Source organism: Arthrobacter sp. SLBN-100 (assembly GCF_006715305.1).
Classification (GTDB): Bacteria; Actinomycetota; Actinomycetes; order Actinomycetales; family Micrococcaceae; genus Arthrobacter.
Genome location: NZ_VFMY01000001.1, coordinates 1,610,206 through 2,063,391, shown reverse-complemented (window position 1 = coordinate 2,063,391; position 453,186 = coordinate 1,610,206). Strand labels below are relative to the sequence as shown.

Sequence of the window (453,186 nt, the reverse complement as noted above, 5' to 3'; positions counted from 1 at the left end):
ACTTCTCCAACGCGAAGTTCCTGACCGTGGCTGAAGTAGCCCAGGTCATGCGTGTCTCCAAAATGACGGTCTACCGGCTGGTCCACGCCGGCGAGATGCCCGCGGTGCGGTTCGGCCGCTCCTACCGGGTTCCGGAAAACGCGGTGGAACAGTACCTCAAGGGCGCTGTGGTGGACGGCCATACCGAAACTGCCTGACGCGGTTACGTCGCAAACTGCGTATTTCCGCCGGTCCGGGCCCCTCCGGTCAGAAGCCGCCCCGGATAGGCGTTACCCTGTTAAGGAACGTTTTACGTCATTGTAAGAATCTGTCAGTTGTTCAGTTCGTAGCTCTGTCCACGAACCTTTTCCATCAGACAGGTACTGCATCTAGTTTGTAAGGAACTTTCGTGGGTTCAGTTATTAAGAAGCGTCGCAAGCGTATGGCCAAGAAGAAGCACCGCAAGCTGCTTCGCAAGACCCGTCACCAGCGCCGCAACAAGAAGTAGAGATACTTCAAACAGCGTGGAAATGCCCGCCGCCTTCCGAGGTGGCGGGCATTTCTGTTTCCAGCTGCCTAGATGCGCGGGCCGCGGATTCGGGCGAAGCCTTTCCACAGGCCGTAGACGGCACCGCAGGCGGTGGCTGCCTTGAGGCCGAGGGTTGCTGCGCGGCGGCCTGCGCGGAAGTCGTAGACGGGCCAGTTATGGTCGCGGGCGTGGCGCCGGAGGCGGGCGTCCGGATTGATGGCCACCGGGTGGCCAACGAGGGTAAGCAAAGGGATGTCGTTGTAGGAGTCGCTGTAGGCCCAGCAACGCCTGAGGTCCAGGTCCTCAGCGTCCGCGATTTCCTGGACCGCCACTGCCTTGGCCGAGCCGTGCAGGATATCTCCCACCAGCCGTCCGGTGTATGTGCCCTCCGAAACTTCCCCCACCGTACCCAGCGCTCCGGTGAGTCCCAACCGGGTGGAGATTACGGTGGCCACCTCGATGGGGGTGGCGGTCACCAGCCACACGCGCCTGCCCACCCGGAGGTGCTGCTCGGCCAGGGCCTTGGCTCCGGGCCAGATCCTGGACGCTATCATTTCGTCGTAGACCTCCTCGCCCAGGGCCTTGATGTCATCCACGGTGATGCCCGCGGCCAGGGTGAGGGCTGAGTCGCGGACCGCGTGGACGTCGTCCATGTTTTCGCCGCGGGCCACGAACTTGAACTGCTTCCAGGCGAAGCCGGCTGCCTGGGCAAGGGTGAAGGCCCCGCGCTGGTGCATCTTCCGGGCCACGTGGAAGAGGCTGGCGCCGCGCATGAGGGTGTTGTCCACATCGAAGAATGCCGCCTCGCCGGGCTGCGGCGCAGCAACCGGTTTGGTGACTACGGCGACGTACTTCTCCTCGGGCATGGAGTCGAGTCTAGTCAATCCACCGGCTGGACGGCGTCGGCGCCGCCGGGCACCGTGAACGGGACTACGGTTAACCCATGGCCACACCCCGCGTCGTCCTGATCACCAAAGCTGACTGCCACCTTTGCGACGAAGCGCGCGACGCCGTCGGGCGGGTCACTGCCTCATTGGGCCTTGAGTGGACCGAAGAGCCCGTGGACAACCAGCCGGAACTGCGGGAGCGTTACGCCGAGGAGATTCCCGTGGTGCTGGTGGACGGAGTGCAGCGCGACTTCTGGAAAATCGACGAGATCCGGCTGGAACGCGTGCTGCAGCGGGCCATGGCGCAGTAGGAGAGCAGTGCCGGTGATGGTGCGTCCATTGTTGCTCCCTGCTTTGTTTCCCCCTGCTTTGTTGGCTTCGGCGGGAGGGCTCTAGAGTGGAGTCACAACGCGATGCGAGGGAGGGGCTGGTGGCTTCGCTGGATTCAACCCCCCAGGCTGTCCCGGACCTTCCGGACAGCACGGGCACGCCGGCCAAACAGATTCCGCCCGCTGCGGTGGCCCGGCTGACGCTCTATTTACGCGCCCTGAACACCCTGCTGGCCGAGGGAGTGGAGCGCGTCTCCTCTGAATCCCTTGCCGAAGCCTCCGGCGTCAGCTCTGCCACGCTGCGCAAGGACCTGTCCCACGTGGGCTCCTACGGTACCCGCGGGGTGGGCTACGAAGTCCAGTACCTGAGCCGGCACATCGCAGCGGCCCTGGGCCTGACCCATGACTGGAAGGTAGCAATCGTCGGTGCCGGCAACCTGGGCAAGGCCCTGGCGCGGTACGGCGGGTTCGAATCCCGCGGTTTCGACGTCGTGGCTATTTTCGATGCCGACCAGATGGTGGTGGGCAACGAAGTGGGCTGGCTGCGGGTCAGCGACGTGGCAGACATGGAAACCGTCCTGCGCAGGACAGGGGCGAATATGGTGGTGCTGGCGCTTCCGGCCGCCGTGGCCCAGGGCGTCTGCGACCGGGTTGTAGCCGCCGGTGTGCACAGCATCCTGAGCTTCGCCCCCGTGATGCTCCAGGTACCGGAGGGGGTTAATCTCCGCAAAGTGGACATGGCCACAGAACTGCAGATCCTGGCCTACCACGCACAACGGGCGCAGGCCCCAGGACAGACTGCCTGATAGCTCCGGCAGTTCCGGGACCCACGCCCGCAGGTGTGGGAGGTGCTTGGTTACCGGCCGTAGGGGTTGCCCAGGCCGCCGCCGTACGGGTTGGCAAAGGGCTGCTGCTTACGGAAGTACGGAGCAGCCGCCGGCAGGTACAGCAGGACGATGGCGGCAATCCCCAGGAGGGTGCCGACGGTGCCCAGCGTAGGAACGCCGAACAGGCCGATGACGGACAGCGCGGCGAACACGGTGCCCAGGATGCGGGCCCAGTTCTTGCCTTTCCGGATGAAGAATGCCACCAGCAGGTAGAGCCCGGCGCCGATGATGGCGAACACCACCAGCGTGCCGGCGATGAACCCCTTGATGTCCTCGTACGAGACTCCGGCTCCGGTGCCCTCCACCTGCTGCTCAAAGGTCTGGCGGAACACCGGATCGTCCAACTGGGTGAGGCCGGTGAGCATCGAGATGACGAAAATCGCGGCCGAGGCGATCAGCAGCCAGAACGAAATGTTGACCAGCTGCGGCACGCCGTTGCTGCCCGTGGATTGCGGCTGCTCGGACGGGTACTGCGCATACGGAGACTGGGCGTACGGGGACTGGCCGTAGGGCTGCTGACCGTACGGCTGCTGTCCATAGGCCGGCGCCTGCGGCGGGTTCTGGCCATATTGGGGAGCGTTCTGGCCGTACTGGGGCGCACCGGACTGGCCGTACTGGGGCGGGTTCTGGCCGTACTGCGGTGCGTTCGGTCCGGACTGCTGGCCGTATTGGGGAGCGTTTTCACCGTAGCGCGGCTGCTGGTTGCCCTGCTCGGGGTCGTTGGGCACGGGCGGGACGGGAGGATTACTCATGAGCTGTCCTTCTGCATGTCGGGATCCAAGTGGGCTGCCGGGTTTCGGTCCTGGCCCTACCCCCAGCATGGCTTAAGTCCACCGTACCCCCGGACCGGCCGCTTATGGGCCATTCCCAAGGAGGTATTCGGCCCGCCGTTCCGCGGGTGCGCCCCGCTGGGAGCTCTTGCCCGTCCCACGCTCAGCTGGTGCCTGTACCGGTGCCGCTCCCGGTGCGTGCGGCCGCGAACCATGCCTGTGAACGGGGCAGCCACAGCAGGACTGTTGCCGCAAGGCTGATGAGGAAGCCTGCCCAGTTGCCGCCCTGGCCAACGCGCATGGCCAGGTTGGCCAGGGCAAGGACCAGGGTGACGGCGGTCAGGAGGGTGAGGGCCAACCGTGCCCACTGCCTGCCTTCCTTCATCCGCAACGCAAAGATGATCTGCGCGGTGCCCACGCTGGCGGCCAACAGCATCAGTAACAGGACCCCGAGGGCCGCGCCGGGCGCTGCGGCAAAGAGGGTCAGCGAGGCGAGCATGCCGAGCAGTCCGCCGAGCAGGCCGAGGATGCCGCCGAGGAACCAGATCCAGAACGAGACCTTGAGCTCTGCGGGAAGGCCGGCTACCGAGAACATGGTGGAGAAACCGGTGCGGGGCCTGGCATTCTCAGAGTTGCTCATGGCCCTCACTGTAGTCGCGCCGCGGTTTCCACAGCCCGCGGCAGGTCCGTGATCCGCAGTGACGCCGCGGTTCGTTGTGCAGGGACTGCCCCCGCGCAACAAACCCGGGCTTCCCTGCGCAGGGCGGCACAAAGGGCAGCACAAAGGGCGACACGACTTAAAAACGGAACCCCGGCACCGGGCTGGAGAAGCCGGTGCCGGGGTTCCGGGTGAGCCTTGACTAGGCTGCGGGAGCGATGAAGGCCAGCTCCAGGTTGATGGCAACCTTGTCGCTGACCAGGACGCCGCCGGCCTCGAGGACTGCGTTCCAGGTCAGGCCGAAGTCCTTGCGGCTGATGGTGGTTTCGGCGGAGACGCCGGCGCGGGTGTTGCCGAACGGGTCCACGGCCACACCGTTGAACTCGGTTTCGAGGGTGATGGGACGGGTGACGCCCTTGATGGTCAGGTCGCCGGTCAGCTCGTAGCTGTTGCCCTTGGCCACCAGGCCGTTGGAGACGAAGGACATCTCCGGGAACTTCTCCACGTCAAAGAAGTCCTCGCCGCGGACGTGGCCGTCGCGGTTGGCGTCGCCGGAATCGAAGCTGGCGGTCTTGATGGTGGCGCTGATCGTGGAATCGGTCACATCCTCGCCGAGGTTGAGGGTTGCCTGTGCTTCCTTGAACTGGCCGCGGACCTTGCTGATGCCTGCGTGGCGGACGGTGAAGCCGATCTCGCTGTGCGAGTTGTCCAGGGTCCAGGTGCCGGTGGTGACGTCTGCGGGAAGTGCCATGATGTTGCTCCTTAGAAGAGGGTGGTGCCTGCTGACCAATCTAGGTGTTGAAGCTTCATCTGTTGAAGTCTCAACTAACTGCTGCATCCAGTATAAACATGCATTTGCATGTTTTGTTCCCGCCTTCGGAACATTTCTTCAAAAACTTCAGTTCTACTGGATGTAGAAGATTTCGGATCGCACGCCATCTTTGAGAAACTGGTAAACATGCCCCAAGCCACTGTCCATCTGCTCCGCCACGGCGAGGTCCACAACCCTGACGGCGTTTTGTACGGAAGGCTGCCCGAATTCCACCTCTCCGGGCTGGGCCAAGAGATGGCCCGGATGCTCGCGGAGCACTTCCGGCAGCGCGCCGCCAGCGGTGCCCGCATCACTTACCTGGCCGCCTCGCCGCTGGACCGTGCGCAGGAAACTGCCCGGCCGACGTCGGACGCACTGCACCTGCAGATCCACACGGACGAGCGGATCATCGAAGCAGAGAACTACTTCGAGGGGATGAAGGTCACCAAGGCCGAACTCCGCCGGCCCAGGCACTGGCCCCGACTGGTTAATCCCCTGCGGCCGTCGTGGGGCGAGCCGTACAAGCAGCAGGCCGCGCGGGTCATGGCGGCGGCGCAGGAGGCGCGCCTGCGTGCCATCGAGCTGGCCGCCGGCGACTTTGGAACGGGCGGGCCCGAGGCGATCATGGTCAGCCACCAGCTCCCCATCTGGGCTACCAGGCTCAGCGCCGAAGGCAAGCCGCTGTGGCACGATCCGCGCAAGCGCGAGTGCACCCTGACCTCCATCACGTCGCTGGTGTTCGACGACGACGGCACACTTGTGCGCGTCATGTACAGCGAACCCGCGGCGTCCCTTCTTCCCGGTGCAGCCAGCACCCCTGGAGCCTAGTAGTGACCGACAGCATAAATCAGGCCGCGCCTTCGGCCTCCCGCCGCAGTGTCCTTGCTGCAGGCGGCCTCGCCCTGGCCGCCCTCACCCTGGGCCTCTCGGCCTGTGCCCAGCAGGATGCCCTCGCCGAGCAGGCCAGGGCGGGGGATAACAAGAACTACGTTGCCGGCGACGGCTCCGTCACAGAATTCGCGGCGGCGGACCGCAAGTCCGCCGTCCAGATCAACGGGACACTGTTCAACGGCACTGCCATCGCGCCGGCGGACTTCCAGGGGAAGGTGACGGTCCTGAACTTCTGGTTCGCCGCCTGCGCCCCATGCCGCGTGGAGGCGCCCATCCTCGAAGAGCTCCACCAGGAGTTCAAGCCCCAGGGCGTGCAGTTCTTCGGCGTCAACCTTCGGGACGAGAAGGCCACCGCGGAGGCATTCGAGAAGTCCTTCAACCTGACCTACCCCAGCTTTGATGACAAGGACGGCGGCGTCCTCCTGGCGGTCTCCGGGCTGGTTCCCCCGGGAGCGGTCCCCACTACGCTGGTGCTGGACAAGCAGGGGCGGGTGGCCTCCCGTGTGCTGGGCGAAATCGAGCGGGGCACGCTGAAGGCCCTCATCGCCGCCGCCGTGGCCGAGTAGCCATGGACAGCCCCTTCGCCGAAGCCATCCTCAACGGCTCGCTCCTCCTTGCCATTCCGGTGGCACTGCTGGCCGGACTGGTCTCCTTCCTTTCCCCCTGCGTTTTGCCCCTGGTGCCCGGCTACCTGGGCTACGTCACGGGGTTGTCCGGGGTGGACCTGCAGAAGCAGAAGCGGGGCCGGATGCTTGCGGGCATTGGCCTGTTCGTGCTGGGCTTCTCCGTGATCTTCGTCCTCCTGGGGGGTGCTTTCGGCCAGCTGGGCAGCCTGATCACCGGATCGCAGAACGCCTGGATCACCCAGCTCCTGGGCGTCCTGGTGATGGTGATGGGCATCGTGTTTATGGGCGGCTTCAGCTGGCTGCAGCGGGATGCCAAGATCCACGCGAAGCCACCGGCGGGGCTGTGGGGCGCACCGCTGCTGGGCCTGACGTTCGGGCTGGGCTGGGCGCCGTGCATCGGGCCCACCTACTCGGCGGTCCAGCTCCTGAGCCTGTCCGGCGGCTCGTCCGCGGCGAAGGGCGCCTTCCTGGCCTTCGTCTACAGCCTGGGGCTGGGGATCCCGTTCCTGCTGATCGCCTTGGCGCTGCGCCGGGGGATGGGGGTGATGGCGTTCTTCCGCAAGCACCGCCTGGCCATCCAGCGCATCGGCGGCGGCATCCTGGTGCTCCTTGGGCTGCTGATGGCCAGCGGCGTCTGGGGCACCTGGGTCACCGGGCTGCAGTACTGGTTCCAAACTGATGTGAAGTTGCCGATCTGATGAGCGAGCGTGTGAACGTAGAGAAGAAATCTCCTGCCGCGGTGACTGGCGCCAACGCGGCAGAGGCCAAGGCTGACGCCGCGCTGCCGGCGTTGGGGCCGGCAGGCATGCTCCGCTGGTCCTGGACCCAGCTGACCAGCATGCGCACCGCGCTGTTCCTGCTGCTGCTCCTCGCCGTGGCGGCAGTCCCGGGCTCGCTGTTCCCGCAGCGCCCGGCCAACCCGTCCGTCGTGACGGAGTACATCAAGAACAACCCGGGTTACGGCGAAGCGCTGGACACCCTGCAGCTGTACGACGTTTACTCCTCGGCCTGGTTCTCCGCTATCTACCTGCTGCTGTTCATCTCCCTGATCGGCTGCGTGGTGCCCCGGGCCATCGCCCACTACAAGGCGATGCGCTCCCAGCCGCCGCGCACCCCCAAGCGTCTTTCCCGCCTTCCCGAGTACGGCACCCTGGTGATTCCGGCCGACGCCGGGATCCCGGCGTCGGCCGCCATCAACAGCGCCGCCGGGCTGCTGAAGAAGCGTGGCTACCGCGTGGACGTCCGCGACGCCGACGGCGGGCGTCCCTCCCTGGGTGCCGAACGCGGCTTCACCAAGGAAGTGGGAAACCTGGTCTTCCACACGTCCTTGATCGGGGTGCTGGTGTCGGTAGCGATCGGCGGCCTCTTCGGCTACAGCGGCCAGCGCATCCTGGTGGAGGGCGATACCTTCGTGAACACCCTGGTGGGCTACGACCAGTTCACCCCGGGCACCAACTTCCAGGCGGGGCAGCTCCAGCCGTACTCCCTCCAGCTGGACAAGTTCGACATCACGTTCGACCGCGAATCCCAGGGCAAGTTCGGCCAGCCCATCGACTTCTCCGCCGCAGTGACCACCAGGGAAAACCCGGACGCCCCGGCGCGGCAGGAAATCCTGAAGGTCAACGATCCCATCACCCTGGGCGGCACCAGCATCTACCTCACCGGCAACGGCTACGCCCCTGTGGTCACCATCCGGGACGGCGAGGGAAACGTGGCCATGCAGGGTCCCGTGGTAGCCAAGCTGCAGGGCGACAACTACTACTCCTCCGTGGTGATCAAGGTCCCCGACGCCAAGCCGGACCAGCTGGGATTCCAGGGCTTCTTCCTGCCCACCGCTTTCGTCTCCAATGAAGGGGTTTCCTTCAGCGGAGACCCCGGGCTGTTCAACCCGCAGCTGTCACTGAACTCCTACTACGGTGACCTGGGCCTGGATGACGGCGCGCCCCAGAACGTCTTCGAAATCAACGTCAAGAACCTGACGCCGCTGAACGCCCGGAACCTCGACGCCGGCGGCATTACCCTTGCCCCCGGCAGCAGCTACACGCTGCCCGACGGTAAAGGCACCATCAGCTTCGACGGCGTGAAGCGTTACATCGGCGTTGACATCCACCACAACCCCGGCCAGCTCTATGCCCTGATTTTCGCGCTCCTGGCAGTGGCCGGCCTGATCCTTTCCCTGTACGTCAACCGCCGCCGCGTCTGGGTCCGCACCGGCACCCATGAGGACGGCCGCACCATGGTGGAGTACGGGTTGTTGGCCCGTGGCGAAGACCACAGGCTCGCGGCGGAAGCCCAGGCGGTGCGGAACCTGCTGTCCGCGGAATGGCAGCTTGCCGCCGATCCCGCCGGGGCGGACCATGAAGAGTCCCAGCAAGCTCCCAGCAGCCAGGGCGATAATGGCCCAGGCGCTGCCACAACCTCAGCCCTTTCCACCCCTGCCGGCCCCTCCGGGCCCGAAAAGGACCAGTAATGCCGTTTGGAATCAACGAAACCATGGGCCAGTACAGCGAGCTTTTTATGCTCCTGGCGGCCGGCACGTACACGGTGGCGTTCATCGCCTTCGCGTGGGATCTGGCCAAGAGCAGCAAGGCGCTGCGCGCCATCGACCTTAAAGCTGCGCAGGCTGAAGAAGCCGTCCGCGTGCCGGTCGCCGCAGGCGCGGGGGCCCGGAACGAGTCCCACCTGGCCGGGCCGGCGGGCAGGGCGGAACGGCCGTCGTCGTCCGCTTCCCGGCCAGCCGGCGCAGGAGGCGGGGGAGTGATCACCGCCGACGGTGACATGCGGTACGCCGCCGAACGGCGTGCTCCCGCCCGGGTGGCCGTGGCACTGACCGTCCTGGGCGCAGTGATCCACGGCGCCGGCGTGCTGACCCGCGCCCTCGGGGCCGGCCGCGTGCCCTGGGGCAACATGTACGAATTCCTCACCACCGGCGCCTTCGTGGCCATCGCCGTGTTCCTGCTGGTGCTGATCCGGCGCGACCTGCGGTTCCTGGGAACGTTCGTGGTGGGCCTGGGCATCATCATGCTGGTGGCTGCCTCCGTGGCGTACTGGACCCCGGTGGGGCACCTGGTCCCCGCCCTGCAGAGCTACTGGCTGATCATCCACGTCTCCATTGCGGTGCTCTCCTCCGCGCTGTTCACCCTGACGTTCGCCATGTCAGCGCTGCAGCTGGTCCAGTCACACCGGCAAAAAACCGTTGCAGCGGGCGGCGCGGACAAGCTCGGCTTTATGCGCCTGGTGCCGTCCGCGCTGAGCCTGGAAAACCTGTCCTACCGGATCAACGCCATCGCCTTCATCGGCTGGACCTTTACTCTGATGTTCGGTGCGATCTGGGCTGAAAAGGCGTGGGGCAGATTCTGGGGCTGGGACACCAAGGAAGTATGGACCTTCGTGATCTGGGTGGTTTACGCTGGCTATCTCCACGCCCGCGCAACCCGCGGCTGGACCGGAACACGTGCCGCGTGGCTCTCGATCGTCGGCTACTTGTGCGTGATCTTCAACTTCACCATCGTGAACCAATTCTTCAACGGGCTGCACTCGTACTCCGGGCTCTGAACCGCGTTTTCCTGCTTTTCCTGCGGGAACTGCGGGGTAATAACCAATCGGTGTAGCAATAGGGGTGTTCGCCGTCCGGCCGTGATGCTACCTTGGTGAAGTCCGCCTGTGATGAAGTTTGCAGGCGAAACACCAGTTTTTCCCGAGGTGCCCATGGACTATGTTCTCGCCATAGATGTCGGGACCAGTTTCACCGCTGCCGCCGTTGCCCGATTCGGCCAGGGTTCCCCGGCCCCGGAATGCCTGCCGCTGGGACTTCGCGGAACAGCCGTACCCTCAGTGGTGTACTACCCCGAGGAGGGTCCCCTACTGGTGGGGGAGGCGGCAGAACGCCGCAGCCTCGACTTCCCCGCTCGGGCGGTGCGGGAATTCAAGCGCCGGGTGGGCGATGCGGTCCCCATTTCAGTGGGTGCGCTGTCCCTGCCTCCGGAGGATGTCTTTGCCACCATGACACGCTGGGTGGTGGACCGCGCCACGGAGCGCGAGGGGGCTCCGCCGTCCGAGGTCATCCTCACCTACCCCGCTGCCTGGGGCAGCCACCGCACCTCCGTGATCCTGGCAGCAATGGCCGCCAAAAGCCTGGACAACGTCACGCTCGTCCCCGAACCCGAAGCGGCGGCGCTGTACTACGCCTCCCAGGTCCGGGTGGAGGTGGGCAGCACCATCGCCGTCTACGACCTCGGCGGCGGTACCTTTGATACCGCTGTCCTCCGGAAGGCCGCCAGCAACCGGTTCCAGCTGCTGGGGCGCCCGGAGGGCATCGAGAACCTGGGCGGTGCCGACTTTGATGCGGTGGTATTCCGCTACGTCGCTGAGCACACCGGCGGCGTCCTGTCCAAGCTCGACCCGGCCGACGCCGGGGTGCGAGCCGCCCTGGGGAGGCTGCGGCGCGAATGCGTGGAAGCCAAGGAAGCGCTCTCCTCGGACAGCGAGGCCAGCATTTCGGTGCTCCTTCCCGGCTTCCAGCAGCAGATCCGCCTTGTCCGTTCGGAATTTGAAGCGCTGATCGAGGATTCCCTCCGCGATACTGTCGAGGCGCTGGAACAATCGCTGTCCCAGTTGGAACTGGAACCTGCGGACCTTTCCGCCGTGCTGCTGATTGGCGGATCATCGCGGATCCCGCTCGTGGCACAGCTGATCTCGGAACAACTGGACCGGCCCATCGCCGTCGACGCCGACCCCAAATCATCCATCTGCCTGGGCGCCGCAGTGTCGGCGGTGCTGGCACGCGCGGAGGCCGAGGCCCGGGCAGCGGCGGCGGAGGTCTCTGCAAAAGCCGCCGGCACCGCCGTCGGACTAACTGCAGACAGCAACGCGCACCTTGCCGGCCGCTATGCCAGCTGGTCACGCAAGAGTACGACGGCGGGCGGCCCGCTTTCAGCAGCGGCAGCCCATGCCCATGGCCACGGCGGCGCCCACGCCCCGAAGCCTACGGTCCGGCTGACCGCCATCGCAGCCGCTGCAGCCTTGGTGAGTGTCCTTACTGCCACGACCGCCCAGAGCCCGGCGGGCTTCAGTAACCTGGCATCCGTGTTTGTGCCGGAGGCGGGCGCTGCCCCTGAAGAGGCTGCGGCTCTTGGGCCTCCCGGCGATTCCGGGGGTTCCGGAGGTTCCGAAGGCGGAAGCGGGCCAGGAGCTGCGGCAACCGGCACGCCGATGGCCAGCATCGAGGCCCGAGTGAACAATGTTGCCCCAACTTCAAGCGCGCCGGGCCTTGACGTGGAGGCCTCACCTACCAGCCGGCCGTCCTGGAGCGCGGCAACCGAAAACGGGTTGCCTGCTGCGGGAGCCCTGGCAACTGCCGATCCAGGAGCTGCAGCCGGTGGAGGCGGGGTCTCCGTTGACGGCGGCACCGGTGCCGGGACCACGGATCCCACAGGCACGCCGGTTGGTGCCATTGATCCCGTGACAGGCGAACCGGTCGTCACGCCAACGTCCACTGCCGTTCCCTCCGAATCGGAATCACAAGAGCCTGAGCCGACCACGATCTCACCGTCGCCGACCGCGGGTCGTGCGACCGCGATCTCGCCGTCGCCGACGTCATCCACGGTCTCGCCCTCGCCGTCGCCGACGTCATCCACGGTCTCGCCCTCGCCGTCGCTGACGTCATCCACGGTCTCGCCGTCGCCGTCGCCGTCGCCGTCGCCGTCGCCGTCGCCGTCGCCGTCGCCGTCGCCGTCGCCGTCGCCGACCTCGCCCTCGCCGTCGCCGACCGCAGGTCCTGCAACCACGATCTCGCCCTCGCTAATGGCGGAGACTGGGACCCCGGGGACTCCGCCTTCGCCGGCAGCGGAGCCCCAGCCAACCGGGACTGAATCGTTGGCGGGGGTGGACCCTGAGCCCACCAGCACCCAGCCCGGCGAACCCCCAGCTTCGGCGCCGCCAACGGCCGCTCCCGCGACCCCCACCACCACCGAACCGGCGGCTTAGGATGTTTGGCCAGGACACACCCGTCGAAGAGCATGATTTCCTGCCGCCGGAGCTGAACCACGGCCGTTCGGCCCATGCTGCCGAGCAGATGGCCCGGCAGCTCCAGGGCGAGAACGTGGCGGTCCGTGAACTCCTGCTGGCGCTGTCCGTCGGTTTTGTGCTGCCCGGTCCGTTGCCCACCGACTTGCAGCGGAAGATTGACCGCGGCGATGTGGAAAGCCTGGACGCCTTGGTTGGGCGTGCAGAATCCGCGGGCCTGCTGACCCCTGATGGAACTGTGGTGGGACCCGCCCGGCACGCCCTGCTGGCGGTCGCCTCGACCTCAAGGGTGCACGCGCTGCAGCGCGAGCTCGTATCCGCGCATGCGTCGGTCGGGCAGCCGCTCGGGGATCTTGCCCGCGAAATGGCCCGCGGCGGCCTTGCGGATTCCCGTGTTGCTTTCGAGCTGGAACACGCAGGTGACAAGGCGCTGGAACATGATCCGGGGCTGGCCTCGCAGCTTTACGATGAAGCCCTGCTGGCAGGAGCCGATGAAATAGCAACCGCGGCACGGCGTGCCCAGGCAGCGGCCGCAGATGGGGCGCTGGACAGAGCCACCCAAATCCTCGATACCCTCCTGGTGCATGTTGATCCGCCGGACGTTCGGCGGGGAGTGGACGTGGCCGCAGCTGTGTGGGGCCAGCGGGGCATGCTGGCGCAGGGCGGGGACGCTTATAGCTGGCTGGGCCCCTCAAGGGTGGGGCCGTCGGCGCCTCTCGCCGCGGTCGCCATGATCGGAGCCGGCAACCTTCCCGGTGCCAAGGAACTGTTCCGGCCGGATGCGCCGCCGGCAGCTCCCACGTTACTGTCCGCCTCCCTTACGGAGACCGGCAGGGGCATCCTGGAGTCGCTGGCCCTGGATCCGCAGCAGGCGCTCCCGGTGTTGATCCACGCCTCGGATATGCTCAACGCCACGGGAACTGCACTCCCCCTCCCGGATACCCCTGCTGCCCTGGCCGCGCTCCTCGCCCTGCACACCGGAGAGGCTCATCTGGCGGAAACCGTCTGCCGGTCCGCTGCGGCAGCGGGCCAAGGGGGAAACGCGGCCAAGCCACGGCTCTTCCTGCTTCAGGCGTGGGCAGCCATGCAGCAGGACAAGCTTGACGACGCCCGGCTCGCCATCAATGAGGCCTCGAAAGTGAACCACTGGCCCTTGGTCCCGCGGGATGAATTCCTTTGTGCGGCGCTGGAAGTGGGGCTCGCCCGGCGCAACGGCGAGATCCCGGAACTCGTGATGGCCTGGGAACGAGCCCATGAAGCCATGCTCCACACCTCGGTGGACCTTTACAGCATGCTGCCGTGGGGCGAGCTGATGATCGCGGCCGCCCGGCTGCGGGAGACCCGCCGGGTGGCGCATTATCTGGATGCGGCGAACCAATTGCTGGGCCGCCTGGGTGATCCGCTCCTGTGGGCAGTGCCGTTCCACTGGGCAGCCGTCCAGGCAGCCCTGCTCGGTGACAGCCCGGCTGACCTGGCTCCCCATGCTGCCGCTCTGGCGCGGGCCGCGAACCACAGCAACCTTGCTGCGGTGTTTGCCGCCGCCGGCAAGGCATGGGTTTCGGTTCGGGCAGGAAAGTTCCGCCCTGCGGACGTTGAACTGGCCGCGCGTGGCCTGGGCAGGGTGGGAAGGCCCTGGGAAGGCGCCAGACTTGCCGGACACGCCGCTGCGCGTGCAGACGAACGCAAGGACATGGTGCGCCTGCTGTCGTGTGCCAGGGACCTTCATCCGCAGTCAGGCCCGGGAGGGAACGGGATGTCCAGGGTTCCTGAATCCCGCGATACGCCAGCCGAAGGTGCCAACGGTATGCATCCGGAGGGCTCGGGCCTGAGCGAACGGGAAAAGGAAGTTGCCAGGCTGGTGCTTGAGGGCAAGACGTACCGGGAGATCGGGGAGGCAATCTACATCTCTCCGAGGACCGCCGAACATCACATTGCCCGCATGCGCCGCCGCCTCGGTGCGGAAAACCGCTCCGACCTGCTGGCCAGGCTGCGGCTGGTCCTGACTTCCGAAAACCATGAACAGGAATGAAATGAAAACCCCTAAGACCCGTAACGGGAAAGGTTTCCCTCCCCGGAGGTGGGGACCGACGGTAGGGGGAAATGGCCCGATGCCGGGTCCCGGAGGGGAACGTACGTTTGACGCAAGCCAGGCAGGGCGACGGGTGACAAGCAACCCAGAGAGATTGAGGACAACCAAATGACAGTCGCAAGCGATCTCGTCCGGTTTTTGATGCAACTCTTCGGCGACCGCCAGGCCACGCAGGATTTCCTGGAGTATCCGGAGCGCGTCCTCCAGGACCATGGCCTGGGTGCTGTCAGCTCGGCTGACGTTGACGCAGCCATGCCGGTTGTCCTGGACTACGCCCCCGTTACGGTCGATGCCTCCCGGTTCGACGGAGCCCTGGGCCACAACGGCGGCGGAACCGCTTACACCCCAGTGCCGGCCGCCGGCGAAAATGATGGCGGACACCACGGGCACGAGGACAGTGCCGATGCCATCCGGCAGCTCCAACATATAGTGAACAACTACTCCTACGCCTCAATGCCGGACGACGGGGGCGTCTTCACAGACCAATCCGTCAGCCAGAACATCTGGGCGGATGGTGACATTGAGCAATGGTTCGACACCGATTCTGCAATTGCTTCCGGTGACCGCGCCGTCGGCGCCGGAGACGATGCTGACCTTGATGATTCCACCAACATCGAGGACTCCTATAACAAGGACGTTGACATTGATGCCGGTCTGGACAACGTGGGCAACACCGATAACCGCGAGGACAACTCCACGAACACCGATGTCCGGGACTCCGGTAACAGCAACTCCATAGACGACTCGTTCAACGAGACGGAGACGGATATCGATGCTGGGCTGAACAATGCCGGCAACACCGACAATTCCAAGGTCACGCTGGAGAACGTGGGGAACGAAACTCTCAGTCTTGACAACGTTGGCAACGAGTACATTGAACTGGAGAACTTCGGCAACGACAGCTCTGATGAGCCCCTCACTGCCGGTGATACTGAGGACAACAACTTCGCCGCAGCCGGCGACGACCCCATGATTGAGGACTCATGAATTTCCAGGCAATAGTCCCGGTCAAGACCTGATGTAAAGGACCCGCTGTGGCAGATGCAGGACCGGGAAGACCCTCAATAACCTTGACCGAGGGCCAACTCGCAGAGCTGGTGGAGCAGGGCCTCGAACTGGTGGGCACGGGAGACCGCCTGGATCTCCGGAAACGCCTGGACCAGACGTTGCGAAGGTTGAAGGACCCCAGCATCCGCGTCATCGTTGTGGGCGAATTCAAGCAAGGCAAAAGCAAGCTCATCAACGCCCTCGTGAACGCCCCGGTCTGCCCCGTCGATGACGACATCGCCACCTCCGTCCCCACCGTGGTCCGCTACGGCGACACCGCCTCCGCCGCCATCCTGGTTCCCACGGCAGACTCCGATGCCGGCGACGAAACCAACGTTGAACAGAGGTCCGTCCCGATCGCTGACCTGCCGTCCTGTGTTTCCGAGCGGGGCAACCCCGGCAACAGCAAAAAACTTGTGGCGGGCGAGGTGTACCTGCCGCGAAAGCTCCTCGCGGACGGCCTCACGATCATCGACACTCCGGGCGTGGGCGGGCTGAACTCCTCCCACACCCTTACTACCCTCACCGCGCTTCCCACCGCTGATGCCATGGTGCTGGTATCTGATGCTTCCCAGGAGTACACCGAACCGGAACTTCGTTTCCTCCGCCAGGCCATGCGGCTCACTCCCAGCGTGGTGGGTGTCCTGTCCAAGACGGACCTCTATCCAGACTGGCGGCGCGTTGAGGAGATCGACCGCGGGCACCTTGCCCAGGTGGCACAAGACATTCCGCTGTTCAGCGTCTCCTCAGACCTCCGCCTGGAAGCCGCACGGCTGCAGGACACCGAACTGAACGCGGAGTCCGGCTTCCCTGGGCTGATCACCTACATCCGGAACGAGATCGTGGGCAAGGCACAGCGACTCCAGCGGCGTTCCGTCAGCCAGGACCTGCTGTCCGTCGCCGAGAATCTCCGGCTGTCCCTGCAGTCCGAGCTGGAAGCGTTCGAAAACCCGGAAAAAATGCCGCAAATGATTGCCGGCCTGGAAGTAGCCAGGGCGGAAGCCGACGAGCAGCGCAGGCGGTCCGCCCGCTGGCAGACCACCCTCAACGACGGCATCAGCGACCTCATGGCGGACATGGAATATGACCTCCGGGACCGGCTGCGCCGGATCCAGCGCGAAGCCGAAGCAGCTATAGACCTCGGTGATCCCGGACCTATCTGGCCCCAATTCTCCACATGGCTCGAAGAGTGCGCCGCGGCGGCCATCTCGGACACTTTCGTTTGGACCAGCGAGCGGGCGCAGTGGCTCGCAGCCCAGGTGGCGGAGCATTTCGCCGAGGACCAGGTCAATCTCCCCGTCCTCCACGTCTCAGACACCGGAGACGTCCTTGACCCGGTGGATGACATGCCCGCGCTCGACAGCGGCCGCATCAACCCCGTTCAAAAGGTGCTGATCGGCATGCGCGGGTCCTACGGCGGCGTGCTGATGTTCGGCCTGCTGACCGGGATCTTCGGGATGTCCCTCATCAACCCCCTCTCCGTGGGGGCCGGGCTCCTGCTGGGGCGCAAGGCCTACCGGGAAGACAGGGAAGCAAGGCTGAGGCGGCGCCAGGCCGAGGCCAAGGCCCTGGTGCGGCGCCAACTGGAGGACGTCACCTTCCAGGTAGGCAAGCAGCTCAAGGACCGGCTGCGGCTGGTCCAGCGCTCCACCCGGGACCATTTCACCGGGATCGCAGACCAGCACCACCGCTCCCTGGCGGATTCGGTGGCCGCAGCTCAGAAGGCAGTAGCCACTTACGCCTTGGAAAAGGAGGCACGCATACGCGAAATCAAAGCTGAGCTCAAGAAGGTTGACGCGCTGACACGTGCTGCCGAGGCGCTGGCGGCCGAAGTGGCGGCAGGCGCAGCGCAGGCCGGCAATCCGGGCGCGGGACCGGATCCGGAACCGCCGGCCGGCCCAACCCGCAAAGGAGTGTCACCGGCTGCGGCGGCGGTCGCATGACGGCGTCAACTATTGCGGGAGCCTCGGACCTCGTCCGGGAGGCGTTGGACGCCTACCGGGATGACCCGGCAGCTGTGGCAGTACTCCAGGGCTATGCCAGGAGATTGGAAGAACCACTCCGGATTGCCCTCGCCGGCATGGTCAAGGCTGGGAAGTCCACGCTCCTGAACGCCATCCTCGGCGAAGAGATAGCGCCCACGGACACCGCAGAATGCACCCGCATCATCACGTGGTACCGCTACGGACACACACCCCGGATCACCCTGTACCCCGTTACGGGTGAACCTCGCAGCCTTCCCGTCAAGCGCCTGGGCGGCCGCCTGGTGTTTGTCCTCGGGGACGCCACGGCAGACGACGTCGACCGCTTGGAAGTCGAGTGGCCGTCACCGGGCCTGCGGGACATGACCCTGATCGACACCCCCGGTATCGCTTCCCTCTCCGCAGACGTGGCCGCACGGTCCACCAGCTTCCTCATGCCGGAGGACGCGCCGTCGGAAGCTGATGCGGTCATTTACCTGATGCGCCACATGCATGCATCAGACCTGCGGTTCCTGGAGTCTTTCAAAGACACCGAGGCCGGGACATCCGGCACGGTCAACGCGCTGGCTGTTCTCTCCAGGGCAGATGAGGTGGGTGCAGGACGAATCGATTCCCTCCTCGCCGCCGCCGAAATCGCGGAAAGATACCGCCGGGACCACAACCTGCGGAAGCTGGCGTTGGGGGTGGTCCCGGTGGCGGGACTCCTGGCGCAAAGCGCCCGCACCCTGCGCCAGTCCGACTTCGAGGCTCTGCAGCTCCTGGCCCGGATGGAACGGGCAGACCGGGAAAAGCTCCTGTTGTCCGCGGACCGCTTCCTGCGCGCTGCAGGCCCGGATGGATTGACGACGGCGGCCCGCGCCGCGCTGCTGGAAAGGTACGGCGTTTTCGGCATCCGCCTTGCGGCCGTGCTCATCCGCAGCGGTTTTGCCGAACCAACGCCCCTGGCGAACGAACTCGCCCGGCGCAGCGGCCTGCATGCGCTGCTTGACCTGCTGGGGCGCCAGTTCCAGGCCCGTGCCGAGGCGCTTAAGGCCAGGACCGCCCTGGTGGGCGTGGAAACCCTGCTGCGTACTTCACCCCGCGAGGGGACCGGCAAGCTCGCAGTCGCACTGGAACGGCTGCAGGTCAACGCCCACGAGTTCCGGGAACTGCAGCTTCTGGCAACTCTCCGGACCACTGGCGCCGCGCTGCCCCCTGAACTCGCCAATGAAGCCGAGGGGCTCATTGGCGGCTGGGGTGCAGCCCCGCACGTGCGGCTGGGACTGGAGGCCGGCGCTGGCCCCGACCAGCTGGCCGGCGAGGCGCGCCATCGGCTGGAACGGTGGCGGGCGGTGGCGGAAAACCCATTGACGGAGCGCTCCGCCATCGAGGTGTGCAGGGTGGTCATCCGCAGCTGTGAAGGCGTGCTGGCCGAATGCACCCAAGTGGCGGACCAGCCGGCCTAGCCCCTGGATTTCAACGAGTGGATTCCAACGAGTGGATTTCAATGACCGGATTTCAGCCAGGCGCTGGCGGAAGGCATAAAGAAGAACGCCAGCCCAACAAACGCCAGCAGGAGATCCAGGCCCCAGAGCAGCACCACGTAACTGCCTGCATCGCCGTCGGGCACCAGGAAGGCAGCGGTCACCAGCAGGACGAATACGTGTCCGGCCAGCAGGAGCAGCAGCACCCACCGTGCCCGCCCGTGACGGCCCATCACCACGACCAGTATCGCGGCCTCAAGCAGGATCACCAGGAGGACAGCCACAAGGCTGCCCCAGAAGACGATGCCCGTTGCCGTAGTGACGGCTTCGGCACCACTACCGGGCGCCATTGCCTCCACTACGGTTTTTAGCCGTTGAAGGTAGGACTCGCGGGTCAGGAAGGATCCGACCAGGACGGCAAGTCCCGCCACGAAACTTAACAGCCACAGGCCCCTCGCGTTCCGGACGCTGGGCGGAGGTGCCGGAATGGCCCTGATGGGTGCCGGGGCGAACCAGGACATTCCCGGCCTGGGCGGAGGTGCGGGCGGACCTGAGGACGAAGGCCGGGGTGCGGCCCCCTGGGGTGTGGTCCCCAGCCGGTCTTCTCCACCGGGTCCCTGAGCCATAAGGCTACTTCAGCCCGTCGGTATCATGTTCATCGGTTTCGTGTTTGTCCTTGCCGCCGGCTTTGCCATCACCGCGGTTCTTCGCCCGGGCATCCAGTTCATCCTTGAGCCTCTTCAAGCGCTCGGCTTCTGCCTGGTTGCGCCGGCGGGCTTCAAGGTTGCGGAGGAAGTCCGGATCATCATCCGGAGCTGTGGGATGGCGCTGGCTCTGCTGGGGGGAGGTTCCTCGCGGCCGTCCGATCAGGAGCCAGAGGATGGCGCCGATGACGGGCAAAACAATCATGACCACAATCCAGGCCGGCTTCGAGATCCCCCGGGTGAGTCGCCCATCAGTGCGGATCACGTCCACGAGGCCATACACAAAGATGACGAGGACTGCCACGGCCAAAGCCACACGGAGGAGCATGCCATTAAGTCTATCGTCCGGAGGCGCGGGGGCCTTCGGCCGAGGCGGCTAAACTTGAATAGTGGCCTTTTTGAAATATTCCCTGATCCGCCTGGCTCTCTTTGCGCCCCTGTTCGTGGTTTTTATGTTCCTGCAGCTGGGCGTGCTCATGTCCGTGATCTGCGCAGCACTGATCGCCTTCGCCGTAAGTTACCTGTTCTTCCAAAAGCAGCGGGATGCGGCCGCGGCGGCCCTCCACCAGCGTTTTTCCGGCAAGGCCAAGCCGCTCCGCTCAGCGAACGAAGTGCAGGACGCTAACGCCGAGGACGCCCTCCTGGACGCCAACCCGGATATCGCCATCAGCAACGACGCCAAGGATCCCAAGCGGCCCTAGCGGCGTTTCAGGCCGGGCAGCAGCAAAAGCCGGCCCTAGAAGCCGTGGCTGAGCACCAGGCCCAGTGAGAACAGCAGGCTGTAGCCGAGGTTGATCAACCCGGTCTGCTTCAGGACCGGGATCAGGCTCTTGCGCTTGCGGCCGTTGATCATCAGCCATGCAGGCATCAGGCAGGCCGGAATCAGCAGCAGGACGATCAGCATCCACGGCCGGCCGGGGGCCAGGATCACCACCAGCATGATGGCCACGGCGAGCATCAGGACGTAACTCTCGCGGGCATGCTTGTCACCCAGCCGCACCGCGAGGGTTTTCTTGCCGGCCTGCATGTCGGTGGGGATGTCCCGGACGTTGTTTGCCATCAGCAGCGCGGTGGCGATCAGCCCGGTGCCGATCGCGCCGATGATGGCGGGCAGGTTGATCTGCCCTGCCTGGGTGTAGGTGGTGCCCAACGTGGCCACCAGCCCGAAGAAGACAAACACAAACACGTCCCCCAGGCCCATGTAGCCGTACGGGTTCTTGCCGCCGGTGTAGCCCCAGGCCGCCATGACGCAGCCAAGTCCCACCAGGATCAGCCACCAGCTCTGGGTGATCACCACCAGGACCAGCCCGAAGACCATGGCGGCACCAAACGTACCGAAAGCGGCATATTTGACGTGCTCGGGTTTGGCGGCGCCGGATCCCACCAGGCGGAGCGGACCTACCCGGTCATCGTCAGTGCCGCGGATACCGTCGGAGTAGTCATTGGCGAAGTTCACGCCCACTTGGAGCAGGAGTGCCACGAGTGCCGCGAGGATGGCGTTGAACAGGAGGAACGAATCCATCTCATAGGCGGCGGCGGAGCCGATCAGCACCGGCGCAATCGCGGCGGGCAGCGTCCGGAGTCGGGCGCCTTGGATCCATTGTGCGGCTGTGGCCACGGTCAGTACCTCGCGTTGGTTCGGGGAAGGCGGCAGGATGGGGTCCTGCCCGGTGGTGCAGGTCTACTTTACTTTCCCTGGTGCAGGGCGTTGAGTTCGGCGGCCATGGCCAGCCGGTCGGGCTTTCCGTTCGGCAGCATCAGCAGCGCGGAGGCAGCGAGTACGGTTTTGGGCGCCAGGATGCCCAGCGTCCGGTGCCATTCCCGTTCAAGGACGACGGCGTGGTCCCGGCCTGGCGCAGAGCCGGCGGCTTCGGTGCCGGCAGCTCTCCTGGCCCCATCTCCGGCCAGAGCCACGTAAGCGGCAACCGCCTGGCCCCACTCCGCGGACGGGACGCCGGCCACAAAAGCCGCGGCAACGGCGTCGGACTTTTCCAGCTCTTCCTGCACATGAGCGGCCGAAACTTTGATGCCGCCGGTGATGATGACGTCGTCGGCCCGGCCCAGGACGGTGAGCCGGCCGTCGTGGTCGATGCTGCCCAAATCGCTGGTGCGGTACCAGCGCACGCCGTCCTCCTCGAAGAAGGTGGCATCGGCTTCATCCGGCGCTTCCAGGTAGCCCGCCGCGATGGTGTCCCCGCCCAGCAGGATGCGGCCGTCGGACTCAACGCGGACAGATACTCCCTCCAGCGGGAAGCCGTTATAGACGCAGCCGCCGGAGGACTCGGCGGAGCCATAGGTGGTGATGACCCGGACGCCGGCATCCACAGCGGCGGCCAGCAGCGCGGCGGGGGCGGGGGCGCCGCCCAGCAGGATGGCGTTGAAGCGGCGGAGCACTGCCAGGGTGTCAGGGGAGGGCGCGTCGAGGAGCCGCTGCAACTGGGTGGGGACCAGCGAGGTGAACCGGATTTTGTCGGTCAGCTCCAGGGCCGCAGCCGTGAAGGCTTCGGGCGTAAACCCGCCGGACATGTCCATCACCCAGGGGCGGGTGCCGGCGAAGAGCGAACGCACCAGGACCTGGATGCCGGCCACGTACTGGACGGGCAGCGCCAGGAGCCACTGGCCTTCGCCCTTGAGTGCCAAGGCCGTGGACATCGAGGATGCCGCCAGGGATTCGACCGTCAGGATGGTGGCTTTCGGGATCCCGGTGGAACCGGAGGTGCGGACCACGGCAACGGCGTCGTCGCAGCCGGGGGTGTCCACGTGGCCCACCACCAGGTGACCGTCCCCATCGACCGAAAGTTCGACGGCCGGGCCCTCGCCGTGGAGGGCGGCGGCCAGGGCCTTCAGGGCGGGCTCGATGTTGGGGGCGCCGGTGGTTTGTGTGTTGCTGTTGGGGGAGCCTGTTGGTTCGGTGCTCATTGCCGGTCCTGCCTTAGAAGTAGTGCGGGAAGTTGGACCAGTCCGGATCGCGTTTTTGCAGGAATGCCTCTTTGCCCTCCACCGCCTCGTCCGTCATGTAGGCCAGCCGAGTGGCTTCGCCGGCGAACACCTGCTGGCCTGCCAGGCCGTCGTCGGCAAGGTTGAAGGCGAACTTGAGCATACGGATGGCCTGCGGCGACTGCCGGGCAATATCCGCCGCGTATTCCAGCGCAACCTCTTCGAGGCGCTCGTGGTCCACGGCCTCGTTTACCGCGCCCATCCGGACCATGTCCTCTGCGGAATATTCGCGGGCCAGGAAGAAAATTTCCCGGGCAGCCTTCTGCCCGATCTGGCGCGCCAGCAGGGCCGAGCCGTAGCCGGCGTCGAAGCTTCCCACGGTGGCGTCCGTCTGCTTGAACTTGCCGTGCTGCCGGGAGGCGATGGTGAGGTCAGCCACCACATGCAGGGAGTGTCCGCCGCCGGCAGCCCAGCCGTTGACGACGGCGATAACCACCTTGGGCATGGTCCGCATCAGCCGCTGGACTTCCAGGATGTGCAGCCTGCCGGCCCGGGCCGGGTCGATGCTCTCCTGGGTCTCGCCATCTGCTGTGTTTTGTACTACGTACCGATAGCCGTCCCGGCCCCTGATCCGCTGGTCCCCGCCGGAGCAGAAGGAGTGGCCGCCGTCCCGGGGGGAGGGACCGTTACCGGTGAGCAGCACGGTGGCGACGTCCGGCGACATCCGTGCGTGATCCATCGCCCGGTACAGCTCATCCACGGTGCCGGGCCGGAACGCGTTGCGGACCTCGGGCCGGTTGAAGGCGATCCGGACCGTGGGCAGGTCACGCACCCACCCGCCGTCGGAATCCCGTTCCACCTGCCGGTGGTAGGTCATGTCCTGGAAGTCCTCAAAGCCGGACACAACACGCCAGCGGGTGGGATCGAAGACGTCGGACACCGAGGCGGGGATTTGGTTGCTCACCGTCCAAGTCTAGTAATCGGTGTCAGCTGATGCAGAACTCGTTGCCCTCAGGGTCCGCCATGGTGTGCCAGGAATGCGGTCCTTCATTGGCTGTCCAGAGGAACGTTGCGCCCCTGGCCTCGAGTTCCCGGCGCGCCTCGTCCTTGTCCCGGCCTGCCAGGTTCAAGTCCCAGTGCACGCGGTTCTTGACTGTTTTGTCCTCCGGCGCCGTCTGGAACAGGAGGCGCCGCGTGGGTGCCTTCACGTCGAGCTCCTCGGGCGGCCGGATTGCGCACGCATCGCGCCACACGAGCACTCCGTTGTGGATTGTCGTCTGGTCCTCGCGGGCGTACCCCTGCTCGATCATGGACCGGATGAAACCCTCATCCTGGGGTTCCACGGCCCACTGCAGGGACTCCGCCCACCACTCGGCCAGGTGGTGCGGATTGCGGGAGTCGATGACAATTTGGATGTTCAGTCCCATCCCACCACGGTACGGTGGCAGGTGCGCTGGCGATAGGGAACGGACAGCAACGCGAGGTCAGATCCGGCCCTGTGAAGGGCCCTCATCGGGCCGGAAGTGACCCCGGGTTGGGTTGTATATCGCTGGAAAGTAGCCGCCCTGCTCGTCAGCGGCCCCGGATGGCCCTAGGCAGGGACCTGTTGGAGCTGTTCGTAGACTTCGGGCGGTATGGCGTAGATGAACACCACCGCCAGGAGGTTCTTGGCTGCGTGGACAAAGTAGGAGAACATCAGGTTCCTGCCGGTCCAGACGTACACGAACACAAGCGTTGCCCCCATGGCCAGGTACGGCAGCAGGACGGTGAGCGTCAGCGCCTCCTGGCCCACGACGTGCAGGGCGGCGAACAGGAGGACTGACAACCCGCAGCACACCCAGATGTTGATCCGCCGGCTCAGCTTCCCGATCAGCAGGTGGCGGAAGACGTATTCCTCCACGAACGGGCCCACCACCACCAGCAGCGGGACCATCAGCCACGCCGGGACCTGCTGCATCAGTGCCTGGAGTCCGGCCTGGTTCTCGGACGTCGCCACATTGCCGCTGGCCGCCACCACAACGGCCGTAAGGATCATCATCACAATGACGGCGGCCGGAACCATCATCAGGGTGAACCACGGGCGGGTTGCGAGCACCCGCAGGTCACGGCCTACCACCCGGCGGGCGGCCAGGAGCGCCAGGATTCCCACCGAGGCATAAAAGAGCAGGTTCATGGCGTAGGAGGCCGCGGCCGGAGTGGGGGCGAGCTGCCGGAGGAAGGGCTCCACCAGCTCCCCGGCCACCGCGAAAAATCCGGCAATAGCCACGTACAGGCCCACGGTGGTGAAGTCGAGGGGTGAAAACCGGTAGAGCTGTGGCTGCGGTGCGGGTGGTCGGCGGTGTGCGGTGGCCATGTTGTCAGCCTATCCCCACCCACCAACTGGCAGGTAAGGCACCCAAAACCGCGAATCGGGACGTTAAATGCGAGTCATGTGGGTAGGGCGGGAGGGCTGGGCGGACGTAACAACGTTGCCCGTGGAATCGGGCGTCGCCTAGAATATTCGGTATGCCTAAACTTTCGTTTCGGTGCGCCAAAGCAGTCGCCCGGACCCGCTCTCTCCTCGAGGTGCGCTTCCTCGTGGCCGCGGCAGCCGCCGTCGTGCTTTCCCTCTTCCTGACAGCCTGCGCAGGAGGTGCTTCCGGCAACGGCGGGGACAAAAAGGTGGTCCTGACCACCTTCACGGTATTGGCCGACGTCGCGAAGAACGTCGCCGGGGACAAGCTCACGGTTGAATCCATCACCAAGGCGGGCGCCGAAATCCACGGTTACGAACCCACCCCCGGCGACATCCGGAAGGCCTCCAAAGCGGACCTCATCCTGGACAACGGACTGAACCTTGAGGCCTGGTTCGCCCAGTTCGTGGAAGGCCTGGACGTGCCGCACGCCGTGGTGAGTGACGGTGTGCAGGTGGTATCCATCAGCGAGGACTCCTACCGGGGAAAGCCGAACCCGCACGCCTGGATGTCCCCGGTGAATGTCCAGATCTACGTGGACAACATGGTGAAGGCCTTCAGCGACCTGGACCCGGACAACGCCGAGGCTTTCAAGGCCAACGGGGACGCGTACAAGGCCGAACTGCAGGCTGTGCAGGACCAGATGGTCTCCAGCCTGGCCGGCCTCCCGGAGAACCAGCGCGCGCTGGTCACCTGCGAAGGAGCGTTCTCCTACCTGGCCCGCGACGCCGGGCTCAAAGAGGTGTACATCTGGGCGGTTAACGCCGAACAGCAGGCAACGCCGCAGCAGATCACCCGCGCCATCGAATACGTCAGGGCCAACAAAGTCCCCGCAGTCTTCTGTGAATCCACCGTCTCGGATGCGCCAATGCAGCAGGTGGTGGGGGCCACCGGGGCGAAGTTCGGCGGCACCCTCTACGTGGACTCCCTCTCGGAAGCGGACGGTCCGGTGCCCACCTATCTGGACCTCATCCGGCACGACGCCGGCCTCATCACCAAGGCACTGGCCGGAGCCACGGCAGGAGCGGCATCATGACTCCACAGGCGATCCTTGTTGAGAACGTCACCGTCCATTACGGCGAGGTCATGGCGCTGGACTCGGCGTCCGTGGCCCTCGAGCCCGCCCGGATCTGCGGCCTGGTGGGGATGAACGGCTCAGGCAAGTCCACTTTGTTCAAAGTGATCATGGGAATGATCAAACCCGACGCCGGCACGGTCCGGATCAACGGAAAGTCACCTTCCAAGGCGCGCAAGCAGGGCGGCATCGGCTATGTGCCGCAGAGCGAGGACGTTGACTGGCAGTTTCCGTTGTCCGTGCGGGACGTGGTGATGATGGGCCGCTACGGCCACCAGGGCTTCACCCGCCGTGCTTCCAAAGCGGACCGCGTGGCCGTGGACGAGGCACTGGACCGGGTGGAGTTGGGCCCTTTCGCCGGGCGCCAGATCGGCCAGCTCTCGGGAGGCCAGAAGAAGCGCGCCTTTGTGGCCCGCGGGATCGCCCAGGGTGCCACCATCATGCTCCTGGACGAACCCTTCGCCGGTGTGGATAAGCGCTCCGAGGCCACTATCACCCGGCTGCTGCGCGAACTCGCTTCCGACGGCTGCACCATCCTGGTCTCCACCCACGATCTGCATGCGCTGCCCCAATTGTGCGACGAGGCCATTCTCCTGATGCACAAAGTCCTGATGCATGGACCGCCTGAAGTGGTGCTGCAGCCGGAGAACCTGGCGATGGCCTTTGGCCTGGATGTGCTGGACCGGGATCTGCCGGCCGGCAAGAGGGGGAACCACTGATGGAACTGCTCCTCGAACCACTGGGCTACGACTTTATGGTCCGCGCCTTGATCACTACCGCCCTGGCCGCCGTGGTCTGCGCAGTGCTCAGCTGCTGGCTGGTGCTGATCGGCTGGTCCCTGATGGGCGATGCAGTCTCCCACGCCGTGCTCCCGGGTGTTGTGCTCGCATACATCGTCGGTGCCCCGTTTGCGCTGGGAGCACTGGTCTTCGCTCTCGTTGCCGTCACCCTGATCGGGGTGGTCCGCAATACCAGCCGGGTTAAGGAGGACGCCGCGATCGGCATCGTGTTCTCCTCCCTGTTCGCCCTGGGCTTGGTACTGATTTCGGTCACGCCCAGCCAGACCGACCTCAACCACATCATCTTCGGCAACCTCCTCGGCGTCAGCGTTCCGGACCTGATCCAGGTCCTCGTGCTGGGCGTGCTGGCCTTCGCCATCCTGATCCTCAAACGCCGCGACCTCACCCTCTACGCCTTCGACCCCACCCACGCGCACGCCATCGGGCTCTCACCCAAGCGCCTGGGCGCGCTGCTGCTGGGCCTGCTCGCCTTGACCTCGGTGGTGGCACTGCAGACTGTGGGGGTGGTGCTGGTGGTGGCCATGCTCATCATCCCGGGAGCCACCGCGTACCTGCTGACCGACCGCTTCGCCCGGATGCTGGTCATCGCCCCCGTGGTCTCGGCCGTGTGCTCGCTGGCCGGCATCTACATCAGCTACTACCTGGACACCGCTTCCGGGGCCATGGTGGTGCTCACGCAGGGAGTGGTGTTCGCCGTCGTCTACCTGTTCAGCCCCCGGCAGGGCCTGATCGGTACGCGGCTGGCAAAGGCACGGCGCAGGAAAGCAGCAGCGGTCGCCGCCTAGCTGTATTGTCCAGGCTGAGGCCGAAAGCAGTGAGTTTTGCGTTAAGGGATCGTTACCGGGGAACCGGCAGGACGAAACATCGGCGTCGCAGGATGGGCTGTAACAGTTGCTGCCGGCCGAAAGGTAACGCCCGTGCTGACCAAAAACCTTTTCCTGCAAGGCATCTTCCCGTTCCAAGGCGCGGGCATGGACAGGCCCGTGCCGATCCACAGCGAGCTCGCCCACTACGTGGCGGACGGGGTCATCAACCAGACGCTCTACTTCCGCGGAGGGAATTCGAGCCCCGAACTGGTCACCGTTGTCCTGCTGCGCAACGGTGTGCCAATGCGGTATTTCCCCATCGGCGCCAAGAGTGACGTCCATGTTCCGCTGCGCGTGGTGGAGGACATTGAGGGCGGGTCGGCCATCGAGCTGTACCTGGCCGCTCCGGAGGGCGTCAGCGGGTCCGTAGTGATCGACCTGGGCATGGTGGAACACTGATGACCAGCGTCCTGGACACTCCACGGACCAGGCTCTCCGGGCCGGAACCATCCGGGCAGGGCCCGCGCCGCCGGCTGGTGGTGATCGGCAACGGGATGGCCGGAGCCCGGGCGGTGGAGGAAATCCTCGCCCGGGGCGGTGCCGGACAGTTCACCATCACCATGTTTGGCGACGAACCCTATGGAAACTACAACCGGATCATGCTCAGCCACGTCCTCTCCGGCGAGGAAAGCGACGCCGATATTTTCCTCAACTCCCTGTCCTGGTACCAGGACAAGGGCATCACGCTGCACGCCGGCGTCAGGGTGGACAGGATCGACCGGTTCACAAAGCACGTCTTCTCCAACGACGGCAGGGTGACGCCCTACGACATCCTGATCATCGCCACCGGCAGCCGCTCCCACATGCCGCCTATGGACGGCCTTTACACCCCCGCGGGGTCCGTGAAGCCCGGCGTTTTCGCGTTTCGTACCATCGATGACACCCGCAAAATGGTGGCCTATGCCCAGCATGAGCACCACCGCCGTGCCGTGGTGATCGGCGGGGGACTGCTGGGGCTTGAGGCAGCCTACGGCCTGCGCAGCCATGGGATTAACGTGGACGTGGTCCATTCCGCGGGCCACCTGATGAGCGCGCAGATGGGTCCCGACGGCGGTGCGGTGCTCCGCCGCAGCGTGGAGGCCCTTGGCATCGGGGTGCTCACCGGCAGCCGCACCACAGCCGTGCTGGGAAGCGACAGGGTCACCGGGATCAGCCTCCGCGGGGGCACCGATATCCCGTGCGACATGGTGGTGGTGGCGGCAGGAATCCGCCCCAATGTGGACCTCGCCGTCCTCAGCGGCCTTCCGGTGGAGCGGGCCATCGTGGTGGATGACAGGCTCCGGGTCCAGGACGAGGATGACATCTACGCCGTGGGGGAGTGTGTCCAGCACCGCGGCGAGGTGTACGGCCTCGTGGCACCGCTCTGGGAGCAGGCTGTGGTGCTGGCCAACCATGTGACAGGGACGGACACCTCCGCCATGTACCTGGGTTCCCGCACCGCCACCAAACTGAAGGTGGCCGGCGTCGAAGTAGCCTCCATGGGATTGCACGGGCCCGAACTCGACACAGATGAGCACATCGTCTTCTCCGAACCCAGCCGCGGTGTCTTCAAATCCATTGTGGTGCGGGACAACAAGATGGTGGGCGCCACGCTGCTTGGCGACAGCCGCAAGGTGGCCTATCTGACCGAGGCGTACGACCGTGGACTGCCCCTGCCCGAGGAACGGATCGGGTTGATGTTCGATTTTGGGACACCCGACGGGGACGCTGGAGTCGGCGAGCTCAGCGACGACGCGCAGGTGTGCAACTGCAACGGCGTGAGCAAAAAGACCCTGGTGGATGCGGTGCAGGGCGGCTGCGCCACTGTTGCCGGCGCCATGGAGGCCACCCGAGCCGGAAAGGGCTGCGGTTCGTGCAAGCTTCTGGTGCGGCAGGTGGTGGAATGGGCCGCAGACGGAGCGGTGGAAGAGGACCCGGTGGCGAACTACTACGTCCCCGCCATCCCGCTGGACAAGCAGGCGCTGATGGCGGAAATCCGGAAGCGCGGGCTGCGCTCGGTCTCGGCCGTGTTCCAGGCGCTGGCCCCCGGCGGCGAAGACGCCAGGTCCAAGATGGGGCTTGCCTCGCTGCTGAAGACGATGCTGGCCGAGCGGTACATGGACGAACGCGACGCCCGGTTCATCAACGACCGCGTACACGGGAACATCCAGCGCGACGGCACCTTCTCCGTCGTGCCCCAGATGAAGGGCGGCGTGACGAGCGTCCAGCAGCTGCGGCGCATCGCCGATGTTGCCGAAAAGCACAACGTCCCGCTGATCAAGCTGACCGGCGGGCAGCGGATCGACCTGCTGGGGATCCGCAAGGAGGACCTGCCCCAGGTCTGGGCGGACCTGGACATGCCCTCGGGCTATGCGTACGGGAAGAGCTTCCGCACTGTGAAGACCTGCGTGGGCAAGGACTTCTGCCGCTACGGAACGGGGGACTCCACCAAACTGGGCATCGAGATCGAATCCCGGTTCCAGGGCATCGAAGCGCCGGGGAAGCTGAAACTCGCCGTCTCCGGCTGCCCCCGCAACTGCGCGGAGTCCCTGGTGAAGGACGTGGGCGTGGTGGCTGTGGAGGGCGGCCGGTGGGAGATTTATGTGGGCGGTGCTGCCGGGGCCCATATCCGCAAGGGAGACCTGCTGGCCACCGTGGACGATCCGGAGCAGGTGAAGGTCCTCGCCGGACGGTTCATGCAGTACTACCGCGAACAGGCCAACTGGCTGGAACGGACCTACGCCTTCGTGCCCCGGGTGGGCATTGAGCACCTACGCGGGGTGATCGTTGACGACGCCCAGGGGATCGCGGCGCAGCTTGATGCAGCCATGCAGGCGTCCGTGGACAGCTACGTGGACCCGTGGCTGGACCGCGACGATCCGCAGACGCCCGGCCAGTTCAGGACCTCCCTGCCGCTGACGGTGCTCCCTCAGGTGCCCGTCCGATGAGTGCCAACCACATTCCGGCAGGCGGAAAGACGTTCGTGCTGGGTCCCGTGGAGCAGATCCCGCTGGGGGAGGGCAGGGCGTTTGCGGTGGACGGCGGGCAGGTGGCCGTCTTCCGGCTTCGGGACGGCTCGCTCCGGGCGCTTCCGGCCGTCTGCCCGCACAGGGGAGGCCCGCTGGCCGACGGCACCATTGACCTCGCCGTGGTGGTGTGTCCGTTGCACCAGCACGCGTTTGACCTGGCTACGGGCTGTTCCACCACCGGCGCGGACAATCTCCGCCCTTACGCCGTATCAATGGACCGGCAGCAAAATCTGGTCCTGCAGCTGCCGGTGTAGCGCCCGTCACGTGGCACCCCTTCGCGTCTTGTAAGATAGACGAGCCGCGCGAAGCTTCGGCGCCACGAGAGATTCCGGTCACATTCGGCCGCCTAACAGGCATTTCCCCGAATTATGTGACTGGAATCATCCGTGATCCGGATGCGGCCAACCCCCAACCCACAAGGAACCGTTGTGCCTCAAAGTACCCCCACAGATCTCCAGAACCCCACGGCACCATCCACCGCCATCGACCCCACCCTCAGCGCCGAGGGTTACAGCAAGACGCTGGGCAGGCGCCACGTCACCATGATCGCTATGGGCGGCGCCATCGGCGTCGGCCTGTTCATGGGTGCCGGCGGGCGCCTGGCCTCCACCGGCCCGGCCCTGATTTTCTCCTACGCCATCGCCGGCGTCATTGCCTACCTGCTCATGCGGGCGCTGGGCGAACTCATCATGTACCGCCAGACCTCCGGCTCCTTCGTCAGCTACGCCGGCGAGATGTTCGGGAAGAAGGGCGCATACCTCTCCGGCTGGATGTACTTCATCAACTGGGGCATGACCGGCATCGCGGAACTGATCGCCATCGGCCTGTACTTCCAGTTCTTCTTCCCCAACGTCCCGGTGGAAGCCTCCGCCATCGCCGCTTTGGCGCTGTTGGTGGCGGTTAACCTGCTGAGCGTTAAGGCGTTCGGCGAGTTCGAATTCTGGGCCTCCTGCCTCAAGGTGGGCGCCATCCTGATCTTCCTGGCGGTGGGCAGCTTCATGGTGGTCACCAACGCCCAGGTGGGCGACGGCCACGCGTCGGTCGCCAACCTCTTCGCCGCTGAAGGCGGCATGTTCCCCAAGGGCGCCCTGGTGATGGTCCTGGTCCTCAATGCCGTGATCTTTGCCTACAACGGCATCGAACTGGTGGGCATCACCGCCGGCGAGATGCAGGACCCGGAACGCGAAGTGCCCAAGGCCGTCCGCGCCGTCGTCCTCCGCATCGTGGTCTTCTACGTCGGCTCCGTGACCCTGCTCGCCATGCTGCTGCCCTCGGACCAGTACGTGGCCGGGACCTCACCGTTCGTCACCGTCTTCGGCCAGATGGGCCTGGGCTGGGTGGGTGACGTGATGAACATGATCGTGATCACCGCCGCCTTGTCCTCCTGCAACTCCGGCCTGTACTCCATCGGCCGGGTGTTCCGCACCATGGCCAACAACGGGCACGCCCCGCAGTGGCTCACCAAGATGTCCAAGCGCCACGTCCCGTACGCGGCAATCCTTGCCATCGCGGTGTTCTACCTGGTGGGCATCCTGCTCAACATCTGGCTGGGCGGCTCCTACGCGTTCGACCTGGCACTGAACTCGGCCTCCATCGGCGTGATCTTCTGCTGGGGCTCCATCTTCGCCAGCCAGATCGCACTGCGCCACCGCAAGGGCGTCACCTCCAGCCTGCCGATGCCCGGCTCGCCGTGGACCAGCTGGGCCGGCCTGGTCGGCCTGCTCGCCATCACCGTGCTCATCGGTTTCGACACGATGACCAGCAAGACCGGCGAGGTGTTCTACCTGGGCCTGTGGACCCTGGCCACCATCCCGTTCTTTGCCTTGATCCTGTGGCTGGGCTGGCAGAAGGTAAAGAACAACCAGCCGAAGAGCGAGCTGTACAGCTAGCTCCTCTTGCGGCAGGCCGGTGGTTGAGCCTGGCGAAACCGCGACGACGGCGGGATCCCCCTGGGAGGGGAGTCCCGCCGTCGGCGTTTCCCGGCTTAGGAACGGTGCCGGATGACCTGAATCGCCGGAACGGTGCCGGGTCGCGGGTACGCTTCAGCGTCCCGGCACGGTTCCGGCGATTTCGACACCGATACGGTGAGAGAGGGCAGCGAGGATGCGGTTCTTGAACTCGTGTTCCCGGAACAGATCCTTCCACTCGACGCGGACGAAGAGCCACCCGTCTTCAGTAAGTGCTTTCTCCCGGCGCCGCTCCTGGAACAGGACTTCAGCGGTTGGTGCGTAGTCGAAATATTTGATCCTCCCGTCGAATTCAAGAGCCACTTTCTTCTCCTTCCACGCGAAGTCGAAACGGTGCCAGCCGAGGCGGCTCCGGACCTCCACCTGTGCTTCGGGCATGGGCAGCTTCAGCCGTGCGAGGAGCTCCCGGGTCAGCGTTTCCCCGGCCGATTCAGCGCGGGTATCCGCATTGGCCAGTGCGCGGCGAAGGGTTCTTATTCCACCGCGGCCTGACAGGTTGCCGGCCATGGCATTCATAAGATCGAGGCTGGCACCAAGCCGGAGCGCATGGTCCACGAGTATCAGCGCCTGGCGGTATTCAAGCATCGTCCCGCAGTCCACCACTGTCCGTTCAAGGGTCGTCACCCTGAGTTTTCCGATCATTGTCACTTCCGAATCCGTATAGGGCCGGGTATGGCCCCGGACATCCTTCCCCAGCCGCTCGCGGGACGGCCGTACCCGGAGCAGGATATGGATCAGGTCATCCACATTCCACAGGAAGAGGCGGTGAAGGCGGGCGGCTGACGTGTGGCTGTAGACGAAGTTTCCCGTTGAGGTGGTCAGCGTCCCGTGGGCGTGGGCATGGATCAGTTGCAGGCCGCGGACTGTGGGAGACTGCTTCTCCCACAGGGAGGCCCGGATGTAGCAGCCGTACCTGAGGCGGACCAGGCCGCCGCGGTTGACCAGATGGCGGATGGCCCGGGAATTGAGGCCGCTCGCATGGAGCTGGTCGGTGCGCCAGAGATTTCCCGTGGCCGGCAGGTGTGGCAGAGGTGCGGAAGGCTGTGTCATAGACCCAGCTTCAGGAGTGAGTCGCGCCCCAGGCCAGGTGCCGTCGTCGCTATGTGGAAAATGTCCGTGGACGCTGGAACAGTGCAGGTTCGCCGGAACGGATCAGCGTCAAGGCAGCGTTCCGGCGATTTCGACGGCGGGAGGCGGGGAAGGTGGTGCCGGGCGCGCCGCCGGGGCAAACTGGGGCTTGTGAGTGAACCGGGGCTTGTGAGAGAACCATGGGTGCTGCACGTGGACCTTGACCAGTTCATCGCAGCCGTCGAAGTGCTCCGCCGGCCCGAGCTCGCGGGCAAGGCGGTGATCGTTGGCGGCCGCGGCGATCCCACCGAGAGGGCCGTAGTCTCGACCGCGTCCTACGAAGCCAGGGCGTACGGCGTGGGTTCGGGAATGCCGCTGCGCATCGCCGCACGGAAAGTGCCCGACGCCGTCATCCTGCCCGTCGACCAGGAGGCCTACCTCGAAGCATCCGAAAACGTCATGGGGGTGCTGCGTTCACAACCCGGCGCCACTGTCCAGGTGCTCGGCTGGGATGAAGCGTTTGTTGGGGTGCAGACGGACGATCCGAAGGCGTACGCCCAACAGATGCAGCGTGCCGTCCTTGAGGCGACCCGGCTGCACTGCAGTGTGGGCATCGGCGACACCCTGGTCCGGGCCAAGGTGGCGACGTCGTTCGGCAAACCCGCCGGAGTCTTCCGGCTTACCGAGGAAAACTGGCTCGAGGTCATGGGGAGCCGGCCGACCATCGAGCTGTGGGGCGTGGGAACGAAGGTTTCGCGCCGCCTTGCCAAGCTGGGTATCGAGACGGTTGCCCACCTCGCAGCATCCAACCCTGATGACCTGGTCCCCGAGTTCGGCCCGAAGATGGGTCACTGGTATGTGCAGCTCGGACGGGGCGACGGGTCGCGGACAGTCGATGACACGCCCTGGGTAGCGCGCGGGCACAGCCGGGAAATCACCTTCCAGCGCGACCTGACCGACCCCGGGCAGGTTAACGACGCCGTCAGGGAGTTGGTTTCGCACGTCATGGAGGATGTCACGGCCGAGGGGCGGCCCGTGGTCGGGCTGACGCTTAAGGTCCGTTACGCCCCGTTCATCACCAAGACGTACGCCCGGAAGATCCCCGAGACATCGGACCGTGCGGAAGTAGTCGCCCGCACCCTTGACCTCGTGGCGAAAATCGAACCGGACCGCCCCATCCGGCTCCTCGGGCTGCGGGCCGAAATGGTGATGCCAGACGACTCCCGGCAGGGCCATACCCCCACCCGCAGCGGATGGTGAGGGTCCTGGGATTAATTCATAGGGGGATTAATCCGGGGACAAACAGAACGGCGGCAGATCCCTGGGATCCGCCGCCGTTTCGCGCTGTTTACAGCCGGCCAGATGAAGCCGTGCTGCCGCAGGAAGAGGCTACTCGCGCTTGAACTCGTCCTTCACGCTTTCGCCCACCTTCTTGGCGTCAGCCTTGACCTGGTCAGTCTGGCCTTCAGCCTTCAAACGGTCATTGTGGGTGGCGTTGCCCGTTGCTTCCTTGGCCTTGCCGCCGAGCTCTTCTGCTGCATTACTGATCTTGTCTCCGAGGCCCATGGTGGTGGCCTCCTTTCGTTTCCATTGATCAAACAGTGCATTTTCACACTAACACGAAGCTTGCTTACTATTTCAAGTCTCATCTCTGCGGCGGAAGGGGCGCCTGTTGATTGTCGGCGCCCGCGGCTACGCTCGGAACATGGACCACAGCACCAGCCTCACCCAGCACATCCAGGCGCCACCGGAAAAAGTCTGGTCCGTTATTACGGATATCCCCGGCTCGGCCGCCACCCTTTCCGGAGTCGAGTCGGTCCAGCTCCTCACCGATGGCCCCTATGACGAGGGCACGCGCTGGAAGGAGACCCGGAAGATGTTCGGCAAGGCTGAAACGGTGGAGATGTGGGTGGCCGGGGCTGAACCGAACCGGAGCACCACCGTCAAGGCCGTACAGGGAGGTGCTGACTACACCACGCGGTTCGACCTGTCCCCGCGCGACGGCGGTACGGACCTCACCCTCGCATTCGGCGCCGAGGTCATCAAGCCCACTGTGGCCAGCAAAATCCTGATGCTGCTGTTCGGCAGGATGGGTATGGCTGCCACCCGCAGGGCCCTCACCAAGGACCTCGCGGAGATCGCGGCCAAAGCGGAATCGCTCCCGTAGTGTCGGCCTCAACTGGTCGAAGCGGCGCCTCCAGGACGGCCGCGCCGAAAGTTGCTGCCCCGAGGCTTTCGCCTGTTGTGCTGGCGGACCTGGCCGAGGATCAAGCGCCGGTTTTCCGGGGCGGTGAGAGGCACGACGGCGGCCGGTACAGCCGTGTGGCGGCCGACGCCCTGGAGCTGGGCGGCTCCGACTTTGCCGAGTGTGAGTTCCAGGGCGTCTCTTTCAATGACACCCAGCTGCGTGGTTCCTCCTTTCGCGACTGCATCCTGGGCGAGTTGTACGCCCCGGTCTTCCGGGCTGCCCGGAGCACTTGGCGGGACGTTGAGCTGCGGAACCCGCGGCTGGGATCGGGGGAACTGTATGAAAGCGGCTGGCAGTCGGTGCGGATCGACGGCGGCAAGCTGGACTTCCTCAACCTGCGCGGCGCCAAGCTCACGGATGTCCTGATCACTGACTGCATCATCAACGAACTTGACCTCGGTTCGGCGGCAGGCACCAGGGTGGCGTTGAAGAACTGCACCATCGGGTCGCTGGACGTCAGCGGGGCAAGACTCAAGGACTTCGACCTCCGCGGCACCGAATTCCGCAGCATCAGCGGGCTCGGCAGCCTGGCCGGCGTGGTGATCGATGAATACCAGCTGGGCCTGTTGGCGCCCCTGCTTGCAGCACATCTGGGCATCATGGTCCTCTAAACCCCTGGTATCCATGGCAGACTGCTCCCGTGTACTATTTACAGAACGAACGGTCGGTCAGTGAGGCCCGCCCAGGTAGCACGAAGTGTTGTTTTGGAGCCGCAAAAGGACACTTGCTGCTACCTGGTTGGGGGCGGGGGAGCTGCCGGCCGCAGATGACAATGCCGTTTATCGCGTGAAGGGTGTTTCCATGGCTGCAACCGCAGGTCCGCAGGCTTTCCTTGTTGGTGGGGTCCGAACGCCGGTAGGCAAATACGGCGGCGCGCTCTCGTCGATCCGCCCTGACGACCTGGCGGCCCTGGTGCTCCGGGAAGCGGTGAACCGGGAGGGCCTGGATCCGGACAGCATCGACGAAGTGATCCTGGGCAACGCCAACGGGGCCGGGGAGGAAAACCGGAACGTGGCGCGGATGGCCACCCTGCTCGCAGGGCTGCCCCTCCATATCCCAGGCATAACCGTCAACAGGCTCTGCGCCTCAGGCTTGAGCGCCATCATCCAGGCAAGCCACTTGATCAAGGCCGGCGCCGCGGACATCGTGATTGCCGGCGGTGTTGAATCCATGAGCCGCGCACCCTGGGTCCAGGAGAAGCCCACTGCCGCCTTCGCCAAACCGGGCCACATTTTCGATACGTCCATCGGCTGGCGCTTCACCAATCCCCGGTTCCACAAGGGTGAACTGTCCCGCGACGGCAAAATGACCTATGCCATGCCGGAAACCGCCGAGGAAGTGGCCCGCGTGGACAACATTTCCCGCGAGGATGCCGATGCCTTCGCCGTCCGCTCCCACCAGCGCGCTTTGGACGCCATCGCTGCCGGCCGCTTCAAGGACGAAATCGTCCCCGTCACCGTCAAGACCCGCAAGTCCGAGCATGTTGTGGATACCGATGAAGGCCCCCGCGAGGGCACCACCCTGGACGTCCTTGCCGGGCTGAAGCCGGTAACGCACGGCGGCACCGTGGTCACGGCCGGCAACTCCTCGTCGCTCAACGACGGCGCTTCGGCGATCATTGTCGCCTCGGAGGCAGCCATCGAGCGGCTGGGCCTGACACCCCGGGCGCGGATCATCGACGGTGCCTCGGCCGGCTGCGAGCCGGAAATCATGGGCATCGGTCCCGTGCCGGCCACACAGAAAATCCTGAAGCGGAGCGGCCTCAGCGCAGGTGACCTTGACGCCGTCGAACTTAACGAAGCCTTTGCCACGCAGTCCCTGGCGTGCATCCGCCGGCTGGGCCTGGAACCGGACATTGTGAATAACGACGGCGGCGCCATCGCTTTGGGGCACCCGCTGGGTTCCAGCGGGGCCAGGATCGCCATCACGCTGCTGGGGCGGATGGAGCGTGAGGACGCCAAGATGGGGCTGGCGACGATGTGCATTGGTGTGGGCCAGGGTACGGCGATGCTGCTGGAGAAGGTCTGATGGCGGGGGCTGTGGACCTGGCGGCGGAGAAGTTCCATGCGCTGTTGGTGGAGGAGCGCACCGACCGTGTGGTGGTGCTCCTCAACCGCCCCGAGGTGCGGAACGCCATCGACCAGCAGATGGTGGATGAACTCCACGTGGTCTGCACGGCCCTGGAGCAGAACCCGAAGGTACTGATCATCGCCGGAGTGGACGGTGTGTTTGCCTCCGGAGCGGACATCGCCCAGCTGCGTGAGCGGCGTCGGGACGATGCCCTGCAGGGGATCAACTCCACGATTTTCGTCCGGATTGCCAAGCTGCCCATGCCTGTTATTGCGGCCCTCGACGGATACTGCCTGGGTGGCGGCGCGGAACTGGCGTACGCGGCGGACTTCCGGATCGGAACTCCCAACGTCCGGATCGGCAACCCCGAAACCGGGCTGGGCATCCTCGCCGCGGCCGGTGCGAGCTGGCGGCTCAAGGAACTGGTGGGGGAGCCCGTGGCCAAGCAGATCCTCCTTGCCGGGCGGGTCCTTGCCGCTGATGAGGCCTTGGCGGTCAACCTCATTACCGAAATCCACGACGCGTCCGGCCTCCTGGACGCAGCGCACAGCCTGGCAGACCGGGTTGGCCGGCAGGACCCGCTGGCTGTACGGATCACCAAGTCCGTGTTCCACGCCCCGGCCGAGGCCCACCCCCTGATCGATCAGCTGGCCCAGGGGATCCTCTTTGAGTCCGAGGCCAAGTTCGACCGGATGCAGAAGTTCCTGGACAAGAAAACTGACAAGACCACTGGAAAGAAGAACTGATGAGCAACTCCCTCCTTCCTTCCGGCCTGCCTTCGCGGATGGGTGTCCTGGGCGGCGGCCGCATGGGCGCCGGCATCGCCCACGCCTTCCTGGTCAAGGGGGCCGACGTCCTGGTCATCGAACGCGACGAGCAATCCGCGGAGGCGGCCCGGGAGCGGGTTGAATCCGCCGCGGCGAAGAGCATTGAACGCGGTGCCGTTGACGCCAACCTGGACGAACTGGTGTCACGCCTCACCGTGGGCGTGGATTACGACGCCTTCAAGGACCGGCAGCTGGTGGTCGAGGCAGTGCCGGAGGACTGGGACCTGAAAGTGACGGCGCTCCGGGGCATCGAGGAGCGGCTGGCAAACGACTCGTACTTGGCGTCCAACACCTCCTCGCTGTCGGTGGACGGGCTGGCCGGTGAACTGAAGCGCCCCGAAAACTTCCTGGGCCTGCATTTCTTCAACCCGGTTCCGGCGTCAACACTCATCGAGGTGGTGCTCGGCAAGCAGACCTCTCCCGGACTCGCTGCCGCCGCGAAAGGGTGGGTGGAGGCACTCGGCAAGACCGCCGTCGTCGTTAATGACGCACCCGGGTTCGCGTCCTCAAGGCTGGGCGTGGCGATCGCCTTGGAGGCTATGCGGATGGTGGAAGAGGGCGTCGCATCCGCCGAGGACATCGACGCTGCCATGGTCCTCGGCTACAAGCACCCCACGGGGCCGCTGAAAACAACAGACATTGTGGGGCTGGACGTCCGGCTGGGCATTGCCGAATACCTCCACTCCACGTTGGGTGAACGCTTTGCGCCGCCGCAGATCCTCAAGGACAAGGTGGCCCGTGGCGAGTTGGGGCGCAAAACAGGGAAGGGCTTTTTTGACTGGCCCAGCTAGGAAAGCTGGTTAGTCGAAAAAGCCCACGATGTAGCCGACGAAGTAGAGCAGTGCCAACAGGACCACCACCGCGATCGCAGCGATGACGATGACCTGGGTGCTCTTCTTGGTGCCGTGCTCGTCGTGTCCCTGGGTGGTGCTGGTGGAGGCTTCTCCGGGCGGCGTTTCGCCCGGCGGTACTCCGCCTCCCGGCTCCAGGCCGGTCAGCTTGTCGTCTTCCGGGTCCGGATTGTGTCCTGACACGTCATCTCCCTCGTTTGCTGTCCCGGGTCCGTTTCCCAGCCTAACGGGCTGCGGAGGGTGGACCTAGGATGGTGCAGTGACTTTCCTTGAACCCCTTACCCTGACCGGACGGTTTGTAACCCTCGAGCCGCTGTCCGCCCAGCATCACGACGGCCTGGTCGATGCGGCCGGGGACGGTGAGCTGTGGCGGCTCTGGTACACCTCGGTGCCCGTTCCCGGGGAAATGGCGCCGGAAATCGAACGGCGGCTCGCGCTGCAGGAGCAAGGCTCCATGCTGCCTTTCACCACCCGGCTGATCGATCCGGCCACCGGCGGCCCGGGCAGGATCATCGGGATGACCACGTACATGAATATCGACGCCGGCACTCCGCGGGTGGAGATTGGTTCCACCTGGAATGCCGCATCCGTGCAGGGGACCGGGACGAACCCGGACTCGAAGCTGCTGCTCCTGCGCCACGCGTTTGAGGTGCTTGGCTGCCCGGCCGTGGAGTTCCGGACGCACTGGCTTAATCACCAGTCGCGCGAGGCCATTGCCCGGCTTGGTGCCAAGCAGGACGGCGTGCTCCGGAACCACTCCAGGACCCGGGACGGGATCCTGCGCGACACCGTGGTGTTCTCCATCCTCGAACACGAATGGCCCATGGTCCGCGCCGGGCTCGAATACCGGCTGGCCCGGCGCGGGTGAGGGGCTAGTTATAGAAGCCCTCGCTGTAGATTGCGTCGAAGTACGCCTCGTAGCCCTCAGCGTTGGGGTGGAGATTTTCGAAGCTGTCCAAGGCAGTTGGGTCGAAGTTGATCCAGGAGTCGTTCGATGACAAGTTGATGCCGTGGCCCGCAAACTCGTCCGTGACGTCGACGTACTCCGCTCCGGTGGCCAGGGCGGCGGCCTTGATGGTGGCGTTCAGCTCGAACACCAGGAGATTGGCTTGACTGATGAAGACAGACGTCGGATTGGTCGGATCGAAGGGGACCGGATCGAACAGGTAGGGGTACCCGGTCACCACAATCTCGGCCTTGGGCGCGGCGTCCTGCACGGCGCCGATCATCTCGACCAGGTCCTGGTACAGAGCTCCGCTGGCAATCTGGGCTTGGGCGTCAGTGATGGCGCCGAAACACGCCGCACCGGCGGCAGGATCGATCAGGGCGGGGCCGCAAGCAGCAGCGAGAGTCCCGAAGCCTAGGTTATTGCCGCCAGCCGTGATGGTGACAAGATCGGTCTTCTTGTCGAGCAGGGCGAGCTGGGTTTGCACTACTTGCTGAGTCGTAGCTCCGCCGCACGCCACGTTGGTGACCTCCATAACGGATTTGAGATCGTCCGCGAGTTCGGAATAGGCGTTCGCACTGCGGACGCAATCTTCGACCACGTACGCTCCACCTCCGATTCCGGCGGCGTAGGAGTCTCCCAAGGCGACGTAGTCCTGGACTGTGCGCGCCTGGGCAGGAGCCGCGAGACTCAAGGTCATTGCAAGAGTAGCGAGGCCTGCCGCAAGAGCCGAGTGACGCCGTCGTACGGTTACGTTTCCCATGTGGTTCTCCTTTGAACGGTGGAAAGAAGAGATGTACGAGCCCACCGTACTCCAATGGGTCACGTGCGCCCCCTGTGGCTGTTGTGATTAGCTGTCTGGATGAAGAGAGCGGGCGGGCCCATGGACTGGGATGGCGCTGTCAACGCGTGGCACGTTTCCGGGGGTATCTACCGGATGGGGCGGCGTGAATGGCTGACGGAGGCAGGCTGGCGGCAGGCGTACGACGACGGCGTCCGCACCGTGATCGATCTCCGCAACGCTGCTGAGGCGCGGCGCCGGGACACCGATCCCTTGGTTGCCGCGTCCGCCTTGTCCGGCCTGTCCGTGGTCTCCGCGCCCACCGAAGAACCGGGCGATCCACGCTTCACGGGACTTGCCGGCCCCTACCTCAACGACCCCGCCTACTATGGGGATAATTCGCGGCTCTTTCCCGAAAAGCTGGTGGCCGTCTTCAAGGCCCTTGCTGCGGCGTCTTCGCGTGGCGGCGTGGTGCTGCACTGCGCCGCCGGCCGGGACCGCAGCGGCATGGTCGCAGCCATGCTGCAGGACCTGGCGGGGGACTCCGACCAGGACATCGCCGACGGCTATCGGCGGGCGGCCCGCGGCATCAATGAGCGCTACCGGACCCACGGTCCGCCGCACGCCCGCGAACGCTATGTTGAGGAGCACGAGCTGGCGCCACTGCTGGAGCAGCGTGGCGACGCCGTGGTGGAGTTTGTGCGGGCCCTTGAAACGGCCAACTTCCTCCTGGTTAACGGACTCACCAAGGCCGAGCTTGATGCCGTACTGGCCCTTTGCGGAGCGGGGGTGTCCCGGTGAACGGGGAGAAACTGCGGCGCGCCCTCTCGCTGGCCGCTGTTACCGGCGTGCTGGCTACTTCCGCGTACGTGGCAGTTCCCGCCTGGGCCGCGGGGGACGACAGCGCAACTCCGGCGGGCGGTCCCGATGCAAGCGCGGCCGCGAGTCCCGTTGCAGCCCAGGCCGGGAGCCCGTCAACGCCCGAAGATTCCGCCGGGACCTCCGCGGCAGGCCTTGCAGGCGCCGTTCACCGCGACCTCGGACTCACCCCGGAGCAGTTCAGTGATGCGGGGGAGTTGGGCGTCCGGGCAGAAGCCGCGGCAACCAGGCTCCGTGACGTCTCCGGCTACACCGGGATCCGGCTGGCGGACAACCGAATTATCGTGACGGGTTCGGGAGCCGAACTGCAGGCAGCTGTGGATGCCCTCGCCGCCAGCACGCCAGGCCTCCCAGTGGAGTTGGAAGCCGCAGCGGCGCTTGAATCAGCAGCGCCCGGATCCCCGGCGCCCGGATCCCAGCTTGCCGCCAGCACTGAGCAGCTCTTCCAGGCATACGTGCGCGACGTCGGCATCACGGGCCTGCAGGGGGTGGTCAGCACCGGTGCAAAGTTTGTCATCAAGACCGGGGGCGTCAACGCGCCGGAATCGGCAGGCGCTGCCGCGCCGTCCGCAACTCTTCCGGGTGCGACCACGGGAGCAGGCGCCGGGAAGATGTCGCCGGCGGAATTCGTGTCCAGATACGCGAACGTCCAACTGGCACAGGGAGCCCCGTTGAAACCGCAAGCCGACGTCCGCGGCGGAGTGGGCTATGCAGCGGACAGCGGCTGGGTTTGTTCGACAGGTTTCTCCGCGTTCACCCCGGATGGCCTGCCGGCCGTCCTGACCGCCGGACACTGTGGCGAGGACGGCGCGTCCAAGACCGCTGACCTGCTGTTGCAAGGCGTGCGGACGGACCTGCTGGGAAGCTTCCAGTTCAGCCAGTTCGGCGGACCCGGCAACGCCCCAGTACTGCGGCCCAATAATGGCACAGACCCCGGAAACGTGGGAACGGACCTCTCGGTCATCGGTGCCCTCCGCGCGGATCTGGACCCGCTGCCCGCCGCTACCACCTGGGGCCACAAGTCGGCGTTGGGGGAGGACGTCAAAATCATCGGTGCGACTGCCCCGGTGATCGGCATGGACGTGTGCCGTTCGGGCTGGCGGACGGGGTGGTCCTGCGGCACCATCAACGAGGTGGGGATTTACCTCATCGAGGGGACTAACTACGCAGCAGACAGAACGGATCTCAGGGCCATCAGGGGCTTCGTGTCCCTGGATGTCCAGTCCTCCGGTGGTGACTCGGGGGGCCCGTGGATCAGCGGGAACTTCGCGGTGGGCATCCATTCCGCCGGGGAAAGTGGAGGGGCGCAGAACTTCGCCCTGGCAGCCACCCTGCAGGATGCCCTTGAGGTGCTGCCCGGGTATCAGCTGGAGGTCTTCCTCAACAAGCCGGTGTTGACCTCGCCCGTGGCTGGTGAAACGGTGAAGGCCGGTCACTCCATCTTCGGGCGGGTGCCGGCGGAGCCGGCCTCCGCAGCAGGATCCGCGGTCCGCATCACCCTGCCCGGCCATGAACCCTTCGACGTGCCGGTGGACAGTGCCGGAAACTGGAGCTTCGACGCCCCGTGGCCTGCCGGCCCGTTGACCTTCCAGGCTGAAACGATGAACGGACTCAGCCGTTCAGGCACCGCGTCGCTGACAGTAGATGTTGCGCCGGCGCCCTTGGACGCCCCCACCATCACGACGCCTGCAGACCAGCCGCTAACGCAGCTGACTACCCTCTCCGGCACCGGCGCTCCGGGCGCTGCCGTAACCTTGTCAGGCGATGTGGCAGGCAGCGGAACCGTAGGCCTGGACGGGCAATGGACGGTCAACCTGACTGGTCCGGCCGCTTTCGGGAAAGTGACGGCCAATGCTGTGCTGTCCTCGCCGGGAACGGCCAACAGCCCTGCTGCAACAGCAACGGTCCAGGTAACGCCTCCAGATCCTGTCATCGCAAGCATTAATGACGGGCAGCACCTCCGCCAGGACAACCTGCCGCAAACCATTTCCGGAAGCGGTATTGAAGGGGCAGAAGTGGCGGTGTCAATCGATGGCAAGCCCCTTTCCAGCCCCGTGGCGGGCAGCCCAGCCGGATCACGGTCGGCGGCACCTGCCCTGGTTCCGCTGGAACTGGTGGCCGGCGGAACCTGGAGTGTTCCCTTCCCGGACGGCCTGGTCCTCGGAGTCCACACGGTTTCCGTAACCCAAACCTTGGACGGACTCGTATCGGCGCCCGCCGTCGCATCGTTCGTCCTGGACCCCCCTCCGCCGCCTGCCCCGGCTGACCCTGCCACGCACGTACCGCCGGCATCCGCGGGCAGCCCGCCCGCCGTCGTCGTGCTCCCGCCCGCCAGTGCTCCGGCTGACCTGGCCAACACGTCAGGCAACGCCGGCAGCAGAGGTGGCCTGGCCAACACCGGAGCCTCCGCGCTCGTCCCGGCGGCATCGGCCGCTGCGGCGGCGATCGTGGCTGGCGGCGTGCTGATGGTGCTGGTCCGCCGTCGGAGGCGTCAAACCCCGAAATGACCTATCAGTTATCGTCCCTAAGAGTCGGGAATGACGACGTTATCCGATAGGGCAACGGGCTGTTTGTGGCGCCTCATCAGCAAATTGGTGATGCGCAGGGTGCAGAGCCGCTGGCCGGCCTCGTTGGTGATGACCACCTCGTGCGTGGTGAGCGTGCCGCCGAGGTGAATGGGGGTGGCCGTGATGGTTACCTGCCCCTCGCGCGCCGACCGGTGGTGGGTGGCCGAAACGTCCACACCCACCGCCGTCTTGCCCATGGTGCTGGCGTGGATCACCGCTGCCCAGGACCCCACGGCCTCGCCCACCGCCAGCGACGCACCGCCGTGCAGCAACCCGAAGGACTGCCTGTTCCCCTCCACGGGCATGGTGGCCACCACCCGCTCCACGGATTCCTCCAGGATCTTCACGCCCATCTTCTCGTCCAGCTCGCCGAGGGTGATCTTCCAGAGTTCGTGCTGGTTCTCCGCAGGATCCTTCGGTGATGGGGCGCCCATATGTTCTCCTTCTGGTAGGCCATTTCAGTCCCGGCCTTCTAGTCTGCAGCACGGCACTTCATGTATGGTGAATATATTACCGAACGGACGGTCAGTAATCATGGCCGCCGTTGTCTGCCCCCTTGTTGGAAGGACCCGTCAACGATGACAACCACCGCCACAGCTCCCCAGGCCACGGTCGACACCGTGGAGACAGTGCCCAGCTTCATCATGGACGGGTGGTGGACGCCCGACGACAGCTCCACAGGTTCCGCTGTCCCCGTCCGTGACGCGAGCACCGGGGAGATCCTGGCCAAGGTGAGCACCGAGGGGCTGGACCTGGGCGCCGTGGTTGAGTACGGCCGCGCCACCGGGCAGGCCGAACTCGGCCGGCTGACCTTCCACCAGCGCGCCCTCAAGCTCAAGGAGCTGGCGCAGTACCTGAATGCCCGGCGCGAACATTTCTACACCTTCTCGGCACAGACCGGCGCCACCAAAGTCGATTCCATGATCGACATCGACGGCGGCATCGGCGTCCTCTTCACGTTCGGCTCCAAGGGCCGGCGCGAGCTGCCCAACTCGCAGGTGGTGGTGGACGGGCCCATGGAGGTGCTGTCCAAGGATGGCTCCTTCGCCGGCGAGCACATCTACACCCGCATCCCGGGCGTGGCCGTCCAGATCAACGCCTTCAACTTCCCGGTCTGGGGCATGCTGGAGAAGTTCGCCCCCGCCTTCATCGCCGGTGTCCCCACCATCGTGAAGCCGGCAACCCCCACGGGATACGTGGCAGCGGCCGTGGTCAAGGCGATTGTCGAATCCAACATCCTGCCCAAGGGTTCGCTGCAGCTGATTTCCGGCTCGGTCCGCGGGCTGCTGGATGTGCTCGATTACCGCGACGTGGTGGCCTTCACCGGTTCCGCCTCCACCGCATTGTCCCTGAAATCCCACCCCAACGTGGTCCAGGGCGGCGTCCGCTTCACGTCCGAAACCGACTCGCTGAACGCCGCCATCCTCGGCCCGGACGCCGTGGAGGGCACGCCCGAATTCGACGCCTTCGTGAAGTCCGTGGTCACCGAAATGACGGCAAAGGCCGGTCAGAAGTGCACCGCCATCCGCCGCGCCATCGTGCCGCAGGAGTTGGTGCCCGCTGTCTCTGCCGCCATCGGCAAGCGCATTAACGAACGCATCGTCCTCGGCGACCCGCGGGCTGACGGCGTCACCATGGGTGCGCTCGCCTCCGTGGAGCAGCTGAATGACGTACGCGCGGCCGTGCAGTCCATGCTCGACGCCGGCGGTGAGCTTGCGTACGGAACTCTCGCTTCGCCATCGGTCACCTCTGCTGACGGGTCCACCGGCGTGGTTGACGGCGGCGCGTTCATGGCGCCCGTACTGCTGAACTGGCAGGACCCCGAGGCGGAGGAAGTCCACTCGCTGGAGGCGTTCGGTCCGGTTTCGTCGGTGATCGGCTACAAGGACATCCCCGACGCCGTCCGCCTCGCCGCCCGCGGCAACGGCTCCCTGGTGGCCTCGGTGTGCACCAATGATCCCGCCGTGGCCCGCGAACTCGTGACCGGAATTGCCGCCCATCACGGCCGCGTCCTGATGCTCAACCGCGAGGACGCCCGCAGCTCCACCGGCCACGGCTCGCCCGTGCCGCACCTGGTCCACGGCGGCCCCGGCCGCGCCGGCGGCGGTGAGGAACTGGGCGGCATCCGTTCGGTGATGCACCACATGCAGCGCACGGCCATCCAGGGCTCGCCCAACATGCTGACCGCTGTGACCGGCATCTGGCATACGGGAGCGGACCGCAACTTCACTGTCGAGACTGAGGGGACGCACCCGTTCCAGAAGTCTCTGAAGACACTGCGGGTTGGTGACGCCGTCCGGTCCGATCTGCGCCAGGTCACCCTGGAGGACATCACGGCCTTCGCCAATTCCACCGGGGACACGTTCTACGCCCACACCAACCAGGAAGCTGCCGAAGCCAACCCGTTCTTCCCGGGCATCGTGGCGCACGGTTACCTGCTGCTCAGCTGGGCTGCCGGCCTGTTCGTGGAGCCTGCGCCGGGTCCGGTCCTGGCCAACTCCGGGCTGCAAAACCTGCGCTTTGTCACTCCGGTGGCCGGGGGCGACTCCATCCGGGTGACCCTCACCGCCAAGAAGATCACCCCGCGCGAAACGGACGAGTACGGCGAGGTGGCCTGGGACGCGGTCCTGACCAACCAGAACGACGAGATCGTGGCCACGTACGACGTCCTCACCCTCGTAGCGAAGTAGCCCTGCCCCGACGCCCTCTCACTTAGCGCGCATTTTTCCCTAACGCTCTCTCACTCTCCTGACGAGAGTGAGAGAGCGTTTCCGGTTGGGGCGCGTTAAGTGAGAGAGCGTCTGAAACAGGGGAAATGGGCAGGGGCTTTTTGGGCTGCCCGGGCGTAAGATTCACCCCGTAGGAGGTGGCTAGATGAGCCTTAGATTGAACACAGTCACAACCGTCCTGCCAGTCGATGATCCACAGCGCGCCCGCCGGTTCTATACGGAAAAACTCGGACTCCCGCACCGTGGCATGACGGACGACGGAAGTGAACTCCTCGGCACCAACGGCGGCCCCATGCTGCAGCTGATGCCAGTATCGGATGGCAAACATTCCGATCACACTGCACTGAGCTTTGAGGTGACGGACATCGAACGCACGGTCCGGGACATGGAGGCCAGGGGAGTGCAGTTCCAGGACTACGACCTGCCGAACCTCAGGACCAAGGACCATATCTGCACTACGAATTCCGAGAAGTGCGCCTGGTTTATGGACACCGAGCACAACATCCTCTGCGTCCATGAATCACTTGGCGTCGAGGCTGAGTACGAGCTCTAATAAACCACAGAAAACAGTAGGCGCGCCCCGGAAGCGGGACGCGCCTACCGCTCGTTACGACGTGGAACGGGTCAGGATTCGGCGCCGCCGTGCAGGCCGTCGTCACTGCTGTCATCCTCAGGGCCTGTGCCGCGGCCGCTTTCACTGCGGTCCGACAGGTCCATGTTGCCGCGGGCCTCGTCCATGGTGGGGCCTCCGGAGGGGACGCTGTACGTGTCCGGGCGGATCCCGTGGGCCTGTTCCTCGATCAGCGCCTGTTCTTCGCTGAAGCGGATTGCGTTGGCTTCATCTGCGGAATCCTGCGGGATGTCCTCGCGGACTTTTGACGGGTCCGGAATGATGAAGCCGGCGTTCGGTTCTTCCTTGTGGCTCATTGTCTGGCCTTCCTCTCTGGTTGTACTACTGTGTTGGCCGGTCGATCAGGTCCGCTTTGAGGTCAAGGCTCTGGTCGCCGCGCTTGACTTTGAAACTGACGGTATCGCCGGGGTTGCGGTTGCGCAGTTCGGCCAGGAGTTTCTCGGGAGCATTCAGCTCCACGCCTTCCATGGACTCCAGGACGTCACCGGGGCGGATTCCTGCCCGTCCCGCCGGGCCGTCCTCATCCACGGACAGAACCACGACGCCGGTACTCTCCCCGATGCCCAGCTGGTCCGCGATCTGCGGCGTCAGTTCGCCCGGGGTCAGGCCGAGGTAGGCGTGTTCGGCTGTGCCGTCGGCCAGCAGTTCCTCCGCCACCTGCACGGCCGTGGCCGCCGGGATGGCAAAACCGAGGGAAACAGCACCGGCCGATGGTGGGATGTAAGCCTCGCTGATACCAATGATTTCGCCGCGCATGTTGATCACGGCGCCGCCGGAGTTACCCGGGCTGATCGGTGCGTCCGTCTGGATCAGGTCCACCAGGGACAGGCTGTTGGAGGCCGAGCCCGGGATGGACCGGTGCAGCCCGGAGATGATCCCGGCCGTGGCCGTGTTCTCGAAGCCCAGCGGGGAACCCAGCACCACGGCGCCCTCGCCCACCCGGGGCAGCGTGCTCTGGTAGGTGGGCTTGGGCAGGCCCTTCCGGTCAGCCTGTACCAGGGCCAGGTCGGTGACTGGGTCGCTGGCCTTGACCGTCCCCTGGACCCGCTGGCCGTCAGCGAAACCAACCTCCACCCTGGTGTTGCCGCTGATCACGTGCTCATTGGTAATGATGAGCCCGTCCTCGGAATACACAACGCCGCTGCCCAGCCCGCTTTCGGTGAAGATGGTCACCACCGAGGGGGCCAGGTTCTCCACCAGTTCGGGAATGCCGCCGGCCGCATCGGGGGCCGGAGCGGGGTTGCCGGCGGCCGCTGAAGCGCTGGTGCCCGACGACGTGGCGGCCGACGGCGAGGTGCTGCTTCCCGCCGTACTGGCACCGGAGGTTTCGGTCGGCCCAGGAGGATCCTGGGAAGTGCAGGCGGCCAGGGTCAGGGAAGCTGCCAGCACTGCGGCTCCGGCCAGTGTGCCGAAGCGGGCAGGACGGCGTAATCCCTGGCTGGTGCTGATGCTCAATGGACTGACCTCCTGCGGATGCTGGCTGCTTCTACCACCGTAGCCGGGCAACAACAGAAATACCAAGCACACTTAGTATTCTTGGGGGGTTGGGGTCCCCGGGCCGGCTCCCGGGTGGCGGCTTAAGGCTGCGAATGGAGCCCGTCGAACGCCATGGTGATGACGTCGTCGGCAAGCCGCTTCGGTGAGAGGGAGCCGCCCGGTTTGTACCATTCCACGATCGAGTTGATCATGCCGAAGAGTAGCCGGGTGACCGTCCGGGGGTCGATGTCCTGGCGCAGCGACCCTTCGTCCCGGGCAGCTGAGATCAGTCCGGCCACCTTGTGGTCGAAGGTGCGGCGCCTCTCGAGTGCATCGCGTTCAATCTCGGTGTTCCCGCGGAGCCGCAGGAGCAGCGTGACGAACGGCAGCCGCTCCACGAGTACTGCCACCGTTTGCCGGAGGACAAATTCCAGCCGGGCATCTGCTGCGCCGGACGTGGCCTGCGGCTCTTCCAGGATTGACTCAAGCCCGCCGAGCGCATGGTCCAGGGCGAGCTTGAGCAGGTCACCCTTGGACGGCACGTGGTGGTAGATCGCCGACTTCGAGATGCCCAGGTTGTCCGCCAGGATGCCCATGGAGGTCGCGTCGTAACCGTGCCGGTTAAAGACGTCCACGGCGATGCGCAGCACCGACTGCTGGTCGTATCCGGGGCGGCCGCGTTTTATGGGTGCATCAGTTGTGGACATACCCGCCATTTTCTCATGAACGTTCAGTAACTCAACTAACTGCACACTGCCTGCCGCCCAATGAGGGACGTTCGGCCCTGTCCAGCTTCCTGGAAGGGGAGAACGCTGGTGATCCAGGAGGGACCCCTGGCGGACGCACGTGAGGCGCCCTCAATCCGGTCCCGCAGAATGCGGAAGGATTTTTAGCCATGGACGAGAGATGGATACGGCGTCTTACCGGCTGGGCTGCCTGCGGAATGGCCGTCTTCTGGACTGCGCAGTTTCCGCTCTACCTGGTCCACGACCCTTCCGTTGGCATCTACGACGGTGTCGGCGGTGCGGCTGAGGCGTGGCGGATCAGGAACATCATCTTCACCCGGATCCTGCTCAACCTCGGACTGTACGCGGCTGCCATGGTCTTTGCGGCCGGTCTTGGGCACCTTATCCGGCGGGCCGACCCCCGCTACGGATGGGCGGGATCGTTGGTGGTCTCCTCCATGGCCGTCTGGCTCGGTGTGACTCTGGTAGCAAATGGACTCGAAGGCGGCCTTGCCCTGGACGCCATGGCGCCTGAGCCGGACCCCTCGGTCAACCGGGCCCTGACCATGGGCTACATCCTGATTTACAACAGCTCCATAGCCTTCGCCATCACTGCGCTTTTCCTGGCTGCAGCAGGCTGGGCAGCCGCCGCCACCGGTGTCCTTCCGCGCTGGACCCGTTGGATTGCCTATGCCGGTGTCCTTCTGTGCGTGGCGGCCGTGCCTTCCATGTATGGCGGACCCCTGGACCCTGCCGGGTTCTACAACGCTGCGGGTTGGGGGCCAGTGGTGGCGGCAAACCTTCTGCCGGCGGTTTGGGTGGTGCTGGCTTCCGTTTTCCTGCTCCGCCGCCCCGCAACTACGGGGCCACCCGGTAGCGCGGCGACCCGGGGCGCCAGAGCTTCCAGAGCGTCCAAGGCGGGTGACGGATGATCAGGCGCAAAGAGGTGCAGCCCACTGGCGCCCACCCTATCGCCGTCGCCGAGGGGGTGCACCAGGTGCGCACGGGCATGGGACGGATGTCCTCCCACGTCTATCTGGTTGAGTCCGGGCCGGGGTGGGTGCTGGTGGATGCCGGCTGGCCCGGGGCGGAGCGGGTGATCACTGCGGCTGCAGAATCACTCTTCGGCACGGGCGCGCGGCCGGCGGCGATCGTGCTGACCCACATCCATCCAGACCACACCGGCGCGGCGCCCGGGCTGGCCCGGAAATGGGACGTGCCCGTGTACGTCCACCCCGACGAACTGCCGCTGGCCCGCGGTGTCCTGCTGGACGAGTACGCCAATCCCCTGGACCGGTGGGTGCTGCGGCCACTGATGATGCTGCTGCCGAAGGGGACCTTGCCCGCGACGGACATGACCGGCGTCGTGCGCATCCTCGAACCAGGGGCGGGCGTGCCCGGGCTGCCGGACTGGAGATGCGTGCCCACGCCGGGGCACACTCCCGGGCACATCGCCCTTTTCCGGGAATCCGACCGCGTGCTGCTCACGGGAGATGCTGTACTGGCCACCGATGTGAACTCCGTGCGCGGACTGCTGACCGGAGGATCGCGGGTAAGCGGCCCGCCTTGGATTGCCACGTGGGACCGGCCGACGGCGGAGGCTTCCATCGCTGCCTTGGCCCGGCTTCGGCCCCGGCTGCTGGCCAGTGGACATGGGCCCGCAGTCTCCGCGCCCCAGGCGGCCCGACAGCTGGAGGAGCTTGCGGCACGGGTCACAGCTGCGCGGCGGCCCGGTTTGCCCATCGACTACCAGGGTGTAGCCGCGGTCCGGGTGGGCGGCCCGGAGGTGCTGGAAGTAATACGACGGCGGCTGAGGGCGCCGCGGCGGGGCGAGGCCAGGGTGCGGGTGGAGGCCTGCAGCGTGAGCGCAGTGGATGTGCAGGCCCGCAAAGGGCTTTCGACGTACCCGCCAAGGTTCCCCTTTGTGCCCGGCTACGCCGTGGTTGGGGTGGTGGACGCCGTAGGAGCCGGCGTCACCGCCGTTGCCGCCGGGGACCGTGTTGTCGTAATGACGGAAAAGGGCGGGTATGCCGAGTACATCTTCGTGAGCTCGCACCCGATGATGGGGGTTTCCGCCGGACTGGACGCCGGCGAGGTGGTGGCTGTTGGACTGAACTACCTCGTGGCCCACCAGACACTGTCCCGGGTGGCCCGGATCCGGCGGGGCCAGGCCATTCTTGTCACCGGCGCCGCAGGCGGGATTGGAACCGCGCTCATCCAACTCGGGCAATTGCTGCAGCTGAGGATCTACGGAGCGGACCTTCCCTCCAAGCACCCGTGGCTGGTTGATCATGGCGTGGTGCCCTTGGGCGCGCGGGCTGAGGACGCGGTGAAGGCCCTGCAGCGCATGGAGCCTGATGGGGTGGACGCCGTGCTCGACGGAAGGGGCGGGGACTGGGTGCGGGCCGGCCTGGCGGTACTCCGGCCCGGCGGCGTCCTCGTGGAGTACGCCAACCCCGGCAGCCCCGCCTCCACCTTCAAGCTCATGGTCCGGGCCATAAAACAGAACCTGGTCCCGAAGGGGAAGAGGATCCGCCTGTATGGGACGACGTCCTGGCGGCTGGACCGGAAGCCGCTGATGGACGCCTGGGCAACGCTGTACGAACTGCTGGAAGCCCGGAAGATCGCACCGGTGATAGCAGGCCGGTTCCCCCTGCTCGACGCCAGGCAGGCCCATCTCCGGCTGGAAGACGGGGACGTGGTGGGCAATCTCGCCCTGGTGGCAGGCAGCCCCTGAGCGCGCCTCACAGCACGCGCGAAATCAGCGCCGGCGGCCGAAGCTGCCGGCGCTGATTTCAGGACCTGCCTTGGGTTGCCTACCCCTTCGGCCGCAGGTCGTAAATCCGGCGCAGCTTGCCGTTCGAGCGCTCCAGCGATCCCGGCTCCACCACGTCCACGGCGCAGGAAGAACCCACGTGGATCTTGATCTGTTCCTTCAAGGTGCGTGCCGCCGTCGTGCTCTGCTCCACGGTCACCGCGTCCCGGCGTTCGATGCGCACGGTCAGCTGATCCATGCGCTGACCCTCAGGCCGGGTGAGTTCGAGCTGGAAGTGCGGGCTGAGCTCGGGGATCCGGAGCGCGATTTCCTCGATCTGGGACGGGAACAGGTTCACGCCGCGCAGGATGATCATGTCGTCGCTGCGGCCGGTGATGCGTCCCATCCGGCGGTGTGCGGGGCGGGCCGTGCCGGGCAGGAGCCGCGTGAGGTCCTTGGTCCGGTAGCGGATGATCGGCAGGGCTTCTTTGGTGAGCGAAGTGAAGACGAGTTCGCCGTGTTCGCCGTCGCGCAGCACGTTTTCCTTGCCCACGAGGGGGTTGAAGGGGTCGATGATTTCCGGGCGGAAGTGGTCTTCCCAGATGTGGCTGCCGTCCTGGGTCTCCACGGCCTCGCCGGCAACGCCCGGGCCCATCACCTCGGAGAGTCCATAGATGTCGCAGGCCTTGATGTCCATGGTGACTTCGAGCTCGTGCCGCATCTCCTGCGTCCACGGCTCGGCGCCCAGGACGGCGAACTTAAGCGACGTGGAGGCTGGGTCGATGCCCATGTGGGCCATGGCGTCGGCGATGGTCAGCAGGTAGGTGGGGGTGGCCAGGATCGCGTCCGGCTTGAAGTCCTGGATCAGCTGGATCTGGCGTTCGGTCTGGCCGCCGGACATCGGGATGACCGTGCAGCCGAGCGCTTCGGCGCCGGCGTGCGCGCCGAGGCCCCCGGTGAACAGGCCGTAGCCGTAGGCATTGTGGACCTTCATCCCCGGGCGGATGCCGGAGGCGCGGAAGCTGCGGGCCACGAGTTTGGCCCAGTCGGCCAGGTCCTGCCTGGTGTAGCCGACGACGGTGGGCCGGCCTGTGGTGCCCGAGCTGGCGTGGATGCGGGCTACTTCGCTCTGCGGAACGGCGAACATGCCGAACGGGTATTCGGCGCGCAGGTCGTCCTTGGTGGTGAAGGGGAAGTTGCCCAGGTCGCTGAGTTCGCGCAGGTCGCTGGGGTGGACGCCGGCGTCGTCGAACTTGCGCTTGTACAAGGGCACGCGGTCGTAGGCGTAGGCCACTGTGTGCTGCAGGCGGCTGAGCTGGAGGGCCTCGAGCTCGTCGCGGGACATGGTTTCCTCACGGTCCAGCACGGCATCTGTTGTGGCGGCAGGGGATGCGGAGGTGGGGGTTTCGGGGGCGTGGAGGGTCATGGTTTTCCTACTTCTTGGGGATGGTCCGGCTGCGGCCGCGGAACTCGGCGATGAGCTCACCTGGCTTTTCGGGATCGAGCTGGGCGCCGGCGTCGGCAGCGAAGATCTGGATGTCGTACAGCCCGCTGCGGCCTGCGCTGGAGCGGCGGTCGGCGACGGCGGTGATCACCTGCCCGCGGTAGGCCGGCTTGAGGAAGTTGATGTCCACGCCGGCGGCTACGGTGATGTTGTTCTCCTCGCCCGGTGCCGGGTTGGCGGGGTTGCAGGCCAGGGCGAAAGCGGAGTCAGCGAAGGCGAAGATCATTCCGCCGTGGGCCATGCCGAAGCCGTTGAGCATCTCCTGGCGGAGTGTCATCCGGATAGTGGCGTGCCCGTCGCTGATGGCGAGGACCTCGATTCCCATCCACTCAGAGGCGTAGTCGTTCTCCAGGATGGGGTGGATAGCCCCGGAAACTGTTGTTTCAGCCATGCGTCATTGCCTCCAGCTTTATTTACCGAATGTTCATTAGGTAATCCCATGAGGGGGTCCGGTGTCAAGGGTGGGGCCGTGGCCTTCACAGTCCAGCCCGGTTTTAGCCGGTACACGCCGCAGCTCTGTGGCCGCGTTCCGGCAATGCCTTCGAAAACTGGGCTGGACAGTAAGACCCTTGGCGGGAGGCGGCCGTGCGGGAGGCGTGCCCGCCGCAGGAAGTGCAAGGATGGAGTACCGGCACCAGCAGAACAGCAAAGGGCGGACCATGGCCACAAGCATCTACGTCAGCGCAACCACCCCCGGATCGGGCAAGTCCCTGGTGGCCCTGGGCCTGGCGGACACCCTGTACCGCCACGCGGACAGGATCGGCTTCTTCAAACCCGTCGTCCATGGCCCGGATGCGGCGAATGATCCCATGGTTGCCCTGATGAAGTCGCGGTTCGAGCTGGAGGATGAGCGGTGCCGCGGCGGCCTCACCCACGAGGAGGTCCGGTCCCTGCTCGCCGAAGGAAAACGGGCGGAGATCGACTCCCGCTGCATGGAGATCTTCGCCGAGATGTCCCGCCACTGTGACGTGGTGATCATCGAGGGGACGGACCTTACGGGCCAGGACGCCGCCGTCGAATTCGATCTCAACGCCCGGCTGGCCAACAACCTCGCAGCACCTGTGGTGGCGGTAGTGGGCGCGAAGGGACGTACCGTGGCGGAGGCGGCGGCCGCCGTAGAGGTTGCCCGCAAGGAGCTCGCCGCGGAGAAGTGCGCCCTGCTGGCCATCATGGTGAACCGCGCCCACCCGGACGACGTCGAAGCGATCGCCGCCGCCGTGAAGCCCGGCGCCTCCAAGCGGCCCGTCTATGTCCTCCCGGAGCTGGAGGAGATTGCGCGGCCCACCACCGGGGAGGTGGCTGCCGCCCTGGGCGTGCGGCAAATTGCCGGCCGGGCCGACATGGAGCGGGACGTCCGCGACATCAAGGTGGCGGCCATGAACGTGGGCAACTTCCTGAATGTCCTGGACGAGGGCGCCCTGGTGATCGTGCCCGGGGACCGCGCCGACGTGATGGTAGCCTGCCTGGCGTCGTCCTTTTCGCCCGAGTTCCCGGTGGCGTCGGCGCTGATCCTCACAGGGGGCCTGGCGCCGGACGCGAACATCTACCCGCTCCTGGCGCAGGCGCCGTTCCCGGTGTTCGCGGCCAGCGACGACACGTACATCACCGCCCGGCGCGTCTCTGAAGTCCGGAGCGAGATCTGGTCCGGGCACCGGCGCAAGGTGGCCTCGGCCCTGGGGCTCTGGTCCCGCACGGTGGATGAGGCGGAGCTGGTGGAGCGGCTGCACCTGCCGCGGGCTGAACGGATGACCCCGCTCCGCTTCCTGCACGACCTCATTGAACGCGCCCGGGCCCAGCGCCGGCACGTTGTCCTCCCCGAAGGGACCGACGTTCGGATCCTGCGGGCGGTGGAAATCCTGCACCGGCGTGACGTCTGCGACCTCACCGTGCTGGGTCCGGAGTCGGACGTCCGGGAGCTGGCGGCTGCCCGGGGAATCGACCTGTCCGGGATCAACATCGTGGATCCTGCCACCTCGGAGCTCCGGCAGAAGTTTGCGGAGAAGTATTCGGAACTGCGGGCGCACAAGGGCGTTGACCTGCCCAAAGCCCTGGAGATCATGCAGGATGTCAGCTACTTCGGCACCATGATGGTCCAGCTCGGGGTGGTTGACGGGATGGTGTCAGGGGCGGCGCACACCACCGCACACACCATCCGGCCGGCGCTGGAGTTCGTGAAGACCCGCCCGGGCGTGAAGATCGTGTCCTCGGTGTTCCTGATGCTGATGCCGGACCGGGTGCTGGTGTACGGCGACTGCGCGGTGAACCCGGATCCCAACGTGGAGCAGTTGGCAGATATTGCGCTGGCCTCAGCCGAGACGGCCGCCCAGTTTGGCGTGGAGCCGCGGGTGGCCATGCTGTCCTACTCCACGGGCGGTTCGGGTTCCGGCGAGGCGGTGGACGAGGTGCGGCAGGCCACCGAACTGGTGCGCCAGCGCCGCCCGGACCTCGCCGTCGAAGGCCCCATCCAGTACGACGCCGCCGTTGACGCCTCGATCGCCGAGTCCAAGATGCCGGGCTCCTCGGTGGCGGGGCAGGCCACGGTGTTCATCTTTCCGGACCTGAACACCGGCAACAACACCTACAAGGCGGTGCAGCAGAGTTCGGGGGCGGTGGCCGTCGGGCCTGTCCTGCAGGGGTTGCGGAAGCCGGTGAATGACCTCTCCCGCGGCTGCACCGTGGAGGACATCGTGAACACCGTGGCCATCACGGCCATCCAGGCGCAGGCGCCGGCTTCGTAGGTGGTCCTGTTGCGCTGAGTACGACGACGGCTCCTCCTCATATTCGAAGGCCGGGTGAGGTATTTGAAGGCCGGGCAAGGTGGCAGCCAGGAACACCGCGCAATTCCTCCAGGCACCGGTTTACTCCAGGCACAGGACAATTCGGCCGGGTGGGCGCACACTAAGGGGACAAACAGGGGCCGGCCCTGGTTCCCGGCGTCGAGGACGGTGCAGGATGAAAGAGGTTCGAGTCAGGGCGGCACTGCTGCTGATCGCAGCGCTTTTGCTGGGCGGCTGCGCCCCCGGCGGCGGAAGTCCCGGAACTGGCACGGCGCCGCCCGGGGAAGCAACCTCATCGGCCGGAGCATCGAACGCAGCGGCAACCATCACCATTAAGGATTTCAAGTACGGCGAGCCGATAACGGTGGCGCCGGGAGCCGTTGTGGTAGTCACGAATATGGACGCCGCGCCCCATACCGTCACGGCGGAGCAGGACAAGGCATTTGACGTTGAACTCGGCGGAGGCGGGGCGAGCGCTACGTTCACCGCCCCGTCAGAGCCGGGCTCGTATCCGTACTACTGCACGTATCACTCCAATATGAAAGGAATGCTGACGGTCAAATGAAGATCGCCCTGAGGGTTCTGACGGCAGTGGCGCTATTCATCGACGCGGGAGTGCATATCCTCCTGGCCCCCGGGTATCAGGCCGCCAACCCCGGCGGGATCGGGCAGGGCAACCTGTTCCTGCTCGAATCGGCCGCGGCGGTGCTGGTGGGGTTCTATGTCCTGATCCGCGGCAGCAGGCTCTCCTACGCCCTGGCCCTGGCCGTCGCATTGAGCGCCTTCGCAGCCGTGATGCTGTACCGGTACGTCGATATTCCGGCCATCGGTCCTATACCGGCGATGTACGAACCCGTGTGGTTCTTCGAGAAGTCACTCAGTGCCGTTGCCGAAGGAGCAGGAGCCCTCCTGGCCGCTATTGGCCTTGTCCGCGCCGGTTCCAGGCGCCGGATCGCCGAACCGCCGGGATCCCTGCGCGGACGTGCCGCCTAAGCGCCGGCCCTGCAATAACGTTCCTGACATACCTGCCCGGCCTCCGCCCCGCGCGGTCGCGGTTCGCCGCCCACGAAACAGGTCAGCTGTTGTCAGGTTTTGCCAGGCTTTGGTCGTCCTCCTGCTTGGCCGGCTCGTTTGAAAGGCCCTGCGGCGTCAGGTCGAGGTCCCCGGTATTTTCCGGCGCCTCCGGAGCGTCGCCGGTCTCGGCTGCCTTGAGGTTGCCCGTATCGTCCAGGGCCGGGTTGGATCCTTCGACGCCGGTGGGGTCCTTGGTGCCGGAGCCTGAGCCGGCGTCGGTGTCCGCTTGCGGGTTGAGGGGCGCCGTGCTGCTGGATCCCGTGTTGGTGGGATCGTTTTCGTCGATGGAAGCGGGCTCGTTCGTCATGGATTGTCCTCTCGGGCGTGGTCCAGCCTGTCCGCCGACTCTAGGCACAGCCCGCTCCCATCCGCAAGGAAGCGCACCGATCCCCAAGGAAACCGCACACACGGGGGAGCGAGCGCGCCACCTATAGTGGGATTTGAACTGCAGAAGCCAGGCTCAGGAGGCCCGCATGCTCGTGCTCGTCATCAATTCCGGCTCGTCCTCCCTCAAGTACCAGGTGCGCGATGTCGCCGCCGGGAGCGTCCTCACCGAGGGGCTGATCGAGAAGATCGGCATGGGCAACGGCGGCGAAGGCGACGGCGAAATCGAGGGCCCGCGGGACCATGCCGAGGCGCTCGAGCAGGCGGATGCCGCCATCCATCAGGAGCTGGGCGACCTCGAGCTGGCAGCCGTGGGGCACCGCGTGGTGCACGGCGGTGAGCGGTTCGCCGAGCCGGTCCTGATCGATAACGAGATCACCCGCGCCATCGAGCGGCTCAACCCGCTGGCGCCCCTGCACAACCCCGCCAACGTGCTGGGAATCCGGGCCATCACCAGGAAGTGGCCGAAGATGCCGCAGGTGGCGGTGTTCGATACCGCGTTCCACCGCACCCTCCCCGAACACGCCTGGCGCTACGCCGTCCCGGACGAGCTCTACACCAACCACGGCATCCGCCGCTACGGCTTCCACGGGACCTCCCACGAGTACGTCACCCGCCGCGCCGCCGCGCTGCTGGACCTTCCGGTGAACGAGTTCGACGGCGTCATCGCCCACCTCGGCAACGGCGCCTCGGTCACGGCTGTCCAAGGCGGCCGGTCGGTGGACACCTCCATGGGTTTCACACCGCTGGAGGGCCTGGTGATGGGGACCCGCTCGGGCGACCTGGACCCGTCCATCCTGGTGTTCCTCGGCAGGGCCGGCTGGAGCCCTGAGGACATTGACTCCATGCTGAACCGGGAGTCCGGGCTGAAGGGCCTGGCCGGCAATAACGACATGCGCTCCGTGGTGGAGGCGGCCGAGGCCGGGAACGAGAAGGCGGCCACCGCGCTCGCGGTCGCCTCTTACCGGCTCGCCAAATACATCGGCGGTTACCACGTGGCCGTGGGCGGGGCCAAAGCCCTCGTGTTCACCGCGGGCATCGGTGAGAATTCGCACCAGTTCCGCGCGCTTGTGGCGGAGAAGCTGGGGGCACTGGGTGTGGAGCTGCACCGCGGACTGAACGCTGAACGGTCCAAGGAAGCGCGGGTCATTTCCACCCTTGGCTCGGCCATTCCGGTGCTGGTGATTCCCACGGACGAGGAGCGCGCCATCGCGGAGGCGACTGCCGCCGTCGTCTCCTCATCGATTGCTCCGTAACGGCCCTTTTGAGCGCCCAAAAGGGCTGTTTTGGAGCAATCGACGGGGCAAGCTCGAATTCCGACTGCGCCTACGCCCGGCCCTTGAGGATCAGGTTCCAATACACGTGCGGGAAAATGTCCCGGTCCACCACCCAGGACAGCTTGCTCTCGTTCCAGGTGGGGACCCGGGGAACGGTGGGCATAGGCCGGAAGCGGTCGTCGAACTCGGCGAACACCACAGTGTTTCGTGAGACCGTGAACGGGCACACCGAGTAGCCGTTGTACTTGGCGGGCAGCGGCTTCCCTTTCCGGGCGGCCACCAGGTTTTTGGCCAGCACGGACGTCTGCTTCCGCAGCGCCCCACCGGATTTGGAGTTGGTGGTCCCGGCGGCGTCGCCCAGGGACCAGACGTTCGGGAACCGGATGTGCCGGAGGGTTTGCCGGTCCACCTCCACAAAGCCGCCGGCGTCACCGGCCGCGGGGAGGCTGGTGGCCTTGAGCCAGTCCGGGGCGGATTGTGGCGGAACACCGTTGAGGACGTCGTAATGAAGGTTCTCCTCAGCGCCGGTGGTGGTGTTCCGGATGGTGGCCAGCTGGCCGGCCGCGTCAACGGACACCAGCTCGCTGTTGGTCCACAGCTCGATGCCGTACTCGGAGATCTTGCGGTCCAGCTCCCGGTCCACCTCCGGCACGCCGAATACCGTGGGATAGGGCTGCACCATCACCACCCGGATCCGGTCCAGCACGCCCTGTCCTTTCCAGTAGTCACAGGCCAGGTACATCGGCTTCTGGGCCGCGCCGCCGCATTTGATCGGACCCGCCGGCATGGTGAAAAGGGCGGTGCCGGATTTCAGGCCGCTCAGCAGGGTCCAGGCCTTCGGCGCCAGCTCGAACTCGTAATGGGAGGCACCGTGCGGTGAGTGGACAGCTTCGGCGAGGCCGGGCACAAGATCCCAGTCATACTGCAGGCCCGGGCAGACCACCAGCTGCCCGTACGCCACCGTGGCGCCGGACTCAAGGGTCACGGTGTTCGAGTCCGTGTCGATGCCGGCAGCAGCGTCCCTGATCCAGGTGGCACCTTTTGGAATCAGCGGTTCCTGGGGCCGGACAGCTTCCTTGGCTGACGCCCTGCCTCCGGCGATGTGCGAGAACAGCGGCTGGAAGAAGTGATGGTCCCGGGGTTCCACGACGGCCACGTCCTTGACGCCGTACCGTTCCAGCCGGGCGGCGAGGGAGAGGCCCGCGTTGCCGCCGCCGATGATGACAACTTCGTGCTGCGCGGCCACCGGATTACTTCTTTTCCGTCAGGGCTGAGCCTTTGCGGGCAGCACGCGCTCCGGTTTTCGCGGATTCCACAACGTACTGGGGGTGGTCCTCGCTGGCGCGATGGGTCTTGCCGTCCAGCTGGAAGTCGGTGGTCTTCTTTTCCACGATCCTGCCGTGCGTGTTGCCCTGCGGCGTGTTCCATTCCACGGACGTTCCCTTGCTCAACGACATCTGCTCTCCTACCTGCTTGGCTGTGGCGGGGCCCGCGGGGGCCGTGCCCCCCCAGTATCCGCCGTTGGGGCCGGCGTCTCAACGGGAGCGCACGACGGCGCCATGTCACCGGAAGCGGGCTGCGTCGCCGGTGCGGTGGTGTTGCTGCTGGTCACGGCGGAAGGGACGCTTGCCCGCCCATTGCGCTTTGCCCTCGTGAAGGCCATTGACACTGGCAGGTTGCGGGTCCACTCTGGCGCTGTGCCTGCCTTTGTGCCGGCAAGGCCGCCGGCATCAGGTGCCTTTCAAAGGAGACTGCAGTGCCTGTTGTAGAAGAAAGTGTCGTTATTGCCCGGCCGCCGCAGGAGGTCTTTGACTTTCTGTCGAAATTCGAAAACATCGCCGTCTATGATTCCTCCGTCACCTCGTCCGGGCAGGTGGGGGACGGCCCTGTGGGGGTCGGTTCCCGGGGGCGTGGGACCAGCAAAATCATGGGAAAGCAGTTCGACTGGACGGTGGAGGTCGCCGAGTTCGATCCGCCCCGGCGCATGGTGTCCCGTTCGGTCGAGGGCAAGCTGGACTTCACCGTGACGTTCATGCTCGAGCCAGCCGACGGCGGTACGCGCGTCACCCAGAGGATTGACGCCGCGTCCGGCCTGGGCGGGGTCTTTGGCAAGCTGGCGGATGCGCTGGTGGAACGGGCCCAGGGGAGGACTATGCGCGCCAATCTCGAGACCCTGGCGGAGTGGCTGGCGGAGCACCCACAGGGCTGAGGCCGGGGGCTGCGTGGGGCAAAAGGCGAGCGTACGACGGCGGGACGCGCCCGCCGTCGTACGCGTGGGTCCTACCGCAGGCCGGCGCCCGGCAGCAGCTCCGTGGCCCCGAGCGAATCGGCGATGAAGGCGTAGTCCCAGGCCCGTTCGCGCCACTGCACATAGCGGCCGGAGGCGCCGCCGTGGCCGCCGTCCATCTCGATCTTCATCACGATCGGCTCGGATCCGGTGGTCCTGTTCCGCAGCTCCTGCACCCACTTGGCGGGCTCTACATAGAGGACCCGAGTGTCATTGAAGGACGTCACGGCCGCGATCTTGGGGTACGCCACCTCCCGCACGTTTTCGTAAGGGGTGTACGACTTCATGTACTGATACACGCCGGGGTCCGTGATCGGGTTGCCCCACTCTTCCCACTCCAGCGCAGACAGGGGCAGGTCCGGATCCAGGATGCTGGTCAGCGGGTCGACGAACGGCACCTGCGCCACAATCGCGGCGTACTTTTCCGGTGCCATGTTCGCTACGGCACCCATCAGCAGCCCGCCGGCCGAGCCGCCCAGCGCAGCGATCTTGGTGGGGTCAACCCAGCCGGAGCCAGCCAGCCAGTCCGTGGCGTCAATGAAGTCGGTAAAGGTGTTCTTCTTCGTGAGCTTTTTGCCGTCCTCGTACCAGTGCCGGCCCAACTCGCCGCCGCCGCGGATGTGTGCGATCGCGAACACCACGCCGCGGTCCAGCAGGGACAGCCGCGCAATGCCGAAGCCCGGGTCCATGCTCATTTCATAGGAGCCGTACCCGTACACCAGGCCGGCCGCCGTCGAATCCTGCTTCACGGCCTTGTGCCGCAGCACCGAGAGCGGGATCCGGGTCCCGTCTTGGGCCTGCGCCCACTCGCGCGTGGCCACGTAGTCGCTGCCGTCGTAGCCGCCCAGCACGGGGCTTTCCTTCCGCAGCAGCAGCTCACCGGCGGGCTGCTGCGGGGTTGGCAGCACAAAGTCGTAAACGCGCGACGGCGTGAAATAGGACGTGTAGCCGAGCCGGATCACCGGAGCCTCATAGTCCGAACCGCCCACTCCCGCCGTGTACAGCTCCTCATCGAACGCCGGCTCCACGGGCGGCTCTTGCGCGGCGGTCCCCAGCCCGGCGAGCCCGACCACCTGGACACGCTCGATGGTGTCCTTGCGGATGGACACAACGAGGTGCGTGGAGGTGACCCCCGCGCCGTTGACGCGGACGTCGTCGGAATGCTCCACGACGGTGTCCCACTGCTGCTCCGCCAGCGGCTTCCGAAGCTCGGCCGGGTCTGCCAGGGAGACCATGGAGTTGATGGCGCTGCGGTTGTGCGTCAGCAGGATCTTTTCTGTCTTTTCGCCGTCCGGGCCGGCCAGCAGGAACGGCTCCGCTTCATACAGCACGCGCTCGTTCCGGGAGATCACGGTGGTGAGTTCCTGGGCAGGGTCATCAAAGCGGAGCAGCCGGGTCTCGCTGTACTCGGAGCAGCCGATGCCGAGCACCAGGTAGCGACGGTCCGCGGAGAGCTCGAAGCCCAGCCACATGGCGGCGTCGTCCTCCTGGTAGATCACCACGTCTTCCTCAACGGGGGTGCCCAGGGTGTGCGCCTTGACCTGGTAGGGGCGCCAGGACTCGTCCACCACGGTGTAGAAGATGCGGGTGCCGTCGGGGGAGAAGGCGACGCCGTAGAAGATGTTCTCGATAACGTCCGGCAGGAGTTCACCCGTGCGGAGGTCCTTGATGCGCAGGGTGAAGCGTTCGTCGCCGCTGTTGTCCACGGCGTAGGCGTAGAGGTTGCCGTCCACAGTCACGGCAGTCCCGCCCACGGAGAAGAAGGGCTTCCCCTCGGCTTCGACGTTGCCGTCCAGCAGGACTTCCTCGCCCGGAATCCCGACGCCGGGCTCGACGCGGGGCGGGGTCCAGTCCTGTACCGGATTGCCGGTGTCCTCTGCTGCGACCCGGCACTGGATGCCGTACTCCTTGCCTTCCGCGGAACGGCTGAAGTACCACCAGCTGTCCTTGCGGTGGGGGACGGAAAGGTCTGTTTCCTGCGTGCGGCCCTTGATTTCCCGGAAGATCGCCTCGCGCAGCGGCTCCTGGTGTGCGGTGACGGCTTCCTGGTAGGCGTTCTCAGCCTTCAGGTGCTCCACGACTTCCTCGGATTCCTTGTCCCGCAGCCACTCGTAGTTGTCCACAAAGGTGTCCCCGTGGTGGGTGCGTTCGGTGGGGATCTTCTTGGCAGCCGGGGGAGCGGGCGGGGCAGTCGCGGTGCTGGCGGAGTCCTGCAGCGGAGTCTGGGTCATGGTTTCAATATATAGACCCGGCCCGACAATGGACGGCCGTTTCGCTACCGGACGAGAACTCGGCCCCGCCCACCCCCGGACGCTCTCTCACCTTCCGCAGGAATCCGGACGATGCCCTATCAGGTTTGGTCCCAACCGGCCGGCTTGGGGACCAAACGTGATAGGGCATCCGGAGAGGCGGGGTGGCCTAGTGGGGTTTCCGGCCGCAGGCGTATCCTGTTCACGCTAAGGCACATCCGCCCAGCGTGAGAGGGGAAGCATATGACCATCCCGCCAGTGCACGAGCCCGAACCGTTCCCGCCGGAACCAGGCCCGGACCAGCCTGATCCCACCCAGCCCGGCCACCCGGGTCCGCAGCCTCCCAATCCGTTCCCGACGCCGGAACCTCCCGGGCCGCTGCCCGTGCCGGATCCGGGGCCGGCACCGCTGCGTCCCGATCCCACCCGGAGCTGACCAACAGCCAAAACACACAGAAGAAGGGGCCTTCCGCACCCTGCGGGAGGCCCCTTCGGCGCCTCCGGCCGGCACCCAAAATTCCGCGAAAATTGTTCCGCCAGCCGCTTGAAGATCTACTGGTCCAGTGGTAAAAAATCTTTATCAGCCAATATAGATCGGCTGAGACCAGAACCAATGTTGGACCGTCTCTTACGAGGAGAGAAGCCATGTTGATGCGAACCGATCCGTTCCGCGAGCTGGACAGGCTGGCCCAGCAGGTCCTCGGCACCGCAGCGCGTCCGGCAGCGATGCCCATGGACGCTTGGCGTGAGGACCAGGAATTCGTTGTCGCCTTTGATCTGCCCGGCGTCGCACTGGATTCAGTGGATCTGGATGTGGAACGGAATGTCCTGACGGTGCGGGCAGAGCGTCCCGAACCTGCAGGCAAGGACACCGAGTTGATCGCCTCCGAACGGCCGCGGGGCGTGTTCAGCCGCCAGCTGATCCTCGGGGACACCCTCGATGCCGATAACATCAAGGCAACCTACGACGGCGGCGTCCTGACGCTGCGGATTCCTGTCGCCGAAAAGGCCAAGCCGCGCAAGATCGAGATTGAAACGAAGGGAGCAAAGCAGGAGATTTCCGCCTAGCCTCAACAGGATCGGGACGTCGGGTATTGATTAATCGGGTGACTGCCTCTTGGGTGATCGCGAGTATGCACGCCACAGCGCTTGAGCGCATCGGCAGCCTGCGCCTGAACCTCCCGATATGGTGGCCCCCGGCTTCGGCCGGGGGCCATCCCTTTTTCAGGTGTTCAGGTGTTCAGCTCAAGCATCAGGGCGGGCAGTTCGTCGGCCAGTTCGCGGGCGAGGAATCCAAGGGGACCCATCCTGCTGGCAAGCCGGTCTGCCGCGGCAGCGTGGAGGTGCGTTCCCCAGCAGGCGGCCTGCGCGCTGGTGGTTCCCCGTGCTCTCAGGCCCGCAATCGCGCCAGCCAGCACATCACCGCTTCCCGATGTTCCCAGCCCGCCATAGCCCGTGGTCATCTGCCACAGCTCGGATTCCCCTGGCCCGCCCCCGCCCGTCGGCCGGGCGATGAGCCCCTGGCAGCTCACCACCGCCTGGAACTTATCCGCAATCCCTGCCACGTCCGCCGCCAAGTCATTCACCTCCCGCTCCAGCAGGACAGCCGCTTCCTTGGGGTTGGGGGTGAGGATCAGCCGCCCCTTCCACGGTTCCAGCTGGTCGGCCACCTTGACCAGGCCACCCAGGGCGTAGGCATCAAGCACGACGGCGGGGCCGCCGCCCGCCCGTCCGTCACCCGAGCCTGAATCACCAGGGTGTGAGTCAGCCTCCCGCTCCAGCAGGGCCCGCAACAGTTCCTCGGCCAGGTCCGGATCGTCCAGGCCTGGGCCCACCAGAACCGCATCGGCACGGTCCAGATAGGAGGAGATCCGGTCCAACCCTTCACCCGTCACCGACCCTTCAGCGGTTTCAGGCAGCCCCATCGCCCCGCATTCGGGGAGCGCCACAGCCACCTGCGCGGCCACGGACTCCGCCACAGCCAGCGTGAGCTTTCCCGCGCCGGCGCGGAGCGCGGCAGTACCGGCAAGCAGCGCGGCGCCCGGGGTGGCCCGCGCACCGCCGATCACCAGGACCGAGCCGCGCGAGTACTTGTCCTCGCCCGGCGCCGGCAGCGGCCACTCGCGCAAGAGCGACGGCGTCACGAGAGTCGGGGAGTTGGAGTCACTTCGGGTGGACACTGGCATCTCCTGCGTGCTCGGTGACTGTGACGCCCTGCTCCGCGAGGTGGTCCGCCACATTGAAGCTTTCCAGCGTCCAGGCCCCCTCCCCGGAGGGCCGGACATACCGCGTCAACGAGGCATTCAGGACCGACGTGCCCGCCGCCAGATCCAGGAGTTCCTTCTCGTCCATCCCCTCCAGCACGTACCGGAACAACATGATTACGGCGTCGTGGCAGACCAGCATCACCCGGTGCCCTGTACTGAGGTTGTTGAGCTCATCCAGGATAGAGCGCAGCCGCAGGGCCACGTCCGCCCAGGACTCCCCGCCCGGCGGCCGGTAGTACATCTTGCCCAGCCACTCCCGGCGTTCCGCCTCCTCCGGGAAGCGCTGCTCCACTCCCAGCCGCGTCAACCGGTCCAGGATGCCGAGCTCCCGGTCGCGCAGGCGCTCATCGGTACGGACCTTCACGGGCCAGCCCGCGGCCTCGACGGCGATTTCGGCAGTCTGGCGCGCGCGGGCGTAGGGGGAGGAGACCACGGCATCCGGCCGAAGGTCCTCCGCAATCCCTGCCAGCGCCGCGCCCAGGGCTTTGGCCTGCTCCTGGCCGGTGCCGGACAGGTTCACGTCCGCATCGCGGGCCGGCACCTCGATGACCTCAGCCCCGGCCAGCCGCGCATCCGTGGCAGCCACGTTGCCTTCGCTCTCGCCGTGGCGGACCAGGAGCAGCTCCACCGCCCCGGCCTCCTGGACAGCTTCTGTCAACCCGTCCTCTTTCACAAGAAACCACCCCGTCTCGCCTGGCTTGCCGAATGCAGGAACACTACCAGCCGTGTACCCACCGGTCCGGAAATGTAAACCAGGGGATGTGGGTGAACAAGGCGGGGGAAAGAGGTAAGCAGGTTGTGTGGCAATCTAGGTTGTGACACTATCTAGAAGTGAGCACAGACAACCGATGGCCCAGTGACTGGGTAAGAGCTGTGCTTCCCACGTGCATCCTGCAGGCCGTGGCGGAAAGCGGCGAAGCCTACGGATACCAGATCATCCAGGCCCTGAAGGCGGCCGGCTTTGACGGGCTTAGCGGCGGAACCGTTTATCCGGCCCTGAACCGGCTTGAGACGGACGGATTGGTCAGTTCGGAATGGCGTCAGGGGGATGCCGGTCCCGGCAAAAAGTTCTACTCCCTGACCCCCGGCGGGCAGAAGCGGCTGCAGCAGACAGCCCGGGACTGGGCACAATTCGCAGGCCTGATCAAAAACGTTTTACACGGAGCGAAGGGCTAGGAAGATGTCTACCGAGGAATACCTGAAAGCCTTGGCCTATGAACTTCGCCAGCGGAAACACAGCGAAGACATGGTCCGGAACAGACTGCAGGAAGTGGTCAGCTATCTTGCCGAGAGCGGCGAAAGCGGGGAGGCGGCCTTCGGGCCGCCGCGTGAGTACGCCGCCTCGTTCCCCGCCGGCACGTCGACGTCCAGGGGCGCCCGCGTGGGAACGCTGGCCGCAGGGCTCGTCATCCTGATGCTGGGTGTGTACTTGGTGCTGCGCGGGATGGTCGGGGTCAGCTTCGGCGTGTCCGGCACCCTCAGCTATTTCGCCGCGGTCCTGGTGCTGACGGCGGTGCTGGTCTTTACGGGAAAATTCCTGGACAGACGCCTCCCGGACGTTCGGTAACACTGGGGCTGTTGCGGGCCAACATCCGCAGCCTTACCGTTCGGGCTCCAGCACCTGGAGAACACCGTTGGTCGTCCCGATGTCCGGTGCCGTCCGGAAGGTGCCGCGGACGCTCCCACCCGCCGCGCCGCCGTCGTCCACCGCCCGCAGCATCGCCGTCATCCGCCGGGCGCACGGACTGTTATCTTCGACGCTGAAGATGACCTCCGCTGCGCAAAATACCCGACGCACCGGAAATACCAGCCGCGCCAGAAAATGTGTGCGTCGCCAGGTCTTTTGCGCGTCGCCCGCGTCGCCAGGTCTTTTGCGCGTCGCCCGCGTCGCCAGGTCTTTTGCGCGTCGCCAGCGTCCCGGCGCCGCCGCACCGCCAGCACGCCTGGAAGCGGTGTCCTTACGGCACCGCGAAGTCGGCGATCCGGCCCTCCCGCAGCGCCGCCCCCACAGCGCTGATGCCGCCGTAGTCGGGGAGAATCACGGACTGGCCGGCGATGGTTGCAAACCCGGCGGTGGGCAGGGTCATGGTGCCGATCGCGTTGGTGTCCAGGTTGCGCAGGCTGTAGGCGAGGATGGCAGCCTGCACCGGGTCGAAGCCCTTGTCCACGACGAGGCAGCAGGACGCGAAGTCCACCAGGCCGCGGACCGCGGTCACGTCCATCAGCGCCCCGCCGCCTGTGAGCCGTGCCAGGATGGCGCGGAGCATGATCCGCTGGTTCTGGACGCGTTGGAAGTCGCCGTCGCCGAACGCGTAGCGCTCGCGGCTGAACTCCAGGGCCGCCTGCCCGTCAAGATGGTTGATTCCCTCTGTGAAGACGTGGTTGGTTTCAATGGTGGACTGGAAGGCAAAGGGCACATTGACGTCGATGCCGCCCAACCCGTCTGTGAGCGCCCGGAAGCCGTTGAAGTCGAGCATCAGCGTGTGGTCGATGGTGATGCCCAGCAGTTGCTGGACGGTCTGGGCGGTCATGTCGATGCCGCCGTATTGCAGGGCCGCATTGATCTTCCCGCCGCCAAATCCGGGGATGTCCACCCACAGGTCTCGCATGATCGAGATGACGTAGAGGGTGTGCCGGTCGGCCGGGACGTGCACCACCATCAGCGTGTCCGAACGGTGGTCCGTGGGCTCGCCCGTGGCCGCGGTATGGGCAGCCTCGTCGCGGGCATTGCCGCGGCTGTCGCTGCCGATCACCAGGATGTTCATTGGCGCCGCCCCAAGCTCCGGAATGGGTGGAGGAGGCGGCGGGGCCGCTGGGGCAGGGGGCGGCGTTTCGGAGGGAGTCTCAGTGGGAGTGGGGGTGGGGGTCTGGGAAGCACTTTGTGTCCCGGCGGGCTGAGCTTGCGTGTCGGCCCGGTTGAGGTTAACGATCGCGACGACGGCCAACGCCACCAGTGCCAGCGCCAGCAGGGCGGCGATCCAGCGCCGCCGTCCGTGCGCCACCCAGGCCAGGCCGTGCGGATGGGAACCGGGAGGAGTGCTGCCGGAAGGACCGGCACCGGGTGCACCAGCACCGGACGGGCCCGTGCCGGAGGGTTCAGAACCGCCTGGCGTGCTCATTGTGCCTCACCTCATTGTGAATATGGTGGGATCAGTGTCCGCCCGCCAGGCCTTCCGTGGCTATATACGTATCCAAACTGTCATCTGCGGCTACAGCGAACCAGCCCGCGTTCCGGGGACCGGGGCATTGAGCCGTGCGTGGCGCAGGACGGACACGATGGCCGGCGCGAGTTCGTCCTCCATCTGGCGGTACACCTCGGGCGCCCGCCGGTAGGGGTCGATGATGTCGTTCTCCGCGGCGTCCGCGGGCAGCGACAGGTGGCGCACCGCGGCAGCCCGCGCGGGAAGGCCCCGCCAAAAGGTCAGGTTGGCAGCCAGGGGATCGCCGTCGTCGTATGTTCCCTCGCCTGCCGTGCCTCCGGCCTCGGCGCGCTGGTCCAGGACGTCGAGCATGCGGGCGAACTCCCGGATCGTGAAGGTGCGTTTGAGGAGTGACGCGTCCGACTGCAGGACTTCGCCGCGGTGCCCGGACGTCATGGTGAGCACCAGGTCCACGCCGCGAAGGACCTTGGGGGTCAGCTGGCGGGCGGCGAATTGCTCCGGGTCGCCGCCGAACGTGCGCACGATGTCCGCGGAAATCGGCTGCATGGGATCTCCCACCATGGCCCGCGTCCCTGCGCTCCGCACCTCGAAACCGCCCGGCAGCACCTGGTTGAGGCCCGCCTGGAGCAGCCGCTCGGCCACCGGGGAGCGGCAGATGTTGCCCGTGCAGACAGTCAGGATTCTTACTGGTGCGGGTGAGTCCAAGGGAGATTTCTCTTTCCAGCCGGTGCGTCCGTGCTTTTCAACTTAACACGCATCAGCCCGACGGCGGCCGCCCCACCCCGCACGCTCTCTCACCTTTCGCACGTTTCCCGGCAACGCCCCATCACCTTTCGCACGTTTCCTCAGGACGCTCTATCACCTGAGGGTAAGGAAGCCCGATGATATGACTGTGGAGAGCGTAATCGAACGGGACTGCGTGATTGCCGGCGGCGGACCCGGAGGCATGGTGCTGGGGTACCTGCTCGCGCGACAAGGCCTGCGGGTGACCGTCCTGGAGAAGCACGGCGACTTCCTGCGCGACTTCCGCGGGGACACCGTGCATCCCTCCACGGTCACCCTGCTGGGTGAACTCGGGCTGCGCGGGAAGTTCCTGGAACTGCCGCTGACGAGGCTGTCCACGCTTGACGCCGTCGTCGATGGCCAGCGCCTCACCATCGTCGACTTCGGCACCCTCCCCGCGCCGGACAACTTCCTGGTCCTGGCGCCCCAGTGGGACTTCCTGAACTTCCTTGCCCGCGAGACAGCGGCGTTTCCCACCTTCGAGCTGCGCATGCACACCGAGGCCACCGGCCTCATTATCGAAGAGGGCCAGGTGCGCGGGGTCCGGGCCAGCACGTCCGACGGCGGTATGGAGATCCGCGCGACGCTCACCGTCGCTGCCGACGGACGCGCGTCCGGCTTACGGGCCGCTGCCGGGCTGACTCCCGATGACTTCGGCGTGCCCATCGACGTGCTGTGGTTCAACCTGCCCAAGCCGCCGGACCCTCCGCCGTCAACGCTTGGATACATCTCGGAGCAGGGGCTGGTCCTCACGATTGACCGTGGCGACAGGTATCAGTCGGGCATGGTGATCCGCAAAGGCGGCTTTGACGAGCTTCGAGCGTCCGGGATCGACGTCCTCCAAGCGCGGGTCGCCGGTGCCGCGCCATGCCTGCGCCCCGTCGTCGGGACCCTCACGGACTGGGACCAGGTGAAGCTCCTCTCCGTCCAGATCAACCGGCTTCGGCGCTGGTACCGTCCGGGGTTCATTGCCATCGGCGATGCCGCTCACGCCATGTCCCCGATGTTCGGCGTCGGCGTGAACTTCGCCATCCAGGACGCCGTCGCGTTGGCCAACACCATCGCCGAGGACCTCACAACGGGAAATGCTCCTATTGAGAAGCTCGCGGAGGTGCAGCGACGCCGGGAGTTGCCGGTGAGGATCATGCAGCAGTTGCAGCGCAATGGACACCGGGTGCTCCTCAGGGCTACCAACGGAAACCGCGTCGCGCCCCGCTGGTTCGTGATGCTCCTGCGTGCCGCCTCACCGGTGCTGCGCCCGGTTACAGCCCGGTTCGTTGGAGTAGGAATACGCCCCGAGCACGTCAACCGCCGTGCCTGACCTTCTCCTTGCATGGCCCACCCAATGGGACGCTCTCTCACATAAGGCGGTTTTCCGGCCGACGCTCTCTCACTTTCCTAAGGAGAGTGAGAGAGCGTCGACCTATTAGTTGCCATAAGTGAGTTTCTCAGGGGCGCTTCGCTCCGCCGTGGGGACTGAAAATGTGTTGCAGCGGTGATCGTTGCGGGGTCTGGGCTGCCGGAGCAGACTGGAGAGTGTGTTCCGGTCGACCTCGGTCTCTCTTTAGTGCCGGTGAGCCTGTAAGTGAGTTTGGTGGTGGAGGGCACAGCTTTTTGTCCGCGGGACCGTGGAATGTTGCCGTTGAGCACGAATGTCAGATTTGTTGTTTATCCGCCTTCCCCGGGACACAGACGCGATCTGTTGGAAGCGTTCGAGGAAGGGTGATCTGTTATGGAGGTCATTCACCCGCGCTGTGCGGGTGTCGATATTTCAAAGAAGGACGCGAAGGTCTGTGTCCGCATCCAGGGCCGTGGCGGGCGGTCCACCACATCCACGGTCACGACCTGGGGTTCGATGACCGGGCAGATCCTGGGGCTGAAGGAACACCTGCTGGACGAGCACGTGGATCTGGTGGTCATTGAAGCCACCGGTGATTACTGGCGCCCCTTCTACTACCTGCTTGAAGACGACGGGCTGAACATCATCATGGTCAACGCCCATGACGCCAGGAACGTCCCGGGCCGCAAAACGGACGTTTCCGACGCTGCGTGGCTGGCCGATCTGGGCGCCCACGGGCTGGTCCGGGCCTCCTTCGTGCCCCCGCCGCCAATCCGTGAACTGCGGGATCTGACCCGGGCCCGGACCATCATCACCCAGGAACGGACCCGGGAGATCCAGCGCCTGGAGAAACTCCTCGAGGACGCCTGCATCAAACTATCCTCGGTAGCTTCGAACATCACCGGGGTCTCCGGACGCCTGATGCTCCAAGCACTCGTCGACGGGCAGACCGACCCGGCGGCCCTGGCGGAGATGGCCCAGGGCAGGCTGCGATCCAAGATCCCTGAACTCACCCAAGCACTCAGCGGGCGGTTCAGCGAACACCACCGCTACATGACCGAACTGTATCTGCACCGGATTGACGCTCATACCGCCGACATCAACGACCTCAGTGCCAGGATCGAGGCGGCGATGGAGCCCTTTCGTTGCGCCCGGGAGCTCCTCGTGAGCATCCCGGGGTTCAGCACCACCGTCGCGGAGGTCTTCATCGCCGAAACCGGCGCCGACATGAGCGTGTTCGCCACCGCAGGGCACCTGGCATCCTGGGCCGGTACCTCCCCGGGATCCAACGAATCCGCCGGACGGATCAAGTCCACCAAAACACGGCCCGGCAACCGGTACCTCAAAGGCGCCCTGGGCATCGCTGCTCTGTCCTGCGCGAGATCGAAGAATACCTACTTCGGCGCCAGATACCGGCGCATCGCCTCCCGCCGCGGACCCGCCAAAGCCCTCGTCGCCGTCGAACACTCCATCCTCACCGCAGCTTGGCACATGCTCACAACCGGCGAACTCTACAACGACCTCGGCGCCGACTACTTCACCCGTCAGGCACCAGCCAAAGCCAAAGCCCGCGCCATCGGGCAACTCGAGTCACTGGGCTACCAAGTCATCCTCGAACCCCTACACCAGCCCGGATAATACCGATCACCCCACGCACCCCACCGTCGTCACCCAATTTTCATGTCAGAGAGCGTCCTTTAGAGGGAAGTCAGAGGGCGGCCAGGAGCTTCTTCATTTCGGCGATCTCGGCTTCCTGGGCCGTGACGATGTCGCGGGCCAGTTGGATGGCTTCGGGGTACTTGCCCCCGCCGATCTCCTGCCTGGCCATCTCAATGGCGCCTTCATGGTGCCCCGTCATCTGCTCCATAAAGAGCCTGGCAGCCTCGGTTCCCTGGGCGGCCTTGAGCTTGTCGATGCCCGCCGCGTCCACCATTCCGGACATGCCGTGCCCGGAATGGTCCGACATCATGGCGGGCACATTCCAGCTCTTGAGCCACCCGGTCATGGTCTCAATTTCCGGTGCCTGGGCGTCCTTGATCCTGGTGGCCAGCGAGGTGACGTCGGCGGGCAGGTCAGGCCTGGCCAGGACGATGTCGCTCATCTCCACAGCCTGGGCATGGTGCGGGATCATCATCTGGGCGAACATGATGTCTGCCTGGTTATGTTCGGCGTTGGCGTCCGGCATCATGCTGGACATCGGGCCGGAGTTGGAGTGCATGCCGCTGCCGCCGGAGGTCCCGGGCCCGGCGGCGCACCCGGCAAGGCCCAGCGAGGCTGCCAGGGCGGCCGCGACGGAAAGCGTTTTGATCTTGGTGTTCATGGAAAGTGTCCTTCAGGAAAGTAGTTGAACTGCGCCTGTGGTGGTGTGCGGAAGTAGGCAGCAAGTCCTGGTCTATGTTCGGCTGATGGACAGTTCGCACGGCGTGGGACTTGCTGGAATGTACGAGTGGAGAGCTACCGGACTGACGCCCGCGGCGTGGTCAGGTTCCACGGCAGCGGTTCCGCCGGGCGGGAAGACAGTCAGTGATGCGGTCTTAGCCAGGAGGACACACCGCGGCCCCGCATCCTGCATCCCCGGGCAGGTCTGCATTTCGCCGGCTCCGTGCGAATGCCTGGATTCCTGGGCCACCTGGTGGGACGGGTGCGCCGGGTGGGCGGCCGTCATGACATGCATCCCGAGGATCCCGGCCGCGATGGCCAGCACAACCGTCATTAGACCGGCCCTGCCGAGGAGGTCCGCGACACGACGGATGGTTGCAGTCATTGGGCGGTTCCTCCTTCCGGCGAACTGGCGGCAAACGGCTATGAGTGAGAGAGCGTTGTGAAAAAAGCTGCGAAAAGTGAGAGAGCGCCTTTTTAACGCACCTGCGAGGGATTCAGTTTCAGGCGGCGGAGCAGCTGGGCGTTCAAAGCCACCACGATAGTGGAGGCAGACATCAGGACCGCGCCGGCAGCGGGGGACAGCACCACCCCGGCGAAGGCCAGGACGCCCGCGGCCAGCGGCACAGACAGGATGTTGTAGCCGGTGGCCCACACCAGGTTCTGCCACATCTTCCGGTAGCTCGCCCGGGACAGGTCCACCATGGACAGCACGGCGCGGGGATCGTTCCCGGCCAGCACCACGCCGGCCGATTCCATGGCCACGTCCGTCCCCGCCCCGATCGCGATCCCCACTTCGGCGCGGGCCAGCGCGGGCGAGTCGTTGACGCCGTCGCCCACCATGGCCACTTTCAGGCCGCGGCCCTGCAGCTCGGCCACTTTCTTGTCCTTGTCCGCGGGCAGGACCTCGGCAAACACCTCGTCGATGTTCAGGTCCGCCGCGACCGCCTGCGCCACCTGCCGTGCATCGCCGGTGATCATGGCCACCTTGACGCCCCGCTGCTGCAGGGCAGCCACAGCCTGCCGGGACTCCGCCCGCACCGCATCCTCAAGGCTGACCGCCCCGAGTACCCGGCCTCCGTCGTCAATCACATGGAGGACGGCGGCGCCGCGGTCCAGCCATCCGCGCGTCGTGGCCGCCAGTGCGGAAGGCACGACGGCGCCCAGCTCGCGCAGGAGCGCCGGCCCGCCTACGTGCACCGTGCGGCCGTCCACCGAGGCGCGGACGCCGCGGCCGGTGAGCGACGCGAATCCTGCGACGGCGGGCAGGGCCAGGTTCCGCCCGCGGGCTGCCCGGACGACCGCCCGCGCCACGGGGTGCTCGCTGTCCGACTCGACCGCGGCGGCCAGGGCCAGCAGCTCATCGGCTGCCGCGCCCGGGGCGGCGGCCACGTCCTTCAGCTCCGGCTCGCCTTTGGTCAGGGTGCCGGTCTTGTCAAAAAGGACCACGTCGACGGTGCGCATCCGCTCCAGCGCCATCCGGTTCTTGATCAGGACGCCGGCCCTGGCAGCCTGCTCGGTGGAGATGGCGATGACCAGCGGAATGGCCAGGCCCAGGGCGTGCGGGCAGGCGATCACCAGCACGGTCACGGTCCGGGTGACCGCCTCGGGAATGCTGCCCAGCAGGGTCCACACGACGAAGGTGACGACGCCCGCGCCCGCCGCGAAGTAGAACAGGAAGGCCGCGGCCCGGTCGGCCAAGGCCTGGGCCCGAGACGACGAAGCTTGTGCTTCAGCCACGAGCCGCTGGATGCCGGCCAGTGCGGTGTCCTCACCCACGGCGTCCACCCGGACGCGAACACTTGAATCCGTGGCCACGGTTCCGGCCACCACCGCATCCCCTGGGCCGCGGGGCACGGTCTTGGATTCGCCGGTGATCATGGATTCGTCGAACTCGGCCCGCCCTTGGACCACCGTTCCGTCGGCGGGCATCCGGGCGCCGGAACGCACCAGGACAAGATCGGCCGGACGGAGTTCGGAGACGGGTACGGTTTCGGTGCCGCTGTCCGTGATGCGTTCGGCTTCATCGGGCAGCAGGGCAGCAAGCGCATCCAGGGCGCCCTGGGCCGAACCCAGGGCCCGCATCTCGATCCAGTGGCCCAGCAGCATGATGGCCACCAGGAGGGCAAGCTCCCACCAGAAATCCAGGTCGAAACCGCCCAGGCCCAGGCTGGTGATCCACGAGGCGACGAACGCCACGGTAATGGCCATGCCGATCAGGAGCATCATGCCCGGCCGGCGGTCCTTCAGCTCCTGCAGGCCGCCCTTAAGGAACGGCTGGCCGCCGTAGAGGAAGATCACGGTGCCGAGTACCGGCGGAATCCAGGTGGAGCCGGGGAACATCGGTGCCATGTAGCCAAGGATGTGGCCCACCATGGGGCTGAAGTAGACCACGGGAACGGAGAGCGCCAGGGTCAGCCAGAACCTGTTTTTGAACATGGCCGTACTGTGTCCGGCGTGCTGCCCGTGGGTGTGGACGGCGTGGTCGTCGTCGTGATGGGCGGTGCCGCGGTGCCCGTGGTTGTGGTCCGGGTGCCCGTGTTTGGCTGCAGCCCCGGCCGGGGCTGCAGCACTCCCAGCACCGGTGAGGGCGCCGCGGGGCCCGCTGTCCCTGTTTGCGATGTCATGCATGTCAGTTTCCATTCCTTGATGAAGGATCAATGGGCGCTGGGGTTGAACGGCTGTGAAAAGCGGGTGCGGTGCACCGGCCGGGACATACCACTTCACTGACAACATTTGGAAATATACCCCTAGGGGGTATATCCGTCAAGGGCTTCGGCTTTCCGCAAACCACGTACTTGCCGTACGGGGAAGTCCCCACCTAGCGGGCGGGCGTCATCATGGCCATACTTGAGTCACAAGGCAATGGTGCCTGCCCTGGCTGGGTGAGGCTGGAAAAATTAGACCGGAGGTGTCTCTGTGGCTGAACTCAGCGGCCCCTACACATACTCCAGCGCGCTGGGTGAAGACCCATGCATTGCTGGCACCTTTCATGTGGAACTGTGCGGCTGGAAGGTTGAATGGTCGGACGGCTTGTTCCAGCTGCATGGTTACGAGCGCGGCGAGGTGGTTCCCAGCCTGGAACTGCTGTACTCGCACAAGCACCCGGAGGACAGGCCGCACTGCCAGGCAATCATTGCGCAGGTTTGCAGGACCGGGGGCTACTTCTGCATGTACCACCGCATCATAGATTCCCGGGGGCGGACCCGCCGGGTGGTCACCGCTGGAGATGGAATCGTGGATGCCGCCGGAAAAGTCACTGCCATCGACGGGGTGATGGTGGATCTCACCTCCACCCTTCGGCGGGAAACCGAGGAGACGGCCCGGGAAGCGGTGGCAGGGGCAACATCCACCCGCAGCGTCATCGACCAGGCGCGGGGCATTCTGATGGGCCAGTTGCACATGAACTCCGATGACGCCTTCCAGATGCTGGTCAGCACCAGCAGCCACCGCAACGTCAAACTGGTGGTGGTGGCCGCCGAACTGGTGAAGTTGGCAAACTCTGCGGTGACGCGCCGCTACTTGAGCGACGCTGTCGCCGCGATTGCCCAGGACAGCAGGATGGTGGGAAGTGGGCGGCGCCGGGCGGGGTAGCATCCGCCTGTAGGATGGATCGAAGGTGCGCCGGGAAGTCTGGTCGGCATGATTTTGTCGAGCCAAGTTTGAGGACGCTTCATGAGCCAAACGCCCCGTTCCGGTCCCACCCGCTCCACCATCTTCGGCCGCGGCAGCTATGCCGAAGCCCTGCGGATCGGGGAGATCCTTCGCAAGGAAACGGTGGGCGGAGCCCTGCTCGTTATCGCGGCTGTGGCCGCCCTGGTATGGGCCAACTCGCCGGCGTCGGACAGTTACTTCGCCCTTCGGGACTTCAAGATTGGCTACGAGCCCTGGCATCTTGAGCTGAGCCTTGGTGCGTGGGCGGCAGACGGGCTGCTCGCCATCTTCTTTTTCCTGGTAGGGCTGGAGCTCAAGCGGGAGTTCGTGGCGGGGGACCTGCGCCAGCTCAACAAGTCCGTGGTTCCTGTGGCTGCCGCGTTCGGCGGCGTGCTGGCCCCGGCAGTCATCTACGCCCTGATCAACCTCGCCAGCCCGGATACTTTGCGCGGCTGGGCCATCCCCACTGCCACGGACATCGCCTTCGCGGTGGCAGTCCTGGCCATCATCGGTTCGCACCTGCCCAGCGCGCTGCGGATCTTCCTCCTGACGCTGGCCGTGGTGGATGACCTGATCGCCATCACCATCATCGCGTTCTTCTACTCCAGCGACCTGCACATCATGCCGCTGCTCCTGGCCCTCATTCCGCTGGCCATCTATGCATTCCTGGCGCAAAAGTACCGCCATTTCTTCGGCCGGCACACCGCGGCGGCGTGGCTGATCCTGCTGCCGCTCGGGGTGGTCACATGGGCGCTGGTTCATTCGTCGGGCATCCACGCCACGGTGGCCGGCGTCCTGTTGGGCTTCGCCATCCCCGTGATCCGTTCACAGAAGGCGGGCGGACCGGAAGCCGGACCAGGCCTGGCGGAGATTTTCGAACACCGGTTCCGGCCGATATCGGCAGGCATTGCGGTTCCCGTGTTCGCGTTCTTCTCCGCCGGCGTGGCGGTGGGCGGCTGGGAAGGGCTCGGCTCCGCCCTCACCGATCCGGTGGCCCTGGGCATCATACTTGCGCTGGTGCTCGGCAAGCCGATCGGCATCATGGGCACCACCTGGCTCCTGACGAAAACCAGCAGGGCAGAGCTGGACAAATCGTTCACGTGGATTGATGTCTTCGGGGTGGCGCTCCTGGCCGGCATCGGGTTCACAGTGTCCCTGCTGGTGGCCGAGCTGAGCTTCGGCCAAGGGAGCCCGCACGATGACCACGCCAAGGTGGGAATCCTCACCGCATCCCTGCTGGCGGCGTTGCTTGCCACGGCCGTGCTGCGGAGCAGGAACCGCCAGTACCGGGCAGCTGAAGAAGCCGAGAAACTGGATGCGGACCAGGACGGCGTCCCGGACGTGTACCAGGAGCGTCCCTGAGCAGGAGGGGAGGGCGTTAGCGCCGGACTGACCGGCGTCCGGCGACTGCTTCAGCGGTGCCCAGCAGCGAAGCCACCACCGGATGGGCCGGAACCTGGACAGGACCCTCAGCCCTGGCGCGCCGGCTGGGACGCGAAAGCGTCAGATCACTCCTGGCACTCCATGGCGTTCCCCGCCAAGCGGGACGCGTTTTCAAGCCCCGCATGACGATCAGAGATCGTTTATGCCTACCCGACGCAGCATTTCGACTTCCCGTTCAGGTGACGGTGAGTTCGGTGTACATCCCTGCCCGGTAGTGGCCCGGGAGATTACAGACCAGTTCATAACGCCCGGGTTGCAGGTCCAGGGTGACCCATCCGGCCGCGGACGGCAGGACCCCCTCGCCGCCGCCTTCGCCGCAGGTAGCGGAGGCCTCGCCCAGGCTGCCGGTCTCATCGGTCCGTCCGTCCCGGCCTACCGGGCGGGTTCCTGCGCTCTGGGTGCCGGCCAGCGGGAGGAGGAGCATTTCGTGCGGGATGGTGCCGGCGTTGGTGACCAGGAAGGTTACTTTGCCGTGGGCCACGGTGGTCCGGTCGGCGCTTAGGCGCATACTGCCGCGCATCATCTTGGGCCCGCCCATCATGGACCCTCCCCGGTCGGTGGCGGTGACGTTGACCACTGTGCCGGCGAAGCTCGGCGCCACGCAGCGGGTGGTCCCGGGATTCCCTGCACCGCCGGGAGTTGTGCCGCCGCCCAGTAGCGCGATGGCCGCCATGGACAACGCGGTCAGCAGCAGGACCGCGATGGCACCGATCAGGACCTGTCCGTTGCGGGAGAGTTTTTTCACGGCTTGCGTCGGAGAGCAGCCCGGCGTTCATTCAGCTCGGTCGCGTCAATTTCCCCGCGGGCGAAACGTTCGTTCAGGATCCGCTCCGCCTCATCGTGTGGCGACCCGGAGGGTCGTCCGTGCCACGACCCTCCGCCGCGGACCAGCAGGATCACGACGGTCACCACACCTGCCCAGAACAGCAGCATCATCAGGGCCATGGCAATCCACCCGCCGAGACCCCAGTCGCCATACCATCCGTACATCATGTCCGGACCTGCCTTTCCATCCTTGTCCCGTTGCTTACACCATGGCCAGGGTGATTTACTCTCTTGCTCCACTGAGCGAGGCGAGGGCCTTCCGAAGGCGTGTCCCGGCGTCGTCCGCCACTTCCTTGACGGCGGCGGCTTCGCTGAGCTGCACCATGGTCTGCGGATCAATGGCCTCCACGGTGGTTGAGTCCGCCGAGCTGCTGCGCCGCACCACCACGTTGCAGGGCAGCAGCGCACCCATTTCCGGTTCAGCGGCGAGGGCGCGGCTCGCCAGCGCGGGGTTGCAGGCACCCAAGATGACGTAATCCCCGACGGCGTCCGCGGCTTCGGCGCCAAGCTTGGCTTCAAACGTGGAACGGACGTTGATTTCGGTCAGGACCCCGAACCCCTGCGCGGCCAGGGCCTCGCGGGTTCGCTCCAGCGCTTCGGCCCAGGGGAGGGGGACGGTGGTGGCGAGGGTGTACGTCATGATGCTCCTCTGAAGTTGCTGACGGTGCGGTGACCAGGCGGACTATTTAGGCGAGGGAGAGGAAAAGCTTCTCCAGGTCTTTCCGGTCCATGCTTTGGTCCTTCTGCGTGATGCACTGCTCCAGCCCGGTGGCAATGATGACGAAGCCGGCACGGTCAAGGGCTTTGGACACGGCCGCCAGCTGGGTGACGACGTCCTTGCAGTCGCGGCCTTCCTCGAGCATCCGGGTGACGGCGGCAAGCTGGCCCTGTGCGCGCTTAAGGCGGTTGATCACGGGCGTGAGTTCGGTCGGGTTCAGTTCCATAAGAGGGGTCTCCATCGGTGGGGTGCTGTCCTCAACTATATACCCCCAGGGGTGTTTTGACTACCCCCAGGGGTATCTGCGATACTCGGTGGGGTATCCACCAACCCCTTCCGAGAGGCCATCAATGACTTCCCCTTCCAAGTCTTCAGCCGTTACAGCACTCGCCCCAGAAACCCTGCAGTCCTGGTTCAAAGAACACCAGGACCTCGTGGTGATTGACGTGCGTTCCGCCGCTGAATTCGAATCCCTGCACATCCGCGGCTCTTACAACGTGCCGCTTCCGCTCCTCTCCGAGCACACCGACGAGCTCGCCGCCCGCCTGGGCTCGCGCGTGGTCCTGGTCTGCCAGTCCGGCGTACGGGCCGAGCAGGCCCGCCAGCGCATGGCGACGGTTGGCCTCGACACCGCCTACGTGCTCACCGGCGGGGTTCCCGGCTTCGCTGCTGCCGGCGGCGACGTGGTCAAGGGGAAGGACCGCTGGGACCTGGAACGCCAGGTCCGCCTGGCCGCCGGCTCCCTGGTGATGCTGGGCCTGGCCGGAGGCAAGTTCGTCTCCCCGAAGGTCCGCATGCTGGCCGGCGCCATCGGCACCGGGCTGACCTTCTCGGCTGCGACCAACACCTGCGCCATGGGCAAGGCCCTCTCGGCCATGCCGTGGAACAAGGCCGCCAAAGAGCCCACCCGCGAAAGCGCCATCCTGCAGCTTCCCCTGCAGCAGGCTGACGAGGATGCCGCGGCATGATTCCCGCCCTGGGTCTGGGGCTCGTCGTCGGCATCGTCCTGGGCATAGTGGGCGGCGGCGGGTCCATCATCGCCGTTCCCGCCCTGGTGTACGGCGTGGGCATGAGCCCTGCCCAGGCGATTCCCACCTCGCTGCTGGTGGTGGGCATATCCTCGCTGGCAGCCATGCTCCCCCGGATCCGAGAGGGCCTGAACTGGCCGGTAATCGCACTGGTGGGGGCTGCCGGGATTCCGGCGGCCTGGGCCGGCGCGGCCGTTGGCCGGCTGCTGGATCCGAATCTCCTGATGCTGGCATTCGCCGTGATCATGGTGATTGCAGGCATCCGGATGCTCCAGAAGCCCCACGAAGCCGAGGGGTCCTGCAGCACTGGACCGCACCGCGCTCTCCGGTCCTGCGTCCCGAAGGCTGTGGGCATAGGCCTGCTCGTCGGGTTCCTCACCGGACTGCTCGGCGTGGGCGGCGGCTTCCTCATCACCCCCGCGCTGACCATCTTCCTGGGCCTGCGCATGAAAGAGGCCGTCGGAACATCCCTGGCGATCATCGTCATCAACTCCGCCGCCGGTTTCAGCGCCCACGCCGCCGGCTACACCATCGACTGGACCACAACCCTGGCGTTCGCGGTCCCCGCCATCCTGGGCTCCGTCGTCGCCGCCCGACTGGCCCGCCGACTGAAGGACAAGCACATCCGCATCTCGTTCGCGGTACTCATCTTCGCCGTCGCGGCATGGGTCACCGCAGGCACGGTCACCGCCTGAACCATCCATAGAGGAGAACACCATGGGACTGATCGATTCCCTCAAGAGGGCCTTCAGCAAGCCCTACAAGACAATCTCCGTAGCGCAGGCCAAGGAACTCCTGGGCTCCGGCGCCACACTGATCGACGTCAGATCGGCGCAGGAATGGCGGACCGGCCGTGCCCCGCAGGCCAAACATATTCCCCTGGACCGGCTGCAGGCCGGCACGGCAGGGATCCAGAAGGCCCGCCCGGTCATCGCGGTGTGTGCCTCCGGAGTGCGCTCCGCCTCTGCCGCCCGGCTCCTCGCCGCCAAGGGATACGACGCCTACTCGGTGCGCGGCGGCATGGCCGCCTGGCGCCAGGCCGGCGAGCCCGTCCGCTAGGCAAGCACCACCGTTACAACCAGCCGAAACCACTTCGAAGGAGAAATCCCATGGCTGAAATCACCATCACCGAAACCGAGCAGCGCCGTTCAAGCGCCAGGATCCTCGACGTCCGCGAGGACTTCGAAGTCGCCGAAGGCATGATCCCCGGCGCCCTGCACATCCCCATGGGCCAACTGCAGGCCCGCCTGGGCGAGCTGGATCCGGCCGTGCCCGTGATCGCCGTTTGCCGCAGCGGCAACCGCAGCGCCGCAGTGGCCGATGCCCTCAACGGCGCCGGCTACACCGCTGACACCATGGCCGGGGGCATGACCGCCTGGACCCGCGCCGGACTCCCCACCACCTGACCCCTGCCGCCACACCCACAACCGGAGCGACGCCCGAAAGGACACGAAGACCATGGCAACCACCGACATTTCCCAGCAAACCTTCGCCGAGACCCTGGAAAGCAATGAGATTGTCTTCGTTGACTTCTGGGCGGCATGGTGCGGCCCCTGCCGCATGTTCGCCCCCACCTACGGCGCCGCCGCGGAACGCCACCCGGACATCACCTTCGCCAAGGTGGACACCGAAGCCGAACAGGCCCTGGCCGCCGCCGCGAACATTACCTCCATCCCCACGCTGATGGCCTTCAAGGACAAGACCCTCGTCTTCTCCCAGCCCGGAGCGCTCAACGCCGCCGGCCTCGAGGAGGTCATCCAGGCCGTGAAGAACCTGGACATGAACAAACTCCGCGCCGAGGCCGGCCACCAGCACGCCTGACCCAGCGCCTTCCAAACAGTCGCATACCTGTCATTGCCCGATACCCCCCGGGGTATATATAGTTGATGTCAGAAGCAAGAAAACTGCCCCACACCCCTTTCAACTGAAGGAGAACACCAGATGCTTATCGAGCGCATTTACGACGAAGACCTCGCCCAGGCCAGCTACGTCATCGGCTGCCAGGCCAAGGGCGAAGCGATCGTGGTGGACGGCCGCCGCGACATCGCCGTCTACCAGGATCTTGCCGCAAAGAATGGCATGAAGATCGTTGCGGTGGCCGAGACCCACATCCACGCCGACTACCTCTCCGGGACCCGCGAACTTGCCGCCGCCACCGGCGCCAAAATCTACGTCTCCGGTGAGGGCGGGCCGGACTGGCAGTACGGGTTCGACGGCGAGCGGCTGTACGACGGCGACACCATCACCCTGGGCAACATCAGCATCAAGGCGGTCCACACCCCCGGGCACACTCCCGAGCACCTGTCCTTCCTGGTCACCGACGGCGCGTTCAGCGACAAGCCCGGCTACCTGCTCTCCGGAGACTTTGTGTTCTCCGGCGACTTGGGCCGCCCCGATCTCCTGGACGAGGCCGCCGGCGGCGTGGACACCCGCTTCGTGGGCGCCAAGCAGCTCTTCGCCAGCCTGCGGGACAAGTTCCTTACCCTCCCGGACTATGTCCAGGTCCACCCAGCGCACGGCGCAGGCAGCGCGTGCGGCAAGGCCCTCGGCGCCATCCCGTCCTCCACCGTGGGCTACGAGCGCCTCTACGCCTGGTGGGGCCCCTACCTGGCAGCCAACGACGAGCAGGGCTTCATCGACGAACTCCTTGATGGCCAGCCCGACGCCCACGCCTACTTCGGCCGCATGAAGCGGGAAAACCGTGAAGGCCCGGCCGTCATGGGTGAACGCGCCCCGCTGCCCGAGCTGTCAACCGGGATCGTTGCCGCCGGACTGGAGCAGGACACGCTGACGTTCATCGACACCCGTTCCAACAGTGAAGTCCACGAGGGCACGGTGGTCCGGTCCCTGAACGTTCCGGCCGGGAAGTCTGTGGCCAGCTACGGCGCCTGGGTGGTCAACCCGGAGACAGACAAGAACCCCCTGGTGCTCCTGGCCGAGGACCAGGAACAGGCCCAGGACATGTGGGACCACCTGGTCCGCGTGGGCATCGACAACGTAGCCGGCTACCTGACCGGCATCGACGGGCTGCCAACCTTCACACCCAAGCTGATCCAGCCGGAGGAACTCGAGGGTTTCGATGCAGCCATGGTTCTGGATGTCCGCAACAAGAGCGAACACAAGGCCGGGCATGTCCCGGGCTCGTACCAGCTCAGCGGCGGCCGCTTGATGTGGCACCTGGATGAACTCCCGGCGGACGGCACCATCGTGACCTACTGCCAGTCCGGGGTGCGGAACTCCGTAGCCGCCAGCGCGCTGCGCCGTGCCGGGTACAACGTCGTCGAACTCGATGGCAGCTACGCCGCTTGGAATGCCTGGCAGCAGGCCCGCGAATCCGTGTCAACCAACTAAACAAAAAACAGCAGCATGTAGCTCGAAATGATGGCAAAGGCGGCGGCACGCGAATCCCTGCCGCCGCCTGAGCTTTGCCCCGGCCTTCCCGTAACGACACCTGGAGCACCTCCGTGAAATCCGGCAGCACCTCTTTCCCGCAGCATCCAGGGGCAAAGGATTCCATCTCGCTGGGCCTGCGGCAGAACCTGGCGCAGTTCATGCTTCTCGTGGCCGTTAACGCCCTCGTGGGCGGGACCTTGGGCCAGGAACGTACCGTCCTGCCGTTGCTGGCCGCGCAGGTCTTCCACCTCGACTTGTATACGTCGGCCCTGACCTACATCCTCGCCTTCGGCCTGGCTAAAGCTGCCACCAATTACTTCGCCGGAACCCTTTCGGACCGTTACGGCCGCAAACCGGTTCTCGTCGTCGGCTGGCTCATCGCCCTCCCCGTGCCCCTCCTGCTGATCTTCGGGCCTTCCTGGGGCTGGATCGTGGCAGCCAATGTGGTGCTCGGCATCAGCCAGGGCCTGACCTGGTCCACCACTGTCATGATGAAGATGGACCTCGTCGGCCCCGAACGCCGCGGCCTGGCGATGGGGCTGAATGAAGCAGCCGGCTACCTCGGGGTCGCAGGCGCCGCACTGGCCACCGGCTACATCGCCGCCACCTACGGGCTCCGTCCCGGGCCGTTCCTGCTCGGCGCTGCCTTCGTCGCCGTCGGCCTCGGCATGTCCGTGCTGACCATCCGCGAAACACACCAACACGCCAAGGCCGAAGCCGACGCCCACGTCCCCGTCCATGCCGGCAGCCACGCCGGACTGAGCAACCGTGCCGTCTTCACCCTGACCAGCTTCCGGGACAAGTCCCTGTCCTCCGTCAGCCAGGCCGGGATGGTGAACAACCTTAACGACGGCCTCGCTTGGGGCCTTTTCCCTGTTCTGTTCGCCGCAGCCGGGCTCAGCATCGAGCGCATCGGCATCCTTGCCGCCGTCTACCCGGCCGTCTGGGGCGCCGGGCAGCTGGTCACCGGCGCGCTCTCGGACCGGATTGGGCGTAAACCCCTGATTGCCGGCGGTATGCTCGTCCAGGCCCTGGCGCTGGGCCTGGTCGGGCTTGGAAATGACTTCGGCACCTGGCTTGCCGCCGTCATCCTGCTCGGTGCCGGCACCGCCATGGTTTACCCAACGCTGCTGGCAGCGATCGGCGACGTCGCCCACCCCGGGTGGCGGGCACGCTCGGTCGGAATCTACCGGCTATGGCGCGACGGCGGGTTCGCCGTCGGCGCCCTCGTCTCCGGACTCATCGCCGACGGTTACGGCATCCCGGCAACCGTCGGAATCGTTGCCGCCCTGACTGCGCTCTCCGGCATCATCGTGGTCTTCCGCATGCGCCCCAGTGACCACATAACCCGTAGCCCGGCAGGCTGATCAGGGCGGCGGGTGCAATTGGCCGCCCGGCGACACGGCCGGAATCATCGGCGGACGGATCTACCACGTCATCACCGACCCGGAACTCTATTTCCTCCCGGGCCGGAACCCCTGGAACGCTTTTGCCATCTGGGACGGCGGGCTGAGTATTTGGGGCGCCCTTGACCTGTGCCGGGGCCTGGATCGGCTGCCGCAGCGCCGGTGCGTCCTTTGTCGCGTTCCTGGACGCCGTCGCCCCAGGCGTCCTCTTCGCCCAAGCGCTGGGACGCTGGGGCAACTGGTTCAATAACGAACTCTACGGCGATCCCAGCACCCTGCCATGGAAGCTCCAGATCCACCAGCTGAGAGCGCCCGGCCGTTGAATTCGCCGTGCGGGGAGCTTGTGGCAGGTGCCGTAAGTCCCGGCCGAGCCGGTCCGATTTGCATACAACGAGGCGTCTCCGCTGCGCAGGGCTTCCATAGCGGCTATCTCCGTCGCCGTCCTCATCGGAGCACTCGGTGCGCTCGTAGCCAGACGGATGCTCAGCACAGCCACACACCCGCTTCCCGCCTGCAGCGGACAGGGACTTCGAACCGGGAGTAGGCTGAAGCCACTCTCCGGCCAGGGACGCTGCCAGGTACCCCTTGCCAGGCAGGACCACCGGGGCGCCGATCACCGGAGACCAGACATGACAAGCGGAGAAACTGACCATGTCCGCGCCCAATCCCCGGACAGTGCGCTGGAAAAAATTGACCGCGAACGGCTCGAACGGCTCCGGCAGCTGGCCGCCGCTGTCCCGCAGGAGATCGGTGCGCACCTGCGCGCCCTGGATAAGGAATGGGACATCGAACGCGTGCTCGAAGCCAACGCCTCCGCCCTGACCATCCTCGCCGTGTCCCTTGCCGCCGTGAAATCCCGGAAATGGCTGATCCTTGCCGGAATCGTCCCGGGCTTCCTGCTCCAGCACGCCCTTCAGGGATGGTGCCCGCCGATCGAGATATTCCGCCGCATGGGCGTGCGGACCCGCAAGGAAATCGACATTGAACGCACCGCGCTCAAAGCCTTGCGCGGGGACTTCGTCCCCGTCCCCGACACCACCAACAGCGCCGGGGCCGCCGAATGGGCCCTGACAACCGCCCGCTCCCGCTAAAACCCGCTGCTGCCGGGTCCCATGGGTGCCGTGCGGGATGAAGCCGGGCAGATGCGGCAGGAGCCCGTAGGTTATGTTGCGGTGGAACCGCTCAATCTTCCCGCGGCCCTGAGGCACGCCGGGGAGGGAATGGATGAGGCGGATGAGGGTGTCGAGGCAGACCCGTTCAAGGTGGGTGCTTGTGGAATCGGCGCCGTGATCGCTGTAGAGGACATCGGGCAGGCCCATGGCAGGCCACGCCCGATGGTTCTTGCACTGCGCGGCCTGATGAACGGCTAAGCATGTCTGGAGCACGGTCGGCGCACCGGTGAAGCAAGACCAGTGCGGCCCGGCACGACGCCGATCCATCTGGCCCTACGAGACGCAATGCCAGTGTGTGCCCGGAATGAGTGCCGCAGTGGTCCCAGACACGCCGGACGTCACGGAGCTGTCGGCCATATTTTCCCTGGCAAGATTCTATGCACCGCCGTGCCGGCGGCACCCGGCCCTTTACTCCTCGAGGAGGGCCTGGATGCTTTCGCGGGCCGCCTCCGAACCCTTGCCACTGACCGCGCCCACCACCGTTGCCGCCATCTCGCGGAGCCTGGCCTTCCTCGCACCGGAAGAGCGGGTGAGCTCATAAACGGCCTCGTCGTGGGTACAGCGGTTCTGTGCCATGATCACGCCCACCGCCATATCCACCGTCGCCCGGGACTTCATGGCAGCGGCCAAATCATTACTGGTATCCCGCAGGTTTCCCAGTTTCAGCGCCAGCCGCAGTGATCTTGCCGCATTGGCCACAAAGTTCCGGGCGGTGTCAATGTCCAGAGGAGAGAGGCTGCCTGGCTTTTCGGCGTAGAGGTTGACCACGGCTTCGGCCTCGCCGGCAAGTTCCAGCGGGATGGCAAGGATTAGTCCGATGCCCTGCTCAGTGGCCACGCCAACATACTCTGGCCACCGCACTTCCCGGCTGACGTCCTGGACGAGGACGATTTCGTGCCGCCGGAGGGCGGTGAGGCAAGGACCGTCGTCGAACGCGTTCTGGATTTCATCCAAGGAGCGGGCGCGATTATCGCTGCTGGCCACCACGCTGGGTTTCCGGTGCCTTAGCGCCGTCACGCCGCAGTGTAGCTGCTTCGACGTCGTGGACAGGGTGGACGCAGCGAGGACGGCGAGTTCCTCGAGGAACGCGGTGACGTCCACGCTGTTGAGCAACAGCTCCTGCAGTTCGCGCTCTCCGGCGGAGACCCACGGCTCTCCGCCGTCCTCCCAATCACCGTTGGACTTTCCCTCGCTCAACCGGCCTCCTTCACCAAAACCTTCTTCCGGTTCAGAGGTTACTGTTTCCGGCCGCCGCGGGAAAGCAGCTCAGGCCGTGGCCAGCGGCTTCACCGGCGCCTCCACGTGCCGGATCTCCAGCGCCTCGGGATCCAGCAACTTGCGCGCGCCGGTCCTGGCGTCCAGGATCCAGAACAGTTCCAGAGCCGGAACGACGTCGGTGACCCGCCCCCGGTGGAAAAGCTTGCCGTTGTGCCACGCCTCGATCTGGTCGCCGATGCGAAGCTCGGCGGTACGTGCTCCTTGTGCCTCCATAATGCTGTGCCTCCTGCATGTTGTATCCCCGTATGCAAAGCTTGCCCCGCCGAGGTTGCTGAAATGTTTCAACCGAGTGTTTTTTCTGTGACCAGTAACGGGATCACGACGGCGGGCGGCGGCATAGCTGCGGCCGGCGACGCGCAGAAGCACCACCGACCCGCTAATTACCTGGCGCGCGGGGTATACGGGCGCGCCAGGGAATTTGAGCGTCGAATTTGCGGCAGGGTGTCGAAAGTATGCGGAATTCAGGAAGCCGCCTCGCGCCGGGCTGCTGCTACCGCCTCCTCGATGCCGCCGCTCCACGGCTCGCCGTGGCCGGGCAGGACCAGGGAAGCCCGCGTCTGCGCCAGTTGGGTGAGGGTGTCCAGGTTCTGGCGGCTGTCCATGGTGGCGGCTCCGGCTACGATGCGCGGACCGGTCCGGCCTGAATACGGGTCCAGCGTCACGAGTGCATCCCCGCTGAACAGCACATCCCGGTCCCGCAGGTAAAGCCCGCAGTGCCCCGCCGTGTGGCCGGGCGAGAACACCACCTCGGGCGACCCCGGCACCGGCAGCGTGCCGGACCCAGCAGGGAACAGCGTCAATTCGTCAACACCCTTCACCCGCAGCGCACCCGCCCTGGTCATGCGGGCCAGGACGGGCAGGCCCTTCGGGTGGGAGAGCGAGAAGACAAAACGTGACTTCTCGTGCTGGTACCGGTACGGGTGGCGGGCGATGAAGGAGTCGCCGCCATGGACCCAGACCGGCACCTTGAACTCCGAATGCAGCCGGTGCGCCAGGCCCAGGTGGTCGAAGTGCGCGTGGGTGAGGACCACGGCCTTGATGTCGCCGATCGCGTGCCCCAGCCCCCGAACGGAGTCCTCCAAAGGTTTCCACATGGCCGGCAGCCCGGAGTCCACCAGGGTCAGCCCGTCGGCGCTTTCCACCAGGTAGAAGTTGACGAAAGCCTCGGAGACGCGGTGAACGCCCTCGGCCACAGCGGTGAACGAAGCCCGGCCGGCGGCAGCCTGTGTCATTGCCGCGCTCCTGAAACCCGCCGCGCTCCTGAAACCCGCCGCACCGCCCTGACGGCAACAGCGGCACCCAGCCCGGCCAGCACCCACGGCCCGCCCACCAGGAAGGGATCGATCCACTGGTGGTTGACATCGGCCCGCTTTTGCCCGAACCGGGAGCGGACACCGTGGCGGGAGAACTCGCTGAGCACACCGGTCTCGGTGACGGGGTTGTCCGGCTGCAACGTGGCCAGCGAACGCAGGTGGTGTTCCCACGCGTCCACCCGGTCAGCGGCAATCAGCAGCAGCCAGTGCGCGGCCCGGCCCTCGCTGAACCTGGCGTAGGCGTACTTCCGGATGGCCCCCGATACCCCGGCGGGCGGCGTTGATGTGCCGAAAACGGGGGTCAGGAAAGCGTGCTCGATGGACCGCTCCCGGGGCCATTCCTCGGGCTGGCGCTCGGGGAAGTCCCAGTGCGCGCCGGTCTGGATGCCGGGCTGTTCCCGCGGGAACGAGGGGCGGTCAGCCGGGTCCAGGTCCACGCCCCAGCCTGGAATCCGGGCACGCAACTGCTCCGCGGACTCCCTGGGCTCAGGCTTGCCGGCAATGTACGGCGCGGGTGTTACAGCCATGGTGATCTCTTCCCTTCAGTGCGAAGTGCCTGGGCCGGTTTAGGCCGGGGTGGATACGATGAGTGGCTTGATGCAGTCATCAAGCTTCGCGGAGAACATGTGGTATCCCTCCGCGATGTGCTCCAGCGGGATGCGGTGGGTGACGATGTCGCTGGGCTTCAGGTACCCGTTCCGGATGTGTTCGAACAACCGCGGCCACTGCCGTTTGACCGGGCACTGGTTCATCCGCAGCGTCAGGCCCTTGTTCAGCGCGTCGCCGAACTTCACTGCACTGAAGAGCGGCCCGTACGCGCCCACCACCGACACGGTCCCGCCCTTGCGCACCGCGTCGATGGCCCAGTTCAGGGCAACGGGCGAGCCGCCCTGCAGCTTCAGCTTCGTGGCGGTCACGTGCTGGAGGAAGTTGCCGTCCGCCTCCGCGCCCACCGCGTCAATCACCACGTCGGCGCCGAGGTAGTCGGTGGCCTTCTTCAGGTGCACCACAATGTCGTCGTACTCCACGAAGTTGTACGTCTCGGCGTGCGCGAAGCTCCGGGCCTTCTCGAGCCGGTACTCCAGGTGGTCGATCACAACCACCCGGCCGGCGCCCATCAGCCAGGCGGACTTGGCCGCGAAAAGCCCCACGGGTCCGGCGCCGAACACCACCACCGTGTCGCCCTGGCTGATGTCTCCCAGCTGGGCGCCGAAGTAGCCGGTAGGGAGCGCATCGGTGAGCAGGACCGCGTCCTCTTCGTCCATCCAGTCCGGAATTTTGGCGGGCCCCACATCAGCGAAAGGGACGCGCACAAACTCGGCCTGGCCGCCGTCGTATCCTCCGCAGGTGTGGGAGTAGCCGTAGATGCCGCCCACCGCCGTCGCGTTCGGGTTGACGTTGTGGCAGTTGGAGTAGAGGCCGCGGGAGCAGAAGTAGCAGGAGCCGCAGTATACGTTGAAGGGGACCATCACGCGGTCTCCGACGGCCAGGTTCTGCACCGAGGGGCCAACCTCGTGCACCACCCCCACGAACTCGTGCCCGAACGTCATCCCCACCCGGGTGTCCGGCATCATGCCGTGGTAGAGGTGCAGGTCGGAGCCGCAGATAGCCCCCGTGGTCACCCGCACAATCGCGTCGTTGGGGTGTTCGATCCTGGGAATGTCTTTTTCCTCGACCCGGACTTTGTAGGGGCCGCGGTAAACCATTGCTCTCATGAGTGCCGCCTCAGAGGTTGTGGCCGGCAGTGCGGTTCCGTCCCATCCAGGAACATACCCCCGCTGCTTGAGGCGCACCGTCTGCCCTACGTTTCCACCTGGTGCCGGAGTTGGTCAAGGCTTCTGTCAAGGGTCCCCACAGAGGGGGTTCAGTGTGCTTAGGGCGGCCGACGGCGGGTAGGGGACAAGGTGAAAGGCGCGCCGGAAGAGGGGGTACGGACGAGTGTCACGGGAAGGCCACATCACGCCGACGGCGCCCGCCAAGGCCCCGAGTAGGGCGCAGGCCTTTCTGTTCGGCATGGGGATCGGCGGGTTTGTGGATGGCATCCTCCTGCACCAGCTGCTGCAGTGGCACCACATGCTCAGCCACACCGGGGGCGGCAACACCAAAACAGTGGCCGGCCTGGAACTGAACACCCTGGCGGACGGCCTGTTCCACAGCGCAATGTGGGTCCTGGTAGTTGCCGCGGCCATCCTCACAGTCCGCGCCCGCCGGCAGGGGCGGCTGTCCTCGCGCTGGCGGTTCCACACCGGGCTGGTGCTGTGCGGCTGGGGCGTTTTCAACATCATGGAGGGCCTGGTCAACCGCCAGCTGCTGCAGATCCACCACGTGCGGGACGACCTGGGCGGGCCGCTGGCCTGGGACCTGGGCTTCCTGGCCGTCAGTGTTGTCCTGGCCGTGGCCGGATGGCTTGTGTTTCGAGGTAGTCCAACGTCTGGCCATATCGCCTCCGCTCGGTCAAAATACTAAGCATGCTGATTAAATCGGCAGCCGGAAGCAGACCGGCGACATCCCACATGTGAACTCGAGAGGACATACTCATGGTTTTCTTTCACAAGCAGGAACTTCAATACAAAGCCACCCCGGATAAGCCCGATGCCGTCTACGCCCGCAAGCTCCAGGAAGTGCTGGGCGGGCAGTACGGCGAAATTACTGTCGCCATGCAGTACTCCTTCCAGGCCTGGAACGCGCACATTCCGGGGAAGTACCGGGACATGCTGTTCGGAATCGGCGCCGAGGAATTCGGCCACGTGGAGATGCTGGCCACGATGATCGCCCAGCTGCTGGAAAAGGCACCGCTGGGCATCACCAACGACGCCGTCCAGTCCGATCCCACCGTGGCTGCCGTAGTCGGCGGCATGGATGTGCAGTCCGCCATCGTGGCCGGCGCCGGGGTCCGCCCTGTGGACAGCAACGGCAACCCGTGGCAGGGCAGCTACGTCACCGCCAGCGGCAACCTGCTCGCCGACTTCTGGGCCAATGCCAACGCGGAAATGCAGGGCCGGCTTCAGGTGGCCCGGCTGTACCACATGACTGACGATCACGGCATCCGCGATATGTTGTCCTTCCTGCTTGCCAGGGACACCATGCACCAGAACCAGTGGGTTGCTGCCGCCCGCGAGCTGCAGGAAGAAGGCAACGAGAACTTCCCGGTCCCGAGCAACTTCCCCATCAACAAGGAGATGCGGGACGTCGCGTACCAGTACCGGAACTTCTCCGACGGCCAGGCCGCCGCTGAAGGCACCTGGGCCAAGGGCCCTACCCCGGACGGCCTCGGCGAATTCAGCTACGTGGCAGAGCCCCCGGCTGGTGTTCCCATGCCGCCGCCCACGCACCCCGATTCCCGCTTCTACGGCACCACCGAGCTGCCCAACACAGTGGAAAAGGCCGCGGGAACAGTCCAGGACAAGCTCAACAAGGAGTAGCTGAAGACGCGCAAATCCTCCTGCTGCACACAAATGGACTGGCGACACCGAAATACGGGTGTCGCCAGTCCATTTGCTTGTCCGGGAACCGGTTGCGCGTCCTCAGCTACAGGCAGGTGCCCAACCTAGGTGTCGGGGTTCAGGTCCCTGACGTTGCGCTCCCCGATGTCGGCGGCGCCCAGAATATCGGCAGCCGGATTGTCGGCGGCCACGTTGTCCCGCACGCTCAGCTCGGGGTGGTGCAGGTCAAGGGCAGGACGCTCGGAACGGATCCGCGGCAGCGACGTGAAGTTGTGCCGCGGGGGAGGGCAGGACGTGGCCCACTCCAGCGAGGCGCCGAAGCCCCACGGATCGTCCACGGTGACCTTGTTGCCCCTGCGCCAGGTGATGTAGACGTTCCAGAAGAACGGGATCAGGGACGCCCCCAGCAGGTAGGAACTGATGGTGGAGAACTGGTTCATGAAGGTGAACTCGTCCTCGGGCATGTAGTCCGCGTACCGGCGGGGCATTCCTTCAACACCCAGCCAGTGCTGGATGAGGAAGGTGCCGTGGAAGCCAAGGAACAGCATCCAGAAGTGGATCTTGCCCAGGCGCTCGTTCAGCATGGTCCCGGTGAACTTGGGCCACCAGAAGTAGAAGCCGGCGAACATGGCGAACACCACCGTTCCGAACACCACGTAGTGGAAGTGTGCCACCACGAAGTACGTGTCCGAGACGTGGAAGTCCAGCGGCGGCGAGGCCAGGATGATGCCGGTGAGGCCGCCGAAGAGGAAGGTGATCAGGAAGCCGAGGCTCCACAGCATGGGTGTCTCAAAGGTGAGTGAGCCGCCCCACAAGGTGCCGATCCAGTTGAAGAACTTCACGCCGGTGGGCACCGCGATGAGCATGGTCATGAACGCGAAGAACGGCAGCAGCACGGCCCCCGTGACGTACATGTGGTGGGCCCATACCGTCACGGAGAGGGCAGCAATGGCAATCGTGGCGTACACCAGGCCCTTGTAGCCGAAGATCGGCTTGCGGCTGAAGACCGGGAAAATCTCCGAAACGATGCCGAAGAACGGCAGCGCAATGATGTACACCTCCGGGTGGCCGAAGAACCAGAACAGGTGCTGCCACAGGATGGCACCGCCATTGGCCGGGTCATAGATGTGCGCGCCGAACTTCCTGTCCGCACCCAGGGCGAACAGGGCGGCGGCCAGCGGCGGGAAGGCCATGAGCACCAGGATCGAGGTGACCAGGGCGTTCCAGGTGAAGATCGGCATCCGCCACATGGTGAGGCCCGGGGCGCGCATGCAGATGATGGTGGTGATGAAGTTGACGGCGCCGAGGATGGTTCCGAAGCCGGACAGCGCGAGGCCGAACACCCACAGGTCCCCGCCGAGCCCCGGCGTGAAGGTGGTGTTGGACAGCGGCGCGTAGGCGAACCAGCCGAAGGAGGCGGCACCCTGCGGGGTGATGAAGCCGGAGGTTGCAATGATGGAGCCGAAGAGGAAGAACCAGAACGCCAGGGCGTTCAGGCGCGGGAACGCGACGTCTGGCGCACCGATCTGAAGCGGCATGATGACGTTGGTGAAGCCTGCGAAGAGCGGGGTGGCGAACATCAGCAGCATCGCGGTGCCGTGCATCGTGAAGAGCTGGTTGTACTGCTCCTTGGTCTGCAGGATCTGCAGGCCGGGTTCGAACAGCTCGGCGCGGATCAGCAGTGCCATGACGCCTGCCAGGCAGAAGAACACAAATGAGGCGAGCAGGTACATGTACCCGATGGTTTTGTGGTCAGTGGAGGTGATCCAGCTGACAACCATGCTGCCTTTCGGACGTTTAACCACCGAAGGTGCGGCGGTGGCCGACGTTGAGCCCATGTTCCGGCCGGTGGTGGTCATTACGGTTCCGTCCTTTGCTGTGCCTGCTCCAGGGCTGGTCGTGCCGGATTCCGGTCGAATTCATCGCCGCGGATGCCGGTGTTGCCCTTGGCCCGGAGATCCGCGATGTGGCTGTTGTATTCCTGCTCGGGGACTACTCGGACCTTGAAAAGCATCTCGGAATGGTATTCGCCGCAGAGTTCGGCGCATTTGCCGGTGAACTCACCGGTGCGGTTGGGAATGATGTTGATATACCTGTTGTACTGGTTCTCGCCGGGGTACAAGTCCCGTTTCTGGAGGAACTCCACCACCCAGAAGGAGTGCTGGACATCGCGGGAGTTCAGCTGCAGCTCCACCTTCTTGCCCACCGGCAGGTACAGGGTGGGCAGCCGGTCCGGCGTGCCCCAGTTGCCGTCCAGGTGGGCCTGCACGCCCGGGTCCTCATGGGCGTCTTCCTTGACGTAGTTGAAGTCCCAGGCCCATTGCTTGCCGCGGACATCGATCACAACATCCGGGTCCTCGAAACGGTCGTCCATTGCCCGCTGGTCCCGGTCGGTGAAGACGAACAGGACCCCCACAATCATGAGCGGTACGGCCAGGTAGAAGACTTCCAGCGGGAGGTTGTAGCTCATCTGCCGGGGGAAGCCGACCGTATCTTTCCTGCGGCGGTAGGCGATGACGCACCAGAGAATGAGGCCCCAGGTGATGACACCAATAATCACTGCGGCAATCCACGAGTTCACCCACAGGTCTGTGACCAAGGGGGTGTGATCGGTGGTGTCACGTTCGCCGGGAAGCCAGCCGCGCTGGACTTCGGCTGAACATGAGGTCAGAGCCATCACTGCCGGGATAGAGGATAGGGCGGCCCGGCGCCGCCATCTGGAAGTGTTTCGTCTAGTGGTGTTCACTGCGCGGTTCTCCTCCGGAATGCCCCAGAGGCCCAGCTGCATGAGCCCAATATCCCATGGCGCATGGCCAGTGGATGTGCCCACAGTAGCGCGGAAAGGAGCCGCAAGGAAAGGGTTTCGGACCAGTGCCGCAGTTTCCCTGGAGAACGCCCGAACCGGTGCTTGTGCTGCAGCTTTGCGGAGCCGCTCGGACCGGGACATGGCCGGGGCTAGGCCGTGCCAGCCGCCGCATAGACGCGAACCCAATCCACCCGCATCTCGCCAGCGCCGTTAGCAGTGCTGTCTGGGAACCAGTCCAGTTGTAGCGTCTGGTGCATCGAGCCGGGAGGCTGGTGCGCAGAGTTGTTGTCCTCAAACCACTTCACGCCATCGACGTAGCCGACGATCCCATTCGGAGACCAGTCAACCGCGTAGTTGTGGAACTGGGTAACGTCCAGAGTCTTGGATGCCGACGTCTGCGAGTTCGAACATCCATAGTGGTGGAAGAACTGGATGAGGTTCCAGTCGCCGGTCGTCTCCGCGTAGTCGACTTCGCCGTCACACGGCCAATTCTCACTATCCGGCCACAGGATGGATACCATATGGTATTCGTTGTCGCCGGACCCGGCCGCGCGGACCTCCCACCTCCCGTACTTCTGCCGTGCAAACTTCGCGCCCATGCCAGCGGTGGTGCCATCCGGAGTTCCGGTCATGACCATTTTGGAACCGTCCACGGCAACCTGCTGTGGACTCCGGATACCGTTGCCCGCGTGGCCGGCGCTGTTGTAGACATCCCACTTCGCGGCATCCGGCGCACCTGTGTAATTGAACTCGTCGCCAGTCACAGGCGTGCCCCAACCAAGGGCTACCGCCGCCTCGGCAGGTGCTACCGCATCAGGCGCGGTGGTTACGACCAGCCTGGGGCGCAGGGCGGGATCCGGAGATTCCTTGGACTTGAACCCGATCCACTTCTGCGCGTTACTTTCCAGCTTGAAGTTCTGCTCGCCACCGTTTGAGCTAACCCCCTTAGTAACATCCCATTCGACCCAAGAGCCGTTAGCGAACCCGCCTTTCTTCCCCAGCCACGTCTGGCGTGCTGGTGCGTTATTCCAGGTAACTCCGCTCTCGGTCCAGGCGCCAGACGTAGTAAAAACATCCACGAACTCAGTGGAAGTAGTGGATGCCTCCGAATATGCCCGCAGTTTAGCCGAAACAACATGTTCGCCAGCGGGAACTTGAACTTTGAACCGGAGGAGTGTGTTCCGCCAGATGTTCGTGCGGCCCTCTGTGGACAAACGCACGCTGGCCCCAAAGTTGGTAGTCGGCTTGTTCGCCTGTACGTATGTGTCCATGGTCAGCGAGACCGACGCTGCGGCACTTGCCGTTGTCGGAGTAATGATTGCTGACCCAACCAGAATGGATGATGCAACCGCTGCGCATTTACGCCAGAACATCAGTCCGCCCTCTATCAAGCGTAAAGATATTATTGGACCCGTTGTCCCATGCGATTGCTACATCGCCGCCATGAGGAACAATCGGAAAGTTTCTGCCGGTCCAGCCAGGTCTCCGGGGTGGCAACGGCTGAATGGCTGATCCTCTGACAGCCGTAATTGCTGGCGGCCCCAGCACCTCAGGAGTTACCGGGCAGACTTGGGGCGACGTTTGTGGCGAGGAGGAGGGCCTTGCTAAGCCAGCGGACGTAGCTTTCATATTCATCGCTGTTTCTACTGGGGATTTGAAGTATCCGGCTGGTTTAAGCAAGCGTCGACCCAGAAACAACGACAGCTAAATGCCAGCTATGCCAAAGCGTAGACCTGAAGCGAAAGAATGTGCAATCAATCCCCTATACCTATCTCTGGGGAATGCACAAAATTCCTATACCTAATTAAGGAATTGAACGATAACCCCCATGCCTCAGTAGCGGATTCATCGACAACCCCTATACCTAACCTGGCTGTCGCTAAGAACCTGTCCCCGCCGCAAAGCCCTGCCTCAGGTGCTCAATGGCCGCAGTGATCCGGCGGGGACGCCGTGGCGGGACGGGGAACGTAAATGCCGGCGCTGGGTTAACTCCGACGCCTCAGCTCAAGCCGACTCGCTCATGAGCTCCTCCACAGCCATGGCCAGCAGGTTGCGCTGGAGGGCAGGCAAAGAGATCAGTCCCTCCACGTAGGCCCGGACCTCATACTCGCCAGCCATGCCGCTCATGCTGAAGTACCGCAACCAGAGCTCAGAAACAGTGATGTCACCGGCCAGCAGCGCGCGGTTGAGCTGACTGCGTTCCTCCGGTTCGTGCAGGTCGAATCCCATGGCGGTCCCCTTCCAGCCGCGGGCGCCGCCGTCAGGCTACGGCGGGGTAGCTGGAGAGGATGTAATCGGCAGCTGCGGGTCCGGTCATATGCAGCCGGCAATCATCCGGATCCACGCTGCACCGGAGCATGCCGGCACGGAAGGCCTGGTCCGGTTTCGGCCGGAAACCATGCAGGGATGCCCAGCTGACGTACAGGCCATAGAGGCAATCAGGCCCCAGCGGGTGGTCGGCCGAAGGGTCAGGGGTGGTGGCTTCGTTAAGAAACTGCTGGAAGTGGGAGGGGGACATCTCACGCTCTATCCGGTTCTGCAACATGCGCTGCCGGCCTGCTCCAGCAGCTGCTCCCGCCACCTCTGCAGGAAGGCCGCGGGGACGGGCGTGGGCCCCGTCACACTTCCGAATCTACTCGCGGCGGGCGGATAAGTGAAGGTGCGGGTACCCAAGTCTTCCCATACTTTCATAAGCATGCTTATGATGTTCTTCCTTCGACGGCAAGCAGCGCCCGTCAGTACACCGCCTCGCCTGGGTCATGTCCACGTGGGGAACTGCTGAGAGGCTCCCATGCACGTGATCCGGTCCGAGTACTCGACTCCCAACCACGTGCTGGTCCACGTCAGTGACCCTCACTTCGTGGAAGAGGGGCTGCTGTACGGTGAGCTGGATCCCCAGGCGGGGCTGGTGGAGGTCCTCAGTTCCATCGAGGCAAGCGGCCTGGATCCGGAAGCCATTATCTTCTCGGGCGACCTTACAGATAAGGGAACCGCAGAGGCCTACCGCCGGCTGCGCACCACCTGCGAGGCCTACGCAGAGCGGATGGGCGCTCAACTGATCTGGGCCATGGGCAACCATGACCAACGCGCCAACTTCCGGAAGTTGCTCCTGGACGAGGAGCCGGGGACGCTTCCCGTGGACCGCTGCTACCACCTGGGCGGCCTGCGCGTCCTGGTCCTGGATTCTTCCACCCCGGGCCACCACCACGGCGAGATTACCGACGGCCAGCTGCAGTGGTTGGCCGGCGAGCTGGAAACAAGGGCCGACGACGGCACCCTCCTGGTGATGCACCACCCGCCCGTCCCGCCGGTACAGGAACTTGCGGTGCTTTCCGAGCTGCGGAACCAGGAACACCTGGCCCAGGTGCTGGAGGGCAGCGACGTCATCGGCATCCTTTCCGGCCACACCCATCACACAGTCTTTTCAACATTCGCCAACATTCCGGTGGCGGTGGCCTCCTCCACCAGCTACAACCAGGATCTGGCCCTGCCGTCCGGTGCGATGCAGGGCCTGGCCGGCGCACGCTCCTACAACCTGGTCCGCATCCACAACAGGACATTCGTCTCGGCGGTGGTCCCGGTGGGCGAGTATCCCCGCATGAATTCCTACATCACGGCGGAGGAGACAAAGCAGCGGCTCAAGTCCGCTTCCATCAGCATCCCGTCCGCTACGGAGAACACGGGAGGCACCCCCACCGCCCGTCGATAGGCAACCACCACTCCAAGAAAGGACCAGCCATGGACCAGAAACCGCCCTCTTCCTCCTCCGGCACCCGGCGCCGCAACGTGGCGGTCATCCTTGCAGGCGGAATCGGCGCCCGGATGGGCCTGGACATCCCCAAACAGTTTGTCCCCATCGCCGGCCGCACCAGCCTGGAGCACACGGTGGAGCTGTTCCAGCACTCCGGGCTGGTGGACGAGATCATCGTGATGATGGCGCCCGGCTACATTCCCAAAGCCCGGGAACTGCTGCTCCGCAGCAGAGAGCAGTCCACGCCGGACGGCAAGGCAACAGCCACCGGGTTCAGCAAAGTCACCGCCATCCTTCCCGGCGGTGCGGACCGCAGCGAAACTTCCTGCCGCGCCCTGGACTCCATTGCGGACAAGGACGCCAACGTTCTTTTCCACGACGCCGTCCGGCCCCTGCTCGACGGCGACATCATCACAGCCTGCATCCGCGCGCTGGACGTTTATGCCGCCGTCGACACCGCCATTCCTTCGGCCGACACCATCATCGAAGTGGATGATGACAACTTCATTCGCGCCGTGCCGCCCCGGGCCAAGCTGCGGCGCGGCCAGACGCCGCAGGCGTTCCGGATGCCCGTGATCGCCAGGGCCTACGAACGGGCCGGCCAGGACCCGGAATTCTCCGCCACGGACGACTGCTCCGTGGTCCTTAAGTACTGCCCCGACGTCCCCATCTTCGTGGTGGACGGCGACGAGGCGAACATCAAAATCACCCAGCCAATCGACATCCACCTCGCAGACAAGCTCTTCCAGCTCAAGCACAAAACCGTCCTGCCCGGCGGGAATACCGGCGGGCTCCGCGGGGCCAAGGTCATGGTGTTCGGTGCCAGTTCGGGCATTGGGCTGGAACTGGTCCAGCAGCTCGAGGCGGAAGGCGCCTCGGTGATCGCGCAGAGCCGTACGGGCAACGGGACGTATGTGGAGGACCGCCGTTGCGTGGCGCAGGCCCTCGCCGATGCGGCCGCCATCTACGGCCGCATTGACCACGTGATCCTCACGGCCGGCGTCCTCAGTGTGGGTCCGCTCGCGCAGTTGACCGATGAGCAGCTGCATCACGACGTGGACGTCAACCTCACGGCGGCCTTCATCGTGGCGCAGGAATCGCAGAAGTACCTGGCCGCGAGCAGGGGATCGCTGACCCTCTTCGCATCCAGCTCGTACACCCGCGGCCGCGCCAACTACACCGTCTACTCCGCCACCAAGGCGGCCATCGTGAACCTCACCCAGGCGCTCGCGGATGAATGGAGCACGGACGGCATCCGGGTGAACTGCATCAGTCCCAGCCGGACCGCCACGCCCATGCGGACCAGGGCGTTTGGGGTGGAAGCTGAAGGATCACTGCTGCCCGCGGCGGCCGTTGCGGAGGCGAGCATCGAGGTCCTGGCCTCGGCCATGACCGGGCAGGTGGTGGATGTCCGCCTGCCATACACGGACCCGTCCAGGGATCCCGAACTGGTGGCGCAACCATGAGGGAGGTTATCGATTCCCGGGACGTCGAGACCCACAGCCCTGGGACCCGGGACGGCCGTGCCCCGGAGGCGCAGGCGGCCGGCGCCCACAGCCACCGGCTCCAGGCGGACAGGTGGTCGCTCCGGCTGGAGGGGCCGCCCATCCCGTCGGACGCCACGTTGTCCATCCTGCTGGAGGGCAGGCCCATCTGGAACGTCCGCGCCGGCGAAACCGTCAGGCCCGGCCCGGACATGTCCGTCATCGACTGGCCTGCGGCCCTCGCCGGGAGGCTCACAGGCTGGGCGCGGCTCAGGGTAATGCAGGACGGAAAAGCGTTAAGCACGACGGCGACTGTCGCCTTTGACGATGCACCGCACCAGTTCCGGCTCGAGGAAGCCGGCACGGGTATCCCGCAGATCGTCAACAAGTGGGGGCGGATCGGGCGCAACTTCGCCGGGGAGCGCGCCTACCTCATCGATGAAGCACTGGACGAGGCGTGCCGGCTGGTGGACTGGCTGCGCGGCCGCGGCCAGGAGCTGTTCGTCACCGGCGGCACGCTCCTGGGACCTGTCCGGGACGGCCGCGTTATGCCAGGCGACGACGACGTGGACCTGGCCTACCTGAGCCGGCATCAAAACCCGTCGGACATCGCACTGGAGGGCTTCGAGCTGGAACGTGCCCTTCACGCCCAAGGCTACGAAACCGTGCGGCACTCAGCGGGGCATCTTCAGCTGCTGTTCCCCGCGGCGGACGGCACGGACCGGTTCTACCTGGACATCTTCACCTACTTCCTGGTGAACGGCTGGTTCCATGGCACGTTCCACGCCCGCGAGCCCGCCGGGAAGGTGCAGATTTTCCCCCTCCGCAGCCTCACCATCAACGGCAGGGAGCTGCCGGCCCCGGCGGAGCCGGAGCAGATGCTCTCGGCCATCTATGGCCCCGGCTGGCGGACCCCTGATCCGGCGTTCCGGTTCATTACGCCGCCGGCGGCCCGCCGTCGTTATGACAACTGGCTGGGCAGCTTAGACGGTGACCGGGAGAACTGGGAGGACCACCACCGGGCGCTGCTCCGCGGTGACGCCGGGCCCGACGCCGGCCAAACGCCGTCGTCCTGGTCCGTGCCGTCGTCTTTGGCGAAGGAATTCGCCGGCGGACTTCCCCCTGGCTCCCGGATCCTGGAGCTGGGCTGCGGCCTTGGCGCCGATGCGCGGCACTTCGCGCAGCGGGGGCACCACGTGCTGGCCGTGGACTACAGCCGGCCGGCGATCCAGAACCTGCATACCCCTCACGGCGGCACGGGCTCGCTACGGGGTAGAAGAGTCAACCTCAATTCCCTGCGCGAGGCTGCCCCGCTGGCAAAGCTTGCCAACCAGGGCGGCCCGCTGCACGTGTACGCGCGGCTGCTGCTGAATTCCCTCAACGGGCAGGGCCGGGAGAACACGCTGACGCTGATCGGGCACCTGCTGAGGAACCAGGAGTCACCGGCTGAGGCCGTACTGGAAGTCAGGTCGGAAGAGTCCGGACCACCGTTTCCGGGGTGCTTGTTCCACGCCCCCGTGGATTTGGCGGCGCTGAAGACCAGCCTCGCGGGGCTGGGGCTTGAAGCAGAAGATGTTCCACCGCAAACCGGGCGTCGGGAAGAAGGCGCCCTCTCCTCCAACCGATTGAAAGTGAGGGCACTGCCATGAATGATCCCCTTATAGACGCCATCCACGGGCACACGCCCCTGGAGGACCCGTTGGAAGAGGTCAACCTGCGGCTGGCCATCGCCGCAACCGACATCGCCGAGCTCCGCGCCGAGGTTGCCCGGCTGGACCGCGACCTGGATGAGTCCCGGCGCCTGAACCTGCGGGCGGCGGAACTGCTGGACCTGGTGTTTGAGCACCTGGCCCGCAGCCCGGGCCGCCTTGGCAGCACGGACGGTGCCCGCTATGCGGACGACGGCGCCCGCCCTGCAGGAAGCGCCGGAACAACGGAAAGTGCCAAGAATCCCGTTTTGCAGGGTGAAGGCGCCGGCAGATGAGCGGAATCGAAATCATCGGCGCCTTCGAAAGCACGTATCTTCCGCGGCATGACACGGACATCTTCGAATCCACTGCCCACGATGTCCAGTGGAAACAGGACCTGGGCCTGCTGGCCGGCTGCGGAGTCACAAGGCTGCGCTATCCCGTCCGGTGGCACCGGGTGGAGGCCGAAGAAGGGGTCCTCGACTGGCACGACACGGACAAGGTGCTGCACTATCTTCGCGACCACGGCTTCCGGCCCATCGTGGACCTGGTCCACCACACCAGCTATCCCCGCTGGCTGGAGGGCGGCTTCGCGGACCCGCGCTTCGGCCCGGCCTACCTCCGGTACACGGAAGAGTTCGCCCGGCGCTACCCGTGGGTGGAGGAGTACACGCTCTTCAATGAGCCGTTCTCCACCCTGTTCCTCACGGGGCATGAGGCCATCTGGCCGCCTTACCACGAGGGCCTGGACAACTTCGTGGCCCACATCCTCAACGTGCTTCCGGCCGTGGCGGAGGCCAGCCGGGCTTACGCAGACCTGCTGCCGCGCGCCAAGCACGTGTGGGTGGACACGTGCGAGCACCACACCGGTGAGGGTGCCCACGGAAGTGCCTACGCCACCATGGCCAATGAGCGCCGGTTCCTGGTGCTGGACAGCTTCCTCGGCAAGCACGGCGGCAGGGGGTATGACCCTGATGGACCCATGGCACTGCCGCTGCGGGATGCCGGCGGGGAGAAACTGCAGGAGCTGGAACCCGGGCGGATCGATGTGCTGGGCCTTGATTATTACGCGCACTGCCAGTGGCATTTTGATGACAAGGCAGGCGAACCCAACACCCCGTACCCCCTGCCCTTGGCGCAGCAGATCTACCTGTACTGGGACCGGTACCGGCTTCCGTGCCTGCTCACCGAAACCAACATCCGCGGCCGCGTATGGGACCGCGCCACCTGGTTTAAGTATGTCCTGGAGCAGTGTGAACGGGCCCGGCGGATGGGGGTCCCGCTGGACGGCCTGTGCTGGTTCCCGCTGATCGACTCCACGGACTGGGCTTCGCTCCTGTTCCGCAACGACGGCCACATCGACCCCGTAGGGGTGTTCTGGCTGGACCAGGAGCTTGCGAGGCAGCCCTCCGTGATGTCCGAAATCTATGCGAAGGCCGCGGCGGGCACGCCCTCCACCGAGCTGCCGGCGTACAGCCTGGGCGAGCCGGTTGCCGCGTGGCTGCGCGGATATGAGTCACAGATGTCCCACTGGAAGTGGATACCGGCCCCTGAAGCGGACCAGGGAAACAGCCTTCCCCGCACGGAGACACGAATGGAATTGAGGATAGCCAGTGCAGAGTGAACTGATTGTCTTGTCGCACCTCCGCTGGGACTGGGTCTGGCAGCGTCCCCAGCACCTCGTCTCCCGGCTGGGCTCCCGCTGTTCCACCTGGTATGTGGAGGAGCCGCTCACCCCGTCGCCAGGGTTCAGTGGACCCAACCGGATGAACCAGATTCAGGTGGGCGGCCTCCGCCGCGCCTGGCTGGAGATTCCGGAGCAGGGCCACCACGTGGGATTTTTCGACGACGTCCTGCCGGACTACATCGCACAGTTGCCCCAGCTGGTGGGGCCGCCTGCCGGGGACCGTGTGGTGTGGCTGTACACGCCGCTGGCCCTGGAACTGGCCCTCGCACTGAACCCCACCACGCTCGTTTATGACGTAATGGACGATCTCGCCGCTTTCAAGGACGCCCCGCCCGAGCTGGTGGTGAGGCAGCGGCAGGCACTGCGCAGGGCCGACGTCGTTTTTGCCGGCGGCCGCTCGCTCCACCGCTCCATGGTGCGGCAGGGCCGCACGGACGCCCTCCTCTTTCCCAGCGGGGTGGAGCCGGAGCATTACAGGCTCCCGACGGCGGAGGCCCGGGTTCCGGGGCAGCGTCCCGTTGCCGGATACGTGGGCGTCCTGGACGAACGGCTGGACCTCGCGCTGATCGCCGATCTGGCGCACGCCCTTCCGGACTGGGATATCAGGATGTACGGACCGGTGGCCAAGATCGATCCGGCCAGCCTGCCGCAGGCGCCCAACATCAGCTACGAAGGCTACACCTGCTATTCGGACCTGCCCGCGGCGATGGCCGGGCTGGACGTGGCCCTGATGCCGTTCGCGCTCAATGAGGCCACCCGCTCCATCAGCCCCACCAAAACCCTCGAGTACCTGGCCGCCGGACTGCCGGTGGTCTCCACACGGGTGCCGGACGTCGTCGCCGATTTTCCGGCTGTGGTGCACCTGCGCGATGACGGCGCGGGGTTCGCGGCACTCTGCCGGACGCTCGGCCAGCGGGATCCGTCGCGCGGGCTGAAAGCGAAAACCCGAGAGTTGCTGAAGCAGTACCACTGGGATGCCATCGCCGCCCAGATGGCCGAATCCGTCTTTGCGCACGGCTTCCAGGAGCCTAAACCGGTGGGGGCCGAGGCCAGCGCCTGACACGAGTGTTTGCCGTGCCGCCGCTGGCCGGTCGGGAGGAGAACCCTCACCCCTGTACCAGCGGCGTCCATCCCGGTACCGTAAAACAAGTAAGCGTACTTACCAATAGGGTTGGGCGATCCACAAGAACCAGGGAACAGGAGAACCAGGCATGACCCATATACGGTCCATGATTGACACACATCCCAAGGACCTCGGCGGCATCGATGTAACCAAGCTTTCCGAGTGCATCAGCGCCTGTTATGAATGCGCCCAGACCTGCACTGGCTGCGCCGACGCCTGTCTTGGCGAGGACATGGTGGCGGACCTGGTCAAGTGCATCCGCACCGACCTTGACTGCGCGGATATCTGTGCCACGGCGGGAAAGGTGCTTTCCCGTCTCACCGGGTACGACGCCAACATCACCCGGGCACTGGTGGAAGCCTGCCGGACCGCCTGCAAGGCCTGCGCGGAGGAATGTGAAAAACACGCGGAAATGCATGACCACTGCCAGATCTGTGCAGAAGCGTGCCGGCGCTGTGAACAGGCGTGCGCAGCGCTATTGACCTCACTGACATAAGGAGCTGAGCAACCATGAACGAAGTACCCCAGAACAATGTTCCCCAGCACAGCGAGCTGCCGCTGCCGGACTACGACCACCTCCCCGTGGGAACCCTGCCGTCCCGGATCTCCGGCCTGGAGGAAGGGGACGTGGCGCAGCTGATCAACTACGAGAAGGCACACGGCAACCGCCTGCCCATCCTGCAGATCCTCGAAAAGAGGCTCCACGACCTGCAGGGCGGTGCCGTGCCTCGGGGACCGCGGACGCCCAGCACGCCTGAGGTCAACACCGGCCTGCCGGACACCCCGCAGACGGCCAGCGTTCCGGGTCCTCCCATCAACCCGCCGTCCCAGGGCGACCCCACCAACCCTGCCCAGCCGCGGTGATCCATGGAGCAGTACCACGGCCTCGAGGGCCATGACGGCCCCGATCACGGCGGGTCGGACCGTCCCGCCCCGGAGCACCCGGCGCCGGGTCACCCCGCCCGGGGTCACCCCGCCCGGGATAACGACGGCGGCACGGACTTTCACGCCTTCGTCCGCTCCCAGCGGGGCGAGTTGGAGCGGCAGTTGGCCGAGTGGGTGCGCGTGCCCGGCGTGCTGGGGGTGCCGGAGCACGCGCAGGACCTGCTCCGCTCGGCCAACTGGCTGGCGGCGGCCTTCCGCGACGTGGGCTTTCCGGTGGTGGAGGTGCTGCCCACCGGGGAGTCCCACGCCGTGTACGCCGAATGGTGTGAGGCGTCCGGCGCCCCCACCGTCTTGGTGTACAGCCACCACGATGTACGGGTGGCCAAACCCGGGCAGTGGGACCAGACCGCCCCCTTCGAGCCGGCGGTGCGGGACGGCAGGCTGTACGGGCGGGGCAGCTCTGATGCCAAGGGGCAGGTTTTGGCCCACCTCTGGTCCCTCCGCGCCCACCTGCACCAGCGGGTGGTTGAGCCTGTCGAAACCCGGCCTGTCGAAACCCGGCCTGTGGTTGAGCCTGTCGAAGCCCGGCCGGTGGTTGAGCCTGCCCAAACCCAGCCTGCCCAATCCCGTGCGCCCGCAATAAACCTGAAGTACCTCGTGGAGGGGGAGGAGGAAGCCGGGTCGCCGCATCTGGCCAGGCTGCTGGAGGAGCAGGGGGACAGGCTTAACGCGGACTTTGTGCTCTTCTCCGATACCCTGCTCTTCCGCGCGGACCATCCGGCGTTGTGCGTGAGCCTTCGCGGGATGCTCAGCGCCCACCTGGAGCTCACTGGTCCTGAAGTGGACGTTCACAGCGGCGCCGTTTCCGGGGCGGCGCCCAATCCGGCTTTTGAACTGAGCAGGCTGCTCGCCGGCCTTCATGACGAAAATGGCCGGATCGCCATCCCCGGATTCTACGACGACGTTGCGCCAGTCCCGGAACACATTCGGGAGGCGCTCGCACACCTGCCGTTCACTGAACAGGACTGGCTGGAGCGCTCGGAGTCGGGAAGCATCACCGGCGAGAAGGGGTTTACCGTTCCGGAACGCCTGTGGCTCCGCCCCGCGGTAGAGGTCACGGCATTGATCGCCGGCGATCCTGCCGGACTTTCCAGCGCCGCCGTTCCGTCGGTGGCCTCCGTGGACCTGAGCTTCCGGACCGTAATGGGCCAGCGGGCGGAGAAAGTGGCGGAGCAGTTCCGGCAATGGGTTCAGGACACGGTAGGAGAAAGCTACGGGCACACGCTCAGCGTGGACCTCGAGACGGCCCAGGAACCGTACCGGACTCCGGACCATCCGGCCGTTTCGGCGCTGGAACGGGCCATGGCCAACGGCTTCCGCTCCGCCACTGTGGGCAGGATGGGCAATGCGGGCGGCGGGCCGGCCGAGCTGCTCAGCCGGTCACTGGACGCCCCGGTCCTGTTTTTCGGAACGGGCCTGGTGGAGGACCACTGGCATGACAGTGACGAGAGCGCCAGCCTCGAGGTCCTGGTGAACGGCGCGGCCACGCTTGCATGTTTCTGGGACGAACTGGCCCGGATGGAATGACAGGAGGACGACGGCGATGGACGGCTCTGGAGCGGAAAGCACCCTGGCGGCAACTGGTGGCACCAGCGGAGGCGCCGGACGCCGTCGTACGTTTGGTATGGAGGAGGAGCTGCTGCTGGTGAGCCCGGAAACGGGGGAGGCCGAGCCACTGGCCGGTGAACTGCTGGAGCGGTACACCCGCCCCGCCGGCCCCGGCGGAGGACCCGTCCTCACAGCTGAATTCCAGCAGGAAATGATTGAAGTGGTCACCCCTCCGCATGCCAGCATGGCCACCCTGGAGGCGGACCTCATCCTGGGCCGGGCCATGGCGGACACCGAGGCGCGGAGGGTTGGGGTCCGGGCTGCGGCCCTGGGAACATCCCCCTTGCCGTCCGACCCGCATCCGGTGCAGCTTCGCCGCTTTATGGCCATGACTGAGGAGTACGGGCTGACCGCCAGGGAACAGCTCACCTGCGGCTGCCACATCCACGTTTCTGTGGACTCCGACGAAGAGGGCGTGGCCGTGCTGGACCGCATTCGCACCTGGCTTCCGGTGCTGAGCGCGCTCAGTGCGAATTCGCCGTTCTGGCACGGAAAGGACACTGGCTATGCCAGCTATCGCGCGCAGGTCTGGAGCCGGTGGCCTTCCGCCGGGCCGCTGAACATCCTCGGCTCGCCGGAGACGTACCACCAGCTGGTGCATGACATGGTGAGTACCGGCGTCCTGCTCGATGAAGGGATGGTGTATTTCGACGCCAGGCTGTCCCGGCACTACCCGACCGTTGAGATCCGGATTGCCGATGTGTGCCTCCGGCCGCAGAACGCCCTGCTGCTGGCAGGGATCGCGCGCGGGCTGGTGGAGACGGCCGCACGGGAATCGCGCGAAGGCGTCCCGCCCGTGGCCGTGCCCACCGAGCTTGTGCGGTTGGCCAGCTGGAAAGCGAGCCGCTGGGGGCTGCGCGGGGAACTGCTGGACCCGCTGACATTCCAACCCGCACCCGCCATCGCCGTGGTGAATGTGCTGCTGGACCACGTCCGGGAGGCGCTGGAGGACATCGGGGACCTGCGCCGGGTGGAGGAACTGATCGACGACCTGCTTTACGTGGGCACCGGCGCTTCACGCCAGCTGGAAGTGCTGCACCGCGCCGGGGAGCTTCAGGCCGTGGTGGCGGACGCCGCCGACTGCACCGTGTGGGTGCCGGCGGAGTAGTCCGTGCAGGCAAAAGCCCCGGTGGTTGAGCCTGTCGAGGTTTCGACAAGCTCAACCACCGGGGGTTTCGACAAGCTCAACCGGCGGAGGTTTCGACCGGTTCAACCCACCGGGGGTCCGGAAGGTTAACGGTGGGCGTAGGTGAGGCAGTCGGCGTTGTCCGCGCCGGGACCAACATGGACTTCGGGTGCCTGGCACATCAGGTGGTCGTTGTGGATGCATTCGGAGCGCTGGCAGGCTCCGACGTCCGCCAGCACCTTGGGGAGGCCGCCGTGCATGCCGGTGTCGATGAATGTTGCGCACTGGGCGTGGTTTTCGGCGCCACTGACAGTGATGGCGGCGGCGTTGCAGTTTGTATGGTCGTTGAAGGAACAGTTGGTTACGCTGCAGTCTGCGACGTGCGATGTCATCTCTAAGATCCTCCGTACTTCGGCAGCCCGGGTTGGCAGGCCGATGTTTTCCTACCGTAGGCCCGCCCCGCTGGATCAAAAAGACCCAATTGTTTGACCTAATTCGCCAGCCCGCGGGCCGGCGAATGTATTGACAGAGCAGGCTCCTGGGCGCACGCTGATACCGCTGGGTGCCAGTGTTGGCATGGCCTTGACCCTAACCTTGGCCGCCCAACCAACCCCGCGAGCGGTCTGGGCGTTCCGGATGAATAGTTCCAATCACTCCCTGTCAGGAGAAGGAAATGGCCGGAGAAGCAGTCAAAGCCCTTGAAACGAAGTCATTCGACGAACCGGATGAACGGCGCCGCCCGCCCAAGACCGCCGTCGACGTTGTCAACGTCGGAGACACCACTTTGGGCAGGTTCACTTTTGAGCCGGGCTGGCGGTGGTCCGAGACCGTCAAGACCGTGGTGCACACGGACACCTGCCAGGTCAACCACGTCGGGATCTGCGCGGCGGGAACGCTGACAGTCCAAATGGATGACGGCACGCGGAGCACGGTCAGCGCGGGCCACGCCTACACCATTCCGGCCGGCCATGACGCCTGGGTGGAAGGCGACCAGCCATTCGTGGGGTACGAAATCATGAGCGCGGCTGTTTTTGCCAAGCCTGCCTAGGCCCAAAAAGCCCCGGCGCGGGATGCGCCGCGCCGGGATCGCGGCCCTCATCGTCCTGGGGCTGATCCTGCTCTCGACGGCGGTCAACCTGATCCTCGAGCGGACAGAAAAGTCGGGCACGCCTGCGTACGGCGAGCGCGTCGCCGTCGGAAGCGGTGCTCTGAACGTGTACCGGAACGGGCAGGAGGGCCAGCCGATCGTCCTCCTGAGCGGCTTGGGAACTTCGGCTCCTGCCCTCGATTTCCAGCCGTTGATCCGTGAACTCAACGGCTTCGACGCCATCGTGGTGGAAGGGTTTGGGTACGGCTACAGCGACCCGGAAGCCGGCCCCCGGACCAACGAGAGTATCAGCAACGAACTCCACGAGGTCCTGGCCAAACTCCAGGTGAAGCAGCCGTACGTGCTGGCGGGCCACTCGATCGCCGGTTTCTACATGCTTGACTATGCGAACCGGTACCGGACGGAAGTGTCGGCGGTGGTCGGCATCGATGCCACCATCCCGAAGCCGGGGAACGAGCCGGTGCCGGAGCCGCAGCCGGAGTTCAACTGGCAACGGGCCCTGTCCGTCACCGGGGTGCTCCGCGCGGTGATCGCGGTGGCGCCCGGCCTCGTCGATCCGGACAGCAACGCCTACACCGATGACGAGCTGCGGCGCATGCGGATGATGGCGAACTGGAACTTCGGCAGCCCCGCCGTGGTGGATGAAACGGCCCGGATCGGGAACAACTCGGTTGCCCTCCGGGGAGTGACGTATCCTGACGACCTGCCCGTGCTCGCCTTCATCGCCGACGAGAAGACTGGGCACACAGCCGACAAGACAGCGGCGGCAGAGAACCTGCTGAAGAACGTCAGGCGCCACGAGGTGGTCCCGCTCGAAGGCAACCACTACCTGCACTGGACGCAGTCACAGCGGATGGCGGAGACTATCCGGATGTTCCTAGGGGGTGGCGATGGATGATTCAGAAGTCCGCAGGCTGTACGAGCGGTTGATCGCTGCCTGGAACCGGCGGGATGCACGGGCAATGGCGGAGCGCTTCCGGGAGCGCGGGCTACAGATCGGGTTCGATGGCAGCACCGCCACCGGGCCGGACGAGATCTTCCAGCACCTGGCTTCCATCTTCAGGGACCACGCCACGGCCACCTACGTCGCCAAGGTGCGGGACGTGCGGACGCTGGGGCCCGGCACCGCGCTGCTGATCGCCGTCACCGGACTCGTGCCGCCGGGCCGGGCGGACGTTTCCCCGGCCACCATCGCGCATCAGACCATGGTGGCGGTACGCGAAGATGGCGTCTGGGGCATCGAACTCTTCCAGAACACCCCCGCCCAGTTCCACGGCAGGCCCGAGCTGGTGAACGCTATGACCGCCGAGCTGCAGCAGCTGCTCGCCGGGTGAGCGGGGCCTAGAACGGTTCCGGCCGCACCTTTACCGCGCCCAGGGAACGGATCAGTCCGACGGCGGTGATGGCGCCTGCCGCCATGATCGAGGCCAGCACCACCACCTGGAACCGTCCGGCCTCCAAGGGGGACGCGCCGCCGAAGATCGCGCCCACGAACGCGCCGGGCAGGGTCACCAGGCCGGTGGTTTTCGTTTGGTCGGTGGACGGGATCAGGGCGGCATGCACCGAGTAGCGCGCCTGGGTTAACGTGGCCCGCCCGGCTGGGGCGCCCAGCGCGAGCCAGCCTTCCACCTGGTCCCACTGTTCCCGGACGGCTTCGAAAAACCGGCGCCCTGCCAGCACAGCGATGGTCATGCAGTTGCCGATCACAATGCCGCCGACGGCCAGGACGTACCGCGGCGTAAACTCGATCGCCCCTGTGCCGAAGACGACGGCGAGCGTCACCGTGATGCCCCCGGCCATGGTCCCTGCCACCACCGGAAACCGCGGCCAGGACCAGGTCAGCCTGCGGGTTGCGGTGACGGCAGCCACGGTGAACATCACCAGCAGCGCGATTGCCACCCACAGCGGATCGGTGATGATGCCGCCCAGCACCAGGCTGATGAGGGCGAGTTGGGCGGCGCCGCGGAGGATGGCCAGGGCAGGGGCAAGGTAAGACGGCGTGCGGGAGCCCCGGAGCAGCACAACGGTGAGCGCCATCAGGATGGCCACGGCCACCACAGTGGGCACCAAGGGAGCGAGATCGACCATCAGCCCAGCCTATGGCGCGTCGCCTTCGTGGCGCAGGCAGGGGACGGGCTGCCGTCCGGCTTGGCGGAATCACTCGTTCTGAAAAAGTTGCCCTGCTGACCCCGTACGCTCCCGCCCAGTTGCTTCTGCCGCGCTGCGGTTCGGGGGGAGGACACGCCGCCGTTCCCGGCGCGGTGCCGTTGCGGACGGGAAAGCAACTGGGAGGGAAGGAACGACGGCGGCCCCGCCTTGCGCTAGCGGGTGCTGCCGCCGGACGGGGTGAGGACCATGTGGTCCACCTTGGGCAGGGCATGCTTCAAGCGGTGCCCGGCTTCGTTAGTGACCTGTTCGGCGGAAGCCAGCGTGACGCCGTCGTCCACCACCAAAGTTGCTGCGCCCTGCAGGCGGTGGCCGGACCAGCGCAGCTGCAGCCGCGGCACGGCCAGGACTCCAGGCGTGGCTTCGAGGGCTTTCTGGGCGGCATCCACCAGGTCCGGTTCGATGCCGTCCATCAGCCGCCGCCCGATGCTGCGGACCGTCCCCCACAAGAGGACCAGGATGGCAGCCGAGATCAGGAGGCCAACGATGGGGTCGGCCAAGGGGAAGCCGAGCATGACGCCGACGGCGCCGAGCACCACGGCCAGGGAGGTGAAGCCGTCGGTGCGGGCGTGCACGCCGTCGGCCACGAGGGCGGCGGACCCGATCCGGCGGCCCACCCTGATGCGGTAGATGGCCACTGCCTCATTGCCGGCGAATCCGATCAGGCCTGCGGCGAAGACCCACCACAGGTTGCTCAGCGGCTGGGGGTTCAGCAGCCGGTCCACGGACTGCCAGGCTGCCACGACGGCGGACAGGGCGACGACGGCGACGATGAACAGCCCCGCGAGGTCCTCCGCCCGGCCGAAGCCGTAGGTGTAGCGGCGGGTGGCGGCGCGGCGGCCCAGGATGAAGGCGACCCACAGCGGAACCGCGGTGAGGGCGTCCGAGAAGTTGTGGATGGTGTCCGCGAGCAGCGCCACGGAGCCGCTGACCAGCACCACGAGGAACTGCAGGATGGTGGTGCCCAGGAGCAGGAAGAGGCTGATCTTCAGGGCACGGACGCCTTCGACGCTGGCCTCCATGGCGTCATCGATGGAGTCGGCGGCGTCGTGCGTGTGAGGGACGAACAGCTCGAAGAGCCAGCCCTTGAAGCCCCCGTGATGATGGTGGTCGTGGTCGTGGTCGTGGTCGTGGTCGTGCGGCTCGTGGCTGTGCGGCTCGTGGCCGTGTGCGTGAACGTTGTCGTGGGAATGCCCGTGCTCCGTCTGCGCGGGTTCGTGAAGGTGTTCCTGCCGGCTCATGATGCCGCCTTCGGGTCGCGGCGGTGGTGCGCCGGCTCTCCGCCGAGAGCGTGCTCGGCCTGGAAGATCGCGTCTGCCACCAGCTGGCGCGCATGCTCGTTTTCCAGCCGGTACAAAACCCTGGTGCCGTCCTGGCGCGGGGAGACCATCCGGGCCAGGCGCATCTTGGCGAGGTGCTGGGACACTGCGGCCGGTGTTTTGCCCACCACTTCGGCCAGCTCACCCACTGCCATCTCGCCGTCGCGCAAGGCCAGGATGATGCGCACCCGGGTGGCGTCGGCCAGCATAGCGAAGACCTCCACCGCCAGCTCCACGTACTGGCTGTCGGCACTGAGCGAACAAGCACTGTTATCTGCATTCATGCGCATATTCTTACATACTAATCGGCGCTGCAGCCTTGGCAGCGGTCGACTGGTATGCCTACCATCTAATTAGTAACCATACTTACTAATTAATCCTGCTGGTTCCAGAGTCCAGCTGCGCATCAAGGAAAGTGAGTGACGATGACGGAAAACCAGTGGCCTGAGGCTTCTGCCGGAAGCTCCCTCGACCAGTACGGAAACCCCGCACCCACCGATGCTTCGGCGGAGCCGGAAACGTACATCACCAAGAAGGAGGCCGTAAAGGAGGAGGCGCCGAAGATCGCCGGGCAGGCGGCTGATGCGGCCCGCAGTGTGGCTCAAACCGCCAAGCTCGAAGCCGGACACGTCGCAACCGAAGCAAAGTCCAGTGCCCAGGATCTGCTGCAGCAGGCGAAGTGGGGCCTGAGCAGCCAGTCCGGCGAGCAGCAGCGGAAAGCTGCCGAAGGCATCCGGACCATCTCCAGCCAGTTGCACACCATGGCTGATGCCACGGAGGAACAGGGAGTGGCCAGTGACCTGGTCCGCCGGGTTGCCGGGCAGGCGTCCTCAGCTGCCTCCTGGATCGAAGGCGCTGAACCTCGCGAGCTCCTGGATCAGGTGCAGTCCTTCGCCCGCCGCAAGCCGGGGACGTTCCTGCTCCTGGCTGCCGGCGCGGGGCTCCTCGCGGGGCGCCTCGCGCGCGGGCTCCAAGCAGGGGCCCCGGCGGCAGAGCCCGCAGTCCCGCCGATGCCTGCGCAGGCACCGGCCAGGGGAACAACTGCTCCGTGGGGCGAGGAGCCGGTTTACCAGGAACGGGCAACCACTCCCGCTACCTACGGTGAAACCATTTACGGGGAGCCTGCCCGTCCCGCCTATTCAGGCACGGAAGCGGCCGGTGTGCCTTTGAGGAATCCGGATGATCCCTACAGCGAGGTCCGGGCGGCGGAGAGCCAGCCGTGATCGGCCAGCGCTGAGGTCGAACCTGAAAAACTGCCACCAAACCAAAGGATCGGAACATGAAGAAACTGCTGTTTGCTTTGCTCCCCACCATCATCAGCCGGATAATGCAGGCGCGGAAAACGAAGCAGATGCGCGCCGGCCAGACCCGCCCGCCCCGCAACCGCTTCTAGCGCAGCGCGGCGCGGCGACGAAGTTCCGTTCGCTCCTCCCCAGTTGCTTCCGGGGGCCCAAAGGTTCTGAGCCGGGACACGCCGTCGTACACGGCGCGGCGTCCTGAGGCGCGGGAAGCAACCGGGCAGGAGCGCACGACGGCGGCCGGCGGGAAGGGGGAAGGCGTGCGGCGCTGCGCGAAACAGGCTGGCCCTAAACGCCGGAGCTGCACTGAACCTTTGCTTCAGTGGGAGCGGGCGGCGCGGGACTGCAAGCGCCGCGCCTTCACCCACTTTTCAACGAAGCCCATCGCCCGCGTGGCCAGCATCCAGTAGAGGACCCCGCAGGCCAGAGACGCCAGCACAGCGAGCCCCTTGTCCACCGGATCCACGAGTGGGTACACCAGCCAGTGCGTCACGTAGATGTGCAGTGACGCGCTTGCCAGCAGCGCGGTGATCCGGTGAAGTCCGCGCGGCACATGCAGGGTGGGCACCCAGAGCAGGATCAGGCAACCCGCCAGAATCGTCGCACTCCGGTAAGGGTTGTCGAAGGATTCGGGGACGATCAGGAGCGCAACCGCCGTCACGGCCGCTTTCTGCCACAGCGTGCGCGACGCGGCGGCAGCCCAGCCCAGCCCGAACAGCCACAGCACCGGGCCCTGGCCGGGATAACGGCTCTCCACGAGGCCAAAAAGCAGCGGCAGGTCAACCGCCACCAGGGCCAGCCCGAAGGCCCACGGCCACCGGCGTACGGCCCGGTCAACAGCAGGGACCGCCAGCAATGCAGCGAGCCCGATCAGGATGTGGACCAGGATCTCCACAAACCAGAAACGGGAATAGTCGGTCCACCCCTCCGGCCCCAGCAGCGGGTTCAGCAGGAATATGTTGTACCAGGCATATTTGTCCGTCACGGCGAACGCGAGGCCGATGACCGCAACGCTGGGCACCACAATCCGGGCGATGCTGCGCAGCTGCCGCCGCAGCCGTGCAGTGCGCGCGCCGGAGAGCTGGAAACGGGCAAAGTTGTAGCCGGCCACGGCCATGAGCACGTGGGCGGTGCCTGTCCAATGGAAGAAGCCAATGTGGGTGGAGACGATGCAGATGATGGCGACGGCACGGAGCACGATCCCCGTCTCCATCGGCGCCAGCAACTTCCGCCGCCAGCTGGGCGCCCCGACCGGCTTTACCGAAACAGGATTCCCCGACGGCGGGACCCGGCCGGGCGCTGCGTGCGTCGCAGGCGAAAGTTCGCAGACCGGCATCAGATGCCAGCCCTCGGGAAGGTATCCGAGCGCCTGCTCCAGCCGGATGGACGCCGCGACGTAGGACAGGGAATCTCCGCCGAGGGAAACGAACGTGTCCGTATCGCCCACGTCGTCCTGTTCAAGGACCTCCAAGAAGATGCGCCGGACGTCAGCAGTACCTTCCGCGGAATGCGGCGCAGCATCGGGACGGCCGCCGTCGTCCTCTTGTCCACCAGCGAGGGCGACGACGGCCGGATAGTCCGGCTTCCCGTTGGCAAGGCGCGGGATGGCTTCCACGGGAACGAGGCGGACGGCGGCGCGCGGCAGGCCCAGGTCCTGCGCCAGGGTTTTGGCGATCAGGGCGAGATCGTGGTCGCCTTCGACGGCGGCCACCACCTCGTGGTCGGAACCGGCAGCGGCCGCAGTCACGCCCAGGTCAGCAAGCAGACGTTCAACCTGCCCCAGGTCCACCCGGAGCCCCACGATCTTCACGAAACGGCTGCGCCTGCCGACAATCTCGTAGAGTCCGTCGGGGCCGCGGCGGGCCAGGTCCCCGGTGTGAAGCTCGGTGACGGTGCGTCCCAGTGCCAGGTCTTCCGGCCGCTCGGCGTACCCCAGCATCACGTTGGGTCCGCTGTAGACGAGCTCAGAGGCATCGAGTCCGGGAAGGGGCTCAAGCCGGAAGGACCCGCCGGGCACCGGCACCCCGATGGCATGCGGACTTTCTGCCGCTTGGTCCGGCGGCAGGTACGCCATCCGGGCCGTGGCTTCGGTCTGGCCGTACATCACAAACAGGTCCCACCCCTGCCGCCGGCCCAGCTCCGCGTAGGAGCGCACGCGGTCAGGAGCAAGCCGCCCTCCCGCCTGCGTGATGTACCGGAGGCTGGGCACATCCATGTCCGCGAAGCCCACGCGGTCCAGGAGGTCGAAGGTGTACGGCACCGCGGCGAAGGACGTCACGTTCCCGCTGCGGACGAGTTCCCAGAAGCACGGGTCCACCACGGAGAGATCCGTCAGCGCCAGGGATGCCCCCGTCAGGAGGTGGCTGTTCACCACACTCATCCCGTAGCAATAGGAGAGGGGGAGCGTGGTGGCGGCGGTGTCGCTGGGACGCAGCTGCAGGTATTGGGCGATGGCTGCGGCATTGGCCTGGATGCTGTCCGCGGAAAGCCGAACCAGCTTGGGCGAACCGGTGGACCCGGACGTACTCAGCAGCAGCGCCAGCTCCGGATGCAGATCATGGTGGCTTTGCTCGCGGCGCACGTCGAGGGCCGCTTCGCCGTTCGACGCGCGGACCACAACGTCCGGATCATAGGCCGCCACCAGCGCCTCCGCAGCGGAGTCCCCGCTGGGAAGGATCAGCAGCGGATTGCCGGACGACAGGGCCGCGAGATAGGCCACCAGGGCCGGCAGGGTGTTCCCGGCTTCCAGCGCGATGAGGCGGCCGGGCCCGAACGACCGGGCCACGTCCTCCACGCGGCGGGCCAGTTCGCGGTAGCTCAGCGACTCTTTGTTGGTGCTGACGGCGGTGCGGTCTCCGAAGCGGGCCAAGGTGGCGGCGAAGGAGACGCCGGCTAGCTCTGTCTGTAAGGTCACCGGAGCACAGTAGAAGGTAAACCTTACCTAACTCAACTGGACTATGTGGGCCGTAACAATGGACGACGGCGGCCGGCAGTCGATTCCCCCGTTGTCAGTTGGCCACTGTGAAGGGAATTACGGTCACCCCGGAGTTTGTCGAACCCAGCTTGTTGTCACGGCACGACGTTCGCAGGTGTAGTTTGTGTACGCCATTGGCCAGGGTCCTGGTATCGATCGAGATGGGGGCGGACCCGAAGGGCTCGGCGCCGTATGGACCTGCAGAGTCCCAAAGTACGGCTCCGGCGTTGGACGGAACGGCGTGGAAGTCCGGGTCGATCGAGATGAATGAGCGCGTCGCCGGGAGCGAGCCATCGGTGCGACTGGTCAGGCCCAGTACCGGAGTCCAGACACCTGACACCGGACTGTCTGGAAGGGCAACGCTACGGACGGAGGCCTCGCAATACTTGGCGTGGGTGTACCATCCCTTGCCCCGCAGGAACGCATCCCTCGACACGTCGGAGGGGGACTTGCCGTTTTGGATGCCGACTTGCCAGTTGAAGTTGGTTTGCATGACCTTGCCGTCCGGTTCCGGGATAAACCCACGAAAACGCACGTCCTGCAAGCCTGAATGGTTGAACGCAGAGATTGGCCGCGAGAACGTCAGCCAGCGCTCACAGGTTCCGGTACAGGTGAAGTCGCCCTTGCCTGTGCGGGACGGGCCGGGACACGTGAAGTTCGTTGCTGCAGCCCGTAGGTAGCACTTCTGAACAGTCTTTTCGGTGTCGGAGGTTTTGAACACCATAGCGACGTAATCCGCCGTGCCCGGATTGTCATGGAGGATCACCCGCACATTCACCGTGAGGTTACCCGAACTAATCGTTTCACGTTCAGGGATGCACGCCCCCAGGTGGGCATGGCCGGTATTGGTGATGGAGTTGTTGGCCTGGTCAGTGTCCGGCATCCACCACGCCTGGGTGTCCACGAACTGCCGGGTTTCGTTGTACGTGGTGCCTTCGGCGGCAGGTGCACCCATGCACGGGCCGGCCACAGCCGGAGCAGCACCGGAACTCAGTGCAGGCATGAGCGCCCAGGTCAACGCAATACCAGATACCACTGCCAAGAATCGTCTCATGACCATCCATCCTCCGGCTCGCCATCGCCTGCCGAGCACGATGATGGCCGGATTCATTGACGCCTCGGCGCCTGCGGGATTCCGCGACCGGCGGAGCCGGTGTATGTCGATCCGGGAAGCTGCGCGCCTGCGTTCTGCCGGTCGCCGGCGTCCCGTACCGAACCGTGAGATGTTTCCGATGCTATTAAGGCCACATGAAGCTCGGCCAGTATATGCCGGGGATAAGAGGCAAAACCAGCGTGGCAGGGGGCTTCCGGTACTCGTTATTTTTGGCTGGCACTACCCGTTGCCATGTGACGACGACGAAAAATGCGGACCCAAGATCCTGGTCCACGGGACTGGAAGCCGTGGACGGCTTGCCGATGAACTTTTCCCGGCCGGGCCTATCTAGGATTTGTTGCCGGAAACCGCGGAGCTTACGGCCGTTGGGCTGTCGTATTCCCGGTCCGGGATGGCCTCGAGGGCCTTAATCACGTTGCTGTCAGCGCCCGAGTCCTTTGCTTTGGATACCAACGCCTCGCGGCTGGCGGGATAGTCCACGCCGCCGAGGAACTTTTGAATCTGGATCGGGTTGGGTGTTTCGGCCATGGTGTCGGTTCCTTTCTGGTGCCAGTTCTGATGTCCGCGGCTACTCTCCCGGCATGCGGAGCCGCGCAGGAGTTCATCGTAGGCCGGACGTTCCGGCGGGGAAAGGGTGCGGCTGCCACCGCCGGCCGTTGAGGCCGACATGGAGAGCAGTGGCAGAGATGACCAGGGCTGCCCCGGCCTGCGCTGCCCCGGTCTCCGCTGCACCGGTCTGCGCTGCACCGGTCTGCGCTGCGCATATTCCGTGCCGACCCTCAAATACCCGTCGCGCCAGGGAATGTGCGCGTCACTATCGGGTTTGCGCGTCGATAAGTGCAGAACGCGTACGACGGCGGGGCACACCGGCCGCTGCCAACTTATGTTCCAGCGTCCCTGCCGTGAGATCGGCCCAGTCCCAGCGGACCACGCCCAGTCCCGTGGCCCGGATCCGGTTTTCGCGATTCTTTTCGGCCACAACAGCTTGAGACGCGGTTTGGCCCTTGAGGTATTCGGGTTTGACGTACTTCTCTTCGCCATCAAACTCGCCAACTACCTTGGCCTGCTTCCACTGGAAGTCCGTGTAGCCCACCAGGCCTGCAGCATCGTAAATCTCCTGTTGAAGAACCGGGGCTTCGAAGCCGGCCAGATGGATCAATGCGCGGCTCCACGATTCCCCGGCTGACCCCGAAGCAGGATCGGCAAATCCGATCACCGCCCGGATCCTCCGCCCGGCGGCAGCGGAATAGTTCGATCCGATGCCTGCCTCCAGTTCAGCCTTGGTTACGGCAGGCAGCCGCCGGGCTCTGTCCGGCCGAAGCACGTGGTCTATGGGTACTACAGCTTCTGCGAATGGAGTGAAGGCTGCAAGGTCCAGGACGGTGCGTATGCGGTCGGTCACCAGCAGGCCGTCGCGCCTGGCGACCTTCAGGCCTGCCGCCGCCGCAAAGTGGCGGCGGACTCCGGCACGTGAGCGTCCGCCGTCGTTCTTCAAAGTGAGGGCCTGGACCGGGTGGTGCAGGCCAACGAAGGGTATTCCCCACACGCTCGCGGCAGACTGCCGGGCGAAGACGGTGGGTTTCTCGAACGTTTCGCCGGCTGCCTGGACGCGGAGGCGGTACTGCTCCCACGGCAACAGACTTTTCCAAGCCGCCCCGTCAACGTAGACGCCGTGCCGAACGCGGACCAGCGCGCCCGCCTTCACGCGCTTGGCGAGCTCATTCGGGGTCAGCCCGTGCAGGAGGCGGTCACGGGACAACAGGAGTGGTGGCAGATCCGGCATAAAGCCAAGTTGCCAGCTAGGCATCATCCGGCGGGAGGGGTATCTACGGCTATGTGGAGAAGTTCTGTCGACGCGCGTATTCAGTCCCGAACCACATCTGCGCTGGCGCACCCGAAATATGGGGTGCGCCAAGGAACGTCCGCGTCGAAACCGGATCTGCGCGTCGCAGGGTGGAGTGGTCAACGGTGCTGGGGTTCTCAGGGGAGTCGTCTATCCCTAAGGCCTGGATCATGACTCAGCGGGGCAACCTGCCGGCCGCTCATCGAACTGAAGTGGGCTTCGTCAGTGAAGACGATCCGTAAGGTGCGGTTTTCAGCAACAGCGGCTACGGAGGGCGGCGCCAGTCCATGGTCCGGGGATTTTTGTCCCGGCATGTGCTGGGGAGTGGGGGATGCCGGCCGGGCAGTGGCCGCACTCGGGCCGGACCAGGTCCGGACAAAGAGATCGACGGCGGCGGTGACCGGGGCAGGGGCGGACGGATCACGTGCGAAGGCCCACCAGGTTCCGGTTCCCTGGCGAATGCCTGCAATGAATTGATGCGGGGGCAAAGTCACCCGCCCAGTGGGTGTTGCGGCGGGCATTCCGGTGAGGACATCCACCGGCGTTCCCTTTCGGCCGTATGCCAGCAGTGCAACGTCTGAGGCCGCACCGCTGGAACTACCCAGAAGAGCAATCCAGAATGCCTCGTTTGGCGGGGAGGGCACCTCAAGCTGCGCAGGCCCGGAGACGTGAATCGGCAGGGCGCCATGGCTGGAGGGCAAGGCGGACAGGGAACCGGCTCCGGGGTAGGGGTAACGCTGAAACGAGACTGACACGCCCTTGGTGATCTCAAACTCGTACACGCGCTCTATTGTCCCGGTTCGCCTGAGACCGTCCCGCGCCAGATACTCTCCGCTGCGACCGCTGGTATGCCAAGCCGGCGCGCGTCCTCCCGCAATGCCTCTGGCATGCGGGGTGCGGCCGTGCCGGCAGGGTTCGGCATGGCGGCCGGTGGCCGGCGCCCACTGGATCGCGTGCTTCGCGGTCCGTGCGCTGCATTCCACAGGCCAAGTTGTTGGGCGTGCGCTGAGCGGCTGGCCTCGTCGGTGGCCCAGGCGAAATACGGGCCAATGCTCCGGTTCGCGTGAACCCGCGACCAAAGGCTGGCGGGAACGAGATCAGGGTTGTCGTAACTGGCCTCGACGATGATCTGCCAGCTGCGGCTGAACATGGGAGCCGCGGTGAAGGGCTTGTCCGGACGTGCAGCGGGATCAGCGGACCGCAAGGCCAGAGCCTCGACGTCGGGATGCCAGGACCGGACCAGCCCCCGCAGCCTTGCTACGGCGGCAGCGAAGACCTCCTCAAGTGCCGGGTCTGGTTCGGTGGCAGTGTCCATGGCCATGAGCAGCAGGTGTCCGCCGATGATTCCGGCAATAGGGTCATCAAACTCTTCCAGCAGCAGTTTTTGCAGTTTGGTGCCCCGTGCACCGCCGAGCAGGTTGCGCCCTTGCGTGAAGGCAATCCTCGCGGCCTCGATCACAGCGTCCTGCCCGGCCTGCGGGAGCTCCCGGTCATCTGTAGAGGCCAGCGCGTACAACTCCCGGACGGCTTCCTGCCCGGACGTCCCCGGCGGTTTCCAGATGTCACGCATGAAGATGGCTGCATCGCCTGTTGGCATCAGCCTGCTGCTTTTCGACTGCCCGGCAATCGGCGTCGGACGCTTGATGGCCAGCTGTGTCAGCCAGCTGGGAGCGGCAACGATGCTTGCTTCCAGTTGCGCGCCGGATGGGGGCGTGATCCGCAGGAAGTAAACGCCAGGCTCGACGTTCTGTTCCCACACGGCCACGCGGTCCACCGGGGATTTGTCGTCAAAGGTGCATTCCGCAGCCATGTGCGCCAGAAGCTGTCCATCAAACCGGAAGATATCGAGCCCCTGCATCGGATGCAACGAAGGGGCCGGGACACTGGTCAGCGGTTCCTCTGTCCAATACCGCGAGAGCACCGAGATTTGAGCGTTGCCGGCTTTCCTGTCCGCGAACATCCCCCTGCCTGCAGCGGCCTCGGCGAACTGCCGGACGTGGGACTCATGCGTGAAGGCGCTTCCCGGGATCGGGGCGGGGGATGGCAGCGCCCGTGCCGCCATGCTGTCCCGCGCCGTATCCCAGTCGAGGAGGAGGATTTCCTCCTTTATGGTCCCCATCTCCCGTCCGATCTGGGTTCGCACTTTGTAGACACCGGGGACGTCGCGCTCGTGCAGCTCCCCGGTGGACGTGTAAATCTTTGTGAAGTTGTGGTCCATGACCGTGATGGTGGCGGCGGCATTCTGTGCCACGACGTCCAGTGTGAACTGCCCCTCGGCGGGTGGTTCGATGACGGCGTTGCCTCGATCACTGACAGCACAAGTCACGCTGCCGGTCCCTGTGACCTGGAAGCCGTGACGCAGTCCTGCCGCAGCGACCTCCGCTACGTAGAGGCCTCGAACCAATTCACCGGTCCATTCCGCGCCCGTCAGGATTGCCTCGACAACAGGTTTATGGGGGCTTCCCGCCCAGATCTTCAGGAGCTCCCCGGCGGCGGCTGCAGGAAAGGTGAGGCGCACGGGATACTTTGGCCGAGCCGGGAAACGCGCGAAGAGGATGTCCCCACCCGTACGCACGGATGCCTGCAAATCAACGGAGTTGGCTGCCTTGACAGGTTCAGGGAGAAACTCCGGCATCACGGTGTGCAGGAAATTCTTCAGGCCTTCAGCCGTGACCCGCCCCCGATAATCTGCGGCGCCTCCGCGTAAGCCCTGAAGCAGGGTCCAGGTGAACACGCCGTGCACCAGGCCGTCGGTCATCTTGCCTTCGATGGCGCTCTTGGTTTCGGCCGCCGTAGCCACGAATTCCGGGCCGGGGGTTCCAGTCCCGATTTGTGGACGCATGTTAACCGGGCGGACAGGGATGGACTGCTGGTAGTTCATGCAGCAGTCCATCCACAGGACAAATTCTTCGAAACGTTGAGCGGTGCGGAACCATTTCAGCCAGCCGTGGGCGTAGACGTAGGACATGCTCACCTGGGTGGCCTCGGCGGTGAAGAGCGCTCCCTCTTGTGCGACGGGGGAAAATCCATGCCCGGAAAAGTAAAGGTAAAGCCTGTGTCCGGATGCATTGCGGGTTTGCGCCTCGACCCACCTCAGCGCACGTTCCACTTCGGCTTCGGCCGGTTGCGGATCGTACGGGTCCGGCGGGACGTAGTCACAGGACCTGATGACCTTCACATTGCCGGGTGGCAGCCCGCCGCCACCCGGGTCCAGCAGCCACTCCACTACCGCTGTGGCGTCATTGTTGGGTCCATCCAGGTCGGAGGCAATGCCCGCGGCAGAAAGTTCCGGGTACTGTGCCACGCCAACGACGACAGCGTAGTCGGCCATGATTGAGCTCCCGCCTTCACATCACCACGGGTACGCGGTTCGGACGAAATCCTTGTCCGTAGTGGATAGGTCCTTGTTGAGCCCGGCCGAGAACCCGTCCGTGGTCCACGAGGCGGGAATCGGGTACATCATGATCGACGCAGGGTCGGTGGCGGTAGTGTCGACGTCGGACTTGTCGTACGTCTTGAAAATGTTGTTCTCGATCACCTCCGGGGTCCAGGAGTTCGGAGGTTTTGAGAGGTCGGCAATGACGGCTGCTTTGTTCCAGGCGATCGGTTTGTCCGGATTTTGATGCTCGTGGATCAAGCCGAGTGCATGGCCGAACTCGTGCAAAACAACACGTCGGAGTTCGTCGTCTGTTGAGTCCGGCCTCAGCCAGCCGTAATTCATGGTGGGGTCTGCGGCGGAAATTTGCTGCGCTTCGGTGCCGAGATAGGACCATGAGCCGTTGCCCTGTTCGAAGGCGATCCGTATATCCGCTGTGGAGCCATCCACGAAGTTCAGCTGCAGCCGTGCCATCTGGGGTCCGGTCCACTCTTGGGCAACGTCCTGCACGCGCCGTTGAAGGTCAACATCTCCGCCCAGGAAACCTACCTTGATGGTGGCGCCTTCCGGCCACTTTGCTTCATTCAGCACCGCCGCTTTTTCTTTGCTGGAGTGTGCCGGTGCTGACGGAATTGAGCAGTAGTGACTTTGGTTCTTCTCGGCCATCTCTTTCTCCTTTGTGCCTGCCGTTGCCAGCCCCGGGGTGACGAGTCACCCCATTCGTACGCCGTTTGGCGTTATTGGGCCGTTACTCCGGCGTTACGGCCGCCGTGGAGGCGGCTTTCAGTAAGGATGCCCGGAAGTCAGGCGCTGGCTAGTGCAGCCTGCCATGCCAGGGCCGCAACGGCAGGGTGGGAAATGTCGCTGTGTGCGCCGCCTGGACCACTGACCCTGTTGATCACCGTGGACGCATCGATGTTGTAGACCCCGCCGGCATGTAATTGGTAGTCGGTGTTCTCATCGCCTATTTCATGGTTTTTCGCGTCCTGTACACCCTGAATACCGAAGGCGCCCAGGCCGCCATAGCGGGGAAGATCCGCGAGGAGGACCTGCCCGGCAATTCCGGCGCCGAGCGGATAGAAGCGCCCCACCGCGTAGTCGAAGGTGGACCGGGTGGTCACAATGGGGCCGCGTACCAGCTCTTCCCGCAAAATACGGTGGAAGTGGCCCGGCTCAACCTCGTCCGGCACGGCCCGGGCGTAGGCCCAAAGGGACAGGGCACCCTGCACCAGGAACAGTGAATCCACCGGGCGGACTTCAGGCGCCCCCTCCGCGCCTGCCACCGCTGCGCTGACCACGATGCAACCGAAACTGTGTCCCATCAGGTGGAAGCGCACGTCCTGGTCCGCTGCGTCCTGAAGTTGACGAAGCAGGTGCGCGGCGCCGGTCTCACCGAACGCCAGGGCACGGGCCTTCATCATCCAGAATGACAGCTGACGGAACGGCGCGAGAACTGCGTCCTTTAGCCGGCTTGATGAGGCGCCGCCGCCGAGGAGGCCCGAGGCGGCGCTGGTGTCTTCAAGCGCCTGCTGGAACACACTCTCAGCGTCCCAGGCCTCGGCGGGCGCGTGGTCATCATCAGGGAGTTCACCGAGTTGCAGTTCACGGGACAGTGTCTGGTAGGCGGTCTGCAGCTGAGCGGTCAGGTGTTCATCCGCGCCGGAATCGGCGGCGGCTTCAAAGATGGTGCGGAGGGCGGCCCGGGCGTCCGGCGTGTCGGACAGGAGGTCGGCGTACCTGTCCACTGCATCGTCCACGGTGATAGCGTCCGACGGCGGCGCTTCGGCTCCCAGCAGTCCGTCACGTCCGGTCGCTACTATCGTGTCATTGCCCCACGCCTTGCTCGGCCAGTGCAATCCAACGATGAGGGGACGGAAGGGGCGTCCAATGTCGGCCGGCCTGGTGTCCCTGGTCATGGACACCCAGGCGTCGTACTGGGCCATGGCGCCCTCGGCATCGGAGTTCCAACCGTGGCTGAGGAGGAAAACGTCAGTGATGCCAGTTTCAGGGGACTCCAGGTCAGCGCGTACGGCTTCGCTGCCCCACGTGTTTGCGTCTTCCGGGATTTCAGTGCCGTGTTTGTCGTAGCGGATGAGGTGATACGTCAGGTCCGGGTGGTCCGGGATGTGCCTGATTACCATGGGGTGTCCTTCCTGGGCGTTGGTAGAGGATGCGGATTCAGTGACCTGCGCGGCTCATGGCCGGGTGGACCCGCGTGTCGCCGTCGCAGTGGATGCCGTAGATCAGGCCCAGCGGGTTGCCGTGCTGCTCGAAGAATTCGCGCCTCATCCGGAGGAAAACCTCGCCCAGGGAGCCGCCTTCCAGGAACTGGTCAAAGAATGATTTGGCCCACTCGGCCGCGAACAGGGCCGGCGTTTTGCACTCGGTTCCGATGACTCCGCGGGCGCCTTTTGCCATGAAGTAGGGCACGAACCCGTCGTAGAAAAGAGGTGAGAGTTCTGCGGATTCACAGGCGTTGATGAATACCAACGGGCTGCCTGCAAGTTGCACCGTGGTGGGTGCTTCCAGGTTCAGGTCCCCCAGCGTAATGCGTTCATCGCCGGAGAGCACCAGGCATGAGGCGTCCGGGCCATCACCAGTCAGGCCCGCCGCCACCGCATGGCAGAACAGGTAAAGAATCTGATCGGGGCTAGCTGCGTCCTTGAGCGCACCGACCAATTCGGCGCGTTTCGTGCGGCTTACCAGGTTGATGGGCGGCCTGAAGTCGGCAGCAGCGCCCCAGTACTGCACCTGTCGGGCCACGAAATCGGCGTGCATCTGCTCATCGATGCTCTCGTTGAAGTTCACGCTCACGGACAAACCCGTTGGCCCGCTGTCGATCACACCGCTGAGCGTCGTCATCGCCGTTTGAAGCGGGATCTGCTCAATGATGTGGCTCATGCCCAGGAACCGCCGCCAATCCGTCCCGCCGGCCTTCCACTCGTCGTCGATGTAGAGAAGTCCCCAGGGCACTGGAAAGTTGCGGGTTAAAAGCTGGATCTTAAGTACCTCGTCCCTGCCGGTGGTCTGTTGGCGCAGCCAATCGCCGAGGCGCCGGGCGTCCGCGCCGCCGGCGGGATGGTAGAAGATCTTCTGATAGAGACGGAACCCTTCCTTGGCGAGGATGCGCAGGGCGCCATCCCGGTCCTCGGGTGGAATGTCCAGCTGGGTACGGAATTTTTGCTTTCCGACGACGTCCAGAAGTGCGCGCCGCACCTGGTCTATCGCGGAGGCAAGTTCCTGCTCCTCGATAGGCAGGTAGACGCGGGCCGCCGTCGCCCCCCACGCGGTGCAGTTGTAACCTCCGCCAGGTGCCGGTTCGATGGCGAAACCGATGTCGCGTGGTTGCAGCGACGCGGCATCCGCCATGGGCCGCCCCTGCGACGACGACGTCAGAGGCCGGTCAGCAACGGCCCCTACGTCAATGGTTATTGTCAGTTGCTGAAGGAAGTTCCCGGCGTGATGCACGGTGGCCACCAGGTTGTGCCGGCCGGCCGTGCGCGGAACGATGTGGAATGCGGCCTTGCCGCCTGCCACACTCCGGCGGAAGTGCAGGGGGAGGCTCCGTTCGCGGACCTCAAAGTGGTCACTGTCGAGCTGCACCGTGATGGTCAGCTCCTCAGTTCCTGGGGGAAACAGGAGGTTGACCGGGGCGCCGCTGGCAATGACCGTGTTTTTTGCCGCTTGGTCGAGGCTGATCGCCAGGGTGTACGTTTCGCCCACCAGCAGGGGTTGGGCTGCGTCCGCGTCTTCAAGTTCGGCGTTGAGCCAGGCTTGCGCCGCGTTCGACGGCGGCAGCGGGGCCGCGGCGTCTGGGGTTGCCTCCGCCGGAGCTGCTTCAGCCTCGATGTCGCCGCTGTAGCGGGGCGGCATACTCTGCCGGGCCCAGTTTTCGAGGCGTTCCGCTAGGCCTGCATCCTTCCTTAAAACCTCTGCAAGCGCCGTTGCGAACGATTTCAGGAGTCCCGCATCGGCGGGCTTTTGTTGGAGTTCTGCAAACGCTGCGGCCAGCAGGGCGTCTTCCTTCGCTGCGTCCTCGATGGTGGCACGGAGGTACGTGCTGGCGGCGATATTGAGAAGGTCCTGGCGGAGGTCCTCGGCGGCCAGCCACGCCAGTTGCTCGATAGTTAGTTGGGGGTTCATGCGCGCAGCCTCCGCTGTCCGGTTTCGGGACGCCCGTGCCAGGGGCCCTAGCGTCCCACGAACCGGATCTGCCGGAGATCCGTCAGTTCGGTGAACAGGCCTTCGGTGTCCTCGAAGGGGTCCAGTGCGGTGAGGGCCCCGAACGAGACGCCCGTGCGCTGCTCAATGGAAGCAACAGACTGTTGCGCAGTCTTATGCTTGCCGAAGACAAATTCCTCTTCCCGCAGGAAATCCTGCTGGGACATGGTGTAGCCGGTGGCGCAGAGTTGGCCCGTCCCGTCATGGATGAACGCTATGACCTTCCAGAACTCGGTGGGGATCCGTACGCCGAACCTGACGGGGTCCTCCTCTGCCAGGAACGGACCGGTGAAAACGGAAATCCTCATGTCATCTTTGCGTGCGTTCTGCAGGGCGTAATTTTCGAGCTCGAGCCAGACGCCGCCGTTGAACGGCTGCATCTGGGGCACGGCATTGGTGACGTGCATCGAGTCCGCGTTTGCTTTCGCTGCGGACGCCTGGGGACCCCATACCGGGTCTTCCCGCCGTGTCATATGGCCGCGCGAAAACTTAGGCTCGGCCCCGTAGCACTCCTTGTGGATCTGTGCTTCGAGTGGAATGCGCGGGTCCGTGCGCCAGCCCGTGCGGGGCAGCGATATGGACTGCAGCCCGTCAATGTTGACGGCACTGAACAAGCACAGCCGCCGGCTCCTGCTCATCATCACGGCGAAGTGTTCGTACCGCAGCACGTCCTCGGTTTTTCCGTTCACGGTGAAGCCCAGGGCATCCTCCCGGCGCGTGGTCAACGACGGCAGGGGCACGGGAGTGCCCAGGAAGGCCTCCTCGTAGCCCAGCCGGTCGTTGTAGTCCGCGGCAACTGCCTCGGTGAATACGTCCTCGTCCCCGTCGCTGGTTTGTGAAGACGCGCCGGCCGCCCGGCCGCGTTGGCCTTCGCCATCGGGATAAGGGTTCCCGGCCTCTACTGTCACCCGCAGTGGAACCACGAACGAGAATTTGGTCTCCGTACGGGGGTCCGGCGACGCCAGGTGAGCTGTGGACGCCGGACTGTCCGGAACCTGCTGATCAACCCGGACCGGCAGGCGCCGCCCACTGAGGACCTTGTCCAGGCGCTCCGCCACAACGGTGCCCGGTACCGCGAAATTGCCCTGGAGGAACCGGCCGGCGAAGTGCAGGCCCACCGCCTTGCCAGTTGAGAGCGACAGCACTACTGACCCGGAGTTGCCGCCAAGGGTCGAACAGTCGTGGCGGACCGACGTCGGATCGGACCCGATCAACTGTCCGGGCGCCAGCCGCTTCTTGTTGTAGACGTTCCCGAAGATTTCGTCCATCAGTTGCTGGTCCGGGATTCGACTGTCGCGGGCCGGGTACCCGATCACAGCGACCATTTCGTTCTCATCTTCATGGCTGGACAGCCCGATCGGCCTTGCCAGCGAGCTCCCCCTGGTCGGGGTGAGGCGGATGAACGCCAGATCGGGGCCAGCCGAATCCTCGATATGCAGGATGCGGTTCAGCCGGAAAGTGCGCTCCCTGGTGCTGCCGATTTCTTCCAGGAAGTCGATCGAGGCCTCCATCCGGGTGCCGGCAATGCCTTGCTTGAACACAAAAGAGGTGCCGTCGTGGCGCCCGAACTCCGCCGCCACGTGGCGGTTCGTCACCACCACATCGGGCTGCACCAGCCAGCCAGTGCCGAGCCAGGCCAGGCTGTGCCCTTCAACCTCGATCCGGCCCACGGCACGGGCAGCAGCCTGCAGGTGCCCTGATGCGTCCCGCAGCCGTGATTCCCAAACGCTGCTTTCGGGGTCGGAGAACACGAGTTGCGCCTCATCATCCACTACGGCCAGCACCGGCCGCCCGGTCCTCAACACGATGGTCTCCTGCGCGAACTCAAACCGGTCCACCGTCTGTCCGCCAATTTCCAGTTGTGGGCCACGGCCTGGCTGCGCCAATTCAAAGTCACCCACGGCCCCTCCTGGAACGGACGGTGTGGCCGCACGGCGTTCGAGCATTTCCTCGCCCAGCTGGCCATCCCGGCTTTCGATCCGGGCGTTGGCGGCCCGAAGGCGGCCGATGAGATCCTCCACTTGCTTGCCTTTCGATCGATGTCAGGACGGAGCCTTCAAACTGACGCGCCAAGCTCGGCCGCCACGGCAGCGGTGTTCATCCGGAGGATGCTCGCTGCCACTGACAATTCCAGTCCTTCGAGGGTGTCCCTGGGGGTGTGCTCATCGGTATTCAACTGGTCCTCGCCTTCGATGGTCAGCACGGCAGGCAGGCCGGCGTTAATGAAGGACACATGGTCAGAGGCGAAGGGCTCAAGCGAGACGAACACCTCCAGGTCGGACGTGTCATGGGCGGCCTGTGCCAGTGCGTCGATCACGTGTTGGGAAACTGCCGCGCCCTCAAGCAGCACAGATGGTGCCGCGGTGTTGAGCCGGCTGATCATGTCCATGTTGACGGCCATGCTGATCCTCGACCTTTCGGCTGCAGGCAGGCCCGCAACGTGGACGCGGCTCCCGTGCAGCCCTTGTTCCTCGCCACCGAACAGGACCAGGCGCAGGTCGTGCCGCGCGGTGGTGGCGGCCAAAAGGCGGGCGATTTCCAGGACTCCGGCCGCACCCGAGGCGTTGTCATCCGCCCCGGGTGCTGGTGCATTGGTTCCGCCGGCCTCGTTGATCGAGTCCAGATGCGCGACGACGTACACGAGCCGCCGCTCATCTGCGGCGGCCGTGCCGGGCTTCTCAGCGATGACGTTGAGGGTCTGGCGGCCACCGAAGGAGACCGGCTCTTCGCGGGTGGCATAGCCGAGCGCAGTAAGCCGTTCACCAGCCCTTTGTGCCGCGTCGCGGTAGGACGGCGAGAACGAATGACGCGTGGGGTGCGCGGTGAGCTCTTTGAGGACCTCAAGGTATGTGTCTGCCGAGACGCCGTCGGCCAGGGCCGTCGTCGTCGCCATTTCGGCGCCGCGGAGCGGGGCGGCCTCTGTCCGCGGCAGCAGGACTGGCCGCGGCCGTCCTGCTGCCCGGCCGCGGCAACCTGAAGCGGGCACCTGTCCATTCATGGCTCTCCCCGTTGGGCGTTATTGCAGGTCATGTGAACCTGCTAGTTCTCCGGTGCGGCAAAGCTCTCAGTGACCCCGGTCAGATCGGTGGAGTTCTGCGCGGGCGCAACTGCCCCTGCTCCCATTCCACGTTTGGCGAAGCCTGCCCATATCTCGGGCAGGTCATCCGGATTGAGGGCGGCGGCCGCGGAGATGATCGCGTCGCGGGCGTGCAAGAAGGTGGGGCGGGACGGCGTCAATTTGAGGCCGCCTACAACATCCAGCAGAACCAGCCGCTCGGCTTCTTCGTGACCGTGCTTCGCCACCAGGTTCACGAAGACCTCCCAGAGTGCTGCGCACCAGATCTCTCCGGCGTTGTGCACGGCACTGTTCGGCCCGCCGGCGTTCGGACTGATGGGCGCGCCAACCGGGAGCATCTGTCCGGCGCTGATATGGCGGAAGGTCAGCGGGTTCTTCGACATGTCTGCGCTGTAGGGGTACCGCCGGATGGAGTAGTAGTAGTTGTCATTGAAGGTGGGTGTGAGGTCAGTCCAGCCGCCTACCGGGAAGGCTCCGCCGGTGAAGTCGTCCGCGGGCTGCGAGGTCATGCTGATGGCGAAGAAGTCGCCCCACCCCTCGCCCATGGCGCGGCCTTGCTGGTTGGTCAGGCCAGTGGCGTTCCCTACCAGCCGGTTGGTGATGTAGTGGCCCATCTCATGGAAAGTGATCAGTGCCTCATGGTTGCTGGTCCGGGTGGGCTTGTCCGGCTGCGGGCCGAGGAACTCGAACATCTGCATCCTGGGGCTGGCCCCGTCTGCAGGGGTGGACATGTTCGCGTTGTCGGTGCCGCTGAAGTCGCTGCCTTCCGCGAGCAGGGGATCTCCGCCGGCACCGCCGCGGCCGAAGTTATCGGCCTGGGCATTTCCGGCCGCCTCGTCAAAGCCGGCCTCATACCAGCGGTCGTGGAGCCAGTTCACATGGAAGAACATGCCCACGAGGCTGTTCTGGAGATTTGTTGCCTCGCTGGCATCGCGGGAGTGGTCGTAGGTGTAATCGAAGGTCCCGGGTGCGGAAATCTTTCCCAATACATCACTCGCGCCCAGCCCCGTTGGTCCCTGCAAGTCCGCGTAGGCCACGCAGTTGTTCCCCCGCGTTGTGGTAGCACCCGGCGGGAGCCAGGGATCCCGGCCCGGCAGGCTCTCCAGCTGGACCAAGCGCTCCTCAACAGGTTCTGCCTGGAAACCGTCAGGTGCCCCCGTGGGGTGGGGGGAGCCGGGGGCCGGGCCGTCATGGGGCCGGAATAGAGCATCGCCGGTGTTGTGCACCCGGTAGGTGAACGGTGCGCTCTCGCTGGCGAGGTTCTTGCGGAAAAGGACATAGGGGGTGTCCACCGAGTCGATGACGTAGCTGAATGCCGGAAAACCGGCGATCCACAGCTCAACGTAATGGCCTGTTGCGAACTGCTGGTTTCCCAGCGGGAACATCACGTCCTTGAGCCTGGCGGGCCGCTCGAACCTGGGCCGTGGATCGTTCTCGCCGGCCCTGAACTCGTAGGACTGGTACGGGCCATCCTCGGGTTGCCTTTCTGCGGCCACGAAGTCAGCTGCCTGGTAAATCACCCGCGTGAGGTCGAACGCTGCCCGGGCGATCGCATCCTCCGGTGTCCGCGCCTGCGCCCTGCGGGACTCCCGCATCGCGGCGCCGACGCCCGGGAAGAACTGGCCCGCCAAGGAGATCACGCCGTTCCCCTCGTCCAGCGCGACTGTCATCTCGGAATCGAAGACTTCGACGCCGTCCATGCTCTGGTACAACTGCGCTGTCTTGAGGCCGGTGCGGCTGACCGAGCGCACCTGCACACTGGAAGCGTCTTCTTCTGCCATGTTCCAGACGGCACGTCTGCGGTGGATGAACTGCCGCGCCGCTTCGGCCGGGTCCTCGGGCCCCGGTTCTGACAACCTGCCGGCGGGCTGCCGGCTGATCACCCGGTTGGGGAGTCCTGTGGTTTCATCCTCCTCAATGATCAAGTCTGGGACGTCAGCAGCCAACTCCTCCCGCCCGGCGGTAGGCATCTCCACGGCCGGCAGTTCGGCGCTGCGTGCAGCCTGAACGCCGCGGTCATAGAGGGCGTGGTAATCGTCCGGGATCATGGTCCACCTCCGTCCGGTGGCCGGAACGCTCCGGCCACACCAGTGTCCTGCAGTTGAGTGGCCCGCACCATAAGGGACGGAACAATCGAGACGAGTCTGACGCGCCCCCGTCACATTGGCGTCACCGCAGCACCGCATTGTGAACCAGCACGGTCAGCGTGACGCTCCGGTGACGAGCGGTTGGAACCATGCAGGAACGGGTCAATCCGGATCCGCCCAAAAATCGCTAACCACAAATCGCTAAGGGGAGAACCATGGCAAACGAAACGAACGACGAGTACTCCGGGTTCGACGAGCAGGCGGTCACGGCCACACTTGAAGCCTCAAGGCAACCGTTCGAGGGCCGGAACCTGCAGGCGACGGCTGATCTCTCCGCCATGGACGGCGGGGAACTCGAACTCCGCGCGCAATGCATTTCAGTGACTTCCGGCAACAACAGGGTTTGCCTGAGGCTTCCACTGGGAATCGGCAATGTCTGTCTTCCGGTGCCGTTTGACCTCCCGAATGGCACCGCAGTCAAGGCCTGCTTGAGTACCCGCACCAAGTGGGGAATCCCCACGGGTGTCTGCGTCAAGCTGTACGTCGCCGGCGAACAAATCGCCAGCAAGTGCTTCCCGTAATCGGCTGAACGCTGTGCCCGCTGCGGGTGGCGGCAGCTCAACCAGGGCCCGGACGGGGAAAAAACCTTGGCCGGGCCACCCATAGGGCCACACCAACGAACCAGAGGAGTAGAAGTGGATGGTGAACTGACCTTCGAGCGCTCTTCCCATTGCGCCAACAGTTGCTGCGTTGAGGTGGCGCTGGCACCGCCAACGGGGAAAGTGTATGTACGGAATTCCGCGGATCCTGCAGCCCGGATTGTATTCTCCGCCGAGGAGTGGCGAGCCTTTCTTGCCGGTGTAAAGGGTAATGAATTTGATCTCTGAACTGCCGCTGGCCGGTGGGTGAGAGCAGAACAGATTCCCTACTGGGAGGTGTCCTGGCTGTCCCAGTTCCTCGCGAAGATGTCCTCGTCCAGGAACGCTGCAGCAGTCACGCCGCTGGCGATTGCCGTGGCTACAAAGGTCATGTTTCCCGTGGCCGGCCCCACCTTGGCCATGTCGCCAACCGCGAAAACGAGCGGCACCGACGTGCGCTGGAAATGGTCCACGCGAACGCGGCCATCGTCAGTCAGGCTGCACCCGAGTGCTTGGCCGAAAGGCGACCGCTGCCGGTGCGTGGAGGAGAGAAAGCCAGCGCGATAAGTCATCGATGAGGCTGTTCCAAGCGTCAGCGTCAAACCGCCGGCATGGGCCCGGATGCCCGCCACTTCGTCCTCGATGATCCGGATGCCGTTCCGGTGGAGCCGGGTTCTGGTCCCGCGTGAGAAGCGCGGCTCACCGTTGCTGCACAGCTGTACATCACGGCTGATGCGGTCCTGCACGTAAGCGGCCATGAAGGCCGCGTGTTCGCTGTTGCCCAACACCACCAGCCGTTGATCCGTGGCCTCCAATCCGTGACAGAGCGGACAATGAAACAGGCATTTGCCGAAGGCGGCGTCGATGCCCGGGATCGGTGGGAGCTGGTCAACAACGCCGGTAGCCAGGATGAGGAAGTCCGCCGTAATCTCACGCGCTGTTGCCCACACGAGGATTTTCCCGTCCGCCACGAGAACCTTGATGGCCTCAACCGGCAGGATGGAAACGGTAGGTAACCCCGCGAGTTCCTGGCGGCCCGCGAGAACCAGCCCTGACGGCGTCGTTCCTTCCCGGCCCAACACCATGTGCACCTTCGAGGCTGCGGCGTTGCGCCCTTGGCGGCTGTCTACCAGGATTACGCGCCGGCGCTGCCTGCCGAGCACCTGGGCGGCGGCCAGGCCGGCTGGTCCGCCCCCGATGATCGCAACCTCAAAATGCGACTTCACACTTGGGGCCTCTCACCAGCGGGGCCACTGCAGACGTGTGCATGACGCGGGCCGGCCGCATGAGTTCGTGCATGCGCGCCGAGAGCTGCGCGGGGATGCCGGCCTCGGCCAGGAGGCTCCTGTAGATATCCACCTGCCGGCGGGCCTCGCTGATATTGCCTTCGGCCAGATGGGCCTGGATGAGGCAACGGTGCGCGCTCTCCCGCAGCGGATCTCCGGCAATCGCCTGCAAGGCTGCCTCGATCGCCCTGTCAAACCTCTCTGCGCCCACGTACCAGGCGGACATTCGCTCCAGGGCATGGAGCCGGACCTGGCGCTGGCGCTCGCGGTCGATCACCAGCCAGTCGTCGTACCAGCCCGGCAACAGATCTCCGCTGAGCGGGCCGATTTGCACCGGCGGGGAGTCACCCGGCAACCACTGATCCAGCCCTTCGCGTAACCGGGTCACATCCACCTGCACGAAGGTGGTCAGGTAGAGCCTGTCACCGGACGCGACCACCAGCGTTAGCCCGTCCGGCCTCGGCAGCCTCCACAACGTTGAGCGGAGGCACCCCCGTGCCTGGGCTTCGTCAAGATCCGGCCACAACTGGGCGGCGACTGCTGTCCGGGTCATATTGTTGCGCAACGCCAGGAAGGCCAGCAGATGCTCGGCACGAGGGGCCAGTTCCACTGTCGATTCGCCATGCCCCAGCCGGAAGTCGCCCAGGAGCCGAAGGTCAAGGGCGGCCCCGCCGCCAGGCTCACCGTTTCTTCCCACATTCATGGAATGGTCCTCTCCCCTTACTCACCCCTGAGATCGGAGGCTGTAAGTGGGAGTTCACATCCCACCGCGTTATTGCCGCGTTACCGTTGACCAAGGCAACCAGCCGGAAAGGTCCGGTCACGCCGCTGTAACGCCGCATCCCTAAACTGATGCCCACCTGCGGACAAACACAGGGAAGAGTTATCAGTCCCAAAGGAAACCCACACAGTGGACGCCATCGTTTCCCGACTCATCGCCCTCGGGCCGCGCGGCAGCCTGGGCGGCGACTACGAGTTGACGCACGGTTTTAAGACTGTGGGCCGGAGCCATACCAATGACCTCGTGCTTTCGGAACCAACCGTGAGCAGGGTGCACGCGTCACTAACCGTGGACAGCAGTGGGCGCGTGTCCGTCCAGGATCTTGGATCCAGTGCCGGAACAACGGTGAACGGACGGCCCGCATCCGGACAGGTGGTCCTGCACTCGGGTGACGTCGTTGCCTTTGGCGGTGCCCGGTTCGAGTATCAGGGTGTGCCCGAAAAAGCGCAGCCCACAGCCGTCCTTCCGCTTCAGCGCGCAGACCGGCCGCTCCCGCGCGCCGAGCACATCCAGGGGCGATACGACATAGAGAACCAGCATGCGGGAAACATCAGCAACGTGGCAGGCAATCAATACACCGCCTACGTCAGCCATGTCCGGCAGGAACGCGAAAGCTTCCTCCGGGACATTGCCGCCACAAAAACCTGGGCCCGCTGGCTGATCTGGGTTGGTTTAGGCCTGACCATCGCCGGACTCGTGATTGTCGGAGCCAATTTCCTCCAGTTTATGGAGGGTATGCCCACTTACACCGGCGGGGCTATTCCTGCCGCATTTCGCGGCTACATCATCGGTATTTACATCGTAGGCGGGGGCCAACTCTTCATGATCATCGGCATTGTCCTTCATGTGGTGGCCACGTCCCGGCGCAAGAGAGTGGACCGGGAATTCCCGTTGCCGCGTCCGGGAGGCCCGTAAGCGGGTAACGAGTCAGGAGAACGATCAGGGTGGGATTCAACATCAACAATCAAACCGGCGGCGTGGTCAACAATGTCGAAGGAAACCAATACATCCGCGGGGGTCAGCACAGCGGGATGGTCCAGGCTGGCGCCCTGCGTGCAGCGGTGCAGGAACTGGAACGAGGCGTTGCCGCATCGAACGTTTCCGGCAGCCAGCTCGCGGCAATGTCAGGGCACCTGAAGGAGATTGACCAGGAAATCAGCCGCGCCCATCCCGAGCCGGACAAGGTGGCAGGCCCCCTGAGGAAACTAACGGAAATCGCAAGTGCGGCGGGTGCCCTTGCCGGGCTCGCCGGACCCATCCAAAGCCTGATCACATGGCTGGGCCCGTTGGGACAACCCATAGTGAAACTCCTTTCGGGCATCTGAGCAGGCCTGTCCGGGAAGTCAGGAAGGCAGGAACGCAGGAAGGCAGGAACGCAGGAAGGCACGACGGCGGCCCGCGCCCCGGGCGGGTGCGCGCGGCTGTGTGCCGCACGGCCGCCGTCGGGCTTTCCACGGCGGGTTTCCCCGTAACGGCGCGGTAACGCGCTCCTGTGCACTCTGGTGCCGTAGCAGTTGGCATAGCCGAACGGACGGGAGAAAACGCTGTGAGCACACCCCTCAACGAAGACCAAAGGGAGCTTCCCCGCTCCGAACCGGAACTGATTGTCGTGCTGGAACCGGAGAACGCGCGCCGGCTCGCCCAGGCTGCTCCCGAGTCACGGGATGTGTCGGGCCCCGCACTCTCTTCCGTGGCGGGGGCGTTGTCGGATGTGCTCCGGGCGCATGGTGCGGCTCTGGCCCCGCTCTTCCCCCAGGCTTTCGCTGACAGTGGCCGGGCTCCCTCCGGGCCAGCCGAGGACAGCCCGGAGGGCAACGCCGGCGGCAGCCCCGGAACATCCGGGACCGGGAACGAGGAGGAACTGCACACCTTCTTCCGCGTCGAAGCCCCATCCGGAGAGCTGGAATCCATCGCGGAGGAACTCCGGGGCAGCGACGGCGTGGCAGGAGCATACGTGCGGCCAGCCATCCTGCTGCCCACCATCCAGGCCACGTCCGCTCCGCTGAATACGATGGTTTCCAGGACGGAAGAACCGGCAGCAACCACCCCGGACTTCACTCCCCGCCAGGGCTACCTGGATCCGGCGCCGGCCGGAGTGGACGCACGCTTTGCATGGACCATAGCAGGGGGACGTGGCGCCCGGCTGCGGATCGTGGATTGCGAGCATGGCTGGCTGCTCGACCATGAGGATCTGCTCCTCAACAACGGGGGCGTTGTCAGCGGAACAAACAACGCCTCCAACGATCACGGCACCGCCGTCTTTGGCATCATCGGCGGAGACCGGGACGCCAAGGGAATCACGGGTATTTCGGCAGATGCCTGGCTGGCGGCGTCGTCCTGGACCAGCCAGGCTGCAGCCACGGCGATTACCGAAGCTGCAGAGGAGCTGCGGCCCGGGGACTTCCTGCTCCTCGAAGGCCAGCTGGGCGGACCCAACCACACCAATCCGGGTTCGGATGTGGGACTGATCGCCCTGGAATGGTGGCCGGACCTGTTTGCCGCCATCCGTGCAGCCAGCAACCGGGGCATCATCGTCATTGAGGCAGCCGGCAACGGGTTTCAAAACCTGGATGACGCCGTCTACAACACACCGCAGAGCGGGTTCCCGTCCACCTGGCGCAACCCGTTCAACACCGCGAACCCGCAGTGCGGCGCCGTGATGGTCGGGGCCGGCGCACCTCCCACTGGCTTCAACGGGAGCGCCTGGGGGCCGGACCGGTCGCGGCTGGACTACTCCAACTACGGTAGCCGGGTTGATGCCCAGGGCTGGGGCCGTGAAGTGGTTTCGGCCGGCTACGGAGATCTTCAGGGAGGCGATCCGAAGCGCCGGTACACCGCGGGATTCTCCGGAACCTCCAGCGCATCTCCCATCGTGCTTGGTGCCCTGGCCGCTGTGCAGGGCATCGCCACCGGCCGGGGTCCGCTGCGCCTGACTCCGGCACGGGCACGGTCCTTGCTGAGGATGGTTGGAACTCCGCAACAGGCCGCCCCTTCCCGTCCGGTCACGCAACGCATCGGCCGCCGCCCTGACGCCAAACACCTGCTCACCGCCATGAAACGCGTGAGTGCCCGGGCGGGAGACTTCGACGGCGACGGGCGGGCTGAGGTCCTGGTGACCAGTCCGTGGGGGATCGGCATCCTGAAGCAACACGGCAGCACCTTCAGCAATCCGGTGATTGCGTCCAACGGCACCCGCTTTGGCGGGTGGTTGCTGAACACTGAAGACAACCTCATTGGACCGGTGGCTGACTTCGACGGCGACGGGCGGGCCGAGGTCCTGGTGACCAGTCCGTGGGGAATCGGCATCCTGAAGCAACAGGGCAACACGTTCAGCAATCCGGTGATTGCATCCAACGGCACGCGCTTTGGCGGGTGGTTGCTGAACACTGCCGATAACCACATCGCTGCGGTGGGTGATTTCGACGGCGACGGGCGGGCTGAGGTCCTGGTGACCAGTCCGTGGGGGATCGGCATCCTGAAGCAGCAGGGCAACACGTTCGAGAACCCGGTGCTTGCGCCGAACGGCACGCGCTTTGGCGGGTGGTTGCTGAACACTGCCGATAACCATATTGCGGCGGTGGGTGATTTCGACGGCGACGGGCGGGCTGAGGTCCTGGTGACCAGTCCGTGGGGGGTAGGGATCCTCAAGCAGCAGGGCAACACGTTCAGCAACCCGGTGCTTGCGGCCAACGGCACCCGGTTCGGGCAGTGGCTGCTGAACACCGCCGATAACCAGCTGGGCCCCGTCGCCGACTTCGACGGGGACGGGCGGGCTGAGGTCCTGGTGACCAGCCCGTGGGGGATCGGGATCCTGAAGCAACAGGGCAACACGTTCAGCAATCCGGTGATCGCGGCCAACGGCACCCGGTTCGGGCAGTGGCTGCTGAACACCGCCGATAACCAGTTCGGTCCCGTTGCGGACCTCGATGGGGACGGGCGTGCTGAGATCCTGGTGACCAGTCCCTGGGGGATCGGCATCCTGGAACAGGCGGGAACCACGCTGGGGAACCCGGTGATCAAGCCCAACGGGACCCGCTTCGGGCAGTGGCTGCTCAACACAGCGGACAACCGCCCAGGGGCGCTTGCCGACCTTGATGGGGATGGGCGGGCTGAGATCCTGGTGACCAGTCCCTGGGGGATCGGCATCCTGGAGCAGGCAGGAAACACGTTGGGAAACCCGGTGATCAAGCCTAACGGCACCCGGTTCGGGCAGTGGCTGCTGAATACCGCGGACAACGAATTCGGCGTCTGATAGGCGCCTCCCCCTACTGAAATAGGGGGATTGGGTGCATTGACTTTCCACTTCAGGATGAGGATCCTCGAACTTGCACGTTTAGTGTAAAAACAGAGATCGGGTAGCCATGGGCAACGATGACTGTGGAATGTTCAAACTGGACCTCATGCATTCCTGGCAACTGCGCCAAGATGGAACAGCAGTCTATGTGGCGGCCCGTCAGCAGCGGCTTATCGCAGCACTTGCGGTCCGCGGGGCCTGTCTCAGAAACTACCTGGCCGGGATGCTGTGGCCGGATTGTCCTGAGGCCAACGCGCTGGAAAGCCTCCGGGTAGCGGTTCACCTGGTAACACGGCAGTTGCCGGGGCTGCTCGTCAAGACCGGTGCGATGCTCTCCCTGGACAAACGGGTCGATGTGGATCTGCACCGGGTGCGTGCCGCCTTGGCGGAAGCGACCAGCACGGGCAAAGGCGATCCGGCGTCCGTCCTGCCGGAGATCCGCGATGTGGACTTCCTGCCGGGCTGGTACGAAGACTGGGTGGTGTTTGAGCAGAGCAGGCTGCAGCACGACCGGGTCAGGGCGTTTACCTGGCTTTCACGCCAGCTTGCTGCTCGTGGCGATTATGAGGCCGCTGCCGATGCGGCCAATGCTGCCTTGGAAATCGAACCCCTTTATGAGAGCGCCGTCCGGGTGCTCATCACCTCGGAGTTGGCCCAGGGAAACATTGCGTCGGCATTGTCCGCGTACGACAGGTACCAGCGTCAGCTGCAGGCGGACATGGGCGTTGGCCCGTCGGAAGGCCTGCGGCATCTGGTCCAGGAGACACTGCACAGCCAAGGCCGGATAACAGTGGAGCAGTTATCGTCCACCGTGGCCAGCAGTTTGAGTCTGCAGCCATTGACGCACAACGCTTAATGCTCCGTCGGGGTTGGCAGCGTAAACGGTGGTTTGGTCACCGCCAACTGCGGGTCCGTAGGTAATCCTGGCGCGAAAACCTGGCGGGACTTCGCCGGATTCGAGCCAGGTGTGGATCACCAGCGTGCCACCGGCGCCCGGGGCTGCCGGCACGCCCCCAGGACCTGAACCCGCGTTCTCCATGTGCATGCGTTCCCACTCTCCGGCAGTAAAAGTCCCTCTAAACCTCAACAGCTTTCATCCTGCCCCACAGCAATCAGTAGTTCGCTCCCCTTTGCGAAACTTTCATGAAAACTTGAGCATGCGCGGGAGCGGCATCTAGTGAGCGAGCGTTTCCGAAGAACGCGCATCAAGTGAGAGAGCGTCGCAAGGGGGAAGGACGCTTGACGCCCTCCGAGGCTTCCGCATATCCTGAACGAACGGTCGGTAAATAATTCGGCACGTCCCAGAAGGTCTTTGCAGAGGAGCAACCATGGCAGCGCAGAACTTGCAGTCAGTGCCAGCTGAGCTATCCCCGGACGAAGAGGCGGCAGGCCAGGCCAACTTTGACCGCGTCATGGCCGAGGACTCACGCATCGAGCCCAAGGACTGGATGCCGCCGGCCTACCGCAAGACGCTGCTGCGCCAGATCTCCCAGCACGCCCACTCCGAGATCATCGGCATGCAGCCGGAGGCCAACTGGATTTCCCGTGCCCCCAGCCTGAAGCGCAAGGCCATCCTCATGGCCAAGGTCCAGGACGAGGCCGGCCACGGGCTCTACCTCTACAGCGCCGCCGAGACCCTTGGACAAACAAGGGACAAGATGACGGAAGACCTCATCGCCGGCAAGGCCCGCTACTCGTCCATCTTCAACTACCCCGCCCTGACCTGGGCGGACATGGGCGCCATCGGCTGGCTGGTGGACGGCGCCGCCATCTGCAACCAGGTCCCCCTGTGCCGCGCCTCCTACGGCCCGTACGGCCGCGCCATGGTGCGCATCTGCAAGGAAGAATCGTTCCACCAGCGCCAGGGCTTCGAGATCCTGCTGGAACTCTCCAACGGCACCCCCGAGCAGAAGCAGATGGCCCAGGACGCGGTGAACCGCTGGTACGCCCCGGCCCTGATGATGTTCGGCCCGCCGGACGACGATTCGCCCAACTCCAAGCAGTCCATGGCCTGGAACATCAAGCGGTTCAGCAACGACGAACTCCGCAGCCGCTTCGTGGGCATGATGGTGGAGCAGGTCCGCGTCCTGGGCCTCACCCTCCCGGATAGCCATGTCCGCTACAACGAGGACAGCAAAAAGTGGGAGCACGGCCCGCTGGACTGGCACGAGTTCCAGGAAGTCCTGGCCGGCCGCGGCCCCTGCAACGCCCAGCGCCTTGAGCGCCGGAGGGCAGCGCACGACGACGGCGCCTGGGTCCGCGAGGCAGCTTCCGCTTATGCAGCAAAACAGCAGGCAAAACAGTCAATGACGACGAAGGAATACGCAGCATGAGCCCCCACGGCAACCCGGAAGTCCCCGCCAGCATGACACAGCCGATCGAGAACCCGTCCCCGGTGGGGAGCGAAACCCATACCGGCGGCAACGCCTGGGGGCTCTGGGAGGTCTTTGTCCGGTCGAGCCGCGGTTTGAGCCACGTGCACGCAGGGTCCCTGCATGCACCGGATGCCGCCATGGCACTGCGGAATGCCCGCGACCTCTACACCCGCCGCAACGAGGGCGTCTCCATCTGGGTCGTGCCCGCGGAGGCCATCGCCGCCAGCGATCCGGATGCCAAGGGCTCGTTCTTCGAGTCGCCCCAGGGCAAGGATTACCGGCACGCCACGTACTACACCAAGAGCGAAGGGGTAAAGCACCTGTGATCCCCACCGGCTCCCACAGCTCGCAAGCTCGCAGCGGGTCCCTCGCCGGCGTGGCCCCTGCATCCGAGGCCACAACAGGCCACGGCGACATCTCCACCGGCGTCGCAGCCCCGTCCGGAAGCGGCGACTCCAACGCGAGCGCCACCCGCATCACGCCCGGCAACGCCCTCCGCCCGGAGGACATCGCCCTCGAGGTCCGCACCGGCCTGGCCAAGCCCACAGAGGACGTCGCGGAATACGCCCTAAGACTGGGCGACGACGCCCTGATCCTCGCCCAGCGCCTGGGTCACTGGATCTCCCGCGCCCCCGAACTGGAGGAGGACGTGGCCCTGGGCAACATCGCCCTGGACCAGCTGGGCCACGCCCGGAGTTTCCTCAGCTACGCCGGCGGCGCAATGTCCAACGACGACGGCTCGGCCAGGAGCGAGGATGACCTCGCCTACTTCCGCCGCGAGCACGAGTTCCGGTCAGTCCAGTTGTTCGAGCAGCCCAACGGCGACTTCGCGGTGACCATCGCCCGGCAGTTCATCGTGAGCTACTACCAGTTCGAGCTGTACCGCCGGCTCACCGGATCAACGGACGCCACGCTGGCCGCCATCGCCGCGAAGGCCGTGAAGGAAGTGGACTACCACCGGGACCACAGCGCCCAGTGGATCCTCCGTCTGGCCGGCGGCACGGACGAATCCCGAACCCGGATGATCCACGGCCTGCGCCTGATGTGGCCGTACGTCAACGAACTGTTCCAGGAGGACGACCTGACGCGCCGCCTCGCCGAGGCGGGTGCCGCCGTCGCGCCTTCCAGCCTGCGCGAGGACTTTGACCGGCTCACCGGAGACGTCCTCAAAGAAGCCGAACTCGAGGTGCCGGACGTCCCGGCAGCCCCCGGCGGCGGCCGGCACGGCAAGCACTCCGAACACCTGGGCTACATCCTGGCCGAGATGCAGGTCCTGGCCCGCGAGTATCCCGGAGCGAAGTGGTGACGGCCATGGCCATGTACATCTCCGACTTCGAAACCAGCGCCCCTGCAAGGGAGAAAACGGGGCGGCAGAAGGCGTGGGACATCGCCGCCACCGTGTGCGATCCCGAAATCCCCGTGCTCACCATCGAGGACCTCGGCATCCTCCGGGACGTCCAAGTGACGCAGGAACACGGAACAGCCGGAAAAGTCATCGTCACCATCACGCCCACCTACTCGGGCTGCCCGGCCATGGACGCCATCCGCGACGACCTCAAAACAGCCTTCGCCAAAGAGGGCTACCAGGACGTCGAGGTGGACCTGGTGCTCGCCCCGGCCTGGACCACGGACTGGATGACCGAGGCAGGCAAGGCAAAGCTGCAGGAGTACGGCATCGCGCCGCCGTCGGGCCTGTCGAACGCCGCACGGCACGCCGGCCCTATCCGCCTGAAGATGGCGGTCAAGTGCCCCCAGTGCTCGTCCCTGAACACCAAGGAACTCACCCGTTTCGGCTCCACCTCCTGCAAGGCGCTGTATGTGTGCCAGGACTGCAAGGAACCGTTCGACTACTTCAAAGTGCTGTAAGGAAGCCCCATGCCTGTTGTCCGCCAGACCGCCGCCGAAACGGCGCAGGCCACCGGCCGCCGTCGTCCGTCCTTCCACACGCTCGCCGTGAAGGAGGTGCGCCGGCTCACCGAGGACGCCATCGAGGTGGCGTTCCACGTGCCCCAAGAGCTCGCCGGCCAGTTCGATTACCTGCCCGGCCAGTACGTGGCGCTGCGCACCAAGCTCCCGGATGAGACCGGCGAACTGCACGAGGTGCGCCGCAGCTACTCCATCTGCGCCGAGCCGCGCAGCTTCGCGGACGGCAGCAGCGAGATCCGGGTGGCCGTGAAGAAGGACCTGGGCGGGGTGTTCTCCACCTGGGCCAACGCCGAGCTGAAGGCCGGGGACACGCTGGACGTCATGAGCCCCATGGGCGCGTTTGTGTCCAGGCACGGCCGGGACGGCCAGGCCGTGGAGCAGAACCGGATGAACTCGATGAACAACCCGGAGGAGCTGGCCGGGGACGTGGCCTCCAGCGGGGAAGCCAGTTTTGTGGCCATCGCCGCGGGCAGCGGCATCACGCCGGTGATCGCCATCGCGCGGACGTTGCTGGCCAAAAACCCGGACTGCCGGTTTGACCTGATCTACGCCAACAAGGCCGCCATGGACGTGATGTTCCTGGAGGAGCTGGCGGACCTGAAGGACAAGTACCCGCAGCGGCTGGCCATCCACCACGTGCTGTCCCGCGAGCAGCGGATCGCGCCGCTGCTCAGTGGCAGGATCGACGCCGAGAAGCTCCAGCAGCTGCTGGGCACCGCCATCCACGCGGACGATGTGGACGAGTGGTTCCTGTGCGGGCCGTTCGAGCTGGTGCAGCTGTGCCGGGACACCCTGGCCGAGCGCGGGGTGGAGCCGGAGAAGATCCGGTTCGAGCTATTCACGAGCGGCAAGCCGGACCGGCCGGAGGGGCACGCGGGCCGGCCGGTGGTGGTGGACGAGTCCAAGGAGACGTACAAGATTACCTTCAAGCTGGACGGGCTGCAGGGCGACGTGGCCAGCCCCACGCACGCCCGCGAGTCCATCCTCAACGCCGCGCTGCGGGTCCGCCCGGATGTGCCGTTCGCGTGCGCCGGGGGAGTGTGCGGTACCTGCCGGGCCAAGGTGGTCACCGGCAGCGTGACCATGGACGAAAACTACGCGCTGGAGCAGGATGAGCTGGACAAGGGGTACGTGCTGACCTGCCAGAGCCACCCCACCAGCAAGGAAGTCACCGTCGACTTCGACGTGTAAGTACCGGTGGTTGAGCCTGGGCCCACGCCCGCAGGGTTCCCTGGCCGAGCTTGCGAGGCTAGGGTGCGGGTGGGGAGCGAAACCCGGTGGTTGAGCCCGTCGAAATCGAGCCTGTCGAACCCAGAACGAAGGAGCCCCATGATTTCCCTCTCCATCAGCAACAACGTCGCCGAGGTCGTCCTCAACGCCCCGCACAAGCTGAACTCGCTGGATGAGCAGGCGCTGGCGGAGCTGTCCCAGGCGTACGACGACGCTGCTGCCGCCGCCTCCCGCGGTGAGGTGCGGGCGCTGCTGCTGAGGGGAGAGGGCCGCGCCTTCTGCGCGGGCCGGGACATCGCGGGGGTGAACCCGGAGAATGACGACGCCGCTATGTACCTGGGCGGGCTGGTGGAGCCGCTGCTGAAGAAGATGAGTGCGTTCCCGGCTCCCACGTTCGCGGCAGCTCACGGAGCGTGCCTGGGCGTGGGTCTGGGCCTGTTGCTGGCCACGGACGTGGTGTACGTGGCGGAGAACGCGAAGTTCGGCTCGCCGTTCGCGAAGCTGGGGGCAACGCTGGATTCCGGTGGGCACTGGTACTTCACCGAACGGCTCGGGATGCACCGGACGCTGGACCTGATCTACACGACGGAGCTGATCAGCGGCACGGAGGCCGTGGCGCAGGGGTTGTTCAGCCGTGCCATGCCGGCGGGTGAGCTGCTGGAGACCACCCAGGCAATTGTCGCCAAGGTGGCCCGCGGGGCTACCGGGGCCTTCAACGCAAGCAAGGAGCTGGTGGCCCACATCCGCGACCAGCGCCTGGGCCTATGGGAAGCCATGGCGGAGGAGAACACCGAGCAAGCGCGGCTCTGCAAGACGGACGATTATGCCGAGGGTTTCCGGGCATTCCAAGAGAAGCGTGAGCCGCAATTCCGCGGCTGAGCCCGTCGAAACCCCTCCCGGTGGTTGAGTCGGTGGGGAGCGAAAACCTGTAGGGGCATAGGTAGATTCCGCTTACCTGGGCTAGGTGGGTACGGTCGGCCTGAAGAATCGGGTATTGCCTACTCGTGTTTCCGGCTTCGGTTCGTTGTTCACTGAAAGTGCCGGCGAGGAGAGAGCTTTCGCGATCACGGTTCCCGCTCCAGCATTCGCCGGCACCAGCATCGCGGCGGTTGAAACAATGAGTCCGCCGGCGAGCCGGGACGATTCAGGAACGGCGGGATCAATGCGACACAGATTAGCCACGGGGGATGGCGTTAACCTCGCCACCTGCCCCCATCAATTTGTTGGCCGGTGCGATGACTGTTCCGCGTCAGCAGGCCTGGGGGAATCGGACCAGGCGGTAACGGATGAAGGCGGAACTACCTTCTCGGCCGAACCCGGTTGAGCCTGTCGAAACCCCTCACAAGCAGATCTTGACCCAACCTTGCAGGTGGGTTGCAGGAATCTTAAGTCGCGTTCGCAAGAGTAGTCGAAGCCGGGAATCGCCCGGCCGATCCCCGCTGCCGGTCTTTTAGGGACCGGCCGCGGCTGAAGACTACAACGGGGGCGTCATTGTCTGCGGTTTTGAACGAAAAGGTCACCAGCGGCGAAGAGAACGGGTTCAGCCGCCGCAGGGTAGTCGCAGGTGTGGCCTGGTCGCTGCCTGTGATCGCAACCGCCATCGCAGCTCCGGCGGCAGCGGCTTCGCCTACCTTGTCCATCACCGCCGGGCCTTTTGGCACAATCAACCATTCGAAACAACAGGGGGCAGGTGGCACACGAACTGGTCAAGGTCCTTCGACCCTCACTGTTCAGAACACTTCCCCAGCGGCTCAGACAGTAACCGTTGGAATTGTTCCTGGCGTAGACCGCGGAACGATCGCTTCAGGTATCGCTGTGAAATCATTGACTGGAAACACGGTAGCTGCAGCGACCTTCGATGCCGCCTATGCCTCGACTGCGACTATTACCATTGCTGGTAATCAATCGGCGGCTCAAGCCATTTCTTTCTATTACCTGGACGGCAAAGGCCAAACCACACCTACAAGTGGTCAGACCTACACCTTTACGATGACCCTCAGCGTGGGTTCCGCCACCTTCGTCATTCCTGGCATCACAATGGTCATCCCGTGATCTGGCGCCAAGGCAGGCTGGTTGCTCAGGTGCTGTCAGACTCAGCTGCCCGGGTTGCCCTGCTCCATCTGGACGCGACCCAGCCCGTGGTCCTGGAAGGGACAGCTGCAAGCATTTGGAACCTCATCGACGGCCAACGGTCAGAGCACTCCATCCTCGCTGAGCTGGAGGCCACTTTTGAGGACCGGTCCGGACAGATGCAGGCCCAGCTGGAAGACTTCCTCGCCAGCCTCGAAGCACGGCGCCTGATTGAGGCTGCCCCCGGCGCTGCGCGTTGAGAGCATGAGGTCCGCGGGAATCAGGGGGAACACACGTTTGGCTTGGAGGAAACGGCTGTTCGCGGAATTGGCACGAGGCAGTGACGTGCTGCCCTTGGACGTCCTGGGAATCCAGTTCGTAGTCCGCTGGGGCCGTGCCGTTACCCGGCAGCAGCGGGAGAGTATGAGCTTGGCATGGGCACGGTGTGCCAGCAGCCGCAAGCCGCTGCTTCCGCCGCTGGCTGCGGAACCCACAGACTGCAGTCCGTTCACGGCGTCCGTGGCCTCGCAGGCCCTAAAGCACGACGGCGGCGCGTTCCAACTGCAGGCCGCTTCCTTCGAGGAGCTGGCTGAGAACCTCACGTCCCGGCTCACGGTAGCGGCCATCCTGGCCAACGCCGGCCACCTCGTGATGCTCCACTCATGCGGCGTGGCAGACCGTGAAACGGGTGCAGTGGTGGCACTCGTGGCCAAGTCGGGAACGGGCAAAACCACTGCGGTTTCCGTGCTGGCCAGGACCTATGGATATGTCACGGACGAGACCGTAGCCATCGCACCCGATGGCTGGGTGGTTCCGTATCCCAAACCGCTGTCTGTAAAGCAGGAGCCTGGCGCACCCAAAGGCCAGGTGGGACCTGACGAGCTCGCACTCCTGCCAGTCCCCGCTAACCCCTTCATCCAGTCCATCGTGCTGCTGGACCGGGTCCAAGATAAAACCGCGGCCCCAGTGCTGGAGAGGGTTCCGCTGGCTGATGCGGTGCTCGCCCTGATCCCGGACTCTTCCTCGCAGGGGGACATGGAGGAGCCGCTGCAGTCGCTCTGCCGGCTGATAGACAGCGTCGGGGGAGTCTGGAAGGTCACCTACTCGGAAGCGGCTGACCTGCCGGCAGCCCTGGAACCGCTGTTCCGGACGCAGCTGGAAAAGCAGCCCGGAACGGAGCCTGAATGGGAAGCCCGGGCAGCCGAAGGTGCCCGGCCGGCACTCATCCCGTACGGCTGCATCCGCCGCGCCGCACCGAAAGATGCAGTGGCCATTGGTAACGAGCTGCTGGTCATGCTCGACAACGAGATCGTAAGGCTGAGCGGAATCGGCCCGGCCATCTGGGAAGCATCAGCCAACCCGGTCCCGGTGCACCAGCTCGCTGAAGAAGTCGGCAAGGCGCACGGCACCCCGGAAGGCTACCGGGACGCCGTCGCCGCAGCTACAGCGCAGCTCATCGCGAAATCAGTTCTGGAACAGGGCCGCGACTAGCCGCCTATCGCGTGGGGGACCACTCGAAGCAGTACGCCGGCAACGAAGACCGGGACAGGAAAGAACAAAACTTGCGTGGAAGGAATCACGATGAGCACAACAGCCGCTCCCCCAGAAGCGCCCGAAGGCATGGACCTGACAGAGTACCTCCGGCTGCTTCGGGTTTACTGGAAGGCCATTGTCGCCTTCACCCTGCTGGCCACTTTGGCGGCGTGCGGCTGGACCATCCTCCAGCCCAAGATCTACTCCTCCGATTCCAGCGGCATCGTAGTCACGCCAGGCTCGGACAACGTGAGCCTGTCACTGGCCGGGGACAGCCTGGCCAAGGCCAAGGTCAAGAACTACGAGTCCGTGGCAAAGTCGCGGCTCGTGGCAGACCGGGTCATCCAGGCCCTCGAGCTGAACACCACCGCCGACACCCTGCTGGGCGCCATCAGCGTGAAGGTCCCCTTGGACACGGCCGAGATCCGGGTGACTGCCGAGTCCACCGACCCGGCTACAGCGCAACGGGTCGCCGATGCCTGGGTCAACGGCCTGGCCGCCCAGGTGGAAGCGATAGAAACTGTACCTGCGGGTGAGGCTGTTGTTGAGTCGGGCGCAGCAACGCCGGGCGCCGGGTCGTCGGCGAACACCACCGCGACGGCTGTCCGGGTACTTCCGCTGGGTAAGGCAGTCCTTCCCACCAGTCCCACGTCACCCAACGTCAAGCTCAACCTCGCGCTGGGCGCACTCGTCGGCTCAGCGCTCGGTGTCGCCTATGCGGTGATCCGCCGGCATCTAGACCGGCGCATCCGCAAAGCCGCCGAAATCGAACGGCTCTTCGGTGTCCCTGTGATCGGCACTCTTCCCATGGACCACCGCCTGGACGGGAAAAGCACCGTGTTGGATGCTGGCACCGGAGCCCAGGCCCACGACGCCGGCGGAGCGATGGGTGAGGCCCTCCGTGAACTGCGCACCAACCTCAGCTTCCTTGACGTGGACCAACCGCCGCGGATCATTGTGGTGACCAGTTCCGTTCAGTCCGAAGGAAAGTCCACGGTCACGGCCAACCTTGCGGTCACCATGGCAGCGGCTGGTCAAAACGTCGTGGTGGTCGACGGCGACCTCCGCCGCCCCACGCTGGTGGACGTTTTCAATCTGGTTCCGGGAGCCGGGGTCACCACTGTCCTCACCGGCACCGCCGAATTGGCGGATGTCCTGCAGCCGTGGGGTGCCCTGCCGAACCTCTCAGTCCTTGGCTCGGGCCGAGTTCCGCCGAACCCGAGCGAGCTGCTTGGGTCCCGGGCCATGAGGAACATGCTCAATGCGCTGGCCGAGGATGCGATCGTCCTGATTGACGCGCCGCCGCTGCTTCCGGTGACTGATGCCGCAGTCCTTTCGCGTGCAGCGGACGGTGCCATTGTGGTCATCCAGACGGGCAGGACCACCCAGGAGCAGCTGGCCCAATCCCTGGGGAACCTCGAGAAGGTCAAGGGCCGCGTCCTTGGCGCCGTCCTCAATTACGTTCCAACCAGGGGAACAGATGCCTATTCGTACTACGGAACGTATACCTCGGCGCCCGCCCCGGCGGCTGAAGCCGATCCGCAGCGAATCGCCATCCCGAACGTGCACGAAGCGGATGGTTTCTTCGAAGCCGTGCGCGGTGGGCGCAGGGCCAAAGGCTAAGGGTCCCCGTGCCGGACAGTGCCAATGAAACGCAGCTCAGCATCCCCGAAGGCGTGCTCCTAGGCCACGCGCTCGCGTCTCGGGTAGCGGACAGCCTGGGAATCAGAGCCTTCTTCATCAAGGGACCGGCGAGTGTAATCCAGGGGCTGAGGCAGCCCAGAATGTCTGGTGACGTGGATATTTTCGTGGCCCCCTCCAACCTGGAGCAAATGCTGGAAGGCCTGCGAGAGCGGGGTTGGCGGGAGCGCCCCGTGGATCCGGACAGCAGGACCTTTCCAAAGCACTCGGTGACCGTCGACCACCCTGAATGGCCTTGTTGCATCGACGTCCATTTTCGCTTTCCGGGAATGGAAAATCCGGCCAGCGACTGCTTCGAGGTGATGTTGGTGAATACCGAGGACTTGGAGCTTGCAGGACAAGAGGTGCGAGTCCCGTCAACGGCGCTGGGAATCCTGATCCTGGCACTGCATGCCCTCCGGTCGCCCGAGTTGCCTGCGTGCCGGCAGGAGCTTGAGTTCTTGGCCCACTTAACAGAACGGCAAGCGCAGGCGTCTTCCGTCCTGGAAATGGCCATCGCCACGGGCTCATTGGCGGCCATGCGCCCCTTTCTCGAGGACCTCCTTCCCAAGACTGCTGTATTAGCGTGGCCGCAGCCATCCATGGAATGGCGCAACCGGCTCCTGGCCCAGGAGCCAGGGAGCGCCCGGCTCATCGCTGTTCTGCAGGCGCCATGGCAGATCAAACCAAAGATGCTGTGGTTCGCAGCCTTCCCGCAGCAGGAGGCTCTCCTGAGCGTGAACATCTACGCCGACACGTCCCTACGGGGACGACTCCTGCAGCACCGTGCCAGATGGGCCAGGTTTCTGCGTTCGGCTCCCCAACTCATGCGGAACCTCAAAGGCCTCGATGGTTGAGCTTGTCGAAACCAAAGGGCCCGGTGGTTGAGGTCCGCCCCGGTGGTTGAGCTTGTCGAAACCCGGGAACAGCCATCAAAAATTGCCTTTATCTACCGCTGATTTGTAAGGTTCACCTATGACTACGGGGAAAGCAATATCCAAAGCCGTCATTCCTGCTGCCGGATTGGGAACTCGCTTCCTGCCCGCCACCAAGGCAATGCCGAAAGAAATGCTGCCGGTGGTAGACCGCCCGGCCATCCAGTACGTCGTGGAGGAAGCCGTAAAGTCCGGCCTCACCGACCTGCTGATGATTACGGGGCGGAACAAGCGCTCCCTTGAGGACCACTTTGACCGCGAGCCTGGCCTGGAGCGTGCGCTGGAACTGAAGGGCGATACCGATCGCCTGGAATCCGTGCAGTACGCCTCCGAGCTGGGCCCCATCCACTACGTCCGCCAGGGCGAGGCCAAGGGCTTGGGCCACGCGGTGCTGTGCGCTGCACAGCATGTGGGGGACGAGCCTTTCGCGGTGCTGCTGGGCGACGACCTGATTGACGAGGCCGATGACCTGCTGAGCACCATGATGGAGGTCCAGCAGAAGACCGGCGGTTCGGTCATCGCCCTGATCGAGGTGGACCCGTCCCAGATCAGCGCCTACGGCTGCGCGGACATCACCGCTGTGGACGGCGAAGAGTACGTCCGCGTCAACAGCCTGGTGGAAAAGCCTGCCGTCGGCGACGCGCCGTCCAACCTGGCCGTGATCGGCCGGTACGTGCTGCACCCGTCTGTGTTCGGCGTCCTGGAGCACACCGCGCCGGGCCGCGGCGGAGAGATCCAGCTGACGGATGCCCTGCAGACTCTGGCTGCCGGCGAGGGTGAAGGCTCCGGTGTGTATGGCGTGGTCTTCAAGGGCCGCCGCTTCGACACGGGCGACAAGCTGAGCTACCTCAAGGCCGTCATCACACTGGCGTCCGAGCGGGTCGAGTTCGGCGAGGACCTGAAGACCTGGATGAAGGGCTTCGTGAACTAGCTGAGGTTCTAGCTGCTAGTTAGAGGTCCGCTGCCGAGAGGTTGCGGGCCTCTGTTTTTTGAGCGCCCAGAGGGCCAGCAGAGCTCCCATGACAGCTCCTGACGTGTTTGTCAGGATGTCGATGGAGCTTGCAAAGCGGTTGTGAAGAAACAGGAGTTGGCCCAGTTCCATGCAGCCGGAAATGAGCAGGCCAAACGCTCCGACCTGCCACCAGCGTTTCTCCGGAAAAGAAAGTGCGATAACGAAGCCGAGCGGAACGAAAAGGGCAATGTTGGCGGAGGCTTCGATGAATTTGTAATTGAACCATCGCGGGATGCCGTGAAGCTGAAGAAAATAAAGGACGCTTGCGAGTTGCCCCTGCACGGGCTGATCCACGGGGTTCGGCCAGAAAGCGATGAAGGCTAGCGGGATAAACATGACCACGAGGACGAGACGCCAAACACTACGGTTATGGAGGAGTCTCAAGGGTTCCTCAGGAAGCCCGTAAGAGGGCAACTACGGCAGTACCCAGGGCAGCGGCCGCCAGGAGCCCGAGAAGGATGTAGCGGAGCACCTGGGGGCGGAGTGGTATTGAGAAGTCCAGCTCTCGTGGTGTTCTGCGCCAATGTCTCCCCATAGCCCTAATAAATATCACACTGAGTTAAATGCAGAAGGTGGGTGTTCTCCGCTTCCGGAGAACACCCACCTTCTTTGGTGCTAGGAGGTGTATCGGTTATGCAGCAGCCTCTGCCTTGGCACGGCGACGAACAACCACTACGGAAGTTGCGCCGGCGGCCAGTGCGCCTGCGCCAACCAGGGTCCAGAGAACCAGGCCAGAGTCGGCGCCGGTGTTAGCGAGGCCGGAACCGGTGTTGGCCAGCGGAGCGCCGCCCGTGATGGAGCCGGTGTTGGCCAAGGAAGCTGCCACCGTTACCGCGAGGGGACCAACGGTCACCCCAGAGGTGTTACCCGTAGCCGTCAGGCTGTAGTTTCCGGGTTCGGTGATGGAGATCGGCAGGGAGAATTTACCCTGCGCATCGGCGGTGGTGCTAAGGGTCGAGGGCGCCAGGTACAGGCTGATCTTGCCTGCCACTGCGGCGCCACCGGCGATGCTTGCACCATCAGACGCAGGGGCATCGCCTGGAGTCACTGTGATGGTGAGGGTTTCACCGGCCAGGAAGCCCTGGCCACTGAAAATGAAGTCTTCGCCCGGACCAACTACACCGTCAGAAACAGCAGCCTGAGGCGGGAGTGCCGGGTAAGTGGCGGCCATGGCAGGAGCCGAGCCGATAAGAGCGATGGAACCCGCAAGTGCGAGTGCTGCAAGTGTTTTCTTCATGAGTGTCCCCCCGGAGACGTTTAAGTTTAGTTGTACCCGATTTTGGGGAGTGTTCCCCTCCGCACGAGACCTTTGTGCAGAACTACGGATAGATATCCCAAAAAGACGTTACCACCTGCTCTTCCCTGTGAGCAATCTCAATCCAGTCGGTTTACATAGTGTTAACGTGCTGCCTATGCACTTAGCTACAGACAGCATTTTCCGTGGGCAGTGTCACATCCTTTACGGGCTGGACAGTCGGTGTGACAACAACGTTAGGTTCCGACTGCTGTGGAATCTTGCCGAACGTTATGTCTACGGTTTTGCTCTCGCCTGGCGCTAGAAGGACGGCCAAGACGCCCACAGGTCGGTCACCGTGAAAATAAGGAGCGAAGCCCGTTCGCTGCCCGTCGAGCTCGGCAGTCTCAACATGTGCCTGGGCGGGTCCGTAGGCAACGATGTTGGTTTGTACAGAGCCTGGGGGAACGCCGAAGGCGCCATTCCCCGTGACATAAGCGGGCAGGGAAGTTCCCGCGTCAAGTGGCGCTGAGTTGGTGCTGGTTATCCTCACCGACGTTTGTTCGTAGCCGTCTACCGGGCACTCTTTCACGAGTTGCACGGTTCTCTTGACGTAATAGTCCATCTTGGCGCCCGTGCCGTCATTAAAATAAACGCCAAATTCTGCCGGACCGACACTTTCGCCAGCGATCGAACCGCCGAGCGGATACTTGGCAATTACTTTCTGTTCATCGGACGTCGCGGACCACACTCGCACTCGCCCCTCCGAGGTTGCCTGCGTAATGCCTACGATCAGGCGCTTGGCGTCTGCGTTGCCAAGTGCGAGCTCTGCAAATATTTTCTGAGCGACACCGGCAAAATACACGTCTTGAAGTTCGGGGCGTTCTATCTTCGCGTAGACGTCGGAAAGCAATGTTGAAACAACATTCTTGGCGTTCAGCTCCGAGGGCAACCCGCTGTTGGCAAGGGACCAGTCCGAGTCTGCGATTTCTACGGGACCAGTAGCTGCGAGTATGTAACTGAGCGCGACCGGGTCGATGGAGAGAACGCCGTCAAGACTGTTGCCAGTTTTCTTCTCCCACATCGCTACGGCGCTGCTGGCCGCAGTGGGAAAGTCAGGGGTTAGGTTGACGTCCTGCATGTACTTGCCGAGGCGCGCTGTATAGATCTGTTGTTGTTGGGTGTCAACGGGCAACGACGGCGAGAAGGTGCCTATTTCACCAGCGGTGGTCTGAGCGCCTAGGGTCAATTTTCCGTCTTCGAGCTTTACGACTGCCAGTGCGCCGGGGATGCCGCCGGAGGCGCGGGACTCCGCATTGTTTTGGATCATGAGTAGATAGTTGCGGCCCCCTTCCGCTCCCAACATGTCGGGGATAATCAGCGCAGCATCAGCCGATGCATCGAGGGTGTCGGTCACCGACCGCAATTCTTCTTTGGCTCTGATCAGAGGATCAGCCACTTCGGGCAGTAGGCGGCTGGTTTCGATGCGTTCCAGTCGCTCGACGGAGATGCGCACAGCATGGGCGGCGGAAGCGGCGCTAGGGGCAGCCTTTTTGAGCGGTTCTAAATCCGTACCGCTGACAGTGGGCAGCAAAATATCCCAGTTGAGCGAATCAAAGACCTTAACTAGCGGAGCAGCACCCAACGTCGCAACATCGTCGGCCGTACGCGCTATTTCAGATACGGCATCAAAATTGGGACCGAGAAAAGGAACGGCGGAGGCCAAGGTCCACAGTGGGTCTTCTGCGGCGTTGCGTGCTGCAGCCGTATGAATTCTCAACCGGTTTACAGATGCTCCAGCCTGCTGTGCATTATTGCCAGCGACTTGGTTCTTCAGTTGCGGAACGAGTTGTGCTGCAGCATCAAGCTCAGTGTTGATTGTTTCAGCTCGTCCTCCGATCCATAGCGCCGCGACGGATAGTATTGCGGCGGCCGTTGCCGTCCAAATACCGGTAATGAGAATGCGCCGGCGGTTCCGCGGTCGCGTGGCCCGTCCGCCAGTTTGGCGCGAGCTGTTCTTTGAGGATTGTGATTCGTTCAAACTTTTCGTCATGCTGAGCGGCGTCCTTCCGGAACAGAGTGCAAGCGGTGGTCGTAATGCTTAGTAGGCGCCGGTGCTTTGAAATACTGCACGCACTGTGCGAAGAATGATGACCATGTCGCCGGCCAGGGACCAGTTCTCTACGTAGTAGAGGTCAAGCCGGACAGAGTCTTGCCACGAAAGGTTCGAACGACCGCTAACCTGCCAGAGCCCGGTTAAGCCTGGCTTTACTAGCAACCTGCGTCTCACATCGTGCTCGTACTCGGCGACTTCACGAGGTAGCGGCGGACGTGGGCCCACTAAGCTCATACTTCCCGCGAAAATGTTGAATAGCTGTGGGAGCTCATCAAGGCTGTATTTTCGAAGAAAGCCGCCCGCGCGCGTGACTCTGGGATCGTTCTTCATCTTGAAGAGGACGCCATTTCCTTCATTGCGCTCCCCCAATTCAGCGAGTCTCTGCTCGGCATCGGCAACCATGGAGCGAAACTTAAGCATTTCAAAAGGGGCCCCCTCTATGCCAACTCGCTCCTGCCGGAAGAAGACAGGTCCCCTGCTGTCCAAGCGGACCCAAAGCGCAAGTATCAGCATCATTGGTGAACAAGCCAGGATCAAGACACCGGACACAACAACATCAAACAGCCTTTTGGCAACACGCTGACCCCCTTCAAGTGTCGGCGTGGTGACGTGAATCAGTGGCAAACCGGCGACCTGCTGTGTATGAATCCGGGGGCCAGCGATGTCGGTCAGGGCTGGGGCCATGATGAGTCCAACATTTCGCGCTGCGAGTTCCCATCCAAGCTGCCTTAGCGTTTGTGGATGCAGTTGTACGCCCGCCGATACAGCAACAGCATCGGCGCCACAGTCCGATATTGCTTCGAGGATGGATGAGGTGTTAGGACTAGCTCCGAGCACTGGCAGGCCGGCAATGTCTTGGTCCGATTGGTTGACTTTACTTCCTGGGGTATACGCGGCGACGGGAAGATAACCAGCTTCCTTTGCCCGGGTGAGGCTCGATGCTAAATGAGCTACGGCGTTGGGTCCACCCAGAATGAGCAATCGCGACATACTCGCGCCTTTTTGACGACTGACACTTAAATGCTGCCTGTGCAACCACCGCGCGAGAATGAGTCCTAAGAGCCCGACAGGCAGCGCAATACCAACATATCCGCGGGCAGTGTCAATTCGGAAAACATAAGAGAAAATCGCAAGCAGTCCAAATAGCCAAAGAGATGCCGCTGCCACCCGTTTGTATTCGTCAGGCCCTGAACCCAGAATGCGACTCTGGCGGCTATTCCAAGCGCCTAGCATGAACCACCAAGCGAAACATAAGACGATGGACAGCCAAGCGTAGTTGGTTTCCTGACCTGAGATCACGAAGTTGGGTTCAAATCCGAACCGGACTACGTATGCGCCAGTTACTGCCCAAGCAATGACAAACGCGTCTACTACCCTCAGGGTGCGTGCGGTACGCACCCGCCAACCAGACATTGTCCCCACTCAGCATCCCCGTAATCTATTCATCCCCTACTGAGGGTGACTCCGTGCATATGCTACAGGTGCCTGTGGAAGGCCAAAAAATGTTGCACTTACATCTACCGGAACTAGCGGCGAGCAAGACCTGCGTTGGGAAGATCCAGCCGCAGTGGATCAGGCGGGGTACAGCTACTGCACGAGGTGGTCGTGTTGCCAGTCTGACGAAGGGATACCATTGAACTGTTCTTGGCCCATACTCCTCCTGCCACCTTCCGCGCTGCGCACGATTAAGACTGATGCCTCACTTAAGGGTGCTAAGTAGCAGTAGCTATGGTATTTATCTGACGGCGGTATGCAAGGGCACCCTGGAATTGGTCCGACGACGGACAAGCGCTTAGACGCCATGCAACTCGGTCGGATTGAGCCGGCCTAAAAGAAAAAAGGGGGACCCATGTCTGTATCAGTAGCCATTATTGGCACTCGAGGTTATCCAAGCTATTACGGAGGCTTTGAAACCGCTGTGCGGAAACTGGCGCCATACTTGGCGGATGCTGGCTGGGACGTGACTGTCTATGGTCGACACGGCGCGACACGGGACCACGACGATGGGCGCGATCATCGTGTGCGCACCGTGGTCACATCAGGCATCGAAAGCAAATCGCTCAGCACCTTGTCATATGGGTTGACTGCTGTTCTCCACGCAATGCGAAGCAAACCAGATGTCGCTCTGGTGATGAACGTGGCAAACGGCTTCTGGTTGCCTCTGCTTAGGCTCCGAGGAATACCCGTGGTAGTCAACGTGGACGGGATCGAATGGGAACGGGCTAAGTGGGGCCGATTGGCAAAGGGCATTTTCAAACTTGCCGCTCGCTTCACTTCTTGGTTTGGTGGCACACTCGTGGCAGATGCGGCCGAGATTCAGCGTCGATGGATCCAAGGGTTTTCCCGTGAAAGCGTGTTCATTCCTTACGGGGGCGACGTACCTGGGGTGTTGCCCGTGGAACCGGGTCTGGAATCTCGTTCTTATGCACTATTGGTGGCCCGTTTCGTGCCGGAAAACACCGTTGCTGAATTCTTCGATGCAGCGGAAGTTTTAGCTGCTACAACGAAGATTGTGATAGTCGGATCGTCTGGATACGGCGGACTTCTCGATGAGCGAGCAGCCGAACTCGCCCGGAAATACGAGAATGTTTCCTGGCTCGGCCACGTGAGCGATGACCGCAGGTTGCTGGCGCTGTGGCAGCATGCCGGGGCATATTTTCACGGCCATAGCGTGGGGGGTACTAATCCGGCTCTCGTGCAGGCCATGGCTTGCGGCGCTCCAACGGTTGCACGAGACACGGTTTATAACCGAGAAGTCTTGGGAGATGGGGCTAAATTCGTTGCACCACAGCCGGAAGCGATAGCCGCCGCAATTTCTTCGCTTTTGAACGATACGGAACTTCAGTCGAGCCTGAGTTCGACTAGCCTAAGCCGCGCGCGGGAACACTACAGTTGGGAGCTCGTGTGCCGCCTATACCAAGAGACACTCGTTGACTCAATCAGTGCACCGATTTCTCGGGAGTCAAAGCGGTCGCCCGTTGCGGGCAAGGCAAATTCATAGCCCGGATTGGAGATCCTATGACCCTCTACATCAGTAATCCGCTCCCTCAAGCGTTGAGACACTACGAGCTTGAACTTATTCAGACCTTATCCCGGGTTGGTGCGGGGCATTCTTCAGCAGCTTCGCGCGCTGTTGAGGATAAGCCCGGATTTTGGGGAAAAGCAGTAAAACTTTCCAATGCGGTTCGGAACTCTCGTCGGAAAATCCCAGTATCCTCCCGGGTTATACAATGCTGGCCGAGTTTGGGTCTACTAGAACCTGCATTGTGGCATAGTTCACGTCGCCTAAACTTCATCGTATTTCACGACCCGGTACCCATTCGCAAGCAGATCGGCTTTGACCGCTTCAGCCGCAAATTTGCATCTTTATACAGGCCAAACTTCGCCCCAGTCATCTTGGTCCACTCGGATGACGCCGGCGCTGAGGCTCGAAGGCTCTTTCCTGGCTTGTCTGTCCAAAAAGCCCTTCATCCGCTACTGAGCGAACAAACAGCTCCGACCAGTGCCGGGAGTGACATCATTGTTGCTGGTCAATACAAACCTGAGCGAAATCTTTCCCTCCTCGCTGAAATCGGCCCAATGCTCCGTGCTAAAAATCTTCGCCCCCGCATCTACGGGCGAGGGTGGCCAGAAAACATACCGGGCTGGGAAGTAGAAAGCCGGTTTTTGAGCGAGGCCGAGTTGGATGCGGGAATCGACGCTGCCGCCGTCGTGCTTATTCCCTATCGAAACTATTTTCAAAGTGGGATAGCAATTAGAGCTCTTGAGCGTGGGACGCTGAGCGTATCTCCGGAAAACTCATTCGCGCGGGATGTGTTTGGTGCGGTCCCGCAAGCAGTGTATCGCCCCGAAGCAACCGCAGGAGAAGTTCTCGAGCATGTGATGGGCGTTGCAGAAGCGCCAATAAAAGCGGTCGATGTGGCTCAAGATTATCGGAGTCGAACTGATGCCTCTTGGGCCGAACTTTTGAGCACCAGGCACAGTGATTAATTGAAATTAGCGCCATCAATTCTGTACAAGAAATCCAATCGATGACCGGTCATAGGTCGTAGTATGCGCGGCAAGTGGGGCGGTACGAAAAATGGGAGAAAATTTGATTCGGAAAATCGTTAGGACACTGCGTGCCTCCTATATTAATTTTGAAATTGTTTGGCGGCTTGACGCGCTGCTGGCGCTACTGGCCAGCATGCGGCCATCCCCCGAGCGCGACCACCATGTCTTATTGGCTGCAACAGGAGGTGGAAATATCGGTGACCAAGCAATGTTGGAATCATTCATCCAGAACGCTGACGGTCCACTCACTATCATTACTTCTGATTCCAATAGTCTTGCTATTCCCGAGGAACACGCAAATCGGGTTGCAGTCCACGAAATAAAACGACTGGTCAGCGGGCTTCCCGTTCTTCGGCTTTCGGACACGCGCCGGTTCATAAAAGTACTTCGGCGCGCAAAGAGCTACTCAGTTGTTGGTGCTGACATTATGGATGGTGTATATAGCCCGGAGCAGTCGATTGCCCGAATCAGTTCCATCAACTGCGCTCTCACAATGGGTGTCAATTCCCGAATACTCGGATTCAGTTGGTCCCCAAATGCTGTGAGAAGTGCAAAAGCTGGGATGCGGAGGCTCAATAATCGTGCACAAATATTTGCACGTGACCCTGAGAGCCTGAGTCGGCTGAAGGCCGATGGAGTGACAGGCAGTCAGCCTGTAAGTGACACGGTTTTCTCCTTCGGTACACTCGAAAGTTCTCCGCATATAGATCAATGGGTCGGAACGCAGAAAAGCAAAGGCCGCAAGGTGGCCATTTTCAATGCGAGCGGTTTGATTTCACGTCGGATCGATCTATCTCAGGACTACCATGAAATTATCGCGTTTCTCGTAGCATCGAACTACCGCGTGATATTGCTCCCCCATGTAATCAGACCCGGGGATGACGATTCTGAAGCCATTCGGTCTCTATCCGCATCCTGCAGAGGCTTCGGGGATGCGATATATGAAGTCCGGGAGCTCCTTACGCCTGGACAGGTGAAGGGTCTCGTGTCTCAGGTGGACCTAGTGGTCACGGGGCGGATGCATCTCGCTGTTCTGGCTTTGACAGCAGCAGTGCCCACCATAACCTTTGGAACTCAGGGCAAGGTGGAGGGCCTCTATAAACTGGTTAACCTTGAGAAGTTTTGTATCAGTCCTGAACGGCATGTAGGAAAAAAGGCGATCGAGATAATCCGATCACTTGAGAAGGAACCAGGAATTGCACGCGATTCTATCGCAAAAGCCTTGCCTGGAATCATTTCTTCTTCGAAGCATAACTTTGTTGGCCTGAGTTGAGCGGATGTCGCTATTTAGGAAGGAACAGTGAATTTTAGATCTGATGGACTTTCCCGAATTTTCTGGGGTATGTCATCCCAAATATTTGCGAGTGCCATCAGTCTGGCGCTCACGATATTCACTGCCAGAGCTGTTAGTGCAACTGAGTACGGCCTATTTTCCCTAGCTCTTACTACTGCCTTTTTTGTCACCGGAATGATTCGCGCGATGACGTCCGAAGTTCTAGTTTTTAGGCACTCATCAGCAACCGGGGCGAACCGCGAGCGAATGTCGGGGGAATGCTTGAGTGCCGGCATATTCCTCGCCATTGTCGTGGCGCTGCTTACACTGGGAGTTGGCCTCCTTACGTCTTCGACCTTGTGGATATTGGTTGCAGCCTCTCTGGTGGGACTCGTGGTTCAGGACAATGTACGTTTCGTCTTGATGGCTCACGGTAGAACCAAGGGTGCAACTTTGCTTGACGGCCTTACGTTAGTGGGCACGGTTGGCTTCCTAGTCGTCGCCACGCTCCTCGATAACATAAATTGGTTTGTGGTTGCATGGGGTGCGGCCGCCTGGGTTTCGGCTGTTTTCGGCCTGCTGATGCTGAAGCCGAAATTGAGATTCAGAAATGCCCGCGCATGGGGAGGCTTGGCTTGGGCAGAGTCGCGATTTTTCGCCGGTGAGTATGCTTTAACCAATGCTGTATCTACCGGGTCTGTCTACTTCATAGCGTTGCTCCTGGGCGCTGTAGCCGCTGGGCAGATCCGTGCGGCATCTATGCTGGTACTTCCCATTCTCCTCTTAACTAGGGGGTTGCTTCTCGCAGTTGCTGCGGAATCGAATCGGTTGATCGCTGAAAGACGATTTGCCGCAGTAGGCAAGATCGGCTTTGTCATGTCGATCAGCGCTGTGTTGATAACAATCGTGTGGATTCCCCTGGTTATTGTCGTTCCCGCCGAAGTTTTGGTCTTCCTCCTAGGCGATTCGGCGGAAGGCGCAAAGGCGGTATTTCCGTATGTTGCGCTGGCGACCGCAGCCGCAGGTGTGGCTGCTGGGCCGAATCTGATTTTGAAGTCTGCAGGGCAGGTGAAAACCACCCTGTTGGGTAAGATTATTGCTCTGCCAGTAGCCGCCGGCGGAGTAGTTCTCTTCTCGCTTACTGCGGGCGTTGCCGGAAGCCAGATTGGCCTTGCCATCGGTGAACTTTTACGCGGTGCATGGGGGGCCTGCTGGGCGAGGGCATGGCTAAAGCGTCAGTCGCGCGTGTCGCAGAAGCCGGAGTCTCTTCCCGCAAGAAAAATGTGATTCCTCCTTGGCTGACGCTGGGAAGAGCATTCGCGCTCAGGGCCCGTTCCTTGTGGTTCGTTGTTGCGACTGCAGGCATGAGCTGATAGCGGGCTTACTTGGACTTAGGCAGCGGCGTTGCGACGAGACTCGCTTCCGTCGGGTCAAAGTCACCCCAAGAACTGCACCCTCGCCGGCGCCCCAATCAAAGTTCCAACAGAATGCGCTGGTGCGCCGCGTCTCGGCTGCGACGAAAGGGCAAGGACGTGCGTTCTAATGTTCTAACTGGGCCTTCAAATGACGTCGACGTTGTCTTCTCACGGTAGGATGGAAATGAACGCACGGATATTGCCGTTTGTGGAGACTCACGGTGCTCCCTTCCGCAATCGACACAGGGGGACCCCGGTTTGGACTTACGTGATTATCTACGAATCCTGCGCCGTAATTGGATACTGATTGCAGCAGCGTCACTACTTGGATTGCTTGCTGGAGGCACAGCCTCGATCGTCACGCCAGCGATATACACGGCGCAAACAAGGCTTTTTGTTGCCATATCAAATTCTGGATCTGTTCAGGAACTCCAGCAGGGGAACAGCTTTAGTCAGTCGCGCGTCCTGTCCTATGTGAAGACAGTGGATTCGCCGGCTGTGTTACAGCCAGTTATTGACTCGTTGGGGCTGGAGGTATCGCCATCGCAGCTTGGAAAAAATGTGCGGGCAACCTCGGAACCTAGTACGGTTCTCATCACTATCGCTGTGTCTGACCGTTCGCCAGTTCAGGCGGCAGCGATCGCCGAGTCAACGGCGAACAGTTTGATTCGGACAGTCGACGCTCTTGAAAAGCCGGCAAACGGTGGGGCATCGCCGATTAGGCTTTCGTTGATCGCACCTGCCACAGCTCCTATAAGCCCGTCAGCGCCAGTCGCCAGCACCAATCTCCTCGTCGGCCTGATCGGCGGGGTTTTTCTCGGAGTGCTGATTACTGTTTTGCGTGCCACGTTAGACAACCGAATTCGTGGAGAACTTGATCTTCGCAAGATTACAGACGCTCCCCTTCTTGGGGCCATAAGATTTGACGCGCAGGCCTCAAAAACTCCTCTTATCACTCAGACGGGGCCCCAGAGCCCAAGAGCGGAATCTTTCCGTCAGCTCCGAACTAACCTTCAGTTTGCAAACGTCTCAGGCCGCGCTAAGACGGTTCTGGTGACTTCGTCGCTTCCAGGCGAGGGAAAAAGTACGACAGCAGCTAATCTTGCCATTGCTCTTGCCGATGCTGGACAGGCCGTGTGCATTATTGATGCGGATCTCCGACGTCCAATGGTCAACGAATACTTAGGACTTGACCGCAGCGCGGGTCTGACTACTGCGCTAGTTGGAGGAGCCGATGTTGATGACCTACTGCAAGCTTGGGGAGCAAATAACTTGTATGTTCTGACCTCCGGTCAGATTCCACCAAATCCAAGTGAGCTTCTTGGCTCCGAAGAAATGAAGGATCTTCTTGAGCGGCTTGAACAGGTCTTCGACACGATAATTGTCGACGCGCCGCCCCTGTTGCCGGTTACTGATGCAGCTGTGCTCTCACAGCACGTTGGCGGCGTAGTGCTGGTGGTTGGTTCACAGAAACTTCGTCGGCAAGACCTCCAAAAGTCCCTGGACGCGTTGGAACTCGTTGGCTCGACTCTGCTGGGCGTAGTGTTGAATCGGCTTCCGTCGAAAGGCCCTGATGCATACTCGTATGATTATTACTCATATGGGCGGGAAGAGGGCCAGGCCCGAAATGAGGATGGTGTACGGCATAGCAGGCGCCCAGAGGCATTGATACACCATCCTGTCGAAAACTTTGACGATACGCTGGACGGACCGACCCACAATCGAGTGGACTATTAGTCAAGACACGTTTGACTTGTTCAAACGCTCACTCGAGGTTTCCGTTATATATCTTTTTGCCTTTGCGCGCAGTCGCTTTAGCTAAATGGTCGCTAATCTTCGTGCAATGAAATTCAGGACTATATCGCGGTTACGGAGTTGAATAGCCAGCTACTGATTTGCCCAGAGCCCAAAAAACCTTGAATCTTCACTAAACTAGAAACGCAATCATGTTAGGAACTTCGAAATGAGCGGGTCGTTACCTACAATAACGCATGTCGTAAATGAAGGTATGTGTGTTGGCTGTGGAGCTTGCTCCGTAGCAACGTCCGGTGCGATTCCAGTCACCATTGGGCGATACGGCTCATTTCGTGCTTCTCTCGAAGGTGTTAGTGAATCTGATTTGGCAAAGGGATCTCGAGTATGCCCATGGGCTAAAGAGTCAAAGAATGAGGACCAGATTGCTGACGAGGTATTCAGTGAAGTTGCGAATCAAGATGTGATTTTAGGAAAATATACGTCCGTCAACGCCGGCCGGGTTGGCCAGGCGGAAGATGCTCGCAAAAGCAGCTCAGGCGGATTGACGAGCTGGACGGCCATTCAGCTTATGGAGCGTGGCGAAATCGATGGGGTCATTCACGTAGGCCCAGGCGATAGCGCGCTTTTTGCATATTCTGTTTCATATACGGTCGAGGAGCTCCGGGAAAAGCGGAAGTCGTTTTACTACTCGACTAGTTTTGCCGATGCCCTGATCTCGATCGTAGGGGATGGCAAAACCTATGCGTTCATTGGAGTGCCGTGTTTTGTCAGAGCTGCCCGCTCTCTAAGTGACGAAATGCCTGACCTTGGTGCGCAGCTCAAATTTTTCCTGGGGCTAGTTTGCGGACACCTGAAGTCCGATGCCTTTGCTGAGCTCTTGGCTTGGCAAACAGGGGTGGCACCTGACGAACTGAAGGCGGTGGACTTCCGGGTTAAGAATCCGAACCGCCGCGCTTCTCAGTACGACTTTGGTGCCGTCAGCCGTAGCTCGAATGAAATGCTTACACGACCAACTCCGTCATTGATTGGCGGAAACTGGGGTCATGGTATGTTCCAACTCAATGCCTGCAACTATTGCGACGACATATTTGCGGAAACTGCCGACGTCGTCTTTGGCGATGCTTGGTTGCCCGAGTTTGAGGGGGACTGGAGAGGTACGAACGTTATAGTCAATCGGAATTCGATTATTGAAGGTATATTGTCTGAGGGTAAATCATCGGGCCAAATCGAGATTTCTCCCCTCGCCCCTTCCCGTGCTGCTACCTCACAGGATGGCAATTACAGGCACCGCCGCATTGGCCTTGCTGTTCGGCTTGCGGATGACCTGGCGGCTGGAAAATGGGTGCCGAATAAGCGAGTGGCTGCGGGACTAGCAGGCGTTGACCAGCGCCGGCTTGCCATAATTAGAAAGCGCCGTGAGATTTCAGCTAGAAGCCACGTCCTTTTTAGCGAGGCAAAGAAACGAGGGTCGCTGCCATATTTCTTGTCCGCTATTGATCCGCTTCTGGCCGAATATCGCGCAATAGATTCTAAGCCGTCCGTCAGGCGGACAATAGGCCGCGTGAGTCGGATGCTACGGCGCGCGGCCGCGAAATTTGGGCTGAAGTAGGGTTCAAAGTTTATGACTTGATGTGGGGACTGTGGAAATAACGGTGTATCCGGCTCGACACGCCGGGCGGTAAGCTTGGCGGGGAGGAGCCCGATACGGCCGCAACACTTGAGGCTGTGCCGAGTACGAAAACCGTTGAGAAGAAGACAGAATCATCCGAGGTTGACGCTGCCCGCGAGCTGGTTCGGATGGCGAAGGAACAGGGCCTGTCCCTGACTGGTCCCGATGGTCTGCTCAAGCAGTTGACCAAGACCGTGATCGAGACCGCGCTCGATGAGGAAATGACCGAGCATCTCGGATATGAAAAGCACGATACTGCGGGGAAGCAGACCGCCAATTCCCGCAACGGAGTGCGCCCGAAAACGGTGTTGACGGAGACGACAGGGCCGGTGGAGGTGGATGTGCCGCGGGACCGGGAAGGCACGTTCGAGCCGGTCATCGTCAAGAAGCGCCAGCGCCGCCTGACGGGGGTCGATGAGATGGTCCTTTCGCTCTATGCCAAGGGCCTGACCACGGAAGAAATCAGCGCGCACTTCGCCGAGATCTATGGTGCGTCCGTGTCGAAGGAGACGGTCTCGCGGATCACCGACCGGGTGCTCGAGGAGATGGCCGCGTGGCAGAACCGTCCGCTGGACGAGGTCTACGCGGCGATCTTCATCGATGCCATTGTCGTCAAGGTCCGGGACGGGCAAGTCGCCAACCGGCCTGTCTACGCCGCGATCGGAGTCACCCTGGAGGGCGAGAAGGACATCCTGGGACTCTGGGCCGGGACCGGCGGGGAAGGTGCGAAGTTCTGGATGAGCGTGCTGACCGACATCAAGAACCGCGGCGTGAAGGACACCTTCTTCCTGGTCTGCGACGGGCTCAAGGGCCTGCCCGAAGTCGTCACCAACGTCTGGCCGCTGACGACCGTCCAGACGTGCATTATCCATTATGCCGACGCCCGGATTATGCCGATGTGGCCGCGGGTTCCGTTTCGGGGCGGGGGTTTTGTGCTGGCGAGGTCGGCATAATCCGGTGAGCTGATCCATGCTGGCCTTTCCGTTTCTGGAGAGGAGAGCGTCATGGTCAAGGTGTTGCGGTCGTTCGTGCGGGGGCCGTTGGAACCGCACGTTGAGGGGTTCGCCGAGGAACTGCTTAGACAAGGGTATTCGCGGTCCTCGGCCGAGCAGCACGTCTGTTTCATTGCCCATCTGGATCGCTGGATTCAGGCCGCGGGCGTCAGTCTTGGCGATCTGAGCGGTCAGGTCCTGGAGGTCTACCTGGTTGAGCGCCGTGCGGCCGGTTATCGGGAATACCGGTCGGTGAAGGCCTTGCGGCCGCTCCTGGACTACCTCACTCGGCTGGGAGTGGTGCCTGTTCCGCCGGATGTTCCGCTCGGACCGGTGGAGGAGCTGTTGTCCCGCTACCGTGTCTGGCTGCTTCGTGAGCGGGGCCTGACCGCGGGCACGGTGCGCGGCTACGTCGACTGCGTGCGGCCGTTCGTTGTGGGTCGCCTGCGCGGTGAGGTGCTCGAACTTGCCAGCCTGACTGCAGCCGATGTCACGGGGTTCGTTTTGACTGCTTGTTCTAGGCGGGCCGTCGGGTCGGCGAAGCTGATCGTGTGCGCGTTGCGGTCGCTGCTGGGCTGGTTACATGTCACCGGTCAGGTGCCGGTCTCGTTTGCCGCCGCGGTGCCGTCGGTGGCTGGTTGGCGCCTGTCAGGCTTGCCGAAAGGGCTTGAGCCTGCCGAACTGCGGCGGCTGCTGGCAGGCTGCGATCGGCGCACCGCGACCGGGCGACGCGACTTCGCGGTGTTGCTGTTGCTGGCACGGATGGGCCTGCGCGCTGACGAGGTCGCCAGTCTCGTGTTGGACGACATCGATTGGCGCCGCGGCGAGCTCGTGATCGTCGGGAAAGGCAGCCGAGCTGAACGACTGCCGCTGCCGGATGAGATCGGCAGTGCGATCGCGGCATACCTTCGCCGAGGCAGGCCGGCCGATGCCCAGGGGCGCAGTGTGTTCGTGCGTGTTCACGCCCCGCACCGGGCGTTGACGACCGGTGGGGTGACGATGATCGTGTTCGATTGCGCCCAGCGCTCCGGGCTGCCCAAGATGCACGCCCATCGGCTGCGGCACACCGCGGCGACCGCGATGCTGCGAAGGGGCGTGCCGCTGGCCGAAGTCGGGCAAGTCCTTCGGCACCGGTCAGCGATGTCCACGGCAATCTACGCCAAGGTTGACCATGCGGGGCTGTCCGTACTGGCCCGCCCTTGGCCCCTCAACCAGGCCGGCGGTGTGTCATGAGCCCGGTTCTGCGCGAGGAGTTGACCGACTACCTGAGGTTCCGCCGTGCTCTCGGTTACCGGCTGGACCGGCCGGAGAAACTGCTCGGCCAGTTCCTCGATCATCTCGAGCAGTCCGGCACGGACGTCGTCACGACCGAGGCAGCACTGGACTGGTCCCGGCTGCCTGTCAACGCGGAGTCGAACTGGCACGCCTATCGGCTCTCGGTGGTGCGCGGTTTCGCCACCTACCTTCACGCCGTTGATCCGGTGCACCAGGTCCCGGCCCCGGACATGCTGCCGCAACGGCCGCACCGAGCCAGCCCGTACTTGTATTCCGACGCTGAGATCTCGACGCTGCTCACCGCGACAACGATATTGCGCACCCCGTTGCGGCGGGCTACGTTCGCGACGTTGATCGGTCTACTGGCCGTGACCGGCATGCGCGTCGGCGAGGCGATTGCACTTAACCGAGACGACCTCGACCTCACGTCACAGCGGATGCTGGTGCGGTTCGGTAAGTTCGGCAAGACCAGAGCGCTGGTGCTGCACCCAACCACAGTGGACGCGCTGCACCGATACCAGCTGCTGCGCGATCGAGATGCCCCGGCAACCGGGACGCGGGCGCTGTTCGTGTCCACCGCGGGAACCCGGCTGATCTACTGCAATGTCCACCACACCTTCAAACAACTGGCTCATCACGCCGGCCTTCGAGCGCGATCCGGGCCGTGCCGACCCCGTATTCACGACCTGCGGCACTCCTTCGCCGTCCAGTCGATGCTCGATGCCTACGCCGCCGGCCAGGACGGGCAGACCCGGCTGACGCTGCTGTCCACCTGGCTGGGGCACGTCAATCCGGCCAGCACGTACTGGTATCTGTCTGCGTCACCGGAGCTCATGGCCGCCGCCGGGCAACGTCTCGACGCATACCTCGCCGACCAGTCAGCAGGCCGGTCATGACCGCACTCGCCCCGACTTTGCAGGCGTTCTTCACCGACCGTCTCATCCGGCAACGGCATGCCAGCGGACACACCGTGGCCGCCTACCGGGACACCCTGCGGCTGTTGCTCGGTTACGCCTCAGCGCAAACCGGGCTCACACCGTCGGCGCTGGACCTCTCCGACCTCGACGCAGTATTGATCGCCAGCTTCCTCGATCACCTCGAGCACGACCGGGGCAACAGCACCCGCACCCGCAACGCCCGCCTGGCCGCGATTCACTCCCTGTTCCGGTACGCCGCGCTGGCCCACCCCGAGCACGCCGCCAGCATCGCCCGCGTGCTGGCGATCCCGCCAAAACGCTTCGACCGGGCCCTGATCACGTACCTGAGCGAGGCCGAGGTTGATGCGATTCTCGCTGCCTGTGACCAAACCACCTGGACCGGCAGGCGCGACCATGCACTATTGCTCCTCGCAGTTCAGACCGGCCTACGGATCTCCGAATTGACCGGGCTCACCAGTACTGACGTGCACCTGGGCGCCGGCGCGCACGTCGCATGCCATGGCAAAGGACGCAAAGACCGGATCACCCCGCTGACCAGCAGCACCGTCACCGTCCTGCGCAACTGGCTCGACGGCCAACACGGCGATCCCAAGGAGCCGCTGTTCCCGACCCGAAGCGGCTCCAGACTCAGCCGCGACGCGATCGAGCACCGGATCGCGCACTACGCCAGCACAGCGGCCGTCGCCTGCCCATCACTACACGGCAGAACGATCACCGCACACGTGCTCCGGCATACCTGTGCCATGCGACTGCTGCACGCCGGCGTCGACACCAGCGTGATCGCGCTCTGGCTCGGCCACGAGAACGTCGACACTACACAGATCTACCTGCACGCGGATCTGGAACTCAAGGAAAAGGCGCTGGACAGAACCAAACCACCCAACGGACGAGCAGGCCGATACCAGCCCCCAGAAAGCCTCATCGCCTGGCTCGAAGCCCTCTGATTATGCCGACCTCGCCAGCACAAAACCCCCGCCCCGAAACGGAACCCGCGGCCACATCGGCATAATCCGGACATCGGCATAATGCACGTTATGCCGATGTCGGCATAACGTGCATCTGATCCGGAACACTTTCCGGCTGGCGTCGAAGAAGGACTGGGACGCGCTCAAACGGGACGTGAAGCCGATTTACACCGCCGTGAACGCTGCGGCGGCCAGAACGGCGTTTGAGGAGCTCACGGAGCGCTGGGGCAGGAAATACGGGGCGATCGTGCGGCTTTGGGAGAACGCGTGGGAGGAGTTCATCCCGTTCCTGGACTACGACGTGGAAATCCGGCGCGTGATCTGCTCGACCAACGCTATCGAATCCCTGAACGCCAGGTACCGGCGCGCCGTCAAGGCACGGGGTCATTTCCCCACCGAGCAGGCTGCGCTAAAGTGCCTCTATCTGGTTACCCGATCCCTCGATCCGACCGGTGCCGGCAAGACCCGATGGGCCGTGCGTTGGAAGCCCGCTTTGAACGCCTTCGCCATCACTTTCAGCGACCGATTCCCGGCAGCTGAAAGCTACTAAAAGAAACCGCCGGATACACCGTTAATGAGATAGTCCCGTATGACGCTCATTTCAGGGATCCATTTCCGTCCCCACGAACCGCGAAGAGCCAGATAACGTGTCGCCCATATGGCCTCCGGCATCCGTCAGGCACGTCAATGACAGCCAAAAGAGGGCTCCGGATAATGTTGGCTTCGACCTTGCAGGCTCTTTACAGTTCATGGGGAAGCGAATCCAGGATGAGTGTCATGCCGCCGTCCAGGCGGCACTTCTCATGAGAATAATCGATTTGTAGTTGGCTGGGTTCCGGTAGCCGCGGGCAAGTGCGTTTGAGGTGGTTGATGCCGCAGCCTTCGCAATCGTCAAGGCAGTATTGGCCCCTGATGGACCCGGTAGTGGAGCCCGCCACGGCTCCACAGCCTTTCAACTGCACTGCTACCTACAGCAGCTTGCCACACCATTACAACGCGACAGAACCGATACTGGCGATGGAGGCAAAACGCCAGCAATGCATCCACAAGCTCAGTGGGAACGATTGTCATAAGATATGGCAGTTCGCCAATGCACGGCCTCCTTCGCTTTCCCTAGTCAGTAGCAATGACCACCATGGATGATGCGCCAAAGTTTGGGCCCTGGGCCAGCGCGACACTCTGGGATGAGTCTCCAGCCCTCATCGTCCACTTGTATGTATAGGCGCCCTTGGGGACAAGCCCTGTGATGCGGATCTCTGCTGAACTCCGCCGTTTGGCCGTACCGGACGTAACAAGCGTCGTTGAGGCGGGGACATCATTGCCTCCTTCTCGGAGTGCCCAATACACACGTACGGATTCGTCAGCGGTAGAGGAGTACCCGACCCCGGACATACATACCCGAATGCTGCCACTTTCCGGTGCAATAAACGTCACTGAAAGATTTCCCGGGGTAGCGTCCTGCAGGGATGCCCCAGTCGCGCCGAATACTACGTCGGTACTCGGTCGATAGTTCGTTATCCCAAGGATTGTGCCAGGCCTCGACGTGGTGCTCCTCGGGATGGGTGCGACCGGTAGCGAACGAACCGCGTCGAGATAGCCGAAGCCGTCCTTTTTGTTGGGTAGGAGACCAGAGCCTCCTTCGGCCCATTCGGACACGTTGTAGATTGTCACGATACGGCGCATGTTGTTCCGAATGATGTGGCCGACAGCCTTTTGAAGTACCTTCTTGAACAGAGCAGGGGTGTTGCCTACGAGGTTGAACGCGGAGAGGTGAGGAGCAGCCGAGCGGGCAGACGTAACAACGTTGACGATTCCTGCTGTCGGAAACGACACGTTCTCGGCATAGGTCGCATAGGAATTCCCATAACTTGCGTCCGAGCCATAGCGCGCGCTGTATTCCGAGGAAACGGCAATCACACCCCCGGTACGCAGATCCTGTTGAATGCTGGTAGTCGAAGTGATCACGCCACCATTGCGCGCCATCAGGAGTATCCCGTCGTAGCCGATGGTCCTGAACTTGGCCGCCAAGGTCTTGAGGTAAGTTAGGGTGGCCGTGTGTCCGATGTATGCGTCGTAGACGCCACGAGTCCGTTCGAGGTCCCATGTGTATACGACCGCATATGTCTTGCCATCTTCACTGTATGAGTAGGCTCCTGGATAAGTGGCGTAGGCTGCCACCACTTCATCATTCTGAGCCTCGATGTCGGACGGCGTCCCGTTGTACTTGAGCCAAAGCATGTACTGGAGGGCAGCGAAATTCGGGGTGTTATTGAAAAGTTGATATACCCAATGATTGATGCTGCGGGGGGAAGACCAACCGGCACTTGTGAATCCTGGCGCTTGAGTAATGCTTACGACATTAATGCCCGCTTCCGCCATCCAGAGGCACTGCCAACCGAGCACATTTGCATCATCCCCCTTGTAGAAGCCTTGAATCGGGTGGCGAGATGGATCATAGCCTTTTGTTGTTACGCCGTCTCCGGTATTAGTTGGGAAGTTCCAATTCCAGTCGTACCACCCGTACCAGCCATTCGCCGATCCCGTGGCTAGCGCCGTGGAGTCAAGCCCGAAGTCGTTATACCAATGGGCGACGACATCAAAACCTTTGCTTGCAGGCGCAAGGGCTGGCGGCGGCGGTTCAACGGAGCCGAAGACGATGAGCGAGGGGTACTTGTAGACCGCGCCGTCTTCGTGCTGGGGCGCCCCAAAATGGGAGTAGCGGTTACCATTACTGCCCGCCGCGAACGCCGCCCTCATGTCTTCGGACTTTGGACCATACGAATTGGAAAGGTCAGGAATTTGAACGGAGGGGATTTTTGACTGAAGGTCGAGAGTTGCGACGCCAGACGCCGCACCTTTTTCCGCGGCCGGCACGTAGGCGGTAGTTGTCTTATCCCCGGGGCCGGCGTGAGCGCTGCTAACGTCAAACGCGGAAATTGCGGAAGCTCCCGTGAACGCTGTAATTAGGGTGCCCAGTCTTAAGAGCCCCCGGCGCTTTACATCGGTCTCGTCTTGGGGCCCCGGAGGGTCTTGCCGTCCAGTCTCGTTAGCCATGGGTAGACGCTATTTCTCGGACTGGACACAGGCCACAGTGGAGGTTACGCGTCTTTGGGGCGAGCGAGCACTCGGCTGATGGAGCTCTTACTCAGTTGACCTAAAGTGACAAGTTACAGTCACGACTTAGGGCGTGAGACTCCGTTACGGCAATAGGTCACAACATTAGAGGTCTTTAGGGGGAAAATCAGCGTCTTCGGATGGGCCGGTCGCCCGACTTCGGGTTTCTTCGAGGACACGATTTTGACGAGTTGCCCTGAAAGCGGGACTGCGTGCAGCCCTGCCCGACATCCAGGGGTTCGTTGGGCTGACAGTCCCCCCGGTTTTCGTGATGACGGCCTCTCGTCCCACAAGGTCGGCACCTATAACGAGCCCCAGAATGATGAAATAAGTCGCGGAGGAGTTTGGGCTAAGCGCCACTTCATTAAAGGCCGCGTTAAGAATGAAGCCGTAGAGAAGTCCGCAGGCGAGGAGTTTCTGCCGCGTGTCTTGAATGCGGTGGGCGTATTTCGAGAGCACAACGAAGAATGCCACGTAGACCGCGAACCCGATCACGCCGAGCTGGCCCAAGATCATCCCGATGCCACTCTCTGTGATGGCAGATGTGGATTCTGAGCCCTCTGAGAAGAGACCAGCGAGAACTCCGGTTCCGCCCATTCCGCGCCCTAGCGGGTGCGCCGGAAGCTCAATGAAAGCCGCAAAGAAGCCATTAATGTGAGCGGTGGTCGAGCCAGTGGACGACGTCAGTGTGAATCCGTAGAAGAGCATGCCGGTTACGGCCACAGACATGATCGCTAAAACGTGGACCGTCCGCGAGGCGAAGTAGCGGGTCCAGAACGCTGCGAGGACGAGCATTCCGAGGAACGCACCCTTGCTTACCGTCAGGACGGATGCAACGATGACCACCAGCACAGCCGCGCGCTTTTTCAGGAACCATGCTGCCATAAAGACAGAAAATAGAAAGGTGCCGAAGTTTACAGGGTCAGCGAATGGTCCGACCATACGACGAATGAACTGCCCATCTATCTGCTCCGAGGCATAAAAGTTACCCGGCAATCCAGTGCCAGGGCTGATAGGTATACCCTTGTTCTCCCATAATGTCTGCAGGCCAATAGTTTGCCAGAAATCAGGCGTATTCGATTCCAGAAAACCAAAAGATATTGCAAGAATGCCAAGCCATACAAGGTAGCGGAGGTAGTTTTTGAGGCAAACTATGCGGCTGGCGTGGATGCCCACAAGAAAAAACAGTAGCGGTGCGGCGATATTGCGGGCGGATGCAAGGGCTGCTATGGGTTCAGTCCGGAAAAGCACCACCGTAACGAGTCCATAGCTGATGAGGACGGCAAGGTAGACAGTCACTTTGCGGTAAAGCTGCGTCCGCGCAGGGTCCATCTTCGGATCGTCCCTCAGTAGGAGGACCAAGTAGAGAGCCGCCGAATAGATGAAGTTAACGATTACAACGAGCTGGAGTTCGGCGCCTTCAATGTGTTCTGCAACGAAAGAAAGATAAACGTTTTGTGAAGCGGAGATCATCGTCGGCACTATCAAGAAGAGTGCAATGTCCGGTCTCTCGGCGCCGAAACTGGGCGCAAGTAGGACAAGGAGGGTAACAATGGCGATACCGGTCACGCTGAGAAGAGCCAGAGTACCTATCTCTGCGGCAACCACAATGCCAATAATGGCCAAGACGACCATGACGAAAGGAACGATGTCCCCCACTGACGAGTGTCCTTGAGGTGGCCGCTTGACTGTCGACGCGTTAGACCGCTGCATGACTTAACCCTAACCCGCACATATCAAGGCGATAGAGTTATGTCGTGTTCCTAACATTCGGCCCGAACGGCCAGGTCGTCAGAAGAGAGTAGGGTTAACCTCTTTTGGTGGACACCTGAAGTAGCGGGATCCTTGGATTCTGCGGGAAGGTGTTCTTGTGAGCACGACACGACGTAAATTCACTCCCGGAGTATCGGCGGGAGGCGGCGCGCATTGTCACCACACCGGTTTGCGCCGGTGGCCCCGGAGCTGGGTGGCCGCCTCGATGCGCCGGCAGGGCCTGGAAGGGATCTCGCCGCGGCGATTGCGGTCGATAGTGCCGATCGGTGAGGCCCGGGTGCATTGCATTCGATCCGGATCTGGTGGTCAGAAAGTGGGACAGCGGGGCCTTGCACGCTGTCTGGATGTCAGACAGTCTTTCTTCCGGTCAACGCCGCTACCGTTCCGGCCCAGTACCGCTTGGACCCGCGGCGCCCCGTAGATCCCGGTCGAGTCCTCGTAAGCTCGCCTGACCTTTGCATCCAGTTCCGCACGCCCAGCCGCCCGCACCGATTCCCCTGAGCGCAGTCTAGTCTTAGCCCAGGACTAGCAAAATGCTCCTCTGGGAAAACATTGCAGAGAATGACCTCGCCCGCTACCGTGCCTTTATGCCGCAACCTGGCGCAACTTGCGGGTGTCGTTCGGGATTGGGCTGTCTAAGTCCCGGAGAACGTGTTGCTCTCATTGAATGTAGTCCCGCTTTTATCAGCGTTTAGCCGAGCAAGTTCGGCATTGAGTCGCGATTTCTCTGCAGTTGCTCGCGCCAATGCCATCCCAATCTGACTAAGAATATAGAGAATGCCTTCCATCTCAACTCCTATGCCGCAGTGACGTTTATGCGGAGAGGCGTGAGCGTGATATTCGGCCCGGTAAAAGCGCTGAAACGTCACCTCAAACTGGCGGCGCCCTGCGACATTTTCCTGATCATTGGCTGTCCGTAGCCCGGAATGTCGACCCCTGAGTTACGGAGATTCAGCTTCACCACGTGACCGGCCGTGAGGTTACGAAGGAGGACGGAAGTGGTTAAGTTACCTTCCAGAGAGCGAGGCTAAAAGTTACAGACGCGTTTGAGGCGTCAACATCGACAAACGCCTTCCAGGTTGTCGTGAACGTAGCAATAGACAACTGGTTGAAGACGCGCGTAACTAAGGTCACCCCTGGCACTCCACAGTCTGGTTCCGGGACTCACCGCGAGAGTTGCCGCTGCTGAGCGGTATAACTTCGCGTCCCCCGATTAATCCAAAGCTGATGGCCGACTCCTTGGAGAGACCTGCTGTTGGTCCAGCAGGGCGATGATGATCTGCCCGATTGGCCTTCAAAGGCAAGATGATTGTTTGAACTTGCGATTTGACCCAAGCGGTCAAAATGCACGATGACATTCCCGAACGTATCCACGATACTAGAGCGTCTGCTGTTGAGTTTTGGGCTTGTTTAAGTTTAGCCTAAACGCCCTGCGGTACAGCTTGCTGCCCTTTTATTTGCAAACATAACCTGATCTAGCTTGTAGGACAGAAATTGTCGTAGACCCTAGTTCGGGAACTTAACTCATCTCATGTATCCCCGGAGGAGCTTATGCTTCGGTATTACGCCATCCCCAAAGAGATGGATGGCTAAGATGGGGTGCGTGTCTATCAGGCGAAGACGCCCCTATTGCTATTTTGAAACAGAATCTCGGGTACAGTGAGAGGCAACGTCGCAAGAGACTTGGGGGATGAGCATGCTTGCTTCGCACTTCCGGCTGGCCCGAACCCTGTTTCGCAACTGGGGGCAGCTTCAGATCTACCGCTTCTTCAGGGTCACTCCGAAACGGTACGGAAATGCCGTGATCGTTCTCGATATGTACTGCAATTCGAGCTGCGGTATGTGTAGCTCCTGGGCCAGACATACCCTCGAAGGAACTCTTACCGTCGAACAGTGGCGGACTGTCGTGGATAAGCTCGTGGTCCATAACCCCGACATAAAGATCTCCTTCGTGGGAGGTGAGCCCCTTCTCGTCGAAGGTCTCACGGACCTGCTTCGTTACTGCCACGACCGAAATGTCATGTTCTCGTTGGTGACGAACGGCATCCTTCTCGACCAAAAGAAAATCGAGGAGATACTCGACGTGGAACCTCTGGCGCTGCATGTTTCGTTTGACTCGCTTCGACCCACGACGTACAAGCGAATGCGCGGAGTCGACGAGACCGAACGGGTGCAAGCTAATATTCGCGCACTCTCCGCGGCCGCCAGCACCCGTGCCCTGACTCCCCATTTGGGATTGAAGACGACGGTGACCAACTTTAACGTTGAAGAGTTGAACGACATCGCGCGGTTCGCTGACGACGTCGGGATGAGCGTCCATTACCAGCCCGTGCTCGCCGACAATAAGGTTGCTGCGCGGATCATGAAGGTCGATCGCGACGTGCTCGATGACCAGATCATGGAGCTGACCGATGCGATCAATTCAGGTCTAGCCAAGAACATCACGAACACGCCGGCGCACATACGCCGTTGGCCCACCTATTTCGACGGCAGGGAAACCAAGCGCAGCCACTGCCCGACGGCCATCGAGAATCTTTTCATCCAGCACGACGGCTCCGTCAAGTTGTGCGAAAGGTATTCAGAGAAGGTGGGGAATGTCCTCACCGACAGCATCGACACGATCGTTCGCAGCGAGGCTGCTCGGCAGCTACGATCCCGCACATTCTCCTGCCAGCGCAACTGCACTTTCATCTATCAGCGAGGCCCGCTGGACTACTGGAGAATCTTCCAGGTTATGGTGCAGAAACGCCGCGCGTCACTCGTCCGCTAGACACCCAGGATGGGACTGTGGATCAGGTAGAGGCTGTAGGACCAATTTCCTGCCATCACCAGGGCCTGGATTCGAATGCGGTAGGAATGAAGGTCCGGCGTTCGTCCTGGTCGCGACGTGCCAACCACAGGACGAACAGGGACATTGCGGCGCCGAGGAGACCACAGGGGCCGCAGAAAGCACGTCCCCGACGGCTTCACCATCAGTCAGTTCCTCCGCGGCGGCCTCCGAAGCGGCTGCCGCACGGATCGTGATCGAAGCGAACACCACATCGGCCTCTGCGCTGAACGAGCGGGCTCGTCTTGGTCTTCTCCATCGCCGGCATCATCCTCATCGTGTGCCTTGCCGCCGCGGGCACGTGTTCATCATCCGGCCGGGACGGCTCGAGGCCACGTGCATAAGCGAATGGAAGCTGCGGCCGAAGCAGTGTTGGGGACCAGCAGTCACTGCGCCAGTGGCTGGCCAATTACCAAGGGAAAGGGTGGCGGGGGCTAGTTCGGTGGGAAGGAGGAAGTGTCATTTACGGCGTGACTTGATCCTGGAAGCTACGTATGCAAGGAAAGTGCAAAGTACCCTTACTTCCTTGGATTCTCGCGGTAGAAGCGCCTCCTGCGACCGTCTAGGTAGGAAAGCGGTTGCTGGGCAGTCGTTGACTTAACTTGTCAATCCGCATCTCACATGGTTAGGTCATGGTCGATGGGGATCACTGTGACCAATGGAGGCTCTCGTGGCTATATCCGACTTCGCCCTGGCGCTCTGCGCGCTCCTGGGCACGCTGCTGGTTCCGTTCTTCGTCCTGTACCAGATGCTGCGGCTCAAGCGCCGCGCCATCCGGATTCCCGTCCGCACCGCACCCCGAGGTAACCGCCGCTAGCCATGCCGTACGTCGACATCAATCCCCATAAAGGCCGTCCCAAGTGGCAGGGGTACGCCATTCTGGCCATTCTCCTGATTCTCACGACAACTGTGGTTGCCGCCGCCCTTGCCCGCGTCTGACCCGGGCATTCTCTGCCCAAGCCCCTAGACTTACTGTTTGAACCAGTGCTGCAGAACATTTTGCCGAACGTCCTGGGGGGACAGACATGCCCGATCCGGCGGATCAGAACGCACGCGCCCATGCAGAGGATGCAGGGCAGCCGCAGCGGCGCCGACGCCGTGACCTTCGTCGCGCCGACGGCGAACTGACGGATGCCCGGACAGGAACCATGCCAGCCGTAACACCCAGCACTTCCAGCCAGCCCGACGCCGGCCAGCCCGTGACGAGAAGGACTTCCTGGGCCGAGGCGGCCGCCGCAGCCGACGAGGCAAAGCCGGCCACCCACGTTCCGGCCCCCACCCGGGCGCCTGTCTCTGCGCAGTCTGCCGCCCAGGACACCATTACCTCCGTGCCAGCCGGCGCTGAGGCTGAAGCCGCACCGCCGCCGTCGGACGATCCCCCCGAAACTCCCGCCTTCCGCCGCAGCCGGCCCACCGTTGCCGACGCCATTGCTGAGAGCCCCATGCCGGACTTCATCAGCTCTCCCGGGCTGTTCGTGAAAGAGCAGAAGCCGCGCCCTGTGGGCGGTTTCCGCGGAGCGATCTACAAGATGACCGGCGGGGCCTGGAACATGGGTCCCGGTTCGAAGCAGCGCCAGGAGGAAGAACTGGGGCGCCGCATCTCCCGGCAACTGCAGGGCAGTTACAACACCGCGGTCCTGAGCCTCAAGGGCGGCATCGGCAAGACCTCCACCACCGTGGGGGTCGGCCTGACCCTCGCGGAGTACCGGGGTGACGCACCCTGCGCGATCGACGCCAACCCGGACTCCGGCGACCTGGTGGAGCGCGCCTTGGGGGAGGGGATCTACCAGCAGGCCAGCCCCCGCACCATCACCGACCTGCTCCGCAACATCGACTCCATCGACTCCCTCACCGGACTGGCCCGCTACATGCATCACGCCGGCCGCCTCCACCTGATCGCGGGGGAGCAGGACCCGGAGGTCTCGGACTCCCTGACCGCCGCCGAATACCTGCGGATCCGCAAGCTCATTTCCAGCTACTACTCGGTGGCGCTGACCGACTGCGGTACCGGCGTCACGCACAACGCCATGAGCGGGATCCTGCAGTCCGCTGACAACCTCGTCATCGCCGCCGGCTACGCCGTCAGTGGTGCGAAGCGTGCCCGGAGCACGCTGCACTGGCTGGCCAGCCACGGTTACGAGGACCTGGCTCGGAACGCCATCGTGGTGATCACGGACAAGGACGAGGTGTCCTCCCGGGTGGACAAGGACGCCATTGAGGAACACCTCTCCGGCATCTGCCGCGAGCTGATCGCCGTTCCGCACGACCGCGGCGTTGCGGATGGCGACCTGGTCACCCTTGACGTGCTGAAGCCTGAGACCCGACGGGCATACAAAGAGATTGCCGCCGCAATCGTCGACGGGTACCGCTAGGAACTGCCTTTGCGGGTAGCTCTTGCGCTCGCGTTCACGGAACTGGAGTACGGGGCTTGCCAGTCTGCCCACGAGTGTCTCCCACCGGAAAAACAGGTACTCAATACTGGGGCGCCGTGCCGCCGTCGGAACCTACCCTCAGACCATGATGAACCTTATGGATGGTGGGCCGCTGCGTGGCCGTACCCCGAAGCGGGAAAACCTGGAGATGGCGGGCCTCACCGCCCTGTCCGTGACTGGCGCACTGATCCTGCTGCCTATTATCGGGCTCAAGGCGCTCGCCAGCAGGCTTCCGTTCGTCAAGAATGCTAATGGCCGGCAGCAGGAGCCCGACAGCTACCTCATAACGTAGGAACGCTACTGTGCTTGGACGTGTACGTATCTTTACCAAAGCTACTGCCGAGCCGTCAGGCAATGCGGAACTTCCGGGCGTAGCTGGGGTCAATCAGGCAGGACTGGGGTGGGGCAGCGGAAATGACTATCGCCGAATACGCAGTAGCACTGGGCGGCATGCTGGCATCACTCGCGGGGGATGGGCCTCTAGCCGCAGGACTCATGACGGTAAAAGCCCGCCACTAAGAATTAACGCGTGTCCAGGTCCTCGAACACCAGGAACGTCTGGGTATCCAGCGCCCCGGGCATGGACTGCAGCTGGTCGAAGATGACGGGCCGCAGGTCGATCTTGTCCACGGCGCGCCCAGCAGGATCACCACGAAGTCGGCGCCGAGCTGGTCACGGAGTTGCCCGCAGGAATCCTGCTTTAACCTCGGCGTCGCGTAAACGGACGAGCGGAGCCGGGCCTTGACCGGGTCCACGAGCGCCATGAACCTGGACAGCACCGCCTCGCTGGTGAGCCTGCTGATTCGGTGTACGCGCGCCCCGGAAATATGGACGTTCTCCGCTACGCGAGTGACGGACGTCCGACCGTCCCGGGTCAGCTCGGCAATGGTCCTGTGATCGATCTCGTCTAGCACACCTGTTTCGTGGCAGCGTCCTTGCCCGCCAGTATCTCCCCGGCTCCCGTCGGTAATCTGGGTCACACTCACAAATTCGTCGCCCACAGCGGGATCAGTGGAGGACGACACATTTCGCCGCGCCGCGCCAGATCCAGACGGTGCAACGAATACCTCCTGCTCGGCGACGATGAACTCATGGCAGTGTAGGAACAGCTTGTCGTCGTCCGCCCTATGCCTCTCCGACCATGCCTGGAATGTTCCCCACCTCTTGCCAAGGCGCCGCCGTGATGCCCGCGGCGTTGAGCGTGTGCAGGTGATGACCATCTTGTGCGGCGACTGGAACGGCGGCTGGCACGGCGGCTCGCCCATGAACTGAGGTCCTGCGCGGACACTACCGCCACGCCGACAAAGATACCCACCCCGCCCACACACATATTGCCACGCCAATTGCCTAATGAAGCGTCCGTAGCAGTGAGTTTTCCGTTGCCGCTCAAATCTCGCGGGCGCTCACGCCGAGTACACCCGCCCGCCGTCGTACCTGAAACCCCTGCCGTCGTGGAGCACTTTTAACCCCCACCCGACGGCTTGGCCGCCGTGCCGCCCTCGTCGGGATCGGGAATGCCGGGCCGCTCCGCTCTTGGGTTTACGAAACCGCCAGCGAGTAACCCCCGGGGTCCGCCCGGAGCCAGCGATACGGGCGCTCGGTGTCCCCCAGCTTCTCGCGCAGGCTGGCTACGAGGGAATCGACTGCCCATTCTTCCCTCCGCGTCACAGGCTCACCGGTCTCGTAATGCGCAGCACGCAGTTTCTGCGCCAAGTCCGCCTTGCTGCGGTGGACCCAGGTGCTTTCCATGAGCGTGTGAAGGAGGTCGAATTCACGCCCGCTGAGGTCAAGTTCGATTCCGTCCGCCTCGACCTTCCGGGTACGGACATTCAGCACCAGGCCGTTGTGCTCAAGCCGATCGGTGGAACGGCGCCCGCTGCCTCCAGCGTGGTGGTGGTTGAGAGTTGACGCCGGGCCGTCCTGCCAGCGGGGCCGCCGGAGCAGCGCGTTAATCCGGGACCGCAATTCCCGCGGGCGGAAAGGCTTGACGATGTAATCGTCGGCTCCGTTATCCAGCCCCATCATCGCGTCCGCCTCATCGTCCCGGCCCGTCAGCATAATGACGTAACTGTCACTGAACAAGCGGATGCGCCGGGCCGCTTCAAACCCGTCCATGTCGGCCATCTCAACGTCGAGTGTCACTACCATGGGATCGTGCTGGCGGACCAGGTCCACGCCCTTTTCGCCGCTTGGTGCACCATGGGTCACAAACCCAGCTTGCCGAAATACCACCGAGATGAGCTCCCGGACGTCTTCCTCGTCCTCGATAATCACAGCAACGCGAGACCGTTCCATGTATATTTCCCCGTTCTTTCCCCAGTACAAGAACTTTTCCCCATTGTAGGGGGCAATAATTCGGTTAAAGTGCGATTCCTTGCGTACGGCTCCGGAACCGCGTCTATCATTCAAAGCGGGGGGAAATAATGCAGACTACGGCCACGGCATTCCATACGGCAATACAGCAAAGCGTTGGGGACGACCTGGCCCACCAGGTCAAAGACAGATTCTTCAGGGATGTGACCCAGCGGCGGAGCATGCTGATCAGTCAACTTCCGCTGACGGGTTCCCTGCTGATAGTCGCTGTAATGCTGGCTCTTGTCCGTCCGGCAACACTTCAGGACGCCGGCCTGCAGCTCTCGTTCATTTTGGCCCTCAGCCTCACTGCCCTATGCGGGCTGCTTCCCTGGAACCTGCTGCCAGCCAAGACCTTCCTTCTGGTTCCGCTGCTGGACTTTGTGGTTGTCGGCCTGGCGCGGGAGGCTACAGCCTCCTCCTTCACCAGTCTGGGCCTGCTGCTGGCCTTCCCCGTTATTTGGCTGGCGGCCCGGGAAGGCAGGACGGGCGTGGCCCTGTCCTTTGCGGCAACTCTCTTGACCGTTGGGGTGCCGCTCCTTGGCGGCGCATCAGCCACTCCATCCGATATAGCTCGCCCCTTCCTGCTTCCACTGATCATGGCCGTGATCGCCTTGGCGGTCCACATCCTGGTGAGCAGCCTGGTCAGCCAGGACACCAGGCTGAAACTCCAGGAGGCAGAACTTCGGCGTTCCTATGAGGAGAGCCTTGAGCGCCAGCGCCTGTTGGACACCATGCTGGACGTTGTGGGCGTTGGAGTCCAAGCCGTGGATGCGGCCGGCAAGGACATCCTGGTCAACCAGCAACACCGGCGCAACCGCTCACTGTCCCAGCCGTCGGGCAAGGAGCAGGACCTGAATCTTCTGGCGAGCGACGGGACTACCCCTATTCCCGTTGAACACGGCCCGGTTGCCCGTGCGACCCGGGGCCAGTCCTTTTCCGATTACATCGTCCGCTTGGGCAGCCCCACGGATAACCGGGTGCTGTCGTCCACAGCGCGGGCAATGACGGACAAGGAGGGGAATTTTGCTGGGTCCGTCCTGGCTTTCAGCGACGTCACGGAACTTGTCAACGCCTTGGCTATAAAGGACGACTTCGTTGCCAACATCTCGCACGAATTCCGGAGTCCGCTGATGTCAATCCTCGGATACCTAGATCTGGTCCTGGACTCTCCCGAAGAGCAGCCTGGCCAGCATGAAGCGTTTCTGCGAACTGCCCAAAGCAATGGCGAGAAACTCCTCACCTTGGTCTCTGACCTCCTCGCGGCCTCGTCCGACTCCATGGGGGTCCATCCCCAGAAAATGGACCTCCTGGACCTGATCCGCGTCTCCGTCGCGTCCGCGGCGCCCAAGGCTGGAAGCCGCGGTGTGGAAATCGTCAACGATGCAGACCGACCCCTCTGGCTGACCGCAGACCCGGTCCGCGTCGCCCAGGTTTTGGACAACCTCCTGTCCAATGCGATCAAGTACTCCCCGTCCGGGGGGACCGTGACGGTCCGTTCGTGGGACACGGGCGGAACCATTTCCCTCTCGGTTACCGATACTGGAATCGGAATCAGCGAAGAAGACCTTCCGAAGATTTTTACGAGGTACTTCAGGTCTGATGCCGTACGCGAGTCGGCAATACCCGGTGTAGGGCTGGGCCTGGGCATCGTAAAGCGGATCGTGGAAAACCATGGAGGTTCCATCACGGCGAGCAGCAGGCTGAACATGGGCAGTACCTTTACCGTAACTCTCCCGAAGAGCTCAGGCCTCGGGGAGCCTAGAGGGTAGAACATCATCAACCCCTGCTTGAGATGACTTGTCAATTGTTAGGTCATCCCGGAAGAGGGGCCGGACCTGGAGCCCCGTTTCCACTACGGGGAGAACGATAAGGTCAGCTTCAATCTCACCGATGCCACAGATTCCGCGACGGCGACGGAGTTCAGCCCTACCAGCCGCACTTTCACCTTTGGATAGCGCGGTGGAAGCGCTGGACGAGGTAGGCAAGATCGTAGTGTGCCCCATACCGCAGGACCCCAAAGGTGCAGACGCCCCTTCCAGCGATGACACGCATTTCAACGCCTCCACTCCGTTGTCAAAGAACGTCACGGACTGCAGGGCATGCACCTGGAGTCCGTGTTCAGGTCCCGTTGTGCGATAGTCCGACTAGACGTACGTTTAGCGCATGCAACTGACTGAACGTGACCGAGGGCACATCCGGGGGAAGGTCGTCACCCTCAAGAGCGCCGCTGTCCCGGGTGTCCCCACCCAACGGCTGCCGGAGGTTATTCAAAGGGTCTCGGAAATGCTTGGTGAGATAGAGAAGACCGGAATTGACGCCGTCGTCGGGTACTCGAAGCAGCTCGATCGGTGGCAGGGCAAAAGCCTGGAGATCGGCCGGGATGAACTGGCCAAGACCGGCGACCTGCTCTCGCCGGAACTACGGGAGGCCCTGATGGCCGGTGCCGAGAGGACGCGACTTTTCGCCGTCGAGCAACGCGCGCGCCTCACCGATTTCGAGGCCGAGCTCCTCCCCGGCGTCTTCACCGGGCACAGGTACATTCCCGTCCCACGCGTCGGGGCCTATCTGCCCGCCGGCCGGTTCCCCATCCTTGCCAGTGCCTTCATGACGGTGGGGATCGCGAAGGTGGCCGGCGTCCGCAGCGTCATCTCCTGCACTCCGCCCGCAGGGCCGGACCACGGACACCCGGCCGTTCTGTACGCAGCGTACCTCGCCGGAGTTGACCGGGCCTTCGTCCTCGGTGGCGTGCAGGCGATGGCCGCCATGGCCTTCGGCCTGCTCGGAGAGCAACCGGCGGACATCCTGGTCGGCGCCGGCAACGCCTATGTCACCGAGGCCAAACGCCAATTGTTCGGGCGCGTCGGCATCGACCTCCTGGCGGGCCCGTCCGAGGTTGCCGTCATCGCCGACGAAACCGCGGACCCGGAACTCGTTGCCGCCGATCTCCTGGGCCAGGCCGAACACGGCCCGCAGTCACCGGCCTCCCTCGTGACCACATCCCGGGAGCTGGGTGAAGAAGTCATCAGGCACATCGACAAGCAGCTGCGCACGCTGGCCACTCGGGACATTGCAGGGCCCGCATGGCGGGACTACGGGACCGTCTACCTCGCAGAGAACCGGGAAACGGCAGTGCAGATCATGGACCTGCTGGCCCCGGAGCACCTGGAAATCCAGACCTCGGACGATTCCTACTATCACGCCAACCTGCAGAACTACGGCTCCATCTTCCTGGGGCCGTGGTCCACCGTGGCCTACTCCGACAAGGGCACCTCCGGCACCAACCATGTGCTGCCCACCGGAGGGGGTGCCCGATCATCAGCAGGCCTCTCCGTCTCCAGGTTCCTCAAACCGCTCACTTACCAGCGGATCGAAAAGGACGCGACCCCGCGCCTTGCCAACTACGTGGCGACGATATCCGACTTCGAAGGAATGGAAGCCCATAAGGCGACCGCCACACTTCGACTCGAACGCTACAACCGATAGAACCGATCACTAACAAAGGCACTCCATCATGAATACAAAGATGCTCCGCAGGCGCTTCGCCGCACTGGTGCCCATGGGCGTTGCTGTTGCCCTGGCCTTGACGGGGTGTGGCTCGGGAGGCGGAGGGGGCGGCGGCAGCACGGGCGGTGGTGAACAAAAGACCATCACCATCGCAACGTCCAACGATGCTCCTTTCTCCTTTACCGAGCAGGGGTCCGGTGAGCTCAAAGGCATAGACGGGGAGATGATCAGGGCCATCGCCGATTCCAAGGGCTGGAAGATCAAAGTTTTCACCTCCGAGTTCGCCACACTGATCGCCGCGCTGAACGCGAAGAAGGCCGACGCCATCGTGGATGCCATGTACATCACGGACGAACGGAAGAAGGAGATCAATTTCACTGACCCCTGGTACACCGAGGGCGAGGCAATGGTGGTCCCGGCCGACTCCACCCTGGCCTCGCGCGACGACGTGAAGGGCAAGGTGCTTGGCGCCCAGACCGGCACTGTGTTCAAGGAGTTGGTGGACAGCCTGGGCGGCAGCCAGGTCAAGCTCTTTGATTCGCAGGCCGCCCTGCTCGCTGCGGTGGAAAACAAGCAGGTGGACGCCGTGTTCACGGACAGTGCGGTGATTGGCTACAGCCTGGTGCAAAAGCCCAACCCCAAGCTGAAGCTTGTATCCCCTTATGAGCCGTACTACCCGGGCATTATTGGCGCGGGAGTGCGCAAGGACGATACGCAACTGCTGCAGGACCTGAATTCCGGGCTGGCAGAGCTCAAGAAATCGCCAAAGTACCTTGAGATCCTCAAGAAGTACGGCCTTGGCGAAGCCAACATGTCCAAGTAGCACGGTTCCGGGCAGGGTGGCGGACACCGCTTAATGGGAGCGCGGTCCGCCGGCCGGACCCTAATTTAGGGATTCCTTAATGGACTTCATCAACAACACCCTCGCCGTTTTTCCGGCACTACTGGTGGCCGTACCCGTCGTGGTGCAACTGGCGCTGGGCGCCATGCTGCTGGCACTGGTACTGGGCCTGCTGATTGCCCTGGCACGCATTTCCTCGATCAAGATCCTCCGCGGGGTTGCAACCTTCTACCTGGAGGTCATCCGCGGTACGCCTCTGCTGGTGCAACTGGTCTACATATTCTTCGTCCTTCCCAGCATCGGCGTGGAAATCGAGCCCGTTCCCGCCGGCATCCTGGGCTTGGGGCTGAACTATGCTGCCTACCTCTCCGAGGTTTTCCGCTCGGCAATCCTGTCGGTGGAACACGGCCAGACCGAAGCCGCACTTTCCCTTGGCTACACGCCCTCGAAGACCCTGTGGAAAGTGGTGATCCCGCAGTCTTTTGTCGTCTCCATGGGACCGATCGGCAACTACTTCATTGCCATGATCAAGGACACCGCCCTGACATCGGTGATCGCCGTAACCGAGATCCTGAAGACCGCCAACATTCTGAACAGCCAGACTTTCCAGACCACGGCCATCTACACCGCCGCGGCGGTTCTCTATCTGATTATCAGCCTCCCACTCTCGCGCGTCGTGGTGGTGCTTGAAGGAAAGGCACGGGCCAATGGCTGACGAGACCATTATCGATGTTCGCGATGTCCACAAGACCTTTATCTCGGAGACCAAAAGGACCCTCTGGAGCCGGCTGGCCGGCCGGCCGCACGTGGAAAAGAGGGTTGAAGTGCTCAAGGGCGTGGATCTTGTGGTCCATCGCGGAGAGACTATCGCCATTCTTGGTTCCAGCGGTTCGGGCAAGAGCACGCTATTGCGCTGCATCAACAAGCTCGAAACCATCGATGCCGGCCGGATCTATGTCAACGGGCACCTGATCGGCTACGAGGAACGCGACGGTGAGCTGGTTGCTGAAAAAGCATCCGTCACTGCCCAAAAGCGCACGGACATCGGCTTCGTTTTCCAGCACTTCAATCTGTTCCTCAACAAGACGGCGCTGGGCAACGTCATGGCTCCGCTGCGCGATGTCAAAAAGCTTTCTTCGGCCGAGGCCCGGAACATCGCCGTACCCAACCTGGAAATGGTGGGCCTGGCAGACAAAATGGAGAACTATCCCAGCAAGCTCTCCGGCGGCCAGAAGCAACGCGTTGCCATCGCCCGTGCTCTCGCCATGGAGCCCAGCGTGATGCTCTTCGACGAGCCGACATCGGCATTGGATCCCGAGCTGGTGGGTGAGGTCCTCACCGTCATCAAGAAAATCGCCCTGCAGGGCACCACCATGGTGATCGTCACCCACGAAATGCAGTTTGCCCGGGACATCGCGGACCGCATTGTGGTCATGGACCAAGGGGTGATCGTGGAGGAGGGGCCTCCAAGCCGGATCTTCACCACGCCGCAGCATCCGAAAACCCGGGCCTTGCTGAGCCGTTCGGGCATCCTTCCCCAGTAGAGCCTGAACGGCCGATGCCCAGGATTCTCCAGGGTGTCTTCCTGCGTTCGCCGGTGAGACCCCATGAGCGGCTAACGGAACCCCGGCCACGAACCTCGTGCTGCACAAACCTTGACCCAATCTGCGGGCGGTTCTGCACGGGATCCTGAGCCTTCGGGCGTAGCTTGAGGGCTACCAGGCAGTACAGGGAAGTACGGAGGGAGCAGAAAATGACTGTCACCGAATACGTTGTAGCTCTTGGCGGCATGCTGGGATCTCTTGGTGCCGCGGGCCTCCTGGCGGCAGGATTCATCCGGGCCAGGGCACACCACTAATTAGACCAAGCCGTCGCAACAGGCAGGGCCCGCAGAACGAACTGCGGCCGGGTTCCGCGGGTGTCCACGTCCTCGAACACCAGGAACGTCTGGGTATCCAGCACGCCCGGCATGGACTGCAGCTGGTCGAAGATGACCCGGCGCAGGTCGATGTTGTCCACGGCGCGGACCAGCAGGATCACGTCGAAGTCGCCGCCCACCAGGGCCACGTGGTGTACCTCAGGAATGGCCCCGAGCTGGTCCCGGAGTTCGCACCAGGAATCCTGCTTCAGCTTCAGCGTCACGTACGCGGACGAGCGGAGCCCGGCCTTGATCGGGTCCACTAGCGCCGTGAACTTCGACAGCACACGTCTGGAAGAAGCCTTGACTGGGATGCCCGCTGCAGAAGGCGGTCGTAACGACCGGGCCTGGACAGCATCGGACGGGTTCAAAGGATTGTCGGGATGCGGCCGACGGAATCAGCCTCGGCTATGACGGCGCTGTCATCGCGTCATTCCCGGCCCACTCAACGCCGAGTCCCTCCCATCGGGCAAGGATTCGCGCAAGATTAGCCAAAGTTTGCAGCGAGCTCCCCGTGGACAGTGTGGGATGGGGAAGGAGATGTTTTCGAGGAAGAGGTAACCCGGCATGACTGAAAGCCTGCAGCCTCAAGAGCCCATGAGGCGGCTTCACTCGCTGACAAGCCTGCGGTTCTTTGCTGCTGCCGCCGTGGCACTCATGCATGGCTTCGGCCGGTACCAGCTTCCAGTCGTAGACCTGGGCTTCGTGGGTGTGAGCTTCTTCTTTATGCTTTCCGGCTTCGTACTGACGTGGGCTTACACAGCGGGCAAGGGTTCGGTCGTGTTCCTGCGAGACCGCTTCGCGAAGCTGTTTCCTCTCAGCGCAGTGACCCTGGCAGTCGCCGCGTTTGTGCCCGTGGCACCGAATTCGAGCCCCGTATTTTTCCTTCAAAGCCTTACCTTTACCCAAGCGTGGTGGCTACCAGCGGCGTTGTCTTTCAACCCTGTCGCGTGGTCTCTCTCCGCTGAGGCGTTTTTCTACCTGCTGCTGCCAGCCATCGTGAGTGTGATGCGGCGCTTCAGCACCCGGCAACTTGTCGGCTCCATAGTGTTCCTTGCAGTCCTTCAGCCGGTAATGGGACTGGTTTTGCAGCTCACGATCGGCGTGAACGTCAGCGCATCTGTGGCTCATTTCCTCACCTATTACTTCCCCCCGTACCGGTTGCCTGAGTTCATCATCGGTATTGCCCTGGCCCTGCTCCTGAAAGCCGGATATATTCCTTCACGCGCGTGTCAGCTCGCGGCCGCAGCGACCATCACCGCGGGCGTCGCACTGGTATTCGTTGCCGATTTCTTCCACATGGCGCTGTCGTGGGTCGGCAGTGCCCTCCTGCTGCCCGCTATCCTCGTCCTGATTTGGACCTCGGCCCGGCGCGAGCTCGCCGGCGCCAGCCGCCTCCTGACGAACCCGCGACTGGTCAAGCTCGGAGACCGCTCGTTCTCCTTCTACATGGTCCACTACCTTGTCCTGGGCTTCGTCGGCCTTCTGATAGGAGAGGGCGCACAAACCCTGCCCTGGTGGATCGTCCTGCCCACCCTCATCGCGGCCGCAGGAATTGCAGCGGTTGCCTATAGGTTCGTGGAGAAGCCCAGCGAACGGCTCATCCGCGACCTGTTCTCGCGCAAGCCGGCGCTGCCGCCGGCCGGAGAAGACGCGAAGGAGGCAAGTTCATCACCGGTTCGTACTGGATGAGTTTGACGGGCGGACATCTAACCCCACGACGCCACCGGGCCTTGCAGTAGCGGGAGCGGGGTCAGGTCGCGGGCTGGGCGCCAGAACCTACCGCGTATCCAGGTCCTCGAACACCAGGAACGTCTGCGTATCGAGGACTCCGGGCATGGACTGCAGCTGGTCGAAGATGACCCGGCGCAGGTCGATGTTGTCCACGGCGCGGACCAGCAGGATCACGTCGAAGTCGCCGCCCACCAGCGCCACGTGGTGGACCTCCGGGATGGCGCCTAGCTGGTCGCGGAGTTCGCGCCAGGAATCCTGCTTCAGTTTCAGGGTCACGTAGGCGGAGGAGCGGAGCCCGGCCTTGATCGGGTCCACCAACGCCGTGAACTTGGACAGCACACCCTCAGACGTAAGCCTGCCGATCCGGGTGTACGCGTGCGCCCGGGAAATGTGGACATTCTCCGCCACCTGCGTGACGGACATCCGGCCGTCCCGGGTCAGCTCGGAGATGATGCTGCGGTCTATGTCGTCCAACGGGACGGGTTCCGTCCCGCCGTCCCTGCTTGCCATTCCTGCCTACGGCCCCTGTCAGTAATCTGGGTCACGCTTACGATTCGTCTCTCAGTGTAGGCAGAATCGGGCAGCTTCTCCACGCGCACCGAGGTACTGGATACAAAACCTTCGGTGCGCGGACTGTGGGAAGGGATAATGGCAACGATCAGGAATTGCGGCTATGGGGGCTCAGGACTGCCGGGCTTCGTACAGGTCCGCTGCGCTGCGGATGAAGTCGCAGTCGCCGGCGGAGAGGACAGTTTCGCCGTGCCGGTCCTGTTCGAACTCGGCTCCAGTGGATTTCATGATCGCTGCCACCACCGCCCGGGGAAGGATCTTGCACCCGGGATTATCGATCAGCCACTGCTGCGTGTCTGGCTCGAGATGGTCCCACAGCTTCTCAATGCCCATTGCAGATACTCCCACCGTTTGTCATTCCTGGATTTGAAATGCCGCCTCGGCCCTGCAGACGGATAGCGCCTGGCAATCCCGGCCCCGTCTCCCGAAGGGAATGCTGATCTAGTCAAGAGTTTCAGGGGCGGAGGGGACCACGCTGTCCCCTCCGCGTCCATCGCCGCACCGTAGCCCCCCCAATTATGGGAAACCCCATGCACAGGGTGCGGAGCCTTCCCCCTGAGACCAGCGAGAAGAAACTTCCAATCTTTGACGAAAAGACGTTTTGGTCAATCCGTCACCATAGAGTGTGATCCGTGCCATAGGGAGAGGTCAAGGCATCTTCCGAAACAAACGAACTTTTACCCGCCGGGGAGGCCGGGCGCCACGGATTCCTCGGTCCGAAGGTAGGCGCCGGGAGCCCCGCCGGGGTCGGGCGGCGCTACCCTTCCTGTCCGTTGCGGAGTTCGTCGCGGGCGGCTTCCAGGAGGGTGATTTTCCGGTTGCGGGCTGTGCTGAGGAGCTGGGCGGCCGCCGCCTCCTGGCTGCAGCCATCTTTTGCAGCTATCGCCCGGTACGCATCCGCGATGACCGAACGGGATTCCAGTGATGCCTCGAGTGCGGAGAATTGCCCATCCCCGACGGCACTGAATGGCTGTTCCTCCGGCGCCATGCCCAGGGAACTGACAGCGTCCGCGGCCCGGGCTTGAAGTACGGACCGGGCAGCGGCCAGCAGTTCGGTGACTTGCGGGTAGGCCAGCCGATACATAAGCCGTCCGCCGGTCCACCGGCACTGGATCAGGTGCTGCCCGCGCATCTGGTTCAGGTGCCGGGACAGGTGCGTAGCCTTCACCCCCGTACCCTCGCACAGCTCCGGAATGGAGGACTCGCCCTGGGAGAGCAGCTCCAGGATGTGCGCCCGGACCGGATGGGCCGCGGCTTTGAACAGGTCCGCTGCAGCAGACACCGACGGTCCGACGCGGACAGCATCAACCGGCTCGCCCGCCAGGGGGCGATGGCTATCCATGGCTGCCTCCTTACGTCCCCCGTTCCCTTTGGCCTTTGAACGCCATTATCCTCCGCCTTCCGGTCCGCCGTCCCGGAAATGCGGCTTGGAAAATAGGTTATGACCTCCAGTCAACCCTCCATCGCTGGCATATTGTCCACAGCCCCCTTTAGTAACGTGGCTCACAGCTGCAATTCGTCTTTCGGTCCAGCCAGAATCTGACAACTTCTCCACCATTCATCAAGGTGCTGGATACGAAACCTGTCCCGGGCAGATACTGGGGATGAATAGTGGCAACAGAAGGACGGAACAATGACGATCTCCGCAGACCACGCGGCACGGGACCAGGTCAGCAAGGCATCCCCAGAGGATGCCTTCTCCGAAGCTGCCAAAAAGTTCGGCATCACCGCCGAGGATTACATGCTCCCGGCCCGGCACCAGATCCAGATGGTGGACCCGGACGGCCGGCTCATCTCCGAGCGCGAGCAGGGCACCGAACCGGGCCACGAGTACCCTTTGCCCGGCGATGACGAACTGATGGCCGCTTACGAGCAGCTCGTCGTCGGCCGCCGCGTCAACGACCAGAACTCGGCGCTCGTCCGGCAGGGCCGCATGGCGGTGTACCCGTCCAGCCACGGCCAGGAAGCCTGCCAGGTGGCGGCCGCGCTGTGCCTGTCCGGCGGCGACTGGATGTTCCCCACCTACCGTGACGCCGTCGCCGTGATGACCCGCGGCGTGGATCCGGTGCAGGTGATGACCATCTTCCGCGGCGACTGGCACAGCGGGTTCGACCCCCTTAAGCACAAAGTGGGCATCCAGTGCACTCCGCTGACCACGCAGCTGCTGCACGGCGTCGGCGTTGCCCATGCTGCCAAGCTCCGCGGCGAGGACACCGTGGTGCTGGCCATGTGCGGTGACGGCGCCACCAGCGAAGGCGACTTCCACGAGGCCCTGAACTTCGCCGCGGTCTTCCACCTGCCGGTGATCTTCTTCGTGCAAAACAACAAGTACGCCATCTCGGTGCCGCTGGCGCACCAGTCCGTGGCGCCGTCGCTCGCGCACAAGGCCGTGGGCTACGGCATGGCCGGCGAACGCGTGGACGGCAACGACGTCGTGGCGCTCCTCGCAGTCCTGGACCGGGCCGTGAAACTGGCCAGGGAAGGCTCCGGCCCGCTGCTCGTCGAGGCCAACACCTACCGCATGCAGGCCCACACCAATGCCGACGACGACACCCGCTACCGGGAGAGCGCTGAGGTTGCCGAGTGGCGGGCCAAGGACCCGATCAACCGGATGCGGACCTACCTGACCGGCCGCGGCGTGCTGGATGAAGCCGCAGAGGCGCGGATTCTTTCGAAGGCGGAGGACGTGGCCCGGCAGTTGCGGGAGGGCCTCAGCGAGGACGTGCCGGTGGACCCGCAGGAGCTCTTCCGCCACGTTTTCGCCACGCCCACGCCCCAGTTGAAGGAACAGTCCGCCATGCTCGCCGACGAACTCGCCCGCGACGCAGCAGCCGCATCATCCCAGAACCCCGATGCACAGGAGGCCGGCAAATGAGCCCCACCATCACCACATCATCCGAGGCCAACGGCAACGTCAGCGCCGCCACCGCCCGGGCAGCCGCCACCGCCGCTGCGTCTGCCGAGGCCGCGGGGCCCCAGCCCGTCACCATGGCCAAGGCGCTCAATACTGCACTGGCCGACGCGATGCACGCCGATTCGTCCGTCCTGGTGTTCGGCGAGGACGTGGGGACGCTGGGCGGGGTGTTCCGCATTACCGACGGGCTCACCAAGACGTTCGGGGAGCAGCGCTGCTTCGACACCCCGCTGGCCGAGTCCGGCATCGTGGGCATGGCCGTGGGGATGGCCATCAACGGGATGCGCCCGGTGGTCGAGATGCAGTTCGACGCGTTCGCCTACCCGGCGTTTGAGCAGATCATCAGCCACGTGGCCAAGATGCACAACCGCACCAAGGGCGCCGTGAAGCTGCCCATGGTGATCCGGGTTCCCTACGGCGGCGGCATCGGGGGAGTGGAGCACCACTGCGACTCCTCCGAGTCCTACTACGCCCACACCGCCGGCCTGAAGGTGTTCACCCCCGCCACCGTGGCGGACGGGTACCGGATGCTCCGTGAGGCGATCGACTCGGACGACCCCGTGGTGTTTATGGAGCCGAAGAAGCTCTACTGGTCCAAGGACCTGGTTGACTTGGGTGAGTTGCGGCGCCTTCACACGGAAGGCACGACGGCGGGACGAACCACCGAAGGCCGTGCCGCCGTCGCGCGTCCCGGCACTGACGCGACGCTGATCGCCTATGGTCCGTCCGTCCCCACCGCGCTTGCCGCGGCCGAGGCGGCGGCGCTGGAAGGGCGCTCGCTGGAAGTCATCGACGTGCGCACCATCGTGCCGTTCGACGATGCGACCGTTTGTGAGTCCGTTCGCAAGACCGGCCGGGCCGTGGTGATCGCCGAGGCGCATGGCTTCGCGTCCGTGTCGTCGGAGATCGTGGCCCGGGTGCAGGAGCGCTGCTTCCACTACCTGGCCGCCCCCATCCGCCGCGTCACCGGGTTCGACATCCCCTACCCGGCCCCCAAGCTTGAGAAGTACTACCTGCCCGGCGTGGACCGCATCCTCGACGCCGTCGACGACCTTCAGTGGGAGAACTGACCATGAGTGAAACGCGTGTGTTTTTGTTGCCGGACCTGGGCGAAGGCCTCACCGAAGCCGAACTGGTTTCGTGGCATGTTTCTGTGGGGGACTCGATCTCCGTGGACCAGCCGATCGCCGAGGTGGAAACCGCGAAGTCCACGGTTGAGGTGCCTTCGCCCTATGCCGGGATTGTGGCGGAGCTGCACGGGCAGCCGGGCGAGACCCTGGACGTGGGCAAGCCGCTGATCTCGGTGGTTTCCCCGGTGGTTGAGCCTGCCTCCTCGGTGGTTGAGCATATCGAAACCCCGGTGGTTGAGCCTGGGACCGCCGCGGATGATGCCGCCCCCGCCCCTTCGCCGGACGGCAATGCTGCAAGCAGCACGCCGTCCGGCTCCGACAGGCCCGATGCCACTCCCGGGGCGGCATCATCCGCAGCGGCGGACGCTGCTGCCGAGACTTACCGCGAGGAGGAGAAGGCCGGGTCCGGGAATGTACTGATCGGATACGGAACGCCTGGCGGTCACGGGGTTGCCCGGCGTACCAGGGCACGGAAGGGCTCTGTGTCGGTGGTTGAGCCTGAGGTTTCGACAAGCTCAACCACCGGGGCGGACGACCTCACCCTCCTGCGCACCCGCGTCCCCGGCAAGCTCGGCGCGGTGATCTCCCCGCTGGTCCGGCGCATGGCCCGCGAACACGGCGTAGACCTCGGCGAGCTCCCGGGCTCCGGCGAGGGCGGCCTGATCATGCGCAAGGATGTTGAGGCAGCGATCCACCCGCCGGTGATTGAGCCTCTCGAAACCAATGCGGTCGAAACCACCGAAGCTCCTGGATCTCGACAAGCTCGATCACCGGAGACCACCGACGCCCGGACCGGCCTGGCAATTTCCTCGCGTACGCCTGTCAGGGGAGTGCGCAAAGCCGTCGCCGCCAACATGGCGCGGAGCCGCTCGGAGATCCCCGAGGCAACTGTCTGGGTGGACGTCGACGCTACCGCGCTCGTGGAACTTCGTAAGGAACTCAAGGCGGGCGGCTCAGAGGTGCCAGGCCTTCTTGCGTTCATTGCCCGCTTCGTCACCGCCGGCCTCAAGAAGTATCCGGAGCTGAATACGCGCATCGAAACGGCGGCCGACGGGTCCCAGGAAATCGTCTCCTTTCACGGGATCAACCTCGGCATTGCCGCACAGACCGATCGCGGTCTCGTGGTGCCGTCCGTCCGCGCGGCAGAGAAGCTGAGTGCCCGGGAACTGGACGCGGAGATCCGCCGGCTGACCGACGTCGCGCGCCAGGGCAAGGCAACACCCACCGAACTGGGCAGCGGCACGTTCACGCTCAACAACTACGGCGTTTTCGGTGTGGACGGTTCCGCGGCGATCATCAACCACCCGGAGGTGGCCATCCTCGGCGTCGGCCGGATCATCGACAAGCCGTGGGTGGTCAACGGCGAGCTGGCCGTCCGCAAGGTCACCGAGCTGACGCTGACCTTCGACCATCGGGTGTCCGACGGCGGCACCGCCGCCGGCTTCCTCCGCTTCGTCGCGGACGCGATCGAGAACCCGAACAGCCTCTTGGCCGACCTCTGACCCAAACCCTCTCTCACTTGATGTCGGTTTAACCGCAACCCTCGCTCACCCCATGTCGGGACTGAGCCCTCCGGACGGCGAGGACTACGACGGCGGCCGCGTGCCGCCGTCGTAGTCGCTCTGCCTCCTGGGAAGCGCCAGGGACGGTGGGCATGCTCCTGGCTAAGGTGGTTCTCAGTTGACGTAATGGCGGCAACGCCTGTTGCAGATCCGCCTTGGTTATCAGGTCAAGCGGACAGTGTGATCGAGAATCCCCCACCCCACCTCGAATTTGGTGAGACCAAGCGTACGGCTGTCCGTACTCCCGGTTTGCCAGCACCAGTCAAATGCCCTTGATGGCAACTGGGTGAAAAATGGGCCGGACCAAGCTCTGGTGCGGGACCCGTTTTCCGCGAAGACGAAGTACTTCCCGGGTCCCGCCCACCCGCTGAAGACCTTCACGGTGCCACCGGGAGCGATGCGGTACCAGCCCTTCTTTGACCAGTCCGTGCCGCCTTCGCAGCCGGGAGCGTGGTACGCGTAGGCCACGAAGAGGATGTCCCCCGTGCCGTTGCTGAAGTAGAGGCCCATCACCGACCGGCCTGATCCGTAGGCCGTCGGGGCGGGTCCGGGGGCATCCGCAGATCAATAGCTGAATCCATGGTTCCGGCGGCATCCTCCACGTACATATCCTCACCTGCCCGCAAGTCCATGCCACTTGCTGTGCCTGCTACCGGGAACCTGTCTGTGGTCCGTGCTTCAGGCAAGTTCTCGTTTGCCGCGCCGAGGTTTTCCTGAACTTGCTCCGGTTTCCATTCGCTCCGGTTTCCATTCACCGTTTCGCCTTTCCTGTAGAGGCTTCAAACTCAAGAATCAATTACACTCGTGAGAATTGGACAAGGCGGGGAAGAATGTCGGTGCGGGTCTCGCCGCCTTCGAGCGTGTATCCAGAGGCGATCCAGGTCTCGGCCGAGGGCGTGTGCTGACGGCAGCACAGGTAGTCTCCCCACTTCGGTTCATTGGGCGAGTGGCTTCCCAGTTTGCTGTAAGCCGTGCTCCAGGTTCCGTTGGCGTCACGGACGCCCACCATGTGTCCTGGGTTGCGGTCTTCCCCGCCATAGAAAGCCGTGAACCCGAGCACTCCGGCGCTGTTGGTGCACGCGGCCGGGTAGGCCCAGGACCGGACGGAACTCCAGATATCTGGCTGGGCCGTGACCTGTTTGGAGGCCTCGGCGATCTGCACGACCCTACAGTAAGGGTGGGGCCGGTTCGCTCCGCTGCCGGCGGTCCACATCAGGGTAACGGTGCCATTGCCTAGGCAGGCACCGGTGATTCTCCTGTCGGCCCGGGACAGCCAGTTGACGTTGTTGGGAGCGTTGGAAGAAATCGCGTCGCTGGATGCTGCGACGTTGATGTCCCACCAGCTGACGCCGTTTTGCCCGTCTGCCCACGAAAACAGGCGCAGCTGTTGATTTGAATTGTGGCTGGCAAAATACATTGTCCGTCCGGCGCCCTGCGTGAGCCGGATGGAACCGTTTCGGGTGGTTGACCAGGAGTTGAAAATCAGCGTTCCCCGGTTGTCAATGGTCGCGAGGGGAAAGCGCATTACTACAGCCCGCTGCCATTGCCCGGTTCCGACATTGTTGAAAACGTTGAACGTGACGAACAGGTTATCGGCGGTAACTGCTGCGTCTGGGTAGTCGAACCACAGCTGTGTCCACGATCCATCCACTGTCGTCGGCGCTATATCCCACCAGTACCATGCGCCGGGGTTGCCGAAGTCGCGATCGTGGACGGCGGCAAGCCGGAAAACGTTGGATCCATTCCTGCGGATGTACTGCAGAATCCAGATCCAGAGTTTTCGACGCGAGTCGTACAGCACCACCTGGTCACAACAGAACCCCCCGGCAGCGGAGGGGAGGGCAGTGAAGGGATCCACGTGCTTCCAGTTCGTGCCGCCGTCCGTGCTCTGGCTGGCATACCAGTTCCCGGTCATGAACATGTGGTTGCCAGAGACTGCCGCGGTCGGTTCCCCCACGGTGGAGGTGTTATTGCTCGTGGGCCCGTCGCCCAGTGAAATGTTGGACAAAATCGACACGGGAGACATGGCTACTCCTGGGAACTTTCTGCCGGATCAGTTTCAGGCTCGTCATTGTTTTGGGGAAGCTCGTTCTCGACGGCTTCCTCCTGGTCCTGGTTTGTTGACTCCGGACCTGCCGGGCGCCGTTCTGTACGGATGGCTTCCTGCCGTCGGTCCAGGTCGGGTAGGTGCGGTTCCTCCCGTGGAGCATTCTCTTCCGGCTGGAAGGTTGGGCCGGAGAGTTCAACCTTCGTGGATTGCTCTGACCCTTGCGGAGCGGGTGACTCTGCTGGCTCGCTCATCTCGGCTCATTCCTACGAGAAATTAACATTGACTAGGGTGATGGGTGGTGTTGGATGCAGGCTCAGGTTGCCTCGCGGATGACTGAATGCCGCCATTCACGGCGGACGAGTATCCCCGACACCAAGGTGAGCGCCGCAAAGATAATGACGACGGCCCATTCCATGGTTCCGTTACCCCCGTCCGGTTCCACTTGGAACAGGATCTCAATCCATTCGCGGTTAAAGAGCGTGACGATGAAGAGCACCCCGCTTGCCACCGCCCCGATCGCCTCCCACCAGAAGATCCTCCTCAGCTTCCTTTTCATGCCCTGCCCCTTTCTCAGACGAAGAACGGTTTCGCACCTCATTAGAGTTGCACTGGCGTTACTGATGCGTTACTGGAACGGCCATCAGTGGACACTTTGGTGGCCGCGGACGCGTAGTTTTTGATGCCCTGACACCGGTCCCTAATTCCCCGCGCCGGGAGTCGCGGCAGATGCAGGAACCTGTGCCTCTGTAGAGACGTTGTTGCGGTATGCGCCTTTTGCTCCGCGTCTTGAAGTCGGCATTCATCACGCTGTTCATGGCAGGGATGTTGGCCTCCTGCGCAACGGGCCCATCTAATTCAGGGATCAAAGGCCATGTCACCGTCGATGCCGGATGCCCCGAAATCATCAATGCCACCCCCTGCACCGCGATTCCTCTGCCGGCCCGCATCACCATCAGGGATGCCGCCGGGACAATGGTGCGTGAAACCACAGCTAATGACCAGGGAGATTTCCAGCTCGAGCTTCAGCCCGGGACCTACCAGCTTCACGCCGTGAACCCATCCGGCGCTCCAATGCCGTCCGCTCCGCCGGAGAATGTGGTCGTCGAGGCCGGGTCGTTCACGGAGGTGAAAGTGGCGTTCGATTCCGGCGTGCGCTGATGCCTGTCATTAACTGCTCTGCAGCCACCTGCTAGCGTGAGGGTACGACGGCGGCCTGCGGGCCCGTCGTTCTCGGCAAGCTCGGCGCGGTGATCTCCCCGCTGGTCCGGCGGATGGCCCGGGAGCACGGCGTCGACCTCGGTGAACTCCCCGGCTCCGCGAGGGAGGCCTGATCATGCGCAAGGATATAGAAGCAGTGATTCACGCGCCGGAACGGGTTTCGACAGGCTCAACCACCGAAACCAGCGAACGGGTTTCGACAGGCTCAACCACCGAAACCGCCGGGGCTCCTGGATCTCGACAAGCTCGATCACCGGAGACCACCGATGCCCGGACCGGACTGGCCATCGCCTCCCGCACACCCGTCAGGGGAGTGCGCAAAGCCGTTGCGGCGAACATGTCGCGGAGCCGGTCGGAGATCCCCGAAGCGACTGTCTGGGTGGACGTCGACGCCACCGCACTCGTTGAACTCCGTGAGGAACTCAAGGCCTCAAGAAGTACCCGGAGCTGAACACCCGGATCGAAACCGAGACCGACGGGTCACAGGAGATCGTCTCGTTCGACGGGATCAACCTAGGCATCGCCGCCCAGACCGACCGCGGCCTCGTGGTGCCGTCCGTCCGCGGGGCGGAGAAGCTGAGTGCCCGGCAGTTGGACGCTGAGATCCGCCGGCTGACCGACGTCGCGCGCCAAGGCAAGGCAACTCCCACCGAGCTGGGCAGGGGCACGTTCACGCTCAACAATTACGGGGTGTTCGGCGTGGACGGGTCCGCGGCGATCATCAACCACCCCGAGGTGGCCATCCTCGGCGTCGGCCGGATCATCGACAAGCCGTGGGTGGTGAACGGCGAGCTGGCCGTCCGCAAGGTCACCGAGCTGACGCTGACTTTCGACCATCGGGTGTCCGACGGCGGCACCGCCGCCGGCTTCCTCCGCTTCGTCGCGGACGCGATCGAGAACCCGAACAGCCTCTTGGCCGACATCTAAGCCCCCAGAGGGTTTCGCTCCCCACCCGCTCCCTAACCTCGCGAGCTCGGTCAGGGAACCCTGCGGGCGTGGCCCCAGGCCCAACCACCGGCTTCTGGAGCCAGGAGGTACGGCGGCCGCCCCGTGCTCGGTGTAATCGCGACCTCGCCATCCTCTTATTCACAGGAGCGCTCATGCAGAACGCCTTTCGCCCCAGGACAGGGGCGGCTCCGCCTGATTGGGCCGGGCAGGGGGAGCCCTCGATGAGTTCGCTTGCAGCCTCCGCATTGGTTCAGGGGCTCCGGGCCGCTCATCCGGCATTCGTAGAATCCGTCTATCGGTCCCCCGCGGCCGACGACCGCGATCCCGAGATTGTACTGTATCCAATACCTGCAGTGGCAGGACAGCTTGGATGTGAAACCCCCAACTTCCCTATTTGAACCCCCTACCCCCTATTTGAGCCCCCTATTCCCTATTCGGGGCTTCACATGCCGGGAACCCGCGGGCTAATATCCTGGCACCTAGTAATCTCAACATAGTCGATACAACAGCCCGACTTACTCACCAAGTAAGACTTGATGCGGGAATAATTAGTGCTCTGCTCCTCACCCGCAATCCGTCCGCGGAGTTACCTATTTTGGGTGGATGCCGCGGATGCTGGACATTCAATGCCGAGTATCCAGCAACCCTCCTTGCGTGCATTTGCACTGACTATTTTGGCAGTCTGCGCGCCCCACTGAATTCTTGGAATGGAGTTTCTGATGAAGAAACTGATAGTTATGTGTGCCCTGTTCTTTGCCCTGTTTGCCAGTGCCGGCCCCGTAGCCGCTGCCTCGAGTGGTGATGTTCTCTTGGACGTGACCTTCAAAGCGAATCAGGTTTGTAAGTTCCCGGTCCAGTTGGTCGTAACCGGTAAGTCAAAGTTTATCGAGCTTCCCAGTGACCGATTCTTGGTCGCCTCTCCTGGTCAGGAAGTCACCGTCATTAACCTCAAAACCGGAGAGGAAGCAACCTTTCTGATTACAGGGACGACTCATGGCCAGTTGCAGGCTGATGGCACAACCGAAGTTACAGTGACCGGATTGAATGTCGTGCTTAATGCACGAGAGGCAAAGTCAGACGAACCGGGACTATTCCTGTTGGAGGGAAACTTTAACTTCGCCCTCAACGAGGACGGAACTGAAGCGAGAGTATTCAGCGGCACCGGAGATGTAACGGACATTTGCGCATTGCTTGCATAGGGAATGCTCCGATTCCTCCATCTAGCCAACAAGACAGCGTCAGGGCGAGAGGCTCGACTTCGCTGCTAACAATGGCTTGGAAAGCCCCTCCTATGAGGGGCTTTCCCCTTGCCGCGCGGACATCTGACCCTTCAGAGGGTTTCGCTCCCCACCCGCTCCCTAACCTCGCCAGCTCGGTCAGGGAACCCTGCGGGCGTCGCCCCAGGCCCAACCGCCGGCTCCAAGAGGTACGGCGGCGGCCGCGTGCCGCCGTCGTACGCCTTACTTTCCGGAGGACTTAGACGCGCCGGCGTTCGGCAAGGTCCGCAGCGGTGCGGATAAACTCGCAGTCGCTGGGAGAGAGGACACTTTCACCGTGCCGGTCCTCTTCGAGTTGGGCTCCGGTGGTCTTATCGATCGTTGCCACCACAGCCCGGGGAAGGATTCTGCACCCGGGATTATTGACAAACCATTGCCGGGTTTCTGGCTCGAGCCGGTCCCACAACTCTTCAATGCCCATTTCTGAGAACCTCACACTTTGTCATTCCGGTATGGAACGCCGCCTCAGCCCGCGGACCGAGGCGCGTGGTAGCCGAATCCCCTTCTTCGGCAGGAACGCGGGTGTCCGAATGTGGTTCAGAGGCGGAAGGGCCACGCTGTCCCCTCCGCGTCGATCCCCAGCACCCCATTTACGAGTCTGGTCCGCGGCCATGGAGAGGTCAACGCAATTTTTCGCTGGCTTCCGGCAGTGCCGGGCATCATCGGAAGAAAAAGCCGAAGGCCACTGCAAATAGCCCTGTGCGAGACTTGCCCGATGATTACCGAACACGCGCTGCTTCCCGTCATCGCCGGCCAAGAAGAACAGTTTGAGGCGGCGTTCGATCGTGCCCGTGCGATTATCGCCTCCATGCCGGGCTTTATCTCTTTATCTCTCTCGCGTTCGGTCGAATCTCCCGGCACCTACTTGCTGCTCGTGCAGTGGGAGAGCCTGGCAGACCACACCCTTGGCTTTAGGGGATCGCCGCAGTACCAGCAGTGGCGGGAGCTGCTGCACAAGTTTTATGATCCGTTTCCCTTGGTGGAACACTACGAGATCGTGAACTCTGCTCAGCCCCTGCTGGCTGAAAGGTGAGAGGTACGACGGCGGCGCGCGACGCCGTCGTACGTCTTTTGCGTTTGTAGGTGGAGACGTTGCTCGCAATATCTTGCTGAATCGGATCTCCCCCTTGGGGTCGCACAGACGATTACAGCAATTTCGGAAATATCTTGCGGATCAGGCCTGAGGTCCGGAATAGTAGGCGGTGCAGAAGCTGTATCGGCAATATATTTCGGAAAGGCTTGCTGGTGGAAGATGTCGTGGCCATTGGTGCCAGCATTCGGCGTGCCCGCAAGGAGGCCGGCATCACCCAGGCCACACTGGCTGACCTGATCGGAACGTCCTCCCGGACCGTCCACGCGATCGAAACCGGAAGAGGCAATCCCTCCCTGGTAACCGTAGCGGCCGCGGCCAACGCGGTGGGGCTGCACCTCAGGGCGATCGATGACTGATGACCTGCGCCGCCTCAAATTTGTCCGGAACGCCGACGTCTACAAGGCAGGCGTGCTGGCCGGGCATCTGAACAGGACTGCGCGCGGCAGCGTGGTTTTCTCCTATGTCCCCGACTATCTCACTTCGGGCGGAGGCCCTGTGAGCACCACTTTGCCCCTCACCGCAGATCCGGTGGAAGCGCCCAGCGGGGCCCTGCCGTCCTTCTTCTCGGGCCTCCTGCCCGAAGGGCACCGCCTGACACTGCTCAAGGACGCCGTGAAGACGAGCCTGGGCGACGAGCTCAGCCTCCTGCTCGCCGTCGGCTCCGATGTTCCCGGCGACGTCCAGGTGGTGCCCGCGGGGGAGAACCCGAAGGAGCCGCTACCGCTGGCGGACACCTCGCGGCCCGAGGATCTGGACTTCGCTGCCCTGGCCGAGGCCGTTGATCCGCACGGGTTGCCAGGGGTCCAGGCCAAAGCCAGCGCGTCAATGCTCACCACCCCGCTTGCCCTGGCGAACCGACGATACCTGCTGAAGCTCGATCCGCCGCAGCACCCGCACCTGGTGGTCAACGAAGCAGCGCACCTCGCCGGCGCGAAAGCGCTGAGAATCCCTGTTGCCAGGCATAGCGTGGTCAGGGACCGGAACGGGCTGCCCGGCCTGCTGGTTGAACGGTTCGACCGCACCGCGGACGGCGAGCCCCAGAGGCTGGCCCTGGAGGATGCCGCCCAGGTCCTGGACCTTCCCCCCGCATCAAAATATGCCGTGAGCTCTGAAAACGTGATTCTTGCACTGGCAGGCCTGTGCAAGGCCCGCGCAGTGGCCGTGAGGAACCTCTACCTGCAGTTCATCTTCGCCTGGCTGACCGGCAACGGGGACTTGCACGCCAAGAACGCGGCCGTGCTGCAAGGCGGGCGCGGCGGCTGGGTGGTTGCCCCCGTCTATGACATCCCGTGCACGCTCCTCTACGGCGACGACACCATGGCCCTAACCATCACCGGCCGGGTGAAGAACCTCAAGGCGAAGCACTGGCAGGAGTTCGCCGATAGCATCGGGCTTCCCCAACGGGCGGCCACCGCGGCCAACAGGATGGCACTGGCCGCTGCCCAGGCCATCAACCTGGAGGCACTGCCATTCACCGGATCACCTCTGAACGGGACACTGCGGGAGCTACGGCACCGCCGCGGGGAATTCGTGGACTGATGGGGTTCCGTGGGTAGACTCAACGGCTAGACGAACGAACACTGCTTTGCCGGAGGTACGGAGAAACAATGTCGGAATGGCTCGAAGTCGGCGCGGACAACTATGTGCTGGTTACCGAAGGATCGCTGCTGAACACCGGACTGATCGTAGGGTCCGAGCGGGCCATGGTGATCGACACCGGCTGCGGCCCCCGTCAGGGCCGGGAGATCCTGGATGCGGTGCGGGAGAAGACCCAGCTGCCGCTCGTCGTCGTCAACACCCACGCCCATTACGACCACTTCTTCGGCAACGCGGTGTTCGCGGAAGACGGCGCCACCGAATTCTGGGCACACCAGAACTGCGCTACCGAGATTGAGGAACGCGGGGACCTCCAGCGCCGCTTCGTCGGGACGCTGGAACCGGAGATGTCGACCGGCGAAGGCGAGAACGTGGAGCTCGTGGTCCCCAACGCCATCGTGAAGGACCAGCCCGTCCTGGTGGACCTCGGCGGGCTGACCGCGACCCTGTTCTTCCTGGGCCGGGGCCATACCGACGGCGACCTGCTGGTGGGCACACCCACCACCCTTTTCGTGGGAGACCTGGTGGAGCAGGGCGCGCACCCGTCCTTCGAGGACTCCTACCCGGAGGAGTGGGCGGATGCACTCCGGCACATTTCGGCGCTGCGGCACCGCTACGAGTTCCTGATTCCCGGGCACGGGAAGCCGTGCAGCGACCAGTTCGTCAGGACCATGGCGAACACCATGACCACTGCCGTCCGCCAGGCACGCCAGTCCATCCGGGACACCCCCAGCGACGCCACCAAGGCCATCCCCGTCCTGCCCTACGGGCCGGAACAGTCGCGCTGGTTCATCAAGCGGCTCCAGGAGACCCGCCGGGAGCACTAGGGCGGAAACTGGAGGCGTACGACGGCGGCCGCGTGCCGCCGTCGTACCCTCACCTGGGAGGCTGAGCCTAGTCAGCTTCACTGACGGGGCGGACGGTAACGGCACCGGTGAAAGCCCACCGTTCCCCGCGGCGCACCCCGTACCAGGAGAGGCCCGCGATGGCCAGCCCGGTAGCGGTGATAAAGCCGCTGAGCGCGATGTGCAGATGGCTGATGTAGTGATACAGCTGCGGGCTGAACGCCTCGACCTCCGCCTTGCTTTTGTCCACTTGGCCGCCACCTGGAGGGCGTCCATCACCGGTTCGATGTTCTGCACTACATCTCCAGGTGGAGCAGGGGCTATTGCCTACTGACAGCAGGCAGGGCACGGAGGATACTTTCGGTCATGGACGATGAGCCGCGACCATATGCATCGGCTTGGCCGGAACCGGTAGAAGTGCCAAAGGTGCGCATCGTCCTTGCCGATGACGAGCGGCTGATCCGGGCGGGACTATCGCTGCTGCTGGCTGCCGAGCCGGACCTGGAAGTGGTGGGCGAGGCTGCGAACGGCGCCGAGTGCCTGGAGATTCACTACTGCCATGCGGTGCAGCGCCGCCGGCTTCCTCTTGAAGAATTCGGCACCGCAGGCACTCGCCGCTGCAATCCGCGCTCTTGCGAAAGGCGAAGGCTGGCTGGATCCGGCCATAAAACCGTAAAAGGAAGGCGGATTCCAGTGCGGGCTTCAGCCTTGCGCACGCTACAAAATATGGCACAGATCATGGAAAGGCAGATCGATGAAAAAGCAGAATAAAGAAACCAGTTCGATGCAGGCGGAGGCCACTGGCAGAGGGTTCGCCCGTGGTTGGGGAGGAGCCGGAATTGCGGGCGGTCTCTGCCTGACTGCATCCGCAATTATGCAGGCTATGCAACCGCCCGGATGCATAGCTGAGGAATGCGTAGGGCGGACCTACCGGTCGGCGGGTCCCTTCGAAGCGTTACTCTTCCTGGCAGGCATAGTCCTCATTGTCGCGGCGACCCTGGCGTTTCTCGCCGCACAACCGGCAGCGCCGCGGACAGTACGGATTGCCGCTGTCGCTGCGGCTGCGGGGATGTTTATTGGCTTCGCGCTGATGGGCTCCGTTCTGTACCTCGCCGGTCTCGCCCTGGTGGTCGTCGCCATCGCCGCTTATGTCGTCCTGGGAATCAGCGTTGCATCCTCACGGGTGCTGCCTGTGTGGGCAGGGGTCTTGTTGGCTGCCTCAGCCCTGCTCCTGCTCGGCGCGAATGACCAGAACGAGCGCATTCTCTTCGTCGTCCCGTTCGCCCTGACGTGGATAGTGCTGGGCGCCTTGCTGTGGACCTCGGCCCCCCGAAGCCAGGGCCGGACGGGAAACGTGCAGGTGGCTTGAATCCCCTCGCACGCCCCTCGTTCGCCAGGGCTCGGCGGTCTGTTCGGCAGGATCACTGATCCGCTCGTGGCTGCCGCATATCCCGCTCCACGAGGGCGAACCTGGAAACCTTGGCAGTAATCCTGACAGAGCACGAGAAATAACGGCTACCGGTTGGGCCCCGGAAGGAGTGCAAACTCGGCCGGCGGGGAGGAACAGCGATGGACACTCGGGACCACGGCGACGCCCAGCCCGTGCCCCTGCCTGGGCTGGCTATTCGCCTGATTATGGCGTTCGGCGGAGCGCTTTGGGCTGCTTATGGGTATTACCGCTTCATGACGCCGTACGGGCGGGATGTCCTGTGGCGGGAGGACCTCGGATATTCGCTCATTCTCAGCCACGGGTTGTTCATCCTATATAACCTGCCCGGAGTCCTGGCTCTGCTGGCGACAACGTGGGCTGCGCTTTCCTGCGCCACGGCGCTGCGCTCTGTGCCTGGAAAACTGAGAACGGGGTCCCAGGTGCTTCTGGTCTTTGCAGCGGTTTTTGGCTTGACGGCCATGGCCGGCCAGTTGGGACAGATCGACGCCCTAACGACTGGTGGACTCAGCTTTGGAGCGCTCTTCCTGGGCTTGGGGCTCTTCTCGGCAGGACTATCCGTCGCGCGGGAGAAGCCATCTTCCAGCAGGCTTAGCACCATGATCTCGTCCGGACTCATGCTCCTGGGCGGCGCCGGGGTGATGATCCTGCTGCTGCGGCCGTTGATGTTCGCACTGCAAATGCTGCCGATGGCCTTCGGGGCTGCCGCCTGCGTGGTCTTCGGCTTGGGCTGGATCCTGTTGGCGCTGGCCTCCCGCGCGGAAGCCAAGAGGCGTGCCGCCGACGTCGTTTTGTGAGAGTGCGTGGCAAAGTGTGGGAGTCCGCGGGGTAAATGGCCCCCCGGGAAATCTATTAGCACAACGCCTTTACTCTCCGCGGACCCGTCATTAGAGTTCGTAGTCCGGATGGGCGCCGGGGGGCGTCTGGAGAGGGGGAATGCATCGAGGTTGACGTAAACCAGAAGACACATGACCACTACGTTGAAAGCCCCTCTTAGGAGGGGCTTTCTCCTTTCCTGTTGATCACCGGCTTGATGCAAGACAAGTAAAGCGAGTAGTCGCACCGATGAGGGACGCGGAAAAACGAGTACCCGGTACTCATGACCGCGGGCCCCGCCCCACCTAGGGTGAAACGGATAGGGGATGAGGGCACCCACGCACCGTTCTTGCTCAAGGTCCCTACCGCATCATCCATGGAGGACAACTTGCAAGCGGGGATCTTTACCCAGGGAAGCTGCCGCAGGCGGATCCACAACCGGCCCGCTCGATGGACCTCTGCGGTAAGATGCAGTAACTCCTCTTGGACGGAGTGACACCTTGGAGAAGATTCAGCACCGTGGCCGGACCCGCATCCTCGTCTTGATAGTGGCTTTGTTCGCTCTCACATGCGGCACCCTCGGCGTTGCTTCCTACTCAGCGCCGGACGAGACCGCTGAAACGGAAGGCCGGGATCCGGTGAGCCCGGTTTCCGGTTCTGCAGCACCAACTACGGTCCCTCCCACCCCAGACGCTCCCGCCCCTGAGGCCGTGCCCGCCGCTCCCGCCCCTGAGGCCGTGCCGGCTGCTCCCGCCCCTGAGGCCGCGCCGGCCGCTCCCGCCCCGGAGGCCGTGCCGGCTGCTCCTGCCGCCGACGCCATGCCGGTGGGCGACCGTCCTGGTTGGAAACAGGTTTTTGCCGAGGACTTCACCGAGGGAGATGTCCCCATTGGCGGCTTTCCGGGGCCCATCTACGGCGCAAGATGGAGCGAAAATTACTTCGACGGTACGCCGGATACAGCTGCTCAAATGCAAAAAAAGGGCGAGAGAACGTCCGGGTACTATCCCTCAAAGGTCCTGAGCGTTCATGATGGCGTCCTGGACATGTATCTGCACTCGGAAAACGGCGTATCAATGGGTGCAGCACCCTCACCTAAAGTTGCGGGAGCCACCCAGCGGCCCTGGAACAGCTTTGTATACGGGCGCTACTCTGTCCGCTTCCGGGCCGACGTCTTGCCCGGATACAAGTTGGCATGGCTGTTTTGGCCCGACAGCAAGCAGTGGCCGCAGGACGGGGAGATCGATTTTCCAGAGGGGGACCTGTCGAAGGTCATTTATGCTGCCCTGCATTACGTCGGCCCCAAAGGGCATGAGGCCGATGTTTTTCGTCCCAACGTTCCATTTGGGTCCTGGCATACAGCCACCACCGAGTGGAGTCCCGGACGTATTGAGTTTTTCTTGGATGGAAGCTCCATTGGCGTTGCTACTACAGGCGTACCGGACAAACCAATGCACTTCATCCTGCAGACCGAGTCCTGCCTGCCGACGTGTCCGCTGCCCGAAACCAGCGGCCATGTTCAGGTTGATTGGTTGGCCATGTGGGCAAAGGAATAGCAGCGGGCCGTTCCTAAGCCACTCATGACGGACGGAGATTGGGGAACTCAGTCCTGCTACCGGCCAAGGCCGCGGGTATGATGTGCCGGGTGACGAGATACGGCGGGCGCCGCAGCGTGACCAAGCAGGAGTGGGTCAAGTACGCTGCGCTTTTCCTGCTGGCTGTTCTCGCCTTCGGGGTGGCAGCTATCGCCCTGATGAATCCGCGCGGCTTAGGCGAAGCTGTTAGTCCTGCGCCGGCAAGCCCGCCGACGGCGGCGGTCACGGCTACTGCGTCCCCGGCCCCCACACCCACGGCTACTGCAACTGCAACTGCCCAGCAGCTGGGAATTGAGCTGCCCGCCGAGCCCGTCCTGCTTATTCTTGGTGATTCATACACTGCCGGGGTGGGTGCAGACCGGCCGGACCAGGGCTGGGCGTACGTCGTTGCCGGGAAGCTCGGGTACCCCGCCAACATCGACGGCGTATCCGGAACCGGGTTTGCGCGGGGCGGCGGGGCGCAGGGCGAGTTGGGTGGTGAGTACGAAGTCCGGTTGCGGGAAGTCGCTGCCAATCCTGCCTTTGTGCCTAACGTCCTCATTCTTCAAGGCGGACAGAACGACTCCGCGGTCGCCGATCCTGATGAAGTTGAAGCTGCCACTACGCAGACTATCGAGGCGGCCCGGAGGTTCTGGCCGGGCGTCCAGGTTGTGGTGCTTGGGCCGTCGGCGCCCCAGCCCCTCGCCGGGGAACTCCGCGGCGTGAACAGCGCCGTCCGTGCTGGTGCCGCAGCTGCCAACGCTCCCTATGTTGACGCCGTCGAGGCCGGCTGGTTCACGAGTGCCAACAGTCAAGGGTTCAACTCCGACGGCGCCCACCCAAACACCGCCGGGCACGCTTACATCGCCGAGAAGTTCCTGGCGGCCTGGGCCAGCTTGATCCAGTAAGGGATCCAGCCAGCGCCGGCGGGGCAACGGTGACCGGGCAGGAGCAACAGCATGGGCTAATCGTTCGTCGGGGTCAGGCCGCTGGCTGGGCGGGCGCCATCCAGGCAGGCGAGGACGCCTCGTTGATGAGGTTAACGTCCCGGTGCTCCGCGCACCGTACTTCGGCAATCAGCCCGCCGCCCGCCTCGTCCTTGTGATAGTGGGTGACGTGGTTCGTGTTCGTGCCGCACGTGCCGCACATAGCCTGCTGTTGTTTAGTCCACATCCCTGAATAATACGGTGGCTGCTGTTTCCTTGAAGTAAATCTCCGGAAACGTGCGGGAGTCAGGGGAGCGGCCGGCAACGGGTCAAATTTCTTTGGCACAACCCCTTTACTGGCCTCTGCCCCGTCGCTAAAGTCAGTTCTTGTCATAGTCCGGAGGGACGCTAGGGGGCGTCCGGAAAGGGGGAGTGCATCACCGCTGACCTATACCAGAAGACAATTGACCACTACGTTGAAGGCCCCTCCTAGGAGGGGCCTTCCCTTTGCCTTGTTCCGTCCCGCAACGGGAGCGGTCCTCAGCAAAAGCTGCAGTTGTGCAAAGTTTGCAGTCATGCAAAAATAGGTCCATGCCCCCCGCCTCTTTCCCTACGCTGCGTGAGCGCAAAAAGGTCGAAACCTGGGCTGCCATCCACGAGGCGGCAGCTTCCCTGGCGAAGGAGCGCGGCCTGGAACACGCAACAGTGGAAGCCATCGCGGAGAGCGCCGGGGTGTCACCGCGGACGTTCTTCAACTATTTCCCCGCCAAGGAGGACGCGGTCCTCGGCCTCCACGAGCCCGTCCTGGACGCCGCCGAGGCGGCGAAGCTCAGCGGGGCCGAAGACTTCCTGGAGCAGGTCACCCTGCTGCTGGTCGCCGTCGCCCGTTCCTCCATCCGCGACACGGACAACACCCGGCGCCGGCTCATCCTGAAGCGGCACCCGCACCTGTTCGCCCGGCAGATGGAATACATGGCGAAGGCCGAAGCCCTGGTATGCCGGGCCGTGACGGACCACTTCACCCGGGATCCTGCCTGGGCCTCAGGCGCTGAAGGCTTCAGCCCCGAGGAAACCGCTCGCATGACGGTGATGCTCGCAGCCGTGCCCGCCAAGTTCCGGGCGAAATCCACCGATTTCGACCCCGCCACGGGGCTCACCCCACAAGACCTCGCGCCCGCGGTGGCGCTCTTTCACCACTTGCAAAGGAAACTCTCATGACCACGGCCCCTCCGCCGGAGACGGCGCAGGCCCCGCAGAAGCAGCACATGGTGCTGCTTTTTGTGGGCCTGATGCTCTCGATGCTTCTCTCCGCCCTGAACCAGACCGTCCTCAGCACCGCGCTGCCCACCATCGTGGGCGAACTCCACGGCGTCAGCGACATGCTTTGGGTGATCACCGCGTTCATCCTCACCTCCACGATCAGCATGCCCATCTACGGCAAGCTCGGTGACCTGATGGGGCGCAAGTCCCTCCTGATCGCGGCCATCCTCCTGTTTATGGTCGGTTCAGTGGTGGGCGCGCTCGCCAACGACATGGGCGTGCTGATCACCGCCCGCGTCATCCAGGGCCTGGGCGGCGGCGGACTGATGATCCTCTCGCAGGCAGTAATCGCCGACGTGGTCCCGCCCCGTGAGCGCGGCAAATACATGGGCATGATGGGTGGCGTGTTCGCTATCGCGTCCGTGGCCGGCCCGCTGCTGGGCGGCTGGTTCACCGAAGGTCCCGGCTGGCGCTGGGTCTTCTGGATCAACATCCCCCTGGGGCTGCTGGCCCTGGCCGGAGCCGCGTTCTTCCTCAAACTGCCCAAGCACGCCGGCAAGCCCAGGCTGGATCTGGGCGGCATGGTGCTGATGGCCATCGCCACCACCTGCCTGGTGCTCTTCGCCACCTGGGGCGGCAGCAAGTACGAATGGTCCGATCCGATCATCATTGGCCTGATCGCCGGCACCGTCCTCAGTGCCGTGGCCTTTGTCTTGGTGGAGCGCCGCACGGCCGAGCCCATCATCCCGCTGCACCTGTTCAAGGACCTGAACTTCAACCTCTCCACCTTCGCCGGGCTGCTGATCGGCGTGGCCATGTTCGGCGCCATCGGCTACCTCCCCACGTACCTGCAGATGGCCTTCAGCGTGAACGCCACCGAATCCGGCCTGCTGATGATCCCGATGATGGGTGCCCTCCTGGTGGCCTCGGTGGGGTCCGGCCAGCTGGTCAGCAAAACCGGCCGGTACAAGTGGATGCCCATCGCCGGTTCGGTGCTGGTGGCGGTGGCCCTGGTGCTGCTCTCCACCCTCAAGCCCGGCCAGCCGCTCTGGGAAATCTGCGCCTACCTTGCCGTGATGGGCCTGGGACTCGGCCTGAGCATGCAGATCCTGGTGCTCGTGGTCCAGAACTCCTTCGCCCTGCGCGAAGTGGGCACGGCGACGGCGTCCAACAACTTCTTCCGCCAGATCGGCGCCACCCTCGGTTCGGCCGTGGTGGGAAGCCTGTTCGCCAGCCGCCTGGCCGAGCTGCTCGCCGAGCGCATGCCCGCCTCCGCGTCCGGCGGCAACGCACCCGGGGGATCGAACTCGCTCACCCCCGCGCTGGTCAACCAGCTGCCCGCGGAGCTCAAGGAATTGATCATCTCCTCCTACAACGACGCCCTGACCCCCATCTTCATCTGGATGGTCCCGCTGGCACTGGTCGCCGCCGTCGTGCTGCTGTTCGTGAAGGAGAAGCCGCTGGCTACGGCCGTGGAACACGACGTCCTTTCCGAGTCCATCAGCGAGGGCAACATCCTCATAGCGGCCGACGACGAGTCCCCGGCGGTGGCGCGCTAGTCACCGCCCGTACGGGGGCCGCGCGGGGACGCGCGCGGCGGCCACCAGTATTCACGGGGGGCCACCGGGTTACAGGGACTTCTTGAGGTGTGCCTCGAGGATGTGGGAAGTCTGCCCAGCGCGTTGCCTGAGCCGCGGCAGATGGTCCGCAGCCAGCCAGGGCAGGACGCCCGACGGATCACGGTCACGGGTCCCCTCACGCACGGACAGCTCAAGATCCAGGGCGACGGCGGCGAGGCGTTCCGCGCCCACCTGCTGGCTCGCGCTCTTGATGCTGAGGAGGGCATCGATGGCACCAGGGAGATCGCCGGTGGTCAATGCAAGGCGCAGCCTCTCAATCCTCACGGGGAGCGCGGCGATGAAGTTCTGGACGAACACCCGCCAGACTTCTTCATAGTCATCGAGGTCCGCGCGCAGCTTGTCCAGCACGGTATGGTCCAGGAGTGGCCGGGCGGATTCCTGGACGCTCGTCCACGGTGAATCCCCGCCGGGTTCCGCGCCAGCGGGGGTATGCAGCGGTGCAGTGGTAGTTCTCATACCGGGACGGTACGCGGCGGAGGTTGGGGTTACCCTGCGGTCACCGCCCTGGCCCTCCTGCTGATGTCCAAGGTGGTGGAGTTTGCCGATAAATGGCGGCGTTTTGTGATCGCTCTTTGTCGCGCCGCTGCACTCCGGCTGTCTTGAATCTCTAGGGCTGTGAGACAGGTTGGCAGTCAGCAGTTGTCTTCCTGCCACCCTGTGCTGGTCATGATTTTTGTGGAGATCGAGCGGGGTATTACTGCCTGCTCCGTCCCGAGCCACATCAGTATTCGGTCGCGATGCTCACAGGCAATCCCGCTTGCGCCGTCCGCTAGTAACGCCCACCCAAGGACCGGGACTCCGTCGACGTTCAAGCTGCAAGGGGTGCCTTTCATCAAACCGATCGATCTGATGGTTTGTGCAAGGCCTGAGAGCTGCCGCGTCCTGGCAAACTCGGTCAACTCGTTTGTAAGGACTGTGAGGAGAAATGCGGCGTGGTGGGGGCCGGGGCGATCAGGCTTGAACGTAGCCAAGCATTCGGGTGCGTCGGCGCCGGTGCCCGGTCCTGAAGCGATGGCAAAGCGCGCGATGACCGTTTCACCGCCCGTTGCTCGACGCACCGGCGTGGATATGCCGCCGGCATCGATTCCCTTTGTGTCCGTGTGGACTGCAAACGGGCCGAATGCCGCGAGTTCCGCCCAAATACGATCGCGCAGAGAGGAATGCGACGGACCTGATAGATCCTTGCGCTCATACATCGATCCACCCATGGCTTCATTCTCCATCAGCCCGCCACACACCCCAGCCCATAAGGCGGAAAACGTTTGGCCCAGTGTCTCGTAACCTCTGCGCCTCAAATCCCTAGGGATTCGAGGCGCCTCGGTTATGAGACATGCAGGTGGGTTCAGAGAAGGAACCGGCGCCCGAGGGCGGGATCGCCCATCGCATCAACTGGTCTTGTCGGACTTGAACATGATCGAGTCGAAGACGGCGCGTGCTTCTCTCGTCAGCTCCGGATTGATTGATTCGTCGATTTGGCCCACTGCGATCACAGCGCGCTGGCCGTTCAGGTCGATCACTCGGTAGGTTTCGCGTTCGTCCTGAGTCAAGTACCAGCGTGAGCAGTCGTATGCGGATCCTGAGTGGATGCATAACTTGCCGCCGTCGCAGGCTGTGATGTCCACGGCGGCCTGGACGAAGTGGTCGAACTCGAAGCCGGAGTGATTGCCGACCATGACCTCCACGGGAGGGGTGCTTGCCGTTGACGTCTGCGCCGCCATCGCGTCAACGAAGGCCTCGGCCGACGGACCGACATCGGCAAGGGCGCCACTCCAGGCGCATGCGTCCTTCGCCACATAGTCCGCGGGCCAAAGAGTCAGGTAGACGGCCCATTCAGCCGGGTGCTCCGGGTCGTCCTTGCCCAGGCTGTCGCCGTCGAGTGCAAACCAGCCGTCTGGGACGGTGATCTCGAAAGGCTCCTTGTAGCCGGCGATGGGGACGAGGTATGTGCCGGCGTCGATGTCGCCGCTCTCCGGCAGCGGTGGGACCGTTCGACTGCCGCCTTGGTCCGGCAGCGGCGGGGCCGTGCGAGCCTCCGTAGTCGGAGAACTGGCGGACGGGAGGGAGACGTCGTTGGGCTCATACTCGCACCCGCCGAGACATCCAATCAGTGCGATAGCCAACAAGGGCAAGAGATGGCGCCACCGCTGAGCGGCCTTTTCGAAGGGTGTCATGGAGCTCATCGATCCACCAGGCCGCTACGGGTGCTGTGAGGCCCCGCGGCCGGGTGGCCTCGTGGGCGGCCCGAGATGGGATGCCGCCGCCTCAAGTCTCCTCCGGCACAGAACCCGTGACAATGTACGAAGATCAGTTTCGACTCATGCAATCCCCCGAATGACAGAGCGCGCTGAAGCAGTGTTGAGGAAACGCCGGATGTTGGGCGCTTTTCACTGCCCGGGTCTAAGTAGCCCGAGAGACCCTTGAGACTCGAGACGGGAAGGTTTCGAGTCACCGGGTGACATGCGACTTTCGACAGTAGCGCAGTAACTCGCCCGGGGGCTGCGTCTGGCTCATCACCCCAGGACCCCACACGCATGCTTTGAGGTTTACATAGTGGGGATTGCAGTTGTGCTCGCGACCAAGGCTCCGGGGTCCGAGCCTTAGTCGGCTTTTGACGCCGGGTAGAGGAAGACGTCCACCGAGTGTCCGCGGTAGTGGAACCGGGCGATGCTCCCGTCTGGGAGACCTGGGATACCTTCAATAAAGTCGTGGTTCTGCAACGGCCACGTAACAACGTCAGCAAAAAGATCCACCCCAGGCGGTACGCAATTTGGGTTAGGCTCCCCGTAACCTGGTCCGAAAATCCTTAAGCACTGGTAGCCCCGCCTGTCCATGTGGAACACCGGCTGGCGTCCCCGATACGGCTGGTAGCCGCGAATAGTGGACTCATCGGCGTTCGATGAATAGAAGCTCAGCGTCTTGAACACCGCGTTCTCTGCCTCGTCTGCGATTGGTTGCAGTATGGCATCGGGACGCGGCTGTCCGACGAGGGACGCCATGGTGTACGCGAGGGCCAAAAAGACCACCAGCGCGCCGGCCACTAACGAGGTGCGGCGGGCACGTGTAGCAGTAAGACGACGCCAAAGCGACTGCGGCGTGCCCTCGCGCGGCGCAGTCCAGGCGGGATCGGGGCTGGGCGCGCCATCCGCGGCTGCAGCAGGTTCGCCGAGGCCGGTGTCCGCGGCGTCGGGCGGGACCGCTTTGCGTGCTGCTTCCAGTTCCTCCAGCCTTGCCAGCGCAGCGGGGTCAGTCTGGATATCGGGATTCGGACCATACGCCCTCCTGCGGAGCGCATCCAGTTCACGCTTATCGTCTGAGGGCTGTGAGGATGTGTCCATCAGTCGGCCTCTGGCAAGAGGTAGACGTAGGCGTCCACCGTGTCGCCACGACGTATGAACCTAATGATGCCGTCGCCGGTGGGTATGTCGAGTCCGTCGCCGGACGAAGAGACGTCCACAATGAGGTCTGCCGGAAACGGAGCGCAGCGCGCTCTTGAGAGGTAGTCGAATGACCGGTGCACGGCCACGAGACACGGAGAGCCGAAGGCATTCACGCCGGACCAGACATTGAAGCCATGGTACGACCCGTATGCGCGGAGCGTTGAGGGGTCGATTTCGTACCTGCCAGCTCGCTCCGCGGAGGTCACCAGGGTGCGGACCTGGTCGTCAGCCTCGACCGCCGTCAGACGCAAGGTAGCGTCGGGTCGTGGCGCGGATATCAGGAAGGCCGCCACGACGATGGCGGCAGCGACTACCAGCATGCCAGCCACCCGCGCGAGGCGACCCCACCACGTCCTCATCGCGCGTCGCAGGAGCGACCGCAACGAGCTTTCCTCTACTGGCTGCGACAGCGGCGCGATCGCCCGTCCGGGCTCCGGCGACCCCTGAGCTTCAGCTAAGGCGACGGCGGGAACCGCCGCTTTCACGGTTTCCGTACCGGCCGAGCTTTCGCTCGCGGGGGCGTCCGCCCGGCGTTCGACGTCGGCGAGGTGCGCAGCCTCAAGTTCGCGCAACCTCGCGAGAGCCCGAGGATCACCATCGATGTCGTGATCCGAACCGTACGCCCTCACGCGTAGTTCATCTAGCTCGCGGCCGGCGTCAGAAGGGTGGGTGAAACCTTCCACAGCTGAAAGTACACCCGCCGCCAGAGGCGAGTCCATACGCAATCACGGATGGGCCACTCCCAGACGCGTCAAGTAATGGAGGAGCTGTTGGTTCCCAAGCGTTTCGTCTCGAAACCGTTGGGATACGAGACGTCTCACTGGCTCTGTCCCGTAAGATCCTGATTCCCGTGAAATCTCACGACTTTCTCTGCGCCCGGCGATTCTCATAACTATGTCTCGAAACCTTCTCGACCCCCAGTTCGATCGAGCACTCGACGCACTCATGGAGGATGACACCCTCGTCATCACGACTTTGGACCGGCTCGGGCGATCCATTCAGAACATGCTTGCCTTCGCCGACGAACTCCGCAGCAGGGGCGCCGGCCTGCGCGTCCTGAACTTGGGCGGAGGCGACGTCGACACAGCAACACCGATGGGCTCTATGTTGTTCACGATCATGGCCGCCCTCGCGCAGATGGAACACGAGATCAAGCGCGAACGCGTCACTGATTCCATAATCAAGCGAAGAGAAGCTGGCAAGGACCTTGGCGGCCGACCCCGCCGGGTCACGGATAGTCAGATCAGAAGTGCTGTTCGCCTGGTCAAAGGTGGCGAGCCCGCTGCGCAGGTTGCCCGGGATCTCGGTATGTCCCGAGCGACGTTCTACAGGCGGTCACGAGCGCTTGCCGACTAGCAGGGCGACATTTAGCGCTGCAAAAAGACCGCCATTTATCGCCAACAGTCACAGTCCAAGGTGGTGCTTTTGGGCTTCCGTCCAGCCTTCGCCCAGCGCAGTTACGGAAACGTTATATATGCTTGCTTAGTGGTTTTTAGGTCAAGCAGTGGAAATTTGCCAGCTTTGGGACGCCCGGAAGTGCCCGCCTCCGGGCTTATTTCCGGGCGGAAGCACGCCCTGGACGGGCTTCGGACTGTTGCGGTAGCGTTCGTTTTTCTCTTTCACGCCGCCACCGGACTGGTCCCCGGAGGATCCATCGGGGTGGACGTCTTCTTCACGCTCAGCGGTTTTGTGATCACCCTCCTGATCATGAAGGAGTACCTCGCCACCGGCGGGCTGCGCCTGGGTATCTTCTACGCCAAGCGGCTGGCCCGGCTGTGGCCCGCGCTGCTGGCCCTCTGCGGAGCGATCGTCACCGTAGGCGTGGTGTTTCCGGCGTCGACGTGGGCAGGCCAGGAAGGCTTCATCCTGCCGGCCGCCGGGTACGTGATGAACCTGGCGCATTTCGGCGCCTTCGGTGGCTCCATTACCGGTGAAACGCTGGGCCCCACCTGGACGCTCGCCGTCGAGGAGCAGTTCTACCTGGTGTGGCCGCTGCTCCTCCTGGTCCTGCTGCGCTTCTGGACGGTCCGGACGGTCGCCTGGACCACGGCCGGCCTGGCTGCGGCTTTCCTGCTGGAACGCTTCCTGCTGGTGTGGGCCGGGGCGCCGCTGAACCGCTTGTACAACGGGCCCGATACCCGGGCTGATGAACTGCTGATCGGCTGCACCCTGGCGCTCGTCCTCACCGTTATCCGCCCGGGCTCCCGGTTCCACGCTTCCCTGGTCGGTGCCGCGCGGTGGGCCGGTCCGCCGGCAGCCCTGGTCCTGCTGGCGGCCGTGTTCGTGCTGCAGGAGCCGAATACTCCCGGCCTGTGGTTCAGCGCCTTCTGGACAGCCGGGCCCACCGTGCTGGCGCTGCTGGCGGCACTGGCCATCGGATGGCTGGTCCTTTCCCCGGCCGGCTTTACTGCAAGGATCCTGAGCCATCCCTGGCTCGCCGGCCCCGGCCGCGACCTGTCCTACGCCCTCTACCTCTGGCACCTGCCCGTCTATCTGCTGCTGATGCCGCTCGTCCCGTCACTGTGGCTCCGCGTGCCGCTGGCGGCAGCCCTGACCGTCCTGCTCGCCTACGCGTCGTTCCGCATGGTGGAGACGCCCGTCCGCCGCTGGGCCCACAAAAGGCTCGACGCCGCTGTCGTCCGTTCCGCTCCTGGGCCCGCCAGCGAACGGGAGCCGGAACTCGCATCCGCGGGACGGGCGGCGTAGCACGGAACAACCCCGCGCTCCACTGGCTGCTCCGTCCTAGGCGGCCACCTCGGACCGATCAGCGCACTCAGTGCACCGGACCTCCGCGGTCAGGGATCCGGCGTCGTCCTTCTGGAAGTGGGTGACATGCTTAGTGCTCCTGCCGCAAAGCGCGCAGAACGACTGGTGCTGTTTAGTCCACATGCATGAATAATACGAGCGCCGGCCGATAAGGGAAGGGCTCAGGCCCAAGAGTGTGGATGTCCGCACCTTTCACAAAAAAGTATCGAGAACGGCCTGACCGCCAGCTAGGCTCCAATAGAGCGGTCCCGGCTTCGAGAAGGTGAGAGCGGATGGCTTGGAGGATTACATCTTTCATTCGTACCGTGGCAGCTGCAACGGCCATGCTCGCCTGCCTCACGCTGGCGGGCTGCGAGTCGCAGGACGGCAGATCCGTCCACTTCACTGCTGCCGGCGACATGGGCCTGGGCAGGGGAGCCAAATCTGTGCTGGACGTGGTGGCACGGCTGAAACCCGACTTTAGTCTTGCGCTCGGAGATCTTTCCTACCGGGCCGGGGCCGAGGAGGAGTTCTGCGCGATGGTTACGGAAAAGCTTGGAACAGACTTCCCCTACCAGCTGGCGACCGGCAATCACGAGAGCAATGGCAAAGACGGGAATATCACCAATTTTGTGCAGTGCCTTCCCAACAGGCTCCCCGGCCTTCAGGGTGAATATGGCAAGCAGTGGTACGTGGACGTCCCCCGGGAGAAGCCACTGGTGCGGCTCATCGTTGTTTCACCCGGCATTCCATTTCCCGAAGGAGTCCTCGATTACTCGGCGGACAGCGAACGCGGGCGGTGGACGGAGTCCGCTATCGATGGCGCCCACAACAGTAATATCCCCTGGACGGTGGTGGCCATGCACACCCCATGTTTGAGCCTGGGGCATTACGGCTGCGTTGCCGGCGAACCGTTCACCAATCTCCTGCTCAGTCAAAAGGCCGACCTGGTCCTGACCGGCCATGAACACGTCTATCAGCGGACGCACCAGCTGGCTCTGGGCAAAGACTGCCCGGAAGTGGTGGCAGACGTAGTTTCAGAAGCGTGTATGGCGGATAGGGACGACTCCATGAAGAAGGGCGCGGGCACCGTTTTCGCCACCGCCGGCACTGGCGGCGTGAGACTCACCAAGATCAACACCGACGACCCCGAGCTTCCCTACTTCGCGAGCTGGCTGGGAGCCAACGAGGACAATGCGCGGGGTACGTTGGATATCACCGTTACCAGCCGGCGCATGGACGTAAAGTTCATCCCCAACAGAGGCAGCTTCAGTGACGCGTTCAGCATCGAAAAATAGAGGGCTGCTCAGAACTCGAAGCGCATCCCGGCGGAGGCTTTTGGCAGGTTCTTCAGGAATCCCTCGGCCACCTCGCGGACCTGCTTGTTGCGTTGGGTCGACGCGCCGGCCAGGAGGCCGAAAGCGTCCGGATAGGAGCAGCGGTTGCGGCCCATGATCACACCGCAGGCCACGTCGATGGACGTCCGGCCTTCCAGCAGCGCCTTCAGGTTGTCCCCCGCGGACCGGACGCTTTGGACCTCGAGTGCCAGTTTCAGGCTCTGCGACGCAACCCGGGCAAACCACGTTGCCTGGCTGATCGTGCCGGGATCGAACCGGACCTCCGGCGGTGCAAAGAATGCCAGGGCTGCAGTGGTTCCGGGGTCAAGCCGCAGGGGAACGGCAACCACCTCGCCGTAGCCCGCATCGAGGAACCGGCGCCGGTAGGCCTGCCATCGCAGCGTTGTTTCGGCGGCCTCCACCACGATGGGACTCTCCGCCGCCGCGGCCTGCTTCATCGGGCCGCCATCGAGATCCTGTTCCAGGTAGCCCAGGCCCGCGGCCCGTCCATTGTTGGCCGCCCGAACGGGAGCCGCCTGGGCCGCGGCCAGCATGACGGCACAGTCAATCTGGACCCCGACTGCCTGGGTGAGGACTACAGCTGCTGCTTCTGCCAGTCGCCTCAGGGAGGCTGCCTCCGTGTCTGCGTCCGTGACCAGGTCCAGCAGGAACCCGGAGGGCTCAAACCACGGCTCGTCGGGCACGCCCGCCGCCGACCCCTGCCTTCCGCCGTCGGCCTTCAGCACCCTTCTGCTGGTGCCCTGCACATGGACTGTCATTCTCGCTCCCCCTCTGAACGGCGCCCGAACCGACATGGTCCGCGCGCTGCACCTCGAACCTAACGCGAGGGCAGAGGTGGGGGCACGAGTAGTGAGTACTCGATTTTTCACGGGTGGGGGAGCCCGGTACCTGTCCGGCTGAAAGGCTAGGCGGCGCCGCCGGCTTCCAGCCACTCCAGGAACGTCTGGCGTCCGACGGCGGCACCCGCCGCCGGGATGAGCCCACCTTTGCGCATCGCTTTGCCCATGGGGCCGGGGACATGGAGCGGGACCACCCGCTTCTTTTGCCTGGTTTTGGCGAGGTAGGCCTTGACCAGGTCTTTCAGCTGTTCCGTCCTGGGCCCGCCCAGGTCCGGGACCCTTCCTTGCGGCCCGGTTTCGGCGGCAGCCACCAGGGCCATGGCCACCTCCTTCGCCGCGATGGGCTGGGTGAACATTTTGGGCACGAACACCGCGGGGCCTGCGGAAGCGGCTTTGACAGTCATCGGCACGAACTCGTGGAACTGGGTGGACCGGAGGAGGGTCCAGGGGATGCCGCCGTGCCTGACTTCGTCCTCCTGCACCAGCTTCCCGGCGTACAGTCCTGAGTTGGCGTTGTCGATGCCAACGATGGACAGCGCAATGTGGTGCTTCACGCCCGCCTGCTTCTCCGCCGCCAGGAGGTTCTGGGTGGCGTTGGTGAAAAAGTCCACGGCTTTCTTGGTGGAAGCGGTCCGGATGCCCGAGACGTCGATGACTGTGTCGACGCCCTGGAGCGCCTGGTACAGGCCGCGGCCGTTGACCAGGTCCACACCTTCCGAGCGGCTGATGCCCACCACATCGTGCCCGCGCTCCCTGGCAATAGCGACGACGTGGTGGCCGACTGTACCGGTTCCCCCTGCAACGGCAATCCTCATAAACGAAATCCTATGCCTGACCTGCCGCACTATGACGCCCGGCGGGCCGTGAGCTGTCCAGCAACGGCACGCTGACGTCGTCGTACTCCATGGCGCTTATTACTTGCCTTCCACCGAATGGGCTCATGGCTTCATTCCGTGAAATGGGTGGAAGGGGCGCCGCCCGGCAGCTGCTGCAGCATCGTTTCGGCCACTACACGGGCTTTGACGTTTCGGTGGCTGGAGGCCTGGGCGAGGATATGGAAAGCGTCCCGGTAGGAGCACCGGTTTTGTCCCATGATCACTCCGCAGGCAACATCGATGGAGGTACGGCCCTGCAGGGCCGTCTGGAGGTGTTCCGCCGCCGACTGTGCTGCCCGCAGCTCTGCTGCCGACAGATAGCTGCTGGCCCCCAGCTTGCTGAAGGCGCTGGCAGCAATAATGACGCCGGGAGCGAATACATCGTCCGCCGGGGCCAAGAGCGTCAGGGCTGACATGCTTTCCGCCTGAAGATGCAGCGGGACCGAGAGAAGCGACCTGTAGCCGGCCTCGGTGAGAGGGTGCCAGGGGGAGGGCCACCGCGGATCCGCCGAGTAGCTGTTGACGATGACCGCGAGGTGCCCGGCAAGCGCGCGGGACACCGGGCCGTCCCCGCTGCTTTGATCCGCTTGGGCAAGACCGATGGCGCCGCTGCTGGTGCCTGACACCAGCGCCGCCTGGCCGGGACGGACAAGGGACACGGTACAGTCCAAGGTGCATCCGGCCAGCTCGGACAGGGCTGACGCTGCAGCCAGCGAGAGGAGCTGGAGGGAAGCTTCGTCGCTGCAGGCACGAAGGTCCAAAAGAATGCCGAATGCGGGCGGCGGCGTTGAGCGACCGCGGAAACAGGCTGCTCCGCTGGTTCCGTCAGCGGCCCCGGTCTGAGGGTGCGCCCGCTTCGGGCGCAGCTCGATTTCCACAACCTGCTCCCGTCACCAGCGGGCGTCCTGGGCGACACCTCTTGCTGCAGGTTACGGGGCAGGGAGTCGAAGTGCCCGAGTAACGGATACTCGACTTTTCCGGAGGGCATTACTGCGTGGTGCCTGTTCCTCAACTCCTGCGTGTCTCAGGACTGGCCCGCGGGCGCCAGGGTAACGAGGACAATGCTCAGGCCCACGATCAGCGTGAGGATGCAGGCTAGGACTTGGCTGTGTCTGCCCCGTGCGGGAGCACCACGTCATCGGCGGCGCTCGCCGCCGAGGGGAACAGAAGGAGCAGGAGGCCCAGGCCGGTTGCCGCGCCCACAAGCTGGGCCAGGACGAACGCGGGCACGGAGGCCGGTGCGATGCCGGCGAATGTATCGCTGAAGATACGCCCGATCGTCACCGCGGGGTTCGCGAACGAGGTCGAGGACGTGAACCAGTATGCTGCCCCGATGTAGGCACCGACCGCAGGTGCGGCAAGGGCTCCCCGCTTGGTGGCCGCGAGGGTGAAGATCAGCAGGATGAGGCCGGCGGTCGCCACGACCTCACCCAGCAGATGCCCGCTACTGGCGCGGTCCTTTCCGGAGATGGAAGTCCCCACCTCAAACATGGCGTTCGCGACCACACTGCCGCTGATGGCTCCGAGCGTCTGCGCGACTACGTAGGTGCCGAGCTCCGGCAGGGTCAAGCCGGTGCTTTTGCGCCGCCCCAGCGCCCAGTCAACAAGCGAGACCACAGGATTGAAGTGCGCGCCGCTGACCGGCCCGAGCACGAGGATCAGGACGGTCAGGCCCAGCGCAGTGGCCGTGCTGTTCTGGAGCAGCTGCAGGCCGGTGTCGTTGGGAGAGAGTTGCTGGGCCATAATCCCCGAGCCCACCACGATCATCACGAGCAGGCTGGTGCCAAGGACTTCGGCGATGGCTCGGCGCCACAACGGCGGCTGGTTTGTAGTCATGGCACCAAGCTTGACCGAAGATATTAACTCAGTCAAAATTGAGTCAATGAAAACTGAGCCAGTGGACGCTTTCCAGCGGCGGGTCGCCAAACACGCGGCCCTCGCCGATCCCGCGCGGCTGCGCATTGTTGATCTGCTGACCCTCGGGGACTTCTCGCCCACAGAGCTCCAGGCGGAGTTGGGTATGCCGTCAAACCTGCTATCCCATCACCTGCGCGCCCTGGAAGGAGCGGGTGTGGCAACCAGGCACCGCTCCGAAGCCGACAAGCGCCGCAGCTACATCCGCCTGGCTGCCGGTGGACTGGAAGGGCTCGCCCCCGGCGTCGAATACGGCGCCACCCGGGTTCTGTTTGTCTGCACGCGAAACAGCGCCCGTTCCCAGCTTGCAGCTGCGCTCTGGCAGCAGGTCAGTGAGATCCCCTCCACCTCTGCCGGAACCCACCCGGCCGACCGCATCGCCCAAGGAGCCATCGACGTCGCCCGCCGCAATGGCGTTGACCTCCCGGAGGTTCCGCCGCGAAGGCTGGGCCCGGTGACTGATGGCGACTTGGTTGTAACCGTCTGCGACAACGCCCACGAAGAACTCGCCACCCTCGGCGGCGTTCACTGGTCCGTACCGGATCCGCTCCGGACCAACACGGAGGAAGCCTTCCAGAACGCCTTCAACGACATCTCCAGCCGCGTTAACGGCCTCGCACCCCGGATGCACGCCGCGTGACGCAGGCGTAGTCGGCACATATTGACAATCATCAATGTATCGTCCGATACTTCCTATATCGATCAACTTCAATATGGTGCAGGACGTGCGGCGTGATGGTTCAACCACCGTTCCACCCACTGAGTTACAGGAGCAAAACAATGAGCACCGAAACCGCCAGGAAGCCCTCCGTATTGTTTGTCTGCGTTCACAACGCGGGCCGTTCCCAGATGGCTGCCGCCTTCCTCACCACGCTCGGCAAGGGCGAGATCGAGGTTCGTTCCGCCGGTTCCCAGCCCGCCGAAAAAATCAACCCCGCCGCCGTCGAAGCCATGGCAGAGCTGGGCATCGACATGTCCGCCGAGGTCCCCAAAGTCCTCACCACCGAGGCGGTGAAGGAATCGGACGTCGTCATCACCATGGGCTGCGGCGACGAATGCCCCTACTTCCCCGGCAAGCGCTACGAGGACTGGGTCCTGGAAGACCCGGCCGGCAAGGGCGTCGACTCCGTCCGCCCCATCCGCGACCAGATCAAAACCCGCATCGAGGGCCTGATCGAATCCCTGATCCCCGCTGCATCGCCACCGCGTTAGTTGAAGAACCCACCCACGCCTGAAACCCGGAACAGGGGAGGAGGTGAGCCTCATGACGACAGGATGCTGCGGCGACTCCGGTTGCTGCGACGACGATCAGGACTGCTGCTAACCGCCAATCCCGGGGCACCTGCCGGCCCTGCCCGGCTGGCAGGTGCCCCCGAACCACCGACACCGCTACGGATGAAAGAGGAAACCATGGATTCAGCGAGGCACCTGCGGGTCGCCGTGATCGGTGCCGGCCCTGTCGGCCTGGCCGCCGCGGCCCACCTTCTCGAACGGGGCCTCGAGCCGCTGATCTTTGAAGCCGGTGCCTCCGCCGGGGCTGCCATCGAGCAGTGGCGCCATATCCGGCTGTTCTCCCCGTGGCGGTTCAACACTGACGCCGCCGCCGTCCGCCTCCTCGAAACCGCAGGCTGGGAAGCGCCCCCGCCCACCGCCCTGCCCTACGGAGGCGAGCTGATCGACAACTACCTCGCGCCCCTGGCCGCACTTCCCCAGATCGCCTCGCGGCTGCGGACAGGTGCCCGCGTCACTGCCATCACGCGGCAGGGACTGGACAAAACCCACGTCCGTCACCGAGACGCCACGCCCTTCGTGGTCCGGGTCGATCACTCAGACGGCGTAACCCGGGACCATACAGTGGCAGGAGTTATCGATGCCTCCGGCACCTGGTCCACCCGCAACCCGCTGGGCACCTCGGGCCTTCCCGCCCTCGGCGAAGACAGCGCCCAGGACCGGATCTCCGCTCCGCTGCCGGACGTCACCGGGCGGGAACGTGCTTCTTTTGCCGGCCGCCGCGTCCTCGTGGTCGGTGCCGGCCACTCCGCCGCCAACACCCTGAGTAACCTCGCTGACCTGGCCAAGGAAGAGCCGGACACGCGGATCCTGTGGGCTGTTCGCGGTGCGACTGCCGCCAAAGTCTACGGCGGCGGTGACGCTGACGGGTTGCCCGCCCGCGGCCAGCTCGGGGGCAGGGTCCGCCGCCTCGTGGAGGCCGGAAAAATCGAGCTGCATACCGGCTTCGGGATCAGCTCGATCAAATCCCTGGAGTCCTCCGTCACCGTTGGTGCCGTGGACGGCCGCACCCTCGAGGCCGACGTCGTGGTCCCCTGCACCGGATTCCGGCCCGACCTGGACATCCTTCGCGAACTCCGCCTCAACCTGGACTCCGCCGTCGAAGCCCCCACCGAGCTCGGCCCGCTCATCGACCCCGAATTCCACTCCTGCGGAACTGTCCCGCCGCACGGCGCCAGGCTGCTGGCCCACCCGGACAAAGATTTCTACATTGTCGGGATGAAGTCCTACGGCCGCGCGCCCACCTTCCTGCTGGCCACCGGCTACGAACAGGTCCGCTCCGTCGCCGCCGCCCTCGCCGGCGACCAGGCAGCAGCCGACACCGTCCACCTGGAGCTCCCAGAGACCGGGGTCTGCTCGACCGACGCCGGCACCAGCTGCGACGTCCCCGCGGCATCGGCAGCAGGGACCTCCGCCTCTGCTGACTCCGGTTGCTGCGCCGCGCCCGAACCGGTGCTGGTCGGCTTCCCGACCGGGCTTTCCCATGGCCGCTCCGGTACCGACTGAGCCAAACCCTGCACCCGCTATCGGACCGCTGGTTCGAGGCACTGACAAAGGAAACAACGCACTCATGATCACCGAAACACCGGGCACCCGGAAGGCTCCCGCCGTACTCTTCGTCTGCAGCAAGAACGGCGGCAAGTCCCAGCTTGCCGCCGGCCTCATGCGGGATCTTGCGGGAGACGCCGTTGCTGTCTATTCCGCCGGCACCAAACCGGGCAAGTCCCTGAACCCCCAGGCTGTGGACTCCCTGACCGAACTCGGCATCGACGTCACCGGCGAATACCCCAAACCGGTCACCCAGGACGTACTGGACAGCGTGGACGCTGTCATCGTTTTGGGCACCGAGGCCAAGCTTGAACCGCGCGAGGGCAAACGCATCGAGGTCTGGGAAACAGACGAGCCCTCAGAGCGGGGCATCGAAGGCATGGAGAGGATGCGGCTGGTCCGGGACGACATCAAAACCCGGGTGCAGGCGCTCTACAGGGAGCTCACCGGGAACTAGCCATGCCCGCAAACCTCGGCTCCGTTGGAGGAGGACAGGTGGCCGGCCGGCTGCTGTCCGCCGGCCTGCTGATCAGTGCCGGGATGATCGCGGGAGGCGTCCGTGGCTGCCGGAGGCTGCTGCAGGCCACGACCGTTGCCGACCGGCGGGGACCGAGCATCAACGAAGAGGCCGAATTCCCATCGGAGCAGCTACAACAGAAGCTTGAAGCCATTCTTGGGAAGCCGGGGCAGGCGTGGTCCTTCCGGGTGCTTAACGGCGATGTTTCCAAGGCCCTCAGCCGCCTCGCCGAGAATGCCGGTGCAGCCCTGCTTGTGGTGGGGGCAGGCCGGCCCGGTTCGCTGGCGCGGCTGGACCGTGCCCTCGAGGGGTCGGTGTCCGCGGCCCTGATCCACCGTCAGCAGCGACCCGTCCTCATCATCCCGGAGCCCGGTAACCAGCCGGCCCGATAGGACAACTGCGGCGGCCAAGCCAGCTGTCTGAGCGTCCGGCCATCTTCGCCACCTCCGGGCATGTCACTGCCGGACGGTCAATCCTCGCACGAAGGGTGCTTTTCCCAGGGCTGTCCGTTCGAGTTGGTCGACCAGTTGCACGTCCACTTGGGTGTCTACTACGCCTGCTTCCTTCAGCGCGCGTGATACTGCGCCGCTGACTCCTTCGGCGGAGGCTCCGGGGGCGAGGCCGGAGAGGAGCACGCGGAGCCTTGAGGGCTCCTGGATGACCTGCCACCCGTTGCTTCCGGCTTCATCGAGGACGTGGTGGAACACGATCGGATGGATAATCACGCTGGCTGCCTTGCCTGGCAGGTGCAGGACGTCTTCGATCCGGCCTTCGATGTCCTGCAGCAGGGTGAAGGAGCGTCCGCAGGGGCAGCCCCGTCCGCCGAGCTTTACGGTGTCGGACATTTCGTAGCGGATGAGCGGAAGGGTCCGGGAAAACAGGACTGTGACGAGGAGCTTTGCCCCGGTTGTTCCTGCCGGTACGGGGCTTCCGGCCTGGTCTACAGGTTCGATGATCAGCAGGTCTTCATAGACGTGGCGGTTCCGGTAGGTGCAGGGGGAGGCGATCCCTGCTGTTTCGGTGGCGGCGTAGACATCGAAAGGCTTGCTTCCCCATGCAGCCTCCAGTTCCGCGGCGGTGTGGGGGCTGAGGACCTCGGATGCCGACATGACGCCTTGCGGGGATATACGCAGCCGTCCGGCGCGCTGCTCGGCGGCGAGGGGTTTGAGTGCTGAGGCGTAGCCGACCAGGATCCTGGGCTGGAACCGGTTCAGTGCGGCGACGTTCCCGTCCATGGGTGCGGTGACGTCCAGGCGGAGGGCGGGGACGACTCTGGAGCGCACGGATGCTCCGACGACCGCAGACTGGTGGGTGGGGACGCGGGAGCTGATGAGGGCCATTTTCAGGGGCCGGGTGAGCCCGGCGGAGATCCCGGCCCAATCGTTGGCGCGGGCGTACGAGGCCAGAACGGCCGCCCATTCGGTGCGGTTCCAGATAAAGGTTCCGCGCCGGCCGGTTGTCCCGGCCGTTGCTGCGGCCCACCAGCGGCCCTGCCAGGGCTGCCCCGGGTCTCCTCCGCTTTGCGTCAGGGCTCGCAGATGGTTTTCCAGGTCAGCGAGCTTCAGGTCCGGTGTGGTGACGGCCTCGTCGAAGTGGTCCATCAGGTCCGCTTTCGTGACGGGCGGCAGCTGGTCCAGCGGCGCGTCGAACTGGCCGGCGTGGCGGCGCCGGTAGAACTCGGAGCCGGCGTAGGTTGCACGGCGCAGTTCCTGCAGGGCGTGTTCCTGGTGAACGGTGATCCGGGCAGCGTCCCAGTGGTCCCTCCTCCGCCACGCGGCGCGCAGGTACAGCACGCGGGCGATGAGGCGGAGGTCCATGGCGGGTTGCCTAGCGGGTGCCGGCCGGGGCCAGCGGCTGGGCGGCACGAGCGGTGGTGGGCTCGGGTGTCTCCGGCCGGGGAAGCCGGAGTCTCTTGAGAAGCAGGGCGTTGACGGCCACCAGGAAGCTGGAACCGGACATCGACAGCGCCGCGATTTCCGGGCTCAGGGCGATCCCGGCGAAGGCGAAGACCCCGGCGGCGATGGGCAACGCTATCGCGTTGTACCCCACGGCCCAGCCCAGGTTCTGGCGCATCTTGCGCAAGGTGCCTTTGCCGATCCGCAGCGCGATGGGAACGTCCAGCGGGTCCGAGCGCATGAGGACGACGTCGGCCGTTTCGATGGCGACATCGGTGCCGGCGCCGATCGCGATGCCGAGGTCAGCCTGGGCCAGGGCGGGGGCGTCGTTGACCCCGTCACCGACCATCGCGACCTTCTTGCCCGCCTGTTGCAGCTCGGCGATCTTCGCTGATTTGTCCCCGGGGAGCACTTCGGCGATGACGGTGTCGATGCCCAGCTGGCCGGCGATCCTGCGGCCGGTGGCTTCGTTGTCTCCGGTGAGCATGACGACTTCGATCCCGGCCTCGTGCAGGGCCGCGACGGCGGCGGCCGCGGTTTCCCTGGCGGCGTCCGCCATGGCGATCACGGCGGCGGCCCGGCCGTCCACTGCTACGAGCACCGCGGTACGGCCGGTGGCGGCAAGTTCGTCACGCACGGCGGCCAGCGGTCCGAGGTCGATGCCCTCGCCGGCCATGAGTTTGCGGTTGCCCACCAGCACCCGGCGTCCATCCACTGTTGCGCCGGCACCGTGGCCAGGAATGTTCAGGAAATCCGACGCCGCAAGCACGGGCACGTCCTGTACTTGGGCATGGCGGACCACGGCCGCGGCAAGCGGGTGTTCGGATTCCCTCTCGACTGCCGCCACCAGCGCCAAAAGTTCGTTCTGGTCAATGCCTTCCACGACGACGTCGGTCACTTCCGGTTCGCCCTTGGTGAGGGTGCCGGTCTTGTCCATCACCACGGTGTCGATCCGGGCCGAGACCTCCAGGGCGGTGGCGTTCTTGAACAGGACGCCGCGTTTGGCGCCCAGCCCGGTGCCCACCATGATGGCCGTTGGTGTGGCCAGGCCGAGCGCGTCGGGGCAGGTGATCACCACGACGGTGATGGCGAACAGCATGGCGGCCTGGAGCCCGGCACCGAGGGCCAGCCATGCGGCGAACGTGACGGTCCCGCCGATCAGGGCGACCAGGACGAGCCAGAAGGCGGCCCTGTCGGCCAGCCGCTGGCCCGGTGCCTTGGAGTTCTGGGCTTCCTGGACGAGGGCCACGATCTGCGCCAGGGCGGTGTCGGCGCCGACCTTGGTGGCCCGGACCCGCATCGTGCCGGTGGTGTTGATCGACGCGCCGATGACTTCCGAGCCGATGGTTTTGGTCACCGGCAGGCTCTCGCCCGTGACCATGGATTCATCGACCTCCGACTGGCCGTCCTCGACTTCCCCGTCGACGGGGATTTTCGATCCCGGCCGGACCAGCAGCAGGTCCCCGGCCTGGACGTCGGAGGTGGGGATCTCCACCGTGTCGCCGTCGCGGATCACCACAGCGACCGGAGGGGCAAGCTCGAGCAGCGTACGGATGGCTTCGTTCGCCCCGCCGCGGGCACGCATTTCGAACCAGTGTCCCAGCAGCACAAAGGAGGCCAGGACGGTCGCCGCTTCATAAAAGACTTCACCGCCGCCGGTGAGGGTGACCCAGACGCTGTAGAGCCACCCGGTGCCCACGGCGATCGCGACAAGAACCATCATGTCCAAGGTGCGGGCTTTCAGCGCCCGGTAGGCGCCGTCGAAGAAGATCCACGCCGAGTAGAAGATGACCGGCAAGGACAGGATCAGGGCGATCACGTCGTCGCGGAGCCCGAACGGTGTCGGGGCGGTGAATCCGAGCATGTCCCGGCCCATCGGGGACCAGAGGGTCACGCCGATGGAGAGGATGGCGGCGACCAGGAACCGGTTGCGCATGTCCTTGACCATGTCGTCCATCGACATTCCGGCGTGGTGTCCGCCGTGGCCCATCATGTCCTGCGGAGTCCCGGCCATCTCACCGTGTCCGCCCGGGCCGTGGCCGGTATGCATAGCGCGGTGATCGTGCTCCATTGGATGCGTATCCTCGATGTGCGGCGCTGCACCGGGGTGGGTATGTCCGGCCTGCGGCTGGGCCGTGCCCTTCCGGACGGTGCCATGTTTCAGCGCGGCGGTATCCGCCGCTTCGTCCATGGGGTAGCAGACGTGGTCGGGAACCGATTCGCCCCGGCAGTGGTATCCGCAGTCCCGTACCCACCCGGAGATCTGCTCCACGGAGGTCATTGAGGGGTCAAAACTCACGGTCGCGGTCTGCGCGACCGGGTTCGCCTCGACAACGGCAACTCCAGGCCGCTGAGACAGCACCCGTTCAATCACTGCTTTGGAAGTGGCCCAGTGCAGGCCGCGGACCTCCACGACAGTGCGTTGTAGAGCCGTGCCAACTGCGTCGGCGCCGGATTTCGGGTCAGCAGACATGGTGCCGTCGTCCTTAGGTCAAGAGGGATCCGGGGAGGACAGCGGGCCGTCTACCCGTTGCCGGACCTTCACTGCGTGAGGCTTTCGCCCGGGACGTCGCCGACCGCCTAGGCCCCGCGGCCGCGCCGGAGCACCGTGAGGCGGGCGCTGTACTCGCTCTCGTCGATCTCTCCGCGGGCAAACCGTTCGGCGAGCAGATATTCCGCGACGCCGCCACCCGGGGTGCCGCTGTCGTGTCGGCGGTTGCCTGCGCCTAGGGAGCGGGCGAGGAGGACGAGGGCGGTGATGATGGCTCCCCAGAACAGCACAACGCTCACCCCCATCAGGATGTAGCCCCAGACGCCCATGTTCCCATCCCAATACATCATCGGTGTTTTCCTCCCTGTCCGCGGGCATGCCAAGCTGCCCGTGCAGTTCACTATCGTCCGTCCCCGCTGGGGGCGTCAGAGGCTTTGGTCCCGCTTGGCGGAGGCGGTCCGGAGGGGTGCCCCGTTGCCCGGCCCGGTGCCCGGTCCGTTCATCACATCCCCCGGGTCAGAGCGCGTGCTGGCGGAGGTGGCATTGCTGGATCAGTTCGACGGCTTCATCGATGTCGTCGGTGCACCGCAGCAGGCGGATGTCATTGGGGGCGATGAAGCCCTGGTCCTGGAGGCGTTCCCGGATCCAGGCCATGAGGCCGGCCCAGTGCCCGGTTCCGATCAGGACGACGGGGAATTCGTGGATTTTTCCGGTCTGGACGAGGGTCAGGGCTTCAAAGAGTTCATCCAGGGTTCCGAACCCGCCGGGAAGGACGACGAAGGCCGAGGCGTACCGGACGAACATGAGTTTCCTCGCGAAGAAGTACCGGAAAGTCATGGAGACGTCCAGGTAGGGATTCAGCGACTGTTCGCGTGGGAGTTCGACGCCCAGCCCGATGGAGGTTCCGCCCGCTTCCGCCGCGCCGCGGTTGGCCGCCTCCATCAGGCCCGGGCCTCCTCCGGTGATGACAGCGAACCCGGCCTCGGCGAACCGTGCCCCCATCGCCCGGGCTGACGTGTAGCGGGGGTCCTCCGGTCCGGGCCGTGCCGATCCGAACACGGCCACTGCTTTCCCGAACCGGCCTGAGAGCAGGCGGAACCCGGCGTCGATTTCTGTGCTGATCCGTTCCATCCGGGCAGGGTCATCGGCCGGGTCAGCCAGCACTGCCAGCAGTTCTTCGTCCGTCATCTTCATGCCGGTGCCGCTTCCGGGTGCATGCGGCAATTCAGGTTGTGGTCGCCTGCTTCTTTGGCGGTGAGGCGTCCGTCTTCGATGGTGATGACCCGTTTCCGGTTTTCCTGGCAGGCCGTTTCGTACAGGAGCAGGGCCACGTCCTGGCCGGTCTTGGCATCCAGGTTGGCGGTGGGTTCGTCGGCGAGGATCAGCCGGGGGTCATTCGCCAGGGACCGGGCGATGGCCACGCGTTGCTTCTCCCCGCCGGAGAGGTCCCGGGGCAGGTTCCGCAACGCAACCGGTGCCCGAGACACCGTCCTGATGTATTCGCCGATCTTGCGAAAGCCACCCCTCCGAGGCTGATCAGCAGCCGGGTCTTTTCCTGGACCAGGTTCTTTATCGCCAGGAACAGCATGGCGCCGTCCCTTCGGCCGTGTACGGCGGCCGGCAGCGATCTCCGAACCTCCGTTGAAGGTTGCCACCGCAAGTCCTGTCCTGTCCTGTCCAGTCCCGGAAATGGCAAGCGGGCTAACAAGTCCTGAGGGTGATGGTGTCGATCAACTTCCCGTCAGTCCTGACTTGGCTCCATCAGTTGGCCCCCACAAGATCTGCGTGAAAACTCTGCATTGTGGAACGCTGCAGCTGTGACCATCAAGGGCATCTAATAGTTAGATTCGCTGCCCCGGCGCCGTGGTCATGCGAACTTTGGAGCTGCTGACATGTCAGGCCTTCAACCAAATGCAGATTGGCTAGTTCAAGGTAACTGTTCAAGAGTGACGCGTTAGTGACTTCAGCAAGACGGAGATTGGCGCCTCTAAAGTCCGCACCTTGCATGTTCGAGTTTCGAAATGAGCCGAAAGGAATGTTCGAATGATTGAACCTGGCTCCGCGAAGATCCATCTGTGAAAAGTCCATGTCGTTCAAATTGATGCTTGAGAGGTTTACTCCGCGGAGACTTAGTGTGCACACAGAATCCGGGGAATTCAAACTACTGCACACGGAATCTGACTTGATCTCATCCTCGCGGTTACGACGCCCAATCACGATGGCTGCGGCTTCAACGTCTGCGGGAGCCATCTGCGATCTGGCCGCTTGCCAATCCCGAGTGTTCGGGGTGTCGACGACTGGCGACTTCTGCCGCAGAAAGGACGCGAGGCTCTCCATGATTGCCTTGCGGTCTTGACGCGAATCCCGCGCGATGCTCTCTAGTGCATAGATACCCCCGACCCGGACGGTGACGTTGTCGCTCCCGACTTGGTCAACCGCTCTCGTGAACCGTTCGGTAATCTGGCCTTGCCGTGCGACTTCAACTTGATCCTGCGTACTCACCACCTGCTGCCAAGCCAAGAGCAGGGTCACTAGAACAAAGGCACCCCCTAGGGCTTCCGCGAAGGTCTTAGCCATTTCGAGCTGCAGCCTACGGCGTTCGACGTCAGCTGGCGGCAGATTACGAGGAACAAACCGGCCAGGTAGCAGCAGGGCAAGCGTCATTGTGGCTAAGAAAGATATACCCGCTACGAGCCAAAACCATTCCATAGCAGTTCCTTGTCCAGGGACCCTCTCACTCGTTCCTGGCCTACTCCGCGCTGGCTAGGCCAGTGTTTGTCAGTCAGCCGATAACGGGATCTGGCTCCTTCCCCGCTGCTGGTCACAAACACATCGTTGCACTCGGGTATTGAGCGCATCCTGTTGTGGGCATCCGCGATGAGGCCCCATGGCTTCAAGGGATTCCCTTGCGGTTAGGATCAGCGACTGCATCATGCATCTGTTCTGCTAGTGCTGCGGGGTTCTGTGGCGTTGCTACAGAAGCAGCAAACGCGTCAAGCATCGCCTTGTGCACTGCTGTGTAAAGCACGACGCCGGAGGCACCGACGCCTGCTGCGAGCATCCTTGTATAGAGGTCGATAAGTTGCACGTTGAGCACGCCTGCACCGGGGGAAATTCGTGTAATCATGCGCGCCTTGGGCACCATTACAGCGGTGACGGGCGTGCTGGACGGATGTCCGAGAAGCCTTGCCGTGTTTTCCGCTGCGGCGTTCATATTTTCCCACGCTAAGTAGAACGCCAAGACGGTCCCCACCCAAGTGCCCAGTTAGCGGAAGAATCGAGTGAAGACTCGGCGCGCGCCATCTCCGGACGGTTCTGATAGTGCTGTGGCTGAGACCATTGCCATTCCGACCAAGCCCCAAGGACACGACAACTATGACCAAAGGCGCTCTGGTTCTGGCTCGAAGTCTTGCGCCATGCGGTACAAACGTTTGCTGCTGCTCTAAAAAATTAACCAGGCCAGTTCGCCGGTAGCGTGTGTGTGACATGAGCGCCGGACCAACTGCCCGTTTGATGTCTTCCCTGCACTTGTCCCTCGACGGCAAAACGCACAACCCCACTAGCGGGGCATCTGCAGATCGGCTTCCGCATCATCCGCCCGCTTTTTGCTCCGGGTAAAGAGCCGATCCGAAATCAGATCCAAAACTGCCCACGTCACAAGGAAAGCGATGCACTCTATGGCGAAGCTGCCAAACTTATAGAAATATGCCGCTATTCCAAAGGAAATGAGAAAAACTGGAAGTTGCTGCAAAACAAGCTGTTGTGTGCTGAGGAATTTGAAAAGCTGGAACATTACAATGCCCTCCTAATGTTCAGTCAGAGCCGGTTCCGATTACTTTAATTAGCTGATCGCGCCTTAAGTACACAGCCTTCCCCGTTACTGCCGCGTTACTGGAGCCGTTATCCATGAGATGGTGCCGCAACTGGTTGGCCAAGCGATTTCCTTGTCTAAAGCGCGAGCCACAGTCGAGCGGCAGGTCTTACAGCTGCAGCTAGTTTCAAAAGTCGAAGGGAAGCCCATTACGATCACCGTACCCGAGGGGTATTCGCCCCGGGATCCACTTTTTGGTTTCCGTGTCAAAATACCGATTGAAGGGAGACTCCCGGTGGCCGCTGTAGTCCATGACTGTGGCGGTTCCATTGACTCGGCTGCCCCATCGCCTGCCTCCTCTGTGATTGGGCGGCTCTACGCGGACGCGCGGGCGGCCAGAGCGGCCTCCGGTGATTCCTATCCTTGTACTGCAATCAGCTGTAAGCATCGGGATCCGATGTGCAAATTTCGGAGAACCGAGCTCGTACCCGGGGGCTCAAGGCCTGTTTGCGGGCGTAGGTCTTGTGCATCGACCGCCACCGCGGTGCTGACCGGCGTCTCGGGCGGCGATCGTAAGGCAAGGGACCTATTTCTTCTTTTCATGTTCAGGTTTTGTCCCTGAGTTTCTGGCTTTGGCTCCGGGTGGTTCCTGCTCCTCGGCTGACTCTTTGTCCGCGGTTTCGGTACCGTTAATGGTGGTCACATAGGCATCGGTGCCCGGCTCCGCGGGAGCGGGCCCCGCGGACATATCGACGGCGAGGCTTGTGAAAGGCCAGTCGGCCGGAACTTCTCCTTCGGCGAAAGCCGCAGACGGGGGAGCACCGGTGAAAGGTGGTGGCGCTGCATCGACTGGCGGGGTACTCGGTGCGGGACCCCCATCGAGTGCCCCCACGGTCCGCGCTCTGGTCAGCAGGTCGGAGGACGGGGTGGCCGACGGAGCCGGGCCCAGATGCCGCTCCACTCCGGCGGCGCCGCCGTCAAGCGCGTCCGCCTCGACGGTACCTTGGGGCGTCGGTAAGGGAGGTTCTGGCGCTGGGGAGCCGGAGACCGATCCGGCGACCGCATCCTGGGCTCCCGTCGGTTCCCGTGATGTACTCCCTGTATCCAGGACAATTTGGGGTTTCTCGTCTCCGCTGTCAATTTGAATTACGACGCGCATGGGGTTTCCTTAGCTTAAGACGGCGTAGCGGGCTTCAAAGGTCACGGTCTGGTTCGTGAGGTTTTTGACGGTGATCCAGTACGTGCACTGAGTGGTGTTTGCCCGTTCAACGGCCACGTCCCAGTCCACCTGAGGATTTCCCACTTGGGGCGAGGTGGGCATCATGTACCAGACAACGTGCCAGGCCGTGGGCCAGTTGAAGGTGAACCACCTGTTGGAGGCCCCAGGGCCTAGGGAGCCGGTGAATTGAATGTTGGTCCACATGTCTTTGTCCTTTGCTCAGTATCGGCTCAGAATGCTGTACCGGCCCTCGAAGGTGAGCGGGGCGGGGGTGAGGTTGCGTACGGTGATCCAGTACGTGACGTATTCGGCGGTGGCGCGCTCCACCTGTACGGTCCAGTTGACCTGCGGTGAGCCGCGGCGGGGGGTCACCGGCATGATGGTCCAGATGATGTGCCAGGTGGCGGGCCAGTTGAACGTGAACCAACGCCGGCTCTCGTTGGCGGCGAGTGAGCCTGTGAACTGGGTGCCGTTTTGGGGCTGTGTCTGCCAGCCGTCGACGGGTATCTCCCAGATTCCGCGGTTCCGGGTGCCCGCGCGCAGTACCCGTGCGTGTGGGTGGAACATCAGGTCGCCGATCATGGAGTTCGGCAGAGCGTTAGAAAAGTCGGCCCATGAAGCACCTGCATTGAGGGACTGGGAAACGCCGACGTCCGCTGCCACCCAGATCCGGTTGGTGTTTCCCGGGTCGACTTCGATTGCGTTGATTGGCAGCGGGGGAAGGCCGGCGGACAGGTCGGTCCATGTGGCTCCGGCGTCATCGGAGCGGAACACCCGTCCGCCGTTTAGTGTCGTCGAAGTCGCCCAGATCCTGTTCCCGCCCGGCCTGACGTGCAAATCGCTGATATATGCGTTGGCGCGGGGCGAAGCGAGTGCGGTAAGCGTGCCCCAGGATGTTCCGCCCCAGTGGCTGTGGAATACGCCTCCATTGGTGGTTCCCACATAGACATCGTCCGGACCAGGAATGTACAGGGCGCTGGAACGGGCCGTGGATGGGAACGCCAGGCGCGTCCAAGCGGTTCCGTTGTTGCGGGAGATGTAGAGCGAGTCGCCTCCCATCGCGATGGTGTCTCCCGTCGTCGAGCTAGTTTCGAACGGCGGATAGAACAGGCTGCCCTCGCCGGTAGGTACGGGCGGGAAAATGTCGGTCCAGGTCCCAAAGCTGCCCCGCGTCGTGGACCGTTGGGGAGTCATGTTGTAGTAGGTGTGGAAGACAGTGTTCGGATTGGTTCGGTTGACCCCGCAGTCACCGCCGTCACCGTCCGCCACATGTTCCATGGTGGAGGGCCCTGTCCAGCGCTGGGTGCCGTTGTCTTGAGTGCCGCCGACTAGCCAGCGGGAGGATCCGTGGTCCTGGCCGAGATATTCGAACTCGCTAATGACGAGACCGTTGTTGCAGTGCTGCCACGTGATGCCCCGATCAGCGCTTCGGAACAAGCCACCGTCGTTGCCAATGTAAATCGTGTCGGGGGCGCTCGGTTCGAATGCGATGGCATGCTGGTCAGGGTGGATGGATTGTCCGGTCGCGCCTTTATTGCTGAGGTTACGCCAAGTCCAGACTGTTCCGGCGAGGTCGCCCCGGTGGACCTCGATGGCACCGCAATATATCTGGTTGTCCCGGTCCGGTGAGACAGCCAGGAACCAGTCATACCACGCCTGGTTGACTCTGACGCCGGGTGGGGTGCCAACAGCTGTCCATGTGCCGTTGGCACGGCGCCACAGGTAGGCGCTGGTGCCCGCGGCTCCCCACGCGTAGGCGACGTCGGGGTTGGACGGCGCGATGGCCACTTCGAGCCGGTCAAATGTACCGGGTGCACTTGGAAGGGCTATAGCATTCCATCCCGTGCCGCCATCGGTGGACTGGTGCAGCCCATCACGACAGGCCCCAAGGATCTCTGCCGCTGCACCTCCAGCAGGAGCCATAGATATGGACCACGTACGGATGGTGCGCCGCCGTGTCCAGGTCACGCCGCCGTCGGCGGACACGTAAAGCCCGTGAGTCGTACCGGCCAGCAGATGGCGCCGGTCGGCGCGGTCGATCACGAGTTCGTAAAACCCCTGTCCCACGAACGGCGCCGTACACAGGGTGGACCAGGTGCTGCCTCCGTCCGTTGAGCGGAGTATCCCGGCCCCCAACCATGAGTAAAAATTGCCCTCACCCGTGCCGCAGTACACCGTTCTTGAATCCGTCGGATCGAACACTACGGCACCGACGGTAAGGGTGGCTTTGTAATCGGTCCGAGGCGCCCAGCTGATGCCACGGTTGAAGCTTTCCCACACACCGCCTTGAGCTGCACCGACCAGAACATGAGCGGGGTTGGCCGGATCGACGGCCACGGAGGACACTCGCCCGGAAACGTTCACCCGGCTGGATCCGTATGTCTGACCGTTTGGGATGGTCCACGGACCCAATGAACGCCATTGCGGCCCAATTGCGGTGGGCGGCCCCATCGCCTCCGCTGCATCCGTAATGGCTTTAGCCAGGTTCTCCTCCTGGCTCCCGGCGGAATCCCTGGACAATACCGCATCCCGTGCCTCAGCGGTCGCGGCCGCCGTGTCTCCCGTAGGCGAGGACGTGAAACCCTCCAGTACTCGGGTCAGCTGGCCCTGATCTTCCCCCGGCACGGCCATTGCAACGGTTTCCACCGCCACCTCGTCAAGACCCTCACGCTCCAAAATTTGCAGGAGCCGCAGCAGCACCTTTCCTCCCGGAAGCCCTGCATTGGCAGCATCCTGTTCCGCCTCTTCGTCGCCGCCGGAATCCAGCCGTCCAGAAACTGTGTCATCCACCTCACCCTTCATCGGGTGCTCCTTTGTCTGGTTGTTCTTTCTCAGAAGGGGTAGACGCCCGGCCGGAAGGCCGCGTTTCCGCCTCTAAATCCTCGTCGGGCTCCTCCTCGGAATCCGGCAGGTCGGGTACACGCTGGGAGAGCATCTCGTCCAGGCGCCTCCGGGCGTGGCCGCCCTCACCGGCATCCTGCCGACTGCCGCTCTTGCTGGCGTAGTATTCGCTGTCTTTCTTGGCGCCGTTGCCAGTGCTGTGCTCATGTGGCTCTTTTGGGGCCTGTTCGTTTTTATCGCTCACGTGCCAAAACCGCCTTCGAAAAACCGGTACACAAGTCCACGTTAGGCAGCAAGCGTTACGCCTGCGTTACTGTGCCGTTCGAGCCCGCAAGGGGCGGACCGTCACTGGTGCATTGCCCTACCCGGGTCTCCACTCATTGGGCTTCTTCCAATTTTCTGACCTGAAGCACCGTATTGCACTTTCCGGACGCCAAGGTCAGGCTAGAGTCATGACCCGCGGATACAGGTTTACACGGTTTCCGTTGATTTATCATGCACGCCGGATCCTGGGCGCTCCCGACAACGGGCTGACGGCCCTGCTTGGTGATGAAGACTATCCGGTAACCCGGTCTTGGCCGGTTGAGAAACCGCTTGTTGCGGATAAGCAACCGGCTAAATTTGATTTGCCAAACCTCGAAGGACATGCCCTCGTTAAGGTTATGCCGCACCAGAAGCAATTGCCTGATTTTCAGGGACAGGATTCTGGGCATTCAGAAGGTGCGGACCACAGCAAATGGTTCCCGGGGGATTGGACGCCAACTTTCCGCTGAAGTTGCGTGGCGGTATTTTTTGCCTTGTGGGGAGAATTTCGGCATGCTCGTATTCTTGGACGCGGAGCGGGGCCCTCACACGGTGTCGCCGCGGAATCCAGGATCCCTGGCTGCTGGTACCAGCATGGTCACGTCGTGGAAGAACTCAGCGCCGTCCGGAGGCTGTGTTGGCTTTGAGCTACCAATCGAAGCGTTCCTTGACCGCGTCAATGGCTTTGGGTGAGTTGTTCGTTCCCATGCCCAGGCTTTACCGAGTGATCAAGGGCCAGGCCTTGGCGGTCCGCCTTGAGGACTTGGCCCGCGTGTCCCTGGTGCAGGGACGAGCGTGGTGGTCTGGGTGGTCGTCTTGTTTTCTTCCTGCGTCGCGCTGCCACGAGTGGCTGTTCCGCCCCCTCCCGGTTCGTTGTCGTCATCAGAGTCAGCCGCGTTTTCACCAGGGTCGCGTTTCCCAACATCCTCCTTTTTCGCACCCATGACAGAGTTAGCCCCGAAGTAGAAAGCAGCGACAGCAGTGACCAGTGTGCCAACGGTTGTGATCAGTTGCTTCGCAATATCCTCGGATGCTGCAGTTCCCGAGGAAGGTTGGAAAAGGACGACATCGTAAACGGTGGCATTATCGACCTGCCGTGTTTGCGAACTCTGGATTTGGTCTGTTGGGATAGTGGCGAACCGTTCAGCGGTTACGCCTTCAAGGGAGCGCGTTTGCGTGGGGTCGGTCTGGTTGAGGCTGCTATTGAAAAGAAAGATGGCGGCGATGAAAAACAGCATGATGAGCAGGAGCGCGATGATCGCTCGAATGGAGCCGCTGGGTAATCCCATAGCCTCGTTGGCATCTGCCAGTCCAAGTCTTCTGAGAACAATTACAAGCGTGCTCACAACTAGGATTAGGACAATCGCGGCACTAACAAATATGAGTGAAAGTGACGCTTCGGGAGACACATCGCCTAGATATCTAAGCAGGAAGACAGATGAGGCAAGCAGGGCTATGGCGACAACGCCCGAAAGCACGAGCGCTGTGACTGCCGACCACTTCGGACCTTCGCCGAGAGGGGTCCGTGCCGTGGACGTCCCCCGATAACGGGTACTGTTGCCCTTAAAAGTAGGGTTCTTCTGGTGCTGTTCCCCTGCTGCTGAACTCATATCATCCCCCCAAAGCTAAGATCCGAAATTGTGGTGGTGAAAACTCAAAACGCTGTTGGCGAATTTGCCAGTAGCGGGAGCCGGTCGGGTACCAAAGGCCCGAAGCAGTTGGCCTCCTTCCAGGGAGCCCCAGTAGCCGGAGTGTGTGCTCACATTTACGAAAATCTGGATCAATCCGGTCGTCTCATCGTCATCCTCTAGTCTTGGTGCCCCCGTAAGTGCTAGACCGCCGATCTCAGGCATGTACGCCTCATTTCAAGCAGGTGCGCCGCTACGGCTATGAAATTCGAGCGCGTTGTGCAAGCTGAGCATGCACGTCGTTACGGCCGCGTTACTGACGCCCATCCTGGCCAACACCGAGCCGGCAGAATAAGTGCGCAATAGCCGGGGGGATAACGCAAGGCCCTCCGAACTCAGCACTTACAACGCTTCACGCCGCATGGCACTTACAACGCTTCACGCCGCATGCTCCTGCTGCGCGGTGGCGACAACTACCGGTCAGTAGCGAAGTACTAGCAGTGGCCGGAATCGGGAGCGAATGCTGCAAAACTAGTTGAGGAAAAGGGGTTTCGCCCTCAACCTGCCCCTTCCGATGGCGCCAGAAATTTCAGCTCTTCGCTCTCAACGATCGGGCTGTGGCTGACCAGTTCTGATCCCGGCATTCTGGGCGAAGAAACGGCCCGGTGAGAGGCCAATAGCAGCCCCCTTTTCGGCCGCTCCTCCACCCGTTTTCAACCGGTAACCGTGATTTCATCAACCACCGCTACGGGAGGATTTACGTTAGTCCGGTTGATATCAGAAGCCAGTTAAGGGCTGCCTAGCAGGAGTGGTGGTAGACGATAACTGATGGCCGCTGTCCCCGGTTGACTTGGGCCAAGCCTTGCTCTGGCAGTTCGAGCTTTGGTTCCTCAGGGCAGGTGGAAGGGCAGTGTTTTGTAGGCGGTTTCTTTGTTCATGTTCCAGCCGGCGACGATGCCTGAGCCGATCATTTGATCGCTGAGGCGCGCCAGGCGGTAAGCAGGGTTGGTGTCGAGGGCGAGCTGGAGAAACTGGGTGGGCTTTGCTGCCTCTGCCTTCCCACCAGTTGATGTAGCCGATAGCCGTAAGGACAGGGGCTGCATGTTCTGGGCTGGTGCGGGCGTAGGCGTGAAGGAGCAGTTGTTGCGCCCACTCGATGCGTGACCATTTCGGGGTCTGGTCGGCTTGGGCGAACAGGATCCGCTGCATGGGTTCGTCGACGCCTGGGATGTCTGCGATGAGCCAGTCCCGGATCGCTGGGAACTGCAGGTTTGCGACCAGGGCGTGGCAGTCGTTGCCGTTAGGGAAGGTGTTGGAGTCGAACATGTTGGCCCAGAGTTTCCGGCCTTGTTGGAGTGCGGTGTTGGTTGGTTGGGCGGCGATGGTGTCTATGTGGTGTTCGACGGCAACCGCTTTGGCTGCTTCCTGGCCGGTGGTTGGGAGGGTGCTTCGGTTGGTGGGTTCAATGAAGCTGCCGCGGTAGATGGATTCGGCGTTGATCGCACTGGTCTGGGTGGAGCTGACGGGCAGGGCGAGGCTGGTGCCGGGTTCGCCGTCGTAGGGGGACAAGGTTTCGTCTCCGACGAAGAGTCCGTCCCGGATGGCGATGCCCTGTTGGGCGAGGATTCCGGTGAGCGCCGCGATGGTGCCGGCGTGGGGTTTGGCCTGTCCGTGCTGGGCGGTTTCGCTCGTGTAGATGGCGAAGAGGATGGATGTGGCGTTGGTGTCGCTGGTGAGGTAGTGGGCGACGGTGCGTGCGTGAGGTAGTTCCTGGCCTGCTTGGCGGGGCAGGTCGATCCGCAGGGTCGCGCCGATGCTGTTCTCGTTCAACGTGATGCACACCAGGCTTTCCTGTGGCCAGAAGCCCAGGGTGTGCCCGATGAAGCTGAGGACGTCTGATGGTGTTGTGATGGTCAGCTTTTCCATGATCCCGTGGTTCCCTTCACCCTTTGTGTTGCCGTGATTTTTTGCTGTTGTTGGTTCTGGGTGTCGTTCTGGTAGGGGACCACCCGCTGGGTTGAGGGGCCGGAGTGCAACTTGGGGTACCGGCGCCGGGGGCGAAAACTTCATGTGGCGGTACTGCTGCGCTGTCCTGGTGATGAAGTTTTCGGTTCGGGGTCGGCGCGGTAGCGCCCTGGTTGCGCGGAGGACCCGCCCAGCGATCATGGGACATATCAGAATGACAAGCAGCGTTGGAACGTCTGCCTGTCCATCGATGCCAAGGAACCAAGCGGCATGACCTACCAAGACAAGGTCAGTTCAGAACGCTCGTTGCGATCGTGGCCCGGCGTGCGCGAGCGTCCACAAAGGGGAAAGTGGCAGATTCAAGGATTGCAAATGTCTGTTGAAGGGCCGATCCAAATCTGTCAGGACAAAGAAAAACCGCATCCCTTTGTTTCGGGATGCGGTTGGTTGAACGCTTCAACGGGGCGGAAGTCGGGGTGTGGACATTGTCCACACTTTGCGTCTCGGACTGCCTTGTAGAGCCTTCGGACTGCTTCGGATTCCGCATGTTTTTCGGGAATTCCCAGTATTTGTAAGGCCCGGAAGACAGTTCGAGTCCCACCTCGGGCACAGCATATCCCCTCGTCAGAGGGGTTTTTGCTTTAACGTGTTGACATGGCTGGTGGGCGAATTCTAGGGGTCGATGCAACACCCGTGGTTAGCTGGCTATTAGTAGATCACGAAGTCGCTCGGCCGGGGTTTCCCAGCCGAGGGTTTTGCGGGGGCGGGCGTTGAGTTCCTGGGCTACGTGTTCGAGGTCTTCGGGGCACGGGCATTACAGTCCCTCCTGCGGCTTCTGCCCGGTGCCCGCGGGGCGCCGTCCCAACCGGGGGATGAATCCGGGGACCTGGCGGCGGTAGGCGGCGTAGGCGGTGCCGAACTCGGCGTCCATCACGCGTTCTTCCTTCCGGGCCAGGCGCAGGTACACGATGACCAGGACCGGGAACATGAACAGGGTCAGCAGGGTGGGCCACTGCAGCAGGAACCCGGCCATGATGGTCAGGAATCCCACGTACTGTGGGTGCCGGACCCTGCCATAGGGGCCCGTGGTCGCGAGTCCGCGGTCCCGTTGGGCCGTGAAGAGGATCTGCCAGGACCTGTAGAGCAGGATGAACCCTGCCGCGATCAGCACGTTGCTGAGCAGGTGCAGCGGGCTCAGGTGCGGGTCACCCTGCCAGCCGGTCAGGTCCTGCCATAAATGCCCGGAGTTGTGATTCAGGAGGTCCAGGCCCGGGATCCGGTTCCCCAACCAGCCCGAGAGCAGGTAGATCGTCAGCGGGAAACCGTACATTTCGGTGAAGAGTGCCACGATGAACGCGGAGAATCCGCCGAGCGCCCGCCAGTCCAGCTTGGTTCTGGGCCGGACGAAGCTGAAGGCAAAGATGATAAACACGGCCGAATTCAGGATCACCAACCACCACAGGTCATAGCCGTAATCAGTGGACATGACCGGCTCCTTCCCCCTCCCCGGCGGCGGTGTGCCCGCTGTAGCCGTGGCCCCCGTGCCCACCATGGCCGTGGCCTCCATGCCCGAACATACAAAGGCTCATCACCAGCACCACACCCAGATAGGGCAGCGCATCCAGGACATGGAGCCAGTGGTTGGAGATCAGGTACACGGCGGCCGCGGCAATGAGGACGGTCAGCAGGCCCTGCGTCCATGGCCGGGGCGGGCGGTGTCCGGGGGCGGGAAGGTTGCTCATGCCACAAATTGTCAGGCCCGCACGGCCCGACGGGTAGTGCCTAACGTCCCACCTTGCCAGGCGCCGGAGGATGCTGCAGATGCTGCGAAACCATTGCGTTTTATACCCCCGTGGGGTATTATTTGGATGTTGCCAGTGACGTGGTTTGTCCAGGCCGAGGCCGTCACAGCCGTTCAACCGCAACATCCCCTTTCCTGTCCCTTGATTGAAGGAAAACTGACATGTGCGGAACAACCGAATCACGTACCCTGCTGCCCCTGGCTTCCAAGGAGCAGCAGGGCTGCAGCTGCTGCTCCCCGGCCACGGAAACGCGCGCGACGGTTACCGCGGCTGCGCAGCCGGAGGCCCTGGGATCCGATGCCCAGTACGCCCTGGAAGGGCTGACCTGCGGACACTGTGTCCGGACCGTGGAAGAAGCCGTTTCCGGGGTAGCCGGTGTTGAGTCGGCAACGGTGGACCTGGTGCCGGGCGGCACATCGCGGTTGAGCGTCACCGGCGCCGTGGACCTGGAGGCGCTGGCTGAAGCCGTGCGCTCCTCCGGCTACGTCCTGGCAGGCGCGAACTACCCTGCATAGGCACGCGATCCGGGGGGGGGGGGGGGGCATCCGGATGAGCGCCGGATGCCCCGGGCCCGGGCTGGTTAATGGCCGGGGTGATCGGTGTGGTCTACAGTCGGCGCCGGGGAAGGTGTTGTCACGTCCTCTCCGGCGCCACTGATGGCCGGGCCGATGACGAACGCGGACAGGGAGAACATGGCGGCGAAGACCAGCAGGCCCACGGCCGGTGCGACCCAGCTGCCGAATCGCCGGTAGAGGCGGATCAGCATTGGAATTGAGGCCAGCACCCCGAGCGCTCCGAACAGTGCGGTGCCGCCGGATCCTGCCACGAGCGCAGTCCCTGCCAGCAGCCCTATGTGGTGCAGGACGTGCGGCAGGAGCCCCATGACCAGGCCGACGGCGCCAACGACTGTGTGCCACAGGCTCTGGAGCCTGCCCCGGACGGTCCGCCCTGGAACCGTCCCGCTACGTGGTCCGGCAGGCGGATGCAGGTGGGAGGCGTGGTCACCGGTCATGGCCGTTGCTTTCGCCGTCCCGGTGGCCCGCACGGGTTCCCGGGCAGATCATTCCGTGTTCACTCTCTCGCTGTCCCTCCGTCTGGTTCTTCACAACTGTTGCCCCTAGTGTGTTCTGCGCCTGTTTTTCGCCGCAAGGGCCTAAGTTCCCTGTCTCGTTACCGTCCAGGGCCGAAACCGAATCCGGCACAGGCTCGTTGTACCGGAAGGCGTCCCTGGCACGCTGCCGGTAATCTTGAACCAAAGCCCGCCGGGAAGGGAGGAGGACTGTCATGACCGCACCGGTGAATACCGCCGCGATCACGTTCCTTCGCCGGGCGGGTCTTTTCGGAGCCGTCCTGGCGCTTATTGCAGGCATTTTCGGCATGCATGTCATGACGGGCAACCACGCGCTGCACTCACCGTCCATGGAAGCAGCGGCCGGCAGCGCCCATCACGAATCATCCGTTGCCGGACATGCCGGAGGACACCTTCCCGCGTCTTCCGCCCTGGACATCCCTGGGTTCCAGACGGGTTCAGGTGTGGATGTCGTGCAGTGCTCGGACTCGGGCAACTGCACCAGCATGCAGGCGATGGCTGCGTCCTGCACGCCTTCAGCGAAGTCCGGTTCCTTGACCGCACCGCTGCCAGGCGCCTGGGTCATCGCCAGGAGCACCAACACAGGGGCCCTGACCGATGCCACCGCGGGCTGGTCCTATCTTCCCAGCAGTCCTTCACCGGATGAGCTCTGCATCAGCCGAACGTAAAACGCCAGCCTGCGCTGTGACCTGACCAGCGCTACTCCTGCCCGGTGCCGGCTCCTTCGAACCTCTCCAAGGCATCACCGATGCACACTCACCCACCGGGGCGCCCACGCGCCCACCCACGTCTTGAAGGACACCCAAACATGATGAACAAGAAATTCCTTGCCCTTTCCACCACTGCCGTTGCCGCAGCACTCGCCCTCGCCGGCTGCTCCACCGACACCTCCAGCTCCACCGCAACCGGAAGCTCGATGCCGGGCACGAACCACAGCAGCTCGGGGATGATGTCCAGCAGCGCACCGGCCGCCTCGGCCGAACACAACGCGGCCGACACCATGTTCGCCCAGGGGATGATCCCGCACCACGAACAGGCCGTGGAAATGAGCGAGATGATGCTGCAGAAGAAGGACATCCCCTCAGCGGTCACCGACCTTGCCACCAGGATCAAGGCGGCCCAGGCACCGGAGATCGAAACGATGACGGGCTGGCTGAAGAGCTGGAACGAATCCGCCACGATGGGCGCCGGCCACAGCATGGACGGCATGATGGGCGAGGACGACCTCAAGCAGCTCGAAGCCGCCCAGGGCACCGAAGCGGCCAAGAACTTCCTGCAGCAGATGATTGTCCACCACGAAGGCGCCGTGATGATGGCCAAGACCGAAACAGCTCAGGGCAAGAACGTTGACGCGATCAAACTGAGCAAAGACATCGTGACGGCGCAGGAAGCCGAAATCAAGGAAATGAAGGAACTGCTGGCCACCCTGTAACCAGCACACGTTGAAGTCACCGGCCCCTCGCGCAGGGCCGGTGACTTCCCCCACCATTCTCCGGTCCCCATTTTTGGAGTTTCCTTATGCCCCTGCACTCTTTAACCCGATACCGGCCCGCGGCTGCCCTGGCCGCAGCGGCCGCCCTGATGCTCACCCTGTCTGCCTGCAGTCAGGGGCCGACATCGGGCACCCCAGCTGCCGGCACCGCACCATCCACAGCCGCCTCGGGCCTTCCCAGCTCCCATGTCCACGGACTGGGCGTGAACCGCGAAACCGACCAGGTGCTGCTCGCTACTCATGAAGGCCTGTTCGATGTCACCAAATCCCCGGCCACCAAAATAGGGGACACCAACGACCTGATGGGTTTCACAGCCGCAACCGACCAAGGCGTTTTTTATGCGTCCGGGCACCCCGGCCCCGGCTCCAACCTGCCCAACCCCATGGGCCTGATCAAATCCGCGGACGGCGGCAAAACCTGGGAGCAACTGTCCCGCCAGGGGGAATCGGACTTCCATGCCCTCGCTACCACGAAGTCCGGGATCATCGCGTATGACGGGGCGCTGCGGACCAGTCCCGACGGCAAAACCTGGGCCGACGTCCCGGCCGAGTTCGTCCCTGCCGTCCTGGCCGGGAACCCGGAAACTGACACTGTTCTCGCGACCACTCGCGATGGGCTCCAGCGCTCCACCGACGGCGGCAAGACTTGGGTACTGGTTCCAACGGCGCCTGTTATTCAGTTCGCGGCGTTCGCCACCGGCACCGAGGTCTTCGGCGTTGAACCCGACGGTGCGGTGCAGTATTCAGCAGACGCGGGAAGCACCTGGATCCAGACAGGCTCGATCGAAGGACGGGTCCAGGCGATAACCGCTGTGAAAAAGGGCGAAGGAAAACCATGGATCTGGGCCGCCACCACCGAAGGGCTCGCCGTATCCACCGACGGCGGGACAACGTTCCGTTCCGCCAGCGACAGCTGAGTAACCCGTCTGCCTTCCCTGTCCTTGGCAGGAGAAAGCCGCCCGGAGAGGGCTGACGGGACAGGGGCGGCCGGGCTAGGGTGGCCCTGACGGCAGGAAACCGCCAGCCGCCATGCCACCAGCGGCAAAGGAGCCCCGAACATGACACATCACATCAGCGCGATGCTCGATTCCCACCCCCAAGGTGCGGGGACCGCGCCGAAGGACAAACTGGCCGAGTGCATAGCCGCATGCTTCGAGTGCGCCCAGGCCTGCACCGCCTGCGCCGACGCCTGCCTCGGCGAGGACATGGTCGCCGAGCTCAGGCAATGCATCCGCACCGATCTTGACTGCGCTGACGTCTGTGCCGCGACCGGAAGTATCCTGACTCGTCAGACCGGAGGGCAGACAGCTATCACCTTGGCGGCGCTGGATGCCTGCCGGGCTGCATGCGCCACATGCGCTGAAGAGTGCGAAAAGCACGCCGGCATGCACGAGCACTGCCGGATCTGCGCCGAAGCATGCCGCCGCTGCGAAGCAGCCTGCAGTGCTCTCCTGGCGGCCGCAGGGTAGGGCCGGTCAGTGAGCTCCGCAGCCGGACCTCGGGCTCTACCTCTCAACCGGGGTGGCGCGAAGAATCGGAGTACTGCTGGTGGAAGCGGAAAGCGCCGGTGCCTGCCTGTGCCCACGCCGTGTGTGTGCAAGATCCGCTTGGTGGTGCCGGCTTCTCGACACCACCAAGCGCTAAGACCTTCGGTTGTTCCCGAATCAAGACCCTGACGCTACCGGGCCCAGATCCCCAGTTGCAGTTGCCGTGCGCTTCAGGCCTTACAAGGATTACTGTGCACCGCCTTGCTCAAGAGCCGGGGCACATACGATCAAGACTTGCTCAAGAATCGCTCAAGTCCCCAAACCTGTCCTGCGGGCGGACATCAGGGGGCGGGACACCACGTCCGCGTCCGGCAGGGTAGCGGTTGCAGTGGTTCCTTCTCCATGGCTGCTGGTGAGGGTGATGGGTCCCCGGTGGTTTTCGCTGATGGCCCTGGTGATCGTGAGTCCCAAGCCGGCCCCGGGATTCAGAAAAAGAACCCACGCGCAATTTCCCCTGGTGGGAAGCGGCCAAGCTTTACTCACCAGAATAGTAAGGCTACTGTCAATCGCAGAATGACTTACGGCTGACCTGCGTAAACAGTACTTTCAGCAGGTCATCCCGCGGTGCGGGGGAACTCGGACAAGGATGTCCCGGACGAAAGGAAAACGGCCATGGCGGACAGGATTGCTGACATATGGGGAACCCGTACGCCATTCGCCCGGGGGGAGCGGTGGCCGGTCCGCGTGGACCAGGTCCTCGCCGCCGGGCTGGCCGAGAAGGATGTGGACAGGTGGGTGCAGTCGGCCTGTGTGCTGTGCAGCAACGGCTGCGGCATCGACATCGCGGTCAAGGACGGCACGATGGTGGGCGTCAGGGGCCGGGCGATGGACGTGGTTAACCACGGCCGGCTCGGTCCCAAAGGACTCTTCGCCTCCTGGCAGGGGGTCAGCAACAAGGACCGGCTGACCCAGCCCCTGATCCGCGAAAACGGGGAGCTCGTGCAGACCGACTGGGACACCGCGATGGAGCGGCTTGTTTCGCGCAGCAAGGCATTGCTGGACGAGAAGGGACCGCTGAGTCACGGCTTCTACACCTCCGGCCAGCTGTTCCTGGAGGAGTACTACGCCCTGGGCATCATCGGCAAAGCCGGGCTCGGCACTCCGCACATGGACGGCAACACCCGGCTGTGCACTGCCACGGCCGCGGCGGCGATGAAGGAGTCCTTCGGCTCGGACGGCCAGCCCGGCAGCTACACGGACGTTGACGAGTGCGATGCGATCTTCCTCTACGGCCACAATATGGCCGAGACCCAGACCGTGCTGTGGGCCCGGGTCCTGGACCGGATCTCCGGACCGAACAAACCGCTGGTGGTGTGCGTGGACCCGCGTTCCACCGAAGTGGCCCGGCACGCCGACGTTCATCTGCCCGTCCGGCCAGGCACAAACCTGGCGCTGATGCACGGCCTGGTCCGCGAGGTGATCCGCAACGGGTGGCTTGATGAGGATTACATTGCCGCCCACACCCTCCGCTTCGAGGATCTGGCCAAGGAGATAGAACCCTGGACACCTGAAGCTGTGGCTGCGGAATGCGGGGTGGACGCGGCCGCGGTGGTGGAAGCGGCCCGGATTTTCGGGACCTCCCAGCGCGTGCTCTCCACGGTGCTTCAGGGTTTCTACCAGTCCGCCCAGGCCACCGCCTCGTCCTGCCAGGTCAACAACCTGCACCTGCTGCGCGGCATGATCGGCAAGCCAGGCTGCGGGGTCCTGCAGATGAACGGCCAGCCCACCGCACAGAACACCCGCGAGGCAGGGGCCGACGGCGATCTGCCGGGCTTCCGCAATTGGGAGAACCCCGCGCACATCAAGCAGCTGGCCGAACTGTGGGACGTGGACGAGCTCGTCATCCCGCACTGGGCCCCGCCCACCCACGCAGCGCAGATCTTCCGTTATGCCGAGCAAGGCTCGATCAAGTTCCTGTGGATCTCGGCCACCAACCCTGCGGTGTCTATGCCGCAGCTGCCGCGGATCCGCGAGATCCTGGCCAAACCCGAGCTGTTCCTGGTGGTGCAGGACCTCTACATGACAGAGACAACCAAGTATGCCGACGTGGTCCTGCCGGCTGCCGCCTGGGGCGAAAAGACGGGAACGTTCACCAACGCCAACCGCACTGTCCACCTGTCCGAGCAGGCAGTGGAACCGCCAGGCCAGGCCCGAAGCGACCTTCAGATCTTCCTGGATTACTCCCGGCGGATGGACTTCCGCACCAACTCCGGCCGCCCGCTGCTGGACTGGGAGGGCCCGGAGGACGGATTCAACGCCTGGCGCGAGTGCAGCAAAGGCCGGCTGTGCGACTACACCGGCCTCAGTTATGAGCGGCTGCGGGGCGGAAGCGGCATCCCCTGGCCGGTCAACGAGGAACACCCCAATGGTGCGGACCGGTTGTACGGGGACGGGGTCTTTCCCACCCGGGCTGATGTCGCCGAAGAGTACGGCCACGACTTGACCACTGGAGCCACCGTGGGCGAGCAGGCCTACAAGGCTATGGCAGCCAACGGGCGTGCCATCTTCAAAACTGCCCCATACCAAGGGGCGCACGAAACCCCTGACGGCCAGTACCCTTTCCGCTACACCACGGGCCGGACCGCCTACCACTTCCATACCCGCACCAAGACGGGCCGCTCACCACAGCTGCATGATGCTGCCCCGGCCATGTGGGTGGAGATGGCGGAGAGCGATGCCGGGGCGCTGGGGGTGGGGGAGGGCGACGTGGTCCGGGTCGAGTCCCGCCGCGGGCACCTCTTCGCCCCGGTGCGGATCGCAAACGTCCGTACCGGCACTGTCTTCGCCCCCTTCCACTACGGGTACTGGGATAGCGCCGACCTGACCGACGCTGATCCGGAGCAGCAACCGCGGGCGGCCAACGAGCTGACATTGACGGAGTGGGACCCGGTATCGAAGCAGCCCGTATACAAGACCGCGGCGGTGCGGGTCACGAAAGTCGCCGACGCCACCGGCCCGGCGCCCGCTCCCACCACCACTGCATCCCGTCCCGCCCGTGCAGGCCGGGTATCCGCGACGGTGGGCGGGGCAGCCGGTGAAGCCAGCGAGACGGTCGCCCCCACCGAACCGCCGGTTGCGGCCCCCAGCGAGGAGGAGAGGGCATGAAGCTTCCCGTCTACCTGGGGCTGCTCCACCGCTCCGAACACACCCTGGCGAAGTCCTTCCGGCAAGTGGCCGACGGCCACGGCGATGAACCGGACGTGTATTTCCTGTGCCGCTCCCTCGCGGATCAGTGCGAAAAGCATGAGCAGGCCCTGCTGCCCATTGTGGATCGCTATGGCGAGGTTGAGAAGGACGATGAGCCGGAGAGGCTGCATGCGGAAGGTCTGTCCAGCACCCGCTCAGGGGCGGTGGGATTGCTGCGGGACCTGCAGGACCTCTACCTGCTGGGTTCCCTCGTGGACATCACGTGGACCGCCGTCAAGCAGGCCGCCCAGGGTTTACGCGACGCGGAGCTCCTCGATGTGGTCACCCGCTGTGAGGGCGAGACCAAAACCCAGCTCGAGTGGCTGTCCACCCGCATGAAACAAGCCGCACCCCAGGCCCTGATCGTCGCCGAATGACCGCACAGCATGCCCCAGACCGCAACAGAGGTGATGCCTCGTGACCGATGCTTCCCGCCTGACCAGAAGCCGACCCGGAGCGGCCTTTTACGCGGCCGTGCTGGCCGGGGCAGGAGAAGGGCTGATGGCCGCGCCAAGGCGTCAGGTCCGGTGTAGGTTCTTTTAACACTGGCATTTGGACAGGAGAGGCATGCGAAGTAGAACCAGATTCGACGCCGGGGCCGCTGGCAGGCCCGGCAATTACGTTGCGGCCGTGGCAGGTATCGCGGCGCTCCTGGCCGTATCCGGCTGCGCCCCTGACGGAACTGCGCCTGCCGATGCGGCGCAGGAATTCCACCAGGACCTGGCCGCGTCCGACTGGTCCGCCGCCTGCAACATGCTGCAGTCCGATACCCGCGAAAAGACGGCCCAGGAGCAGGAGAGCACCTGCGAGGACCACCTGAGGAACCTGCAGATCCAGGAGCCGGGAACCCTGGCCCGCACTGAAATATACGGCCGCGGCGCCTTCGTGGAATTTGAGAACGACGCAGTCTTCCTGGCTGCCGCGGAAGGCGGCTGGAAGGTCACGGCAGCGGGATGCACACCGAACGGTGATGCGCCTTACACCTGCGAAGTGGGAGGAAACTAGCCATGCGGTGGTCTTTTGCCCTGTACCTGATCCTGATTTTCGGCGGACTTGCCTACATGGCCGTCGTCGGACTCGTCCACGGATAGGGGAGAAGCGGTGAAAAACGCACTGAGGAACAACGGACTGAGCCTCTTCTTCGGGCTGATCTTCCTCCTGGCCCTGCTGGGGCAGGGACTGACCGGCCATGCCGTGTTCAACGAGGAACAGGTGGCCGCGGGCCTGGAGGAGATCAGCCTGGGCCAATACCTTACGTCATCCAACTTCGCGGTAGACGTCTCGGAAAACTGGCAGTCCGAATACCTCCAGTTCCTGCTCTACATTGTGGCCACGATCTGGCTGGTCCAAAAAGGATCACCCGAATCAAAGGAACTGGACCAGACCGGAACCGAATCCGACAAAGACCAGCTGGTGGGCGAGCACAGCAACCAAAAATCGCCGGCCTGGGCCAAAGCGGCCGGTTGGCGCCGCACGGTCTTTTCGAATTCTCTAGGGACCACCATGGGGCTGATCTTCGTCCTGTGCTGGCTGGTCCAGTCCTTCACAGGCAACAGCGCCTACAACGAAGAGCAGATCAGGAACTTCCAGCAGCCCATAACCTGGACCGAGTACCTCACGTCTGCAGAGTTTTGGAACCGCACCCTGCAGAACTGGCAGTCGGAATTCCTCGCCGTCGGGTCCATGGTGGTCCTCTCCATCTACCTCCGGCAGCGCGGCTCACCCGAATCCAAGCCCGTTGGCGCTGCCCACGACGATACTGCCCTGACCGGCTAGCTCGGGCTTCCCGCCGGCGGAGGCAGCTGATCACGCCAGCTTGCTGTGGCTCGGGTTAGCCGTTGATTGCTGTGCTGAGGCTGAGGTCCCGCCACTGGTCCAGTTCGGCGCGCTGGGCGTCCGCTACTGCGGTGAAGGCGGCAAAAGCGTCTTCACCCAGCACTGCCAGCGACGGCGGGTTGGGGCTGCCCACGATTGCCAGGATGGCTTCCGCCGCCTTGGCGGGGTCGCCCGGCTGGTTGCCGTGCATCGTGTCGTTCTCCTTGCGCCGCTTCCCGGCCGTCTCTGCATAGTCCTCAATCGGCGAGGCCGATTGAGTCAGCGAGCGGCCGGCGAAGTCTGTGCGGAACGCGCCGGGCTCGATAACGGTGACGTTGATACCCAGCGGCTGCAGTTCCCTGCGTAGCGACCCTGAGATGCCCTCCAGGGCAGCCTTGGTGGCGGAGTAGTAGCCGGATCCGGCCGGGGTGATGCGGGCTCCGATCGAGGAGATGTTCACGATGGACCCGTACCTTCGCGCGCGCATGTCCGGAAGGACTGCCTTGATCATGTCCACCGCCCCGAAAACGTTCGTGTCGAACAATTGCCGCACATCGGCGTCGTCCGCTTCCTCTACGGCCGCGCGGTACCCGTAGCCGGCGTTGTTGACCAGCACGTCGATGCCGCCGAAGCGCGCCTTTGCCTGTTCCACGGCCGAGTTGACCTGTGCGCGGTCTGTGACGTCGAGGGGCAGTGCCAGCGCATTGCCTGGGAAAGCGTCAGCGAAGTCCTGCACGGTGGTGACGTCCCTTGCGGTGACAACCGAGTTGTGCCCGTGAGTGAGCACCGCCTGGGCAAGGGCCCGGCCGAGTCCGGTGGAGCATCCTGTGATGAGCCAGGTAGCCATGATTCGTTCCTCACTTCGCTTGTTTCTGTTACTGGGAAAAAGGTCGGGGCCTATGGTCTAGGTAACAGCACAACGCCCGCCGTAAACAGGTACTGCCAGTACAACCCTTAATCTGCAGGTTGGCATGGGGGACGGATATAGGACCGGGATCGATTGACTTTCGATAGGTATTAACTGAAACTCAATGCATGAAGATCAATCACCTGGCAGTCATCGCCCTCCGGATCGTCCTGGTGGCGGCGTTCCTGCTTCTGGTCCTGTTTCAGGTCATGTCCCTGCCTGGCCAGTTCGCCCACATGGCAGCGGAAAACCCGGAGCGGGCGTACCTCCAGTGGCCGCTCACCGTCTTCGCCATCCTCGAAGTGGCCTGCGTCCAGGTGGTGATCGTCAGCACCTGGAAGCTGCTCACCATGGTCAAGCAAGACCAGATCTTCAGCAGGCGCGCCTTTGTGTGGGTGGACGCGATCCTGTGGGCCATCGGGGCGGCCTGGACCATGCTCGCGGTGTTCTCCGCCATTGTGGTCCTGAACGCCGATGACCCCGGCGTGCCGCTCCTGCTGATCCTGACGCTGGTAGCGGGTGCCGCCGTCGGCCTGGTGGTGGTGGTGCTCCGCGCCCTGCTCCGGCAGGCCGCGGACCTCCGCTCGGACATGGAAGCGGTAATCTGATGCCCATCGTGGTGCGCATCGACGTCGAACTGGCCAAGCAGAAGATGAGCGTGGGGGAGTTCGCCGACCGCGTGGGCCTCACGCCCGCCAACGTGGCGGTACTCAAAAACGGACGCGCGAAGGCCGTCCGGTTCAGCACGCTTGAAGCAATGTGCCGCGTCCTCAACTGCCAGCCCGGTGACCTGCTGGAGTTCGTGGAGGACTAAACCGGATTCCTTGACGCCAGGCGTTAAGAAAGCGTTAAGATCCCCGGAATTGGCCCCGGGAGGCGGTTGGCCCGGTGCTAGGCTCCGTTGGTTATCAGCACAGCATCGCGCCTGGAGCCGGGAAAGTTGTTGCCCGTGACGGGCACCAAAGAAAGACACGTCCTTGACGGCTTCCGCCCGGTACTCCCTTCCCGCCACCGTCCCCAACCCGGAACTTGAAACCGAGCCGCGCAACGCGCTAGCCAAGTGGCTGCTGGAACACCGGGTCAGCCAGCCTATCGGCCCGGAGGCCAACGAGAGCCACGTCGGGCAGCAAGGCTGGTGGAAGGTCATGTGCCTTACCGGCGTGGACTACTTCTCCACCCTCTCCTACCTGCCGGGCATCGCTGCGCTCGCGGCCGGCGCCCTCTCCCCGCTGGCCACCATGCTCATCGTGGCCCTGACGCTTCTGGGCATGCTGCCCATGTACCGGCGGGTGGCCAGGGAAAGTCCGCACGGGCAGGGATCCGTGGCGATGCTGGAACGGCTCCTGCCCTTCTGGCGGGGGAAGGTCTTTGTGCTGGTCCTGCTTGGCTTCGTGGCCACCTCCTGGATCATCACCATCACCCTTTCTGCGGCTGACGCCACCGTGCACTTGCTCGAGAACCCGTACCTGCCGCCGTTCCTGGAAGGCCAGGCAGTAGGCATCACGGTCTTCTTCCTGCTGGTGCTTGGCGCCGTGTTCCTGATGGGCTTTTCCGAAGCCGTCGCCGTCGCGATTCCGTTGGTGGCCGTGTTCCTGGTGCTGAACGCCGTCATCATCGTGGCTGGAATCGCGGAGGTCCTCGCAACCCCCGGCGCGCTCAGCACGTGGACCGACGCCCTGGCCTCCGCCGGAGGCGGGCCGGGCGGCATCGTGGGTCCCGCCCTGATGGCCTTCCCGTTGCTGGTCCTGGGACTCTCCGGCTTCGAGACCGGCGTCAGCATGATGCCCCTGGTTTCCTCCCAGGGCGCCACCCCTGAGGAAAAGCTGGCCAGCCGGGTGCGCAACACCCGCAAGCTGCTCACGACGGCGGCACTCATCATGAGCGTGTACCTGCTGGGCAGCAGCTTCGTCACCACCGTGCTGATCCCCGCCGAGGAATTCCAAACCGGCGGAGAGGCCAACGGCCGCGCCCTGGCCTACCTGGCCCACGAACGCCTGGGCAACGGCTTCGGGTCCGTCTATGACGTGAGCAGCATCCTCATCCTGTGGTTCGCCGGAGCCTCGGCCATGGCCGGCCTGATCAACATCGTCCCGCGGTACCTGCCCTCCTACGGCATGGCCCCGGACTGGTCCCGCGCGGTCCGTCCGGTGGTGCTCGTCTACACCGCCATCAGCATACTTATCACCATTGGCTTCAACGCCGATGTGAACGCCCAGGCCGGCGCCTATGCCACCGGGATCCTGGCCATGATGGTCTCCGGCGCCATCGCGGTCACCATCTCCGCCATCCGGCGCAAACAGCAGGCCGCCGCCATCGGCTTCGCGGTGCTCACCCTGGTGATGCTGTACGCCCTGGCCGCCAACGTCATCGGAAAGCCTGACGGCCTGGCCATCTCCGGGTTCTTCATCCTGGGTATCATTGCCGTCTCGCTCGTCTCCCGTATCAGCCGCACCACGGAGCTGCGCGTGGACAGAATAGAGTTCGACGACGACGCGCGCCGCTTCATCAGCGACACTCTGGAGTACGACGGCCGGATCAACCTCATCGCCAACCGGCCCGAGGCGCGCAACGGCGCAGAGTATGCGGACAAGGAAGCAGAACAGCGGGGGAACAACCCCGTGCCGGGCACCGCTGATGTCATTTTCCTGGAAATCGACATCACCGACCCGTCAGAATTCAGCGACACGCTGCAGGTCCGCGGCGTGGAAGTGGACGGCCACCGCATCCTGCGGGCCCAAAGCCCCGCCGCGCCCAACGCCATCGCCGCCATCCTGCTGGCACTGCGGGACGGCACCGGAGTCAAACCGCACGCCTACTTCGAATGGTCCGAAGGCAACCCCCTGGCCCACCTGATGCGCTACCTGCTCCTGGGCCGCGGGGACACCGCCCCGGTGGTCCGGGAAATCATCCGCGAAAACGAACCCGACCCGGAGCGCCGGCCGGGCATCCACGTCGGATGAGCCTGCGAAGGAGCCTCCCGCCATCGGAACCTGACGCGACAGGTCCCGATGCCTCCAGCGTGACCGCCATCCGGAAGATGCTGCGGGACGCCCAGAACGGAAAGGAGGGCCGGAAGGCAAACTTCCTCCGCAGGATATTGACCCACCCGGTCAGGGCTGTTCCTGTCGCCTTCCTGACGGTCATCATCATTGGTGCGGCACTGCTGATGCTCCCCGCCTCACGCACCGAATCCGAAGCCGGCGGGTTGATGGACGCCCTGTTCACCTCGGTCTCGGCGGTCTGCGTCACGGGTTTGGTCACTGTGGATACGGCAACGTTCTGGACCCCGTTCGGGCACGTGGTCATCCTGGCGCTCATCCAGGTGGGCGGCTTCGGCATCATGACGCTGGCTACCCTCCTGGCGCTGCTGGTCCGCAAGAACATCGGCCTGCGCGGCCAGCTCGTGGCCCAGTCGGAAACCCACACCCTGAACCTCGGCGACGTCCGGGCAGTGCTGCTCCGGGTTGCGAAAATCATGCTCACTTTCGAGGCTGCGACAGCGGTGGTCCTGACGGTCCGGTTCTGGATCGCCTATGACCAGAACCTCGGCACAGCCCTCTGGCACGGCATCTTCCACGCTGTCTCCGCTTTCAACAACGCCGGCTTCTCGGTCTACAGCAACAGCCTCATCGGCTTCGCCGAGGACCCCTGGATCATCACCCCCATTTGCGTGGCCATCATCGCCGGCGGGCTCGGCTTCCCGGTGATCATCCAGCTCGTTCGCGGCGAAACCAGGCCCCGGAACTGGACCGTCCACCTGCGCCTGACCATCTACGGAACGCTGTTCCTCCTGATCGCCGGGATGGCACTGTTCGCGGCATTCGAATGGAACCGGGACGAAACGCTCGGCCAGCTCTCCCTCACCGGGAAGATCCTGGGCTCCTTCGCCGGCAGCGTCTTTCCCCGTACCGCCGGATTCAACAGCATCGACTATGGCACCGCAGCACCGGAAACGCTGATGGTCACCAACATCCTGATGTTTATCGGCGGCGGCAGCGCCGGCACCGCCGGCGGCATCAAAATCACCACCTTCCTGGTGCTGGGCTTCGCCATCTGGAACGAAGTGCGCGGCCGCGACCAGGTGACCATCGCCCACCGGTCCCTCAGCTCCTCCTCGCAGCGGCAGGCCCTGTCCGTGGCACTCCTGGGAGTTGCCGCCGTCGTTATTGGAACCATGCTGCTCCTGATGTTCACCGACTACAGCCTGGAGAAGGTCCTGTTCGAATCCATCTCCGCTTTCGGCACCGTGGGCATGAGCACCGGCATCACCTACAACCTTCCGCCCGCGGCAGAGTGGGTGCTGATGGCGCTGATGTTCACGGGCCGCATCGGCACGGTGACTGTTGCCTCCGCGCTGGCTCTTTCGGCCCGGCCGCGGCTGTACCGCCTCCCGGAGGAACGGCCCATCATCGGGTAGGGGAAAGATTCCATCAAGCCGCGGCCGCCAGTCCTAGGATTGCTTGGCGTCCCGCCGCTAATATTTGGGCAACACAAGATAACCATACTTACTACCTTTGGGGGCCGGTGCGGCATGGTCGGGACAGTCACTTCAGCAGTTTCGCCAGTCGTCAGGCGGAACAACGTCACTGAATCGGGCCGAGCGGACGGGCCGGTGATGATGTTTGCGCACGGCTACGGCTGCGACCAGGACATGTGGCGCAGGCTCCTGCCCTACTTCTCCGATGCCTACCGGCTGGTGCTCTTTGACAACGTGGGCGCGGGCCGCTCCGACGTGGACGCCTACGATCGCGACAAGTACGGATCCCTGGACGGCTACGCGGCGGACCTCCTGGAAATCTGCGAAGCGCTGGACCTGAAAGACGTCATTCTGGTGGCCCACAGCGTCAGCGCCATGGTGGCGGTAATCGCTGCTGCGCAGGAACCGGAGCGGTTCTCCCGGCTGGTCCTGGTGACGCCATCCCCGCGCTACACCAATGATTCAGCCGATGGCTATGTGGGCGGGTTCTCGCAGGAGGACATCGATGGCCTGCTCGCTTCCCTGGACAGCAACTACTTCGCCTGGGCTGAGGCACTCGCGCCGATGGTTATGGGCAACCCGGGAGTTCCGGAGCTTTCGGAGGAACTCCGGAGCAGTTTCTGCCGGAACAATCCGGCGATTGCCCGGCATTTTGCCCGGGTCACCTTCCTTTCGGACACCCGGCCCATGCTGGAGAAGGTGGGGACTGACAGCCTGATCCTGCAATGCTCCGAGGACCTGCTTGTGCCGCCGGAAGTGGGTTCCTATGTGCACGAGCACCTCGAGCGGAGCACCCTGGTGCAGCTTCAGGCCACCGGCCACTGCCCGCATGTCAGCGCCCCGGAAGCCACGGCAAGGGAGATCCTGCAATATCTTTCGGCCAGCCCGTGACAGGTTCCCGTGAGCAGGACCCGGGCCATTTCGAGGCACTGTTCCAGCAGGCTCCGTGCGGGTACCTGATAACTGACGACGGCGGCCGCATCACCGCGGTCAACGATACCTTTGCGCGGTGGACGGGTTACGGCCGGCCTGAACTGATCGGATCCAAGCTGCAGTCCCTGATGCCCGTTGGGGACCAGATTCTCTATTCGACCCACTGCATCCCGGAACTGGGTATCAACGGCGCCGTCTCCGAAATTGCTGTCGAGATCATCGACGCCGAGGGCGGGCGCCGCGCGGCGCTGCTCTCGGCGTCACGGTCGCAGGGCTCCGGGCAGGAGCCCGCCAGCGTCCGGGTGATCGTCTTCAGCGCCCACGAACGCCGGCTGTATGAAAGGGAACTGGTAGCGGCACTCCGGGCTGCCGAGGAATCTGAAGCGCGCCGTGCCGAGGCTGAAAAGGAACTGCAGCACCTCGCCCTGCATGACGCCCTGACCGGCCTGCCCAACCGGGCAGGATTGAAGACGAAACTGGACGCAGTACTGGACCACAGGACTGTGGGCAGGGACCGGTTGGCCGTCCTGTTTATTGACCTCGACCACTTCAAGGCCGTCAATGACAGCCTGGGGCACGCGGCCGGGGACGATCTGCTGGTCTCCGTGGCGGAGCGCCTGGCTGCGGCCGCTCCTGCTACAAGTGCCGTGGGCCGGCTTTCCGGGGACGAGTTCGTTGTGGTGGACACCTTTGCCGGTCCCCGGGAAGCCACTGCCCTTGCGGGCGGGCTACTGGAGGTCCTCAAGACGCCGATTCAGATCGAAGGCCTGGAAATAGTCACCACCGCCAGTATCGGAGTGGCAGCCACAGAGGGCGACGGGGAAAGCCTGGAAGACCTGATCCGCCGGGCCGACATTGCGATGTACCGGGCGAAGGAACTGGGACGCAGCCGTTGGGAACTGCACGAGCCGGCCGAATCTGATCCCACCGTGGACCGGCTCCGCGCGCTGGGCGAACTCCGCCGGGGCATCAGCGAAGGAGCACTCCGAGTGCATTACCAGCCCCGGGTGGACCTGCAGACAGGGCGCACCGTCGGTGTGGAGGCACTGGTCAGGTGGCAGCATCCAACACGCGGGCTGCTGCCGCCGTCGGAATTTATCACCATGGCCGAAGAATCCGGGCTGGTGCGCCCACTGGGCGCCTGGGTCCTGGGCGAAACGCTCCGGCAGGCGGAGAGCTGGCGCAAGGAAGGCGGCCCCGCGGCGGGCCTCGAGTTCGCCGTCAACCTGTCCGCCCGCCAGCTCAGTGACCCGGAGCTGGTGACGGTGGTGGAAGGCGCCCTGCGGCTACGGGACGTTGAGCCCTCCCACCTGCTGTTGGAAATCACCGAGACAGCCCTGATGGCAGACCCCAACGGTGCCCTTGAGTCGCTGACGGCCCTCAAGAACCTGGGCGTGGGCCTCGCCGTGGACGACTTCGGCACGGGCTACTCAAGCCTGACCTACTTGAAGAAGTTCCCCATCGACGAACTGAAGATCGACAGGTCCTTCATCAATGGACTCGGATCGGATTCCGGAGACTCGGCAATCGTGGCCAGCTGCATAGACCTCGCGCACGCGGTTGGCATCCTGGCCGTTGCCGAAGGCGTGGAGACCTCCGTGCAGGTGCAGACCCTCAAGGCCATGGGCTGCGACCTCGCGCAGGGTTATCACTTCGCCCGGCCGCTGCCCGCCCCGGCCCTGAAGGAATGGCTCGACGCCCATGCCGACGGCTAGCCGGCGCTGACGTGCTGCCGGTTCCGGCGTAAAGGGTTTCCTCGGACTGAGAGTGCAGCTACCCGTCTCTTCGGATACAGCTGCACTTCCAGGCCGTGGAAAGTCTGAAAGCTAAAAAAGTGTGCGGCCGGCACTCTGGCCCGATCGGTGGACGCTGCGAGTGCCTTGGCCTAAACATTTATGCGGCGAGCAGTGCTGCCCGTGAGGTGGTACGTTCCTGCCGCCGCGCCAGGACACTGATGGTGCACGGCTTTTGGTCTGGATCGATCCTTGCCGGCAGATGATGGGTCTCGGAGCACGTTTGCAGCTGCTCCAGTGCCTCGTCATCCACCCAGGCATGAGAGATATCCAACTCCAGGTACAGGCCCTGTCTGATGGAATTGGCGCGCTTGACCACGACATAAAGCGCATTAACGCTGTGGACGGTGACATGCCCCTTTGCAATCACCAGTGCTTTCGCATGGTCGAGATCTACACGGACAACAATGTTGAGCTTGGAATTCAAGTTGTAAAGCCTTCCCCGGCATTGGCTGCGACGCTGCAGCTTCTTGCAATGGCCTCTTTCTTCAGCCTCATTCAGAGTAGGGGGTGAATGTGATCCACGCAACAGTTACGTATTTATTACACCGATTGTGGATGCTGATGTTGTGACGCCACGGGGGGCGGCTGAAGCCGACTGCCGGTAACGGAAACCGCAGCCGGCGGCACAACGCCGCCGGCCGCCGTCGTACTTTCCCGCCTCGTTCCGGGCGGGTTCAGACCACTTCGGGAAGCCTTCCTGTTAATACTGAGACCGGGGCTGATGACCAGCGCTCGCGCTCTGGCTCGTAGGAGATCACCACAGACGCGCCGATGTCACGCGCTTCGTCCATGGCCAGCAGCAGGGCGTCTTCAACATGCCGGGCGTATTCGAGCCGCTCATCCGGCGCACCCTGCAGGTCGCTGTCATCAATCAGGACATGGCCTTTGCCGTCCACGACAACCTTCAGCGAATACCCCTGGTCCTCATGCAGGGATCCCCGGGTGGATGAAATTTCGGTGACATTGGCTGCCCGGACCAGCCCGTTGCCGAGCGTACGGATCCACACTTCACCCATGAAATGAACCTCCCCTTTGGTTTGCGGGCGCGAGTCAGCACCCATAAGGCAAACGCTAGTCCTTTGCAAGGGTTTTGTGACCCCCAAATGAGTTCCTTTCTAGGCCCCGCTGCCAGCCGCCCTAGGATAAATCTGATGACTTCCCCGGACGATCCCCAGCCTTTCAACCTGCGCGCCATCGCCGTGGCCGCTTTCGGCCCCACCTTGCTCTTCGGGATCGGCCAGGGCGCCATTCTTCCGGTGGTGGCACTGACAGCGCGCGACCTTGGCGCCTCCGTGGCCCTCGCGGCGCTGATAGTCACGCTCATCGGGCTGGGCTCGTGGTTCTTCAACCTGCCCGCTTCCCTGGTGACGCTGAAGTTCGGCGAGCGCTGGGCCATTGTGGGCGCCGCGGTCGCTGCCGGCCTGGCGCTCGCCGCGGCCGGGCTTGCCTCCCTGATCCCCAACGGACTGTGGCTGCTCGCGGTGGCGATGGCCGTCGTCGGAATGTCCGGCGCCGTGTTCGGACTCGCCCGGCAGAAGTACCTCACCGAAGCCGTACCCGTGGAGTTCCGGGCGCGGGCACTGTCCACGCTGGGCGGGGTGAACCGCATCGGCGTGTTCATCGGGCCGTTCCTGGGCGCCGCGGTGATGCAGTTCTCCGGCCTCGGCGGCGCCTACTGGGTGGGGGTGGTGGCCATGGTTGGGGCTGCCCTGCTGTCCCTCACCATCCCTGACCTGGAGGTCGCGGGAGCGTCCGACGGCGGCCATAAGGGTCCGGAGCCCACCCTCCGCAGCGTCGCGGTGTCCCACGCGAAGGTGTTCCTCAGCGTGGGCGTGGGGATCCTGCTGCTGAGTGCGCTGCGTTCGTCGCGCCAGGTGGTCATCCCGCTGTGGGCGGACCACCTGGGCATGGATGCCAGTTCCGCATCGCTGATTTACGGGTTGTCCGGGGCCATCGACATGCTGGTGTTCTACCCTGCAGGGAAACTGATGGACCGGAAGGGACGGCAGTTTGTGGCCGTTCCGTCCACGCTGCTGATGGGTGTTGCACTCCTGCTGATTCCGCTGACCGGGTCCTTCGTGGGGCTCCTGCTGGCGGCACTGCTGATCGGTTTCGGCAACGGAATCAGTTCCGGGCTGGTGATGACCTTGGGGGCCGATTTCTCCCCGGACCGGGGGCGCGGCCAGTTCCTGGGGCTGTGGCGGTTTATGGCCGATGCCGGGAACACCGCCGGCCCGGTGCTCCTCTCCGGCGTGACGGCCCTCGCCTCCCTGGCTGCGGGGATCTCAGCCACCGGCATCCTCGGGTTCGCAGCGGCGGCCGCGTTCGCCGTCGTGATTCCCCGCCTGAAGCACCGCCGGAACTACTGACCCTTCCACTTGCGCTATCAGTTTTGGTTCCCAAACGCCGGTGAGGACCAAAAGTGATAGGGCAAGGGGGGTGGAGGTTATCCTCAACAGATGAGTGAAACGGGGATCCCCGCTCGGGTCAGTCCGGTGCAAAAAGCCGTGTGGTGGCTGCACGATTATGCCTATGCCGCCATGTGCCAGGTGCAGGGCGCCGTGTCCCGGGTGCAGCCGGGTTCCTTCCATCAGGGCCACCTCAATCCCGTGCTGATCATCCCGGGCGTCTACGAAAACTGGCAGTTCATGATGCCGCTGATCCGGTCAATCCACGACGCCGGCCATCCCGTCCACGTGGTCACGGTGCTGCAGCGCAACAAACTCAACGTTCCCGCCGCCGCCCGGATGGTGGCGCAGCACCTGGAGGAAGCGGGCCTGCGCGATGCCGCCATCGTGGCGCACAGCAAGGGCGGGCTGATCGGGAAGTACGCCATGCTGAACCTGGACCCCGAGCAGCGGATCGAGCGGATGATCGCCGTGTGCACGCCGTTTTCCGGGTCCCGCTACGCGAAGTACATGCTGCTGCCGAGCCTGCGGATCTTCTCGCCGAGCAACGCCCTGACCCTCCAGCTGGCCCGCGAGGAGACCATCAACAGCCGGATCACCTCCATCTACGGCCCGTTCGATCCGCACATCCCGGAGGGCAGCGTCCTGCCGGGCGCCACCAATATTGAGCTGCCTACCGCCGGGCACTTCCGGATCCTGGGTGACCCGGAGACCGCGCGGATCATCGTGGAGCAGCTGAACCTGCCGGCGTAAGCTCCGGACGCCCAGCTTTCCCCGGCAACCTTTTAGGCTGTTGGTGAGCGACCGAAAGGAGAATTGCCGTGACGACCCCTGGCGGCCGGCGGGCTGTTCCGGAAGAGCCGGACCACTCACGTTCCAGCAGTCCGGTGGTGCGCCGGCAAAGCAGGTGGGCCACGGTCCTGGCGGTCCTGCAGCGGCTCCTGTACCTGGCGGTGACCATCGCCGTGGGCTGGGCCGTCTACTACTTCCTGCTCGCCCGGCTTTCACGCGGCCCTGAGCAGGCCTGGGTGTTCCTGCCGGTCTGGCTGATCCTGGCCTACGCCCTGCTGCCGCGCATCCACAGGATCCTCAGCAGCCTGTACATCCCGGACTACTTCATCGGGCGGACAAGGACGGGCGACGGCGTCCTGGGCGATCCCGTGAACCTCGCCGTGGTGGGGCCGAAGGAGGAGCTGCGGCAGGCCATGCTGACGGCGGGCTGGGTGGAGGCGGATCCGATCACGCCTGCCACTGCATGGCGCACCCTCACGTCCACCGTTCTGGGGCGCAGCTACGCAACCGCCCCGGTGAGCTCGCTCTACGTCTTCGGCAACAAGCAGGAGCTCGCCTTCCAGCGCGAAATCGACGGGAATCCCCGGAAGCGGCACCACGTCCGGTTCTGGAAATGCCAGCCCGGGTGGCGGCTGCCCGGCGGACTGGCGGTGGACTGGGTGGGCGCCGGGACCTACGACCGAAGCGTGGGACTGTCCCTGTTCACGTTCCAGATCACCCACAAGATCGCCGACCGCACCGACGAGGAACGCGACTTCATCATCGAGACGCTCCGCTCGGCCAACGCCGTGGAGTCGATCCACATCATCCTCAACTACTCCAGCGGCTACCACCACCGCAACGGCGGCGGCGACGCCATCCGCACCGACGGGCACCTCCCGATCATCGACCTGCACCCGCCGGAGCGTCTGCGGAGGGCCGGCCCGCCGTCGCGGCAGGGCGCTTAGCCAGCGTTGAAGGCGAACGAACCATCGGATAAACCAAAACCAGCTCCCGCCGAAGCCGGGGGGGAGTCTTCGGGGGAGCTGGCGACTGTGGGTACGGGACCTTCCGGAAAGCCGAGCTTGCAGCGGTCAGGCGGACTTCATCACCATCGGGCTGTAAAGCTGACTGACTGTTTCAGGAAGGCCAGCGCGGACCCTCTTCAGCTGGCCGCGAAGTGCAGGGGTACCGCAGCACCCTTGCAGCTGTCCTGGTTGACACCGGCCGGTCGACCATCTGAAGCGTTTCGGTCCGATACGAATAGCTTCTTCGACGTGCCTCAAAGTACGCCGGGGTAATCCGTCAAGGTTTTGTCAAGAGTTCTTCGACGTTTGCGCAGGACGGGGCCACCGGGGCCTGTTGCCGCAGGCCCCGGTGTGCCACCCTTTGTCTAGGGGCCGTTTCGCGGTGGCAGGAGGACTAAAGTGAGGATCGCCTCCGGGCAGTTCAGTGCCGGCAAAGCGCCGCAAGACAACCTGAAGCAGATCGCCCGGCTGATGCAGGCTGCCGCGTTGGGCAACGCGGACCTGCTGGTGCTTCCGGAGACCAGTCTCTACGCAAGCGCCGAACCCTCCACCGTCCTGGCGGACGTGGCGGAGCCTCTGGACGGCCCCTTTATCAGCGGTGTCGCCGCGCTCGCACGGGACCTCAGGTTGCCCGTCGTCGTGGGAACCACCGAGGCCAACCCCGGCGGCCTTCCGTTCAACACCTTGGTGGCCCTCGACGCCGCCGGTGCTGTCCAGGGCAGATACCGGAAAGTACACCTCTACGACGCCTTCGGCTACCGGGAAAGCGATGGAACCAGCCAGGGTTCCATTGACCTGCCGGAGCTGCTCTCCTATGGCCAGCTGCGCCTGGGCATGCTCACCTGCTACGACCTGAGGTTCCCGGAGAGTGCCCGCTACCTGGTGGACGCCGGAGCGAACGTCCTGCTGCTCCCCGCCATGTGGATCGTCGGCCCGGGCAAGGAGGACCACTTCAACACCCTGGTGCGCGCCAGGGCCATCGAGAACACCTCGTACGTGGTGACGGCCAACCAGTGTGGACCGCTGGCCACGGCCTACTCCATAGTGGTGGATCCCTTCGGGGTGGTGATCGCCAACGCCGGTGAGCTGCCCGGCGTCGTTTTTGCCCAGCTTGAGCCCGAGCGGATCGCGGCCGTCCGGACCCGCGTCCCCACCCTGCGGAACCGCCGTTTCCGGGTGGTTCCAGGGGATAAGGAATAGGGCAGAAAAGTGTGATCGTCCTGACACCTGGAATTGACACTGACGAAACATTCCGGCCCGCCCTCGGCCCTAAAATTGGAGGCAGTTAGATCTTCCTGGAGGGACCACAGTGCACACCACCGACGCCGCGATGAATCCTGTCATCGGACTCACCACCTACCTCGAGCAGGCAGGTACCGAAGGTTGCGGCACGGTTAGTGCGGCTTTCCTGCCCGAGACGTACCTGAAACCCATCATCGCCGCAGGCGGCATGCCCATCCTCCTGCCGCCGCAGCCCGTGATGGCAGGCATGATTGAACAGCTCGTCGGCAGGCTCGACGGCCTGGTGGTGCCTGGCGGCTGGGACGTCAACCCGGCCCTCTACGGCCAGGAAGCACACCCCGAAACCGACGCACCCCGGGCCGAACGGGATGCCTGGGAGCAGGCGCTCATCCAGGAGGCCATCCGCCAGGACGTTCCGCTGCTGTGCATCTGCCGCGGCGAGCAGCTGCTGAACGTCACGCTCGGCGGCAGCCTCCACCAGCACCTGCCCGATGTTATTGGCAATGCCTTCTACCAGCCCGGCGGCTACACCTTCAACCGCATCCCTGTGGAAATCAAAGCCGGTTCCCGCCTCGAGCAGCTGATCGGCGCCAACCCCGGACCCGTGCCCGTCTCGCACCACCAGGCCGTGGACAAACTGGGCGAGGGCCTCACAGCCGCCGCCTGGAGCGAGGACCAGGTGGTGGAAGCCATCGAATACCCGGCCAGCACCTTCACCATGGGCATCCAGTGGCACCCGGAGGAGCTGCCCGAAGAATTCGGCCTGTTCCGCGGTTTTGTCGAAGCAGCCCGCGGAAAGTTCCTGTCCCGGCTGGTTCCGGCAACGCCGCTGTCGCCCGTCACCGCGGAGATCAATGCCAGCCTGGCCGGGCCCGCGCTCGGCTAAGAGTTTCTTCCTAAAAAAGCAAGAGAACCGCCCCCAAGCAGCGCGCCAAAACGCGCGGTCTTCGGGGCGGTTCTCTGCTTTGCAGCTTGCGGACCGGAAATAAGCATGCTTAGTATGTTGAGACGCTGAAGTTAAGCCAACGCTTCACGGGTTTCGATCCAGGAGCAATGATGGCCAACCACCTTTTCGTTTTTCCTCCTGTCCACCGGTGCGCCCCATGCAAGGGAGATGCCGGACCAAAGGGACAGTGGTGATGCGCCGGGTAGGCGTTGAGGAAGAATTCCTCATCGTCGACGACGCGGACGGGCATGCAGTGCCGCTGGGCGAACTGCTGGAACGCCTGAACGATGACGACGGGCTGAGCAGGGAGATGAAGCAGGAACAGATTGAGACCTGCACGCTTCCGAGGATCAGCCTGGACGAGCTCGCCGAGGACATTACAGTGCGGCGGGTGAGCGCCGATTCAACTGCCCGCGCAGTCGGGGCCCGGTCAGTGGCCCTTGCCACCTCACCCCTTCCCGTGAAATCCACCACCAGCCCGGGCCTGCGGTACGAGCGGATGATCGAGCGGTTCGGCCTGACGGCAGTGGAACAGCTGACCTGCGGCTGCCATGTGCATGTGGAGGTTGAGTCGGACGAGGAAGGCGTGGCCGTCCTGGACCGGATCCGGATCTGGCTCCCGGTGCTGATGGCGATCACGGCCAATTCCCCTTTCTGGAACGCCATGGACTCCGGGTACGCAAGCTACCGCTCCCAGGCGTGGAACCGGTGGCCAACCGCCGGACCGTGCGAGATCTTCGGCTCCGCCGAGGCCTACCACCGGCAGGTCAACGAGATCCTGGATTCCGGAGTGCTCCTGGACAAGGGGCAAATCTACTTTGACGCCAGGCTCAGCCACCGCCACCCAACCATTGAAGTGCGCGTGGGGGACGTATGCCTTTTTGCCGACGACGCCGTCCTCCTGGCCGGCCTGGTACGGGGCCTTGTGGAGACGGCGGCAAGGCAGTGGCGCGATGGTATGCCTCCCGCCCCTGTCTCGGCCATGCAGCTGCGGCTTGCCTCCTGGCAGGCGGGGCGCTTCGGGCTTGACGGTGACTTATTGGACCCGCTGACAGGCCAGCCCCGGCCCGCCTTCGAAGTGGCCATGGCACTGCTGGACCATGTCCAGTCCGCGCTGAAGAGCCAGGGCGAGTTCGACGTGGTGGAGTCGTTGCTGTTCCAGGTGTTGACCAGGGGCACCGGCGCTGCCCGCCAGCGGGCCGCGTTCGCGGAAGCGGGCAGCCTGTGCGATGTCATCGCCGACGCCGTCCACATCAGCAGCCTGCCGGCCACACCGCTTCAAAAGCTGAGGGGCATGCCGCTGCTGGCCAGCGACCAGAGTGCCTAGATAACCATCCGGGAGGACACATGGACCAGAACGAAACACCGGTGCTTGATGCGCTGGCCGAACACCAGAAACTCGACAGGTACGGGTTTACGCCCCCCGCCCACCGCCAGGGCCGCGGCGTCGATCGGCGGGTGCTGGAGGTGCTGGGGGAGCAGAGCTTCAAGTCCGACGTCGTTGCCTCCTCAGGCCTGGACGACCGGAAGTCCTCCCACGGCTACCTGTCCAAAGCCGAACAGCTGATGGCCGAAGCCGTGGGAGCGGACATGGCCTTCTTCTCAACCTGCGGCAGCTCCCTGTCCATCAAGGCCGCAATCCTGGCCGTGACCCGCGGCGAGGGCGAACTCCTGATCGGCCGGGACGCGCACAAATCCGTGGTTTCCGGCCTGGTCCTCTCGGGGCTGCAGCCGCGCTGGATCAAGCCGCGGTGGGACGACGAGCTGAAGCTGGCCCATCCGCCGGCACCCGAGACTGTGGAGGAGATGTGGCAGCGGTACCCGGACGCCTCGGCCGCGCTGATCGTCAGCCCCACACCCTACGGCACCTGCGCGGACCTCGAGGCAATCGTGGAGATCTGCCACAAGCGGGGCAAGCCGCTGATCGTTGACGAGGCCTGGGGAGCACAACTGCCCTTCCACCCGGACACCCCCACCTGGGCCATGTCCGCAGGGGCTGACATCTGCGTGGTCAGTGTCCACAAGATGGGGCTGGGCTTCGAGCAAGGCTCCATATTCCACCTGCAGGGCAACCTCGTGGACCCGGTCCGGCTGAACCAGTGCGCCGATGTGCTGTCCACCACCAGCGCGAACGTGATGCTGTACGCAGCGATGGACGGCTGGCGCCGGCAAATGGTGCAGGACGGCAAGGCCCTGATCGACAAGGCGCTGGAACTTGCCAAAGGACTCCGCCGGGACGTCCAGGCGCTCCCCGGGCTGCACGTCCTTGAAGACGAGCTGGTCCACGCCGAGGCCTCCCACGACCTGGACATCCTCCACATCATGATCGACGTTTCCAGCCTTGGCATCAGCGGGTTCCAGGCCACGGACTGGCTGCGCGAAAACTGCCGCCTCGACATGGGCACCACCGACCACCGCCGGACGGAAGCCGTCATCTCGATTTCGGATGACGAGGAGACGGCGGAGCGTCTTCTGGGCGGGCTCCGCGCACTTACCGAAGCCGCTCCCGGCCTGCCCCGGCCACCCGCCGTCGTCATTCCTGCCGAGGAGGAGCTCTACCTGGAGACGGTGATGCTGCCCCGGGACGCGTTCTTCGGGCCGGTGGAAGTCATCCCCTGCGAGGAAGCACCGGGCCGCATCGCTGCCGAAATGGCCACGCCCTACCCGCCCGGGATTCCGATCCTGCTGCCCGGCGAACGGATCAACAAAGCCGCCATCGACTACCTCAGAAGCGGGGTGGAGGCAGGCATGGTCCTGCCGGATCCCGCCGATCCAACGCTCAAGACCATCAGGGTGGTCCGTGAAGAACCACACCGATCGCAGTAAATCGCAAGAAACGAGGACAGCAGCATGTGCGGTATAGCCGGCGAAATCGCCTTTAACGGAAGACACGCCTCCCCGGAGGCAGTTCTGAAAATAATGGGGGCAATGACGTCGAGGGGACCGGACGGACGGGGAGCGTGGGAGGCGGGCTGGGTTGCACTGGGGCATCAGCGGCTCAGCATCATCGACCTCTCTGAATCAGGTGCCCAGCCCATGGTGGACGAGGGCGGCCTGGCCATCACCTTCAACGGCTGCATCTACAACTACAAGGAGCTGCGCCGGGAACTTGAGCCCGAGTTCACCTTCCGGTCCACCAGCGACACCGAGGTGATCCTGAAGGCCTACCGGAAGTGGGGGGAGGACTTCGTCCACCACCTGGTAGGCATGTTTGCCGTGGCCCTGTACGATCCGCAACGCCAGGAAGTCCTCCTGGTCCGGGACCGGCTGGGCATCAAGCCCGTGTACGTCTCCCACCTGCACGGCAGGCTGCGCTTCGCATCCAGCCTGCCCGCGCTCGTGGCCTCGGGCGGGATCGACACGTCCATCGATGAGGTGGCACTGCACCACTACCTGAGCTGGCACTCGATCGTTCCGGCTCCGCGGACCATCCTGCGCGGCGTCCAGAAGCTGCCGGCCGCCACCATCCGGACCATCCGCCCGGACGGGACCTGGCACGACCGCGAGTACTGGAAACCTTCCTACACGCGGCGTGCGGAGCACTCCGGCTGGTCCGCCGCGGACTGGCAGGATGCCGTCCATGACTCGCTTAAGACGGCAGTACGACGGCGGATGGTCGCCGACGTGCCGGTGGGTGTCCTTCTCTCCGGGGGCTTGGATTCCAGCCTGCTGGTTTCGCTGCTTGCCGAGGAGGGCCAGCACGGGCTCTCCACTTTCAGCATCGGTTTCGACGGCGCCGGCGGCGACTCGGGGAACGAGTTCGCCTATTCGGACCTGGTGGCACGGGAGTTCGGGACCCGGCATGAGCAGCTGCACATCAGCACCTCGGAGTTCGCCCCCTCCATTGCTGGTGCCGTAGAGGCGATGTCCGAGCCCATGGCCAGCCATGACGTGACGGCGTTCCACCTGCTCTCCCGCACGGTTGCGGAGCACCTGAAGGTGGTGCAGTGCGGCCAGGGTGCGGATGAGATTTTCGGCGGGTACGGGTACCACCAGCCTCTTGCTTCTGTTGGCCGTTCGGAAGCGCAGGCCGTATTCACCTCAACCTTTGTGGACCACCGCCATGAGGAGCTCCTGAATATCCTGGAACCCGAGTGGTACTGCGGGTCCGATGTGAGCAGCGAGGTCCTGGCCGCCAACCTGGAGGCGCCCGGCGCGGAGACTGCGCTGGACGCCGTGCTCCGGCTGGACACCCACCTGCTGATGGTGGATGACCCGGTCAAGCGGCTGGACAACATGAGCATGGCCTGGGGAATCGAAGCCCGGGTCCCGTTCCTGGACCATGAACTGGTGGAGCTCGCCGCCGCCTGCCCGCCGGAGCTCAAGGCCGCGCAGGGCGGGAAGGGGATACTGAAGGACCTGGGCCGGCAACTGCTTCCCGCCGCAGTGGTGGACCGGCCCAAGGGGTACTTCCCCGTCCCGGCGCTCCGGCACCTGGAGGAACCGTTCATCAGCATGGTGCGCGAGTCGCTTCATGCACCCGAGGCCAAGCAGCGCGGGCTCTTCCAGCCCGCCTATATCGATGGGCTCCTGGCGAATCCGAATGTGCAGCGGACCGCAGTGAACAGCAACGTGCTCTGGCAGCTGGCGCTGCTGGAGATGTGGCTCCAGCACCACGGGGTGGGCTAACCCTTGGGCCGGCTTCCTGCCACCACCTCCCTGTTGTCGCCGCTCCGGCAGGCGGTGCGCGGGGACTTTGCTGCCGCCGTCGGCCAGTTATCGGAGCTGGTGCGGATTCCGGCGATGGCCTGGGCCTCCTTTGACCCGGCCGAGCTGGATACGGCTGCCCGGCACGTGGCCGGCCTGATGCACGAGGCCGGGATCCCCGACGTCGACATCCTGCAGGCATCCCGGCCGGACGGCGGGCGGGGGGCGCCGGCGGTGGTGGGGCGCAGGCCCGCACGGAACGGCAAGCCGACGCTGCTGCTGTACGCGCATTACGACGTCCAGCCGGCCGGGGACATCACCCTGTGGGAGAGCCCGCCGTTTGAAGCGGTGGAGCGGGACGGCCGGCTCTGGGGCAGGGGAGTGGCGGACAACAAGGCGGGCGTGATGCTGCACCTGGCCGCTTTCCGCAACGCGCTGCGCGTGCTGGGCGATGACCTCGAGCTTGGCATCACCGTGTTGATCGACGGCGAGGAGGAGGCGGGTTCGCCCAGCCTGCCGCTGCTGCTCCAGCAGCACAGCGACCTGCTCGCCGCCGACGTGCTGGTGGTGGCCGACTCCGGTAACTGGAAGGTGGGCGTCCCGGCGCTCACCACGAGCCTGCGCGGGCTCATTTTGGGAACCATCGAGGTGCAGGTGCTGGACCACGCGCTGCATTCCGGGACCTACGGCGGGCCGTTGCTGGATGCGGTGACCGTGTTGTCGCGGCTGATCGCCACGCTGCATCACGACGACGGGAGCGTCGCCGTCGAGGGCCTTTTGGCGTCCGAGATGCCCGGGCCGTTGCTGTCCGAAGAGGATTTCCGGGCGGACTCGGGAGTGCGTTCGGGGGTGCCGCTGGCTGGTACGGGGTCTTTGACGTCGCGGCTGTGGACCAAACCGGCTTTGGTGATTATCGGGATGGACGTTCCTTCGGTAGCGATGTCTTCGGACACGCTGCAGCCGGTGGCGCGGGCCAAGTTCAGCCTCAGCCTGGCGCCGGAAAGTGACACGGCCGCTGCCATGGAGGCGGTCCGGCGGCACGTGGAGGCGCATACTCCGTTCGGTGCCGACGTGACCTTCACGCCCGCCGGCCGGACCGAGGGCTTCGCCGGCGACGCGTCCTCGCCTGCTGCCCGGGCCATGCTCTCGGCCATGGAGGACACGTGGGGAGTGCCCGCCGTTTGCATGGGCGTGGGCGGCTCCATTCCCGCGGTGAACATCCTGACCAAGCTGTATCCCCGGGCGGAGGTGCTCATCACCGGGGCGGAGGACCCGGATTCCCGGGCGCACGGGGCGAACGAGTCGATCCACCTGGGCGATTTCGAGAACGCCATCCTCGCCGAGGCTCTGTTGATTGCCCGCCTTAATTCCCCGGACTAACCCCGCTGCTTCCCCAGCCCTGGTGAGTCCCGCCTACGGGCGCGGCGCCATCAACTGATGCTGGCATCAGCAGTCTTTCGCCTGACGGCGCTTAACAGCGTGGCCAGTGAGCCGTCCTTGGGCAGGAATGCAGAGATGCCAGCGGCGGCTGCCTGCTGTTGCATCTCGGGCGTCGGCATTCCCGCCAACATCAGGACGCGCGTATGGGGGGCATCAGCGAGAATGCGCAGCGCCGCTGCCATGCCGTCATCATCGCGCAGGCGGTTGCCGAGAAGGACGACGTCGGGCGCCAGTTCGCGGACCAGATCAACGCCCGATTGGGCAGAGTCTGCCGTCCCCACACTGAGCATGTCCGGCTCCCGGTCCAGGGCGAGGACAAGCAGGTCGGTCAACGTCCGGTGGCGATTGATGATCATGACGCGAATTGTCGGTGTATCGTCCAGGACAGGCGCGGCCGGGGGCGCGATGACGTGGGTCGTGGCCTCCAGCAGCCTGGCGTAGATGGACCGCAGGGCTGCACCCGGACTACAGCCCAGCTCCCGGTTCATGATCCGCCTGCATTGGTCAAAGGCACGCAGGGCCTCCGTGGGCTGGCCACTTTTCTCCAGTCCCAGGACCAGGACGGTCCAGGCCTGCTCGCTGAGCGGATCATCCGTTACGGCCTCCCTGGCGCAAATAAGGGCCAGTTTGGTTCTTCCCAGGGCCAGGGCCGACTCTGCCGCCAGGATGCGGGCACGGAAAACGCGCGCAGCATGGCGGGCCCGCTCGGATTCTGCCCATAACGGCACCAGTTCTTCGCCCAGCAGCGGGGCCGAAGCCAGCTCAAGGGCCTCCTGGAGTAGCACAACGGCACGCTCCGGCGCCGCGGATTCTGCCGCCCGCACCAGTGCCTCGAAGCGGTCCAGGTCCAGGTCCACCAGCGACCTGTCCAGCATGTAGCCGCCTGTCACGGTCCGCAAAGGGCCGTCCTTGCCCATGCCGGGCTGCAGATGGCGCCGCAGCACGCTGACATAGCTCTCCAGGGTGGGGAGCGCCTCGGCAGGTGCCTGTCCGGCCCAGAGGATGTCAATCAGGCGGTCCTTTGAAACGGGAACGCCAAGGTTCAACAAAAGGAGTTCGAAAATTTGCCGGGGCTTTGGGCCGCCCAGCTGACCGTACCCGAGGACTGTCTCCCCGCGCCGGATCCGGAGCGGACCGATGATTCTCACCTCGAGCCGGCAAGTCTTCGCTCCGGTGAGGACAGTTTCCATCGTCTGGTCTACTGCGAGCCCTGATGCGATCATCTGCGAACCTGCAATTCAGTTGCGGCGGTTTGCACCAGTGTTGTGATTTATTCGGCCGGGGACACCAGTAGCGATTACTTGTTTGCTTGGGGTGGTCATTACTTATGGGTTCGAGTAGTCCCTTCTTGTCCGCTGTCCGTCCACTTCAGTTGGGCATCAATGCCCTTCCCCCGCAGGTCCGCCGTGTCCAGTTCTACACGCCATGCCACGCTGCACAAGATGCCCGGTGGAAGTTATAAAAAGATTGGACCGGCCGCTCCTTGCCTACACGTGGCCGGCCGGAAGCGGGGGTGACGTCAGCGCCCTGGCGAGTCCCGCCGTCGTGCGGCGTAGGCGAACAGGGCTGTGGTGGCCACGGTGGCCAGGTATCCGGCGATCACGATCAGCGAGATGCCCGCCCAGAAATAGTTGGTGGTACTCGTTTCCTGCCAGGGACCGGGAGCGATCCGGGCCAGCGAGTACACCGCCACCGCCGCCGACGCCAGCCCGATCACCACCGGCAGCGAGAGCCAGATCCTCGCCGAGCCCAGGTGGGCGCCGAAGCCGTCCCATGCGTTCCAGGCCCCGCGCCGGATGATCAGCCAGCCCGCGGGAATGATAAACGCGCCCACCAGCAGGAATGCCGCCACCACATCGGCCGGCCGGTGCCACTGATTGATCAGGGTGGACACCCCGGAAGCGATGGCGAACGAACCACCCACAAAACCGGCCATCGGACGCCATCGCGGCGACGCCATCAGGAACACCGCGGCCGCTGCCGACGCGGCCAGGGTGGTGTGCCCGGACGGCAGCGAGTTCAGGTCCAGCGTCACTACCCCCTTGTCTGGCCGGGATGGCAGCACATCCTTCAGCACCTGCGTGGCAATGTTCGCACCGACGCAGGCCGCCACCGCGATGCCGGCTTCGGTCCAGTGTTTGCGGATCACCGTGACAAACAGGACCACGACGGCGGCCATCACCAGTGAGATGGTGGGCAGCAGGTCCAGGAACTTGGTGCTCGCCTTGCCTGCGGGCCCGTGGATGGCGACGGCCTCCACGAGCGCGGATTCATCGATGAACTGGCCCGTGGTGGTCTGGACGAAGTAGTGGTACGTGGCGATCAATCCCGCGATGCAGGCCAGTGTGGCCAGCACAAACAGGAACCCCGAGCCCGGAGCGGGCCTGCTGGCTGTCCTGGTGGTTGTACGCCGCGAAATCGTCACTGGTTAAGGGTGTCACAAAAAGCTGGGAACCCGCCGGACCCCATGTGACCCGCAGTCAGTCGGGCTGGGTCGGCTTGACCGGGGCCAGGCGGGGGATGCTCGCCGCTGCAACGAGCACTGCCAGGGCACCCAGCCCGAAGGGCAAGGCAGTGAGCGTGGCGACGCCGCCCACCAGCAGCGGGCCGCCGGCGTCACCCAGTTCCCGCCCGAGTTCCGCCGATCCCATGGTCCGTCCCATCCGCTCAGGCGGTGTGGTATCCGCCAAATGGGCGAACCCGAGCGGAGTAACAGCCCCGATGCCCGCACCGATCACGGCCGCGGCGAGGAAAATGGTGACCACGCCTGGGGCCAGCGCCAACACACCGACGCCGGCAGCGATCAGCAGCAGGCCCGCCGTCGTGCCCCTGTTGTCAGTGATGCGCCGGCTGTCCCGCATCCGGCCCATCCACGGCTGGACCAGCACAGAGCCGGCCGCGAGGACACTGACGGCAGCCGTGCCGGCGACGGCGCCGAGCCCGTGCCGGGTGGCCAGCGCGGGAAGGAAGCCGACTGCGGCGCCAAGCGCAGCCGTGGACGCTGCCAGCACCAGCGTGGGCACCAGGAAGCGCCGTTCGCCCACCTGCCGGGCCAGGTCCATCACCGTGTACCGCTGGCGGGGGAGCGGCTCCAGGTGTGGCACGGCCGCCATGACCCACACCGCCGTAGCAACCGCGATCGCGGACAGGGTCCCGAACAGCAGGGGGAACCCGCCAGCCAGGATCAGGCCGGCACCAAGCACCGGGCCGATGATGTAGCCCAGGCTCTTCCAGGACCCGTACCTGCCAAAAAAGGTGCCCGCTTTGCCGCCGCGGGCCAGCCTGGCCACCATGGAGGACGAGGCCGGGGAGAATGCCGACGCCGCCGCTCCCTGCCCCAGCCGGGCCAGCGCGAGCATCAGCGGCTGGTCCGCCCAGAGGCCGATCAGGGACAGCGCCGCGAAGCCAAACAGTCCGCCAACGATCACCGGTTTCGGGCCCACGCGGTCGCTGAGGGCGCCGAAGACGGGTTTGAGGAAGACCTCCGAGATGTCGTACAGCGCCAGGAGGATGCCCAGGTTAAGCAGTGTGAGGCCAATGTTGTCACTCTGGGCGCCCAGTCCGGCCGCGATGCTGTGCGCCCCGAAGGCCGTGACGAATCCGGCCGCGTAGAGCGGGCCGGTGGATGGGCGGGTGGCGAGGCGGGGGTCGGAGGCGGTCACATCGGCGAGTGTAACAACCTCCTTCACAAAACCCTGAAGGTGAGTAGTGTGCGGGGTATGGAGGCCATCAAGCACTTCAGGCGGGTCCATGACCATCATCGATAACGCCGTGTATGTGGACGGGCTGCGCACGCCGGACCCCGGAAGCCTGGACGAGACCTACTTCGTGCTCCGGCAGCGTGAGGGGATGGCCTGGATCGGGCTGTACCGGCCGGATCCCGATGAACTGCAGTCCGTGGCGGAGGAATTTGACCTCAACTCCCTGGCCGTGGAGGATGCCCTCGCCGGGCACCAGCGCGCCAAGCTGGAGCACTACGGCGAATGCGTGTTCCTGGTCCTCCGGCCCGCCCGCTACCTGGACGACGTCGAAAAGGTGGACTTCGGCGAGATCCACGTCTTTGTGGGGCAGGACTACGTGGTGACCGTCCGGCACGCCGAATCCCCGGACCTGGCGAAAGTCCGCCGCCGGATGGAGGCCATGCCGGAGTTCCTCGCGCTGGGCCCGGATGCCGTGCTCTACGGGATCCTTGACCAGGTGGTGGACGAGTACGAACCGGTGGCGGCCGGGCTCGAAAACGATATCGACGAGATCGAGGACGACCTCTTCGGCGCCGACCCCGACGTTTCCCGCCGGATCTACGAACTGTCCCGCCAGGTCATCACCTTCCAGCGCGCCACCAGCCCCCTGGCGGGCATCCTGCAGGTCCTGACTGCCGGGACGCCGGAGCGCGTGCCCGACCCTGAACTCCAGGACCATTTCCGTGATGTCCTGGACCACGTGTTGCGGCTCAACGAACGCGTGGCCTCATTCCGGGCGTTGCTGCAGAACGCGCTCGCCGTCAACGCAGCCCTGGTGGCCCAGCGGCAAAACGACGAGATGCGCCGCCTCACGGAGTCCAGCTTCGCGCAGAGCGAGCAGGTTAAACGGATCTCGTCCTGGGCGGCCATCCTCTTCGCCCCGACGCTTGTGGGAACCATCTATGGCATGAACTTCAGCTCGATGCCTGAGCTGGACTGGGTGTTCGGCTACCCGTTCGCACTGGGCCTGATGGTTGCCATGGGGCTGGCGCTCTACTGGACGTTCCGGCACAACAAGTGGATCTAGCGCCCGGCTCCGTGCTTTGTCAGCCGCCGCTTCTGCCCGCCGGTTTGTGTCAGTGGCCGCTTGTACAGTGGGTCCATGCCTACCGTGCCGCCTTACCTGCCCGCCGTCGAGGAACTGCTCGCCGGTGCGCACGTGGTCAGCCTGCCGATGCGCGTGAAGTTCCGCGGCATCACGGAGCGCGAGTCGCTGCTCCTGCACGGTCCGGCCGGCTGGGGTGAGTTCTGCCCCTTCCCCGAGTATGGCGATGCCGAAGCGTCCCGCTGGCTGGCCGCCGCCATCGAGGCGGCCTGGGAAGGGTTTCCCGATCCGCTGCGGCCGTTGATCCCGGTCAACGCCACCGTCCCTGCCGTTGCGGCTGAGCGCGTGCCGGAGGTTCTGGCCCGCTTTGGCCGGGTGGACGCCGTCAAGGTGAAGGTCGCCGAGCGCGGCCAAACGCTCCACGACGACGCCGCCCGCCTCGCCGCCGTCCGTTCCGCCCTCCCGGACGCCGCCATCCGCGTCGACGCGAACGGGGGTTGGGACGTCCCGGCTGCCATCGAGGCACTCATCCGGCTGGCCGACGTCGGACTGGAATACGCTGAGCAGCCCGTTCCCACCATCAACGGCCTGGCAGAGGTGCGCCGCGCCTTGCAGGCGGCAGGCACGCCGGTGCTGGTCGCGGCCGATGAAAGCGTCCGCAAGGAGTCCGATCCCCTGAAAGTCGCGCGGGCCGGGGCAGCGGACCTGATCGTGGTCAAGGTGGCACCGCTCGGGGGAGTGCGCCGCGCGCTGGACATCGTGACGCAGGCCGGGCTTCCCGCCGTGGTCAGCTCGGCGCTGGACACGTCCGTGGGGATCCGCGCGGGCCTGGCCCTGGCCGCCGCACTTCCCGAGCTGCCGTACGCATGCGGGCTGGGGACAGTGTCCCTGTTTGAATCGGACGTCACCAAGGATCCCTTGGTGCCCGACGACGGCGCCATCCGCCTCCGCGATGTCCCCGCCGACGCTGGGCTGCTGGAGCAGTATGCAGCGCCCGGGGAGCGCCGCGACTGGTGGCTGGCCCGGCTCCGCCGCGTCCACGCACACCTCGCCCCTTGGCAACGCTCTCTCACTTAACGCGCCCTCTTCCTGCAACGCTCTCTCACTTAGCGCGGCTTTTCCTGCAACGCTCTCTCACGTTTGCGCAGGTCATCCGGGGTTACCGGCGGGTTTACCCCGGGTTCACCCTGCTGACTACTTGACGTAGAAATCAGCTGACAGGGTGGGCGGGACCTCGTAGAAACACCCTGGAAGGCCCCCATGTCTGAAACGACTGCCCGCAAATTTCCGCTGCTGCCAATGCTCGGCCATACTAAGGGCAAGCGCAGTGCCGTCACCTGCGCGCTCAAGTGCGACAACGCCTGCGTCGGCGAGGTCTGCAACACCAGCTCCAACAGCTACTTCGGCGACATCGCCTCCGCCACCATGTCCCGCCGGGCCGCCCTGGGCTTGGGCGCCGCCGGTGCGCTCGCCGTCGTACTCGGCTCCGCGATGACCTCCGCCGAACCCGCCTCCGCCGCGGGCCTCTCAAAAGCTGCCAAGGAGGGCTTCGGCAAGTCCAAGCTGCAGTTCACGGCCATCCCGTCGATTGATGCTTCCGTCGATGCTGTTACCGTTCCGGAAGGTTTCACCTGGCAGCCGGTCATCCGCTGGGGCGACCCGATCTTCAATGACGCGCCGGAGTTCGACCTGAACAACCAGTCGGCGGCCTCGCAGGAAAAGCAATTCGGCTACAACAACGACTACACGGACATCCTGGAGATCCCGGGCAGCAAGGGCCGCCGCGCCGTCCTGTTTGCCAACCACGAATACACCAACGACGCCATCATGTTCCCGGCGTCCCTGCCTGCGGACCAGGTGCGGGCTGTGGGGGCAGCGGCGCACGGCCTGAGCGTGGTGGAGCTGGAGCGCCAGAACAAGAACAAGCCGTGGACCTACGTGAAGGGCGCGCCGCTGAACCGCCGCTACCTGAACAACACTGTTTACGAGCTGACCGGTCCGGCCGCAGGCTCGTCGCTGGTCAAGACCGTCGCGGATCCCAGCGGCCGCTTTATCAAGGGAACCCTGGGCAACTGCGCCGGCGGCACCACCCCCTGGGGCACCATCCTGTCCGGTGAGGAGAACTTCCAGGGCTACTTCGTCGGCAATGGCACTTCTGCCGGGGACCAACGCTATGGCCTGACCTCCAACGCCACCGCCCGCCAGTGGGAGCTCGATGACCCGCGCTGGGACACCCGGAACAAGGGCTACGAAAACGAGGCCAACCGCTTCGGCTGGATCGTGGAAGTGGACCCGTTCGACCCAACCTCCACCCCGCGCAAGCACTCCGCCCTGGGCCGCTTCAAACACGAAGGCGCCAACGTGATCGTGGCAGAGTCCGGGCACGTCGTGGCCTACATGGGCGACGACGAGCGGTTCGACTACCTCTACAAGTTCGTCTCCAAGGACAAGTACGTTGAGGGGAACCGGGCGCACAACATGGGCCTGCTGTCCGCCGGCAACCTCTACGTGGCCAGGTTCACCGGCAACTCGCCGGCTGCTGACATCACCGGCACGGGGGCCGTGCCCTCAGACGGCGCGTTCGACGGCATCGGCGAATGGCTGCCGCTGGTGGTGGACGGCAAGTCGGCTGTGCCGGGCATGACCGTGGAAGAGGTCCTGGTGTACACCCGCCTGGCCGCCGACAAGGTTGGCCCCACCAAGATGGACCGCTGCGAGGACGTCCAGCCCAGCCTGCACACCGGCAAGGTCTACGTGGCCTGCACCAACAACTCCAACCGCGGTGTTGGATCCAATGAAGGCGCAAACGAGGTCAACCCGCGCAACCAGAACCGCGACGGCCACATCGTGGAAATCACCGAAACCGATGACCAGACCTCCACCAAGTTCACCTGGAACCTGCTCATGGTCTGCGGCGATCCGGCGCAGGGCGACGTCACCTACTTCTCCGGCTTCCCCGTGGACAAGGTCTCGCCCATCTCCTGCCCGGACAACCTCGCGTTCGACTCCGTGGGCAACCTCTGGATCTCCACCGACGGCGCGCTCTCCGGCATCGGCCGGGCGGACGGCCTGTTCAAGGTCACCCTGGACGGCGCCGAGCGTGGCAAGGTGGAGCAGTTCCTTGCCGTTCCGCGCGACGCCGAAACCTGCGGCCCCATCATCCACGACGAGGAACTGACAGTTTTTGTCTCCGTGCAGCACCCGGGTGAGGACGGCACCTTCGACAAGCAGCTTTCCTTCTTCCCGGACTATGTCCCGGAAGGTGCGACGCCGGCCCCCGGCCAGGCGCGCGCGCCGCGTCCATCCGTGATCCAGGTGTTCCGCGGCTAACTCCGCCCGGTGATTGAGCCTGCCAAAATCCGACCCTCTCTCACCTGATGCGCCTTTTGGGGACACGCTCTCTCACCCTCGGTTCGGTTTACGGGCCGAAGGTGAGAGAGCGTTGCCCTTTAAGCCGCGAAAAGTGAGAGAGCGTCTGCCGTTTTGCGGCAACAGGTGGGAGAGCGTCGGTGGTGGCAGACTGGTTTGGTGACTTCGCTGAACGAACCTGCCCCCGACGCCCCCCGCACCTCCGAGGCAGCTTCTTACGACGCCGAACCTCAGCTGAGTGCCCTCGCAGCGGCGCGGACCGCCGTAGGGGCATTGCTCGACGGCGGCGTGCAGCACGTGGTCGTCTCGCCGGGTTCCCGGTCCGCCCCCATGGCATACGCGCTTGCTGAGGCTTCGGCGGAGGGCCGGGTGGAGCTGCTGGTCCGGATCGACGAGCGTTCCGCCGGATTTACCGCCCTGGGACTGGCCCTGTCCACGGGCTCGCCGGCCGCCGTCCTGACCACCTCCGGGACCGCCGTCGGAAACCTGCTGCCGGCGGTGATGGAGGCCAACCACGCGGCGGTTCCACTGATCGTCCTCTCCGCGGACCGGCCCGACGAGCTGCGCGGCACCGGCGCCAACCAGACCACGGTCCAGCCGGATATTTTCGGCGAACAGGTCCGTTTCGCCGTCGACATCCCCGCGGGATCCAACCCGGAACGGGCCGTTCAGACCGGACTCTCGGCCGCCACCGGAGCGTTCCCGGATCTCGCCCCGGGCCCTGTGCAGCTCAACCTCGCGTTCCGCGATCCGCTGGTTCCGGAGCCGTCTGACCAGTTGCCTGTGCCGGTCGACCGGCAGCGCTACCGGATCGGCACCGAACCGCTGGTCATGAACCTGCCGCCGGCGCCGGACGAACTGCCTGAGCGGCGGACGGTGGTCCTTGCAGGGCACGACGCCGGTCCCGTCGCCGAGGCCTTCGCCCGCGCCCACAACCTCCCGCTGCTCGCCGAACCGTCCTCCAACGCCCGCTTCGGGCCGAACGCCGTGGGCCCTTACCGGCTGCTGCTGGAGCACTTCGGGCCAGGCTCGGACCAGCCGATCGAGCGTGTGGTGCTGTTTGGCCGGCCCACGCTGTCCCGGCCGGTGGCCGCGCTCCTGGCCCGCCGCGACGTCCAGGCCGCCTTGTATCAACCGGTGCCCGTCGCCTGGTATGAGCCCGGCCGCCGGACCGAACTGCCGCTGGAAAACCTGGCGGACCTCGCGGATTTCGCCGGCCGCGGCACCGGCGCCTGGCTGGACACCTGGCTGCTTGCAGGGTCCGCGGGACAGCATGCGCTCGACAGTGTCCTGTCCTCCGGGGCCGCGGCCACAGGTCCGTCCGTGGGTTCACTGGTCTGGAAGAACACGCGCGGGCAGCTGCTGCTGGGCTCCTCGAACGGCATCCGCGACGTGGACCTCGCCGGCCTGCCAGCCCCCGAACCCGCCGCCACCGTGTACGCCAACCGCGGCCTGGCCGGGATCGACGGCACCATCTCCACCGCCACAGGCATCGCGCTTGGCGGGCGGCAGGAAACCACGGTCCTGCTGGGTGACGTCACCTTCCTGCACGACGCCGGCGGCCTCCTCCTAGGCACAGGGGAGGCGCAGCCCGAGCTGCGGATCGTGGTCCTCAACGACTCCGGCGGCGCCATCTTCGACCTCCTGGAACACGGCGCGGTGCGCGAGGCCGGAACGTATGGAGACGCCGTCGAACGGCTCTTCGGCACCCCGCACTCAGTGGACATCGCGGCACTCGCCGCAGCGTACGGCGTCGGGCATTCCCTGGTGACCACGACGGCGGGACTCGCCGAAGCGCTTGCCCAACCGGTGGAGGGACGCAGCATCATAGAAGTCCGGGCGGACCGGCACGGCCTGCGCGCACTGCACGCCAGGATCAAAGATGCCGTCGCCGCGGCAGTCGGGGGAGTACTGGCGCGCTAGGAGCGGGCCTCGGGCTCAAGACGGGGACATCCTGCGGAAGGTCCTTTGGCTCACGTCCCGTTCCTGTCCACGCTTTCCTTCATCGCGGCCTCGAATGCAGGCAGGCTGCGTTCAATCATGTCCTCGTTGGCCGTAAGGGAGATCCGGAAGAAACCCGGCGTCTCAAACAGCACGCCCGGGAAAACAAAGACATCCCGGCGGACGAGTGACTCGGTGAACGCCTCGTCGTCCGGAATCGGGGACGTCACATACAGGTAGAACGTACCCTCCGGCCGGTGGACGCGGTAACCCATGCCACCCAGGGCATCGACAAGCCGGTCCCGGCGCCGCTGCAACTGTCCGACGTCGATGGAGAACTTCTCCAGTTCGGGAAGCGCATGCTGCAGCAGGGCGTTCGGGTACACCCACCCCATCGCCACCTGCAGGCCGGTGATGGCCGGGCGCATCTCCTCCCGTTGCGGCATCGTGGGTGGCAGCGCCAGGTAGCCCACCCGCTGGCCGGGGGACAGGTGTGTTTTGCCGTAGGAGTAGGCAAGCAGCGTGTGCGCATAAAACTCCACCGGACTGTGGAAGCGGAGCCCGTCAAAGACGATGCGGTTGTAGGCTTCGTCTGAGATCAGGTAGATCCGGCGTCCGGTTCTTGCAGAGGCTGCTTCCAGCAGTGCGGCCAGCCGCTGCAGCAGTTCGGGTGGATAGATCCGGCCCGTGGGGTTGTTGGGCGAATTCACGATAACAACCCTTGTTCTCTCGGTAATGGCAGCATCGATCGCTTCGAGATCCAGGTCGAACGTTGTGGTGTTGATCTTCACTTTCACCGGGACGAGGCCGGCTTCAATGATCAAAGGCTCGTAAAGGAACCACGGCGGCAGGCTGAATATAACCTCATCACCCGGATCGGCGACCGTTTTCAGCGCCAAGGCGATGGCAGCAAAGCCTCCGGTGGTGAGGTAGATATCCTCCATCCGGAACGGCACGTCCAGCAGCCGCTGCAGGGATTCCGCGGCAGCCTCCCGGGCGGCCTCGCCGTTGGTCTGGTAAGCGAACCACTGATCATTTTGCGGGGTCAACGCGTCCCGCAACGTATTGACATAGCGCTCGGCCGGCATCTGGTGCGGATTGCCCAACGTGAAATCGCAGACGTCGGACTGGCCCTGCCGCCGCAAGCTGGCCTCCGTGATGTAGGTATCCACCCGCTGAAATGAGGGAATCGATGCCAGCCGTGCAGCTCGATCAGATACGGCAGAGGTGGCCCGGGATGTAGTTGTCCGATCTGTCATAGCAGCGCTCCTCCTAATAGCCGGCTGGGATGGGACGGAGCCGGATGGGCAGCGCGCTGCTGAGCCAGTGGAGGCTGTAGAGGGACCATTGTGGGCTCCCGCACGCGGCGAAGTAAAGGGCCGGCTGGAACGAGAGCCGGCAGCGGGTTGGGCACGCCGCCGTCGTACGCGTTCTGCTGTTCCCGACGCACAAAAATGCCTGCGACACGCAGATGCCCTGTCGCTACCGGAATCCCGGTAGCGACAGGGCATTTGTGCGTCGACAGAAAATCAGAGCGTCGCCGAGGTGCGCCTATTCCTCGATCTCGATGTGCGTCGGATCCAGCACGCGGCGCAGGAACTCCTTGGTACGCGGCTGTGTGGGGGCGGAAATGACCTGCTCGGCCACGCCCTCTTCCACCACAACGCCGCCGTCCATAAACACCACGCGGTCGGCCACTTCACGGGCGAAGCCCATCTCGTGGGTCACCACCAGCATGGTCATGCCTTCCTTGGCGAGGTTGCGCATCACGGAGAGGACATCGCCCACGGTTTCGGGGTCCAGCGCGGAGGTGGGCTCGTCGAAGAGCATCAGTTCGGGGTCCATGCTCAATGCACGGGCGATCGCAACGCGCTGTTGCTGGCCGCCCGAGAGCTGGTCGGGGAAGCGGTCGGCGAGGTGACCCAGGCCCACGCGCTCCAGGTTGTGCATGGACACCTTGTCCGCCTCGGCCTGTGACCGCTTGAGGACCTTGGTCTGGGCGATGGAGCAGTTGCGCTTGGCGTCCAGGTGCGGGAAGAGGTTGAACTGCTGGAACACCATGCCCACCTTGCGGCGCATCTTGTCGATGTCCACATCGGGGTCGGTGGCTTCAAAGCCGCCCACGTGGATGCTGCCCTGGTTGGGCTGCTCCAGGAGGTTGACGCAGCGCAGCAGTGTGGACTTGCCGGAACCGGAGGGCCCGATCAGGCAGACCACCGCGCCCGGCGCTACGTCCAGGCTGATGCCCTTCAGTACCTCGTTGGTCCCGTAGGACTTGCGCAGGTCCTTGATGGACACGCCGGCGGCGTGCAAGCTGGCCGTACCACCGCGCGAGTTGTTGACGACGTCGTTCATGGTCTTCCCTGCCTATCGCTTGGTCCGCGCGGAGCGGCTTTCGAACTTCCGGGCCAGCAGGCTCAGCGGGATGGTGATCACCAGGTAGAAGGCGCCGGCCACCAGCAGCGGGGTCAGTCCCGCACCCAGGCTGGAGATGCCGTCGCGGCCGAACTTGGTGAGCTCGTACTGGGAGGCGGTGAGGCCCAGGACGTAGATCAGCGAGGAGTCCTTGGTGAGCAGGATGACCTCGTTGGTCAGCGGCGGCAGGACGATCTTGAAGGCCTGCGGAATCACGATGGTCACCATGGCCCGCCACTGCGGCATGCCCAGGGAGCGGGCGGCTTCGAGCTGGCCCTTCGGCACAGCCTGCAGGCCTGCCCGGAGGGTCTCTGCGATATATGCGGAGGCCACGATGCCAAGCGAAACCATGACCACCAGGGTGATGTTCCACGAGACGCCGAACGCCAGGGGCACGCCGTAACCGAAGGCGATGAACACCAGCAGGGCGGGGACGCCGCGGAAGAACTCGATGTAACCGGTGGCGATCCAGCGGTACAGCGGGAAGCTGGAGAGCTTCATCAGGGCCAGCAGCAGGCCGCCGGAGAGGCCCACAATAAAGCCGAGGAACGTGTAGATCAGGGTGTTCACCAGGCCGGTGGTGAAGATGCCGGGGAACATCGGCCCGATTTTGGCGAAGTTGAAGACGCTGTTGCCGATGGTCTTCCAGTCGGTGGCCAGGATCAGCGCGGCGATGGCCACAACAAAGATTCCGGCCTGGACATACAGGCTTACTCTGGCTCGCTGACGTGCGGTCATTGCCATGGGGTGCTCACATTCGTTGTGCGTGGCAGAGGCCCCGGACGGACTGCGGTACAGCCCGTCCGGGGCCCCTGCTGAGTAGTGCTCAGGGCCGTGAAGGAGCCAAGGCGGGGAGCCTCAGTCCTGCACGGCGACTACAGGGCGGTGGCTACTTGGCGGTTTCGCCGAACCAGGTGGTCTTGAACTTCTCCAGTGAGCCGTCATCGGTCAGCCGCTTGAGGGTGGCGTTGACCTTCTCCGCCATGGCGGTGTTGCCCTTCTTGATGGAGATGCCCAACTGCTCGCCGGTGGCAAAGTCCTCAACGCTCTTGAACTTGGGCTGGTCCTTGATGGCGTAGCCCAGAACAGACTGGTTGCCCAGGGCGGCATCGATGGTGCCGGCCTCAAGTGCCTGAACCAGGAGGCCGGTGTCCTCGAACTGCTGTGCGTCGATGCCATTCTCCTGCGCGTAGTCGGCGCCGGTGGTGGCCTGCTGGACGCCCACCTTCTTGCCCTTGGCGTCTTCCAGGCTCTTGATGCCGGAGCTGTCGCTGGCAACGAGGGCCAGGTCGTCATCAAGGTACGGGGTGGAGAAGTCCATCACGGACTTGCGGGTGTCGGTGATGGAGATCGAAGAGATGCCCAGATCGCACTGGGTCAGGGCGGTGCCGGTCTCGATGGCCTCGAAGGAGCTGTCCACGATGCTCAGTTCGGCACCAAAGTCCTTGGCGAGCTCCTTGGCGATGTCCACGTCGTAGCCGACCGTCTGGCCGTCTTTTTCGAATTCGAACGGCTCGTAGGGGATGTCCGAGCAGACCGTGAGCTTGCCGGAGTTGATGAGCTGGATGCCGCCTTCGGACGCTGCCGGAGTTGAGCTTCCGCCGCCGCAGGCCGTGAGGGTGAGGGCGCCAACGGCAAAGAGTGCTGCGGCCTTGGCGGTCATTTTGGCCGTGGCCAGGGACTTGAGCTGCATGTTTCTTACCTTTTGTTGCAGGAGTATGCGGTACTAAATCGGTTCATAGTGTAGCGCCGAACAGGAGATGTGCATCACAGGAAACTTAGTTTCACTATTGGATAACTAAATTGCTCCTGTTTTCAAGCCTAGGGGAAGCAGTGCTGTCTCAGATACCGGACTCGCTGGCTTAATTCTTGATTCCCAGCGATTCCAGCATCGGGCGGAACTTCGCCCAGGTCTCGGCGAGTTCGGCTTCGGGCTGTGAGCCGTCGACTATTCCACAGCCCGCATACAGCCGTACGGTTTCCGGCCCCTCGATGACCGCACCACGCAGCGCGATCCCCCATTCACCGTTACCGGCCGCGTCAAGCCATCCCACGGGTCCGGCATAGGGACCACGGTCCAGGTGCTCCAGCTTGCGGATGAGGGCTCCGGCAACCTGGGTCGGAGTTCCGCAGACAGCGGCCGTCGGGTGCAGCGCATTGATCAGCGCCAGGCATGTGGGCACGTGGCCCTCCACCTCAGCCAGCTCGGCCTTCACATCCGAGGCCAGGTGCCACACGTTCGGCAGCTCCAGGATGAACGGCTCGTCGTGAGCGTTCATTGCCTCGGAAAACGGCGCCAGCTGGGTGGTCAGCGACTGGATGGCGATCTCGTGTTCATGCCGCTGCTTCTCGGACCCTGCCAGCACCCGTGTGGCGTAGTCCATGGGAAGTCCGTCCTCGCCGTGGGCATCACGGCGATCCAGGGTCCCGGCCAGCACCCGCGCCTGCGCAGTCCGCCCCTCCACCTGGATCAGCATCTCCGGCGTCGCACCCACCAGGCCGTCCACGCCGTAGGTCCAGCATTCCCGGTACCGCCCGGCGAGCTCCCGCAGCACCTTCGCGGCGTTGACGCCGGTGGGCACGGTGGCCACGATGTCCCGCGCGAGCACCAGCTTCTCGAGCGCCCCGGTCCGGATCTCGGCCACCCCGGCGGCGACGGCAGCCTTCCAGTCCTCCTCGTCCAGCGAGCCCGTGTGCAGGGTTGCCCCGGCAGCCAGGGGCAGGGGACGTACGACGGCGCCGCCCGCCCGGGCGGGAACGTTGCCGGAAGTGCCGTCCCCGGCAGGGTCCGCTGCCGCCGTCGTGCTTCCGGCAGCGGAACCGCCGCCCAGCCAGCGGTCCAGTGCGGCAAGGGCGCCCTCCCTGGTGAGGGACCCGTCGTCGAACGTCAGCTGGGTGAGCCAGACCTGGCCGTCGCGCACGCCCACCACAATCTCGGGCACGATCAGCCGGGACTCGTGGGCCGAGGTTTTGGAGAAAGCGAAGGAGCCGAAGGCGACCGGACCTGTGCCGGGAAGCTCCACGGAGTCAGAAATCTCGGCCTCGAGGACAAGGTGGCGCCACCAGATGTCTGCCTCGAGGAAGCGCTCGGGGCCGGTGGCGGTGAAACGGGCAATTTCACCGAATCCCACCAGTCCTGCCTCCCGGCGGCTCCAGCAGAGGACATCGTCCCGGACCAAAAACGACGGCAGCCCCCCGGCGAATTGTTGGCGATCAAGGGGGACTGTCAAGGTGCGGAACGTGCTGGTCATGATTGCTCCACGGTACTCCCTTTTACTGAACGGGCAGCGTAGAACGCAGTACCTCGAGCTGCGCATACCCGTGAAGCGCCCGCCGGCGTAGCCTTCAGCTATGGACTCAGAGGTCCGCATCCTGCAGCTCAGCACCGGCATCGCCGTGCCGTGCCTGCTGCAGGACGAACCCGACGCCAAGCCCCTGTTGCTCCTGCACGCCTGGGGCGAATCGTCCCGCAGCTTCGACCGGCTGGTACCGCTCCTGCCGGAATTCAGGATCGCGGCGCCGGACCTGCGCGGCCACGGAGACGCGGACAAACCGGACAATGGCTACTCGCTGGAAGACCAGGCTGCAGACGCGGCGGCCATCCTCGATGCCCTGCAGCTGGAGTCCGCAGCCGTCCTGGGTTCCTCGAGCGGCGGCTATGTGGCCCAACAGTTGGCGGTCCTTGATCCGGACCGCGTGGACGCCCTTGTCCTGGTGGGCGCACCCCTGAGCCTTCACGGCAGGCCTTCGTTTGCTGACGAGGTTGAGGCCCTGGCCGGCCCCCTCGATGAGGACTGGGTGCGGAGGTCGCTGCTCTGGTTCCCGTTGGGCCGGCCGGTGCCGCAGTGGTACCTCGAGGACCGGGTGCGGGATGGAGTGAGAATGCCGGTGCACGTATGGAAGGACGCACTTCAAGGGCTTTACAGGGCAACACCGCCAACGGAAGCGGGAGCCATCAGCGCGCCTGCCCTCATCCTGCGCGGCGAACAGGACGAACTCCTGCCCCGTGCAGGTCACGAAACCTTGCGGCACGGATTCCGCGCTCAATCCTGAAGTCCTATCCCGGCGTCGGCCATCTGGTGCTTTGGGAGGTTCCGGAGCAGGTGGCGGCGGACACGAGGGCTTTCCTGCAGTAGCGCCGCAGGCCAGGTCCCGGTGCGGCGAAATTGGCCTTGGTCCGGACCCTCCTGAACATTTGAGACAATGTCATGGTGAACCGAGCATCCTTGGATAAGCGTCCGGACGAAGTAGCCACGATGTTTGACGACGTCGCACCGAAATACGACGTCGTCAACGATGTCCTGTCGATGGGGCAGACCCGCCGCTGGCGCAAGGTTGTGGTGGAAGCGATGGAAGTGTCCAAGGGGCAGCGCGTCCTGGATCTGGCGGCCGGCACCGGCACTTCAAGCGAACCATATGCCGATGCAGGCATAGATGTAGTGGCGTGCGACTTCTCCCTCGGAATGCTCAAGGTGGGCAAGCGCCGCCGCCCGGATATCGACTTCATCGCCGGTGACGCCACCAACCTGCCGTTCGCAGACAACACCTTCGACGCCACCACCATCTCCTTCGGCCTGCGCAACGTGAACGAGCCCAAGAAGGCGCTGCAGGAGATGCTCCGGGTCACGAAGCCGGGCGGCCGCCTGGTCATCGCCGAGTTCTCGCAGCCCGTGGTCCCGCTCTGGCGCACCATGTACACCGAATACCTGATGCGCGCCCTGCCGGCCATCGCCGTGAAGGTCGCTTCCAACCCGGACGCTTACGTCTATCTCGCCGAGTCCATCCGCGCCTGGCCGGACCAGGACCACCTGGCCGCGTGGCTGCAGGATGCCGGCTGGGAGAACGTCACCTACCGGAACCTGAGCGGCGGCATCGTGACGGTGCATCGGGCATTCAAGGCTCCGGAATCAACGGCTGGCGGCGGGGCTGCCGCGATCGCCGCGCACAAGGGCCCGGTGGCCAAACTGCGCCGCAACATCACGCGCTGACCTGTGAAGGTACTGATTGTCGGCGCGGGGCCGGCCGGCTCCACCGCCGCGTACTACCTTGCCAAGGCCGGCATCGACGTCACCGTTTTGGAGAAGACGAGCTTCCCCCGCGAAAAGGTGTGCGGCGACGGCCTCACGCCCCGGGCTGTCCGAGAAATCCAGAAGCTGGGCCTGCCCCATCCGGAAAACGACGGCTGGCGGCGCAACAAGGGGCTGCGCCTGATCGCTGGCGGCCGCACGATTGAGCTGCCTTGGCCGGAGGTGTCCGACTTTCCGCAGTACGGCCTGATCCGCACCCGGCTCGGCTTCGACGAGGAACTGGCCCGGCACGCCCAGGCCGCCGGCGCCCGAATCCTTGAACGCCACAGTGTCACCGAAGCGCTGCGGAACGACGACGGCAGGGTCACCGGCGTCCGCGCCGCCATCCTGGACGAGTCCGGACGCAAGACGGGGCAGACGCACGAGTTCAGTGCCGACGTCGTCCTCGCGGCCGACGGCAACTCCACGCGCACGGCCGTCTCGCTCGGCATCCAGAAGCGCGACGACCGCCCGCTCGGCGTCGCCGTCCGCACCTACTTCACCTCGCCGCGCACCGACGACGACTGGATGGAAGGCTGGCTGGAGCTTCCCGGCCGCGACGGAAAACTGCTGCCCGGCTACGGCTGGGTGTTCGGCGTGGGCGACGGCACCTCGAACGTGGGCCTCGGCATCCTGAACTCCTCCAAGGAATTCGGCAAGCTCGACTACAAACAGGTCCTGCGCGAATGGACCGCCGGCATGCCTGCCGGGTGGGGCTTCACGCCAGAGAACCAGGTGGGCGAAATCCGCGGCGCCGCCCTGCCGATGGGCTTCAACCGCACCCCGCATTACTCACCCGGCCTGCTCCTCCTGGGTGACGCCGGCGGCATGGTCTCCCCGTTCAACGGCGAAGGCATCTCCTACGCCATGGAGTCGGCGCGCTTCGCCGCCGAGTTCATCATCGACGCCTCCTCGCGCAGTGCCTCCTCGGGCGGAACGTACGACGCCGACACTCACCTCGCGCGGTACGCGGACTATGTGCGGGAGCAGTGGGGATCGCACTTCACCTTGGGCCGGGCGTTCGCCGCGCTGATCGGAAAGCCGGCGGTGATGAAGCTCGCGCTGCGCACCGGTATGCCCATCCCCGTCCTGATGCGCTTCGTGGTCCGGCTTTTGGCCAACCTCACGGACCCGGCCGCCAAGGGCTTCGAGGACCGGGTGATCCGGGTCCTGGAATCACTGGTTCCGGCCACAACCAATACATCGCCCACCCCGGCAGACTCCAATCAGCGGTATCCGCAACAAAAAGTTAGGGTTAACCCGTGACCAACCCCGCAGACCACAGCTGGACGCACGCCGGACACGGCCTGCCGGACTCCGAACCCAGCCTGAACACCACCGCCATCGCCACCGGCCTGCAGCTGCCCGCGGGGTTCGCCGCCATCGCCGGGGATCCCGAGCTGGGACCGGCCATCACCACCAACCTGGCCCGGGTGGAGAAGAAGCTCCGCGAAGCGATCGCCAACTCGGATCCGCTGGCTGACGCAACGTCCCGCCATCTCGTGGAAGCCGGCGGCAAGCGCATCCGACCGCTGCTGACGCTTCTGTGCGCGCACCTCGGTGACGCGTCCCTACCCGCGGTGGTGCAGGCCGCCGTCGTGGTTGAACTGACGCACCTGGCAACGCTGTACCACGACGACGTGATGGACTCCGCCCCGTTCCGCCGCGGTGCTCCCACGGCCCACGAGGTGTGGGGCAACTCGGTGGCTGTCCTCACCGGAGATCTGATCTTCGCGCGTGCATCGATCCTGGTGTCCGAACTCGGCTCCCGCGCGCTGGGAATCCAGGCACGCACCTTTGAGCGGCTCTGCTTGGGCCAGTTGCACGAAACCGTGGGGCCGCGCCCGGACGAGGACCCAGTGGAGCACTACCTCTCGGTCATCGCAGACAAGACTGGTTCCCTGGTTGCTGCTTCCGGACAGCTCGGTGCCATCTTCGCCGGGGCCGACCCCGCCTACGAATCTGTGCTGGTGGAGTACGGCGAGAAGGTGGGCGTGGCCTTCCAGCTTGCCGACGACGTCATCGACGTGACGGGCATCAAGGTCAAGTCCGGCAAGTCCCCGGGTACGGACCTGCGCGAAGGGGTTCCCACCCTGCCGGTGCTGCTCCTGCGCAAGGCTGCCCTGGATGGTGACCAGTCCGCCGTCGAACTTTTGAAGCTGATTGACGGCGACTTGAGCTCGGATGAGGCACTGGCCGAGGCCGTTGCGGGCCTGCGGGAGCACCCGGTTACTGCCGAGTCCTGGATCGTTGCGCGCCAGTGGGCCAGCGAAGCCATCGCGGCGCTGGCCCCGCTGCCGGACGGCGTGGTCAAGGAATCGCTGTCCAACTTCGCGGTGGCTGTGGTGGACCGCGCCAGCTAGCCCTTTTCTGGGGAAGCCCGGCTCCGTGGGTGGCGCCGGGCTTCTGCTTTGCGTCGATTGCTCCGTACCTGCCCTTTTGGCCCGCCATAACGACCGGTGCGGAGCAATCGATGGGCTGGCGTTAAACGGGATAGCCCCGGTCCGCGGCAACGATACGAGTCATACGTTGCTGTGAACCGGGGCTATCTCTCCGTTCGCATCAGACCCGCCGGAGGCGTTTAGCGGATCCGTGAATAGTGTATGACAGATTTGTCATAAGATGCAAGTGCCTTGTTATTGACGCTGTCAAAACTTTCTCCCGCTGGGTTTCCCCACCTTTCGTCAACACCCAACCTGATTTCACGGCGGTTTGCAGCGACACACCGGTGGGGCCCCAAAAACCCGGGGAGATTCAGCGGGCTCTTTTCCACATAGAACCCTGCCGCCCTGCCGCCGCTGCCGCAGATTGGGTCTGCTGGCTCCATGGACCTGACCCGTTTCCTCAAACACGCCGGCTCCGTGGCCCGCACTTCCACTCTCCTGCAGGCCGGCTTCACGAACCGCAGCATCCGCAACGCAGTGGCGGCCGGTGAAATCCGCCGTCTTCGGCATGGGGTTGTTGCCCTGCCGGGCGCTCCAGCGGACTTAAAGGGCGCGGTCCTCGGGAACGGCCTGCTGACGTGCGCCTCCGCTGCGGTTCGTCGTGGACTCTGGGTGTTGCATGAACCGCAGGTCCTCCACCTGTTGTGCCGCCATGGGGGCCCCAAGGAGGCGGTGGTCCACAGGGAGTCCCTGGTTCCGCCCGATGGGCCGCGGCCGGTGGCAAGTACCACCGACGTCCTCATTCACAGCCTGCGTTGCCTTCCGCCGGTGGAAGCCGCCGTCATGGTGGAAAGCGCCGCGCGGCAAGGCGTGACCACCCTTGCCTACCTGCGGGAACGGTTGCCTGGTAACCGGAATGGCGCTGCCCGTCGGGTGCTTGACCTGGTGGACGGTACCGCGGACTCGCCTATCGAGGTAGTGGCCCGCATCCTTTTTCGCAGCGAGGGAATCCACACCGAGACGCAGGTGGAACTGCCGGGAATCGGCATCGTGGACTTCCTGCTGGAAGGATTCCTGATTGTAGAGATCGACGGCGGCACGCACCTCGAGCCGCGCCAGGTCAAGAAGGACAGGGCCAGGAACAACGCGAGCACTCTCACCGGCTATGCCGTGCTCCGTTATGGCTATGCAGAGGTGGTCTACAACCCGCAAAAGGTCATTGATGAGGTGTGGCAGGTGCTGCGCGGCAGGGTGGTGCGCTGAGATTCCCCGGGTTTCAACCAGAACCTCTGCGACACTCCGGCGAAATGGGAGTGACACGCCGCCGTACGGCCCAAAAGGTGGGGAAATTCAGCGGGGTGCAGCACAACCTGCAGTGGCAGGGAGGGGAAACCTAGTCCTCTGCGTCCTCGAAGGCCCACTCGAACATGTCGAACACGAACTCCGAGAACGTGCCCTCCTCGGACTTCCACTGCCCGCGGGCGTTGTTGCGCCGGTAGACGATGGGGTCCGGGATGCTGAGGTCGCCTACCCGGAAGCCCCAGGTGTATTCCTCTTCCTCATCCTCGAGGAACATCAGGAAGCCCTCGTCATCAACTTCGAGCTCGTCCGGGTCCCAGAAGTAGTGGTACGCCTCCATCAGGTCCTCGCAGCCGCCAAGGGCCAGATAGAACTCGCGCAGGACCAGGGGAATCTGGAATTGGTGGTCGGCGAGGGCCTTGTCCAGTTCTTCGGAGGACAGGCCGTCCTCTTCCTGCCATTCATCCTCGAGATACTTCGGAACAAGCGCACGGAATTTCTCGAGGAACATGTCAGTCATGTTCATATCCTAGCTAATCGCGGCCCTGCGATTCGCCGTTTTCAGCCCCTGCCCGGTGCCACCCGCGAACGGCCAGCGGGGCCTGCCAGGAGCGGCGCCAGGCCAGGACCCGGAACGTGAAAACCACGGCCGCGATGACTGCCGCGGTGAGCACGTTGAACACGCCCAGGACCCACAGCACGGCCGTCATTGCGGAACCCACAAACGCCGGCAGCGCATAGATGTCCCTGGGGTTGAACAGTTCCGGAACCTCATTGGCTGTGATGTCGCGCAGCAGGCCGCCGCCCACCGCCGTCGTCACCCCCAGGAGCACCGAGGCCACCGGGTTCAGGCCGGTGGACAGGGCCTTGAGGGTGCCGGTCATGCAGAACAGGGCCAGCCCGGCGGCGTCGAACAGGGTCAGCAGTGACGTGTACCGCTGGACGCTGGAGAACAGGAAGTACACCAGCACCGTGGCCAGCAGCGGCGGCACCAGGTAGGCAGGGTTGGTGAAGGCCGCGGGAACCACCGCAAGGATGATGTCCCGGATGACCCCGCCGCCCAGGCCCACCAGGGAAGCCAGCAGCAGGGACCCCACAATGTCGATCTGCTTGCGCGCCGCGAGCAGCGAACCCGAGACCGCAAAGAAGAAGACGCCCAGCAGATCCAGCCACACCGGCACGTTGTCAAAGGCGAATGTCATGGAGCGTCCCGGCAGTTTCAAAGAGGGCGGACAGGGCGGCTCCAACGTTACGCTAGCCCCTATGAACAGCCCCATCATGATCGCCTGCGCCCATGGGACGTCCAGCACACAAGGCGCCGCGGAGGTCAACGCCCTGCGCGATGGCATCGCCGCGCTCCGCCCGGGCCTCGACGTCCGGGAAGCCTACGTGGACGTCCAGCAGCCGGACCTGGTGGACGTGGTGGCGGGGCTGCCGGCGGGGGAGTCCGCCGTCGTGGTTCCCCTGCTGCTGAGCGTGGGCTACCACGTGAAGGTGGACATCGCGCGGGCGGTGAAGAGCCGGCCGGGCAGCGCGGCGGCCGCTCCGCTGGGCCCGGATCCCCGCCTGGCTGCGCTGCTGGACCAGCGGCTGCGCGAAGCAGGCGTGACGGACAACGACGTGATCGTCCTCGCCGCCGCAGGCTCGTCCAACCCCAAGGCTGCCGTCAGCGTCGAGGAGCTGCTGGGCCAGCTGCAGGAACTGCGGTCCAACCGGATGGTGGCCGCCTACGGTGCCTCCGCTCGGCCTTCAGTGCCCGACGCCGTCGCGATGCTTCGCGAGGAACTGGAGGGAGGTGCCGGGGCGGGGGAGTCCGCGGGGGCTGTCGACGTCGGCGGGCGCGTGGTGATTGCCTCCTACCTCCTGGCTCCGGGCTACTTCCACGACCAGCTCGCCAAGGCAGGGGCCGACGTCGTCACGGAACCCCTGCTGCCGTCCCCTGTGCTGGCGGAGATCGCGCTGGAACGGTACGACGCCGCCGTCGCGAAGGCCCGCGAAGCCGCCGCTTCAGCATCCGCTGGAACACCTGCCGCAGCAACGACGAAGGCCGCAGCAGCACCACCTTCGGATACACAGGAGGGGGCCTTCTTCAAGGCCGTCCGGCGTTTCGTGACGAAATATTTCCCTAGGTGACTCAACGTTTCCGGGCCTTTGTGACGCAATTCGGACGGGACCTACAGTCGATGCATGACTGATACAGCTCTAGCCGGAGCGTCCGCGGACACCGCCGCCCCGAAGCGCCCGGCCCGCCCGTCCCGACCCGCCGCAAAACCGCACGGGCAGTGGAAAGTGGACGGCAAAACGCCGCTGAACGCCAACGAAACCTGGAAACAGGAAGACGACGGCCTTAACGTGCGCGAGCGTATCGAGACCATCTACTCCAAAGAGGGCTTCGACGCCATCCCCGGCCAGGACCTGCATGGCCGGTTCCGCTGGTGGGGCCTGTACACGCAGCGCAAGCCCGGGATCGACGGCGGCAAGACTGCAACCCTTGAGCCGCATGAGCTCGAGGACAAGTACTTTATGCTCCGCGTGAGGATCGACGGCGGTGCGCTCACCACCGAGCAGCTGCGCGTCATCGGCCAGATCTCTGTTGACTTCGCGCGCGACTCGGCTGACCTCACGGACCGCCAGAACATCCAGCTGCACTGGATCCGGGTGGAGGACATCCCCGAGATCTGGAACCGCCTGGAAGGTGTTGGCCTGTCCACCACCGAGGCCTGCGGCGACGTTCCGCGCGTCATCCTGGGCTCGCCGGTGGCCGGCATCGCCAAGGACGAGATCATCGACCCCACGCCGCTGATCGAGGAGCTGGGGGAGCGGTTCATCGGCAACCCGCTGCTGTCCAACCTGCCGCGCAAGTACAAGACCGCGATCACCGGCCACCCCAGCCAGGACGTGGTCCACGAGATCAACGACTTCGGCCTGGTGGGAATGATCCACCCCGAGCTGGGAATCGGTTACGACCTGTGGGTGGGCGGCGCGCTTGCCACCAACCCGATGCTCGCCAAGCGCCTCGGGGCCTTCGTGAAGCCCGACCAGGCGGCTGACGTATGGCTGGGCGTCACCAGCATCTTCCGCGACTACGGCTACCGCCGCATGCGCACGAAGGCACGCCTGAAGTTCCTTCTGGCTGACTGGGGTCCGGAGAAGTTCCGCCAGATCCTCGAGGACGAATACCTGGGCTACAAGCTGGCCGACGGTCCTGCCGCGCCCAAGCCCACCACCCCCGGTGACCACATCGGCGTGCACGAGCAGAAGGACGGGAAGTTCTTCATTGGCGCCACCCCGCTGGCCGGCCGCCTGTCCGGTGCCCAGCTGGTCAAGGTCGCGGATACCCTCGAGGCCCGCGGCTCCTACCGGCTCCGCACCACCCCGCACCAGAAGCTCGTGGTCCTGGACGTCGAGAAGGACCAGGTCGATCCCCTGGTGGCCGAGCTGGACGCCCTGGGCCTGTCCGCCCGCCCGTCCGTGTTCCGCCGCGGCACCATTGCCTGCACCGGAATCGAGTACTGCAAACTGGCCATCGTGGAGACCAAGCACACGGCCGCCACCGCAGTGGCCGAACTGGAACGCCGCCTCGCGGACCTCACGGACTCGGGCCAGTTGCCGCAGGCGCTGTCGCTGCACATCAACGGCTGCCCCAACTCCTGCGCCCGCATCCAGACCGCGGACATCGGCCTCAAGGGCATGATGCTGCCAACACCCGACGGCGACCCCTCCCCGGGTTTCCAGGTCCACCTGGGCGGCGGGCTGGCTTCCAGCGACCGCGAGGAAGCAGGCCTGGGACGGACCGTCCGCGGCCTCAAGGTGTACGTGGACGACCTGCCCGACTACGTGGAGCGCGTAGTCCGCACCTTCGTGGCCCAGCGTGCCGAAGGCCAGACCTTCGCCGAGTGGGCCCATGCAGCAGACGAGGAGGCCCTCCAGTGAGCAAGCACGTTGCGCCCGTACCCATGCTCCGTTCGAAGGAAGAACTGAAGGCCCTCGCCGAGTCCGGTGCCGCCGAGCTCGGGTGGGACGCTCCCGCCCGCGACGTGATCGCCTGGGTGGAGCGCAACTTCGACCTGCCCGCCGTCGCCGTCGCCTGCTCCATGGCCGACGCCGTGCTGCCCGCACTGGTCGCGGACCAGCTGCCCGGCGTCGACGTCCTGTTCCTGGAGACCGGCTACCACTTCCCGGAAACCTACGCCACGCGCGACGAAGTGGCCGCGAACCTCCGCGTCAACGTGGTGGACGTGCTCCCGGAGAACACCGTGGAACAGCAGGACCGGCTCCTGGGCAAGGACCTCTTCGCCCGCGATGCCGCCCAGTGCTGCGCCCTCCGCAAGGTGGCCCCGCTGCGCCGCACCCTGGCCGGCTACGAACTCTGGTTCACCGGCGTCCGCCGCGACGAGGCCCCCACCCGCACCAACACCCCTCTGGTCACCTGGGACGAGGCCAACGGCCTGGTCAAGGTGAACCCGGTGGCCGCCTGGACGTTCGACCAGCTGGTCCAGTACTCCGACGACAATCTCCTGCCCGTCAACCCGCTGCTTTCCCAGGGTTACCCCTCCATCGGCTGCCAGCCCTGCACCCGGAAGGTGGCGCCGGGCGATGACCCCCGCGCCGGCCGCTGGGCAGGGAGCGACAAGACAGAATGCGGACTACACGTATGAGCACTCTCAACGACACTTTGGTTTCGACAGGCCCGGTTTCGACAAGCTCAACCTCCGAGCCGGTGATTGAGCCTGCCGAAATCTCCACGCGCCTCTCCAGCCTGGACACTTTGGAATCGGAAGCGATTCACATCATCCGCGAGGTTGTTGCCGAGTTCGAGAAGCCCGCGCTGCTGTTTTCCGGCGGCAAGGATTCCGTGGTGATGCTGCACCTGGCCACCAAGGCGTTCTGGCCCGGCAAGGTCCCGTTCCCCGTGCTGCATGTGGACACCGGCCATAACTTTCCCGAGGTTCTCGACTTCCGCGACCGTACGGTTGAGCGGCTGGGCCTGAAGCTCGTGGTCGGCTCCGTCCAGGAGTTCATCGACCGCGGCGAGCTGGCCGAGCGTGCCGACGGCACCCGCAACCCGCTGCAGACCGTCCCGCTGCTGGACGCCATCCAGCAGAACAAGTTCGACGCCGTCTTCGGCGGCGGCCGCCGGGACGAGGACAAGGCCCGCGCCAAGGAGCGCATCCTGAGCCTGCGCGACGAGTTCGGGCAGTGGGATCCGCGCAACCAGCGTCCCGAGCTGTGGAACCTGTACAACGGCCGGCACACCGTGGGCCAGCACGTCCGTGCGTTCCCCATCAGCAACTGGACGGAGCTGGACATCTGGCGCTACATCGAGCGCGAGAACATCGAGCTGCCCGGCCTGTACTACGCCCACGAGCGCGAGGTCTTCGCCCGCGACGGCATGTGGCGTGCGGTTGGCGAGGTCTCGCAGCCGCTGCCCCACGAGGACGTCATCACCAAGACGGTCCGCTACCGCACGGTGGGCGACATGTCCTGCACCGGCGCCGTGGAGTCCGACGCGTACACCGTGTCCGACGTGGTGGTTGAAGTCGCTGCCTCCACCCTCACCGAACGTGGCGCCACCCGCGCAGATGACCGCATCTCCGAGGCAGCCATGGAAGACCGCAAGAAGGACGGGTATTTCTAATGAGCACGATTGACACATCGGTGGTTGAGCCTGTCGAAACCCCTATTTCGGTAGGCTCAATCAACGAAGGCCTGCCCACCACTTTGTTCCGGTTCGCCACCGCGGGGTCGGTCGACGACGGCAAGTCCACGTTGGTGGGCCGCCTCCTTCACGATTCCAAGGCCATCCTGGCTGACACGCTCGACGCCGTGGCCCGCACCTCGGCCGACCGCGGCTTCGGCGGGGAAAAGGGCGGGATCGACCTGGCACTGCTGACCGACGGCCTGCGCGCGGAACGTGAACAGGGCATCACCATCGACGTGGCCTACCGCTACTTCGCCACGGACCGCCGCAGCTTCATCCTGGCCGACTGCCCCGGGCACGTTCAGTACACCAAGAACACGGTGACGGGCGCGTCCACTGCGGATGCCGTCGTCGTACTCATTGACGCCCGCAAGGGTGTGCTGGAGCAGACCCGCCGGCACCTGTCCGTGCTGCAGCTGCTGCGCGTGGCCCACGTGATCGTGGCCGTGAACAAGATCGACCTGGTGGACTTCAGCGAGTCCGTGTTCCGCGAGATCGAAGCCGACGTGCAGCGGGTGGGCCGCGAGCTGGGCCTCGGTTCAGATGGAATTGCCGACCTCCTGGTGGTTCCCGTCTCCGCACTCGACGGCGACAACGTGGTGGAGCGCTCCGAGCGGACGCCTTGGTACACCGGCCCCGCGCTGCTCGAGGTCCTCGAAACCCTCCCGGCCGCCGATGAACTGGAAAGCCACCTGGAGAGCTTCCGCTTCCCGGTGCAGCTGGTCATCCGGCCGCAGGGCGCCCTGGCTCCCGACGCCGTGGCCGCCGGCCTGGATGTGGAGGCCTACCGCGACTACCGCGCGTACGCCGGCCAGATTACCGAAGGCTCGGTCAAGGTGGGGGACAAGGTCTCCGTCCTGACCCCCGGCCAGGGTCCCCGCACCACCACCGTGGTGGGCATCGACTTCGCCGGCGGCTCGCTGGAGGAAGCCGCCGCCCCGCAGTCGGTGGCGATCCGCCTGGCGGAGGAATTCGACGTCGCCCGCGGTGACACCATCGCCGCCGCCGGAACCGTCCGCGAGGCTTCGGCGGACCTGTACGCATCGCTGTGCTGGCTGTCCCCGAAGCCGCTCCGCGAGGGCGCCAAGGTACTCGTCAAGCACGGCACCCGCACCGTTCAGGCCCTGGTACGCAGCGTTGGCGGCAAGCTGGATCTGGCCACCTTCAAACTGGAACCGGCGTCAACGCTTGAACTAAATGACATCGGCAATGCGCAGCTCCGGCTCGCCGCGCCGCTGCCGCTCGAAAACTACCTGCACCACCGCCGCACCGGTGCGTTCCTGGTGATCGACCCGCTGGACGGCAACACCCTGGCCGCGGGCCTGGTCAAGGACCACCCCGGCGACCACGAGGACGAGCGCTACTCGATCTGACTGACGCCCGATTCGCTGGAAAGCTGCAGGGTCGCCGTACCGGTACGGCGAGCCCGCAGCTTTCCGGCGATTTCGCGGTTTACCAGCCCGGCCAGCTTGGAGAAACCTGCGGGGCTCCCCGTGTTGCCGAGGCTCATGCGGGTCCCGCCGTCGTCGTCCGTCCAGGTGTAGGTGGTGTGCATGGGGAACGGTTCCTGGGCGGTGCGCATCACCAGCTTCTCGCCCGGAACGTACTCCACGAACTCATAGGTGCAGTTCAGCTCCCGGCCGAGGAACTTGGCGGTGAACGCCACTTTTGAGCCGGCTCCCACCGGATCCGCGGTCAGGCGTTGGGACTTATGGATGTTCGCGTACCACTTCGGCGCGTTATCGGGGTTGGCCGCGTAGTCCGCCACCTCGGTCCGGGGCCGGTTGATGTGGATTTGGGTCTGGACGCTCACCATGGTTCCGTCTCCTTCTCCGGCGCCGAAGTGACGCCAGGGGTTAGCCTAGGAGTCACGTTAGTCCTCGTTTTGCGCGGAGGCGAAGCATGCAAACCATCAGCCCCAAGCTCCTGAACTGGGCTTCGATCCTGGATGACCAGACGCGGGAGCAGGCCGTGATGACCGCCGGGCTGCCGTTTATCTATCCCCACCTGGCGCTGATGCCGGACGCGCACCTGGGCAAGGGCGCCACCGTGGGCTCGGTGATCCCCACGCTGCACGCCATCATCCCTGCGGCGGTGGGGGTGGACATCGGCTGCGGCATGATTGCCGTCCGGACGCAGTACTCGCTGGCGGACCTTCCGAAGGACCGCAAGAAGCTCCGTGAAAACATCGAGCGCGTCGTTCCGCTTTCCGCGGGGCACAACAACAGGACTGTTTTGCCTACCGCCGAGCCGCGGATCGCTGAACTGAAGCAACTGGCGGCGAAATCCGGGTTCAACCCCGCCCAGTACGTGGCCAAATGGGAGCTGCAGCTGGGGTCCCTTGGCTCGGGAAACCACTTCATCGAGGTCTGCGCCGATGAGGCCGATGCAGTCTGGCTGTTCCTGCACTCCGGTTCACGCGGCATCGGCAACAAGATCGCCCAGAATCACATCGGCGTCGCCCAGCACGTGTCGCGGAAAAACCAGATCCGCTTGCCCCACCCTGACCTCGCCTACCTCGACGAGGGCACGCCACAGTTTGACCGCTACATGGCAGAGCTGCGATGGGCCCAGCACTTCGCCCTCCTGAACCGGGAGGAAATGATGGACCGCGTCAGCGCCCAGTTCGGCCACTGGGTGGGCGGCCGCGTGCAGGAACGCGAACGGATCAACTGCCACCACAACTTCACCCAGCAGGAGACCCACTACGGCAGGTCCGTCTGGGTGTCCCGGAAAGGCGCAATCCAGGCCGGGCCCGGTGATCCCGGACTTATCCCAGGTTCCATGGGGACGGCGTCGTACGTGGTGGAAGGCCTGGGCAACCCCGCATCCCTGAACTCCTCGCCGCACGGCGCCGGCCGGGAATACTCCCGCAACGCCGCCCGCAGGACCTTCACCCTGGACGAGTTGAAGAAGGCCATGCGCGGGATCGAGTTCCGGGCTTCGGAGGCGTTCATCGACGAAATCCCGGCCGCCTACAAACCCATCGACCAGGTGATGCAGGACGCCGCCGACCTCGTTAAGGTCCGGCACAAGCTTCGGCAACTGATCAACGTCAAGGGCAACTGAAGCCGCTTCAGTGCTCACTCCCGGTCCGGTTTCCTCCTCAGGGCAGCCTGCAGGAGGTAGGCGGTCTGCCGGCTGCACTGGTTGATCCGCCGGAGGTGGGCCGCGGCCAGATGGGGAAGCGCCACGGCCGGATCAGCATTGAGGATGTCGTAACGCAGGGCCTGTTCGAGATTGATGGCCAGGCCCGCCAGCCGTTCGGCCCCGACCATTTCGCTGGACGTCTTGAGGCTGAGGACAGCATCCATGGCTCCCGTGACGTCGCCTGTGGTGAGGGCCTGCCGCAGCTTCTCGTTCCGTTCCGGCAGTAGGGCAATGAAGTTTTGCACGAACACTTTCCAGACACCCTCATCGTCTTCGAGTTCTTCGCGCAGCCTTTCGAGGACTGACGGGTCCAGTAGCGGTGCGTAACCGTTGCCCTGGATCACGGCTGCGCTCCGCGATCAGGCTGCGCGCCTGGCACAACCATCTGACACAAATGCCTGGAAAGCTCGATACCCATGACGTGCCCCTGAAAGTCAATCCATCCATGAGCCTCCCAGCAGGACTTTTTATGGACGCTACGGGGGAGGGGACCCGGAAACACGAGTAGTGAGTACTCGAATGTTGTGCACATTGGGCAACGCGGACTCCAAGTGTTGCGGGGGACGCTGGCGGAATGTGACGCTAGATGAACCTGCGTGACCCCCCGTTTCCGCTTCATTGAACGGGTTTGGGTCACTCCCTATGGTGAAACAATGACTAGTTCCAAGCCCGGGATGACCCGCATCGTGGCAGGCGAAAGCGCAGTTCCCCCGCGCAAGCGTGCCGTCGAGGCTGCCCTGGCCATTGGGCTGGTCCTGCTGATCGCCCTCGGCGCCGTGGTGGCTTCCACCGTGTCCCGCAATACCGAGGCTCAGGCCGTTGAACCCACTCCCGCCGCGGAACTGAAGCTGGGCTACTTCGGCAACGTCACGCACGCCCCGGCACTGGTGGGCATCAAGGAGGGCTTCCTGGCCGAAGCCCTGGGCAGCACCGTGCTGAGCACCGAGACTTTCAACGCAGGTCCGGCAGCCATTGAGGCGCTGAATGCCGGCGCGATCGACGCCGCGTACATCGGCCCCAACCCGGCCATTAACTCCTTCGTCAAGAGCCAGGGTGAGTCCGTCAGGATCGTTGCCGGGGCTGCCGCCGGTGGCGCGCAGCTGGTGGTCAAGCCGGAGATCAACTCGGCTGCGGGCCTCTTGGGCAAGACCCTCGCTTCCCCGCAGCTGGGCGGGACGCAGGATGTTGCCCTCCGCGCCTGGCTCGCGTACCAGGGTTACAAAACCAGCGTGGACGGCAGCGGCGATGTCGCCATCAACCCCACCGAGAACGCGCAGACCTTGAAGCTGTTCCAGGACGGAAAGCTCGACGGCGCGTGGTTGCCTGAACCATGGGCGTCACGCCTGGTGCTCCAGGCCGGAGCGAAGGTGCTGGTGGACGAAAAGGACCTGTGGGACGGGACCGGGACCGGCAAGCCCGGCGAGTTCCCCACTACTGTCCTGATCGTGAACCAGAAGTTCGCGGCGGACCACCCGGACACAGTGAAGGCGCTCCTGGCCGGGCATGCAAAGTCGGTGGCATGGCTGAACGAAGCGCCCGCCGAGCAGAAGGCCGCCGTCATCAACTCGGCCCTTCAGGAATCAGCAGGCGCGGCCCTGGCGGATGACGTCCTCGCCCGATCCCTCACCAACATCACCTTTACCCTGGACCCGCTGGCCGGAAGCTACCCCCGGCTGCTGGAGGACGGCGTGGAGGCGGGCACCACCAGGCAGGCCGACATCAACGGACTCTTCGACCTCCGGCCGCTGAACGACGTCATCGAAGACGGCGGCAGCGGTGCGGCTCCGATTTCCGCCGCCGGCCTCGGCCAAGACTGACCCCCTCACCCACCTACATAAGGACGGCACCATGCCAGTCGTACTGGAAAACCTGGGCAAGCGCTTCGGCGACGGCGCCCCGGTGCTGGACGACGTCAACGCCAACATCGGCCAGGGCGAGTTCGTCGCCCTCCTCGGTGCCTCCGGCTGCGGCAAATCCACCCTGCTGAACATCATCGCGGGACTCGAGGCGCCGACGTCGGGCGCCCTCGAAGTGCCCAGTGACGGTGCCGCGTTTATGTTCCAGGACGCCGCCCTGTTCCCCTGGCTCACTGCCCGGGAGAACATCGAACTCGCCCTCAAGCTGCGCGGCATGGGCAAGGCCGAGCGCAAGGCGAAGGCGCAGGAGCTCCTCGAGCTGGTGCACCTCGGCACCGCGGGGGACAAACGCCCGCACGAGCTGTCCGGCGGCATGCGCCAGCGCGTGTCCCTGGCCCGGTCGCTGGCGCAGGACCGGCAGCTGCTGCTGATGGATGAGCCGTTCGCCGCCCTGGACGCCATCACCCGCGACCTGCTGCATGACGAACTGGAGCGCATCTGGAAGGAAACCGGGCGGACCATCGTTTTTGTGACCCACAACGTCCGCGAAGCTGTTCGGCTGGGACAGCGCGTGCTGCTGCTGTCCTCCCGCCCAGGCCGCGTTGTCCAGGAATGGGCAGTCACCGAGGAACACCGAACCGACGCCGGGCTTGCCGGCCAGCTGACCGGGGTCATCACCGCCCGGCTGCGTGAGGAGATTCGCCGCCATGCCAAGTAAGTCCCTGTCCGGCTCCGCGCCCTCCGCGCCGGATGCCGCCCCGGTGGTTGAGCCTGTCGGAACCACGATTTCGACGAGCTCAATCACGGGCCAGCCTGAAGCCCGGCACGTCCACGCCGCCCTGACACGCACCTCCACCGGTCGGGAGGACCTGCGGGAACTTGAGTCCGGGCTTGACTCGTTGCAGTCCGACGCCGACCGCAAGCACCGGATCGATTGGAGCCGCGTGCTCCTGCCCATCGCCGCCCTGGTGGCCCTGGTGCTCATCTGGCAGTTCTACGTCTCACTCGGGGTGAAGCGCCGCGACCTGGTGCCCGGTCCGCTGGACGTGATGACCCAAATGGGCATCCTCTGGAACGACGGCAAGCTCCAGGAAGCCGTCTGGACTTCCATGCAGCGCGGGGTTGTCGGGTTCCTGATCAGCGTGGCTATCGCAACTCCTGTGGGTCTGCTGCTCGCCCAGGTTGCACCGTTGCGCAGGGCCTTCGGTCCGCTGATTTCCGGCCTGCAGGTGCTGCCGTCCGTGGCGTGGGTTCCGGCAGCCATCATCTGGTTCGGACTCACGGACGCCACCGTTTATTTCGTGATCTTTATGGGCGCCATTCCATCCATCATCAACGGGCTCATTTCCGGGGTGGACCAGATCCCGCCGCAGTATCGACGGGTGGGTACCGTCCTGGGTGCATCGCGGCTGCAGATGGCGCTGCAGATCATCCTGCCCGCCGCGCTGCCCGGATACCTGAGCGGCCTCAAGCAGGGCTGGGCCTTCTCCTGGCGCTCGCTCATGGCTGCGGAAATCATCGCGGTGGGCGGCACCATCGGCTTCGGCCTGGGCTCGCTGCTGGACCAGGGCCGCGTGCTGTCCGACATGACCGTGGTGATGGCGGCAATCCTGCTGATCCTTGCCGTCGGCATCCTGATCGAGCTGCTGGTGTTCGCGCCCATAGAGAAGCGCCTCCTGCGCAGCCGCGGCCTCCTGTCCGGCAGCACCCGCTAAGCACTGTTTCCCTCAACGCGGGGTCAGATAGAGCCCATCAACCACTGGTTGAGGGGCTTTATCTGACCCCGCGTTGTATTTCGCTGGCAGACTGGCCCCATGACCGCCAGTTTTGTGTGCCGAACCGAAAGCTCCCTTCCGCCGGAGCGGCTGTTCGACCTGGCTCGGAGCATCGACCTCCACTTGGACTCGCAGGAGCACAGTGGGGAACGTGCAGTCGGAGGTGTGACCTCCGGGCTTATCGGCGAGGGCCAGGACGTGACGTGGCGGGCGCGGCACCTCGGGCTTCCGCTCACCATGACGAGCCGGGTCACCGAGTTCACATTCCCCAGCAGCTTCACGGACGAACAGATCCGCGGGCCGTTGAAGTTCTTCCGCCACGTCCATGAATTCGAGGCCACGCCCGGGGGCTGCATCATGACCGACCGGGTGGAGTTCACGGCGCCGTTCGGGTTCGTGGGCCGGACGGCAGAGAAGTTGGTCGTGCGCCCGTACCTGCAGCGGCTCATCCGGGACCGCGGGCGGTTCCTCGCGGACAGGCCGTAGCGGTCCAGGCTATGTGACGCAGCGTTACCTTGCGTGACCTGTTGTTGCTCGGCCTTTGTGGGCGATTGTGACGCGGCCCTACCGTTGATTCATGGCAATTCAGGATATTTACCCCACAGCGCTGCGGTTATTGGGCCGCGCCGTGCTGGTGGTGGGCGGCGGCCCGGTGGCTGCCCGCCGCGCCAAGGGGCTGCTCGACGCCGGTGCCCGGGTCACCGTCGTGGCTCCGGTTGCCTCCGCCGCACTTCAGGAACTGGCAGACGCCGGCCTCCTCACCTGGGAAGCGCGCCCTTACCTTCCAACCGATGTCGACGGCGTGTGGTTCGTGCAGACCGCCACCGGCAATTCGGAGGTGGACGCCCAGGTCTCAGCCGACGCCGAGGCGCAGCGCATCTGGTGCGTCAACGCCTCAGACCATGAAGCCTCCGCCGCCTGGACCCCCGCCGTCGCAGAGGTGGACGACGTCAAGATCGCCGTAAACGCCGGCGGAGACCCGCGCCGCGCCATGGCCGTCCGGGACGCCGTCGCCACCGCCCTCGAAACCGGGGACCTGCCGCTTCGCCGCCGCCGGGCGGCCCGCAACGGCTCAGTTGCCCTCGTAGGTGGCGGTCCCGGCGATACCGGCCTCATCACCGTCCGTGGCCGCCGGCTCCTGGGCCAGGCCGACGTCGTCGTGGCAGACCGCCTGGGCCCCCGCGAACTCCTGAAAGAGCTGGCTCCGGACGTCCGCGTCATCGAAGTGGGCAAGACTCCCGGCCACCACCCCGTGCCGCAGTCAGAGATCAACCGGATCCTCGTCGAGGAAGCCTTGAACGGCCACCGCGTGGTCCGGCTCAAGGGCGGCGACCCGTACGTGCTGGGCCGCGGCGGCGAGGAAGCCGAATACTGCCGGCAGCACGGCGTCGAGGTTGAGGTGGTTTCCGGCGTCACGTCCGCAATCTCCGTTCCTGCCGCCGCCGGTATCCCGGTGACCCATCGCGGCCTCGCCAAGGGCTTCAGCGTGGTGACGGGCCACGAGGAACTCTCCGAGGTTCCGGCCCGCCCGGACCACACCGTGGTGCTGCTGATGGGTGTGGGCCAGCTGCGCGAATCCGCGTCCGCCCTGGGCAAAGCCGGCCTGCCTGCCGGCACCCCGGTTGGTATCGTAGAGAACGGCTACCTGCCGAACCAGCGCGTCACTATCGGCACGCTCGGTTCCATCGCGGACCAGGCGGAAGCCGTGGGTGTGGCCAGCCCGGCAGTCATAGTCATCGGTGACGTGGTGCGCGTGAGCCCGTTCGCGCCGTCGCACTTCAAAACCGCCGACTACGGCACCACCACCCCGAACAGCCCCCGCAAGACCGTCCTCACCACCTGAAACCCATCGACTGCTCCATAACTGCCGTTATGAGCGTTCAAAACGGCAGTTACCCAGCAGCCGATGCAGAAGAAAAGGAACACAGCCGTGTCATCAAGCACCACCGTAGGTTCTGCCGAACGTCCGCTGCGCGTCGCCGTCGTGGGCTCCGGCCCGGCAGGCGTGTACGCCGCGGACATCCTCACCAAGAGTGAAGCCGTCAAGAGCGGCGAGCTGACCGTGAGCATCGACCTCTTTGACCGCTACCCGGCACCCTACGGCCTGATCCGCTACGGCGTGGCCCCGGACCACCCCCGCATCAAGGGCATCGTCAACGCCCTGCACAAGGTCCTGGACCGCGGCGACATCCGCTTCTTCGGCAACGTGGACTACGGCACCGACCTCACCATCGAGGACCTGCGCACCCACTACGACGCCGTCATTTTCGCCACCGGCGCCATCAAGGACGCGGACCTGAACATTCCCGGCATCGAGCTGGACGGTTCCTACGGCGGCGCGGACTTCGTCTCCTGGTACGACGGCCACCCCGACGTCCCGCGCGAATGGCCGCTGGAGGCCAAGGAAATCGCCGTGATCGGCAACGGCAACGTGGCCCTGGACGTGGCCCGCGTCCTGTCCAAGCACGCCGACGACCTTCTGGTTTCAGAGATTCCGGAGAACGTCTACGCCGGCCTGAAGAACTCGCCCGTCACGGACGTGCACGTCTTCGGCCGCCGCGGCCCGGCCCAGGTCAAGTTCACCCCGCTGGAGCTGCGCGAGCTGTCCCACTCCAAGGACGTGGACATCATCCTGTACCCGGAGGACTTCGAGTTCGACGAGGAATCAGACCGCCAAATCCAGACGAACAACCAGACCAAGACCATGGTGGGCACCCTCACCAACTGGATCGCCGAGCAGCCCGAGGACCTCTCCGAGCTGAAGGCTTCCCGCCGCCTGCACCTGCACTTCCTGCACAGCCCGGTGGAGATCTATGACGACGCCGAGACGCCGGGCAAGGTGACCGGCATCAAGTTCGAGCGCACCGAGCTGGACGGCACCGGCAACGCCCGCGGCACCGGCGAGCTCGTGGACTACCCGGTTCAGGCCGTGTACCGCGCCATCGGCTACTTCGGCTCGGCCCTGCCGGAGATCGAGTTCGACCACAAGAAGGGCGTCATCCCGAACGACGGCGGCCGCGTCCTGGACGCCGCCGGCGCCCACGTGCCGGGCATCTACGCCACCGGTTGGATCAAGCGCGGACCCGTCGGCCTGATCGGCCACACCAAGGGCGACGCCCTTGAGACCGTGACCTACCTGCTGGAAGACCGCGAAAACCTTCCGGTCGCCGCCGTTCCCGCGGCAGACGCCGTCGTGGAACTCCTCGACTCCCGCGGCGTGAAGTTCACCAGCTGGGAAGGCTGGCTGGCACTGGACGCCCACGAGCTCGCCCTCGGCGCAGCTGCAACCGAGGCCGGCGGCTCGCACGGTGTTGAGGTCAAGCGTGAGCGCATCAAGGTGGTGCCGCGCGAGGACATGGTTTCCATCTCCCGCGACGGTGTAGCAGCGCAGGTCTAGGGCTTTTCCGGGCCGCTCAGCGTTCGTCCTCCGGGCGCGGATACAGGGCATGCAGTAACGGTGCACGGAAAATGGGATGGGCATTTCTGCCCATCCCATTTTTTTGCCCTCTGAAGTACATTCATTGGACAAACACTTACCTGCTTTGGGGAAGCATGGTTGAAAACTCCTACGCGGGAAACGTGGGCCAGTTGCTGCAGCTTCGGGCCAACCCCGGGTAGCCAAACCCGCACTGGCTTACCAAACCCACCCTGGCTTAACAGTTGCCCGCCCTGCCGCCCTTAGAGGTCGCGGGGCAGCCCAAAGCCTGCGACCGCGCCCTTTCAGCCCAGCCTCGCCCACATACCTCCACCAAAGGAAGATCCATGAGTCACCCCAGTTACCCTCAGCCGCCCCGGAACGGGCCGGCAGCTCCCCCGGTCCCGCCTGCAACACCGAGCTTTGACGGGCAGTACCAGGGAGGACCGCGGGGCGGATACCAGCCAGGCTCCTCTTTTGGACACATTCCCTATGCCACTGGTCCGGGAAAGTCCTTCATGACCACCTGGCTTTTGTCGCTCCTGCTCGGCACCTGGGGTGTGGACCGTTTCTACCTCGGCAAGATCGGCTCCGGCGTCGCCAAGCTGCTGACGCTGGGCGGGTTGGGAATCTGGGCCATCGTTGACCTGATTATCACTTTGACCGGCAACACCAGGGACAAGGATGGTCGCCCGCTGGAAGGCTACCCGGAGAACAAGAAGAAGGCCTGGATCATCACCGGCGTCGTCTGGCTTATCGGCATGGTCATCGGAACCTTCTACATGATCCTGTCCTTTACGATGCTCTCTGCAGCACTTGAGGGGCGGAACATTCCGGTGCCGCCGTCGAACCCCTCAGTGACCGAAGCAGCACCGCAGCCCTCGTCCTCGGGAACTGCCAGCGATGCGACCTCCTTCGTGGTCACAGTATCCGAAGGCGACAATGTGAAGGTGGGCGTCATCGACTCGGTCTACGTCACCGAGATTCCCGGAATGTCCTATATGAAACCGGCAAACGGAGGGTTCCTCGCCATCAACGTTTCGTGGGAGACGCTCTCCGGTACCAGCCTGGCCAGCGCCTCAAACTTCGAGGCCTACGACGCGGACGGCAACGAGGGCGAAGGGATCTACCTGGAAGAAGGGCTTGATGGCCTGCCCACCGAGGAAGTTGCCGCCGGTGATGTTCGCCAGGGAGTGATCGTGTTCGACGTCAGGAAGGGCCCCACCACGATCGTGGTCAACGACGCCTCCGGCGACCAGGCATCCACCTTCAGCCTGACCCCCCAGTAGCTGATCCAGAGAAAAACCCGCGGCGCCATCCGGCGCCGCGGGTTTTCTCGCTTGTGTTCCGCTTCAAGGCTGGGTCCAGTTAACTCAGGTGCGCTACTTCCCGGCTCCGCCTGCCGCCATCAGCTCCAGCCGCTTGAGCGTCTCGCGGTTGCGCATGGTGATCATGGGGTCCCGCAGGACCTTTGGCACCCTCTTGCCGGGCCCGCGGATGGCATCTTCCGCCAAGGTGACGAGGCATTGGTTGCCCTGGTCCTGGAGCGTGATCAGCACCTTGGCCTCGCCCAGCGGCCAGCCGCGCGCCACCAGTTCCAGTGACTTCTCCGGTTCGGCAGCGGTCACACGGGTGCTGTCGTTGATCACCAGCGGCCAGGCGCCCACGGAGTGGTGGAGGCGCGATCCGGCCTGCGGCCAGGTGTCATCCACGGCGCGGATCCGTGAGGCACCCACCACCCAGCCGGAGTAGAGCCAGCCATCGGAAATGACCCGCCAGACATCGGCGGCGGGGGTGTTGAACAGCTGTGACACGGTGGACATGGTGTTCCTTCCTGTGGTGGCTGGGCCGGGCTGGTTGCTTGCTGTTTCCGGACGTCCGACGGCGGAATGCTCGACGGCGGCGCGGACGGCAGCGTACGGCGCGGGCTGCTGTGCGGCCCGGTACGAGCCCTCCCGCAGGCGGCGGGTCCACGCGTAGGCTTGCGCGCCGTGCGGCTGGTTTTCGAGCGGATTGAAGCGCAGGGGAGTGTCGGCCGGTTCCGGGCTGGCCTGCAGCCTCAGTTCGCCGCACTGCTGCCACGGACCTGCCGTTTTGGCCCAGTACAGTCCGAGAACCCAGCGGCCGGAGATCACTGATCCGCCGGGCAGGCTGATAGTCCGCAGCCCCAGCAGCACGGGTCCGTTCCGGCCGCGGTAGGGCATCAAGGTAGTGAAGGTGGCGGAGGGAACGTCCAGTTTGGGCTGGAGCAGGAACCGTCCCGGAAGATTCCAGCCGGTGGAGGACAACAGCACGTCGACAGCTCCGCCGCCTGAAGCTCCGCCGCCTGAAGCTCCGCCGCCTGAAGCTCCACCGCCTGAAGCTCCGCCGTCGGACGGCGTGAGACGAAGGGCGAGGCCCAGGACATCCGGAAGCCGGGACGGCAACCCCGCTGAACGCGAGAAGCGTGCCTCGACGGAATCGGTGCCCGGCGCGTCGAGCCAGTCCACGCCGCTGGGACCGCCGGAGTTCCCGGTCCGGGTCAGTTCTCCGGTGAGGCCGACGCCCTTCGGATGGATGGGCCGGACGGGCCGGGCCACTTTGAGGACCCGGAACAGGCCGGCAAAGGCACGTCCGGCCGTCTCCGAAATTCCCGGCGCATCGTCACGCGGCCCCGCACCGCGGCGTTGTGGGTGGTCCTGCAGCAAGTGCGTCATGCTTCCTTCCTACCCAGAAACACGTGGAACTACATCCGCCCGAACCGTGAGCGGATGAGGGCGAAAATTCCGTAGGCAATGAATCCTGCCCCAATGGCGACCAGCAGGTACGGGCCGAACGGGTGGTCGCGGAGGGCCTTGAGGCTGCCGTCCAGTCCGGTTGATTGGTTGGGGTCGTGTTTGGCGGCGGCGATCACAAAAAGCAGCCCGGTGAGGCCCAGGGCCGCGCCTTTGGCGATATGGCCCGAAACACCAAGGCCGTCGATGAGCCGGCCGCGCCGTGTCCCGTCAAAGTGGAAGAGCTCTTCCTTGAAGCCGCGGCGGACGCCCTTGAACACGAAGTAGATGCCGATCCCGATGATGGTCAGGCCCAGTGCCACCAGCGCCCACAGTCCCCAGGGGGTGGCTATCAGGGAGGCACTGAAATCCTTCGTGCTCTCGCTGGAGTCGCCTCGCAGCCCGACGGCGAAACCGGCGAAGCTGAGGCCAACACTGCCGTAGGCGATGGCGAGAAAGCCGGAGGAGATCAGCTTGGACAACCGCTCCTTGCCGGACTTGCGGCGGACCCGCAGGGTGGCCTCGCTGGCTTGCCACAAGGCGAGGCCCGTGCACGCGGCCACACAAGCCCACATTACAGCGGGCCCCCATGTGTTGGCCGCGAGTTGTTCAATGGCGCCTGTGGGTTCAGCCTCCCCGGGCTGGCCGAAAGCAACAGCAATGGCGATGGCCCCGATAATAACGTGCAATAGCGCCATGACGGCGAATCCGGCCCGTGCCAGGACGTCAAGGGCCGGATGGTTCGAGGCCTCCTCGACGGCGTCTGCGGCCTGGCTCAGGGTGGAATCGCTGTCCGACATCAATCAGCCGTTCATGGGCCCTTCGGCGCGGATCTTCTCCGCGCCCGGTCCCTCCACGTGGACCGTGCAGCGGACCACCAGTTGTCCGGGGGCATTCTCCAGCTCCACCAGGGAATCGTGTCCACTCAGCACAGTGAAGACTTCGGAGCCTGGCACCACGGCCACTCCCTTGGCTTCCGCAGTGGCCCGGGCATTGCCGAACGCCTCGCGCTGAAGCCCTTCCACGTACCTGCCCTCATCTTCACGGGCGGGGTCACCAAAGGCCCAGCCGAACAAACTCCCAGTAGTTCCCATGCCGTTGATATTACGCGGTCTGCCCGAGCAAGACGGGCTTTCGTAACATTAGTAAGTGTGCTTACCATGGGCGGACCATGACCTTGATGGGACACGGCAAGTAACGTCCGCAGGCACGGCATCTCAACCAGTTCAACGTTAGGAATGCACATCATGGCAGGAAATCTTATTGCCCGGTCAGTTCACGACCTGACGGCAGCGGCATGGTTCGGTGGGTCCCTGATGGGTGCCATCGGGCTGAACGGTGCAGCGGCAGCGGCCAGGGATTCGTCCGAGCGGACCCGGCTTTCCAGCGTGGGCTGGATGAAGTGGGCCCCCTTCCAGACTGCTGCGTTCGCCTCCCACCTGGTGGCGGACCTCGCCATCGCCTGGGAGAACAAGGAACGCATCGCCAAACAGGAAGGCGTTGCCCGGGACACGGTGATCAAGACTGCCGTGACGGTGGTGGGCGCTGCCGTGACGCTGTACTCCGGCATCCTCGGCAAGAAGGTGGAGAAGCTTGCGGACCAGGGCGCCGAGGGTGCCACGGAGCCGCGGCCGGATGCTTCGGATGAACTGAAAGCGGCCCAGCAGCAGCTCAAGGTGCTGCAGTGGGTCATCCCCGCCTTCGCCGGACTGGTGGTCATCCTCGGCGCAAAGCACGGCGAGATGCAGCGGCCCAAGAACGTGTTCGCGGGCCTGCGGCGGTAGTTTTCAGGCTTCCGCAACGGCGGGCAACGCAAGACGCACGACGACGGTCCGGCACCCAGGTGCCGGACCGTCGTCGGTTCCGCTTCCTCAAACCGGATGTGTGTCCCGCCGAAGCACTAGACCGGCTGGCTGTTCGGCGGCGGCAGGTCCGGGTTCATGTCCGCCAGGTTCGGATCCTCCGCCGTCCACACCTGGATGATGGCCCAGACGACGGCGGCCAGGGGCACGGAAAGCACCGCACCTACGATGCCGGCGAGGATGGTGCCGGCGGTCAGTGCCATCAGGATCACCAGGGCGTGGAGCTGCAGTGACTTGCCCATCACGACCGGTTGCAGGAGGTCGCCTTCGAGTTGATTGACCGCCACCACCACTGCCACCACGATCAGGGCCACCACCGGGCCGTTCGCAACCAGGGCCACCAGGGCGGCCAGGATGCCGGCAATGGTGGCTCCCACCAGTGGAATGAACGCGGTAATGAAGATAATGATGGCCAGCGGGAACGCCAGGGGAACCTGCAGGATCAGCAGCGCCGCGCCGATGGCCACCGTGTCCACCAGCGCCACGATGGCGGTGCCGCGCACATACCCGCCCAGCACCTCGAGGGTCCGGCTCCCCACCCGGCGCAGCTTCGCTTCCCGCCGCCCGCTGAACGGCCGCAGCAGGAAATTCCAGATCTTTGCGCCGTCCTTGAGGAAGAAGAACAGGATGACCACCATCAGGCTGGCCCCGGCGATGAATTCGGTGACCACGGAAAGGCCGGTGATGGCGCCGGAGCGGACCTGGCTGCTGGACGCAAACTGCACGATTCCCTCCCGCGCCTGGTCCAGCTGTTCCTGCTCGATGGGAACCGGGCCGGTCAGCAGGAACTGCTCCAGCTGATCCAGCCCGGACGACGCCTGCCGGGCCAGCTCGCCCCACTCGTTGCGGACCGAAAGGTAGATCACGGCGGAGATGCCGGCGAGTAATGCCAGTAATGCCACGAAGGCGATGCCGGTAGCCACTCCGCCGGGAAGTCCGCGGCGCCGGAGCATGTTGACGAATGGCCCGATCGCCGCGGCCAGGATCAACGCGATCAGGATCGGGATGACCAGGAGCTTGATCTGCATCAGGGCGTACACGGACGCCACGGCAACCGTGAGGATCAGCAGGACTTGGGCCGAGCGGGTGGCCACCCTGCCCAGCCCGTCGGTCCAGAGCGTGCCGGGCTGTTTAGCTTCCCGTTTCTTCGTGGCCGGGGCCGGGACCGGTACGTGCGGGGTCCGCACGGTGTCGGTGCCCGGCACCTGTTCGGTCTGGCGGGTTCGCGCCATGGGGACTCCTCGTTCATCCGCGGATGCCTTGGGTGTCGCGGATGCGCACGCCAGGGAGACAACCTTCGTCAGATAGTAAGCCTACTGATCGATTAGGGAGGGGCGAAACCCCGTGGCCGGATCGTTTCCTCCGATAGCGAGCCGGGCTATGCCGCCAGCCACTCCGCGCAGGAGTTCAGGTTCCGGTTGACGGTGGCTACGGCAGCATCCTCATCCCGCTGCTCAATGGCCATCAGCAGGAGATCGTGCCCCTCGTGCTGGAGCCCATCGAATCCCGGCCGGCGGAGCTGCTTGAGCAGATCCTCATGGACCACTGCGCCGAAGCTGACGTAGAGCTCATGCAGCAGGGGGTTGCCGGATGCCTGGGCCACCCGTTCATGGAAGCCCCAGTCGGCTCGCGCCCAGGCCTCATAGTCGTCGCTGTTCCAGGCCTGGGTGCGGCCCGCGAGGAGGCCGCGCAGGGCCGCAACGTCGTCGCGTGTGGCGTTGCGCGCCGCCAGCCGGGCCGCCTGGGTATCCAGGCCCAGCCGGACTTCCAGGATGTGCGCCTCGGTGTGGTCCTGGTACATGCGCCGGGCGGCGCCGGAGATCTCACTGGTGGCCCGGACATAAGTGCCGTCACCCCGGCGGACTTCCAGCATGCCGCTGTGCGCCAAGGCCTTGATGGCCTCACGCAGGGTGCCGCGTGAGACGCCCAGATCGGTCATCAACCCGGTTTCGGAGGGGATGCGCTGGTGGAGGGGCCAACCGCCGGACTGGATCATGGTGCGCAGCTTGGCGGTGACTTCCTCTGCAAGCGGCGTGCGGTGCGAGGGACTGAGTGCCATGGCGTCCTACTTCTTTTCGACGGCGGGCGCGGCGGCTGTGCGGACACTGGCGGCGCCGGCCGCGCCGGCTACGCTGCGTGTCATCGCGCTGCCCGTGATCAGGTGCGCCACCACAATCTGGACCAATGCCAAAGCCAGAAGCAGCGCAAGGGGCAGGACCCAGCCGCCGGTGGCACTGTGCAGCAGGCCCATGCCGAAGGGGCCCGCGGTCGCCAGCAGGTATCCGCTGGACTGCGCCAGCGTGGACAGCGCCGTGGTTTCGGCCGTACTCGCTCCACTGCGGCTGATCATCACCATCACCAGGGGGAAGATGCCCAGGCCGAATCCCAGCAGGACGGCGGGAACAACAGCCAGCCCCACGGGCAGGACCAGGAGCAGGGCCAGTCCCGCGGCCATGGTGATGCTCACCAGGTAGAACGCCGGGCGGAGCATGCCGGGACGGGAGCCGATGGCGATGAGCAGCATGCCCGCGGGCACGGACACCAGCTGCATCAGCCCGAACATGAGTCCGCTGTCCGAGGCATTCATTCCCATGGTGGTGAGCATGTACGGGAACCAGCTCAGCAGGGCATAGGCAAGCAGGGCCTGGAGCGTGAAGATGGCGGTCAGCAGCAACCCTTTCCGGGTCCGCAGCAGCGGCCAGGGGGACACGTGCCGTGCTGCCGAACGCGTGCTGTTGCGGTGCGCGTGCAGGGCCACGGGGAGGAAGCCCAGGAACGCGGCCACGGCAGTAATACCAATGGCGCCGACGGCGGCGGACGGCGATCCGAGGGCCTGCGCCAGCGGTACCACGGCGACGGCGGTAACGGTGGCCCCGGTGGTCATCGTCACCGTATACACGCCGGTCATAAGGGAAGTCCGGTGCGCGAAGTGCTCGCGGATGAAGGACGGCATGGCCACATTGCACACTGCCAGTCCGGACATTCCCACCACGCTGCCCAACACCAGCATCCCGGTGGCAGGGATACCCCGGAGCAGGAGGCCGCCGGCCAGCATGGAGAGGGACAGCAGGATCGCCTTCTCCACGCCCAGCTTGCCCGTCAGCCAGGACGTGGCCGCGCCCGCCAGGGCAAAGCACAGGGTGGGGATCGATGGGATGATTGCGGCCACCAGTGGCCCATAACCCAGCACCGTCTGCAGGTCGTGCAGCAGTGCGGACGCTCCGGTGATGCCCGCACGCAGGTTGAGGCCGATCAACACCAACGCAATAACACCGAACACGACGGCGGAGCCCGGCTTCGTCGGCCCCTGTGCCGGAGTCCGTACGGCAGCAGGCGCGGGCACGGCTGCAGGCGCCGGAGCGGAAGCAGTGCGGGGTGCCGAAGCGGGCGCGGTGAATCGGGCGGCGGAGGAGGCGGCGGAGGAAGGGGGAGTGGCGGACATCTTCCTAGGCTAAAGGTTAGACGTTTGATGTCTCGAGTTTTGTGGGCAAGCTCTCCCGGCTCATCCCACCGGGGCAATAGACTGCCAGCGGGGGCCGGGACGTCAATCCGTCGGGCCCGCGAAGGACCAAATGCGGAAGGACGGCTGTGATGGCTTCCCAGGGAATCGAAATCGAGAAGAAGTACGACGTCGGTGATGCCGCCACAGTGCCTGCGCTCGAAGAACTGCCGGGGGTGGCGCGCGTAGGGGCTGCCCGTACTGCCGTCCTGGAGGCGGTCTATTTCGATACGGACCAGTACACCCTCGCTTCCCGCCGGATCACGCTGCGCCGCCGCACCGGGGGAGGCGACGCCGGGTGGCACCTTAAGCTGCCCCCGGAAGCCAGTGCGGAAACAGAACTCCAGCAGCGCCGGGAGGTGCATGCACCACTGGGCCAGCCCGGCGTCGTTCCTGACAGCCTGTTGGCGTATGTGCAGGCGTACCTGCGGGGAGATGAAGTGAAGCCCGTGGTCCGGCTCGAAACCCGGCGCACCACGCACGCGCTGTATGGCGAGGACGGGGTCCATCTGGCGGACCTGGCCGACGACCAGGTGGAAGCCACCCTCCTGCCCCACGGGGACGCCCCGGCGCAGCGGCAGAGCTGGCGCGAGTGGGAGCTGGAACTCGTCCATGGCGGACCGGACCTGTTTGCCCCTGCCGAAGAGGTCCTCACCGCTGCGGGCGCCCGTCCCGCCGGCCACGCATCCAAGCTGGCGCGTGCCCTCGGCGGTGATGAGGGGGGCGCCGCAGCGCAGGAGGAGCGGGAAACCCCGGCGGCACTCCTCGCCGGCAAGAAGGCTCCGGCGGCCGCCGTCGTTACCGTCTATGTGGCGGAGCAACTGCGCGGGCTCCTTGCCGACGACGCCGCGGTCAGGCTGGAGGAACCTGAGGGCATCCACAACATGAGGTCCGCCATCCGCCGGCTCCGTTCAGTGCTGGGCGCGTACCGGAAGCTTTACCGCGCCATGCCGGTCAGGCGCCTGCGGGACGAGCTCGACTGGCTGGCCCTGCTGCTCGGTGATCCGCGGGACTCTCAGGTGGTGCTGGAAAGGTTGCGGGGGCAGCTGGACGAGCTCCCGCCGGGGGACGCCAGGGACGCCGTCAGGGAGCAGGTGGAGCGTAAGGCCGGAGCGGCATTCGACGCCGGTTACCGGCTCGTCCAGGAGGCGCTGAAGTCCGAGCGGTACTTCCGGCTGCTGGACAACCTTGAGGACTTCCGGGACCACCCGCCGGTGAGGGCAGAAGCGGTGGCCCCTGGCCGCAGGATCGCCGCGAAGGCGGTGGACAAGTCCGCCCGCCGGCTCCGGCGCTCGCATAAGGCCGCCCGCGATGCGCGCCGCGGCACGGACCACGAAAACGCACTCCACCAGGTGCGCAAGGACGCCAAGCGGCTGCGCCATGTGGCCGAGTCGGCGGCGCTGGTGACGGGCAAGCGCGCCGGGAAAGTCGTCAACGCCGCCCACAAGCAGCAAAGGATCCTGGGTGACTTCCACGATGCCCTGATTGCCCGGAACCTGCTGCAGGACCTCGAAGCGGGTCACGGCCTGGCTCAGTCCACCGCACAGGCCCTGGCCGCGCTGCGGGCGCGCCAGGCCGAACTGATGGACGCCGCCGTGGCCAAGTACCGAAAGGCCCGCAAGAAGTCCCGCGCCCTGCTGCGGCGCGGGGTCATCTAGCCAACAAGCAACGCGGGGTCAGACAATGCCCGAAAAAGAGCAAGCACCGGGCTGGTAGTGACCCCGCGTTGCGGTTGGCGCTACTTCCCTTGGCGGGCGGACAGCCGGGCCACCGCAAGTGCAAGCCAGAGCTGTACCCTGTCCGTGGTGACGGCAGGATCGTAGCCGGTCAGTTCGGTGATCTGCGCCAGCCGGTACCTGACCGTGTTCCGGTGCAGCGTAAGCTCCTCGGCGACGGCGGCCACCGAGCCGTTGTTGTTCAGGTAGCTTTCCAGCGTGGTCATCAGCTCGGCACCATGGGCGGCATCGAAGGTCCGCAGCGGGTTCAGTGACTCGTGGGCCATATCCGCCAGCGGCACGTCCTCACTGGCCAGCAGCAGCGACGTCAGGCTCAGCCGCTCCGGCTCGTTGACCGGCAGCCCGTGGCTGGCGGCGTCCCGCGCCTCGAAGTAGCTCCAGCGCAGGCCGTTCGGCTTGGTGTACGCCCCGCCGATGCCGATCGTCGCGTGGATCCCCGCCTCAGCCAGGTGGTCACTCAGCTTCCGCGCCAGCGACGGCGCCGCCCCGCCGTCGTCGTTCATCACCAGCACCAGATCCTTGCCCACGACGGCGGCAACGGACTTCTCCAGTTCGCGCGGCACGGAGGTGCTCACCAGGGCCTTGTGATGGGCGGCGGAGACGGCCAGCAGCACCACGTTCTTGCGGGTGCTGTTGATGCCGACGCCGGCCAGGCGGCGCTGGGCCTCGCTGGTTTCCAGGGCTCCGTGGATCACGTCGTCCAGTACCTGACCGCACAGGGCACGCTCGGCCTGGCGCTGCTTGACCATGTTGTTCAGCTCAACGCTGATCAGGTTCTGCGCGTACCCGATGATGCCGGAGTCCTCGAAAGGCTTGCGGACCCACAGCGTGCAGGCGTCGCGCCGGCCGGTGGGGATGGGGTAGGAAGCCCAGGTATCGGCCTGCGGATTGTCCTTGGTGCTGTTGTACAGCTGGGCCGTGAACTGGGTGAGCGCAATGTCCGCCCGGAGCATGCCGCCCAGGTGTTTCAGGAGCTCGGCCAGGCCGCCGCCCGTCAGCAGCGCACGCGCCAGGACCTGGTGCCCGGCAATCAGCCGTTCCAGCTTGGCGTAGTGGTCCGCGGACTGCGCGTCCGCCACCAGCTTGCCGACGGCGATGAACGGCGTCTCGTAGGGGACCTGCACCACGGGCAGGCCCCAGCGGTTGGCCTCGGCAAGAAGGGCCGGCGGCACTGCCTCATGCGAAAGCCCCACCCCGAAGCCGATGCCCACAGCGCCGGCCCGCTGCACCTGGCGGACAAAACGCCGCTGCTCGGGGGCCGATTTCAGCCGCAGGCCGGTGGTGAGGATGAGTTCGCCGCCGTTGATGAAGCGCTGCGGGTCCTCCAGTTCGGTCACAGCCACCCAGTTGATGTCCTGGTGCCAGGTGGTCTCGGCGACCCCCACTTTGGACAGGTTCAGGGATTTGATACCCAGGAGGGCAGCAAGGGAAATGGCCATGAACCAAGGATAGACGGGCGCTAGTCAACCGCACTAAAAAGCAGCAGAATGGGTGTGCAGGTGGCTATTCACGGCGCAGGGGCGCTGGCATAGGCTCAAGGCAGTCAGATCCATCTGTTTCGACGCCGATGGCCCCCAGGAAAGAGGTTGCACACCGTGGTCCAAACCTTGCAGAACTTCATCAACGGTTCTTTTGTCACGCCTGCCGGCAGCGGCACGCTGGACATCGTGAACCCCACCAACGGTGAAGTGGTGGCCCACTCGCCCATCTCCGACCAGGAGGATGTGGACGCGGCCATGGCCGCAGCAAAGGAAGCCTTCAAGAGCTGGAAGCACGTCACGCCGGGCCAGCGTCAGCTGATGCTGCTCAAGCTCGCTGACGCCGTCGAGGCCAACAGTGACGAACTGGTGGAGGCGCAGCACCGCAACACCGGCCAGGTGCGCTCGCTGATTGCCTCTGAGGAAGTCGCCGCCGGCGCCGACCAGCTGCGCTTCTTCGCCGGAGCCGCACGCATCCTCGAGGGCAAGTCCGCCGGCGAGTACTTCGAGGGCCACACCTCCTACGTCCGCCGTGAACCCATCGGCGTTGTGGCCCAGGTGGCCCCCTGGAACTACCCGTTCCTGATGGCCATCTGGAAGATCGGCCCCGCGCTCGCGGCCGGCAACACTGTTGTCCTGAAGCCCTCGGATACCACCCCGGAGTCCACCCTGGTCCTGGCCCGCCTCGCCGGCGACATCCTGCCCGCCGGCGTCCTGAACGTTGTGCTGGGCACCGGCAAGACCGGCGCCATGATGGTGGACCACAAGGTCCCCGGACTGGTGTCCATCACCGGCTCGGTGCGCGCCGGCATCGCCGTCGCCTCCGGCGCGGCGAAGGGCCTCAAGCGCGCCCACCTGGAGCTGGGCGGCAAGGCACCGGCCATCGTGTTCAAGGACGCCGATATCAAGAAGAGCGCGGCGGCCATCGCCGAGTTCGCCTTCTTTAACGCCGGCCAGGATTGCACCGCCATCACCCGGGTTCTGGTGGAGGAGTCCGTGCATGACGACGTTGTGGCCGCCATGGTGGAGCACACCAAAACCCTGAACACCGGCTCGCAGAACGACGAAGACAACTACTTCGGCCCGCTGAACAACGTGAACCACTTCAACCAGGTCACCTCGGTGGTGGAGAACCTGCCCGCACACTGCCGGATTGAAACCGGCGGACACCGGGCGGGGGAGAAGGGCTTCTTCTTCGAGCCCACCATCATCACCGGCGCGAAGCAGACGGACAGCATCGTCCAGCTGGAGACGTTCGGTCCGGTCATCACCGTGCAGAAGTTCAGCACGGAGGAAGAAGCAGTGGAGCTGGCCAATGACGTGGACTACGCCCTGGCCTCCAGCGTGTGGACCTCCAACCATGGCACCGCCATGCGCCTCAGCCGCGACCTGGACTTCGGCGCCGTCTGGATCAACACCCACATCCTGCTCACCGCCGAAATGCCCCACGGCGGCTTCAAGCAGTCCGGCTACGGCAAGGACCTCTCCATGTACGGCGTCGAGGACTACACGCGCATCAAGCACGTGATGAGTGCGCTGGACGCTTAATCCCCTTACCGGTGGTTGAGCTCGTCGAAACCCCGGTTTCGCCAAGCTCAACCATCGGGCACAAGCTCAACCACCAGGAACCATCAGGAAAGGTTTCCCATGACCACCACCGCATCAGACATCACCTTCCGCCTTGAGCAGAAGCGCCGCGTCCAGGCCGACTTCCCGGGCCCCAAGTCGCTGGCCCTGGCCGAGCGGCGCAAGGCAGTCGTCGCCGCAGGCGTCGCCTCCGGCGTCCCGGTTTACGTTGCCGACGCCGACGGCGGCATCATCCACGACGTGGACGGCAACTCCTTCATCGACCTGGGCTCAGGCATCGCCGTGACCAGCGTGGGCGCATCCGATCCCGCCGTCGTCGGGGCCGTGAAGGAAGCCGTGGAACACTTCACGCACACCTGTTTTATGGTCACGCCCTACGAAGGCTACGTGGCGGTTGCAGAGCAGCTGAACCGGCTCACCCCCGGCGACCACGAGAAGCGCACCGTGCTCTTCAACTCGGGCGCGGAGGCAGTGGAGAACGCGGTCAAGGTGGCCCGCCTCGCCACCGGACGTGACGCCGTCGTCGCCTTCGACCACGCCTACCACGGCCGCACGAACCTCACCATGGCACTCACTGCCAAGGCCATGCCGTACAAGACCAACTTCGGCCCGTTCGCGCCCGAGGTCTACCGCATGCCCATGAGCTACCCGTACCGTGAGGAAAACCCGGAGATCACCGGTGCCGAGGCCGCCAAGCGCGCCATCACCATGATCGAAAAGCAGATCGGCGCCGACCAGGTTGCCGCGATCATCATCGAACCCATCCAGGGTGAGGGCGGCTTCATTGTCCCGGCCGAGGGCTTCCTGCCTGCACTGGCAGCGTGGGCCAAGGAGAAGGGCATCGTCTTCATCGCTGACGAGGTCCAGTCCGGTTTCTGCCGCACGGGTGAATGGTTCGCGGTCAACCACGAGGGCGTGGTTCCGGACATCCTGACCATGGCCAAGGGGATCGCCGGCGGCATGCCGCTCTCCGCCATCACCGGCCGGGCAGACCTGCTCGACGCCGTCCACGCCGGCGGCCTGGGCGGCACCTACGGCGGCAATCCGGTAGCGTGCGCAGCCGCGCTCGCCTCCATCGGCTCCATGGAGGAATACGACCTCAACAGCCGTGCCCGCCACATCGAATCCCTCGCCACCGCCCGGCTCCGCGAACTGCAGAGCGAGCTGGCCAGTGCAGGTTCTGCCGTGATCGGCGACGTCCGGGGCCGCGGCGCCATGCTGGCCATCGAACTGGTCCAGGCGGGGTCCAAGGAACCCAACCCGGAGCTGACCAAGGCTGTGGCCGCCGCCTGCCTGAAGGAAGGCGTCATCATCCTCACCTGCGGCACCTACGGCAACGTGATCCGCCTCCTGCCGCCGCTGGTCATCACCGATGAACTGCTGAACGACGGCCTGGCGGTCCTGGCCGCGGCCATCAAGGCCAACGCGTGACGCGGTCCGCACAGAGTTAGCGTCCCCTCGCAACGGCGCGAACAAACCTGTTGCCCCGGAACTTCCTGTTCCGGGGCAACAGGGGTTTAAGCCGCAGCCGGCGCGGCTTTTGCGCTGTTACCTGATGCCGTTACCTGATGCTGTTGTCCGGCCCGCCGATGACTACCTGTGCCGGGCTGTGCAGGACGTACCCGTTGAGCCAGGAGAACAGGGCGCGGACCTTCTGCTGGAATCCGGACAGCAGGGCGAGGTGCACCAGGAGCCAGGACACAAAAGCCAGCGGCCCCTGGAGCTGGATGCGTTTGCGGCCCAGTTCGGCGACGGCGGCGCCCCGCCCAATCATCGCCATGTACCCCTTGTCCACGTAACGGAAAGGCTGCCTGGTACCGCCGTTGAGGTCCGCGTGGATGTTGCGGGCAGCCCACTTGCCGGCCTGCTGCGCCACGGAGCCAAGCTGGGGCAGCTTGGCCCCGGTTGAATCGGTGATGTTGGCGGCGTCGCCGACGACGTACACGCCTTCCGCGTCAGCCACAGTCAGGTCCGTCCGGACGTCGATCCGGCCACCTTTCCCCTGCGGCAGGCCGGAGCCGGCCAGCAGTTCTCCGCCCTTCAGGCCGCCGGCCCAGATGACTATTCCGCCCGGGATGTCCGTCCCGTCAGCCAGCGTCACGCCGTCGGCCCGGACCTCGGTAACGCCGGATCCCATGTGCAGCTGGACGCCGATCCTGCCAAGGCGTTCCCGGGTGTACTCCTGGGACTTTGACGAAAACATGGTGAGGACGTTCGGCAGCATGTCCACCAGGTGCACGCGGCACCGTGCGGCGAGTTCGCGGGAGAAATACTTGGTCACCACGAATTTGATGTTTTCCGCCAGGGCCCCTGCAGTCTCGACCCCGGTTGGCCCGCCGCCCACCACAACCATTTCCACTGTGGCGCCTGGCTCCCGGTCAGCCCGGTCCAGCAGCCGGGTCACGCTGGTGCCGAGCCTGGTGGCGTCCGTGACCGAATACAGCGGGAAGGCGTGCTCCTCGGCGCCGGGGGTGTTAAAGAAGTTGGGTACGGCGCCGACGGCAAGGACCAGGATCCTGGCCCGGAAGGTGTCGCCCTCGGCGGTGGTGACGGTGTGGTTTGCGGCGTCGACGGCGGCAACCTCCGCCGTCAGGACCCGCACGTTCCTGCGCCGCCGGAAGACGGACCGGATGGGCCGGGCAATGGCTGACACGCCGATCTGCGAGGTGGCCACCTGGTACAGCAGGGGCTGGAACTGGTGGTAGTTGTTCGAGTCGATGAGCAGGACGCGAACACCCTTCCGGCCAAGCTCCTTGGCCGCGGAGATGCCGGCGAATCCGGCCCCGATGACGATGACCTGATATGAGTCCTCCATCCGAGCAACCTACTCCACCGGGGTTCCCGGCAACAGGGGGTCAGACGGATTTCAGGGAAGCGTTGCTCCTCCGCCGGGCCACCGAAGTCTTACGCGCGGTGCGCAGCATGTCCAGGGTCAGGACCAGCAGCGCCAACCAGACCACGCCGAACCCGATCCAGCGGTCCGCGGTCATCGTTTCCCCGAACACCACCAGGGCCAGGACGAACTGCAGCAGCGGTGCGACGTACTGCAGCAGGCCGATGGTGGTCATCGGCAACCTGCGGGCCGAAGCCCCGAAGAACAGCAGCGGCACCGCGGTGATCACACCGGAAGCCAGCAGGAGCCAGAAATGGCCGGGGCCCTGCGTGGTCAGGGTGGCGGTTCCGGCAACGGCCAGGTAGATCATGGTGGCAGCCGCGAAGGGGGCAAGCACCATGGACTCCACGCTCAGGCTGGTAACGGCGTCCACCTTGGGGCCAACGCGCTTTTTGACGAAGCCGTAGAGACCAAAACTGAAGGCAAGGGTCAGCGCGATCCACGGCAGCTTGCCATAGGAATAGGTGAGCACACCTACGGCCACAAACCCTATGCCCACGGCCGCCCATTGGAGCGGACGCAGCTTTTCCTTCAGCACGAAGACGCCCAGCAGGACCGATACCAGCGGGTTGATGAAGTAACCGAGGGAAGCCTCCACGGCTTGGCCCGTCGTCACTGCGTAGGTGTAGGTCAGCCAGTTAATGGCGATCAGAAAGGCGGCCACGGCCAGGGAGCCGAACACGGTGCGGTTTCGCAAAGCCCGCGCCATGGCGGCCCAGGAGCGGGTAACGGTGATGAGGAGTGCGCAGAACAGCAACGACCACACCACCCGGTTGGCCACGATTTCGACGGCGCCCGCCGGCATCAGCACAAAGAAGTACAGCGGGAGCAGCCCCCACAGCCCGTATGCGCCGATGCCAAAGAGGATTCCCGCCGTCGACTCCTTGTCCACGGCCTTGGGCGGGGTCCCCTTGCTGCCGCCTGCAGGTTCCCCGCTTATAGATGCCCGGTCGCCGGCAGATGCTGCGGCTGCCGGACTTGGTGCTGACGCTGCCGCAGCCGGAGCGGCGGGGGCGGGGACACGGGCGGGGGAGAAGGATCCATCGGGAGAAGGCACGACATCCATAACATCAGTTCCGGGGCAGGTATTCCGCCAAATAGTCAGTAGGCTTGCTTTTATGAGAAATGCCGACCGGCTGGAGACCACCCCATGAGGCTCCGGCGCAGCAACGCTTCGGGCCGCGGCTACCGCCGGGTGGCCGCGGGCAAGGGTTTCAGTTACCGGGATCTGGACGGCTCCACCTTGCCCCCCGGCCCCGTCCGTGACCGGCTGGAAAGTATCGGAATACCGCCGGCATGGACGGATGTGTGGATTGCCCCTTTTGAGAACGGGCACATCCAGGCCACCGGCGTGGACGCAGTGGGCCGGCGGCAATATATCTACCACCCGGAATGGCGGGAGCGGAAGGACCGGCTGAAATTCGACCGGGCCCTCCAGTTGGCCGAGTCCCTCCCGGCCGCCCGCCGTCGGGTGACCATGGACCTGCGCAGTGAAGGTTTTTCGCGTGAACGCGTCCTCGCGGCGGCCTTCCGGATGCTGGACAGCGGGTCGCTGCGCGTGGGGTCGGAGAGGTACACCAACGAAAACGGCAGCCGCGGGCTGGCCACCCTTCTCTGCGCCCACGTCCAGGTGCGCAAGGACCGTATCCTCTTGAGCTTTCCCGCCAAGAGCGGCAAGGACTGGGAGTCGGAAATCCGCGACGCCGACCTTGCCGCCCTGCTGCGCCTGCTCAAGCGGCGGGGCCCCAACGCCCGGCTCCTGGCTTACAAGGATGGCCGGCAGTGGCGGCCCGTTACCAGCGCGGACATCAACGCCTATGTGAAGGAGCGGACCGGCTCGGACTTTACGGCCAAGGACTTCCGGACCCTGCGGGGTACGGTGGCGGCGGCCGCGAGCCTGGCCAGGACCGGTCACCAGAGAACGGCGGCCAAGCGGAAGCGGGCCATCAGCCGGGCCATGTATGACGCCGCGCAAGTGCTGGGGAACACGCCCTCGATCACCCGCAAAAGCTATGTGGACCCCCGGGTGCTGGACCACTACCACGAGGGCGAGACCATTGATCCCAAGCGGCCGGACTCCGCCGAAGCCGAACTCCGCGCGCTGCTCTACCGCCAAGGCGACGTGGTTCCGCTGGCCAAAAGCGGGTGAGGCCTGTTTTCCGGGCCACAACCTCACGGCAGGCGCCATTTAGAATAAGTGACTGTGCGCTGCTCTTACCGCGCATCCTCATCGGTTAGAAGGGCTCCGAGTGTCCAACCACGGCGAAACCACCCCAACACGTCCGCTCCGGGTAGCCATCGTGGGCGCAGGGCCGGCAGGAGTGTACGCTGCGGACATCCTCACCAAATCCAGCGGCGTGAAGGATGGCGACTTCGAGGTCAGCATCGACCTTTTTGAGGCCTACCCGGCGCCCTATGGGCTGATCCGGTATGGAGTGGCTCCGGACCACCCGCGGATCAAGGGTATCGTCAACGCGCTGCACAAGGTCCTGGACCGCGGCGACATCCGGTTCCTGGGCAACGTCACCTACGGAAGGGACCTCACCCTTCACGATTTCCGCGCCTTCTACGACGCTGTGATCTTCTCCACCGGAGCCGTCAAGGACGCCGACCTGGCGATCCCGGGCATCAACCTGCAGGGCTCCTTCGGCGGAGCCGACTTCGTTTCCTGGTACGACGGGCACCCGGATGTGCCGCGGGAATGGCCGCTGGAGGCGAAGGAAATCGCCGTGATCGGCAACGGGAACGTGGCGCTGGACGTGGCCCGCATGCTGGTCAAGCACCCGGAGGAGCTGCTCACCACGGAGATCCCGGACAACGTCTACCAGGGTTTGAAGGCCTCGCCCGTCACTGACGTGCACGTCTTTGGGCGCCGCGGCCCGGCCCAGGTCAAGTTCACCCCGCTCGAGCTCCGGGAGCTTAGCCACATGAACGACGTGGATATTGTGCTCTATCCGGAGGACTTCGAATTCGATGAAGCCTCGGACGAGGCGATCAGAAGCAACAACCAGATTAAGACCATGGTGAACACGCTCACCAACTGGCTCGTGGAGGAGCACGCCGAGTCCGAGAACCCGTCCTCGCGGCGGCTGCACCTGCACTTCCTGCACAGCCCGGTGGAAATACTTGCCGAAGGCGGGGAAAACGGCGCGGGCAAGGTGGGCGGGATCAAATTTGAGCGCATGCAGCTTGATGGCACGGGCAACGCCAAGGGCACCGGAGAGTACATTGAATACCCCGTCCAGGCCGTCTACCGCGCCATCGGTTATCACGGCTCGGCGCTGGACGAACTGGAGTACGACGCCGAGCGCGGTGTCATCCCCAACGAGGGCGGCCGCGTCCTGGACGCCGAAGGCAATCCGGTGCCCGGGATCTACGCCACCGGGTGGATCAAGCGCGGTCCGGTGGGCCTGATCGGCCACACCAAAGGCGACGCCTTGGAAACCATCGGCTTCCTGCTCGAGGACCGGCTCACCTTGCCGCCGGCCCAGAACCCCGATCCGCAGGCCATCATCGAGCTGTTGGAAGAGCGCGGCATCGAATACACCACCTGGGAAGGCTGGAACAAGCTTGACGCCCACGAAGCCGGCCTTGGTGCAGCCTGGACCGGCCCCGACGGCTTGGACCACGTGGTCCGTGAACGGATCAAGGTGGTCCCGCGCGAGGACATGATCCGCATCTCCCGGGGTTAAGGCGCGGCGGAACAGTCGCCGCCCGCGTGGCCCAGCAGCTCCCGTCCCGGGGCGGCCGCAAAAGACGCGTGCACAGGCCCTCCAGTCCGGTGCGCGGGGCAGGGTTAGAATGGCTGCCACCCCCAGGCCGGCATCATGACACCGTGCCCTCAGGCAGTACAGGAGTTCGATGAAGAACCTGATTCAGCCGGAACCGCTGCAGCGCGGCGCCTTGGCCGCCCATGAACAGCTCAACGGCGGCGCCCTTGCGGATGCTCCCAGCGGCCTCCGCACCCTGATCCGCGAGTCGTGGCAGCGTTCGGCCGGCTTCAAGGCGGATCCGGACAACCCCGCCGCCCCACTGGCGCTGGACCGGGATGAGCTGGAGGACTACCGCAGCCAGCACCCCCTGGCCGCCATCATGCCGGTCATCAACAAACTCCTGGTCCAGCCCGGCCACGACAGCGGACTGCTGGTGGCGGTGGGCGACGAAGTGGGCCGGCTGCTCTGGGTGGAAGGCGACCCCGCCTTGCAGCGCCGCGCCGAGGGCATGATGTTTGTTGCCGGCGCGGACTGGTCCGAAGCGACGGTGGGCACCAGCGCCCCGGGAACCGCTCTTGCATTGGGGCGGGGGATCCAGATTGCCGGCGCGGAGCACTATCAGCGCGCGGTGCATGGCTGGAGCTGCACTGCCGTGCCCTTCCACGACCCCGATTCCGGTGCGGTGCTTGGCGTCGTGGACATCACCGGCAAGGCCAGCGCCGTCGCACCTCACACGCTGTCCCTCGTGGAGGCAACCGTGGCGGCTGCCCAAGCCCAGCTGCGCGTCGAGCGTCTCCAGTTGGCCGCGGAGCTCGCCGGCAGGCCAGCACGACGCCGGGCCACGGCTACCGCTTCCCGGGCACAGGGGGCGGGCGCCAAGGAAGGCAGCCTCTACCGGAACAGCCTCCAACTGCTGGGCCGCGACCAGGCCTTGCTCAGCCTGGACGGCAAAACCGTGGTGCTGTCCGCCCGGCACAGCGAAATCCTGGCTCTGCTCAGCACCCATCCCGACGGGCTCAGTGCGGAAGAACTGAGCCTCCTGCTCTACCCCGGGGACGGCTCCACCATCACGCTCCGGGCCGAGATGGTCCGCCTGCGCAAGGTCCTCCAGCAGCTCAACCCGGACGCCGTTCCAAATTCGCGGCCCTACCGCCTGCCCGTGGATATGGTGCCGGACTGCGGCCAGGTGCTGAGCTGCCTGCAGCGCGGCGCGCACCGCATCGCCCTGGAAATCTACCGGGGCGCTGTCCTGCCCCGGTCCGAGGCGCCCGGCATCGTGGAGCTGCGGAACAAGGTCTCGTTGCTGCTGCGCGAGGCAGTCCTGACCGATGGCAGCGCCGAGTCGCTGCTCAAGTACGCCGAACTGCCCGAGGCAAGGAACGACGTCGGCGTCCGCCGTGCCGCCCTCCGCCTCCTCCCGCCGCGCTCACCCAAGCGGGCCGCCGTCGTCGCAGACCTGGAACGGCTGGACGCCGAACTCAGCGCCTAAGGCACCCGCCCTCCGGTGGTTGAGCCTGGGCCCACGTCTGCCGGGTTCCCTGGCCGAGCTCAGGGGGCAGATGGGGAGCGAAACCCGACGCGCTCAATCGCCGTTGGGCCGTGCAACCTGGCTGCAACCTGCCCGCTCCTACGCTGGCTCCAACGGCAAAATCCCGCACGGGACAGCCTTCTGCACAGCAAAGGAGCTGCAATGACTGTTTACGCACAGCCCGGAACCGAGGGCTCGAAGGTCACATTCAAGGACCGCTACGAGAACTGGATCGGCGGGGAGTGGGTGGCTCCGGTGAAGGGGCAGTACTTCGAGAACATCACGCCGGTGACGGGCAAGGCCTTCTGCGAGGTGGCCCGCGGCACGGCCGAAGACATTGACCTGGCGCTGGACGCGGCCCACAAGGCTGCGCCGTCCTGGGGCAAGACGTCGGTGGCCGAGCGCGCCGCCATCCTGAACAAGATCGCCGACCGCATCGACGAAAACCTGGAAATGCTCGCCGTCGCCGAGACCTGGGACAACGGCAAGCCCATCCGCGAGACCCTCAATGCGGACCTGCCGCTCGCCGCCGACCACTTCCGGTACTTTGCCTCCGCTGTCCGCGCGCAGGAGGGCCGGCTGTCCCAGCTCGACGACGATACCACCGCCTACCATTTCCACGAGCCGCTCGGCGTCGTCGGCCAGATCATCCCCTGGAACTTCCCCATCCTGATGGCCGTGTGGAAGCTCGCCCCCGCGCTCGCGGCCGGCAACGCGGTGGTGCTCAAGCCGGCGGAGCAGACGCCGTCATCCATCCTGGTGCTGATGGAACTCATCGGCGACCTGCTGCCCGCCGGCGTGCTGAACGTGGTCAACGGCTTCGGTGTGGAGGCCGGCAAGCCGCTGGCCTCCAGCCCGCGCATCCGCAAGATCGCGTTCACCGGAGAGACCACCACCGGCCGGCTGATCAGCCAGTACGCCAGCCAGAACCTCATCCCGGTCACGCTGGAGCTGGGCGGCAAGAGCCCCAACATCTTCTTCAACGATGTGGCCGAGACCAACGACGCCTTCTACGACAAGGCGCAGGAGGGCTTCGCCCTGTTCGCCTTCAACCAGGGAGAAGTCTGCACCTGCCCGTCCCGCGCGATGGTGCAGGAGGACATCTACGAGTCCTTCATGGCCGACGCCGTGGCCCGCGTGGAGAGGATGGTCCAGGGCAACCCGCTGGACACCGGCACGCAGGTGGGCGCGCAGGCGTCGAACGACCAGCTGGAAAAGATCCTCTCCTACATCGACATTGGAAAGCAGGAGGGCGCGAAGGTCCTCACCGGCGGCGGCCGGGCCGAACTGCCCGGTGATTTGGCGGGCGGCTACTACGTCCAGCCCACCGTGTTCGAGGGCCACAACAAGATGCGGATCTTCCAGGAGGAGATTTTCGGGCCGGTGGTGGCGGTCACGAAGTTCAGCGACTACGCCGACGCCATGGGCCTCGCGAACGACACGCTGTACGGCCTGGGCGCCGGTGTCTGGTCCCGCAACGGCAACGTGGCGTACCGTGCCGGCCGCGAGATCCAGGCCGGCCGCGTCTGGGTCAACAACTACCACGCCTACCCGGCGGGTGCTGCTTTTGGCGGCTACAAGTCCTCGGGCATCGGCCGTGAGAACCACGCGATGATGCTGGACCACTACCAGCAGACCAAGAACCTGCTGGTCAGCTACAACGAAAACAAGCTCGGTTTCTTCTAGGCCATGGTCCCAGCAAACGCGATCAACGCGGCGGCGGTGCTGCCCGGGGAGGACTTCTCCCGGGTCGCGCTCACGGTCCCGGCTGTGGAGCTGCTGCGGAAGCTGTGGCTCCGGCACGGCCCGCTGATGTTCCACCAGTCCGGCGGGTGCTGCGACGGTTCCTCGCCCATGTGCTATCCGGCGGGGGACTTCCTCACCGGCGACTCGGATGTGTTGCTGGGCCTGTTCGATGTGTCCGCCGGGCTGGAACCACAGCCGCTGGAGTTCTGGATGTCGCGGGAGCAGTTCAACTACTGGAGCCACACGCACCTGACCGTTGATGTGGTCCCCGGAAGGGGCAGCGGATTCTCGGTTGAAGCGCCGGAAGGCAAGCGGTTCCTCATCCGGTCCAGGCTGATGGACTGGCAAGTGTAGGAGCATAAATTTCGTGAGGAGAAGCCCGGCCCGAACAACAGGCCGGGCTTTTCCTGTCTCACCATTCGGAACAATTGGGACCGTCCAGTGGATGGACACTATCGTTGATAGGTCTGTTTCCATCAGAAATCAGGATTGTGATCCCCCTATGAACCTTCTCCGGACAAAATCTATCGAGCAGTCCATCGCCGACGCCGATGAACCCGGACGCAAGCTCAAGCGGTCCCTCAGCACGTGGGACCTGATGATCATGGGCGTTGCGGTGGCGGTGGGTGCCGGCATCTTCTCCGTCGGCGCCAAGGCCGCTGCCAACTTCTCCGGCCCCGCTGTGACGCTGTCCTTTGCCATCGCCGCCGTCACCTGCGCCCTTGCCATCATGTGCTACGCCGAGTTCGCCACTGCCATCCCCGTGGCAGGCTCCGCCTACGTGTTCACCTACGCAACCATGGGTGAGCTCCTTGCCTGGATCATCGGCTGGAACCTGATCCTTGAGCTCTTCACGGCCGCAGCGGTGATCGCCAAGTACTGGGGCATCTACCTCAGCAAGGTGTTCGCGCTCATGGGCGCCGACATTCCGCCGGCAATCTCCCTGGGCGGGGTTGACCTGTACTGGGGTGCCTTCCTGATCGTCGCCGTCTTCACCGTGCTGCTGGTGCTGGGCACCAAACTCTCCGCCCGCGTGGGCAACATCTTCACGCTGATCAAGATCGCCGTGGTCCTCTTTGTGATCGTTGTGGGCTTCACCTACGTGAAGTTCGAAAACTACACCCCGTTCATCCCCGCCGCCGAGCCGACCGGCGGTGCCGGCGCCGCCGACGTCCTGAAGCAGTCGTTCTTCGGCTTCCTCACTGGAGCAGCCCCTGCACAGTACGGCACGCTGGGCATCTTCGCCGGTGCTGCCCTGGTGTTCTTCGCGTTCATCGGCTTCGACGTGGTGGCCACCTCCGCGGAGGAAGTCAAGAACCCGCAGAAGACCCTGCCCCGGGGTATCTTCGGCGGCCTGGCCGTGGTGACGCTGTTGTACATCCTGGTCTCCCTGGCCCTGACCGGGATGGTCTCCTACACCCAGCTGGCCGAGGCGGAGAGCCCCACCCTCACCACCGCCTTCGAGGCAGTGGGCGACACCTCGGCCGCCAAGGTCATTGCCTTCGGATCGCTGGTGGGCCTCACCACCGTGATCATGGTGCTCCTCATGGGCCTGTCCCGCGTGGTCCTGGCGATGAGCCGCGACGGCCTCCTGCCCCGCGCGCTGTCCAAGACCAGTGACAAGCGCTCCACCCCGGTGCGCCTCCAGATCATCTGCGGTGCCGCTGTTGCACTGGTGGCCGGCCTGACCAACGTGGACCTGCTCGAGGAAATGATCAACATCGGTACGCTCTCCGCATTTGTGGTGGTTAGCCTTGGCATCCTGGTGCTGCGCAAGAAGCGCCCGGACCTCAAGCCCGCTTTCCGCGTACCCTTCGGCAAGGTCCTGCCGATCGTGTCCGCACTTCTGTGCCTTTACCTGATGACCAACCTGGCCGTGGAGACCTGGATCTTCTTCGCCATCTGGCTGGTGATCGGCCTGGCCATCTACTTCTCCTATGGCCAGCGCCACTCCCGCCTCAACGAGCGCTTCGGCGACGCCAGCACGGCGGTCAACGGTACTCCGGTTGCGGCCGGCGCTTCTGCCGTGGCGGCCGAGGACGACGAGGATGCGCTCTCCCGCACCTGATCCGGACGTATGCGGGCCTGCTCTTCTCAACCGGAGGTTTCGCACTTAAGGCCCTTCACATACGCCAACGGCCTTGCCGCGCACACGCTGCCCCGTACCGCATAAGCGGTGCGGGGCAGCGGCGTCTCCTGCGGGGCAGCTCCGTCTCTTCGGTGCCGGCGCGCCAGCATAAGCTACGGTGCCGCGTGCCTGCCAACCCAGTCCACCAGCGGCCGCAGCTCATCCCAGAGCGCGGCGATCTCCTGGACCGCGGCAGGGGTGGCCAGCCAGCCCGGTTGCCCCAGGTGGGTGGCGGCGGAAAGGGACTTGTGTTTCAGAAGCTCGGCCCGGGGATGGTCCTGGGGGTACCCGCGCGGGACGGTCTTAAGCTTCTCGCCCTCCACCATGAAGCCGGCAGCAGCTACGGCTGCGACAATGTGCCGGAGGGATTCGCCTGTTCCAGAGGCATCCACTGAATTGCGGTACCTTGCCAGCTGGGCGGGCGTGTGGGAATGGTAGCCGCCGCCTACCAGCAGCCCTTCCGCGCTGATTTGCAGGTAATAGCCCACCCCTTCCTGGATGGACGCAAAAGCACCCTGGGCTGTCTTGTAGGGTGACTTGTCCTGGGAAAACCTGATGTCCCTGTTGGGCCGGAAGATCTTGCCGGGACCAAACCGGGGCTCCAGTTCGGCCAGCAGTGCGATGAACGGTTCCCGGACCAGCATCTGGTAGCGGTCCTTGTTTTCCAGCCACCACTCACGGTTGTTGTTGTCCTGCAGCTCTTTATAGAACTCGAAGGCTGCCGCGGGGATGCCCTGGAAAGTTGTCATGCGTCGATACTAGGGACACCAGCCAACGGCAGCCATGACCAGAACGGGTTATGTGGAAAAGCAAAAAACCACCCCGCCACATAAATCGTGACGGGGTGGTTCTCAGCACTCAAGAAGGGGCCTGGATCAGCCGATCTTGTTGGCAGCTTCTGCGTCAGAAGTCGGTGCGGACGGAGCGGCGACGGCACCGAGGTTGGCGCGAAGTTTGGCGCCGAGTTCGGCGTCGACGTTCGTCCAGTACTGGATGGCGCGCTCCTTGATGCCGGGGCTCTTGACGCCGCCCACTGCACCGGTGATGGTCTCCAGGAACCGGGCCTTCGCCGCTTCGTCGTAAACCTCGCGGTACAGCGTGCCTGCCTGGATGAAGTCGCTGTCCTCGGCGTGGAGGGAGTGCGCGGCAAGGGTCAGCTCGCCGTCGTTCTCCCAGCCGCCGGCCGGGTTCTGCGGCTCAACTGCAGCCGGGCCGCCAACGGAGTTGGGGGCGTAGACCGGCACGGAGGGAGCGTTGAAGTGGTAACGTCCGGCGCCGTCCTGGCTGTAGTTGTTGACCTGGTTCTTCGGCTGGTTCACCGGGATCTGGGCGTGGTTGGTGCCCACGCGGTAGCGGTGGGCGTCAGCGTAGGAGAAGATGCGGGCCTGCAGCATCTTGTCCGGGGACGCGGCGATGCCCGGCACGAAGTTCGACGGCGCGAAGGTGGCCTGCTCGATCTGGGCGAAGTAGTTCTCCGGGTTCCGGTTCAGCTCCATGGTGCCCACCTTGATCAGCGGGTAGTCAGCGTGCGGCCAGACCTTGGTCAGGTCGAACGGGTTGAAGCGGTAGGTCTTGGCGTCCTCGTAGGGCATGACCTGGACGTGCAGGTCCCAGGACGGGAAGTTGCCGGCTTCGATGTTCTCGGACAGGTCGCGGATGTAGAAGTCAGCATCCGAGCCGGCCAGCTGCTCAGCCTGCTCGCTGCTCATGGAGTTCACGCCCTGGTTGGACTTGAAGTGGTACTTGACCCAGAACCGCTCGCCCTCGGCGTTGATCCACTGGTAGGTGTGCGAGCCGTAGCCCTGCATTTCACGCCAGGAGGCGGGCAGGCCGCGGTCACCCATCAGCCAGGTGACCTGGTGGGCGGACTCGGGGGACAGGGTCCAGAAGTCCCACTGCATGTCGGCGTCGCGCAGGTGCGTGCCCGGGAGGCGCTTCTGGGAGTGGATGAAGTCCGGGAACTTGATGCCGTCGCGGATGAAGAACACCGGGGTGTTGTTGCCTACGAGATCGTAGTTGCCCTCGGAGGTGTAGAACTTCACGGCGAAACCGCGGGGATCGCGCCAGGTGTCCGGGGAGCCGTTCTCGCCTGCCACGGAGGAGAAGCGGATCAGCATTTCGGTGTCGGCGCCGGGCTGGAGGAAGGCTGCCTTCGTGTACTTGGACACGTCCTCGGTGGTCTTGAACGTACCGAATGCACCGCCGCCTTTGGCGTGCACTACGCGCTCCGGCACCCGCTCGCGGTTGAACTGGGCGAGCTTTTCCACCAGGTAGTGGTCAGTCAGGATGATGGCACCGTCGGCACCAACTGACTTCGAGTGCGCGTCGGACGTAACGGGGGCACCTGACTGGGTTGTTGAAATGGCAGTCATTGTTCTCCTATTTCTCTATTTCTTGTGAGGGACGATTGGAAGGAAGTTGTTGGGACTGCTGGCAGTCCTGGCAGATGCCCTGGTACATGACGTCTGCGATCTGGATGGTCATCGGCTTGGCGTTTTCGTCCCAGTGGGGCGTGAGGCAGGGGGCGTGGCCCACCGCGCAGTCCACGTCTTCAACGCGGCCGCAGCTGATGCAGATGGCGTGGTGGTGGTTGTCGCCCACCCGGGTTTCATACAGGGCGGGCGAGTGCGGCGGCTCGAAGCGGCGCAGCATGTGCAGATCTGTCAGGTCCCCCAGCACCACGTAAACGGACTGGGCCGTCAGTTCAGGGAGCTCGGCGCGGGCTGCGGAGAGGATGCTTTCGGCCGGCGAGTGGGGGTGGCGTTCGACGGCGGCGAGGACTGCCAGCCGCTGCTTGGTCACCCTGCGGCCGTGGGCGCGAAGGGCGGCAGCCCATGCCTCCTGGCCGTCAAAGTGCTCCGTCATGGATTCATTGAAACACTTATTCTGAGTTTCTCGCAATAAGGCTTGGCTAACCTCTGTGAAGGCTAAGGGACCGGGGCGACATTACGGTTGCAGGGTGGGGAAACTGCTTGCTGACATCACGCCGCTCAAGGAGAGCCCCGCGTTCCGCCGGCTCTGGCTCAGCGCGGCTGTATCCGCCGTCGGAAGCCGGCTCACCCTCGTGGCCCAGCGGCATGCTGTGCATCGTAGGGGCATGGCCGGCGGCGAGGCTGCAGCCGGGGTTTCCGAAAATACGACGCCCGGAACCCGGCTCCCTAGTAAGCCGTTTCCATAGGAGAGCGAGGAGAGGAAACGTGCACAAACACTACAACGGCCTGAAGACGGCAGCGCTTTTCGGTGTGCTCTGGGCAGTGCTTCTGGGCCTTGGGGCGCTGATCGGCACCAGCACCCGAAGTTCCGCACCCATCTGGATCATGGCGCTGCTCGGAGTCGCCACCACCGCCTACGGTTACTGGAACAGCGACAAGATCGCCATCCGGTCCATGCAGGCCTATCCGGTCACCGAAGCGCAGGCGCCGCAGCTGTACCAGATCGTCCGGGAGCTGTCCGTGCGCGCCAATCAGCCGCTGCCCCGGATCTACGTCTCGCCCACCATGACCCCCAACGCCTTCGCCACCGGCCGGAACCCGCGGAACGCGGCCGTCTGCTGCACTGAGGGAATGCTCCAGCTCCTGGACGCGCGCGAACTCCGGGGCGTCCTGGGCCACGAACTGATGCACGTGTACAACCGCGACATCCTCACCTCATCCGTGGCTGCCGCCGTCGCCGGTGTTATCACCTCGGTGGGGCAGATGCTGCTGTTCTTTGGCGGCGGTGACCGGCGCAACGCCAACCCGTTGGCCATGATCGCCATGGCCCTGCTGGCGCCCTTCGCGGCGTCGCTGATCCAGATGGCCATCTCCCGCACCAGGGAGTACGACGCCGACGAGGACGGTTCGCAGCTCACCGGCGATCCGCTGGCGCTCGCCTCAGCCCTCGCCAAGATCGAGCGAGGCGTCACCATCGCTCCGCTTCCGCAGGACCAGCGGCTGGTGAACGCCGCGCACCTGATGATCGCCAACCCGTTCCGCGGCGGCGCCATGAACAAGCTGTTCGCCACGCATCCGCCCATGCGGGACAGGATCTCCCGGCTGGAACGGATGGCAGGCGGGCCGCTGCGCTGATTCAGGTCGTGGCCGGAACGGACTCTTGGGTTGGCCGACACGCAGAGTTCCCCTCGACGCGCAAAGAGGCCGGCGCTGCCCATGTTTGGGGCGCGCCAGCCTCTTTGCGTGGCGGCAGAATTTTGGCGCGTCGAAAACGACGGCGGGGGGCGGCTAGCTGCGGAAGTTCACAAACTGCAGGTCGGCCTCGTCGAAGTCTTTCAGCAGCGCCATAGTGGCCTGGAGGTCGTCGCGGGACTTGGACGTGACGCGCAGTTCGTCGCCCTGGATCTGGGACTTCACGGACTTGGGGGCTTCGTCGCGGATCAGCTTGTTGATCTTCTTGGCCAGGTCCTGGGCGATGCCCTCCTTGATGGAAGCCTCAAGGCGGAACTCCTTGCCAGAGGCGTAGGGCTCGCCGGTGTCCAGGGACTTCAGCGAGATGCCGCGCCGGATCAGCTTGGACTGGAGGACGTCCAGTACCGCCAGGACGCGCTCCTCGGAGTTGGCCTTCATGAGGATCTTTTCGCCGCTGAAGTCCACCTCTGCGCCGACGCCCTTGAAGTCGTAGCGCTGGGCGAGTTCCTTCTGCGCCTGGTTCAGCGCGTTCGCCACTTCCTGCTTGTCCACTTTGCTTACGACGTCGAACGTTGACTCGCCTGCCATGACTCTCCTTGTGCTGGTGGGGGCCTTGTCCGCGGACAGGGCCGGGATCGCTGCATTCAAGCCTAATACGGATGCCGCCGTTGGTCGCCGTATTTCACAGTTCCCTCCCAGCGGACGCTCCGGGGGAACGAAGGAGGTCCCGGCAGGGTTGAAGGAGAAGGAAAGCGCACGAAGGGAACACCATGCACCGCAGAGCCATCCGCTACGTCACACGAACCACCTCGGCTGCAGCCGGGGCGGTTGCAACAGCAGCAACCTCGGTGGCGGCAGCGGCGGTGGCAGCCTCCATCATTTTCAGCCCGGTGGCGGAGGCGTCCTCCCGGATGGAAGGCGTCAGCGAGGACCTGCTCCGGGCGGTGCAGTTGAACCAGATCACCGAGGAGCAGGCCGTGAAGTTCGAGGCAAAGCTGGCGGGCAGGATTCTGGGCGAGGCGTGACACTACCCTCCTGAGAGCCCTTAAGGCCGGAATTCCGCGTCATTCCGGGCTTTTGCGCGCCGATTCGATTCTTCGGCGGAAGTTCTGTAAAGTTGTCTTGCCCGCGGTTACTGGAAGCGGAACGGCCCGGAAACGGACGCTCCGAAGACTGCATCTACGGGTACTTCTTTTGAAGTTCGGCAGATTACCCGAGCGGCCAAAGGGGGCTGACTGTAAATCAGCTGGCAACGCCTACGGGGGTTCGAATCCCTCATCTGCCACCCAAGGAAAGGCCTCCGGAACCACAGGTTCCGGAGGCTTTTTCGTGTCTCCAGGCACCCGCGGGAGCGGCCCACGCAGGCGGCAAAACCGCCGTCGACATGGCCGGGGCACGGGCGTAGGCTGGCAACATCGGCGGAAGCGACCCGATGCCTGCGTCGATCAAAGAATCGATAAAGGAGGACAAATGAGTGCCGTACGTGAATTCATGACTACGAACGCACAGTGTATTAAGGAAAGCCAGTCCCTCGCAGATGCTGCCCGGATGATGCTGGACCTTGACTGCGGATCGTTGCCGATCTGCGGTGACGACGGCAAGTTGAGGGGCATGATCACCGACCGTGACATTGTGCTCAAGTGTGTTGCTGCCGGGCATGATCCCCGCGAAATGATGGCCCGCGATCTCGCCTCGGGCCGGCCCTACTGGATAGACGCCGATGCGAACATTGACGCGGCCATCGAAATGATGGAGACGCATCAGGTCCGCCGGCTTCCGGTCATCGCCGACCACAAGTTGGTTGGGATCATCAGCCAGGGAGACATCGCGCGCAATTACTCGGAACAGCGCGTCGGCGAGCTGGTGGAGCATATCTCGGAACGCAAACGGATGAACGCCTAGCCGGGCGGTTTTCCTAACCCAACGCCACGAAGGTCCGCTTCGTGGCGTTAGTTATGCCTGGTCCTGGCCTTGTCCGCGGATCCCCGCCTTGAAGGTTAGGAGCCGCGGACAGGCTTAGGAATCCACGCGGGCGGGCAGGGCCAGGGCTATCAGTTCAACGCAATCAGGAGCATCTGGCTGGTTCCCGGGATGCAGGTCTGCAGGATCGCACGGGGGAAACCGCCGAACACATTGATGACGTCGTTGGTGGTCCCCGGGTTGGGCACCTGCCCGCGCCCCGTCACCGTGTACGTTCCGTAGCCCGGGATGCTCACCGTTTCACCCACCCCGATTCCCGAGAACCGCGCCCAGCCGCCGCAGAAATCGTGCTCGGTGATGAAGAGGGAGTAGCCGTCGTTGGGGGTGTAATGGATGGGCCCGATGCAGGCATCAACCATGGATTGCCCGCCCGCTCCGGCTATGTAAATGGTCCGGACGGCAGGAGCGGCAACAACCGGGGCGGGCGCCGGGGCAGCTGCGGGGGCCGGGGCCGAAGCGGGAGCAGGAGCAGGTGCCGCGGCGGGTACAGCGACGGCCGGACCGGTCAGGACCAGCGTCTGTCCCGGGAGGATGATGCTGTACTGCCCCAGCCCGTTCGCAGCGAGCATGGCGTTCATGTCCACGCCGAACCTGGCTGCAATGGCGCCGACCGTATCGCCGGGAACCACGGTGTACTGGTTTCCGCCGGCGGCGGTTGCTGGCTCAGTGGCTGGCTCAGGGGCAGGGGCGGGCTCGACGGCGGGTGGCGGCGGTGCCGCCTCAGCCGGCACTTCCGCGGCAGGCGGGTCAGCTGCGGGCGCCTCTGCCGGCGCCTGGACAGACTCCGCGGAACCGGCGCCCACAGCATCCGCGACCGTGCCCTGCGCTTGGGAGAGAGCCCCGGCAACGGGAGCCGCCGCCGTCGTAGCTGTTGGAGCGAGGGTGGCAGGTGCCGCAAGCGCTCCCACTCCCACTGCCGCCACAACTGCGGCGGTGGCCATCCCGGCCCACAGCTTGTTGCTGATAGCGGGCCGGCCCACTGCCAGGTCGGAGCGGGGGACATCGGTGGCGAAACTACGGCTTGGAGCGTCGGGGGTAGAGGAGTATGGCTGGTTCATGGGTAGCCCATCGGGATTCGGTCCAGCCATGCAGCTGCAAGGCGCAGGGAGCGGGGCAGGACGGATCGAGGTGTGATGCACCGGCCGCCCAGCCTTAGGGCAGGCCTTCGGCGGCGCATGATGGAGGCGTCCGCATACCCAGAAGATACGGAAGCTCCGCGAGAAGGCACTGCCATCCGGAAGCTACCCGGTGAACAGGCCAGCACATGTTCGGTCCTAGGAATCCCGAGTCTAGGAAGTGCGGGAGGGGGCGGGCACCAGTAGGGATTACCCGAATATTTTGGATCGGTACTTGGGAGTGCTGTCCCGGATACTCAAAACCGCTATTGGGCACTACCTGCCGCTGCAGGCCAGGAAGCAGGCTTTACCGGCACTGGCCGCCCGGATGTTACCCGCAGGTAACATGAAGGCATGCACCTGCTGTTGAGAACCCTCCTGCTGCTCCTCACCTCATCCCGCCGGCCGCCGCTGACCGTCTGGGACCACTCGTCGCTGCCGCTGCGCGTGCTGCCCACGGACATCGATATCGCCATGCACGTCAACAACGGGATGTACCTGTCCCTGATGGACCTTGGCCGGTTCGACCTGATGGTCCGCAGCGGCGTGTGGAAGCGGATGCGCCGCCGGGGCTGGGGTCCCGTAGTGGCCGCGGAAACCGTCTCCTTCCGCAAGTCCCTCCAGCTGTGGCAGCAGTACACCATCGAAACCCGAATCATTGGCCTGGACGCCAAGGCCATCTACTTCGAGCAGCGCATGGTGGCCGACAGGGAGGTGTACGCGCGTGCCTACATCGCCACCAGGCTGGTCCATAAGGGCCTGCCCGTCAGCCAGGAGGATATCCTGCGGGAGTTCGGCCAGCCGCCGGCGGACCTGGTGCTTCCCGAATGGGTCCATGAGTGGCGCGCTTCGAGCGCCCTGCCGGGGAGCCGGACGCCGGCGCCGCATCTCTGGGGCTGATGCCGGCGAGGAGATCGCCCCAGAGGCTTAGGCTCCCACGTCACGCCGTTCAAGCGCGACGGCGGCCAGCGCCACGAGTGCCGCCGAGATACCCCAAAGCCACGCGGCCGCTGCCCAGTCCGCTCCGTTGACCACGGGTGCGTTGCCGTAGGCCCAGTGGTACGGGCTGATGTCCAGCAGCCACTCCACATCCTGGCTTTGCCGGCCGACGGCGTTGAACACGTATCCGAGAACTCCTACCGCCGCACCGGCAGAGATCCCATACGTCCGGCGGCCGGTGATGGCACCTGCGCATAAAGCAGCGGTGCCGCTGAGCAGCGCCAGTCCGGCGAAGAGAACCGCGGCCCCCGACAGGTTTCCGGGGTCAATGCCGAGTTGTGACGGCCCGTTCAGCAGCAGCACCAGGACGAAAACAATCCCGGCCAGGAGGACAACCCGCAGCAGCAGCGCAAGGGCACGTTCCAGTACCACCTGCACGCGCCGTACTCCATGGGCGAGTGTCAGCTCCAGCTGGCCGGACTCCTCGTCGCCGCCCACAGCGGCGGCGCCCCACGCCACCGATGCGATGGTCATCAGCAGGAAGCCAAGAAGCCCGAACAGGGTGGCCTGGGTGTAGCCGGGACCGGTGGCGATCTGGTCATAGTTCAGCGCTTTGGTCATCTCGACGGGCAGTGCGTCCATCAATTCCTGCATCTGGGCACTGCCGCCGATGGACGGGTAGAGGGGCAGGTAGAGGAACGCAGCGGCCGCCAGACCCGCAGCCCAGGCGAGCGTGGAACGCCAGGTATCGAAGAAGGCCCGCCGGAAAAGCGGGAGGGCGGTGTTCACCGGACCTCCTCGCCGCGGCCGGAGTACATCTTCAGCACCGCGTCCTCCAGGTCCGGTTCCTCAAGGACAAGGTCCGTCAACTCGAACGAACCCAGCCGCCGGACCAGGGGCTGGATGGCGCCCTCCAGGTTGGCGGACAGCGTGACGGCACCGTCGGACTCAAGTACCTCCACCTTTCCGACGCCGGGAACACCGGTCAGCAGCGCAACGGCGTCGTGCGCTCCAATGCCGGACGCTGTCAGGCGGATGCGGCGCACGGCGCCTTCGCGCAGCCTATTGACTGATTCAACCGTGATGATGCGCCCGTCCCGGAGAATGGCCACGGTGTCCGCTGTCTGCTGGATCTCGCTCAGGACATGTGAGCTCAGGAAGATGGTCTGGCCCCGGTGCCGTGCCTCGCGCACCATGGCGTGGAACTCCTGCTGGACCAGGGGGTCCAGGCCGCTGGTGGGCTCATCGAGCACCAGCAGTTCCGGCTGGTGCATGAACGCCTGCACCAGGCCCAGTTTCTGCTTGTTTCCTTTGGACAGCTTGCGCGTATGGCGGTCCAGGTCCAGTCCCAGCCGCTCGGCGAGTGCGTCAATCCGGCCGGCCGGAACCGGGCCGCTGATGGCCTCATAGTGGGCCAGCAGCTTCCGTCCCGTCACCCGGCCCTCAAGGAACAGCTCGCCGGGAAGGTAGCCGATGCGGCGGCGCAGCTCCGGCCCGCCCTGCCGGGGATCCACACCCAGCACACGCACCTCGCCGCCGTTGGGCCGGATGATGTCCAGCAGGCAGCGCATTGTGGTGGTTTTTCCCGCCCCGTTGGGCCCGATGACACCGAAGACGGACCCAGCCTCCACGTCGAAGTCAACGCCGTGGAGAACCTCCCGGCGGCCAAACTTTTTGACAAGGGAGCGCGCGGAGACAGCAGTGGCCACGAGCCCTCCTTTGCTGCAGCAGCGCAGCTGATGACCCTAAGATAAGGCCTTACGGACCTGCTGTACATCACCGCGCCAGGTTATTCCCGATGACGCGGGCAGCGAACAGGCGGCTACGGCCGAGACATGCCGGCCAGGCGCGGGTACCGTTGAAACATGGCTACCCTTGACATCACCGGCGAACAGTTCGCATCGACCATTGAGGGCAATGACATTGTCCTGGTGGATTTCTGGGCAGAATGGTGCGGCCCCTGCAAGCAGTTTGGCCCCACGTACTCGGCAATCTCCGATAAGCACCCGGATGTCCTCTTCACGAAGGTGGACACGGAGGCCGAGCAGCAGCTCGCAGCCGAGGCCGGCATCTCGTCCATTCCCACGCTCATGGCCTTCCGCGAAAAGGTGCTGGTTTTCTCGCAGCCCGGCGCGCTGAACGCCCAGCAGCTGGAACAGGTTGTTGATGCCGTCAAGGCACTGGACATGGACGAGGTCCACGCCCATGTGGCACGCCAGCGGGAAGAAGCAGCAGCTGCCAGCAAGTCGGCGGGGCCGCAGGACGGCACGCAGATCCCCGAAGCGTGATACCCGGCACCTGATCCTCTTTAAACTTCGTAGCGGCGCCCTCCACAAGGAGGGCGCCGCTACCGTGTTAAACGAGGTGCGGGGGTTACAGGCGTTCCAGCTTGACGGGCTCGGCCAGCAGCGCGCTCAAGGACTCGTTCAGGTCCTGGACGGCGATGCCCTTGGAGTGCTTCGCGAGGTCCTCTTCCGATGCCCACTGCTCGGTCAGCACCAGCTTTTCCTCGGCGGCTTCCGTCAGCTCGTAACGGATGCAGCCGGGTTCATTCACCACCTCGTCAATAGCGATTTCCAGGGCCAGCTTTACACGGTAAAACTCGCCGTCGTTGGGGATGAACGTTGCCTGCAGGTCAATGGGAGAACTCATGGATTTCACAATACCGGCCACCGCCTGCAGCCCCGCTCCTGTTGACACCGGCCATCCAAGTGTTGCGCTCCTCCGGTGCTTTTATTGCCGGGGGCCACTTGGTAGCGTGCCCTCATGCGCGCTTACACAGCCGGGGACACTGACGTCCCATTGCTCGAGGAGACCATCGGCGGAAACTTCGAACGGATGGTGGCCAGGTTCCCGCTCCACGACGCACTGATCGAGGCCGCCCCAGTGCCTGGTGCTGACGCGAGGCGGTGGAGCTACACCAAGATGAACGACGACGCGGACCGGCTGGCGCGTGCACTGCTCGCCCTTGGCATTGCCAGGGGGGAGCGGGTGGGCATCTGGAGCCCGAATTGCGCCGAGTGGACGCTGCTTCAGTACGCCACGGCCAAGGCGGGCGTGATCCTGGTCAACGTCAATCCCTCCTACCGGAGCCACGAACTGGAGTTCGTGGTGAAGCAGAACGGCATGCGGATGCTGGTCACGGCGCCCTCGGACCGGAACAGCGACTACGTGGGGATGGCCCGCAAGGCGCTCGCAGAGTGCCCCGACCTGCGTGAACTCGTGTTCCTTCCCTTGCCGGGCGGGGAAGGAACCAGCTGGGAGGGGACCGGCGGGGAAGTGTCCGACGGCGCCGTCCCGCTCAGTGACGCGGAACTGACTTACGCTGAGCTGCTTCGGCGGGCGGACGGCGTCGGACATGCCGCACTGAAGGCGCGCATGGCTGAACTCAGCCCGCACGATCCGATCAACCTGCAGTACACCTCCGGGACCACGGGCTTTCCCAAGGGGGCCACGCTCACGCACCACAACATCCTGAACAACGGCTTCTCGATAGGGGAGTTGCTGGGGTACACCGAGCACGACCGGGTGGTGATCCCGGTGCCGTTTTATCACTGCTTCGGAATGGTGATCGGCAACCTGAATGCGCTGAGCCACGGCGCGGCCACCATCATCCCGGGCCGTGGCTTCAACCCGGCGGCATCGCTGGAAGCCGTTCAGGACTTCGGCGGCACCTCCCTGTACGGGGTGCCCACCATGTTCATCGCCGAACTCGCGCTGGCCGACTTTGCCTCCTACGATTTGTCCACGCTCCGCACGGGGGTAATGGCCGGTTCTTTGTGCCCCATCGAGGTGATGAACCGGGTCATTTCGGAGATGAACATGCGCGATGTTGCCATTTGCTACGGGATGACCGAAACGTCGCCGGTGTCCACCATGACCCGGGCCGGTGACACCCTGCAGCACCGGACGGAGACCGTGGGGCGGACCATGCCGCACCTGGAAAGCAAGATCGTTGATCCGGGCTCGGGCGATGTCCTGGAGCGCGGGCAGATCGGGGAGCTGTGCACCCGCGGCTACGCGGTGATGGAAGGGTACTGGAACCAGCCGGACAAAACCGCGGAGGCAATTGATCAAGACGGCTGGATGCATACCGGCGACCTGGCCCGGATGGACGAGGACGGCTACGTGGTGATCGAGGGCAGGATCAAGGACATGGTGATCAGGGGCGGGGAGAACATCTATCCGCGGGAAATTGAGGAGTTCCTTTACACGCATCCCTCCATCCAGGACGTGCAGGTGATCGGGGTGCCCGATACAAAGTACGGGGAGGACCTGATGGCGTGCATCATCCTCAAGCCCGGTGCAGAACCGGTGGATGCCGCCGCCGTTGCCGAGTTCTGCCGGGGCAAGCTCGCCCATTACAAGATCCCCCGCTACGTCGATGTCCGGGACAGCTTCCCGATGACCGTCTCGGGGAAGGTCCGGAAGGTGGAGATGCGCGAGGAAGCCGTGGCGCGGCTGGGGCTCTGACCCACCACAACGCGGGGTCACTTTTCGCCCGATGATTGGCGTTTTATGGGCAGTAACTGACCCCGCGTCGGGTTCGCTGAGGTCGCCCTGTGGATAACCTCAGTAAATGTTCCTCCGGGGTGCAAACTTGGTGCCATGGTTATCGCCAGGCCGCTCCCCGAGGATCTCGCCAAGCTTCCTTTCACGATCTATCAGGCACGAGATCTGGGTGTTGCACCAAAGCGATTGCGTGCCAAGGATCTGGTGGGAGCCGGACGTCTGATTCGGGCCCACGCTGGCCGGGACCCCGACCTGGTTGAGAGGGCACGCGTGCTCTGTGCAGCCACGCCGGACGCTTGGGTGTCCCACGAGACAGCGGCGATCCTCTGCGGTTTGGGCCTTCCTCCCTGGCTGGGCCGGGAGCCGCGTGTCCACCTCAGTAAGCCGCACGAATTGCCCCGGGTCCGGCGGGCCGGCGTCATCGGTCACCGCGTGCATGTGATTGCGGGTGAAGTGGTGGAGCTGGATGGGATCAGGGTCAGCGGGCCCGCCCGGACATGGCTTGACCTGGCCCATGAGCTGCCCCTGCAATATCTCGTGGCCATGGGAGACCAGCTGATCCGGGTTCCACGGCCGGAGTTGGAGTTCCGAAACATACCCTTTGCGTATAAGGACGGGCTGCGCCTGTTGATCCGGCAGCATCCAAACATGAAGGGCGTTGAGAAGGCGCGACTGGCGCTCGATGAGATGCGGGTGGGGTCGGATTCGTTTCCGGAGACGTTCCTCCGGCTGGCGCTGCTGGACGCGCACCTTCCTGAACCAGAATTGCAGCTCCGCATCGATCCCCACGATCCGAGGTCGCCGGCAGCGGACCTTGGTTACCGGAAATACCGGATCGCGGTGCAGTACGACGGCGCGCATCACCGATCGAGGGAACAGCAGTCGCGCGACAATCGCCGCGACGAATTTTTCATCAACGCAGGCTGGTCCTATTTCAAACCAACGGCAGACGACCTCGCCGACGATTTTCGGGAGCTTATTGGCAGGATCAGACGGGCGTCGCGCTCTCCCTGGAACGCCGGGTCACCTTCCGCCCGATAACCGGTGTTTACAGGGCCGTAAGTGACCCCGCGTTGCCTCCTACTCGGGCTGATTGCCCTGCGCGCCGTTGATGGTGAACGGTGTGGTGACCCCTTCATACATGAGGTGCGCTACGAGGCCGTCGACGGCGTGTGCCAGGGTGTGGCAGTGGTCGCTCCAGATCCCCGGATTGTCGGCGAGGAAGGCCACCTCGTAGGACTCGCCGGGATGGAGGTCCAGGGAGTCGACCCACCAGGGACTTCCCGACGCCGGAATGCCGCCGCGCGAGAGGACAACGGCGTGGTGGCCGTGCAGGTGCATCGGATGCACCTCGGATGTGTCGTTCTTGATCTGCATCAGGACCACGTCCCCCTCACGCACGTGGAACATTGGGACGTCGGGAAAGAGCTGGCCGTTGATTGTCCAGAAGTTGCCGGGGCGGCCATCGATGAGGCCAAAGCGGCGCCCGATCACGTAGTCGAAGCTGCGGTCCGGCCGCCCTGCGTCGAAGGCGGGCGGTGCGGGGGCTCCGTACGCCAGCAGGTCAACCGTCTCGCCGGGCTGCCGCGCGCCGGGAGCCCTTGCAGCCCGATCCCCGATGGTGACGCTGCGGGCACCACCCACCTGGAGGCGTGCGGAACCATTTGCGGGGGCCTGCAGGGTCACGTCGGCCCGGCCGCCCGCGGGGATGAGCAGGCTCCGGCCTTCGACGGGGGACGGAGCGTTCACTTCGTGCCCGTCAGTTGCCACCACACGGAAGGGAGCGGCTGACCAGACTGCCGCGGTGCCCTGGTCCGTGTTGATGACGCGGACCCGCACCGTGGAGCCCGGCCGGGCACCCACATGTTCATCCTGCACCCGTCCGTTGAGGGTGTGCTGGCCACCGTAAACGTGCAGCAGCGCGACGGCGTCGATGGCGGCGTCGTTACCTGCTGCCTCGGCCGGCTCGATGACCACGGCGCCGAACAGGCCGCCTTCAACCTGCTCATGCGACACCTGGTGTGAGTGATACCAATACGTGCCGGCGTCATGTGCAACGAAGCGGTAGAGGTGGCGGCCTCCGGGCGGGACCGCGTCCTGGGTGACCCCCGCGACACCGTCCGCCGCATTGGGTACGTCGATCCCGTGCCAGTGCAGCGTGGCCCCGGCCGCCACGGACTCATTGACGAACACAGCCTCCACAAGGTCGTCCTGCCGGGCACGGACTGTCGGCCCGGGGGACGTCCCGTTCACTGTGTACCCCGCAAACGGGCGTCCCCCGGGAATATCGACTGTCTCCTGGCGCGCGACGAGTTCGATTCGAACATCGGGAGGCCGGAGCAGGTCCGCGGCCAGGTCGGTCACGCTGACGGCATCGGCCGGGCCGGCCGCGCCGGAGCCGTGGACATGGGCGGCGTTCGTGCTGTGCATGTCCATCACGGAGTACTCGCCGAGCAGGGTCGAACCCCAGGCGAGCACGCCGAGACCAAGGGCGCACGTCACAGCGATGGCTCCGGCAAAGCGTACAAAGAGATCAGGTCGTGATGGCATTGGTGGCAGACAGGGCAGTGCTGGCTGTCTTGGACCGGCGGACTCGTGATGCCGTATAAACCGCGGCGAGCAGCACGGCCAAGGCGTTGGCACCGTGGATCAGGCCGAGGTAGGGCATGTCAGTGATGGAGTACCCGAGGGTGATCTGCAACGCGACGAGGCCCAACACTATCGCCGCCCAGAGGCGTGCGCCCCGCACCTTCACGAAGAACGAGACGATGAGCAGCAGGAGGGCGGCGAGGGGTATGACCATCCCGCCCACGATGCCGTGGATCGGGAAGCCAAGATCACCGATGAACGTTGCCTGTTGGCTCTCGATGAGGGCCTTGTCCACCACGCCGCCACCCTGGACGTAATGCACCATCCCGCCGAAGCCGAAGGCGATCGATGCTGCCTGCACAACCACGCCGCCGGCGATGATCCAGGCGATGATCGAATAGGTTCTGCGCATGACTCCTCCTCCTGTTCGTGCGGTGACCGTTTGTGGCATCCGCTGTGGATCCGACGTTAGGCGTGGGAGCAATTGCCCGGAACACGGGTGGCCGCAGGGGGCATGGAGGCCAGCCCCGGGGGAGGCCGGGCAGGTACCCCCTGCCGGTAACAGCGCCCGAGGCGGATCATGGGAAATGTGCTCCGCAAATGGGGATTAATCGCCACGTTGGCTCCGATCGGGGCGGCGGCGCTGCTCTACGTCGTGATCGTCCGCGGATTCATCGATTCGGCTGCGGACCACGGCCTTGGCTGGCCTTTGCTCGGCGTGTTGCCGACCTTTGTTTTTGGGATCTGGCTGCTCACGGTCTCTTCGTCCCGGTCAGCGTTCTTCATTGCGGCGGCATCCACTGCCATGGCTGTCGGCTCGGCTTATGAGACCTTTGTGCAGCGGAACGCCGAGGTGATCCAGCAGCAATGGTTTCCGCTCTTCAACGTGATCGGACTGACAGCCGATGCGGTGTCCGCCGCCGGCTTCCTCGCCCTCTTCGCCACCTACCCAACCGGTACCCCGGAGCGCCGGTGGCAACGGAACGCTGTCGTCTTCCTCTGGGTTCCGGTGCTGGTGGGGCCACTGACTCTCTTGACCACCCCGCACGTCGTCATGCAGGCATACATCGGCATCAACGGGGAGGCAATTCCGAATCCCTTCGCCGTGCCCGCCCTTGAGTGGGCCGCCCCGGCCGTCCACTATCTCATCTACCAGCCTTGGCCCAGTGTGCTGCTGGGGCTCGGCGTGTTGTACTCGCGGGCGCTTTTCGGGGACGCAGAGGTTCGTGGACGCACGCGGGTGATGACCTGGGTGGTCACGGCTTCACTCGCCAGCTTCATGATGTGGACGCTTGCCCCACCGTCCTGGGGCAACGCCGCCGCGGTCGCTGTCTTCATTACCCTCATGGCAATTCCGCTTGCTGCCATCCACGGCATCTTCCGCTATGGAGCCTTTGATATCGCACCGGATGACCGCGGGCTCCTGGCCGCGCGCTCGTCCAGCCTACTGATCACGGTCCTGTACGCGATCGGTGCTGCGACGCCGGCTGTGTTGCTCGCCGACAGACTTACAGTCATGGGTGCGATCCTGCTTACCGCGATCCTCGCCATCTGCCTGCTGCCGCTGCGCGGGTGGCTGCAGGACTGGATCCATCGCACGGTGTTCGGCGACCGGGACCGCCAGCTGGCACTCCTGAGCAAGCTTGGCCGCCAGCTGGACCAGGCGGTGGACCCCGGAGAACTTCTCATCCGGCTGACGGAGGCCGTGCGATACGGACTGGACGCCTCCTGGGTGCGAATCGGGCTCGCCGGACCCGACGGCGGGCTGGGCGGACCGCCGATGGGCGTCGCCGGGGAACCGGGCGGGGAGCCCGTGGATTCGTGCGTCCTCATGCGGGGCGGTGAGACGCTGGGCCGAATTGATGTCGGACCGCGAAGGCGCGGGGACTACAGCGACGCAGAACGGGCCCTGCTCCGCACGGTCGCCGGACAAGCTGCGGCATCGGTCGCCAACGTCAGGCTCAGCGCCCAACTCGCCCAGCAGCTCGATGACCTGACTGCATCGAGGGAGCGCCTCCTGGCCGCACAGGACGGTGAGCGGAAGCGCCTGGAGCGGGACCTGCACGATGGGATCCAGCAGAACGTAGTGGCGCAGATCGCCGGGCTCCGCCTCGCCCGGAACCGCCTGATGCGTGGCGAGCTGACAGTGGGGGAGCTGGTGTCCCTGCAGGACCAAACGCGGGAAACACTTACCGACCTGCGTGAACTCGCCCACGGCATCCACCCGCCGGTACTGAGCGACAACGGCCTGGTGGCAGCCATTGAGTCGAGTGTGGCGCGGTTCCCCATCCCGTTGGCGGTGGAAGCCGACGCCGGCCTGCGGGCGGAGCGTTTCCCCGAGGAAGTGGAGACGACGGCGTACTACGTGGTGCGTGAGGCGCTGGCCAACACCGCGAAGCACGCGCACGCGACGGGGGCCTCGGTGGGGCTCGTCCGGCAGGACGGGCATCTGAAGATCACGATTACCGATGATGGATGCGGCTTTGACGTGCCGGTCCCGGCAACGCACGGGGGCCTGGCGAACATCCGCGACCGGGTGGCTGCGCTGAGGGGAACCGTGGACGTCACGGGCAGCCAGCCGTCCGGTACCACGGTGCTGGTTGACCTTCCCGTGGAGCGGGAGGGGCACCGCGGTGGATGAGCCTGGTGTGCTGCGCGTGGTGATCGCCGAGGACAATTATCTGGTCCGTGAGGGGATCCGCCGTCTGCTGGAGGACTCGGGCGAGATCGACGTCGTTTCCTGCACAGGCAACGCAACCGAACTGCTCGATGCTGTCCGCCGTTTCTCCCCGGACGCCGTCCTCACCGATATCCGGATGCCGCCCGGCCACCATATGGAGGGTATCGAGGCGGCCCGCACCATTCGTGCTGCGCACCCGGACACCGGGGTGGTGGTGCTTTCACAGCATGCGGACGAGAGTTACGCGCTCGCGCTCTTCGCCGACGGGTCGGCCGGCCTGGGCTACCTGCTGAAGGACCGTGTCGGAGATCTTGAGGACCTGGTTCATGCCCTCCGCGAGGTGCGCGCCGGCGGGTCAGTCATCGACCCGCAAATTGTTGACACCCTGGTCCGCCGCCGTAGCGCGGGAGCACCGAACCCGCTCGCCGACTTGTCCCCCCGGGAGCTGGACGTGCTGCGCGAGATGGCACAGGGGAGGACCAATGCCGGGATAGAACAATCCCTGTACCTCTCCTCATCCACGGTGGAGAAGCACGTCAACGCCATCTTCACCAAGCTGCACCTCCCCGCGACTGGCGTGCACCGCAGGGTGGCTGCCGTGCTCGCCTTCCTGCAAAACGACAGCCGCGAAGCGACTCACGGAGAACGCGGGCAGTAGTAGTTTGGCTTGGGCAGGAGTCAGGCTGATGTGGGGTTTGGTGGCGGGTTCAGTACCGGCGGTGGTCCTGGATGGTCATCCGTGGGCCGAACGTCGGCTTGCGGAAGCCGCTGCTCTGGATCATCCGGACCACCCGCTGCCGGTGCCCCTTCCACGGCTCCAGAAGCCGGAGCATACCGGCGTCGTCCGTCCTGCGTCCTGTCAGCGCGGCGCCCACGTAGGCGGCCAGGTGGAAGTCGCCCACCGAGATCGAGTCCGGGCAGCCATGGGTGCGCTGCACCACTTCCGCCGCAGTCCAGACGCCAATGCCCGGGATGGCCTGCATTTTCGCGGCCGCCTCCAGCGCAGGCAGTGCTGCCAGCCGTTCAAGCGCGACGGCGGAGCGCAGCGCCCGCATGACGGTCGCCGAGCGTTGCGGCCCCACGCCGGCCTTGTGCCACTCCCAGCTGGGGACCTGCAACCAGCGCGCCGAAGTGGGCGGGAGCATCAGGCCCGCGGGAGCCAATATTCCCGCCTGCGGTGCGGGGGAGCCGTAGCGGTGCACCAGGTAGCGGTAGGCCCGGCGGGCCTCGATCACTGTCACTTTCTGCTCCAGGATGATCGGCACGAGCTGGTCGATCATCCGCCCGCTGGAGGGGAGCCGGAGGGCCAGGCTTCGCCGCCGGGCCTCCCGGACCATCTGCGGGAGCGTCGCGTGGAACGCCGGTTGGTCAAACTCCTGCCAGTCGTCATCCGCGCCCAGGAGCCGGGGCACCGAGCCGATGGCTGCGGCGGCTCCGGGGCCCCACGCCTGGGCGTCCACCCGGAACTCCAGGGCCGCACTGCCGGCGGGGCTGAGGCGTAAGGTGGCTGGTCCGTCGGTCGTCGTGAAGGCGTTCCAGATGATGTTGCCTTGAACGCTGAAGGACGGGTCGCTGTTGCCGCGCAGGAGCGGGCCCAGGGTCCTGGAAAGGTCATAAGGGCCGCCCGGATACCAGCGGAGAGAGGCGTCCGCGGCGGCTGCCAGCCGGCTGGGTGCCTCTGCGATCGTCATACAGCCATCGTCCCACGGCAGGCCGACAAGCGCCCCAGTGACTGTACCGGCCCTTAATCCGGGCTGTGTGAAGGACTAGACTCCCAGGTGTGGCGCGGGGCGTCCGCGCCTTCCCTTCGAGCTTCGAGGTGAGCGCAATGGGTGGAGTAGTACATTTTGAAATCCCCGCCGACGATCAGGAGCGGGCCAGGAAGTTCTACCAGGAGGCCCTCGGCTGGCGGATCGATCCCGTCCCGGGCATGGATTACAACATGGTGATCACCACCCCCATGGATGAGTCCACGGGCCAGCCAACGCAAACGGGCGCCATCAACGGCGGCATGATGGCCAGGGACGGCCAGATCACCAATCCCGTGATCACAGTCGACGTGCCGGACATCGACGCAACGCTTCGGACGGTGGAGCAGCTCGGCGGATCCGTGGTCATGCCCAAGAGCGAGATTCCCGGGATGGGCTACTTCGCCTACTTTAAGGACCCCGAGAACAACGTTATGGGCCTCTGGGAGAACCTTCCCGCTGACCAGCAGGCACAGGCCGCGGGGTAGCGGAAGGCCCCGGTGAAAGCGGTAGCTTTGTATCCATGAAGTACGCCCAGTCCGTCCTGGACCTCATCGGCAATACCCCGCTCATCAAACTCAACCATGTGACGGAGGGCATCAAAGCCACAGTCCTGGTCAAACTGGAGTACGTGAACCCGGGCGGATCCATCAAGGACCGCATTGCGGTCAAGATGATCGAGGATGCCGAGCGGGACGGCAAGCTGCAGCCCGGCGGCACCATCATCGAGCCCACCTCCGGCAATACCGGTGTGGGCCTGGCGCTCGTGGCCCAGCAAAAGGGCTACAAGTGCATCTTCGTGGTGCCGGACAAGGTGGGTGAGGACAAGCGGGCCGTACTGCAGGCCTACGGTGCGGAAGTGGTGGTGACGCCTACCGCGGTACCCCCGGACAGCCCGCAGAGTTACTACGGCGTCTCGGACCGGCTGGTGCGCGAGACGCCCGGCGCGTACAAGCCGGACCAGTTCTCCAACCCCGCAGCACCGGGCAGCCACTACCAGACCACCGGCCCGGAGATCTGGCGCGATACCGACGGCACGGTCACCCACTGCGTGATCGGTGCCGGCACGGGCGGCACCATCACCGGCACCGGCCGGTACCTGAAAGAGGTTTCGGCTGACAGGCCGGAGTCCGACGGCGGGGTGGTCCGGATCATCGGCGCCGACCCGGAAGGTTCGGTCTACTCCGGCGGTACGGGGCGCCCGTACTTTGTGGAGGGTGTGGGGGAGGACATGTGGCCGGGGAACTACGACAAGTCGGTCCCTGACCAGGTCATCGCCGTCACTGACGCGGATTCCTTCGCCATGACGCGCCGCCTCGCCCGCGAGGAGGGACTCCTGGTGGGCGGCTCCTCGGGCATGGCGGTGGTGGCGGCGCTGCAGGCGGCGCGGGACCTCCCGGACAGTGCCGTCGTCGTCGTGATCCTTCCCGACTCCGGCCGCGGCTACCTCGCCAAAATCTTCAATGACCAGTGGATGCGCTCCTACGGCTTCCTCTCCGGCGGCGAGGAGACCTCGGTGGGTGAGGTGATCAAGTCCAAGAACGGCGAGCTGCCGGACCTGGTGCACATCCATCCCAACGAATCCGTCCGCGATGTCATCAACATCATGAACGAGTTCGGCGTCAGCCACATCCCGGTCCTGTCCCAGGAGCCCCCGGTGGTCATGGGGGAGGTGCTGGGCGCGGTGGATGAGCGCACCCTCACGGCCAAACTGTTCCGCGGTGAGGCCAAACTGACGGACAAGATCGCGGAGCACATGGGTCCCAAGCTGCCCGTCATTGGATCGCTGGAAACCATCTCGGCGGCCAGGGAACTGCTTTCAGACGTGGACACCGTGATGGTCACGTTCGTCGGCGCGCCGGTGGGCATCCTCACCCGGCACGACCTCCTGGCCTACCTCAGCAACTGAACTTTTCGGTGGTTGAGCCCATCCATCCGGTGGTTGAGCTTGTCGAAACCCCCGGTCACGCACAATAAGGAGCATCATGTCCGTCCCGCAAAACCAAGGTTTCAACACCCGTGCCGTGCACGCCGGCCAAGACTTTGAGCCGCGCACCGGTGCTGTCGTCCCGCCTGTGCACTTCGCCACTACCTACGCCCAGGACGGCATTGGCGGGCTGCGGGAAGGGTATGAGTACAGCCGCGGCGGCAACCCCACCCGGGACGCCCTGCAGGAACAGCTCGCCGCGCTGGAAGGCGGCACGCACGCCTACAGCTTCAGCTCCGGGCTCGCAGCCGAGGATTCACTGATCCGCGCCCTGACCCGCCCCGGGGACCACATCGTGCTGGGCAACGATGCCTATGGCGGGACTTACCGGCTCATCAGCCGGGTATTGGGCGGCTGGGGGATCGGCAACACCCCGGTGGACATGGCCAACCTCGACGCCGTCGCCCGGGCCGTCGCCGCCAACAAGACCCGCTTCGTCTGGGTGGAGACCCCGTCCAACCCGCTGATGAAGATCACGGACATCGCCGCGCTCGCAGATATAGCGCACGACGCCGGTGCCCTCCTCGTGGTGGACAACACCTTCGCGTCGCCGTACCTTCAGACCCCGCTCGCCCTGGGTGCCGACGTGGTGGTCCACTCCACCACCAAATACATCGGCGGGCACTCGGACGTGGTGGGAGGCGCCGTGGTGGTCCAGGACGCCGAACTGGCCGAGAAGATCGGCTTCGTCCAATACGCCGTAGGTGCGGTTTCGGGGCCTATGGATGCCTTCCTTACCACCCGCGGCCTGAAGACCCTGGGCGTCCGGATGGACCGGCACAGCCTCAACGGCCAGGCCGTGGCGGAATGGCTGCTGGAGCGCCCCGAGGTGGAGGCTGTCCTTTACCCGGGGCTGCCGTCCCACCCCGGGCACGAGCTCGCAAAGAAGCAGATGAGGAGCTTTGGCGGCATGGTTTCGGTGCAGTTCAAGGGCGGCGAGGCAGCTGCCCGGAAGGTGGCCGAGTCGACGTCCGTGTTCATGCTGGCGGAGTCGCTGGGCGGCATCGAATCGCTGATGAACTACCCTTCGGAAATGACGCACGCCTCGGTCAAGGGCACCGAACTTGCGGTTCCGGTGAACCTGCTCCGGCTTTCCTGCGGCATCGAGGATGTGGAGGACCTGGTGGCTGACCTGGACAAGGCCTTCTCCTCCATCCCCTAGCGGCGTGCCGAAGCATGGCTTTCTTGAAGAAAGTCAGCTAGGGTTCCTGCTGGCAAAAAGGGCGTACGACGACGGCGGCCGCACCAGAAGTGAGTACGTCCTCACGCAGAAGGGCGAAGACGTCCTCCCGGTGCTGAACGCGGTCACGATCTGGGCCGAGAAGCACCTCCCGGCCCCGTCCGAGCAGGCACACATGTACGTCATCCACCGCGGCTGCGGGCAGCGCACCGGCTCCGCCGATACCTGCACGGGCTGCGGTGAGCGGCTGACTGCGGCCAACACAAGCTGGCACAGCCAGGCCAGGACAACCTCACCGGTGGCACTCGCCACCGCCGCATCCCCGAAGGGAACCGCCGCGTGAGCGCCGACAACACCGTCCACGGAACCGCCACAGGCACCGCCCCGGAAGCCGGCCCTGGCCTTGGTGACGGAACTGGCAGCGCCGCCACCGCCGTCGTCCCCTCACCGGAACGCCGCCGGCGCCTCCACCCTGCGTGGATCGTGGCCGCCGTCGCCTTCCTCGCGCTGGTGGGAGCCGCCGGTTTCCGCGCCGCGCCCGGCGTCCTGATGGTGCCGCTGCAACGGGAGTTTGGCTGGTCCACCACCGTGCTGTCTGCCGCCGTCAGCATCAACCTCGTGCTGTTCGGATTGACGGCGCCCTTCGCCGCGGCACTGATGGAACGGTTCGGCATCCGCAAGGTCACGGCCACTGCGCTGGTGCTGATCGGTGCCGGCAGCGCCCTCACTGTGCTGGTGAACCAGTCGTGGCAGATCCTGCTGACGTGGGGCCTGCTGATCGGGCTCGGGACAGGTTCCATGGCGCTGGTGTTCGCCGCCACCGTCGCCAATACCTGGTTCGTCAAGAGCCGCGGTTTGGTGATCGGCATCCTGACAGCGGGAAGCGCGGCCGGCCAGTTGGTCTTCCTCCCCTTCATCGCTGTGCTGGCGCAGGATCCGGGCTGGCGGCAGGCCTCACTGCTCATCGCCGCCGGAGCCCTGGCTGTGGTGCCGCTCGTGCTGAAGTTCCTCAAGAACTCCCCGGCCGACGTCGGGGCGCTGCCATACGGGGAAACCGTGCCGGCGGAAGCCCCGCTGCAGGCGCCCTCCGCGCAGGCCCCTTCCGTAGAGTCCGGCCGCGGAAGCAACGCTGCTGTGCGTGCCCTGCAGGTCCTTCGACGGGCCAGCCGGGTCCGGACCTTCTGGGCACTGGTGGCCGGGTTCGCAATCTGCGGCGCCACCACCAACGGGCTGATCGGCACCCACTTCATCCCCTCCGCCCACGACCACGGCATGACCGAAACCACCGCCGCTGGCCTGCTCGCCGTCGTCGGGATCTTCGACATCGTGGGTACCATCGCCTCCGGCTGGCTGACGGACCGCTTCAACCCCCGCATCCTGCTGGCCGTCTACTACCAGTTCCGGGGCATAGGCCTGCTGGTGCTGCCCCTGCTCCTGAGCGCCGAAGTCCAGCCCAGCATGATCGTTTTTGTGGTGATTTACGGCCTGGACTGGGTGGCCACCGTCCCGCCAACGGCCGCGATCTGCCGCGAGCATTTCGGTGCGGACAGCAGTGTGGTGTTCGGCTGGGTGTTCGCAGCCCACCAACTGGGGGCTGCCGCCGCCGCACTGGCCGCCGCGGCCATCCGCGACACCACGGGCCAGTACACCTATGCCTGGTTCGGGGCGGCGGCGATGTGCACCATCGCCGCGGTCATCAGCGCCACCATCCGCAAGCATGCCGGCCTGCGGGTGCCTGCTACCGCCGGATCGTCCACCTAGCCTGGAGGCAGCAAAGGCGCCGTTACGCTGGTGCCATGGAAACCCCGCCCCAAGCCCCCGTCCGCAGCGTCGCCCTCATCACCGGCGCGGGCCGCCTTGCCTCCATCGGCGCCGGCATCGCGCGGCAGCTGGCGGCCGAAGGCTGGGACCTGGTCCTGGCGTACTGGCAGGACTACGATGCCAGGATGCCGTGGGGGAGCGAGCCGGACGACGTCGTCCGTTTGACCGCCGAGCTGGAAGCGATCGGCGCCCAGGTGCATACCCTGCCCGCGGACCTGGAGGACCCGGCCGCCGCGGAGCGGCTGCTCGCCGAAGCCGTCCGGCTGGCCGGGCCGCTGCAGGGCCTGGTGCTCAGCCATGCCGAGTCCGTTGATTCGGGCATCCTGGACACCAGCCTGGAATCCTTTGAGCGCCATTTCGCCGTCAACACGCGGGCCAGCTGGCAGCTGGTTGCCGCGTTCGCGCAGCAGGCAACGGACGACGGCGGCGCGATCGTTGCGCTGACCAGTGACCACACAGCATTCAACCTTCCCTACGGCGCGTCGAAGGGTGCGCTGGACAGGATCGTGATCGCTGCCGCCCGTGAGCTGGGCCCGCTGGGCATCTCGGCGAACGTCCTCAACCCGGGACCGGTGGACACCGGGTGGATGGATGACGAGGTCCGCTCAGCCCTGACGGCACAGCAGCCCAGCGGCCGCCTGGGCACTCCGGCCGACGTCGCCGGGACGGTGGCCTTCCTGCTCTCGCCCGCGGGCCGCTGGGTGTCCGGCCAGCTGATCAAGGCCGACGGCGGCTTCTCGGCCTGACCCCCGCTAACTGGCAGCTAACGTCCCGAAAAAGCGTTTTGACGGCGTTAGCTGCCTATCAGATGGGCCGGGGGTCAGCGGAACGAGCTGATGCCCGTGATGTGCTGGCCGAGGATCAGGGTGTGGACTTCGTCGGTGCCCTCATAGGTGCGCACCGACTCCAGGTTGGCGGCGTGGCGCAGGGGCGGGTAGTCCAGGGTGATCCCGTTTCCGCCCAGGACGGTCCGGGCCTCCCGGGCAATGGCAATGGCCTCACGCACGTTGTTCAGTTTTCCCAGCGAGATCTGCTCCGGCCGCAGGACACCGGCGTCCTTGAGCCGGCCCAAGTGCAGGGCCAACAGCGTGCCCTTCTGGATTTCCACCAGCATGTTCACCAGCTTTTCCTGGGTGAGCTGGTAACCGGCCAACGGCTTACCGAACTGGAGCCGCTCCTGTGAATAAGCCAATGCTGCCTGGTAGGAATCGCGGGCAGCACCCATGGCGCCCCAGGCAATGCCATACCGCGCTTCGTTCAGACAGGTGAACGGGCCCCGCAGGCCGCGCGCCGCCGGGAGCAGGGCCTCCGGACCCAGCCGGACGTCGTCGAACACCACATCGCACTGGATGGACGCGCGCATGGACAACTTCTGCGTGATCGGTGTGGCAGTTACTCCGGGTGCTCCGGCCGGCACCAGGAAGCCATGCACGCCGTCATCAGTCATGGCCCACACCACCATCACCCCCGCCACGGAAGCCAGCCCGATCCACCGCTTGGCACCGTTGAGCACCCAGCCGGCGTCGTCGCCCATGCCGTCCCGGTGGGCAAATGTGGCCATAGAGGATGGATCTGAACCTGCCCCCGGCTCGGTCAGCGCAAAACAGCCGATCACCTCCCCGGCTGCCATCCGGGGCAGCCATTCCTGCTTCTGCTCCTCCGAACCCCACTTGTGGATGGCAGTCATGGCAAGCGAGCCCTGCACGGAAACGAAAGTGCGGATTCCGGAGTCCCCGGCCTCCAGTTCCATCGCCGCGAGGCCGTATTCGACGGCGGACCGGCCGGGACAGCCATAGCCCTGCAGATGCATCCCCAGCACCCCGAGCTCGCCCAGTTCCGGTGCGAGCTCCAGGGGAAAGACGGCCTCGTCATACCAGCGGGCGATGTCCGGCCTGATGCGCTGGTCCGTGAAGTCCCGGACCTTCTGCCGGAGGGCCAGTTCGTCCGCGGTCAGCAGGGAATCAAGGGCGAGTATGTCGGAAGGGTCCGGCAGTCCCGCCGGCTCCTGGAAATCAGCAACGTTGCTCATCCGGGCATCCTAACGGCCGGGTGTGCCGGCAGGGTTAAGGTTCCTTGGCGGCTGGCCGGTGAAGTAATCGCGGGTTGCGGGGAGGAACCGGCAGATCACGGCCAGGACCACGCCCAGAACCAAGAGCAAGACACCGCTGATGAAGGCACCGCCCACGCCGAAGATCTGGCTATCGCCATACGCCGGGTCCCACATCTGAACGGCTGAAACGAAGAAGGCAGCGGTCAGCAGCAGAGCGCCCACGAGCGGCAGGATGCCCCGGAACCACAGGTTCCGTGCCGACTGCCGCAGCGTGGCCCGGAAGAACCAGAAGCAGGCGAATCCGGTCAGGGCGTAGTAGAAGGCGATGAACAGGCTGATAGCGCTGATCGAGTCCGAGAGGAGGTTTTCGCTGAGGAAGCTCATCACCACGTAGTAGGCGATCGCAGCGCCGCCCATCACCTGGGTGGAGAAGCCTGGGGTCTGGTTCTTCGGGTGCACTTCGCCGAACTTTGCGGGCAGGGCGCCGTGGACTCCCATGGACAGGGTGCCGCGGGCGGTGGGCAGGATGGTGGTCTGGGTGGAGGACAGGACCGACGCCAAAACCGCGACGACGATCAGCCAGCCCCACGGTCCCAGCACCACGTCCTTCATGGCCAGGAAGACGTCATCCTGGTTCGCCTCGTTGCCCAGCCCGATCCCTTCGGTGCCCACGGTGGCGTACATCATCACCAGGAGCGCAACGGAAACATAGATGGCCACCAGGACGAACGCGGAGATCACTGCACCGCGGCCCGGAGTAGTGGACGGGTTCTCCGTCTCCTCGTTGACCGCCAGGCAGGTATCCCATCCCCAGTAGATGAACAGGGCCAGGAGTGCGCCGTGCACCACCGCGCCCGGGTCCGCGAAGGCACCGGCGGGGTTGAACCACTCAAAATTGAACGGTTGGATCGTTGTATCGCCGCCGGCCGAGCCCCGGATAATGCCCACCACAATGGCCAGGGCAAAGATGCCCAGCGATATGTACTGCACGTAGGTCAGGACCCGCTGCACGTGCTCGCCCAGCCGGATGCCCCGGTAATTGACCAGCGTCATCACCGCGATGAACAGCACGCCCGTGGCGGTCACCAGCACCTTGTTTTGAGCCAGCGAGCCGTCACCCACCAGCAGCCACAGGTACTGGCCGGCCACCTGGGCGAGGTTGGCCAGGACGATGATGCCGGCGAGCGCAACACCCCAGCCGCCCAGCCAGCCTGCCCACGGCCCGAAGGCCCGCCGGGACCAGGTGAACGTGGTGCCGCAGTCCGGGATGGCGCTGTTCAGTTCCCGGAAGGCGTAGGCGATAAACAGGACGGGGATGAAGCCCAGCAGCAGGATCAGGGGAGTGTAGTCCCCGTTGACCGCCACGATCAGGCCCAGGGTGGCGGCCAGCGAGTAAACCGGCGCAGTTGAGGCCAGGCCCAGCATGACGGAGTCGCCAAGGTCCAGGATGCCGGCGCGCAGTCCCTTGGCCGGGACGCCGGCGCCGGGCGCTCCGCCCGGGCCTCCCGTCGTCGTAATCTCTGTGCTCATGCTGTCACCGGATCCGGAAGTGTCAGGGGACTCATAGTGCGATACCTGCTTTGCTGGAATTTGTCGCGGCCGAGAGCGGGGCCGGAGCATCAATGGTGTTGGGCACAAACCTGCAGAAGTAGTCGGTGACCGGTCCGTCCGACTCGCGGATGCCGCAGCCCACGGATTCGCCGTCCACCACCCACAGGCCCAGGACGGGATGGTTGCCGTCGAAGTCCGGCAGCGGATGGTACTGCTGGTAGCACCAGCCCTCACGGCCGTACCCGCCGGGCTGTTCGAGGTTGATGCCCTGGGCGTGGATTCTAATGTTGTCGCCTTCGCGGCCGTGCAGGGGTTTGGCAACCCATTCCTTCAGCGGCCCCGGTTCGTTGAGGTATGCCGGGAGGAGGTTGGGATGCTGCGGGTACAGGTGCCACAGGGCCGCGAGGAGTGCCTTGTTGGAGAGCAGCATCTTCCAGGCAGGCTCCACCCACCGGGGGTTGTGGGCGCGTTCGAGCAGGCGCGGCCCGAACGGCTCCTTCATCATCAGTTCCCACGGGTACAGCTTGAAGATGGTGCTGATCATGAAGTTGTCCAGGTCCACAAAGCGGTTCAGGTTGGGATCCCAGCCGATATCGGACATGTTGATGCCGATGGTGGTCCACCCTGCCTGGCTCGCGACGTCCCGCATGTAGCCGGCAGTCATCCAGTCCTCGCCGGACTCCTCCACTTCCGAGTGCGCCACATGCAGGGTGCTCATGCCGGTGCGGAACTGGAATTTCTTCCACTGGCGGATCAATGCCTCGTGGATGCCGTTCCACTGGTCTTTCTCCGGGAAGACGTCCTGCAGCCAGAACCATTGGGCCACGGCCGCCTCGATCAGTCCGGTGGGGGTGTCCGCGTTGTACTCGAGCATCTTGGCCGGACCGCCCTGCCCGTCGTAGATGAAGTCGAACCGGCCGTAGACGTCCACGTCCCGGGCCTGCAGGGATTCCGCAGCCAGTTCGAGGGCCTGCGGGCCGATGCCGATGTGCCCCATGGCCCCGGTGGACAGGAAACGCGCGGCTTCCAGGCACATCTTGTGCATGTCCTCGGCGGTCACCTCGAGGGCTTCCACCTCGTCCATGGTGAATTCGTAGTAGGCGGACTCGTTCCAGTATTCGATCCTGCGGCCGTCCGGCATGGTGGTGGTGGAGAACACCAGGCCCTGTTCTTCGATCTTCTGCTTCCACCCGGGCCTGGGCTCGCTCAACAACCGCTTCACGCCTAACCCCCCGAGACTTTTCCGCCGCCGCTGGTCCCGCTCTTGGCGCTGGTGCCGAAGCCGCCCCGGCTGACAGTGCCGCCCTGGGTGCTGTATCCGGTGGAGGCCTTCGCGCCGCTGGGCACGGTTCTTGTGTAATTGGGGGCGCTGGGCCTCTGCCCTAAGGGCGGGACGTAGGCGCCGCGGGAGAAAAAGTACCAGGCATAGAGGCCGCCGCCCCTGCCGGCGGAGCTGTTGCACTTGGTGTCCTCCACGCGCTCGCCGGTTTCGTCGTTGAAACACACCTGCGCGTACTCGGGATCGTCCTGGTTGCTGGTGACCACGGCGGTGATGGTGCCAGCGAGCAGTGCCGTGACGCCCAGCCCCACCACCACGGTCCGCCGCTGGGAGCGCTTCTTTCGGGCGGCGGCCTCGTTGAGCTGCTTCTCGCGGTCACGGGCGAACGGGTCCACCGGGGCCACAGGCTGGTTCAGGAGTTCGGGGCGCAGGTCCGGCTTGGGGACCTGCCATGGGGGAGGCTTGGCAGCATTGCCTTCGCCAGGGGCACTGGCTGCCTGGTCCTGGGCCTTGCCAGCATCGCCCCGGGGATTTCGGGCGCCGCCTTGTGGCTCGTGCTCCGGATCCTTGTTCGGGTCCATGGCGTCCCCTCAGTAGTCCACGTAAATTGGGCGCAGCGCTGTCCCCAATTGCAATCCTCGAATCAGCGTAATCCCTGCCGGCACCGGCTGCGAGCAGGGCAAGCCGCAAGAAATCCCCATGGTGGTGGTGCCCGCCGCAGCGGCCGCCGGATCCCTACACTGGTGCCATGGAAACCGCCTCAGTACTTGCCGTTTGCAGTGTCCACCAGCTTCTTCCGGACACCTCGAACGTGGGAGTCACAGCAATCGACAAGCGCGCGGTGAAAGGCCCGGTGAAGGTGCACAAGCTGGGCCTCCAGGGCGACATCCAGGCCAACCGCGTCCACCACGGCGGGCCCGACCAGGCCGTCTACGCCTATTCCCAGGCTGACGCCGACTACTGGGCCGGTGAACTCCAGCGCGACCTCCCGCCCGGAACCTTCGGCGAAAACCTCCGCGTGGCCGGGATCGAACCCACCAACGCCGTCATCGGGGAACGGTGGAAGATCGGTCTGGACGTGGAGGTTGAGGTCACCTCGCCGCGGACGCCCTGCGCCACTTTCCAGCGCCGGATGGGGGAGCCCCAATTCGTGAAGCGGTTTAGCGACGAAGGCCGGGTGGGCGCCTATCTCCGGGTGCTGCGCGTAGGCACCATCCGGGCCGGTGACCACATCCACAAGCTGTATATCCCGAAGCACGGCATCACGGTGGGCCGGTGGTTCAGCGATCCGGACCTTGAGTCCATGGAAGCGTTGAAGGACGCGGACGCCGGCGGCCAGATCCGGCTTCAGCAGCCGGAGTTCCGGAAGAAGTTTCAGGCCCTGGAGCGGCAGCTGGCCCGGTAGCGGCAACGCCGGGACCCCCGGAAGATGAGGCATGTGCGCAAGCTCACCGCCCGACGTCGTACTTCAATTACCGCCGGGGCTGGTCTGTGCCCTACACTTGAAATATCCCCCACTCCGGAAATCCCTTATTCCTGCCCAATTTTTGAGGCAGGACTGGCAAGTGTTGGGGCCCGCACAAGCGATGCGGGCATTTTCATAGGGAGAGCCGGCTAAAGAAAACGCTGTACAGACTGCTGGGATAGCAGCCAAGAGATGCAGCGCGAAGTCCTGCCACGGGATTGCGAAAGCGCCGGACTTCTGTGACCGGCCGGTCAACGTTTGCCCGGCACCCACGGCACACGTACTGCGGCTCCGCTCACCTCGGGTAGTGCCGCCTGGCCCCCTATGGATGAGGAATATCTCCCTATGCCCGAAAATCAAAACGACGCCACCTTCGAAGGCGCAACCGCCGAGACTGCCGCCGTCGAATTCACCGAGGCCGCTGTACCCGCAGCAGAGCCCGCCCCCGCAGCCGAAGCTTCTGTAGAAGCGCCCGCCGCTCCCGCCGCCAAGGCCGAGGAATCCGAAGAAGACGGCGTTCGCTTCGCCGACCTCGGCATCGACGGCCGCGTCCTCGCTGCCCTGCAGGATGTTGGCTACGAAAAGCCGTCACCCATCCAGGCAGCCACCATCCCGCTGCTGCTGGAAGGCCGCGACGTTGTAGGCCTCGCCCAGACCGGCACCGGTAAGACTGCAGCATTCGCAGTACCGGCCCTGTCCCGCCTGGCCGAACTCCACGACCTGAACGGCCCGTCCCGCAAGACCCAGGCCCTGGTGCTTGCACCCACCCGCGAGCTGGCGCTCCAGGTAGCGGAGGCCTTCACCTCCTACGCCAAGCACATTGACGACTTCACCGTGCTGCCCGTCTACGGCGGTTCCGCCTACGGCCCGCAGCTGGCCGGCCTCCGCCGCGGCGCCCAGGTTGTTGTCGGTACCCCCGGCCGCGTGATCGACCACATCTCCAAGGGCTCCCTGGACCTGTCCGAACTCCAGTACCTGGTGCTGGACGAGGCCGACGAGATGCTGCGCATGGGCTTCGCCGAAGACGTGGAGCAGATCTTCCAGCAGACCCCCTCGGACCGCCAGGTTGCGCTGTTCTCCGCCACCATGCCGAGCCAGATCCGCCGGATGTCCAAGCAGTACCTGAACAACCCGGCCGAGATCTCGGTCAAGTCCAAGACCACCACCGGTGCCAACACCCGCCAGCGGTACCTGCAGGTCATGGGCCCGCACAAGCTCGATGCCCTGACCCGCATCCTCGAGGTGGAAGAGTTCGACGGCGTCATCGCCTTCGTGCGCACCAAGATGGCTACCGAGGACCTGGCTGACAAGCTGAAGGCGCGCGGCTTCCAGGCTGCCGCCATCAACGGCGACATCCCGCAGCAGCAGCGCGAACGCACTGTGGACGCGCTGAAGGAAGGCCGCATCGACATCCTCGTGGCCACCGACGTCGCGGCCCGTGGCCTTGACGTGGAGCGCATCAGCCACGTGGTCAACTACGACATCCCGCACGACACCGAGTCCTACGTCCACCGCATCGGCCGCACCGGCCGTGCAGGCCGTTCCGGCGACGCCATCCTGTTCATGACGCCGCGGGAGAAGTACCTGCTGCGTTCCATCGAGAAGGCCACGCGCCAGCCGGTGGAGCAGATGCACCTGCCCACGGCCGAGACCGTGAACACGTTGCGCCTGGGCAAGTTCGCCGAGAAGATCACCGAGACCCTCGCTTCCGAGGACGTTTCAGCGTTCCGCGACCTCATCGCCTCCTACGAGGAAGAGCACAACGTGCCGGCCGCGGAAATCGCTGCTGCGCTTGCCGTCATGGCACAGGGCGGCCAGCCGCTCCTGGTCAAGGAACTGCCGGCAGCTCCTGAGTTCCAGAAGCGCGAGCGGTCCAAGGACGGCTTCGGCTCACGTGGACCGACCCGCACCCTCACCGAGGGCAATGCGACCTACCGGATCGCCGTGGGACGCCGCCAGCGGGTTATGCCCGGTTCGATCGTGGGCGCCATTGCCAACGAGGGCGGGATCTCCTCCGCGCAGATCGGCGGCATCGACATCCGCTCGGACCACTCCCTGGTGGAGCTCCCGGCGGACCTGAGCCCCGAGCAGCTGCGTGCCCTGTCCCGCACCCGGATCGGCGGCGAGCTGATCCACCTCGAGCTGGACAACGGCCGCAAGCCCTCCGGCGATCGTGGCGCCTACCAGGGGAACCGGGGCGGCGACCGTGGCGGCAACTTCAAGGGCAGCGGCGGGTTCAAGAAGGAATTCCGGAAGAGCGACGGCGAGCGTTCCTCCGCGGACCGCGGCGGCCGTTCGTACAGCGAGCGTTCCTTCAGTGCTGACAGTGGTTCCAGCCGCGGACAGGCCAGCGACTCCCGCTTTGGCGGCCACGGCGACGGCTCCCGCAAGCCCCGCGGTAACGAGGGCGGCCAGCGCGACTTCAACCGCAAGGGCAAGTGGTAAATCCGTCAGTCTGATCTGACACGTTCCCCCGGTGGGCCGGCTTTCGAGCCGGCCCACCGGTGTTTAAGCGAACGACGGCGGGCTGCCGCAGCCCCCTTGCCCGGATCCGCCACTGCTGGCCGGACCGGCCGCCGGTTGCCGGGAACGCGGCCACAGTGTCTTGCGTGTACCGGGAGAGAAGCTCGAGACGGAGTGTGGGGATGGACACATCCGCCGCCCACCCATCGGGAATGTCCCGTTCCAAAGGCTTTCGCGCCGCCGCTGGATGTTCCTGTTTTCCTTGAATTTCCGCCGAATCCAAGGGTGCAAGAGCCCTTCTGGCGCAACTGTTTCATGACCGTCCTGATGGGCCGGATGCCGATTTGTTGGTGGTGAAATCTTCCGGTAAAGTATTTACTCGTTGCCCCCCTAGCTCAGTGGTAGAGCGCGTTCTTGGTAAGAACGAGGTCACCGGATCGATTCCGGTGGGGGGCTCTGAATGAGGGCCTGTGTCAAGGCGGTTTTGACCGGCTTGGCACAGGTTTTTCTCATTCGTGGCGGTGTAGCTCAGTTGGTTAGAGCGCACGACTCATAATCGTGAGGTCGGGAGATCGAGCCTCCCCACCGCTACAGGCTAAACCCCCGGGATCTTTGAGATCCCGGGGGTTTTTCACTTTGGAGATGCGAACGTTCGGTCAGGTCCTTGAGGAAATGGAACTGGCGTGAATAGCGTCGCTGCACTCTTGTGGTTCAGGCCCTCTTGGAGGATGGTGATAGTGGCATTGGGGGGTCGAAACAGGTGTGCACGCATCTGCTCGTCAGCCTCCTACGGTGCCTTCGTGCAGCGCACCGGCCAACGGATGGGAAATCCATGGCTCACACTGTCAGTGTTCGACGCACGCAGGCGGCTGGCGGATCCTTTTGCCACGCTCCCGCGCTGCTCCGGCTCATGCTTGTCGCGGTTTTAGCTGCCGCCCTTACAAGCCTCAATATACTGGTGGCCCCGCAAGCGCATGCGGCGGACGTCCTCGTGACTCCGACGGCCGAGACAACACCCGTTCCAAGCTCTAGCGACGCGGCAGACGATACCGCGATCTGGATACACCCCACGGATCCGTCGCAGAGCGTGGTGATCGGCACGGACAAGCTGAGCACCGGAGGCGTGGGGGTCTACGACCTGTCGGGGCGCCAGTTACATTTCTACCTGCACGGCAGTATGAACAACGTTGATCTCCGGTACAACTTTCCGTTGGGCAGTGAGCGCACCGCCCTCGTCGGTGTGACGGAGAGGAATGTGGAGTCGACCGGCGTTCGGTTCTACAAGGTGAACGTCGCGGATCGGTCTCTGACAGAGGTGGGGCGCATCAGCACTCCAGGTAGGCCTCGCGGTTTCGGAATGTATCACTCTCCGGTCTCCGGGAAGTATTACGCCTTTGTGCATGACTTCAATACAAATGTGATAACCCAGTTCGAGCTGGACGGCTCCAATGGATCGGTTCGAGGGACTGCCGTGCGTTCTTTCGACAACGGCGACAGCTCCGAAGGCATTTCGGCAGATGATGAGCTGCAACGTCTCTATGTGTCCGAGGAGAAAGTGGGCTTGTGGCGGTACGGAGCTGAGCCGGGGGACGGTTCAACCCGGACACTCGTGGATCGCACCGTGGCAACCGGTGGACGAATAGTGGAGAACGTCAAGAACTCCGCCATTTATTATGGCCGGCAGGGGACCGGGTATCTGGTTGTGTCGAGCCAGGGCGGATCCAACTTCGTCATCTACAACCGCGGTGACAACGCCTTCGTCGGCTCCTTCAAGATCACCGATGGAGGCGGCGTCGACGGTGTGAATGGTCAAGACGGGATTGATGTCGCCAATTTCCCACTCGGACCTTCCTATCCCGCTGGACTATTCACCAGCCACGACCACAACAACACCAATGCGGGCAACGGCAACAGTGGCAACCAAAATCACAAGCTCGTCTCCTGGCAGCGCATTGCCGATGCTTTCAGCCCTCGGCTGCTTGTGGACGCCACTTTTGACCCGCGTCAAATAGGAGCAGCGGGCGGAGGGGGAGACCCTGGACCGGATACCGCACAGCCCAATACCTCGATTGCAGGTGGTCCATCAGGGACCAGTAGCAGCACTTTGGCTGAGTTCACCTTCACTGCCACGGAGCCTGGGACTTTCGAGTGTGCCTTGGATGGAGGTGCCTTCGAGGGCCACTCAAAATCGTGAGGTCGGGAGATCGCCACCGCGTTACAGGCTAAGCCCCCGGAATCCCCAGAGATTCCGGGGGCTTTTCTGTATCCAGGCCTGCCAAAGTATGTATCGGGTCAAAGTCTTCCGGGGCCCGGCCCGATTAACGGTCCCGGTTCCTGCCCCCTGTTGCGTGACAAGCTCCCCGTTTCGCCGTAGCTTTGCGGCATCTGACGGATGGGGAAACGTATGGGCTTTCTTGACGAAATCATGGTTCCGTTCAGGTGGCTTGTGTCCGCGATCATGGTTGCCTTCCATGACGGACTGAGCGCCGTCGGCATGCCGGCGGCGAGCGGCTGGACGTGGACGCTGTCCATCATTGGGCTGGTGCTGGTCATCCGCGCCGCCCTGGTTCCCGTGTTCCTCCAGCAGGTGAAGGCCCAGCGCAGGATGCGGCTCCTGCAGCCGGATCTCATGAAGCTGCAGGAAAAGTACCAGGGCAAAAGCGACGCGGTGTCCCGCCAGGCGATGGCCCAGGAGCAGATGGCCCTGTACAAAGAGCACGGGACCAACCCCTTCTCGGCATGCCTGCCGATGCTGATCCAGGTGCCGTTCTTCCTCGCGCTTTTCCAGGTCCTGTCCGGCATCAGCACGCTGGCCCGGCAAGGGGAGGGGACAGGTGCCATGAGCCATGACCAGGTGGTGCAGTTCGACCAGTCCGCCATCTTCGGTGCCCCGCTCACCGCATCAGTGCTGCACGGCGGCGGGAACCAGGCAGCCGTCATCGTGCTGACCGTCCTGATGATTCTCGCCATGACCGCCGCGCAGTTCATCACCCAAAAGCTGATCCTCGCGCGGAACGTGCCCGCAGGTACCCCGGAACCGCCCTTTATGCGGCAGCAAAAGATCCTGCTCTACGTCCTGCCGCTGGTGTTCGGCCTGGGCGGCGTCCTTTTCCCCGTCGGCGTCCTGATCTACTGGACCGTCACCAACATCTGGACCATGGCCCAGCAGTTCTTCGTCCGGGACCGGCCGCACCCCGTCGGTGACGGCCGGCCGCACACAGCTTAGGGAACTCCTCCCCTTACGCAGACCCATCCGTACCGGCAGAATGGGCGCATGGGCCAGCTCATCTACTCCGGCATCACCTCCTTGGACGGCTACCTCGCGGACAGCCAGGGCAACTTCGACTGGAGCGCCCCGGATGAGGAAGTCCACGCCTTCGTGAACGACCTCGAGCGCGACGCCGGCACGTACCTTTTCGGGCGGCGCATGTACGAAGTCATGTCGGTGTGGGACACGATGGGCGGACCCGATGATCCGCCGGTCATCCAGGCCTTCGCCCGGATCTGGCGCGGGGCGGACAAAGTGGTGTACTCCTCCTCGCTCGCCGCTGCCACCACCGCCCGCACCCGCGTGGAGCGCAGCTTCGATCCCGATGCCGTGAGGGAGTTGAAGGCCGGCACGGAGCGCAGCATCGGCATTGGCGGCGCCACCCTTGCCGCCGTCGCGCTCCGTGCCGGGCTCGTGGACGAATGCCAGGTCTTCCTCAACCCGGTGACGGTAGGAGGGGGCTTGCGGTTCCTGCCCGATGGGCTGAACCTGCGGCTCGATCTCCTCGATGAGCACCGGTTCAGCAACGGCGTGGTGTACCTCCGCTACCGCTGCCTGGCCTGATTCCGTCCCTGATCGCGCTGGCCCCGGCCTGCGTTGCCGCCGCCCGGGTGTGGCATCTGCACGGCGGGGGAGCAGAATGGGGCCATGACCCGAATCGCAATCATCGGCGGCCACGGCAAAGTGGCCCTCCACCTGTCCACCCTGCTCACGGAAGAAGGCCACGCCGTCACCTCGTTCATCCGCAACCCGGATCATGCCGCCGAGGTCGCCGAAACCGGCGCAACGCCGTCGGCCCTGGACGTGGAGAATTCAACGACGGCGGTCATTGCCGAGGCGCTGCAGGGCCACGACGCCGTGGTCTGGTCCGCAGGCGCAGGCGGCGGAAACCCTGCCCGGACGTATGCCGTGGACCGGGATGCGGCCATCCGCTCCATGGACGCCGCAGCCCAGGCAGCAGTCAACCGCTATGTGATGGTCTCCTACCTGGGCGCCCGGAAGGACCACGGCGTGCCGGAGGGCCATGGCTTCTTTGCCTACGCCGAGGCCAAAGCTGCCGCTGACGAATACCTGCGCGGGACACGCCTTGCCTGGACCATCCTGGGGCCGGGGGCCCTGACGGACAAACCGGGCACCGGCATGATCAGGGTGGATCCGGATCCGGCGGGGGACCGGTCAACGTCGCGCAGCAACACGGCCATCGTGGCGGCCGCCGTGCTGGACCTGCCGCAGACGGCCCGCAAGACCATTGAGTTCTGCGACGGCTCCCTGCCGGTTGCGGCGGCGCTGGAATCGCTCAGCTGACTGCTCCCGCCAGTTCCAGGTCCAGGGAGTGTTTCTCCACGTAGTCCAGGGCGGCGCGGACGGCGCCCACGGTAACGATTGAATCGCCCAGCGGTGAGACTGCCACGCGCGGCGGTGTAGCGGTGAGACCCTTCAGCCGCTCGGCAATGGGTTCCAGCAGCACGCCGGCGGAATTGGCCACGGCACCGCCGATCACCACAAGCTCCGGGTTGAGCAACGTGGACACGGCACCGATGATGCGGGCCATCCTGTCCGCCAGGCGCCCCAGAATTTCCAGCGCCACTTTATCGCCGTCCGCGGCGGCGGCGAAAACATGCTCGGCCTCAGGCCCACCGTCGCGTGCGTGGGCGCTGAGGGATGACCGGGCCTTGCCGGCCAGCGCCTGGGCGGCCCAGGTCCTGGCAAGGCTCGCGATGCCGAACGTGTCGCCCACACCCTGGACATGCTCAAGGAACGCGAGTTCGCCCGCGCCGCCGCGGCTGCCGTGGAGCAGCCGCCCCCCGTCGATTACTCCCGCGCCGAAGCGTTCGCTGGCAAGGATCACCACCACGTCGTCGATTCCGGCGGCGGCGCCCTGCCAGCGCTCGCCCAGCGCCGCAAGGTTGGCGTCGTTTTCCAGCAGCACCGTCCAGCCGTGCCGGTCCCGCAGCGCCGACTTCAGGCCGACGTCGAACAATCCCCAGAAGTGCTGGGCCGCCAACACGTCCCCGTGGCGGTCCACCGGGGCGGCGATGCCGGCGCAGGCGGCGAGAACGGAAGCGGGGGAGACTCCCACCTGGTCCAAGGCCGCCAGAGCGGCGCGGTCAATCACCGAGATGCGCTCTTCGGCCGAGATCTCCGCTTCCGCAAACGGCTGGCTCGACCTGCCGAGGGTATTGCCCCGAAGGTCCGACACCACCACTGTTGCTTTGGAAATGCCCACGTCCATGCCCAGGACGTAGCCGGCGCGGTCATTAAGCTCGAACCGCCGGGCCGGGCGGCCCTTCTGGTACTCGCCGAAGGCCCGCTGGTTTTCCAGTTCACGGATCCAGCCGCGCTCCTTGAGGTCCTCGCAGACAGCGATGGCGGTTGCCCGGGTGAGCCCGGTGGCCTCCATGACTTCGGTGATCGTGACCATGGCGGCGGAGCGCATGAATTCAAGGACGGACCCGGCGCTGACCCGGCGCAACAGCTGCGGGGTGACCGTGGTTTCAGCCATGCTGTTGACCTTTCTGCGCATCGCGCCGGATAATGCTTGAGCAACTAAATTTAGACTCCAAATAAATATAGTCGACAAGAAGCAAAGGATCACCCCTTGTCCACCACCGCCACGCTGGCAACCCTGTCCGATTCCGACCGCCTGGCCGATCCGAACTGGTGGCGCCAGGCCTCCGTCTACCAGATCTACCCGCGCAGCTTCGCCGACTCCAACGGTGACGGCATCGGCGACCTTAAGGGCATCACCGCCAAGGTCCCGTACCTGACGTCGCTGGGGATCGACGCCGTCTGGCTGAGCCCGTTCTACCCCTCGGCCCTCGCTGACGGCGGCTATGACGTGGACGACTACCGCGACGTGGACCCAAAGCTGGGAACCCTGGCGGACTTTGACGAGATGGCCAAGGCGCTGCACGAAGCCGGCATCAAGCTGATTGCCGACATCGTGCCCAACCACTCCTCGAACCGGCACAAGTGGTTCCAGGAAGCGCTCGGCTCGCCGAAGGGCTCACCCGCCCGCGACCGTTACATCTTCCGCGACGGCAAGGGCCCCAACGGCGAGTTCCCGCCGTCGGACTGGGACTCCGTGTTCGGCGGCCCGGCCTGGGAGCGCATCACCGAACCCGACGGCACCCCCGGCCAGTGGTACATGCACATCTTCGCCAAGGAGCAGCCGGACCTGAACTGGTCCAACCGCGAAATCCGGGAGGACTTCCTCAAGACGTTGCGCTTCTGGTCCGACCGCGGCGTTGACGGCTTCCGTGTGGACGTGGCGCACGCGCTCACCAAGGACCTCACCGAACCGTTGCTGTCCAAGCTGGAACTGAGCGCGGCCAACACCGGAGTGGACGGATTCGACGACGGTTCCCACCCCTTCTGGGACCGCGACGAAGTCCACGAGATCTACGCCGAATGGCGCGAGGTGTTCAACGAGTACAACCCGCCGCGCACCGCCGTTGCCGAAGCATGGGTCCACGCCACCCGCCGGGCCCGCTACGCCAGCCCGCAGGGCCTTGGCCAGGCCTTCAACTTCGACCTGCTGCAGTCCGACTTCGACGCCGCCGAGTACAAGGAGATCATCACCCGCAACCTGGCCGAGGCTGCCGCCACCGGTGCCTCCTCCACCTGGGTGTTCTCCAACCACGACGTGGTCCGCCACGCCACGCGCTACGGGCTGCCGCAGCTTTCCAAGGGCAAGGCGCGCACTAAGGGCCAGGACGGCAAAGACTGGCTGCTCGCCGGCGGCCCCAAGGAGGAACTGGACGTGGAGCTCGGTGAACGCCGCGCCCGGGCCGCCACCCTGCTGATGCTCGCCGTGCCGGGTTCGGCCTACCTGTACCAGGGCGAGGAGCTGGGCCTCCAGGAAGTGGCGGAGATCCCGGAGTCCGAGCGCCAGGATCCTTCCTTCTTCCGGAACAAGGGCGTGGAAATCGGCCGTGACGGCTGCCGCGTCCCGTTGCCCTGGAAGGTGGAGGGAACGTCCTTCGGCTTCGGCGACGGCGGCGCGCACCTGCCGCAGCCGGACTGGTTCAGCAAGTACGCCGTCGAGGCGCAGGACGGCACCGAAGGATCCACCCTGGAGCTCTACCGTGCCGCACTGAAGCTCCGCCGCGAACTTCAGACTGACGAAAAGCTGGAATGGGTGGAGACCGGCAATCCGGAGCTCCTCCACTTCCGCCGCCCCAACGGCTGGCAGTCCGTGACCAACTTCGGGGACGCCGCAATCGAGCCGCCGGCAGGAAAGGTGCTGGTCAGCAGCGGCCCCCTTGAAGACGGCAAGCTGCCGGCCAACACCACTGCATGGCTGCGCTGATGCAGGAACGCGGCGGGAGCCGGGCCCACTGATGCAGGAACTGATATACGGCTGCATGGGCCTGGGCGGCAGCTGGTCCAAGGAGCCGCATGGTGCCGAGCATGTGGACGAGGCCGCTGCCGCCGTCGAGGCTGCCCTTGATGCCGGGATCACGCTATTCGACCACGCGGACATCTACCGCAGCGGCAAGTCCGAAGCGGTGTTCGGCCAGGTGCTGGCCGCCACGCCCGGACTCCGGGACCGGATCCGGCTGCAGACCAAGTGCGGGATCAGGCTGCATGAACGCGGCCTGCAAACACACTACGATCTCAGCCGTGAAGCCATCCTGGAGCGGGTCAGCGAAAGCCTGAAGCGGCTGCGCACGGACTACGTGGACATCCTCCTGCTGCACCGCCCGGACCCCCTGGCGGACCCAGCGGAGGTTGCTGCCGCGGTCGGGCAGCTGATGGCCGAAGGCAAGGTCCGGCAGCTGGGGGTGTCCAACATGTCCGGGGCCCAGATCGAGGCGCTGCAGGACCGGCTGGAAACTCCCGTAGTGGCCAACCAGCTGGAGATGAGCCTGTCCAAGCGGGCCTGGCTGGAAAGCCAGGTACTGGTGAACCACGCGGAGCACCTGGATTACAGCTTCCCGCACGGCACCCTGGAGTACTGCGTCCGGAACGGCATCACCCTGCAGGCCTACGGCTCCCTGGCCAAGGGCCTGTACACGGGCGCTGAACCGGACAGCCCCTCGTCCGCCGAGGCCGCAACCGCCGAGCTCGTGGCGGAACTGGCGGGCGAGTACGGCAGTTCCGGTGAGTCGGTGCTGCTGGGGTGGCTGATGAAACATCCGGCCGGCATCGCGCCGGTGATCGGAACGGTCAATCCCGGCCGGATCCGGGCGTGTGCCGACGCCGCCCGGGTGGCCCACACCATGAGCCGGGCGGACTGGTACCGGCTATGGGTGACTGCGCGGGGCAGCAACATCCCCTGACCCACCCCAACCAGACAGCAGCAGGTGCCGGTATGGAGCCTCATCACGGCACCTGCTGCTACCTGCTTTGGCGTCGAAGGTTACAGTCCGCCGACTCCTGCGTTCTCCGGCGCGGCGGCTTTGGGTGTTACCGGAGCGCGGGCTGCAGTTGTAATCAAGCTCAACATGACATCGACGGCATCATCATTCGGGAGCCCGTTGTCATGGCACAGTGATCGCCATGTCCAGAAGGACATCCCGTGGTTGAGGGTGGCGTAAAACCTTGGGTTCCTGTCCGGCTCCGGGAACGGCTCCGCCAGGATGTCCCGGAAGCGGGCGTTCCTGGTTTCGAGACCTGCGCGGTGTGTCTCCGGGAGGGCATTCCAGTCCCCATAAATCCGGGTGAGCATGGCCTCCCCGTCGCGGTAGAACCTGTAGAGATCGGACAGTCCAACGGTCAGGCGTTCGAGGGGATCGTTGTGCCGGGACCATTCGCCCGGGTCCGGCAGTTGCTGTTGGGAGAGCCAGTGCGAGGAGCAGGCGGAGAACAATGCCTCGTCGTCAGGAAAGTGCCGGTAAACCGTCAGCCTGGTAACACCTGCCTTTTCCGCGACACCGGCGATCGTTGTGCGGGCTGGCCCAATGGAACCATGCAGAGTCACGGCCGCATCGATGATGCGCTGGTGGGTACCGCTTATTTTTTCGGTCCTCTTGCCCATTTCGTAGCGGCGATTTTTGGATGAACGAGGGTGTTCACTCAATGTATTGACTCTGCTCCCTCCCGGGCGGACAATTTCGGTACACACCATTGTATATTGAAATTGAAGGGGCGGCCTGTTATGGAACTGGAAAGGGCTCCACGGCTCACAGTCGTGCAGCCGGGCCAGGGACGCGAAGGAAATCTCGGAACGATCGGAGTCGTCTTCAAGTTCTTCGGTGAGGACACCAATGGCCAGATCTCGGTTGTGGAGCACCCGTTCCCGGTCGGGGCCCTGGTTCCCCCGCACAGCCACACCAGGGAAGACGAGTACTCGATCGTCATTGAAGGCGAGATCGGATTCCGGTCCGGAGACCGTGAAGCGGTGCTCGGGGCCGGCGGCTACATCACAAAACCGCGCGGGGAGCTCCACACGATGTGGAATGCCGGCAAAGTACCCGCACGGATGATCGAGATCATCAGCCCGGCCGGGTTCGAGCATTTCTTCTGGGGACTGGCCGATCACTTTGAAGCGGGTCCGCCGGATCCCGAGTTCATCGGTAAAATGGCCGCCGAATACGGGCTTCAGTTCGCTGAGCCGCCCTGGCTGCCGGACGTCATCGCCCGGTACGGGCTGACTCCTCCGATGCGCTGACAGGACCAGGGCATGGGCATCCTGGCTGCGCTCGACCTCTCGAAACCGGCCGGCAGCGGCATCAGGGACGGGAAACTTCGCTCTCCCGTCACCGCCATGGCTCTCACCGTCATCGCGTTGCATGTGGTGGGCTGGGGTGTTCTGGTGTTCAGCATTGTTCCGCAGAACCTGCACATCAGCCCCACGCAGGTCTTCGGCGCAGGGATCGGGGCCGGTGCGTATCTGCTGGGCATGAGGCACGCTGTCGACGTCGACCATATTGCAGCCATCGACTGCACCACACGCAAGCTGATCGGTGAAGGCCACAGGCCGCTATCGGTCGGGTTCTGGTTCTCGCTTGGCCATTCCACCATTGTCTTCGGCCTGTGCACTCTGCTGGCCGCCGGAGCGCACTTCCTGGGCGGCGTGCTCGGGGAGAACGCCTCGCCGCTGCGCGAAGCCTTGGGGCTGGCAGGCTCGGCGGTATCAGGAGTTTTCCTCTATATCGTGGCCGCCCTCAACCTGCTCCTCCTGCTCCCCGCCGTGGCGGACCTCCGCAGTGTCCGGGACGGCCGGTCGCCGGATCCTCGGCGCGGCGCCCCTGCCGGGCTGATGGTCCCTATCCTGCGGCCGGTCATGCAGAGCATCACGAGGCCTTGGCAGATGTACGTTGTGGGCCTGCTTTTCGGCCTGGGGTTTGACACGGCCACTGAGGTCGCGCTGCTCGTCGTGGCGGTGGGCGCGGCGACAACCGCACTTCCCTGGTACGCCATTCTCATCCTCCCGACGCTCTTCGCCGCAGGCATGTGCCTGTTGGACACCTTGGATGGGTGGTTCATGAATCTCGCGTACGGGAGGGCATTCGCCAGCGCGGGCCGAAGACTCATGTACAACGCCGTACTCACCGGACTCTCTGCGGCGGTCGCCCTGAGCATAGGAACAGCCCAACTGATGTCGCTGACCGCTGTGAACCTGGATCTGGCCGGACTCGGATATGCGGTGGTTGGCCTGTTCGTACTTGTCTGGCTTGTTGCAGTCTGCGCGGGCCGGTTCCAGTCCGGCAGGAAGGCGAGCCTTGAACCGGGGAGATTAGGCCGAAATATTGCCAGTGCCAGTCCCGGGGATCCACAAGGGCTCCGGTCATAACCCGTTTAGTTAGTATTGATCCTCACAAGCGGGCCATTTTCTTCGCCCTGCTGGTTGCCGGGCGGATACGGTAGATACATGACGTCTACCATCGCCACCGAGACCGTAAGGCCGGAACGCAATATCCCAGCAGAGATCGCCCGCTCCTGGCTCCTCGTGAATGCCATGAAGACCGAGCTTTTTGACCAGTCGGCAGTGTCCCGCGCTGACTCGATCATCCTGGATATTGAAGATGCCGTGGACCCCTCGCAGAAGGACCAGGCCCGGAACAACGTCATCGACTGGCTCACCGCCGGCGGCAAGGCCTGGGTCCGCATCAACGACGCCACCAGCCCCTTCTGGGCCGACGATCTCGCGGGCCTGCGCGGCACCCCGGGCCTGCTCGGCGTGATGCTTGCCAAGACTGAATCCGCGGACCAGGTCACCGAAAGCTTCCACCGCATGGACGGCAAAACACCCGTCATCCCGCTGGTGGAATCCGCCGTGGGCATCGAGGAAGCCAACAACATCGCCAAGGCCCAGGGCGCGTTCCGCCTCGCCTTCGGTTCCGGTGACTTCCGCCGCGACACCGGCATGGCCGCCACCGCCGAAGCGATGGCCTACCCCCGCGCCAAGCTCGTCGTCGCCAGCCGCGTGGGCAACCTCCCGGGCCCCATCGACGGACCCACTGTGGGCACCAACCACCCCATCCTGCGCGAGCAGACCGGCATCACCGTGATGATGGGCATGACCGGCAAGCTTTGCCTGGCCATAGACCAGACTCCCGTCATCAACGAGGTCATCAGCCCCACGCCGTCCGACGTCGCCTGGGCCACCGACTTCATGGCCGACTTCGAAGCCAACGGCCGCGTCATCCGTGACGGCTCCGACCTGCCCCGCCTGGGCCGTGCCGAGAAGATCATGAAGCTCGCGGTAGCCTTCGGGGTGCAGCCCGCGCTGTAGCACCCGCAGATTTCGTCCCAGGAGACCCCGTGACCGATACGCCCTATCTGGTCCACGGGGTCTCTTGGCCTGCCGCGCCTGATGCTCCCGGCGCGCCTGGATCCCCACCTGTGCTGCGGCAGCAGGCCCCGGATGGCACCTTCACTGAAACAGCGCTCGACGCCGGCACACGCCTGGGCTTCCGGCTCGCCACCGAAGGGAAGTCCTGCCTGGGCCACCACCGGGTGCACGGCCCCGGCCGCCGCGACCACATCCTGTGCAGAGGCCGGTCCCTGGCTGCCCGCGGACACCAGTGCGAACGGTGCTTTGTGGCGGACGACTTCCGGCTCATGCACGACTTCCATCGGGGCGGCGGCGTCCCGCCCGGGCTGCGCAGCTACCTCATGCAGCCGCACTGGCTCTACGTTGCCACCTTCGCGAACGGGGCCAGCAAGGTGGGGACCGCGTCCAATCTTCGAAAGTGGCAGCGGCTCGCCGAACAGGGCGCCGTGGCTGCCAGCTACATCGCCCATGCCGCCGACGGCCGCGTGGTGCGCATCCTGGAGGACCTGGTAACGCGCGACGGCGGGCTGCCGCAGCAGGTGCGGTCGGCTGCAAAGGCTGCCGCCCTGGCCGCTCCGGCACCCGCGGACCGGCTCAGTTCCCGCAACACTGAGCTGGCCGAAGACGCGCGCCAGCTTCTATCCGGCGCGGATGAAGACGGCTTTGAGGTGGTGAGGGAAACCTGGAGCAGGCCGCCGCTGGCAGGGCGTTTGTGTTCCGAGACCGCCCGCCACACCTACCCGCATGCATTGGATTCAGGGGCCCATGGATTTACCATCCGCTCCGTCTGCGGCAGCTTTCTGCTGGCCACCCTCAATGACAGCGGCCTGGAGTTCGTGCTGGACTTGGGCCGGCTCAAAGGCCGCACCATCGAACTGGGCAATTACAGCTCGGAGGTACCGGCAGTCCAGGAAGCGCTGTTCTGAGCACTGCACCCGCGCCCTCGTTGCCGGCCCCTGGTCGCCCCTTGCTTCGGGCGCTGCCCGATAGAATGGCAAGGTGCTGAACGAATTCTGGGCCACCGCGCCAACCCGCTACAAAGTCCTGGTCTTCAGCGCGATGGGACTGATCGCCGTCGGCATCATCCTGAACCTCATCGGCAACACCAGCGGCAACCAGGCGCTGGCCTTGGCGTCCCTGCCGCTGATCGGGCTGGGACTCGTCCTGCACATCGCGGGAATCGTGGTCCGCGGCCAGGCCATCCGGAAGAACCTCCGCCGGTAACCTTTCCGGCCGGTCTCCCTTTTCGGCCGCTCAACAGCCTGACGATAGGCTTGAGCCCATGACTATCAATCCCGACCTGCAGGGCAGAAGCTACCCTGCCGCAGAGGTGTACGACGTTGGCCGCGAGAAGATCCGCGAATTCGCCCGCGCGGTCAAAGCCACCCACCCTGCACACTTCGACGTGGACGCCGCCAAGGCGCTGGGCCACGCCGACCTTGTGGCCCCGCCGACGTTCGCCATCATCATCGCCCAGCGTGCCGACGCCCAGCTCATCGAGGACCCGGAGGCCGGCATCGACTTCTCCCGTGTGGTCCACGCCGACCAGCGTTTCACCCACCACCGCCCCATCTTCGCCGGCGACCGGCTGGTGGCGGAACTCCACGTGGACGGCGTCCGGGCCATGGGCGGGGGAGCGATGATCACCACCCGCTCGGAGATCTTTGCCCTCGGTTCCGGCGATTCCAGGGAGCCCGTCACCACCACCACGTCATCCATCCTGGTCCGCGGAGAGGGACAGTAGCCATGAGCCTCAGCATCCACGAACTCAGCCCCGGCCAGGAGATCGGCAGCCGCACCGTCGAGGTCACCCGCACCGACCTGGTCAAGTACGCCGGGGCGTCCGGCGACTTCAACCCGATCCACTGGAATGAGGCCTTCGCCACCGGCGTGGAACTGCCCGGCGTCATCGCCCACGGCATGTTCACCATGGGCTCCGCCGTCCAGCTGGTCACCGACTGGGCGGGCGACCCGGCCGCCGTCGTCGACTTCCAGACCCGCTTCACCAAGCCCGTCCTGGTCACCGACACCACCGGAACCGAAGCGCCCGGCGCCACCATTGAGGTCACCGGCCTCATCGGAAAGCTCGACGCCGAGGCCAACACGGCCCGTATTGACCTCACCGTTGTTTCGGCAGGCCAGAAGGTCCTGATGAAGGCCCAGGCCGTCGTCCTGCTCAGCTGAGCCGGGAAGCGTGTCCCCCTTTCGGCGATAGGGTTGTCTGGTGACTTCCACCTTGCTTTCCCAGCTCACCACGGCCGCCGTCGGAGGCCCAGCGGGCACCTTCATCGAGGCCCGCACCGAGGCTGAAATCATCGACGCCGTCCGCACCGCGGACGGCGCAGGGGAGCCGCTGCTGATCATCAGCGGCGGCTCCAACCTGCTGATTTCCGACGACGGGTTCCCCGGTACGGTCATCAAGATCGCCTCGGAAGGGTTCACGGTCAACGCGGAGGATTCCTGCGGCGGCGTGGCGGTAGTGGTGCAGGCCGGCCACAACTGGGACAAGCTGGTGGAGCACGCGGTTCTGCACGCCTGGTCCGGGATCGAAGCCCTCGCCGGCATCCCGGGCTCCACCGGGGCAACCCCGGTGCAGAACGTCGGCGCCTATGGTTCGGATGTGTCCCAGACCATCGCTGCCGTGCGCACCTGGGACCGCGAGCGGAACGCCGTCAAGACTTTCACCAACTCCGAGCTGAAGTTCGGCTACAGGGACTCCATCCTCAAGCAGACCACCGTCAACGGCTCACCCCGCTATGTGGTGCTGACGGTTGAATTCCAGCTGCCCATTGGGCGCATGAGTGCACCCATCCGATACGCGGAGCTGGCCCGGTCGCTGGGGGTGGAGCAGGGAAAGCGCGCTTACGCCACTGATGTGCGCCGGGAAGTGCTGCGGCTGCGGGCCTCGAAGGGCATGGTGTGGGATCCGGAAGACAGGGATACCTACTCCACGGGTTCGTTCTTCACCAACCCCATCGTCCCGGCGGAGGTGGCCGCGGCGCTGCCGGAAGGGGCCCCGCGGTACCCTGCGGGCCAGGACGGGCTGGTGAAGCTCTCCGCTGCCTGGCTGATCGATCAATCCGGCTTCAGCAAAGGCTTTGGCCTGGAGCCGGGCAGCGTCAGCGGCGGCCGGGCGTCCCTCTCCACCAAGCACACCCTCGCCATCACCAACCGCGGCTCAGCCAAGGCCGCTGACGTGGTGGCGGTGGCCCGCGAGGTGCGTGCCGGCGTCGAACGGCGCTTTGGAATCGAACTGCATCCGGAACCGCTGCTTATAGGCCTGGAACTGTAGCGCGCTCCTGACCATAAGATGGGGCCATGGCTGCGAAGGAGGGGGTCCATCTTGACCGTCGAACGCTGGGCAGGCTTCGGCTCGTGTCACAACGGCTGCTCCCGCTCCACACTGTTCCGCGGCAATCGCACACCGCTGCTTCCATAGCTGAAACTGTCCGCTGGATGACGGCGATGCAGGCCCAGGACCTGCAGGCCGTCCTATGGGCCGTGGGCGCCAGGGTTCCCGGTGCCGGTCTCGCCGATGTCCGCTCCGCCCTTGATTCCGGTGCTGTAGTGCGCTCGTGGCCGATGCGCGGGACGCTGCACGTGGTGGCGCCGGAGGACCTGCACTGGATGCTGGACCTTACTGCAGAACGCCTTACCAAGGGCATCGCGGGCCGGCACCGTGAACTGGGCATCGCGTGGGCGGACATCGAGAAGTGCCGGGACCTGGCCCTGGAACGGGTAGCCGGCCGCGGTTCCATCAGCCGCGGGGAGCTCTTCCAGGTTTTCGACGCCGCCGGGCAGCCCACGCAGGGCCAGCGGGGCATCCACATCCTGGGCACCCTATGCCGGCACGGCTGGCTGGTGCAGGGACCGCTGGCGGGAAACCAGCAGCTGCTGGTGGACTTCGAAAGCTGGATCCCGGTCTCGCGCCGGCTTGAGCGGCAGGAGGCCATCGCCGAGTTCGCGCTGCGCTATTTCCGGAGCCACGGACCTGCCACCATCCGGGACTTCGCCTGGTGGACGCAGATTCCCCTGACAGAGGTCCGGGCCGCGTTCGAGGAGGCCAAAGACCAGCTGGTGGAGCTGGAGTTCGAGGGTGCAAGCTTCTGGCTGTCACCGGAGACAGCGTCATTGCTCGACGGCGGTGTGCCCGGCCAGCGCTCCGTCCTCCTTCTGCCCGGGTTCGACGAGTTTGTGCTGGGCTATACGGACCGGAGCCTGGTCCTGAAGCCCGAGCACGCCAACAAGATCGTCCCCGGCGGTAACGGCGTCTTCAAGAAGACTGTGGTTGCCGGCGGAGAGGTGATTGGCACGTGGGCCCGCGAAGGCACCAGCGCGAGTGCCGCCGTCGTGCCTGAACTCTTTGGTGACGGCAAGCCTCCGGGGCCCGCTGCCCAGGCAGCGTTCGCCCGTGCCGCCCAGCGCTACGAAGCGTTCCTGCGGTCCTGAAACATGAGCGGCCCTGGCCCGCTTGGGCGGTGCTGGGCAGCACCGTTCAAGCGGCTTAGGCCCGCCCATGTAGTTCGTGGCACGGGCGTTTGTCCACATCCGGGCGCTCCACCATTCCAGTCTGGGCGGGAGGCAGGGAGTGTTGGACCCATGAAAGCCGATAGAATCCGGGCGCTGGTTGAGGAGCGGTGGCCTGACATGCCAGTAGCGTCGACTCAACAACTGGCCGCTGCGGGACTCGAGGACAGGATTTTGACGGCGGCAGTGTGCGGCGGCACGGTCCTGCGCCTCCGGCGGGGCGCATACGTCCGGAGCTCGCATTGGCAGGGACTCAAGCCCTGGACCCGGGACAGCCTGCTTATTCAGGCCCATCAACTCTCTACCGGGGGCCTTGCACTGTATAGCCACCTGAGCGCGGCCCGGCTGCATGAATGCCAGGTGTGGAATGTTGGACCGCTTATCCACGTCACCACGAGCTACGCCAACTCGCGGAAAAGCGCTGGGATGGATGTCAGGACCCACCGCGCGCTCCTGGGTGAAGGGGACATCACCACGCTTTGGACCCCGGACGGCCGGGAAATCACGGTGACCAGCCTGGAAAGGACGGTCCTGGACTGCGCCCGGATCCTGCCGCTCGAACAAGCCGCTGTCATTGGCGATCATGCCTTGCGCAAGGGTGCCGATCCCGGCGAGTTGCAGCGACGACTGGAGCAGGGGCCGGAGAAACGGGGGAGCCGTCGTGCCCGCCAGCTGCTGGACGCGTTGGACGGACGCTCCGAATCGGCAGGTGAGACCCGAACCCGGCTCCTGCTGAACTCGTTCGGTATGAAGAAATTCATTCCGCAGGTTGAGATTCCCACGCGCAGCGGGCTTTTCCGGACGGATTTTGCCGATATCGCAGCGAGGATCATTATCGAGTTTGATGGCGCCGGGAAATACACGGATTACCGGCCCGCTGAGGAGGTTCTTCTCGCCGAGCGCCGGCGGGAGAACGCGCTCATCGAAGAGGGATGGTCGATGTTTCGGCTTGAATGGAAGCACCTTGACCGGCCCGCAGAGCTGAAGCACCGCCTCCAGGCGATGGCGGAGCGCCTCCGTGGGATGTCGGCCTGAAAACAAAAGCGGCCCTGCCCCGCTTGAGCGGTGCTGGGCAGCACCGTTCAAGCGGCTTAGGGCCGCCGTTGCGAAGAATCCGGGGTTACAGGTTTCCGGTGGCGATGTTGAGCATGCGGCGCAGCGGCTCGGCGGCGCCCCACAGGAGCTGGTCGCCCACGGTGAAGGCGCTGATGTACTGCGGGCCCATCTCCATCTTGCGGATGCGGCCCACGGGGATGTCCAGGGTGCCGGATGCGGCCACCGGGGTCAGCTCCGCCATGGACGCTTCCTTCTTGTTGGGCACTACCTTGGCCCACTGGTTGTCTTCGTCGAGCAGCTTCTCGATCTCGGCAACGGACAGGTCCTCGCGGAGCTTGAGGGTCAGGGCCTGGGAGTGGGAGCGCATGGCGCCGATGCGGACGCAGAGGCCGTCCATGATGACGCGGTTCTCGCTGGAGGTGCCGAGGATCTTGTTGGTCTCGACCCCGGCCTTCCACTCTTCCTTGGACTGCCCGTTGCCCAGGTCCGCGTCGATCCAGGGGATCAGGGAGCCGGCCAGGGGAACGCCGAACTGGGTGGCGTCGATGGCCGTGCGCTGGTGGGCCAGGACCTTGCGGTCGATGTCCAGGATGGCCGACGCCGGGTCGTCCAATTCGGTGCTGACCTCGGCGTTGAGTGTGCCGAACTGGCTGAGGAGCTCCCGCATGTGCCGGGCGCCGCCGCCGGAGGCCGCTTGGTAGGTCATGGAGGTGCCCCACTCCACCAGGTTGTTCTTGAACAGCCCGCCCAGGCCCATCAGCATGCAGGACACGGTGCAGTTGCCGCCGATGAAGTCCTTGGTGCCGTTGACCAGGCCCTTGTCGATCACGTCGCGGTTGATCGGGTCCAGGACGATGATCGAGTCGTCGTTCATGCGCAGGGTGGAGGCGGCGTCGATCCAGAGGCCGTCCCAGCCGCGGCTGCGCAGTTCGCCGTGGACCTGCTTGGTGTAGTCGCCGCCCTGGGCAGTGACGATAATGGGCAGCTTCGCGAGGGTGTCGATGTCGAACGCGTTTTCGAGCTTGCCTACACTGCCTTCTGCTATACCAGCAAGTGACGGCGCGGCACCTCCCGCGTTGGAGGTGGAGAAGAACACCGGGTTGATGTTGGCGAAGTCGCCCTCATCCTGCATGCGCTGCATGAGGACGGAACCGACCATGCCGCGCCATCCGACCAGGCCGACGGAAGGGGTAGCTGCTGTAGTCATTCGTACAGTTTAGACTTCGGAACCGGTACGGCGCAGTCGGTTACGTCACGCCGTTGTTCAGCTTTGGAGCCGCAACGGACGACGGCCGCCTTGCCTGGCCGCGACTTAAGTTCTGTCGGCCAAATTGCTGATTGATTCCCTACCACTCGGTGCTGCTCGACCGACGGGTAGGCGGCTGGAGCGTTTTTCCGGCCGCCTTCCGGAGGCGTGCCGCTTTGCGTTCCTTGAAGTAATAAGCCCATGAGGTTGGCACCAGGAAAAGTACAATCGCGCAGCTGATGATGAATTGCGGCCAGTTGGTGACCCCTTCGCCGGTGAGGAGAATGATGGCGCCTCCAACGACAATGGCAGAGAACAGTGAAATCAAGATGGCGAGGAAGAGTAGACCGCCAGCCGAATTAATCGGCTGGATGGCACTGCCGGTTGAGCCCTTGTAGACCCCGTATTCCTCGACCGTGAGCCCCTGCTTCGCTGCCTCCAGTTCTATCTGGCGCTTGTAGTAGCCCTTTCGCCGGGAGGGCCGCCCCATTCCGGGAGACTCGTTGCTCATCGGGTTTCTCCCCGGGTTTCCCGGATCCGGGCCAGGAGGCCTGAAGTATCCAGGCCTGTGGTTTCTTCGACGTCCGTTGTGGGATCGACGACTTTGGCGACCGCCCAGCCGGGACCGTCTGGTCGGATGAGGAGGTGGTCTTCGCCCGAGACCGACTTAACCCGGATGAATGCTGTCCCCTCGGGATGAGTTCGGGTATGTTCCTCGATGAGGGAGAGTTGAGCGTCTGCGCCGTCAATATCGGGCTGCTGGGCGAAGACGAACCACGTGCCAAGGGTTCTGGGCTGCATCAGCAGCGATACCTTGTCGGACTCCACATGCACAACGGTGTCAGTTTTCTCGCCGTCAACAAGACTGATTTCGGTCCAGCGGTAAGCCTTGGACAAGGCATAGGCGGTGGGTATCGCCGGACCTTCCAGTTCAAGGTCGTCGTCAACGCTCGCAAAGCCCCGGCCCAGAAGCGAAGATCCTCCAGCGACACAGATCGGATCGGACTGGACTTCCGCTTCAAGCCGCAGGACCTGCCCCGACTTTTTTGCAGCGTCGGTATCAAACCTTCTGATCAGGTAGGCGATTTCGGCAAAGCCGAAGCCGACTACAGTTTCCGGCGACTCAGTGGAATGGATGCTGGTTGTCACGAAAATTATCCTTAAGTTGAACTATCCGAACCCGAGGAAGCTGGCGGCGCCCCTGCCGAGGTCTGCCAGGTTCTCGCCAGTGTCTTCGACGAATTTGCCTGGATCCTTCACGGCGCTGGCCACCGTGTCCACAACGTTGCCGGCCGCATCATTCACGAACTCCTTGACCGCCGGGATCTCGTAGACAGCGATTCCCGCACTGACCACCGTACAGATGGTTCCTGCAGGCGGGGGAAGGAAGCACGCTACGCCGAGGGCGGCCTTTGCGCCCGACCAAACGGCATCTTCCGTCTTACCTGCCGCAATATATCCGGCGGCGTCGAATGCGTTCAGGCCCACGCCGGCCCAACCCAGGCCACGGCCGAGCCCGCCCTTCCCAAGGCTCTCCAGGACTGGGCCATGGCCTTTGAACAGCCAGGTGCTTTCCTTGAATACTCCGCCGAATTGATTCAGGGCCGGGACGTATTTCTGGAGATTCTTGAGCCCGAGGAGATCGGTGCCTGAATCCAACAAGTTGTAGGTGACGCTGTTGGCAGGGAGCTTGGCCCAGCGGGTAGCGTCAGTGAACTCGTCGAGACCTTTGGAAGCCATCGCGGCCAAACCGAAAACATTCTTGGGTAGGTCCAAAGCGTTCTTGAACTGGCTACGAATCGCCCATCCGTCCCGGAACGGCGAACCCTTGGCCAGCCAGTCCGGCCCCCAAGGATTCTCCGTCGAACCGGAACCGGACCCGGCAGGGATGTGACCACCACCAGATCCGGGCTCGCCGTCGCTGGCTTCCTCCTGCTGGTTCGCGTTCTCCAGGAGCTTCTTCGACTCCTGCTTGAGCGCGAAGGCAGCCTGCTGGAGCATGGCCCGGTGGCTGCCGTTCCACTCAGAACGGAACGCAACGGCGTCCTGGCCCTTCCACGACGTCGTGCTGTTGATGTGGCTTGTCAGCTGCGTGGATTGCTGCAGCAGCAGGTCAGCCGTCTTGCCGAACTGCTGCGCCAGCGTCCGCAATTCGGCAACGTCGGCCCCCCACAAATTCCCTGCCACCAGGTGTTCCCCCAAATGTTCAAACGGCTGCGCCTTAAGATGCAGGCACCAGCTTAGTTACGACCCCCGACGTGCGCGATGGGGTGTCCTCCCCATGCGCTGCCGAAGCGGCTACCCTCGGTCGGGCTCCTCAAGGACAGCAGCTTTCCTGGCCCGCAAGGCGAAGAAGGCGCCGAAGGCGAAGACCTGCGTCACCACCACCAGCACGATGGCCCCGGCGATCTTGTTACCGCCCAGGATCATGGTGAACCCCACAATGGCGGACAACAGCGCCAGCAGGGGGAGCAGCATGTAACCCAGCACAAAGAGGGTTTCCGGTTTCTTCAACATTCCTTAGCCCTCAGTCCGTGACCATTTGGTGAATCTGTAGCGTGTACCGTTGGCCGCCGTCAGCCAGCCGTCCGGCGGGACGGAAGCGGAAGCCTCCCAACCGGTGCCAAGCTCGGGAGCGAAAGTGTCGCCGTCAGCATCAACGTCGATGGTGGTGACCACCGCGACGTTCGCAAGCTCGGTGGACTGGCGGAATATCTCACCGCCGCCCAGGATCCAGACGGTTTCCCCGCCGTCGACGAACTGCGACTCAAGCAGCGCGTCATCAAGGGAAGGAACCACGACGGCGCCCTCCGCCTCAGGCGTATCCGCCCAGCTTTTCTGCCGGGTAATCACGATGTTGGTGCGGCCGGGCAGGGGACGGAACTTGTCCGGGAAGGACAACCAGGTCTTGCGGCCCATCACCACGGGATGGCCCATGGTGAGCCGGTTGAAGTGCTTCAGGTCCTCGGGCAGGTGCCAGGGCATATCGCCGTCCTTGCCGATAACCCCGTCGGGCGTCTGCGCCCACACCATGCCTACGCCGGTCACCGATGCGGCCAGCCCTTCGGTAAAGGACTGCGGATCGGTGGTGTTCTCCGTACTCATACCGCGATCGGGGCCTTGATCGTGGCGTGGTGCTGGTAGCCCACCACTTCGAAGTCCTCAAGCGTGTAGTCAAAAATCGAAGCCGGCTTACGGCTGATTTTCAGCTGCGGATACTCGTACGGCTCCCGGTCCAGCTGCTTGAGGACCTGGTCCATGTGGTTTTCGTAGATGTGCACGTCTCCGCCGGTCCACACGAATTCACCCGGCTCCAGCCCCACCTGCTGGGCCACCATGCAGGTGAGCAGCGCGTAGGAGGCGATGTTGAACGGCACGCCCAGGAACATGTCCGCGGAGCGCTGGTACAGCTGGCAGGACAGTTTGCCGTCTGCCACGTAGAACTGGAAGAACGCGTGGCACGGCGGCAGGGCCATGTCGTGGAGTTCGGACACATTCCACGCTGAGACGATATGCCGGCGGGAATCCGGGTTGGACTTGAGGTTCTCGATGAGCTCGGCGATCTGGTCGATGTGGCCGCCGTCCGGCGTGGGCCAGCTGCGCCACTGGACACCGTACACAGGGCCCAGGTCCCCGTCCGCGTCCGCCCATTCATTCCAGATGGTGACGCCCTGGTCCTGCATCCATTTGATGTTCGTTTCGCCGCGCAGGAACCACAAAAGCTCCACCGCCACGGACTTGAAGTGGACCCGTTTGGTGGTGATCAGCGGGAAGCTTTTCGAGAGGTCAAAGCGCATTTGGCGCCCGAAAACGCTGGTTGTTCCGGTCCCGGTACGGTCCGATTTATGCGTGCCGGAAGCCAGGACATCGCGCAGGAGGTCTTCATAAGGCGTTGGGATGCTCACGCCTAAAGTCTACTTTGCATACCGGGCGGCGCGGCCCAAGGCAGCACCCCGGGCGCCACAGGTCAGTCGTCGAAGGGCTTGAACTGCTCCACGGCCACCACCCGGTTTTTGGCATCCGGGGCTACGTGGCACACCACGAGTTCGCCCGGGGAGAGGTATGGTTCCTCCGCCGGCAGGAGTGCGCTCATGTGCCGCGGCATGTGTTCGGTCAGCTGCCCGAACACAGTGGGCAGCGCCGGGCGGTGCGTGCACAGGACCACCGGCCGCTGCTTATCGAACAGGGCCTCTACGACGGCGGCGGTTTTCTTCGGGTTCCGCTCATGCCGGTGTTCGGTCAGCGCTTCGGCCAGTTTCACTTTGGCGCCCGCCGCCTTCGCATACGGGGCAACCGTGGCCACGCACCGGAGCCACGGGCTGGTGACCACCCGGGGCGGCTTCCACGCTTGGAGCAGCCGGCCCACAGCTTTCGCCTGGCGGTTTCCGGTGGCCGCGAGCGGACGTTCCCCCTCCGCCTTGGACCAGGACGAGCGGGGCTTCGCCTTCGCATGGCGGAGCACCAGGAGGGGCCAGGTGTTCAGCTCGCCGCGCTCATGGGCGTCCCGCAAGTACTCGAGCGGCGCGACGTCGGAGGGGTTGGACAGCAGCCGGGCCGCCTTGTCGGGGGCACACCACATCACGCTGTCCACCTCCTTGCCGTCCGGCACAAGCTTGCCGCCGTTGACCCTGACTGCCCAGTAGTAGACCACCTTGAGGCCGGAAGCCACGTGGTAGTGGATGGGGGGTAACGGTATGCCCAGTGAGGCGGACAGCCCAATCTCCTCCCACACCTCGCGGACGGCGCACTCAGGGACGGTCTCGCCGTCGTCAATCTTTCCCTTGGGCCAGGACCAGTCGTCATAACGGGGCCGGTGGATCAACAGGACTTCAAGCTGGTCCTTGTTGAGACGCCACGGCAGGGCACCGGCAGCCGTGACGGCTACCGGTTCGTCTGGGTGGTCTGTCTGGTCTGCTACGAGTGCGTCGCTCGACAAAACCGCGGCCCTTACCGTCGGCTCAGGCTGCGTTGCCGTGGCCGCGATGCCAGCAGGAAGGACTGGACGTCCTCAAGCGGCCTGCCGTCCTCGCCCAGATGATGGCGCGTCCACTTCCCCTCGTTATCCAGGTGCCAGCTGGCGGTTTCCGGCGCCATGTAACGGCTTATCATGTCCAGGACATACTGGATGTCGTCAGCGCTGGCCAGCTGGACCAGGGCCTCCACCCGGCGGTCCAGGTTGCGGTGCATCATGTCAGCGGAGCCGATGTACACCACCGGGTCCCCGCCGTTGGCGAAGGCAAACACGCGGGAGTGCTCCAGGAACCTGCCCAGGATGGAACGGACGGTGATGTGGTCGCTGAGCCCCGGAACCCCCGGGCGCAACGAGCAGATGCCGCGCACCACCACATCCACCTTCACACCGGCCTGCGATGCCCGGTACAGCGAGTCGATGATGGCTTCGTCCACCATGGAGTTGACCTTGATCTGGACACGGCCCGGCAGCCCGGCCCGGGCATTCCGGATCTCGGTCTCGATCCGGTCGATCAGCCCCGAGCGCACGGAACGCGGAGCGACCAGAAGGCGCTTGAAGGTTGACTTGGGCGCATAGCCGGAGAGCTGGTTGAACAGCTTGGACAAGTCCTCGCCCACCTGGTCATTGGCTGTCAGGAGACCGAGGTCCTCGTAGTAGCGGGCAGTCCGGGGGTGGTAGTTGCCGGTGCCGATATGGCAGTAACGGCGCAACCCGTCCACTTCCTGGCGTACCACCAGCGAGAGCTTGCAGTGCGTTTTCAGGCCCACGATGCCGTACACCACGTGCACGCCCGCCTGCTCCAGCTTGCGGGCCCAGGAGATGTTCGCCTGCTCATCAAACCGGGCCTTGATCTCCACGAGGGCAAGTACCTGCTTGCCGGCCTCGGCAGCATCAATCAGGGCGTCCACAATGGGGGAATCGCCCGAGGTGCGGTACAGGGTCTGCTTGATGGCCTGCACCTTGGGATCCGCTGCCGCCTGCTCCAGGAACGCCTGCACGGAGGTGGAAAACGAATCGTACGGGTGGTGGAGCAGGATGTCCCGGCGGCGCATGGCCGCGAAAACGTTGGCTGCCTTGGACGTCTCGGACTCGTTGAGGTACCGGGAGGTGTGCGGGACGTGCTTGGGGTAGTGCAGGTCCGCGCGGTCGATGCCGGCAATGACCGACAGGCCGCGGAGGTCCAGGGGTGCGGGGACCGAGTAGACCTCGGATTCCTCAACACCCAGTTCACGGATCAGCAGTGCCCGGATGTTGGGGTTGATGTCGTTGGTGACCTCAAGCCGGACAGGAGGGCCGAAGCGCCGGCGCAGGAGTTCCTTTTCCAGCGCCTGCAGGAGGTTCTCGGCGTCGTCCTCTTCGACCTCCACGTCCTCATTGCGGGTAACACGGAAGGTGTGGTGCTCCAGGACCTCCATGCCGGCGAACAGCCTGTCCAGGTGGACGGCAATAACTTCCTCGAGGGCGATGAAACGGGCCACCCGGCCAGCCACGGCACCGGCACGCGGGCCGTCAATGGAAATGAGCCGCGGCAGCTGGTCCGGCACCTTCACGCGGGCGAAGAGCTCTTTGTCGCTCACCGGGTTCCGGACCACCACGGCCAGGTTCAGCGAAAGCCCCGAAATGTACGGAAACGGGTGCGCCGGGTCCACAGCCAGGGGCGTCAGGATGGGGAACACTTTTTCGGCGAACATCTGGCTGAGCTGCTGCTTGGCGGCGTCATCCAGTTCATTCCAGTGCATGAGGTGGATGTGCTCGTAGGCCAGTGCCGGGCGGATCTGGTCGGCGAAGACCTGCGCGTGGCGCTGCTGGAGCCGGTGTGCTTCCTCGCCGATCTTTTCGAGCACCTCCACCGGGCTGAGCCCGGCGGGGGAGGGAACAGCCAGCCCCGTGGCAATGCGGCGTTTCAGTCCGGCCACGCGGACCATAAAGAACTCATCCAGGTTGGACGCGAAGATGGAGAGGAAGCTGACGCGCTCCAGCAGGTGCAGGGTTGGATCCTCGGCCAGTTCCAGGACCCGGGAGTTGAAGCTGAGCCAGCTCAGTTCACGGTCCAGGAAACGGTCCGGGCGGATATCCCCTTCAGGTTCCAGGTTGGGCGCAAAGTCCGGGATGTCTATCCGGTCCTGGGTGGCCCGCGACGCCGGTACCTCCGAGGAGCCGAAGCGCGCGCGCACCGGGACTGGAGCCTCTTGGGACGTGGCTGCTCCGGAAGGTTCCGGGTTCATGGCATCTCCTTTACCTGGCGCTTGATGCTGCCGTTTCCGGCCGGCGCGGTTCTGTTTCAACCTTACAAGCATTCAATAGGGGAAGGCCCTTGATTCAGCGCCCGGGACCGGCGTGCGTCAGGCGGCTCGGCTAACCCGCCGCCGGACCGTACATCACGTCCATGTCCCACCGGCTGAAGCCCAGCTGCCGGTACAGGGCAACCGCCGGTGCGTTATCGGCATCGACATACAGCATGACGGCATGCAGCCCGAGGGCCTGCAGGTGTTTGATGCCGGCCACTGTGAGGGCCTTTCCCAGACCTGACCCCTGGGCTTCCGGGGTCACCCCCACCACGTAAATCTCGCCGATGGCGGGGTGCGGGCCGTGCTGGGGATGGACCTTGGTCCAGTGGTAACCCAGCAGCCGGCCGTCCCCATCAACAGCCAGGAGGAAGCCCGCCGGGTCGAACCAGGATTCGGCCATGCGGGCGTCAAGGTCCGCCCGGTTGAGGCTGCCCTGCTCGGGGTGGTGCGCGAAGGCGGCCCGGTTGGCCGCCAGCCAGGCGTCCTCATCCTGCCCGGGCACAAAGGCGCGGATGGTCACCCCGGCCGGAAGGGCGACGTCGGGAAGGTCGGCAGCCGCCGTCGTCATCCGCATTTTCCACAGTTCACGCACCGGCACGTAGCCGTAGCGGGCGGCAAGATCAGCGGCAGCCTCATGGTTGCCATGGGACCACGCCTTCAACCCGCTGAACCCCCGCCGGTCCTGAAGGGCACCCACCAGGCGGTCCCCGACGCCCTGGTTCCGGTAACTGGGATGCACCGCGATCTCCACCACGCCAGTACCGTCCGGATCTTCCACCACGGCGGCGAATCCCGCCAGGTCCTGGCCGGAGGCAGGATCGGAGTCCTCGTCCGGGGCGTACAGGGCCAGGGTCAGCAGCTTGTGTTCGGTGGAATCCCCGGCACGCATGCTGATCAGGGTCTGCTCGGAGATGGACGGGTTGCCGTCCGATTCCTCGGCAGCGGCCAGGAGGTCGCGGCAGTCCTGGAGGAGCTGCCGGTCAACCCCGCCCTGGACTACATGGACGGGCCACTTCTCAGGGTGCGCTGGAGTCATGAGGCAAGGCTATACGGGAATCATTCGGACACCGGCCGCGGCGAAGCGGCTCAGGCTTCGGTCAGCTCGTCTTCCTGCTGCCGGACCAGGGTGAGCCGGTAGCCGACGTTTCGGACGGTGCTGATGAGGTTCTCGTGGTCGGCGCCCAGCTTGGCCCGGAGGCGCCGGACGTGGACATCCACCGTGCGGGTGCCGCCGTAGTAGTCGTAGCCCCACACTTCGGTGAGCAGCTGCTGGCGCGTGAACACCCGGCCAGGATGCTGCGCCAGGTACTTCAGGAGCTCGAATTCCTTGAAGGTGAGGTTCAGGGGAGCGCCATTCACCCGCGCGGTGTAACTCGCTTCGTCGATGATGACGCCGGCAGCCCGGATCTCGGACGGCGCGTCATCCTGCTCGGGGACGGCCCGGGCGACGGAGAGCCGGATGCGTGCCTCCACCTCGGCGGGGCCGGCTGATTCGAGCACGATGTCGTCAACGGCCCAGGCGGAGGACACTGCGGCCATGCCGCCTTCAGTCAGGATCAGCACCAGCGGGGCGCTGAGGCCGGTGGCTTTGAGAAGCTGGGTGAGGGACCGGGCACCCACCAGGTCCTTACGTGCATCGAGCAGCACGATGTCGCAGGGATCGGTCTCCAGCAGGGCCGTTGGCTCGGCGGGGAGGATATGCACCCGGTGGTTCAGCAATTCCAAGGCAGGCAGGATGTCCACCGAAGAACCGGTGCTGTTCGTCAATAACAGGATGTGGGACATTGTTCCTCCAAGGGCCGTCCGCGCATCGTTGGGCGACTGAACCGGATTCTCACCGGCCGGTACTGGCTCCCTGCCCCGGTTTTGGGCCGCTGCCAACCGCAGCGATCCGCACCTCAGCAGGGAACTTAGCTGAGCCTTGAGTATACCCGCCGGGTCCGCGGGAGGCATGGATTAGCCTCGGTGAATGTACGTTTTGCGACATATCCCGTTCACATAAGGCAGGATTGGAGCAGGGCTGGATGCCCTGGCACTGAGGGCGCGCGCCGCCTTCCAAGACGTCAACGCAGGATGGGATGCAGCGCAGTGAGTGCACAGACTAGGCCCGGGCCGGGATCCGAATGACGGCGGAACTTCAGGCACCCGTGCGCTCCCTGGGCTCGTGGACCATCGGTGTGGTGGGCATTGCGGGACTGGCCGCGATCATCGCCGGGGTGTATGCGTCCCGCGAGGCCTTGGTGGCCGTTGCCGTGATCATCGCGGCCGCTGTTGGCATCGGCTGGCCGCACTTCCTCCGGATTCCCGCCAAGAAGACCCTCGCCGCGGTCATCGGCCTCGCCGGCGCCGGATCCGCCCTCGCCGCCGCATACGCCCCCGCTCCCGGGTTCCTGGACTGGACGCCGCCCTTTATCGCCCTCGGGATCATGGCTGTGTTTGCGGTGCAGCTCATCCGCGGAACGGGGCAGGCCCAGCGCCTGGAGTCGACGCTCGGATGTTCAGTGGGCGTGTTGCTGTCCTGTCTGGGCGCAGGATGGATCGCCGGCGCGAGGTTAAACGGCCTGCGGGAGATGCTGCTCGTGGCGGCCATCAGCGGGGTGGTTGCCCTCCTGGTGGGACTGATCCGCTGGCCGGACAGCATCGTGGCGCCCCTGGGGATTGTCCTGGCCGGACTTGCCGGGCCGCTTGCCGGGCTGGTCCTCTCTGAGGTCGCCGTGCTCCCGGCCGCGGTTTTCGGTGTGGTGGTGGGCGCAGTGCTGGTGAGCTTCCGCCGTCTTGTAACGCTCCGGGGGGCTCCGCTAAATGTTCCCGCTGCCCTTAGCATGGGGCTGGCGCCTGTCTCCGCGGTGGGTTCACTGGCCTACTTCATAGACAAACTACTCATCTACTAACAGTTAGGATGGCATCATGTCCGTACTTGCTTTTGAAATTTTCTTCCTTGTCCTGCTCGGCATCGCCAGCCTGTCCATGGCGTGGTTCGCCGGATTTGTGGTCTACCGCCTCTTCAAGGGCCAGAAGTAGGCCCGTTCCGTAGCTAGCCGTTTTCCGAGGTAATTGCTGTGCCGATTGAGATTCCCACAGACCTGACTCCAGAACTCGTCCCGCTTTCCTGGCTCATTGGTGAGTGGGAGGGCCGCGGCCGGCTGGGCAGCGGGGACGAGGACTCGGAACACTTCCTGCAGCACGTATCCTTCACACACAACGGACTGCCGTACCTGCAGTACCGTGCGGAGAGCTGGTTGACCGACGACGACGGCACGCGCCTGCGTCCGCTGACCGTCGAGACCGGCTTCTGGGCGCTGGAGCGCAAACAGCTGGATGCCGACGGCGGCCCCGGTTTGATTCCGGCAGACATCGTCCCCGCGCTGAAGAGCGCGGACGAAGTGGAGGCCTTGCGCAACAGCGAGGGCGGGTTCGACATCTCTGTGTCCATCTCCCATCCCGGGGGCATTTCGGAGTTGTACTACGGGCAGATCAAAGGCCCGCAGATCCAGCTCACCACGGATATGGTGATGCGCGGAAGCCACTCGAAGGACTACAGTGCTGCCACCCGGATCTTCGGCCTGGTGGATGGGAACCTGCTCTGGCGCTGGGATGTCGCCGTTGGCGGTAAGGAAGGCAAGGGGCTGGAAGCCCACGCGTCTGCTTTCCTCAAAAAAGTTTCCTGACCGCAACAGGTCGGGAGGAATGAAAGAGGGCGCCGCGCATGGAAGATCCTCAGAACGTGCAGGCCGCCGGGAACGGGCGGGACTATAGCGACCTGAAAGCCGTCTTCTTCAACGGGACCCTGAAGCGGTCGCCGCAGACGTCCAACACGGACGGGCTGATCACCATCAGCCGGCTCATCATGGAAAAACAGGGTGTCAGCGCCCGGGTGATCCGCACGGTGGACCACGATATTGCCAGCGGTGTCTACCCGGACATGACCCAGTACGGCTGGCCCACGGACGAATGGCCGGAGCTGTATCCCGCGGTACAGGAAGCGGACATCGTGGTGGTGGCCGGGCCCATCTGGTTGGGCGACAACTCCTCCCAGACCAAAAAGCTCATCGAACGCCTCTACGCCCACTCAGGGGAACTGAACAACAAGGGCCAGTGGGCGTTCTACCCCAAGGTGGGCGGCTGCCTCATTACGGGCAACGAGGACGGCATCAAGCATTGCTCCATGAACGTCCTCTACAGCCTGCAGCACATTGGCTTCAGCATTCCGCCGCAGGCGGATGCGGGCTGGATCGGGCCGGTGGGCCCCGGCCCAAGCTACCTGGATGAAGGCTCCGGCGGTCCCGAAAGTGACTTCACCAACCGGAACGCAACCTTTATGACGTGGAATCTCCTGCACCTGGCCCGGATCCTCAAGGACGCCGGCGGGCTCCCCGCCTACGGCAACCTCCCCAAGGAATGGGCCGCCGGAACCCGCTTCGATTTTGAAAACCCGGAATACCGCTGACCCGCCCTTGCCGGTGGTTGAGCTTGTCGAAACCTGATCTTTCCGGTGGTTGAGCCTGTCGAAACCTGATCTTTCCGGTGGTTGAGCTTGTCGAAACCCGGAATACTCCCTGACTAAAGGACGTTGCCCCCAGTATGACTATTCCCAGCCCTCTGTTGTCGCGCCCCGGAGCCGTTGAGGCAGCAGGCGCGGACGCCGGCGTCGCAGCCCACTACGGCGAGCCGCTCCGCGAGCAGCGCGCACTCGCCGCCGGAACCGCCGTCGTCGACCTCTCCAACCGCGGCGTGGTGACGGTGGCCGGGCCGGACCGCCTGACCTGGCTCAACACGTTGTCCTCGCAGCAGGTCACCGGCCTGCAGGCGGGGGAGTCCAGCGAGTTGCTCCTCCTGAGCGTCCAGGGCAGGATCGATTTCGACGCCAGGGTGATTGACGACGGCGGGACCACCTGGCTGATCGTGGAGGCCGCCGAAGCTGCCCCGCTGGCAGAGTTCCTCAACAGGATGAAGTTCATGCTGCGGGTGGAGATCGCCGACGTCTCGGCCGACTGGGCCGTGGTGGGGAGCACCAGGGCGATCCCCGAGTGGGCGCAACGGCTCGTGTGGCAGGACCCCTGGCCCAATGTTGGGCCCGGCGGCTACTCCTACGCCACCGTTCCGCCGGCTGACCATCCCGGGCTTGAGCGCCCGTGGTTTGAGTACCTGGTTCCTGCCGCCGAACTGGAGGAAGCCGTGGAAGGGCGCCCCCTGGCCGGGGTCCTCGCTGCCGAAGCGCTGCGCCTGGCTGCCTGGCGTCCCCGCATCGGTGCCGAAACGGACGACAAGACCATCCCGCACGAACTGGACCTCCTCCGCACGGCGGTCCACCTGGCCAAGGGCTGCTACAAGGGCCAGGAAACCATCGCGCGCGTCCATAACCTGGGGCACCCGCCGCGGCGGCTCGTCTTCCTGCAGCTGGACGGATCACAGCATACGCTGCCCCAGGCCGGCAGCCCTGTCCTGGTGGGGGAGCGGAAGGTGGGTACGGTGACATCCGTGGCCCAGCATTACGAGATGGGGCCGGTTGCCCTCGCAGTCATAAAGCGTTCCGTAGCGGCGGATGAAATACTGACGGTCCTGGACGGGGACGAGCCGTACACTGCCGCCCAGGAACTTATTGTTGCCCCGGATGCCGGCCAGGTGGTGGGGCGCCAGACCGGATTCCTCAAGGGGCCACGCTGATGACTGACAACACCGCTGCACCATCCAACCCGCCTGAGGCTGCGGAAGGGCCCGACGACGAAGCGCTGGCCCTGGCGCACACGCTGTTCCAGGCTGCCAGGGAGGGGGACTCCGCGCTGCTGCGCGCCTATCTCGACGCCGGCGCTCCCGCCACCTTGACCAATGCAGCCGGCGATTCCCTGCTGATGCTGGCCGCCTACCACGGCCACGCAGAGACTGTTCAACTGATCCTGAAACACGGCGCCGAGGCAAACACCGCCAACGACCGGGGCCAGACCCCGCTGGCCGGAGCCGCCTTCAAGGGCTACACCGATGTTGCCCGTGTCCTGCTCGACGCCGGGGCGGACCCGGACGCAGGATCCCCGTCCGCTCGCGCGGCCGCCCAAATGTTCGCCCGGACGGAGATCCTGGATCTCCTGGGCTAGTAACTGCGGGTCCCGCCCGGCAGCAACAACTTGACGAAGGATGACCCAGTGGAAAACGTAGCAAAGCAGTGGCCGGCCCTTTGGTCGCTGGTGATCGGCTTCTTTATGATCCTGATCGACACCACTATCGTTTCCGTGGCCAATCCGCGCATCATGGAGGGCCTGAATGCAGACATCAACGCGGTCATCTGGGTCACCAGCGCCTACCTCCTGGCCTATGCCGTCCCGCTGCTGATCACCGGCAGGCTGGGCGACCGCTTCGGGCCGAAGAAGCTGTACCTGTCCGGGCTGGTGGTCTTCACCCTGGCCTCGCTGTGGTGCGGCCTGTCCGGTGATGTCCGGACCCTCATTGCGGCGCGGGTACTGCAGGGCCTCGGCGCGGCCATCATGACGCCGCAGACCATGGCCGTGATCACCCGGATCTTCCCGCCGGACCGTCGTGGCGCGGCAATGGCCGTATGGGGTGCCACGGCGGGCATCGCCACCCTTGTGGGTCCCATCCTGGGCGGCGTCCTGGTTGACGGGTTTGGCTGGGAATGGATCTTCTTCATCAACGTGCCCGTCGGCATCGCGGGCTTCATCCTCGCGTGGCGCAACGTTCCCGCCCTCAGCACGCACCCGCACCGGTTCGATATCCCCGGCGTCCTGCTCAGCGCCGTCGGACTCTTCCTGCTGGTGTTCGGCATCCAGGAAGGCGAAACGTACAACTGGGGCACCATCAGCGGGCCCATCACCGTGTGGGGCCTGATCATCGCCGGAACCGCCGTCCTGGCCCTGTTTGTCCTGTGGCAGCGCTTCAACAAGGGTGAACCGCTGCTGCCGCTGGACCTTTTCCGGGACCGCAACTTTTCCCTGGCCAACATCGGCATCACCACCGTGGGCTTCACCGTGACGGCCTTCAGCCTGCCGCTGATTTTCTACTACCAGCTGGTCCGCGGCCTCACACCCACCCAGTCGGCCCTCATGATGGTGCCCATGGCACTGATCTCCGGCGGCCTGGCGCCTGTGGTGGGAAAGATCATCGACAGGGTCAATCCCAAGTTCATCACCGCCGCCGGCCTGGTGCTGATGGCCGTGGCGCTGGTCTGGAACTCGGTTCTGATGCAGCCGGACACGCCCATTCTGATGTTCCTGCTGCCCAGCGCCGTCCTGGGATTCGCCAACGCCGGCATTTGGGCGCCGCTGAGCACCACCGCCACGCGCAACCTTCCGCCGCGGCAGGCCGGCGCCGGTTCGGGGGTCTACAACACCACCCGGCAGATCGGCGCAGTCCTCGGCAGCGCTGCCATCGCCGTGCTGATCCAGTCCCGGCTGGCTGCCGAGCTTCCCTCGGGCGGGCAGGGTGGAACTGCCGGCGAAGGCATGGGGTTCTCCGGAAGCCTGCCGGAGGCCCTCCACAGCGGATTTGCGACGGCGATGGGCCAGTCCATCCTGCTGCCCGCCGGTGTGATCCTGGTGGGCGCGGCCGTGGCACTGTTCTTTGCCAAGCCCCAGCCGGTTCAGGGCTGGGGCACTGCTTCCCCGTCAGCCAAGGTGGACGCTGGTCTGGATTCCGCCGGCTGACAGGCCGAGCTTCCGGGCCAGCGCCAGGGATCCGGTGTTGCTGACGTCGGTGCGCCACTGCAGCGTAAGCCCTGCGGCCAAGGCTTCGTGGGCGGCGATGGACACGGCGAGCGAGCCCAGGCCGCGGCGGCGCCATTCCGGGTCCACCAGGACCCCGAGCTGGGCCAGCAGGCCCACCCATTCGGAGTAGGCACCGCAGGCCAGGGGCACGCGCCGGCCCTCCACCTCGTGGATGATGGTGTAGCGGTTTTCGAGGTCTGAAAGGCCCACCTCGTTGACGTCGTCCGGCGGGCAGCGGCCCTCCAGTTCGATGGCTTCCGGGTTGCCGTGCGAGACGGTCATCTCTTCCGGGGGCTGCTTGAGCGGCAGGTCGTCCGCGAAGAACAACGCCGCGGCGCCCAGCCCGTGGCCGCCGTGGGACCGGGTCAGCGTCAGGAGCGTGACGTGCTGGGCCATCTCCTCGTCCGGAATGCCCGCGGCGGCGTCAATGGCCCACTGCGGACCCACCAGTGCCGAACTGCCAAAGAGCCGCACGAACTCCACGGTGCGGGCTGATTCGTCGGCACGGACAATCCGCTCCCCGGAGGCCAGGGCAGAACCGAAAGCGTCGTCGTCGAGTTCCAGGCGCCGGGCCCATGCAAGCTGGATGATGGCGGCAGAACCGGGGTCAAGTGTCATGATCCCAGCCTAGGGCGGGCAGCCGGCGCGGCCGAACAGGACACCTCAGCCGAAGAGGACGGCAGCTTCGTCATAGCGCTTCTGCGGGACAGTCTTGAGCTTGCCCAAGGCTTCCTGGAAGCCTACGTGCTCAATGTCCGTGCCCTTCAGCGCCACCATGGTGCCCCAGTAGCCTTCCACCACGGAGTCGATGGCGGCCATGCCCAGCCTGGTGGCGAGGACCCGGTCGAAGGCTGACGGCACGCCGCCGCGCTGGATGTGGCCCAGGATGGTGGCGCGGGTTTCGATGCCGGTGCGTGCTTCGAGTTCCGGGGCGAGCTGGTCCGCAATACCGCCCAGGCGGGGCCGGCCGAAGGTGTCCAGGCCGCGTTCGGAGTGCGGGGTTTCCATGTGCTCGGGCACGAAGCCTTCAGCGACCACCACCAGGGGCGCGCGGCCACGGGCGTGGGCTTCCTTCACCCATTCAGTGATCTGCTCGATGCTGACCTTCTGCTCCGGGATGAGGATGGCGTGGGCGCCGGCTGCCATGCCGGCGTGGAGGGCGATCCAGCCCACATGGCGGCCCATCACTTCGGCGATCATGCAGCGGTGGTGTGATTCGCCGGTGGTGCGGAGCCGGTCGATGGCTTCGGTGGCGATCTGCACGGCAGTGTCGAAGCCGAAGGTGTAGTCCGTGGCGTCGAGGTCGTTGTCCACGGTCTTGGGGACGCCCACGATCTTCAGGCCTGCGTCCGTGAGGCGCTTGGCGGCAGCGAGGGTTCCCTCACCGCCGATCGCAATGATGGCATCGATGCCGAGGCGGTCCATGTGGGCTTTGATGACCTCGGGACCGCCGCCGTTTTCGAAGGGATTGGTGCGGGAGGTACCCAGAATGGTTCCGCCCTGCTTGGCAATGCCGCGGACCATGGTGCGGGGAATATCGATGATGTCGCCCTCCACCACGCCGCGCCAGCCGTCAAGGAAACCCACGAATTCGTGACCGTGAATGGCAATGCCTTTGAGGACCGCTCCGCGGATCACGGCGTTCAATCCGGGGCAGTCGCCACCGCTGGTGAGAATTCCAATTTTCATGTTGCTGGCTCAAATCCTGGGGAGAAGGTATACGGGCAGAGCGCCACGCTGAGCTCACATAGAGTCTAGTAGGGGGTGTGGGGTACGACACAAACCGGTTACATTAGCCCCAAGTCTGCTGCAGTCACCGGGAACGCAGAAAGGCTCCCGCTCCATAAAAGCAGCGGGAGCCTTTTTGGCTGGTGTGCTAGGGGCGGTTGATGGACCGCTGCTCGAGGAATGTCTGGAGCGGGATGACGTTGCGCTGGTCCGGCAGGATAACCCAGGCCAGGAGGTAGAAGATGACGGCCGGGCCGGGGAGCAGGCAGAAGATCAGGAAGGCGATCCGGACGAAAGCTACGTCCACGTTGAGCTTGGCAGCGATTCCTCCCAGCACCCCTCCGAGCCACCGTTCCGGTCCGCGTTTCAGGCCAAGGCCCCTGACTGTGCTGAAAAACTTGTCCATGGTTCAAGACTTCCGTGTTGTGGGGCTGTTGTCACGTTTCCGGGCGGAGAGGAGTCCGCCCACCACCAGGGCCGCGCCGGCCCCAATCATCAGGCCGATTAGGACGTAGGTCCCGTTCAGGGTGACGATGCCCAGCTGGGCGATGATGATCAGGGCGGCGAGGGCCAGGACGATCAAGCCCCACACCACCGTGCCTACCCTCGCTCCGGAGGGAGGGGCAGCAGCGCTGCCTGCCGCCGTCGTGCTTCCGGGGACGTACGGATCCGGAACGTAAGGGTCCGGGGCCGGAGTTTGGCTGCTCATCTTAGTTACCTTCCTCAATGGTGACGTTGCTGAAGGCGCCCTCGATCTCGATGATCAGGTGGCTGCCAGGCTCGTCGCTGTTGTAGCTGCTTTCCCTGGTGGTGATGCCGCCGCGGTCGCCGCTGCGTTCGTTGATGTTCCCCATGGCCATGTCCGCTTTGATATCCACGGGCACTTTTGCAGGGATAACAACCGTCACGTTGCTTGCCGTGATGTCGAGCGGAACCACCACCTCGGAAGTCAGGGGGGCGTTGGCGTCGAGGCGGGTAAGGTCAACAGTGCCGCGGCTGCCGGCGACATCAAGGCCGTTGCGGGCCTCTTCGATGCTCGCCGGGTTCCAGTTCACTTGCTGGAACCGCATCCGGTCGCCGTTGCTGCCCACCACGTTGAAGATGCCGCCCATGATGAGCACTGCCACCGCGAAGAATGACAGGATGCCCGCCGTCCTGCCGCGCAGGCCCATGACGAGGATCCCCAGGCCCAGGACCGCGGCCGCGCTGGCCAAGGCAATGGCGTTGGTGGAGTCACCGAGGTTGATGATGTTGGTGACATCCAGCGCTTTGAGTCCGGCACCGGCCAGCAGCGCGCTGCCGGCAACCATCGCGACGGCGGGAGCACCGGGACCTGCGGGACGCACCTTGGGTGCCGGTGGAGGACCTTGGGGCGGCCGGGCGCCGCCGTACCGTCCGTTGTCCCAGCCGCTGCCGCCGGATCCGCTGCCGCCGTAAGCACCGCCTCCATACCCGCTGCCGTTATAGCCGCTGCCGGACGTGGTATCGGAGGAGGTGCCGCCGTAGGGGCTCCCGGTGAAGGGACCTGTGCCTGCGACGTCGGAGTACGGAGGAGTTGTTGCTGTGGCGGAACCCGACGCGTAGGCGTTGGTGCCTGCCGCTGCTGCGCCGGCGGGGGTTTCGGCTGCGGCCTTGTTCCGCTGGACCAGGTAGTAGATCAGGTAGATCGCCCCGCCCACCCAGAAGATGGTCCAGAGGAAGCCGCCGAAGCCGCGGTTGCCCCAGCCCCAGAAGCCGCCGCCCAGCCCGCCGAAGCCGAGGATGATGGCGATCAGGGAACCCGTCATGCCGCTGGTCCAGCGGCCCGCGCCGGCTTCCTGGACATGGATCCGGCCGTCGGGCTCCGGAAGGAACGCCCACGCGAGGCCGTAGAGGAGTACGCCGATGCCGGCGAAGAGGGTGAGGACGATGAAGACGCCGCGGATGATCAGCGGGTCGATTCCCATGCGGTGGGCAAGTCCGCTGGATACGCCGCCGATCCAGCGGTCCTGGCCGCGGCTGATGCCGTGGCTGCGGATCCAGCCAAAGAAGTCTGCCTGCTGGCCGGGCATTCCGGCATACGCGTAGCTGCCGGTGTTCGGCGCAGGGTAGGAACCGGCTGGCGGGCCGGTGTAGGGCCCGCCGAAGCTGTCCTGGCTGGATTCGCTAGTGGATTCGCGGCTGGATTCGCTGCTGGATCCGCTGGCGGGTTCCTGCGCTGGTTCCTGCGGCGGCTTCTGGTCCTGCAGGGACGGGGAGGCCGGCGGCAGGGGCTCGGTGGGTTGTGCGTTGTCCCGTTCGGGGAGGGGCTCCGTTGGATGGCCGTCATCAGGGGTGGGCGTTTGCGAGTTCATACTTCGATCCTTCCGTCCGCGGCGCTTCCGCTCTACTGGGGGACACCCTGAACGGTCCCTGAGCGGCCCCCGGTTCAGGCCCGAACCGGGTCCGGGAGACCCTGATCCGTGTTTGGATTGATCCATGACAACCCCCCCCATCCGGCCCCCGCTGGTCCGGCGCAGCGACCGCTTTATCGCGGGTGTGTGCTCCGGCCTTGCAGCGCACCTGGGCTGGCCGGTCCGGAACGTGCGGGTGGGTATGGTCCTGGCTTCGCTGGCGGGCGGTGCCGGCGTCGTCTTCTATGCCTGGTTGTGGATCATGGTGCCCACCGCGGACGAAAGCGCGCGGCGGCAGGCACGCCGGCCGGCGTCGACCATTGCGCCTGCCGTGAGCCAGGAGACTGTCCCCACAGTTGTCCGCAGCGGTGTTCCTGCTGGTGTCCCGACAGCCGGGCCAGCCCTTGAACCCCCAGGCATGCCCGGCCATCGCGGGTTCCTGCCCTCCCCGGGCGGACCTTCCTACCCTGAGCCGGGGCACGCCGCGGAAAGTACTCCGGAACCGGCGCGGCCGCCCTGGTTCCGGTTCCGCGACATGCGGTACGGCAAGGAAATCCTGCTCGGGGTCGGGCTGCTGCTGGTGGCGGGCATCCTGATCGCCCAGCTCCTCGGCGTGGACGTTCCGCTGGGCACCCTGATTCCGGCGGCGGCAGTTCTTGGCGGGGCGTCCATTGCCTGGGTGCAGCTGGACGAAACCCGGCGCGCCGGGCTCGTGGACAAAACCAAGGCGGACCAGGCCGGTGGCTGGGCCCGGCTCGCGGCCGGCCTGGCCCTGGTGGTGGCGGGCGTCCTGGTGATGGTGTCCGGTTCCGGCTCGTGGGAACAGACCTGGCTGGCGCTGCTGGCTTCCGTGGCTGTCCTGGGCGGCGTGGTGCTGGTCCTGCTTCCCTGGGGGCTGAAATTCTGGCGCGACCTCGAAGCGGAGCGGGCAGGCCGGATCCGGGAAACGGAGCGTGCGGAGATCGCGGCACACCTCCATGACTCCGTGCTGCAGACCCTGGCACTGATCCAGCGGCGGGCGTCCAACGAACACGACGTCGTCCGGCTGGCCCGTGCGCAGGAACGGGAGCTGCGGGGCTGGCTCTTCACCGACCCGGGGAAGGATGCCGGGCAGCTGTCGGACCGGATCAAGGCTGTTGCTGCTGAGGTGGAGGACCTGCTGGGCCATGCAGTGGAGGTGGTGAGCGTGGGGGACACCGTGGTCAGCGAGGGCCACGAGGCCCTGATCCAGGCCAGCCGTGAGGCAATGCTGAACGCCTCCCGGCACGGTGGTGGGACGGTCTCGGTTTACCTGGAAGTATCCGGCGGCCGTGCGGAAGTGTTCATCAAGGACCGGGGCCCGGGCTTCGAACTGCAGCACGTGCCGGAGGACCGGCTGGGCGTCCGGGAATCCATCATCGGCCGGATGAACCGCCACGGCGGCACAGCCACGATCATCAGCACTACAGAAGGCACAGAAGTGCGGCTCAGCTACCCGGCCGCCCCGCAGGACATAACGGAAGGCAGACCATGAACACCGCCCAGGGATCCGGTACAGGCCCCGTCCGGCCCGCCACACCCGTCCGGGTAGTGATCGTCGATGACCATGCGATCTTCCGCTCCGGCCTGAAAGCGGACCTGGATCCGAGCATCCACGTGGTGGGGGAGGCAGCAACGGTGGAGCAGGCCATTGCCGTGATCGCCCAGGAGCGCCCGGAGGTGGTGTTGCTGGACGTCCACCTGCCCGGCGGCCTGGGCGGTGGAGGGCGCGAAGTGATCGCCGGCTCAGCCGCCCTGCTGTCCACCACCAGGTTTCTTGCGCTCAGCGTGTCAGACGCGGCCGAAGATGTTGTGGCGGTGATCCGGGCAGGAGCGCGGGGCTACGTCACCAAGACCATCTCCGGGGCGGAAATCACCGATGCCGTGTACAGGGTGGCCGGGGGTGATGCCGTCTTCTCGCCGCGCCTCGCGGGCTTCGTGCTGGATGCCTTTGGCACCTCCCCCGCAGATATAGCCGACGACGAACTGGACAGGCTCTCCGCCCGCGAACTCGAGGTCATGCGGCTGATTGCACGTGGCTACAGCTACAAGGAAGTCGCCAAAGAACTCTTCATCAGCATCAAAACAGTGGAAACGCACGTCTCCGCCGTGCTCCGCAAACTCCAGCTGTCCAGCCGCCACGAGCTCACCAAGTGGGCCGCCGAGCGCCGCCTCCTCTAACCAGACGCTCTCTCACCTAACGCGCGGTTTTCCCCGACGCTCTCTCACTTGATGCGGCTTAACCCGGAACGCTCTATCACTCTCCTGAAGAGAGTGATAGAGCGTTCCGGTTTTTCCAACGTTAAATGAGAGAGCGTTTGGGATTTTCCGGCGTTAAGTGAGAGAGCGTCCTACTGGGCCTTGCCCAGGAAGTCCTGCAGCCGCTGCACACCGGTGGCAAGGTCCTCGTCGCCCAGGGCGTACGAAAGACGGAGGAACCCGGACGGCCCGAACGCCTCGCCCGGAACCACTGCCACTTCAACCTCATCCAGGATCAAGGCAGCCAGTTCGGCGGAGGTCTGCGGCGTGGAGGTGCCGGACGCCGTCGGGAATTCCTTACCCAGCAGTGCCCGGACGTCCGCGTACACGTAGAAGGCGCCCTTCGGCGTCGGGCATTCCACGCCTTCAATGGCGTTGAGGCCGGCCACGATGGCCTTGCGGCGGCGGTCGAACGCCACCTTCATTTCGTCCACGGCGGTCAGCGGCCCGGACACGGCGGCGAGGGCGGCCACCTGCGGGATGTTGGAGACGTTGGACGTGGCGTGCGACTGGAGGTTGGTGGCGGCCTTGATGACATCGGCCGGACCGATCATCCAGCCAACGCGCCAGCCCGTCATGGCATACGTTTTGGCCACGCCGTTCAGGATGACCACCTTGTCGCCCAGCTCCGGCGCGGCGGTGGCGATGGAGGTGAAGGGAACGCCGTCGTAGGTCAGGTGCTCGTAAATCTCATCGGTGACAACCCACAGGCCCTTGGCCGCGGCCCACTTGCCGATTTCCGCCACCTGTTCCGGAGAGTAAACCGAACCGGTGGGGTTGGACGGCGAGACGAACAGCAGGATCTTCGTCTTGTCGGTGACGGCCGCCTCAAGCTGCTCGACGGTCACCAGGTAGTCCTGCTCCGGACCGGCGAAAACCTCAACGGGCACACCGCCGGCGAGGCGGATGGCTTCCGGATACGTGGTCCAGAACGGGGTGGGCACGATGACCTCGTCGCCCGGGTCCACCAGGGTGGCGAAGGTGTTGTAAACGGCCTGCTTGCCGCCGTTGGTCACGAGGACCTGGGAGGCGTCGACGGCGTAGCCTGAGTCCCGCAGGGTCTTCTCGGCAATGGCTTTCTTCAGCTCGGGCAGCCCGCCGGCGGGGGAGTAGCGGTGGTACTTCGGCTGGCTCGCCGCCTCGATGGCCGCCTGGACGATGTAGTCCGGGGTGGGGAAGTCCGGTTCGCCCGCTCCGAACCCAATAACCGGCCGGCCTGCTGCCTTCAACGCCTTCGCCTTGGCATCAACGGCAAGGGTAGCGGATTCGGCAATAGCAGATATGCGCTGGGAAACGCGGGCGGCAGACATGGCAGGTCCGTTCTTCGCTTGCAGCCCGAAGGCTGGAATGTGGGATTCGACGAGTTCTACTCTATGCTGTTCAGCGGGCCCTCCGGGTTGCCGGTTTTGAATGTGACTGCCTTGCAGCCAGCGTCATGCCAAGGCAACATGAAGGGCCGGAATCGGGCCGGTTCGACGAACGCGAAGTTGTTGCGTAGACTGGTTCACCGGTGTTGAAAACACGGATGATGGCGTGCGCCCCAGTACAAAGTGGCGGTTCGTCGTGGTCAGGGTGATATTCACTCCATAGGGTAGTGGCGCAATTGGTAGCGCAGCGGTCTCCAAAACCGCAGGTTGCAGGTTCGAGTCCTGTCTGCCCTGCGCAAGCTGCCCCGGTGAAAATCCGGGGCAAGCGCAGCAACCATGGTTCTGATCAGGGCCGGGTAATCCAACATTGCAAAGATGAGCGAGGACCAGGTGACCGAAACAGCTGCCAGCAGCTCCAAGGGCCGCCCGGCTAAGAAGGCCGCCAAGGCAAACTTCTTCGCCCGCATTGCACTATTTGTCCGCCAGATCATCGGCGAACTGAAAAAAGTTGTTGCACCAACCCGCAAGGAACTGATCAATTACACGCTCGTGGTGCTGGTGTTCGTGGCCATCATGATGGTCATCGTCAGCCTGCTGGACATCGGTTTCGGAACTGCTGTCGGTTGGATCTTCGGCGGTACCGGCCCCACGGACAGCTAAGGCTGAATCATCCGCAGCTGCGTGTTCCATCCGGGAAAACCGGAGGGAAACACCGGTGTGCGGAATTGAGCCATTTAAATAGGCATGTTAGGCAATGAGGAAGCAGGAGACCAAGTGTCTGAGCAGGAGCTCGAGGTAACCGAGACTGAGCTGGAAGAGTCCCCGGACATCACGGCAGAAGCCGGTGACGAGTCTGAGGTTGAGTCCTCCGCGCCCGAAGCCAGCGACGCCGATTCCGATGACGACGCCGAGGCGGAGGACGCCGGCTCCGAGGAAGAGTCCACCGACGCCCTCGCCGCTGCCGCAGCCAAGGCCGACATCGATCCCGCCGAGGAGTTCAAGGCCAAGCTGCGCCGCCAGGAAGGTGACTGGTACGTCATCCACTCCTACGCCGGTTACGAAAACCGCGTGAAGGCCAACCTTGAGACCCGTATCCAGACCCTGGACATGGAAGATTACATCTTCGAAATCCAGGTGCCCATGGAAGAAGTCGTGGAGATCAAGAACGCCCAGCGCAAGGTCATCAACCGCGTGCGCATCCCCGGCTACGTCCTGGTCCGCATGGACCTGACCGACGCCTCCTGGGGCGCCGTCCGGCACACCCCCGGCGTCACCGGCTTCGTGGGCAACGCCCACAACCCCGTGCCGCTGCGCCTGGACGAAGTCTTCTCCATGCTCGCCCCGGTCTTCGAAGAAGAGCAGGCCGAGAAGGGCAAGCCGGTCAACAAGCAGCACCAGGCCCCGGTGGACGTCGACTTCGAAGTGGGCGAGTCCGTCATCGTCAAGGAAGGCCCGTTCGAAACCCTTCCCGCCACCATCTCCGAGATCAAGGTCGAATCCCAGACCCTCGTGGTGCTGGTTTCGATCTTCGAGCGCGAGACGCCGGTCACCCTGGCGTTCAACCAGGTCACCAAGATCTGACACCCGAGAATTCGTCCCGGCGCTGCCCGCTTAGCAGCACCGGAACGGCCGGCCGCCTTGCCATGGCGGCCAAAAACCTGAGGCACGCTCCTGTGCCCCAGGACGTTATTGAGAGAAGGACCCTACATTGGCTCCCAAGAAGAAGGTCACCGGCCTCATCAAGCTGCAGATCCAGGCAGGTGCCGCTAACCCGGCTCCGCCGATCGGTCCTGCGCTTGGCCAGCACGGTGTCAACATCATGGAATTCTGCAAGGCGTACAACGCTGCGACGGAAACCCAGCGCGGAAACGTCATCCCCGTGGAAATCACGGTCTACGAGGACCGTTCCTTCACGTTCATCACCAAGACCCCGCCGGCTGCAGAGCTCATCAAGAAGGCTGCAGGCGTCGCCAAGGGTTCAGCTACCCCGCACACCGTCAAGGTTGCCAAGCTGACCCAGGCCCAAGTCAACGAGATCGCTTCCACCAAGATGGAAGACCTCAACGCCACCAGCCTCGAAGGCGCAGCGAAGATCATCGCCGGCACCGCCCGCTCCATGGGCATCACGGTCGAAGGCTAATAACAGCCTTCCATCGCCGGGCAACCGGTTAACAGAAACATTGAATTGTCGCAGGATCCTTGCAGGATCCTCGACTGTGGCAGGGCCCAGCGCGGTCCGCAGACCACAACTGCACAAGGAGAAATAAGCAGCATGGCAAAGCGCAGCAAAGCATATGAGGCAGCAGCCGCCAAGATCGACGCGGAGAAGTTCTACGCGCCGTTCGAGGCAGTAACGCTGGCCAAGGACACCAACCCGTCCAAGTTCGACGCCACCGTTGAGGTTGCATTCCGCCTCGGCGTCGATCCCCGTAAGGCTGACCAGATGGTCCGCGGCACGGTCAACCTGCCCCACGGCACCGGTAAGACCGCCCGCGTCCTGGTTTTCGCCACGGGTGACAAGGCTGAGGCAGCAATCGCTGCCGGCGCCGACTTCGTTGGTTCCGATGACCTGATCGAAAAGATCGCCGGCGGCTGGACCGACTTCGACGCCGCGGTTGCCACCCCTGACCTCATGGGCAAGGTTGGCCGCCTCGGTAAGGTCCTGGGTCCGCGTAACCTGATGCCGAACCCGAAGACGGGCACCGTGACCCCCGACGTCACCAAGGCCGTCAACGACATCAAGGGTGGAAAGATCGACTTCCGCGTCGACAAGCACTCCAACCTGCACTTCATCATCGGCAAGGTGTCCTTCGACGTCGTCAAGCTGGCCGAGAACTACGCAGCAGCACTGGAAGAGGTACTTCGCCTGAAGCCGTCCGCTTCCAAGGGCCGCTACATCCAGAAGGCCACTGTTGCCACCACGTTCGGTCCCGGCATCCCCGTTGACCCGAACGTCACCAAGGTTCTGACCGAGGCCTAAATCCTCGTCTGAAGCTTCTGCGGTGGGATCCGTCCTCCGCAAAACAAAACCGCCCGGCGTCCGCGCCGGGCGGTTTTGTTTAACTCCCGGCAGCCATCCCGGAAGGGGCCGGCTCCTGCCTAAGCTGGAGAAGTGGCCAAACCGGATCTGGATCCATCCGCAGGTGAAAACGCAGTGCTGTCAATAGCCGCCGTGAAGGTGCCGCGGGTGAGCGGCACTGCGTCCGGCGCAGGGCAAGCCAGTGCGGAGTTCCGGCAGTGCCATGCCTTGCGGGTGGCGCACGAGCTGGCCGTGTGGGGCAACCTGGACCGTTGCCCGACGTTGGATGAGGCTGTGGAGTACTGGCGTGGCAATGAGTACGAGGAACGGCACCTCTTCCTGGCCAGGCTCGGATCGGAAACCGTGGGCATGTGTTCGGTGACGCTCCCGTTGCGCGAGAACACCCACACCGCCGGAATTGACGTCCTGATCGCCCCTGCCCGTCGCCGGCAGGGCCTGGGCCGTGCCCTCCTGGACCACGCGGAAGCAGTTGCCCGAAACCGCGGCAGGAGGTCCCTGGACGCCTACCACGAGGTGCCGCTGAAGGGGACGGCGGAGGCCTCCCTGCTTCCGGCCAAATCGGGGGCGGGGGGCCTGCCGCTGGATGAGCCGGCCGTGGCCTTCGCTGTTGCTGCCGGTTACGAGCTGGAGCAGGTGGAGCGGTCCAGCCGCCTTGGGCTGCCCGTGCCGCCGGAATTGCTGGACCGGTTGGAGGCGGATGCCTCACCGCGGGCCGCGGATTACAAGATTACCGGCTGGGATGACAACTGCCCGGAGGACCTGGTGCATGCTTACGCCCGGCTCAAGGAAACGATGAGCACAGACGTTCCTATTGCCGGGCTGGACTGGGAACGCGAGGACTGGGACGCAGCCCGGATCCACGAGGAGGAACAGGCCCTGATACGCGGCGGGGTCCAATCTGCCGTGACGGCCGCAGTTCACGGGAGCACTGGGGAACTGGTGGCCTACACCGTTCTGAACTGGCGCGCCGGGGTCCCGGATTCGATCGTGCAGCAGGACACCCTGGTGGCGTCGGAACACCGCGGCCGGCGGCTCGGTACGCTCGTCAAAGCAGCAAACCTCCGGCGGGCACAAGCCAGATGGCCAGCGGCCCGATCAGTCCTGACATGGAATGCCAACGAAAACCAACATATGCTGGCCATAAATATCGCACTTGGATTCAGGCCTGCAGGTTATGAAGGCGAGTGGCAGAAACGGCTGGGATGATGCGCCTATGGCAAGAGACGTGAAGATCGAGCAGCTTTGGATTCCCGACTCACTGGACGCGCCGGACGCAGCGGACTTCCTGGCCGCCGTCGAGGTGGGACGGAAAGTCCGGATGCAGACCTGGGGCAGCGACGACCTCGCCTACGGTCCCTTGGAGAAGCTGCTCGAGTTCCAGGACCCTTACGAACGGCAGCTCATTCTCGTCGCCAAGGTGGAAGGGGAGATCGTGGGCACCGTCGATATCGCCCTGCCCCTCACCGACAACCTGGACCTGGCGGAGTTCACCCTCGACATCCTGCCCGAGTTCCAGCGCCAGGGTGTGGGCCGGCGGTTGCTGCAGGCAGCGGAACAGCTGGCCCGCGAGGAGGGCCGCACCATGATCCTGGTGGACACCAACCACCCCGGCGCGTCCCTGCATGAATTTGAGCGTGCCCAGCTGGTCCCCGGTACGGGGAAGGGCTTCGTGCCCCTGGAGAGCCGCGAGGTCGAGTTCGCGCAGCGCACCGGTTACACGCTCCAGCACATCGAACAGTTCAGCTCGTGCGTGTTGCCGCTGGACACAAAGCTCGTCGCCGACCTGCAGGCGGAAGCGGACGAGGCCAACAACGGGCGGTACCGGCTGCACCACTGGACGGACCGCTGCCCGGACCAGTGGCTGGAAGCCGTAGCCGCCTTGGAGAACCAGGCGGGGGCCGACGTCGATCCCGCCCTGGAAGCCCCTGTTGAGCAGGAGATGGTGTTCGACGGCGCCATCCTCCGGAAGGCCGAAGAGGTTGCCATTGCGCAGGGCCGGCGGACCGTGGTCACCGCCGTCGAACACCTCGCCACCGGAACGCTGGTGGGCCTGACCACGATCACCGTGCTGGCGCACCGCGCCGACGTCGTCTTCCAGGACGACACGCTGGTCCTGCAGGAACACCGCGGCAATAAGCTCGGATTGCTCATCAAGGTGGCTAACATGGAGCGGCTTACCGAGCAGTTCCCGGACGCGCGGATCATCTACACCTGGAACGCCCCGGAAAACCGGTACCTCCTCACCGTCAACCAGCAGCTGGGCTTCCAGACGGCCGGGGTTACGGGGATCTGGCAAAAGGAGCTTCCGCACCTGCACACCAGCACCAGCTAGGCCCGATTTGGTGGACCCGGGGCTCTCCCGTAGACTGGGATGACCAAAGACCGTCGGTTGTTGGAAATCCACTCTCTCGAACATGGCTCAACTCTGCAGTTGTGCGCGGGGGAAGCAGTGGGTTTCTGGACGAAGGACCCTCAACGCAGGGCGGCCAGCGCAGGTGAACGAAGCAAAGCTCCACGGACTGATCCGTGTTGAGCCAAGCCCCGTGCATCTGCGCGGGGCGTTTTTAGTTTTAGCTCTCTTGAGCGGGGACCGTCGCATACCGGCACTATCCCCGGAAGGAGGGTTATGGCAACGCCTACCAAGGTTTCAGCAGTAGCTGAGATCACTAACGATTTCAACGAATCGAACGCCGCTGTCCTGACCGAATACCGCGGGCTCACCGTTGCACAGCTCAAGCAGCTGCGTGTTTCTCTCGGCCAGGACACCAAGTTCGCGGTCGTCAAGAACACCCTGACCGCCATTGCAGCCAAGGAAGCCGGCGTCGAAGCATTCGACGGCCAGCTTGCCGGCCCCACTGCAATCGCGTTCATCAAGGGTGACGCAGTTGCGGCTGCCAAGAGCCTGACGGATTTTGCCAAGGCTAACAAGCAGCTGGTCATCAAGACCGGTTACTTCGAAGGCAAGGCACTTGACGCCAGCGAAGTTGCTGCCCTGGCAGCGCTCGAGTCCCGCGAGCTGCAGCTCGCCAAGGTTGCAGGCGTCCTCAAGGCACCCGCCGCCGCAGCTGCACGCATCATTGACGCACTGCGCCTCAAGCTTGAAGAAGAGAACGGTGCACCGGCAGCTGCCGAAGCGCCCGCCGCTGAAGAAGCTCCCGCCGCCGAAGCTGAAGCTCCCGCAGCTGAAGCTCCTGCTGCCGAAGAGAACTAATTCTCTTTACCCCACCAGACTCCGGTGTGAGGCAAGGTTTCGTACCCTGCGGACACCACAACAGGAAGGACGCCTACCATGGCGAAGCTCACCAACGAAGAGCTCATTGAAGCTTTCAAGGAACTGACCATCATCGAGCTCTCCGAGTTCGTCAAGCTCTTCGAAGAGACGTTCGAAGTTACCGCTGCTGCTGTTGCTGTTGCTGGCCCCGCCGGCGCTGCTGCTGAAGAGGTTGAAGAGAAGACTGACTTCGACGTCGTCCTCGAAGCTGCTGGCGACAAGAAGATCGCAGTGATCAAGGAAGTTCGCGCCATCACCTCCCTCGGCCTCAAGGAAGCCAAGGACCTGGTTGACAGCGCACCGAAGGCTGTTCTCGAAGGCGCCACCAAGGAAGCTGCCGAGAAGGCCAAGGAGCAGCTCGAGGCTGCAGGCGCCACCGTTACCCTCAAGTAACAACGCCTTTTCCTCAAAAAGCCCCGTCCACGTTTGTGGGCGGGGCTTTTTGCGTTCCACGTAGGTAGCGTCAAGTGTCGTCTTGAGCGTCCAAAACGACACTTGGCGCTACCTGGCCAGGCCGGGGGTCAGACGGGGTCGCTGATGTCCGCGACGACGGCACCGAGCGCACCTGTGAGGGCGTCGGCGTCCACGAAGGCACTGTAGCCGTGTGCGCCGGCGCCCATGGAGATCCTCCGCCCGGTGATGGTGGCGTCCGCGTAGACCGGCCAGCTGTTGGTGCTGCCCAGCGGTGTGATGGTGCCCCGCTCGTAGCCGGTCGCGTCCAGCGCCACGTCAGCGGGCGGCAGGGACAGCTTGTTGACGCCCACAAGGTTGCGGAGCTTGGGCCAGGAAATCTGGCGGTCACCCGGAATCAGGGCGAACAGGAACGAGCCGTCCTTGTGCTTGACCACCAGCGACTTCACGATGTCCGCCGGCGTGATCCCCAGGATGCCGGCGGCTTCTTCCAGGCTCTTGGCGGCCGGCCGTTCCACTACGTCCACCTGCAGCCCGCGGGCCGCGGCGTCGGCAAGGAACCTGTCCCTGCCGGCCCCGCGTCCTGTGTCCGCCATCAGTCGCGGTACAGCAGGAGCGCTTCGCCCTGCCCGCCGCCGCCGCAAAGGGACACGGCGGCTTTGCCCGTCCCGCGCCGCTTGAGTTCGTGCGCAGCATGGCCTGCCAGGCGCGCGCCGGATGCGCCGATGGGATGGCCCAGGGCGATGGCGCCGCCGTGGATGTTGCACTTCTCCAAGGGGTAGTCCAGGTCCTTCAGCGACTGCACCGCCACGGAGCCGAATGCTTCATTGATTTCGATGAAGTCAAGGTCTGCGGTGGTCCAGCCCGCACGTCCCAGGGCGTTCCGGATGGCGTTGGACGGCTGGGAGTGCAGTGAATTGTCCGGCCCCGCAACCTGCCCGGGCTTGCCCACTACCGCCAGGTATTCCAGCCCGTGTTCTTCCGCGAAGGCCCGGGAGGAGAGCACCAGGGCGGCCGCTCCGTCGGACAGGGGAGAGGAGTTGCCGGCGGTGATGGTGCCGTCGGTGACGAAGGCTGCACGCAGACCGGCCATTGATTCCACGGAGGCGTTGGGACGGACGCCCTCGTCGGTGGAGACCACCAGCGGGTCGCCCTTCCGCTGCTTAACGCTGATGGGCACGATTTCGTCGTCGAACGTTCCGTTCTTGGCTGCCAGTGCCGCCCGCTGATGGGACTGCGCGGCCACGGCGTCCTGGGATGTCCTGTCGATGCCGAGCGCGAGGTTGCGGGTTTCGGTGGACAGACCCATCGACTGGCCGTCGAAGGCATCGGTGAGTCCGTCGTGCGCTGCCGCATCGAGCGCCTGGATGGAACCGTAGGTCCAGCCCTGCCGTGAGCCGGGCAGCAGGTGTGGCGCCCGGGTCATGGATTCCTGACCGCCGGCCACCACCACGGAGGCCTCCCCGCCGCGGATCACCCGGGCGGCGTCGATCACGGCGGTCAGCCCTGAAAGGCACACCTTGTTCACGGTCACGGCCGGGACATTCCAGCCGATCCCGGCTCCGATTGAGCTTTGCCGCGCCGGATTCTGCCCGGCGCCGGCCTGCAGCACCTGCCCCATGATGACGGCCTCCACCTGGCTGGCGTCCACGCCGCTGGCGTCGAGCGCTGCCTTGATGGCATGCGCGCCGAGCTCGACGGCGGTGAAGCCCGCCAGTTGCCCGTTGATGCGGCCCTGTGGCGTGCGCGCTGCTGCGAGAATGACAACGTCAGTGTTGTCCGCGGAGTTGCCCATGTTTATCTCTCCCGATCTGATCCGGTGGTAGGCCATCAAGGCTACCGTGACGAGGGTCACCCATCTATTCAAACGCCGTGGCCGCCGCCGGCATTCCAACAAGCGGGCCTTCCGCCAATGCCGTCCCGGCCGCCCCCATACCCGACGCCGGCAGCGGAACCGCCGTGGCGCCGTCGTCCTCCTCACGGGCCACCTCTGCGGGGAAGCCCCGCAACCGCTCCCTCAGAAGCAACCAGGAAAACCAGTGCTTGCAATCGGGCCGGATGTGGGGTAGACATGTAGGTTATTTTGCCGTATCGTAGATATTTGCGTCTTCCCTGTTTACCTTCAGCCTTCATATAGCGGTGGGCTTTCGCCTGGCAGCTGGCAATCAACGTGCCGTCAACAACGTCACAGCATGGTCAGCACCGGCCCCGGGTCATATAGCGGAACCGGATGGTAGCACTGCGGAGTCATTCCGCAGGGTGCACAGCGGGGGAGATCTGAAAACGCCTGAAGGTCTGTGGAAGGATCCCTCTTGGTCGCCTCGAGCACCTCTAATAACGAAACCGCTAACACCGCCGACAGCACTGATGGTGCCACTCGCCGGCTTTCATTCGCAAAGATTCACGAACCTCTTGACGTTCCGAATCTGCTTGCCCTCCAGACGGACAGCTTCGACTGGCTGGTCGGAAACGAGCGCTGGCAGGCACGCGTAGCGAAAGCTGTTGAAGAAAACGATCTTAGCGTCGCCACCACGTCCGGCCTCTCGGACATCTTCGAAGAGATCTCCCCGATCGAGGACTTCCAGGGCACCATGTCCCTGAGCTTCTCCGATCCGGAGTTCGCTGACCCCAAGTACACCATGGCCGAGTGCAAGGACCGGGACGCTACGTACTCGGCTCCGCTGTACGTCAAGGCCGAGTTCATGAACAACAACACGGGCGAAATCAAGCAGCAGACCGTGTTCATGGGCGACTTCCCGCTGATGACCGAGAAGGGCACCTTCGTGGTCAACGGCACCGAGCGTGTCGTCGTCTCCCAGCTGGTCCGTTCCCCGGGCGCCTACTTCGAGCGCGCCGCCGACAAGACCAGCGACAAGGACATCTTCACTGCGAAGATCATCCCGTCCCGCGGCGCCTGGTTCGAGCTCGAGATCGACAAGCGCGACCAGGTCGGCGTCCGCCTTGACCGCAAGCGCAAGCAGTCCGTCACCGTACTGCTGAAGGCCCTCGGCTGGACCGAAGGCCAGATCCTCGAAGAGTTCGGCCAGTACGACTCCATGCGTGCAACCCTGGAGAAGGACGCCACCGAGACCCGCGAAGACGCGTTGCTGGACATCTACCGGAAGCTGCGCCCGGGCGAGCCGCCCACCGTCGAGGCTGCCCAGTCGTTGCTGGACAACCTGTACTTCAACTCCAAGCGCTACGATCTGGCCAAGGTTGGCCGCTACAAGATCAACCGCAAGCTGGGCATCGACCGCTCCCTTGGCGACAAGGAAGCATCGGTCCTGCACGTTGAAGACATCGTTGCGATGATCAAGTTCCTCGTTGCGCTGCACGCCGGTGAGAAGACCACCAAGGGCACCCGCGACGGCCAGGAAGTCGACCTGCGCGTCGAGATCGACGACATCGACCACTTCGGCAACCGCCGCATCCGCGCTGTCGGCGAGCTCATCGAGAACCAGGTCCGCACCGGCCTGTCCCGCATGGAGCGCGTTGTCCGCGAGCGTATGACCACCCAGGACGTCGAGGCGATCACGCCGCAGACCCTGATCAACATCCGCCCCGTGGTTGCAGCCATCAAGGAGTTCTTCGGAACCTCCCAGCTGTCGCAGTTCATGGACCAGAACAACCCGCTCTCGGGCCTGACCCACAAGCGCCGCCTGTCGGCTCTTGGCCCCGGCGGTCTGTCCCGTGACCGCGCCGGCATGGAAGTCCGTGACGTGCACCCGTCCCACTACGGACGTATGTGCCCCATCGAAACCCCTGAAGGCCCGAACATCGGCCTGATCGGTTCGCTGGCATCCTACGGACGCATCAACCCGTTCGGCTTCATCGAGACCCCGTACCGCCTGGTCAAGAACGGCGTCGTTTCCGACGACGTCCAGTACCTGACGGCCGACGACGAGGCTGAGGTCCTGATCGCCCAGGCCAACGCGCCGCTGGACGAGAACAAGAAGTTCGCCGAGGACACCGTCCTGGTGCGTGCCCGTGGTGGTGGAGGCGAGCCGGTTCTGGTTCCCGCCGAGGACGTCGAGTTCATGGACGTTTCCCCGCGCCAGATGGTGTCCGTGGCTACCGCCCTGATTCCGTTCCTTGAGCACGACGATGCCAACCGTGCACTCATGGGTGCCAACATGCAGCGCCAGGCCGTGCCGCTGGTCCGTTCCGAGGCTCCGTTCGTGGGCACCGGCATGGAACGCGCAGCCGCCGTCGACGCCGGTGATGTCACTATCGCGAAGAAGGCAGGTGTGGTCACCGAGGTTTCCGCCGAGCTCGTCATCATGCTCAACGACGACGGCACGGAAACCAACTACCGCATCAACAAGTTCGCACGCTCCAACCAGGGCAACTGCTACAACAACCGCGTCCTGGTAAACGAAGGCCAGCGCCTGGAAGTTGGCGGCATCATTGCCGACGGCCCGGCAACGGACCAGGGCGAACTCGCCCTCGGTAAGAACCTGCTCGTGGCATTCATGTCATGGGAAGGCCACAACTTCGAGGACGCCATCATCCTCTCGCAGCGCATTGTTGCCGAGGACGTTCTTTCCTCCATCCACATCGAGGAGCACGAGATCGATGCCCGCGACACCAAGCTTGGTGCCGAGGAAATCACCCGTGACATCCCCAACGTGTCCGAGGAAGTACTGGCAGGCCTGGACGAGCGCGGCATCATCCACATCGGTGCCGAGGTTGAAGCAGGGGACATCCTGGTCGGAAAGGTCACCCCGAAGGGTGAAACCGAGCTGACCCCGGAAGAGCGCCTGTTGCGCGCCATCTTCGGTGAGAAGTCCCGCGAAGTCCGCGACACCTCCCTGAAGGTGCCCCACGGCGAGTCCGGCACCGTCATCGGCGTGCGCGTCTTCGACCGCGACAACGACGACGAGCTGCCCCCGGGCGTGAACCAGCTGGTCCGCGTCTACGTGGCCGCCAAGCGCAAGATCACCGACGGCGACAAGCTCGCCGGCCGCCACGGCAACAAGGGTGTTATCTCCAAGATCCTCCCGATTGAGGACATGCCCTTCCTTGCCGACGGCACCCCCGTTGATATCGTCCTGAACCCGCTGGGTGTCCCGGGCCGTATGAACGTGGGCCAGGTGCTCGAGACGCACCTCGGCTGGGTCGCCAAGACCGGTTGGAAGATCGAAGGCGAGCCCGAGTGGGTCAAGCAGCTGCCGAACCTGCCGCGCGAGAGTGGCCAGACCACTGTTGCCACGCCGGTGTTCGACGGTGCCCGCGAAGAGGAAATCACGGGCCTGCTGGACTCCACCAACGTGACCCGCGATGGACAGCGCCTGATCGACTCCTCCGGCAAGACCCGTCTGTTCGACGGCCGCTCCGGCGAGCCGTTCCCGGATCCGATCTCGGTCGGCTACATGTACATCCTGAAGCTCCACCACCTGGTGGACGACAAGATCCACGCGCGCTCCACCGGCCCGTACTCCATGATCACGCAGCAGCCGCTGGGTGGTAAGGCACAGTTCGGTGGCCAGCGCTTCGGTGAAATGGAAGTGTGGGCGCTCGAAGCTTACGGCGCCGCCTACACGCTCCAGGAACTCCTCACGATCAAGTCTGATGACATCCACGGTCGCGTGAAGGTCTACGAAGCCATCGTCAAGGGCGAGAACATCCCCGAGCCGGGCGTTCCCGAATCCTTCAAGGTCTTGATCAAGGAAATGCAGTCGCTGTGCCTGAACGTGGAAGTCCTCTCCACGGACGGAACCACAATTGAAATGCGTGACTCTGATGACGCAGTCTTCACGGCTGCGGAGGAACTGGGTATCGATCTGTCCCGTGCAGAGCCCAGTTCCGTAGAAGAGGTCTAAGGAGGCGTACGACAGCGGGTGACCCCCGCCGTCGTACCTCACCTTCCTCATCCCGCACCTAACGGCCGGTGGTTGAGCTTGTCGAAACCCCGCTGCCGCAAAGACTTCAGAATTTAGAGAACAAGAGAGAACAGGGACCATATGTCCAGCGAATCCTCCTTCGGCCTCATGCAAATCGGCCTTGCCACCGCGGAAGACATCCGCGGCTGGTCTTACGGCGAGGTCAAGAAGCCGGAAACCATCAACTACCGCACCCTCAAGCCCGAGAAGGACGGCCTCTTCTGCGAGAAGATCTTCGGCCCGTCCCGGGACTGGGAGTGCTACTGCGGCAAGTACAAGCGCGTGCGCTTCAAGGGCATCATCTGTGAGCGTTGTGGCGTTGAGGTCACGCGCGCAAAGGTACGCCGCGAACGCATGGGCCACATCGAGCTGGCCGCTCCCGTCACGCACATCTGGTACTTCAAGGGTGTTCCCTCCCGCCTGGGCTACCTCCTTGACCTGGCACCGAAGGACCTCGAGAAGGTCATCTACTTCGCTGCCTACATGATCACCAGCGTTGACGAGGCTGCCCGCCACGAGGAACTGCCCAACCTGCAGGTTGAGCACGACATCGAGAAGAAGCAGCTGATCGACAACCGCGACGGCGACATCGCCGCCATCGCCCGCGACCTTGAAGGCGAGATTGCCCGCCTTGAAGGTGAAGGCGCCAAGGCTGCGGACAAGAAGAAGGCCCGCGACTCCGCCGACCGCCAGATGGCCAACGTGCGCAAGCGCGCCGACGCCGACATCGAGCGCCTCGAGCAGGTCTGGGACCGCTTCAAGAACCTCAAGGTCGCGGACCTCGAAGGTGACGAAGGCCTGTACCGCGAGCTGCGTGACCGCTACGGCATGTACTTCGAAGGCTCCATGGGTGCCGAAGCCATCAAGAAGCGCCTTGAAGGCTTCGACATGCAGGCCGAGTCCGACCTGCTGCGTGAGGTCATTGCCACCGGCAAGGGCCAGCGCAAGACCCGTGCCCTCAAGCGCCTGAAGGTGGTCAACGCGTTCCTGACCACCAACAACAGCCCGCTTGGCATGGTCCTGGACGCCGTCCCGGTGATCCCGCCGGAACTGCGCCCCATGGTCCAGCTGGACGGCGGCCGCTTCGCGACCTCCGACCTCAACGACCTGTACCGCCGTGTGATCAACCGCAACAACCGCCTCAAGCGCCTGCTTGACCTGGGTGCTCCGGAGATCATCGTCAACAACGAGAAGCGCATGCTTCAGGAAGCTGTTGACAGCCTCTTCGACAACGGCCGCCGCGGCCGTCCGGTCACCGGACCGGGCAACCGCCCCCTGAAGTCCCTGAGCGACATGCTCAAGGGCAAGCAGGGCCGTTTCCGCCAGAACCTCCTTGGCAAGCGCGTGGACTACTCCGGCCGTTCGGTCATCGTCGTCGGCCCGCAGCTGAAGCTGCACCAGTGCGGCCTGCCCAAGCAGATGGCGCTGGAGCTCTTCAAGCCGTTCGTGATGAAGCGCCTGGTTGACCTCAACCACGCCCAGAACATCAAGTCGGCCAAGCGCATGGTGGAGCGTTACCGTCCGCAGGTCTGGGACGTGCTCGAAGAGATCATCACCGAACACCCGGTGCTGCTCAACCGTGCACCTACCCTGCACCGCCTCGGCATCCAGGCGTTCGAGCCGCAGCTTGTTGAAGGCAAGGCCATCCAGCTTCACCCGCTGGTGTGTGGCGCGTTCAACGCTGACTTCGACGGCGACCAGATGGCAGTCCACCTGCCGCTGAGCCCCGAAGCCCAGGCTGAGGCCCGCATCCTGATGCTGTCCTCGAACAACATCCTGAAGCCCTCTGACGGGCGCCCGGTCACCCTGCCCTCGCAGGATATGATCATCGGCCTCTACCACCTGACCACCAAGCGCAAGGGTTCGGCCGGCGAAGGCCGCATCTTCGGCTCGGTCGCCGAGGCCATCATGGCGTTCGACGCCCGCGAGTTGCACCTGAACTCGCAGGTCAAGATCCGCCTCGAAGGCTTCGTCCCGTACGCCGGCTGGGAAGCTCCGGAAGGCTGGGAGCAGGGTCAGCCCGCGCTCGTCCAGACCTCCCTGGGCCAGGTCCTCTTCAACGAGACCCTGCCCGAGGACTACCCCTGGGTTGAGGCTGTTGCCGACAAGGGCGAACTGTCCCGCATCGTCAACGACCTCGCTGAGCGCTACCCGAAGGTTGTTACCGCTGCAACGCTGGATAACCTGAAGGATTCCGGTTTCTACTGGGCTACCCGATCAGGCGTCACCGTTGCCATCTCCGACATCGAGGTTCCGGCTGCAAAGCCGCAGATCCTCGCCGGTTACGAGGAGCGGGCTGCCAAGATCCAGGGCCAGTACGACAAGGGCCTGATCGACGACGACGAGCGTCGCCAGGAACTGATCGAGATCTGGAACAAGGCAACCAACGAGATCGCCCAGGCGATGCGTGACAGCCTGTCGCCGATGAACACCATCAACCGCATGGTGTCCTCCGGTGCACGTGGTAACTGGATGCAGGTCCGCCAGATCGCGGGTATCCGTGGCCTGGTGGCCAACCCGAAGGGTGAAATCATCCCGCGTCCCATCAAGTCCTCCTACCGTGAGGGTCTGTCGGTGCTGGAGTACTTCATCGCCACCCACGGCGCCCGTAAGGGTCTGGCTGACACCGCTCTGCGTACCGCCAACTCGGGTTACCTGACCCGTCGTCTGGTGGACGTGTCCCAGGACGTCATCGTCCGTGAAGAGGACTGCGGCACCGAGCGTGGCCTGGTCACGCCCATCGCCGTCGCCGATTCCAACGGTGAGCTGGTCCTGGACGAGAACGTCGAGAACAGTGCCTACGCCCGTACGCTCGCCGTCGACGTCGTGGACTCCGAGGGCAACGTCCTCGCAGCCGGCGGCACCGACTGCGGTGACGTGGTGATCGCTGAGCTGTTCAAGGCAGGCATCACCGAGGTCAAGGTCCGCTCCGTACTCACCTGTGAGTCCAGCGTCGGTACCTGCGCCCTGTGCTACGGCCGTTCGCTGGCCACCGGCAAGACCGTGGACATCGGCGAGGCCGTGGGCATCATCGCCGCACAGTCCATCGGTGAGCCCGGTACCCAGCTGACCATGCGTACGTTCCACACCGGTGGTGCTGTTTCCGCCAGCGGCGGCGACGACATCACCCAGGGTCTGCCCCGTATCCAGGAGCTCTTCGAAGCCCGTACTCCGAAGGGTGTTGCACCGATTGCAGAAGCAGCCGGCCGCATCGCCATCGAAGAGTCCGAGCGCCAGATGCGCCTGGTCATCACTCCCGATGACGGAACCGAAGAGATCGCTTACCCGGTCCTGCGCCGTTCACGCCTGCTGATCGAGGATGGCGACCACGTCACCGTCGGCCAGAAGCTGATCAACGGGCCGGTCGATCCCAAGCAGGTCCTGCGCATCATGGGTCCGCGTGCGGCACAGAAGTTCCTGGTGGACGAGGTCCAGGGCGTGTACCGCAGCCAGGGCATCGGTATCCACGACAAGCACGTCGAGGTTATCGTGCGCCAGATGCTGCGCCGCGTCACGGTCATCGAGTCCGGCGAATCGGACCTGCTGCCCGGCGAGCTCGCCGAGCGCAGCCGCTTCGAGGAGGCCAACCGCCGCGTTGTGTCCGAGGGCAAGACTCCGGCTTCCGGACGTCCTGAGCTCATGGGTATCACCAAGGCGTCCCTGGCCACCGAGTCCTGGCTGTCCGCAGCTTCCTTCCAGGAGACCACCCGCGTCCTGACGCAGGCGGCCATGGAAGGCAAGAGCGACCCGCTGCTCGGCCTCAAGGAGAACGTCATCATCGGTAAGCTGATCCCGGCCGGCACGGGCCTCCCGCGCTACACGGAGGTCACCGTGGAGCCCACTGAAGAAGCGAAGGCCAACCTGTTCACCGGCCCCAGCGCGTTCAGTGACTTCTCCTACGACACCCTGGGCGGCGACGGAGCTCCTGAGTTCCACGCCATCCCGCTGGATGACTACGACCTCGGCAACGACTTCCGGTAGGCATCCCTCGGACGGCCCCGTTTCCCCTCCGCCACGCTTTTTGGCGCAGGGGAGACGGGGCCTTTCGTATACACCCAATTAAGCCGCAGGATCAAGCCGTGCTAGAATTTTGGTAATTGTTTGTGTGGCAGTGGATGAAGGCCGCCGCAGCATCATTTTGGTTTTGTTCTCATGATGTTGGGTGTGAGCTTGTTTCCGGGTTGCGGGCTAGATGCGCAACGAATGCCACGCTTTTGCACGCCTAAGTTCGATCCTGGACATAGAGGCTGCAGGAACAACGCCAAAATCGGTGCAGGGACGGTTGACGCCTCGATGCGCCGGTAGAGATCAAACCAACGGAGAACACGAGAGTGCCTACGATTAACCAGCTGGTCCGTAAGGGCCGCACGCCGAAGGTCAAGAAGACCAAGGCCCCCGCGCTTAACGGCAGCCCGATGCGCCGCGGTGTATGCACCCGCGTTTACACCACCACCCCGAAGAAGCCGAACTCGGCTCTGCGTAAGGTGGCACGTGTGCGCCTCAACGGCGGCATTGAAGTCACCGCTTACATCCCCGGTGTTGGCCACAACCTCCAGGAGCACTCCATTGTGCTCGTCCGCGGTGGTCGTGTGAAGGACCTCCCGGGTGTCCGCTACAAGATCGTCCGTGGCGCCCTCGATACCCAGGGTGTCAAGAACCGTAAGCAGGCCCGCAGCCGCTACGGCGCAAAGATGGAGAAGAAGTAATATGCCTCGCAAGGGTCCGGCCCCCAAGCGGCCGCTCGTACTAGATCCCGTTTACGGCTCCCCGCTGGTTACCCAGCTCATCAACAAGGTGCTCGTTGACGGCAAGAAGTCCACGGCAGAGCGCATCGTCTACGGTGCCCTCGAAGGCGCCCGCGCCAAGTCCGGCGGCGACCCCGTAGCAGCCCTCAAGAAGGCCATGGACAACGTCAAGCCTTCCCTCGAGGTCCGCTCACGCCGCGTCGGCGGCGCCACCTACCAGGTTCCGGTCGAGGTCAAGCCGGGCCGCTCCACCGCACTCGCCCTGCGCTGGCTGGTCGGCTACTCCAAGGCCCGCCGCGAAAAGACGATGACCGAGCGCCTCCAGAACGAAATCCTGGATGCCTCCAACGGTCTCGGTGCCGCTGTGAAGCGTCGCGAAGACACCCACAAGATGGCCGAGTCCAACAAGGCCTTCGCACACTACCGCTGGTAATACTTCCCGGACGCCGCCGGCTCTCACGGGCCGGCGGCGAACGTGTAGTCCATCCGAAAGGGAGACACCGTGGCACAGGACGTGCTTACCGACCTTAGTAAGGTCCGCAACATCGGCATCATGGCCCACATTGATGCCGGCAAGACCACCACCACCGAGCGCATCCTGTTCTACACGGGTGTGAACCACAAGATCGGCGAAACGCACGACGGCGCTTCGACGACCGACTGGATGGAACAGGAAAAGGAACGCGGCATCACCATCACGTCTGCCGCCGTGACCTGCTTCTGGGAAAACAACCAGATCAACATCATCGACACCCCCGGCCACGTTGACTTCACCGTTGAGGTTGAGCGCTCCCTGCGCGTCCTCGACGGTGCCGTCGCCGTCTTCGATGGCAAGGAAGGCGTTGAGCCGCAGTCTGAGACCGTTTGGCGCCAGGCTGACAAGTACAACGTTCCGCGCATCTGCTTCGTCAACAAGATGGACAAGCTCGGTGCCGACTTCTACTTCACCGTAGACACCATCATCAGCCGCCTGGGTGCCAAGCCGCTCGTTATGCAGCTGCCCATCGGTGCCGAGAACGACTTCATCGGCGTCGTGGACCTGCTCTACATGCGTGCCCTGGTGTGGCCCGGCGATGCCAAGGGTGACGTCACCATGGGTGCGAAGTACGAGATCCGCGAGATCCCGGCTGACCTCCAGGAAAAGGCCGAAGAGTACCGCGCGAACCTCGTTGAGGCCGTCGCAGAGTCCTCCGAGGAACTCATGGAGAAGTACCTCGAGGGTGAAGAAATCTCGATCGACGAGCTCAAGGCCGGCATCCGCAAGATGACGATCAACTCCGAGCTCTACCCGATCTTCTGCGGTTCCGCGTTCAAGAACCGTGGCGTTCAGCCCATGCTCGATGCAGTTGTGGACTACCTGCCGAACCCGCTCGACGTCCCCCCGATGGTCGGCCACGATCCTCGCGACGAAGAGAAGGAACTGACCCGCAAGCCTTCCTCTGAAGAGCCGTTCTCCGCACTGGCCTTCAAGATTGCAGCACACCCCTTCTTCGGCCAGCTCACCTTCATCCGCGTGTACTCCGGTCACGTGGAAGCAGGCGCCCAGGTGGTCAACTCCACCAAGGGCAAGAAGGAGCGCATCGGCAAGCTGTTCCAGATGCACGCCAACAAGGAAATGCCTGTTGAGGGCGCTACCGCCGGCCACATCTACGCAGCCATCGGTCTGAAGGACACCACCACGGGTGACACCCTGTGCGACTCCGCCAACCAGATCGTCCTCGAGTCCATGAGCTTCCCGGAGCCCGTGATCTCGGTTGCCATCGAGCCGAACACCAAGGGTGACCAGGAGAAGCTCTCCACGGCCATCCAGAAGCTCTCCGCTGAGGACCCCACCTTCCAGGTGTCCCTCAACGAAGACACCGGCCAGACCATCATCGCCGGCATGGGCGAGCTCCACCTGGACATCCTGGTGGACCGCATGCGCCGCGAATTCAAGGTCGAGGCAAACGTGGGCAAGCCCCAGGTTGCTTACCGCGAAACCATCAAGCGCGCCGTCGAACGCCACGACTACACGCACAAGAAGCAGACCGGTGGTTCAGGCCAGTTCGCAAAGATCCAGATCGCGATCGAGCCGATGGACACCTCCGAGGGCGAGCTGTACGAGTTCGAGAACAAGGTCACCGGTGGCCGCGTTCCCCGCGAGTACATCCCGTCGGTGGACGCCGGTATCCAGGATGCGCTGAACGACGGCGTCCTGGCCGGTTACCCGGTTGTCGGCATCAAGGCCACGCTGATTGACGGCGCGTACCACGATGTTGACTCCTCGGAAATGGCGTTCAAGATCGCCGGCCGTATGGCTTTCAAAGAAGCCGCACGCAAGGCGAACCCGGTTCTGCTCGAACCGCTGATGGATGTCGAGGTCCGCACCCCTGAGGAATACATGGGTGAAGTTATCGGTGACCTCAACTCCCGCCGTGGCCAGATGCAGTCCATGGAAGATGCACAGGGCGTCAAGGTCATCCGTGCGCACGTTCCGCTGTCCGGCATGTTCGGCTACATCGGCGACCTGCGTTCCAAGACCCAGGGCCGCGCTGTGTACTCCATGACGTTCAACAGCTACGCCGAGGTCCCGAAGGCAGTTGCCGACGAGATCATCCAGAAGACCCGCGGCGAATAGTCTTCGGACTTTCGCAGCGAACAAATTCGGGTGCGCTTGCCGGTAACGGAAAGCACAGCCGGTGCAGGTGGCCGGGTCCGGCCGGATCCATCCGGTCAAGCCGGGTCCCGGCCATCTGCACGAACAGGCTTTGGGGACTAGTATTAGTTCCTGAATCTGCAATTTCACCAATCCAAAGCCCCCCAAGTAGACTTACCTGAGTTTCTGCCGCGACAAGCGCGGTTGAAGGGTATGTCATTTGAAAACGTTCTAGGAGGAACCTGTGGCAAAGGCAAAGTTCGAGCGGACTAAGCCGCACGTTAACATCGGCACCATTGGTCACGTTGACCACGGTAAGACGACGTTGACGGCCGCCATTTCCAAGGTGCTGTACGACAAGTACCCGACTCTCAACGAGAAGCGTGACTTCGCGTCAATCGACTCTGCTCCCGAAGAGCGTCAGCGCGGCATTACCATCAACATCTCCCACGTTGAGTACCAGACCGAGAAGCGCCACTACGCACACGTAGACGCCCCCGGTCACGCTGACTACATCAAGAACATGATCACCGGTGCTGCCCAGATGGACGGTGCAATCCTCGTGGTTGCCGCCACTGACGGCCCGATGGCTCAGACCCGCGAGCACGTTCTGCTCGCCCGCCAGGTTGGTGTTCCCTACCTGCTGGTTGCCCTGAACAAGGCCGACATGGTTGACGACGAAGAGCTCCTCGACCTCGTCGAAATGGAAGTTCGTGAGCTCCTGAGCTCACAGGGCTTCGATGGCGACGAAGCACCGGTTGTCCGCGTTTCCGGCCTCAAGGCACTGGAAGGCGACCCGGAGTGGGTCAAGTCCGTTGAGGAACTGATGGCCGCCGTGGACGAGTCCGTTCCGGACCCCGTTCGTGACCGCGACAAGCCGTTCCTGATGCCGATCGAAGACGTCTTCACCATCACCGGCCGTGGCACCGTTGTTACGGGCCGCGCCGAGCGTGGAACCCTCGCCATCAACTCCGAGGTCGAGATCGTCGGCATCCGCCCGGTCCAGAAGACCACGGTTACCGGTATCGAGATGTTCCACAAGCAGCTCGACGAAGCATGGGCCGGCGAGAACTGTGGCCTCCTGCTCCGCGGTCTGAAGCGCGACGATGTCGAGCGTGGCCAGGTTGTCGTCAAGCCGGGTTCCATCACCCCGCACACCGACTTCGAGGCTAACGTCTACATCCTCTCCAAGGACGAAGGCGGACGTCACAACCCGTTCTACTCCAACTACCGCCCGCAGTTCTACTTCCGCACCACGGACGTAACCGGCGTTATCACCCTGCCCGAGGGCACGGAAATGGTTATGCCTGGCGACAACACTGAGATGACCGTTGCGCTCATCCAGCCCATCGCTATGGAAGAGGGCCTCGGCTTCGCAATCCGCGAAGGCGGCCGCACCGTTGGTTCAGGACGTGTTACCAAGATCATCAAGTAATTCTTGCTGAACTGAAGGACGGCCCCGCTGCTGCTGCAGCGGGGCCGTTCTTTTTGTTTAACCACTCCCTGATACTCTTGCTGGACTGAAAGGAGTTCATCATGGGATGGCTTATTTTCCTGATCATCGCGGTTGCGGTGGTGGCCGGTGTGTTCTGGGCCAAGAAGCACTTCCGCCACGAGATTGACCGCGCCAAGCGGATTAACCGGGCGAACAAGAACCAGTAGGCAGGGCGGCTAGCCCCGCAGCGCCCGGCGTGCCTTGCTCAAGTCCTGGTACCAGTAGAACGACTGCTTGGGCGTCCGCTCCAATGTCTCGAAGTCCACGTGGACCAAGCCGAAGCGCTGCGAGTACCCCGCGGCCCATTCGAAGTTGTCCATCAGGGTCCACACGTAGTAGCCCCGCAGGTCCACACCCGATGCTGGGCCGCCGGGAGACGTTGCATCCAGCGCAGCCCGCAGGTGCGACGAAATGTAGTGCACCCGGTCCTCGTCCTGGAGGGGGCCGGACACCTGGTCAGGTTCGGGGAAACTGGCTCCGCCTTCTGTGATGTACACCGGGGGCAGCGCTTCCCCGTACCGGTCCTGCATTTCCGTCAGCAGGACGCCGAGGTGGTCGGGAGCCACCGGCCAGCCGAATCCGGTGCTGCTGTACTCGGGATACCCCAGTTCGTGGAAGGGGAGCCGGGCCACGGCCATGTGCGTATCGGCCGGAATGGGCGTCACGCCGCGGCCCAGCGCAACCTTCACCGGGAAGTAGTAATTGAGGCCGTAGAAATCCAGCGGTTGGTGGATGGTGCGCAGGTCTGCATCGGAGATCCGGCCGATGGACCGCAGCCACGGCCTGGCATACAGCGGCAGGCTCGGGTAGCGGCCCAGCAGCACCGGGTCGGCGTAGATCCTGTTCATCAGCAGGTCGTACATCCGGGCCACCAGCCTGTCCCCGGGCTTCTTCGTGGCTGGCCGGACCGGCGAGTGCAGGTTGGTGACTCCCACATCCCCCTTGACGCCGGCAGCACGAAGCGCCTGCGTACCGAGCCCGTGGGCAAGCAGCTGGTGGTGGATGGATGGAAGGGCGTCAAACATCAGGGCATGGCCCGGGGCGTGGACGCCCAGGGCGTAACCGTTCAGCGTGACCGAGACCGGTTCATTGAGCGTGACCCACTGGGCCACGCGGTCCCCGTACCGTTGCCCCGCGGCAGCGGCATAGTCACCGAACCGTTCGGCTGTTTCGCGGTTCATCCAGCCGCCGCGGTGTTCCAGGGGCAGGGGAGTGTCCCAGTGATAGAGCGTGGCCATGGGGGAGATCCCGGCTTCAAGGAGCTGATCGATCAGCCGGTCGTAGAAATCCAGCCCCTCCGCGTTGAACCTTCCCCGGCCCTCCGGCTGGATCCTCGGCCAGGACAAGGAGAAACGGTAGGAGTCTACGCCCAGCTCCTGCAGCAGGGCGATGTCCTCCGGCAGGCGGTTATAGTGGTCGCAGGCCACGGCGGGGGAGTGCCCGTCCATAATGCTTCCGGGCTTCTCGGCGAAGGCGTCCCAACCGGACGGTCCCCGGCCCCCGGCCGTGAGCGCTCCTTCGATCTGGAAGGCGGCAGCGGCCACCCCCAAAGTGAACGACGGCGGCATCCGGCTGGCCAGTTCCGTCACGGATTCGGTGCTTTCCAGCGTCATGCACCTATCATCCGTTCAGGCGTTGCCGTTGGCAATGATGCGTCCATCGGCCCGGGAAAGGGCCGATTCGCTTCTGGAGCCAAGATCCGGCATACTAGATGAGTTGTTCAAGCGCTTCTTCGCGTCCCGATCCGGATAATGCCGGGTGCCAGGGTCCAGGTGGAAGACCAAACATAACCCACTCCCATGGAATAGCGGATTTGTATGCGTGCCAAGCGCGACACGCCCGACCGCGGGGGTCGGTTGCGCCGGCAAGGTGAGGAACCCGGATTCATCCGGATTCAGTTTGTGCGGCGGGTGGTAGTTACGACTTCAAATGCTTCGGCAGCCATACAACGAGAAATGAACAGGGCAGCCCTAATCAGGGGAAGCACAGACTGAAAGAGAGTCAGGCGACATGGCGGGACAAAAAATCCGCATCCGGCTGAAGTCATACGACCACGAGGTCATTGACACTTCAGCACGGAAGATCGTTGAGACGGTCACGCGCGCAGGCGCAACGGTAGTGGGCCCCGTGCCGCTGCCTACGGAGAAGAACGTGTACTGCGTGATCCGCTCTCCGCACAAGTACAAAGACAGCCGCGAGCACTTCGAAATGCGCACGCACAAGCGTCTTATCGACATCATCGATCCCACGCCGAAGGCTGTTGACTCGCTCATGCGTCTCGACCTGCCGGCCGACGTGAACATCGAAATCAAGCTGTAGGGAGGTGCTGAGAGACTATGACCGCAACCCGTAACGTAAAGGGCCTGCTGGGCACGAAGCTCGGCATGACCCAGGTCTGGGACGAGAACAACAAGCTCATCCCCGTCACTGTGGTCCAGGCAGATTCGAACGTCATCACCCAGCTGCGCAACGCAGAAGCTGATGGCTACGTAGCCGTTCAGATCGGCTACGGCCAGATCGATCCCCGCAAGGTCACCAAGCCGCTGGCTGGTCACTTTGAAAAGGCAGGCGTTACGCCTCGCCGCCACGTCGTCGAACTTCGTACCGCAGATGCTGCCGAGTACGAGCTGGGCCAGGAGCTCTCCGTAGAGGTCTTCGAAGCCGGCCAGAAGATCGACGTCATCGGCACCACCAAGGGTAAGGGCTTCGCCGGTGTTATGAAGCGTCACGGCTTCCACGGCGTTGGAGCTTCCCACGGTGCCCACAAGAACCACCGTAAGCCCGGTTCAATCGGTGGCGCATCCACCCCGAGCCGCGTCTTCAAGGGCATGAAAATGGCCGGCCGCATGGGCGCCGTTCGTCACACCACGCTGAACCTGACGGTTCACGCGGTTGACGTCGAGAAGTCGCTGCTCCTTATCAAGGGCGCCGTTCCCGGCGCCCGCGGCCAGGTCGTCCTCGTACGCACCGCCGTGAAGGGAGCCTAGTTCAATGGCTAACACTGTCCAGGTTGACCTGCCTGCAGAGATCTTCGACGTTCAGACCAACGTGCCGCTGCTGCACCAGGTTGTCGTTGCCCAGCTCGCTGCTGCTCGCCAGGGTACCCACAAGACCAAGACCCGCGCTGAAGTTTCCGGTGCAGGACGTAAGCCGTTCAAGCAGAAGGGCACCGGCCGCGCCCGTCAGGGTTCGATCCGCGCTCCGCACATGACCGGTGGTGGCGTTGTCCACGGTCCCACCCCGCGTGACTACAGCCAGCGCACCCCCAAGAAGATGATTGCTGCTGCACTGCGCGGCGCACTGTCTGACCGGGCGCGCAACGGACGCATCCACGTTGTTGCCGAACTGGTTGAGGGCACCAAGCCGTCCGCCAAGACCGCACTCGCAACGCTGCGCGGCGTTTCCGACCGCAAGAACCTGCTGGTTGTCATCGAGCGCGCCAACGACGTTGCTGCACTGTCCGTGCGCAACCTCGCCGGTGTTCACGTTCTGTACTCAGACCAGCTGAACACCTACGACGTTCTCGTGTCTGATGACGTTGTCTTCACCAAGGCTGCCTACGAAGCATTCGTTGCCGGCAAGGCAGTGGCAAAGAACGAGGAGGATGCCAAGTGAGTGCAGCCACCATCAAGGATCCCCGCGACGTCGTGCTTGCGCCCGTCGTATCGGAAAAGAGCTACGGCCTGATCGACGAGGGCAAGTACACCTTCCTGGTGGACCCCCGTTCGAACAAGACCGAGATCAAGCTGGCCGTGGAGAAGATTTTCTCTGTCAAGGTCGAATCGATCAACACCATCAACCGTGCCGGTAAGCGCAAGCGCACCAAATTCGGATGGGGTACCCGCAAGAACACCAAGCGTGCGATTGTCACCCTCAAAGAAGGCACTATCGACATCTTCGGCGGTCCGCTCGCGTAGCGGAGACCACTTTAACGAGGAAATAAATTATGGGAATCCGTAAATACAAGCCGACTACCCCGGGCCGTCGTGGCTCGAGCGTAGCGGACTTCATCGAAATTACGCGGTCGACGCCGGAAAAGTCGTTGGTACGTCCGCTGCCCAAAAAGGGCGGCCGTAACAACACCGGTAAGATCACCACCCGTCACAAGGGTGGCGGACACAAGCGCCAGTACCGTCTGATCGACTTCCGTCGCCACGACAAGGACGGCGTTGACGCCCGCGTTGCTGAAATTGAGTACGATCCGAACCGTACGGCTCGCATCGCCCTCCTGCACTACGTTGATGGCACCAAGCGTTACATCATCGCCCCGAACAAGCTGTCCCAGGGTGACTTCGTAGAGGCAGGTGCCAACGCTGACATCAAGCCTGGCAACAATCTGCCCCTGCGCAACATCCCCGTGGGTACCGTTATCCACGCAGTTGAACTGCGTCCGGGTGGCGGCGCCAAGATGGCCCGTTCCGCCGGTGCCTCTGTTCAGCTTGTCGCCAAGGAAGGCCGCTTCGCCCAGCTGCGTCTGCCTTCCGGTGAAATCCGCAACGTTGACGTGCGCTGCCGCGCAACCGTCGGCGAGGTCGGCAACGCCGAGCAGTCGAACATCAACTGGGGCAAGGCTGGCCGCATGCGCTGGAAGGGCGTCCGCCCGACCGTCCGTGGTGTCGCCATGAACCCGGTTGACCACCCGCACGGTGGTGGCGAGGGTAAGACGTCCGGTGGACGTAACCCCGTCAACCCGAACGGTAAGAGGGAAGGCCGCACGCGCCGCCCCAACAAAGAGAGCGACAAGCTTATTGTTCGTCGCCGTCGTACTGGCAAGAACAAGCGATAGGAGCCTGGACACATGCCACGCAGCCTGAAAAAAGGTCCTTTCGTTGACCAGCACCTCTTTGTGAAGGTGGACAGGGAAAACGAAAAGGGCACCAAGAACGTCATCAAGACCTGGTCCCGCCGTTCGATGATCATCCCCGACATGCTCGGGCACACGATCGCCGTACACGACGGACGCAAGCACATCCCGGTGTTTGTCACTGAGTCGATGGTCGGGCACAAGCTCGGCGAATTCGCACCCACGCGGACATTCCGCGGCCATGTCAAGGACGACCGTAAGGGCAAGCGCCGCTAGGCGCCTGCACTTACGTCAAAGACGAGAGAAGGAAAGCAATGGAAGCCAAGGCAATTGCGCGTCACATCCGCGTAACGCCTATGAAGGCCCGGCGCGTCGTCAACCTTGTTCGTGGATTGCAAGCGAATGAGGCTCTGGCAATTCTGAAGTTTGCCCCGCAGGCAGCTTCGGAGCCGGTATTCAAGGTAGTTCAGTCGGCGATCTCCAACGCCCGGGTCCTCGCGGACCGCGACGGCGTGGCGTTCGACGAAGGCGACCTCATCATCAGCGAAGCGTTTGTTGATGAAGGCCCGACCATGAAGCGGTTCCAGCCGCGTGCCCAGGGTCGTGCATTTCAGATCAAGAAGCGCACCAGCCACATCACCGTGGTAGTCGCTACCCCGGAGAAAGAGGAGGCTCGCTAAGTGGGACAGAAAGTAAACCCGCACGGGTTCCGACTCGGCATCACCACCGATCACGTATCACACTGGTTCGCTGACAGCACCAAGGCCGGCCAGCGGTACAAGGACTTCGTTCGCGAAGACATCCGCATCCGCCAGCTCATGTCCACGGGCATGGAGCGCGCCGGAATCGCCAAGGTTGAGATCGAGCGCACCCGTGACCGTGTCCGCGTGGACATCCACACGGCCCGCCCGGGCATCGTCATCGGCCGCCGTGGAGCAGAAGCAGACCGCATCCGCGGCGAGCTCGAAAAGCTCACCGGCAAGCAGGTCCAGCTGAACATCCTCGAGGTCAAGAACCCCGAGATGGAAGCACAGCTTGTTGCCCAGGGCGTTGCTGAGCAGCTGACTTCACGTGTGGCATTCCGCCGCGCCATGAAGAAGGCCATGCAGTCCGCGCAGCGTGCAGGTGCCAAGGGCATCCGTATCGCCTGCTCCGGTCGACTGGGTGGCGCTGAAATGTCCCGCTCGGAGTTCTACCGCGAAGGCCGTGTGCCCCTGCACACCCTCCGCGCGAACATCGACTACGGCTTCTACGAAGCCAAGACCACCTTCGGCCGCATCGGCGTGAAGGTTTGGATCTACAAGGGTGACGTCACCGCCAAGGAACTGGCCCAGCAGGCCGCTTCCGCCCCGTCCCGTGGCCGCGGTCCCAGCGACCGTCCGGGCCGCCCGGGTGGCGCTGACCGTGGTGACCGCCGCCGTCGCAACGACCGTCCGGCCGCTGACGCAGCTCCTGCTGCCGAAGCTCCGGCAGCTGAAGCTGCTGCTCCCGCGGCAGAAGGAGGACAGGCTTAAATGCTTATCCCACGTCGAGTCAAGCACCGTAAGCAGCACCACCCGGGTCGTTCCGGCGCTGCTACGGGCGGCACCAAGGTCACTTTCGGTGAGTACGGCATCCAGGCCCTGAGCCCGGCATACGTCACGAACCGTCAGATCGAATCCGCCCGTATCGCGATGACCCGCCACATCAAGCGTGGCGGCAAGGTCTGGATCAACATCTACCCGGACCGTCCCCTCACCAAGAAGCCTGCCGAAACCCGCATGGGTTCCGGTAAGGGTTCACCGGAATGGTGGGTCGCAAACGTCAAGCCGGGCCGGGTTCTCTTTGAGATCTCCGGCGTCGAAGAATCGGTAGCACGCGAGGCACTGCGCCTGGCAATCCACAAGCTCCCGTTGAAGGCACGCATTCTGCGTCGCGAAGGTGGTGAATAGAAATGGCAGTAGGATCCAAGGATCTGGCTCCCGCACAGCTGGACGGTTTCGACAACGAGCGTCTCGTTGAAGAACTCCGCAAGGCCAAGGAAGAGCTGTTCAACCTGCGTTTCCAGTCCGCCACCGGACAGCTGGAGAACCACGGACGGCTGCGCGCGGTAAAGAAGGACATCGCCCGCATCTACACCGTTCTCCGTGAGCGCGAGCTGGGCATTCGTGCTGAGGTTGCCGCACCTGTTGTGGAAGCCAAAGAAGAGAAGAAGTCCAAGAAGGCTGCAACCAAGAAGGCCGAGCCGGCTGAAACGGTTGAGACCGAGGAGGATGCCAAGTGAGTGAAAAGGACCAGAACGTGACCGAAACTGCTACCGCAGCCACGGCTGAGCAGCGCGGTTACCGCAAGACGCGTCGCGGCTACGTGGTCTCGGACAAGATGGAAAAGACCATCGTTGTCCAGGTTGAAGACCGCGTGAAGCACGCGCTGTACGGCAAGGTTATCCGCCGTACCTCCAAGGTCAAGGCCCACGACGAAGAGAACACCGCCGGCATCGGCGACCTCGTTGTCATCGCCGAGACCCGTCCGCTGTCCGCCACGAAGAACTGGCGGCTCGTGGAAATCCTCGAGAAGGCCAAGTAGCACCTGCTGCTTAGCCGGAAGCCCCTGCTCACTCGGAGCGGGGGCTTCCTCGTTTAACCGGCTTGCCTCAACGCTCTCTCACTTAACACCGGTTTTTGGGCCAACGCTGTCTCACTGCGCTAAGGAAAGCGAGTGAGCGTCAGCCGAAAAGCCGCATCGAGTGAGAGAGCGTCCCCATATTTTTGGTGGGAGGTGATGGGGCGACTGACGCTGTCAGGGTGGCCCACTTTTTGCGGGGCGGACGACGGCGGCCGGGCGTCTTTCCGGGGGGAGCGGCACCAAAGGTGGGCCAAAAGGCTGCCGTGCGTGACGACGTCGTCCGTCTTGCGGGGGAGCCCCGGCGGTGATATGGGGATGGGCGGAAAACGTGCTAGGATATTGAGTTTGTATGGCGCCTTCCGCGCGCCGTCATCAAACTCGTAAACAAGCGTGCCACGGCATAGTGCCCCCTTGCGCCCAGGACCTGTCCTGGACCGGATGGGAGCAACTGCTTCTGGCACGGGCGTTTAGGCCTGGTCTGGCAAAATCCAGGCAGGTCAAGAGACACCCCGATCAACCGTTCCGCAAGGCTCATTCCGTAGGAAGATTTTCGGTCTGAGAACCGGCGCGACGCAAGGAGTAAATAGTGATTCAGCAGGAGTCGCGGCTCAAGGTCGCCGACAACACGGGTGCTAAGGAAATCCTTACCATTCGCGTTCTCGGTGGATCTGGTCGTCGCTACGCAGGCATCGGTGACGTCATTGTCGCCACCGTCAAGGACGCAATCCCGGGCGGCAACGTAAAGAAGGGCGATGTTGTCAAGGCAGTCATCGTCCGTACCAAGAAGGAACGCCGCCGTGCGGATGGTTCCTACATCAAGTTTGACGAGAACGCAGCTGTGATCCTGAAGGGCGACGGTGACCCCCGCGGTACCCGTATCTTCGGACCGGTTGGTCGTGAACTCCGTGACAAGAAGTTCATGAAGATCGTTTCTCTGGCTCCGGAGGTGCTCTAGTCCATGGCTGCAAAGATCAAGAAGGGTGACCTCGTTCAGGTCATCACTGGCGCCAAGGCTGAGCGCGGCGGCGACCGCGGCAAGCAGGGCAAGGTCCTGCGCGTGTTCACCGACACCAACCGAGTGTTGGTTGAAGGCATCAACCGCGTCACCAAGCACACCAAGGTCGGTCAGTCGCAGCGCGGCACCAAGACCGGTGGCATCGAGGTTGTTGAAGCTCCGATCCACATCTCCAACGTGGCTCTGGTAGACCCCTCCACCAAGAAGCCCACCCGCGTCGGCTTCCGCACTGAAACCGTTGAGCGCAACGGCAAGCAGCGCGAAGTGCGCATCCGCGTGGCCAAGAGCTCAGGGAAGGACATCTAATGACTGAGACTCTCGAGACTCCGGCAACGAAGATCGTTCCTCGTCTGAAGACCAAGTACGCCGAATCCATCAAGAGCACGCTCATTGAGGAATTCAAGTACGAAAACGTCAACCAGGTTCCCCGCCTGGTGAAGGTCGTTGTGAACATGGGTGTTGGAGATGCCGCCAAGGACTCCAAGCTGATCGACGGCGCTGTCCGCGACCTCACCCAGATCACCGGCCAGAAGCCGCAGGTAACCAAGGCCCGCAAGTCGATCGCACAGTTCAAGCTGCGCGAAGGCATGCCCATCGGTGCACACGCTACCCTGCGTGGCGACCGCATGTGGGAATTCCTGGACCGCCTGGTCACCCTCGCACTGCCCCGCATCAGGGACTTCCGTGGTCTCTCCGGCAAGCAGTTCGACGGTAACGGAAACTACACCTTCGGTCTGACCGAGCAGGTTATGTTCCACGAAATCGACCAGGACAAGATCGACCGCACCCGCGGTATGGATATCACGGTTGTTACCACTGCCAAGACCGATGACGAAGGCCGCGCGCTGCTCAAGGCGCTTGGTTTCCCGTTCAAGGCCGAAGACTAATCTAACTACGTAAAAGGTCCGGCGGTACGGCTTCGAACAGTATCCCTGTAGAAAGCCAGCCCGCGGAAACCGTTATGAGGAAGGGCAAGAGCCCACCATGACAATGACAGATCCTGTCGCAGACATGCTTACGCGTCTGCGCAATGCAAACTCGGCATACCACGATTCCGTGTCCATGCCGTACAGCAAGCTCAAGGCACGCGTTGCTGACATCCTCAAGGCAGAAGGCTTCATCGCCAGCTGGAAGGAAGAAGACGCTGAGGTTGGCAAGAAGCTGACCATCGAGCTCAAGTTCGGGCCGAACCGCGAGCGTTCAATCGCTGGTGTTCGCCGTATCTCCAAGCCCGGTCTGCGCGTTTACGCAAAGTCCACCAACCTGCCGCACGTGCTGGGTGGCCTGGGTGTCGCAATCCTGTCCACCTCTTCCGGCCTCCTGACTGACAAGCAGGCCGGCAAGAAGGGCGTGGGCGGCGAAGTCCTCGCTTACGTCTGGTAACGGGAAAGGAAGAGAATAATGTCACGTATTGGACGTCTCCCCATCACCGTTCCTGCCGGCGTTGAGGTCAAGGTTGACGGCTCTGTCGTCAGCGTCAAGGGATCCAAGGGCGAGCTGAACCACACTGTGGCCAGCCCGATCGAGGTCACCCTGGAAGCAGAGACCCTGACTGTCGCCCGCCCGAACGACGAGCGCGCCTCCCGTTCACTCCACGGCCTGACCCGCACCCTGATCTCCAACATGATCGAGGGCGTTACCAAGGGCTACGAGAAGAAGCTTGAAATCGTCGGTACCGGTTACCGCGTTCAGGCCAAGGGATCTGACCTTGAGTTCGCTCTCGGTTTCAGCCACCCGGTAAATGTCTCCGCACCGGAGGGCATCACCTTTGCAGTTGAGACCCCGACCAAGCTCTCTGTTTCAGGTATCAACAAGCAGCAGGTCGGCGAGGTTGCTGCCAACATTCGCAAGCTGCGGAAACCGGACCCCTACAAGGGCAAGGGCATCCGTTACGCCGGCGAAGTCATCCGCCGCAAGGTCGGAAAGGCTGGTAAGTAACCATGGCCATCTCAATTAATAAGAAGCGTACGAACAAGAGCAAGTCTGCCCAGCGCAGCCGCCGCCAGCTTCGTATCCGTAAGCGCATCTCCGGTACGGCTGTACGTCCTCGTCTGGTCGTCAACCGTTCCGCACGCCACGTATTCGTCCAGGTTGTCGATGACACCAAGGGCCTGACCGTAGCGAGCGCGTCCACTCTGGAAGCCGACCTTCGTGCATTCGACGGTGACAAGACTGCCAAGGCCAGGCGCGTTGGCGAACTCGTCGCAGAGCGTGCCAAGGCTGCCGGTATCGAAGCTGTTGTCTTCGACCGCGGTGGTAACAAGTACCACGGCCGGATCGCCGCCGTCGCTGACGGTGCACGTGAAGGTGGGCTGTCACTGTGACGGAAGCAAACAAGGAAAAGGACACTGTGTCTGCAGATCAGAAGGCTACTGAAGCCGTAGCTGCCGCTGAGACCACTGCCCCCGCAGCTGCTGACGACCGCCGTGGCGGCGCTCGTCGCGGCGAGCGTGGCGACCGTGGCCAGGGCCGCGGCGACCGTGGTGGCCGTGGCGGCCGCGACGGCGGCCGCGAAGCCGAGAAGAGCCAGTTCGTAGAGCGCGTTGTCACCATCAACCGCGTCTCCAAGGTGGTCAAGGGTGGTCGTCGCTTCAGCTTCACCGCCCTGGTCGTCGTCGGTGACGGCAACGGCATGGTCGGCGTTGGCTACGGCAAGGCTAAGGAAGTTCCTGCCGCAATCGCGAAGGGCGTTGAAGAGGCCAAGAAGTCCTTCTTCCGCGTTCCCCGCGTTGGCAACACCATCCCGCACCGCGTTCAGGGTGAGGCTGCCGCAGGCGTCGTTATGCTGCGTCCGGCTTCCGCCGGTACCGGTGTTATCGCCGGTGGCCCGGTCCGTGCAGTACTGGAGTGCGTGGGCATCCACGACATCCTCTCCAAGTCGCTCGGTTCCTCGAACGCCATCAACATCGTTCACGCGACCGTTGATGCCCTGAAGCGCCTCGAAGAGCCGGCAGCAGTGGCAGCACGCCGCGGCCTGCCGCTGGACGAGGTTGCTCCGGCAGCACTGGTGAAGGCTCTCCTGAACCAGAAGGCGGGTGTCTAGTTATGGCTAAGAACCTGATTCCCTCCGACGCCCAGTTGGAGATCACTCAGATCAAGTCCGCCATTGGCGGCAAGCAGAACCAGCGCGACACCCTGCGGTCCCTCGGCCTGAAGCGGATCGGACACACCGTTGTCCGCACTGCCGACGCCGTGACCGTTGGAATGCTCAACACGGTTCCGCACCTGGTACAGGTAGAGGAGGCGAAGTAAATGGCAGAGAACACTCCTGAGAAGGCACAGAGCGCCGCTGCTGAAAAGCAGAGCGCACTGAAGGTTCACCACCTGCGTCCCGCCCCGGGTGCCAAGACCGCCAAGACCCGCGTTGGTCGTGGTGAGGGTTCCAAGGGTAAGACCGCCGGTCGCGGTACCAAGGGTACTGCTGCGCGTTACCAGATCAAGGCTGGCTTTGCCGGCGGCCAGCTGCCGCTGCACATGCGCCTGCCCAAGCTGCGCGGCTTCAAGAACCCGTTCCGCGTTGAGTTCCAGGTTGTTAACCTGGACAAGCTCAACGAGCTGTTCCCGGAAGGTGGCACCGTCACCGTCGAGAACCTGGTCGAAAAGGGCGCCGTTCGCAAGAACCAGCCCGTCAAGGTGCTGGGCACCGGCGACATCACCGTCAAGGTAGACGTCACCGCCCACGCATTCTCGGCCAGCGCCGCTGAAAAGATCGCTGCAGCAGGCGGAAGCACCACCGCTCTCTAGAGCCGGTGGGTGAAAGCCCGTTGTTGAACTCCCGGTACCGGGGCCACAGGCCTTGGTACCGGGAGTTTTTCACATCCGTCGGGCGTGTTTTTCCGGCCATCGGGCGCACGCGGGCTTCTCCGGATTGTTCGCATGGCGCATCCAACGGTTAGACTCGGTTGTTGGGATTCCTAGATCCCCATCACACACTCTTTATCCACACCACCAGGAGGACGCTTGCTTAGCGCATTTGGCCGGGCCTTTCGCACGCCTGATCTGCGACGCAAGTTGTTGTTCACGCTGGGAATCATCACCATCTTCCGCTTGGGTGCTTTCATTCCCTCGCCAGGTGTGAACTACCAGAATGTCCAGCAATGCTTGCAGAACGGTCAGACCGCAGGCGGCCTGTACCAGCTCGTTAACCTGTTCAGCGGCGGTGCGTTGCTCCAGGTTTCCATCTTCGCGCTGGGCATCATGCCGTACATTACGGCCAGCATCATCGTCCAGCTGCTCCGGGTGGTCATTCCCCGTTTCCAGGAGCTCTACGAAGAGGGCGCGGCCGGCCAGTCCAAGCTGACCCAGTACACCCGGTACCTCACCATCGCCCTGGGCCTGCTCAACGCCACCACGCTGGTATCCCTGGCGCGGTCCGGCCAGCTCCTTCCCGGCTGCAACCTGCCGATCATTCCCGACGACAGCGTGATCACCACCATCCTGATCATCATCACCCTGACAGCCGGCACCGGCCTGATCATGTGGATGGGTGAGCTCGTCACCGAGAAGGGCGTGGGCAACGGTATGTCCCTGCTCATCTTCACCTCGATCGCTGCGACCTTCCCCACCTCGCTGGGCGCCATCTGGACTTCCCAGGGCCCGGGAACCTTCTTTATGGTTCTGGCCGTGGGCCTGCTGACGGTGGCCCTGGTGGTCTTCGTTGAGCAGTCGCAGCGCCGTATTCCGGTGCAGTACGCCAAACGGATGATCGGCCGCCGCACCGTGGGAGGTACCAGCACGTACATCCCTATCAAGGTCAACATGGCCGGCGTCATCCCCGTGATTTTTGCTTCCTCGATGCTTTACCTGCCTGGACTGATCTCCCAGTTCAACCAGCCGAAGCCGGGCGAGCAGCTCCAGCCGTGGGTCGAATGGATCAACAACAACCTGACCCGCGGTGACCACCCGATCTACATGGCGATCTACTTCGCCCTGATCGTGTTCTTTACCTACTTCTACGTCGCGATCACCTTCAACCCTGAAGAGGTCTCGGACAACATGAAGAAGTACGGCGGCTTCATTCCAGGTATCCGCGCCGGTAAACCCACCGCTGACTACCTGCAGTACGTGCTTTCCCGGATCACGCTGCCCGGTGCCTTGTACCTGGGTTTCGTGGCGCTGATTCCGCTGGTGGCACTGGTACTGATCAACGCAAACCAGAACTTCCCGTTCGGTGGCACCTCGATCCTGATCATGGTGGGCGTTGGCCTGGAGACCGTCAAGCAGATTGATGCGCAGCTACAACAACGTCACTACGAAGGGCTTTTGCGATGACGAGAATGCTGATTATTGGACCTCCGGGTTCCGGAAAAGGAACGCAGGCGGAGCGGATTTCAGAGCGCCTCGGCGTTGTGGCCATCTCCACCGGGGACATTTTCCGTGCGAACGTGAAGGGCGAGACACCCCTTGGCATTGAGGCCAAGAAGTACATGGACAACGGCGACTTCGTTCCTGACAGCGTCACCAACAAGATGGTGCGTGACCGCCTGAGCGAGTCCGACGTCGAAAACGGCTTCCTGCTGGACGGGTACCCCCGCACCACCGCGCAGGTTGACTACCTCGACGAGATCCTCGCCAAGGGTGAGGAGAAGCTCGACGTCGTCCTGCAGCTGACTGCCGACGACGAGGAACTGGTCCACCGTCTCCTCGGCCGGGCCAAGGAGACGGGCCGGAGCGACGACAACGAAGCCGTCATCCGCCACCGCCTTGACCTGTACCACGAGCAGACCGAAGCCGTCGTGGCAAAGTATGCCGAGCGCGGCATCCTCACCCAGGTTGACGGCATCGGCCCCATCGACGAAGTGACAGACCGCGTGATGCAGGCCATTAAGGCCGCACAGGCAGCCTGATCCAGGCAAGTTTTTCCGAGGCTCCTCCCGGTACACGGGAGGAGCCTCAGCCATTTGAAAGGAAGCACCATGGCCTTTGGCCAGCCCCGCATCGAATACAAGACCAACGCCCAGATGCGCACTATGCACGAAGCAGGCCTGGTCCTGAGCCGAGCCCTGGATGCCGCTGTGGCAGCTGCCGTTCCCGGCGTCACCACCAAGCACCTGGATGATGTCTTCGCCGCCGTCCTGAACGAGGCCGGTGCCAAGTCCAACTTCCTGGGCTACCACGGCTTCCCCGCCACCATCTGCACGTCGGTCAATGAGGAAGTGGTCCACGGCATCCCCGGCAGCCGTGTCCTGAACGACGGCGACATCATCTCGATCGACGGCGGTGCCATTGTGAACGGCTGGCACTCCGACTCCGCACGGACCGTCATCGTGGGTACTGCTGATCCCGAGGACCAGCGCCTCTCCGACGTGACGCACGCAGCCTTGTGGCGGGGGATCGCGGCCCTGTCCAGCGGAAAGCACGTGGGCGATATCGGCGCCGCCATTGACGACTACGTCTCTTCCGTGCCCGGCAAGCCGCTGGGCATCCTCGAGGACTACGTGGGCCACGGCATCGGCTCTGAAATGCACATGCCGCCGGACGTCCTCAATTACCGCACCAGCCACCGCGGCCCGAAGATCCGGCCGGGCCTCTGCCTGGCGATCGAGCCCATGCTGGTCCGCGGCAGCATCGAGACCGCGGTACTGGAGGATGACTGGACCGTGATCACCACCGACGGTGCCCGCTCCTGCCAGTGGGAGCACTCCGTTGCTGTCCACGACAAGGGCATCTGGGTGTTGTCCGCGCCCGACGGCGGCGCGGAGCACCTGGTGCCCCTCGGCGTCACCCCGGTGCCGATCCCGTAGGGTCCCATATTCCGCATCGACACAGAAAATCCCTGAGGACACCCATATATCTGTCTCCTCGGGGATTTTCTGCGTCATCAGGGATTACCCGCGTCCCCAGAATGTATAAGGGCAGAATGGGTGCCATGGGAGCAATCACCGATGTACCGGGGATCCGGGTTGGCCACGTACAGAAGAACCGCGACGGCTGGCTGAGCGGGGTGACGGTGGTCCTTCCGCCGCCGGGCACCGTTGGATCGGTGGACGTCCAGGGCGGGGGACCTGCCACCCATGAGACCGACGCCCTCGATCCCACCACCCTGGTCAGTGCCGTGCACGCGGTGGTCCTCACCGGCGGCAGCGCCTACGGCCTGGCATCGGCGTCCGGCGCCCAGCGCTGGTGTGAGGAGAACAACCGGGGCTTCGCCGTTCCCGGGGGAGTAGTACCGATTGTCCCGGCGGCCGCGATCTTCGACCTGGGCCGGGGCGGCGACTTCTCAGCGCGCCCGACGCCGGAGATGGGCTACGCGGCAACCGCCGCCGCTGCTGCGGAGAAGGACCGGCACGACGTCGTACGCGGCAACGTAGGAGCCGGCACCGGAGCAGTCATCGGCAGGACATTCAAAGGCGGGGTAGGGACTGCCTCGGTCACACTCGACAACGGCGTGGTTGTCGGGGCAATCGCTGTCGTGAACGCTCTCGGTTTGCCGGTGACTCCTTCGGGAAATCCCGAACCCTCCGCGCGCTCGGTCGTGCCTCCCTTAGACGCGCGCTTCCGGGTTCCGGATTCCCCTTCAGGGGGTGCCGTCTCCCCGCCGTTCAATACAACGCTCGTGGTCGTCGCCACCAATGCCGTCCTGGACGTTGCTGAATGCAAACGCACTGCTTCTGCTTCGCACGCCGGGATTGCGCGGGCGTTGAATCCCTCCCACACCCTTGCTGATGGGGACACGGTCTTTTGCCTTGCAACCGGAGCTGTGGCGTTGGACCGGAGCGACGAAGCTGCCCGGCAGATGAGCCTCATTACGCTGCAGAGTGCGGCAGCCGACGTCGTACGTTTAGCCATCCTCGATGGCGTGGCCAGCGCTGAAGCTGTGAGCACTCCGGCCGGGGATTATGGTGTGTACGGCGCCGAGTAGGTTACCATTGCCGATTTAACTTTTAC

The 453,186-nt window shown here is 64.5% G+C and carries 440 protein-coding genes, 4 tRNA genes and 9 pseudogenes (1 of these 453 only partly in view); 281 read left to right on the top strand and 172 right to left on the bottom strand.

Going from position 1 to position 453,186, the window contains the following annotated elements; translation table 11 throughout:
- Together FBY31_RS09690 and FBY31_RS09685 are read left to right on the top strand one after the other, a co-directional pair.
- Window positions 1-197, top strand: the 3' portion of a protein-coding gene (locus FBY31_RS09690; RefSeq protein WP_050053879.1) for a helix-turn-helix domain-containing protein. It extends 16 nt beyond the left edge of the window; 197 of the gene's 213 nt are visible here — the last part of the coding sequence; its start codon lies beyond the left edge, outside the window; it ends in the stop codon at window positions 195-197.
- A gap of 191 nt (window positions 198-388) precedes the next feature.
- Entirely contained in the window at window positions 389-487 is a 99-nt protein-coding gene (locus tag FBY31_RS09685) for a 30S ribosomal protein bS22 (protein ID WP_003792170.1), read from the top strand.
- 68 nt (window positions 488-555) lie between these two features.
- On the opposite strand, the gene FBY31_RS09680 is transcribed toward FBY31_RS09685, so the two are convergent.
- Complete coding sequence (locus tag FBY31_RS09680; protein WP_142039882.1) at window positions 556-1,374, bottom strand: HAD family hydrolase; 819 nt, start codon at window positions 1,372-1,374, stop codon at window positions 556-558.
- Between the two features lie 77 nt (window positions 1,375-1,451).
- On the opposite strand from FBY31_RS09680, the gene FBY31_RS09675 reads away from it, so the two are divergent.
- Together FBY31_RS09675 and FBY31_RS09670 are read left to right on the top strand one after the other, a co-directional pair.
- Complete coding sequence (locus FBY31_RS09675; protein ID WP_142039879.1) at window positions 1,452-1,706, top strand: glutaredoxin family protein; 255 nt, start codon at window positions 1,452-1,454, stop codon at window positions 1,704-1,706.
- Between the two features lie 119 nt (window positions 1,707-1,825).
- Complete coding sequence (locus FBY31_RS09670; RefSeq protein ID WP_142039876.1) at window positions 1,826-2,530, top strand: redox-sensing transcriptional repressor Rex; 705 nt, start codon at window positions 1,826-1,828, stop codon at window positions 2,528-2,530.
- Between the two features lie 50 nt (window positions 2,531-2,580).
- Here the strand turns inward: FBY31_RS09670 and FBY31_RS09665 are convergent, their stop codons facing one another.
- The 3 genes from FBY31_RS09665 to FBY31_RS09655 form a co-directional block, all read right to left on the bottom strand.
- The gene (locus FBY31_RS09665; RefSeq protein WP_142039874.1) at window positions 2,581-3,363 is read right to left on the bottom strand and encodes a hypothetical protein; all 783 of its coding nucleotides are present in this window, start codon (window positions 3,361-3,363) and stop codon (window positions 2,581-2,583) included.
- A 181-nt stretch (window positions 3,364-3,544) separates the two neighbouring features.
- Window positions 3,545-4,021, bottom strand: a complete 477-nt coding sequence (locus FBY31_RS09660) for a hypothetical protein (protein ID WP_142039872.1) — start codon at window positions 4,019-4,021, stop codon at window positions 3,545-3,547.
- A 220-nt stretch (window positions 4,022-4,241) separates the two neighbouring features.
- The gene (locus tag FBY31_RS09655; protein ID WP_142039869.1) at window positions 4,242-4,790 is read right to left on the bottom strand and encodes a YceI family protein; all 549 of its coding nucleotides are present in this window, start codon (window positions 4,788-4,790) and stop codon (window positions 4,242-4,244) included.
- A gap of 207 nt (window positions 4,791-4,997) precedes the next feature.
- Between FBY31_RS09655 and FBY31_RS09650 the strand changes: the two genes are divergently transcribed.
- The 10 genes from FBY31_RS09650 (at window position 4,998) to FBY31_RS09605 (ending at window position 18,954) form a co-directional block, all read left to right on the top strand.
- A complete protein-coding gene (locus FBY31_RS09650; RefSeq protein WP_142039867.1) occupies window positions 4,998-5,678 on the top strand; it encodes a histidine phosphatase family protein in 681 nt (226 codons plus the stop codon).
- Between the two features lie 2 nt (window positions 5,679-5,680).
- Complete coding sequence (locus FBY31_RS09645; RefSeq protein WP_235012998.1) at window positions 5,681-6,307, top strand: TlpA family protein disulfide reductase; 627 nt, start codon at window positions 5,681-5,683, stop codon at window positions 6,305-6,307.
- Window positions 6,308-6,309: 2 nt separating this feature from the next.
- Window positions 6,310-7,065, top strand: a complete 756-nt coding sequence (locus FBY31_RS09640; RefSeq protein WP_142039864.1) for a cytochrome c biogenesis CcdA family protein — start codon at window positions 6,310-6,312, stop codon at window positions 7,063-7,065.
- Window positions 7,065-8,837 (top strand): cytochrome c biogenesis protein ResB, encoded by a 1,773-nt coding sequence (resB, locus tag FBY31_RS09635; protein ID WP_142039862.1) that lies wholly within the window; start codon window positions 7,065-7,067, stop codon window positions 8,835-8,837. Before FBY31_RS09640 ends, resB begins: the two co-directional genes overlap by 1 nt.
- Window positions 8,837-9,922, top strand: a complete 1,086-nt coding sequence (gene ccsB / locus FBY31_RS09630) for a c-type cytochrome biogenesis protein CcsB (protein WP_142039859.1) — start codon at window positions 8,837-8,839, stop codon at window positions 9,920-9,922. Before resB ends, ccsB begins: the two co-directional genes overlap by 1 nt.
- A gap of 153 nt (window positions 9,923-10,075) precedes the next feature.
- The gene (locus FBY31_RS09625; protein ID WP_142039856.1) at window positions 10,076-12,352 is read left to right on the top strand and encodes an Hsp70 family protein; all 2,277 of its coding nucleotides are present in this window, start codon (window positions 10,076-10,078) and stop codon (window positions 12,350-12,352) included.
- Window position 12,353: 1 nt separating this feature from the next.
- The gene (locus FBY31_RS09620; RefSeq protein ID WP_142039853.1) at window positions 12,354-14,420 is read left to right on the top strand and encodes a LuxR C-terminal-related transcriptional regulator; all 2,067 of its coding nucleotides are present in this window, start codon (window positions 12,354-12,356) and stop codon (window positions 14,418-14,420) included.
- A 168-nt stretch (window positions 14,421-14,588) separates the two neighbouring features.
- Entirely contained in the window at window positions 14,589-15,467 is an 879-nt protein-coding gene (locus FBY31_RS09615; protein WP_142039850.1) for an IniB N-terminal domain-containing protein, read from the top strand.
- 47 nt (window positions 15,468-15,514) lie between these two features.
- A complete protein-coding gene (locus FBY31_RS09610) occupies window positions 15,515-17,470 on the top strand; it encodes a dynamin family protein (RefSeq protein WP_142039848.1) in 1,956 nt (651 codons plus the stop codon).
- Window positions 17,467-18,954, top strand: a complete 1,488-nt coding sequence (locus FBY31_RS09605; protein WP_142039845.1) for a dynamin family protein — start codon at window positions 17,467-17,469, stop codon at window positions 18,952-18,954. The genes FBY31_RS09610 and FBY31_RS09605 overlap by 4 nt, the downstream gene beginning before the upstream one ends.
- A gap of 38 nt (window positions 18,955-18,992) precedes the next feature.
- Here the strand turns inward: FBY31_RS09605 and FBY31_RS09600 are convergent, their stop codons facing one another.
- Together FBY31_RS09600 and FBY31_RS09595 are read right to left on the bottom strand one after the other, a co-directional pair.
- The gene (locus FBY31_RS09600) at window positions 18,993-19,493 is read right to left on the bottom strand and encodes a hypothetical protein (RefSeq protein WP_142039842.1); all 501 of its coding nucleotides are present in this window, start codon (window positions 19,491-19,493) and stop codon (window positions 18,993-18,995) included.
- Window positions 19,494-19,602: 109 nt separating this feature from the next.
- Window positions 19,603-20,004, bottom strand: coding sequence for a PLD nuclease N-terminal domain-containing protein (locus FBY31_RS09595; RefSeq protein ID WP_142039839.1), 402 nt, complete (start codon window positions 20,002-20,004; stop codon window positions 19,603-19,605).
- A 61-nt stretch (window positions 20,005-20,065) separates the two neighbouring features.
- Between FBY31_RS09595 and FBY31_RS09590 the strand changes: the two genes are divergently transcribed.
- Window positions 20,066-20,377 (top strand): DUF4229 domain-containing protein, encoded by a 312-nt coding sequence (locus FBY31_RS09590; protein ID WP_200833345.1) that lies wholly within the window; start codon window positions 20,066-20,068, stop codon window positions 20,375-20,377.
- A 35-nt stretch (window positions 20,378-20,412) separates the two neighbouring features.
- On the opposite strand, the gene FBY31_RS09585 is transcribed toward FBY31_RS09590, so the two are convergent.
- The 5 genes from FBY31_RS09585 to FBY31_RS09565 all read right to left on the bottom strand — a co-directional run bounded on the left by FBY31_RS09585 (window position 20,413) and on the right by FBY31_RS09565 (window position 24,966).
- Window positions 20,413-21,294: a 1,4-dihydroxy-2-naphthoate polyprenyltransferase gene (locus FBY31_RS09585; protein WP_142039834.1), complete on the bottom strand. Its 882-nt coding sequence runs from the start codon at window positions 21,292-21,294 to the stop codon at window positions 20,413-20,415.
- A 68-nt stretch (window positions 21,295-21,362) separates the two neighbouring features.
- Entirely contained in the window at window positions 21,363-22,595 is a 1,233-nt protein-coding gene (locus FBY31_RS09580; RefSeq protein WP_142039831.1) for an AMP-binding protein, read from the bottom strand.
- A 13-nt stretch (window positions 22,596-22,608) separates the two neighbouring features.
- Complete coding sequence (locus FBY31_RS09575) at window positions 22,609-23,577, bottom strand: 1,4-dihydroxy-2-naphthoyl-CoA synthase (protein WP_142039829.1); 969 nt, start codon at window positions 23,575-23,577, stop codon at window positions 22,609-22,611.
- A 22-nt stretch (window positions 23,578-23,599) separates the two neighbouring features.
- On the bottom strand, window positions 23,600-24,040 hold the full coding sequence (locus FBY31_RS09570; protein WP_142039826.1) for a VOC family protein: 441 nt from the start codon (window positions 24,038-24,040) through the stop codon (window positions 23,600-23,602).
- A gap of 164 nt (window positions 24,041-24,204) precedes the next feature.
- On the bottom strand, window positions 24,205-24,966 hold the full coding sequence (locus tag FBY31_RS09565; protein ID WP_142039824.1) for a CPBP family intramembrane glutamic endopeptidase: 762 nt from the start codon (window positions 24,964-24,966) through the stop codon (window positions 24,205-24,207).
- A gap of 152 nt (window positions 24,967-25,118) precedes the next feature.
- Here FBY31_RS09565 and FBY31_RS09560 point away from each other — a divergent pair, with 152 nt between their 5' ends.
- From FBY31_RS09560 to FBY31_RS09530, 7 genes are all read left to right on the top strand, one after another.
- The gene (locus FBY31_RS09560) at window positions 25,119-26,102 is read left to right on the top strand and encodes a metal ABC transporter substrate-binding protein (RefSeq protein WP_142039821.1); all 984 of its coding nucleotides are present in this window, start codon (window positions 25,119-25,121) and stop codon (window positions 26,100-26,102) included.
- On the top strand, window positions 26,099-26,860 hold the full coding sequence (locus FBY31_RS09555; protein ID WP_142039818.1) for a metal ABC transporter ATP-binding protein: 762 nt from the start codon (window positions 26,099-26,101) through the stop codon (window positions 26,858-26,860). Before FBY31_RS09560 ends, FBY31_RS09555 begins: the two co-directional genes overlap by 4 nt.
- Complete coding sequence (locus FBY31_RS09550; protein WP_142039816.1) at window positions 26,860-27,726, top strand: metal ABC transporter permease; 867 nt, start codon at window positions 26,860-26,862, stop codon at window positions 27,724-27,726. Before FBY31_RS09555 ends, FBY31_RS09550 begins: the two co-directional genes overlap by 1 nt.
- 132 nt (window positions 27,727-27,858) lie before the next feature.
- Window positions 27,859-28,206, top strand: coding sequence for a molybdopterin oxidoreductase (locus tag FBY31_RS09545; protein ID WP_142039813.1), 348 nt, complete (start codon window positions 27,859-27,861; stop codon window positions 28,204-28,206).
- A complete protein-coding gene (nirB, locus tag FBY31_RS09540; protein WP_268815635.1) occupies window positions 28,206-30,734 on the top strand; it encodes a nitrite reductase large subunit NirB in 2,529 nt (842 codons plus the stop codon). The genes FBY31_RS09545 and nirB overlap by 1 nt, the downstream gene beginning before the upstream one ends.
- Window positions 30,731-31,069: a Rieske (2Fe-2S) protein gene (locus FBY31_RS09535; RefSeq protein ID WP_142039810.1), complete on the top strand. Its 339-nt coding sequence runs from the start codon at window positions 30,731-30,733 to the stop codon at window positions 31,067-31,069. Before nirB ends, FBY31_RS09535 begins: the two co-directional genes overlap by 4 nt.
- 174 nt (window positions 31,070-31,243) lie before the next feature.
- A complete protein-coding gene (locus FBY31_RS09530; RefSeq protein ID WP_142039807.1) occupies window positions 31,244-32,704 on the top strand; it encodes an amino acid permease in 1,461 nt (486 codons plus the stop codon).
- Window positions 32,705-32,857: 153 nt separating this feature from the next.
- Here the strand turns inward: FBY31_RS09530 and FBY31_RS09525 are convergent, their stop codons facing one another.
- The gene (locus tag FBY31_RS09525) at window positions 32,858-33,832 is read right to left on the bottom strand and encodes a type IV toxin-antitoxin system AbiEi family antitoxin domain-containing protein (protein ID WP_142039805.1); all 975 of its coding nucleotides are present in this window, start codon (window positions 33,830-33,832) and stop codon (window positions 32,858-32,860) included.
- 207 nt (window positions 33,833-34,039) lie between these two features.
- Here FBY31_RS09525 and FBY31_RS09520 point away from each other — a divergent pair, with 207 nt between their 5' ends.
- Window positions 34,040-35,110: a DNA polymerase IV gene (locus FBY31_RS09520; protein WP_442858212.1), complete on the top strand. Its 1,071-nt coding sequence runs from the start codon at window positions 34,040-34,042 to the stop codon at window positions 35,108-35,110.
- Between the two features lie 129 nt (window positions 35,111-35,239).
- Here FBY31_RS09520 and FBY31_RS09515 read toward each other — a convergent pair whose 3' ends face one another.
- On the bottom strand, window positions 35,240-35,416 hold the full coding sequence (locus FBY31_RS09515; RefSeq protein WP_142039802.1) for a CsbD family protein: 177 nt from the start codon (window positions 35,414-35,416) through the stop codon (window positions 35,240-35,242).
- Window positions 35,417-35,555: 139 nt separating this feature from the next.
- Here FBY31_RS09515 and FBY31_RS09510 point away from each other — a divergent pair, with 139 nt between their 5' ends.
- The 5 genes from FBY31_RS09510 to FBY31_RS09490 all read left to right on the top strand — a co-directional run bounded on the left by FBY31_RS09510 (window position 35,556) and on the right by FBY31_RS09490 (window position 39,786).
- Entirely contained in the window at window positions 35,556-36,017 is a 462-nt protein-coding gene (locus FBY31_RS09510; RefSeq protein WP_142039799.1) for an SRPBCC family protein, read from the top strand.
- A 77-nt stretch (window positions 36,018-36,094) separates the two neighbouring features.
- Window positions 36,095-36,709, top strand: a complete 615-nt coding sequence (locus FBY31_RS09505; protein ID WP_235012997.1) for a pentapeptide repeat-containing protein — start codon at window positions 36,095-36,097, stop codon at window positions 36,707-36,709.
- Window positions 36,710-36,899: 190 nt separating this feature from the next.
- On the top strand, window positions 36,900-38,126 hold the full coding sequence (locus tag FBY31_RS09500; RefSeq protein ID WP_142039793.1) for a thiolase family protein: 1,227 nt from the start codon (window positions 36,900-36,902) through the stop codon (window positions 38,124-38,126).
- The gene (locus FBY31_RS09495) at window positions 38,126-38,914 is read left to right on the top strand and encodes an enoyl-CoA hydratase/isomerase family protein (RefSeq protein WP_142039790.1); all 789 of its coding nucleotides are present in this window, start codon (window positions 38,126-38,128) and stop codon (window positions 38,912-38,914) included. Before FBY31_RS09500 ends, FBY31_RS09495 begins: the two co-directional genes overlap by 1 nt.
- Window positions 38,914-39,786, top strand: coding sequence for a 3-hydroxyacyl-CoA dehydrogenase family protein (locus FBY31_RS09490; RefSeq protein WP_142039788.1), 873 nt, complete (start codon window positions 38,914-38,916; stop codon window positions 39,784-39,786). The genes FBY31_RS09495 and FBY31_RS09490 overlap by 1 nt, the downstream gene beginning before the upstream one ends.
- A gap of 9 nt (window positions 39,787-39,795) precedes the next feature.
- Here the strand turns inward: FBY31_RS09490 and FBY31_RS09485 are convergent, their stop codons facing one another.
- On the bottom strand, window positions 39,796-40,029 hold the full coding sequence (locus FBY31_RS09485; RefSeq protein ID WP_142039785.1) for a DUF6480 family protein: 234 nt from the start codon (window positions 40,027-40,029) through the stop codon (window positions 39,796-39,798).
- 76 nt (window positions 40,030-40,105) lie between these two features.
- Here FBY31_RS09485 and FBY31_RS09480 point away from each other — a divergent pair, with 76 nt between their 5' ends.
- Window positions 40,106-40,714 carry a GNAT family N-acetyltransferase gene (locus FBY31_RS09480; protein WP_142039782.1) on the top strand — a complete coding sequence of 203 codons (609 nt, stop codon included), beginning with the start codon at window positions 40,106-40,108 and terminating at the stop codon, window positions 40,712-40,714.
- A 4-nt stretch (window positions 40,715-40,718) separates the two neighbouring features.
- Here FBY31_RS09480 and FBY31_RS09475 read toward each other — a convergent pair whose 3' ends face one another.
- The gene (locus FBY31_RS09475; RefSeq protein ID WP_142039779.1) at window positions 40,719-41,555 is read right to left on the bottom strand and encodes an SGNH/GDSL hydrolase family protein; all 837 of its coding nucleotides are present in this window, start codon (window positions 41,553-41,555) and stop codon (window positions 40,719-40,721) included.
- 120 nt (window positions 41,556-41,675) lie between these two features.
- Here FBY31_RS09475 and FBY31_RS09470 point away from each other — a divergent pair, with 120 nt between their 5' ends.
- Together FBY31_RS09470 and FBY31_RS09465 are read left to right on the top strand one after the other, a co-directional pair.
- On the top strand, window positions 41,676-42,374 hold the full coding sequence (locus FBY31_RS09470) for a tyrosine-protein phosphatase (RefSeq protein ID WP_142039777.1): 699 nt from the start codon (window positions 41,676-41,678) through the stop codon (window positions 42,372-42,374).
- Window positions 42,371-44,959 carry a S1 family peptidase gene (locus tag FBY31_RS09465; protein WP_235012996.1) on the top strand — a complete coding sequence of 863 codons (2,589 nt, stop codon included), beginning with the start codon at window positions 42,371-42,373 and terminating at the stop codon, window positions 44,957-44,959. The genes FBY31_RS09470 and FBY31_RS09465 overlap by 4 nt, the downstream gene beginning before the upstream one ends.
- Window positions 44,960-44,976: 17 nt before the next feature.
- Here FBY31_RS09465 and FBY31_RS09460 read toward each other — a convergent pair whose 3' ends face one another.
- Window positions 44,977-45,453: a PaaI family thioesterase gene (locus tag FBY31_RS09460; protein ID WP_142039773.1), complete on the bottom strand. Its 477-nt coding sequence runs from the start codon at window positions 45,451-45,453 to the stop codon at window positions 44,977-44,979.
- A gap of 144 nt (window positions 45,454-45,597) precedes the next feature.
- On the opposite strand from FBY31_RS09460, the gene paaZ reads away from it, so the two are divergent.
- Both paaZ and FBY31_RS09450 read left to right on the top strand, forming a co-directional pair.
- Window positions 45,598-47,709, top strand: a complete 2,112-nt coding sequence (paaZ, locus tag FBY31_RS09455; protein WP_142039770.1) for a phenylacetic acid degradation bifunctional protein PaaZ — start codon at window positions 45,598-45,600, stop codon at window positions 47,707-47,709.
- Between the two features lie 184 nt (window positions 47,710-47,893).
- Window positions 47,894-48,301, top strand: coding sequence for a VOC family protein (locus FBY31_RS09450; protein ID WP_142039767.1), 408 nt, complete (start codon window positions 47,894-47,896; stop codon window positions 48,299-48,301).
- Between the two features lie 71 nt (window positions 48,302-48,372).
- Here FBY31_RS09450 and FBY31_RS09445 read toward each other — a convergent pair whose 3' ends face one another.
- The 3 genes from FBY31_RS09445 to FBY31_RS09435 form a co-directional block, all read right to left on the bottom strand.
- A complete protein-coding gene (locus FBY31_RS09445; RefSeq protein ID WP_142039764.1) occupies window positions 48,373-48,675 on the bottom strand; it encodes a hypothetical protein in 303 nt (100 codons plus the stop codon).
- Between the two features lie 25 nt (window positions 48,676-48,700).
- Window positions 48,701-49,834 carry a S1C family serine protease gene (locus tag FBY31_RS09440; protein WP_142039762.1) on the bottom strand — a complete coding sequence of 378 codons (1,134 nt, stop codon included), beginning with the start codon at window positions 49,832-49,834 and terminating at the stop codon, window positions 48,701-48,703.
- A gap of 122 nt (window positions 49,835-49,956) precedes the next feature.
- Complete coding sequence (locus FBY31_RS09435; protein ID WP_142039759.1) at window positions 49,957-50,562, bottom strand: TetR/AcrR family transcriptional regulator; 606 nt, start codon at window positions 50,560-50,562, stop codon at window positions 49,957-49,959.
- A gap of 188 nt (window positions 50,563-50,750) precedes the next feature.
- Here FBY31_RS09435 and FBY31_RS09430 point away from each other — a divergent pair, with 188 nt between their 5' ends.
- Together FBY31_RS09430 and FBY31_RS09425 are read left to right on the top strand one after the other, a co-directional pair.
- Window positions 50,751-51,512 carry a hypothetical protein gene (locus FBY31_RS09430; protein WP_142039757.1) on the top strand — a complete coding sequence of 254 codons (762 nt, stop codon included), beginning with the start codon at window positions 50,751-50,753 and terminating at the stop codon, window positions 51,510-51,512.
- Entirely contained in the window at window positions 51,509-53,317 is a 1,809-nt protein-coding gene (locus tag FBY31_RS09425) for an MBL fold metallo-hydrolase (protein ID WP_142039754.1), read from the top strand. The genes FBY31_RS09430 and FBY31_RS09425 overlap by 4 nt, the downstream gene beginning before the upstream one ends.
- Window positions 53,318-53,396: 79 nt before the next feature.
- Here FBY31_RS09425 and paaK read toward each other — a convergent pair whose 3' ends face one another.
- Together paaK and FBY31_RS09415 are read right to left on the bottom strand one after the other, a co-directional pair.
- Complete coding sequence (gene paaK, locus FBY31_RS09420) at window positions 53,397-54,761, bottom strand: phenylacetate--CoA ligase PaaK (protein ID WP_142039751.1); 1,365 nt, start codon at window positions 54,759-54,761, stop codon at window positions 53,397-53,399.
- Between the two features lie 7 nt (window positions 54,762-54,768).
- Entirely contained in the window at window positions 54,769-55,230 is a 462-nt protein-coding gene (locus FBY31_RS09415; RefSeq protein WP_142039748.1) for a hotdog fold thioesterase, read from the bottom strand.
- 268 nt (window positions 55,231-55,498) lie between these two features.
- Between FBY31_RS09415 and pta the strand changes: the two genes are divergently transcribed.
- The 3 genes from pta (at window position 55,499) to FBY31_RS09400 (ending at window position 58,609) form a co-directional block, all read left to right on the top strand.
- Complete coding sequence (gene pta / locus FBY31_RS09410; protein ID WP_142039745.1) at window positions 55,499-57,577, top strand: phosphate acetyltransferase; 2,079 nt, start codon at window positions 55,499-55,501, stop codon at window positions 57,575-57,577.
- A 214-nt stretch (window positions 57,578-57,791) separates the two neighbouring features.
- Entirely contained in the window at window positions 57,792-58,181 is a 390-nt protein-coding gene (locus FBY31_RS09405) for a cupredoxin domain-containing protein (protein WP_142039742.1), read from the top strand.
- A complete protein-coding gene (locus FBY31_RS09400) occupies window positions 58,178-58,609 on the top strand; it encodes a hypothetical protein (protein ID WP_235012995.1) in 432 nt (143 codons plus the stop codon). Before FBY31_RS09405 ends, FBY31_RS09400 begins: the two co-directional genes overlap by 4 nt.
- Window positions 58,610-58,691: 82 nt before the next feature.
- Here the strand turns inward: FBY31_RS09400 and FBY31_RS09395 are convergent, their stop codons facing one another.
- Window positions 58,692-58,997 carry a hypothetical protein gene (locus FBY31_RS09395; protein WP_142039740.1) on the bottom strand — a complete coding sequence of 102 codons (306 nt, stop codon included), beginning with the start codon at window positions 58,995-58,997 and terminating at the stop codon, window positions 58,692-58,694.
- A 166-nt stretch (window positions 58,998-59,163) separates the two neighbouring features.
- Here FBY31_RS09395 and FBY31_RS09390 point away from each other — a divergent pair, with 166 nt between their 5' ends.
- Window positions 59,164-60,330, top strand: coding sequence for an acetate kinase (locus FBY31_RS09390; protein WP_142039737.1), 1,167 nt, complete (start codon window positions 59,164-59,166; stop codon window positions 60,328-60,330).
- Between the two features lie 70 nt (window positions 60,331-60,400).
- Here the strand turns inward: FBY31_RS09390 and FBY31_RS09385 are convergent, their stop codons facing one another.
- Window positions 60,401-61,597, bottom strand: a complete 1,197-nt coding sequence (locus tag FBY31_RS09385) for an NAD(P)/FAD-dependent oxidoreductase (protein WP_142039734.1) — start codon at window positions 61,595-61,597, stop codon at window positions 60,401-60,403.
- Window positions 61,598-61,601: 4 nt separating this feature from the next.
- Window positions 61,602-61,808, bottom strand: a complete 207-nt coding sequence (locus FBY31_RS09380) for a DUF2945 domain-containing protein (RefSeq protein WP_142039731.1) — start codon at window positions 61,806-61,808, stop codon at window positions 61,602-61,604.
- 299 nt (window positions 61,809-62,107) lie between these two features.
- On the opposite strand from FBY31_RS09380, the gene FBY31_RS09375 reads away from it, so the two are divergent.
- Window positions 62,108-62,560 (top strand): SRPBCC family protein, encoded by a 453-nt coding sequence (locus FBY31_RS09375; protein WP_142039728.1) that lies wholly within the window; start codon window positions 62,108-62,110, stop codon window positions 62,558-62,560.
- Between the two features lie 71 nt (window positions 62,561-62,631).
- On the opposite strand, the gene FBY31_RS09370 is transcribed toward FBY31_RS09375, so the two are convergent.
- Window positions 62,632-64,869 (bottom strand): S9 family peptidase, encoded by a 2,238-nt coding sequence (locus tag FBY31_RS09370; protein ID WP_142039725.1) that lies wholly within the window; start codon window positions 64,867-64,869, stop codon window positions 62,632-62,634.
- A 261-nt stretch (window positions 64,870-65,130) separates the two neighbouring features.
- Between FBY31_RS09370 and FBY31_RS09365 the strand changes: the two genes are divergently transcribed.
- Both FBY31_RS09365 and FBY31_RS09360 read left to right on the top strand, forming a co-directional pair.
- Window positions 65,131-65,322, top strand: a complete 192-nt coding sequence (locus FBY31_RS09365; RefSeq protein ID WP_142039723.1) for a hypothetical protein — start codon at window positions 65,131-65,133, stop codon at window positions 65,320-65,322.
- Between the two features lie 209 nt (window positions 65,323-65,531).
- A complete protein-coding gene (locus FBY31_RS09360; RefSeq protein ID WP_142039720.1) occupies window positions 65,532-65,954 on the top strand; it encodes an Hsp20/alpha crystallin family protein in 423 nt (140 codons plus the stop codon).
- 164 nt (window positions 65,955-66,118) lie between these two features.
- Here the strand turns inward: FBY31_RS09360 and FBY31_RS09355 are convergent, their stop codons facing one another.
- Window positions 66,119-67,072: an NAD(P)H-hydrate dehydratase gene (locus tag FBY31_RS09355; protein WP_442858168.1), complete on the bottom strand. Its 954-nt coding sequence runs from the start codon at window positions 67,070-67,072 to the stop codon at window positions 66,119-66,121.
- Window positions 67,050-67,826 (bottom strand): histidine phosphatase family protein, encoded by a 777-nt coding sequence (locus FBY31_RS09350; RefSeq protein WP_142039716.1) that lies wholly within the window; start codon window positions 67,824-67,826, stop codon window positions 67,050-67,052. The genes FBY31_RS09355 and FBY31_RS09350 overlap by 23 nt, the downstream gene beginning before the upstream one ends.
- Before the next feature lie 158 nt (window positions 67,827-67,984).
- Between FBY31_RS09350 and FBY31_RS09345 the strand changes: the two genes are divergently transcribed.
- Window positions 67,985-68,329 carry a PadR family transcriptional regulator gene (locus FBY31_RS09345; protein ID WP_142039712.1) on the top strand — a complete coding sequence of 115 codons (345 nt, stop codon included), beginning with the start codon at window positions 67,985-67,987 and terminating at the stop codon, window positions 68,327-68,329.
- A gap of 4 nt (window positions 68,330-68,333) precedes the next feature.
- Window positions 68,334-68,720 carry a hypothetical protein gene (locus FBY31_RS09340; RefSeq protein ID WP_142039709.1) on the top strand — a complete coding sequence of 129 codons (387 nt, stop codon included), beginning with the start codon at window positions 68,334-68,336 and terminating at the stop codon, window positions 68,718-68,720.
- A gap of 33 nt (window positions 68,721-68,753) precedes the next feature.
- On the opposite strand, the gene FBY31_RS23325 is transcribed toward FBY31_RS09340, so the two are convergent.
- The 3 genes from FBY31_RS23325 to FBY31_RS09325 form a co-directional block, all read right to left on the bottom strand.
- Entirely contained in the window at window positions 68,754-68,951 is a 198-nt protein-coding gene (locus FBY31_RS23325; protein ID WP_142039706.1) for a hypothetical protein, read from the bottom strand.
- Between the two features lie 160 nt (window positions 68,952-69,111).
- Entirely contained in the window at window positions 69,112-70,272 is a 1,161-nt protein-coding gene (locus FBY31_RS09330; RefSeq protein ID WP_142039703.1) for an LCP family protein, read from the bottom strand.
- A 90-nt stretch (window positions 70,273-70,362) separates the two neighbouring features.
- The gene (locus FBY31_RS09325; RefSeq protein WP_142039701.1) at window positions 70,363-71,019 is read right to left on the bottom strand and encodes an arsenate reductase/protein-tyrosine-phosphatase family protein; all 657 of its coding nucleotides are present in this window, start codon (window positions 71,017-71,019) and stop codon (window positions 70,363-70,365) included.
- A gap of 181 nt (window positions 71,020-71,200) precedes the next feature.
- Here FBY31_RS09325 and FBY31_RS09320 point away from each other — a divergent pair, with 181 nt between their 5' ends.
- Together FBY31_RS09320 and FBY31_RS09315 are read left to right on the top strand one after the other, a co-directional pair.
- Window positions 71,201-72,418: an FAD-dependent oxidoreductase gene (locus FBY31_RS09320; RefSeq protein ID WP_142039698.1), complete on the top strand. Its 1,218-nt coding sequence runs from the start codon at window positions 71,201-71,203 to the stop codon at window positions 72,416-72,418.
- A gap of 411 nt (window positions 72,419-72,829) precedes the next feature.
- A complete protein-coding gene (locus tag FBY31_RS09315) occupies window positions 72,830-74,074 on the top strand; it encodes an IS110 family transposase (protein WP_142039695.1) in 1,245 nt (414 codons plus the stop codon).
- A 70-nt stretch (window positions 74,075-74,144) separates the two neighbouring features.
- Here the strand turns inward: FBY31_RS09315 and FBY31_RS09310 are convergent, their stop codons facing one another.
- The 3 genes from FBY31_RS09310 to FBY31_RS09300 form a co-directional block, all read right to left on the bottom strand.
- Window positions 74,145-74,756, bottom strand: coding sequence for a DUF305 domain-containing protein (locus tag FBY31_RS09310; protein ID WP_142039693.1), 612 nt, complete (start codon window positions 74,754-74,756; stop codon window positions 74,145-74,147).
- 72 nt (window positions 74,757-74,828) lie between these two features.
- On the bottom strand, window positions 74,829-75,200 hold the full coding sequence (locus FBY31_RS09305) for a hypothetical protein (RefSeq protein WP_142039690.1): 372 nt from the start codon (window positions 75,198-75,200) through the stop codon (window positions 74,829-74,831).
- A gap of 92 nt (window positions 75,201-75,292) precedes the next feature.
- Window positions 75,293-77,446 (bottom strand): copper-translocating P-type ATPase, encoded by a 2,154-nt coding sequence (locus tag FBY31_RS09300; RefSeq protein WP_235012994.1) that lies wholly within the window; start codon window positions 77,444-77,446, stop codon window positions 75,293-75,295.
- A 288-nt stretch (window positions 77,447-77,734) separates the two neighbouring features.
- On the opposite strand from FBY31_RS09300, the gene FBY31_RS09295 reads away from it, so the two are divergent.
- Complete coding sequence (locus tag FBY31_RS09295; protein WP_142039685.1) at window positions 77,735-78,409, top strand: PAS and ANTAR domain-containing protein; 675 nt, start codon at window positions 77,735-77,737, stop codon at window positions 78,407-78,409.
- An 81-nt stretch (window positions 78,410-78,490) separates the two neighbouring features.
- Window positions 78,491-79,831, top strand: coding sequence for a Na+/H+ antiporter NhaA (gene nhaA, locus FBY31_RS09290; RefSeq protein WP_142039682.1), 1,341 nt, complete (start codon window positions 78,491-78,493; stop codon window positions 79,829-79,831).
- 256 nt (window positions 79,832-80,087) lie between these two features.
- Here nhaA and FBY31_RS09285 read toward each other — a convergent pair whose 3' ends face one another.
- The 4 genes from FBY31_RS09285 to FBY31_RS09270 are packed head-to-tail and all read right to left on the bottom strand — an operon-like array spanning window position 80,088 to window position 81,681.
- Window positions 80,088-80,657 carry a sulfocyanin-like copper-binding protein gene (locus FBY31_RS09285; protein WP_142039680.1) on the bottom strand — a complete coding sequence of 190 codons (570 nt, stop codon included), beginning with the start codon at window positions 80,655-80,657 and terminating at the stop codon, window positions 80,088-80,090.
- A complete protein-coding gene (locus FBY31_RS09280; protein ID WP_142039677.1) occupies window positions 80,654-80,905 on the bottom strand; it encodes an SHOCT domain-containing protein in 252 nt (83 codons plus the stop codon). The genes FBY31_RS09285 and FBY31_RS09280 overlap by 4 nt, the downstream gene beginning before the upstream one ends.
- Window positions 80,906-80,960: 55 nt before the next feature.
- The gene (locus tag FBY31_RS09275) at window positions 80,961-81,377 is read right to left on the bottom strand and encodes a DUF302 domain-containing protein (protein WP_142039674.1); all 417 of its coding nucleotides are present in this window, start codon (window positions 81,375-81,377) and stop codon (window positions 80,961-80,963) included.
- 46 nt (window positions 81,378-81,423) lie between these two features.
- A complete protein-coding gene (locus tag FBY31_RS09270) occupies window positions 81,424-81,681 on the bottom strand; it encodes a metal-sensitive transcriptional regulator (protein WP_142039671.1) in 258 nt (85 codons plus the stop codon).
- A 124-nt stretch (window positions 81,682-81,805) separates the two neighbouring features.
- Here FBY31_RS09270 and FBY31_RS09265 point away from each other — a divergent pair, with 124 nt between their 5' ends.
- From FBY31_RS09265 to FBY31_RS23320, 10 genes and pseudogenes are all read left to right on the top strand, one after another.
- A complete protein-coding gene (locus FBY31_RS09265; protein WP_142039668.1) occupies window positions 81,806-82,423 on the top strand; it encodes a rhodanese-like domain-containing protein in 618 nt (205 codons plus the stop codon).
- A complete protein-coding gene (locus FBY31_RS09260; RefSeq protein WP_142039665.1) occupies window positions 82,420-83,178 on the top strand; it encodes a sulfite exporter TauE/SafE family protein in 759 nt (252 codons plus the stop codon). Before FBY31_RS09265 ends, FBY31_RS09260 begins: the two co-directional genes overlap by 4 nt.
- A 22-nt stretch (window positions 83,179-83,200) precedes the next feature.
- A complete protein-coding gene (locus tag FBY31_RS09255; RefSeq protein WP_142039662.1) occupies window positions 83,201-83,542 on the top strand; it encodes a rhodanese-like domain-containing protein in 342 nt (113 codons plus the stop codon).
- Window positions 83,543-83,592: 50 nt separating this feature from the next.
- Window positions 83,593-83,889 (top strand): rhodanese-like domain-containing protein, encoded by a 297-nt coding sequence (locus FBY31_RS09250; RefSeq protein ID WP_142039659.1) that lies wholly within the window; start codon window positions 83,593-83,595, stop codon window positions 83,887-83,889.
- Window positions 83,890-83,941: 52 nt separating this feature from the next.
- Window positions 83,942-84,304, top strand: a complete 363-nt coding sequence (gene trxA / locus FBY31_RS09245) for a thioredoxin (RefSeq protein ID WP_142039657.1) — start codon at window positions 83,942-83,944, stop codon at window positions 84,302-84,304.
- 120 nt (window positions 84,305-84,424) lie between these two features.
- Window positions 84,425-85,834: an MBL fold metallo-hydrolase gene (locus tag FBY31_RS09240; RefSeq protein WP_142039654.1), complete on the top strand. Its 1,410-nt coding sequence runs from the start codon at window positions 84,425-84,427 to the stop codon at window positions 85,832-85,834.
- Between the two features lie 200 nt (window positions 85,835-86,034).
- Window positions 86,035-87,243, top strand: a complete 1,209-nt coding sequence (locus FBY31_RS09235) for an MFS transporter (RefSeq protein WP_142045213.1) — start codon at window positions 86,035-86,037, stop codon at window positions 87,241-87,243.
- Window positions 87,244-87,283: 40 nt separating this feature from the next.
- Window positions 87,284-87,587, top strand: a pseudogene (locus FBY31_RS09230) (prolipoprotein diacylglyceryl transferase family protein); the annotation flags it as partial.
- Between the two features lie 324 nt (window positions 87,588-87,911).
- Complete coding sequence (locus tag FBY31_RS09225; RefSeq protein ID WP_142039651.1) at window positions 87,912-88,373, top strand: DUF2892 domain-containing protein; 462 nt, start codon at window positions 87,912-87,914, stop codon at window positions 88,371-88,373.
- 30 nt (window positions 88,374-88,403) lie between these two features.
- Window positions 88,404-88,652 (top strand): hypothetical protein, encoded by a 249-nt coding sequence (locus tag FBY31_RS23320; protein ID WP_235012993.1) that lies wholly within the window; start codon window positions 88,404-88,406, stop codon window positions 88,650-88,652.
- 210 nt (window positions 88,653-88,862) lie between these two features.
- On the opposite strand, the gene FBY31_RS09215 is transcribed toward FBY31_RS23320, so the two are convergent.
- From FBY31_RS09215 to FBY31_RS09195, 5 genes are all read right to left on the bottom strand, one after another.
- Complete coding sequence (locus tag FBY31_RS09215; RefSeq protein ID WP_235012992.1) at window positions 88,863-89,651, bottom strand: GAF and ANTAR domain-containing protein; 789 nt, start codon at window positions 89,649-89,651, stop codon at window positions 88,863-88,865.
- Between the two features lie 69 nt (window positions 89,652-89,720).
- Window positions 89,721-89,945 (bottom strand): hypothetical protein, encoded by a 225-nt coding sequence (locus FBY31_RS09210; protein WP_142039648.1) that lies wholly within the window; start codon window positions 89,943-89,945, stop codon window positions 89,721-89,723.
- A gap of 248 nt (window positions 89,946-90,193) precedes the next feature.
- Window positions 90,194-90,964, bottom strand: a complete 771-nt coding sequence (locus tag FBY31_RS09205) for an MBL fold metallo-hydrolase (RefSeq protein WP_142039645.1) — start codon at window positions 90,962-90,964, stop codon at window positions 90,194-90,196.
- Window positions 90,961-91,572, bottom strand: a complete 612-nt coding sequence (locus tag FBY31_RS09200; protein WP_142039643.1) for a hypothetical protein — start codon at window positions 91,570-91,572, stop codon at window positions 90,961-90,963. Before FBY31_RS09200 ends, FBY31_RS09205 begins: the two co-directional genes overlap by 4 nt.
- Before the next feature lie 39 nt (window positions 91,573-91,611).
- A complete protein-coding gene (locus tag FBY31_RS09195; protein WP_142039640.1) occupies window positions 91,612-92,760 on the bottom strand; it encodes a zinc-dependent alcohol dehydrogenase in 1,149 nt (382 codons plus the stop codon).
- Window positions 92,761-92,983: 223 nt separating this feature from the next.
- On the opposite strand from FBY31_RS09195, the gene FBY31_RS09190 reads away from it, so the two are divergent.
- Together FBY31_RS09190 and FBY31_RS09185 are read left to right on the top strand one after the other, a co-directional pair.
- Window positions 92,984-93,511, top strand: coding sequence for a DUF2243 domain-containing protein (locus FBY31_RS09190; RefSeq protein ID WP_235012991.1), 528 nt, complete (start codon window positions 92,984-92,986; stop codon window positions 93,509-93,511).
- A 71-nt stretch (window positions 93,512-93,582) separates the two neighbouring features.
- The gene (locus FBY31_RS09185) at window positions 93,583-94,467 is read left to right on the top strand and encodes a manganese catalase family protein (RefSeq protein ID WP_142039638.1); all 885 of its coding nucleotides are present in this window, start codon (window positions 93,583-93,585) and stop codon (window positions 94,465-94,467) included.
- Between the two features lie 125 nt (window positions 94,468-94,592).
- Here FBY31_RS09185 and ctaD read toward each other — a convergent pair whose 3' ends face one another.
- From ctaD to FBY31_RS09160, 5 genes are all read right to left on the bottom strand, one after another.
- The gene (ctaD, locus tag FBY31_RS09180) at window positions 94,593-96,326 is read right to left on the bottom strand and encodes an aa3-type cytochrome oxidase subunit I (RefSeq protein WP_142045207.1); all 1,734 of its coding nucleotides are present in this window, start codon (window positions 96,324-96,326) and stop codon (window positions 94,593-94,595) included.
- A 20-nt stretch (window positions 96,327-96,346) separates the two neighbouring features.
- Window positions 96,347-97,234 (bottom strand): aa3-type cytochrome oxidase subunit II, encoded by an 888-nt coding sequence (gene ctaC / locus FBY31_RS09175; protein ID WP_442858211.1) that lies wholly within the window; start codon window positions 97,232-97,234, stop codon window positions 96,347-96,349.
- Between the two features lie 209 nt (window positions 97,235-97,443).
- The gene (locus FBY31_RS09170) at window positions 97,444-98,667 is read right to left on the bottom strand and encodes a DNRLRE domain-containing protein (protein ID WP_142039633.1); all 1,224 of its coding nucleotides are present in this window, start codon (window positions 98,665-98,667) and stop codon (window positions 97,444-97,446) included.
- A gap of 631 nt (window positions 98,668-99,298) precedes the next feature.
- Window positions 99,299-99,523 (bottom strand): hypothetical protein, encoded by a 225-nt coding sequence (locus FBY31_RS09165; RefSeq protein ID WP_142039630.1) that lies wholly within the window; start codon window positions 99,521-99,523, stop codon window positions 99,299-99,301.
- Between the two features lie 31 nt (window positions 99,524-99,554).
- Window positions 99,555-99,812, bottom strand: coding sequence for a hypothetical protein (locus FBY31_RS09160; protein WP_142039627.1), 258 nt, complete (start codon window positions 99,810-99,812; stop codon window positions 99,555-99,557).
- A gap of 273 nt (window positions 99,813-100,085) precedes the next feature.
- On the opposite strand from FBY31_RS09160, the gene FBY31_RS09155 reads away from it, so the two are divergent.
- The 10 genes from FBY31_RS09155 to FBY31_RS09110 all read left to right on the top strand — a co-directional run bounded on the left by FBY31_RS09155 (window position 100,086) and on the right by FBY31_RS09110 (window position 110,688).
- The gene (locus FBY31_RS09155) at window positions 100,086-101,003 is read left to right on the top strand and encodes a metallophosphoesterase (protein WP_142039625.1); all 918 of its coding nucleotides are present in this window, start codon (window positions 100,086-100,088) and stop codon (window positions 101,001-101,003) included.
- A gap of 29 nt (window positions 101,004-101,032) precedes the next feature.
- A complete protein-coding gene (locus FBY31_RS09150; protein WP_142039622.1) occupies window positions 101,033-102,511 on the top strand; it encodes a bifunctional cytidylyltransferase/SDR family oxidoreductase in 1,479 nt (492 codons plus the stop codon).
- On the top strand, window positions 102,508-104,178 hold the full coding sequence (locus FBY31_RS23005) for a class I SAM-dependent methyltransferase (protein ID WP_200833341.1): 1,671 nt from the start codon (window positions 102,508-102,510) through the stop codon (window positions 104,176-104,178). The genes FBY31_RS09150 and FBY31_RS23005 overlap by 4 nt, the downstream gene beginning before the upstream one ends.
- Window positions 104,175-104,513, top strand: a complete 339-nt coding sequence (locus tag FBY31_RS09140; protein ID WP_142039619.1) for a DUF6752 domain-containing protein — start codon at window positions 104,175-104,177, stop codon at window positions 104,511-104,513. The genes FBY31_RS23005 and FBY31_RS09140 overlap by 4 nt, the downstream gene beginning before the upstream one ends.
- Entirely contained in the window at window positions 104,510-105,841 is a 1,332-nt protein-coding gene (locus tag FBY31_RS09135) for a family 1 glycosylhydrolase (protein ID WP_142039616.1), read from the top strand. Before FBY31_RS09140 ends, FBY31_RS09135 begins: the two co-directional genes overlap by 4 nt.
- Window positions 105,831-106,964 carry a glycosyltransferase gene (locus FBY31_RS09130; protein ID WP_142039614.1) on the top strand — a complete coding sequence of 378 codons (1,134 nt, stop codon included), beginning with the start codon at window positions 105,831-105,833 and terminating at the stop codon, window positions 106,962-106,964. Before FBY31_RS09135 ends, FBY31_RS09130 begins: the two co-directional genes overlap by 11 nt.
- A 151-nt stretch (window positions 106,965-107,115) precedes the next feature.
- Window positions 107,116-107,523 carry a four-helix bundle copper-binding protein gene (locus FBY31_RS09125; protein WP_142039610.1) on the top strand — a complete coding sequence of 136 codons (408 nt, stop codon included), beginning with the start codon at window positions 107,116-107,118 and terminating at the stop codon, window positions 107,521-107,523.
- 14 nt (window positions 107,524-107,537) lie between these two features.
- Window positions 107,538-107,891 (top strand): hypothetical protein, encoded by a 354-nt coding sequence (locus tag FBY31_RS09120; RefSeq protein WP_142039607.1) that lies wholly within the window; start codon window positions 107,538-107,540, stop codon window positions 107,889-107,891.
- Window positions 107,892-107,894: 3 nt separating this feature from the next.
- Window positions 107,895-109,499 carry a M20/M25/M40 family metallo-hydrolase gene (locus FBY31_RS09115; protein WP_142039604.1) on the top strand — a complete coding sequence of 535 codons (1,605 nt, stop codon included), beginning with the start codon at window positions 107,895-107,897 and terminating at the stop codon, window positions 109,497-109,499.
- Between the two features lie 16 nt (window positions 109,500-109,515).
- Window positions 109,516-110,688, top strand: coding sequence for a carboxylate-amine ligase (locus tag FBY31_RS09110; RefSeq protein ID WP_142039599.1), 1,173 nt, complete (start codon window positions 109,516-109,518; stop codon window positions 110,686-110,688).
- Window positions 110,689-110,813: 125 nt separating this feature from the next.
- Here the strand turns inward: FBY31_RS09110 and FBY31_RS09105 are convergent, their stop codons facing one another.
- Window positions 110,814-111,098, bottom strand: coding sequence for a DUF1540 domain-containing protein (locus tag FBY31_RS09105; protein WP_142039597.1), 285 nt, complete (start codon window positions 111,096-111,098; stop codon window positions 110,814-110,816).
- 281 nt (window positions 111,099-111,379) lie between these two features.
- Between FBY31_RS09105 and FBY31_RS09100 the strand changes: the two genes are divergently transcribed.
- Genes FBY31_RS09100 through FBY31_RS09090 form a run of 3 tightly spaced genes read left to right on the top strand, consistent with a single transcriptional unit; the run spans window position 111,380 to window position 113,148 of the window.
- A complete protein-coding gene (locus FBY31_RS09100) occupies window positions 111,380-111,754 on the top strand; it encodes a cupin domain-containing protein (RefSeq protein ID WP_142039594.1) in 375 nt (124 codons plus the stop codon).
- Between the two features lie 22 nt (window positions 111,755-111,776).
- Complete coding sequence (locus tag FBY31_RS09095; protein WP_142039591.1) at window positions 111,777-112,712, top strand: alpha/beta fold hydrolase; 936 nt, start codon at window positions 111,777-111,779, stop codon at window positions 112,710-112,712.
- Window positions 112,705-113,148, top strand: a complete 444-nt coding sequence (locus FBY31_RS09090) for an SgcJ/EcaC family oxidoreductase (RefSeq protein WP_142039589.1) — start codon at window positions 112,705-112,707, stop codon at window positions 113,146-113,148. Before FBY31_RS09095 ends, FBY31_RS09090 begins: the two co-directional genes overlap by 8 nt.
- A gap of 7 nt (window positions 113,149-113,155) precedes the next feature.
- Here the strand turns inward: FBY31_RS09090 and FBY31_RS09085 are convergent, their stop codons facing one another.
- From FBY31_RS09085 to FBY31_RS09075, 3 genes are all read right to left on the bottom strand, one after another.
- Window positions 113,156-113,902, bottom strand: coding sequence for an ABC transporter permease (locus FBY31_RS09085; RefSeq protein WP_142039586.1), 747 nt, complete (start codon window positions 113,900-113,902; stop codon window positions 113,156-113,158).
- Window positions 113,903-114,135: 233 nt separating this feature from the next.
- The gene (locus FBY31_RS09080) at window positions 114,136-115,221 is read right to left on the bottom strand and encodes a cation diffusion facilitator family transporter (protein ID WP_142039584.1); all 1,086 of its coding nucleotides are present in this window, start codon (window positions 115,219-115,221) and stop codon (window positions 114,136-114,138) included.
- Window positions 115,218-115,583, bottom strand: a complete 366-nt coding sequence (locus FBY31_RS09075; RefSeq protein WP_200833340.1) for an ArsR/SmtB family transcription factor — start codon at window positions 115,581-115,583, stop codon at window positions 115,218-115,220. Before FBY31_RS09075 ends, FBY31_RS09080 begins: the two co-directional genes overlap by 4 nt.
- Window positions 115,584-115,724: 141 nt before the next feature.
- Between FBY31_RS09075 and FBY31_RS09070 the strand changes: the two genes are divergently transcribed.
- A complete protein-coding gene (locus FBY31_RS09070) occupies window positions 115,725-116,522 on the top strand; it encodes a hypothetical protein (protein ID WP_235013195.1) in 798 nt (265 codons plus the stop codon).
- Window positions 116,523-116,916: 394 nt separating this feature from the next.
- On the opposite strand, the gene FBY31_RS09065 is transcribed toward FBY31_RS09070, so the two are convergent.
- The 12 genes from FBY31_RS09065 to FBY31_RS09010 all read right to left on the bottom strand — a co-directional run bounded on the left by FBY31_RS09065 (window position 116,917) and on the right by FBY31_RS09010 (window position 135,249).
- The gene (locus FBY31_RS09065) at window positions 116,917-119,511 is read right to left on the bottom strand and encodes an AMP-binding protein (RefSeq protein ID WP_142039574.1); all 2,595 of its coding nucleotides are present in this window, start codon (window positions 119,509-119,511) and stop codon (window positions 116,917-116,919) included.
- Between the two features lie 94 nt (window positions 119,512-119,605).
- On the bottom strand, window positions 119,606-120,682 hold the full coding sequence (locus FBY31_RS09060; RefSeq protein ID WP_160142455.1) for a hypothetical protein: 1,077 nt from the start codon (window positions 120,680-120,682) through the stop codon (window positions 119,606-119,608).
- Window positions 120,683-121,012: 330 nt separating this feature from the next.
- Window positions 121,013-121,213 carry a DUF2795 domain-containing protein gene (locus tag FBY31_RS09055; RefSeq protein ID WP_142039569.1) on the bottom strand — a complete coding sequence of 67 codons (201 nt, stop codon included), beginning with the start codon at window positions 121,211-121,213 and terminating at the stop codon, window positions 121,013-121,015.
- 286 nt (window positions 121,214-121,499) lie between these two features.
- Complete coding sequence (locus tag FBY31_RS09050) at window positions 121,500-122,468, bottom strand: hypothetical protein (RefSeq protein ID WP_142039566.1); 969 nt, start codon at window positions 122,466-122,468, stop codon at window positions 121,500-121,502.
- A gap of 197 nt (window positions 122,469-122,665) precedes the next feature.
- Window positions 122,666-123,310 (bottom strand): hypothetical protein, encoded by a 645-nt coding sequence (locus FBY31_RS09045; protein ID WP_142039563.1) that lies wholly within the window; start codon window positions 123,308-123,310, stop codon window positions 122,666-122,668.
- A gap of 5 nt (window positions 123,311-123,315) precedes the next feature.
- The gene (locus FBY31_RS09040; RefSeq protein ID WP_142039560.1) at window positions 123,316-125,859 is read right to left on the bottom strand and encodes a caspase family protein; all 2,544 of its coding nucleotides are present in this window, start codon (window positions 125,857-125,859) and stop codon (window positions 123,316-123,318) included.
- A gap of 21 nt (window positions 125,860-125,880) precedes the next feature.
- Window positions 125,881-126,495 carry a M12 family metallopeptidase gene (locus FBY31_RS09035; protein WP_235012989.1) on the bottom strand — a complete coding sequence of 205 codons (615 nt, stop codon included), beginning with the start codon at window positions 126,493-126,495 and terminating at the stop codon, window positions 125,881-125,883.
- A 212-nt stretch (window positions 126,496-126,707) separates the two neighbouring features.
- Window positions 126,708-128,045: a hypothetical protein gene (locus tag FBY31_RS09030; RefSeq protein ID WP_142039553.1), complete on the bottom strand. Its 1,338-nt coding sequence runs from the start codon at window positions 128,043-128,045 to the stop codon at window positions 126,708-126,710.
- Between the two features lie 37 nt (window positions 128,046-128,082).
- Window positions 128,083-130,047 (bottom strand): CHAT domain-containing protein, encoded by a 1,965-nt coding sequence (locus FBY31_RS09025; RefSeq protein WP_142039551.1) that lies wholly within the window; start codon window positions 130,045-130,047, stop codon window positions 128,083-128,085.
- Window positions 130,048-130,094: 47 nt separating this feature from the next.
- Window positions 130,095-132,146 (bottom strand): DNA/RNA non-specific endonuclease, encoded by a 2,052-nt coding sequence (locus tag FBY31_RS09020; protein ID WP_142039548.1) that lies wholly within the window; start codon window positions 132,144-132,146, stop codon window positions 130,095-130,097.
- Between the two features lie 35 nt (window positions 132,147-132,181).
- Entirely contained in the window at window positions 132,182-133,123 is a 942-nt protein-coding gene (locus FBY31_RS09015; RefSeq protein ID WP_142039546.1) for a M28 family metallopeptidase, read from the bottom strand.
- Window positions 133,124-133,164: 41 nt separating this feature from the next.
- Window positions 133,165-135,249 carry a M36 family metallopeptidase gene (locus tag FBY31_RS09010; RefSeq protein ID WP_142039543.1) on the bottom strand — a complete coding sequence of 695 codons (2,085 nt, stop codon included), beginning with the start codon at window positions 135,247-135,249 and terminating at the stop codon, window positions 133,165-133,167.
- 254 nt (window positions 135,250-135,503) lie between these two features.
- Here FBY31_RS09010 and FBY31_RS09005 point away from each other — a divergent pair, with 254 nt between their 5' ends.
- A complete protein-coding gene (locus tag FBY31_RS09005; RefSeq protein ID WP_142039540.1) occupies window positions 135,504-135,869 on the top strand; it encodes a hypothetical protein in 366 nt (121 codons plus the stop codon).
- A gap of 114 nt (window positions 135,870-135,983) precedes the next feature.
- The gene (locus FBY31_RS23785) at window positions 135,984-136,175 is read left to right on the top strand and encodes a DUF397 domain-containing protein (RefSeq protein WP_142039537.1); all 192 of its coding nucleotides are present in this window, start codon (window positions 135,984-135,986) and stop codon (window positions 136,173-136,175) included.
- 38 nt (window positions 136,176-136,213) lie between these two features.
- On the opposite strand, the gene FBY31_RS08995 is transcribed toward FBY31_RS23785, so the two are convergent.
- Window positions 136,214-137,152 carry an NAD(P)/FAD-dependent oxidoreductase gene (locus FBY31_RS08995; protein ID WP_142039535.1) on the bottom strand — a complete coding sequence of 313 codons (939 nt, stop codon included), beginning with the start codon at window positions 137,150-137,152 and terminating at the stop codon, window positions 136,214-136,216.
- A complete protein-coding gene (locus FBY31_RS08990) occupies window positions 137,136-137,915 on the bottom strand; it encodes an AfsR/SARP family transcriptional regulator (RefSeq protein ID WP_142039532.1) in 780 nt (259 codons plus the stop codon). Before FBY31_RS08990 ends, FBY31_RS08995 begins: the two co-directional genes overlap by 17 nt.
- A 207-nt stretch (window positions 137,916-138,122) precedes the next feature.
- Here FBY31_RS08990 and FBY31_RS08985 point away from each other — a divergent pair, with 207 nt between their 5' ends.
- The 16 genes from FBY31_RS08985 (at window position 138,123) to galU (ending at window position 154,967) form a co-directional block, all read left to right on the top strand.
- Complete coding sequence (locus FBY31_RS08985) at window positions 138,123-138,908, top strand: FHA domain-containing protein (RefSeq protein ID WP_142039530.1); 786 nt, start codon at window positions 138,123-138,125, stop codon at window positions 138,906-138,908.
- 29 nt (window positions 138,909-138,937) lie between these two features.
- Window positions 138,938-139,318, top strand: a complete 381-nt coding sequence (locus FBY31_RS08980) for a hypothetical protein (RefSeq protein ID WP_142039527.1) — start codon at window positions 138,938-138,940, stop codon at window positions 139,316-139,318.
- Between the two features lie 221 nt (window positions 139,319-139,539).
- On the top strand, window positions 139,540-142,245 hold the full coding sequence (locus tag FBY31_RS08975; protein ID WP_142039525.1) for an FG-GAP-like repeat-containing protein: 2,706 nt from the start codon (window positions 139,540-139,542) through the stop codon (window positions 142,243-142,245).
- A gap of 148 nt (window positions 142,246-142,393) precedes the next feature.
- A complete protein-coding gene (locus FBY31_RS08970) occupies window positions 142,394-143,143 on the top strand; it encodes an AfsR/SARP family transcriptional regulator (protein WP_235012988.1) in 750 nt (249 codons plus the stop codon).
- Window positions 143,144-143,615: 472 nt separating this feature from the next.
- The gene (gene paaA / locus FBY31_RS08965) at window positions 143,616-144,620 is read left to right on the top strand and encodes a 1,2-phenylacetyl-CoA epoxidase subunit PaaA (protein WP_142039519.1); all 1,005 of its coding nucleotides are present in this window, start codon (window positions 143,616-143,618) and stop codon (window positions 144,618-144,620) included.
- A complete protein-coding gene (gene paaB, locus FBY31_RS08960; protein WP_142039515.1) occupies window positions 144,617-144,988 on the top strand; it encodes a 1,2-phenylacetyl-CoA epoxidase subunit PaaB in 372 nt (123 codons plus the stop codon). Before paaA ends, paaB begins: the two co-directional genes overlap by 4 nt.
- 50 nt (window positions 144,989-145,038) lie before the next feature.
- Complete coding sequence (gene paaC, locus FBY31_RS08955) at window positions 145,039-145,968, top strand: 1,2-phenylacetyl-CoA epoxidase subunit PaaC (RefSeq protein WP_142045203.1); 930 nt, start codon at window positions 145,039-145,041, stop codon at window positions 145,966-145,968.
- A gap of 11 nt (window positions 145,969-145,979) precedes the next feature.
- On the top strand, window positions 145,980-146,528 hold the full coding sequence (paaD, locus tag FBY31_RS08950; protein WP_142045201.1) for a 1,2-phenylacetyl-CoA epoxidase subunit PaaD: 549 nt from the start codon (window positions 145,980-145,982) through the stop codon (window positions 146,526-146,528).
- A gap of 9 nt (window positions 146,529-146,537) precedes the next feature.
- A complete protein-coding gene (paaE, locus tag FBY31_RS08945) occupies window positions 146,538-147,779 on the top strand; it encodes a 1,2-phenylacetyl-CoA epoxidase subunit PaaE (RefSeq protein WP_142039512.1) in 1,242 nt (413 codons plus the stop codon).
- Window positions 147,780-147,917: 138 nt separating this feature from the next.
- Window positions 147,918-148,697: an enoyl-CoA hydratase/isomerase family protein gene (locus tag FBY31_RS08940; protein ID WP_142039508.1), complete on the top strand. Its 780-nt coding sequence runs from the start codon at window positions 147,918-147,920 to the stop codon at window positions 148,695-148,697.
- Window positions 148,698-149,321: 624 nt separating this feature from the next.
- Window positions 149,322-149,870: a hypothetical protein gene (locus tag FBY31_RS08935; protein WP_142039506.1), complete on the top strand. Its 549-nt coding sequence runs from the start codon at window positions 149,322-149,324 to the stop codon at window positions 149,868-149,870.
- Between the two features lie 29 nt (window positions 149,871-149,899).
- Window positions 149,900-150,148 carry a PqqD family protein gene (locus FBY31_RS08930; protein WP_235012987.1) on the top strand — a complete coding sequence of 83 codons (249 nt, stop codon included), beginning with the start codon at window positions 149,900-149,902 and terminating at the stop codon, window positions 150,146-150,148.
- A gap of 85 nt (window positions 150,149-150,233) precedes the next feature.
- Entirely contained in the window at window positions 150,234-151,379 is a 1,146-nt protein-coding gene (locus tag FBY31_RS08925) for a hypothetical protein (RefSeq protein ID WP_235012986.1), read from the top strand.
- A gap of 90 nt (window positions 151,380-151,469) precedes the next feature.
- Window positions 151,470-153,044 (top strand): polysaccharide biosynthesis tyrosine autokinase, encoded by a 1,575-nt coding sequence (locus FBY31_RS08920; RefSeq protein ID WP_142039500.1) that lies wholly within the window; start codon window positions 151,470-151,472, stop codon window positions 153,042-153,044.
- Window positions 153,045-153,052: 8 nt separating this feature from the next.
- On the top strand, window positions 153,053-153,958 hold the full coding sequence (locus tag FBY31_RS08915; protein WP_142039497.1) for a nucleotidyltransferase family protein: 906 nt from the start codon (window positions 153,053-153,055) through the stop codon (window positions 153,956-153,958).
- Window positions 153,959-154,076: 118 nt separating this feature from the next.
- Entirely contained in the window at window positions 154,077-154,967 is an 891-nt protein-coding gene (galU, locus tag FBY31_RS08910; protein WP_142039494.1) for a UTP--glucose-1-phosphate uridylyltransferase GalU, read from the top strand.
- 15 nt (window positions 154,968-154,982) lie between these two features.
- Here galU and FBY31_RS08905 read toward each other — a convergent pair whose 3' ends face one another.
- The 4 genes from FBY31_RS08905 to FBY31_RS08890 all read right to left on the bottom strand — a co-directional run bounded on the left by FBY31_RS08905 (window position 154,983) and on the right by FBY31_RS08890 (window position 159,811).
- A complete protein-coding gene (locus tag FBY31_RS08905; RefSeq protein ID WP_235012985.1) occupies window positions 154,983-155,384 on the bottom strand; it encodes a VanZ family protein in 402 nt (133 codons plus the stop codon).
- Window positions 155,385-155,679: 295 nt separating this feature from the next.
- The gene (locus FBY31_RS08900) at window positions 155,680-156,285 is read right to left on the bottom strand and encodes an LPXTG cell wall anchor domain-containing protein (RefSeq protein ID WP_142039488.1); all 606 of its coding nucleotides are present in this window, start codon (window positions 156,283-156,285) and stop codon (window positions 155,680-155,682) included.
- Window positions 156,286-156,466: 181 nt separating this feature from the next.
- A complete protein-coding gene (locus FBY31_RS08895) occupies window positions 156,467-158,335 on the bottom strand; it encodes a DUF4012 domain-containing protein (protein ID WP_142039485.1) in 1,869 nt (622 codons plus the stop codon).
- Between the two features lie 48 nt (window positions 158,336-158,383).
- On the bottom strand, window positions 158,384-159,811 hold the full coding sequence (locus tag FBY31_RS08890) for a sugar transferase (protein ID WP_142045197.1): 1,428 nt from the start codon (window positions 159,809-159,811) through the stop codon (window positions 158,384-158,386).
- Between the two features lie 436 nt (window positions 159,812-160,247).
- Here FBY31_RS08890 and FBY31_RS08885 point away from each other — a divergent pair, with 436 nt between their 5' ends.
- The 11 genes and pseudogenes from FBY31_RS08885 to FBY31_RS08835 all read left to right on the top strand — a co-directional run.
- Entirely contained in the window at window positions 160,248-161,399 is a 1,152-nt protein-coding gene (locus tag FBY31_RS08885) for a glycosyltransferase (RefSeq protein ID WP_142039482.1), read from the top strand.
- Window positions 161,400-161,416: 17 nt separating this feature from the next.
- Complete coding sequence (locus FBY31_RS08880; RefSeq protein WP_142039480.1) at window positions 161,417-162,388, top strand: hypothetical protein; 972 nt, start codon at window positions 161,417-161,419, stop codon at window positions 162,386-162,388.
- A 91-nt stretch (window positions 162,389-162,479) separates the two neighbouring features.
- Window positions 162,480-163,724: a polysaccharide pyruvyl transferase family protein gene (locus FBY31_RS08875; RefSeq protein WP_142039477.1), complete on the top strand. Its 1,245-nt coding sequence runs from the start codon at window positions 162,480-162,482 to the stop codon at window positions 163,722-163,724.
- Between the two features lie 27 nt (window positions 163,725-163,751).
- Entirely contained in the window at window positions 163,752-165,011 is a 1,260-nt protein-coding gene (locus FBY31_RS08870) for a hypothetical protein (RefSeq protein ID WP_142039474.1), read from the top strand.
- A gap of 386 nt (window positions 165,012-165,397) precedes the next feature.
- Window positions 165,398-166,876 (top strand): polysaccharide biosynthesis tyrosine autokinase, encoded by a 1,479-nt coding sequence (locus tag FBY31_RS08865; protein ID WP_142039472.1) that lies wholly within the window; start codon window positions 165,398-165,400, stop codon window positions 166,874-166,876.
- A gap of 382 nt (window positions 166,877-167,258) precedes the next feature.
- Window positions 167,259-168,503, top strand: coding sequence for a Coenzyme F420 hydrogenase/dehydrogenase, beta subunit C-terminal domain (locus FBY31_RS08860; RefSeq protein WP_160142453.1), 1,245 nt, complete (start codon window positions 167,259-167,261; stop codon window positions 168,501-168,503).
- A gap of 116 nt (window positions 168,504-168,619) precedes the next feature.
- Window positions 168,620-169,435 (top strand): annotated as a pseudogene (locus tag FBY31_RS08855) (IS256 family transposase); the annotation flags it as partial.
- 132 nt (window positions 169,436-169,567) lie between these two features.
- Window positions 169,568-170,788, top strand: a complete 1,221-nt coding sequence (locus FBY31_RS08850; RefSeq protein WP_142039465.1) for a tyrosine-type recombinase/integrase — start codon at window positions 169,568-169,570, stop codon at window positions 170,786-170,788.
- Complete coding sequence (locus FBY31_RS08845) at window positions 170,785-171,726, top strand: tyrosine-type recombinase/integrase (protein ID WP_142039462.1); 942 nt, start codon at window positions 170,785-170,787, stop codon at window positions 171,724-171,726. The genes FBY31_RS08850 and FBY31_RS08845 overlap by 4 nt, the downstream gene beginning before the upstream one ends.
- Entirely contained in the window at window positions 171,723-172,712 is a 990-nt protein-coding gene (locus tag FBY31_RS08840; RefSeq protein WP_142039459.1) for a tyrosine-type recombinase/integrase, read from the top strand. Before FBY31_RS08845 ends, FBY31_RS08840 begins: the two co-directional genes overlap by 4 nt.
- A gap of 106 nt (window positions 172,713-172,818) precedes the next feature.
- Window positions 172,819-173,283, top strand: a pseudogene (locus FBY31_RS08835) (transposase); the annotation flags it as partial.
- A gap of 563 nt (window positions 173,284-173,846) precedes the next feature.
- On the opposite strand, the gene FBY31_RS08830 reads toward FBY31_RS08835, so the two are convergent.
- Entirely contained in the window at window positions 173,847-175,787 is a 1,941-nt protein-coding gene (locus tag FBY31_RS08830; RefSeq protein WP_142039456.1) for a hypothetical protein, read from the bottom strand.
- A 165-nt stretch (window positions 175,788-175,952) separates the two neighbouring features.
- Window positions 175,953-177,506 (bottom strand): O-antigen ligase family protein, encoded by a 1,554-nt coding sequence (locus FBY31_RS08825; protein WP_142039453.1) that lies wholly within the window; start codon window positions 177,504-177,506, stop codon window positions 175,953-175,955.
- Window positions 177,507-179,310: 1,804 nt separating this feature from the next.
- Between FBY31_RS08825 and FBY31_RS08820 the strand changes: the two genes are divergently transcribed.
- From FBY31_RS08820 to FBY31_RS08810, 4 genes are all read left to right on the top strand, one after another.
- Window positions 179,311-180,390 (top strand): radical SAM protein, encoded by a 1,080-nt coding sequence (locus FBY31_RS08820; protein ID WP_142039450.1) that lies wholly within the window; start codon window positions 179,311-179,313, stop codon window positions 180,388-180,390.
- A gap of 727 nt (window positions 180,391-181,117) precedes the next feature.
- Window positions 181,118-181,264, top strand: a complete 147-nt coding sequence (locus FBY31_RS22810; protein WP_160142452.1) for a hypothetical protein — start codon at window positions 181,118-181,120, stop codon at window positions 181,262-181,264.
- 331 nt (window positions 181,265-181,595) lie between these two features.
- Window positions 181,596-182,819: a MinD/ParA family ATP-binding protein gene (locus tag FBY31_RS08815; RefSeq protein WP_142039447.1), complete on the top strand. Its 1,224-nt coding sequence runs from the start codon at window positions 181,596-181,598 to the stop codon at window positions 182,817-182,819.
- 145 nt (window positions 182,820-182,964) lie between these two features.
- The gene (locus tag FBY31_RS08810) at window positions 182,965-183,171 is read left to right on the top strand and encodes a hypothetical protein (RefSeq protein ID WP_142039444.1); all 207 of its coding nucleotides are present in this window, start codon (window positions 182,965-182,967) and stop codon (window positions 183,169-183,171) included.
- 230 nt (window positions 183,172-183,401) lie between these two features.
- Here FBY31_RS08810 and FBY31_RS23315 read toward each other — a convergent pair.
- Window positions 183,402-183,781, bottom strand: a pseudogene (locus FBY31_RS23315) (Lrp/AsnC family transcriptional regulator).
- 208 nt (window positions 183,782-183,989) lie between these two features.
- Between FBY31_RS23315 and FBY31_RS23310 the strand changes: the two are divergent.
- Window positions 183,990-184,151 (top strand): hypothetical protein, encoded by a 162-nt coding sequence (locus FBY31_RS23310; RefSeq protein WP_235012984.1) that lies wholly within the window; start codon window positions 183,990-183,992, stop codon window positions 184,149-184,151.
- Window positions 184,152-184,418: 267 nt separating this feature from the next.
- Here FBY31_RS23310 and FBY31_RS08800 read toward each other — a convergent pair whose 3' ends face one another.
- Window positions 184,419-185,174 (bottom strand): response regulator transcription factor, encoded by a 756-nt coding sequence (locus FBY31_RS08800; RefSeq protein WP_142039441.1) that lies wholly within the window; start codon window positions 185,172-185,174, stop codon window positions 184,419-184,421.
- Window positions 185,175-185,413: 239 nt separating this feature from the next.
- Here FBY31_RS08800 and FBY31_RS08795 point away from each other — a divergent pair, with 239 nt between their 5' ends.
- The 5 genes from FBY31_RS08795 (at window position 185,414) to FBY31_RS08775 (ending at window position 191,123) form a co-directional block, all read left to right on the top strand.
- Window positions 185,414-187,003 carry a sensor histidine kinase gene (locus tag FBY31_RS08795; protein ID WP_160142451.1) on the top strand — a complete coding sequence of 530 codons (1,590 nt, stop codon included), beginning with the start codon at window positions 185,414-185,416 and terminating at the stop codon, window positions 187,001-187,003.
- A 394-nt stretch (window positions 187,004-187,397) separates the two neighbouring features.
- Window positions 187,398-188,717 (top strand): histidinol dehydrogenase, encoded by a 1,320-nt coding sequence (gene hisD, locus FBY31_RS08790; RefSeq protein WP_142039436.1) that lies wholly within the window; start codon window positions 187,398-187,400, stop codon window positions 188,715-188,717.
- A 28-nt stretch (window positions 188,718-188,745) separates the two neighbouring features.
- Window positions 188,746-189,561 carry an ABC transporter substrate-binding protein gene (locus FBY31_RS08785; RefSeq protein WP_142039433.1) on the top strand — a complete coding sequence of 272 codons (816 nt, stop codon included), beginning with the start codon at window positions 188,746-188,748 and terminating at the stop codon, window positions 189,559-189,561.
- Window positions 189,562-189,640: 79 nt separating this feature from the next.
- Complete coding sequence (locus FBY31_RS08780; protein ID WP_142039431.1) at window positions 189,641-190,294, top strand: amino acid ABC transporter permease; 654 nt, start codon at window positions 189,641-189,643, stop codon at window positions 190,292-190,294.
- Window positions 190,287-191,123, top strand: coding sequence for an amino acid ABC transporter ATP-binding protein (locus FBY31_RS08775; RefSeq protein ID WP_142039428.1), 837 nt, complete (start codon window positions 190,287-190,289; stop codon window positions 191,121-191,123). The genes FBY31_RS08780 and FBY31_RS08775 overlap by 8 nt, the downstream gene beginning before the upstream one ends.
- A gap of 370 nt (window positions 191,124-191,493) precedes the next feature.
- On the opposite strand, the pseudogene FBY31_RS08770 reads toward FBY31_RS08775, so the two are convergent.
- Window positions 191,494-191,784 (bottom strand): annotated as a pseudogene (locus FBY31_RS08770) (Lrp/AsnC family transcriptional regulator); the annotation flags it as partial.
- Between the two features lie 280 nt (window positions 191,785-192,064).
- Between FBY31_RS08770 and FBY31_RS08765 the strand changes: the two are divergent.
- Window positions 192,065-193,189, top strand: coding sequence for an acyltransferase family protein (locus FBY31_RS08765; RefSeq protein ID WP_142039426.1), 1,125 nt, complete (start codon window positions 192,065-192,067; stop codon window positions 193,187-193,189).
- Between the two features lie 87 nt (window positions 193,190-193,276).
- Here FBY31_RS08765 and FBY31_RS08760 read toward each other — a convergent pair whose 3' ends face one another.
- From FBY31_RS08760 to FBY31_RS08750, 3 genes are all read right to left on the bottom strand, one after another.
- Window positions 193,277-193,741: an Lrp/AsnC family transcriptional regulator gene (locus FBY31_RS08760; RefSeq protein WP_142039423.1), complete on the bottom strand. Its 465-nt coding sequence runs from the start codon at window positions 193,739-193,741 to the stop codon at window positions 193,277-193,279.
- A 171-nt stretch (window positions 193,742-193,912) separates the two neighbouring features.
- Window positions 193,913-194,149 (bottom strand): hypothetical protein, encoded by a 237-nt coding sequence (locus FBY31_RS08755; RefSeq protein ID WP_327436923.1) that lies wholly within the window; start codon window positions 194,147-194,149, stop codon window positions 193,913-193,915.
- Between the two features lie 409 nt (window positions 194,150-194,558).
- Window positions 194,559-195,143 carry a metalloregulator ArsR/SmtB family transcription factor gene (locus tag FBY31_RS08750; protein WP_142039420.1) on the bottom strand — a complete coding sequence of 195 codons (585 nt, stop codon included), beginning with the start codon at window positions 195,141-195,143 and terminating at the stop codon, window positions 194,559-194,561.
- Between the two features lie 291 nt (window positions 195,144-195,434).
- Here FBY31_RS08750 and FBY31_RS08745 point away from each other — a divergent pair, with 291 nt between their 5' ends.
- From FBY31_RS08745 to FBY31_RS08735, 3 genes are read left to right on the top strand one after another with little or no spacing between them, the layout of a single operon-like run.
- Window positions 195,435-196,676, top strand: coding sequence for a thiamine pyrophosphate-dependent dehydrogenase E1 component subunit alpha (locus FBY31_RS08745; protein WP_142039417.1), 1,242 nt, complete (start codon window positions 195,435-195,437; stop codon window positions 196,674-196,676).
- Complete coding sequence (locus FBY31_RS08740; RefSeq protein WP_142039414.1) at window positions 196,673-197,785, top strand: alpha-ketoacid dehydrogenase subunit beta; 1,113 nt, start codon at window positions 196,673-196,675, stop codon at window positions 197,783-197,785. The genes FBY31_RS08745 and FBY31_RS08740 overlap by 4 nt, the downstream gene beginning before the upstream one ends.
- Before the next feature lie 2 nt (window positions 197,786-197,787).
- On the top strand, window positions 197,788-199,347 hold the full coding sequence (locus tag FBY31_RS08735; protein WP_142039411.1) for a dihydrolipoamide acetyltransferase family protein: 1,560 nt from the start codon (window positions 197,788-197,790) through the stop codon (window positions 199,345-199,347).
- Between the two features lie 222 nt (window positions 199,348-199,569).
- Here the strand turns inward: FBY31_RS08735 and FBY31_RS08730 are convergent, their stop codons facing one another.
- From FBY31_RS08730 to FBY31_RS08715, 4 genes are all read right to left on the bottom strand, one after another.
- Window positions 199,570-199,917 (bottom strand): DUF1036 domain-containing protein, encoded by a 348-nt coding sequence (locus FBY31_RS08730; RefSeq protein WP_142039409.1) that lies wholly within the window; start codon window positions 199,915-199,917, stop codon window positions 199,570-199,572.
- Window positions 199,918-200,203: 286 nt separating this feature from the next.
- Window positions 200,204-201,433 (bottom strand): hypothetical protein, encoded by a 1,230-nt coding sequence (locus FBY31_RS08725; protein ID WP_142039406.1) that lies wholly within the window; start codon window positions 201,431-201,433, stop codon window positions 200,204-200,206.
- A gap of 2 nt (window positions 201,434-201,435) precedes the next feature.
- A complete protein-coding gene (locus tag FBY31_RS08720) occupies window positions 201,436-201,708 on the bottom strand; it encodes a hypothetical protein (protein WP_142039403.1) in 273 nt (90 codons plus the stop codon).
- Window positions 201,709-201,770: 62 nt separating this feature from the next.
- Entirely contained in the window at window positions 201,771-202,013 is a 243-nt protein-coding gene (locus tag FBY31_RS08715) for a hypothetical protein (protein WP_200833338.1), read from the bottom strand.
- A gap of 257 nt (window positions 202,014-202,270) precedes the next feature.
- Between FBY31_RS08715 and FBY31_RS08710 the strand changes: the two genes are divergently transcribed.
- The 3 genes and pseudogenes from FBY31_RS08710 to FBY31_RS08700 all read left to right on the top strand — a co-directional run bounded on the left by FBY31_RS08710 (window position 202,271) and on the right by FBY31_RS08700 (window position 204,822).
- Window positions 202,271-202,615 carry a carboxypeptidase-like regulatory domain-containing protein gene (locus tag FBY31_RS08710; RefSeq protein WP_160142450.1) on the top strand — a complete coding sequence of 115 codons (345 nt, stop codon included), beginning with the start codon at window positions 202,271-202,273 and terminating at the stop codon, window positions 202,613-202,615.
- 68 nt (window positions 202,616-202,683) lie between these two features.
- Window positions 202,684-203,602 (top strand): annotated as a pseudogene (locus FBY31_RS08705) (dihydrolipoamide acetyltransferase family protein); the annotation flags it as partial.
- 740 nt (window positions 203,603-204,342) lie between these two features.
- The gene (locus FBY31_RS08700) at window positions 204,343-204,822 is read left to right on the top strand and encodes a hypothetical protein (RefSeq protein ID WP_142039398.1); all 480 of its coding nucleotides are present in this window, start codon (window positions 204,343-204,345) and stop codon (window positions 204,820-204,822) included.
- A 277-nt stretch (window positions 204,823-205,099) separates the two neighbouring features.
- Here FBY31_RS08700 and FBY31_RS08695 read toward each other — a convergent pair whose 3' ends face one another.
- On the bottom strand, window positions 205,100-205,321 hold the full coding sequence (locus FBY31_RS08695; RefSeq protein WP_142039396.1) for a hypothetical protein: 222 nt from the start codon (window positions 205,319-205,321) through the stop codon (window positions 205,100-205,102).
- A 294-nt stretch (window positions 205,322-205,615) separates the two neighbouring features.
- On the opposite strand from FBY31_RS08695, the gene FBY31_RS08690 reads away from it, so the two are divergent.
- The 4 genes from FBY31_RS08690 (at window position 205,616) to FBY31_RS08675 (ending at window position 208,416) form a co-directional block, all read left to right on the top strand.
- Window positions 205,616-205,933 carry an antibiotic biosynthesis monooxygenase family protein gene (locus tag FBY31_RS08690; RefSeq protein WP_142039394.1) on the top strand — a complete coding sequence of 106 codons (318 nt, stop codon included), beginning with the start codon at window positions 205,616-205,618 and terminating at the stop codon, window positions 205,931-205,933.
- Window positions 205,934-206,145: 212 nt separating this feature from the next.
- Window positions 206,146-206,349 carry a helix-turn-helix transcriptional regulator gene (locus FBY31_RS08685; RefSeq protein WP_142039390.1) on the top strand — a complete coding sequence of 68 codons (204 nt, stop codon included), beginning with the start codon at window positions 206,146-206,148 and terminating at the stop codon, window positions 206,347-206,349.
- A complete protein-coding gene (locus FBY31_RS08680; protein ID WP_142039387.1) occupies window positions 206,342-207,532 on the top strand; it encodes a type II toxin-antitoxin system HipA family toxin in 1,191 nt (396 codons plus the stop codon). Before FBY31_RS08685 ends, FBY31_RS08680 begins: the two co-directional genes overlap by 8 nt.
- Window positions 207,533-207,600: 68 nt before the next feature.
- Window positions 207,601-208,416, top strand: coding sequence for an MBL fold metallo-hydrolase (locus tag FBY31_RS08675; protein ID WP_142039384.1), 816 nt, complete (start codon window positions 207,601-207,603; stop codon window positions 208,414-208,416).
- 67 nt (window positions 208,417-208,483) lie between these two features.
- Here FBY31_RS08675 and FBY31_RS08670 read toward each other — a convergent pair whose 3' ends face one another.
- On the bottom strand, window positions 208,484-208,684 hold the full coding sequence (locus FBY31_RS08670; RefSeq protein ID WP_200833482.1) for a hypothetical protein: 201 nt from the start codon (window positions 208,682-208,684) through the stop codon (window positions 208,484-208,486).
- Between the two features lie 116 nt (window positions 208,685-208,800).
- Here FBY31_RS08670 and FBY31_RS08665 point away from each other — a divergent pair, with 116 nt between their 5' ends.
- From FBY31_RS08665 to FBY31_RS08645, 5 genes are all read left to right on the top strand, one after another.
- On the top strand, window positions 208,801-209,205 hold the full coding sequence (locus FBY31_RS08665; protein ID WP_200833337.1) for a response regulator transcription factor: 405 nt from the start codon (window positions 208,801-208,803) through the stop codon (window positions 209,203-209,205).
- Between the two features lie 112 nt (window positions 209,206-209,317).
- A complete protein-coding gene (locus FBY31_RS08660; protein WP_142039379.1) occupies window positions 209,318-209,803 on the top strand; it encodes a hypothetical protein in 486 nt (161 codons plus the stop codon).
- 200 nt (window positions 209,804-210,003) lie between these two features.
- Window positions 210,004-210,678 carry a hypothetical protein gene (locus FBY31_RS08655; protein ID WP_142039376.1) on the top strand — a complete coding sequence of 225 codons (675 nt, stop codon included), beginning with the start codon at window positions 210,004-210,006 and terminating at the stop codon, window positions 210,676-210,678.
- Window positions 210,679-211,488: 810 nt separating this feature from the next.
- Complete coding sequence (locus tag FBY31_RS08650; protein ID WP_235012983.1) at window positions 211,489-212,250, top strand: glycoside hydrolase family 16 protein; 762 nt, start codon at window positions 211,489-211,491, stop codon at window positions 212,248-212,250.
- Window positions 212,251-212,330: 80 nt separating this feature from the next.
- Window positions 212,331-213,176, top strand: a complete 846-nt coding sequence (locus FBY31_RS08645; RefSeq protein WP_142045189.1) for an SGNH/GDSL hydrolase family protein — start codon at window positions 212,331-212,333, stop codon at window positions 213,174-213,176.
- A 73-nt stretch (window positions 213,177-213,249) separates the two neighbouring features.
- Here the strand turns inward: FBY31_RS08645 and FBY31_RS08640 are convergent, their stop codons facing one another.
- Window positions 213,250-213,441 carry a hypothetical protein gene (locus FBY31_RS08640; protein WP_142039374.1) on the bottom strand — a complete coding sequence of 64 codons (192 nt, stop codon included), beginning with the start codon at window positions 213,439-213,441 and terminating at the stop codon, window positions 213,250-213,252.
- Window positions 213,442-213,785: 344 nt separating this feature from the next.
- Between FBY31_RS08640 and FBY31_RS08635 the strand changes: the two genes are divergently transcribed.
- Together FBY31_RS08635 and FBY31_RS08630 are read left to right on the top strand one after the other, a co-directional pair.
- A complete protein-coding gene (locus tag FBY31_RS08635) occupies window positions 213,786-214,412 on the top strand; it encodes a TetR/AcrR family transcriptional regulator (RefSeq protein ID WP_142039371.1) in 627 nt (208 codons plus the stop codon).
- Window positions 214,409-216,013: an MDR family MFS transporter gene (locus tag FBY31_RS08630; RefSeq protein WP_142039369.1), complete on the top strand. Its 1,605-nt coding sequence runs from the start codon at window positions 214,409-214,411 to the stop codon at window positions 216,011-216,013. The genes FBY31_RS08635 and FBY31_RS08630 overlap by 4 nt, the downstream gene beginning before the upstream one ends.
- 69 nt (window positions 216,014-216,082) lie before the next feature.
- Here FBY31_RS08630 and FBY31_RS08625 read toward each other — a convergent pair whose 3' ends face one another.
- The 5 genes from FBY31_RS08625 to FBY31_RS08605 all read right to left on the bottom strand — a co-directional run bounded on the left by FBY31_RS08625 (window position 216,083) and on the right by FBY31_RS08605 (window position 220,214).
- Complete coding sequence (locus FBY31_RS08625; protein ID WP_142039367.1) at window positions 216,083-216,550, bottom strand: Hpt domain-containing protein; 468 nt, start codon at window positions 216,548-216,550, stop codon at window positions 216,083-216,085.
- A gap of 176 nt (window positions 216,551-216,726) precedes the next feature.
- A complete protein-coding gene (locus FBY31_RS08620; protein WP_142039364.1) occupies window positions 216,727-217,317 on the bottom strand; it encodes a hypothetical protein in 591 nt (196 codons plus the stop codon).
- Window positions 217,318-217,479: 162 nt separating this feature from the next.
- The gene (locus tag FBY31_RS08615; protein WP_142039361.1) at window positions 217,480-218,274 is read right to left on the bottom strand and encodes a hypothetical protein; all 795 of its coding nucleotides are present in this window, start codon (window positions 218,272-218,274) and stop codon (window positions 217,480-217,482) included.
- A gap of 417 nt (window positions 218,275-218,691) precedes the next feature.
- Window positions 218,692-219,429 (bottom strand): hypothetical protein, encoded by a 738-nt coding sequence (locus tag FBY31_RS23000; protein WP_200833336.1) that lies wholly within the window; start codon window positions 219,427-219,429, stop codon window positions 218,692-218,694.
- Window positions 219,429-220,214 (bottom strand): hypothetical protein, encoded by a 786-nt coding sequence (locus FBY31_RS08605; RefSeq protein ID WP_160142449.1) that lies wholly within the window; start codon window positions 220,212-220,214, stop codon window positions 219,429-219,431. The genes FBY31_RS23000 and FBY31_RS08605 overlap by 1 nt, the downstream gene beginning before the upstream one ends.
- 211 nt (window positions 220,215-220,425) lie before the next feature.
- On the opposite strand from FBY31_RS08605, the gene FBY31_RS08600 reads away from it, so the two are divergent.
- The 3 genes from FBY31_RS08600 to FBY31_RS08590 all read left to right on the top strand — a co-directional run bounded on the left by FBY31_RS08600 (window position 220,426) and on the right by FBY31_RS08590 (window position 223,574).
- A complete protein-coding gene (locus tag FBY31_RS08600) occupies window positions 220,426-220,887 on the top strand; it encodes a recombinase family protein (protein WP_235012981.1) in 462 nt (153 codons plus the stop codon).
- A 165-nt stretch (window positions 220,888-221,052) separates the two neighbouring features.
- A complete protein-coding gene (locus tag FBY31_RS08595) occupies window positions 221,053-222,237 on the top strand; it encodes an acyltransferase family protein (protein WP_235012980.1) in 1,185 nt (394 codons plus the stop codon).
- 365 nt (window positions 222,238-222,602) lie between these two features.
- Window positions 222,603-223,574, top strand: a complete 972-nt coding sequence (locus FBY31_RS08590; RefSeq protein ID WP_235012979.1) for a metallophosphoesterase — start codon at window positions 222,603-222,605, stop codon at window positions 223,572-223,574.
- A gap of 8 nt (window positions 223,575-223,582) precedes the next feature.
- On the opposite strand, the gene FBY31_RS08585 is transcribed toward FBY31_RS08590, so the two are convergent.
- From FBY31_RS08585 to FBY31_RS08570, 4 genes are all read right to left on the bottom strand, one after another.
- On the bottom strand, window positions 223,583-224,392 hold the full coding sequence (locus FBY31_RS08585; RefSeq protein ID WP_142039356.1) for an ANTAR domain-containing protein: 810 nt from the start codon (window positions 224,390-224,392) through the stop codon (window positions 223,583-223,585).
- Between the two features lie 146 nt (window positions 224,393-224,538).
- Window positions 224,539-225,288 (bottom strand): SDR family oxidoreductase, encoded by a 750-nt coding sequence (locus FBY31_RS08580; protein WP_142039352.1) that lies wholly within the window; start codon window positions 225,286-225,288, stop codon window positions 224,539-224,541.
- Between the two features lie 131 nt (window positions 225,289-225,419).
- On the bottom strand, window positions 225,420-226,226 hold the full coding sequence (locus FBY31_RS08575) for a GAF and ANTAR domain-containing protein (protein WP_142039349.1): 807 nt from the start codon (window positions 226,224-226,226) through the stop codon (window positions 225,420-225,422).
- A 217-nt stretch (window positions 226,227-226,443) separates the two neighbouring features.
- Window positions 226,444-227,184, bottom strand: a complete 741-nt coding sequence (locus FBY31_RS08570) for an aquaporin (protein ID WP_142039346.1) — start codon at window positions 227,182-227,184, stop codon at window positions 226,444-226,446.
- A gap of 46 nt (window positions 227,185-227,230) precedes the next feature.
- On the opposite strand from FBY31_RS08570, the gene FBY31_RS08565 reads away from it, so the two are divergent.
- From FBY31_RS08565 to FBY31_RS08545, 5 genes are all read left to right on the top strand, one after another.
- Complete coding sequence (locus FBY31_RS08565) at window positions 227,231-227,902, top strand: arsenate reductase/protein-tyrosine-phosphatase family protein (RefSeq protein WP_142039344.1); 672 nt, start codon at window positions 227,231-227,233, stop codon at window positions 227,900-227,902.
- Between the two features lie 140 nt (window positions 227,903-228,042).
- The gene (locus tag FBY31_RS08560; RefSeq protein ID WP_142039341.1) at window positions 228,043-228,474 is read left to right on the top strand and encodes an arsenate reductase ArsC; all 432 of its coding nucleotides are present in this window, start codon (window positions 228,043-228,045) and stop codon (window positions 228,472-228,474) included.
- 198 nt (window positions 228,475-228,672) lie between these two features.
- On the top strand, window positions 228,673-230,058 hold the full coding sequence (locus FBY31_RS08555; protein ID WP_142039339.1) for an FAD-dependent oxidoreductase: 1,386 nt from the start codon (window positions 228,673-228,675) through the stop codon (window positions 230,056-230,058).
- A 64-nt stretch (window positions 230,059-230,122) separates the two neighbouring features.
- On the top strand, window positions 230,123-230,557 hold the full coding sequence (locus tag FBY31_RS08550) for an arsenate-mycothiol transferase ArsC (protein ID WP_142039336.1): 435 nt from the start codon (window positions 230,123-230,125) through the stop codon (window positions 230,555-230,557).
- A 2-nt stretch (window positions 230,558-230,559) separates the two neighbouring features.
- Entirely contained in the window at window positions 230,560-231,009 is a 450-nt protein-coding gene (locus FBY31_RS08545) for a universal stress protein (RefSeq protein ID WP_235012978.1), read from the top strand.
- Between the two features lie 63 nt (window positions 231,010-231,072).
- Here FBY31_RS08545 and FBY31_RS08540 read toward each other — a convergent pair whose 3' ends face one another.
- From FBY31_RS08540 to FBY31_RS08485, 12 genes and pseudogenes are all read right to left on the bottom strand, one after another.
- On the bottom strand, window positions 231,073-232,434 hold the full coding sequence (locus FBY31_RS08540; RefSeq protein ID WP_142039333.1) for a phenylacetate--CoA ligase family protein: 1,362 nt from the start codon (window positions 232,432-232,434) through the stop codon (window positions 231,073-231,075).
- 10 nt (window positions 232,435-232,444) lie between these two features.
- The gene (locus FBY31_RS08535; protein ID WP_142039330.1) at window positions 232,445-234,985 is read right to left on the bottom strand and encodes a heavy metal translocating P-type ATPase; all 2,541 of its coding nucleotides are present in this window, start codon (window positions 234,983-234,985) and stop codon (window positions 232,445-232,447) included.
- Window positions 234,986-235,092: 107 nt separating this feature from the next.
- Window positions 235,093-235,353 carry an SHOCT domain-containing protein gene (locus FBY31_RS08530; protein ID WP_200833335.1) on the bottom strand — a complete coding sequence of 87 codons (261 nt, stop codon included), beginning with the start codon at window positions 235,351-235,353 and terminating at the stop codon, window positions 235,093-235,095.
- A gap of 166 nt (window positions 235,354-235,519) precedes the next feature.
- The gene (locus FBY31_RS08525; protein ID WP_142039328.1) at window positions 235,520-236,197 is read right to left on the bottom strand and encodes a TIGR00730 family Rossman fold protein; all 678 of its coding nucleotides are present in this window, start codon (window positions 236,195-236,197) and stop codon (window positions 235,520-235,522) included.
- Between the two features lie 142 nt (window positions 236,198-236,339).
- Window positions 236,340-236,448 (bottom strand): annotated as a pseudogene (locus FBY31_RS23305) (ATP-binding cassette domain-containing protein); the annotation flags it as partial.
- Between the two features lie 379 nt (window positions 236,449-236,827).
- Window positions 236,828-237,712 (bottom strand): pentapeptide repeat-containing protein, encoded by an 885-nt coding sequence (locus tag FBY31_RS08515; protein ID WP_142039323.1) that lies wholly within the window; start codon window positions 237,710-237,712, stop codon window positions 236,828-236,830.
- A 184-nt stretch (window positions 237,713-237,896) separates the two neighbouring features.
- On the bottom strand, window positions 237,897-238,217 hold the full coding sequence (locus FBY31_RS08510; RefSeq protein ID WP_142039321.1) for a hypothetical protein: 321 nt from the start codon (window positions 238,215-238,217) through the stop codon (window positions 237,897-237,899).
- Between the two features lie 345 nt (window positions 238,218-238,562).
- On the bottom strand, window positions 238,563-238,796 hold the full coding sequence (locus FBY31_RS08505; RefSeq protein WP_142039318.1) for a hypothetical protein: 234 nt from the start codon (window positions 238,794-238,796) through the stop codon (window positions 238,563-238,565).
- A gap of 604 nt (window positions 238,797-239,400) precedes the next feature.
- Window positions 239,401-239,973, bottom strand: a complete 573-nt coding sequence (locus FBY31_RS08500; protein ID WP_142039315.1) for a hypothetical protein — start codon at window positions 239,971-239,973, stop codon at window positions 239,401-239,403.
- 9 nt (window positions 239,974-239,982) lie between these two features.
- Window positions 239,983-240,237, bottom strand: coding sequence for a hypothetical protein (locus FBY31_RS08495; RefSeq protein ID WP_142039313.1), 255 nt, complete (start codon window positions 240,235-240,237; stop codon window positions 239,983-239,985).
- A 15-nt stretch (window positions 240,238-240,252) separates the two neighbouring features.
- A complete protein-coding gene (locus FBY31_RS08490; RefSeq protein ID WP_142039310.1) occupies window positions 240,253-242,835 on the bottom strand; it encodes a WD40/YVTN/BNR-like repeat-containing protein in 2,583 nt (860 codons plus the stop codon).
- Window positions 242,825-243,118, bottom strand: a complete 294-nt coding sequence (locus tag FBY31_RS08485; protein WP_142039307.1) for a hypothetical protein — start codon at window positions 243,116-243,118, stop codon at window positions 242,825-242,827. Before FBY31_RS08485 ends, FBY31_RS08490 begins: the two co-directional genes overlap by 11 nt.
- Window positions 243,119-243,326: 208 nt before the next feature.
- Between FBY31_RS08485 and FBY31_RS08480 the strand changes: the two genes are divergently transcribed.
- Window positions 243,327-243,647 carry a hypothetical protein gene (locus tag FBY31_RS08480; RefSeq protein WP_142039304.1) on the top strand — a complete coding sequence of 107 codons (321 nt, stop codon included), beginning with the start codon at window positions 243,327-243,329 and terminating at the stop codon, window positions 243,645-243,647.
- A 258-nt stretch (window positions 243,648-243,905) separates the two neighbouring features.
- On the opposite strand, the gene FBY31_RS08475 is transcribed toward FBY31_RS08480, so the two are convergent.
- The 4 genes from FBY31_RS08475 to FBY31_RS22805 all read right to left on the bottom strand — a co-directional run bounded on the left by FBY31_RS08475 (window position 243,906) and on the right by FBY31_RS22805 (window position 248,512).
- Window positions 243,906-244,523, bottom strand: a complete 618-nt coding sequence (locus tag FBY31_RS08475) for a hypothetical protein (protein ID WP_142039302.1) — start codon at window positions 244,521-244,523, stop codon at window positions 243,906-243,908.
- A 1,059-nt stretch (window positions 244,524-245,582) separates the two neighbouring features.
- Entirely contained in the window at window positions 245,583-246,731 is a 1,149-nt protein-coding gene (locus tag FBY31_RS08470) for a DUF4192 family protein (RefSeq protein ID WP_235012977.1), read from the bottom strand.
- Between the two features lie 853 nt (window positions 246,732-247,584).
- Window positions 247,585-248,256: a methyltransferase family protein gene (locus FBY31_RS08465; protein ID WP_142039298.1), complete on the bottom strand. Its 672-nt coding sequence runs from the start codon at window positions 248,254-248,256 to the stop codon at window positions 247,585-247,587.
- The gene (locus tag FBY31_RS22805; RefSeq protein WP_160142448.1) at window positions 248,246-248,512 is read right to left on the bottom strand and encodes a DUF2933 domain-containing protein; all 267 of its coding nucleotides are present in this window, start codon (window positions 248,510-248,512) and stop codon (window positions 248,246-248,248) included. Before FBY31_RS22805 ends, FBY31_RS08465 begins: the two co-directional genes overlap by 11 nt.
- Window positions 248,513-248,733: 221 nt before the next feature.
- Here FBY31_RS22805 and FBY31_RS08455 point away from each other — a divergent pair, with 221 nt between their 5' ends.
- A complete protein-coding gene (locus FBY31_RS08455; protein ID WP_142039293.1) occupies window positions 248,734-249,087 on the top strand; it encodes a heavy-metal-associated domain-containing protein in 354 nt (117 codons plus the stop codon).
- 65 nt (window positions 249,088-249,152) lie between these two features.
- Here FBY31_RS08455 and FBY31_RS08450 read toward each other — a convergent pair whose 3' ends face one another.
- The gene (locus FBY31_RS08450; protein WP_142039290.1) at window positions 249,153-249,584 is read right to left on the bottom strand and encodes a hypothetical protein; all 432 of its coding nucleotides are present in this window, start codon (window positions 249,582-249,584) and stop codon (window positions 249,153-249,155) included.
- A gap of 272 nt (window positions 249,585-249,856) precedes the next feature.
- Here FBY31_RS08450 and FBY31_RS08445 point away from each other — a divergent pair, with 272 nt between their 5' ends.
- The 4 genes from FBY31_RS08445 to FBY31_RS08430 all read left to right on the top strand — a co-directional run bounded on the left by FBY31_RS08445 (window position 249,857) and on the right by FBY31_RS08430 (window position 252,623).
- Window positions 249,857-250,330, top strand: coding sequence for a hypothetical protein (locus tag FBY31_RS08445; RefSeq protein ID WP_142039288.1), 474 nt, complete (start codon window positions 249,857-249,859; stop codon window positions 250,328-250,330).
- 140 nt (window positions 250,331-250,470) lie between these two features.
- Entirely contained in the window at window positions 250,471-251,094 is a 624-nt protein-coding gene (locus FBY31_RS08440; protein ID WP_142039286.1) for a DUF305 domain-containing protein, read from the top strand.
- Between the two features lie 86 nt (window positions 251,095-251,180).
- The gene (locus FBY31_RS08435) at window positions 251,181-252,071 is read left to right on the top strand and encodes a F510_1955 family glycosylhydrolase (RefSeq protein ID WP_142039284.1); all 891 of its coding nucleotides are present in this window, start codon (window positions 251,181-251,183) and stop codon (window positions 252,069-252,071) included.
- Between the two features lie 141 nt (window positions 252,072-252,212).
- Entirely contained in the window at window positions 252,213-252,623 is a 411-nt protein-coding gene (locus FBY31_RS08430) for a four-helix bundle copper-binding protein (protein ID WP_142039281.1), read from the top strand.
- Window positions 252,624-252,950: 327 nt separating this feature from the next.
- Here the strand turns inward: FBY31_RS08430 and FBY31_RS08425 are convergent, their stop codons facing one another.
- The gene (locus tag FBY31_RS08425) at window positions 252,951-253,112 is read right to left on the bottom strand and encodes a hypothetical protein (RefSeq protein ID WP_200833481.1); all 162 of its coding nucleotides are present in this window, start codon (window positions 253,110-253,112) and stop codon (window positions 252,951-252,953) included.
- A 201-nt stretch (window positions 253,113-253,313) separates the two neighbouring features.
- Here FBY31_RS08425 and FBY31_RS08420 point away from each other — a divergent pair, with 201 nt between their 5' ends.
- The 4 genes from FBY31_RS08420 to FBY31_RS08405 all read left to right on the top strand — a co-directional run bounded on the left by FBY31_RS08420 (window position 253,314) and on the right by FBY31_RS08405 (window position 257,663).
- Window positions 253,314-255,806 carry a molybdopterin oxidoreductase family protein gene (locus FBY31_RS08420; protein ID WP_142039275.1) on the top strand — a complete coding sequence of 831 codons (2,493 nt, stop codon included), beginning with the start codon at window positions 253,314-253,316 and terminating at the stop codon, window positions 255,804-255,806.
- On the top strand, window positions 255,803-256,264 hold the full coding sequence (locus FBY31_RS08415; protein ID WP_142039273.1) for a hypothetical protein: 462 nt from the start codon (window positions 255,803-255,805) through the stop codon (window positions 256,262-256,264). Before FBY31_RS08420 ends, FBY31_RS08415 begins: the two co-directional genes overlap by 4 nt.
- 190 nt (window positions 256,265-256,454) lie before the next feature.
- A complete protein-coding gene (locus FBY31_RS08410) occupies window positions 256,455-256,892 on the top strand; it encodes a hypothetical protein (protein ID WP_142039269.1) in 438 nt (145 codons plus the stop codon).
- 96 nt (window positions 256,893-256,988) lie between these two features.
- On the top strand, window positions 256,989-257,663 hold the full coding sequence (locus FBY31_RS08405; RefSeq protein ID WP_142039266.1) for a DUF6766 family protein: 675 nt from the start codon (window positions 256,989-256,991) through the stop codon (window positions 257,661-257,663).
- Window positions 257,664-257,718: 55 nt separating this feature from the next.
- On the opposite strand, the gene FBY31_RS08400 is transcribed toward FBY31_RS08405, so the two are convergent.
- Window positions 257,719-258,549, bottom strand: coding sequence for an oxidoreductase (locus FBY31_RS08400; protein WP_142039264.1), 831 nt, complete (start codon window positions 258,547-258,549; stop codon window positions 257,719-257,721).
- Between the two features lie 188 nt (window positions 258,550-258,737).
- Between FBY31_RS08400 and FBY31_RS08395 the strand changes: the two genes are divergently transcribed.
- The 6 genes from FBY31_RS08395 (at window position 258,738) to FBY31_RS08370 (ending at window position 265,734) form a co-directional block, all read left to right on the top strand.
- Window positions 258,738-259,217, top strand: coding sequence for a DUF2975 domain-containing protein (locus FBY31_RS08395; protein ID WP_142039261.1), 480 nt, complete (start codon window positions 258,738-258,740; stop codon window positions 259,215-259,217).
- A complete protein-coding gene (locus tag FBY31_RS08390; protein ID WP_050054145.1) occupies window positions 259,217-259,423 on the top strand; it encodes a helix-turn-helix domain-containing protein in 207 nt (68 codons plus the stop codon). Before FBY31_RS08395 ends, FBY31_RS08390 begins: the two co-directional genes overlap by 1 nt.
- Window positions 259,424-259,586: 163 nt before the next feature.
- The gene (locus tag FBY31_RS08385) at window positions 259,587-261,569 is read left to right on the top strand and encodes an APC family permease (protein ID WP_142039259.1); all 1,983 of its coding nucleotides are present in this window, start codon (window positions 259,587-259,589) and stop codon (window positions 261,567-261,569) included.
- Between the two features lie 77 nt (window positions 261,570-261,646).
- Window positions 261,647-263,026, top strand: a complete 1,380-nt coding sequence (locus tag FBY31_RS08380; protein ID WP_142045177.1) for a potassium transporter TrkG — start codon at window positions 261,647-261,649, stop codon at window positions 263,024-263,026.
- Between the two features lie 114 nt (window positions 263,027-263,140).
- A complete protein-coding gene (locus tag FBY31_RS08375) occupies window positions 263,141-263,977 on the top strand; it encodes an alpha/beta fold hydrolase (RefSeq protein ID WP_142039257.1) in 837 nt (278 codons plus the stop codon).
- Window positions 263,974-265,734 (top strand): EAL domain-containing protein, encoded by a 1,761-nt coding sequence (locus tag FBY31_RS08370; RefSeq protein ID WP_142039254.1) that lies wholly within the window; start codon window positions 263,974-263,976, stop codon window positions 265,732-265,734. Before FBY31_RS08375 ends, FBY31_RS08370 begins: the two co-directional genes overlap by 4 nt.
- Window positions 265,735-265,912: 178 nt before the next feature.
- Here FBY31_RS08370 and FBY31_RS08365 read toward each other — a convergent pair whose 3' ends face one another.
- Window positions 265,913-266,239: a hypothetical protein gene (locus FBY31_RS08365; protein WP_142039252.1), complete on the bottom strand. Its 327-nt coding sequence runs from the start codon at window positions 266,237-266,239 to the stop codon at window positions 265,913-265,915.
- A gap of 250 nt (window positions 266,240-266,489) precedes the next feature.
- Entirely contained in the window at window positions 266,490-266,831 is a 342-nt protein-coding gene (locus tag FBY31_RS08360; RefSeq protein ID WP_142039249.1) for a hypothetical protein, read from the bottom strand.
- A 135-nt stretch (window positions 266,832-266,966) separates the two neighbouring features.
- On the opposite strand from FBY31_RS08360, the gene FBY31_RS08355 reads away from it, so the two are divergent.
- The 9 genes from FBY31_RS08355 to FBY31_RS08315 all read left to right on the top strand — a co-directional run bounded on the left by FBY31_RS08355 (window position 266,967) and on the right by FBY31_RS08315 (window position 278,237).
- On the top strand, window positions 266,967-268,184 hold the full coding sequence (locus tag FBY31_RS08355) for an MFS transporter (protein ID WP_142039246.1): 1,218 nt from the start codon (window positions 266,967-266,969) through the stop codon (window positions 268,182-268,184).
- A 90-nt stretch (window positions 268,185-268,274) separates the two neighbouring features.
- Window positions 268,275-268,976 carry an esterase/lipase family protein gene (locus FBY31_RS08350; protein WP_142039243.1) on the top strand — a complete coding sequence of 234 codons (702 nt, stop codon included), beginning with the start codon at window positions 268,275-268,277 and terminating at the stop codon, window positions 268,974-268,976.
- A gap of 68 nt (window positions 268,977-269,044) precedes the next feature.
- Complete coding sequence (locus tag FBY31_RS08345) at window positions 269,045-269,962, top strand: LssY C-terminal domain-containing protein (RefSeq protein WP_235012976.1); 918 nt, start codon at window positions 269,045-269,047, stop codon at window positions 269,960-269,962.
- A gap of 459 nt (window positions 269,963-270,421) precedes the next feature.
- Window positions 270,422-271,222, top strand: coding sequence for a carbon-nitrogen hydrolase family protein (locus tag FBY31_RS08340; protein ID WP_142039237.1), 801 nt, complete (start codon window positions 270,422-270,424; stop codon window positions 271,220-271,222).
- A 109-nt stretch (window positions 271,223-271,331) separates the two neighbouring features.
- Window positions 271,332-272,150, top strand: coding sequence for a gamma-glutamyl-gamma-aminobutyrate hydrolase family protein (locus FBY31_RS08335; RefSeq protein WP_142039235.1), 819 nt, complete (start codon window positions 271,332-271,334; stop codon window positions 272,148-272,150).
- Between the two features lie 253 nt (window positions 272,151-272,403).
- Entirely contained in the window at window positions 272,404-273,537 is a 1,134-nt protein-coding gene (locus FBY31_RS08330; RefSeq protein ID WP_142045175.1) for a glutamate--cysteine ligase, read from the top strand.
- A gap of 20 nt (window positions 273,538-273,557) precedes the next feature.
- A complete protein-coding gene (locus tag FBY31_RS08325; protein WP_142039232.1) occupies window positions 273,558-275,036 on the top strand; it encodes an aminotransferase class I/II-fold pyridoxal phosphate-dependent enzyme in 1,479 nt (492 codons plus the stop codon).
- A gap of 24 nt (window positions 275,037-275,060) precedes the next feature.
- A complete protein-coding gene (locus FBY31_RS08320) occupies window positions 275,061-276,839 on the top strand; it encodes an N-acetylglutaminylglutamine amidotransferase (RefSeq protein WP_142039230.1) in 1,779 nt (592 codons plus the stop codon).
- Window positions 276,840-276,842: 3 nt separating this feature from the next.
- Complete coding sequence (locus FBY31_RS08315; protein ID WP_142039227.1) at window positions 276,843-278,237, top strand: M20/M25/M40 family metallo-hydrolase; 1,395 nt, start codon at window positions 276,843-276,845, stop codon at window positions 278,235-278,237.
- Between the two features lie 50 nt (window positions 278,238-278,287).
- Here the strand turns inward: FBY31_RS08315 and FBY31_RS08310 are convergent, their stop codons facing one another.
- The 3 genes from FBY31_RS08310 to FBY31_RS08300 all read right to left on the bottom strand — a co-directional run bounded on the left by FBY31_RS08310 (window position 278,288) and on the right by FBY31_RS08300 (window position 281,959).
- Complete coding sequence (locus tag FBY31_RS08310) at window positions 278,288-279,520, bottom strand: BTAD domain-containing putative transcriptional regulator (protein WP_142039224.1); 1,233 nt, start codon at window positions 279,518-279,520, stop codon at window positions 278,288-278,290.
- A gap of 296 nt (window positions 279,521-279,816) precedes the next feature.
- On the bottom strand, window positions 279,817-280,722 hold the full coding sequence (locus FBY31_RS08305; RefSeq protein WP_142039221.1) for a phosphatase PAP2 family protein: 906 nt from the start codon (window positions 280,720-280,722) through the stop codon (window positions 279,817-279,819).
- A 55-nt stretch (window positions 280,723-280,777) separates the two neighbouring features.
- Complete coding sequence (locus FBY31_RS08300) at window positions 280,778-281,959, bottom strand: MFS transporter (protein ID WP_235012975.1); 1,182 nt, start codon at window positions 281,957-281,959, stop codon at window positions 280,778-280,780.
- An 88-nt stretch (window positions 281,960-282,047) separates the two neighbouring features.
- Between FBY31_RS08300 and FBY31_RS08295 the strand changes: the two genes are divergently transcribed.
- From FBY31_RS08295 to menD, 4 genes are all read left to right on the top strand, one after another.
- Window positions 282,048-283,064, top strand: a complete 1,017-nt coding sequence (locus tag FBY31_RS08295) for a magnesium and cobalt transport protein CorA (RefSeq protein WP_142039215.1) — start codon at window positions 282,048-282,050, stop codon at window positions 283,062-283,064.
- Window positions 283,065-283,139: 75 nt separating this feature from the next.
- Window positions 283,140-284,159, top strand: coding sequence for an o-succinylbenzoate synthase (locus FBY31_RS08290; protein WP_142039212.1), 1,020 nt, complete (start codon window positions 283,140-283,142; stop codon window positions 284,157-284,159).
- A gap of 183 nt (window positions 284,160-284,342) precedes the next feature.
- Window positions 284,343-286,412, top strand: a complete 2,070-nt coding sequence (locus tag FBY31_RS08285; RefSeq protein WP_142039209.1) for a PhoX family protein — start codon at window positions 284,343-284,345, stop codon at window positions 286,410-286,412.
- Window positions 286,413-286,610: 198 nt separating this feature from the next.
- Window positions 286,611-288,374 (top strand): 2-succinyl-5-enolpyruvyl-6-hydroxy-3-cyclohexene-1-carboxylic-acid synthase, encoded by a 1,764-nt coding sequence (menD, locus tag FBY31_RS08280; protein ID WP_142039206.1) that lies wholly within the window; start codon window positions 286,611-286,613, stop codon window positions 288,372-288,374.
- A gap of 50 nt (window positions 288,375-288,424) precedes the next feature.
- Here the strand turns inward: menD and FBY31_RS08275 are convergent, their stop codons facing one another.
- The 5 genes from FBY31_RS08275 to FBY31_RS08255 form a co-directional block, all read right to left on the bottom strand.
- Window positions 288,425-289,651: an aminotransferase class I/II-fold pyridoxal phosphate-dependent enzyme gene (locus FBY31_RS08275; RefSeq protein ID WP_142039203.1), complete on the bottom strand. Its 1,227-nt coding sequence runs from the start codon at window positions 289,649-289,651 to the stop codon at window positions 288,425-288,427.
- A gap of 292 nt (window positions 289,652-289,943) precedes the next feature.
- Window positions 289,944-290,747, bottom strand: coding sequence for an amino acid ABC transporter ATP-binding protein (locus tag FBY31_RS08270; RefSeq protein ID WP_142039200.1), 804 nt, complete (start codon window positions 290,745-290,747; stop codon window positions 289,944-289,946).
- Between the two features lie 12 nt (window positions 290,748-290,759).
- On the bottom strand, window positions 290,760-291,551 hold the full coding sequence (locus tag FBY31_RS08265; RefSeq protein ID WP_142039162.1) for an amino acid ABC transporter permease: 792 nt from the start codon (window positions 291,549-291,551) through the stop codon (window positions 290,760-290,762).
- Window positions 291,552-291,696: 145 nt separating this feature from the next.
- The gene (locus tag FBY31_RS08260; protein ID WP_142039159.1) at window positions 291,697-292,500 is read right to left on the bottom strand and encodes an ABC transporter substrate-binding protein; all 804 of its coding nucleotides are present in this window, start codon (window positions 292,498-292,500) and stop codon (window positions 291,697-291,699) included.
- Between the two features lie 169 nt (window positions 292,501-292,669).
- The gene (locus tag FBY31_RS08255) at window positions 292,670-294,058 is read right to left on the bottom strand and encodes an isochorismate synthase (protein WP_142039157.1); all 1,389 of its coding nucleotides are present in this window, start codon (window positions 294,056-294,058) and stop codon (window positions 292,670-292,672) included.
- Between the two features lie 100 nt (window positions 294,059-294,158).
- Between FBY31_RS08255 and FBY31_RS08250 the strand changes: the two genes are divergently transcribed.
- From FBY31_RS08250 to FBY31_RS08230, 5 genes are all read left to right on the top strand, one after another.
- Window positions 294,159-294,860 (top strand): alpha/beta fold hydrolase, encoded by a 702-nt coding sequence (locus FBY31_RS08250; protein WP_235012974.1) that lies wholly within the window; start codon window positions 294,159-294,161, stop codon window positions 294,858-294,860.
- Window positions 294,861-295,018: 158 nt separating this feature from the next.
- Entirely contained in the window at window positions 295,019-295,795 is a 777-nt protein-coding gene (locus tag FBY31_RS08245) for a demethylmenaquinone methyltransferase (RefSeq protein ID WP_235012973.1), read from the top strand.
- A 3-nt stretch (window positions 295,796-295,798) separates the two neighbouring features.
- Entirely contained in the window at window positions 295,799-297,139 is a 1,341-nt protein-coding gene (locus FBY31_RS08240; protein WP_142039151.1) for a geranylgeranyl reductase family protein, read from the top strand.
- Window positions 297,136-298,236: a polyprenyl synthetase family protein gene (locus FBY31_RS08235; RefSeq protein WP_142039149.1), complete on the top strand. Its 1,101-nt coding sequence runs from the start codon at window positions 297,136-297,138 to the stop codon at window positions 298,234-298,236. The genes FBY31_RS08240 and FBY31_RS08235 overlap by 4 nt, the downstream gene beginning before the upstream one ends.
- 462 nt (window positions 298,237-298,698) lie before the next feature.
- Window positions 298,699-299,520, top strand: coding sequence for a type IV toxin-antitoxin system AbiEi family antitoxin domain-containing protein (locus tag FBY31_RS08230; protein ID WP_142039146.1), 822 nt, complete (start codon window positions 298,699-298,701; stop codon window positions 299,518-299,520).
- Between the two features lie 130 nt (window positions 299,521-299,650).
- On the opposite strand, the gene FBY31_RS08225 is transcribed toward FBY31_RS08230, so the two are convergent.
- Together FBY31_RS08225 and FBY31_RS08220 are read right to left on the bottom strand one after the other, a co-directional pair.
- The gene (locus FBY31_RS08225) at window positions 299,651-300,076 is read right to left on the bottom strand and encodes a hypothetical protein (RefSeq protein ID WP_142039143.1); all 426 of its coding nucleotides are present in this window, start codon (window positions 300,074-300,076) and stop codon (window positions 299,651-299,653) included.
- 13 nt (window positions 300,077-300,089) lie between these two features.
- Window positions 300,090-300,758, bottom strand: coding sequence for a trimeric intracellular cation channel family protein (locus FBY31_RS08220; protein ID WP_142039139.1), 669 nt, complete (start codon window positions 300,756-300,758; stop codon window positions 300,090-300,092).
- Between the two features lie 61 nt (window positions 300,759-300,819).
- Between FBY31_RS08220 and FBY31_RS08215 the strand changes: the two genes are divergently transcribed.
- From FBY31_RS08215 to FBY31_RS08195, 5 genes are read left to right on the top strand one after another with little or no spacing between them, the layout of a single operon-like run.
- On the top strand, window positions 300,820-301,689 hold the full coding sequence (locus FBY31_RS08215; RefSeq protein WP_142039136.1) for a sirohydrochlorin chelatase: 870 nt from the start codon (window positions 300,820-300,822) through the stop codon (window positions 301,687-301,689).
- A gap of 54 nt (window positions 301,690-301,743) precedes the next feature.
- Window positions 301,744-303,489 carry a nitrite/sulfite reductase gene (locus FBY31_RS08210; RefSeq protein ID WP_142039119.1) on the top strand — a complete coding sequence of 582 codons (1,746 nt, stop codon included), beginning with the start codon at window positions 301,744-301,746 and terminating at the stop codon, window positions 303,487-303,489.
- 23 nt (window positions 303,490-303,512) lie between these two features.
- Window positions 303,513-304,214 carry a phosphoadenylyl-sulfate reductase gene (locus tag FBY31_RS08205; protein WP_200833443.1) on the top strand — a complete coding sequence of 234 codons (702 nt, stop codon included), beginning with the start codon at window positions 303,513-303,515 and terminating at the stop codon, window positions 304,212-304,214.
- Entirely contained in the window at window positions 304,211-305,194 is a 984-nt protein-coding gene (cysD, locus tag FBY31_RS08200) for a sulfate adenylyltransferase subunit CysD (protein ID WP_235012972.1), read from the top strand. The genes FBY31_RS08205 and cysD overlap by 4 nt, the downstream gene beginning before the upstream one ends.
- Entirely contained in the window at window positions 305,194-306,630 is a 1,437-nt protein-coding gene (locus FBY31_RS08195; RefSeq protein ID WP_235012971.1) for a sulfate adenylyltransferase subunit 1, read from the top strand. The genes cysD and FBY31_RS08195 overlap by 1 nt, the downstream gene beginning before the upstream one ends.
- Here FBY31_RS08195 and FBY31_RS08190 read toward each other — a convergent pair.
- Complete coding sequence (locus tag FBY31_RS08190) at window positions 306,618-307,073, bottom strand: SRPBCC family protein (RefSeq protein WP_142039114.1); 456 nt, start codon at window positions 307,071-307,073, stop codon at window positions 306,618-306,620. The genes FBY31_RS08195 and FBY31_RS08190 overlap by 13 nt on opposite strands.
- Window positions 307,074-307,159: 86 nt before the next feature.
- Here FBY31_RS08190 and FBY31_RS08185 point away from each other — a divergent pair, with 86 nt between their 5' ends.
- Complete coding sequence (locus FBY31_RS08185; RefSeq protein ID WP_142039111.1) at window positions 307,160-308,326, top strand: RtcB family protein; 1,167 nt, start codon at window positions 307,160-307,162, stop codon at window positions 308,324-308,326.
- A 14-nt stretch (window positions 308,327-308,340) separates the two neighbouring features.
- On the opposite strand, the gene FBY31_RS08180 is transcribed toward FBY31_RS08185, so the two are convergent.
- The gene (locus FBY31_RS08180; protein WP_142039108.1) at window positions 308,341-308,751 is read right to left on the bottom strand and encodes an Hpt domain-containing protein; all 411 of its coding nucleotides are present in this window, start codon (window positions 308,749-308,751) and stop codon (window positions 308,341-308,343) included.
- Window positions 308,752-309,081: 330 nt separating this feature from the next.
- Between FBY31_RS08180 and FBY31_RS08175 the strand changes: the two genes are divergently transcribed.
- From FBY31_RS08175 to FBY31_RS08145, 7 genes are all read left to right on the top strand, one after another.
- Window positions 309,082-310,224 carry an ABC transporter substrate-binding protein gene (locus tag FBY31_RS08175; protein ID WP_142045167.1) on the top strand — a complete coding sequence of 381 codons (1,143 nt, stop codon included), beginning with the start codon at window positions 309,082-309,084 and terminating at the stop codon, window positions 310,222-310,224.
- A gap of 31 nt (window positions 310,225-310,255) precedes the next feature.
- On the top strand, window positions 310,256-310,981 hold the full coding sequence (locus FBY31_RS08170) for an ABC transporter ATP-binding protein (protein ID WP_050054183.1): 726 nt from the start codon (window positions 310,256-310,258) through the stop codon (window positions 310,979-310,981).
- Window positions 310,971-311,978 (top strand): ABC transporter permease, encoded by a 1,008-nt coding sequence (locus FBY31_RS08165; protein WP_200833332.1) that lies wholly within the window; start codon window positions 310,971-310,973, stop codon window positions 311,976-311,978. Before FBY31_RS08170 ends, FBY31_RS08165 begins: the two co-directional genes overlap by 11 nt.
- 99 nt (window positions 311,979-312,077) lie before the next feature.
- Complete coding sequence (locus FBY31_RS08160; RefSeq protein ID WP_142039105.1) at window positions 312,078-312,524, top strand: SRPBCC family protein; 447 nt, start codon at window positions 312,078-312,080, stop codon at window positions 312,522-312,524.
- Window positions 312,525-312,615: 91 nt separating this feature from the next.
- The gene (gene cobA / locus FBY31_RS08155; protein WP_142039103.1) at window positions 312,616-313,881 is read left to right on the top strand and encodes a uroporphyrinogen-III C-methyltransferase; all 1,266 of its coding nucleotides are present in this window, start codon (window positions 312,616-312,618) and stop codon (window positions 313,879-313,881) included.
- Between the two features lie 87 nt (window positions 313,882-313,968).
- On the top strand, window positions 313,969-315,435 hold the full coding sequence (locus FBY31_RS08150; protein ID WP_142039100.1) for an FAD-dependent oxidoreductase: 1,467 nt from the start codon (window positions 313,969-313,971) through the stop codon (window positions 315,433-315,435).
- A gap of 536 nt (window positions 315,436-315,971) precedes the next feature.
- Window positions 315,972-316,742: a TM2 domain-containing protein gene (locus FBY31_RS08145; RefSeq protein WP_235012970.1), complete on the top strand. Its 771-nt coding sequence runs from the start codon at window positions 315,972-315,974 to the stop codon at window positions 316,740-316,742.
- 93 nt (window positions 316,743-316,835) lie between these two features.
- Here the strand turns inward: FBY31_RS08145 and FBY31_RS23300 are convergent, their stop codons facing one another.
- From FBY31_RS23300 to FBY31_RS08130, 3 genes are read right to left on the bottom strand one after another with little or no spacing between them, the layout of a single operon-like run.
- Entirely contained in the window at window positions 316,836-318,149 is a 1,314-nt protein-coding gene (locus FBY31_RS23300) for an SRPBCC family protein (RefSeq protein WP_235012969.1), read from the bottom strand.
- A gap of 29 nt (window positions 318,150-318,178) precedes the next feature.
- The gene (locus FBY31_RS08135; RefSeq protein ID WP_142039095.1) at window positions 318,179-319,006 is read right to left on the bottom strand and encodes a DUF1206 domain-containing protein; all 828 of its coding nucleotides are present in this window, start codon (window positions 319,004-319,006) and stop codon (window positions 318,179-318,181) included.
- Window positions 319,007-319,009: 3 nt separating this feature from the next.
- Window positions 319,010-319,300, bottom strand: coding sequence for a hypothetical protein (locus tag FBY31_RS08130; RefSeq protein ID WP_142039092.1), 291 nt, complete (start codon window positions 319,298-319,300; stop codon window positions 319,010-319,012).
- Window positions 319,301-319,453: 153 nt separating this feature from the next.
- Between FBY31_RS08130 and FBY31_RS08125 the strand changes: the two genes are divergently transcribed.
- Complete coding sequence (locus tag FBY31_RS08125; RefSeq protein WP_142039089.1) at window positions 319,454-319,990, top strand: hypothetical protein; 537 nt, start codon at window positions 319,454-319,456, stop codon at window positions 319,988-319,990.
- Window positions 319,991-320,106: 116 nt separating this feature from the next.
- Here the strand turns inward: FBY31_RS08125 and FBY31_RS08120 are convergent, their stop codons facing one another.
- From FBY31_RS08120 to FBY31_RS08110, 3 genes are all read right to left on the bottom strand, one after another.
- Complete coding sequence (locus FBY31_RS08120; RefSeq protein WP_142039086.1) at window positions 320,107-321,300, bottom strand: AI-2E family transporter; 1,194 nt, start codon at window positions 321,298-321,300, stop codon at window positions 320,107-320,109.
- A 146-nt stretch (window positions 321,301-321,446) separates the two neighbouring features.
- Entirely contained in the window at window positions 321,447-322,127 is a 681-nt protein-coding gene (locus tag FBY31_RS08115) for a FadR/GntR family transcriptional regulator (protein ID WP_142039083.1), read from the bottom strand.
- Window positions 322,128-322,133: 6 nt separating this feature from the next.
- Window positions 322,134-323,510, bottom strand: coding sequence for an MFS transporter (locus FBY31_RS08110; RefSeq protein WP_142039081.1), 1,377 nt, complete (start codon window positions 323,508-323,510; stop codon window positions 322,134-322,136).
- Window positions 323,511-323,659: 149 nt separating this feature from the next.
- On the opposite strand from FBY31_RS08110, the gene FBY31_RS08105 reads away from it, so the two are divergent.
- Complete coding sequence (locus FBY31_RS08105) at window positions 323,660-325,225, top strand: CYTH and CHAD domain-containing protein (protein ID WP_235012968.1); 1,566 nt, start codon at window positions 323,660-323,662, stop codon at window positions 325,223-325,225.
- A gap of 80 nt (window positions 325,226-325,305) precedes the next feature.
- Here FBY31_RS08105 and FBY31_RS08100 read toward each other — a convergent pair whose 3' ends face one another.
- Entirely contained in the window at window positions 325,306-326,742 is a 1,437-nt protein-coding gene (locus tag FBY31_RS08100) for a PucR family transcriptional regulator (protein ID WP_142039075.1), read from the bottom strand.
- A gap of 156 nt (window positions 326,743-326,898) precedes the next feature.
- Between FBY31_RS08100 and FBY31_RS08095 the strand changes: the two genes are divergently transcribed.
- Both FBY31_RS08095 and gabT read left to right on the top strand, forming a co-directional pair.
- A complete protein-coding gene (locus FBY31_RS08095) occupies window positions 326,899-328,329 on the top strand; it encodes a gamma-aminobutyraldehyde dehydrogenase (protein ID WP_142039072.1) in 1,431 nt (476 codons plus the stop codon).
- Window positions 328,330-328,428: 99 nt separating this feature from the next.
- Window positions 328,429-329,799, top strand: coding sequence for a 4-aminobutyrate--2-oxoglutarate transaminase (gene gabT / locus FBY31_RS08090; protein ID WP_142039069.1), 1,371 nt, complete (start codon window positions 328,429-328,431; stop codon window positions 329,797-329,799).
- A 130-nt stretch (window positions 329,800-329,929) separates the two neighbouring features.
- Here gabT and FBY31_RS08085 read toward each other — a convergent pair whose 3' ends face one another.
- Together FBY31_RS08085 and rarD are read right to left on the bottom strand one after the other, a co-directional pair.
- Window positions 329,930-331,183 (bottom strand): NAD(P)/FAD-dependent oxidoreductase, encoded by a 1,254-nt coding sequence (locus FBY31_RS08085; RefSeq protein WP_142039067.1) that lies wholly within the window; start codon window positions 331,181-331,183, stop codon window positions 329,930-329,932.
- Between the two features lie 40 nt (window positions 331,184-331,223).
- The gene (rarD, locus tag FBY31_RS08080; protein WP_142039064.1) at window positions 331,224-332,327 is read right to left on the bottom strand and encodes an EamA family transporter RarD; all 1,104 of its coding nucleotides are present in this window, start codon (window positions 332,325-332,327) and stop codon (window positions 331,224-331,226) included.
- Window positions 332,328-332,411: 84 nt separating this feature from the next.
- Between rarD and FBY31_RS08075 the strand changes: the two genes are divergently transcribed.
- From FBY31_RS08075 to FBY31_RS08050, 6 genes are all read left to right on the top strand, one after another.
- Complete coding sequence (locus FBY31_RS08075; RefSeq protein ID WP_142039061.1) at window positions 332,412-333,410, top strand: DNA topoisomerase IB; 999 nt, start codon at window positions 332,412-332,414, stop codon at window positions 333,408-333,410.
- Window positions 333,411-333,510: 100 nt separating this feature from the next.
- Complete coding sequence (locus FBY31_RS08070; protein WP_142039059.1) at window positions 333,511-334,953, top strand: FAD-dependent oxidoreductase; 1,443 nt, start codon at window positions 333,511-333,513, stop codon at window positions 334,951-334,953.
- A 169-nt stretch (window positions 334,954-335,122) separates the two neighbouring features.
- The gene (locus FBY31_RS08065; protein ID WP_142039056.1) at window positions 335,123-336,463 is read left to right on the top strand and encodes a GAF domain-containing protein; all 1,341 of its coding nucleotides are present in this window, start codon (window positions 335,123-335,125) and stop codon (window positions 336,461-336,463) included.
- Between the two features lie 201 nt (window positions 336,464-336,664).
- A complete protein-coding gene (gene exaC / locus FBY31_RS08060) occupies window positions 336,665-338,188 on the top strand; it encodes an acetaldehyde dehydrogenase ExaC (RefSeq protein ID WP_142039053.1) in 1,524 nt (507 codons plus the stop codon).
- A gap of 3 nt (window positions 338,189-338,191) precedes the next feature.
- Window positions 338,192-338,602 carry a DUF779 domain-containing protein gene (locus FBY31_RS08055; RefSeq protein ID WP_142039050.1) on the top strand — a complete coding sequence of 137 codons (411 nt, stop codon included), beginning with the start codon at window positions 338,192-338,194 and terminating at the stop codon, window positions 338,600-338,602.
- Between the two features lie 148 nt (window positions 338,603-338,750).
- Window positions 338,751-340,316: an amino acid permease gene (locus tag FBY31_RS08050; protein WP_142039048.1), complete on the top strand. Its 1,566-nt coding sequence runs from the start codon at window positions 338,751-338,753 to the stop codon at window positions 340,314-340,316.
- A gap of 173 nt (window positions 340,317-340,489) precedes the next feature.
- Here the strand turns inward: FBY31_RS08050 and FBY31_RS08045 are convergent, their stop codons facing one another.
- From FBY31_RS08045 to FBY31_RS08035, 3 genes are all read right to left on the bottom strand, one after another.
- Window positions 340,490-341,125, bottom strand: coding sequence for a DUF2461 domain-containing protein (locus FBY31_RS08045; protein ID WP_142039045.1), 636 nt, complete (start codon window positions 341,123-341,125; stop codon window positions 340,490-340,492).
- Window positions 341,126-341,251: 126 nt separating this feature from the next.
- Complete coding sequence (locus tag FBY31_RS08040; protein WP_142039042.1) at window positions 341,252-342,748, bottom strand: catalase; 1,497 nt, start codon at window positions 342,746-342,748, stop codon at window positions 341,252-341,254.
- A 7-nt stretch (window positions 342,749-342,755) separates the two neighbouring features.
- Window positions 342,756-343,241, bottom strand: coding sequence for a Fur family transcriptional regulator (locus FBY31_RS08035; protein ID WP_142039039.1), 486 nt, complete (start codon window positions 343,239-343,241; stop codon window positions 342,756-342,758).
- A gap of 94 nt (window positions 343,242-343,335) precedes the next feature.
- Here FBY31_RS08035 and FBY31_RS23780 point away from each other — a divergent pair.
- Both FBY31_RS23780 and htpX read left to right on the top strand, forming a co-directional pair.
- Window positions 343,336-343,467: pseudogene (locus FBY31_RS23780) on the top strand (MFS transporter); the annotation flags it as partial.
- 106 nt (window positions 343,468-343,573) lie between these two features.
- A complete protein-coding gene (gene htpX / locus FBY31_RS08025; RefSeq protein WP_142039034.1) occupies window positions 343,574-344,443 on the top strand; it encodes a zinc metalloprotease HtpX in 870 nt (289 codons plus the stop codon).
- Between the two features lie 153 nt (window positions 344,444-344,596).
- Here htpX and FBY31_RS08020 read toward each other — a convergent pair whose 3' ends face one another.
- The gene (locus FBY31_RS08020) at window positions 344,597-345,088 is read right to left on the bottom strand and encodes a YajQ family cyclic di-GMP-binding protein (RefSeq protein ID WP_050054209.1); all 492 of its coding nucleotides are present in this window, start codon (window positions 345,086-345,088) and stop codon (window positions 344,597-344,599) included.
- 182 nt (window positions 345,089-345,270) lie between these two features.
- On the opposite strand from FBY31_RS08020, the gene FBY31_RS08015 reads away from it, so the two are divergent.
- The 3 genes from FBY31_RS08015 (at window position 345,271) to FBY31_RS08005 (ending at window position 346,402) form a co-directional block, all read left to right on the top strand.
- Window positions 345,271-345,525, top strand: a complete 255-nt coding sequence (locus tag FBY31_RS08015) for a hypothetical protein (protein ID WP_142039031.1) — start codon at window positions 345,271-345,273, stop codon at window positions 345,523-345,525.
- A gap of 178 nt (window positions 345,526-345,703) precedes the next feature.
- Window positions 345,704-345,785 (top strand) — tRNA-Tyr (locus FBY31_RS08010).
- Window positions 345,786-345,970: 185 nt separating this feature from the next.
- A complete protein-coding gene (locus FBY31_RS08005) occupies window positions 345,971-346,402 on the top strand; it encodes a CBS domain-containing protein (protein ID WP_142039028.1) in 432 nt (143 codons plus the stop codon).
- A gap of 149 nt (window positions 346,403-346,551) precedes the next feature.
- Here the strand turns inward: FBY31_RS08005 and FBY31_RS08000 are convergent, their stop codons facing one another.
- Window positions 346,552-347,538: a LysM peptidoglycan-binding domain-containing protein gene (locus FBY31_RS08000; protein ID WP_142039025.1), complete on the bottom strand. Its 987-nt coding sequence runs from the start codon at window positions 347,536-347,538 to the stop codon at window positions 346,552-346,554.
- A 411-nt stretch (window positions 347,539-347,949) separates the two neighbouring features.
- Here FBY31_RS08000 and FBY31_RS07995 point away from each other — a divergent pair, with 411 nt between their 5' ends.
- Complete coding sequence (locus tag FBY31_RS07995) at window positions 347,950-348,495, top strand: acyl-CoA thioesterase (protein ID WP_142039023.1); 546 nt, start codon at window positions 347,950-347,952, stop codon at window positions 348,493-348,495.
- A 27-nt stretch (window positions 348,496-348,522) separates the two neighbouring features.
- On the opposite strand, the gene FBY31_RS07990 is transcribed toward FBY31_RS07995, so the two are convergent.
- Complete coding sequence (locus FBY31_RS07990) at window positions 348,523-349,323, bottom strand: ABC transporter permease subunit (protein WP_142039020.1); 801 nt, start codon at window positions 349,321-349,323, stop codon at window positions 348,523-348,525.
- Entirely contained in the window at window positions 349,320-350,243 is a 924-nt protein-coding gene (locus FBY31_RS07985; RefSeq protein WP_142039017.1) for an ABC transporter ATP-binding protein, read from the bottom strand. The genes FBY31_RS07990 and FBY31_RS07985 overlap by 4 nt, the downstream gene beginning before the upstream one ends.
- 156 nt (window positions 350,244-350,399) lie before the next feature.
- On the opposite strand from FBY31_RS07985, the gene FBY31_RS07980 reads away from it, so the two are divergent.
- Window positions 350,400-350,822: a thioredoxin family protein gene (locus tag FBY31_RS07980; protein WP_142039014.1), complete on the top strand. Its 423-nt coding sequence runs from the start codon at window positions 350,400-350,402 to the stop codon at window positions 350,820-350,822.
- Window positions 350,823-350,907: 85 nt separating this feature from the next.
- On the opposite strand, the gene FBY31_RS07975 is transcribed toward FBY31_RS07980, so the two are convergent.
- Complete coding sequence (locus tag FBY31_RS07975; RefSeq protein ID WP_142039011.1) at window positions 350,908-351,186, bottom strand: putative quinol monooxygenase; 279 nt, start codon at window positions 351,184-351,186, stop codon at window positions 350,908-350,910.
- Window positions 351,187-351,300: 114 nt separating this feature from the next.
- Between FBY31_RS07975 and FBY31_RS07970 the strand changes: the two genes are divergently transcribed.
- Both FBY31_RS07970 and FBY31_RS07965 read left to right on the top strand, forming a co-directional pair.
- Window positions 351,301-353,007, top strand: coding sequence for an AMP-binding protein (locus FBY31_RS07970; protein WP_142039008.1), 1,707 nt, complete (start codon window positions 351,301-351,303; stop codon window positions 353,005-353,007).
- Window positions 353,008-353,142: 135 nt separating this feature from the next.
- Window positions 353,143-354,087 carry a hypothetical protein gene (locus tag FBY31_RS07965; RefSeq protein WP_142039005.1) on the top strand — a complete coding sequence of 315 codons (945 nt, stop codon included), beginning with the start codon at window positions 353,143-353,145 and terminating at the stop codon, window positions 354,085-354,087.
- 39 nt (window positions 354,088-354,126) lie between these two features.
- Here FBY31_RS07965 and FBY31_RS07960 read toward each other — a convergent pair whose 3' ends face one another.
- Both FBY31_RS07960 and FBY31_RS07955 read right to left on the bottom strand, forming a co-directional pair.
- A complete protein-coding gene (locus tag FBY31_RS07960) occupies window positions 354,127-355,596 on the bottom strand; it encodes a multicopper oxidase family protein (RefSeq protein ID WP_142039003.1) in 1,470 nt (489 codons plus the stop codon).
- Complete coding sequence (locus FBY31_RS07955) at window positions 355,580-356,047, bottom strand: hypothetical protein (RefSeq protein WP_142039000.1); 468 nt, start codon at window positions 356,045-356,047, stop codon at window positions 355,580-355,582. Before FBY31_RS07955 ends, FBY31_RS07960 begins: the two co-directional genes overlap by 17 nt.
- A 168-nt stretch (window positions 356,048-356,215) precedes the next feature.
- Here FBY31_RS07955 and FBY31_RS07950 point away from each other — a divergent pair, with 168 nt between their 5' ends.
- Together FBY31_RS07950 and FBY31_RS07945 are read left to right on the top strand one after the other, a co-directional pair.
- Window positions 356,216-358,276 (top strand): sensor histidine kinase, encoded by a 2,061-nt coding sequence (locus FBY31_RS07950; RefSeq protein ID WP_142038998.1) that lies wholly within the window; start codon window positions 356,216-356,218, stop codon window positions 358,274-358,276.
- The gene (locus FBY31_RS07945) at window positions 358,269-358,973 is read left to right on the top strand and encodes a response regulator transcription factor (protein ID WP_235012967.1); all 705 of its coding nucleotides are present in this window, start codon (window positions 358,269-358,271) and stop codon (window positions 358,971-358,973) included. Before FBY31_RS07950 ends, FBY31_RS07945 begins: the two co-directional genes overlap by 8 nt.
- Before the next feature lie 49 nt (window positions 358,974-359,022).
- Here FBY31_RS07945 and FBY31_RS07940 read toward each other — a convergent pair whose 3' ends face one another.
- Window positions 359,023-360,006: a DNA-3-methyladenine glycosylase family protein gene (locus tag FBY31_RS07940; RefSeq protein WP_142038995.1), complete on the bottom strand. Its 984-nt coding sequence runs from the start codon at window positions 360,004-360,006 to the stop codon at window positions 359,023-359,025.
- Window positions 360,007-360,143: 137 nt separating this feature from the next.
- On the opposite strand from FBY31_RS07940, the gene FBY31_RS07935 reads away from it, so the two are divergent.
- The 6 genes and pseudogenes from FBY31_RS07935 (at window position 360,144) to FBY31_RS07910 (ending at window position 365,797) form a co-directional block, all read left to right on the top strand.
- Window positions 360,144-360,551: a VOC family protein gene (locus FBY31_RS07935; protein WP_142038992.1), complete on the top strand. Its 408-nt coding sequence runs from the start codon at window positions 360,144-360,146 to the stop codon at window positions 360,549-360,551.
- Window positions 360,552-360,586: 35 nt separating this feature from the next.
- Window positions 360,587-361,972: a cystathionine beta-synthase gene (locus FBY31_RS07930; RefSeq protein ID WP_142038990.1), complete on the top strand. Its 1,386-nt coding sequence runs from the start codon at window positions 360,587-360,589 to the stop codon at window positions 361,970-361,972.
- A gap of 76 nt (window positions 361,973-362,048) precedes the next feature.
- A complete protein-coding gene (locus tag FBY31_RS07925; RefSeq protein WP_142038987.1) occupies window positions 362,049-363,212 on the top strand; it encodes a cystathionine gamma-synthase in 1,164 nt (387 codons plus the stop codon).
- Between the two features lie 46 nt (window positions 363,213-363,258).
- Window positions 363,259-363,573: pseudogene (locus FBY31_RS07920) on the top strand (winged helix-turn-helix transcriptional regulator); the annotation flags it as partial.
- A complete protein-coding gene (locus tag FBY31_RS07915; RefSeq protein WP_235012966.1) occupies window positions 363,570-364,991 on the top strand; it encodes an MFS transporter in 1,422 nt (473 codons plus the stop codon). The pseudogene FBY31_RS07920 and the gene FBY31_RS07915, both read left to right, overlap by 4 nt.
- Before the next feature lie 35 nt (window positions 364,992-365,026).
- Window positions 365,027-365,797: an SDR family oxidoreductase gene (locus FBY31_RS07910; RefSeq protein ID WP_142038984.1), complete on the top strand. Its 771-nt coding sequence runs from the start codon at window positions 365,027-365,029 to the stop codon at window positions 365,795-365,797.
- Between the two features lie 74 nt (window positions 365,798-365,871).
- On the opposite strand, the gene FBY31_RS07905 is transcribed toward FBY31_RS07910, so the two are convergent.
- The 4 genes from FBY31_RS07905 to FBY31_RS07890 are packed head-to-tail and all read right to left on the bottom strand — an operon-like array spanning window position 365,872 to window position 370,512.
- The gene (locus FBY31_RS07905; RefSeq protein ID WP_142038981.1) at window positions 365,872-367,080 is read right to left on the bottom strand and encodes an acyl-CoA dehydrogenase family protein; all 1,209 of its coding nucleotides are present in this window, start codon (window positions 367,078-367,080) and stop codon (window positions 365,872-365,874) included.
- A gap of 9 nt (window positions 367,081-367,089) precedes the next feature.
- Complete coding sequence (locus tag FBY31_RS07900; RefSeq protein ID WP_142038979.1) at window positions 367,090-368,631, bottom strand: APC family permease; 1,542 nt, start codon at window positions 368,629-368,631, stop codon at window positions 367,090-367,092.
- Window positions 368,632-368,662: 31 nt separating this feature from the next.
- Window positions 368,663-369,874, bottom strand: a complete 1,212-nt coding sequence (locus tag FBY31_RS07895) for a glutathionylspermidine synthase family protein (protein WP_142038976.1) — start codon at window positions 369,872-369,874, stop codon at window positions 368,663-368,665.
- Between the two features lie 2 nt (window positions 369,875-369,876).
- Complete coding sequence (locus tag FBY31_RS07890; protein ID WP_142038973.1) at window positions 369,877-370,512, bottom strand: Tat pathway signal protein; 636 nt, start codon at window positions 370,510-370,512, stop codon at window positions 369,877-369,879.
- A gap of 167 nt (window positions 370,513-370,679) precedes the next feature.
- Between FBY31_RS07890 and FBY31_RS07885 the strand changes: the two genes are divergently transcribed.
- The 8 genes from FBY31_RS07885 (at window position 370,680) to FBY31_RS07850 (ending at window position 378,432) form a co-directional block, all read left to right on the top strand.
- Complete coding sequence (locus FBY31_RS07885; protein ID WP_142038970.1) at window positions 370,680-371,336, top strand: MOSC domain-containing protein; 657 nt, start codon at window positions 370,680-370,682, stop codon at window positions 371,334-371,336.
- 405 nt (window positions 371,337-371,741) lie between these two features.
- On the top strand, window positions 371,742-373,841 hold the full coding sequence (locus FBY31_RS07880; RefSeq protein ID WP_142038967.1) for a DEAD/DEAH box helicase: 2,100 nt from the start codon (window positions 371,742-371,744) through the stop codon (window positions 373,839-373,841).
- Window positions 373,842-374,243: 402 nt separating this feature from the next.
- Window positions 374,244-374,315, top strand: a tRNA-Thr gene (locus tag FBY31_RS07875).
- A gap of 61 nt (window positions 374,316-374,376) precedes the next feature.
- A tRNA-Met gene (locus tag FBY31_RS07870) sits at window positions 374,377-374,450 on the top strand.
- Window positions 374,451-374,691: 241 nt separating this feature from the next.
- Window positions 374,692-376,053, top strand: coding sequence for a phytase (locus FBY31_RS07865; protein WP_142038963.1), 1,362 nt, complete (start codon window positions 374,692-374,694; stop codon window positions 376,051-376,053).
- A gap of 210 nt (window positions 376,054-376,263) precedes the next feature.
- Window positions 376,264-377,085: a membrane protein insertase YidC gene (gene yidC / locus FBY31_RS07860; protein WP_142038960.1), complete on the top strand. Its 822-nt coding sequence runs from the start codon at window positions 376,264-376,266 to the stop codon at window positions 377,083-377,085.
- Between the two features lie 48 nt (window positions 377,086-377,133).
- Complete coding sequence (locus tag FBY31_RS07855) at window positions 377,134-377,691, top strand: dihydrofolate reductase family protein (RefSeq protein WP_142038957.1); 558 nt, start codon at window positions 377,134-377,136, stop codon at window positions 377,689-377,691.
- Between the two features lie 84 nt (window positions 377,692-377,775).
- On the top strand, window positions 377,776-378,432 hold the full coding sequence (locus FBY31_RS07850; RefSeq protein ID WP_142038954.1) for an SDR family oxidoreductase: 657 nt from the start codon (window positions 377,776-377,778) through the stop codon (window positions 378,430-378,432).
- Here FBY31_RS07850 and FBY31_RS07845 read toward each other — a convergent pair.
- A complete protein-coding gene (locus tag FBY31_RS07845; protein ID WP_142038951.1) occupies window positions 378,425-379,630 on the bottom strand; it encodes an ROK family protein in 1,206 nt (401 codons plus the stop codon). The two genes, FBY31_RS07850 and FBY31_RS07845, sit on opposite strands and share 8 nt — an antisense overlap.
- A gap of 96 nt (window positions 379,631-379,726) precedes the next feature.
- Here FBY31_RS07845 and FBY31_RS07840 point away from each other — a divergent pair, with 96 nt between their 5' ends.
- On the top strand, window positions 379,727-381,439 hold the full coding sequence (locus FBY31_RS07840; protein ID WP_142038948.1) for a glycoside hydrolase family 13 protein: 1,713 nt from the start codon (window positions 379,727-379,729) through the stop codon (window positions 381,437-381,439).
- Window positions 381,440-381,470: 31 nt separating this feature from the next.
- Window positions 381,471-382,412, top strand: a complete 942-nt coding sequence (locus FBY31_RS07835; protein ID WP_142038945.1) for an aldo/keto reductase — start codon at window positions 381,471-381,473, stop codon at window positions 382,410-382,412.
- 80 nt (window positions 382,413-382,492) lie between these two features.
- On the opposite strand, the gene FBY31_RS07830 is transcribed toward FBY31_RS07835, so the two are convergent.
- Window positions 382,493-383,110, bottom strand: coding sequence for a TetR/AcrR family transcriptional regulator (locus FBY31_RS07830; protein WP_235012965.1), 618 nt, complete (start codon window positions 383,108-383,110; stop codon window positions 382,493-382,495).
- Between the two features lie 120 nt (window positions 383,111-383,230).
- Between FBY31_RS07830 and FBY31_RS07825 the strand changes: the two genes are divergently transcribed.
- The 10 genes from FBY31_RS07825 to FBY31_RS07780 all read left to right on the top strand — a co-directional run bounded on the left by FBY31_RS07825 (window position 383,231) and on the right by FBY31_RS07780 (window position 391,414).
- Window positions 383,231-383,743 (top strand): cupin domain-containing protein, encoded by a 513-nt coding sequence (locus FBY31_RS07825; RefSeq protein ID WP_142038939.1) that lies wholly within the window; start codon window positions 383,231-383,233, stop codon window positions 383,741-383,743.
- A 12-nt stretch (window positions 383,744-383,755) separates the two neighbouring features.
- On the top strand, window positions 383,756-384,868 hold the full coding sequence (locus FBY31_RS07820; protein ID WP_235012964.1) for a HoxN/HupN/NixA family nickel/cobalt transporter: 1,113 nt from the start codon (window positions 383,756-383,758) through the stop codon (window positions 384,866-384,868).
- A gap of 78 nt (window positions 384,869-384,946) precedes the next feature.
- Entirely contained in the window at window positions 384,947-385,810 is an 864-nt protein-coding gene (locus FBY31_RS07815) for an HpcH/HpaI aldolase/citrate lyase family protein (RefSeq protein ID WP_142038936.1), read from the top strand.
- A gap of 29 nt (window positions 385,811-385,839) precedes the next feature.
- Window positions 385,840-386,778, top strand: a complete 939-nt coding sequence (locus FBY31_RS07810) for a DUF2797 domain-containing protein (RefSeq protein ID WP_142038933.1) — start codon at window positions 385,840-385,842, stop codon at window positions 386,776-386,778.
- Between the two features lie 73 nt (window positions 386,779-386,851).
- Complete coding sequence (locus FBY31_RS07805) at window positions 386,852-387,076, top strand: DUF3188 domain-containing protein (RefSeq protein WP_142038929.1); 225 nt, start codon at window positions 386,852-386,854, stop codon at window positions 387,074-387,076.
- Between the two features lie 58 nt (window positions 387,077-387,134).
- Complete coding sequence (locus FBY31_RS07800) at window positions 387,135-387,596, top strand: FAS1-like dehydratase domain-containing protein (RefSeq protein WP_142038926.1); 462 nt, start codon at window positions 387,135-387,137, stop codon at window positions 387,594-387,596.
- A 2-nt stretch (window positions 387,597-387,598) separates the two neighbouring features.
- Window positions 387,599-388,036, top strand: a complete 438-nt coding sequence (locus FBY31_RS07795; RefSeq protein ID WP_142038923.1) for a MaoC family dehydratase — start codon at window positions 387,599-387,601, stop codon at window positions 388,034-388,036.
- Window positions 388,037-388,076: 40 nt separating this feature from the next.
- Complete coding sequence (locus FBY31_RS07790) at window positions 388,077-389,144, top strand: UDP-N-acetylmuramate dehydrogenase (RefSeq protein WP_142038920.1); 1,068 nt, start codon at window positions 388,077-388,079, stop codon at window positions 389,142-389,144.
- Window positions 389,145-389,170: 26 nt separating this feature from the next.
- On the top strand, window positions 389,171-390,301 hold the full coding sequence (locus FBY31_RS07785) for a winged helix DNA-binding domain-containing protein (RefSeq protein WP_142038918.1): 1,131 nt from the start codon (window positions 389,171-389,173) through the stop codon (window positions 390,299-390,301).
- A 150-nt stretch (window positions 390,302-390,451) separates the two neighbouring features.
- Complete coding sequence (locus FBY31_RS07780; protein ID WP_142038915.1) at window positions 390,452-391,414, top strand: type IV toxin-antitoxin system AbiEi family antitoxin domain-containing protein; 963 nt, start codon at window positions 390,452-390,454, stop codon at window positions 391,412-391,414.
- An 85-nt stretch (window positions 391,415-391,499) separates the two neighbouring features.
- Here the strand turns inward: FBY31_RS07780 and asd are convergent, their stop codons facing one another.
- The 11 genes from asd to FBY31_RS07725 all read right to left on the bottom strand — a co-directional run bounded on the left by asd (window position 391,500) and on the right by FBY31_RS07725 (window position 401,726).
- Window positions 391,500-392,642, bottom strand: coding sequence for an aspartate-semialdehyde dehydrogenase (gene asd, locus FBY31_RS07775; protein ID WP_142038913.1), 1,143 nt, complete (start codon window positions 392,640-392,642; stop codon window positions 391,500-391,502).
- Between the two features lie 139 nt (window positions 392,643-392,781).
- Window positions 392,782-393,192 carry a hypothetical protein gene (locus FBY31_RS07770; protein WP_142038910.1) on the bottom strand — a complete coding sequence of 137 codons (411 nt, stop codon included), beginning with the start codon at window positions 393,190-393,192 and terminating at the stop codon, window positions 392,782-392,784.
- The gene (locus FBY31_RS07765) at window positions 393,189-393,830 is read right to left on the bottom strand and encodes a hypothetical protein (protein WP_142038907.1); all 642 of its coding nucleotides are present in this window, start codon (window positions 393,828-393,830) and stop codon (window positions 393,189-393,191) included. Before FBY31_RS07765 ends, FBY31_RS07770 begins: the two co-directional genes overlap by 4 nt.
- A 21-nt stretch (window positions 393,831-393,851) precedes the next feature.
- A complete protein-coding gene (locus tag FBY31_RS07760) occupies window positions 393,852-394,868 on the bottom strand; it encodes a WXG100 family type VII secretion target (protein WP_142038904.1) in 1,017 nt (338 codons plus the stop codon).
- A 111-nt stretch (window positions 394,869-394,979) separates the two neighbouring features.
- Complete coding sequence (locus FBY31_RS07755) at window positions 394,980-395,198, bottom strand: NF038396 family protein (RefSeq protein WP_142038901.1); 219 nt, start codon at window positions 395,196-395,198, stop codon at window positions 394,980-394,982.
- 3 nt (window positions 395,199-395,201) lie between these two features.
- The gene (locus tag FBY31_RS07750; RefSeq protein ID WP_142038899.1) at window positions 395,202-395,786 is read right to left on the bottom strand and encodes a dihydrofolate reductase; all 585 of its coding nucleotides are present in this window, start codon (window positions 395,784-395,786) and stop codon (window positions 395,202-395,204) included.
- Window positions 395,783-396,586 (bottom strand): thymidylate synthase, encoded by an 804-nt coding sequence (locus tag FBY31_RS07745; RefSeq protein WP_142038896.1) that lies wholly within the window; start codon window positions 396,584-396,586, stop codon window positions 395,783-395,785. The genes FBY31_RS07750 and FBY31_RS07745 overlap by 4 nt, the downstream gene beginning before the upstream one ends.
- A 62-nt stretch (window positions 396,587-396,648) precedes the next feature.
- Entirely contained in the window at window positions 396,649-397,617 is a 969-nt protein-coding gene (locus FBY31_RS07740; protein ID WP_142038893.1) for an NUDIX hydrolase, read from the bottom strand.
- A gap of 11 nt (window positions 397,618-397,628) precedes the next feature.
- Window positions 397,629-399,878: an RNA degradosome polyphosphate kinase gene (locus FBY31_RS07735; protein ID WP_142038891.1), complete on the bottom strand. Its 2,250-nt coding sequence runs from the start codon at window positions 399,876-399,878 to the stop codon at window positions 397,629-397,631.
- Between the two features lie 130 nt (window positions 399,879-400,008).
- Entirely contained in the window at window positions 400,009-400,977 is a 969-nt protein-coding gene (gene mshD, locus FBY31_RS07730; RefSeq protein WP_142038888.1) for a mycothiol synthase, read from the bottom strand.
- Between the two features lie 50 nt (window positions 400,978-401,027).
- A complete protein-coding gene (locus FBY31_RS07725) occupies window positions 401,028-401,726 on the bottom strand; it encodes a winged helix-turn-helix transcriptional regulator (RefSeq protein WP_142038885.1) in 699 nt (232 codons plus the stop codon).
- Between the two features lie 338 nt (window positions 401,727-402,064).
- On the opposite strand from FBY31_RS07725, the gene FBY31_RS07720 reads away from it, so the two are divergent.
- The 6 genes from FBY31_RS07720 to FBY31_RS07695 all read left to right on the top strand — a co-directional run bounded on the left by FBY31_RS07720 (window position 402,065) and on the right by FBY31_RS07695 (window position 407,593).
- The gene (locus FBY31_RS07720; protein ID WP_142038882.1) at window positions 402,065-402,832 is read left to right on the top strand and encodes a permease; all 768 of its coding nucleotides are present in this window, start codon (window positions 402,065-402,067) and stop codon (window positions 402,830-402,832) included.
- A gap of 168 nt (window positions 402,833-403,000) precedes the next feature.
- Window positions 403,001-403,609, top strand: a complete 609-nt coding sequence (locus tag FBY31_RS07715) for an FABP family protein (protein WP_104998656.1) — start codon at window positions 403,001-403,003, stop codon at window positions 403,607-403,609.
- A 38-nt stretch (window positions 403,610-403,647) separates the two neighbouring features.
- Window positions 403,648-404,388 (top strand): flavodoxin family protein, encoded by a 741-nt coding sequence (locus tag FBY31_RS07710; protein WP_142038879.1) that lies wholly within the window; start codon window positions 403,648-403,650, stop codon window positions 404,386-404,388.
- A 134-nt stretch (window positions 404,389-404,522) separates the two neighbouring features.
- Window positions 404,523-405,605: a CAF17-like 4Fe-4S cluster assembly/insertion protein YgfZ gene (ygfZ, locus tag FBY31_RS07705; RefSeq protein ID WP_200833331.1), complete on the top strand. Its 1,083-nt coding sequence runs from the start codon at window positions 404,523-404,525 to the stop codon at window positions 405,603-405,605.
- Window positions 405,605-406,030: an ankyrin repeat domain-containing protein gene (locus FBY31_RS07700; protein ID WP_142038877.1), complete on the top strand. Its 426-nt coding sequence runs from the start codon at window positions 405,605-405,607 to the stop codon at window positions 406,028-406,030. The genes ygfZ and FBY31_RS07700 overlap by 1 nt, the downstream gene beginning before the upstream one ends.
- Before the next feature lie 48 nt (window positions 406,031-406,078).
- The gene (locus FBY31_RS07695) at window positions 406,079-407,593 is read left to right on the top strand and encodes a DHA2 family efflux MFS transporter permease subunit (RefSeq protein WP_142038874.1); all 1,515 of its coding nucleotides are present in this window, start codon (window positions 406,079-406,081) and stop codon (window positions 407,591-407,593) included.
- Here the strand turns inward: FBY31_RS07695 and FBY31_RS07690 are convergent.
- From FBY31_RS07690 to FBY31_RS07670, 5 genes are all read right to left on the bottom strand, one after another.
- On the bottom strand, window positions 407,555-408,271 hold the full coding sequence (locus FBY31_RS07690; protein ID WP_142038871.1) for a GNAT family N-acetyltransferase: 717 nt from the start codon (window positions 408,269-408,271) through the stop codon (window positions 407,555-407,557). The genes FBY31_RS07695 and FBY31_RS07690 overlap by 39 nt on opposite strands.
- A 45-nt stretch (window positions 408,272-408,316) precedes the next feature.
- Entirely contained in the window at window positions 408,317-409,342 is a 1,026-nt protein-coding gene (locus FBY31_RS07685; RefSeq protein WP_142038868.1) for an ATP-dependent 6-phosphofructokinase, read from the bottom strand.
- 187 nt (window positions 409,343-409,529) lie between these two features.
- On the bottom strand, window positions 409,530-409,787 hold the full coding sequence (locus FBY31_RS07680) for a PspC domain-containing protein (RefSeq protein WP_142038865.1): 258 nt from the start codon (window positions 409,785-409,787) through the stop codon (window positions 409,530-409,532).
- Window positions 409,788-409,790: 3 nt separating this feature from the next.
- Entirely contained in the window at window positions 409,791-410,090 is a 300-nt protein-coding gene (locus FBY31_RS07675; RefSeq protein ID WP_142038862.1) for a hypothetical protein, read from the bottom strand.
- Between the two features lies 1 nt (window position 410,091).
- Window positions 410,092-411,714: a PspC domain-containing protein gene (locus tag FBY31_RS07670; RefSeq protein ID WP_142038859.1), complete on the bottom strand. Its 1,623-nt coding sequence runs from the start codon at window positions 411,712-411,714 to the stop codon at window positions 410,092-410,094.
- A 124-nt stretch (window positions 411,715-411,838) separates the two neighbouring features.
- On the opposite strand from FBY31_RS07670, the gene FBY31_RS07665 reads away from it, so the two are divergent.
- The gene (locus FBY31_RS07665; protein ID WP_142038856.1) at window positions 411,839-413,266 is read left to right on the top strand and encodes an ATP-binding protein; all 1,428 of its coding nucleotides are present in this window, start codon (window positions 411,839-411,841) and stop codon (window positions 413,264-413,266) included.
- Window positions 413,263-413,952 carry a LuxR C-terminal-related transcriptional regulator gene (locus FBY31_RS07660; RefSeq protein WP_142038853.1) on the top strand — a complete coding sequence of 230 codons (690 nt, stop codon included), beginning with the start codon at window positions 413,263-413,265 and terminating at the stop codon, window positions 413,950-413,952. The genes FBY31_RS07665 and FBY31_RS07660 overlap by 4 nt, the downstream gene beginning before the upstream one ends.
- 170 nt (window positions 413,953-414,122) lie before the next feature.
- Here the strand turns inward: FBY31_RS07660 and FBY31_RS07655 are convergent, their stop codons facing one another.
- Window positions 414,123-415,340 carry a pyridoxal phosphate-dependent aminotransferase gene (locus tag FBY31_RS07655; RefSeq protein ID WP_142038851.1) on the bottom strand — a complete coding sequence of 406 codons (1,218 nt, stop codon included), beginning with the start codon at window positions 415,338-415,340 and terminating at the stop codon, window positions 414,123-414,125.
- A 278-nt stretch (window positions 415,341-415,618) separates the two neighbouring features.
- Here FBY31_RS07655 and FBY31_RS07650 point away from each other — a divergent pair.
- The 9 genes from FBY31_RS07650 (at window position 415,619) to rplL (ending at window position 422,101) form a co-directional block, all read left to right on the top strand.
- Window positions 415,619-415,691: transfer RNA gene (locus FBY31_RS07650), tRNA-Trp, on the top strand.
- 81 nt (window positions 415,692-415,772) lie between these two features.
- Window positions 415,773-416,057 (top strand): preprotein translocase subunit SecE, encoded by a 285-nt coding sequence (gene secE / locus FBY31_RS07645; RefSeq protein WP_142038848.1) that lies wholly within the window; start codon window positions 415,773-415,775, stop codon window positions 416,055-416,057.
- Window positions 416,058-416,171: 114 nt separating this feature from the next.
- Window positions 416,172-416,978: a transcription termination/antitermination protein NusG gene (gene nusG / locus FBY31_RS07640; protein ID WP_142038845.1), complete on the top strand. Its 807-nt coding sequence runs from the start codon at window positions 416,172-416,174 to the stop codon at window positions 416,976-416,978.
- Between the two features lie 127 nt (window positions 416,979-417,105).
- Window positions 417,106-417,537: a 50S ribosomal protein L11 gene (rplK, locus tag FBY31_RS07635; RefSeq protein WP_142038842.1), complete on the top strand. Its 432-nt coding sequence runs from the start codon at window positions 417,106-417,108 to the stop codon at window positions 417,535-417,537.
- A gap of 132 nt (window positions 417,538-417,669) precedes the next feature.
- Window positions 417,670-418,377: a 50S ribosomal protein L1 gene (gene rplA, locus FBY31_RS07630; RefSeq protein WP_142038839.1), complete on the top strand. Its 708-nt coding sequence runs from the start codon at window positions 417,670-417,672 to the stop codon at window positions 418,375-418,377.
- Between the two features lie 132 nt (window positions 418,378-418,509).
- Window positions 418,510-419,643 (top strand): GNAT family N-acetyltransferase, encoded by a 1,134-nt coding sequence (locus tag FBY31_RS07625; protein ID WP_235012963.1) that lies wholly within the window; start codon window positions 418,510-418,512, stop codon window positions 419,641-419,643.
- Window positions 419,644-419,650: 7 nt separating this feature from the next.
- Window positions 419,651-420,769: a GNAT family N-acetyltransferase gene (locus tag FBY31_RS07620; protein ID WP_142038836.1), complete on the top strand. Its 1,119-nt coding sequence runs from the start codon at window positions 419,651-419,653 to the stop codon at window positions 420,767-420,769.
- Between the two features lie 294 nt (window positions 420,770-421,063).
- A complete protein-coding gene (gene rplJ, locus FBY31_RS07615) occupies window positions 421,064-421,648 on the top strand; it encodes a 50S ribosomal protein L10 (protein ID WP_142038833.1) in 585 nt (194 codons plus the stop codon).
- A 78-nt stretch (window positions 421,649-421,726) separates the two neighbouring features.
- Window positions 421,727-422,101 (top strand): 50S ribosomal protein L7/L12, encoded by a 375-nt coding sequence (gene rplL / locus FBY31_RS07610; RefSeq protein ID WP_066277893.1) that lies wholly within the window; start codon window positions 421,727-421,729, stop codon window positions 422,099-422,101.
- 128 nt (window positions 422,102-422,229) lie between these two features.
- On the opposite strand, the gene FBY31_RS07605 is transcribed toward rplL, so the two are convergent.
- Both FBY31_RS07605 and FBY31_RS07600 read right to left on the bottom strand, forming a co-directional pair.
- Window positions 422,230-422,715, bottom strand: coding sequence for an aminoacyl-tRNA deacylase (locus FBY31_RS07605; protein WP_142038829.1), 486 nt, complete (start codon window positions 422,713-422,715; stop codon window positions 422,230-422,232).
- Complete coding sequence (locus FBY31_RS07600; protein ID WP_142038826.1) at window positions 422,715-423,914, bottom strand: acetyl-CoA C-acetyltransferase; 1,200 nt, start codon at window positions 423,912-423,914, stop codon at window positions 422,715-422,717. Before FBY31_RS07600 ends, FBY31_RS07605 begins: the two co-directional genes overlap by 1 nt.
- 517 nt (window positions 423,915-424,431) lie before the next feature.
- Between FBY31_RS07600 and rpoB the strand changes: the two genes are divergently transcribed.
- From rpoB to FBY31_RS23545, 7 genes are all read left to right on the top strand, one after another.
- Complete coding sequence (gene rpoB, locus FBY31_RS07595; protein WP_142038824.1) at window positions 424,432-427,941, top strand: DNA-directed RNA polymerase subunit beta; 3,510 nt, start codon at window positions 424,432-424,434, stop codon at window positions 427,939-427,941.
- Between the two features lie 141 nt (window positions 427,942-428,082).
- Window positions 428,083-431,982 carry a DNA-directed RNA polymerase subunit beta' gene (locus tag FBY31_RS07590; RefSeq protein WP_142038821.1) on the top strand — a complete coding sequence of 1,300 codons (3,900 nt, stop codon included), beginning with the start codon at window positions 428,083-428,085 and terminating at the stop codon, window positions 431,980-431,982.
- Window positions 431,983-432,332: 350 nt separating this feature from the next.
- Entirely contained in the window at window positions 432,333-432,707 is a 375-nt protein-coding gene (gene rpsL / locus FBY31_RS07585) for a 30S ribosomal protein S12 (RefSeq protein ID WP_018773658.1), read from the top strand.
- Window position 432,708: 1 nt separating this feature from the next.
- Window positions 432,709-433,179 (top strand): 30S ribosomal protein S7, encoded by a 471-nt coding sequence (gene rpsG, locus FBY31_RS07580; protein WP_026531948.1) that lies wholly within the window; start codon window positions 432,709-432,711, stop codon window positions 433,177-433,179.
- Window positions 433,180-433,248: 69 nt separating this feature from the next.
- A complete protein-coding gene (fusA, locus tag FBY31_RS07575; protein WP_142038818.1) occupies window positions 433,249-435,363 on the top strand; it encodes an elongation factor G in 2,115 nt (704 codons plus the stop codon).
- A 262-nt stretch (window positions 435,364-435,625) separates the two neighbouring features.
- Window positions 435,626-436,816, top strand: coding sequence for an elongation factor Tu (gene tuf / locus FBY31_RS07570; RefSeq protein WP_142038816.1), 1,191 nt, complete (start codon window positions 435,626-435,628; stop codon window positions 436,814-436,816).
- A 101-nt stretch (window positions 436,817-436,917) separates the two neighbouring features.
- Entirely contained in the window at window positions 436,918-437,043 is a 126-nt protein-coding gene (locus FBY31_RS23545; protein ID WP_255470686.1) for a hypothetical protein, read from the top strand.
- Window positions 437,044-437,052: 9 nt separating this feature from the next.
- Here the strand turns inward: FBY31_RS23545 and FBY31_RS07565 are convergent, their stop codons facing one another.
- Window positions 437,053-438,489 carry a GH1 family beta-glucosidase gene (locus tag FBY31_RS07565; RefSeq protein ID WP_142038813.1) on the bottom strand — a complete coding sequence of 479 codons (1,437 nt, stop codon included), beginning with the start codon at window positions 438,487-438,489 and terminating at the stop codon, window positions 437,053-437,055.
- A 397-nt stretch (window positions 438,490-438,886) separates the two neighbouring features.
- Between FBY31_RS07565 and rpsJ the strand changes: the two genes are divergently transcribed.
- The 24 genes from rpsJ to FBY31_RS07445 all read left to right on the top strand — a co-directional run bounded on the left by rpsJ (window position 438,887) and on the right by FBY31_RS07445 (window position 453,160).
- Entirely contained in the window at window positions 438,887-439,195 is a 309-nt protein-coding gene (gene rpsJ / locus FBY31_RS07560) for a 30S ribosomal protein S10 (RefSeq protein ID WP_043119398.1), read from the top strand.
- Window positions 439,196-439,212: 17 nt separating this feature from the next.
- Window positions 439,213-439,863, top strand: a complete 651-nt coding sequence (gene rplC, locus FBY31_RS07555; RefSeq protein WP_013601833.1) for a 50S ribosomal protein L3 — start codon at window positions 439,213-439,215, stop codon at window positions 439,861-439,863.
- 4 nt (window positions 439,864-439,867) lie between these two features.
- The gene (rplD, locus tag FBY31_RS07550) at window positions 439,868-440,491 is read left to right on the top strand and encodes a 50S ribosomal protein L4 (RefSeq protein WP_142038810.1); all 624 of its coding nucleotides are present in this window, start codon (window positions 439,868-439,870) and stop codon (window positions 440,489-440,491) included.
- Complete coding sequence (rplW, locus tag FBY31_RS07545; RefSeq protein WP_011692807.1) at window positions 440,488-440,793, top strand: 50S ribosomal protein L23; 306 nt, start codon at window positions 440,488-440,490, stop codon at window positions 440,791-440,793. The genes rplD and rplW overlap by 4 nt, the downstream gene beginning before the upstream one ends.
- Window positions 440,794-440,822: 29 nt before the next feature.
- Entirely contained in the window at window positions 440,823-441,662 is an 840-nt protein-coding gene (gene rplB, locus FBY31_RS07540) for a 50S ribosomal protein L2 (RefSeq protein ID WP_142038807.1), read from the top strand.
- Between the two features lie 12 nt (window positions 441,663-441,674).
- A complete protein-coding gene (gene rpsS, locus FBY31_RS07535) occupies window positions 441,675-441,956 on the top strand; it encodes a 30S ribosomal protein S19 (RefSeq protein ID WP_011692805.1) in 282 nt (93 codons plus the stop codon).
- A gap of 38 nt (window positions 441,957-441,994) precedes the next feature.
- Window positions 441,995-442,360: a 50S ribosomal protein L22 gene (gene rplV / locus FBY31_RS07530; protein ID WP_009358304.1), complete on the top strand. Its 366-nt coding sequence runs from the start codon at window positions 441,995-441,997 to the stop codon at window positions 442,358-442,360.
- Window positions 442,361-443,194, top strand: a complete 834-nt coding sequence (gene rpsC, locus FBY31_RS07525; protein WP_142038804.1) for a 30S ribosomal protein S3 — start codon at window positions 442,361-442,363, stop codon at window positions 443,192-443,194.
- Window positions 443,195-443,611, top strand: coding sequence for a 50S ribosomal protein L16 (gene rplP / locus FBY31_RS07520; protein WP_050054315.1), 417 nt, complete (start codon window positions 443,195-443,197; stop codon window positions 443,609-443,611).
- A 2-nt stretch (window positions 443,612-443,613) separates the two neighbouring features.
- Window positions 443,614-443,943, top strand: coding sequence for a 50S ribosomal protein L29 (gene rpmC / locus FBY31_RS23670; RefSeq protein ID WP_013601828.1), 330 nt, complete (start codon window positions 443,614-443,616; stop codon window positions 443,941-443,943).
- Window positions 443,940-444,245 carry a 30S ribosomal protein S17 gene (rpsQ, locus tag FBY31_RS07510; RefSeq protein WP_091415064.1) on the top strand — a complete coding sequence of 102 codons (306 nt, stop codon included), beginning with the start codon at window positions 443,940-443,942 and terminating at the stop codon, window positions 444,243-444,245. Before rpmC ends, rpsQ begins: the two co-directional genes overlap by 4 nt.
- 625 nt (window positions 444,246-444,870) lie before the next feature.
- Window positions 444,871-445,239: a 50S ribosomal protein L14 gene (gene rplN / locus FBY31_RS07505; RefSeq protein WP_009358299.1), complete on the top strand. Its 369-nt coding sequence runs from the start codon at window positions 444,871-444,873 to the stop codon at window positions 445,237-445,239.
- A 3-nt stretch (window positions 445,240-445,242) separates the two neighbouring features.
- Window positions 445,243-445,605: a 50S ribosomal protein L24 gene (rplX, locus tag FBY31_RS07500; RefSeq protein ID WP_013601824.1), complete on the top strand. Its 363-nt coding sequence runs from the start codon at window positions 445,243-445,245 to the stop codon at window positions 445,603-445,605.
- Window positions 445,605-446,186, top strand: a complete 582-nt coding sequence (rplE, locus tag FBY31_RS07495; protein WP_050054317.1) for a 50S ribosomal protein L5 — start codon at window positions 445,605-445,607, stop codon at window positions 446,184-446,186. Before rplX ends, rplE begins: the two co-directional genes overlap by 1 nt.
- Before the next feature lie 97 nt (window positions 446,187-446,283).
- Window positions 446,284-446,682, top strand: coding sequence for a 30S ribosomal protein S8 (rpsH, locus tag FBY31_RS07490; protein ID WP_104042534.1), 399 nt, complete (start codon window positions 446,284-446,286; stop codon window positions 446,680-446,682).
- Between the two features lie 18 nt (window positions 446,683-446,700).
- Window positions 446,701-447,237 (top strand): 50S ribosomal protein L6, encoded by a 537-nt coding sequence (gene rplF / locus FBY31_RS07485; protein ID WP_142038802.1) that lies wholly within the window; start codon window positions 446,701-446,703, stop codon window positions 447,235-447,237.
- Window positions 447,238-447,239: 2 nt separating this feature from the next.
- Window positions 447,240-447,623: a 50S ribosomal protein L18 gene (gene rplR, locus FBY31_RS07480; protein ID WP_142038799.1), complete on the top strand. Its 384-nt coding sequence runs from the start codon at window positions 447,240-447,242 to the stop codon at window positions 447,621-447,623.
- Window positions 447,620-448,342, top strand: coding sequence for a 30S ribosomal protein S5 (rpsE, locus tag FBY31_RS07475; protein WP_142038796.1), 723 nt, complete (start codon window positions 447,620-447,622; stop codon window positions 448,340-448,342). The genes rplR and rpsE overlap by 4 nt, the downstream gene beginning before the upstream one ends.
- 2 nt (window positions 448,343-448,344) lie before the next feature.
- Window positions 448,345-448,551 (top strand): 50S ribosomal protein L30, encoded by a 207-nt coding sequence (rpmD, locus tag FBY31_RS07470; RefSeq protein WP_142038794.1) that lies wholly within the window; start codon window positions 448,345-448,347, stop codon window positions 448,549-448,551.
- Window positions 448,552-449,043 (top strand): 50S ribosomal protein L15, encoded by a 492-nt coding sequence (gene rplO / locus FBY31_RS07465; protein ID WP_142038791.1) that lies wholly within the window; start codon window positions 448,552-448,554, stop codon window positions 449,041-449,043.
- A 216-nt stretch (window positions 449,044-449,259) separates the two neighbouring features.
- The gene (gene secY, locus FBY31_RS07460; RefSeq protein ID WP_142038788.1) at window positions 449,260-450,570 is read left to right on the top strand and encodes a preprotein translocase subunit SecY; all 1,311 of its coding nucleotides are present in this window, start codon (window positions 449,260-449,262) and stop codon (window positions 450,568-450,570) included.
- Window positions 450,571-450,575: 5 nt separating this feature from the next.
- Complete coding sequence (locus FBY31_RS07455; protein ID WP_197432583.1) at window positions 450,576-451,145, top strand: adenylate kinase; 570 nt, start codon at window positions 450,576-450,578, stop codon at window positions 451,143-451,145.
- Window positions 451,146-451,214: 69 nt separating this feature from the next.
- Window positions 451,215-452,042 carry a type I methionyl aminopeptidase gene (map, locus tag FBY31_RS07450; protein WP_142038781.1) on the top strand — a complete coding sequence of 276 codons (828 nt, stop codon included), beginning with the start codon at window positions 451,215-451,217 and terminating at the stop codon, window positions 452,040-452,042.
- Between the two features lie 125 nt (window positions 452,043-452,167).
- Window positions 452,168-453,160 carry a P1 family peptidase gene (locus FBY31_RS07445; protein ID WP_142038777.1) on the top strand — a complete coding sequence of 331 codons (993 nt, stop codon included), beginning with the start codon at window positions 452,168-452,170 and terminating at the stop codon, window positions 453,158-453,160.
- The last annotated feature ends 26 nt before the right edge of the window (window positions 453,161-453,186 follow it).

Excerpts from the sequence above, each read along its gene's own strand:
- FBY31_RS09680 (WP_142039882.1), bottom strand. The coding sequence starts at position 1,374 with ATGCCCGAGGAGAAGTACGTCGCCGTAGTCACCAAACCGGTTGCTGCG.
- FBY31_RS09675 (WP_142039879.1), top strand. The coding sequence starts at position 1,452 with ATGGCCACACCCCGCGTCGTCCTGATCACCAAAGCTGACTGCCACCTT.
- FBY31_RS09665 (WP_142039874.1), bottom strand. The coding sequence starts at position 3,363 with ATGAGTAATCCTCCCGTCCCGCCCGTGCCCAACGACCCCGAGCAGGGC.
- FBY31_RS09660 (WP_142039872.1), bottom strand. The coding sequence starts at position 4,021 with ATGAGCAACTCTGAGAATGCCAGGCCCCGCACCGGTTTCTCCACCATG.
- FBY31_RS09655 (WP_142039869.1), bottom strand. The coding sequence starts at position 4,790 with ATGGCACTTCCCGCAGACGTCACCACCGGCACCTGGACCCTGGACAAC.
- FBY31_RS09650 (WP_142039867.1), top strand. The coding sequence starts at position 4,998 with ATGCCCCAAGCCACTGTCCATCTGCTCCGCCACGGCGAGGTCCACAAC.
- FBY31_RS09640 (WP_142039864.1), top strand. The coding sequence starts at position 6,310 with ATGGACAGCCCCTTCGCCGAAGCCATCCTCAACGGCTCGCTCCTCCTT.
- resB (WP_142039862.1), top strand. The coding sequence starts at position 7,065 with ATGAGCGAGCGTGTGAACGTAGAGAAGAAATCTCCTGCCGCGGTGACT.
- ccsB (WP_142039859.1), top strand. The coding sequence starts at position 8,837 with ATGCCGTTTGGAATCAACGAAACCATGGGCCAGTACAGCGAGCTTTTT.
- FBY31_RS09625 (WP_142039856.1), top strand. The coding sequence starts at position 10,076 with ATGGACTATGTTCTCGCCATAGATGTCGGGACCAGTTTCACCGCTGCC.
- FBY31_RS09620 (WP_142039853.1), top strand. The coding sequence starts at position 12,354 with ATGTTTGGCCAGGACACACCCGTCGAAGAGCATGATTTCCTGCCGCCG.
- FBY31_RS09615 (WP_142039850.1), top strand. The coding sequence starts at position 14,589 with ATGACAGTCGCAAGCGATCTCGTCCGGTTTTTGATGCAACTCTTCGGC.
- FBY31_RS09605 (WP_142039845.1), top strand. The coding sequence starts at position 17,467 with ATGACGGCGTCAACTATTGCGGGAGCCTCGGACCTCGTCCGGGAGGCG.
- FBY31_RS09600 (WP_142039842.1), bottom strand. The coding sequence starts at position 19,493 with ATGTCCTGGTTCGCCCCGGCACCCATCAGGGCCATTCCGGCACCTCCG.
- FBY31_RS09595 (WP_142039839.1), bottom strand. The coding sequence starts at position 20,004 with ATGCTCCTCCGTGTGGCTTTGGCCGTGGCAGTCCTCGTCATCTTTGTG.
- FBY31_RS09580 (WP_142039831.1), bottom strand. The coding sequence starts at position 22,595 with ATGAGCACCGAACCAACAGGCTCCCCCAACAGCAACACACAAACCACC.
- FBY31_RS09570 (WP_142039826.1), bottom strand. The coding sequence starts at position 24,040 with ATGGGACTGAACATCCAAATTGTCATCGACTCCCGCAATCCGCACCAC.
- FBY31_RS09565 (WP_142039824.1), bottom strand. The coding sequence starts at position 24,966 with ATGGCCACCGCACACCGCCGACCACCCGCACCGCAGCCACAGCTCTAC.
- FBY31_RS09560 (WP_142039821.1), top strand. The coding sequence starts at position 25,119 with ATGCCTAAACTTTCGTTTCGGTGCGCCAAAGCAGTCGCCCGGACCCGC.
- FBY31_RS09555 (WP_142039818.1), top strand. The coding sequence starts at position 26,099 with ATGACTCCACAGGCGATCCTTGTTGAGAACGTCACCGTCCATTACGGC.
- FBY31_RS09550 (WP_142039816.1), top strand. The coding sequence starts at position 26,860 with ATGGAACTGCTCCTCGAACCACTGGGCTACGACTTTATGGTCCGCGCC.
- nirB (WP_268815635.1), top strand. The coding sequence starts at position 28,206 with ATGACCAGCGTCCTGGACACTCCACGGACCAGGCTCTCCGGGCCGGAA.
- FBY31_RS09535 (WP_142039810.1), top strand. The coding sequence starts at position 30,731 with ATGAGTGCCAACCACATTCCGGCAGGCGGAAAGACGTTCGTGCTGGGT.
- FBY31_RS09525 (WP_142039805.1), bottom strand. The coding sequence starts at position 33,832 with ATGACACAGCCTTCCGCACCTCTGCCACACCTGCCGGCCACGGGAAAT.
- FBY31_RS09515 (WP_142039802.1), bottom strand. The coding sequence starts at position 35,416 with ATGGGCCTCGGAGACAAGATCAGTAATGCAGCAGAAGAGCTCGGCGGC.
- FBY31_RS09510 (WP_142039799.1), top strand. The coding sequence starts at position 35,556 with ATGGACCACAGCACCAGCCTCACCCAGCACATCCAGGCGCCACCGGAA.
- FBY31_RS09500 (WP_142039793.1), top strand. The coding sequence starts at position 36,900 with ATGGCTGCAACCGCAGGTCCGCAGGCTTTCCTTGTTGGTGGGGTCCGA.
- FBY31_RS09495 (WP_142039790.1), top strand. The coding sequence starts at position 38,126 with ATGGCGGGGGCTGTGGACCTGGCGGCGGAGAAGTTCCATGCGCTGTTG.
- FBY31_RS09490 (WP_142039788.1), top strand. The coding sequence starts at position 38,914 with ATGAGCAACTCCCTCCTTCCTTCCGGCCTGCCTTCGCGGATGGGTGTC.
- FBY31_RS09475 (WP_142039779.1), bottom strand. The coding sequence starts at position 41,555 with ATGGGAAACGTAACCGTACGACGGCGTCACTCGGCTCTTGCGGCAGGC.
- FBY31_RS09470 (WP_142039777.1), top strand. The coding sequence starts at position 41,676 with ATGGACTGGGATGGCGCTGTCAACGCGTGGCACGTTTCCGGGGGTATC.
- FBY31_RS09460 (WP_142039773.1), bottom strand. The coding sequence starts at position 45,453 with ATGGGCGCCCCATCACCGAAGGATCCTGCGGAGAACCAGCACGAACTC.
- paaZ (WP_142039770.1), top strand. The coding sequence starts at position 45,598 with ATGACAACCACCGCCACAGCTCCCCAGGCCACGGTCGACACCGTGGAG.
- FBY31_RS09450 (WP_142039767.1), top strand. The coding sequence starts at position 47,894 with ATGAGCCTTAGATTGAACACAGTCACAACCGTCCTGCCAGTCGATGAT.
- FBY31_RS09445 (WP_142039764.1), bottom strand. The coding sequence starts at position 48,675 with ATGAGCCACAAGGAAGAACCGAACGCCGGCTTCATCATTCCGGACCCG.
- FBY31_RS09435 (WP_142039759.1), bottom strand. The coding sequence starts at position 50,562 with ATGTCCACAACTGATGCACCCATAAAACGCGGCCGCCCCGGATACGAC.
- FBY31_RS09430 (WP_142039757.1), top strand. The coding sequence starts at position 50,751 with ATGGACGAGAGATGGATACGGCGTCTTACCGGCTGGGCTGCCTGCGGA.
- FBY31_RS09425 (WP_142039754.1), top strand. The coding sequence starts at position 51,509 with ATGATCAGGCGCAAAGAGGTGCAGCCCACTGGCGCCCACCCTATCGCC.
- paaK (WP_142039751.1), bottom strand. The coding sequence starts at position 54,761 with ATGACCCTCCACGCCCCCGAAACCCCCACCTCCGCATCCCCTGCCGCC.
- FBY31_RS09415 (WP_142039748.1), bottom strand. The coding sequence starts at position 55,230 with ATGGCTGAAACAACAGTTTCCGGGGCTATCCACCCCATCCTGGAGAAC.
- pta (WP_142039745.1), top strand. The coding sequence starts at position 55,499 with ATGGCCACAAGCATCTACGTCAGCGCAACCACCCCCGGATCGGGCAAG.
- FBY31_RS09405 (WP_142039742.1), top strand. The coding sequence starts at position 57,792 with ATGAAAGAGGTTCGAGTCAGGGCGGCACTGCTGCTGATCGCAGCGCTT.
- FBY31_RS09400 (WP_235012995.1), top strand. The coding sequence starts at position 58,178 with ATGAAGATCGCCCTGAGGGTTCTGACGGCAGTGGCGCTATTCATCGAC.
- FBY31_RS09395 (WP_142039740.1), bottom strand. The coding sequence starts at position 58,997 with ATGACGAACGAGCCCGCTTCCATCGACGAAAACGATCCCACCAACACG.
- FBY31_RS09390 (WP_142039737.1), top strand. The coding sequence starts at position 59,164 with ATGCTCGTGCTCGTCATCAATTCCGGCTCGTCCTCCCTCAAGTACCAG.
- FBY31_RS09380 (WP_142039731.1), bottom strand. The coding sequence starts at position 61,808 with ATGTCGTTGAGCAAGGGAACGTCCGTGGAATGGAACACGCCGCAGGGC.
- FBY31_RS09370 (WP_142039725.1), bottom strand. The coding sequence starts at position 64,869 with ATGACCCAGACTCCGCTGCAGGACTCCGCCAGCACCGCGACTGCCCCG.
- FBY31_RS09365 (WP_142039723.1), top strand. The coding sequence starts at position 65,131 with ATGACCATCCCGCCAGTGCACGAGCCCGAACCGTTCCCGCCGGAACCA.
- FBY31_RS09360 (WP_142039720.1), top strand. The coding sequence starts at position 65,532 with ATGTTGATGCGAACCGATCCGTTCCGCGAGCTGGACAGGCTGGCCCAG.
- FBY31_RS09355 (WP_442858168.1), bottom strand. The coding sequence starts at position 67,072 with ATGCCAGTGTCCACCCGAAGTGACTCCAACTCCCCGACTCTCGTGACG.
- FBY31_RS09340 (WP_142039709.1), top strand. The coding sequence starts at position 68,334 with ATGTCTACCGAGGAATACCTGAAAGCCTTGGCCTATGAACTTCGCCAG.
- FBY31_RS09330 (WP_142039703.1), bottom strand. The coding sequence starts at position 70,272 with ATGAGCACGCCAGGCGGTTCTGAACCCTCCGGCACGGGCCCGTCCGGT.
- FBY31_RS09320 (WP_142039698.1), top strand. The coding sequence starts at position 71,201 with ATGACTGTGGAGAGCGTAATCGAACGGGACTGCGTGATTGCCGGCGGC.
- FBY31_RS09315 (WP_142039695.1), top strand. The coding sequence starts at position 72,830 with ATGGAGGTCATTCACCCGCGCTGTGCGGGTGTCGATATTTCAAAGAAG.
- FBY31_RS09310 (WP_142039693.1), bottom strand. The coding sequence starts at position 74,756 with ATGAACACCAAGATCAAAACGCTTTCCGTCGCGGCCGCCCTGGCAGCC.
- FBY31_RS09305 (WP_142039690.1), bottom strand. The coding sequence starts at position 75,200 with ATGACTGCAACCATCCGTCGTGTCGCGGACCTCCTCGGCAGGGCCGGT.
- FBY31_RS09300 (WP_235012994.1), bottom strand. The coding sequence starts at position 77,446 with ATGCATGACATCGCAAACAGGGACAGCGGGCCCCGCGGCGCCCTCACC.
- nhaA (WP_142039682.1), top strand. The coding sequence starts at position 78,491 with ATGAGCCAAACGCCCCGTTCCGGTCCCACCCGCTCCACCATCTTCGGC.
- FBY31_RS09280 (WP_142039677.1), bottom strand. The coding sequence starts at position 80,905 with ATGATGTACGGATGGTATGGCGACTGGGGTCTCGGCGGGTGGATTGCC.
- FBY31_RS09275 (WP_142039674.1), bottom strand. The coding sequence starts at position 81,377 with ATGACGTACACCCTCGCCACCACCGTCCCCCTCCCCTGGGCCGAAGCG.
- FBY31_RS09270 (WP_142039671.1), bottom strand. The coding sequence starts at position 81,681 with ATGGAACTGAACCCGACCGAACTCACGCCCGTGATCAACCGCCTTAAG.
- FBY31_RS09265 (WP_142039668.1), top strand. The coding sequence starts at position 81,806 with ATGACTTCCCCTTCCAAGTCTTCAGCCGTTACAGCACTCGCCCCAGAA.
- FBY31_RS09260 (WP_142039665.1), top strand. The coding sequence starts at position 82,420 with ATGATTCCCGCCCTGGGTCTGGGGCTCGTCGTCGGCATCGTCCTGGGC.
- FBY31_RS09255 (WP_142039662.1), top strand. The coding sequence starts at position 83,201 with ATGGGACTGATCGATTCCCTCAAGAGGGCCTTCAGCAAGCCCTACAAG.
- FBY31_RS09250 (WP_142039659.1), top strand. The coding sequence starts at position 83,593 with ATGGCTGAAATCACCATCACCGAAACCGAGCAGCGCCGTTCAAGCGCC.
- trxA (WP_142039657.1), top strand. The coding sequence starts at position 83,942 with ATGGCAACCACCGACATTTCCCAGCAAACCTTCGCCGAGACCCTGGAA.
- FBY31_RS09240 (WP_142039654.1), top strand. The coding sequence starts at position 84,425 with ATGCTTATCGAGCGCATTTACGACGAAGACCTCGCCCAGGCCAGCTAC.
- FBY31_RS09235 (WP_142045213.1), top strand. The coding sequence starts at position 86,035 with ATGCTTCTCGTGGCCGTTAACGCCCTCGTGGGCGGGACCTTGGGCCAG.
- FBY31_RS09225 (WP_142039651.1), top strand. The coding sequence starts at position 87,912 with ATGACAAGCGGAGAAACTGACCATGTCCGCGCCCAATCCCCGGACAGT.
- FBY31_RS09210 (WP_142039648.1), bottom strand. The coding sequence starts at position 89,945 with ATGGAGGCACAAGGAGCACGTACCGCCGAGCTTCGCATCGGCGACCAG.
- FBY31_RS09205 (WP_142039645.1), bottom strand. The coding sequence starts at position 90,964 with ATGACACAGGCTGCCGCCGGCCGGGCTTCGTTCACCGCTGTGGCCGAG.
- FBY31_RS09200 (WP_142039643.1), bottom strand. The coding sequence starts at position 91,572 with ATGGCTGTAACACCCGCGCCGTACATTGCCGGCAAGCCTGAGCCCAGG.
- FBY31_RS09195 (WP_142039640.1), bottom strand. The coding sequence starts at position 92,760 with ATGAGAGCAATGGTTTACCGCGGCCCCTACAAAGTCCGGGTCGAGGAA.
- FBY31_RS09185 (WP_142039638.1), top strand. The coding sequence starts at position 93,583 with ATGGTTTTCTTTCACAAGCAGGAACTTCAATACAAAGCCACCCCGGAT.
- ctaD (WP_142045207.1), bottom strand. The coding sequence starts at position 96,326 with ATGGGCTCAACGTCGGCCACCGCCGCACCTTCGGTGGTTAAACGTCCG.
- FBY31_RS09170 (WP_142039633.1), bottom strand. The coding sequence starts at position 98,667 with ATGTTCTGGCGTAAATGCGCAGCGGTTGCATCATCCATTCTGGTTGGG.
- FBY31_RS09165 (WP_142039630.1), bottom strand. The coding sequence starts at position 99,523 with ATGGGATTCGACCTGCACGAACCGGAGGAACGCAGTCAGCTCAACCGC.
- FBY31_RS09160 (WP_142039627.1), bottom strand. The coding sequence starts at position 99,812 with ATGTCCCCCTCCCACTTCCAGCAGTTTCTTAACGAAGCCACCACCCCT.
- FBY31_RS09155 (WP_142039625.1), top strand. The coding sequence starts at position 100,086 with ATGCACGTGATCCGGTCCGAGTACTCGACTCCCAACCACGTGCTGGTC.
- FBY31_RS09150 (WP_142039622.1), top strand. The coding sequence starts at position 101,033 with ATGGACCAGAAACCGCCCTCTTCCTCCTCCGGCACCCGGCGCCGCAAC.
- FBY31_RS23005 (WP_200833341.1), top strand. The coding sequence starts at position 102,508 with ATGAGGGAGGTTATCGATTCCCGGGACGTCGAGACCCACAGCCCTGGG.
- FBY31_RS09140 (WP_142039619.1), top strand. The coding sequence starts at position 104,175 with ATGAATGATCCCCTTATAGACGCCATCCACGGGCACACGCCCCTGGAG.
- FBY31_RS09135 (WP_142039616.1), top strand. The coding sequence starts at position 104,510 with ATGAGCGGAATCGAAATCATCGGCGCCTTCGAAAGCACGTATCTTCCG.
- FBY31_RS09125 (WP_142039610.1), top strand. The coding sequence starts at position 107,116 with ATGACCCATATACGGTCCATGATTGACACACATCCCAAGGACCTCGGC.
- FBY31_RS09120 (WP_142039607.1), top strand. The coding sequence starts at position 107,538 with ATGAACGAAGTACCCCAGAACAATGTTCCCCAGCACAGCGAGCTGCCG.
- FBY31_RS09115 (WP_142039604.1), top strand. The coding sequence starts at position 107,895 with ATGGAGCAGTACCACGGCCTCGAGGGCCATGACGGCCCCGATCACGGC.
- FBY31_RS09110 (WP_142039599.1), top strand. The coding sequence starts at position 109,516 with ATGGACGGCTCTGGAGCGGAAAGCACCCTGGCGGCAACTGGTGGCACC.
- FBY31_RS09105 (WP_142039597.1), bottom strand. The coding sequence starts at position 111,098 with ATGACATCGCACGTCGCAGACTGCAGCGTAACCAACTGTTCCTTCAAC.
- FBY31_RS09100 (WP_142039594.1), top strand. The coding sequence starts at position 111,380 with ATGGCCGGAGAAGCAGTCAAAGCCCTTGAAACGAAGTCATTCGACGAA.
- FBY31_RS09095 (WP_142039591.1), top strand. The coding sequence starts at position 111,777 with ATGCGCCGCGCCGGGATCGCGGCCCTCATCGTCCTGGGGCTGATCCTG.
- FBY31_RS09090 (WP_142039589.1), top strand. The coding sequence starts at position 112,705 with ATGGATGATTCAGAAGTCCGCAGGCTGTACGAGCGGTTGATCGCTGCC.
- FBY31_RS09085 (WP_142039586.1), bottom strand. The coding sequence starts at position 113,902 with ATGGTCGATCTCGCTCCCTTGGTGCCCACTGTGGTGGCCGTGGCCATC.
- FBY31_RS09080 (WP_142039584.1), bottom strand. The coding sequence starts at position 115,221 with ATGAGCCGGCAGGAACACCTTCACGAACCCGCGCAGACGGAGCACGGG.
- FBY31_RS09075 (WP_200833340.1), bottom strand. The coding sequence starts at position 115,583 with ATGAATGCAGATAACAGTGCTTGTTCGCTCAGTGCCGACAGCCAGTAC.
- FBY31_RS09070 (WP_235013195.1), top strand. The coding sequence starts at position 115,725 with ATGACGGAAAACCAGTGGCCTGAGGCTTCTGCCGGAAGCTCCCTCGAC.
- FBY31_RS09060 (WP_160142455.1), bottom strand. The coding sequence starts at position 120,682 with ATGAATCCGGCCATCATCGTGCTCGGCAGGCGATGGCGAGCCGGAGGA.
- FBY31_RS09055 (WP_142039569.1), bottom strand. The coding sequence starts at position 121,213 with ATGGCCGAAACACCCAACCCGATCCAGATTCAAAAGTTCCTCGGCGGC.
- FBY31_RS09050 (WP_142039566.1), bottom strand. The coding sequence starts at position 122,468 with ATGCCGGATCTGCCACCACTCCTGTTGTCCCGTGACCGCCTCCTGCAC.
- FBY31_RS09040 (WP_142039560.1), bottom strand. The coding sequence starts at position 125,859 with ATGGCCGACTACGCTGTCGTCGTTGGCGTGGCACAGTACCCGGAACTT.
- FBY31_RS09030 (WP_142039553.1), bottom strand. The coding sequence starts at position 128,045 with ATGGTAATCAGGCACATCCCGGACCACCCGGACCTGACGTATCACCTC.
- FBY31_RS09025 (WP_142039551.1), bottom strand. The coding sequence starts at position 130,047 with ATGAACCCCCAACTAACTATCGAGCAACTGGCGTGGCTGGCCGCCGAG.
- FBY31_RS09015 (WP_142039546.1), bottom strand. The coding sequence starts at position 133,123 with ATGAATGGACAGGTGCCCGCTTCAGGTTGCCGCGGCCGGGCAGCAGGA.
- FBY31_RS09010 (WP_142039543.1), bottom strand. The coding sequence starts at position 135,249 with ATGATCCCGGACGATTACCACGCCCTCTATGACCGCGGCGTTCAGGCT.
- FBY31_RS09005 (WP_142039540.1), top strand. The coding sequence starts at position 135,504 with ATGGCAAACGAAACGAACGACGAGTACTCCGGGTTCGACGAGCAGGCG.
- FBY31_RS08990 (WP_142039532.1), bottom strand. The coding sequence starts at position 137,915 with ATGAATGTGGGAAGAAACGGTGAGCCTGGCGGCGGGGCCGCCCTTGAC.
- FBY31_RS08970 (WP_235012988.1), top strand. The coding sequence starts at position 142,394 with ATGCATTCCTGGCAACTGCGCCAAGATGGAACAGCAGTCTATGTGGCG.
- paaA (WP_142039519.1), top strand. The coding sequence starts at position 143,616 with ATGGCAGCGCAGAACTTGCAGTCAGTGCCAGCTGAGCTATCCCCGGAC.
- paaB (WP_142039515.1), top strand. The coding sequence starts at position 144,617 with ATGAGCCCCCACGGCAACCCGGAAGTCCCCGCCAGCATGACACAGCCG.
- paaD (WP_142045201.1), top strand. The coding sequence starts at position 145,980 with ATGTACATCTCCGACTTCGAAACCAGCGCCCCTGCAAGGGAGAAAACG.
- paaE (WP_142039512.1), top strand. The coding sequence starts at position 146,538 with ATGCCTGTTGTCCGCCAGACCGCCGCCGAAACGGCGCAGGCCACCGGC.
- FBY31_RS08940 (WP_142039508.1), top strand. The coding sequence starts at position 147,918 with ATGATTTCCCTCTCCATCAGCAACAACGTCGCCGAGGTCGTCCTCAAC.
- FBY31_RS08920 (WP_142039500.1), top strand. The coding sequence starts at position 151,470 with ATGAGCACAACAGCCGCTCCCCCAGAAGCGCCCGAAGGCATGGACCTG.
- galU (WP_142039494.1), top strand. The coding sequence starts at position 154,077 with ATGACTACGGGGAAAGCAATATCCAAAGCCGTCATTCCTGCTGCCGGA.
- FBY31_RS08905 (WP_235012985.1), bottom strand. The coding sequence starts at position 155,384 with ATGTTTATCCCGCTAGCCTTCATCGCTTTCTGGCCGAACCCCGTGGAT.
- FBY31_RS08900 (WP_142039488.1), bottom strand. The coding sequence starts at position 156,285 with ATGAAGAAAACACTTGCAGCACTCGCACTTGCGGGTTCCATCGCTCTT.
- FBY31_RS08895 (WP_142039485.1), bottom strand. The coding sequence starts at position 158,335 with ATGACGAAAAGTTTGAACGAATCACAATCCTCAAAGAACAGCTCGCGC.
- FBY31_RS08890 (WP_142045197.1), bottom strand. The coding sequence starts at position 159,811 with ATGTCTGGTTGGCGGGTGCGTACCGCACGCACCCTGAGGGTAGTAGAC.
- FBY31_RS08885 (WP_142039482.1), top strand. The coding sequence starts at position 160,248 with ATGTCTGTATCAGTAGCCATTATTGGCACTCGAGGTTATCCAAGCTAT.
- FBY31_RS08880 (WP_142039480.1), top strand. The coding sequence starts at position 161,417 with ATGACCCTCTACATCAGTAATCCGCTCCCTCAAGCGTTGAGACACTAC.
- FBY31_RS08875 (WP_142039477.1), top strand. The coding sequence starts at position 162,480 with ATGGGAGAAAATTTGATTCGGAAAATCGTTAGGACACTGCGTGCCTCC.
- FBY31_RS08850 (WP_142039465.1), top strand. The coding sequence starts at position 169,568 with ATGGTCAAGGTGTTGCGGTCGTTCGTGCGGGGGCCGTTGGAACCGCAC.
- FBY31_RS08845 (WP_142039462.1), top strand. The coding sequence starts at position 170,785 with ATGAGCCCGGTTCTGCGCGAGGAGTTGACCGACTACCTGAGGTTCCGC.
- FBY31_RS08840 (WP_142039459.1), top strand. The coding sequence starts at position 171,723 with ATGACCGCACTCGCCCCGACTTTGCAGGCGTTCTTCACCGACCGTCTC.
- FBY31_RS08830 (WP_142039456.1), bottom strand. The coding sequence starts at position 175,787 with ATGGCTAACGAGACTGGACGGCAAGACCCTCCGGGGCCCCAAGACGAG.
- FBY31_RS08820 (WP_142039450.1), top strand. The coding sequence starts at position 179,311 with ATGAGCATGCTTGCTTCGCACTTCCGGCTGGCCCGAACCCTGTTTCGC.
- FBY31_RS08815 (WP_142039447.1), top strand. The coding sequence starts at position 181,596 with ATGCCAGCCGTAACACCCAGCACTTCCAGCCAGCCCGACGCCGGCCAG.
- FBY31_RS08810 (WP_142039444.1), top strand. The coding sequence starts at position 182,965 with ATGATGAACCTTATGGATGGTGGGCCGCTGCGTGGCCGTACCCCGAAG.
- FBY31_RS08800 (WP_142039441.1), bottom strand. The coding sequence starts at position 185,174 with ATGGAACGGTCTCGCGTTGCTGTGATTATCGAGGACGAGGAAGACGTC.
- FBY31_RS08795 (WP_160142451.1), top strand. The coding sequence starts at position 185,414 with ATGCTGATCAGTCAACTTCCGCTGACGGGTTCCCTGCTGATAGTCGCT.
- hisD (WP_142039436.1), top strand. The coding sequence starts at position 187,398 with ATGCAACTGACTGAACGTGACCGAGGGCACATCCGGGGGAAGGTCGTC.
- FBY31_RS08785 (WP_142039433.1), top strand. The coding sequence starts at position 188,746 with ATGAATACAAAGATGCTCCGCAGGCGCTTCGCCGCACTGGTGCCCATG.
- FBY31_RS08780 (WP_142039431.1), top strand. The coding sequence starts at position 189,641 with ATGGACTTCATCAACAACACCCTCGCCGTTTTTCCGGCACTACTGGTG.
- FBY31_RS08775 (WP_142039428.1), top strand. The coding sequence starts at position 190,287 with ATGGCTGACGAGACCATTATCGATGTTCGCGATGTCCACAAGACCTTT.
- FBY31_RS08765 (WP_142039426.1), top strand. The coding sequence starts at position 192,065 with ATGACTGAAAGCCTGCAGCCTCAAGAGCCCATGAGGCGGCTTCACTCG.
- FBY31_RS08760 (WP_142039423.1), bottom strand. The coding sequence starts at position 193,741 with ATGGCAAGCAGGGACGGCGGGACGGAACCCGTCCCGTTGGACGACATA.
- FBY31_RS08750 (WP_142039420.1), bottom strand. The coding sequence starts at position 195,143 with ATGGATAGCCATCGCCCCCTGGCGGGCGAGCCGGTTGATGCTGTCCGC.
- FBY31_RS08745 (WP_142039417.1), top strand. The coding sequence starts at position 195,435 with ATGACGATCTCCGCAGACCACGCGGCACGGGACCAGGTCAGCAAGGCA.
- FBY31_RS08740 (WP_142039414.1), top strand. The coding sequence starts at position 196,673 with ATGAGCCCCACCATCACCACATCATCCGAGGCCAACGGCAACGTCAGC.
- FBY31_RS08735 (WP_142039411.1), top strand. The coding sequence starts at position 197,788 with ATGAGTGAAACGCGTGTGTTTTTGTTGCCGGACCTGGGCGAAGGCCTC.
- FBY31_RS08730 (WP_142039409.1), bottom strand. The coding sequence starts at position 199,917 with ATGGGCCTCTACTTCAGCAACGGCACGGGGGACATCCTCTTCGTGGCC.
- FBY31_RS08725 (WP_142039406.1), bottom strand. The coding sequence starts at position 201,433 with ATGTCTCCCGTGTCGATTTTGTCCAACATTTCACTGGGCGACGGGCCC.
- FBY31_RS08720 (WP_142039403.1), bottom strand. The coding sequence starts at position 201,708 with ATGAGCGAGCCAGCAGAGTCACCCGCTCCGCAAGGGTCAGAGCAATCC.
- FBY31_RS08715 (WP_200833338.1), bottom strand. The coding sequence starts at position 202,013 with ATGAAAAGGAAGCTGAGGAGGATCTTCTGGTGGGAGGCGATCGGGGCG.
- FBY31_RS08710 (WP_160142450.1), top strand. The coding sequence starts at position 202,271 with ATGGCAGGGATGTTGGCCTCCTGCGCAACGGGCCCATCTAATTCAGGG.
- FBY31_RS08700 (WP_142039398.1), top strand. The coding sequence starts at position 204,343 with ATGAAGAAACTGATAGTTATGTGTGCCCTGTTCTTTGCCCTGTTTGCC.
- FBY31_RS08695 (WP_142039396.1), bottom strand. The coding sequence starts at position 205,321 with ATGGGCATTGAAGAGTTGTGGGACCGGCTCGAGCCAGAAACCCGGCAA.
- FBY31_RS08690 (WP_142039394.1), top strand. The coding sequence starts at position 205,616 with ATGATTACCGAACACGCGCTGCTTCCCGTCATCGCCGGCCAAGAAGAA.
- FBY31_RS08680 (WP_142039387.1), top strand. The coding sequence starts at position 206,342 with ATGACTGATGACCTGCGCCGCCTCAAATTTGTCCGGAACGCCGACGTC.
- FBY31_RS08675 (WP_142039384.1), top strand. The coding sequence starts at position 207,601 with ATGTCGGAATGGCTCGAAGTCGGCGCGGACAACTATGTGCTGGTTACC.
- FBY31_RS08665 (WP_200833337.1), top strand. The coding sequence starts at position 208,801 with ATGGACGATGAGCCGCGACCATATGCATCGGCTTGGCCGGAACCGGTA.
- FBY31_RS08660 (WP_142039379.1), top strand. The coding sequence starts at position 209,318 with ATGCAACCGCCCGGATGCATAGCTGAGGAATGCGTAGGGCGGACCTAC.
- FBY31_RS08655 (WP_142039376.1), top strand. The coding sequence starts at position 210,004 with ATGGACACTCGGGACCACGGCGACGCCCAGCCCGTGCCCCTGCCTGGG.
- FBY31_RS08645 (WP_142045189.1), top strand. The coding sequence starts at position 212,331 with ATGTGCCGGGTGACGAGATACGGCGGGCGCCGCAGCGTGACCAAGCAG.
- FBY31_RS08640 (WP_142039374.1), bottom strand. The coding sequence starts at position 213,441 with ATGTGGACTAAACAACAGCAGGCTATGTGCGGCACGTGCGGCACGAAC.
- FBY31_RS08635 (WP_142039371.1), top strand. The coding sequence starts at position 213,786 with ATGCCCCCCGCCTCTTTCCCTACGCTGCGTGAGCGCAAAAAGGTCGAA.
- FBY31_RS08630 (WP_142039369.1), top strand. The coding sequence starts at position 214,409 with ATGACCACGGCCCCTCCGCCGGAGACGGCGCAGGCCCCGCAGAAGCAG.
- FBY31_RS08625 (WP_142039367.1), bottom strand. The coding sequence starts at position 216,550 with ATGAGAACTACCACTGCACCGCTGCATACCCCCGCTGGCGCGGAACCC.
- FBY31_RS08620 (WP_142039364.1), bottom strand. The coding sequence starts at position 217,317 with ATGGAGAATGAAGCCATGGGTGGATCGATGTATGAGCGCAAGGATCTA.
- FBY31_RS08615 (WP_142039361.1), bottom strand. The coding sequence starts at position 218,274 with ATGAGCTCCATGACACCCTTCGAAAAGGCCGCTCAGCGGTGGCGCCAT.
- FBY31_RS23000 (WP_200833336.1), bottom strand. The coding sequence starts at position 219,429 with ATGGACACATCCTCACAGCCCTCAGACGATAAGCGTGAACTGGATGCG.
- FBY31_RS08600 (WP_235012981.1), top strand. The coding sequence starts at position 220,426 with ATGTCTCGAAACCTTCTCGACCCCCAGTTCGATCGAGCACTCGACGCA.
- FBY31_RS08585 (WP_142039356.1), bottom strand. The coding sequence starts at position 224,392 with ATGACAGTCCATGTGCAGGGCACCAGCAGAAGGGTGCTGAAGGCCGAC.
- FBY31_RS08580 (WP_142039352.1), bottom strand. The coding sequence starts at position 225,288 with ATGAGGATTGCCGTTGCAGGGGGAACCGGTACAGTCGGCCACCACGTC.
- FBY31_RS08570 (WP_142039346.1), bottom strand. The coding sequence starts at position 227,184 with ATGACTACAAACCAGCCGCCGTTGTGGCGCCGAGCCATCGCCGAAGTC.
- FBY31_RS08565 (WP_142039344.1), top strand. The coding sequence starts at position 227,231 with ATGAAAACTGAGCCAGTGGACGCTTTCCAGCGGCGGGTCGCCAAACAC.
- FBY31_RS08560 (WP_142039341.1), top strand. The coding sequence starts at position 228,043 with ATGAGCACCGAAACCGCCAGGAAGCCCTCCGTATTGTTTGTCTGCGTT.
- FBY31_RS08555 (WP_142039339.1), top strand. The coding sequence starts at position 228,673 with ATGGATTCAGCGAGGCACCTGCGGGTCGCCGTGATCGGTGCCGGCCCT.
- FBY31_RS08550 (WP_142039336.1), top strand. The coding sequence starts at position 230,123 with ATGATCACCGAAACACCGGGCACCCGGAAGGCTCCCGCCGTACTCTTC.
- FBY31_RS08545 (WP_235012978.1), top strand. The coding sequence starts at position 230,560 with ATGCCCGCAAACCTCGGCTCCGTTGGAGGAGGACAGGTGGCCGGCCGG.
- FBY31_RS08540 (WP_142039333.1), bottom strand. The coding sequence starts at position 232,434 with ATGGACCTCCGCCTCATCGCCCGCGTGCTGTACCTGCGCGCCGCGTGG.
- FBY31_RS08535 (WP_142039330.1), bottom strand. The coding sequence starts at position 234,985 with ATGTCTGCTGACCCGAAATCCGGCGCCGACGCAGTTGGCACGGCTCTA.
- FBY31_RS08530 (WP_200833335.1), bottom strand. The coding sequence starts at position 235,353 with ATGATGTATTGGGATGGGAACATGGGCGTCTGGGGCTACATCCTGATG.
- FBY31_RS08525 (WP_142039328.1), bottom strand. The coding sequence starts at position 236,197 with ATGAAGATGACGGACGAAGAACTGCTGGCAGTGCTGGCTGACCCGGCC.
- FBY31_RS08515 (WP_142039323.1), bottom strand. The coding sequence starts at position 237,712 with ATGGAATGGTTTTGGCTCGTAGCGGGTATATCTTTCTTAGCCACAATG.
- FBY31_RS08510 (WP_142039321.1), bottom strand. The coding sequence starts at position 238,217 with ATGAACGCCGCAGCGGAAAACACGGCAAGGCTTCTCGGACATCCGTCC.
- FBY31_RS08505 (WP_142039318.1), bottom strand. The coding sequence starts at position 238,796 with ATGTTCCAGCTTTTCAAATTCCTCAGCACACAACAGCTTGTTTTGCAG.
- FBY31_RS08500 (WP_142039315.1), bottom strand. The coding sequence starts at position 239,973 with ATGCGCGTCGTAATTCAAATTGACAGCGGAGACGAGAAACCCCAAATT.
- FBY31_RS08495 (WP_142039313.1), bottom strand. The coding sequence starts at position 240,237 with ATGTGGACCAACATTCAATTCACCGGCTCCCTAGGCCCTGGGGCCTCC.
- FBY31_RS08490 (WP_142039310.1), bottom strand. The coding sequence starts at position 242,835 with ATGAAGGGTGAGGTGGATGACACAGTTTCTGGACGGCTGGATTCCGGC.
- FBY31_RS08480 (WP_142039304.1), top strand. The coding sequence starts at position 243,327 with ATGACCCGCGGATACAGGTTTACACGGTTTCCGTTGATTTATCATGCA.
- FBY31_RS08470 (WP_235012977.1), bottom strand. The coding sequence starts at position 246,731 with ATGGAAAAGCTGACCATCACAACACCATCAGACGTCCTCAGCTTCATC.
- FBY31_RS08465 (WP_142039298.1), bottom strand. The coding sequence starts at position 248,256 with ATGTCCACTGATTACGGCTATGACCTGTGGTGGTTGGTGATCCTGAAT.
- FBY31_RS22805 (WP_160142448.1), bottom strand. The coding sequence starts at position 248,512 with ATGAGCAACCTTCCCGCCCCCGGACACCGCCCGCCCCGGCCATGGACG.
- FBY31_RS08455 (WP_142039293.1), top strand. The coding sequence starts at position 248,734 with ATGTGCGGAACAACCGAATCACGTACCCTGCTGCCCCTGGCTTCCAAG.
- FBY31_RS08450 (WP_142039290.1), bottom strand. The coding sequence starts at position 249,584 with ATGACCGGTGACCACGCCTCCCACCTGCATCCGCCTGCCGGACCACGT.
- FBY31_RS08445 (WP_142039288.1), top strand. The coding sequence starts at position 249,857 with ATGACCGCACCGGTGAATACCGCCGCGATCACGTTCCTTCGCCGGGCG.
- FBY31_RS08440 (WP_142039286.1), top strand. The coding sequence starts at position 250,471 with ATGATGAACAAGAAATTCCTTGCCCTTTCCACCACTGCCGTTGCCGCA.
- FBY31_RS08435 (WP_142039284.1), top strand. The coding sequence starts at position 251,181 with ATGCCCCTGCACTCTTTAACCCGATACCGGCCCGCGGCTGCCCTGGCC.
- FBY31_RS08430 (WP_142039281.1), top strand. The coding sequence starts at position 252,213 with ATGACACATCACATCAGCGCGATGCTCGATTCCCACCCCCAAGGTGCG.
- FBY31_RS08420 (WP_142039275.1), top strand. The coding sequence starts at position 253,314 with ATGGCGGACAGGATTGCTGACATATGGGGAACCCGTACGCCATTCGCC.
- FBY31_RS08415 (WP_142039273.1), top strand. The coding sequence starts at position 255,803 with ATGAAGCTTCCCGTCTACCTGGGGCTGCTCCACCGCTCCGAACACACC.
- FBY31_RS08410 (WP_142039269.1), top strand. The coding sequence starts at position 256,455 with ATGCGAAGTAGAACCAGATTCGACGCCGGGGCCGCTGGCAGGCCCGGC.
- FBY31_RS08400 (WP_142039264.1), bottom strand. The coding sequence starts at position 258,549 with ATGGCTACCTGGCTCATCACAGGATGCTCCACCGGACTCGGCCGGGCC.
- FBY31_RS08395 (WP_142039261.1), top strand. The coding sequence starts at position 258,738 with ATGAAGATCAATCACCTGGCAGTCATCGCCCTCCGGATCGTCCTGGTG.
- FBY31_RS08390 (WP_050054145.1), top strand. The coding sequence starts at position 259,217 with ATGCCCATCGTGGTGCGCATCGACGTCGAACTGGCCAAGCAGAAGATG.
- FBY31_RS08380 (WP_142045177.1), top strand. The coding sequence starts at position 261,647 with ATGCTGCGGGACGCCCAGAACGGAAAGGAGGGCCGGAAGGCAAACTTC.
- FBY31_RS08375 (WP_142039257.1), top strand. The coding sequence starts at position 263,141 with ATGGTCGGGACAGTCACTTCAGCAGTTTCGCCAGTCGTCAGGCGGAAC.
- FBY31_RS08360 (WP_142039249.1), bottom strand. The coding sequence starts at position 266,831 with ATGGGTGAAGTGTGGATCCGTACGCTCGGCAACGGGCTGGTCCGGGCA.
- FBY31_RS08355 (WP_142039246.1), top strand. The coding sequence starts at position 266,967 with ATGACTTCCCCGGACGATCCCCAGCCTTTCAACCTGCGCGCCATCGCC.
- FBY31_RS08350 (WP_142039243.1), top strand. The coding sequence starts at position 268,275 with ATGAGTGAAACGGGGATCCCCGCTCGGGTCAGTCCGGTGCAAAAAGCC.
- FBY31_RS08330 (WP_142045175.1), top strand. The coding sequence starts at position 272,404 with ATGCGCCGGGTAGGCGTTGAGGAAGAATTCCTCATCGTCGACGACGCG.
- FBY31_RS08325 (WP_142039232.1), top strand. The coding sequence starts at position 273,558 with ATGGACCAGAACGAAACACCGGTGCTTGATGCGCTGGCCGAACACCAG.
- FBY31_RS08320 (WP_142039230.1), top strand. The coding sequence starts at position 275,061 with ATGTGCGGTATAGCCGGCGAAATCGCCTTTAACGGAAGACACGCCTCC.
- FBY31_RS08310 (WP_142039224.1), bottom strand. The coding sequence starts at position 279,520 with ATGATCGCATCAGGGCTCGCAGTAGACCAGACGATGGAAACTGTCCTC.
- FBY31_RS08295 (WP_142039215.1), top strand. The coding sequence starts at position 282,048 with ATGACCATCATCGATAACGCCGTGTATGTGGACGGGCTGCGCACGCCG.
- FBY31_RS08290 (WP_142039212.1), top strand. The coding sequence starts at position 283,140 with ATGCCTACCGTGCCGCCTTACCTGCCCGCCGTCGAGGAACTGCTCGCC.
- FBY31_RS08285 (WP_142039209.1), top strand. The coding sequence starts at position 284,343 with ATGTCTGAAACGACTGCCCGCAAATTTCCGCTGCTGCCAATGCTCGGC.
- FBY31_RS08275 (WP_142039203.1), bottom strand. The coding sequence starts at position 289,651 with ATGACAGATCGGACAACTACATCCCGGGCCACCTCTGCCGTATCTGAT.
- FBY31_RS08270 (WP_142039200.1), bottom strand. The coding sequence starts at position 290,747 with ATGAACGACGTCGTCAACAACTCGCGCGGTGGTACGGCCAGCTTGCAC.
- FBY31_RS08265 (WP_142039162.1), bottom strand. The coding sequence starts at position 291,551 with ATGGCAATGACCGCACGTCAGCGAGCCAGAGTAAGCCTGTATGTCCAG.
- FBY31_RS08260 (WP_142039159.1), bottom strand. The coding sequence starts at position 292,500 with ATGCAGCTCAAGTCCCTGGCCACGGCCAAAATGACCGCCAAGGCCGCA.
- FBY31_RS08255 (WP_142039157.1), bottom strand. The coding sequence starts at position 294,058 with ATGACCAGCACGTTCCGCACCTTGACAGTCCCCCTTGATCGCCAACAA.
- FBY31_RS08250 (WP_235012974.1), top strand. The coding sequence starts at position 294,159 with ATGGACTCAGAGGTCCGCATCCTGCAGCTCAGCACCGGCATCGCCGTG.
- FBY31_RS08230 (WP_142039146.1), top strand. The coding sequence starts at position 298,699 with ATGGACCTGACCCGTTTCCTCAAACACGCCGGCTCCGTGGCCCGCACT.
- FBY31_RS08225 (WP_142039143.1), bottom strand. The coding sequence starts at position 300,076 with ATGACTGACATGTTCCTCGAGAAATTCCGTGCGCTTGTTCCGAAGTAT.
- FBY31_RS08220 (WP_142039139.1), bottom strand. The coding sequence starts at position 300,758 with ATGACATTCGCCTTTGACAACGTGCCGGTGTGGCTGGATCTGCTGGGC.
- FBY31_RS08215 (WP_142039136.1), top strand. The coding sequence starts at position 300,820 with ATGAACAGCCCCATCATGATCGCCTGCGCCCATGGGACGTCCAGCACA.
- FBY31_RS08210 (WP_142039119.1), top strand. The coding sequence starts at position 301,744 with ATGACTGATACAGCTCTAGCCGGAGCGTCCGCGGACACCGCCGCCCCG.
- FBY31_RS08205 (WP_200833443.1), top strand. The coding sequence starts at position 303,513 with ATGCTCCGTTCGAAGGAAGAACTGAAGGCCCTCGCCGAGTCCGGTGCC.
- cysD (WP_235012972.1), top strand. The coding sequence starts at position 304,211 with ATGAGCACTCTCAACGACACTTTGGTTTCGACAGGCCCGGTTTCGACA.
- FBY31_RS08195 (WP_235012971.1), top strand. The coding sequence starts at position 305,194 with ATGAGCACGATTGACACATCGGTGGTTGAGCCTGTCGAAACCCCTATT.
- FBY31_RS08190 (WP_142039114.1), bottom strand. The coding sequence starts at position 307,073 with ATGGTGAGCGTCCAGACCCAAATCCACATCAACCGGCCCCGGACCGAG.
- FBY31_RS08185 (WP_142039111.1), top strand. The coding sequence starts at position 307,160 with ATGCAAACCATCAGCCCCAAGCTCCTGAACTGGGCTTCGATCCTGGAT.
- FBY31_RS08175 (WP_142045167.1), top strand. The coding sequence starts at position 309,082 with ATGACCCGCATCGTGGCAGGCGAAAGCGCAGTTCCCCCGCGCAAGCGT.
- FBY31_RS08170 (WP_050054183.1), top strand. The coding sequence starts at position 310,256 with ATGCCAGTCGTACTGGAAAACCTGGGCAAGCGCTTCGGCGACGGCGCC.
- FBY31_RS08165 (WP_200833332.1), top strand. The coding sequence starts at position 310,971 with ATGCCAAGTAAGTCCCTGTCCGGCTCCGCGCCCTCCGCGCCGGATGCC.
- FBY31_RS08160 (WP_142039105.1), top strand. The coding sequence starts at position 312,078 with ATGACCGCCAGTTTTGTGTGCCGAACCGAAAGCTCCCTTCCGCCGGAG.
- cobA (WP_142039103.1), top strand. The coding sequence starts at position 312,616 with ATGGCAATTCAGGATATTTACCCCACAGCGCTGCGGTTATTGGGCCGC.
- FBY31_RS08145 (WP_235012970.1), top strand. The coding sequence starts at position 315,972 with ATGACCACCTGGCTTTTGTCGCTCCTGCTCGGCACCTGGGGTGTGGAC.
- FBY31_RS23300 (WP_235012969.1), bottom strand. The coding sequence starts at position 318,149 with ATGACGCACTTGCTGCAGGACCACCCACAACGCCGCGGTGCGGGGCCG.
- FBY31_RS08135 (WP_142039095.1), bottom strand. The coding sequence starts at position 319,006 with ATGTCGGACAGCGATTCCACCCTGAGCCAGGCCGCAGACGCCGTCGAG.
- FBY31_RS08130 (WP_142039092.1), bottom strand. The coding sequence starts at position 319,300 with ATGGGAACTACTGGGAGTTTGTTCGGCTGGGCCTTTGGTGACCCCGCC.
- FBY31_RS08125 (WP_142039089.1), top strand. The coding sequence starts at position 319,454 with ATGGCAGGAAATCTTATTGCCCGGTCAGTTCACGACCTGACGGCAGCG.
- FBY31_RS08120 (WP_142039086.1), bottom strand. The coding sequence starts at position 321,300 with ATGGCGCGAACCCGCCAGACCGAACAGGTGCCGGGCACCGACACCGTG.
- FBY31_RS08115 (WP_142039083.1), bottom strand. The coding sequence starts at position 322,127 with ATGGCACTCAGTCCCTCGCACCGCACGCCGCTTGCAGAGGAAGTCACC.
- FBY31_RS08110 (WP_142039081.1), bottom strand. The coding sequence starts at position 323,510 with ATGTCCGCCACTCCCCCTTCCTCCGCCGCCTCCTCCGCCGCCCGATTC.
- FBY31_RS08105 (WP_235012968.1), top strand. The coding sequence starts at position 323,660 with ATGGCTTCCCAGGGAATCGAAATCGAGAAGAAGTACGACGTCGGTGAT.
- FBY31_RS08100 (WP_142039075.1), bottom strand. The coding sequence starts at position 326,742 with ATGGCCATTTCCCTTGCTGCCCTCCTGGGTATCAAATCCCTGAACCTG.
- gabT (WP_142039069.1), top strand. The coding sequence starts at position 328,429 with ATGACCACCACCGCATCAGACATCACCTTCCGCCTTGAGCAGAAGCGC.
- FBY31_RS08085 (WP_142039067.1), bottom strand. The coding sequence starts at position 331,183 with ATGGAGGACTCATATCAGGTCATCGTCATCGGGGCCGGATTCGCCGGC.
- rarD (WP_142039064.1), bottom strand. The coding sequence starts at position 332,327 with ATGGATGTCGTGCCTTCTCCCGATGGATCCTTCTCCCCCGCCCGTGTC.
- FBY31_RS08075 (WP_142039061.1), top strand. The coding sequence starts at position 332,412 with ATGAGGCTCCGGCGCAGCAACGCTTCGGGCCGCGGCTACCGCCGGGTG.
- FBY31_RS08065 (WP_142039056.1), top strand. The coding sequence starts at position 335,123 with ATGAAGAACCTGATTCAGCCGGAACCGCTGCAGCGCGGCGCCTTGGCC.
- exaC (WP_142039053.1), top strand. The coding sequence starts at position 336,665 with ATGACTGTTTACGCACAGCCCGGAACCGAGGGCTCGAAGGTCACATTC.
- FBY31_RS08055 (WP_142039050.1), top strand. The coding sequence starts at position 338,192 with ATGGTCCCAGCAAACGCGATCAACGCGGCGGCGGTGCTGCCCGGGGAG.
- FBY31_RS08050 (WP_142039048.1), top strand. The coding sequence starts at position 338,751 with ATGAACCTTCTCCGGACAAAATCTATCGAGCAGTCCATCGCCGACGCC.
- FBY31_RS08045 (WP_142039045.1), bottom strand. The coding sequence starts at position 341,125 with ATGACAACTTTCCAGGGCATCCCCGCGGCAGCCTTCGAGTTCTATAAA.
- FBY31_RS08040 (WP_142039042.1), bottom strand. The coding sequence starts at position 342,748 with ATGACTGCCATTTCAACAACCCAGTCAGGTGCCCCCGTTACGTCCGAC.
- FBY31_RS08035 (WP_142039039.1), bottom strand. The coding sequence starts at position 343,241 with ATGACGGAGCACTTTGACGGCCAGGAGGCATGGGCTGCCGCCCTTCGC.
- FBY31_RS08020 (WP_050054209.1), bottom strand. The coding sequence starts at position 345,088 with ATGGCAGGCGAGTCAACGTTCGACGTCGTAAGCAAAGTGGACAAGCAG.
- FBY31_RS08015 (WP_142039031.1), top strand. The coding sequence starts at position 345,271 with ATGCACCGCAGAGCCATCCGCTACGTCACACGAACCACCTCGGCTGCA.
- FBY31_RS08005 (WP_142039028.1), top strand. The coding sequence starts at position 345,971 with ATGAGTGCCGTACGTGAATTCATGACTACGAACGCACAGTGTATTAAG.
- FBY31_RS08000 (WP_142039025.1), bottom strand. The coding sequence starts at position 347,538 with ATGAACCAGCCATACTCCTCTACCCCCGACGCTCCAAGCCGTAGTTTC.
- FBY31_RS07995 (WP_142039023.1), top strand. The coding sequence starts at position 347,950 with ATGCACCTGCTGTTGAGAACCCTCCTGCTGCTCCTCACCTCATCCCGC.
- FBY31_RS07980 (WP_142039014.1), top strand. The coding sequence starts at position 350,400 with ATGGCTACCCTTGACATCACCGGCGAACAGTTCGCATCGACCATTGAG.
- FBY31_RS07975 (WP_142039011.1), bottom strand. The coding sequence starts at position 351,186 with ATGAGTTCTCCCATTGACCTGCAGGCAACGTTCATCCCCAACGACGGC.
- FBY31_RS07970 (WP_142039008.1), top strand. The coding sequence starts at position 351,301 with ATGCGCGCTTACACAGCCGGGGACACTGACGTCCCATTGCTCGAGGAG.
- FBY31_RS07965 (WP_142039005.1), top strand. The coding sequence starts at position 353,143 with ATGGTTATCGCCAGGCCGCTCCCCGAGGATCTCGCCAAGCTTCCTTTC.
- FBY31_RS07960 (WP_142039003.1), bottom strand. The coding sequence starts at position 355,596 with ATGCCATCACGACCTGATCTCTTTGTACGCTTTGCCGGAGCCATCGCT.
- FBY31_RS07955 (WP_142039000.1), bottom strand. The coding sequence starts at position 356,047 with ATGCGCAGAACCTATTCGATCATCGCCTGGATCATCGCCGGCGGCGTG.
- FBY31_RS07950 (WP_142038998.1), top strand. The coding sequence starts at position 356,216 with ATGGGAAATGTGCTCCGCAAATGGGGATTAATCGCCACGTTGGCTCCG.
- FBY31_RS07940 (WP_142038995.1), bottom strand. The coding sequence starts at position 360,006 with ATGACGATCGCAGAGGCACCCAGCCGGCTGGCAGCCGCCGCGGACGCC.
- FBY31_RS07935 (WP_142038992.1), top strand. The coding sequence starts at position 360,144 with ATGGGTGGAGTAGTACATTTTGAAATCCCCGCCGACGATCAGGAGCGG.
- FBY31_RS07930 (WP_142038990.1), top strand. The coding sequence starts at position 360,587 with ATGAAGTACGCCCAGTCCGTCCTGGACCTCATCGGCAATACCCCGCTC.
- FBY31_RS07925 (WP_142038987.1), top strand. The coding sequence starts at position 362,049 with ATGTCCGTCCCGCAAAACCAAGGTTTCAACACCCGTGCCGTGCACGCC.
- FBY31_RS07910 (WP_142038984.1), top strand. The coding sequence starts at position 365,027 with ATGGAAACCCCGCCCCAAGCCCCCGTCCGCAGCGTCGCCCTCATCACC.
- FBY31_RS07905 (WP_142038981.1), bottom strand. The coding sequence starts at position 367,080 with ATGAGCAACGTTGCTGATTTCCAGGAGCCGGCGGGACTGCCGGACCCT.
- FBY31_RS07900 (WP_142038979.1), bottom strand. The coding sequence starts at position 368,631 with ATGAGCACAGAGATTACGACGACGGGAGGCCCGGGCGGAGCGCCCGGC.
- FBY31_RS07890 (WP_142038973.1), bottom strand. The coding sequence starts at position 370,512 with ATGGACCCGAACAAGGATCCGGAGCACGAGCCACAAGGCGGCGCCCGA.
- FBY31_RS07885 (WP_142038970.1), top strand. The coding sequence starts at position 370,680 with ATGGAAACCGCCTCAGTACTTGCCGTTTGCAGTGTCCACCAGCTTCTT.
- FBY31_RS07880 (WP_142038967.1), top strand. The coding sequence starts at position 371,742 with ATGCCCGAAAATCAAAACGACGCCACCTTCGAAGGCGCAACCGCCGAG.
- FBY31_RS07865 (WP_142038963.1), top strand. The coding sequence starts at position 374,692 with ATGGCTCACACTGTCAGTGTTCGACGCACGCAGGCGGCTGGCGGATCC.
- yidC (WP_142038960.1), top strand. The coding sequence starts at position 376,264 with ATGGGCTTTCTTGACGAAATCATGGTTCCGTTCAGGTGGCTTGTGTCC.
- FBY31_RS07855 (WP_142038957.1), top strand. The coding sequence starts at position 377,134 with ATGGGCCAGCTCATCTACTCCGGCATCACCTCCTTGGACGGCTACCTC.
- FBY31_RS07850 (WP_142038954.1), top strand. The coding sequence starts at position 377,776 with ATGACCCGAATCGCAATCATCGGCGGCCACGGCAAAGTGGCCCTCCAC.
- FBY31_RS07845 (WP_142038951.1), bottom strand. The coding sequence starts at position 379,630 with ATGGCTGAAACCACGGTCACCCCGCAGCTGTTGCGCCGGGTCAGCGCC.
- FBY31_RS07835 (WP_142038945.1), top strand. The coding sequence starts at position 381,471 with ATGCAGGAACTGATATACGGCTGCATGGGCCTGGGCGGCAGCTGGTCC.
- FBY31_RS07830 (WP_235012965.1), bottom strand. The coding sequence starts at position 383,110 with ATGGGCAAGAGGACCGAAAAAATAAGCGGTACCCACCAGCGCATCATC.
- FBY31_RS07825 (WP_142038939.1), top strand. The coding sequence starts at position 383,231 with ATGGAACTGGAAAGGGCTCCACGGCTCACAGTCGTGCAGCCGGGCCAG.
- FBY31_RS07820 (WP_235012964.1), top strand. The coding sequence starts at position 383,756 with ATGGGCATCCTGGCTGCGCTCGACCTCTCGAAACCGGCCGGCAGCGGC.
- FBY31_RS07815 (WP_142038936.1), top strand. The coding sequence starts at position 384,947 with ATGACGTCTACCATCGCCACCGAGACCGTAAGGCCGGAACGCAATATC.
- FBY31_RS07800 (WP_142038926.1), top strand. The coding sequence starts at position 387,135 with ATGACTATCAATCCCGACCTGCAGGGCAGAAGCTACCCTGCCGCAGAG.
- FBY31_RS07795 (WP_142038923.1), top strand. The coding sequence starts at position 387,599 with ATGAGCCTCAGCATCCACGAACTCAGCCCCGGCCAGGAGATCGGCAGC.
- FBY31_RS07785 (WP_142038918.1), top strand. The coding sequence starts at position 389,171 with ATGGCTGCGAAGGAGGGGGTCCATCTTGACCGTCGAACGCTGGGCAGG.
- FBY31_RS07780 (WP_142038915.1), top strand. The coding sequence starts at position 390,452 with ATGAAAGCCGATAGAATCCGGGCGCTGGTTGAGGAGCGGTGGCCTGAC.
- asd (WP_142038913.1), bottom strand. The coding sequence starts at position 392,642 with ATGACTACAGCAGCTACCCCTTCCGTCGGCCTGGTCGGATGGCGCGGC.
- FBY31_RS07770 (WP_142038910.1), bottom strand. The coding sequence starts at position 393,192 with ATGAGCAACGAGTCTCCCGGAATGGGGCGGCCCTCCCGGCGAAAGGGC.
- FBY31_RS07755 (WP_142038901.1), bottom strand. The coding sequence starts at position 395,198 with ATGTTGAAGAAACCGGAAACCCTCTTTGTGCTGGGTTACATGCTGCTC.
- FBY31_RS07750 (WP_142038899.1), bottom strand. The coding sequence starts at position 395,786 with ATGAGTACGGAGAACACCACCGATCCGCAGTCCTTTACCGAAGGGCTG.
- FBY31_RS07735 (WP_142038891.1), bottom strand. The coding sequence starts at position 399,878 with ATGAACCCGGAACCTTCCGGAGCAGCCACGTCCCAAGAGGCTCCAGTC.
- mshD (WP_142038888.1), bottom strand. The coding sequence starts at position 400,977 with ATGACTCCAGCGCACCCTGAGAAGTGGCCCGTCCATGTAGTCCAGGGC.
- FBY31_RS07725 (WP_142038885.1), bottom strand. The coding sequence starts at position 401,726 with ATGTCCCACATCCTGTTATTGACGAACAGCACCGGTTCTTCGGTGGAC.
- FBY31_RS07720 (WP_142038882.1), top strand. The coding sequence starts at position 402,065 with ATGACGGCGGAACTTCAGGCACCCGTGCGCTCCCTGGGCTCGTGGACC.
- FBY31_RS07710 (WP_142038879.1), top strand. The coding sequence starts at position 403,648 with ATGGAAGATCCTCAGAACGTGCAGGCCGCCGGGAACGGGCGGGACTAT.
- ygfZ (WP_200833331.1), top strand. The coding sequence starts at position 404,523 with ATGACTATTCCCAGCCCTCTGTTGTCGCGCCCCGGAGCCGTTGAGGCA.
- FBY31_RS07700 (WP_142038877.1), top strand. The coding sequence starts at position 405,605 with ATGACTGACAACACCGCTGCACCATCCAACCCGCCTGAGGCTGCGGAA.
- FBY31_RS07690 (WP_142038871.1), bottom strand. The coding sequence starts at position 408,271 with ATGACACTTGACCCCGGTTCTGCCGCCATCATCCAGCTTGCATGGGCC.
- FBY31_RS07685 (WP_142038868.1), bottom strand. The coding sequence starts at position 409,342 with ATGAAAATTGGAATTCTCACCAGCGGTGGCGACTGCCCCGGATTGAAC.
- FBY31_RS07680 (WP_142038865.1), bottom strand. The coding sequence starts at position 409,787 with ATGGACAAGTTTTTCAGCACAGTCAGGGGCCTTGGCCTGAAACGCGGA.
- FBY31_RS07675 (WP_142038862.1), bottom strand. The coding sequence starts at position 410,090 with ATGAGCAGCCAAACTCCGGCCCCGGACCCTTACGTTCCGGATCCGTAC.
- FBY31_RS07670 (WP_142038859.1), bottom strand. The coding sequence starts at position 411,714 with ATGAACTCGCAAACGCCCACCCCTGATGACGGCCATCCAACGGAGCCC.
- FBY31_RS07665 (WP_142038856.1), top strand. The coding sequence starts at position 411,839 with ATGACAACCCCCCCCATCCGGCCCCCGCTGGTCCGGCGCAGCGACCGC.
- FBY31_RS07660 (WP_142038853.1), top strand. The coding sequence starts at position 413,263 with ATGAACACCGCCCAGGGATCCGGTACAGGCCCCGTCCGGCCCGCCACA.
- FBY31_RS07655 (WP_142038851.1), bottom strand. The coding sequence starts at position 415,340 with ATGTCTGCCGCCCGCGTTTCCCAGCGCATATCTGCTATTGCCGAATCC.
- secE (WP_142038848.1), top strand. The coding sequence starts at position 415,773 with ATGAGCGAGGACCAGGTGACCGAAACAGCTGCCAGCAGCTCCAAGGGC.
- rplA (WP_142038839.1), top strand. The coding sequence starts at position 417,670 with ATGGCAAAGCGCAGCAAAGCATATGAGGCAGCAGCCGCCAAGATCGAC.
- FBY31_RS07620 (WP_142038836.1), top strand. The coding sequence starts at position 419,651 with ATGGCAAGAGACGTGAAGATCGAGCAGCTTTGGATTCCCGACTCACTG.
- rplJ (WP_142038833.1), top strand. The coding sequence starts at position 421,064 with ATGGCAACGCCTACCAAGGTTTCAGCAGTAGCTGAGATCACTAACGAT.
- rplL (WP_066277893.1), top strand. The coding sequence starts at position 421,727 with ATGGCGAAGCTCACCAACGAAGAGCTCATTGAAGCTTTCAAGGAACTG.
- FBY31_RS07605 (WP_142038829.1), bottom strand. The coding sequence starts at position 422,715 with ATGGCGGACACAGGACGCGGGGCCGGCAGGGACAGGTTCCTTGCCGAC.
- FBY31_RS07600 (WP_142038826.1), bottom strand. The coding sequence starts at position 423,914 with ATGGGCAACTCCGCGGACAACACTGACGTTGTCATTCTCGCAGCAGCG.
- FBY31_RS07590 (WP_142038821.1), top strand. The coding sequence starts at position 428,083 with ATGTCCAGCGAATCCTCCTTCGGCCTCATGCAAATCGGCCTTGCCACC.
- rpsG (WP_026531948.1), top strand. The coding sequence starts at position 432,709 with ATGCCTCGCAAGGGTCCGGCCCCCAAGCGGCCGCTCGTACTAGATCCC.
- FBY31_RS23545 (WP_255470686.1), top strand. The coding sequence starts at position 436,918 with ATGGGATGGCTTATTTTCCTGATCATCGCGGTTGCGGTGGTGGCCGGT.
- FBY31_RS07565 (WP_142038813.1), bottom strand. The coding sequence starts at position 438,489 with ATGACGCTGGAAAGCACCGAATCCGTGACGGAACTGGCCAGCCGGATG.
- rpsJ (WP_043119398.1), top strand. The coding sequence starts at position 438,887 with ATGGCGGGACAAAAAATCCGCATCCGGCTGAAGTCATACGACCACGAG.
- rplC (WP_013601833.1), top strand. The coding sequence starts at position 439,213 with ATGACCGCAACCCGTAACGTAAAGGGCCTGCTGGGCACGAAGCTCGGC.
- rplD (WP_142038810.1), top strand. The coding sequence starts at position 439,868 with ATGGCTAACACTGTCCAGGTTGACCTGCCTGCAGAGATCTTCGACGTT.
- rplB (WP_142038807.1), top strand. The coding sequence starts at position 440,823 with ATGGGAATCCGTAAATACAAGCCGACTACCCCGGGCCGTCGTGGCTCG.
- rpsS (WP_011692805.1), top strand. The coding sequence starts at position 441,675 with ATGCCACGCAGCCTGAAAAAAGGTCCTTTCGTTGACCAGCACCTCTTT.
- rplV (WP_009358304.1), top strand. The coding sequence starts at position 441,995 with ATGGAAGCCAAGGCAATTGCGCGTCACATCCGCGTAACGCCTATGAAG.
- rplP (WP_050054315.1), top strand. The coding sequence starts at position 443,195 with ATGCTTATCCCACGTCGAGTCAAGCACCGTAAGCAGCACCACCCGGGT.
- rpmC (WP_013601828.1), top strand. The coding sequence starts at position 443,614 with ATGGCAGTAGGATCCAAGGATCTGGCTCCCGCACAGCTGGACGGTTTC.
- rplX (WP_013601824.1), top strand. The coding sequence starts at position 445,243 with ATGGCTGCAAAGATCAAGAAGGGTGACCTCGTTCAGGTCATCACTGGC.
- rplE (WP_050054317.1), top strand. The coding sequence starts at position 445,605 with ATGACTGAGACTCTCGAGACTCCGGCAACGAAGATCGTTCCTCGTCTG.
- rpsH (WP_104042534.1), top strand. The coding sequence starts at position 446,284 with ATGACAATGACAGATCCTGTCGCAGACATGCTTACGCGTCTGCGCAAT.
- rplF (WP_142038802.1), top strand. The coding sequence starts at position 446,701 with ATGTCACGTATTGGACGTCTCCCCATCACCGTTCCTGCCGGCGTTGAG.
- rplR (WP_142038799.1), top strand. The coding sequence starts at position 447,240 with ATGGCCATCTCAATTAATAAGAAGCGTACGAACAAGAGCAAGTCTGCC.
- rpmD (WP_142038794.1), top strand. The coding sequence starts at position 448,345 with ATGGCTAAGAACCTGATTCCCTCCGACGCCCAGTTGGAGATCACTCAG.
- rplO (WP_142038791.1), top strand. The coding sequence starts at position 448,552 with ATGGCAGAGAACACTCCTGAGAAGGCACAGAGCGCCGCTGCTGAAAAG.
- FBY31_RS07455 (WP_197432583.1), top strand. The coding sequence starts at position 450,576 with ATGCTGATTATTGGACCTCCGGGTTCCGGAAAAGGAACGCAGGCGGAG.
- map (WP_142038781.1), top strand. The coding sequence starts at position 451,215 with ATGGCCTTTGGCCAGCCCCGCATCGAATACAAGACCAACGCCCAGATG.
- FBY31_RS07445 (WP_142038777.1), top strand. The coding sequence starts at position 452,168 with ATGGGAGCAATCACCGATGTACCGGGGATCCGGGTTGGCCACGTACAG.